Here is a 461,373-nt window from a genome sequence, read left to right as displayed (position 1 = left end):
TTAACTGCGCTTAGAGACGCTTCCCTCATTTGGTGATGCAGCTGTTCATTTTCAAGTAGCTGAATTGCTTTGCTCGCTGCCTCTTCGACGTCTCCAACTTCGCAAATATATCCTGTTTTTTCGTGTTCAATTACTTCGGGAATTCCGCCTATATTTGTTCCGATGCATGGAACACCACAAGCCATAGCTTCTAAAAGTACAAGCCCAAAGCTTTCTTTTTCAGATAATAACAGTTTTAAATCGCTAATCGAATATAATTCTGCTACATTTTCTTGTTTCCCAAGAAATAACACAGAATCTTGAAGATTTAGCTCTTTTACCAATTGAGACACAACCGTCATTTCAGGGCCGTCTCCTACAAGCAGCAGCTTAGACTGAAGCTTTTCATTAATAATAGCAAATGTTTTGACTATATCTGTAACTCGTTTGACTTGACGAAAGTTTGAAATATGAATAACGACTTTTTCATTTTCTAATATGCCATACTCCGCTTTTAAATACTGAACTTCTTTTTTATGATAAACTCGTTCATCAATAAAATTATACATCGTTTCAATTTCTTTATCTGGACTAATTAAATGGTGAGTTTGGTCAACAAGTGACTGAGATACAGCCGTCACTGCATCTGATTTCTCAATTCCAAATTTAATTAAGTCTTTTAACGATGGATCCTCTCCTAGAACCGTAATATCTGTTCCATGAAGAGTCGTCACAATTTTCACTTCGTGCTCTACCATTTGTTTAGCTAAAATCCCGCAAACGGCATGGGGGATTGCATAGTGCGTATGAATAATATCAAGCTTTTCTCTTTTAGCCACTTCAGCCATTTTACTGGATAAAGCGAGATCATACGGAGGGTATTTAAAGACGGAGTATTGATTTACATCTACTTCGTGAAAATAAATATTTGGATATACTTTCGTCAATCTAAAAGGCATGCTAGAGGAAATAAAATGAATTTCGTGCCCCTTTTCAGCCAGCAGCTTCCCTAGCTCCGTTGCTACCACTCCTGAACCTCCAACGGAAGCATAACATGTAATACCAATTTTTAACTTCATTTATTTTCCACCTACTAAATCGTCGTACATCAAAATCGGTTTTTTAGATAAAAAACCTTCACCGTAAGCTATCCCGACTTCTTTGCCAAATAACCGCTCTCTGCTCTCTACCGTTTCAATATATCCGTTTACGAGCGGCGTATCAAACGTATCTGCTGTTTTTATAAATTGACTTTCATAAGCCTCTAGACTAGCTACTTTCTTTTGAAACGTGCTTGATACATCTACGATAAAATCTGGCTTATGAAATCCATTTATCATATAGAAATATAGAGACTCCGCACGATGAGCTTTTTGCTTCTTATCATCTATATAATTTTTAACGCCAGCGGAAAACATGGCCTCTTCTACAAGCTTTGCACAATTTCCATGATCAGGATGACGATCTTCAAAATAAGGAGCAAATATAATCCTTGGTTGATACGTGCGAATGACTGATGCAATTTCAGCTATATATTCTGGCTTTAAAAACAAACCTCTGTCTGGCAAATGCAGATGAATTCGCTCATGAACACCTAAGACTTCAGCTGCTTTAGACGCTTCTTGTTTTCGAATTTCAACCGTTCCGTTTGAAGAAAGTTCAGCTTGCGTCAAATCGCAAATAACTACCTTCAAACCTTGTTCACTCATTCTTGCAATGGTTCCACCCATGCCGATTTCTACATCATCGGCATGAGCACCAAAGGCAAGGATATCTATTGTTTCTTTCATTATCTTCACCCTATTTTTTTATAATTGAACGCCAATGCAAATCGCCTCGTTCAAGTCCATGAATTAAAATCTCTGCTGTTCCCATATTCGTTGCAAGAGGAACCGCATAGACGTCACATAGACGCATCAGAGCTGAAATATCAGGTTCATGAGGCTGAGCTGTTAACGGATCGCGGAAAAAAATAACCATATCCATTTCATTTTGAGCAATTAAAGCTCCTATCTCCTGATCTCCTCCAAGCGGTCCTGATTGAAAGCGGTGAACCTGCAAACCCGTTGCTTCTGAAATACGCGTTCCTGTTGTTCCTGTTGCGAACAGCGAATGTTCCTGTAAAATCGCTTGATAGGCTGTTGTGAATTGTACCATATCATTTTTCTTTTTATCATGTGCAATTAAGGCGATTTTCATTTTTCTCGCTCCTTAGTCAATAATATTTTCTAACCCATATACAAGTGTGTCTACGTTCATAACTGTGTCAACAGCTAGCTTCACACCTGACATAAAAGAAGCGCGGTTGTATGAATCATGACGAATTTTTAACGTTTGTCCAAATCCTCCGAACATCACTTCTTGGTGAGCAATCAGTCCTGGCAAACGTACGCTATGTAGGCGGATTCCTTCATAATCTGCACCGCGTGCGCCCTCTAGTAATTCTTTTTCCTCAGGGTGGCCCTGTTTTTTTGCTTCACGAACTTCACTGATCAGCTCCGCTGTTTTTAAGCCTGTTCCTGATGGTGCATCTAACTTTTGATCATGATGCATTTCAATGATTTCTACATCATCAAAGTATTTAGCTGCCATTTGTGAAAACTTCATCATTAAAATAGCGCCAATCGCAAAATTAGGTGCAATAATACAGCCAAGTTCCTTCTCTTCAGCAAGCTGCTTTAATTCTTTTAAATCTTCTTCTGAAAAGCCAGTTGTTCCTACAACAGGTCGTACTCCATATGTTAAAGCTGTTTTAGTATGAACGCGTCCAATTTCAGGTGTTGTCAAATCAACTAAAACATCTGCCTTAACGTCTTGAAAACATTTTTCAATATCCGTGTAGATCGGCGCTTGTACATTTGGCATTCCTTCAATATCACTTATGTATTTTCCTTCATTGATACGATCCACCGCTGCTACTAATTCAAAATGCTCTGTTTCTTCTATTAATAATACAGCTTCTTTTCCCATACGACCTCTTGGTCCTGCAAGTACAATTCGAATTTTGTCCATTCTTTTTCTCTCCTTAGTCTTCTTTTTTCGTCCAGCGATCTTTGTCACGCGTATTAAATTTATTCATAACGCGATCATGCGCTTCTTGTAAATCAATATTTAATGAATTTGCAAAGCAAATTAATACAAATAAAATGTCGCCCATTTCTTCTTCGACCGTACGTTCTGCTTCAGTCGTTTTCTTCGGCTTTTCACCATAATAGTGGTTAATTTCGCGCGATAATTCGCCCACTTCTTCCGACATTCTCGCAAGCATAGCAAGAGGACTAAAATATCCTTCTTTAAATTGGCTAATATATGCATCAACTTCTTGCTGCATTTGCTCCATCGTTTTTTTTGACATCTTTTTATTTCACCTCTTTTAGAAGTACACTCAGCTTACTATTATAACATCTTTACTTCAAATTATTTAGTGTAATTACTTCTTCTTACCACGCCTTTGTCAGATGGTCTTTCACAATATTCCTCACGTTTCCCTTAATTCTCAAAAATCTGTCTATATTTTACGAATTGAGGATACTACTAATACATAGCACTAGAAGAAACATCATCACTTTTTACTATTTTCAAAAATCTTTTCGATAGTTATTTACGAAATGAAATATATTCCTTTATGATAAGGTAGTGCAAAAACGGTCATAGGAGGTTTGTAAGTATGAAAGGTCTCAGATTAAAAAATATTATTTTTATACTGCTTGGTTCTGCTATATTTGCGTTTGGACTTGTTAATTTTAACATGCAAAACAATTTAGCTGAAGGTGGATTCACAGGCATTACCCTGCTTTTATTTTTCTTATTTAACATTGATCCCTCTTATTCTAACTTAGTGTTAAATATTCCTTTGTTTTTTGTAGGGTGGAAACTATTAGGGAGAACAGCATTTATTTATACCATGCTCGGAGTTGTTAGCTTATCGCTATTTTTATGGATATTCCAGCGCTTTCCGGTGAATATGCCCCTGCGCCATGATATGACTCTAGCAGCTCTTTTTGCCGGTGTTTTTATTGGAGTGGGTCTTGGCATTATTTTCAGGTTTGGAGGAACAACAGGAGGAGTCGATATCATTGCCCGTGTTGTTCAAAAATATATCGGGTGGAATATGGGGAAAACGATGTTTCTTTTTGACTTTATTGTGATTAGTGCGTCTCTCATTTATTTATCCTACCGAGAAGCTATGTACACACTTGTTGCAGTCTTTGTCGCTGCACGGGTTATTGACTTTATGCAAGACGGTGCGTATGCGGCCAAAGGCGCAACCATCATTTCGAATCATAACGAAGCCATATCGGATAAAATTATGAAAGAAATGGATCGAGGCGTGACGATTTTAAAAGGACAGGGTTCTTTTTCTAAGCAAGATACCAACGTGCTATACTGCGTTGTTAGTAAAAATGAAATTTTCCGTTTAAAGCAAGTTATTACTTCTGTAGATCCACACGCCTTCGTTGCAGTTACGGATGTTCATGATGTCTTAGGTGAAGGATTTACCCTTGATGAAAATAAAAAACCGCTTGAAAGATAAAAAAATACCGCTAATGCGGTATTTTTTTATTAGTCGTCGTTATTCATTCCTGTATAAATCATGATTAAACGAACCAACTCAAGAACTGCTACTGCTGCGGCTGCTACGTATGTTAAAGCCGCTGCGTTAAGCACTTTGCGCGTCTCGCGCTCTTCGTCATTTCGAATCGCTCCGACTGAGACGATTTGCGTCATCGCTCGGCTTGAAGCGTTAAATTCAACAGGCAGTGTTACAACTTGGAATACGACCGCTGCTGCCATGAAGATAATACCTAACAATAGCAACGGCTTAATCGACGCGATAATTCCAATCATAATTAAAATCCAAGAAGCGTTTGATCCAAGGCTTGCCACCGGCACAAGCGAGTGGCGAAGGCGTAAAAACGAATAGTTTTCTTTGTCTTGAATCGCGTGTCCCACTTCGTGAGCCGCAACGGCAGCGCCTGCGACAGACGTTCCGTAATAGTTGTCTTCTGACAAACGAATGACTTTTGAGCGAGGATCGTAGTGATCGGATAGAAATCCGCCTACAGGCTCTACGTGAACGTTGTACAATCCGTTTTCATCCAAAATTTTTCTTGCTACTTCTGCGCCTGTCATTCCTGATGAGTTGCTTACTTGTGAATATTTTTTGTAAGCACTTCTCACCTTAAACTGTGCCCAAATTGGCACAAGGATAATAATGAGAAAATAAATCAAAAAGCTCATTTACCCACACCTTTCATTATGTGTTTGACTACTCTTTTATTTTAGACAATTCTGCGCTTTTACGTCAATCATTACGCCCTCTGGCTGACTTTCTTTTCTGGTCAGCGAAATACTTTCGCGCTCCTACATAAAAAAGTGTAGCAATAATAATACTTCCGGTGGTGATTGTAACCCAAATAAAAGACGGGTCCGTACGATTTTCTTTTACTTGTTCAAAAAAATCTTTTAAATTTTGTTCCATTTGGTTGAACTGGTCATCGTTAATCTCACTTAGCGTTCCTTCACTTTGTAAAAAGTGAACGTCTGCGCTCACACGCTGTACGTAGGGAGACGACACGTCTACCTGCGCGCTCGGTAAGATCATATCATATTCCTTTAAAAATTGCTTAAGCTGCGCTTCATAAGCCGCCTGTTCTCCTTTTACTGCTTCATTTCGCATCTCTTTAAATGTTGCTAGCATACTGCCTTCGAGTTCAGTCCACATAGGCTGATGCTTGCTGTGCAGCGCATCGACTAATAATCGAAATTGAGTAGCTTTTTGAAGACGTTCTTCATCACTGGAATCAGAAGATAAAAGAGACCTTTCTACCTGTTCATAACAAAGAGTTAAAATACGTATATCTTCGGCCGATACGCCCAAAGAAGCTGTATTGAGACTGGTAAATTCATTCGAAAAATTTCTGAACAAATGTTGGGCTGCTTTATACTCCTTTTGCTCTACAAGCGATAGCGTTTGATCAGATAAGTTATCAAGCTTTTCCCACTGCCCTTCAGCTGCATGTACAGTAGTCGTATATGCAAAGAAAAGTACGAGCAATATTCCTACTATTCTTCCTTTCATTCTCGTCCCTCCTCTAACCTCTACTAAAACTTATGAGAAAGAGGACAAGAGTAGACCTATTTTCAAAAGGAAGTTTTAATCTTACTATTCATTCATCGGAGTGATAAAGTTTTGCGTATAATACTTCTCATACACACCTACACCAAGACGCGTAAACTCTTTATTGAGTAAAGCCTTACGATGTCCCTCACTATTAAGCCACCCTTCAACCGCAGCGATTCCATCCTGATAATTCGAGGCAATATTTTCGCCCGCGATACGGTATACTACATCACCTTTTTGCAGACGGTTGCCTAAATCACCTTGTGCTGGTGAAACGTGAGAGAAATAGTTTAAGTCACTCATTTCTTTGCTGTGTAAATAAGCTACTCCGGCAGTGGCTTCGTCCCAAGCTAAAGGTGACAGCTGAAAACGGTCTCGAATTACATTTGTAATATCGATAATTTGCTGCTCTTCTCCTTCTTGGACACTTTTCCACTCCTCTGCTGTCAATGACGGAGCTGTTGGAAGCTCGCCGCGATAAACAATTTCGTACGGACGCTGTTTTAATAGCGTGTCCATATCCATAATTCGAATACTTGAGATTGTATTAAGGAACTGATCAAAATATAGTTGGACGTATACATCTCCATATTTAATAATTGGACGCATTTTCATATCCTCTTCACTCAGACGAAATCGGTATTCATTTCCGTCTTTTTGAAGCGTGAGTTCGGATGAAAGTGAAACTCTTTTTTCCACTTCTTCTCGCTTCTCACCAATCTCAAAAGGATCTGTATTTGTTTTTGAACCAATGACGTATACGGATACGACTTGATTATTTTCTACTCCTACCTGCGCATACGTTTGACGATTCTTTTTGTAAATCCACCAGTCATAGCCATATGCAGAAGAATCAATACGATCCGGCTCTCCAAGCATTCCAATTAACTGTTCTGAATGATCTCCAATGAGCCTCATCATATTTTCACTTTGTTTTTCATAAGAAGCCACTTCTTGGGTGGGCTGACTTTTGGAATCCGTTTGGTTTTGCTCAATATTTTGACCCGTTAGATATTTTTCTAGCTGAGGTAAATAATCCTCCGCGTATACAAATGCCACTATTAATACGAGAATAAAAATAACTTTTTTCAGCTTTTCTTCCTCTCCTTACACCTGTTTTCTTTACCTGTTTAACTTATTTTTATCTCTATTATACATGCATTCAAAAAAAAATAGCTATCGGTATGAAGGAAACAAAAGAAAAAGCCAACTATTTACGAATATCCTGCAAACAGTTGGCTTTCGCTTTTTAATGCGTATGTTCTGAAATGTCTGAGAGCGCTTCTCCTGCACGTTCATTTGCATAGCGAAACGTTGATAAATCACCTAGCGAAACAATCCCGACTAGCTTTTGATTTTCCACAACAGGAAGACGACGGATTTGATGTTGAGCCATAAGCTTAGAAGCTTCTTCTACAGAGGCTTCCGCTGTAATAGTTATAAGCTCTTCACTCATAACATCCGTTACTTTACTTGAATTTGGCTTCTTTTCTGCAATGCCTTTTATAACTAAGTCTCGATCTGTAATCATTCCTACTAACTGATCTCTATCGACAATTGGAATTGCGCCTACATTCCATTCCTTCATTTTCACTGCCACTTCATATACGTTATCGAGCGTGGTGCATGTTTCCGTATCAGCTGTCATTACCTCTTGTACAGTTTTCATTGTTTTATCCTCCTTTACATAGTGTGTTCGCTTTATAGTGTGACCAACTTTTTAGTAAACTTTCGCATTTAAAACGTTTAAATAAAAATAGATAACGTTTACATTTTTCCTTATTAGATATTGCAAGTTTTATCCATTCGGCTTATGATTTAGTTGGGGTATATCTGTTTTGGGAGGGAGTTCATATGAAATTTGAATATGCAAAGTTTGATTCATTAAAGGTAGATTTAGATTTATTAGATGAGATTATGCATCAATTTGGCCTGGTCCGCGCCGGACAATGGGATTATGAACGCGTCACGTACGATCGAAAATTCGAGTTTCAGCGAGATACCTTCTATTTGCGAGTCCAAGGACATGCTATTTCAGGCGATGTAGGGGGCAGGCATGCTGTTATTCACCTTATGACACCTCTATTAGGCAAACATTATTATCCTCACGGTGTAGAATATGGAGACGGAGAATATTTCCCGCCATCCCTTGTAGAACAGTGTGAAAAGATATTAACACAAATCAAATCACAGCTTGAAACCGTTCAGCTATAGAATTAGAAAAAGCGCAGTAATCAGACTGCGCTTTTTTTAATTCAAAGGAGGAGTAGACGGAAATTCCTTTGGTTTTATATCTTGAGATTCAGTAAAATCAGGCATGTACGTATCTTTCTCTCGTTCTTTTCGAGCCCACTGAAAAAAAATAAAGCCTAAAACCGTTCCATACACAATTTCTTGAATGATCTTCATAATAACGCCGCCTAGCTGCTGGTCTTCCACGGGTGGCAGCGTATTAAACATCTCAGGAGCAAGCTGCCCTAAACTTGCAATCATAGAAGGCGGTACACAAAGGGAAAGAGCTTGTACCCAAGCGCTTGAGTCTGTATACGTCGCATACAAAGAATGGTTTGCAAAAATAATCAGCGCGCACGCTGGAGTAAGAAGTACGCCATCTGCAAAAATGTATCCAAGCTTTTTTAAAGAACTTAGCGTTTGTTCTTCTTCTAGCTGATTAATGAGTGGCCACCACATACAAAATGCAGCGATAAATAATACAACACTCACGATTCCGTGAAGCGTCATATCCGTTTTAATAACATCAAAAAGCAGCGGAATATGATACAAAGAAAATAACCCATTGAATAATAGTAAAGCAATTAAGGGCTTTGTAAAAAATTTAAAAACAGGTTTAACCCCTCTTACATAAATAACAGAACGAGCTAACCACGGTGGAATTCCTAAAATAAAAAGCGGGGGAATCACCAAGTAAACAATTGCCATTTGCGTCATATGAGCACTAAACATAAAGTGCCCTAGTAAATCTACAGGTCCTCCTTTACATATATACAAAAGAACCATGCTGATAACAAAATACGCTTTTGTTTTTCTGTCTACGGCCGCCGCTCCTATAAAATTCCCTCTCCATCTACCAACGATGAAAAAATATAAGACGGTCACCAGACAAATGGTTACAAAATAGTAAGGGCTCCAAAGTGCTTCAAAACCAAACATCTGCAAATTGTTAATCAACGTCTATTCCTCCTTCTACAGATGATGAAAAGGACTGGCGCATGCCAGCCCTTTTCTTTACCACCAAATAATGGTTACAAAAGCTAAAATGGTTAAAAGAGCTACCAATACGCCTGAATACAAGAAAAATGCTGGTATGGTATGTCCTTTGTGGTTCATATGCATGAAATAATAAAGTTGAAAGATGACTTGAACAACCGCCAAGAGCACAATCACCGGCATAATGTACCATCCGCTAAACTCTTGATAAACCGCAAAAAAAGCAATTAGTGTTAAAAACAACATCATTGCAAAAGAGATAACTTGCATCTTCATATCTTCTGCGTTTCTTTTTTTACGATATTCTAAATTGAGCCTTGGGTTATCTGAGTTTGATTGATTTGTCGTCATCAGCTTATCCCACCATTCCCATTAAATATACAACCGTGAAAATAAAGACCCACACAACATCGATAAAGTGCCAGTATAAACTTGCGACATAATATTTAGGAGCGTTATATAAGTTTAGCCCCCGCTTCGCATTTCGAATCATCAAAGAACCAATCCAAAGCAGTCCGAACGTTACGTGAGCTCCGTGTGTCCCAACCAGCGCGTAGAAAGAAGAACCAAATGCGCTGCTTGTAAACGTATGCCCTTCATGAACATAATGCCTGAACTCATAGATTTCTAGCCCTAAAAACGCTAAACCTAAAAGCCACGTAACGCCTAACCATAGCTGCATCTTTTTAAACTCAAAATTTTTCATATGATACATAGCATATACGCTTGTTAGTGAACTTGTTAATAAAATCATGGTTGCTGCAAAAACAAGCTTAATATCAAACAATTCTTCCGGCTTAGGTCCTGACATCGTTGAATTGCGCAAAGCTAAATAAGTAGCAAAAAGTGAAGCAAACAAAACCGTCTCCCCGCCTAAAAAGAGCCAAAAGCCGGTAAATTTATTTTTCCCTTCAAGCGTTGCTTTTTCAGGCGAAGCAGGGAAAGTTTCAGCGGTTAGCTTTTGTTCAGTCTCCATTACATCTTCGCCTCCTTGTCATCATCAACTAAGTCTTCTTTGTGAATATGAAAACCGTGATCATCAATCCATGAACGGAAGAACATCGATAAAAACATGACGATCATTCCGATAATCCCTACAACATCTCCCCACGCATGATCATTTCGATACAAAAAGCCAATCCCTGCAATAAACATCCCAAGCGATATCATAAATGGAATAAACGATGAGTTTGGCATATGAATATCACCAAGAGGTTCGGCTGGCGTCATTTCTTTATTTCCTGCCATTTTTTCAATCCAATATGCATCTAACCCGCGTACAAGCGGCGTTTGTTTAAAGTTATACTCTGGTGGCGGAGATGAAATAGCCCATTCTAATGTACGTCCGTCTCCCCAAGGATCTCCTCCTACCTTTTGTCCTTTGGCAGTGGTTTTTATAATGTTAACAAGTAAAATGAGCGTAGCAACCGCCATGAAAGCAGCTCCTGATGAACTGATTGCATTCCCAAGGTCGAGACCTTGATTAGGCAAGAACGTCCATACGCGGCGAGGCATCCCCATTAGACCTAAGAAATGCTGAATAAAGAACGTTAAGTGGAAACCAATCAAAAAGAGCCAGAACGTTGCTTTACTTAACTTTTCATCTAACATCTTGCCAAACATTTTTGGCCACCAGTATGTGACACCTGCTAATATAGCGTATACGACACCGCCTACGATAACGTAATGGAAGTGAGCAACGATAAAATAAGAATCTTGAAATTGATAATCTGCAGGTGCTACAGCTGCCATAACTCCTGTTACTCCCCCGATAACAAATGACGGAATAAAGGCGACAGCGTAAAGCATTGGAGACGTAAACTCAATACTTCCTCCCCAAAGCGTAAACAGCCAGTTAAAAATTTTAATTCCAGTTGGAACGGCGATGGCCATCGTAGCGACAGCAAAAATGGCATTTGCAATCGGACCAAGTCCGGTTGTAAACATGTGGTGAGCCCACACCATGAACCCTAAAAATCCGATTAATACGGTAGCAAAAACCATCGACGAGTATCCGAATAATCTCTTTCTTGAAAAAGTAGGTAAAATTTCTGAGAAAACACCAAACGCTGGAAGAATTAAAATATATACTTCCGGATGACCGAATATCCAGAAAAGATGTTCCCAGATAATCGTATTTCCACCCATTGTGGCGTCAAAAAAGTTTCCACCGAACAAGCGGTCAAAAATCATTAAAAACAATCCAACCGTCAGTGCTGGAAACGCAAACAAAATAAGAGCTGATGCAACAAACGTCGTCCACGTAAACAGCGGCATACGCATATAAGTCATACCTGGCGCCCTCATGTTAATGATTGTTACGAGAAAGTTGATACCTGAAATCAATGTCCCGGCTCCGGAAATCTGCAAACCTATCGCATAAAAATCAATTCCGTGACCAGGCGATGCAATAGACAGCGAAGCATATGATGTCCAACCTGCATCAGGTGCTCCTCCTAAAAACCAGCTTAGATTTAAAAAGAGTCCCCCAAAGGCAAACAACCAAAAACCTAACAAATTTAAAAATGGAAATGCTACATCTCGAGCTCCGATTTGCAGCGGAACAACTGCATTCATCATAGCAAAAAGAAGCGGCATGGCAGCTAAGAAAATCATCGTTGTTCCATGCATTGTTAAAATTTCATTATACGTTCCTGCACTAACAAAGTCATTGCTTGGTATAGCCAGCTGAATACGTATAAATAGCGCTTCCACTCCTCCGACTAGAAAAAAGATACCGCCGGCAATTAAATAAAGAATGGCGATTTTCTTATGATCCACAGTTGTCATAAAGTCCCAAATTGTTCCACCTACACCCTTCTTTTGACTGAGTGTACTCATCGCTAAACCTCCCCTTTTAAAAACGACTGGACGTTTATTTTTCTTTTAAACTCATTAAATAGTCTGCTAGCTCATTTACTTGTTCATCAGTTAAGTCAGGATATGTACCACTCATCTTATTACCCGGCTTAACTTTCTCAGGGTTTTTTAACCATTTTTTGATATTTTCCTTGTTGTGAGGAAGCACTCCGGCTACACGCTCACGTTCAGAAAAACCGGCTAAGTTTGGTGCTTGACGAGCTTGCTCTGGACGATTGTCTTTGACATCAACAGCATGGCATCCGATACAGCTTTCATTAAAGACCTCTTGACCCGCTTTTGCGGATGCTGTTTCTACATCAGGCTTTGCCTTTTTCAAATCTTTTGCCCACGTATCAAATTCATTGCTTGATACAGCCCGTACTTTAAAGTCCATAAGAGAATGAGATGGACCGCAAAGCTCAGCACATTTTCCGTAGAAAACCCCGTTAGCTTCCTTCGATTTTTTAGAATCAAACACTAGCCAAAATTTATTATCATTTTCTGTGTTAGCATCGAGCTTTCCTCCAACTGAAGGAATCCAGAATGAGTGCTTGACGTCAGAAGCTTTAATATTAAAGTAGACTTTTTTATCCGTTGGAACAACTAGATCTTGGGATGTAATAATTTTTTGATTAGGATACTCAAATTCCCACCAGTACAAGTTAGCACGCACATTTACTACGACAGCATCTTTGTCCTTCATTCCTTTTACGTCCGCTAGCTTAAATGTTGAGATGACCGTTGGAACAGTCAAAATAATGAGCAGCAAGATAGGAATCACTGTCCATATAATTTCTAACTTTCTGCTTCCTTCCACTTGCTTTGGAATCACGTTTTCTTCGCCTTTACGACGACGAAAGCGCAGAATAACAAATATAAATATAATGGTGACCACAATAATAACTAAAACCATGATGGCTGTACTAAGAAGCATAAGCGAATATTGTTCTTCAGCTACCTCACCTGCAGGCTTAAGTGTTGACAAAAACGGTTTTCCACAGGCCGATAACACGAATGCAAGCAGCGTAAATAACGACAAAACACGAAAGTTCAATCGCCATTTTTTCATACCATTCCCCAACCTCTCTTTCATTGACGTGATTTCATCTATGCCCTCTTGAGCATAAAACTTATTCCTTCTATAATGAATTCTACATGTAGAAGAAATCCCCCTTGTGCAGCGTCGCATTCAGTGAAAGATTTTATCTAGGCAAAAAGCGTTGCGACAATCATTGAGACAAATAAAATAGTTAAATAGTTTAGTGAGTAGACAAACATCATGCTAGCCCACTTTGTGTCTTCTTGTTTATTGTATTGAGCAAATCCTAAAAATAGCCATCCTATGTTTAAAACAGTGGCCAAAATTAGAAATGGAATGCCTAATTCGTATAAATAAAGAGGTAATGGCAACAAACAAGCAATCCAAATGAGAATCTGTCGTTTTGTAAGCTCAAAACCATGTACAACAGGCAACATAGGGATTCCCGCTGCTCGATATTCTTCACATCTTCGCATAGCAAGAGCTAGAAAATGAGGCGGCTGCCAAATAAACATGATTAAAAATAATACCCAAGCCACTACGTGTAAATTGGGATCGATAGCGGCCCATCCAATTAATGGCGGGACAGCGCCTGATATACTTCCGATTACTGTATTAATTGTGTATAGTCTTTTGGACCACATGGTGTAAAGAACTACATATGTAAGTATTCCTGCTAATCCGATGAGAGCGGCTACGGAAGAAACAACTAGTAGCATAAGCAAGCCGGTTAACGTCAAACCGATTCCAATCCCAAGGACCGTCAAAGGTGTAAAGCTTCCTGTCACTGTAGGTCGTCCCTTTGTTCGTTCCATTAGAGGGTCAATGTCACGATCTATGTAATTGTTCAAACTGCATGAACCGGCGATGATAAGTGAAGAACCTATTAAAGTAAAAAATGCTTTATCCAGGTTTTCTAAGAAGTGTTGTTCGTTGAAGAAAAGAGCTAGCCAAAAACCAGTAAAGGTGGTGATGAAATTTGAGTTGACTATTCCGATTTTAATCGTAGCTAAAAAATCTGACCAAATGGAACTATTTTCGCTTACATGAGCTGTGTTAGGCGATGCAGAAAGCGTTGAATCTTCCACCATTTTTGAATCTTCCATGGCGCTTCCTCCTTTACTCATCCACAGACTTTTATCTAGTAAATAAAGAGTCTATAAATGAAGGCGTTTTCAACATATTTTTACAAAAATCTCCTCTTTGTTCACAAAGAAGTCATATTCCTCTCACCGAAACTACTTAAAAGCTTCACATGTAAACGATAAAATAGTAGAGAATTATCTATTTCTCATGTTTATTAAACCATATTTTGCCGTTACTTTGTGAAGAATTCATGAAAAAAATATGGATTTTTTTTGTCATGAGCTAAATGCATGTCCCTGTCACTTGTTAAAAGATATTTCTGCAAGTAAAATAGTTTTCTGTACGGTACCTTTTACATATCTGCAGAGTCAAACTCATGAACAACCCTTACACTTTCTACCATTATAACAAATTCAATCAAGTTTATGGAGAATAAATGAAATTTATGTTTAATATACAAAAAGATTAGGATAAAATGTTTAGCTCGTTATATTACTTACTTTGCTTTTAGGATGGTGATTATTGTGCGACTTGGATTAAAGTTTTTATCCGTTGTGACGAGCATAGCCATGTTACTTATTCTACTTGGCGGTGCTCTTGTTACGAAAACTGGTTCAGCAGACGGGTGCGGAGATTCTTGGCCTCTGTGTAACGGACAGCTCATTCCCGACCCTTTAACATTTGAAACCGTTGTTGAATTAAGCCACCGCTTAGTTTCTGGCGTGTCGGGCTTTCTTGTACTCGCTTTATGCGTATGGGCGTGGATTTCACTAGGACATATAAAAGAAGTTAGACCTTTAGCGTTTATCTCTTTTTTCTTCCTAGTACTGCAAGCATTAATTGGGGCCGCTGCCGTTATGTGGGGGCAATCAGATGCGGTGCTTGCTCTTCATTTTGGTATTTCCCTTATTTCGTTTGCTTCTGTGCTGCTGTTAACACTTATCATCTTTGAAGTGGATCAAAAGCTCGACACAGCTAACATGCAGCTAGGCTCTAAAATGAAAAAACATATTTACGGGGTTATCTTATACACATATGCCGTTGTGTACACGGGCGCGCTTGTTCGCCATAAAGAAGCTAGCTTAGCCTGTCCAGACGTTCCATTTTGTTCAAACGGAAACGGTTGGCTACCCGTTGATTTGAATCAGTGGATTCAAATGGGACATCGATCCGCTGCTGTTTTAACGTTTGTATGGATTTTAGCTGCCTTTATCCATGCAGTTAAATATTATCGTCATCAAAAAAATATTTTTTACGGATGGTTAGCTGCTCTCATTCTAGTTATTTTTCAGGCGGTTTCCGGTATGCTTGTTGTTGTCACACGTCTGCAGCTAGAGCTCGCGCTTGCTCATTCTTTAATTATCTCTTTCCTATTCGGTGTATTAAGCTACTTGACCTTACTTGCAACGCGTCATACACATAATTAATCAAAAAAGGTACGAGCTCTGAGCTCGTACCTTTTTTGATTAGCTTTCTAATTCAATTAATAAATCTCCCGGCTGGATGCCATCTCCATTCGATACGTGTACTTGTTTAATCACGCCGTCAAATGGTGCTTGCACGGTTGTTTCCATTTTCATTGCTTCTGTGATCATTAAGTGATCACCTTTTGAGACTTTATCGCCTTTTTCTACTACTACTCGAATAACGGTTCCAGGCATTGAAGCGCCAATGTGGGCCGGATTTCCTTGGTCGGCTTTTTGTTTTGCCGTAACGGTTGTTTTGACACTTTCGTCTTTAATCACGACTTCACGAGGCTGACCGTTTAATTCAAAGTATACTGTTCGCGTACCGTCTGCCTGCGGTTCTCCAATGGATACAAGGCGAACGATTAAGGTTTTTCCTTTTTCAATCTCAATTTCAGCCTCTTCTCCTAAACGCATGCCGTATAGGAAAGTCGGTGTATCAAGAACAGAGATGTCTCCGTATTGTTCGACTGCTTTGTGATAATCCATAAATACTTTTGGATACAGCGCATAAGCAATGGCGTCAAAACTCGTCACTTGACGATTTAAGTCTTTAAATAGCTTTTCTTTCACTGCATCGAAGTCCACATCTTCTAACAGTTCTCCAGGACGAACTGTAATAGGTTTTCTGCCTTTTAGAATGATGCGCTGAAGCTCTTTAGGGAATCCCCCGTGAGGCTGTCCTAAATACCCTTCAAACAATTCAATAACGGAATCCGGGAAGTCAAGCGTTTCACCGCGCTCAAACAGCGTTTCTTCTGTCAAATTGTTTTGAACCATAAACAATGCCATGTCTCCAACTACTTTTGATGATGGCGTAACTTTTACAATATCACCAAATAACAAATTCACGCGTGAATACATATCTTTTACTTCATCCCAGCGGTTTCCTAAACCAACTGCTTTTGCTTGTTGCTGTAAGTTGCTATATTGACCGCCTGGCATTTCATGCTCGTACACTTCCGTATGAGGAGCATTCATCCCGCTTTCGAAGTCTTGGTAATATTTTCGCACGTCTTCCCAATAGTAAGAAAGCTCTTCTAGATTTTTAATATCCAGATTTGGTCTGCGGTCCGCACCTTCTAATGCGTAATAAAGAGAGTTAGCGCTCGGCTGAGACGTTAAGCCTGCCATTGAGCTTACGGCTACGTCTACAATGTCTACACCTGCTTCAATTGCTTTTGCGTACGTATATACACCGTTTCCGCTTGTATCATGCGTATGAAGGTGAATTGGGATATCAACCGTTTCTTTTAGAGCCGATACTAAATCATAAGCTGCCTGTGGTTTTAAAAGACCCGCCATATCTTTAATGCCCAGGATATGTGCTCCAGACTGCTCAAGCTCTTTTGCTAAGTTCTTGTAGTAATCTAAATCATACTTACGGCGCGTCGGATCTAAAATATCACCTGTATAACACATCGCTGCTTCTGCAATCTTCCCTGTTTGACGAACAGAGTCAATTGCAAGAGTCATTCCTTGCACCCAGTTTAAGCTGTCAAAGATACGGAAAACATCAATACCTGCATAAGCTGATTTTTCAACAAATTCCTTGATTACATTATCAGGATAGTTTTTATATCCAACCGCATTTGACGCGCGAAGAAGCATTTGGAAAAGAACGTTTGGCGCTTGTTGACGTAAAGTAAGCAAGCGATCCCACGGATCTTCTTTTAAGAATCGATAAGCGACATCAAACGTTGCTCCTCCCCACATTTCCATAGAAAATAAATCCGGAAGCAAGCGAGCAGTTGGGTTAGCTACTTGTTTTAAGTCGTTTGTACGAATACGCGTTGCTAAAAGAGACTGATGGCCGTCACGGAAGGTTGTATCCGTTAATAGCACTTCCTTGCGTTCTTTCACCCAATTTACTAGCCCTTCAGCGCCTTTTTCATCTAAAATCTGCTTTGTTCCGTTTGGAATTGGTTGTTTTATATCGACATTAGGAACACGCGGTTTCGTAAAGATTGGCTTTTTCTTTTCCGATACACCCGGGAATCCGTTTACCGTAACATTCCCAATGTATGTAAGCATTTTAGTTCCGCGGTCTTTTCGCTTAGGGAAGACAAAAAGTTCAGGCGTTGTATCAATAAAGGATGTATCATAAGCGCCTGTTAAGAACTTATCATGCTTTACTACATTTTCAAGAAATGGAATATTGGTTTTAATTCCACGAATACGAAACTCTTTTAAGTTCCGTACCATTTTTGATGCGGCTTGATCGAATGTTAAGGCCCATGTTGTTACTTTTACTAACAGTGAATCATAATACGGCGTAATGACAGCGCCTTGGAAGCTGTTTCCCGTATCTAAACGTACGCCAAAACCGCCGCCAGAACGATAAGCCATAATCTTACCCGTATCCGGCATAAAGTTATTTAACGGGTCTTCTGTCGTTACACGAGATTGAATTGCATATCCATGTACGTGAATTTGGTCTTGTGCAGGAATAGACACTTCCTTGCTGTGAAGTGCGTAGCCGTCCGCAATTAAAATTTGCGATTGAACGATATCAATACCTGTAATCATTTCAGTAATTGTGTGCTCTACTTGAACACGTGGATTTACTTCAATAAAATAAAAATCGTTTCCTGATACTAAAAATTCTACTGTACCAGCATTTATGTACTGCACTTTTTCCATCAGCTGCACAGCTGCTTCACAAATGCGGAGACGTAAGTCTTCATCTATAGAAACACTTGGTGCTACTTCTACTACTTTTTGGTGACGACGCTGCACTGAACAGTCGCGTTCGTAAAGGTGCACAACATTTCCTTGTTCATCACCTAAAATTTGCACTTCAATATGTTTTGGATTTTCAACTAGTTTCTCGACGTATACTTCATCATTACCAAAAGCCGCTTTTGCTTCTGATTTGGCACGATCATAAGATTCATTCAGGCTGTCTGCATCGCGAACGATACGCATGCCTCGACCGCCTCCGCCCAAAGCTGCTTTGATCATTAGAGGATATCCATGCTGATTAGCAAATTCTTTTGCTTCGTCAATTGAATCAATAGGACCATCTGTACCAGGAATAACGGGAATATCTGCTTGAATAGCCTGATGACGTGCTTTTACTTTATCGCCAAACATATCAAGATGCTTGGATTTTGGGCCAATGAAAATAATGCCTTCTTCTTCGCAACGTTTTGCAAATTGGATATTTTCTGACAAAAAACCATAGCCAGGGTGAATAGCATCTACATCATGAGACTTAGCAATGTCGATGATGCCTTCTATATCTAAATAAGCATCAATCGGCTTTTTCTCCGCTCCTACTAAATAGGCTTCATCCGCTTTGTAACGGTGATAAGAACCTGCGTCTTCCTTCGAATAAATTGCAACAGTCCGAATATTCAGTTCAGTACATGCTCGAAATACACGAATCGCAATTTCTCCTCGGTTTGCTACTAATACTTTTTTGATTTTTTTAGTTACAAAACTCATGTTGCTAATCTCCTCTCAATTTCGTATAAACTTCAATATATAGCAAAATTGGATAAAAGAAAAGCAAAAATCAATGGAAAATAATAAAATTCCAATAAATTTTTGCTTTTTTTACACAATTTTTTTACGAAAATCAATCACTTGTTGTTGATGTATTGTTCGGATGTAGCACAATATTTTCCGTATTTTTCTGTTTTTTATTTTGATAATTTACGAAAAACGAAATATTTACAATAATTCCCATAGACACCATAAGCGTTAGCAGCGAAGACCCTCCGTAACTGATAAACGGAAGCGTGACGCCGGTAATCGGAATGAGTCCCGTAAGCCCTCCAAGGTTAATGCCTGTTTGAATACCTATCATACTGGCTACTCCAATACAAATCATGCTAGCAAACGGATCCTGAGATTTTTTAGCCAGCATTAAAATCCTGAAAATTAAGAAGCCTAAAAGGCCCAGCACGAGCATAACTCCAAAGAATCCTAATTCTTCTGCAATAATGGCCATAATGAAATCGGTATGGGGCTCGGGAAGATAACCATACTTTTGTACACTTTCTCCTAAACCAAGGCCTTTTAAGCCTCCTGTACCTATTGCTAAATATGAATTAACCAGCTGATAACCGGTTCCTTGAGCATTAGCAAACGGATCTGACGCACCGGTAAAACGGCCGATTCGATTGGCAGTAAACTGACCTGTAAAAAAACCAATCGTAATAATGACCGTAAGCAAAATAATACCTAGTGCTAACATGCGGAAAAAGGTTTTTTTAGAGATTCCCGAACATAGCATAATGGTAACGGAAATCGCAAAAATAATTGATCCCGTTCCAAGGTCAGGCTGAATCGCTACAAAACCTAATATTAGAAATACAAGACCCATAGGTCCAAAAAAAGCTTTTTTGATGTTGTCAATATACTCTTGCCTTTTAGACAAAACATACGATAAGTATAAAATGACAACAAGCTTGGCATACTCAGCCGGCTGCATGTTTGCTCCGCCAAGCTGCAGCCAACTTTGCGCATTGTTACTCGTATGCCCCATTACAAACACAAGCAAAAGCAGTACAAAAATGCCCAGAATCGCATAAGGCAGTATTTTAGGATACAGCTTGTAAGGTGTTAGCATTGTTAAAATGAACAATACAAGCGTAAACGCAAGCCACATTTTTTGTCTGTTGTAAAAGAAATCACTTGACGTATGATATCTTGTAATACTTACAATCATACTTGAACTGTAAACCATAACTAGTCCAACCGCACAAAGAAGCAGCACTGGAATTACAATTGAATAGTCAAAATGCCTAAATATTTTTTTTACCATAACCCTCTTCCTTTAAAAATGACGTGTTTCTGTTTCGTTTCATCTTTTATGTACAAATTTGAGTAAATTAGGAAATTTAAACCACCTGTAATAAAAAACTCAAACTACGTTTGTATATAGTTTGAGTTTCGATCGCGTGATTTTTATTTTTTTGTAAACGCTTCATGCAGTGCAGAAAGTTCACGCTCGAGGCGGTCTAGCAATGTTTTTCCAACACGTTCATCAATTAAACCAAGACGAACTGCAAAATCAATTTCTCTTGATAAACCAAACATTTGTGTATCTAAAACCTCTTCATAAAGAGGACATTGTGGCATTGTTAAGTTATCCATTTGAACTTGAATTAATTGCAAAATCTTATCTGCATCAGCTTTTAACAACGCATACGCTTTTTCACGATGATCTATCATTGTCTCAGGCGTCAAACTCAATCCCTCCGTTCGCGAGCGATTACCTAATCTATCTCTCAATTCTAAAGGCTATGCTCCAAAAAAGCAAGGATAAACATGTCCGTGAGGCTGGCCGTCTTTTTTATACTGTTACTTTCTCAAAACCATTACCATAGATATAGGAAATTTCGCACTTTCGTTGACTCTTACATTATATCATACGAGAATCACTCTCAACTAAATTTTTTCATCAAAGTGACAAATAAGGAGAAAGCGCTTATACTTTTAGCAAGGGGGCATTTATGATGAATTCAATTATTATGTTAAAAGGAAAAGTAAAATATACGCTGACACTCGACCCAAGCGTGTGGATTTTCGATGACCGCAAGCTCGATATGGACGTTTTCTTTGAACATCCACCAGAGCAAAAAGATGAGACAGAAGCGTACACAAAGGCTGTTTCGAAGCATTGGGACCGTGAAATTCAAGAAGGAGCCGTCTTTCCTCCTACGTTAAAAACCGAAAAGAAATTCAAAAAACAGGAGCTAGTAAATGGAACATTTGGGATTTTATTTGCACCTTTTCTAGCAAACGCTTCACCTACTGAAGACGCTACCAACGTTTCATTTAAAACAAAAGACGCGCTGATTTCTTTTTCATTAGAAGAAGCGCAAAAACTAATCTTTGGTTTCAGCCAAGACGGAAAGCCTCTTAGAGAAGACGGGCCTATCTATGTCTATTTACCGGACGGATCTAACCGAAATAACCCTATTAAATATGTGGAAGAAATCATCGTTACATAATAAAAAAAGTGGGGTTCCAAAAGGGACCCCACTTTTTTTTAAAGAATATCAGCTGCTAATTGTGCTAGCCCGGAGCGCTCTCCTTTGATTAACCGAACGTGGCCCGATACTTTTTGCTCTTTAAACTTTTCAACTACGTACGTTAATCCGTTGTTATACTCATCTAAATAAGGATGATCAATTTGAGCCGGATCTCCCATAAGCACAATTTTACTCTTTTCCCCTACCCTTGTTAAAATTGTTTTAATTTCATGCTTCGTTAAATTTTGTGCTTCATCAATAATAATAAACTGTTCCGGAATGCTTCGGCCTCTTATATACGTCAAGGCTTCCACTTCTATTGAACTCAGACCCGCTAGAATCGCATCCAGTTCTCCAGGTTTTTTAGTGTTGAATAAGTACTCTAGGTTATCATAAATTGGTTGCATCCATGGACGAAGCTTCTCCTGCTTTTCTCCTGGCAAGAATCCAATATCTTTCCCTAAAGGAACAATTGGACGAGCTACAAGCAGCTTTTTAAAACACCCTAGATCTTCCGTCTGCATAAGTCCTGAAGCTAAAGCAAGCAGCGTTTTCCCCGTACCTGCCTTTCCAATTAACGTGACCAGTTGAACGTCGTCTCTAAGAAGAAGTTCTAACGCCATAATTTGCTGAACATTTCGAGGTTTAATTCCCCATATATGATCATATTCAAATAAAAGTTTTTTTACTTTCGTTGTTGTTTGATCGACAATGCCGATGGCTGATCCGGATCCTCCAAATGCATCTTTCATCACTAAGAATTGATTTGCAAAAAAGGAGTGGTTTGCAATTTGAGACGTTAGCAGCTCTCCTTTTTCGTAAAATTGACTCAGCAGTTCTTTTGCAATATAGACTTCTGAAAAGCCTGTATAAATACTATTGAATTCCACTACTCGATCACTTAAAAAATCTTCTGCTCTTAAACCGATTGCGTCAGCCTTCACACGTACCAACACATCTTTACTCACTAGTATCACTTCACGTCCATCTTCTTTTGTTTCCTCTTCAAGGGATAAATTTTTAGCAACAGCTAAAATTCGATTATCATTTGTTTTTTCCACAAAGATTTCTTGAAGCTGTTGAAAAGAGCGATGATTGAGTTCAATTCGCAAATGGCCCCCATTTTCTAACGGGATTTTCTCATATAACTTTCCATGTTGTCTCAAGTTATCAATGAGTTTGGATACCTGCCTTGCATTTCGTCCGACTTCATCCATATTTCTTTTTTTCGAATCAACTTCTTCTAGTACAACGGCTGGAATCACTACTTCGTTATCATCAAATGAAAAAATTGAATGCGGATCTTGTAATAAAACATTCGTATCTAATACATAAATTTTTCCCAATAATTCAGCCTCCTACTCCGATTGTTTTTCCTGTAAGGAGTGAAACAAGGCACCCATCCATTTATATACTATGTAACGCACATGTGTGAAGTGACCTTAAATGGACGGACCATTTTCTTTAAATATATGAACACGTGTATAAAGATAGAAGAACTATTAGAAACTAAATACAAATTACTACAAAAAATGAGTCATTCATAAGGAGGAGTCTCCCACATGAACAAATTTTTTCTATCCATTAGCTTATGTTTTATTACACTAACCGGCTGCAACAATAATCAAGCAGACGTTGAAGAAGGGCAAAAGACAGATCGAATTGTACAGGTCAAAAATTCATCTCCTGAACGCTCTCACAAGCGTACTGCTAATGAAATATCAGCGCATTTAGTTGAACTGGCTTCAAGCGTTCCGAATGTAAATGATGCTACTGCCATTGTGCTCGGCAAGTATGCAATCGTAGGCATTGACGTCGGCAAAGATATTGATCGTTCAGAAGTAAGTTCAATCAAATATACAGTTGCCGAAGGTCTGAAAGCTGATCCGTACGGCGCTAACTCTGTTGTTATTGCAGATCCTGATACGGTCGCTCGGCTAAAACAAATTGGAAATGAAATTCGCAAAGGTCGGCCGGTTACAGGATTTTTAGATGAATTAGCAGCCATTGTAAACCGAGTGATGCCTGAATTTGCAGAAGAAATCCGCCGAAATCCTAGTTCAACAGATACAAACAATCAAAAATTAAATAATAAACAAGAGCAAAATTTAAAGAATGAGCAGGAAAAACAATCTAATAATCATCTTCAAAAAAATGAATAAGAAAGTCGCTTAGCGGCAGGCCGCTGCTAAGCTTTTTTTATCGCTTCAATTACTTGCTTATCGAGTTTAGCGGCTGCTACTGGATCATAGGTCTTTTCATATGAAGGGTTTACTGAAATCTTAGAGCCATAGAACATGACATCTCTTACTTCATTAATATCTAGTTCAATTAGCGTCAGCTTTAAAGCTACTCCTTCTAACTTTTCCTGCACTACCTCAGCTATTCCGCTGATTGAGTAGCATGATTCATTAGCAAGAATATTTACCACTGCTTTATTCGTATGTTTAATGTTTTCTACAATCCTCGATTTGACATCTACGGCAAATCGAATTTTTTGTTTAGTCGGAGCTACTAACCACGAAATGGCACTAACATTTGGAGCGTTTGTTTCAAAATCAATAGTTGAAATGGTTGCAAATCTCTCTGTCTGTAGCTCATCGTATAATGCATCTACTAATTGAGTCTCGACTTCGTTGGCCATTTTCATCCCTCCTACTGTTTATGTACTTACTAGTTACTATCTTCGAGCTAACAAGCAAAATTACCTGCTTCTTTAGGAATGTTTTCCTATCGTTCCTTTTCTCCTGAGAGATAGCACCGCAAAAAAACTTTATAAAACAAGAATTTTCGGCTAGAATGATGTATAGAGAAGTTGAGGTGATAGAAATGAGAGTACAATGTGTCATGTGCGATAAAATTGAAACAATTGAGGATGAAACGCTCGTGGCAAAACGACTGCGCAACCGTCCTATCCATACATATATGTGCAATGAATGTTCTGAACGGATTGAAAAACGAACAAAAGAACGCATAGCTACTGGTAACTTTAAACTATATGAGTCGAAAAAGACAGAGGAGGATTGGTAAGGTGCTCCGTTTAGGAATAAGTATTGGCATGTTCAGCGGGATTATCCTTGGGTTATGTTTGAAATGGATAGAATGGCTAACCGGCAAACAAGTTTATACCCTTTTATTAAATGTTGATTTTATTCCTATCATTGGCCCTATTCAATGGCCTGAATGGGTGGAGTTTGTTTTTCATTTATTCATTGCCGTTGCAATTGGGATCGTTTTTGTTTACATAGTAGGTAAATTAAACAATATGTCTATTCGAAAAATCGTATTGTGTTCTTTTTTATTAACACTTCCAACCATTCCTTTGTATTTTCCGTTGACGCTGCTTGCGCTTAAGCCTACGCCTGCGGTGGATGATGCAGTAGCAATTTTTTATTGGACAGCTGGCCATTTAATTTTCGCAGCCGCTCTTGTCTTCGGCTATATCATACTAAAAAGACGCTTGTAGCTACAAGCGTCTTTTTATGTAGTCTTTTATGAACCCAACGTGGAGTTTTGCTTTTTAGCCTGATACAGCCGTATTTTATAAATAATTAATACAAGCGCTGCAACCACAAGCCCTTCAGCTACAGGTAAAAAAATGCCTAAAAACGTTAAAATTGTACATCCAAAAGCTAAAAATAGATAAATAACCACAGATTTTAAAAGCGGCAGCTTCTTTGCAAACCCGAGTTTGTACACAAGAACAGATAGCCCTAAAATAGTAAAGTATAACAGCCACATTCCTATTTTTGCATGTTCATCTACTTGATACAAAGCAGCAAAAAATGAAAGGTGTTCTTTTACATCCATCTTCCTTCCCCCTATTCCTTACTTTACATTATTCGATATAAGCCACCTTTTTCCTTTCCAAATTATCTCTTTATAAAACGCTTTCAAAAAATAGAAAATTCTGATATAATTGATAAAAAACAAGCCGCTAGCAAATAAAGCTAACGACTTCCTTTTTTTATTATTTCGTGTCAGCGTATTTTTTCTTTTTCGCTGCTTTTTCACGTTCATTTTTATCAAGAATTTTTTTACGTAGACGAATAGATTCTGGTGTGATTTCACAATATTCATCTTCGTTTAAATATTCAAGTGATTGCTCTAAAGACATAATACGAGGTTTTTTCATACCTGTTGTTTGATCTTTGTTAGCAGAACGCATATTCGTCATTTGCTTCATTTTACAGATGTTAACAACGATATCATTTTCACGAGTGTGTTCTCCTACGATCATACCTTCGTATACTTCTGTACCTGGCTCCACGAAAATTGTACCGCGGTCTTCTACGCCTTGGATTCCATAAGTAGATGATTTACCGCTTTCCATAGAAACAAGCACACCTTGACGGCGACCTCCAACTTGACCTTGCTGCATTGGTTGGTAGCTATCAAATGAATGGTTAATGATACCGAATCCACGAGTTAACGATAAGAACTCAGTTGTATAACCGATTAAACCACGTGCAGGAACCATAAAGATCAGACGAACTTGACCGCTGCCGTTGTTAATCATATCAACCATTTCACCTTTACGAGCACCCATTGATTCCATAATAGAACCCGTATGTTCTTCAGGCACGTCGATTTGCACACGTTCAACTGGCTCACAGCGAACGCCATCAATTTCACGAACGATTACTTCAGGTTTTGATACTTGAATCTCATATCCTTCACGACGCATATTTTCAATTAAAATAGATAAATGAAGTTCTCCACGTCCTGAAACGACCCATACATCCGGTGAATCAGTATTTTCCACGCGTAAACTTACATCTGTCTCAAGTTCAGACATTAAGCGCTCTTCAATTTTACGAGATGTAACAAATTTACCTTCACGACCAGCAAACGGTGAATTGTTTACTAAGAACGTCATTTGTAAAGTAGGTTCATCAATACGTAAAATTGGCAGTGCATCTTGGTGGTCAAACGGACATACTGTTTCACCTACGTTGATGTCTTCCATTCCTGATACAGCGATCAGGTCTCCTGCCTTTGCTTCTTCGATTTCAACACGCTTTAAGCCTAGGAAACCGAATAATTTTGTTACGCGGAATTGTTTTACCGTACCGTCAAGCTTCATTAATGCAACTTGCTGGCCTACTTTCATTGTTCCGCGGAATACGCGCCCTACACCGATACGACCAAGATAGTCATTGTAGTCAAGCATTGCCACTTGGAATTGAAGTGGTTCGTCGCTGTTGTCTACTGGTGCTGGAATGTGCTCGATGATTGAGTCAAATAGAGATGACATGTTCTCATCTTGCTTTTCAGGGTTCGTGCTAGCCGTTCCGTTGATTGCTGAAGCATAAACAACAGGGAACTCAATTTGTTCCTCACTTGCACCTAGTTCAATAAATAAGTCAATTACTTCATCAACTACTTCAGTTGGACGAGCAAAGTCACGGTCAATTTTGTTAACAACAACAATCGGCGTTAAGTTTTGCTCTAATGCTTTTTTCAATACAAAGCGCGTTTGAGGCATACATCCTTCGTATGCGTCTACTACAAGTAGAACACCGTCTACCATTTTCATAATACGCTCAACTTCTCCACCGAAGTCAGCATGTCCTGGCGTATCCATAATGTTGATACGCGTATCTTTATAATTAATAGCTGTGTTTTTCGCTAAAATTGTAATTCCACGCTCACGCTCAAGGTCATTTGAATCCATCGCACGTTCTTCAACATGCTCATTAGTACGGAATGTTCCGGACTGATGTAATAATTTATCTACTAACGTTGTTTTCCCATGGTCTACATGGGCAATAATGGCAATATTACGTAAATCTTTACGAATGTTCACGCATTTCACTCCTATGCTTGTAATAACTAAGCTATTATATCACACTAACTCTAGAATTGCAGAATGATTTTGTTGTACACTATAAATATCCGTTACAAATGGGAGGAATCAACATGAGAAACATTAAGTGGGTATTCGTTTTATATGCATTCATCGCAACTGCAGCTATTATGTCAATTGGCATATTTATCGGAGAAGGAAGCGCTCTCGGGGTCATTTTAGCTATCGTAGCTTTAATTGTTGTAATGGGTCTTGGCTTTACGACTAAGAAAAAAATGCGAGAAAAAGGGCAGCTGTAATTTTTTTGCGATGATTGAAAGCGTCATGGCCATTTGCAACATCAAAATGGTTCATGACGTTTTTTCATCACTAAATTCTTTGACTACACGTAAGTCTTCACTTCTATTTTATTTAGTCCACTTTCCTTCAAGGTACGTACGAAAGATTTCGTCATGTAATGTTGGTTTGCTTACAAATACACTGCTTTTTTCAAGAATCTCTAACGGCTTCCCTTCTAAATCCGTCATGACTCCTCCAACTTCTTCAATCAACACTTTACCGGCAGCAAAGTCCCATGGAGCCAAACGTAAAGTAATGTATCCATCCAAGCGTCCAGCCGCTACGTAAGCAAGCTCAATAGCTGCGGATCCATATGAACGGGTCCCTCTTACTTTACGCACAAGCGGACTTAATACGGAAGGATCAATACGGCGGTTCTCCGTCACCCACGTTGCATTTAAGCTAATAATAGCTTCTTCAACTGGTACAGGTTCAAGTTTCGGCAATTGGATGTCATTCATAAACGCGCCCTGTCCTTTTAAAGCATGATACAGCTCATTATGAATAACATCATAAATATAACCTGCTTGTCCTACACCATTTTCGAATATACCGATGGAAATAGCAAAATTTCGCTGCTGATGAACAAAGTTCATCGTACCGTCGATCGGATCGATAATCCAAATCGTTCCTTCTTCTGATTCAAGCTCTTCCCCATATCCTTCTTCTCCGAGAATATGATGTTCCGGAAAGGTTTCATTGATTTTTGAGATAAAAAACTGTTCAATTTCTTTATCCATATTTGTTACTAAATCATTTGGATTCGATTTCGTTTGAATGAGAAGTTCTTTACTAAACGACTGTTGAATTTTTTGTCCAGCTTCTTTTAGCCACTCTTTAACGTATGTATCAATTTCTTTCCAGCGTTGTGTCATCTCAATTCCCCCTCAAAAATACGTCTCTTATTTAAGCTTAAAAAAACCTCTGCAAGATGTCAATTAACAGAGCACGTGGGAGAAGAACTGCCGCTTCTTCTCCCACGTGCTCTGTTACCACTTATGAATCTGCTCATTCAGTTTAATCCTTTTTTACAGTTTACCCATATTTGTTCTATTTTATTCCCGTGTCTGCTACTGAAGAGATATCATTTCTTCACGAAGTTTCTCGAGCTTTCGCTTACATTTTTGTTTTTGTTCCTCATTATTCTCCATCATGGCTTCATATAACGTCGCTAACTCGTAATCTAACTCCAACCGAATTACACCTAATCTTTTTTGTCCATCATTCTTCTTATACATATTCACCACTTGTTTCATGTTTCAAACACCCCTCTCAAATTATTGAACCCACTTATAGAAAACTAAATTTTCAGATATTTTGATTGATATAGTCTATGTCGAAACCTAATCTCATGCAACTAAATTGTGTGATTACCTATAAAAAAATGATAGACACGTTTTGACAAGCATATGCGAATTAATTGGTGTTTATGCTTTTCATGTGGTAGAATCTTCGCGTAAATCATACTTACTTGCATAGATGCACAGCAGCTATACATATTCACTAAAAAAACGGAGGTTTCACATGGCATTCTCAGGATTTTCACAAGATGACTTTAACGTATTCCGTATCGAGGGGCTTGATGCACGTATGGAAGCCATCAAGACAACGATACGCCCAAAATTCGAACAATTGAGCAATCATTTTGCTCCTACTCTTTCTTCACTTTGTGGAGATGAAATGTTCGTACATATTGCCAAACATGCACGAAGAACAGTTAACCCGCCAGCAGATACGTGGGTAGCCTTTGCTAACAGTAAACGCGGGTATAAAAAGCTCCCTCATTTTCAAATTGGCCTTTGGGAAACACACGTCTTTGTGTGGTTTGCCGTCATTTACGAATCACCTATTAAAGAACAATTTGGAAAGCTGCTAAAACAAAACATGGAGGAGATTCGTCAAAATATCCCAGACTCGTTTGTTTGGTCGAAAGATCATACAAAACCTGATAGTAAAAAAATGGGCGACTTATCTTCTGAAGACTTAGAGAGTTTGTTTGAACGTCTAGAGACGGTTAAAAAAGCTGAGATCCTATGCGGCATTACAATTCCAAAAGAAGAAGCGATTGCAATGAGCGGCGAAGAATGGATGGCTCGTATTGAACAAACATTTCATACGGTAACTCCATTATATGAACTAACTAAAAAAGCATATGCATAATTTTAACGAATTGATATAAAAAAATGAGGGTGACACATAACGAAAGGAAGCTCATCGAAAGACCAATAAATGGGATACATAAGCTGAAACGCTTGTGACACCGCAGTTGATTTCCCTGCAAGGCTTCGCTTTCCGCCGGCGGCCGGTGAGCCTCCTCGTCGCTTGCGCTCCTGCGGGGTCTCGCCTGTTCCGCTTTCCCCGCAGGAGTCTTCGCCTTGCCTTCCAATCAACTGCTAGAAGAAACGAAACAGATAAACTCTATGTTCACCGTAACAAAAAAAAACGAATCATTAATCAAACAATTTGATTAATGATTCGTTTTTTACTTCGGCTAAACTACTTTTGTCCCAGTCTCATTTTTTACATTTTTATGATATCTCCAGAAGAAGCAGCCTTTGCTTTTTGAATCGTTCGATAAGAAGAGTATTTGCTTTGGTCTTCAAAATCGTTACAGATTGTTTTTTCTTCTGCTTTACTTGGCACAATTTCTTTAAATCGGCGATAGACTGCCATTAGGTGATCACGCTCAATACCTTTTTCATAAGCTCGTTCAATGCTTTCAAAAAACTTCACTACATCAATAATTTCTTCTGTACTCCAATCAAGGGAGATAGGGTATTGATATTCCACTTCTCATCACTCCATTTATTTCTTCATTCTATGTATATCTATATTCTTAACTCTATCACAATCTATAATGTACACAAAATTTATTCTCTTTTCACCCAAAAGAATTTCTCCTTTTTTTTCTTTTTATTTTCTCTTTAAAATATCTTTGCAAATAGGTTAATAAGTGCTATAATTCTTTTGTTTTATGGGGATTTTCAAAACATAAAGAACTATAAAATAATAAGTAATAAGCAGTTTACAATTACTTGTATTTTTTTAACTAAAAATTGTATTTATATTATCAAACAGTAGTAAACATACGCGTTTCATTCATTTATATAATGGTTAAAATCAAGAAAACTGCGGAGTAGAATTTCTGTTGAATTTCTTTTGTAGAAAAAAGATCTGATATTTTAATATGTATAATTCAACAGCCATTAGTTTTTGATATATAAAATTGAATGCTGTAATTTGATAAAAAAACAATCAAAGTCCCTCTAAGCTTTGCTTAGAGGGACTGACAATTTATGATAAAAGAGGTGTATAGCAAAGTTGTCTTCTCAATTTTCAACTCCATTATTTACTGGATTAGTTAATCACGCTAAGAAAAACCCAACACAATTCCATATCCCTGGACATAAAAAAGGAAATGGAATGGATCCTGAATTCCGCTCATTTATTGGCGATGATGCTTTATCCATTGATTTAATTAATATCGGTCCCCTTGATGATCTTCACCAGCCAAAAGGCATTATCAAACAAGCGCAGGATTTAGCTGCAGAAGCATTTGGTGCTGATCATACTTTTTTCTCTGTTCAAGGAACGAGCGGAGCAATTATGGCAATGGTTATGGCGACATGTGGACCTGGAGATAAAATTATCGTTCCTAGAAACGTGCATAAATCTGTTATGAGTGCGATTGTTTTTTCAGGAGCTACGCCTATTTTTATTCATCCTGAAATTGACGAAAATCTTGGCATTTCTCACGGTATTACATCGGACTCTGTAGAAAAAGCCTTAAAGCAGCACCCTGAAGCAAAAGCAGTGCTTGTTATCAATCCAACTTACTTTGGAATTTCCGGAGACCTTCGTAAAATCGTAGAAATTGCCCACTCGTATCAAGTGCCTGTACTTGTTGATGAAGCTCACGGCGTTCATATTCACTTCCATGATGATTTGCCTCTGTCTGCTATGCAGGCCGGTGCAGATATGGCAGCAACAAGCGTGCATAAATTAGGCGGTTCTATGACGCAAAGTTCCATTTTAAACATACGCGAAGGCTTAATTTCTCCAAAACGCGTACAGTCTATTTTAAGCATGCTGACAACAACATCAACCTCTTATCTGCTGCTGGCTTCTTTAGATGTTGCACGAAAACGTCTAGCTACAGAAGGAAAAGAGCTGGCTGAACGTGCAATTTCTCTTGCTGAAAAAGCACGAAAAGAAATTAATACAATTGAGCATATCCGATGTATAGGCAGAGAAATTTTAGGCACAAAAGCTACGTATGATTTAGACCCTACTAAATTAATTATTTCTGTTTCAGATTTAGGAATTACGGGCTATGACGTAGAAAAATGGATGCGTGAAGCTCATAATATCGAAGTGGAAATGTCTGACCTTTATAATATTCTATGTATTATCACGCCCGGAGATACAGAAGAAGATCTTTCACGTCTTGTCACAGCTCTGCGTGAGTTATCCGCAAAATTCCATAACCTTTCTGAGACAACGGCAAAACCGGCTATTTTATTACCTGATATTCCTGTATTGGCTTTAACACCTCGTGATGCTTTTTACGCTGAAACCGAAGTGGTACCTTTTCATGAGTCAGCAGGTCGTATTATTGCAGAATTTGTAATGGTCTATCCTCCTGGTATTCCTATTTTTATTCCTGGGGAAATCATCACTGAGGAAAATTTAACCTACATTGAAACAAACTTAGAGGCAGGTTTACCAGTGCAGGGTCCGGAAGATTTTGAATTAAAGACATTTCGTGTCATTAAAGAACATAAAGCAATTCAATAAAAAAAAGGTGCGGAATTCCGCACCTTTTTTTATTGAATTAATCTAAATCTTCATCTGCTTTTTGACATTCTCCGCTTTTACATGTTGAGTATAATCGCGTCACTTTCTCATCTTCGAAATGATCAATTGTGCAGTTACATGTTTGACATACGATTGTTCCCATTTTGTAAACTCCCCTTTAACCGTCTTTTTTTGTAAGCGTTTTACAACTCTTGATATTATATTATTATGTCACATTAAATATGTCAACAACTAATTAGTATGTCACATTAAAAATATTTTTCTCATAAATGTTATATTTGTTTTCAAAAAACTGACCCCTTAGCATCATCTCTATTTATATGAAAAAACTATGTCTAATTTCATATCTATTTCGGCACTTTAAAATAATTACGAAAAATAAGAATTTGAGATCTTGCCTTTTTTTCTTACTAATAGGGTAGACATTTCATACAAACTTTACTAGAATGTATAACCATGTGGTTTCATGTATAGCTAAAAAGGTTATATGAGAAACTATGTTATGTAAAATAGAATAGGAAAGGAGTGATAATCGATGAAAAAACTGACTCCTGTTTTTATCATTTCGGTTATTATTGCTGCAGTATTTATCGTATGGGGTGTTATTCCGGAATCTGTGCTAGGAAGCGCAGCGCTTACACCTGTCACATCGGCAATACATAGTTTTATCATCGAGAAATTTGGCTGGTATTATTTATTAGCAGCTACATTATTCTTAGTTTTTACGCTGTACTTAATTTTTTCAAAGTACGGAAACATTAAACTAGGTAAACCTGACGAAAAGCCTCAGTATGGTTATGTCTCGTGGTTTGCTATGTTATTTAGTGCTGGTATGGGGATTGGACTTGTATTCTGGGGTGTTTCAGAACCAATCAATCATTTTCATACTCCACCTTCTGGTGAAGGCGGTACAGCAGAATCAGCTCGTGCAGCTCTACGTTATTCGTTTTTCCACTGGGGTTTACATCCTTGGGCTATTTATTCCGTTCTTGCACTGGCCCTTGCATATTTTCAATTTAGAAAAGGTTACCCGTTCATAATCAGTAATATTTTACGTCCACTATTAGGAAAACGTGTTGATGGACCTCTTGGAACGATCATAAACGTCATCGCCGTATTTGCAACTATTTTTGGGGTGGCAACATCTCTAGGACTGGGCGCTATTCAAATTACTGGTGGAGCCTCTTACTTGTCGCCAAGTATTGATAATAATTTCACGACTCAATTAATTGTTATTATTATCGTGACGTTCTTGTTCATGCTGTCAGCACAGACAGGTCTGAACAAAGGTATTAAGTATTTGAGTAACATTAATATTGTTTTAGCTATTCTGTTAATGCTATTCTTGTTATTTGCAGGTCCAACCAACTTTATTATGGACTTATTCGTTACAACAATTGGCAGCTACATTCAAAACTTGCCGTCGATGAGTTTTCGATTGAGCCCGTTTGATAACAGCACCTGGGTTCAAGATTGGACAATTTTCTACTGGGCATGGTGGATCGCCTGGGCACCGTTCGTTGGTACGTTTATTGCTCGTATTTCACGAGGTAGAACCATTCGAGAATTTTTAATTGGTGTACTAGCTGTTCCGACCGTATTTGGCGGATTATGGTTTGCCGTATTCGGAGGTTCTGGGGTCTACTTAGACTTTTTCAAGGATCTTCCTGTTATGGATGTTATCAATAATAAAGGAACAGAAGTTGCTTTATTCTACGTACTTGAACAGTTTCCATTTGGTACGTTCATGTCCATTGTCGCTATTTGCTTAATTGCTACATTCTTCATTACATCAGCTGACTCAGCTACATTTGTTTTAGGAATGCAGACAACAAATGGTGATCTAAATCCTTCAGGCTCTATTAAGCTTACGTGGGGCTTAATTCAATCGTTAACAGCAATCATTCTGCTTTGGACAGGTGGCTTGGATGCACTCCAAACGGCTGCGATTATAGCAGCACTTCCATTTTCAATTGTGCTGGTGTTAACGGTCTTCTCATTAATGAAAGCATTTAAAGAAGAAGGCGCATTAAAAAAAGAAAAGAAATCTGTGTAAGATAAAAAAAGCGTTAGCTTATATAAGCTAACGCTTTTTTTATGCACTCTTACGCCGTGCAAAATAAAATTAGTTGATAACATGTCAAGCAGATAGCTGACGTTGTGCCCGTCATCATAAGCGCCAGTCTTTTAGATTTGACGTTCATTTCTGCTATGCCGTAAGCTAAATAAGCAAATACTAAAAACAAAATAATTTTAGATGTCAATTGATCACGTTTTGATAGCAATTCAACCAGTGAATAACCTATCCAAATAACAATGTGTAAGCTCCAAACGAAATATGTCTTCATAGCTCCTTCGCCGCCTTTTCATTCGTTATCCAAAGAAGCAATTTTTTATCTACCTATAAGGAAAGCACGTCCCACTTCATATGTATGCATCTAGAGCTCATTTAAGACTGCCTCAGCGCTTTTTACACGTTTCTTCTAAAGGAGATACTCATCAGCAATAAAAACTGTCTGACAAGCATCTGATACTTGATGAAAACCGTTTTCTTCAAAAAAAAAAGCTGATGCATACGCATCAGCTTTTTAAAAACATTATTTTACAATGTGAATTGGGCTTCCAATAGCTACTTCAGCAGCTTCCATTGTGATTTCACCTAATGTTGGGTGAGCGTGAATTGTTAATGCGATATCTTCAGCTGTTACGCCAGCTTCGATAGCAAGACCAAGCTCAGCGATCATGTCAGATGCGCTAGGTCCAGCGATTTGAGCACCAACAACTACTCCGTCTTCTTTACGAGTGATAAGCTTCAAGAAGCCTTCTGCAGCGTTAAGTGCAAGCGCACGTCCGTTAGCAGCGAATGGGAATTTAGAAGCTTTAACAGCTAATCCTTCTTCTTTCGCTTGTGCTTCAGTATAACCTACAGATGCAAGCTCAGGCTCAGAGAATACAACTGCTGGAATTCCTAAATAGTCAATTTCAGCAGGTTCGCCAGCGATTACTTCAGCTGCGATTTTACCTTCGTAAGAAGCTTTGTGTGCAAGTGGTGGTCCAGTTACGATATCACCAATTGCAAAGATGTTGCTTACAGATGTACGAGTTTGGTTATCGATTTCGATAAGACCACGGTCAGTCATTTTAACGCCAACTTGCTCAAGACCAAGCTCATCAGTGTTAGGACGGCGACCTACAGTAACTAATACGTAGTCAGCATCGATTACTTTTGACTCTCCGCCTACTTCAAACGTAACTTGTACGCCATCAGCAGTTTCTTCAACACCTTTAGCCATTGCTTTTGTATAGATTTCAACGTTTCCTTTTTTCTTAAGGTTACGTTTAACAAGAGAGCTCATTTGTTTTTCAAAACCAGCTAGAATTTCATCAGCAGCTTCTACAAATGTAACTTCTGTACCGAAGTTAGCAAAAGCAGTACCAAGCTCAGTACCGATGTAACCTCCGCCGATTACAACTAATTTTTTAGGAACTTCTTTAAGCGCTAATGCACCTGTAGAGTTGATTACGCGCTCAGAGAATTTGAATCCAGGGATCTCGATTGGACGAGAACCAGTTGCAAGGATTGCATTTTTGAATTTGTACGTTTGTGCTGAATTTTCATCCATTACACGTACAGTTTCGCTGTCAACGAAGTAAGCTTCACCTTTTACGATGTCAACTTTGTTACCTTTAAGAAGGCCTTCAACACCGCCAGTAAGTTTGTTTACAACGCCGTTTTTGAATTCTTGAACTTTAGAGAAATCAACTGTTACGTTCTCAGCGATAATCCCCATGTCTTCAGAATGTTTAGCATGTTCAAAACGGTGACCTGCAGCGATTAATGCTTTTGAAGGAATACAACCAACGTTTAAGCATACGCCTCCAAGATTACCTTTTTCTACGATTGTAACTTTTTGACCTAATTGAGCTGCACGAATTGCTGCAACGTAGCCACCAGGGCCAGCACCAATGACAAGAGTATCAGTTTCGATTGGGAAATCTCCTACTACCATTTATTACGCCTCCATTAATAATAATTCTGGATCATTTAATAAACGCTTGATTTGGTTAAGAGCGTTTTGAGCTGTTGCGCCATCGATAATACGGTGGTCAAAGCTTAGTGATAATGCTAATACTGGAGCAATTACAATTTCACCGTCGCGTACAACTGGTTTTTCAGCGATACGTCCGATACCTAGAATTGCAACTTCTGGATGGTTGATAACTGGAGTAAACCATTGTCCACCAGCAGAACCGATATTTGTGATTGTACAAGAAGCGCCTTTCATTTCAGCAGGAGCTAATTTACCATCACGTGCTTTTCCAGCAAGGTCGTTAATTTGATCCGAAATTTCGAATACAGATTTACGATCAGCATTTTTCACAACTGGTACTAAAAGACCTTTTTCAGTGTCAGCAGCGATACCGATGTTGTAGTAATGTTTTTGAATTACTTCATCTGTAGAATCATCAATTGAAGTGTTAAGAGCTGGGAACTTCTTAAGTGCTGAAGTTAACGCTTTTACCACGTAAGGTAAGAATGTTAATTTAATACCTTGATCTGCTGCAACTGTTTTGAATTTTTTACGATGAGCAACAAGAGCTGTTACATCGATTTCATCCATTAATGTTACGTGTGGAGCAGTGTGTTTAGAGTTAACCATAGCTTTTGCGATTGCACGACGGATACCGCTCATTTTCTCGCGAGTTTCTGGTAGATCGCCTTCAGGAATAGCTTGTGCTGCTGCTGCTTTTGGTTCAGCTGAAGCAGTTTCCTCTTTAGCTGGAGCTTCAGCAGTTGCTGTAGCTGTAGAGCCACCAGATAAGAAGCTATCGATGTCATCTTTAACAATACGTCCGTTTTTACCTGAACCAGGAACAGCTTTAATGTCTATACCTTTTTCACGAGCATATTTGCGCACTGAAGGCATAGCAATTACTTTGCGGTTAGGATCAACATCAGCTTGTGCTGCAGGAGCTGTTGCTTCTTCAGTCACTTCTTCAGTTGAAGCTTCTTCTTTAGCTTCTTCTGCTGGTGCATCATCATGATCGTCACCTTTGAATTTTAAGTCTTCGTATCCAGGAGCATCAAAAGTAACGATAACTTGTCCTACAGTAGCTACTGTACCTTCGTCAACTTTTACTTCTAATACTTTACCTTTTACAGGAGATGGGATTTCAACAACAGCTTTGTCATTTTGTACTTCTGCTAGTACATCATCCTCATCAATTTCATCTCCAGCTTTTACGAACCATTTTACAATTTCACCTTCGTGGATACCTTCACCGATATCCGGCAGTTTAAATTCAAATGCCACGTGTCTTCACCCTCCTAGTTAGTTGCGTTCAATTTGTTAGTGTTTATTTTATCTAAGACAGAAATCAGCACAAAGCTGATTTCTATCACAGTAAAATGCTAATTAAAATTCAAGTACTTTCTTAGCTGTTTCAACGATGTCTTTGTGGTCTGGTAACCATACGCCCTCAGCTTGAGAGAATGGGAACACAGTATCCGGTGCTGTTACACGTAATACTGGTGCTTCTAAGCTTAAGATTGCACGATCGTTAATTTCAGCTACAACGTTAGCTGCGATACCAGCTTGTTTTTGAGCTTCTTGAACTACTACTACGCGACCAGTTTTTTCAACTGATGCAAGAATTGTATCGATATCTAAAGGTTGAACTGTACGTAAGTCCACTACTTCAGCAGAGATACCTTCTTTTTCTAGTTCTTCAGCTGCTTTTAACGATGAGTGTACCATTGCACCGTAAGCGATAAGCGTTACGTCTGTACCTTCACGTTTCACATCAGCTGTACCTAAGTCAATAGTGTATGATTCTTCAGGTACTTCTTGACGGAATGAACGGTAAAGCTTCATGTGCTCTAAGTATACAACCGGATCGTTATCACGGATTGATGAAATTAAAAGACCTTTTGCATCGTATGGAGTTGAAGGAATTACAACTTTTAGACCAGGTTGAGATGCTACGATACCTTCTAAGCTATCAGCGTGAAGTTCTGGTGTATGAACGCCTCCACCAAATGGTGAACGGAATGTGATTGGTGCATTCCAGCGACCGCCAGAACGGTAGCGCATACGTGCAGCTTGACCTGATACAGAATCAAGTACTTCGTATACGAAACCAAAGAATTGAATTTCAGGAACCGGACGGAAACCTTGAGTCGATAGACCCACAGCAAGACCACCGATACCAGATTCAGCTAATGGCGTATCGAATACGCGATCTTCGCCGAATTCTTGTTGAAGACCTTCAGTCGCACGGAATACTCCACCGTTTACGCCAACGTCTTCACCAAAAACTAATACGTTTTCGTCGTTTTTCATTTCTGTGCGTAACGCATCAGTAATCGCTTGAATCATTGTCATTTGCGCCATGGCTTACTTCGACTCCTTCTCTTTGTAGATTTCATATTGCTCTTGTAAGTTTGAAGGCATAGTTTCGTACATGATTTCCATTAAATCTGTAACTTTTTGTTTTGGATAATCGTCAGCCTTCTTAATAGCTTGTTTGATATCTTCTTTAGCTTGCTCGATTACTTTGTTTTCTTCTTCTTCATTCCAGATGCCTTTAGCTTCTAAGAATTTACGGAAGCGAACAAGTGGATCTTTCTTTTCCCACTCAGTGTCAAGCTCAGCTGTACGATAACGAGTTGGATCGTCACCAGCCATTGTATGTGGACCATAACGGTAAGTTAATGTTTCAATTAAAGTTGGACCTTCACCGTTTACTGCACGCTCACGAGCTTCGCTTACTGCAACGTATACTGCTAGTGCATCCATACCGTCTACTTGAACGCCTGGGATACCAACAGCCGCTGCTTTTTGAGCGATTGTACGTGCTGCAGATTGCTTTTCAACTGGTGTTGAAATTGCAAAGCGGTTGTTTTGTACAACAAAGATTGCTGGAGCTTTGAATGCACCTGCGAAGTTCATACCTTCGTAGAAGTCACCTTGTGAAGCTCCGCCGTCACCTGTATAAGTGATCGCTACTGCTTTTTTACCGCGCTTTTTAAGACCTAGTGCCACACCAGCAGTTTGCACGATTTGTGCACCGATGATGATTTGTGGAGAAAGTACATCTACACCTTCTGGCGCTTGGTTACCGTGGAAATGACCACGAGAGAATAAGAACGCTTGATATAGTGGAAGACCATGCCAAATTAACTGAGGCACATCACGGTACCCAGGTAAAATGAAGTCTTCTTTTTCTAATGCGAAATGTGAAGCGATTTGAGAAGCTTCTTGCCCAGCAGTTGGTGCATAGAAACCTAAACGACCTTGACGGTTCAATGAAATTGAACGTTGATCAAGAATACGAGTGTATACCATGCGAGTCATTAACTCTTTTAATTTTTCGTCAGATAAATCTGGCAACGCTGATTTATTTACTACTTCGCCCTCTTCATTAAGAATTTGGAACGTTTGGTACTGCTCAGCGATTTTATCAAGTTGCTTTGATACATCAATAATAGCCTTTTTAGTTTTAGCAGCCATCTAAGTCACCTCTTCCTTTCATTTAAGCCGTATAAATTCATTTTACTAATCAAACAAACATACACGCTTTTAGAATGTCCCAAATGGACAAGTAAAAGTCATATTTTGTCGAGTAGCTTTTTGAATTCGCTAATCCTTAACATTTCTATGTATTCCCCAGCGAATTCTGTGCAAACATTTACGTAAAAGGAAAGTTTAAGCGAAACGAGCGTTTCGTTAAACTGTATTAATTATTTTGCAAAAATGATTAATACAACACTTACTACGCTACCTAGTTTACAATACACTAAAACAGTTCGTCAATGCATTTACATCAAGAAATTACGCTTTTTTAGTTTGTGAAATAAAACACATAAAAAAGACATGCTGTACTATTACACAGATACAAACTGTATTATATGTTTTATAATAACCTTCTCTTTTTTTACGTCTGCACATCTCCTATCTTGCCACAAATAAACGATTTTTTAAAACAATAACCTTTTGTAATTTTTACTTGAATCGTGTCGAAACTCTTTCTTTATTTCAGAAAACCTTCCTTTTCAGCCAAAAAAAAAGACCTGTAAACTTCACAGGCCTTCTTATTTATCCTCGCTATTTTTCACCTTTAACTTCGTTTTGTTATAAAAATCTTCTTTGGCTTTGTTATAGTCAGCTGTTAGTGTGTTAAACGTTTCTTTTTTCTTTTCAACTTCTTTATAAGTAGCATTGATCGAAGCGATTTGTGTTTCAAGATTCTCTAATTTCACATTGTCTTTTTCAAAGAGCGTATATAGCTGACGATCTAATTCAATGGAATGAAGATAGGCATCATGTAAGGACTGGTAGGCCTTATAACGCTTCTTCATTAACGAAGATAGTTCAAGCGCCTCTTCTTTTGCTTTGCCGTCCTCTAGCTTTTGGATCTTTGGCTCTGTCGCTTCAAACTGTTTTTGCGAAGCGCTGATGCTTTTTTCTTCTTTTTGTAATTTATTTTCACGCTCATCTAATAACTGCTGCGCTTTTTGTGCTTTATTTTTTATTTTCTTTTTATCTTTAATCCCTAGCTCAATAATTTGGTCGTATATCGCATTTTCTTGCTGTTCTAAATCAGCTAACGGTTTTTGCTGATCAGCAAATTGCTTTTCTTGTGCTACCACTTTTTCTAATCCATTATATACCTCAAGTTCAGGCGATGAGCCCTCTGCACAGCCTGCTAGTGACATAGCAGCAATGCCAATAACTATATATCTTCCGACGCATTTCATATTTGGTAAATCCTCCCTTATCCATGGGTCATTATACAATTTTTGTAGGAAATTAGCAATTTATCTACACCCTTTTTCCACCTTTTAATATATTATACTAACCCAATCGTGAAAAAAAGGGAGTTTATTACTTTTTACCTTGGGATTGATAACTACGGGAGGTTACATTATGTTGGGTTATGGTGGATATGGCTGCGGCGGTTCTAATAAAGGTTTCGTGTTATTAATCGTACTGTTCATTTTATTAGTTATTATCGGCTGCAGCTGTGGCGGCTGGTAATTATACAATAAAAGCGGCTAACTGCCGCTTTTATTTTTTCTTATGCATGTTTTTCCAAATGTTTGATACATATAATTAGTAGAAACATTTCTGTGGTCAAGGTCGAGGTAATGACTTTTTTATACGGATTTGGTACACTTTATACCTATAAAATAGCCTAGGGAGATGTGAAAGTTGATTACAATGAACGATATTATCCAAGACGGACACCCAACGCTGCGAGAAGTAGCAAAAGAAGTACCGTTACCTGCTTCTGAAGAAGACAAAAAGATTTTACATAGCTTATTAGAATATGTGAAAAACAGCCAAGACCCTGAAATTGCTGCTAAATATGGACTGCGATCTGGTATCGGACTTGCCGCTCCTCAAATTAATGTATCAAAACGAATGATTGGGGTACACGTTACGGATGAAAAAGGCAAGCTATACAGCTATGCATTATTTAACCCTAAGATCATTAGCCACTCAGTTGAAAAGACATACCTTACAGGCGGTGAAGGCTGCTTGTCTGTCGATCAAGATATCCCAGGATTTGTTCCTCGATATGCACGCATCACAGTAAAAGGCACAACGCTTGAAGGCGAAGAAGTGAAAATTCGTTTGAAAGGCCTTCCTGCTGTCGTATTTCAGCACGAGATTGATCATTTAGACGGAATTATGTTTTATGATTACATTAATAAAGAACATCCATTTCAAGAACCTGAAAATGCTTTTCCATATGAACGCTAAAAAACGCGAGCTAGAGCTCGCGTTTTTTCTTATTTTAACAATCCTACTAGCTCTAATCCGTGGAGAATACCACCTTCTGCTACATCTTTTGTAACAAGATCAGCCACTTCTTTCACGACTTCTTCCGCATTTCCCATCGCTACGCCATTTCCGACAAACTCAAGCATTTCGATATCGTTTAAGCCGTCTCCGAATGCATATACATCTTTTTTATCAAAGCCAAGCTTTTCAATCATGGTCTCAATTCCTCGCGCTTTTGATCCACCTTTTGGGAGAACATCAGTTGAAAATTCATGCCAGCGAATAAAGTCAAATTTCTTAAATTTTTCTTCATAAGGAGCTTCTTCTCCCGCTGTACAGAATAAGAGGGATTGATAAATTTCACGCCCTTTGAAATAAGCAGGATCGTGGTGAGGGTGGGTAAATCCAATTTTCAGCGTGCTGATGCTGGATTCGATATAATCATGAAATTCAATGTTTGATTTCATATCTTCATGATCCATGTATACGACAGGATGATCATGCTCAACAGCAAAAGCCGTTAAATCCTGAAGCTCTTCTTTATTTAACGGCTTTTTGTAAAGAACTTCTCCATTTAAGACAATGTACTGACCATTAAAGCTAATATATGTTTGAATATCCAACTCTTCACGCAGATCTTTAAACATAAAAGGAGCCCTTCCAGTTGCAATTGCCACTTCATGCCCCTGCTCTTTTAACAGCTGGACAGCTTTTTTTGTAGAAGCAGGCAGTTTTTTATCATGATCCAATAACGTTCCATCAATATCAAAAAAAATAATCTTTCGTTCCACGTTTATCACCTTATTTTTTATAATTTTTTATCTCTTTGTTAGGCATTTCCAATTATACCAAACAAGCACTGATTTCTCTATAAATGGACGTTCCTATTTACATTTTTTCCATATTTAACCACGAGAAACCTCTCCCTTTTCATCATATAATAAAAGTACAGAGAGAGACAGGCAGGTATCGAAAAAAAACAAAGGAGCTGAAAAATCATGTTAAAAGATTTTCGAAAAAGGCTGCTAAAACGCTGGAATGAATTATTGCGTAAAAAAACGATGGCATAATCGATTTTTTTAGGGCTTTCTGTTGTAAAATTTGCAGAGTGTGTGTCTGCATCGTACAATGGAATAGCCCTTATTTTTTATACGCCCGGAAAATATAGTCTTGTATCCGTTTCCTATTAATATTATTCTATAATTAATTGACTTGTTATATTTAGATGACTAAAATGTAGTGAAAGCAAGTTTCTTTAGAAAATACATGAAATACATACACATTTTATAATATAATAAAATAAGTTATTTGAATTTCGGAATTAAGGAGAGATTTTTGTTATGATTTTTAAAGTTTATTTTCAAGAAAAAATGAGTGAAGTAGCTGTACGTGAGAATACAAAAACAGTGTATGTGAACGCAGATTCTGAGCGTGACGTTCGTAAAAAGTTAAAAGCGCGTTCAATTAATATTGAGTTTGTTCAAGCAGTGACTGGAGACTATCTAGAATATGAACAACAGCATGAAGATTTTAAAGTATTGGAGATATGATGAAAATGAAATTTGTAAAAAATAATCAAACGGCAGTTTTCGCCCTGGGTGGACTAGGCGAAATCGGTAAAAATACGTATGCCGTACAGTTTCAAGATGAAATTATTCTTATTGATGCAGGAATTAAATTCCCTGAAGATGAGCTTTTAGGAATTGACTACGTTATTCCTGACTACAGTTATTTGGTAAAAAATGCAGATAAAATCCGTGGCCTTTTCGTTACACATGGTCATGAAGATCACATCGGCGGAATTCCTTACTTATTAAGAGAATTAAACATTCCTATTTATGCAGGGAAATTAGCCCTTGGACTTCTTCGCAACAAATTAGACGAGCATGGGTTGCTTCGTACAGCTCAGCTTCATGAAATTACTGAAGATGACGTAATTAAATTCCGTAAAACATCGGTAACGTTCTTCCGCACAACTCACAGTATTCCTGATTCTTACGGAATTGTGGTAAAAACACCAAACGGACAAATCGTACATACAGGAGATTTCAAGTTTGATTTTACACCAGTGGGCGAACCGGCTAACTTAACAAAAATGGCTGAAATCGGTAAAGAAGGCGTTCTATGCTTGCTTTCAGACAGTACAAACAGTGAAATTCCTAACTTTACGATGTCTGAGCGCCGCGTAGGTGACAGCATTCATGACATTTTCCGTAAAGTAGACGGCCGTATTATTTTTGCAACGTTTGCTTCAAATATTCACCGCTTACAGCAAGTAGTGGAAGCAGCCGTATTGCATAACCGCAAAGTTGCTGTATTCGGACGCAGTATGGAAGCAGCTATTGAGATTGGCCAACAGCTTGGATATATTTCATGTCCAAAAGATACGTTCATTGAGCCTTCTCAAATTAACCGAATTCCAGCTAACCGCGTGACTATTTTATGTACAGGCAGCCAAGGTGAACCGATGGCAGCGCTATCTAGAATTGCAAATGGTACTCACCGCCAAATTCAAATTATCCCTGGAGATACGGTTGTATTCTCATCTTCACCTATTCCAGGAAATACAGTAAGTGTTAGCAAAACAATTGATATGCTATTCCGTGCAGGAGCAGAGGTTATTCACGGTGCTCTAAACGATATTCATACTTCTGGACACGGCGGACAGGAAGAGCAAAAATTAATGCTTCGTTTGATGAAACCAAAATACTTTATGCCAATTCACGGTGAGTATCGCATGCAGAAGATGCACATCAAACTTGCAACAGACTGTGGAGTTCCTGAAGAAAACTGCTTCATTATGGATAATGGAGAGGTGCTAGCTTTAAGCGACAGTGAAGCTTCAGTAGCTGGAAAAATCCCTTCAGGCTCTGTATATATTGACGGAAGCGGAATTGGTGACATTGGAAATATCGTACTTCGTGACCGCCGTATTTTATCTGAAGAAGGACTTGTTATTGTCGTTGTAAGCATCAATATGAAAGACTTCAAAATCGCTGCTGGTCCAGACATTATCTCTCGTGGTTTTGTTTATATGCGCGAATCTGGCGACTTAATTAATGATGCACAGTCCCTCATTACAAAACACTTGAACAAAGTGATGGAACGTCGTACATCACAATGGTCTGAGATTAAAAATGAAATCACAGACACATTGGCTCCATTCCTTTACGAAAAAACAAAGCGCCGTCCAATGATTTTACCAATCATTATGGAGGTTTAATAAAAGAAAAAGAGCAGATGCAATTGCATCTGCTCTTTTTTATTAGGAACTGGCAAATTTATTTTCGAAGCGGTTGATATCTGCGTCTGCTCCAATAACAATCAACACGTCTCCTTCTTGTATCGTTTCGGACGCCTGAGGAGAAACGATGATATCTCGATCACGCTTAATGGCTACAATGTTAATACCATATTTCGCACGAATGTCTAACTCAATCAGCGTATTACCAGCCATTCTTTTGCTTGCTACTAATTCGACAATGCTGTGTTCTTCAGATAGCTCCAAATAATCCAGCACGCTGTTTGAAATCATGTTATTGGCAATTCTTCGTCCCATATCTCGTTCGGGATGCACGATAAAATTGGCGCCAATTTTTGATAATACTTTGGCATGATAATCATTTTGCGCTTTTACCGTTATTTTTTCAACCCCCAGCTCTTTTAGTATAAGGGTCGTCAAAATACTTGCCTGAATATTGTCGCCAATAGCTACGATAACGTGATCAAAATTACGAATTCCTAAACTTTTTAGAACCCCTTCATCCATTGAATCGCCTACTACTGCATGCGAAGCAACGTTAGCATACTCATTTACCTTTTCTTCATCAATGTCAATCGCCAGAACTTCCATTCCTTGATCGCTTAATGTTTTACAAATACTTCCACCAAATCTACCTAATCCGATGACTGCAAATTCTTTTTTCATTTGAATTCCTCCATTATGTACAGGAAAAAATCTGAACTACCGTTATTTTACCACAATTCTTTTGTATCAACCTCATTTTCCCGTTAACAACGCTTATATGTCTTTACTATTTCTCATAGAAAAACAGAAGGATCAGCTCCTTCTGCTTTTTAAGCTGTAGCATGGGTTTGAACAAGGTAATAATATACGCCTTTTTGCTGCATAAGTTCCCCGTGATTGCCTGTTTCAATAATGCTTCCGTGGTCTAACACAATGATGTTATCTGCTTCTCGTATAGTCGATAGCCGATGAGCAATCATGATGGCCGTTCTGTTATTTAACAGCGTTTTAAGCGCTTGTTGAATCTTCACTTCTGTTTCTGTATCGATGCTTGCTGTCGCTTCATCTAAAATGATAATACGAGGATCAGCCAACAGCGTTCGAGCAAATGAAATCAATTGACGCTCTCCCACCGATAAGACGTTTCCTCGCTCTTCTACTTCCGTATCATAGCCTTTTTTCAGACGCTTTATAAAATCTGCAGCCCCTACCGCTTCTGCGGCCTTAATTACTTCATCATCGGTAGCATCCGGTTTTCCAAACCGAATATTCTCCGTGATGGTTCCTGAAAAAATAAAGGTTTCTTGCAGCACAATACTAATTTGTGCTCGTAAACTCGCTAACGTAATATCTTGAATAGGCATATTATCAATTAAAATCTGCCCTTCGTTCACATCATAAAAACGTGTGATTAAATTAGCAATGGATGTTTTTCCAGATCCAGTATGCCCCACTAAAGCAACCGTCTGTCCTTCTTTTATTTCAATTGATACGTTGTTTAGAGCTTTCCGCTTCCCATCATAAGAAAATGAGACGTGCTTGAACTCAACTTTCCCCTTCATATTCTCTAAAGACGTAGCGGTTTCCAAATCTGCGACGAGAGGTTTTTCATCTAGAAATTCAAAAATGCGCTCGGATGAAGCCATTCCCATTAATAATTGATTGTACACTTGCCCTAAACGAGAAATCGGTTCCCAAAACATCCCGAGATAAAAAGCAAATGATACAAAAATACCAATTGTTAGCCGCTCATCTTGGATAAGTGCGGCACCGAACCAAATTAAAATGGCCGTTCCGACAGCATTTGTGAATTCTACAAACGGTCGAAACATGGCATTTTTTCGAGTAGCTTGCCTCCAGCTCTCGTAATTTTCACTGTTTATGCGATCAAAAAACAGCATATTTTCTTGTTCTTGAGCAAATGACTGAGTAACGCGAATGCCTTGAATACTCTCATTTAAATGTGAATTTAATACTGACTGCTTCATACGAACAACTTGCCATGACCGACGGATTCTTCTTCTCAGCTTTGTAGAAATCAAAAACATAATCGGTAAAATGACTAAAACAGCACATGTCAAAGCAGGACTGAGAGAAAATAATATAACCACAATTCCCACTAACAATAAGAGGTCCATAAATAGGTTAACTACCCCGTTGGTAAATAAATCTTGAAGAGAGTTAATATCATTCATAATCCTTACAAGAATAGAGCCTCCTGAACGCGTATCAAAAAAACGGTGCGACAGCCCTTGAACATGCGTAAATAAATGTTTTCTTAAATCATATATCACGTGCTGCCCGAGTTGATTCATCCATTTAATCCGAAAGACATTCGCAATATAAGATAGGATATACAAGCTAAAAATGATGAAAACTAACTGCATGAGCAGCGTGCTATTCTTATCTTTTACAGCATGATCAAGCGTATAGACACCTATCAAAATAGGAATAGCGAGTCTAATGACCGTCGTGATAATGACCATAAGAAACGAGAAAGGAAGCAAGTTTTTTCGATATGGATGAAGATAACAAAACAAGCGGGCCATTTGCTTCCAGTTAAACGTCTTATCAATGATTTGATCTGTTTGATAATAAAAGCGCTCTCGCACAACTTTATTTTTTTCGCCTGCCATTCTATTCCTCCCTTGTTATACGTTCATCACCGACGTACTGCTTTCATATTGAATGTCGTAAATGTTTTTATAAATCCCTTGCTTTTGAATGAGCGTTTCGTGGCTTCCTCTCTCTTTTATACGACCTTCATGTAAGACCAAGATTTCATCGGCATGTCGCAAAGAAGAAAGGCGGTGCGCGATAATAAACGTCGTACGATTTTTCATCACTTCTTTTAAAGCCAATTGAATTTCTCTTTCTGTTTTCATATCAACGGCACTGGTGGCATCATCTAATACTAGAATACTAGGATTTAAGATAAGCGCTCGTGCAATCGCAATACGCTGCTTTTGCCCGCCTGATAACCCCAGTCCTCTCTCTCCCAGCATCGTATCATATCCATCTGGAAGCTCCATAATAAAATCATGCGCCTGCGCTCGTTTTGCAGCATCAATAATGTCTTCTCTAGAAATACCCGGCACGCCATAAGAGATGTTGGTTCCTATGCTGCTTGAGAACAAAAACGTTTCTTGAAGTACAAAGCTAATTTCTTTCCGAAGAACAGAGAGCGGATACTCTTTAATCGGACGATGGTTAACTAAGATCTGTCCTGAAGTCGGTTCATAAAACCTCGTGAGCAGCTGTGTTAAGCTTGTTTTGCCGGCTCCAGTTGCACCGATTAAACCTACTACTTTCCCTTTAGAAGCAGAAAACGATATGTTCTCAAGCGATTTTTTATCCTCGTTTGGATAGGATAAGCTAACATGCTGAAACTCGACCGTTCCATTAATAGAGAAACTTCCGGCATGCTCATGGACTTTTTCTTCTTCTTCTAAAATTTCTAGCAGCCTTTCACCTGAAGCTTTAGACTGTGAAAACATATTGATAACAAACCCTAGATTCATAATAGGCCACATTAAATAAGAGGTTAAGCTAAAGAAAGCAACAAGCTCTCCAGGACGTACGCTTCCGTTCATAACAAGCGCTCCTCCGTAAGCAAGGAGACCAACAATAGATAAATTCCCTATAAACTCCATTAAGGGGAAATAAGTTGCCCACACATTCGCTGTTTCAATGTTTCGATTTTTATAAACTCCGTTGGAATCGTTAAATTTAGAGGTTTGAAATTTTTCTCTTGATAATGATTTGACCGTCTGTATGCCGCTTATATTTTCTTGAACATTTGTATTAAGTTCTCCAAACGATTGGCGAATTAAGCGAAACGCTGGATGAACGCGTTTATCAAAACGATAAACAGCTACCCCCAAAAAAGGCAGCAGGCAGATTGTGACAAGAGTGAGTGAAATAGAGTAATAGAACATAACGGAAAAGCTGGCAGTAAGTAAAATGACGAAGCGAATTAATTCTGAGAAGCCAAAAGATAGAAAAAAACGAAATCCTTCTACATCAGCTGTCAACCTGGACATCAAGTCCCCTGTTTTAGCATTGTCATAATAAGAAAACGGTAAATACTGAAGTTTGCGGTAAAGTTTATTGCGAAGAGTATACACGGACTTAATTCCAAATAAGTCGCCGTAATATTGCTGAATATATGTAAAGATTCCTTTGATGATCATCAGTCCAATAAAAATAAATGCTACATTATCGACTAGCTGATATTGTTTTCCTAACACGATATGATCAATCGTATATTGCAGCACAATAGGGTAAATCACAGTGATGGAGGTTACAAATAACAAGCAAATAGCAGAATAAAAAAAGTACATTCGGTACGGCAAATAAAAATCTTTTAGTTTTTTAAACGTTCCCATATACCCCGTCCTTTCCCTTAGTTAAGATGTGGCACACATATTTAAATATATCGGTTCCCGAAATAAATTACCATAATTTTTAGATATTTTTTCAAAAAAAAGGTAAATAGTCATAAAAAAGAGGTTGGGATATAGCTAAATGAATTCCATCTAAAGACGAAACTATTCACCCAAACAAAAAAACGAACCACTAATCAAACATATTGATCAATGGTTCGTTTTTCACTTCGTCTAAAATACTTTTGTCCCAGCTTCTTTTTTTATTGTTTTTCCACTGCATGTCCGCCGAACTCATTGCGAAGAGCGGCAACTACTTTACCTGTAAACGTATCATCTTCAAGTGAGCGATAGCGCATCATTAAAGATAAAGCAATAACTGGCGTTGGCACTTGTAAATCTAAAGCTGATTCAACCGTCCATTTCCCTTCACCGGAAGAATGCATAACTCCTTTAATACTGTCAAGTTTTGCATCTTTTGAAAATGCACGTTCCATTAATTCGATTAACCATGAGCGAATAACAGAGCCATTGTTCCATACGCGGGCTACAGCTTCGTAGTCATAGTCAAATTCACTTTTCTCTAACACATCAAAACCTTCAGCAATTGCTTGCATCATGCCGTACTCAATTCCGTTATGAACCATTTTCAAGAAGTGACCGCTTCCTGCTGCACCTGAATAGAGATAGCCGTTTTCTACGTTGATGTCGCGGAAAATAGGTTCGATTGTAGCAAATGCTTCTTTATCTCCGCCAATCATCATACAAGCGCCGTTTCGGGCACCTTCCATTCCGCCGCTCGTTCCAACATCGAAGTAGTGAATTCCTTTTTCAGCAGAAGCTGCAGCACGTCGTACGGAATCTTTATACTTAGAATTACCGCCTTCGATAATCATATCTCCTTCTTCAAGTAATTCTTGAAGCTCAGAAATTACTTTTTCTGTGAGCTCTCCGGCTGGAACCATTACCCAAGCAATGCGTGGTTTTTCTAATTTGCTTACTAATTCTTGAATGGAAGAAGCTCCTTCTGCTCCCTTTTCTGATACTTTCTGTACTGCTTCGTTGTTCACATCGAATGCTACCACAGAATGATTATGATCTAGTAAATTCAATACTAAGTTTGCTCCCATTTTTCCTAAGCCAATCATACCTAATTTCATATGTAAATTACCTCCAATAGTAAGTTTCGTATCATGTTGTTAGTGTTAGTATGGTGTAAACTCACAAGAAAAAATCCACATTTTTATATTTCCTTTATCAGTTACTTCCTACACACAAAAAAGAAAAACATTCGATGCAAGTTCTACTAAGCATCGAATGCTTTTTACCTGTTACAACTGCCTGTATTTATTCGTTCTCGCCTAATACACGATTCACGCGCTTTTCAAGCATTTTCATACCGCTTCCGCCAGCTTGGAAGTGGCGTAGCTGACCTGTTTTGTCAAATACATAATATGCAGGTACATATTGATTTTCAAATGCATCCGTTAATTTATGTTCACTGTCTACAAAAATTGGCTGCGTAATATCATGTTCTGCTGCTACTTCTTTAATTTTTGTTAAGTCCAAATCATCTTCAGAGCGCGGCATATGAACGGCTACTACGTTTAGTTGTTCTTTGTATTGGTCGCGAAATTCATTTACTTGAGGCATTGCTTCTTTACATAGATGACAGCTTACTGACCAAAAATGAATAAGCGTTGGCTTTTCGCCAATTAGCTGCTCTTTTGTAACCTCTCCGTTTAACCATTCTGTAGCGCCCGTTAACTCAGGCATTGGCTGACGTAATTTCATGAATAAAAGCCTCCCTTATTTTCACTATTATTAACTAAATGTTCTTTATTATCCGATGAAAAAAAGGCCTAACGTGGACGTTAGACCTTTTAAACGTTGTGCTTACGCGTTTAAAGTAGCTTGACCTGGTTTCCAGTTAGCTGGGCAAAGTCCGCCAGTTTGTAACGCTTGAAGAACACGTAAAGTTTCATCAACGTCACGGCCAATATTGTTGTGGTTTACAACTGAATATTGTAATTCGCCTTCTGGGCTGATGATGAATAAACCGCGAAGTGCTACACCTTCTTCTTCAATTAAAACGCCGTACTCACGAGAAACAACGTGATTTGTATCAGCTGCTAATGGATATTTAAGATCACCTAAACCATTATCTTTACGATCAGTGTTGATCCAAGCTAAGTGTGTATGGATTGTGTCTGTAGAAACACCGATTACTTCTGCGTCAAGATCTTCAAACTCATCATAACGGTCAGAAAGTGCAGTGATTTCTGTTGGACATACAAATGTAAAGTCCATTGGATAGAAGAATAATACTGTCCATTTGTCATTTTTAATATTTTCTTCTAAGCTAACTTTACCGAATTCTTTGTTTGATAATACAGCTTCCATTTCAAAGCGTGGAGCTTGTTTACCTACCATACGTTCTGGCATACATGATCCCTCCAAATAATTATTAAATGAGAAAATGTATAAAACATTCTCACTTATGTACTGTTATAACGGTTTTCATTATAATGGATATTGTTTTTTTAGTCAATATTAATTAAGAATGAATTTAAACAACACCTTATAATGGTAACATAGTTGTTATGCCCGCCTTGAGGGCAAATTAAACCCTGACTTTAGCAAAAAAATGCTATAAAAGGGTTGCATTTATTTACCTTCTCAGTTTAGCATGTCTAATATCGGGAATAAACAAATGTGCTCATACTCTTACAAAATCTTTTCCACAGAATAAATTCCCACTTAGTAATATTGAAACAGAACATAGGAAGGATGAACAACGAATGTTTAAGATGCAAGACATCAACTGGGAACAGCTTCTTACCAATGCTGGAGTTATTGTGTTAAAACTTATTGCCATTACTATCGTCTTTTTACTTGTACGAGCAATTGGTAAAAAAGTTATTGAACGTTCCTTTGAAAGAATGAGTGAGCGCGAAAACGCTACGCGCGGACGTATGCTCACACTCAAAAGTTTAACCGTTAATGTGTTTTCATATGTACTTATTTTTATTTTTGTCGTCATGCTGCTTGAAGCAGTAAATATCCATGCGACAGCTTTATTAGCTGGTGCCGGAGTTGTGGGTCTAGCAATCGGGTTCGGTGCTCAAGGACTGGTTAGCGACATTGTAACAGGTTTCTTTTTACTTCTTGAAAAACAGCTTGATGTTGACGACTATGTAACAACCGGAAGTTTTTCAGGAATTGTCGAATCAGTAGGTCTGCGTACTACTCAAATTCGCGGGTTTGATGGAACTTTACACTATGTGCCTAACCGTGAAATTACAAGCTTAAGCAATCATTCCCGAGGCAATATGCGCGCGTTGATTGATATTGGCATTTCGTATGATGATGATATTGACAAAGCAATTTCCGTACTAGAAAAAGTATGCGAGCGCGTTGCTGCAACAAATGAAAACATTGTAGAAGGACCAAGCGTAATAGGAGTTCAAGGTCTAGGCGCGTCGGACGTTGTGCTTCGTGTAGTTGGCAAAGCTAAAAACGGTGAGCAGTGGGGGGTTGAACGTCAGCTTCGCAAAGAGTTTAAAGAAGCATTTGACGCAAACGGTATTGATATTCCGTTCCCTCATCAAGTAAATATTGATAAAAAGCAGCCTGAAGATGCCAAGCAGCCTCAGCATGCATAAAAAATAGCCGAAGGATTTGTTCCTTCGGCTTTCTTTTATCCTTGTACCTTGTTGCCTACTTGCTGACAAATTTCTTCTGCCGTTAATCCGCTAGCTGTAATAACTGAGCCTTGCGTTACTGCATCAGAAATCCCCATTACGTTTGAATCCTGTCCTGTTACAACACAGCAATCGCACCCTTGTGCATCACTTTCGTTGCGTAATTGTACCACTTCATGTCCGAGCTGCTGAAGTGCAGCCTGTACATCTGTTAAACCGTATTCTACACCAATTCGTGCCATCGTTGCCCACCTCCTCATGCTATTAATTTAGCCATAAGGAAAAATGATTATACGATTTATTGATTGCCTTTATGTTCAAAATATTTTGTAATGAGTGAAATCGCAGTATCTATTGCGCCTTCATGAGGCTGCAGCTTTGCATGATGAAGCCCATATTCAGACTGAACGCCAAGCCAAAACATAAATCCAGGAATATCTTTTAGCATATAGCCAAAATCTTCTCCTGTCATTGCTTCTTTGCACTCAATAACATCCACGTCCGTTTGCGCTTTGGCAAACTCCATAAACTCTCGCGTGACTTCATGGTGATTATATACTTGATGATACATACAACCATAATCAATGGCTGTTTCACACTGATACCCTACTTCTACTCCTTTAACAATCGCTTCAATTCGTTCTTTAACACGCATCATTGATTCAGGAGATAGCGTGCGAATGGTTCCTTCTATGCGAGCTCGCTCCGCAATAATATTTTGAACCGTCCCGCCTTGAATTTTTCCTACTGTAATTACAGCGCTGTCTAGCGGATCAACGTTGCGAGCAACAATCGTTTGAAGCTGTGAAACGAGCTGACAAGCAGCAACTACCATATCATTTGTTGTATGTGGATAAGCAGCATGCCCGCCTTTTCCTTTTAAATCAATAAATAGCTCAGACGTGTTAGCAAATAGTAACCCTTCCTTCAGTGCAATCGAGCCAACCGGATATTCAGGCGCTACGTGAAGGGCGAAGATGAAATCTGGAAGCCATTCTTTCATGATATCGCTTTGGAGCATTGGCTGTGCTCCCCCTGGACCTTCTTCTGCAGGTTGAAAGATGAACAGTACATTATCTTTGATTTCATTCTGAGCAAAGTAAGTCAGTACGCCTAGCCCAATGGCCATATGCATATCATGTCCGCAGGCATGCATGAGTCCTTCATGCTGTGATTGAAAAGAATAATTCGTTTCTTCCGTGATAGGAAGACCGTCAATATCTGCTCGGTAGCCTATTGTTTTAGTTGGGTTTGTACCATGTACTTTAACAAAGAGTCCCGTTTTCCACGTCTTTACTTCTAAGCGCTCTTGCGGAAGAGTGTTAATATAATCAAGCAAAAAACGCTGTGTTTTCACCTCTTGAAACCCTAATTCAGGAATTTTATGTAGCTCTCTTCTTATTTTCACAAATTCATTTTCAGCCATGTGTATGTCCTCCTCACGAAATAAAGAAGAAAGCGTGGTTGCCCACGCTTCCAACTTGTCCATATGATACGTTTAAGGATTCAGTATCCCAATCGCTAAAACCTATTAATTCAGCAAAGAAAAAGCGCAAACTGATCGTTTTTCTTATTCTTCGTTTAATTGACGCAATTCTTGCTTGATTTCTGTTTTAGACTTTGTTTTTTCGTCAATTTCTTTAATAACGCGTGCTGGCGTACCTGCTACTACTGTGTAAGGAGCTACATCTTCGACCACAATTGCACCTGCAGCAACTACGGCACCTTTACCTACTGTTACCCCTTCAAGAACAACAGCATTAGCACCGATTACTACATCATCTTCTACTACAACTGGTTTTGCAGAAGGTGGCTCAATAACACCAGCTAATACAGAACCTGCGCCAATATGACAATTTTTTCCTACTGTTGCACGACCACCAAGTACTACGTTCATGTCGATCATTGTTCCTTCACCGATTACAGAACCGATGTTAATCGATGCACCCATCATAATAACAGCGTTGTCGCCGATTTCAACTTGATCGCGAATAATAGCGCCTGGCTCAATACGGGCTTTAATTCCTTTCATATCTAATAAAGGAATCGCAGAGTTGCGGCGATCGTTTTCAATTACGTAGTCTTCAATTTTTCCTTCGTTTGCTTCAATAGCAGCTTTGATGTCTTTCCATTCACCAAATACTACACCTGTGTTGCCCGTTACAAATGTTTTAGAAGATGAACCAAAGTCAATTCCTTCTACTTCACCTTTTACGTAAACTTTTACCGGTGTTGATTTTGTACTGTTTTGAATAAATGAGATAATCTCATTAGCATCCATCATTTTCATTATGTATTCCTCCTAAGTAAGCAATGTCTCATTTAATGTAACAAAATGCTTTCACAATGACAAGCATCATTATCGTTTTAATAAAAAGATAACGATTGCAAATAAAAAAAGCGAGCACCTGAGCTCGCTTTAGACCGTTTCTCTTACGTATTCACGTACAATATCAACAAATGCTCGAACTTGCTTCAGTTTAAACGCTGATTCATATCCAACTAAAGAAGTGTCTCGTGTAATTGGCTCGCCATTTGCTTTTAGAAGCGGCGTCCGATGAATATGGCTTCCAGCTTCTTTGATAGCAATCGATGGTAAAATAGCGAAACCAAGACCATTTAAAGCCATTTGTTTACACGTCTCAATCTGATCCACTACAATCGTACGCTTCGGTGTAGTATGAAACTCTCGATGCCACCATTCTAAAATTTCTTGATAATACGTTGAGTCACTTTTAAATTGAATAAATGGTCGATGAGTATTTACTACTTCCGCTGCCCTTTCAATTTCTGAATCAACTAGGTAAAGAGGATCTGTAAACAAATGTTCTTTGACGCCTTTCCAATCCGGATTTCCGCGTATGATTCCAATATGTACCTCATCTTCGTACAGATAGCGAAGCATTTCACTGCTCCAGCCGGTTACAAGAGAGATTTTAGCATGTGGGTAACGATCCATATAGCGTTTTAACACCGCCGGCAGCCAGTGCTGTCCAATAATCGAAGCCACCGCTAATTTGAGTGTACCATATACTTCATTATCTAAATGATGCAAGTCCTCGCGAACCCGATCTTCTTTTTCTACTACTTCTTTTGCAAATTGAACAATCTTTTCTCCAGCAGGCGTTAATGACAGTCCTTTTTGCGAACGAATGAAGATTTGTGTATCCCATGCTTTTTCAATGGTTTGCAGCCTCTGTGATAAAGCTGGTTGCGATACAAATAATCTCTCTGCAGCTTTTCTCATATTTAATTCTTGAGCTAATACAACGAGCATTCGACATTCTATTAATTGCATTCAGTTATTCCTTTCAAGCCTCTTTTTACTTTCATTTTACCTTTATCATATAAGAAAAAAACGGAGAAAGATAGGCTGAAACACGATTTCTTAAAAAAATTATTGAAATGACTCTTTCGGGAGAATGATGGACTGCCTCCTTAATGACTTTAACAAATTTCTTCGCGTTAAAATCCCTTCAAAAATACCATCTTCATTCTCTACGCACAAAAAAGGATGGTTAATCATGGCATTTATGACTTTTAATACGGATTTTTTCATGGAGACACGAGGAACATTTTGATTCATAACTTCTTCTACTTTCATGGTTTCTAATCGTTCAAATTCAATGCGCTTTAACCCTAAAATCGAATCTAAAATAAGCGTCATGCTCACGAACCCCTGCAGCTGAAACCTTGGGTTTAATACGGGAATGGACGTATAGCCAGTCTTTGTTAACACAAGCAAAGCATGTTCTAAATTATTTCCCACTTGAACATGAGCAACTTTATCAGAAGTGACAAGCAAATCTCGAAGTTCAATTTGATTTAACTGATTGTGATCAATATCAATCATTTATACATTCTCCTTCCATTTCTCATAACTTCCACGTGTGTAAAGAGAAAAAGAACAAGCTACAAAATGAAAATAGCTTGCTTACGTAAATGCGAACCTTTAAGAGGGAATAGAAGCAGACACACTCGATGTTCTCCCTTATATGTTAAGTCTAGATTTTTTTAAAACAAGTGTCAACGAAAGTTCATAATTATCTGAATTTTTTATTTTGTTTTTTTTACAGCATTCGACCCTTTCCTTCCATTTATCAGAAAATCCGCTATCACTTTGTCGGTATTTCTCGGGAAAATAGGACAGAAGCCACCGCAAAAACTCCATACGCAGTAACAAAAAAATGCCGCAAAGTATAAAATCCTTTGCGGCATTCGTTTTGCTTTATCCCTTAATGAATAAGTTCAAAAATTTCAATTGCAATCATATCAACGTTATCAAATTGATAAATAGCTGGCTTTTCACCATCTTGATATACTTCAAGTTCGTATGTTTCAGTTTTTGCATGATATTTCACGCTGCAAATTCTTTTTCCCTCTACTTCGAAGAAGCGTTGTGGCGCTTCACTTCCACTTGCTTGCTCACGGAGATTCACAAGACGAGTTAAAATACCTTGTAATTGTGACATATAATCTCTCCTTTCACCTATTACATCATTACGCATTCGACTTTTCTACAATATCAATTCAAATAAGTACTTTATCTAAACTAATACTTAAAAGACACCATTTCACTATATGCCACATACTAAAAAAACACAAGTACTTTACGTGATTTTTCATAAGAAAATGCCTTATTATAGCGATATATGTCGTTTTTTATTATAATAACATAGCGATATACTATGTATCATCCAAAACTTCATTCTACTTTAACACCATTCATTTTGATATAGGGAGGTGCTTTCATTGAGATCTATAGAGCTGTACACACAACCAGCTTGCCCACCTTGCGAAATTGTTAAACAGTTTTTACAGCATCACCACGTTTCCTATAAAGAATTTGACGTATCTAAAGATGCTTCTGCTCGAAAACGAATGACTACTGAGTTAGAGTCTTATTCCACTCCGACTATTCGTGTTGATCAGGAAATTATCAGAGGGTTTGACCTTCAAGCGCTTGAGAAGCTTCTGAACATTGGGTAACAGAAACACTCAAAATAAGCTTTTCTCGGCTATTTTGAGTGTTTCTTACTATATATAAGCTTTTGCACCTTCCATTTCCCCTGTTTTTTTACTAAAGTGATCATTTCATAATGATCTTGGTATTTTACTCGTTCATTATGCACAGCCGGAAAAAATTGATAGACATAAGCTTTGTTTTGGTCGGAATGAAGAGCTACCTTCGTCTGTTCATCGAAAGAAAAGAAAGGGATGTAGTGTGTTAAATATTCAGGTCCCTCTCCGACATACCCTTGAGCTTTTTGTAAGAGAGCCTCATTAAAAAATACGGATGCATACTCATCATCTAAAAATAATTTCAGCTCACGAGCAGCATCTTGATTAGCATGGGCAGACGCAGCTCTTAGCTGAGCCTGATAAGCGTCCTGCAAATTTATAAAGATTTCATGCCTAATCTCTCCTGACACTTCTGCATGAACAGATTTTCCTGAGTACAAGGTCATCATCAAAAAGACAAGTAAGCATATTTTCTTCAAATTAACTCAGCTCCTTCGCTTCTTTTTTATTAGAATTCCGAAATTTCCCCTGCCTATGCATATCTCTATAACCGACTGTCGTTCCCCTCTAAAAAAACATAAAAAACCGGCAACCGCTTTTGCTGATTGCCGGTTTAACTTCAACTTATATATTCTCTACAAAACGTCTCTTTCATATAAAAAAGAATATGAAATATCAAGGAATATATAGTGCATATTATCAATCGGATACGAAAAAGTCCGGATATTCTCACCTGTTTCAATATCATTATACAAATCTGATAATATGCCTTTTTTTTCATAGCTCATTCGAATAATATTCTCAAGAAAATATGGGCGCCAGCTCCAATTTTTCTTTACATATTCAGGCTCAAGAATCCAATCCTCGTTTTTCTTTACATAGTTAGAAGACTTTTGAAATCCATTTTCATCGCAGATGTAAAGGCGAAAACACACGTTGGATAGTTCTTCTGCAATAACAGGCAGCATATCGTCATACGTTTCTAGCTTTCTGCACTTTGTCATTACCTGCTGCATTTTATCTTGAAAGCGTTCCGTCAGCTGGTAAACAGCAAGCAGCTTTTTCTTTTCATGAGCGATATACATTTCGAAACGTTCCTTTAGTTTATCCTTTAAGATGTTCGGATCGACAAGTTCAGCAGCCGGCTTATGTAAATAATAACCTTGAAAATATCTGCCTCCGTTTCTCCATGCATACTGCAGCTGATAGGAGGCTTCTATATCTTCATATAGAAGCGTAGCACCCATTTTTCTTGCTAAAAGAGATAAAGAATACAATACGTCTTGATACGACTGCGCCATGTCCGTTTGTCTTAGAATATGTAAATCTACTTTTAAGATATCTGGTGACAGCAACCCAATTCTGTCTAGATTACTACTTTCTTTTCCTATATTATCAATTGCAATCTTAATACCATATGTTTGATAATACTTTAGTAAGTGTTGAAGCGATTCCAAATCTCCACTAAAATTGTGTTCTGTAATTTCGAGAACAATTCGATCAAGCGATAATCCTTTATTTTCGAAAAGTTGCAATAATTCTAGCAAGGATTCTCCATGATCGTTCATTAATAAATTAGGGTTCTGATTAATAAAAATTAAAAATTGTTCTTCCTGGGTCAACATATGCTCGAGCGCTTGTGTTAAAACAGCATAATCAACTTCTATGCGATATTCATCCGGAATCGCATCATCATGAAAGAATGGGCCGAGACTTTCAATTTCCCCTTCATTTTGAAACCTCGCCAACACTTCATAGCCAATTACTCTATGTCCATCTGCACTAAAAATTGCTTGATAATACGGAAGAGTTTTCTCTATGTTTGTTAATACATCTAACGGGTCCACTCAACTCTCCCCTCTCCTTGTTCACTTTACGTTAGTATAATACGAATAGCATAATTTTGCTAGCCCTTCTAGGTTTGCTTTGTACTTTTTAGTGCGTATCCAACCTTAAAAAGGATGCTGATTTAGCCACTGTCCCCCGTCCATTGTGATGCATTCACCATTGATATAAGATGCTTCATCGGAGAATAAGAAACTAGCTAATCCTGCTATTTCCTCAGGAGTTCCAAGGCGTCCTAATGGTACAGAATTCAATGTACGCGCTTTCATTTTTTCTGACTCAAATAACTTATCGGCTCCTCCTGTTCGCTCGATCGGCCCCGGCGCAATCGCATTCACCCGTATACCGTATTTCTTTCCCCACTCTACTGCGAGCGTGCGCGTCATGGTTAAAACTCCTGACTTGGCACAAGCTGAATGAATAACACCTGCTCCTGCGTTCCACGCATATGTAGCCACAATGTTTGTAATGGCTCCTTTTGTACCTTTATCGATCCAATATTTCCCTACTGCGGAACTGCAATAAAATGTACCATTTAATACAATATTAATTACGCTGTTCCATCCATTAACGGATAAGTCTTCAGCTGCACATATAAAATTTCCTGCAGCATTATTAACTAAAAAATCAATTTGTCCAAATGCCTTGTCTGTTTCTTGAACCATTCGTTCCACATCTTCTGGATTGCGTACATCCATCACCACGGAAAGTACCTGTCCATCAAACGTTTTAATTTCCTTTTCTGTCTCTTGTAATCGATCGGCTGACCTACCTGTGATTACCACATGAGCACCTTGTTCTGCAAATCGCTTCGCCATATGTTTTCCCATTCCACTTGAACCGCCAGTAACAATTACGACCTTGTTCTTCAATTTATCTTCCTCCCCAAAACATAAGTGTTTTACAACTATTATTTTACTATTTTTTCTGAATAAAGTGAAACTTTTATCTATTTAACTTAAAAGCAGACTTCTCGTTGTGATGATAAAAAAAACAATGCTATAATGAAAACTTGAAAACTATAAGGAATAGGTTGATTTTGCATGAAAAAGACGTATACAAGACGATCTTTTTTGAAAGGACTAGCGTCTATTTCGTTAGGGTCTTTGCTCACCACGTCTTTTGGGTATACATATGCCAAATATATTGAGCCTAGACGTCTGCAAATTGTTCGTCATACAATTACTTCTAAAAACATTCCGAAAAGCTTTAACGGAATAAAAATTTTACAATTTAGTGATATTCACCTTGGACTCTCTTATGATTTATTACAACTAGAACAGCTTATGGTAACCATAAATAATTTGAAGCCTACTATTATATTATTTACTGGAGATTTAATGGATGTACCTAATGAATACCCGCATCCAGAAAGAATTCCCCCGATTTTACAGAGGCTTCAGGCTCCTCTTGGAAAATATGCTATATATGGTAATCATGATCATGGAGGATATGGAACAAATATCTACAAACAAGCCATTGAAGACGCAGGATTTAGACTTCTAGTAAATGAAGTTGACACAGTGTCCATGCCCGATAAAAGCTACATTCATATTTGTGGACTCGATGATATTATGCTTGGGAATCCACAATATGAGGGAACGCTAGGACAATTACAGCCGGATATCTTTTCTATTGCTATGATTCATGAACCTGACGTTGCTGTCAAAGCAGCTCCTTTTCCAGTGGATCTTCAGCTCTCCGGCCATAGTCATGGAGGCCAAATTCAAATTCCTTTTTACGGTCCTTTGATTACACCGCCCTTTGGGACGGTTTACCCTGAAGGAATGTACGAAGTTGGAGATTCTAAAATGAAGCTTTATGTGAATAGAGGCTTAGGAACCACGCGCATTCCTTTTCGTTTTTTAGCTACGCCTGAAATTACGCTTTTCACCTTGCAATCAACATAAAAACGCCCTTACAGGGCGTTTTTATGTTGATTGTCTTTTTTTAGCTGATCGTGACCGCCTAATTCTAGTCTTAAAGAAATAAACCAGGCTCAAAAGCTTCCGTTCAGCCATACACTACAAAGACAACTGACAAGGAGGTTAAATTATGTACTATCAATATCCCTATACAGGATATCGTAATATTCCAAATGGTGACGAGCGCTTTTTTGGATTTCCTTTTGTTGCTGGCTTAGCTGGTGGGCTGCTTGGCGGACTAGCTGTTGGCGGTTTTGGAGGCAGACCTGGGTGCTGTCCACCACCTTATCCTTATCCAGTTCCGTTTTACGGCGGTGGATTTCCTGGAGGAGGCTACCCTGGTGCCGGCTTTGGAGGCGTTGGATTTTCTGGAGGAGGCTACCCTGGTGCCGGTTATGGAGGCGGTGCTCCTGTTTATAACACATACTACGGACCTGGATACGGTCCTGGTGGTCCCATTCCTAGATAATAACATGACTAAAAAGCCGAGCACTCGGCTTTTTTTATGTTATTCTTGATCGTCGCAAAGAGCATATTGACAAAAGATCTCTTGGCTATTAATAGAGAGCTCATGTTCTTTTTTTATGACGTAATGATAATTCCCTTCTTGATCTTGTTCTCGTGCTTTTACATTATCAGCAAGCATAACTTCAAGCCACTTCCACACTTTTTTTTTCAAATGTGTATCCAAGATAGGAAATAAAATTTCTACTCGTTTCACCATATTTCTTGTCATCATATCTGCAGATGAAAAGAAAAACTTTTCCTGTTTATTATGATGAAAATAATAAATTCGGCTATGTTCTAAAAATCGTCCGACAATGCTTCTTACTCTGATATTCTCGCTAACGCCTTGAATTTGAGGGCGCAAGCAGCACGCTCCTCTAACAATGAGTTCGATTGTCACACCCGCTATAGAAGCTTCATATAGCTTCATAATTAAAATTTTATCCGTCAATGAGTTCATTTTCCCAATGATTCTTCCATTGCCATACCGTCTGTGATACTGGATTTCCTGATCAATGAGATGCAAAAAATCGTTTCTTATATCAAATGGTGCAACGGATAAATGATGATATACTGGTTTTTGCGTATAGCCACTTAAGTAATTAAAAAAATTGGCCGCATCTATCCCGATGTTTTGGTTGACAGTAAAAAGACTTATATCCGTATAGATCTTTGCCGTCGCATCGTTGTAATTCCCAGTACCAAGATGAACAAATCGCTTAATATGCTCTCCTTCTCTTCTCACCACGAGCGTAATTTTACCATGCGTTTTTAAATGCGTCATTCCATATATCACGTGGCATCCTGCCCGCTCTAGCTCTTTAGCCCATTGCACATTATTCTCTTCATCAAACCTTGCTTTTAGTTCAACTAGTACCGTCACTTGTTTACCTTTTGCAGCCGCTCGTTTTAATGCTTTAATAACGGGAGAATCTCCGCTTACCCTATATAACGTCTGCTTAATAGCAAGCACATTTTCATCGTCTGCTGCACAGTTAACAAAGTCAAGCACCGGCTTAAACGATTCATAAGGATGGTGAAGCAAAATGTCTCTTTGAATCATTTGATCGAAAACATTTTGATCCGGGTGTAACTGTGTTGTAACCTTAGGAATAAAGGCTTTTTCAGCGAGCTCTTCATGGGTAGATTTAAGTAATCTATAAAACGAAAACAAACTGGTTAAATCCAACTGTTCTTTGATCTCATACACATCTTCATCGTCAATTTCAAGGACTGACTTTAAATACGCTAGTACACCCTGATCGTATGGACTCTTAATCTCAAGCCGAACAGCCGCTCCCCATTTTCGTTTCTGCAACTCTTCTTCAATCTCTTTTAATAAATCTTGAGCGTCTTCTTCGTGAATAGTCATATCTGCGTTGCGGGTAATTCGAAATTGAGAAACGGAAGAAACGCAGTATCCCTTAAACAACTTTTTAATAAAATAGGCAATCACATCCTCTAGCAATACAAATAGACGGGTAGAATCTGACGTAGCTATTTCAATATAGCGCGTTAGCATCGAAGGTACTTGAACGATAGCTAGTCTTCCTTTTATCTCGGCAATTTGCTGCTCATCATTTAACTTTTCTGAAAGGACGACTGCTAAGTTCAAGCTTTTATTCATCAACATAGGAAACGGCCGGTATGTATCAATAGCCATAGGAGTTAATACGGGAAAGATTTGCTCGTCAAAATACTGTTCAAGCTTATCTAGATTTGATTTCTCCAGCTTTTCAACCGAAATGATTTCCACACCGTATTTCTGTAATTCGGGAAGAAGTGTGTGAATATACGTATCATACCGCTGCTTGACAAGCTCGTGGTTTTGTTTGGAGATAGAGAATAGCTGCTGTGTAGGAGTTAAGCCTGCTTTGTTTTCGGGTTTGTTAAATCCAGCCTTCACCTGATCTTTTAACCCCGCTACCCGAATCATAAAAAACTCATCCAGATTCGAACTGAAAATCCCTAGAAATTTAAATCGCTCAAGCAAAGGGTTTTTCGTATCTACAGCTTCTTCCAGCACCCGCTTGTTAAAGGCCAGCCAGCTCAATTCACGATTATTGTAATAAGCTGAATCAGCCACTTGTATGGTTTGCTTATAAGTGCGATTACTTTCTAACATTAGCCTCACCTTCCAGGATAATGAATTTAATCTAGTTAGCTATACTGAATATTCTAACCGATCCAGCGTTATTCTAAAGCTTAGTAAATTCAAGAACAATATTTTTTTTCACTACTTTTTCTAGATGCTTTTTCTGTTTTTCAGCCTGATATTGTTCAGGAAGAAAGGTTTTTGTACATAATAGTTTAATCGTCACTGTGTTTTCATCGCTTTTCACATCAATATGTTGAACAACATTTCGCTTTGTTGCATGTAAGCCATCAGCTATTTTTAAAAGTGCACCGAGCAGCTGGACTTTTTTTTGTTCGTCTTTTGTTAACCACTTTTTAAAAGGAGCAACATATTTCCTAAAAGAAGACTTCCCTTTATATGAAGAAACAAGTGCCAGCTTTAAACGTTCTCTATGTGAAATTCCATCTATTGTACGATTAGCAAGCACATAAAACGTATGCTGGCTGCTTGATTCCGCATCAATATACTTTCCTATATCATACACTTGCGCAGCTTTTATAAGAAGCGCTAAGTCATCCTCTTTTAACTCAACCGGTCCCTGCTCCCTAAGATGCTGAAACATCATACTAGCTGTGCGCGTAAGCTGTTTGACGTAATCTTTACTTACTTCAAACTCTTCCATTATTTCTTGAAAACTTTGCTGTATGACATCGAGGTACATTGGCTGGATATTAGCATCAGATGCTTCTTTAAATAACACCCCTTCTCTCAAGCCTTTGCGGCTTAGGATGAAGCGAGTCGCGTTCACTGTTTCATATAATGATTGAAATACTTCAATCGCTGGCAAAATTGTATCCGCACGATCGTTTGACAAGCGGTCTAGCTTTTGAAGATTGTGATAAGACAACGAGCCTATAGCAGATTTCACATGCAATATATCAGCTAAATTCATATCATATTGATGCAGCCCCGCGAGAGGATAGTGGATAAAACCTTGATGCAGTTGCACCATACTTCTTGCACTTCCTCCAATTGCTACAATCGGCACATGACGATTTAAAAGCCAAGGGACAGCATGGAAATGCCGGATCACGAAATCCCGGATTTTCGCTTTTTCTTCTGCAGTGGGAATATTGCCTTTGACGAACTGCAGACGTAGAGATAAGGCACCGAATGGAAAGCTGTGGTACTGCACTAACTCTCGATTGCGAAAATATGTAACTTCCGTACTTCCCCCGCCAATGTCAATTGTAATGGCTTCTTCGATCGAAGTGGAATGAATAACTGCAACAAAGCCGTAATACGCTTCTTCATATTCAGACAATAGTTGAATAGAAAAGCCCGTTTCTTTTTTTACAAGGGCTAGAACTTCTTTTGCATTAGTCGCTTGACGGATGGTAGCTGTGGCCACACAGGTAACGCGCAGCAGCTGATAATGCTTGGTAATAACTCCAAACGTTTTAAGCGTATCAAGCAAGGTATGTATTCCTTTAGCCGTTAACACTCCTTCTTTATCTAAATAATTTCGAATCCGTGCAGCTACTTTCACGTTTTCAATTTGCTTAAACCCTCTGCCTTTTTTGTATTCATAAATAACAAGGCGTATCGTATTTGAACCTATATCAATCAGTCCATGCTTATAAGTCAATGTAATTTCAACACCTTTTTCAAAATAACTTTAAAAAGTCACTTTTACTTTTTTCAATCGTATACTGTTACAGCATAGTCATATATCAAAGGAGCGAAGTTAATGAGATATATAGTAAAGCGCGGTGAAACCTGGCAAAGCGTTTCAGGTGACTACCGGATTCCGGTTGAAGACCTGTGGATGGCTAATCCTTTTGTAAGCCATCATGCGCTGAAGCCTGGGCAAGTAATCATCATTCCAAACCTCCCCGATAAAGAGCTCATTCCTTACACGATCCACGTGTTTATTGCTGAAAAACAGCTTGAATTACGAAGAAATAATATCATACAAAAAGTCTATCCCATTGCAGCAGGAAAAATGCTGAGCGCAACCCCTACTGGAGACTTTGTTATCGTTAACCGGGAACCAAACCCCGGGGGGCCTTTTGGTACAATGTGGCTAAGCTTGTCTAAAAAGTCATATGGCATTCACGGAACAAATGATCCAAGTTCTATTGGAAAAGCCGTATCCAAAGGATGCATTCGTATGTATAATGCCCAAGTAAATGAGCTAGCTCAAATTGTGCCAAATGGTACTGGTGTTTATATTCGACCCTCTCGACGAATGGCTCAATAGTTCGGGATTTACTAATCAATGATTGTTTAACTGTGCGAGCAGCATTTTTTAAAAATAGAAAGTATGGCGTGCTGTTCCACTTTACTTGTATAAGGAAGCGTAACAAAACAAACCCTATACATAGGAAATTTCATTAATTACCAAAATACTTCTTCGTGTAATTATTTTCAAATGGGACAAGACACGCTATAATGAACGTATCAGCTTTCACCTTATAGGTTGAACAGCTGATATGATAGAAAGGGAGTGAACGTATGTCTCAAGCAAATGGACAAGGCTCTTTGACCCCGTCTGTATCTGAGATTGCACAAGCTATTTTCACTGTAAATCGTCACGCAAAAGCTGCTCCTGATCCTAAGCAGTTATATACGTTAAAGAAAATTGCATTAGATCAACTAATTTTAGAAGGAAAAGCAAAAAAAGAAGGACTTCACTTTTCGCCAAACCCTGGTAAAAGTCAACAAAAATCAGATGTACTTGTATCAGTTGGAGACTACTTTTTCCATATGCCTCCAAAGAAAGAAGACTTCAAAGAGTTATCACACCTCGGCCATTTAAACCATCAGTATCGAAATCCCAAAACGACTATGTCATTATCTTATGCGAAGCGCTTATTATCTAAATATACGGGTTATCTCGTACAGCCGGCTAAAAGCCCTGTTTCGACTCCAAGAAAACGGCAAGCACCTGTGTTTAAACCGCTGGGTAAAAGTTATTTTTAAAAAAGTGCCTGAAGTGGAGCAATCTGCTTTCAGGCACTTTTTTGTCTTCCTACAAAATATAGAGATCAATCAACTCAACAAGCTCTCCGATTTCCGGCTTACTTACTTGTCCTTCCGCTCCTACCATTTTTCCCTTGTGACGTAAATCTTCTGTGATAAGAGAAGAGAAAATAATAACTGGAAGGATAGAAAGCTGAGGATTTTCTTTCACTTTTTTAGTTAAATGATGGCCATCCATTTGCGGCATTTCTATATCTGTAATAAGCAGCTGGACTTGATCACTGATTTCCACTCCTTCATCGATCACCGAGCTTAGATAGTTCCATGCTTCCTCACCGTTCTCGAAAAATTCCGTGTTCTCATAACCTGCTTGTGCAAGAGTATCTTCAATCATTCGGCGCAGCAGCGGCGAGTCTTCAGCCACGACAATCTTTTTATTAGAACGTTCTCTAGCCCCTAGCTTTTTTATTTTCGACTGATTAATACCGGCATCAGGGTTCACATCAGAAATCAACTTTTCGAAGTCTAACAGCAGAAGCATTTGCCCGTTTAATTTTACCACTCCAGTAATCTGCGTTTCCAAACCTTGATACAAATCTGAAGGCTTCTCAATTTCTTTCCAAGAAATACGGTGAATTTGCGTTACTGCGTGTGTGTGAAAGACTATTTTTTGCTGATTGAACTCTGTGACGATTAACTTATCTTTTTCCGGCGTATTTGAAGGTTCCATTTTTAACGCTTTTGCTATGTCAACGACAGGAAGAACTTCTCCTCTTAGCTCTATAATACCTTCTATGTAAGAATGCGCATTTGGAACAGGTGTAATAGATACGGGATTAATAATCTCTCTAACTTTTACTACATTGATGCCAAATAAAACATTTCCTATCTCAAATTCGACAATTTCCAGTTCGTTTGTACCACTTTCTAACAGTATTCCTTTATCTTGATTCATATCACTTACTCCTCTCATCTCACCCGCTTATCTAATAGTTCATATTTCCTATTATAGTGACCGCCTCTTATATCCGTAAAGAAAAATTTTCTTATTTTATTATCCTTTTTCCCTAAAACATATACATAAAATATTGTTTTACGAATTAACAGAATATTATATACTATATAAAAACATGAGCGTTGATCCCTTTCGTCTTATCCTCTGCTCAGTTTTTTACTTGCTCTACTTTACTTCTCTATACTAGCTTATGAACTTGAGTCAAACGACCACTCCTATTCAAATGAGGTGTAATTTATGAACAGAGGATTACAAAAAGAAGAAACAAAAAAACGCATTCAAAAAGCAGCTATCTCTTTATTCCAACAGCAGGGATATCAAAAAACGACTGTGTCTCAAATTACGCATGAAGCGGGTGTAGCAAAGGGAACATTTTTTAATTACTTCAAAACAAAAGAAGAAGTTCTTCACTACCTTGGAATTAATTTCACAAACCGTATCTCCTATAAATTAGAACAGCTCCTTCAAACCGAAGAATCAACTGCTGCCATTGTTAAACAACTGTTTTTATTACTAGCACAATCAAACGAAGAAGCGAACCCTCACCTAATCCGTTCTTGGTTTCATATTGCTATTACCAACAGTTCCTTTCAACAATCTGAAATTCTTCAAATTGAAAAAATGCGCGCTCATTTTACAAAAGTTTTTCAAACAGGACAAGACCGAGGTGAACTTATAGTCGATATCCCTGCCGAAGAAATGGCTTCTATTGCTATACTTAATTTTTTTGGCACCCTTCTCTACTGGTGTACTAACCAACCCGACTCTGCTACCCTTCAAGAAAGAATAGACAAGTCGGTTACTCTTCTATTTAGAGGGTTTCTTATTCATTCCTAAAAGCCTGTTCACAAATTTTTAACAAGAAATCGAAGATAGCTGTGGACTCTACAGCCAAAACGGTTTATACTACACAAAGTGAATGAATAATCTTAAAAGAAGGTGTTCGTAATATGAAAGGCTCCGTCATTCTTTTTAATGACGATAATGAAATGACCATTATTGAAAACGTAGAAGAAGCTGTATATCAAGATATTAAAGAACAAGAAGGCTCTGATCACTGCGTTGTCACATTGGACGATCATGAAGTTGATTTTGGCTACGTTTCCCCCGTTTATTGGCGTGAAGGCCAAATACACACTGACTAATATACAAGACCTGCATATATATGCAGGTCTTTTTATGCACTTATTTTTTTGAATCTAGAATTGAACGTGAAGCAAGGAACCTCTGATTTCCTAACACATACCTTAGCACATTCGCAGTTAAAAACAGGGTTAACAACTATATAGAAAGGGTACATTTCAAATAATAGAAGCTGCGTTTTATTTTAAAAAAGGAGGTTTATGTTATGAGTTCTTATCGAAAAAATATGAATCACTATCCTCACTCATCTCAGTACACACCTTACCAACACTATTACGCAAAAGAAGCTGATCGTATTTTAACGGCTATGAGTACAAACTTTAATAAACAGCATTTGAAATCTCTTATCGACGATGCGTTAGATAACAGAGATGAAGAACAATTTTATGAACTAACAACTGCTTATAATAAGCTATATAACACCTAACTTAAAACCACTATTTGCAAAATGCGCAAATAGTGGTTTTTTACCTATTTTCATTGTGATAAAATGAGTTGAAAATACGCGGAAGGATTTGAAACCATGGAGCACTTAATCAATAAACGTGTCAAAGAAATTGAACTATCAGGAATACGTACATTTTATAATATGGTCTCACAATACCAAGATGTTTTATCCCTCACAATTGGACAACCTGACTTCTTAACACCACAGCATGTAAAAGAAGCGGCAAAATCTGCAATTGATGGTAACCAAACTTCTTATACCCACAATGCTGGAACAATCGAACTGCGCGAGGCAGCAGCTCAATTTGTCAAAGAAAAATATGACTTGCACTATAACCCAGCGGATGAAGTAATTGTGACCATTGGAGCTAGTCAAGCAATTGATATTGCTCTTCGCACCATTTTAGAAGAAGATTCCGAAGTTATCTTGCCTGGACCTGTTTATCCAGGATACGAACCGCTTATCCGGTTAAACGGCGCTAAACCTGTACATATTGATACAACCGAAACAGGATTTCGACTAACTGCGGATTTAATCGAACAACATTTGACCTCTAAAACAAGATGCGTCATCTTACCTTATCCGTCTAATCCTACAGGCGTGACGTTGTCACAGCAAGAATTAGAAGAAATTTCCGCTCTTTTAAGCGATAAAAATATTTTTGTACTATCTGATGAAATATACAGCGAGCTCGTTTTTGATAAAAAACATCAGTCCATTGCCTCCATTTCATCTATGAGAGAGAAAACAATTGTTATTAACGGAGTATCAAAGTCTCACTCCATGACGGGCTGGCGAATTGGTCTTTTATTTGCTCCTTCTTATTTAGCCAAACATATTTTAAAAGTTCATCAATACAACGTGAGCTGTGCTTCTTCTGTCTCTCAAGCAGCTGCACTCGAGGCACTGACAGCAGGTAAAAACGATGCGGTGGATATGAAAAAAGAATACGAACAAAGACTGAATTATGTGTATAACCGACTAGTAAACATGGGATTTGACGTAGAAAAGCCGACTGGTGCTTTTTATATCTTCCCTTCTATCCAGAACTTCCACAGTAATTCATTTGATTTTGCCCTGGAGTTAGTCAAAGAAGCGGGTGTTGCACTAGTACCCGGCAGCGCTTTTTCTTCCCAAGGTGAAGGATATGTACGCCTGTCGTATGCGTATTCCATGAACACGCTGCGTGAAGCCTGTGATCGAATTGAAGCTTATCTTACATCTCGTCAATCACGTTAAACCGGTGGTAAGAAGTGTATGCATTTTTTTGTGAGTGATAGCACATAAGAGCGGGTATACTAGAAGCATATAAATTGACTTCAATAGTGTATCATTATAAAATGTGCATCGATTCACTAAAGAAATACATACTTTTAACGGAGGTTTTTATTATGACAAAAGATTTTTTTGATGTGGTAAATGAACGTACATCGATTCGAGAATATGACTCTTCAGCTAAATTAAGCAAAGAAGAATTAACGGAACTTTTAGAAGCAACAGTGAAGTCACCATCAGCTTGGAACTTACAGCACTGGCATTTCGTTGTTATTACAGACCAAGATGCGAAAGAACGTCTACTTCCAATTGCTTACAACCAAAAACAAATTACAGAAGCAGGCGCTGTAGTAGCTGTGTTAGGTGATTTAGAAGCCAATAAAAATGTAGATGACGTGTACAACCCACTAGTCGAAGCAGGTCACATGACAGAAGACGTAAAAAACATTTTGTCAGGACAAATTAATGGCGCTTATAAAAACGGTGCTTTTGCCCGCGATGCCGCGTTTACAAATGCTTCGCTTGCATCTATGACATTCATGCTTGCAGCAAAAGCAAAAGGATATGACACATGTTCAATGGGCGGATTTAACGCACAAAAATTTGTAGAAGAGTTTAAAATTGAGGATCGATACATTCCAGTTATGCTTATTTCAGTTGGAAAAGCAGCTAAAGAAGCACATGCTAGCGATCGTTTACCATTAGATCAAGTTACAACTTGGATTTAACAAAAAACCCTGCAGCTGCAGGGTTTTTCTATGTAACTAAATGGATTTCACCATGCCTCCGTCGATTAGAAATGACTGGCCTGTCATATATGAATTCGCTCCCGAGACAAAGAAAGCAACGGCTTTAGCAAACTCTTCAGGCTGACCGTAGCGCTTAAGAGGAATTTGGTCTCTCATCTCTTCTTCAATTTCTGAAACATCTACTCCCAATTTTTCAGCACGAATGGTATCTAGCTCTTTCACTCGGTCTGTTGCAATTCTTCCTGGCGCAACCGTGTTAATTAAGATACCGTCCTCTGCTAGTTCTGAAGCAAGTGTTTTCGTAAGTCCCACGATTCCTGTACGGAAGGTATTTGACAGAATAAGTCCAGCAATTGGCTCTTTAATGGAAGAAGAAGCAATATTGACAATACGTCCTCCGCTCTTTTTCATAAAGGGCACTACCTCACGAATAATACGAATATAGCTGAGGAGATTTGACTCAAATGCATGCTTCCAATCATCATCTGTTAACGAAAGGAAGTTCCCAGCTTTAGGACCTCCTGTATTATTAATTAAAATATCAATAGTTCCAAACGTATCTACTGTATATTGAATAACATCTTGAATGTCCTCTGTTTTTGTAACGTCTGCCGTTTTATGTAACACTTGTCCGCTTCCAAGGTATGAAATCTCTTCTGCTACTTGGGCTAGTTTCTCTTCTGAACGACTTGCAATCATAACGTTTGCGCCTTCTTCTGCGAGCCTAGCAGCAATCGCTTTGCCAAGCCCTTGGCTGGCTGCAAATACAAGCGCTGTTTTTCCTTTTAATTCAACATCCATTTCTTTCACCTCGTCTAATAGTTCGAATCTTTTTAACTTTATCACGTTCTCGTCAAATTCTTCAATAAATATGAAATAATTTCTTTTTTCCATATGGTATACTTAATTATCTGAAAATTATTTCTTAAAGGAGGCAAAAAAGCAGTGTATAAAAAGCAATGCTTTGTCTTTCATCAAAATAAGCCTGTAATATGTACGGTACGATCATATACATCGAATGATTTTGATGAGTTGATTCGGATTCAAGAAGAAAGTTTTCCCCCTCCTTTCCCTTCTGAATTATTATGGAGCAAAGATCAGTTAAATAACCATGTTTCCCTTTTTCCGGATGGAGCGCTATGCGTGGAGATAGACGGGACAATATGCGGATCTATCACAAGCGCGATTGTTTCAGTGGAAGGAAATGCGGCTCACACATGGGATGAAGTAACAGGAAGCGGATATATTCATACGCACGACCCTTCTGGTAATACGCTTTATGTAGTAGACGTGTGCGTCACTCCTTCGCATCGATCGATGGGGCTTGGCAAGCTTCTTTTGCAGTCTTTATATGACGTGGTGATTCATTACAAGTTAGAAAGGCTGCTCGGCGGGTGCCGCATCCCTGGATACGCACCAGTGTCTTCCTTGTACACGCCCGTTGAATATATGAACCTTGTATCAGCCGGAACTCTCTACGACCCCGTTATGACCTTTTTGATGCGCTGTGGCAGAACGCCTATTGGCCTCGCAACAAATTATATTGAAGATGAAGATTCACACAACTACGCCATACTAATGGAATGGAAAAATCCATTTTACACGTCTATTCAAAAAGAGGCTGGGACAAAAGCATTTTAGCCCAAGTGAAAAACGAACCATTAATCAACATGTTTGATTAGTGGTTCGTTTTTTTGTGATGGTGAATATAGTTTTATCTGTCTCGTTCCTTCTAGCAGTTGATTGGATTCATTACGTTATGTCTCAACTTCTTTTTAGATTATTGAACTTCTTCAATGCTCCACTCCAGTTCTTTATGAGTCAGAACAAGATGCGCCTGCAATTTACTCATCTCTTTGTGCTCAAACCGATCATTATACATTTCATTCATATCGTCAAAATCACCGATTGTATACAAAGGAATTTTAATATCTTTACGGGATTGAACCATATGTTCAAAATCAATAAACAAACCGTCATTCGTTAAAGTAAGAAGCGTATTTGCTAACACGAGCGGCAAGATCGGATATTCTAACTTCTTCCTTCTAAATACAAATCTTTTTTGCTTAATTGCTGACATTTTTAACGGAATGATTCGGCTTAAAATATGCTTCATATCATACACGTCTCGAAAATAGATTTTGTTATAAAATCCATCATCGTGAGCTAAATAAACAAATTGATTACCGAGTTTATTATTAAATGGCGAATTGAGCGGTTTTTTTAAATGACCTAAATACAGCAGCGCTGCAATATCTTGAGGTTCTAACAAATCCAACGAAGATATATCCTCAAAATCAATCCAACAAAAATCGCCATAATTATAAACATCATCCTCTGCTAAAAGATGAATTTGTTCTTCTTCTACGTAGTCCATATGGGTTTGGTAATGGTAATCACTGTCTTCAAAACCGTGCTTTAACAATAATATATTTGCAAGCGGCGTAGGAAGGGAATGATAAAACTCTTTAAATTCAATTCCATATGTAATAAAGCATTTTTTATTTACATGGCCATTAATATAAACGATATCTCTTATTTCATCTGCTTTACTCAACCGTTCTAACCACCTTATTGATTGATTCTGTGATCGATATGTAACCGTTCTACTGATTTATATATTATACTTCTAAAATAAACAATGTGTAAATATATATTGTTGGCAATTTCTTTTGTATTCACTCCCCCTTCTACTGATCATTTTATTGGATAGGAAAGAAAGGTATAGAGCTGATCGTGAATGTGGTAGAATGTGTGTATCTTATTAATTAGCATGTATGAACACGGAGGTATACAAAATGGATGTTCGCCATTTGCATTACTTAACAGAAGTGGCTAAACATAAAAATTTCACAAGAGCTTCTGAAGCGCTGCATATTTCTCAACCTTCTCTCAGTAAAATGGTTAAATCATTAGAAGAAGAGCTCGGCACACCTTTGTTTGATCGAGCTGGCAAACAAGTCCAGCTTACCGATGCAGGAATGATTGTGTACGAGCAAGCTGAAAGCATTTTATCTTCTCTCCGAGATTTATCGGATTCCCTCTATGATTTAATGCATTTAAAAAGAGGAACCATCAAAATAGGCATTCCCCCTATTATTGGTACATTGTTTTTTCCTACTATTATTAAAGCATTTCGAGAGCAATACCCTGAGATTCATATTCAATTAGTGGAATATGGCGCTAAAAGAATGCAAAAGTTTGTGGAACAAGGAGAAGTGGACGTGGGGGTCGTTTTACTTCCAGTTGATGAAAATATGTTCTTTACGACTCCTTTAGCTCGAGAAACGCTGCAGCTTGTTGTGCATAAATCTCATCCGTTGGCTCAGCATTCTACGATTTCATTAAAAGAGTTAAAAGACGAAACGCTTATTTCCTTTCATGAAGACTTCACCATGCATGAAATGGTCTATAACGAATGTTTAAAAAATGGATTTACGCCTAATATTGCTTTTAAAAGCTCTCAGTGGGACTTCATTGGAGAGCTGGTAGCTGCTAATCTCGGCATTGCTCTTTTCCCTTATTCATTATGTGAAAAGCTTGATTTGGAGCATATGAAAGTAATTAATCTCGAGAATGCTATTCCATGGGAAATTGCTTTAATCGTTAAAAAAGATCGATATATCTCTTATGCTACGCAGGCTTTTATTGATTATATTAAAAGTACAGTTTAACAAAGCTAAGACAAAAGTAGTTTAATTAAAAATCCGAACGAGTTTGATTCTTGATGGAGAATCAAACTCGTTCGGATTTTTTTCATGGCGGTGTAACAAGTCATTCATACTAAATCATTTATCCCCTTGGTTCGTCTTTAGATTGAATGGATGTAGGCATGTCACAATTTCTTTTTTTGATTGCCTTTTATTAAATAATTACACCTTATATTTCACAAACTCTTTTTTGAAAAGGTTACCAACGCATTTGTAAAGAGATTTCTTGCGACTATAACTAAAAAGAATAGTTATCATAGTTATTATATATTTCATATTATAGTCGTTTTTTTGTAAGATAAGTGTGTAGCATTCATTTACTTAAGTTGTATCCCCATTTGCAAAATCCAAATAGTTTCTCTTTTCCCATGATGGAGTCGTCTTTTCAGCATAGACGACTCCATTATTGTCTCAACAAACTAGGAATGAATGAATAAAAACATAAATAAAGGAGGCTAATCATGAAACTGATTATGGTGATTTTACAGATTTTATTACTAACGGCTCTGTTTTTAATAGGAGAAAGTATTTCACAGTGGTTTGACCTCCCAGTGCCAGGTAGTATCATCGGATTTTTCTTACTGTTTTTCTTACTGTACTTTAAAGTAATTAAATTAAGCTGGGTTGAACAAGGTGGAACACTGTTAGTGGGAGAACTATTATTATTTTTCATACCAGCCGTCGTTGGACTCATCAATTATGGAGATGTATTGATGCATTTTGGAATCCAGATTGTGATTATTATCACAATCAGTACGATTATTGTGATGTCTGTAACGGGAATCATTGCAGAACATATTTCAAGAAGAAAGGAAGGTTCGCTAAAATGACATTACTCACATGGATTGCTCTTCCGCTTACACTGCTCGTTTATGTCGGCACAAAAGTGCTCTATAAAAAATATAAGTCTATGCTAGTTTCCCCTATTTTACTAGCCCCCATTCTTTTAATTGGCATCTTATTAGTAACGAATGGCTCTTATGATCATTATAAGCAAGGCGCCAGTGCTATTAGCTTTATGCTTGGACCAGCAACCGTTGCTTTTGCTGTTCCTATGTTTAAGTATTTTGATTTACTCAAAAAACATCGTGTTGAAATCAGCTTAAGCGTAGGGCTCGGCACGTTTGCTGCCATGATATCTTCCATGCTGTTAGCATTAGTGTTTCATTTACAATCAACGCTGGTTCATAGCTTGATTCCAAGATCGGTTACGATTCCTATTGCTGTTAATGTATCTCAGACGCTAGGAGGAGATCCGAATATTACCATTATGTTTGTGATTATAACCGGTGTAGTGGGATGTATAGTCGCTCCAAAACTCATTAAGCTCCTCGCACTGCACTCTTCCCTAGCAAGAGGTCTTCTTTTAGGAGTAGCTTCCCATGGGACAGGTACAGCAAGAGCTTTTGAATTTGGAAAAATTGAAGGTACTTTTTCTAGCCTTGGCATGATCGTAGCAGCACTTCTTACAATGCTGTTTGCGAATATGCTTCTGCCTACTATTTTCGCTTAAAAGATAAAAAAGGTGTGATCATATATGATCACACCTTTTTATTATCCAATATGAAAAGTTGATTTTACGAACTCAATAACTTCTTCCGTAGAAGACATTGATAGAATTGTATCTAAATGAGGTTCGATATCAGCTTTTGATAATTGACGGATTTGAGAACGAGCTTTCAGAATAGATGTTGCACTCATTGAGAATTCATCTAAGCCTAAGCCTAAAAGAATTGGAATGGCAATCTCATCTCCTGCCATCTCTCCGCACATGCCTACCCACTTACCTTCTTTGTGAGCCGCTTTGATTACCATATTCACTAAGCGAAGAATCGCTGGGTTATACGGTTGATATAAATAAGACACGCGCTCATTCATGCGGTCAGCAGCAAGCGTGTATTGAATTAAATCGTTTGTTCCGATAGAGAAGAAATCTACTTCTTTAGCAAATAAATCTGCGATTACCGCTGAAGAAGGAATCTCTACCATCATCCCTACTTCGATGTCTTCCGAAACTTGTACGCCTTCTTGTTGAAGTTTTGCTTTTTCTTCTAAAAGAATAGCTTTTGCTTGACGGAACTCATCAACAGTAGCGATCATAGGAAACATAATTTTCAGATTACCGTATACGCTTGCACGTAGAAGCGCACGAAGCTGTGTACGGAACATGTCTTGCATCTCTAGACATAAGCGAATGGCACGGAATCCTAAGAATGGGTTCATTTCTTTTGGTAGATTTAAATAAGGAAGCTCTTTGTCTCCACCGATGTCAAGAGTACGAACAACCACTGGTTTGCCTTCCATACGTTCAAGAACTGTTTTATAAGAAGTAAACTGCTCTTCTTCCGTCGGAAGATCTTCGCGGCCCATATATAAGAATTCTGTACGATAAAGGCCAACGCCTTCGCCGCCGTTTTCTAATACGCCTTTTACATCTTCTGGTGTACCAATGTTAGCTGCAAGTTCAACGTGATGATCATCAGCTGAAACCGTTTTTTCATTTACAAGCTTAGCCCACTCAGCTTTTTGTTCTGCATACTCAGCGGCTTTTTTCTCGTAAGCTTTTACTGTTTCTTCGCTTGGATCAACGATAACTTCGCCATCTAAACCATCAACAATTACTAATACGCCGTTTTGAATGTCTTCCATAACTGTTTTTGTACCTACAACAGCTGGGATCTCCATTGAACGCGCCATAATTGCTGAGTGAGAAGTACGTCCGCCAATATCTGTTGTAAATCCTTTTACGAACTTACGATTTAACTGTGCTGTATCAGACGGCGTTAAATCTTCTGCGATAATGACAACTTCTTCTGAGATTAAGCTTGGATTTGAAACGTTTACACCTAAAAGATGAGCTAATACACGTTTTGTTACGTCACGGATATCAGCAGCACGTTCTTTCATATATTCATTGTCCATTGACTCAAACATATTAATAAACATTGCCGCTACTTCATCAAGTGCATGTTCAGCGTTTACATTTTCATTCGTAATTTTATCTTTAATTGGATTAATAAGTTCAGGATCGCTTAGAACTAATAAGTGAGCTTCAAAGATTTCTGCTTTGTCATCTCCAAGTTCTTTACGAGCGTGCTCTCTAATAATTTCAAGTTCTGATTTTGATTTTTCTAGCGCAGCTTCTAGACGTGCTACTTCTGCTTCAACTTCAGTTACTGATTTTTTTTCAACGGTTAATTCTGGATTTTCTAGACGAAATGCTTTAGCAATAGCAATGCCGCTAGAAGCGGCAATGCCTTGAATTTCCTTTGTCATTATTCGCCTAATCCTTCTTTGCTCATTGTATCTTCAAGAGCAGCAAGTGCATCTGCTTCGTCAGAACCTTCTGCAGAGATAGTGATTGTAGCGCCTTTTTGAATACCTAAAGACATAACGCCCATGATTGATTTTAAGTTTACAGTTTTACCGTTGAATTCTAAGTTGATGTCAGAATCAAATTTGCTTGCTGCTTGTACTAAAGTTGTTGCTGGACGTGCGTGAATTCCTGAGTCTGCTGTTACTGTAAATGTTTTTTGTGCCATGTTAAATCAATCTCCTTTTTACTTTGAAATGTTAATAATATTTGCTTCTTGTTGAGAAACTTGGCCCTGCTTTAAGATATCAATTTTTTCATCAGCTTGTAAATTCGTGAAAATGATCGGCGTAATCGTCGATGGCGCATTTTCTTTTACAAAGTCTAAATCAATTTTCAATAGAGGCTGTCCTTTTTTCACTTCATCGCCTTGGGCAACTAAAGCTTCAAAACCTTCGCCTTTTAAATTAACTGTATCAATACCAACGTGAATTAAAATTTCACGTCCAGTCGTTGATTCAATACCTAAAGCATGTTTCGTCGGGAATAAGTTTACTATTTTTCCGTCCACTGGTGCAACTACTGTGCCTGTTTTCGGAATAATCGCAAAACCGTCACCCATTAATTTTTGTGAAAATACCTGATCTGGTACTTCCGATAAAGGTACCAATTCTCCCTCAATCGGTGAAACAATATCATTACCATTATCGCTTCCTACTTCAGATGTTGCAACAGGTTTTTCAATTGTTTTTGTCTCTTCTTTTGTGACAACCGGTGTTTTGCCATTCATAATGTCTTGAATTTGACCTTTTAACGTGTCAGATTTCGGACCGAAAATAGCTTGAATATTGTTACCAACTTCAAGAACACCAGCTGCTCCAAGTTTTTTCAAACGGTTTTTATCAACGTTACCCACATCATCTACTGAAACACGTAGACGCGTAATACAAGCATCTAAATGTGTAATGTTTTCTTTACCGCCAAGTGCAGCCAAAATATTTGTCGGAAGCTCTGCTGCTTCTACTTTTACATCTTCTTCTCCTTCTTCTTTATCTTCACGACCCGGTGTTTTTAAGTTAAATTTACGGATTGCAAAGCGGAAACCGAAGTAGTAGATAACTGCTAGAACTAAACCTACTGGAATAACTAGCCACCATGCTGTGCGGTTTTGCATAACTCCAAATAGAACGTAATCGATAACCCCACCTGAGAATGTCATACCGATTTTAACATTTAATAATTGCATAACCATAAACGACAAACCAGCAAATACTGCGTGAATTGCAAATAATACTGGTGCTACGAATAAGAATGAGAACTCAAGCGGCTCTGTAATACCCGTTAAGAAAGATGTTAAAGCAGCTGAACCCATGATACCAGCTACATATTTTTTGTTTTCAGGACGCGCTTCGTGATAAATCGCAAGAGCGGCTGCTGGCAATCCGAACATCATGAACGGGAATTTACCAACTTGGAATGTTCCTGCTGTTAAAGGCACGCCATCTGCTAATTGAGCAAAGAAAATCTTTTGGTCACCATGAATATGTTGACCTGCTTTATTGACATAATCACCAAACTCAAACCAGAACGGAGAGTAGAAGATGTGGTGAAGTCCAAATGGAATTAATGAACGTTCAATTAATCCAAATACAAACGCTGATAAAGTTGGGTTTGCATCAATCATGTTGGTAGAGAAAGCATTTAATCCGCTTTGAATTGGCGGCCAAATGAAAATCATAATAACACCTAAAAGAATTGAAAATACCCCAGTAATAATTGGTACAAATCGTTTTCCTGCAAAGAACCCTAAGTAAGATGGTAATTCAATATTGAAATAACGATTATACATGGATGAAGCTAAAATACCTACTATGATACCCCCGAATACACCCGTAGCTAACGTAGGAATTCCTAAGATGCTAGTGTAAGCTGGATTAGCACCCATTTTGTCAGGATCTAGCTGTCCTGTAGCAACTAAGATTGTGCTCATCGTTTTGTTCATAATTAAGTAACCTACGATTGCAGCAATACCTGCTACACCGTCACCACCAGCTAAACCAACGGCAACACCAACGGCAAACAATAGCGATAAGTTGTCAAATACGATTTGACCCGCCTGCGACAAAACATTTGAAACTAATTGAACCCAGTCTGCACCAAGTGCCGGTACTGCATCCAACAATGTAGGGTTTTGAAGCGCTGTCCCTACTCCAAGTAAAATCCCTGCTGCCGGTAAAATCGCAACCGGTAGCATAAGCGCTTTTCCGACTTTTTGTAATACTCCAAAAAGTTTTTTAAACATGGCGCTTACCTCCTTTTATATATTTAGTGTGCAACAAGCTATTTATTTGATACGTGAATCATTAACGCGCTTTCATAAAACGCTTTCTTTAACTAGAAAACTCATTACATTTCCCGGTGTTATGAGGCGAAGTCTTCAATGATTGCGCTTTCTTATAACAAAAAAAGGCATGAGGAAAAAGAAACGACAAATGGATATACTCATCCAATTACACATCGCTTCATTTCTCACTCATGCCTGATCGTATCAGTAACACGTATTGAAATGATTTTATAAATCCGTTTTTGTTATAAGTCGCTGCAAATGCATCGTTAAGTAAACTGCTTCTGCTTCATACACAGGTAAATGTAACGCTTGCTGCATTACTTTTATCACTTTCCAAGACACATTGTAACACAGAGGATATTCTTCTTTCAATAGCAAAGCAATTTTTTTTGGCTCTTCTATTTTTTCTCCTGTTTTTACTCGATCAATGGCAAAATGCAAATGACGAATCAATCTCATATAGTGTACAGATTCTTTGTCTACCTGCAGATGAAGCGATTCTTCAATCACATTAATGATCGTTTGAATAAGCTGCGAGTCTTGATTCACTTCTAACAGGTTTTTTTCAGTCAGCGCACTATGGATATGAAGCGCGATAAAACCAATCTCTCCTACCGGAAGCTGCACGCCTATTTTACGACTAATGATCTCTACCACTTCAGATGCGATCGTATATTCCTCTGGATATAAGGCTTTTGTTTCAAGTAAAAATGGATTTTTAAGACCCATCCCCTGCTGAAAACGTTTTATCGCAAAGGCGATATGATCTGTCAATGAAATGTGTATATGCTCATTCAAAGGGATATTAACGCGTTTTTGAATATGCGTTACAATATCATTCATCATTTCAATTACATCTTCATCCACCTGAGCTAAAAGCTGCTTGTACTGTTCTTGCTCTTCTTCACTCTTTAGCAAAAACATTTTTTCCACAGCTTTTGCATCGATTTCATCGCCTTTTTTCTTGTTGAACCCTATTCCTTTCCCAATTAGCACAACTTCATCATAGGTAAGGTGTTTAGCAATTAATACATTATTATTAAGTACCTTTTCTACAAAAAAGGACTCTTTCACGAATCCTTCACTCCCCTGTTTCGGCTTTCTATTATTTGCTTTCCTATCTTACAAATAATACGCATAACCGTCAATTCATTTTTCTTTGTTTCAAATATTATTGAACTAAACTATTTGAGTTACGTATTATCTTAGTAGTTCTTCGCTGGAAACGCAACGTCTTTTTTACTCGTCCCATAACAATTTTTCATAATAAAATGTTGAAGCATAACGCTCAGAATGAATATACCCGCTTGTAAAAGCGTAAAAAGAACAAGTGAAGTGGTAATATATACCAGTAAAATCCCATAGTGAATTAGTAAAATATCTACTATACGCAGCCCCGCTATAATGATCCCAGCTCCAATAAAAAATTCTTTGACTACACTCCAAACGAGGAGAATCGTAACAATACAAACATAAATCATCGTTGCATTTACGGAATCATGAGTAGCCGACGCAAACCATCCTGTATAAAACCAATTGTTATGAAAATATACTAACAGCAGAAACATAATAGTAGAAGTAATGGCGAGCATTCCCAGAAAAAATGTAGCGTAATGTACAAATGTCATATACCGTTCTGTTAGCCATACATACCAAATCTTTGAAATACTAAAGCCTATAGTCATTAAAACGCCTGTATAAATTGTTTTCCACCAGTGATGTGTATAAATATCCCAGTGTAAAAATAATTCTTCAATCCCCATAAACATAGCCGAAATGATTAAAATATAGCGAAATTTTAATTGATAAGCAGCTACCACCATAGCCATGATTGGAAAAGCAAACGTTTGAGAAGTTAAGGACCCAAACAAATTATCAAAATATTCATTGGTCATAAAATCAGGATCGTACTCGTAACTTTCAAACAACACAAATACAACATACTCTAGTACATAAGCCATTCCAATGATAAAAAAAAGCAAAACGACTAGCTTTTTATCTTTTTTACGTATGAATACTGTAAGCAAAACGGCTGTGCTGATAATAATCAATGCAAAAAAAGCAGTATAATGAGGCATAGACGTCTCCCTTTTACGACCTAATTATTACTTAGAGTAAGACGTTTTAGCCAAATTATACATAGCTAGCTTCTATTCAAAAGAGATTGAGACATACTACATCAATCCAATCTAAAGGCGAACAAATCGGATACATGAGATAGTATGGATGGCTTGCTGCACTGCAGGTGATTTCCCTGCAAGGCTTCGCTTTTCCTACAGGAGCCTTGGCCCTGCTCTCCACTCAACAGTTAGAAGCCTACATACAGGAAACCTACGTTGTAATGTAACCCTAACCATGAAAAAATCCGAACGATTCATCGTTCGGATCTTCTTTCAACTACCATACTTTTGTTTCAGCCTCTTTTAACTCTTTAACTTACAAAAATTGGAACGTCCTCTATTATCCTTCAATCATTTTTGAAAGGTTAGCCATTTCGATAGCTGATGCTGCAGCTTCCCATCCTTTGTTTCCTGCTTTTGTTCCTGCACGTTCAATTGCTTGCTCAATTGTTTCAGTTGTTAATACACCAAAGATAATTGGTACGCCTGTTTGTAAGCTTTGAGATGCAACGCCTTTTGCTACTTCATTACATACAAAATCAAAGTGTGGAGTAGCTCCTCGAATAACCGTTCCTAGTGTAATAACCGCGTCATATTTTTTAGATTCAGCTAATTTTTTAGCGATTAATGGAATTTCATAAGCGCCCGGTACCCAAGCCACATCTACATCTTCATCAGCTACGCCGTGACGTTTAAGCGCATCTTCTGCTCCACTAAGTAAACGCCCTGTAATAAATTCATTAAAACGCCCTACCACGATTCCGATTTTTAATCCTGTGCCAACTAAATTTCCTTCATATAAATGATTCATCTCTTGTTCCTCCTGCTAGTAGTAATATATAGTTATTTACATTTCTTTTCATGAATTAGCTTCATTTGTTATAACGAAAAAAAGTGTAAACTTATAAATGTAATAAATGACCTAGTTTTTTAGCTTTGGTATCTAAGTATTTTTTATTGGCATCCACTGCCGGCATTTGAAGAGGCACTCTCTCTACCACTTCAAGGTCGTAGCCTTTTAGCCCAGTAATTTTGCGAGGATTGTTCGTTAAAAGCTTCATTTGTTTGACTCCAAGGTCCTTTAAGATTTGAGCACCGATTCCATACTCTCGTAAATCCGCAGCAAACCCGAGTTTTTCATTCGCTTCTACGGTATCGTATCCTTCTTCCTGCAGCTTATATGCTCTTAGCTTATTTAATAAGCCAATACCTCTGCCCTCTTGACGCATATACAGCAGAATGCCGCGTCCTTCTTCTTCAATTTGCGTAAGAGCTGCGTGAAGCTGAGGACCGCAGTCACAGCGCTCAGAGCCAAACACATCTCCAGTCAAGCACTCGGAGTGAACCCGCACGAGAACGGGGCTATTATGATCGATATCACCCTTGATAAGAGCCACATGTTCTTTATTATCAAGTTTATTTGTATATCCTACAGCCTTAAAATCACCAAATGCCGTAGGTAAGCTTACTTCTACTTCACGGCTAATCAGCTGGTCATGTTTGCGGCGGTAGGCAATCAAATCTTTTATTGTAATCATTTTTAAATCAAATTGCTCTGCAATTTTTGTTAAATCCGGTACGCGTGCCATTGTTCCATCTTCATTCATGATTTCACAAATAACACCCGCAGGCTTTCCTCCTGCTAACACGGCTAAATCAACAGCGGCCTCTGTATGACCCGCACGCTGCAGAACGCCCCCGTCTTTTGCAATCAACGGAAAAATGTGTCCTGGTCGTTGAAAATCACTTGCTACCGTTGCTTCATTTACAAGAGCCATAACGGTAGCAGAACGTTCGTACGCACTGATACCTGTTGTACTTGAAATATGATCAATACTTACTGTAAATGCTGTTCCATGTACATCCGTATTGTTCACTACCATCGGGTGAAGATTCAATTTATGCGCAATTTCTTCATTAACAGGTGTACAAATTAATCCTCTTCCATGAGTAGCCATAAAGTTAATAACCTCAGGCGTCGTTTTTTCGGCTAATGCAATAAAATCTCCTTCATTTTCTCGATCTTCATCGTCGCATACAATAACCACTTTTCCCTTTTTTAACTCTTCAATGGCTTCTTCTACTTTATGAAACATCTCTTTCACCTCACTGTTAATTTGTAAAACCATGCTGCTGCAATAAATCCTTCATATTACCTGACCGATTCGAGGCGCCAGGAGTTGACTTGTTAGCCATCATCTGATGCATATATTTAGCTAACATATCGCATTCAATATTCACCTTGTCTCCTCGCTGTTTGTCTCCCACGACTGTGTGAAGTACCGTATGAGGAATAAGAGAAATAGTAAATGATTGGTTGCTGACATCAAAAATAGTAAGACTTGTTCCGTCTACAGAAACAGATCCTTTTAACATCATAAATTCACGAAGTTCAGGATCCACTTGAATTTCATAATAAAAGGCATTTCCTTTACGTGTTTTGCTTACAATGGTTCCAATTCCATCAACGTGTCCGCTGACGAAATGCCCTCCAAAGCGGCCATTTGCAGCCATCGCCCGTTCTAAGTTAACACGTGATCCAACGGTTAGAAGCTGCAGGGTACTTGCTTTAATCGTCTCCGGCATGACGTCGACCGTAAATTCATTTTGAGAGTAAGCCGTTACGGTTAAACAAACGCCGTTAACTGAAATGCTGTCCCCTAAGTTCACATCTTCTAACACGGTCTTCGCATCAATCGTAAGAACAATTGCTTCTGTAGCCTTTTGAATCCGTTTTATTTTTCCAATTTCTTCAATAATACCTGTGAACATTTTCTTCACCTGCTTTGGCGCTATTCCAACTTCTTATGCCTTTTTGAAATAGCAGCTGCTTTTTTTTCATATTTATCTTTCCCCCAACCACTGAAAATAAAAAAGCCCCTTGAACAAATGTCCAAGGGGTCGGCTGAGCTGAATCAGTTTTATCTATGCAAAATTCCGCTAATTGTATACGAAATAAACAGTTATAATTTGTGTACAAAAACAAGGGTAGCTTTAAAAAAGGCAAACCTGTCCCTAATACAACACAAAAAAACAACTGTGCTTCCTGATCCTTCTCCCATCCAGACTTTTACTGTCGGCTCTAGATTTTAACTAGATCCACCGCTAACATACATCGTATGAAAACGGGTCACGGGCTTAAAAGCATATGCTTTATCACCGCCGGTTGGGACTTACACCCGACCCCGAAGGATAATATATTCGACTGCTAGAGTCTTATTTGTTTTACATTATAGCAAAGTAAAATCGACTTGTCACATCATTTAACTTCGTTTTTTCACATCTGCTCTTCAAAATCCAGCTTTTAGCTTATTTTTTCTTTTTTAATACATAGCATCCATACAAAAGCTAGTCCAATATAGCCAAATATCGGATACAAAAACTCAAGAAGCTGAGCATATCCAAATTGCCCGATAATAAAGCATGCCAAGATAATAAACGCAAAAGCTTGTTTGTCATTCAGGGGAAGAAATGATTGAAGCTGTTTAGCGATTCCAAATACATTTCCAATCAATGTAGTAAAAATCTCACCTAACACAACTACCGTAAATAAAACATTCACCCACGCTGAGATATTTTTAACAACGGCACTCATAGGAATATCAAGTTGAAATGAATAAGGCAAATTGGAAAGGGCAAGATGAGTAGAAACAAGCATAAACGTAAGTACACATCCTCCTATTACGGCCCCTTTTTTGATCACGCTCTTATCTTTCACGGAGCTTCCTAATGGAACTAAAACGGCCTGAGCCAAAGCTAGATTTAGGGAAATATATAAAAAGGGACTAACCGCCCACTTCCACTGTGTGACGAGCGTTAAGTCTGGCTTCGTTTGAATCAGTGAGAAATAGCTGACATTTGGCACAAAGATGATAAAAGCAAATGAAAGCATCATCGGCACAACAAGAGAATTAACCATTAAAATACCGTTAATTCCTCTTGCGATAAATATATAAGTTAAAACAATTGTACAAATCATCCCAACAGGAGGCCACAGCCCGAACTGTTCTTTTCCTATTGCCCCCGTACTCGCTAGCATGACTGAAGTTACTCCAAATAAAATGACGATCATTACACCGTTTACCGCTTTTCCAAGTACATCACCAAATAAATATGTATTAAGCTGCTGATAAGAAGAAGCCCCAATTGCGTGCGAAAGCAGCATCATTTTCGAACCTAGCCAAATAAAAAACAAGCCGCTGACCAAAATTCCAACCATTCCAAGTTCCCCGTACTGTGTAAAAAATTGAACAATTTCCTTGCCTGTTGCAAAACCGGCTCCTACAACGGTGCCTACATACGTAGCAGCAACCTGCAGCGTGAGTTTCCACCTTTTCATGCCCATCACCCTTCTACCCTTCATAGTTCACTATATGTAGAAACGGTTAAAAAAAGACGAGCCTTTTATATGTAAATCCTCGCCTCACCCGGTGCTGTTCCTTTTTCGTTTTTTTATTTCCTTCTTGTTTTTTTTCATGAAAACCCTTTATCCCTTAACATAACGGCAGTTTTCAAACAAAATATACGGATATTTTCCCTTTAGCTTTTAAATTTTCCTCAATATTTGCTGGAAATTCACAATTTACTGTTGTATAATTTCTAAAAATCAGATAAATTATTAAATAAGTATTCTTTCTATTTAAAAAAATATGTTTCAATTATATACAATTGATTCTTATCATGAGAGGTGGAGGGACTGGCCCTTTGAAACCTCAGCAACCAGTCGTTAGAGACATGGTGCTAAATCCAGCAAGCAATTTATTGCTTGGAAGATAAGAAGGCGAAAAAAGTCTTCTTCTTAAGAAGACTTTTTCTATTTTATCGGCATATTGCATAAAACGAATCACTCGTGAAATAGAAGCGGAACAATTTAAGGAGGTTTTGACATGGGGTTACTTGAAGATTTAAAGTCTAAAATTTTAATTGGGGATGGTGCCACTGGTACCCTCCTTTACTCACACGGTATTGACAGCTGTTTTGAAGAACTAAACATCACCAAACCAGAAGAGGTTTCTCGTATTCACAGAGCCTATGTAGAAGCTGGTGCAAACGTTATTCAAACAAATACGTACGCTGCTAATTATCAAAAACTTGCCCGTTATGGATTAGAAGATTCAGTCAAAGACATCAATGTTGCTGGTGTAAAATTAGCGAAACAAGCTGCAAACGATCAGGCTTACGTGGTTGGTACACTCGGCGGAATTCGTTCTTTCCAAAAAAATGCTATTAGCTTAGAAGAGGTTAAGCGAAGCATTCGTGAACAAATGTTTTGGCTTTTAAATGAAGGCGTGGATGGCCTTTTATTTGAAACATACTATGATTTCGAAGAATTAAAGACCGTTCTTACACTAGCAAGAAAAGAAACGGATAAGCCTATTATTACCCACGTTTCCCTGCATGATATTGGCGTACTGCAAGATGGGCGTCCTTTAGCAGATGCATTAAAAGAATTAGAAGACTTGGGAGCAGATGTTGTCGGGCTAAACTGCCGTTTAGGTCCTTATCATATGATTCAGTCTCTTGAAGAAGTACCGCTTCCTGATCGTGCTTTCTTATCTGCTTACCCTAATGCCAGCCTTCCGGCGTATGTGGAAGGCAAGCTGGAATATGAAACGAATGAAGACTACTTTGTAGAAAGCGCGCGTTTATTCCGCGAACAAGGGGTTCGCTTAATTGGAGGATGCTGCGGTACAACACCAGCTCACGTACGCGCCATGTCGTCTGCCTTAAAAGACCTGCCTCCGATTACAAGCAAAGTCGTTAAAATGAGACCAGCCGTTACGGTTCAAGAGCGTGAGCAGCAGGATAAACCTCATATGCACGAAATTGTGAAGAAGCGCCGCTCGGTTATCGTCGAGCTGGATCCGCCTAAACAGCTTGGTCCGACGAAATTTTTAGAAGGCGCAAAAGCACTTGATAAAGTCGGCGTAGATGCTATTACATTAGCTGATAATTCTCTTGCCTCACCTCGCATCAGCAACTTGGCAATGGCAACACTGATGCAACAAGAAACAAAAGCACGACCGCTTATTCATATTACCTGTCGCGACCGAAATTTAATTGGACTTCAATCTCATTTAATGGGACTTCATACGCTAGGAATGAATCAAGTGCTTGCAATTACCGGTGATCCGTCAAAAGTTGGCGATTTCCCTGGCGCCACTTCGGTTTATGATTTATCTTCATTTGACTTGATTAGTTTAATCGCTCAGTTTAATGAAGGACTATCTTATTCCGGCAAACCGCTTGGTCAAAAAACCAATTTTTCCATTGCAGCTGCCTTTAACCCAAACGTGCGTCACTTAGACCGAGCCGTTCAGCGCTTGGAAAAGAAAATCGACTGCGGGGCTCACTATTTCATTACTCAGCCTCTCTATTCAACTAAGCAAATTGAAGAGGTATATGAAGCAACCAAACATTTAACAACACCGGTATACATCGGGATCATGCCGTTAACAAGCGCAAGAAATGCTCGATTTATTCACCATGAAGTACCTGGAATTAAATTATCAGAAGATATTCTAGAACGTATGGACGCAACGGGAAATGACCGGATTCGCGGTGAAGTCGAAGGCCTTGCGATTGCAAAAAACTTAATTGATACAGCATATGAGCTATTTGACGGTATTTACTTAATTACGCCGTTTATGCGCTATGAAATGACCGAAATTCTAACACGCTATATTCATGACAAGCAACTCGTTACATCAGAAAGGAAGATATAAATGAGCTCACTTATCGAACAACAACTAAAGAAGCGAATACTCGTCATCGATGGAGCAATGGGAACGATGATTCAAGATGCTGATTTAACCGCTGAAGATTTTGGCGGCGAAGAATATGAAGGCTGCAACGAATATTTGACCCGAACAGCGCCTCATGTGATTCAGCGCATTCATGAAGAGTACTTTGCAGCGGGTGCTGACATCATTGAAACCAATACGTTTGGCTCAACATCTACCGTACTTGATGAATACGATTTAGGCCACTTGGCGTATGAATTGAATATCGAAGCTGTGAAGCTTGCTTGTGCAGCCCGCGATAAATATTCAACTCCCGAATGGCCTAGGTTCGTAGCTGGAGCTATCGGTCCTACCACTAAAACTCTCTCTGTTACGGGAGGTATTACATTCCCTGAGTTAGTAGAATCGTACGAAGAGCAAGCTCGGGGTTTGTTAGACGGCGGCGTTGACTTACTTCTAGTCGAAACCTGTCAAGACATGCTGAACGTAAAAGCTGCGTTTTTAGGCATTACAGCGGCGTTTGAAAAACTGAAAATAGAAGTTCCAATTATGATTTCAGGAACGATTGAGCCAATGGGAACAACTCTCGCTGGTCAAGATATCGAATCTTTTTACTTATCACTGGAACACATGAAGCCTCTTTCAGTCGGACTTAACTGCGCGACAGGTCCTGAATTTATGACGGATCATATTCGCTCTCTTTCAGACCTAGCCACTTCAGCTGTTAGCTGTTATCCAAACGCTGGACTTCCGGATGAAGAAGGCAATTATCATGAGTCCCCTGAGCTGCTGGCTCAAAAAATTAAAGGATTTGCTGATAAAGGCTGGCTGAACTTTGTAGGCGGATGCTGTGGTACAACGCCTGCTCATATTAAAGCACTTGCTGAAGCAGTAAAAGAGGTTGCGCCTCGTTCGCTTGATCGCTCCGAGCATAATCATGCTGTAACCGGTATTGAACCGCTTGTATATGACGATTCTATGCGCCCTCTTTTTGTGGGAGAACGTACGAATGTAATCGGTTCTCGCAAGTTCAAGCGTCTGATTGCGGAAGGAAAAATTGAAGAAGCATCTGAAATTGCGCGTGCTCAAGTTAAAAATGGTGCTCACGTTATTGATATTTGCTTAGCAGATCCAGACCGTGAAGAAATGGAAGACATGGAGGAATTTATTCAAGAAGTTGTAAAAAAAGTGAAGGTTCCTCTTGTAATCGATTCAACTGACGAGAAAGTTATTGAAAAAGCTTTAACGTACTCGCAAGGTAAGGTCATTATCAACTCCATTAACTTAGAAGATGGTGAAGAGCGTTTTGATGCAATCTTGCCGCTAGTAAAAAAATTCGGTGCAGCTCTGGTTGTCGGTACAATCGATGAAACAGGCATGGCCGTTACTGCAGAAAGAAAAGTAGAGATTGCTAAACGCTCACATGATTTGCTTGTTAAAAAACATGGCTTTAATCCAAAAGATATTATTTTTGACCCTCTTGTGTTTCCTGTAGGGACTGGTGATGAACAATATATTGGTTCTGCTGAAGAAACAGTTAAGGGAATTAAAATGATTAAAGAAGCCCTGCCTGATTGCCTGACCATTCTTGGCGTAAGTAACGTGTCATTCGGTCTTCCTCCAGTCGGACGTGAAGTACTAAATGCGGTTTACCTTTATCACTGTACGCAGGCTGGACTCGATTATGCCATTGTTAATACAGAAAAATTAGAGCGCTATGCTTCTATTCCAGAAGCTGAAATTGAGCTTGCTAATGCGTTATTATTTAACACAACTGATGAAACGCTAAGCACGTTTACAGACTTTTATCGTGATAAAAAGAAAGAAGCAAAAGTAGAAATTTCTACGTTAACACTTGAAGAACGATTGGCAATGTATATTGTCGAAGGTACAAAAGAAGGATTGCTTCCTGATTTAGAACAGGCTTTAGCTCAATATGATGATCCGTTAGATATTATTAACGGACCGCTTATGAAGGGGATGGCGGAAGTCGGACGTTTGTTTAATGACAACCAGCTGATTGTAGCAGAAGTGCTTCAAAGTGCGGAAGTTATGAAAGCATCCGTTGCCTTTTTAGAACCTCATATGGAAGCAACTGAAAATGATTCTGGAAAAGGAAAAGTGATTCTTGCAACGGTTAAAGGCGACGTGCACGATATCGGTAAAAACTTAGTAGACATCATTTTAAGCAACAATGGTTTTAAAGTCATTGATTTAGGAATTAAAGTAACGCCGCAGCAGCTGATTGAAGCAGTAAAAGACGAAAAGCCAGACATCATTGGCCTGTCAGGTCTTTTAGTAAAATCTGCTCAGCAAATGGTTTTAACTGCACAAGATTTAACGCAATCAAGCATTGATGTTCCAATTATGGTAGGAGGCGCTGCCCTTTCCCGTAAATTTACTGACTTTAAAATTGCCCCGGAATATGAAGGTGCCGTCCTCTACGCCAAAGATGCGATGGACGGATTAGCGTTAGCAAATAAGCTGCAGAACAAAGAAGAAGTTATTCAGCTTTTAGCAGATTTAAAAACGCGTCAAGAAAAGAAAGTAACGGTTCGAGAACGCCAGCCTCAAACCGCTCAAGCAGCTACGGCTGTTTTAGAAAGATCCGCCATTTCAACGGATGTTCCTGTTTTTGTACCGGCTGATTTAAAGCGCCACGTTGTCAAACACTACGATTTGGCACAGGTTCTTCCGTATATTAACTGGCAGATGCTTTTAGGCCATCACTTAGGACTAAAAGGAAAAGTGAATAAGCTGCTTGCTGAAAAAGACGAGCGTGCTGTTCAATTAAAAGAAACCGTTGATGACCTTCTCGAACTGGCACTAAAAGAAAACTTAATTAAACCAGCGGTTATTTATCAGTTCTTCCCTGCTCAAGCAGACGGAAATGATTTAATTATTTATGATCCTGCTGATGAAAAAACAGAAATTGAACGCTTTACCTTCCCTCGACAAGCAAAAGGACAGTTCCTGTGCTTATCTGATTTTGCAAAGCCTAAAGAAAAAGAGATGGACTATGTATGTTTCTTCTCTGTAACAGCAGGAACAGGCATTCGCGAACGCGCGGCGAAATTCAAAGAAAACGGCGAGTTTTTAAAGAGTCACGTGTTCCAAGCTCTTGCGCTTGAACTAGCTGAAGGATTAGCAGAACGTGTTCATCAGCAAATTCGTGACCGCTGGGGATTCCCCGATTCGCCTGACTTTACAATGGCGGAGCGTTTTTCAGCCAAATACCAAGGTCAGCGTTTTTCATTCGGATATCCCGCATGTCCAGACCTTGAAGACCAAGCAAAACTGTTTAAATTAATTAAACCTGTAGACATCGGCATTCAGTTAACAGACGGTTTCATGATGGAACCAGAAGCTTCTGTTACAGCCCTTGTTTTTGCACATCCTGAAGCGAAATATTTTAACGTATTGTAAAACATGGCTGCGGTCTTTTAGACCGCGGCTGTTTTTTTACAGTGAACAAACCTAAAAAAAAGGCTGCGACAAATGGATTTTAGTTGAAGAAAGATTCGAACGGAGTTAATTCTTAATTGAGAATCAACTCCGTTCGGATTGTTTTCATTATGATGGCAAACTAGATTTCATGTAGCTGTTTCTAGCTGTTGATTAGAGGGCAAGGCGAAGACTCCTGCGAAAAAAAGTGATGTAGTTATGTCTTAATCTCTTTGAATTCACCGCCGGTTTGAGCTTTTTTTATGAGTTTCTTGGGAAACACTGATAGAATAAGGAATGTAATAAATTTGTAACACTCTTATCAAGGTAATTTTTTTAGGGAAAGGAATTTTCAAGAGATGATTAAATTATTTGTAAGCGACTTAGATGGAACTCTTTTACACGAAGAAAAATACGTAGAACAGCATAATGCAGACGCACTTAGTGAACTTCAGCGCCAAGGAGTAGAGGTTTGTCTTGCTTCTGGACGAATGGATACGGAAATTTTAAAGATTTCTACTGATATTAATAATACATTTCATCGCATTAGCCAAAACGGAGGATTTGTGTGGACCAAAGAAAATCAAGAACTTCATGGAAAAGTGTTTGAAGATGATTTAGCGGTTCAACTTTATAAAAAAACGATAGATCCTAACCGTATTACGCTTGTCTGTTCAAACGACACGAATTATGTAGAGCAGCGAAATGAAATTATTGAAGCAATTGAAACTCACATGTTTTTCCCTATCGAAGAACAAATTGAAATGACAGATTCATTTGGTCACGCTCTTTCTCCATCTAAAATCACGGTTCTTGGAGATCATGATGAAATGGTAGCTCTGCAAAAAGAAGTGAACGAAGAGTTTGGTGATTATATTGATACATATATTTCTGCCAAGCAGTGTTTGGATATTATGCCTAAACATATCAGCAAAGGAAATGCCATTGAAATTTTATTAAATCATCTTCAGCTAAAACCAGAGGAAATTGCATGTGTGGGGGATTCATTTAATGATATTCCTATGTTTCAATTAACACCGAACAGTTTCGCTATGGCTACAGCTCCTGAAGCTGTTCAGCGCCATGCCTCTGCTGTTGTGTCATCTGTTAGTGAAGCAGCGCGTATTGTTTTAGAAAAAAATAAGCAAACAATCTAAAAAAAGCGGTCAACGTTTAAATTGACCGCTTTTATCTATTTAATAAGAAAATGGTATTTATTTTTTTCGTAAAGAACGAAAAAAATCACCTAAGCTTTTTTGCTTCCCATCTGCATGCTCTCCATGATTAACCAAGCTGCTGATTCTTTCTCGTCGAACAACAACCATAATAAGAGTGGCAAAAAAGATAATGGAAACGGCAATGACAACCAGTGCAAGAACGGATGCTACAATAGCTTCAGAAGTCGTTAGTGACGATAGCATCTGCCTCGTACACCTCCATTTCGTTTGTGGCGAAAAGGAGCCTAGCAATTAGAAATGCAAATAATCTTTTTTCTCAGCTTGATGCATGTTATTATACACCATTTTCATTTTAGAAGCTGTAGCTTTTAAAGACGTAGACGAATCCACATCTTCGGCTAACATAATGTTTACTAAGTCAACCACAGAACGAGACAACAACTCTACATTATTTTGCAACTCTAATTCGTCATAAGTCGTACGGTCTTGAAGACGAAGTCGAATAATTTCATTTGCTAGCTCCCTAACACGCACTAATTGTTGATGTTCTCCCATAGTATCTCCGCCGCAAGAAACTTATAATCAGCCCTTTTATTGGCTTTTATAAGAGCTAGAAATTCCTGCAGCTTACCCCTCCTTATAAAGATGCCTAGCACACCTTTATGTAAATCGCACTTTCACCTTGTTTACATGTATATTCGCTATAGCTGGTTCTTTTTCCTTTTGAAATTAGCAGCCATCGTCAACGACCTTCTTGGTTTATCGTTCAGGTTTCAAATTTTTAAGGGTGTGATATACGAAAATTAAAACGCCAATAGCCGTAAGTGTTGCTCCTACTGCCACTAGGGGTGTAAAAGCTTGGTTTTCTAGTACGATCATGAGAAATAAACCAATCATCATGACCGGTAATCCTATATTATGCAACCATACGTGCAGTTTAGCTAATTTACTTTCGCTAAACGCAGGAAACAAATAATAAATAAGTCCCGCTAACGTAAGCGACGTCCATCCTAATAAATTAATGTGCACGTGAACAGGCGTCAAAGCGTAGCTGTGAACAATTGACATATAATACCCCAATATGATGCCAATTCCAAAATAAACGGCTGATATTTTAATTAATTTAATTCCCATCGTTTTCTCCCCCTTATATCCCCTCCGACTTCTGTACTACTTTACGCAGGAAACATCATTTTAGAAGCGGCTGATTAACCAAAGGACACGAAATACGGAGTATGATATCTAAAAAGAGGATTCTTTACCGCAAACACAAAAAACAGCTGAGCAAAAGTACTCAGCCGTCTATTTTAAGCAATATAATGCAGCACAAAATTCAAGAAAAACAATAGCGCGCTTACATACATAAACATCGATACTTCACGCATTTTACCAAGGAATAATTTAAGCAGTGGATACGCAATGAACCCAAATGCAATTCCATCAGCAATGCTGTACGTAAGAGGAATAAGCGCAATAATTAAAAATGCAGGGAAACCTTCTGTTAAGTCCTGTAAATTGATGTTTTTGATATTTTGAATCATCAATGCTCCAATAACAATAAGAATAGGTGCAATAGCACTATCTGGAACCAGCTTGATAAATGGAATAAACAGAAGTGAACTTAAAAATAAAACTCCTGTAATCAGCGATGTTAAACCCGTTCGCCCTCCAGCTGCAATACCAGATGCTCCTTCTACAGAAGACACCGTTGGACTTGTTCCAAACACGCCGCTTAGTAACGCTGAGGCAGCTGTTGCTTGAAAGGCCCGCGGAAATTTGCTATCTTGATTCATCATACCTAGCTGACCATGCAGCAACCCGATATTTTCAAAAATCAATACCATTGTTAATGAAAAGACAGCTGCCCAAAACGCAACGTCTCCAATAGCTCCAAAAGACAATGTGCCAAAGCTGCTAAAGAAGTCGTTCACGCTCCCAGCGGAATGTCCTTTTTCTGCACTGCTTCTTACACCAAGTAAGAAGGCAAGGACTGATCCAGCAATCATGCTTAACAAAAAGTTACCTTTCACATTTCGGATAAACAGTACGATTGTGATAATTAACGTCAACAGCGTACTGATTACAAACGGATCTGACAAGTCTCCAAGTGCTACAAAAGTGTTCTCGCTTGGAACTACAAGCTTCCCTTTTTGCAAACCGATAAATGTTAAAAATAAGCCAACACCGACTGTTATCGCTTCTTTTAGCGAATGCGGAATCGAAGAGACAATTTTGGCAGACAGTCGTGAAAAAGCTAATGCTATAAAAAGAAAGCCGGATATCACTACTGCTAATAACCCTTCTTGCCAAGATAACCCCATTGATTGAACCATCGTATACGTAAACAACGCATTAATCCCCATACCTGGCACCAGGATGAGAGGCGCATTTGCCCAAAAAGCCATAATAACACAGCCTACAAAAGCCGAAGCTACTGTTGCGAATATTCCTGCTTCAAGCGGAATACCGGCATCAGACAAAATGGTTGAATTAACAGCTATAATATACACGATGGAAAGAAATGAAATGACCCCAGCTAAGCTTTCTTTTCCGACAGTTGTTTGGTGGTCGTTTAAACGAAACAACTTTTCAAATAATGCGTTCAATCTAATTTCCTTCTTTTCATCTATCCCTCGCCCACCCAGTGACCAAAAATGCCACCGAAGTTATTATAGCAAAATCAACAATTGTTGCAAGGAAAACTTGTCTTCTTTAGCTTAAGCGTTCATTCCTTATTTAAAACTGTTATCATTTTCTAAACGCAACGTCTTGCATTCATTCTATATATACCTTGGATTGGACATAATAAAAGAGCGCTTTATCAGCGCTCACTGTTTTAATAATAAGGATAATATGGTGGGTACGGCGGATAATATGGGGCTGGATAACCGTAATAACCTGGACCTCCTAGTGCACTTCCAAGAACTAATCCTCCAAGAAATGGAGCTCCAAAGCCCCAACCCCAAGGGCGACCAAAGCCAAAGCCGAACCCCGGACGGCCGAAGCCAAAACCAGGACGACCAAAACCAAAACCTGGGCGACCGAAACCGAATCCTGGACGACCAAATCCTCCAAAACCACCGAATGGTCTTCTTATGTCATTAATATCAAATTCTTGCATGATACATGCCTCCTCAAATTATATTTCATTCTCTTTATTACATATGTTATTCACCTACTTCTTGCATAGGCAATCGCCTCTTTTTTTGTGATTTCTTAAAAAATATTCATTTTCTACCACCTCATTAGGATTAAACAAGCGTACAAACATATATTTTTTAAGGCTTTGAAACATACTACATGTAACTTATGTAAAATAAGAGAGATGAAACGAGGAATGCACCTTTATAATTTGCAGCAGCTGCTGCAATGAGAAATAAACATAATATGAAAGCATAAAAAGAACGCTCAACAAACATGTTGACCGTTCTTCTTATGAAAATACATAGCGATTTTTTATTAATTTATCTGACCCTTTGCTTGACCGTATATGCCCTAAAGCTATATAATCCCCTTTTTATACAATGCGCTTTGAACATAAAATCATAGGAGCGTCTCCCCAAACGCTGCTATGTATGTATATCTGTAATCGCTTACAAACCTTTAATAAAAAACCGATATGATTTTCTATCTATTTACATTAAACAATATTTTAGGCTAAATTTCAACACATTTTTTGTTTTTCTTTGTACTCAGCAAAAAAAACAGGTGATATAGCACAGTGATTTTCCTTTTTTCCTGTCCCTTTTACTTATAGCCATAATCGTTTATAGTTTATAACGAAAGGAAGTGACGCAATGTCTGATCAACTAGAAGAATACTTAGAACGAGGAATGTACGGAGCAAAGGAAACAAAAAGAGACGAAAGAAGATATTTCTTAACTGCTCTACGTGAGAATATTGAAATTGCGCTAAAAAAGGGGCAAGTCATGAAAAAGGATGCAGCAAAAATAAAGCCTCTTTTAAAAAAAGTGAAAGACGGTCATTTGTTTTTAAATGGCTCTTTGTCTTATTCATACCTCTCCCCTTATATTCAAGTGGCTAACCAACATAAAGTGCCTTTTACCATCGTTCAGAACTTAGAAGCTGATACCGATATTGGTCTAGTTTTAACGGGTTCTGAAGGCAGTTTGGAACGAGATATCTTTTTAGACTAAAAAAAGAGGTTGACACATAACGAAATGAATCCAATCAACTGCTAGAAGGAACGAGACAGATAAAACTATATTCACCATCAAAAAAAAACGAACCCTTGATCAACATGTGATCAAGGGTTCGTTTTTCACTTCGTCTAAAATACTTTTGTTGCAGCCTCTTTTTTATTTAGCAAACACGTGATGATCAATTGTTTTAATTACAGCACGTGAACGAATCCAGTTATCGGTAGCTGTTTTTGGATTATAAAAGTAAATGGAATCGTCTAAACGATCTTTTCTAGTCAACGCTTGCTCTACTGCTTTTTTCGAATCTTCTGAAGCAGGTTTGTTAATTGATCCGTTTTGAACCGGTGAAAAAGCGTATGCTTTTCCGACAACTTGTTTAATAACTCCTGTTACCGTATCTGGAAACTTCGGAGAATCTACACGGTTTAACACCACTGTTGCTACCCCTACTTTTCCTTCATACGATTCGCCTTTTGCTTCAGCTTCTACTAAGCGAGCTAATAAATCTTTTTCGCTTGACGAAATCGAAACTGCAGGTGTTTCCTGCTCTGCAGGTTTGGCTTCTGGTTTTGGTTCTGGCTTAGCCGTATTAGCAGGTGCTGCCGTTGAAGGTTCCGTTGTTTCAGCAGCCAGCACTTTTGTCTTACTCGGAATAGCTAATGTTTCACCAATATAAATCATATCTCCTTGACGATTGTTTAATTTTTTAATATCGTCAATTGTTACACTATATCTTTTACCTAACTTCCAAAGACTATCGCCTTTGACTACTTTATAATTAGTTGCAGCCGTAGCTGTTGCATTAAAACCTATAAATGAAAGAGTAGCTAAACAAGCTACTACCATTGATTTCATATAACTATGTTTCATAGGTAATACCTCCTGAAATTTCGTATGGTATTACTCTATCATAGCTATATGGGGGTTTCACCGAACGATTCAATTACATTTCTTTAAGTTTGATGAACAAAATTACGTTCGGAACACAAATATGACATTGTACCTTATTTTTTGTCATAATCACGGTAATTTTTCTAAAATACAGGTATATTTTCCCGCCTTATTTCAGTTTAATCAGAAATTTCTTCATTCATCTTTCCCTTATAATTCTTATGATAAACATTTAAATTCATCTACTTTTACACAAAAGAGCTGAATGTTGTAATCAACATTCAGCTCTTTTTAATCTTCGATCTCAATTTCTACAACATCATAGAAATCAATCACTAGCTTAGCACCCGTATCATCCATAAACGTAAAAACGTCTTGATCATCTGATAAATGTATCACGTATCCGGTCAACTGCTGTTCACTGTTGTCGTAAACAGTAGTAATTAGAATTTTTTTATGATCTACATATGCTTCTTCTAATAACGAATGGAGGTCATAGTCCCCGTCATCTTCGGGCCGGTTCGTTAACAGCATCCCATAAGTCGTCATTCCATTTTTATCTTTCCATATATGATCTGCAAAATAAAAAGGTGCTGTACTTTTTCGAAACTCATCCATAATATCCCTCCTATAACTAAACACGTTTATTCGCTCTTACTATACGTTACTAAATAAACGCACAAGCACTTGTAACAGTATATTCTCTACTGTACAGGCTCATACATCCATTATATAAGGCATAATCAAATAATGCCATCATTTCGTTTAACTCCTAGGAATTTCTAGATACGTATAGGTAAAATCGCCTCCGCGTCCGGCGATTCCACGAAAATGTTTGAAATCAGGGCGATTTACTAAAAAAGGGCGAAAAGCAAGAAAGTCTTCTTTTTTAACTTTAATTTCGGTTACTTTTCCTTCACTTAACTCATTTAACATATTGATTACTGTTTGTTCATCCATTCAGTTCCACCTCGTTTTTAGCTGTTCAGCCAATTTTGCAGAGACGCAAATTGAGCTTCAGCTTCTTTATATCCTTGGTTATAAAGAGCGTCGAGACGCTCACGATTCTTCTCAATTCGCCCTACTACAAGAGGGGATTGCGGACGAATCACAAAGATATTCCCCTGTCTTTCCTGCTCTTCAATATATGACAATGTTTCATTATACAATTTATAGCGGTTCTCAAGCGCACGAGTCAGCCCATCATAATGACGATATTTGCGCTTCAATAACCAAAGCATATTTGATTTCTTTTTTCGATATCCTTCATTTCGCGTTAGCACAACAATATTTTTTCTATATCCATCCTGCACTGCTTTTTTGATTGGAATCGGATCACTGATTCCTCCATCTAACAGCTCTTTTCCTTTATATGTAACGACAGGTGCTAAAAATGGAAGGGAACTAGAAGCGCGAACCGCTGTCAAAATATCCCGATCATACTCATCAAAATAAACGGGTTCTCCCGTCACGCAGTCCGTTGCTCCTACTACAAGCTTCTCTGTACGCTCAGCAAATGCCTCAAAGTCAAATGGAAGAAGCTGATTAGGAATTTCATCAAAAACGAAATCCATTCCAAATATCTCTTTTGTTTTAAAATAATTTTTCCACGACAAGTAGCGAGGATCCTCTAAAAAATCTAAATTAGCTTTGCGACTTCTTCCTATTTGTCTAGATAAATAAGAAGTGGCATGACAAGCGCCGGCTGAAACGCCAATTACATACGGAAGGTACAGATTTCTTTCCATAAAGTAATCTAAAACTCCGGTTGTATAAAGGCCTCTCATACCGCCTCCTTCGAGCACGAGTCCAGTATCTTTCAATTTCTACACCTTCTAATTCTTATAATTTATGACAAGATTATACCTCGTTTATTATAACGAAAGATGAACAAAGATGGAACTGTGTTGCTTCTCTCTTTCGTTAAAGCTACCAATTCCTTTTATTCCTCAGCACATTTTACTTGTTTTTTCAATTTTATTTTATATTTTTTCAAAAAACCCTTTACTAATTCCCAGTTTTAAGGCAAAATTGTAAAAAAAGAAAACGCTAACTAGTTTTACTATTTTCAAAATTAAAATTATTTAAAAAATTAATAATGAACTAATTTAAAACAAAGGAGCGATGAATGATGAAAATAGCAGAGGTAGGAAACTTGATAGAATTTAAAAATGGCTTACAGGGCATTGTCGAAAAAGTAAATGAAAACTCCGTGATTGTTGATTTGACTTACATGACAAACTACCGGGATTTAGACTTAGAACAGCGAACTGTTGTCAACCACAAAAACTACACGATTATTAATCCCGCTATGTAAAGGGAAAAAGCAACCGGAACGCAAAAACGGTTGCTTTTTTAGTGGTTTTGAAAGAACTGATTCTTTTGTTCTTCTGTAATAATTCCCAGCTTATACATGAGATAAATATACTGTTGAACCTTAACATCCTTCGAACTTTTTTTCACTGTACTCCCTCTTTTCTAAAATGTTTCTTCATACAATAATATATGGCTAAGATAAAAAAAGTTTCCTTAAAGAAACAAAACCAGGCCCCATTTTTTCTTGAAAGGGTCTTATTTTCGTGTGACAATAAGAACAAGCTACTACTACCTACTTACTGAAAGGAATTACTAGCATGTTTGATACTGTATTGTTTATCGTTGCACTTATTGTCATTCTTTTTTTCATCGTGCAGTTCGTTTTTAAACGCAAGCAAACTTCAAATAAAAAAACATCCGTTGAACCCATGAATTATGCCGAAGAAGATTCTAACTCCTACACAAGCTGGAGTGAATCTGCTTCTAATCACGATCACGATGGTGATGGTGATGGGAACGGGGATGCTGACGGAAGATAGAAAAAAGCCTCTTCTTATGAAGAGGCTTTTTTTATTTTGATAACACGCGTTTGCCGTTGGTAAACGAATAATAGCATTCACCTGTATAGATGTCTTGGCTTTCATGTACATGAACACCACATTTATCTTCAAGTGCAGCTTTCATCATGGATTTGGCTACGTTATACGCTTTAATTGGACGATATTTTCTCCACTTTCCTACAAGGCAAAATGAACACGACTTTAACGTGTATCCCCCAAGCTTTTCAAATAGGCGAAACTCTTGGCGCTTGCCTAATAATAACGATGGGCGGAAAAAGTGAGTAGAACGGATATACAAGCTTGCGATATCTTCTTCTACTTGCCCCTTTACTTTACTGTAAAAGAATGGCGAACGAAGATCAGCACCAATTGCTGTAATCGTTAAAAAGTTTTTGCAGCGATATTTTTCTGCACATTTAGCCGCTTTTAAAGGAAATTCGTAGTCAACTTTAATGAATTTCGCTTTTGTTTTTGCTTTTTTCATTGTCGTGCCTAAACAGCAATATACATCATCAACTGCAAAGCATTCTTCGTGCTTATCAAGCTCTGAAAAATCAATTTCAAGCTGACGTAGCTTTGTGTGTTCGATTGGTAGCTTTTTTCGAACAAACACTGTCACATGGTTATATAAGCTGTTGCTTAATAACATTTTTAAAAGTTCTTGACCAACAAGTCCGCTTGCACCTAATACTAATGCTGATCTCTGTGACATTCTTTCACCTTCTCATCTGTTGTTTTTGCAATGGAAAACAGGTTGCATACACAACCTGTTTGTTCGAATTAACGATTATCAATTGTTTCTGGGTATAAATCATGATTCATCAGGCGATAATTAGCCATTTCTTCATACTTCGTACCAGGACGGCCATAGTTTGTATATGGATCAATTGAAATCCCGCCGCGTGGTGTGAATTTTCCCCATACTTCAATATATCTTGGATTCATCAGTTTAATTAAGTCATTCATAATAATATTCATACAGTCTTCATGGAAATCTCCATGGTTACGGAAGCTGAACAAATAAAGCTTTAACGACTTGCTTTCCACCATTTTTTCATCTGGAATGTAACTAATATAAATGGTTGCGAAATCCGGCTGACCCGTTTTTGGACATAAGCTCGTAAATTCCGGACAGTTAAATTTCACAAAATAATCACGATTTGGATGTTTGTTATCAAATGCTTCTAGAATCTCTGGTGAATATTCAAACAAATAGTTTGTTCCTTGATTTCCAAGGAGTGATACACCTTCTAATTCTTCATCTTTTCGACCGCTCATTTGCATTTCCTCTCTTTCTACGATTGTCATTCTAACAGCGTTTTTTTATTTTGTATATATCTGTTTTTATTTTTCTTTGTAAATTTTTTGCTATGCGCTTACACGCCTCGTTTATTTCCCCAAACAAGGGCGTGAACCTGCGGCAGAACTCTTACATCGTTCATGTTTTTAGCTGCCACTGCCTTGTCGATTAACCACTCATACTTTTTAAGCAATTCTTGTGTTAACGACGCATTATCGATTGTCGTTAAGTCCTCGTTGCCTACTTGAACAAAAAATGGAACCTCAGGATAACGTTCATGAACAGACGCTGCATACTCAAAGTCCTCATCATTAAATACAACGACTTTTATGCTTATGTGCGCCATGCGTTTTTCCTTTATTAATGTCTCTATAATATCGTCTAATACGGAGAAATTTGTTTTCATTAATGAACTTGGAGGCTTAGGAGAAATCGTTAAATCATCGATCTTTAGGAACCAATCCTGATAACGGCTTCCCTGTGTTTCAAGAGCTGCTTTTACCCCATGACTGTGCAAAAGCTCTACAAGTGAACCAATCGCCTTGATAAGCGCAGGGTTTCCTCCAGAAATGGTGACGTGATCAAAGCACTCTCCTCCAATTTCTTTAAGCTCCGTCCAAATTTGTTCTGCTGTTAGCTGACGAATATCGTTTTTAGCTGATCCATCCCATGTAAAAGCTGAATCACACCAGCTGCAGGAATAATCACAGCCTGCGGTACGAACAAACATCGTCTTACGTCCTACAACCATTCCTTCCCCTTGAATCGTTGGGCCGAATATTTCAAGTACTGGAATTGTATTAGCCACGTTTTTTCACCTTCTTTGGGCGGTAAACTACGTAACTTGTCGGCGTTTCCCGCACGAATACTTGTACGCAAGAAGGCTTATTTGGTAGTGTGTCTAGATATTCTTGAACCAACTCATAAATTTTACGAGCAACAACTTCAGTTGTAGGAAAATCATTTGGATTTTCTTCGTTAAAGATAGAATGATCGTTCAATAATGTATGATCAAATTGACCAGAAACAATTTTTTTCAATAGCGCAAAGTTTACTAAAAAGCCCGCTTCGTCTAATGTATCTCCGGCAACAGTTAAATTTACAAAATACGTATGTCCATGGACTTGACGGCATTTTCCTGCTTCTGTATGAGGAACAAAATGTGCCGCAGCAAACTGCATATCTTTGTTCAATTCATATTCATAGTCATGAAAGACTTGAGGATACATTTGTTGCAGCATTATTTTTCTCCTCCTTCTTTTGTTTGCAGGTATTGATCTAACCCGCGTTTTCGCAATTGACATGCGGGACATTCGCCGCACCCATCAGCAACAATACCGTTGTAGCACGTTAATGTTTTTTCACGCACATATTCAAGCGCTCCTAGCTCATCCGCTAACGCCCACGTTTCTGCTTTATCAATCCACATAAGCGGCGTATGAATCACAAACTCGAAGTCCATTGATAAATTAAGCGTGACGTTTAACGATTTCACAAATACGTCTCGACAGTCTGGATATCCCGAAAAATCAGTTTCACAAACGCCTGTTACGATATGACGGCCTCCGCTGTTTTTAGCCAGTACGGCAGCAAATGATAAAAATAACAGATTGCGGCCATCCACAAACGTTGTAGGCAACTCTCCTTCTTTTTGCTCAATTTCAATATCATCTCGCGTTAAGGCATTTGGTGCTAATTGATTTAAAAGTGACATATCTAGGACGGTATGCTTCACACCTAAATCAGCTGCGATAGCTTTTGCTACCTCTATCTCTTGACTATGACGCTGACCGTATTGGAAAGTAACCGTTTCTACTTCTTTAAAGTTTTTCAAAGCCCAAAATAGACATGTTGTACTATCTTGACCTCCGCTAAATACAACAATAGCTTTTTCATTTTTCATCATTATTGTTCGTCTCCTTTTTGATTGAAATCAAAAGAAGAAGAAACTTTATTGAACCGTTCGTTCCCTTTGTGACTAATTTTATAACACAAAAAAGAGACTGCTCTTTTCCAGCAATCTCCCTAAAAAGCAACTAAGATACACGTCCTCGCCAGCATACACGTCAAAAAGACGTGTTGATAGAAAAGCACGTGAAAGAAGACACGCTAAAACCGTGTCTTTTGTCATCAACGATGATCTTAGTTTTTTATAGAGGGAGTTTTCGAACCTCTCCCGTACATGTACAAACGTGTACGGCGTTTCTTCTTGAATTGTCATCGTATACTATACCACATACGTATAAATAATGCTATGTTTGTTGGCTTCTATCACCTTTAGCTGCCTTATTTCTCTTTATATAAGAAAGCGCAATAAATAACAACGGAAAACAGACGCTTAGTACAAATAAATAAAACGGCCAGTAATATTTTTCAAAATAATTGAAGTATGCTGTATTTGGAATAATGTAATACGCCACGCCTGTAATGATTAGACCTAAAGGAAAGCTCAAAAAATTGCGCACCCGTAAATTACATAATTGAGCGATACTTAACTGAATAGCATAGAACACAATGACAACTTTAAAAAAGATAGATAACATCCAAATAATAGCTACTAATACTTCAACATGCTGTATCGTTGCACCTAACGAAATCATTTTTCCTAATAAATAAACTGGGTAGCTGTGCATTGATGCAATATTCGCGCCAAGAGCTAATATACAAGCCGCAACTGCAATCGTAATCGTCAAGCCCGATGCCACAGTGCCGATAACAATCATTCTTTTTACCTTTTTTCCATCTTTTATATGAGGCGTAATCATTAGCACAAAAATCAATTCCATAAACGGATTTCCTAAGAAATACGTGGTCCCTAACACTAAATCATCCATGCGGAATTCAAACAAAGGGTAAAGACGATCCAGTTTCATCTGAGGAATATTTAACGAAATTAACAATAAAAAAGGGACGACGATCCACGGTAAAAAGATTTCCGCGGTTCTCGCTATCACTTCAATGCCTAAATATCCTCCGTATATAACCGCTAAAATCACAAGAGCATGAATCCACGTAGGCAGCGTTTCAGGGACAATTTGCGTCGTCATAAATGTACTGATATCTCGAAGGGAAAACGTAGATTGAATGAACATAAAAAAAATGTAAATAAGAGACATACACGCTCCGGCGTAAGGACCTAGCGCTTTTTTAGCTATTTCAATGAACGTTTGCTGAGGGTAACGGTGCATCAGCCATAACAGCACCGCAACAATTAAAAGGGCAAAGCCAATAGCAAGCACACTACATACCCAGGCATTTTGTCTATTCGTTTCTAATAACGTAGCCGGAACTGCCAAAATAGCGCTTCCGATACAAAAAAAATAAATGAGAAAAAGAAGTTGTTTCGGAGTAATAAATTCTTTTATTTGCATCATACACCCCTTCTCTCCTACATACTTACGTAAATAACAGATGATGAACGGTTTTAGTAAGAGGCTTAATGAGTTCCTCTAAAAAGTACAGAGGCGTAGGTACTTCTTTACGGAGTGTAATGGCTCCCCAAAAGAATAAACCCATACCTATAAGACAAAGATAGACAACGATTTCACGGTAATACTTTTCCTTTCGGAAGTTAATCATGATTTTTTTAGTCAAATAAGCAAGAAGTACCAGTAAGGCGATAAATCCCTCCATTTGCTTTCTCCTTAATGCTTCATTTGCTTCATATATGAGTTATTTAACGTGCCTAAGCGACGGATTTGAACTTTGGCATCTAAATCGACGGTTAAATCTTCTGCGTAAATTCTGTTCCAGTCTCTTTTCATTTTGTACCATCTCTTTACATCTTGTCTGTAAAACGTTTCTCCAAAACCGAAGATATCACTTTTATAATCTTTTTGAGCTTTTTCCACTGCGTCATTCATTTTTTCTTTTACGTCCGCTGCTGTTTTTCGTTCGAGCATATTGATTACAGCTGGGTCCTGTAAGTTTACTTGACACTCTACATCTGCCACGTTTGCTTCACCTTTTAAATCCACGTGAATATGAGGCTTATGGTTTTTCATAGAAGCCGTTACCTTCACGTTCGTTCGAAGCATTTCTACTCCGATGATATCGTGCTGTTTTTCTTTTCCTTCGCATGGAATAACAATTAACGTACTTTTTACATTTCCTGTAATATAGTTATATCCTTTACTTTCGTCTTCATTGAACCAGCCGATCAGCTTATCATTTTGAAAGACACCTAATCCTTTAAAATTGAGCAGGGTGGACAGATTGGTGCGGGAAATGCTGGACATATCTCCTGCCTTTTTCACGTCGCCTTTGACCAATACTCCCGATAACACCGCCTGCTTTCCTTCGCTCGTTAAGTTACTAATCAGTTCATTTAACTTTACGCCTCTCGTGGGTGCCCAAATACGCTGAGAGACGTCTAATGAAGCAAACATATGGTTAGCTGGTATTTTTTCAATTGTTGTTAATACGTTCAGAACGCTCGATGCTTTCGTGTTTTTAGCAACAACAACAAAATAATCGGTACGCACTTCATGATCCCGAGCAAAGAAATCAAGCACTTCAGCAATACCCTCTTCCGCCATGCTTTCGCTAATGACTAGCATTCGTAAATGAGAAAGATAAATTTTCCGCGGGGATTTTGTCGTTATTTTTCTTAACCCTTCCATTACAGACGAAGCCTTAATAGAGAATGTGGTAACAGAAGGCCCGTTTGTAGGGGTTTTGGCCTGAATATCACCAGGGTTAATCAGCTGAACTGTAACAATAATGCCATCTTCTGCTTTATCAATTCCGACAGCAACCGTAATGGCTAGCTCATTCAACTCTCGACTGCTCCAGCAGCCGCTTAACAGCAATGAACAGATACATAACATCAGAAATGCTTTCATAGTAACCGGCCACCTTTGCACAGTTTAGTTTTTTTGCGTCTTTTGACGTGAAATATTCTTCTCGTTAATAAGCTTTGGCCTTGTTTTCATTTTTTTGATTGAACGTCTAATTAGAACATCCTTTTGATCACGCTTCACAAAGGGAGCCATAGGTGTCATATAAGGGACTCCAAATGACCTTAAGCTGCATAAATGTAAAATCATTAAAATTAGCCCGAGGATAATACCGAACAAGCCAAAAGTAGCTGCTAAAACCATTAAAATAAAGCGCAGCATCCTTACTGCAATGGCCATATCATACACCGGTGAAACAAAGTTACTAATAGCGGTGATGGATACAACGATAACCATTGCAGGCGATACTAATCCAGCTTGTACGGCGGCTTCTCCTAAAACGAGTGCTCCCACGATTGAAATAGCTGAACCTACTGCTCGAGGCAATCGGACTCCCGCTTCTCGCAAAATTTCAAACGTGATTTCCATAATAAACGCTTCAATAATAGCTGGAAAAGGCACACCTTCCCTTTGAGCTGCAATACTAATTAACAAAGCAAAAGGAAGCATCTCTTGATGAAAAGTAGTTAAAGCAATATAAGCAGAAGGTGTTAAAAGGGCTAAGAAAAATGCCATGTAGCGCATTAAGCGAATCAATGTACTAATATCTGCGCGCTGGTAATAATCTTCGGCCGCCTGAAAAAATTGAATAAATAGGGCAGGAACCATCAATACAAAAGGTGTACCGTCTACTAAAATGGCTATCCGCCCCTCTAAAAGACCTGCTGCCACGGAGTCTGGACGCTCCGTGTTATGCATAGTAGGAAAAGGTGTATAATCTTCATCTTGAATCAACTCTTCGATATATCCGCTCTCCAAAATACCGTCTATATCAATTTTAGAAAGACGCTCTTTTACCTCTTGAATGACCTGTTCATCCGCAATGCCGTCTATATAAACGAGCGCAATATCCGTTTTTGTAAACTCTCCTATTTGCTGAGATTCAATCCAAAGTTTTGGAGATTTTATTCGGCGCCGAATCAATGCGGTATTCGTTCGCAGTGTTTCTGTAAAACTGTCTCGAGGTCCTCTTACAACGGTCTGAGATTGTGGTTCAGAAACAGCCCTGTCTCTCCACCCTCTTGTACTTGCCACAATACACGTTTGATACCCTTCTAAAAACAGCACGGTATCTCCTGATAAAACATGAAGAAGAGCATCATCCAATGTTTTGGCTTCCATAATTTCACCGGCCGCCAAACTATAGCTTTTAATCAATTCGTACATATTAACGACACCGTCATCATGAGTTAAATGCTCATCGTGATAATGCATAATGGAGTCCAGCGCATAGTGTTCAACTTCATCTTTATTTACCAATCCGTCGATGTAAGCAACACCTAAAGTGAATTTTTCTTCAATTGAAATTCGAAACTCTCTTGTCACTAAGTCCGTGCTCTGTCCTAATGCTTTTTTCATGTGGAATATATTATCTCCCACTCTCTCCGACAATTTCTGCTCTTCCTCAGTGGAAGAAGCACTAGTTGCCTTAGAGTCCTTCGATTCACCAGCTTTTTCTTTCCGCTGTTTGGATTTATTCGTTAACTCCGATAGTTTTTTAATACGCATTGTTCATCCTCCACTACATTGAACGAAAAGAAACGGAATTTCTTCTTTTTAGTCTCTATAGTTTTTGTATGAAAAGGAAATTTATACTTGAAGCCATTTTAATAATCTTTATTTTTGACATCATTTGTGCATTTCTATAGGATAGTAATGGATAATTCTTCGTTATTATGAAGAATGTTTATACGGAACATTGAAAGGAGTCTATACATGGCACAATCACTTAAAGGCAAAGTAGCTCTTATTACAGGAGCAGGAAAAGGCATCGGTCGTTCAACTGCAATTGAATTAGCAAAAGAAGGCGTAAATATCGGTTTAATTGCTCGTACAGAGGCAGATTTAAAGGCTGTGGCTTCTGAACTGGAAGCATTTGATGTACAAGTTGCTTATGCAACAGCAGACGTTTCTTCTATGGAAGAAGTAAACGCAGCAGTTGAGCATCTACATACAAAATTAGGGGCAACGGATATCTTAATCAACAATGCGGGAATCGGTAAATTCGGAGGCTTTTTAGAGCTAGACCCAGCTGAGTGGAAACAAATCATTGATGTGAATTTAATGGGCGTTTACTACGTAACGCGCGCCGTTCTACCTCAATTAATCGAAAAAAATGGTGGAGACATCATCAATATTTCATCCACTGCTGGTCAAAAAGGCGCTCCCGTTACAAGTGCTTACAGCGCTTCAAAATTTGGCGTGCTTGGCTTAACTGAATCTTTAGCGCTAGAAGTGCGCAAACACAATATTCGTGTAACAGCTCTAACACCAAGTACAGTAGCAACGGAATTAGCATATAAAGAAAACTTAACGGATGGCAATCCTGATAAAGTGATGCAGCCTGAAGACCTAGCAGAAATTATGGTAGCACAATTAAAGCTGCATCCGCGTATTTTTATCAAATCTGCGGGCATGTGGTCTACAAATCCATAAACAAACATAGAAAAAGGAGAGCTTCAGCTCTCCTTTTTTGTGTCTTCTTTTATATGATGGTTAGCTTATTTACGTTTAGGCGTGATTTCTTCTGATAGTTCTTCAAAAGACTTTACTTTTCCATGCGATGGGTTTTGTGATTGCTTTCGTACGTTCCACTGACGCTCTTTTTGACTTTTAGACTGAGTCATTTTGCTTCATCCCCTTTTTATATGCTTACATGTAGTAGGATAAAACAAGCTGCTTATTTCCATTCATCAAAACTGCTTCCAATTTCTTTACTGCTTAGCTAAATGTATTTTAAACCATTTATCAATTTCCGCGTTGTATTGATCATAATAAGCAGTTAGCGGATGGTCTCCATTTTTGTACAGTACATATTTGTATTCTTTTCCCTGCTCATCTAGCTGTTTCACAAGTTTTTCAGCCTGAGTGTGGTGAACTTTACGATCATGATCGCCCTGTAAAATTAAAAGAGGTGAATTTACTTTATCGCTCCAGTAGACAACAGAACGAGTTTTATACCTCTCTGGATACTGCGCCGGATCTCCTACAATTGTCCGCAGCACTTGTTTCATTTCAGGCCCTCTTTGGTCGTAGAATTGAAACATGTCTGTAATACCTGATTGTACGACAACAGCATCAAATTTAACGCCGTTTTTCATCGTTAAATACGTCATCATACCGCCGCGTGAATATCCTAGCGCTACCTTTTGCTGGTGATTTACATAAGGAAGCTGTTCTCCCCATTTAATAAGATTTAATACGTCGTCAATATCTTTACCACCGTACGTCTCTGTTCCTTCACTTCCGCCATTTCCCCTGTATTGAGTCGCAACAACGACGTAGCCTTTACTTGCCCAGTATGACAAATACTGAAGTGTTTTTGCGCGAATCATGCCATGTTCGCGATTTCCTCCGCGATTATATACTAAAAGCGGATAATGTTTGTCTGCAATGTCTTTAGGCTGTACTAAAAACCCTTTTATCTTTAAATTATCACTAGGATACGTAATGCTATATACATCTACTTTATTTGAATAAGGCGATAATAAATTCAATTTTTCTTTATTTACATCATCACTTTCAGCTCGGTTAAAAACCGCTGTCACACCGAGCACAGCTACAGTGATTAATGCAATGATGCCCCATTTTTTCAACAGAAACCCTCTCCTCAATAAATATCTTTTCTCTTTTATAATGAGTGTTTTCATTTGCCTTTACCCTTCTTAAATGTTTGCTAAAAAGGGCATTCATCCCATCGCCAATACAGCTTATTTATCATACCGCAAAACCCAAATTTCTTCATTAATAAAGAAATAAGAATTCATACAAATACATGAACAGGAAAGACGTATAGTAAATTGTATTATTAAATTATAGATTTGAAAAGTGGAATGATACTTTTTTTGTCGTTTTTTACCTGTCCTTTTTTAAAAAGAAAAAAGCCCAGTTAAGACTGAGCTTTTTTCTTGGCAATACCAATGCCTGTATATGCTAAAATAATTGAAAAAATCGGACATAAAATGCTAAAGAATGTAAATGGAATATAGTCAGCCGCTGGAATATTTAATGCAGTTGAAATAAAAGCTCCGCTGACACCCCACGGAATAATAGCATTAATAACCGTTCCACCGTCTTCAAGCGTTCGTGATAAGTTTTTCGGATCTAAGTTCCACTTTTCATACAGCGGCTTAAACGTTTGCCCAGGCAGAAGAATTGATAAATACTGTTCTCCTGTAATAACGTTCACTCCAATTGAAGATAGAAGCGTAGCAAAAATAACGTCTCCGCTGCGGCGGATTTGTTTTGCTAATCCTTTTAATAAAGCATCAATAATTCCAACCGCTCTCATCAAGCCACCTAGCGACAAGGCAATCATGATAAGAGAAATAGAAAACATCATGGACTGTAATCCGCCTTTGTTTACAATCGCATCGACTACTTTATTTCCTGACTCGATTGCCGGCCCGCTTTGAAGAACCCCTAGCAATTGACTCAGCGTAAATTCATGCTGTGTAATCATTCCTGTAATAATGGCCGTTACAATCCCTAAAACTAACGTTGGCAATACATCGACTCTTCTCATCGAAAAAATAAGAACTAAGAGTGGAGAAAGCAACGTTAACACGTGTAAATTAAACGTATGTTTTAATGCTTCTTGAATTCCTTGAATTTCTCCGTAATTGACGCTTTCATGATTTCCGTTCATTCCGATTACCAATGCAATGATTGCTGTAATAACAATACTTGGAACCGTCGTCCACGTAATATGCTGAATATGTTTAGGGAGCGGCACTTCAACGATACCAGAAGCAAAATTTGTTGTATCAGACAATGGAGACATCTTATCTCCAAACACAGCTCCTGAAACAATCATCCCTGCTGCTAGCCCTGGATGTACACCAATAGCAGTTCCCACGCCAAATAAAGCGACTCCTACCGTACTGACGGTTGTTAATGAACTTCCCGTGAATGTTGAAACTAACACGGTGATAACCAAAGCACTAATTAAAAAGTACTGCGGTGAAATCCAGTGGAAGCCGTAGGATAAAATCGTCGGTATCGTTCCTCCTACCATCCAAATCGCAATGAGCATCCCGATCAGCATTAGAATAAGGATAGGCTTAATGCCAAGTCTAACACCGTCTAAAATGCCTTTCTCCATTTCTGTCCACTTATATTTCAACAAAAAGCCAATCACACTAATAAATGCTACACCAAATATTAGCGGAATATGAGGCGGCAGCTTTAACATAAATAATGAAACAAAAATAATAGCTAATAGCACCAAAACCACCGCTATTGATTGTATAAATGAAATTTCTTTTTTCATGAGGTATTCCCTTTCTATCTTTCTTTTTCACTTAAACGCTTTTATGCTTTTACGCAGTTAAGTGCAAACCTTCTTGAGTATAATTTTTATCCTTCTTGCTGTCAATAACTTATTTTATCCAACGGCAGGCTCTGCACTCATTTTTCCACTTTTCTTCTTATTAATATTTATTCTCTATCTAAGCAAATCATTGTACAAAATGCTTCTAATGTTTTTATATATATAAAACGGGTACACACAAAACACACGTTTTTTTAATGTACTACCTTTTGTACATAAGCGAGGAACTTCCCTCAAAAAATTTTTAAGCAAAAGACTTGAAAGTCAAAAAAGGTCAAAGTATAATGAGATTACGAAAGGTCAAGAAAGGTCAAACACCTGCTGATCTTCGATTAAAATCATTTAGGGAGGCTAATTAAATGATTTGTCAAAACTGTAATAAACGTGAAGCATCTATTCAATTAAATGTACAAACAAATAATCAAAAATCTCAATATCGTTTATGTCATACATGTTATCAAGCACTAATGAAAGAACATAAAATCCCATCAGGCTTTGGAGGTGGCGGCTTTATGAACATCGATGATTTATTCAAGCAAATGGCGCACGAACAAGCTGCACCGGAGCAGCCACAGCAAGGAAACGGCGGCGGAGGCTTTTTAGATCAATTTGGTCGAAACTTAACTCAAATTGCGAAAACGGGATTAATTGACCCTGTTATTGGCCGCGAAGAAGAAGTAGAGCGCGTCATTGAAATTTTAAATAGAAGAAACAAAAACAACCCGGTACTAATTGGAGAACCCGGTGTTGGTAAAACAGCTGTAGTCGAAGGGTTAGCTTTAAAAATTGCGGAAGGAAAAGTTCCTGCAAAGCTGCTAAATAAAGATGTATATCTGTTAGATGTAGCATCACTCGTAGCTAATACGGGCGTGCGAGGTCAATTTGAAGAGCGTATGAAACAGTTAATTTCTGAGCTTCAACAGCGAAAAAACGTGATTTTATTTATCGATGAAATCCACCTTCTTGTAGGAGCAGGTTCAGCGGAAGGTTCAATGGACGCAAGCAATATTTTAAAACCTGCTCTTGCACGAGGTGAACTTCAAGTAGTCGGAGCTACAACTTTAAAAGAGTACCGTTCCATTGAAAAAGATGCGGCTCTTGAACGACGTTTCCAGCCGGTTATGGTTCACGAACCGTCTGTAGAAGAAGCCGTTGAAATTCTAAAAGGAATTCAAAGTAAATATGAAGATTATCACGGCGTTAGCTATACAGATGAAGCGATCCGCGCTTGTGTAAATTTATCACACCGCTACATTCAAGATCGTTTCTTGCCTGATAAAGCAATTGACTTGCTAGATGAAGCAGGTTCAAAAATGAACTTACAGGCAGGCATTACAAATAAAGACGACGCGGCCGCTCGCTTAAAAGAAATTACAAAAGAAAAAGAGCAGGCGCTAAAGGATGAAAAATATGAAGTAGCGGCAAAACTGCGCGATGAAGAAGCTGCTCTTGAAAAACAACTAAACGAAGAACAGCAAAAAATGAATGTGGATATTGCTGACATTCAAGCCATTATTGAAAAGAAAACGGGTATCCCTGTTGGTAAACTTCAAGAAAATGAATCAGCAAAAATGAAGCATTTAGCAGAGCACTTAGCTCAAAAAGTAATCGGACAGCAGGAAGCTGTCGAAAAAGTCGCAAAAGCAATTCGACGTTCTCGCGCTGGATTAAAAGCGAAGCATCGCCCAATTGGTTCATTCTTATTTGTCGGTCCAACAGGTGTCGGTAAAACAGAGTTAACCAAAACATTAGCTGAAGAACTGTTCGGCTCAAAAGATGCAATGGTTCGTCTAGATATGAGTGAATACATGGAAAAACACGCGGTGTCTAAATTAATCGGTTCACCTCCTGGCTACGTAGGTCATGAAGAGGCAGGACAATTAACAGAGAAAGTACGCCGTAACCCTTATTCCATCATCTTACTAGATGAAATTGAAAAAGCTCATCCAGACGTTCAGCATATGTTTTTGCAAATTTTAGAAGATGGGCGTCTAACGGATAGTCAAGGTCGCACAGTAAGCTTCAAAGACACGGTTATCATTATGACAAGTAACGCTGGTGTAGGTGAAAAGAAAATTACGGTTGGGTTTGACGCAGAAAATGATGCGCTTAAGCAGGCATCCGTTTTAGATTCACTTTCATCTTATTTCAAACCAGAGTTTTTAAATCGATTTGATACAATCATTGAATTTAATCACCTTGAAAAAGATAACTTGATTAAAATCGTTGACCTTATGCTTGCTGAATTGAAAGAAACATTACAAGAACAAAACATCACGCTGAGCGTAGCAGATGAGGTAAAAGAAAAACTGGCTGAACTTGGCTATCACCCTGCATTCGGTGCTAGACCACTCCGCCGAGCAATTCAAGAACAGCTTGAAGATCGAATTACAGATTTACTGTTAGATGATGCGGACGTATCAACAGTGAACGTAACGTTAAATGAAGCGAGCGAAATCACCGTACAAAACTAATAGAAAAAGCGACTCTACTTGAGTCGCTTTTTTTATAGAAATACTTTCGTTTATTTACTTTCATCTGTTTTTTCGTCCGCACTATCCGTTGATTCTTCTTGATCATCAGCTGCTTCATCCCCAGATGAGTCATCTGCTTCGTCTTGCTTCATTGTTTCCTGTGAATCATCTGTCGTTGTATCCTCCGATTGAGTATCATCCGACTGTTCGGTTTGCTGTTCTGTTGCATCTTTTTCATCCGTTTGTGAGTTGCATGCTGTGATTAACATAATTGCTATAAGTGATCCAAATAACTTGACTAATAAACTTTTGTTCATTTTACCGTCTCCTTTCGAATCATCTGAGCCTCTATGTAGTCACCATTCATATGGCTCTACTGGCAGTATAGCCTATCCAATTGGAAAAAAGTTCACTTTTACAAGGTTATCACAAAAGCTTTACATCTCCTTCATTTCGTTCATATTCCCCTCATATTTCCTTAATAGTTTATGACCAGCCACATTCTAGATCTATCTTCCTTGGTCTAAGTGCTCAATTCGGCTATTCACATAGTTGTAACTATGCTAATATGAGTGATATATTACTGTATCGTGCGACTAGCTGACTATGAAGTTATTCTCCTATAAAGTTATTTACCATTTAAGAAAGGGATTTTTTATGGAATCACACAACCTCATAAAAAAACGTAATTTTATTCTTTTACTTATTTTCTGGCTGCTGTATTTTGTCCACATTGTGTTATATCACTTTATTGCAGCTGATCCTCATATGATTGTTTTTATAAGCGGAGGAATTTTATTATTGGTAGTGACGGCTATGTATTACTTTCATTTTCATCCTGCTATCATTATGTATTCTTTTTTTATATGCTATTATGCCTATATTGCGTACATAACATCTATTGAACCTGCTGTTATTAATTATTTGTTTTTGTTTCTTGGAATAATTGTTAGCTTTATTTACTATAGCTATATCGCTATTGTAACTTCTACATTAATGTCCATAATAATTGTTTTGTACTTTTATGTAAGCAACACTCTTTTTACATCTGTGACTTTCGTGAAATTAGATATCGTTTATTTCATTTTGTTTACGCTGATCACAATGATTATTTTGTTGTATTGTGCTCATTTCTCTAAAAAATTGATTGCTATTACGACGGTCAAAATGAACAAAACCGAAGATGAACTTTACTCAGCTCAAGAGTATTTACAATCTTTTTTCACATACAATCGCGACGCCATTTCCGTGTTCAGTCTAGACGGCAAAGTGATTAAAGTAAACGATGCTTTTGAGCAAATATACGGATGGAAAGCGGAAGAAATTGTCGGAAAAACCATCCCATTTATTCCTGCTGGCTTAAAAGGCGACGCTGAAAACCGATTAGAAAGGGTTAAAAAAGGAGAAAAGCTGGTAGCCTTTGAAACCCAAGATAAGCGAAAAGACGGAAAAATAATTGACGTAGAAATTACTGTTTCACCTATTTTTAATCGTGATCAGCAAGTCGTTGCGCTTTTTGGTATTTCACGCGATCTTACAGAAGAAAAGGAAACAGAAAAATTTCTTCGCCAAACCGATAAATTATCTTTAGCCGGCGAAATGGCAGCGGGCATCGCTCATGAAATTCGAAATCCGCTTACTTCCCTGAATGGATTTATTCAGCTTATTCATGAAGACAGCAGCCGCTATCATTCTTATACAACCATCATGCTGAGTGAACTGAATCGTATTAACTCAATCGTTGGAGAATTTTTATTGCTCGCTAAACCTCATGATACGGTTATGAAAAAACATGCATTCTCTACTATTTTAAATGACGTTATTCTTCTGTATGAATCAGAATGTGTATTAAAAAACGTCCTAGTTAAAACGCAGGTGGAAGCTCCGCATACATACATCTGCTGTGATGCCAATCAAATTAAGCAAGTACTCATTAATTTATTAAAAAATGCGCTCGAAGCTATGCCTAGCGGAGGAGAAATTCATTTAAACGTTACTCAGCATACTAAAGGCCTTACTATTTTCATTAAAGATACAGGAGTAGGTATTCCCTCAAATTTGCTTACGCACATTCAAAAGCCCTTTTTTACTACGAAGCCATCAGGCACCGGTCTTGGACTTGTTGTGATTAAAAACATTCTGTATCAGCATAAAGGAACATTTGAGATTAAAAGCACTGTGGGCGAAGGAACCAGCGTTACCCTTACGATTCCTTTATGGAAAGAAGGAACATGTCAATAAAAAAAAGCCGCAAACGCGGCTTTTTTTATAGCTTTTTATCATTAATACTATTTAAATAGTTTTCAATTTCATCTACTACAGACTGCACGCAGCCCTCTTCGAATGGAGAGATCAAATTCGCTTCCTCTACTAATTCTAAAAACGGCTTACTTCCGCCAAGCTTACACAAATGAACGTAATCTTGCCATGCTTGTTCATGATTTTCTCGATCCTTTTTCCAAAATTGAAATGCACAAATTTGAGCGAGCGTATAATCAATATAATAAAACGGAGACGTGTAAATATGAAGCTGGCGCTGCCAGAAACCCCCGCTTTCTAGATAATAATGGCCATCATAGTTTTTAGAAGGCATATATTTTTTTTCAATTTCTCGCCACGTTTGTTTTCGTTCCGAAGGCGTCATCTCAGGGCGTTCGTATACAGCATGCTGAAATTCATCTACTGCTACCCCGTAAGGCAAGAAAGTTAAGCCTGAGCTTAAATGAGAAAACTGGTATTTATCTTTGTCTTCTTTAAAGAACAACTCCATCCAAGGCCATGTAAAATACTCCATGCTCATCGAATGAATTTCAGCTCCTTCATGCGTAGGCCAGTGATACTCATTGGTTTCCATATCTCGGCTGGAATACACTTGAAAAGCATGCCCTGCTTCATGCGTTAACACATCGATATCGCCTGATGTTCCATTAAAATTTGAAAAAATAAACGGCGCTTTGTATTCTTCAATAAACGTACAGTAGCCTCCGCCTGCTTTGCCCTTTTTAGCGACTAAATCCATTAAATTATTTTCAAGCATAAATGAAAAGAATTCATCTGTCTCTTTAGAAAGCTCCTTATACATAACCCGTCCATTTTCAATAATCCACTTTTCATCACCTTTTGGCACTGCGTTTCCTGTTTCAAACTGAAACGGTTCATCATAATAAGTTAAGCTCTCTACTTGAATTCTTTCCTGCTGACGCTTTTTTAGTTTTTCAGTAAGGGGAACTATATACTCTTTTACTTGTTTGCGAAAAGCAGCAACCATTTCAGCATCATAGCCTATTCTAGACATACGAGCATAGCCCACTTCTACGAAATTTTTATAGCCTAATTTTTCAGCAAGCTTGGTCCTTACTTTTACAAGTTTGTCGTAAATATCATCAAATTCCTCTTCGTGATCGGTGAAAAATTGAAACTTCGCTTCTGCTGCTTTTTTTCTCATTTCTCGATCAGGTGACTCCATAAACGGATCGAGCTGAGCTAGCGTTCTTTCTTCTCCTTCAAATACAATTTTAGCTGATGCCACTAGTTTCGTATATTGAGATGATAGCTTATTTTCTTCCTGCAGCTCTTTTACTATTTCAGGAGAGAACGTTTTTAACTGCATTTCAGCAAGAGAAAACAGCTGCTTTCCCCACTTTTCTTCTAGTTGCTGTTTAAAAGGCGAAGAGATTAAGGCTTTGTAAAATTTCTCTACATATCCTTCTAAAAGCGGCTGTGTTTCATCAAAATAGTCTTGTTCTTCTTTATAAAATTCATTCGCTGTGTCGATAGAATGACGAATATAGCAGATGTTCCCCATTGTACTGTACTGAGAATACGCATCGTTTGCTAGACGAATTGCCTCATTTTGCTGACTGACTGACGCTGCTTCCGTAAAATGTGTAATGGCCTTTTCAAACTGCTTTTCAATTTCATTCATATCAGGTCGCGTATATGTATAATTCTCAAATTTCATCATTAGTTCCCCTTCCTCTATTGTCTGTATGTAACCTAATTCGTTTTTATCCAGCTGTATTCCTGTTAATTTCAATTTTTTGTCACTTTTTATTTTCGATGTCGATTGGCCATGAAAGAAGTCATAGAAAAAACTCGTTTGTTCAACAGAAACAAACGAGCTTTCCTTAATTAATTAGTCGATTCCGGCAAAAATTCATCTGCATAGTGCCCTAGTTTCTTAAGCATCGAAATGGCAACTTCCTTTTCTTCGCTAGATAAAACGGATAAAATATCATGAATTCTTTTTTCGTGACTCGGAAACATGCTTTCAATCATTTCCTTGCCTTGCTTGGTGATAGCTGCATAGGTTACGCGACGATCGCTCGGACAAGCAACGCGCTCCAAGAAGCCTTTTTTCTCAAGCTTGTCTACTACATACGTAATACTGCCGCTTGCCAACAGAATTTTTCCGCCAATTTGCTGAAGAGGCTGCTGGCCTTTGTGGTACAATAACTCTAGGACAGCAAATTCGGTTGGATTCATTCCATGCTGTTGAATAAATTTATGCACATGATCATTAATTGAACGATTGGCACGAGATAGTACAATAAATAATTTAAGAGATTGGTCTAACTCTTCTCTAGTTACATCATTCGTCATTTTAATCAGTTCCTTTGATATTATCTTGATATCAAGATAATACTAAAATTTCCCTTCAAAGTCAATCAAAGCAGGCTTATTTCATCGGTTATTCTCTCTGCTTGTACAATTTTTTTGATAAAAAATGTATATAAGTGGATTTATACATATGCTTTTAATACAATAAACATATGAACATTACATAAAAAGGTGAATGATTATGAAACCAACCCATTTATTATTTAATTCCGCGATTGGTTCGCAAAAGCCTGAAACAATCGTTAACCGGCAAAACCCCTGTCCCTTTTGCGACGTAGAATCTCTTACAGGCATCATTGAAAAACAAGGACCTATCATTTGGCTAAAAAATAAGTTTCCCGTTCTGCAAGATGCTTATCAGACGGTTATCATTGAGACCGATGAGTGTTCTTCAGAACTATCTATTTATCCAAAAGAACATCTGTATACCTTGCTGAGTTTTGCTACTGAACGATGGATATCGATGATGAACAGCGGAGAATATGCTTCTGTTCTTTTCTTTAAAAATCACGGCCCCATGTCCGGAGGATCATTACGACATCCTCATATGCAAATTATTGGTTTAAATGAGATGGATGTAAATGAAAATGTGAAGCTAGAGCAGTTTGAAGGAGTCACAATTGCCAAAAATGAACACGTCACATTTAATTTATCTGTAAAACCTCGAATGGGCTTTTTTGAATTTAACGTGATAACAGATCAGCTTGACAAAGAGCTGCACACGTTTGCAGATTATCTTCAAACGGCTGCTCACTATTTATTAAATCATTTTCATCGTAGCTGCACGAGCTACAACTTGTTTTTTTATAATCTTAAAAACGGCAAAATTGCAGCGAAAATCATTCCTCGCTTTGCCACATCTCCTTTGTATGTAGGATATGGCATTCCTCAAGTTTCCAATAAGCTTGAGCACATTGCTAACCAAGTTCAGGAGCTGTACTTCACCTAAAAAGTTGAACCTTCACTGGTTCAACTTTTTTGTAAAATTATTGCATAAAGCTGTTCATTTTTAAAATAGTCATGCTCATAGAAAACAAAAAAACATACACTAAAAGAACGATGTGAATTGAGGATAAAAAGAAGAATACGTAAAAGGAGACGGTTTATGACTGAGGTACTAATTGGAAGCATTCTTTCTGCGCTATCGACTGGAGTAGGCGCTTTGCCTATTCTATTTTTGAATCAAGAACTCACTCATCGCTGGAAAGATATACTTCTTGCGCTCACTGCAGGCATCATGACAGCAGCTTCTACTATGAGCTTAATTCCAGAATCTCTTCAAAGCGGCGGTTTTTTTTCCTTAGCGATTGGCTTACTGCTTGGCGTGGTAACATTAACACTCTTGGAGCAGAATATTCCTCACATTGATCTTGAGCATTCTAAAACCGGCATACAGTTTGATGAAAAAGCACTTTTAATTGTTTCCGCTATTACGTTGCACAACCTTCCTGAAGGACTGTCTGTTGGTGTGAGCTACGCTTCAAATGTTGAAAATACAGGGAACTTAATTGCCCTTGCAATCGGTCTTCAAAATGCACCTGAAGGACTGTTGGTCGCGCTATTTTTAGCTCAGCAAAATATCAGTAAAATAAAAGCATTTTTAATTGCTACCCTTACAGGATCAGTTGAAATTGTAACGTCTTTACTCGGGTTTTATTTAACTAATTTTGTGGAGTCTCTCGTTTCATATGGATTAGCGTTTGCTGCCGGAGCCATGCTTTTTATTATTTATAAAGAGTTAATTCCGGAAAGTCACGGCGATGGAAACGAAAGATTTGCTACTTATTCGTTTATTTTTGGTATTTTGTTTATGATTTTTTTAATTAACATTTTTTAAAGCTGAAGAGAGGCCACGGGCAGCGTAATTGTTTCACTGCCCGATCCCGAATGCTTGTCCTGCATTACAGCTTTGAAAAAGATAAAAAGCGGCTAATCAGTGTGGCAAACGATGTCTTTTCTTCCTCTTCTTTTAAACGCTGCTTTTGATAAACGAGTAAGAGCTGATCAAGCTCTTGACTACAGGTAACGGTTTCTTCATTAGTCAGACCTTTTTCTTCTCCGAGCTGCACCATCTTTTGTCTTTTTTGGACGATTTCCACTAATAATCTCTCTGATTTCGTTCTATTTCTCACTCCAAACACAAAATCCTCTCCTATGACAAAGAAATTAGCTTATAACGCATTATTACAAATTCTACTAAATATGTAAATAGAGTCGCAATAATAGACATTTTTTTCGCAAAAAAATTATTTTGTCGGAATTTATAAACGCTTACATTACTATAGGAATACCGTTTATCTTTTTTTTACAAGTTGTTTTTCGACAAAAGATGCTGCTTGTCGAATAAAAAAGAGGTTGAGACATAACGAAATAAATCCAAACGAAAGACGAACAAATGAGATACATGAGCTGGACTGCTTATGACACCGCAATTGATTTCCGTGCAAGGCTTCGCTTTCCGCGGGCGGCCGCTGAGCCTCCTCGTCGCTTTCGCTCCTGCGGGGTCTCACCTGTTCCGCTTTTCCCGCAGGAGTCTTCTCCTTGCCCTCCAATCAATTGCTAGAAGGAACGAAACAAATAAAACGATGTGCACCATCAAAAAAAAAAAGAACCACTCATCAAACAGGTTGATGAATGGTTCTTTTTTTACTTGGACTCAACTACTTTTGTCCCAGCCTCTTTTTTATTCAGCTTTTTGAGCAGCGATTTGTACAGCATCCCATACCGTAGCAAAAGGAGGGGCATACGAAAGATCTAGCATGGTTATTTCATCTGTTGTGAGGCGGCAAGTAATAGCTGTCGCAAATACATCGATTCGTTTTGCAACTCCTTCTTTCCCAATCATTTGAACCCCCAAAATCTCTTTTGTTTCAGGATGATAAACAAGTTTTATCACAATCTTTTCAGCTCCTGGATAGTAAGAAGCATGACTGGGAGCCCCGGCTGTGATGGTTTTGTATAAAAGAGAATTTTCTCTTGCTTCTCTTTCTGAAATGCCGGTTTTTCCGATTTCATAGTCCATCACTTTGACAATGCTTGTACCTAGAACACCCGGAAATTTTCTATTTTCTCCCCCTAATCGGTAACCAAGAACCCTTCCCTGCTTATTGGCAATGGTTCCAAGAGCAATATGAACATCTTTTTTTAATACGCGGTGATAGCTCGTTGCACAATCTCCCGCTGCGTAGATATGAGGCACGTTGGTTTCCAACTTCTCGTTTACTAAAATAGCTCCATTTTCAAGCATTCTTAGTCCGTTTCTTTCTAAGAATTGCGTATTCGGACGAACTCCTACATTTACAATCACTAAATCCGTTTGGTACGTTTGACGGTTTGTTTGAACGTGAGTGACGGAACCATCTGAATGCAGCAATGCTTCCACTTCTTCTTCGAAATGAAATAAAATATCGTCATCTAGCTGCTTTTGTAGATGCTCTGCCATGTCTTGATCTAAAATAGATAGAATCTGCTTTCCCTGTTCAATGACCCGTACTTCTTTTCCCAAAGCCTTCATTGCTTCAGCTACTTCCATTCCGACATATCCTCCACCAATAATAGTGACTTTTTCTACGGAGTGAGCCTGTAGATATGTATAGATTCTTTCGCTGTCTTCTAATGACTTTAATGTGCATACATTCGGCATGTTATCACTCATAAAATTAGGTTTAACAGCCGTTGTTCCAGTTGCAATGATGAGTTCATCATATGTTATCTCTTTTTCAGCGTGCGTTTTGACATTTTGTGCTACTATGTATTTCTTTGTATGGTTTACTTCTTTAACTTCGTGAAAAAGATGGACGGAGATATTTCGCTCTTCAAACTCTTGTTTCGTACGAGCAATCAAATCGTCTTTTTCTTTTACAACACCTGACAGATAGTAAGGCATGCCACATGCGCTGTAAGAGATATCTCCACCTTTTTCAAACACAAGGATTTCCACTTCTTCTTTTTCTTTCATCCGGCGAAGCTGTGAAGCTGCGCTCATTCCGGCGGCTACTCCTCCTATAATGACGACACGTTTCATCTATACTCCCTCTTTCTACATAAATAATAGATTATACTATTGTTTTTCCTTATTCTTCCCGATTTCAAACGAAAAAAAACGGCTGTTTACACAGCCGTAGATGTTTGTTTCGAGCGGTAATACGTTAAAGCCAAGGCTCCTGCTAATACAGCTCCTTTAATAATATCTTGCATATAATACGGAACATTTAGCATCGTTAATCCATTTAACAGCACACCAATTAAAATAGAGCCAATCAGCGTCCCGAATACATTCGGTTTCCCTGCTCCAAATACGGAAAAGCCAATGTATGTCGCAGCTACGGCATCCATTAAAAATGGTGAGCCTGCGTTCACTTCTCCTACTCCAATACGGGCAGCTAAAACGACTCCTCCAATTCCAGCAAGCAAACCTGAAAACATATAGGCATACATACGATAACGATTAACCGGTACACCCGAAAGTCTTGCTGCTTCTATGTTACCTCCTGTTACGTAGAAAAAACGACCAAACTTTGTATAGGAAAAAACGATATGAACAAGCAGCACAGTCAGCAGCATAATGATCACAGGGACGGGAATACCTAGAAAGTGACCTTGCCCCAGCGCAAGGAAAGAAGGAATGAAAATTCCTGGAGCTCTTTCTCCGCTTGGTAAAGGCATATTGGTATAAATAGCTGAGCCTTTTGTATACGTTAATAAAATCCCCTGTACGATAAACATCATGGAAAGCGTGGCTAAAATATCAGGAATCTTTACTTTCACTACTAAAAAAGCATTCACTAACCCGATGAGAAGCGATGCAATAATCGGAACAATGATAGCGACTGCAATTTCTTGTCTATGTAAAACGAGCATAGAAGCTGATAAAATAGTGGCTAAACCAGCCGTAGATCCTACAGATAAGTCGAGTCCGTTGACGGTTAACGATATCGTTACACCAAGCGCAATTAAGGTAACAATGGAAATAGAGCGCAGAATATCACTAATGTTTTCTCCTGTTAAAAAGTTAGGTGTGGCAATGGAAAAAATAATCATAATAACAAAAATCATTAAGACTGTCCCATATTTGTAAAAAAAGTCGAAAACGCTTATTTTTCTCTTTGGTTTCGCTACAGGTTCTGTTACATACTCCGCACTCATCCTTTTACTCCTCCTGCTGTATAATAAAATAATTTTTCACTAGTTGCTTCTTCTTTGGATAATTCTTTCACGATTTTCCCGTTGTACATAACATAAATTCGATCCGCTACCCCTAGCAGCTCCTCGAATTCACAGGTTGCATAAACAACGCCTTTTTGCTGTGACACAAGCCCTGTAATTAAGTCGAATATCTCTCGCTTAGAGCCCACATCAACCCCTTTAGTTGGCTCATCGAACAACAGTACGTCAGAATCCGTAACAAGCCATTTTCCGATTGCTACTTTCTGCTGATTTCCACCGCTTAACGTTCCAACTGACTGCTCGATAGAATGAGACTTTACGCCAACTTGCCCAGTCGTTTTCTGCGCTTTTTCTTTGATCTTTCCTCGCTTTAGAAACGAATAATTTGTAAAGCGGGACAGACTTGGCAAAACTAAGTTATCGGCAATCGATTCATGAACAAAAATTCCTTCTTTTCTTCGTTCTTCAGGAACAAGAGAAAGACCTTGTGCAATATAATAATACGGCTGCTTATTCAACTTTAGTTTCTTGCCTTTTAACCGAACGCTGCCGCTGACATATTGCTCTAAACCAAATAGACTTCGGCAAAGCTCCGTTTTCCCTGCTCCTACAAGCCCTGCAATACCGACTACCTCTCCTTCTTTTACATGAAAAGAGATATTCGAAAGGCGCCCTGGAAGGGATAATGCTTCTACATGTAAAAGTTCGTTTCCAACTTCTACTGATTTTTTGACCCACTGTTTTACAGAAGACGTTCCTAACATGAGCGTAATCACGTCTTCAATTGATGTATGTGAAGTTTCTTTTGTAGCTACATAGCGTCCGTCCTTTAAAACCGTTAAGCGGTCGCAAATATCAACCACTTCTTGAAGGCGATGTGAAATATAAATAATGCCTACTCCGCTTTTCTTCAGCTCTCTCATCACAGAAAACAATTGTTTCGTCTCTTCCACACTAAGAGGTGCGGTTGGTTCATCCAAAATTAAATAATCAACATTCTGTACAATTGCACGTGCAATAAGCACCTGCTGTTTTTCTGATAGAGTTAGATCAACAACATTTTTTTTAACGGATAAAGAAGAACCAAGTAAAGAAAGAGCTTCTTCCGCTTTCTTATAAATAGATTTCCAGTTTACAAATGTCTTACTTTTCTTAGAAACCTGCACGTCTAACACAATGTTTTCAGCTACTGATAGCGAAGGAATCAGCGCTACATCGACTTCTTGGTGTACAATGCCGATGCCGTGGCTCTTCGCTTCTTTAGGAGAAGAAATAGAGATTTCTCCTCCGTCTTTGTAAATCTTTCCTTCGTACTCGTCGTAAGCTCCGCACAATATTTTCATCAACGTACTTTTACCGGCACCATTGGCTCCCAATAAAGCATGAATTTCCCCTTTTTGAACAGTAAAATCAACTTTGTTCAGCGCTTGAAAAGAACCAAAGTTTTTTGTAATGTTCTTCATTGAAAGCTCGTTCGTCATGTCTGTCCCTCCACTTCTACTCTTTTTTACCCCATTCTTCTACGTACTGACTAAGCTGGTCCATATTAATCGTTTGATTAGGCAAGTCAGTTTGTTTGACTAAAACCGGATCAAAGGAATAATAACGAGGGATCTCTTGACCGGAAATCTTTTTAAGAAGCAGATCAACCTGCTTTTCTCCTACTGAAGCTGGGTTTACAGCAGCTGACGCTTTCCACGGGCTGTTTTTTGCCTGCATCATTTGCAGGTCTTCATCAGATAAGTCCACTCCATATACCTTAATCTCATCTCGTCCTGCTTCTTTAATCGCTCTTGTGACTCCTTTTGCAAATTCGTCCCAAGGTGCCCAAACGGCTGCAATGTCTCCTTTATTTGGATACTGCTTTAATACAGCCGCCATTTTATTTTGAGTGTCTAGAGAGGTGTTGTCTGTTGCGCTTCCAAACGTGGCAATTTGTTTTACATCTGGATAGCGATTCATCATAATTTTATAAATGCTGTCGCGTTTTTCCATCGGTGCAAAGCCTCCAACAAACGCATATACAATATTTCCTTTTCCGTTAATGTCCTGCATCATTTGCTTCAGCCCCTGGAGCGCAAGCATATAATCATCTTGGTCAATCGTTGTAACGCCTTCTACCTTTAATTCTACGTCTGTTGCAATAACGGGAATCCCTTTTGCAATCGCGCGCTTCACGCCAGGTTCAAGGGTTTCAGCCCGGCCGTGGTCAATCATAATACCGTCAACATTTTGGTTAATAGCCGTGTCTAAATACGCCGCCATTTTAGATTGATCATTATTAGAATCAGAAACGGATAGCTGTACTCCTGCTTTTTTAGCCGCTTTTGTCACACCTGTTATGTACTGAGCAGCGTGAGTGCCTGATGTAAATTCAGAAATAAGCGCAATTTTTGTATCTTTCGTAATCTTTTTTCCTTCTTGCTGTACAGGCTTAGCAGAAGCCGCTTGCTGCGCTGGAGCTGCCTGTGCTTTCTCGTTTAGACTTGGCTGTTCTTTCGTGCAGGCAGCCAGCGCAAAAACTAGAAGCACGAGCAAAGTAAGTGGCCACAGCATTTTTTTACTCTTTTTCATGGTGTTCCTCCTATTAAACTTATTATTCATATAAAAATAGTTAGTTTTATAATAATCCAAAGAATACCCCGCTTTTAGATGTAAAAGCGGGGTGATCATGACCTATGCTTTACAAGTAGTTGTTATGCGTAAATAGGTACCCATCCTTCAGTTGTCACGAAAATTCGCACAGCGACTACTTTACGATCTTCCATTAGTGTAAAGTAATGAAGAATGTTTTCTGGTACTGAAATTAAATCGCCCGGCTCTAATTCAACATCAAAAAATTCACCGTCTTTTCCTTGAATAACAAAGATTCCATGACCGCTTACGATAAAGCGAACTTCGTCATCTGTATGAATATGCTTGCGCTGAAAGTTTTTTAACAATTCATCAATGTTTGGTGTAGATTCCGATAACGAGATAACATCTTGAGCTTTATAGCCGCGGCGTTCAGAAATATCTTTAATATTCTCACCAAAAGCGTTTAAAATTTCTGTTTTTTCTTCATCAGTTAAATCATATTTTTCACGAAGATTTTCTGGAAGTTTTGTAATATCCCAGTTTTCATAAATAACTTCATTGTTTGCCAGAAAAACTGATACTTCCTCTTGAGTTTCAATTCTTTTATTATTTACATGTAAGCGAATTTGCGCCATTTTTATTTCCTCCTTTTATAAATGCACCTTTGGCTTAATGCCTTTAAGTGATAGTAATTTCACATGGTAGCTAAATAGAAATTCATAGGCTTCTAGCGCTTTTTTTGTTTCAAACGCATTTTTTCCCCATACCGTAATCCCGTGGTTACGAATTAAAATCGCGCCTTGATCGCCTTTTATATGGTGAGAAAATTCTTCTGCTAGTGTCGGAATATCCGCGTAATTCGGAATAATCGGAACAGTAATTTCCGCATCTTCCTCCCAAATACCCAGTGCCTTAATAATTTCTTGACCTTTGAATGAAATAAACCCTTCATCTCCGTACAGTTCAGAGATCACGTTGTTGTCGATTGTATGTACATGAAGGCTGCACCCAGCATTCGTTGACTCGTAAATCTTAACGTGTAAAAGCGTTTCAGCAGAAGGCTTTAAATGCGTTTCTTCTGCAGGCTTCCCGTATTGATCAACTAACAAAAAGTCTTCATTTGTGCGTTTTCTTTTATCTTTTCCACTTGCTGATACAAAGAAAGTTGTCGGATTTTGATCCACTTTAATCGCTAAGTTTCCGCTTGTACCGAAGAACCAATCGCGCTCTGCCAACTCATCTTTTATATCTGCAAGCTCGTGTAATCTTTGCTGAGCCATAATACTCATGCTTTCACCTCTTCTGTTAATTCTTGTAAATGGTGAATCACATCATAAAAAGTAGAAAAAGGACGATACGGTAGAGATAGCTCTTCGCATTTTTTAATTAAAAAGTCACGCGCAATGACAGTGTCAGCTAATTTGGCAGCCTGCAAATCTGTAATTGAATCGCCAATAACAACCGTATGATCTCTTTCATCTGCAAGATGGCGAATAATCGTTGGCTTACAGCAGCCGCAGTCATTTGTACACTGTTTATCACATGTATGAGGCCACGTAATGGAAATATGCTCACCGGAAAAATCAGATCCGTTGCAGTAGAGCATTTCCTCTGCAACTCGATTTCCCAAAAGCGGTTTTACAAAAAAGTCAATTCCTCCGCTTACAATATAAAGCGGAATATGATGCTCTTTTGTATAGGCAATAAAATCATCAAATCCATCTCGAATAGCAGACGTCTCTAAAATATAAGAAATAATATCTTCCTTTAATTCCACGGGAAGCAAGGCAAACATTTGCCCTACTCCTTCTTGAATGGAGACGCGCTGTGCTAGCACGTCGTCTTTAATACTTTCCCACTCCGGAGGAGCAAATTGTTTCATAATAGCAATAATGTTATCGCTATTTGTGATTGTTCCATCAAAGTCACAAAAGATTTTTAACGATGTCATGCTTTCACCTCTACTGTTCCCCATAGTTGCAAAGCTTTTTGCAACTCTTTTGATTCTTCCGCTTTTTCGGCTAGTGTTTGATGAGAGAGTACTGCATCTATCGCCGCACGGAATGCTTTTCCTCCTCCGATAGCGCCGTCTGGATGACCGTGAACTCCGCCTCCTGCATTAATAATGCTGTCGATTCCAAAGTCCTTCACAAGCTGCGGTACCATTCCAGGATGAATTCCTGCTGAAGGAACCGGGAAAGTCTGCTTATATTTGTACACAGGACGCGTTAATTCGTAGGCAATGCCTGTCGTATCTTCAAGAGAAAGCGCTACGGTTCCGTATGGTGATGGAAACAGTGAGAAATCCGCTCCGGCTAAGCGCAATAGTTTTCCAAGCAGTAATGAATTTGAAAAACCGTAAAACTCTGATGGCGTAAGCGCTCCGCTAACAGCTGGGTGTGCCATAATCGGCAAGTTAATTTCATCATCTTCTCGAAGTGCCTGCAGTACGTCTAACCCGTAAGCAAATACGTTGAATAAAAGAACATCGGCTCCTAGCTCAGCTGCTTTTCTCGCTTTTTCTTTTAATTCAAACGTTCGTCCCGTTAAATTAACAGCATACAGCGTGCGGTGTCCCGTTTTTTCGTATACGTCATTCAGTACTTTTTTTCCTTCTGTAACGCGAGTTTCAAAAGGTGTTCGTTCACTATCAAACAAAATCTCGTCGTCTTTAACCAAATCCACTCCGCCAAGCGCTTGCTCACGCAGCTGAGTTGTTAAGTACGTCATGTCTCTTCCAATCACGCCTTTAAAAATACTCATCACAAGCGGACGGTCATAAACGCCTAGTTTCTCTCGTATACCTTCTATTCCAAAGCGCGGTCCTGGGAATTCAGCTAATAATTCATCAGGAAAATCCAAGTCTAATAATTTCACTTTTCCATCAAGTGATAGTTTTCCGAAAACCGTAACTAAAATAGCCGGTAAATCTCTTGAAAAGTTGGCAGTTGGATAAGCAATTTTGACAATAGCCTGCTTAACCTCTCCGCCTAAATATCCGTTAACACGTTCGCAGTCTTGAAGCTCAGTTACGGATACGACGCGCCCTTTATGCTTTTGAAGCTGCTGTTGATCTAAAAGCGGCAGATCTGTCCATGAGCCGACGGTTAGTCCTAAAGCAATTCCTTCCGCTTTTTTATGAAAATTTCCTTTATTGTCATGTAGTAAGTAGCTTGCAACGATTTCACTCATTATGCTAAAAACTCCCTTGCTGTTTAATATCGTTAATAAAAAAAACCTCTTCTGTGATTAAGAAGAGGCTTTCGTTGCTCTTCTTATCTCTCAGCTGCTGCTGCAAGAATTAGCACCGTGCTTAACATGCGTTAAGTCGGTTGCCGGGCTTCATCGGGCTAGTCCCTCCACCTACTCTTAATAAGAAAGTTGCTATTTATTTAAATTGAATTCGTAGATTATATACTAAATAAAAAATACCGCTAGGATTTATCGGTTATTAATCTCGTTAACTTCTTACATATTAAGCCAACTCAAAAAGGATTGTCAATGCGTTTTTAAAATAAATTTAATTTTTTTATTCGAGATACAGCTTCTCTCATGCGCTCTTCATCCGTCAGCAGTCCTACGCGCACATAGCCTTCACCATATGTTCCGAAGCCTACTCCAGGTGCCACTACAACGTGGGCTTTTTCAAGAAGTAAATCTGAAAATTGTTCAGAAGTATATCCTTTAGGAACTTTTAGCCATGCAAAAAAGGAACCCGCTGGAGATGTAACGTCCCAACCAATTTCTTGAAGCCCTTGAATAAAGGTATTGCGTCTAGATTCATAGCGCTTAACTAAATCATTCACACATTGTTGAGATTCTAACAGAGCTGCCGCTGCTGCCTCTTGAACCGCCCCAAAGAGGCTGACATACATATGATCTTGAAGAAGATTAATAGCTTCTACTACACTTTCATTTCCTACAGCAAATCCAACTCGCCATCCCGCCATGTTATACGTTTTAGAAAGAGTATAAATTTCAATTCCCGTCTCTTTTGCACCAGGAGTCTGTAAAAAGCTGATTGGCTTTTTACCATCAAATCCAATGGCTCCGTAGGCAAAGTCGTGTACCACACAAATATCGTGCTTGGCAGCAAACGCCACGGTGTCTTCAAAAAATTCTGCCGTTGCCACTGCACCGGTAGGATTATTCGGATAGTTTAAAAACATGAGCTTTGCCTGTTCTTTAGCACGTTCACCTATCTTTTCGTATACGGGCAGAAAATGATTTTCAGCCGTGAGCGGCATCACTTCCATCTTTGCTTTTGCAAGCTCTACTCCAGACCAGTAATCAGGATATCCAGGATCCGGAACCAGCACCGTATCTCCAGGGTTTAATAAGCACTGCGGGATTTCAACAAGTCCACCCTTCCCGCCAAACAAAATAGCTACTTCTTTTTCAGGATCCACATCAACGCCATATTCTCGTTTATAAAAAGTCGCAACGGCCTCTTTCAAAAACTGGTGCCCCCGAAATGGAGAATATTTATGATGCATAGGATTAGCACTTGCTTTTTGCAGTGTTTCTACAATATGTGAAGGAGTAGGCTGATCAGGATTGCCCTGCCCTAAGTTAATAACGTCGTGCCCTTGGGCCATTACTTTTCCTACCTTGCCTACAAGTGATGCAAAAAATTGTTTTGGTAAACTTTTTAATAGTTCCGATTGCTCAAATTGTTTCATCATCGCACACCTTCTCAAAAAATTCTTGAAATTCTAGTCACAAATAATATATTGTAATACTCAACTTGTAAAGTCATTTTTTTCAACTACTACAAAAAGGACGGATGATAAAGTGAGTGTAAAAATCACGTGTTTGCAGCTTGATATTGCGTTTGGAAACCCAACTAAAAACCGAAAATATATTCAACAAAAAATGACGGAAGCTCTGAAAGAAAACCCTGACATCCTTGTGCTTCCTGAGCTATGGGATACAGCTTATGATTTGACGCGGCTAGACGAAATTGCCGATGATGAAGGACAGCAGGCCAAGCAATTAATCTCTCAATTTGCTAAAACGAACGAAGTAAATATTGTGGCAGGTTCGATCGCGAAAAAAACAGAGCAAGGCGTCACAAATACGATGTATATTTTTGACCGAAAAGGTCGTGAAGTGTCACAATACAGTAAGCTGCACTTATTTAAATTAATGGATGAGCACCTCTATCTAGAAGCAGGAACAGCAAAAAATCTTTTTACACTTGAACAGTCTTTATGCGCAGGAGTTATTTGTTACGATATTCGTTTTCCAGAATGGATTCGCGTGCATACTAGCAGCGGAGCAGAAGTCTTATTTGTTGTTGCTCAGTGGCCGGCTCCAAGACTTGCCCATTGGAAAGCACTGCTCATTAGCCGCGCAATCGAAAATCAATGCTATGTAATCGCGTGTAATCGTGTAGGCCAAGATCCTAATAACACATTTGCCGGACATTCCTTAGTCATAGATCCGTGGGGAGAAATAATCGCTGAAGCTGGCGATAGCGAAGAACTTTTAAGTGCCGACGTTAACCTGGAACTTGTAAAAGAAATTCGTAAACAAATTCCTGTCTTTACAGATCGCCGCACAGAATTTTATTAATTATGTATTGACAGCCGTTTTTTTGCATGATACGATTTTCACCAGATAACATAAAATTTTCAAACAAATCAAAATTGAATAAGTAATCGTACTCTTATCAAGAGTTGGCTGAGGGATTTGGCCCTGTGAAGCCCAGCAACCGACCGTCATTCCATCCTAAGGTGGATCACACCCGTAAAACATGTTTTTACAAAGGCACGGTGCTAATTCCAACAGAAAGTAATTCTTTCTGGCAGATAAGAGGTTTGAACACTACAATCAAGCCTCTTTCCAACGAAAGAGGCTTTTATATTTTCTAAAATTATAAAAGCCTCCATACATTCTTAAACCTATTAACTTAGTAAACAAATCAGTTTAATAAACTATGGAGGGATTCTAATGTCAACAACAAAAACAGAGAAGTATCAGCCTTTAACAGAAATTTCAGCAATCAAACTTGTGAAAAAGCTAGGTCTCTTTGATGCCACAGAAGCACTGACTGCCCGTGAAATCGGTGATGGCAACTTAAATCTCGTCTTTCACATCATAAATGATCAAACGAATAAATCCATTATCGTCAAACAAGCACTTCCCTATGCAAAAGTTGTAGGCGAAAGCTGGCCTCTATCCTTGAACCGTGCCACGATTGAAAGCAATGCGCTCAAGCAATTCGGTGCATTTACCCCTGAACTCGTACCAGCTGTGTATTACCACGATGAAACGCTTGCTGTTACGGTCATGGAAGATCTGTCTCATTTAACGATTTCCCGCGCCGGACTTATTCAAGGAGAAAGTTATCCCCTGCTTTCACAGCATATCGGTTCTTTTCTAGGACATATTGCGTTCAAAACGTCGGATTTTGCCTTAAAGCCTCAGGATAAAAAAGAAGAAGTCGTCAAGTACAGCAATCCGGACTTATGCAATATTACGGAAGATTTAGTTTTTACAGATCCTTTTTTTGATATCGATACAAATGAATTTGAAGAAGCGCTGCGTCCTGATGTAGAAGAATTGTGGAACGATGGAGATGTAAAGTTACAAGCAGCAAAATTAAAATATAAATTTTTAACAAATGCCCAAACGCTAATTCACGGTGATTTACATACAGGAAGCATATTTGCTAGCAGTCAAGAAACGAAAGTGATTGATCCAGAGTTTGCTTTTTACGGTCCGTTTGGATTCGATTTAGGCCAATTTGTTGCAAATTTATTTTTAAATGCTCTTTCTCGAAAAACAGATCGCGAACCGTTATTTGCACACATTACGAACACATGGAACGTATTTAAAGATACCTTTACTGCGCTTTGGCATTCTGAAAACACTGAACCTTTCGCTAAAGATGAGCGCTTGTTACATGAAATTTTAACGCAAACGTGGCAAGATGCTGTTGGATATGCAGGGTGTGAAATCATTCGACGTACGATTGGCTTAGCTCACGTGGCGGACTTAGACGAAATTTCTTCAGAGGAAAGAAAAATTAACGCTAAACGTACTGCGTTAAAAATTGGACGCTATTTACTTCTGCACCAACAAGACGTTTCACCAAATGAATTTGAACATTTACTTCGATAACGAATAATGTACACAATGAAAGGATCGGTATCAGCATGACAAATACACTATCACTTCCGCGCTCAGTGGAATGGAATGAATCATATATTACTTTATTAGATCAGCAGCAGCTTCCTGGCAAAGTTGAATATATTAAGCTGCAAACCATTAAAGACGTATGGGATGCTATCACTACCTTGAAAGTACGCGGAGCCCCTGCAATTGGCATTACGGCGGCTTTTGGTCTTGCTCTTTCTGCGCTTAGCTATGACACGGATTCAGTCAAGGAATTTAACAAAAAGCTAGCTCTAGATCAACAGTATTTAGCTAGTTCACGCCCGACTGCCGTCAATTTATTTTGGGCATTGGACCGCGTAGCGAAAAGCGCTGAATCCGCTTCGTCCGTTAATGAAGCTAAAACAAAAGTTGTTCATGAAGCGATTCAAATTCAAGTAGAAGATGAAGAAACGTGCTACCGAATTGGAGATCATGCCCTTTCTTTATTTAAAAAGAAAGATAAAATCATGACAATATGTAATGCTGGTTCAATTGCTACAGCTTATTATGGAACAGCATTAGCACCTTTTCACTTGTCTAAGCAGCGCGATATTCCGCTTGAAGTATTTGCTTGTGAAACAAGACCCGTTCTTCAAGGTTCTCGCTTAACAGCATGGGAACTTCAGCAGTCGGGAGTAGACGTTACGCTGATTACGGATAATATGGCTGCTCATACCATTAAAACAAAAGGAATTAATGGGATCATTGTAGGTGCTGACCGCATTGCATCAAATGGCGATACGGCTAACAAAATTGGAACGTATGGACTTGCTCTTTTAGCGAAAGCATTCGGTATTCCATTTTACGTAGCAGCGCCGCAGTCCACATTTGATTTATCTATTCAAGACGGAAGCAGCATCCCTATTGAAGAACGTTCACCTAAAGAAGTAACGCACATTGGAGATACGCAAATTGCTCCAGACGGAATCTCTGTGTACAATCCAGCTTTTGATGTGACGCCAAGCGAACTGATTACGGCCATTATTACAGAGCATGGAGTTATCCATTCCCCGTCTTTTGAATCCATTCAAAAAGTTTTGCTGCAATCTGCTCAATAACAAGAGGCTGGGACAAAAGTATTTTAGCCCCACTGCAAAACGAACCACTAATCAACATGTTGATTAGTGGTTCGTTTTTTTGTGATGGTAAATATCGTTTTATCTGTTTCGTTCCCTCTAGCAGTTGATTGGAGGGCAAGGTGAAGACTCCTGCGGGAAAAACGGAAGGGGTGAGACCCCGCAGGAGCGCAAGCGACGAGGAGGCTCAGCGGCCGCCCGCGGAAAGCGAAGTCTTGCACGGAAATCAACTGCGGTGTCACAAGCGGTTCAGTTCATCTATACGAGTTGTTCATCTTTAGATGACATTGATTTTGTTATGTCTCAACCTTTTTTATTAAACAGCGCTTTTTGGCTGCATTTGTAACACAATTGTAACAGTACTCTCTGCTTTTTCTACATATATTATAGGGGATTCTTTTTGAATAAGGAGGAGTAAAAATGAGTGCAGAGCAAAAAACGGATAAAAACAAAGCGTTGAATCGCAAGCAGCAATATCAGCTATTCGATTTATCCAAAGATGAAGAACTAAATTCCCTCCCTTCTCCTCAGCAAATTGACGGTGTTTTTGTGCAGGGAGAAGGCTGGAAATTAGACGGTGAATAGTTATTTTAACTCCAGAGCGCCTTTTGCTACATTTCTTTCAAGCATTAATAGTTTTTCTTTTATATGAGTTTGGGAACCTGCATAACCTGTTAAAGCTCCATTTTTACCAATAACACGGTGACAAGGTAAAATAATAGGCAGTGGATTTCGACGATTCGCTTGTCCCACAGCCCTTACGGCTTTAGAGCGATTAACAGACTCCGCTACATCACTATAAGACCACGTTTGTCCATAAGGTATACCTTTAAGCGTTAACCACACTTCTTTTTGAAAGTCTGTTCCTTTTATATCCAAAGGCACATCAAATGTTAGCGTGCGCCCTTCAGCATAATCCTGAAGCTGCCGCTTCGCTTCTTTCACAAGGTGATAATTCTCGTCATGGACAAGTTTTTTAAGCTGCTCGTTGTGATCATCGCTATCAAACCAAATATGTTGAACCCCTTTTTCCGAGGCTACAATATAAATTTTCAAATCAGAAAATAAGTTCATTTCTCCATAGTACATACTCGCTTATCCTTTCTAATTAGGCTGGAAGAATAACACGAAAAGCCGTTCCTTCTCTTATTTTGCTTTCCACTTCAATTCGCCCTTTATGTTCTTCGATAATTTTATATGAGACCATCAAACCAAGCCCCGTTCCTTTTTCTTTTGTCGTATAAAATGGTTCTCCTAAGCGCTTGATGCGCTCTTCGGGCATTCCGTCTCCTTGATCTCGAATGGAGACCGTCACGTAGTGCGGCTCTGTAGAATAGACCTCAACAAAAATTCTTCCCCCGTTTGACGTAACTTCAATTGCGTTTTTAATTACATTTATTAGTACTTGTTTAATTTGGTTCGGCTCGCAGTATACCATTGGCAGCTGAGGGGACACACTTAGTTCAAACTGAATATTTTCTAAAAGCGCTTGAGCATTTAATAAATCAATCGTTTCTTTAACAACCGCAGCTAGATTTTTCTTTTCGAACTTTACGGCCTGTGGCTTAGCGAGTACTAGAAACTCTGTAATAATGGTTTCGATTCTTTTTAATTCGGATTTAATAATATCAAAATAAAGAGAGTGATCTTCTTGAATGCTGCTTTCTAGCAGCTGAACAAACCCTTTTAAAGCCGTCATCGGGTTGCGGATTTCATGCGCAATCCCAGCTGCTAACTGTCCGACTACTTGAAGCGTATCCGATTTCCGAATCTGCTCCTGCATTTGATTTCGTTCCGTTACGTCTCTTAAAAGCGTCATATATAGACCTGGCAAGATATCTTTTTTCGTAGAGAATTCGATGTTTTTAACTTTTTCGTTCCCCGTAACGTACGTAATCTCTCCTTCAGCTTCCCCTTTTTGCTCAATTGTTTCTTTATGCTCAATGACCGCATCTAAATTCGCTGAAGAAATAAAATCCTCCATGGAATGCGCACAAATCTCCTCTTTGCTGAGTTCGAGAATATCACAAAGAGAAGAATTCACATCAATAATATTTCGCTTGCCGTCCCATAAAACTAACCCATCGATCGAACCATTAAAAATCTGTCTGAATTTCTCTTCGTTATTCCGAAGCTCTTGTTCGATTTTTGTACGTTCACTAATGTTTCGAAAAATGGTTAAATGGTCTCCTTCTATAATGCCTTTTTTCCCTGTGAATTCCAACTGTTTGATTTCTCCATTTGGCATGTAAAAAGGAAGCTGATTGCGAATTTCTCCCTCTTTTTGAAATGTTTGCAGCATTTTTAATGCACTAAAGCTTTGCTTATCGATAAACGTATACAAATTACTTCCAATCAATTTGTTCAACGGCAGCTCGAATGTACGGGACGAAGCAAGATTAGCGTTTAAGATTTCCCCATCGTCTTTCCAAATCAAAATGGCTTCAATCGCATTTTCAAAAATAGCCCTGAAATTTTTTTCGCTTCTCAACAGCTGCTGCTCCATCAGCCGTTTTTCCGTCACGTCTCTCATAATGGACATATAGTATTGACTGTATATATTAGCCGTTGTGGTAAATTCAAAAAAAGTAACGTCTCCATTTTCGAGCTTAATCGGCAGCTCGCCGCTTGTCTTTCCTTCTTGATGCAGAGTTCTCCATAATTTTTTCACTTTATAATGATAAGTAGGTTCTACAAGCTCCTCTAACGTTTTGGTTAAAAGCTGTGCTCTTGTATAATTTAATCGCTCGCAAAATGAAGGGTTCGCGTCGATAAGCTGACCAGTTCGATCAAAAATAACAATTCCATCTACCGCTTCATTAAATACATCCATAAACATATGATGACTAATAAACCGTTCGTTTTCCATCACCTTGTGCTGTGTAATATCTCGAAATGTACACACAATAATGCCCGACATGTGACTATGTTTGTGTGAAGTAAATTCAACATGTTTCATCATGCCGCTTTGAAGCGTCATCGCGCCTTCATATTTGAAATAGCTTTCTTCTAAAAGCGCTGGATAGTACGCTTCAATCATGTCATACGGAAAATACATGAGAAAATCTTTCATTTGATACGTTAATAGCTCATCCTTTGTTTTTTCAAACAGCCCGCAGGCTGATTCATTGGCATTTATAACTTGAAAATACTCATCAAATACGACAATGGCATCTAATACGTCATTAAAAATAGCTCGTAGCTGCTCTAATTCACCTTGCTGCTTTTGCGCAGCTTCAGATGTTAATTCTCTGTGTGGTGACATGCTCATTGCTCCTTTCTTTTGCACTTCCCATTTCCCCACCTTTTATCTATAGACTTAGTATTCTACAAGATTTGCTTTTTACCTTTTTAAAATTAGTCACGTTTATTCAAAATGCGACATTTCTTCACATTCTCCCGTTATTTAAAAAAGGAGCATGAATAAAAGAGGCTGGGACATAACAAAATGAAACCTATGCTCAACATAACAAAGAAAACGAACCGTGAATCAACATGTTTGATTCACGGTTCGTTTTTCACTTCGGCTAAAATACGTTTTCCCAAGCCTCTATCGATCATTCACTACAATATAAGTGGCTTGAATAGGTCCATGCACGCCAACGACTAGATTCATTTCAATATCAGCTGAATTGCTCGGTCCCGTAATAAAGTTAATGCAAGAAGCAATCGTTTCTCCTCGCTCTACTTTTTCATGAATCATTTCAGCAGCTTGTGTCATGCGAGGGACAATGGAGCTTTGAGGAATGATCGCAATATAAGTGGCCGGCAGCAAACTGACCGATCGTCCTTTTGCAGCGCTGCTGAACAAAACAACTGTGCCGGATTCCGCTAGCGTCAAATCACTGAATGTGATGCCTACATTTGCTTGTTCAGCTAGTTTAATATTCTCATCGCCTTTTGCAGAATTCCATACATGAAGGCTACTGCTTGTTTCCCATTTCTCCATCAGCAGATTCAATCCATATTCGGAAAACCTAGGATCATCCCACGTGCTCACAAGACCATTTCCATAGTTCGCTACGGCTTCCTCAAGGACAGCTGGCAAGTGTTGTGATGATGTTTCTACATAGCGAGTATGAATACGTTCGCAATGGTTTTCAAGCTCTTTCTTTAATTGATCTGGCGAATAGCTGCGGTAGACCTCATGCTGAGGAGCATGCTTCCATTGGGGCTTTACTACGCCGCTTGTTCGCCTGCTTCGCTTAAGATTAGCTGCAATATTATCTAAAAAACTGTCTCTATTTTGAATGCTTCCGTTCATCATCATCACTCCTTTTATCAAACCAATCTCGTAAGCGCTCTTTTGTAGGCGCCGGAAACTCTCTGCTTTCTGTCCACGCTTTTAATGGACCAGGCCCTTTGGAAATACTGCTTCCTGACATAAAAGGAGTAAGAGCAGCCGGTGCCACTTTAGCGCCCACTGTATATAGAGAAGAAGAAGCTGCTCCCAAGCCAAATGCTTTCATCGCCAGCTTTTCCGAAATAGGTGCTTTTCCTTCTTTCTCGACAATTCGCTGACGGTGCTTGTGCAATAGCTCATGCAGCGGAATTTTGACCGGACAGGCATCCGTACAGGCTGCGCATAGAGTTGAAGCATATGGAAGCTCTTTGTAGTCTTCATAGCCTCCAAGCAAAGGAGATAATACAGCTCCAATCGGACCTGAATAAATAGATCCATATGAATGCCCTCCAATATGGCGATACACGGGACATACATTCACACATGCCGCACAGCGAATACACTGTAAAACAGATTGAAACTCAGTTCCTAAAATCGCAGATCGTCCGTTATCTACAATCACTAGGTGAAATTCTTCCGGTCCGTCTACTTCTCCTGGAAGTCTAGGTCCTGTAAGCGCTGTTACGTAACTTGTAAGCCGCTGACCTACTGCACTTCTAGTTAACAGGCTTACCAACACTTCAAACTCTTCAAACGTTGGCACAATTCGTTCCATTCCCATAACCGTAATTTGCGTTTTAGGAAGGGCCGTTGTTAACCTTGCATTTCCTTCATTGGTTACAAGTGAAATAGACCCAGATTCTGCAATCGCAAAATTACATCCCGTGATGCCAATATCAGCTGATAAAAATTCTTTTCGCAGCATTTCCCGGGCGTGAAGAGCTAGTTCTTCAGGTTTTTCTGTTTTTTTATAAGAAAGCTTTTGTTGAAATACATCTCTAATTTGTTCTTTATTTTTATGAAGTGCAGGAGCTACGATATGAGAAGGCGGATCGTGATCATCTACTTGCAGGATATATTCTCCTAAATCCGTTTCAATAACTTCACAGCCCAGTTCTTCTAAAGCAGCGTTCATATGAATTTCTTCTGTAACCATTGACTTGGATTTAACGACTTTCTTTGCCTGCTTTTGCCTCGCTACATTTTTTATGTACTCATTCGCTTCTTCAGCTGTTTGAGCGAAAAAAACGTGGCCTCCGCGTTTAGCTACATTATCCGTTAGCTGCTCTAAATAGTAATCTAAATTTTCAAGCGTATGCTGACGAATTTCTTCGCCAAGCGCTCTCCATTCTTCCCAGTTCCCTAACTCTTCCGCCGCATCTAATCTACGGCTTCTTAAGCGCTCTTGAGCACCTGAAACCGCAAAGCGCATAAACGCATTATTTACTCCGTCATCGACGCGTTTTTTAAACTGATCGTTTCCTATTTTCATAGACATTCAGTATTCTCCTTTCTTTACATTCTGCTATTTAACACTTCAGCGATATGCATCACTTTTACAGGCTGTCCTTTTCGTTCAATTCTTCCTCCAATATTCATAAGACAGCCGCAGTCAGCTCCAATTAAGTACTCCGCGTTTGTTTTAGCTATACAGCCCACTTTTTCATCGACCATTTGTTCAGAGATTTGCCCCATCTTAACCGAAAACGTCCCGCCAAATCCGCAGCAGTTATGACTGTTTTCAAGATTCTCCATTTCAAGACCCTTTACATTGTTTAATAGTGTAAAAGGTTCTTTTTTTACGTTTAGCAAACGCGTCATATGACAGGAAGAATGATAAGTGGCTTTCCCATTTAAGCTGGCTCCCACGTCTTCTACTTTTAAAACGTTTACAATAAAATCCGTTAGCTCATACGTTTTATCAGCAAGCTTCACGGCAGACTCATGCCATGCAGCATCACCTTTAAAAAGATGGGGATACTCTTTAAACATTGTCACACACGAGCCTGATGGAGATACAACGTACTCTGCATGCTCAAACGCTTTTATCATGTTTTTCATTGCTTCTTTTGATTCTTTTACGTAACCGCTGTTATACGCAGGCTGCCCGCAGCATACTTGACTCTTTGGAAAATCCACTTCGCATCCTAATCGTTCTAACAATTCTACCGTCGCTTTTCCTACATTTGTTTGAAACATATCAATCAAACATGTGGCAAATAAAGATACTTTCATCATTTGCTCCCTCCAAGCTGATCATTTTACTTCTTTTAGTTAACAGGTCATCAGATGACTTAATGCTATTATACTCCTATGTTTTTCTAATTTCACTAGTTTTTCAAAAATACATTTCTTTGTTTGATATTTTTCCCACAAAATAATAAGAAATTGAGACACGTGAAACCTACGTTTGCCCTATTATTAAAAAAATCCGAACGAATTTGATTCTCCATCAAGAATCAAAACCGTTCGGATCTTCCTTCAACTAAACTACGTTTGTCTCAGCTTCTTACTTATTTATTTCCAAAAATCATCAAACACTGTGATTGGCAATTGGCGTTTATGCTGCGTTTTTAAGAAGTGACCTTCAATGACGTTACTTGCATGTTCACCTACATCTTTGCCTTCTAAATAATCGTCGATTTGCTCATACGTTACGCCAAGCGCTTCTTCATCCGGAAGCTGTGGACGATCTTCTTCCAAATCAGCCGTTGGTTTTTTCATATATAGATGCTCGGGACAGCCTAATTCTTTTAGCATTTGTTTCCCTTGTCGCTTGTTTAGACGGAAGATAGGCACTAAGTCAGCTCCTCCGTCACCAAATTTTGTATAAAATCCTGTAACAGCTTCAGCGGAGTGATCCGTTCCAAGTACGACTCCACTGTACATGCCTGCTACCGTATATTGCGCAATCATTCGTTCACGTGCTTTTACATTTCCTTTGTTGAAGTCGGAAACTTTATCATCTGCCGCTTCTTCAACAGCAGAAAGCATCGCATCTACTGCTGGTTTTACATTAATAGAAATAGATTTTGTTGGTTGAATAAAAGCAAGTGCATCTTGACAGTCTGCTTCATCTGCCTGCACACCGTATGGAAGACGAACAGCAATAAACTGATAGCGCTCTTCTTCGGCTTCTTCATTCAACTCATTAACCGCTAGCTGCGCCAGCTTTCCAGTTAACGTAGAATCTTGGCCGCCGGAAATACCTAGTACAAACGAACGTAAAAAAGGATATTTGTTCATGTAGGATTTCAGAAAATCAACGCTGCGGCGAATTTCTTCCGCGGGATTAATTTCTTTTTGCACATGCATTTCTTCAATAATTTGCTTTTGTAGCTCTTTCATAAAAAAACTCTCCTCTCATTACTAGCTGACGGAATCTACACAAGTACGGTATCAGATAGTAACTTGCTTCTAGTCTCTTCGATATTTTGCATTTTGTTATCCCAGCAGTTTGTACTTAAGTCTACTGGATACTCTGTAGGACGAAATACATCTTCGTTCGATTTTGTAATAACTTTGTAGTCATCCCATAGATGCTTTAAGTTTTGTAAGCAGTAGGCTCTCATTTCTTCAATGGTAGGCTGCTCATACACAAGCTTTCCCTGTACAAAGATTGGCTGGTGAATTTTACGTGCGTTAAAGTTCGTGACAAACTTGCTGACGTGCGTATGAATAGGATGAAACATTTTTAAATGCTCCTCTTCATTCGGCACTTCGTCTTGCATCGTAATATAATCGCCTTCCCATTTGTGATTCACTTGATTTACAATTCGATATACTTCTTTTAGACCGGGAGTTGAAATTTTCTCCGGGTTTTCTGACAGCTTAATCGTATCCACCATGTTTCCATGATCATCTTCAATAGAAACCAGCTTGTACACCGCTCCTAGCGCCGGCTGATCAAAGGACGTCATGAGCTTTGTTCCAACTCCCCATCCATCAATTTTGGCACCTTGCGCTTTCAAATCTAGAATGCTGTACTCATCAAGGTCATTCGAAGCGAAAATTTTCACATCATGATAGCCCGCTTCATCAAGCATTTTTCTTGCCTCTTGAGAAAGATATGGAAGTCTTCCGCTGTCTAATCGAATACCGATAAAATTAATTCGTTCTCCCATTTCTTTTGCTACTTTAATAGCATTTGGAATACCTGATTTTAACGTATTATATGTATCTACTAAAAAGATACAGTTACGGTGTGATTCGGCATATTTTTTAAACGCACTATATTCATCACGATAGACTTGAACAAGCGCGTGGGCGTGAGTGCCGGACACAGGAATTCCAAACACTTTTCCCGCTCTTACATTACTGGTTGCGTCAAAGCCTCCAATATAAGCAGCTCTTGCCCCGTAAAAAGCAGCATCCAGCTCATGTGCTCTTCTTGAACCAAATTCCATAAGCTGATTTGTACCCGTATGTTCATATAAATTATCTTCTCCCGCGGCTAAGCGAATACGCGATGCTTTTGTGGCAATCAGCGGATGGAAATTTAAAATATTTAAAAGCGGCGTTTCAATAAGCTGCGCTTCTGCTAAAGGAGCGTCAATTTGCAGCATCGGTTCATTAGCAAAAATCATTTCGCCTTCTACGACCGAACGAATATTACCGCTAAATCGAACCTGTTTTAGATAGTCGATAAACTCCGCTTCATAATGTAATTCTTCATATAAATAATCTAAGTCCGTTTCGCTAAATCTGAAATTAGCAATAAAATCAATTACTCTTTCTAGCCCGGCAAACACCGCATAACCGCTTTCAAACGGCATCCGACGAAAGTAAGCTTCAAATACAGAACGACGTTTATGAATCTGGTCTTGAAAATACGTATGCGCCATATTCAGCTCGTATAGATCTGTATGCAAAGCTAGACTATCATCTCTATATTGCTTTTTCATACTTTGTAACCCTCCATTTGACAATCCTAGTTTCTATTATGTAAATCTTTTCACAATAGAGCAAGCATAAATTATCGGAAGGTGCTTGAATTTTAGTTTTTCTGTTGTTTAGAGCGCACTTTTCTGCCTGAAATGGCGTTATTTTTCTTCCGGTATGTATTTCATTAGTACATGTTCAACATTATCAAGGTGACTCATCATAAAATGCTGAGCATCTTCTGCATGCTGAGAGAGAATAGCTTCATAAATTTGCTGATGCTCTTTATAAATCCGTTCAGCCGTTTTCTCTTCTGCATAAAGCCAGATGCGTCTTGTCTCTTTCATCGTTTCAATCATCATTTCTGATACGTTATTCATAAGCTTCACTAAAAGAGGGTTTTGTGAGGCTTTGGCAATGGCTAAATGAAAAGCAAAATCTGCTTTCTCTCCCAGTTCTTCATTGCCAAACGCTCCTTTCATTTGTTCCAGACTATTAGACAGCTGTTTAAGGTCCGCATCCGTTCTCTTTTGAGCTGCCGCTCGAACAGCTCCAATTTCTAATACTTTTCTCACTTCAAGCAAATGCTCAATATCGTTTTTATTCATTAATACAGCGCTAGTTACAGGCAAAGACAGCATATCTGAGTTAAATTCGCGTACAAATGTGCCTTCTCCTTGCTTCATCTCCAGAAGCCCCATCGCCCGCAAAGCGCTAAGAGCTTCACGAATAGCTGAGCGTCCTACCTGAAAGTTTTCCGCCAGCTGCTGCACTGAATCCAAACGGTCTCCAGGCTTCAAGCTGCCTTCTTTTATATTCTCAAGAAGCGTTTCGGCTACTTCTTCGTATATTTTTTTTGGCTTAATTCGCTTATATTCCACGTTTTCCACCTCATTTTTTTCGTTCACCAAGGTTCACATTAACCGAGACTCTTTCTTCTTTTACGTTTCTGTTACATTTTACCGAAATCTTTTCCCCGCCACAACAAAAGTGCAAAGGTATTTATACTTTATTTCTCAAATGTGCTAAAATAGTAAATTGATTTCATATTACGAGTTAAAAGGAGCTTTTTGAATGAACATTGTTGTCAGTACATTGAATGCGAAGTATATTCATACTTCTTTAGCCCTTCGATGTTTAAAAGCCTATGCCGAGCCTGACTATAAAGTGGATATGGCCGAATATACGATTAAAGATCCTGCTATGAACATTGTCACGGATTTATATAAACGCAACCCAGATATTATTGGTTTCAGCTGTTACATTTGGAATATTGAAGAAACGATTAAAGTCGCACAAATGCTTAAAAAGATCAATCCTGAGCTCATCATTATATTCGGTGGACCAGAAGTAACCTATGATGTAACTCACTGGTTAGAGCGTATTCCTGAAGCTGACTTTATCGCTATTGGTGAAGGTGAAGAAACATTCAAGCAGCTGTTAGATGAACTTCACGGCGAGCGTCAGTTTGAAAACGTAAGCGGCGTGGCTTTCCGAAAAGAAGGAAAACCAGTTGTTAACCCACAGCGCAATAAAATTGATCTGCGCGAAATGCCTTCTCCTTTCCGTTTTGAAGAAGACCGCCAAGAACTTTCAAAACGCGTTGTGTATATTGAAACAAGCCGCGGCTGTCCGTTTAGCTGTCAGTTCTGTCTCTCTTCTATTGAAGTAGGCGTTCGTTATTTCGACCGAGAAAAAGTAAAAGAAGATATTCGCTATTTGATGGATAACGGAGCGCGCACAATTAAGTTCGTAGACCGCACGTTCAACATCAGCCGCAGCTACGCCATGGAAATGTTCCAATTTTTAATTGATGAACATCGTGAAGGTACCGTATTTCAGTTTGAAATTACTGCCGATATTATGCGCCCAGAAGTTATTCAGTTCTTAAACGATAATGCGCCAAAAGGATTATTCCGCTTTGAAATTGGCGTTCAATCTACAAATGATGCCGTTAATGAGCTAGTCAAACGCAAACAAAACTTCAAAAAATTAACGCGTACCGTAACAATGGTAAAAGAAGGCGGAAAGATCGACCAGCATTTAGATTTAATCGCCGGACTGCCAGACGAAGATTACAACTCATTTAAAAATACGTTTAATGATGTATTTGCACTTCGTCCTGAAGAGCTTCAGCTAGGCTTTTTAAAAATGCTTCGCGGCACTGGCTTACGTTTAAGTGCGCCTCGCTATAATTATCAATACATGGATCAGTCGCCTTATGAAATTTTAAGCAATAACGTCTTGCCATTTTCAGATGTCGTACGCATCAAGCATGTAGAAGATATTTTAGAAAAGTTTTGGAATGACCACCGAATGGATGAAACGATCGAGTTTTTAGTGGAGCACTGCTATGATACGCCTTTTGATTTTTTCCAAAACTTTGGGACGTATTGGGATGAAATGGGCTGGGTTCGAATCGGTCATCAGCTTGAAGATTTATTCAGACGCCTTAAACAGTATATTCAAACAGAAAGTTTTTCAAATGAAGAAGTAATTGAAGGGTTTATGAAAATTGATTATTTACAAAACCAAAAGCATAAGCCTCGTAAGCCTTGGTGGGACGATAAAGTAGAAAAACAAGTCCGCTCTCATTACTATCAGCAAATGCTTGCTAATCCTTCTACCATGGGACAGGCTTTTGAAGCTGAACAGCTTGCTGAAAAAGAATTATACAAGCACACTGTTTTAGAGATTCTTCCATTTGATTATATGTATTATAAACAAACAGGACAAATCAATGAACAACCATCTGTTCTTCTTGCTTATTATGATCAAAAAGCAAATGATACAAAACTTTATTCAGCACCTGTAGAAGCATTTGGTCTTCCAGTTGTAAGCTAAAACCTCGGATATCCGAGGTTTTTTTCTTTAGCATTCTTTTTTCTTTTCATGCTCTTTATCAGACTTTGTCTTTCCAAGGGATTCATATATTTTAGCTGCGTTCGGATCGCCCATTTCCGTTCCAAACTCTTCTTGCAGTAATTGTTTTTGTTTTGCTTCGGTGCTCGCGATGTGCTTATTATTTTGTTTATGTTTGCTCATCGTTACTTACCTTGCTTTCCTTTTTTAGAATTGCGATTCGCGCCTTTAGCCGGCTCCTCGCCGCCAGCATATTCAGCAGCAAATTCTGCATCTGAAAGGCTCTCTTTTGGTGTATTGTTGTTAGTTAGTGCTGATTTGTACCCTACTTTACGCTTTGCCATCATCTATCCCTCCTATGCTTGGAAGTCCATTGAACTTCCTTTTCTTAGAATGCGCGTTTTGCTAAGCAATATAAGCAGAAAAAGCTGTAAAAAAGCGGTTGAAACATAACAAAATCACTTTACTCTAAATACGAACAACTAGGATAAATGCGTTGAACCGCTTGTGACACCGCTGTTGATTTCCGTGCAAGGCTTCGCTTTCCGCGGGCGGTCGATAAGCCTCGCCCTCCCATCAACAGCTAGAAGCAGCTACATGAAACCTACGTTCACCATCATAATAAAAAGATCCGAACGAGTTGGATTCTTAATCAAGAAACAAACTCATTCGGATCTTCCTTCAACTAACATATTTTTGTCCCAGCCTCTTTTATCCAATAATGATACGTTCTTTCGGATAGTGATAATCCGGTCCAGACGTTGGACGGCGAAGCATTAAGATAAATGAAAACATGCCAATTCGGCCAATGAACATTAAAATCATAATAACGCATTTTCCGATATCAGAAAGTCCTCCTGTAATGCCCATTGATAAACCGGTTGTCCCAAAAGCTGAACACACTTCAAAAATAAGCTCAATGAGAGAAAAATGTTCTGTAATACTTAAAATAAGAAGAGAAATCGAGCAAATGATCACGGCTAACATCGACACGGCTACTGATTTGATAATGTCATCTTCATGAATTTCGCGGCGAAAGATTTTAATCGTCTTATTTCCTCTTACGTAATAAAACAGGAAAAGAATATTTAATGCAAACGTCGTCGTACGAATTCCTCCTCCTACTGAGCTCGGTGAAGCCCCGATAAACATCATCGCGCTCATCATAATTAACGTAGGAAGTGAAAACTCATTAATATTCATGGTCGCCACTCCTCCGCTCCTTGTAGCAGCGGATTGGAAAAACGCATAAAAGAACGATTCATCCCAAGACTTATCTGCTAAAAACCCTGAATGCTCTAGCACAAGAATTAAAATTGTTCCCCCTGCCAACAGCAGAAAAAACATAATGGTCGTTAGCTTCGCAAATAGAGAAAATTGAAATTTACGCTTATCTTTAAATGTTAAAAAATAGTGCTTAATCTCAATTAACACAGGGAATCCAATCGCTCCAAGCGTAATTAAAATAACAGTTACCACTTGTACAAAATAATCATGGGCATACGGAATAAATGAAGATCCTGTAATATCGAAGCCGGCATTTGTTGTAGCGCTGACAGAAGCAAAGAAACCATGCAGAAACGCATCTGTCCAGCTCGAATAGTAACGGAGAAAATGTAATCCTAAAATAATGGCACCAACTAGTTCAATAGCAAAAATAATAAATAAAATATTTCTCATCAAGTCAACTAATCCTGATAAACGGGATTGGTTATGATCTGTCATAATGAGCTGACGTTCCTTTAAACCAATTTTTTTACCTAAAATCATCCAAATGAATGTACTGAGTGTCATCACACCAATACCACCGATTTGAAAGATAAAAGCGAGCAAAAAATAGCCCGTCGTACTAAATGTATCCGGAGTAGAAACAGGTGTCAGCCCTGTTACACTTACCGCACTAACGGCAATAAATAAGCGATCAATAAATGCTAACTTCACTCCCGGCTTTAAAGCTTCTGGAATACTAAGCAATAGAAATCCAAGCGTAACAGCCACTATGTAAAATGTAACAATAATTTGAGCTGAAGACATCTGCCTTACTCGTCGTTTCCATGGTTGCGGCATAATCTGACATTCCTTTTTTGTTATAATACTAATAGTTTTCTTCTTTCTTCCCAAAGCATACTCATTGTTACATGGATCGTAATATCCATGTAAAAAATCCCATGTTCAAGAAGGTGACTACATTAGTATAAAAGAAGTCACCTCACTTGTCATTAGATATCATAAATCCCAGCAGCCTGCATCAAGAACCGTCACTCAATATGGTCTGTTTACAAAAAAACAGCTAGAAGCAACCACATACTTGAAACCTGCGTTCACCATAACAAAAAACGAACCACTAATATCAGTGGTTCGTTTTTTACTTCGGCTAAAATATTTTTGTCCCAGCCGCGTCTTTATTTTATTTAGAACGTTTTTCTAGCCAATCGCCGATTGAAGGATATGTTTCCTTCACTGCTTTTGGACCAAATACAACAGATACGTGACCTGTTTGCAGCAATTTGTACTCTTTATCTTCACTTGAAACAGCGTCCATTAAAGCTGCCACTTGATGCGGCATCGCAATATGATCACGGCTAGCAGCAATGTTTAAAATATTAGCTTTAATATTTTTCAAATCTACTTTTCGGCCGCGAACTTCAAGTTCACCATTGATTAATTTGTTTTGTTGATAGAAGTCGCGAATCCACTGACGATAAGCTTCACCAGCAAATGGGATTCCGTCAGCAACCCACTTTTGCATTAGCTTCCAGCTTTCAACAAAGCGCTGATTTTCCGAACGATCCACCAGCGTTACATACGGACCGTAAAAATTTGTGATTGGCTTTAGCATCTTGTTTCCAAAGTCAATCATCTCTGGAGGGATGTTTCCGAATGTATCTACTGCTTTATCTAAATTAAAGTAGCGGTCGTCTAGGAATGCCCCGTATAAACCTGTATCCGAGAAATCAAATGGACTTGTCATAAAAATTAAGTTTTTAATCGGCAAGTCTTCATTTAATGCAGCAAAAATAGATGTCATAGTTCCGCCCATGCAGTAACCAAGAACAGACAAATCAGGAGATTTAGAAGTGCGCAGCACCTTTTTCGCCGCTTTTGGAATATAATCCACAATATAATCATCTAGCTTCATATTGCTGTCTTCAAGTCCAGGAGTTCCCCAGTCAAGTAAATACACGTCAAAACCGCGGTTTAATAAGTATTCAACAAGGCTGTTTCCAGGTGTCAAATCCAAAATATACGGTTTATTGATCAGTGCATATACGAGTAAAATTGGTGTTTTATGAAGGTTATCTTTTACTGGCGTATAGCGATATAATTTCGCTTTGTTCTTTTTCCAAATAACCTCTTTTGGTGTTAATCCAACTTCCGGTTCCGCTTCTGTTGTCATAATTTCATATGCACGCTTAAAACGTCTTGCAGAACTTTTATATTCACTTGGCATTGATTTGATTAATTTTTCCCACTCTTGCACGTAAGGAATTGCCACGAATATACACACCCTTTCATTTCATTAGTAGTTAGTTAACAAGCACAGCCCCGACAAAAGTCAGGGCCAGCATCTATTACATGTATAAGCCGCCGTTAATGTTTAACTGTTGTCCTGTAATGTACGCGCCGTCTTTTGCTAAGTAAACAACTCCGCGTGCAATTTCTTCAGCGTGGCCTAAGCGACGAGTTGGAATTTTCGCAACAACTTTTGCACGAACTTCTTCCGGCATTGCCATTACCATTTCCGTTTCAATAAATCCTGGGCAAATTGCATTAACTGTTACGCCTGACTTAGCTAGTTCAAGAGCTAATGATTTAGTGAATCCTAGCATACCTGCTTTAGCAGCTGAGTAGTTTGTTTGACCAAATCCGCCCGCTTGACCAATAATTGATGAAATATTGATAACACGACCGCCTTCAGATTCTAAAAGATGCGTTAGCGCAGCTGATGTTGTGTTGTATACGCTATGTAAGTTTACATCAATTACTTTTTTCCAATCTTCTTCGCCTAACTTCTTGAATGAACGGTCACGCGTAATTCCAGCATTGTTTACTAGAATGTCCAATTGTCCAAACGCAGCTTTTGTTTCTTCGATTAGGTGTTTTGCTTGATCTACATAAGACACGTCAGCTTGAACCGCAATAGCTTCGCCGCCGTTGTCTTTAATTTCTTTTACAATTGCTTCTGCAGATTCTTTACTGCTGTTATAGTTTACTGCTACTTTTACTCCATTAGAAGCAAGCTCACGTGTAATTGCTGCCCCGATACCTTTAGATCCGCCTGTTACGATTGCTACTTTACCTTGTAATGTTGTCATGAAAAATTTCCCCCTTGCTTCTTCAGCGATGATTTTTACTGTAAATACAGCAGTTAATGTTGTTTTAAAATCCCCTATGCCCTACTTGCGAGCCGGCTGCTCAGTTTTTTGAGCGTTTGATGGTTTTGCTTCAGCTTTAGCTTCTGCCTTTGGCTTTTCAGCTAATTTTTCTTGTTTTTCTAACAGCTGAGCCTGAAGCTGCTCACCTTGAGTTTTAATTTGTTGTTGAATCGTTTCTTTTAACTCGTCTTGTGTTTTTTGCTGCCCTTCAAGAAGAGATAAAACTTTGTCGAGTTTTTTGTCTAATGATTTGACATCAGATTTCAGCTTAGTTACATCTTTTTTCAAAGCGGATGCACTTTCTTGCTGTGCTTCTAATTCATCAAAACGATCATCAAATTGCTCTTCTAATAATTCTACTTTTTCTTCCACATTGATGACTAATGACGCAACGTTTGCTACATCTTCTTTTGTGGGTACATTTACTTGGTGCAGATAGCGCCCCGTTACTTCATTTACTGCTTGTTGATATTGAAGGTTCATATTTAGCACATTTCCCATGAGCTGGGAAAATTCTTCACGATTCATATTGTCCCCAATAACTTTACCCCAGTAAGATTCGGTTTTGTCATATACGTCTTTCCATGCTTGAAACGGATCAAATACTTTTTGCTGTTCCAAAACTCCATCTCCTTTCTTGTGTACGTTAAAAGTGATGGCTTTCAATATGGACACTTAATGTGACAAGCGACATATTAGAAGCTCTAAGTAAACGCAACCAATTTTGCGTTTATTTATTGGATAATGTAAATCTTTTCACAATTCACTTACCAACAAATTATAAATGTTATAAAAATTACCTACATGTACTATTATAAATTCGTTTTCCAAAATAAACAATTCTAAATCTTTGTTTATTTTTGAATTTTTTTGACGCTTTTTGTCGAAATTCAAAAAATCGTTCTTTTTTCCTGTATTTGAAAGACCTGTTTTAAAGTGTTGACAATTTTTTCATCTAGGTGTAAATTACACATATAGAAAACAAATTCTCTTTTTTCGAAGGGGTGATTACCTTGGGATCAAGTGAAAAAGATAACACCTCTAATTCAAACAACTTAGAAAAATCGATTAGCGGTGCACCAAAAAACTTGATGGTTCCTTTTCTTCTTTTAAGTTTAAGAGGTTGGAATCTACATGGTTACAAGCTCATTCAGCAACTAATGAGCTTTGGATTCACATCAGTTGATCAAGGAAATGTCTACCGCACGCTGAGACAGCTTGAAAAAGACAACTTGATTACATCGCAATGGGATACGTCAGCTGAAGGACCTGCACGCCGGATTTACTCATTAACAGACGCCGGTGAACAATATTTAAGCATGTGGGCTAATTCACTTGAACAGTATCAAAACATGTTAGATTCATTTTTTCACATGTATACCGACATGTTGTTCCCTTTTAGCTCTTCTTCTTCTAAAAAGTCAAAAGAATCAAAAGAGGAAGAAAACGATTAAAGGGATTCACGCAGTACATCTGCGTTTCCTAATATAATGTTAAATAAATTTCACGGTCAACCAGCGAGCGCGGAATGTTAGGTTTATTACACAACTACGAATTTCTTCTTTAACGTTTTGTTCATTACGATAACTGTTCGCCAGACCAAATTATTCAAGGAGGAATTTGATTATGTCAACAGTAAAGTATGATACAGTAATTGATGCAATGTGGGAACAATGGACAAAGGGGTTACAAAACATTGCAGACGGAAACAAACAAATTGAGCAATGGACGTTAAAAGCACTTGAGCAACAGCAAGAATTTGTAACAAAAGCAGTTGAACAACTTCAAGCAACAGACAAACAGTGGAAAGCTGAATTAGAAGATCTTCAACAAAAAACAGTTGAAAACTTACGTAAAACAGCTGGTAACGCTGTTGCCGATTCTTATGAAGAATGGACAAACCGCACGCATGAAGCATTAAATAAATTACAAGAGCTTTCTCTTAACCAAAGCAAATCAAGCTATTCTTTAGTAAAGCAAGCTCAAGAACAATATCATCAAGTAGTAACACAATTAGTAGAAGAGCAAAAGAAAACGCGTCAAGAGTTCCAACACGTATCTGATGCATACGTAGAGCAAGTAAAATCTCTTCAAAAATCATTTGCTCAGTCTCTTGAGCAATATGCAGTTGTAAAATAATATATAAAAAAGCCCAGCTTCTTTGAAAGCTGGGCTTTTTTATACTTTCTTGCAAACCATTACCAGTATGCAAAATAGTAAACAGCAAATAATACAGGTACAGCAGTGAACTGCTGTACAACTAAAAAAGGAGATGACTAATCATGGCTAGAACAAATAAACTATTAACACCAGGAGTAGAACAATTTTTAGATCAATATAAATACGAAATCGCTCAAGAATTTGGGGTAACTCTAGGTTCTGACACTGCTGCACGCAGCAACGGTTCAGTAGGCGGAGAAATCACAAAACGCTTGGTGCAACAAGCTCAAGCTCACTTAAGCGGCAGCACACAAAAATAAAACATAACTTCATAACATGGCTAAAAAAAAGGCACCTGCGTGTGCCTTTTTCTTACATAATATAGTCTTTTAAATACACGTAGTCCCCCGCTAATATAATAACCATTGCGATGATATATTTCCGGTTTCTTTCAATTGTTTTCCGGCTCACTTTGACATGTTTTTCAATCAAGCGAATGGGAAGCTGCCGCTTTAAAAACAGCTTATCTTTTAATTCTTTTTCATTGACGATAAAAGATGCAACTTCCACTGCGTTTCCCCTTGCATCCTTATGTTTAGGAGATGTGTTAATAATGTCTTCAAGAGTTAATTTAAACAGTTCCAGCGTCTGACAAAAATAAGTCATTTCCTCTTGAATATATGAAGTTTCACTTTGCCTTTTATAGTTAGAAAGCGATATATCCCTTTCTATCTTACCTTGCATAAAACCTTCATTTTCAATTCGGCTATAGAGAAGCGTTTGGTTTCGCTTTTCTTTTCGAATATAGTCGATGACTCTTCTTTTAATAATCAGTTCCGCAAATGCAAGAAGGGATCTTCCTTTTTGGATTGTGTAATTTTCAATGGCTTCATTAAACGCAATCAGACCAATGCTAAATTCATCGTCAGCTTCACTTATATAACGTTTACATACAGCTGAAACAACTTTAGCAATAAACGGTTTATATTGTTGAATCATTTCGTTATGTAATTGTTTATCCCCTTGCTGAATCGTCAGTACAAGCGTTTCAAGCGATGGAGGCGTTTGAACTTTTGTGAGCATTGGCTTCACCTCTTTTACTATACTCAGTTGCTTTATACCATATTAATATCCATTCTTTTGATGACAAACAGGGTTAAGAAGCACTCTGCTCCTTTTAATTTCTCTTTATTATAACCCATAATAGCTCAATTTTACCAATTAACATACATTTGAAATATATGTTTATGAACTGAAATAAACTTCATTGAACTGAATTATCCAACGCTGCTTCCGTTCTTTACAGAATATGAACGAAAAAGCAAAACATTCGGATATACAGTAATTAAACATCAGTTAGTTCTTTTACCCTTTCTCAAAACAATTTAAACTAGGTATTTTATCTTAATATACAAAAAAACGCGCATTAAAAGCGCGTTTTTTTGTATTATTGATTTTCAATTTTCTTTAATGAGTCTTTTTCTTTCTCTGAACCTTCAAGATCAGTTTGTTCTTTGTTTTTAGATAAAAACCAGCCTGAAGCTGCTATGCCAAGTAACACAACCCAAAACGTAATTTTCCATACTTTTGATTCAGGGAAGTGTTCATTAATAATACCTAACTCCGGATGAGCAAGAGTGTAAACTGCTAGCTTAACCCCTACCCAGCCTACGATAGCAAAAGCCGCCGTTTCTAGCCCCGGGCGCGTATTTAATAGCTTGACGAACCAAGTTGCAGCAAAACGCATAATGATTAGTCCCATAATTCCTCCGGCAAAGATCACCAAGAATTGTCCGCCATCGAGTCCGCCAATTTTAGGAAGATTCGTTGTTGGTAACGTAACGGCAAGAGCCACAGCAGCCAAAATTGAATCAACCGCAAAAGCAATGTCCGCTACTTCTACTTTTAAAACCGTCATCCAGAAACCTGAGCCTTTTTTTCCGTCCGCTTCTTTTACTTTTTCATGATCACCTTTTTTCACATATCGCTTCACAATATGATTAATGGAAATGAACAATAAGTAAATGGCTCCTATTGCTTGAAGCTGCCATACATCTACCAAAAATGAAATCAAAAACAATGAACCGAATCTAAAAATAAAGGCACCGGCTAATCCGTAAAACAATGCCTTCTTGCGTTTTTCTTCCGGTAAATGTTTGACCATAATGGCCATTACAAGAGCATTATCCGCCGCCAAAATTCCTTCTAATGCAACCAGCACCAGCAATACCCATCCATATTCTAACAAAAGCGATGCATCCATAAAAATCCCCTCTCGTTTCTTTGTATAAGTTGATTTATTCTCATTACCGGAATAAAACACAAAAAGACCTTTGCCAAATATGGCAAAGGTCTTGCTAAGCATAATCATTATGCCAACAAAGCCGATGGAATACTCCATGTAATGACGACTTTGTTTCAGGTTTCCCTGACGCTACTCCCCTTTACTCCGTAAGAAGTAAATGTATTAAGTTGTTTTTATTTTACAAAAGGTCCACTAATAAGTCAATGAAAAGCCCTCTAAACTTTTGTTAAGCTTTTGTTAAGCGTTTTAATACGTTTAAAAACGTGGCAATATGAATAGGCTTTGTTACGTATTCACTAAAACCGACTAAAAAAGCTTGATCAATGTCGCTTTGCATTGCGCTTGCACTCAAGGCAACTCGCGGAATATTCTTCAACTCTTTTTCCAGCTGAAGCTGTGTGCATACCTCAAAACCATTCATATCAGGTAGATCAATATCAATTAAAACAATATCCGGTGAAATGGACTTGATTAGCCCGATGCCGTTTTCTCCTGTTTTGGCAACTAAGAGCTTAACGTTTTTATATGGAGAAAGAATCGATTGCATAAGCTCAATATTTGTATCGTTATCCTCAATATACACAATTGAGATCGGCATGGAAAAACCTAAAAATGACTCGGCTTCCCTTTCATTGGATAAGCGTTTAGGAACAGGTGGATGTACTAAGGGAAAACGAACCCAAAATGTACTGCCTTTTCCTTCTTCACTTCGCACTCCGCACGTTCCATTCATTAAGACAACAAGCTGCTTTACAAGCGCCAGCCCAATCCCTGTTCCGTCTTTTTCTAGTCTATTCACACGATAGAAAGGTTCAAAAATCCGATTTAATTCTGAAGCTGGAATTCCAAAGCCCCTATCTTCAATCAATATGGTTACGTGATGCTGAGCAATATCGGTATAGATAATGATATCGCGATAAGCGGGCGAATATTTAATGGCGTTTGTAAGCAGATTTAATAAGATCTGCTGAAACCGAAGTTCATCTACTTCAACAAAGACTTCTTGGTATGCGTGAAAGCGAGTATAAAATATACTATGCTTATCTTTTGCTAATGGTTTCATAATTTTAAGCGCGTCTTCAATTGCTTCTTTTACCGACACTGGTTCAAGGTTAATCGCTAAGTGACCTGATTCAATTTTCGATAAATCAAGCGTTTCATTTATTAAATAAAGAAGATGATTACCTGCTTTTAAAATTTTTCGTATACGATTCAATTGTTTTTCTGTTAAATCTTTTTCTCCTTGCTCTTCCAATATCTGTGCATAGCCTAAAATACTGTTTAAAGGCGTTCGAAGTTCATGGCTTACTTTTGATAAAAATTCTGACTTAGCCTGATTTGCTTTTTCGGCTTCTTCTTTGGCTATAATCATTTGCTGATTGGAATGAAGCAGATCTTGTTCTTGTTCCTGCTGCTTTGTAATATCATAAAATGTGACAACTACGCCTTTATAATATTTGCTTTCTTGCAGAGGTTCAGCATTCACCGAAAGCCAAGTCAACTTTTTCTCATTTAAATAAATGCCCATGACTGTATTTCGCACAGGCTCTTTTGTATGAAGACAGCGGACAGATGGAATATCTTCGAGTGCAAAAGCTGTGCCATCAGGATGAATAATTTCCCAGTCTAAACCAAACGGGTTAACCGATAACATTTGGTCATAAGGCACGTTTAGAATCTTAGCAGCGTATGCATTGGCAGCAATTAAGTTACCTTCAAGGTCATGAAACACCACGCCTTCTGACATTGTAGAAAGAACGGATCGATACATGCTTTCACTTTTAGCCAGCTTTTCTCTTGCTTCGTGAAGATCAGTAATATCTACTATAGAACCAATAACTTCTTGTACTTCTCCTTTGTAGATATGAGGTGTTAATTTCGTATAGTAAGCAAAGTCGTTCAAAAGTACTTCATACGACACTTTCTCTCCCGCCCATGCTTTATCATAGTAACTCCTATTATCTCTTGCGTAGGATTCAGGTAAAAATTCCTCAGGTGTTTTTCCGACAACATCTATTTCCTCATATCCCATTTCACGAATCATTTTGCCTTCGCACATCGTATAGACATATCCTTTACTGTTCTTCACAAATTTAAAAATAGTACCATCTTGCTGTGAAAGCGTGCGTTTTAAATCTTTTTGTAACTCCAGAAGCTGCTGTTGAGCCCTTTTTCGATCTGTCACATCTTTGGCGATAACGTAACTTCCTTTAATTTGATCATAAACAATAATGGGCATTTGCGTGACTTCAACGTATACAGGCTGATTATCTTTGCGAATCAGCGTTGCCTCATAATATACAGAGTCTCCGCTCAGGGATTTCCACATATATTCTTCAGCTCTTTCAGCTTCTCTGAACATAGAAGGAAACGGGATTGTCTCCATTTTGTTTAACGTGTATCCTGTTAGCTCGATTCCTTTTGGGTTAATCGTTTGAATATTGCCGTACAAATCAACTGCACACACAATATTGGGATTGTAGTTAAAAAGAGATTGATAATACTCTTCTTTTAATTGACTTTCCCTCACTTCTTCCTGACGCTTAAAAGCAGCAACGAGCAGGAAGACAATCAGTAGCGTAATTGTGATGCTTGCAATAATATTGGAAAACGGCGCTTGATACGGCAGCCACTGGCCCCACCTTCTAGCAACTGAATGTGCAATATGCAGCTTCATTCCATACATACTGATGAAATGCATAGCTGAAATACCAATACCCAGTAAAATAGAGCTAACAAGTTTAAGAAATGGATTAGCTTTCACGCTTTTCGAACGAAAAAACAAGTGCATCGCATAAAATGCAACGACCAGGGCGATGATGATAGAAAGCAAAACAGATAGCATCGCATAATGAATGTGTGCTTCTGTTTCGATTGCTGCCATTGCAATGTAATGCGTACCCAGAATACTGCTTCCTAAAATAAGCCCTGACCATACCGACGTGCGCCATTTCCAGAATGTCCAAAACGCAACTAATGACCCGCTAATTGCTATTATTAAAGCAAGAACAGAAAGTACAGCATCAAAATGAAAGCTAACAGGAACATAATAAGCAAGCATAGCAATATAGTGCATCGCCCCCACTCCAAGCCCCATTGAAGTTGCTGACAGTGTGAGCCACAAATAATTGTTCCGCTGTTTTTTCATCATTTTGCTCACAATATCAAGTGCTGTATAAGAGGCAAGAATCCCTACAATGACAGCAAGAAATACGGTAAATTCATTATAGTGACCAGTAATTGAAATCATTTTCTTTCCTTTCACTTTAACGTTACTTCTTCTATCTAACTTTCCTTATAAGAACTATATTACGATCATTTATTCCGAAAGCAGACACATGAAATAGACGAAACTTACATAAGCTTCGTCCTCTCATCAGCATAACTATTTTAGAAGAAGCAGCATCTCTTAATTTGTCATTAACTGATGCAGCTGTTTTTGAACGTCTTGGATTTTTAATTTTGAGATATGAGCATATTCATCAATTTCTAAGAAATAAACAAGATATGTTTCATTTTTTGGTGTGATGTGCGAAACTTTCTGCAAATTTACGATATAAGACCGATGTGTTTGACTGAATACAGAAGGGTTCAAATACATATAGATATCACTAATATTTTCATATGTCTCATAGACACGTGATTGAGTATAGATTAAGCATTTTTTTCCGGACTTTTCAATAAAAATAATTTGATCAATTGGAATGTAATAAGTAGATCCATTAAATTTTACAGGCAGTCTTTTTAATTGCTCACCTGGCTTTTTTGACTGATTTTTATCAATTCCAATGGAGTTTTTTGCCCGCTCTAGCGCCATATAAAGTCTGGTTTTTTCAATTGGTTTTACAATGTAATCCAGTGCTGACAACTCGAATGCCTTCACAGCAAATTCATCATAACCGGTGATAAAAATGAAGTTTAAATTCGGCTTAATGCGCAGGCACTTTTTTATGGCATCTACACCGTTAATCGTAGGCATATTAATGTCTACGAGCAAAAGGTCTGGACTCTTAGCCATCACTTCCTGTACAAGCTGCTCTCCGTCTTTGCAGATGCCAATCACTTCAAATTCCGGAAGCTGTTCTATAAAATAATCTAAAATTTCAACCGAATCTTCGTTATCATCGGCAATAATTAAGTTGATTTTGTTCATCCTGACTCCCCCTAGGATACAATGTTAAAGTATAGTACGAACTATTGCCCATTCTGTTTTATGCATGTCTACACATATTTATAGTGTTTTTATGTTGAGATGAATGATCTACACGGACGCTAATCGTTAATGGAACGCACAACGATTGTTCATGGGGAATATTGCAATAATTGTAGGTTTTCTAGAAGAAGAAATAAAACCGTTTATCTATTATCATTTATTTTCCTAACAATGATTTAATACCCTTTTTATAATCTGTAAATCAGCATGCCAGAATCTTTATTTAATATTTTTAATAAAGGCGACACGCTATTTTCAATCATTTTGTCTTCTCTTACTATTAAAACATGTTCTACGTTCTTCCACCCATACTTTTATTCATTTTTTACTTTTTATTCAAGGTAATTACTTACATACAACCCTTAATAACCCTGTATTTGTAATTTCACTTGAAGAAATTTATGTATTTTTTATTCATTTTATTATAAAAATTCTAGCATATAACGCTATGAACTTACATATGTATTCCGAACTAGTTCCTTTTAGAACTATGATTATTATACCATTTCATAGTATAAATCACATATATTTAAAGGTGAAGACTTTCCATTCCTTTAAGAGTTCAAAGCTATTTATTTGTAAAATAAATCAATTCATTCCTCTCTAAAGGCTAATACATCTAATTATCCATCTATTATCTGTAAAAAAACAGGCCTAAAGTTATACTTCGGCCTGTTTTACTTTCATTTCTTATTTTGCATTTTTTACAATTTGCTGTGCCTGTTTAGATACAAAGAAGCGACCTTTTTTATCCTGTACCACCACACTGTCCATCTGCATCTCTTTTCCATTTACAATTGCAATATTTTTATTTACCGGAAAACGTACCGTTCGCTTATTTTTTGTAACAACGAGCACAGGGTTGTTTTTATCTTTTGAGTCCACCGCTACATTTGAGCCTTTAAAAGCTTTATTTGCTTCAATAAATAATTCATTTGTTAACTCATTTAAGTTAATATTCATTGACTTAGCCATATGTTTAGCAATATCCGTATTATCAAAGTGCCCCGTTGGTCGATTGACGCCGTATGAATACAGAAATACATCCTCACCCGTATGACCGCCCGTTGTGAATCCAAGGTTTGCTCGGTTGGCTAATAGCTTTGATAGTGTAGCACTCATTTCTTTTTTATCTCTTGCTTTAGTCAGCTGCGCTTTTTCCTCTGAAGTTAGATTTGATAAACCATACAAAGCAGCTACTTCTTCTTTATTTGATAAATCTTCTTTTAAGTTAGACGTAGCACCTTCTAACGTCATTTTTGCTTTTTTTAATGGATCAATATAAGCAGAAACAGGTGTGGTATCATATCCTTTTGTTGTATTTGCATTACCGATTGAAAGACCGCTGTTTCCGTGATCAGCAATCGCAATAACCATCGTATTTCCATCTTTTTTAGCGAACTCTACTGCCTTGCCCACTGCTTCATCAAACGCTAATACATCGCTAATCATGCCTATTGGATCATTCGCATGAGCTGCCCAATCCGTTTTGCTTCCTTCAACAAATAAGAAAAAACCGTCTTTATCTTTGGAGAGTGTTGTTATTGCTTTATTTGTCATCTGAGACAGCTTTGGCTGTTCTGCTTTTGTCTGCGGTCGATCCATATCATACGCTAAATCTCGGTCGGCGAAGCTCCCCCAGATTTTTTTGGCGCGCGACTGCTCTAATTCCTTTTTATTTTCTACAAAGTCATATCCTCTTTTTTTCAATACATTGACTAAGTTTTCACCGTCTTTTCGGCTTTTTTCTTCTTTTCCTGGCAGAAGAGATTGCTTACCTCCTCCAAGTACTACATCAATGTTTTGATACACTTGCTGCTCCGCTAGCGTTTGAAAATCATTACGGCTGTAGTTGTGGGCTGAAAAACCAGCTGGTGTGGCGTGCTGGATTTCAGAAGTAGCCACAATTCCTGTCGCGCGCCCCGAAAGCTTTGCTCCTTCTAGAACGTTTGCTACGGGACGAAACTGATCTTCTTTTTCTACGGGTTTAACCCCAGGTGTATTCACTACTGAAGGGAGCACACCTACATAACCTGAATTTGATTTATTTCCTGTTGCTAAAGCAGTAGCTGCCGGAGCGGAATCTGTAATAGCAGATTCTGCCGAATACGCACGTACTCCCCCGGCCATCAGCTGATCCATATGTAACGGTTTTCCTTTGTACCATCTTGCAAGTGTAGTAGCATTTGAACTCGTCCCGTCCATTACCATCATAATGACATTTTGAGGTTTCTTAGCTGACTGATGCTCCACTTTTGCTTCCGTTTGAATAAGAGAGTTTCCTAAACCAAACGAGGCCAATGCTACTGCTCCTGCCAGTGTAATACCTGCTAATTTTTTCTTCATATAAATGTACCCGCTCCTTTATTTCATTATCTTCGACATGTCTAAAGTTACCATCCAAACGTAAATCTACTGTTTATCCACTGTAAAAGAGTGTAAAGTTTGTCTTTATATTCTTCCTTTCTTCTTGAGAAAAAATAGTCGAATAAAAAGGAAGTACATGAACAAACTACCAGTAATAGAAAGTCATGCGAGGGGCACGGTTATGTTTAAACATTTATTTAAAAAAAAGAATGCAGACGATCAGCCCAAAAAATCATTGGACGAACTGATTAAACAATTTAAAAAATCAAGTGATTTTACAACATTAGCTATTGGTTCGCAGCATCGAAAATACATCATTACTTATTTTAAGCAGCTCGTAAACATGCAAAGTGTTGAAGATAAAATACTTGAGCCTTTTCAAAAACTAGACTTCACGTTAAGCAGTGTATATGAAGTCGAAAACGTTCTGCCGATTGAAGATATTTCCGTTACAAAAGATACAAAAGAAATTTTAGAAAAGATGCTGCGCGGCTATGTGATGTTTCAACTGCATAAAGACGATAAGCTAGTAGCTCTTATTAAAGTTCAAAGCTTTGATACGGGGTTTCGAAAAGAAAATGAAACGGAAAATGAGTTCAGCGTCGTTGGTCCTAAAATTGGTTTTGTGGAGGATTTAGATGTCAATCTCTATTTAATGAGAAAAACGGTCATTTCCGAAAACCTTATTTTTAAAGAACTCACCGTAGGAAATAAATCGAAAACGCGCGTGGTGCTTGTTTACTTAGAAGGCGTAACGAATCCTCAGCACGTAGACACCATGACCCAGCGCCTTGAAGAAATAGATTTTGACGTCATTTTTGATAGTACAATGCTTGATCAATTGATTTCCGATAATTCTTCTACGGCATTTCCGCTTTTTTTAACAACAGAGCGGATTGATCGAGTTCTGTTTAGTCTGTTAAACGGGCAAGCTGCCTTCTTTTCGAGTGGTTCACCCTACGCAGTTACCGGACCGTCAACGTTGCTTGACTTCTTTATTTCACCCGAAGACTACTATTTACCGTGGGTTCTAGGGTCATTTTTCCGAGTTATTCGTATTTTGGGCGTCTTTTTCTCTATTTTTGCTACGCCTCTTTATGTAGCCATTGTTACGTATCATTATGAGATGCTTCCAAAAGATTTGCTGGGGCCTATTATCTTTTCAAGGACAAACGTTCCTTTTCCACCTGTTATCGAAGTGCTTTTTTTAGAAATAACCATTGAGCTGCTTCGGGAGGCAGGAGCCAGACTTCCAACAAAAGTAGGGCAAACACTGGGAATCGTAGGCGGGATTGTTATTGGGCAAGCAACGGTAGAAGCTGCGTTAACAAGCAATATTTTGCTTATTATTGTTTCACTGACAGCTTTAGCTTCTTTTACAACGCCTATTTTTAAAATGTCTAACACGATCCGGCTGCTACGTTTTCCGTTTATTTTGTTTGCCACTGCGTTCGGTTTAGTCGGCATCACATTTGGCTTTTGTTTCTTGCTGGTTCATTTGCTTCGTTTAAAATCTTTGGGCATGCCTTATCTTGTTCCGCTTTTTCCGTTTCGCCCCACAGAGTACAGGGATACATTTCTGCGATTGCCCTATAGTCACACAGCAAAGCGTCCAAGCTACTTACGTCCTTTAGAACGCTTCCGCTATAACCCTAATAAAGCGAATAAGATGAAACGAAAAAGTAATTTAGATAATGAGTAAAGCGGGGAAACGTCATGAAAAGAATACTAATTTTATGCACTTGCCTTACTTTTTTAACGAGCTGTGCAGACCGTGAAACGATTGACGAAATTCAAGTAGTCAACTCCATCGGATATGATTATATTCCTCAAAGCAATAAAGTCAGAGGAACAATTTTATACCCTATCTATAAATACGGACCAACGGAAGAACCGAGTATTATTGCGGCTACTGCTAATTCATCATTTGATATTCCACTCCGTTTAAACAATAAATCATCTCTTCCCGTCGCGTTTGGGCAGCTGAGAAGCATCGTTATGGGAAAAGAATTTGCGACACATGGAGTAGATGAGTTAGTAAATACAATTGCTAGAAATCCAGACCTTGGACGTAATATTAAATTAAGCATTGTAGACGGCAACGCACATGAATTATTAAGCTCCGTTACAAAAAAGAAAATTAAGGACTATCAGTTTATTTCTAATTTAATCGAACAAAATATCCGCACAGAAAATTTGCCTAACACCAATTTACAAATTTTTTTATTCAGTTTTTTTAGCGACGACCGTGACCCGTACCTTCCTGTTTTAGCACAAGAAAAAGATGCTATTAAATTAAAGGGGCTGGCGCTTTTCAAAGAACAAAAAGTCGTTACAACCATTGGAATGAAAGAAACATTTTTATTTAAGCTGCTAACAAGCGGAACAAAGCACGGACGCTACGCAGTAAAAATTAAAGAGAATGACCGTAAAGGCGAAATTATATTGCAAAACTTGCGCACCAAAACAAAGTATGAAATTAAAGGAAATCATCAACATCCAAGTATTGTTGCGCACTTAACTATCGATGGCCTTGTAAAAGAATTTCCTGGATGGGTGGACCTAACTGATCCGACTCGTATTAAAATGGTTGAAAAAATGCTCCAAAAAGATATTGAAAAAGATGGGGATGCCTTTATTAAGAAACTTCAGCAACATAGGATCGACCCCATTTGTTTTACAGATTATGTTCGAAGTAAAACGAGAAGGTTTAACAGTGAAGAATTTAAAGCGCAATATCCGGATATGAATATTGAAGTAAAAGCTCGCGTTCACCTTATTCAAACCGGTATTAGCAACTAGGAGGAAGAAAAGATGCACAATACAATTAAAGAAGAAAATCAAGTTTCCCCTTCTTTTCTTTTTTTCTTAGTTCACTCTACTCAGATTGGCGTTGGAATACTAGGGTTTCAGCGTTATATTATTAAAGGTGCCGGATATGAAGCATGGATATCCATCTTCCTTGCTGCAATCAGCGTTTGTATTTTATTAGCCATGATCTTTAATATCTTAACTCGTGAAAACAGCGATATTGTTGATATTCACCGGTTATATTTCGGTAAATACCTTGGAGGAGCTTTAACCCTTGCCGCTTCCATTTATTATTTTATCTTTGCGCTAACGATTTACCGAACCTACGTAGAGATTTTACAAATATGGATGTTTCCACAGTTAGAAACATGGATCGTATCACTTGTATACTTGCCTATTATTTACTACACGGTTTCCGGTGGGTTTCGTGTGATTACTGGAATTGCCTTTTTTGGGGTCATGCTTCCCTTGCCGCTCATATTTGCCTTAATTTACCCTTTGAAGTATGGGCACATTAATAATTTATTTCCTTTGTTTGATCACACGATATGGGAATTTTTAATTTCGACTAAGATGATGACCTTTGAGAATTTGGGGTTTGAATCCGTGCTTTTTTTCTATCCGTTTATAAAAAATGGCGCTACTAGTCAGAAGTGGGGGCAATATGGCATTTTGTTCAGTACTTTTTTATATTTGTGCACGGCATTAGTGTCATTTGCTTACTTTAGTCAAGGACAGTTAATGCATACAATCTGGCCAACTTTAACAATGGCTAAAATTATTGAAATTCCATTTTTACAGCGTTTTGAATATATTTTAATTTCTCTGTGGCTTTTAGTCGTTCTTCCTACTATTGCTGTCAGCGTATGGTGTACAATTCGTGGATTTAGTAAAACATTTAATAAGCCGCCTACGATTTTTCTCATATTAGTTCTTATTGCCCTTCTTGGTTTTTCTATTTTCTTTGACGATCGAGAAACGATCGATCATCTTAATACACGATTATCCATGACCGGCTTTTACTTTATTTATGGCTACATTCCTTTCCTTTTTCTCTATAGCCTCATTCGAGCCAAAATAAAACAAAAGAAAGCACAAAAAGAAGAGCGTGAGCCAACTTTAAGTTGAATCACGCTCTTTTTTTCATATTATTTTATTTGTTAAATAAAACAGCGTATTCCCCGTATCCTTCTTTTTCTAAATCTTCCTTCGGAACAAATCGAAGAGCTGCTGAGTTGATGCAATAACGCAAGCCGCCTGCATCTTGCGGACCATCATCAAATAAATGACCTAAATGAGAGTTAGCCGTTTTGCTTCGTACTTCTGTACGAACCATATTATGACTAACGTCCATGTTTTCTTTTACTTCATCTTTATTAATCGCTTTTGTGAAAGACGGCCATCCGCATCCGGCATCATATTTATCGGTTGAACTAAACAACGGCTCTCCTGATACGATATCTACATAAATACCATCTTCTGTATGATCCCAAAATTCATTGCGAAACGGGGGTTCCGTTGCGTCATTTTGAGTAACTTCATATTGAATAGGCGTTAATGTCGTTTTTAGCTGCTCGTCGCGGCCAAAGTCTTTCCAGTTTTCTTTAATAAAACGATCACGTCCAGATCCTCGTCGATACATAGCATAGCGGAATTTATTTTTCTTATAATAACCTTGATGGTATTCTTCCGCTTCATAAAACGGTTTTGCCGGTAGAATTTGTGTGGCAATTGGTTCAGAAAAACGACCGCTTGCTTCTAATTGTTGCTTGGATTCTTCAGCTAGTGCCTTTTGGTGCTCATTGTGATAAAAGATAGCTGTTCGATATGAATCGCCTCGATCCGCAAATTGTCCGCCTGCATCCGTTGGGTCAATTTGAGGCCAGTATAGTTCTAAAAGCTTTTCATATGGAAAAACTTCTGGGTCAAATGTAATTTGGACCGCTTCATAGTGGCCCGTTGTTTCTGAGCATACTTCTTTGTACGTCGGGTTCTCTTTGTGACCGCCTGTATAGCCAGATACAACTTTTATAATGCCTGGCTGTTCATCAAAGGGCTTCACCATACACCAAAAACAGCCTCCAGCAAAAGTTGCTACTTCATATTGTTCTGTCAAAAAGATGACCTCCTTCATGTATTCTTTCTATTATTATACGCTGATTTGATGTTCTCACCAACTAACTTGCTTCTTGTACTCTTTCCGTTTTAAGACAAAAAAATAATCAGTGAAGCTCATCTTCACTGATTATTCTTCCGCATTTAAAGCGCTTTATTTTTGATCACCTTTAATTTTGTGAAACAGTTTATTCATCGTTTCAATTTCTTTATCTGTAAAGTGCTCAAACCGCTCAAGGAAATACGCTCGTTTTTTTTCTTGAATCACATTAAAAATATCTTGCCCTTCTTTGGTCAGTTCAATATCAATAATACGTCGATCATTTTCAGACCGTTTGCGTGCAATGTAGCCTTTTGACAAAAGCAAGTCGGTTACCGCCGTAATGTGGCTTGCTGACACTTGAAGATACTTAGATAAATCAGTTGATCGCTGCCTGCCGGAATCAACCAGCATACGAAGCACCATAAATTCATTTGTTGATAGCTCTGAATTGTATACTTCATTAATTTCTTGGCGAAGCTGTCTGAACACAAAGCGAAACAGCGTCTCCATTTCTTGAACGAGCTCTTCTCTTTTTTTCACTTGTCACTCTCCTTAACGCTATCGCATGATAACGAATATGTATTTACGAAAGTATTTCACTTTCTTAACTTAATTAGTTTTATCAAATTACTAAGCGTTTCGTCAACTATTATTGAGATTTTTTTCCACAATTCTGTACGAATTGATGTATTTTTCATAAAATTCCATAAAAAAAGCGATTTACCGTTATGGTAAATCGCTGCTAGTAGCTAAAAATACCGGTTAAAAAGCTTCTCCATCTTGGAACAGGCTTTTTACCTTTTAAGCTGTCTTCACTTTTCAACTGACTTTCAAGTTCCGCTACTCGATTTTCTAATTTTGTAATAACTTTATTTAACCGATCGATTTCTGAACGATGCTCTAAAATTTGAAAGGTCACTACTTCTCCCGCTTTTTCTTCTGTACGCTTTTCATTTTCAATCAGTCTTAAAAAAAGCTGATCAAGCTGCTTTTGCATATCTTGTGCACGTTCATCAGATATAACGACTTCCTCTTTTTCTACTACTTTTTCTACCACTTTGACGACGGCTTGACGATTGCGGTTTTTTTGAAAGTCTCTAAGTGCTTCAATATTTTCTTCTGTAAACTCACAGTGTCCCGATTCATTTCTCTCTAGCTCGATATCCGCCATTTTAACCCATTTTAATACCGTACTTGGATGTATTCCCAGCGACTTTGCCACATCCACCGTTTTCATCGTCATGTTCCATCCCTCCATTTTTTCATTTACTAGCCATTTCGAGAGAAATCTTTAAATCCCTTCATACGTGACAAAACTAGTATGAATTCGTCAAAGAAAGTGGACGTTCAACAAATGAAGAAAATGATGTCATTATTCCCTAGAAAAACTCGTATAAACCTTCTGCAAAATAACAAAATTCGCTCTGTGAAATCCCCTTGCCGTATCCCTTAAAAAAAGACGCGCGCTCTTTACCTGTAAAGATTCCGTCTTCAAAACGAACAGCCAGCGCCATATCATAACGAGCGTCTCCTAAAGTTCCTCCGCTCCAGTCAATAACAGCTGTTATCTGACCGTCGTGTACAAGTACATTATCAATCGTGTAGTCTCCGTGAATAAGTACCTCTTGTTTGCATATCATGTTTTGCTTCTGCAGTTGTTTTAGCAGCCGTTGATTTCCGTCTACCTCATAGTGAGTTAAATTGTACTCTGCCTCTTGCAGCATTCGGTGGATCCACGGCTGCTTACTCACTAATCGTTCTGGACACTCAGCATTGTGAATACGAGCAAGAAGACGCCCCATTTCATAGACAACGTGCTCACGCTTTTTTTCATTATCTTCCTTCTCTAAATACTCTCTTACCGTCTTTCCTTCAAGAAATTCTAGCAGCATCCAGCTCTCTTCTGCTGTTTGAACAAACTTGTAAGCGCTCGGGCTTTGAAAGTCCGCCAGTGCCTGTATATTTTTTAATACATAATATTCCTTATATAACCATTTTCTGTACTTTTCCCTTTTTGTCCGTTTTAAAACATATCTCCCTCTAGCCGTATGAAGGATACCAACATCTGAGGTACACCCTTGCTTCGGAAACGTCACTTTTTCGATTTGCTTTACATACTTTTTTATCGAATGAGGAATTTCTTCTACTATAATAGGATGCAATTGTTCCACTCCCCTTTCTTTCTACATTCTCTTTTTGTTGCTCTTTCCCTACAAAAAAGTTGAGACATAACGAAATCACTTCAATTTAATACAAACAAATGGGGTGAATGAGCTATTATGAAGCGCTTGTGACACCGCTGTTGATTTCCGTGCAAGACTTCGCTTTCCCCGCAGCAGTCTCCGTCTTTCCCTCCAACCCACAGCTAGAAGCAACTAACTACATACCTGAAACCTACGTTCACCATTCCAATAGAAAAATCCGAACGATTACTCGTTCGGACCTTCCTTCAACTAAACTACTTTTGCCCAATCTCTTACCCTTTACCAAGCACCCAGCGGCTTTTGGTAAACATCGTATAACCAACTGATAATAAAACAACCGTACAAACCGATAAGCTTCCTATTGTATAAACGAGACTCTGCATGTCATAGACACCGTAGAGAAGCTGTTTCATAAGTGCAAATACGTTATAAATAGGAATTAAAAATCCGCTTGGTTGCAGTTCATGTACGGATTTTCCCATCAGTAAAAAGTATGGAAGTATCGCTACCATCACAATTTGAGATGTATAGCTCTGCGCTTCTTTAACCGAACTTGCTAAAAGGCTAAGAATACATAATACCATAGCTCCTAGAAGTGCTAGCAGGGTAAGGGTGACTAAAAACGAGAAGATAAAGGTTGTAACATGACCGTTGAGCTGCAGTGCATTATTTAATACGGTTGTTAAATAACGTACAGACAAAACAAATGTAAATGTGGACAAAAGACCGCTCAATATACCAAATGTAGAGATAGTAAGCCATTTCCCAACCAGTAATTGCGTTCGTTTTACAGGAGACATCAATAAAGCTTCCATTGTTTTCCGTTCTTTTTCACCTGCAAAAATATCATTTGCTGAAGGAAGAATCCCCCCAAAAACGCCCATAATGATAATCATTGGCGCAAACATTGCAATCATTGTTAAAGAGCCGTCATCTTCTTTAGACACTCCTTTTTCAACCACATTAAACGGAGCTATCGTTTGACTATTCACATTTAGTTGGTCTAAGCGTTCGCTAACTATAGCTTCTCGATGTTTATTCAGTATATTTTGTATATACTCTGCGGTAGCACCTGAGTTCATGCTCGCTGAATCCGTATAAACAGTAACTTCTGGCGATTTCATCTTACGCACTTCTGAAGAAAAATCGTCTGGTAGCTTTAACGCCGCTAACGCTTTCCCTTGTTCTACAGCACTGAGTGGATTTCTGCTTTCAATTACTTTAATATTGTCATCGTTTTTTAACCAGTCGATCACACTGGCATCAGAATCTTTTGTAACAGCTACAGACATGGAATCTGTTTGATCACTAGCCATCATTTTGTCTGCAAAAAAGATAATCCCTACATTTAATAAAATCGGAATCAACACGCTAAAGATAATCGTTTTGCGATCTCGCAAACAATCTATTAACTCTTTTTTATAAATATGCCAAATCATATTAAGCCCCCCTCACGATACGCGACATAAAGATGTAGTTTAAGTCTGTACTTTCCTCTTCTTTATACAGCTGTTCATTTGTTCCTTGATAAATCATTTTTCCTTTATGAATCATAATGATAGATTGACACAGCATCTCCACTTCTTCCATAATGTGACTGGAAAAAACAATCGTTTTTCCTTCTCTTTGCAGACTTTTAATAAGCTCGCGAAACATGTTTGCTGATGTAATATCTAATCCTGTAGTCGGTTCATCAAATAGGATAACGTCCGGGTTATGAAGAATAGTGCGTGCAATGGCTACTTTTTGACGCATTCCTTTTGAAAAGCCTCCGACGCGACGGTCCAAGTAGTCTTTCATTCCAAAACGTTTGGCCAGTTCCTCAATCCTTATCTTTGTTTCATGTTTGCTCATTCCATAAAACTTAGCAAAATAAGATAAGTTTTCACGCGCAGTCAAACGGTCATATAAACCTGTTTCACCGCCAAAAAGCACGCCGATTTTTTTCTTTATTTTATCAGGCTGTTTATGAATGTTTATTCCGTGAATGAACATATTACCTTCCGATGGTTCAAGTACAGTCGACAGCATACGTAAAAGAGTTGTTTTCCCCGCTCCATTTTCCCCTAATAGTCCTACAATTTCTCCTTGTGCGATGGTTACATGAATATCTTGAACAGCTGTAATTGTTTGCTTTTTCTCTTTGAAATATTTCGTCACACCTTTGATTTCAATCATATCCGCTCTCCCCTTTTACTGTGATTGACTATATCTTAGCTTATTTTTTATACAGCATCTTCCATCTTGTCATAAAGAGGGTTTTTTATGTCGCGAAACGTCCTTTCCATCTTGTAAATCATGGTAAAATAGTGTGGTAATATCCAATAGAATAAAACAAAGAGGGTTTTTATTTATGAAGGTAGGATTAGTGGATGATCATTCATATGATTTAGAAAAATTGAGGATTTCTTTAGAAAGAGAAGATGATATAGACATACTTTTTTCGACTAGCAGCGCGGAGGAAGCTTATAACGAAATTAAAAAAAATGAAATTGATTTATTAATTACAGATATTGAAATGCCAAAGCTATCAGGTTATGAGCTTGCAGACTTTATCAATGCTTACGCACTTGATATTCAAGTCATCTTTGTCACTGGGCACAGCGGCTTTGCCGTTCATGCATTTGAACTCAACGTTTTAGACTACATTATGAAGCCTTATTCTAAAGAGCGCCTGTTAAAAGGCATTCAGCGTTTTCATCAAAAAAAACAATCAACTGATACAAGAGATAAGCTTATTTTAAAACAAAAAACCGAAATGCAAGTGCTGAACAAACAAGATATTATATTTGCAGAGCGAACGGGTCGCTCTACCACCATCATAACGACAAATGGAGAATTTAGTACCTATCAATCATTAAACGAAATTGAAAAAGAATTAACAGCGAGTCATTTTCTAAGGTCGCATCGAGCTTTTATTATCAACATTTCCTATATTCAAAATTTCTCCCTGTATACTAAGCACTCCTACTCCGTGATGTTTCAAAGCACCGAAAAAACAGCTTTAATCACGAAAACAAATTTAGACATCTTGCAAAAAGAGTACTTTTAAAGGAGGCACTATTTAAAATGAAACTATTTTACACACTAGTTTTACTAACTGTTTTCGTGCTCCTCTTTTTTAAAGACCTGCCTGTTAGTTTACATCTCCTACTTAGTTCTTTTATAATTGGTTCATTTTTTATATGGAGAAAGAAATATCAAACGGCTCCTTCACTAACGATAAAAAAAGCAATCGTACTGACGTCTTTTTTCCTGCTTTTATTTAGCCTATCTTCACCTCTTAGTATTGGCCTTACCGTTATCACAATGATTGGTTACATGACCGACATGTTTTCGTCTTATCAACAATACATATTCGTAGCTAACCGGGAAAGCAGTGCTTCACGTGAAATTCAAAAAAACAATGAGCTTTTTCAAGCATTAAGAGCTGAAAGACATGATTTTATTAAACATGTCAGCGCCGTATCCTATCTTCTAGAAACAAACCAAAGACAGCAGGCACAAGAGTATATTCAAGATTACGTTGAAGCTTTGAATGATACCCATTCATATATTCAAGGTGAACATTCGCACGTTGCTTCTGTTGTACATCAAAGCAAGAATCAAGCACATACGTGGGGAATACATATGAATGTTCAATTAGATTCACCGTTATCACAGCTGCCTTTAAAGCACCTTGACCAAATGAATCTCATCATGAATTTACTGCATAATGCTTTAGAAGCCGCTCATTCTTCTGAGAAAAAAGAGATAACCGTTTCGAGTATGATTCGAAGTGGCATTTACATTTTAGAAGTCAGCAATTCTACCGCTCCTTTATCACGAGAGCGTCAAGATCACTTGTTTACTTCTTTTCATGTGACAGAAAAGAAAGAACGCCACGAAGGCCTTGGCACGTGGATCATTTCTGAACTTGTTTCCAACTACCACGGACGCTTGGAATATACCTATCACGATTTAACTCTTTCCATTAAAATAAAATTTCCGATAGTCGTTTCCTCAAAACAAGCAACATAGCCGCTATAGCCTAAGCGGCTTTTTTTCGTATGAGCCTCTTCTATACGCGCACACTATAAAAAGCACCGAAAAAAAGAAATATTTCACACTTATTTTAGCTCTTTTATCGTCACTTTTTTAGTTTTTGATTTTTTATATGCATATCTATTGCATTTCAAGTAAAAAACGAATATTATATATCATGTTGCTTTTAATGTTCGTTATTTTTGGAGGTTACTTATGTTTAAGTTAAAAGAATATAACACGGATGCTAAAACGGAGATTTTAGCTGGTATTACAACGTTTTTAACCATGATTTATATCGTCATTGTGAACCCAGTTATTTTGTCCAGCGCCGGCGTTCCTTTTGATCAAGTATTTACAGCTACTATTATTTCAGCAGTCGTAGCTACGCTATGGATGGCTCTTGCAGCTAACTATCCAATCGCTATTGCTCCCGGTATGGGAATGAATGCATACTTTGCTGCTTTAGTTGTTGGTTCAAATGGAAGTATCGACTATGCTACTGCTTTTTCAGCTGTATTCGTAGCGGGTATTATCTTTATCATCCTATCGTTAACATCGTTTCGTGAAAAATTAATTGAAGCTATTCCAAACAATTTAAAGCACGCGATCAGTGCTGGTATCGGTTTATTTATTGCTTTTATCGGGCTTCGTTCAGCCGGTATTATTGTTGCAAATAAATCAAATTTAATTGGACTTGGTGATTTGCAGTCTGAGAAAGTAGTTTTAACACTGATTGGACTTGCGATTACAATCATTTTATATACGCTAAATGTAAACGGCGCTTTATTCTTCGGTATGATTATTACCGGATTAATTGCTTTCTTTAGAGGACAGCTTTCATTTGATAAAGGTTTGTTTGCTTCCCCTCACCTTCCAGATGGCTTAATGATTTCAAATCCTTTTGCTGCTTTTGGAGATGTTATTCATCATGATTTGTACACAGTTGTTTTTTCTTTCTTACTTGTGACGATTTTTGATACAACAGGTACAATGGTAGGCGTAGCTCAACAGGCCGGTCTTATGAAAGGTAATAAGATGCCTCGCGTGCGTCAAGCATTGCTTGCTGACTCCTTTGGTACAACGATTGGCGCTTTATTTGGTACAAGCCCAACAACCGCTTACGTTGAATCTTCATCTGGTGTAGCAGCAGGCGGACGTACAGGTCTAACGGGCGTGACGGTAGCCATTCTATTTATCGTGGCAGCATTCTTTAGCCCGGTTGTAAGCTCGGTTTCTGGCGTAGCAGCTATTACTTCACCTGCATTAATTATTGTCGGAAGCTTGATGATGGGTGCTGTAGCTAAAATTAATTGGAATGACTTTGATGAAGCGTTCCCTGCCTTTTTAGTTGTTCTAGCGATGCCTCTTACATCAAGTATTGCAACAGGAATTGCGCTTGGCTTCATTTCTTATCCGTTAATGAAGCTGGTAAAAGGAAAAGGCAAACAAGTTCATCCGCTTGTGTATGTCTTTGCTGTTTTATTTCTCTATCAGCTCATCTTTTTACCGCATTAAAAAAGCTTGGAGATTTCTCTCCAAGCTTTTTTTTTATTGAAAGTGATTGTTATTTTCTTTTGTTTGATAAAGGTAATTTTCCACATAGATTTGTTCTGCATCAGAAGCATTCTTTATCCCTTCTTCTGGATTTAGCTCGACACTTCTCTTTTTAGCTATATAATCCACTAGCGCCCCAAATCCTAAAAGACCGCCTATAATCCCAGCAAATACAATCCATATTGGCAATTGCTTCACGTCCCTTTTCTTTTAATTGTATCAGTTTCAGCGCAACAGGTAAATATTAACATGTTTTCTTCACTTATAAATAAAGCGCTTTTTACCAAATATACGTAAAAAACGTCTTTGTATTTGGTATACTAAACTCACGGCATGTTCTACAGAGAAAGGGGCTTAATTGCATATGAACAAACAGCTTGGAACGTTAATGTTTGTTATTTTTATGGTATTTGTCGGCTTTGGCGTGATCATCCCCATCGTACCTGAAGTTATTCGTGCCACGGGTGCAAGCACGGTCAATTTAGGGATACTAATGGCTAGCTATTCGATCGCATCTTTTATTACCGCACCTTTTTGGGGGAAGCTTTCCGATATAAAAGGCCGCCGTCCCATCTTACTTTGGGGCTTACTTGGCTTTAGCGCAAGCTTTTTTCTTTTTTCGGTGGCAGAAAACTCTTTGACTCTGATGTATACGTCACGCATCATCGGAGGTTTGTTTGCAGGAGCTGTTATTCCTTGTGCTTTTGCATACGCTTCTGATAGTACAGATGAAGAAAACCGCACGAAAGCAATGGGACTGTTAGGGATGTCAATTGGCTTAGGCTTTATTTTTGGACCGGCATTAGGCGGTGTCCTTTCGTCTTTCGGCTTGTTTGTTCCCTTCGTTATCTCTGGTATCTTGTCACTGATTATGACAGCGTTCTCATTCTTTACGTTAAAAGAATCGTTACGAAAAGAACCTGCTGCCAAAATACAGACATCCAGATGGCATGACTTCACGTCAGATTTTCAAGGAGCTATGAAGTATTTATATGTTCTTTCATTTTTAGCTACTTTTACGCTCGCTGGTTTAGAAGCTACTTTTCAATTTTTTCAAATAGCGAAAATCAATGCTACTCCCACGACAATCGGATGGATGTTTATGGCGAGCGGTTTAACTCAAGCCCTGATTCAAGGCGGTGTACTGCAGCGATTTAAAAAAGGAAATGAAAAAAAACTGATGGCTATTGGCTTATTGGTTTCAGCAATAGGATTTACGTCTATTTTGTTATCTTCTAGTGCCGTTAATGCTACCTTATTTCTGTGCATATTTACAGCAGGAAATGCCCTTATTCGTCCTTGTGTCCTCTCATTAATTACGATGAGAACCAAAGTAGGATATGGCTCTGCTTCAGGGTTAACTGCCTCAATGGATAGCTTAGGGCGTATTTTTGGCCCTCTGCTTGGTGCATTTGCCTTTAAACTCAATATGACGCTGCCTTTTATTATCGGAGCAGTTGTCACTTTAGCTGCTTTACTGCTGATTCAGCGTCATACAGCTCTAGATTATTCTGAGCAAACACTATCATCATAGAGGCTGAAACAAAAGTATTTTAGCTGAAGGAAGATCCGAACGATGAATCGAGATTCTTGATGGAGAATCCAACGCGTTCGGATTTTTTTATTGCTATGGTAAACGTAAGTTTCATGTATGTAGGTACTTCTAGCTGGTGATTGGAGGGCAAGGCGAAGACTCCTGCGGAAAGCGAAGCCTTGTAGGGAAATCAACAGCCGATTCCTACTAGCTCATGTAGCCAATTTGTTAGTCTTTGGATTAATCTAGCTATGTCTCAATCTCTTTTCATCGTTACTAACACAAGATTATCCGCAGCTGCAGTGTGTTTTATAATTGAAAACCGATGAGCTTCGTATAGCTTAATCGCAGGTGTATTTTTTTCGGCTGTGGAAACCATACACTCACATTCTGAATATCTTTGAAGTACATATGTTAAAAGACGGCTTCCGATTCCTTTTCGAAAGTAACGAGGACGCACAACAAGGCGGCAAATCGTTAATCGCTCATTTTCTTTTTCAAACGACAGCACGCCTGCTAGCTTACCTTCAATTATTTCTCCGATAAACACTTCCTTGCTTTTCATAACATCTTCTTTGCTTTCTGTAAGCTGAGGAATATCTGAAAAGCTAATGAGCCTTGCTTCTTCTTGATAAGCTTCTACTTGCACAGCTACTATTTGAAGAGCGATATCCACTCTTTGATGTTCGAGGATTTGAAGCATGAAAACCACTCCATTTCTTTCACAAATTTAGACAAATTCCATGTTTTCACTATATCCAAACACCTTCCTTGTACATATTGTATTATGTACCGAATTAGCCAGGAGGTGTTTATATGCATATCACTGCTGAAAGAATTAGAGAAGCAACAGAAGCACTTGCTTCTACTGAGCTTGAAACATTTATGTACCAAGAGCCAACTGCTCTTCACAGACGTTCTCGTCGTCGTTCTACTCGTCGTTCTACTCGCCGTTCTACTCGCCGCACTACTCGTCGCACTACTCGTCGCACTACTCGCCGCACTACTCGTCGCACTACTCGTCGCACTACTCGCCGTTCTACTCGTCGCACTACTCGCCGTTCTACTCGCTGCACTACTCGCCGTTCTACTCGCCGTTCTAGCCGTCGCCGCTGTCGCTGCGGTTCACCTTGCTGCTCATATCCATGGTTTAATAAATCATTTGGCTGCTGCTTTAAAGGGCATGGCTGCCGTCGCTAACTAACTCTAAAGCAAGCCGAGTCTAAAACATACGCGGCTTGCTTTTTTCAAGATTTTTATTTTACATAATCATTCGTTTTACTCTTCTTAAAAAAGAAAACAAAGTATAATAGTGGGAAAGAATCTCTCTTAAAAGGAGGCCTACCCATGCACTTATCTTTTGATCATCTTGTTCATTTTTCACCTGATCCTATTAAAGCTCAGAAAGAACTAAACGAATACGGAATCAATGTTATTAAAGGCGGTACCCATGAAAAATGGGGCACTTTTAACACGTTGGCTTATTTTCACCTGAGCTATATTGAGTGGCTTGGGCTTACAGATATCGCATTAGCTCAAACAGTTACAGATAATGATCTTATTCAGCAGCTTGTTAACGAACATACGCCGTTTGGTCATTTTGGGCGATTTGCCCTTCGTACAGATGATATGGATTTGCTCATAACCGAGCTGAAAGACAAGGGCTACACTGTAAAAGGCCCTGTAGCGGGGTCTCGTCAAACTAATGATGGAGAAAGACTTCAATGGCAAATGTGTTTTATTGAAGATGACCATGATGCCCTCCCTTTTCCTTTCTTTATTGAGTGGGGTGAACCAGAAGAAAAACGCAAGCCAAAGCTAGCTGCTCTTTCTTCCCATCAAGCCGGTCAGCTGCAGCTAAAAAACATTTACTGTGCTGTACATAACCTTGAAGAATCCATCAGCAAATGGACAAAACTGCTGGACGTTCAGGCTGGCGAAAGCTACAAAGACTCTTTACTTGATGCACGTTGTCAAAAACTATATGTCAATAAAGGAAACCTTATTTTTTGCAGCGGAACACAAGGTGTTGTCCACGATACATTAAAAAAAGTTGGAGAGCGTCCATTTTTGGTTGAATTGGATCACGCTCTAACACCGCAACAAATTACCGTACAAGGAGCTTCTTTTAAATTCAACAAATAAACATCCGCGGGCGGATGTTTATTTCTGTGCTTCTTTTATAGCTTGATAAATGAAGTGAGGCAAAATCTCAAAGGAATACTGAACGTCTAATCTTTCGGTCCATTGATGCGCATCTCTTCCCAGCGGTCCAATGTTCAGCACCGGCATCTTCAGCTCCTCTAGCTCTTCTAGCGGGATATGATATCCTTTATTCCATAGAGGCATATTGGCTACTAACGTGTTAAATGTATGAAGCGGGTGCTGCAGGCTGGCATAGCTTAAATCCGAAATTCCGCCAAAATAACTTTGTTCAACTAGCTCCACTTGGAATTGCTCTTTGGCAGTTGCCTGTACGTTTGACAAAATCTTTTGTACAAAGAGATCATCATGTGAACAAACGGCCGGGTAAAAAGGCGGCGTAAAAAATAAGACTATCATCGGAGCTGCTTCTTTACATAAACCAGCTAAAGAGTTTACTAATTTAATGGTTTTATTTCTGTCATCATCTTCTTGTGCCAAAAGTGCCGCTTCCATTTCTTGCACATATTTTTCACCATGCTGTTTGACTGCATGAGTATAAAGTTCTTCATACGTCCATACGTTCACGTCAAGGGATGAACCCTCCATTCCCACAGCGTACTGCCGAGCAGCTTTATTATAATGTTTTTTTACATTCAAAGCCGCTTTGTCAGCCGATTTCAACAGCAGATCTGTTACTTCTTTAAGAGAGCGGTTTAACATAAATAAATTAAATAATACAACGGCAGAGTGCGGAACTTGAACGGAATACTCTTCTTTTAAATCTTTTTGTATCAGCACAGTAGGAGGTGGACTCGTTTCATCTCTTACTTTTTCGCAAAAATCAACGTTTAGTTCTATTTCTGTTGTTAAATAAGAAGCTAGTAAATTAGCATTCAAACCAGCTAGCGGTTCCCCTACATGAGTTTCTTTTCCATAACACAAAAAGCTTGGCATGATCTTGCCAATCGATCCTGAGTACACATAGTTCGTTTGATCACCAGGATAGCGGCTGAACACTGGTTCTGCATTTAGCATGAGAGAAAAATCCAGCTGATGTTTGCACGCAAGTTCTAAAAGAACAGGCACTGCTTTTCTCATTCCGAGCGAATTTACTTCTTCATCCGGTACCGACAGAAGCAGGATGTTTCCGTCAAACTCTCCGTTGCATGCTCGTTCAATCATACTGATATGCAGAGCAATACCTGCTTTCATGTCCATCGTTCCTCGGCCAAAAAGCCAGTCTCCTTTTATCATATCTTTTTGTACGTGCGCCGGAACTTGTTCCATATCATTATAAAAAGTACTCGTTAACGTATCAGCGTGAAAAGCATCCTTTTTCCACTGTCCATAATCTTGTACATCCACTACGTCGTAATGACTGACTAATACAACTGTTTTATTCGTATTTTTCCCTTCAACAAAAGCTGTGACAATCGATCGCCCGTCTCCTGTTGAATGAAGCTCAACTTGCTCGTTTTTTTGAAAGTAAGGCAGCTTCAATAAATACGCCGCTATCGATTCAGCCATTTCCACTTCTGCCATCGTTCCTGTCACGCTAGGTATAGAAACCAATTCGCTTACAAGCTTCTTTAACTGTTCTTTTGTTTGATACAAAGATGTTTTGTTCGACATACCCTTCATCTCTTTCCTTTTTCTAAATTTTCCATCAAACAAAACGATTCGTCAATCCCTTTGACAGAGACCCTTTCATTCTATCCCTATGTATCATAGTATGCGCTTCCTTGACGCACATGATAAAAAAAGAGTGCGCGGCTAGGGCTAGCACCGCACACTCTTTTTTTACTTTTCGTCATCTTCTAAAAAGTCTAGGATACGATCAATAAGCTGTTCGCTTCCTGCATCGTTTCCATGTTCAAGAGACATTTCCATTTCAATGCTCCTTTCATAAAATATTCTTGTTTTATAACATACCACAATTCATTTCGAATGTAACCTTTAATTTGTGTAAAAATTTCGACAATTTATGATTAATTTTAAAACCTAGTGAGTAATGATTATACCCACCAGATTCTTCAATTGTCAAAAAACATGCTTTCTATTTAAAAACACTTTAAAAATAGAGGCGCGAGCAGACTTCTATAAAAGACAGCCTACTCGCTCAAGCTTGGAACAGCATGATGAATAAATTTCTAGTTCATTTGCTTTTTGTACATCTTTAATATCTATGCCTACAGCATATGTACGAACATGGTTTTCGACCACAATTTCATAAAATGTTTCTAATTCACGATAAGCTACTTGATAATGCTTTCCTAATAATTTTACGGCTTCCTTTAATGCTTTCTCTCCTGTATGTGCTGCAACTGCTGTATGACTCATAAAACCCTCTCCTTTTAGAAAAATAAAAAAAACTCATTTTGCTTTGATGCAAAATGAGTTTTTCACCCGTTTTATCACCCAAAGCACATGCTTTGCTGGTAGGAGCACCTTACATTCGTAGGTTGCTGTGGAGTCAAAGAGCCAGATCTCTCGTCCACTCGTGATAACTTTTTTAATTTAAAATTTATTTTATCAAACAATTCCATCCGCGTAAATAGAAAAATAAAAATATTTTAATTTTTTTGGTAATGGAATGAATTCAAAAAGTCAAAGCTTAGATTAGCAAAATAAGAAGCTGCTACAAGTAATGCCTCTTCATTTAATGAAAAAGAAGGATGGTGCCATTCATATTCTCCAGCCGTACCCATCCATACAAAAAATCCTGGTACACGCTGCTGATATACGGCAAAATCTTCTCCTCCAGGCGATTGTTCAGCTTCTACGACTTGATAACTAAGATTCTCTGCAGCGTTAATAACCAATTTTTCCAGCGTATCATCATTGTTTACTACAGGAAGATACGGATACCATTTAACGTCTACTGAAGCCCCGAAAGCTGCTCCAATCCCTTCAGCAGTTCGTTTCATAAGAGCCGGTATTTTTTCTCTCGCTTCTTCTTGAAAGGTACGCACCGTTCCTTCAAGCGTTACTTTGTCAGGAATGACGTTCCACGAGCTCCCTCCGTGGATTTGAGTTATGCTGACAACAACATTTTGAAATGGGCTGAGATTACGGCTGACAATGGTTTGTAAACTAGTAACAATTTGACCAGCAGCAGCAATCGGATCTACTGTTTTTTCTGGAATACCTGCGTGACCGCCTACTCCTTTGACGTCAATTTCAAAACGATCAACGCTTGCCATTAAAGGTCCCGATTTGACACCAATGGTTCCTACAGGAAGATTCGGTTTGTTATGCATTCCAAATATCGCTTCTACTCCTTCGAGCACACCTTTTTCAACGAGCATTTTTGCCCCAGAAGCCGTTTCTTCGGCCGGTTGAAAGATAAATCGAACCGTACCGCAAAGCTCCTGCTGACGCTCTTTGAGAAGAATGGCTGCTCCGATTATAGAAGCCGTATGAAAATCATGTCCGCATGCGTGCATAACACCGTTCACTTCAGAAGCAAATGGCAGATTGGTTTTTTCTTCAATTGGCAGCGCATCAATATCAGCTCGAATAGCGATAGTAGGTCCCGGCTTTCCTCCCACAATTTCCGCTACTGCTCCCACGTCTAAATGGAATGCATCCGCTATAGAAATATCGTAGTGCTTTAACCACTTTTTAATACGTTTAGTTGTTTCATATTCTTTCATTGAAAGCTCTGGAAACCGGTGCAGCTCACGGCGTATGTCTATTAGCGTATTTAGTAGTAATTGATCTGTCATATTTATCACTCTTTCACATTTCTTAATTTAGACCACTTCTCTATCTTTTACGACAAAGAGTGTACCTCATTGAATTTTTTATAAAGAAATACGGTCGTATAGCCTTGTGCAAGGTGCTTTTCTTTAGCTTGAACATATCCTTTTCGTTCATACATCTCAACTAACCAAGGATGTTCTTTTGCTGTTCCTAAAGACACACCTGGCGATTTAAACGTATTCTTTATTACCTCTTCCTCTACTAGATGCAGCAGCTTAGATCCAACGCCTTTCCTGGCAAGCGACGGGTCCACTGCAAACCACCAAAAATGCGGAACAGCAAACGGACCTGGATGTTCTCCCCAAGGCATTCGTATAGATACAGTGGCAGCGATTCTTTTATCTTCTTCATATACATAGCAAAGGTTTTGAGAAATATTTTTCTTAACGAGGGCAAGATCAGCAGTAGCTGCTAAGAAAGGAATGCCTAGCTCTCGAATAGGCTTATATGCTTGTAGAGTTAAGTTCAATAAGTTATCCGCGTCGTCATTTGTTGCCAAACGGAATTCATTTTTCATCTCTTTGTCTCCTTATATAGTACTCAAATATTTTATTTAACTTATAAGTTTACTAAGAATTAAAAAAAGGCAGACTGCCGCCTTGCGTACTCACTATACAACTGCTTTGATAACGTGTCAATTCTATTTATCGTTTTCTATAAAAGATATAAATAAAACAAATACACGCAGAAAACTGCGCGTATTACGTACATATCAAGATAGACTTCAGGACTCACTTACCGTAGATTTTAAATTAGCTGCCAACATCACAAGTTCTTCTATAGATGCTAACTCCTCTTGTGAAGCCGCAGCTACTTCTTCAGCGTAAGCAGCTGCTTGTTTAGCAACCTCCGAAAGGGCCATGACAGACTCCATTACCTTAAACGAATACCCATCAATCTCTCCTGTTGCTTTTGTCATTTTGTTCATTTGTTCTTGAGCGGCAAAGACATCTTCCATAATTATGGAAAACTGTTGCGTTACATCTTCGACAGTGGCAATACCAAGCGTGACTTCTTCCGTATTCACTTCCATGTTTCGATAAGCCCGCTTTGCCTGTACTTCAATTTCTTTTAACAAATGACTGATTTGTATAGCGGACGTTTTAGATTCTTCCGCTAGCTTACGTACTTCCCCTGCCACTACAGCAAAACCTTTTCCATGTTCTCCAGCCCTTGCAGCTTCAATAGCAGCATTAAGTGCAAGAAGATTTGTTTGTTCAGCAATTCTTGTAATCGTATTAATAATGCGGCCAATCTCTGCGGAACGATCTTCGAGTCCCTTTACTTCACTGGTCGATATCTTAACGGTTTCATAGATTTTATTCATTTGATTCGTCACATCTTTCACCGCAACATTTCCGGTAGAAGCATGTTCAGAGGCTCTGTTCATCGATTGTTGTACCTTTGAAGAATGATCAGTCATTTTCTGAAGCAGCTTGGCCATATCCACCATAGCCTGCTCGGTTTCAACCACACTTAGCAACTGCTTATCAGAACCCGCAGCAATTTCTTGAATAGACATCGTAACTTCTGTCACAGCTGTTTTTGTTTCCTCCATGCTTACAAGCAATTGCTCTGAGGAATGACTGACCGTGCTCTTTGTTTTACTTATTTTCTGACGCAGTATTCTCATGTGAGTCATCATTTCATTAAGTGAAGATATGAGTGTACTAATCTCATTTTTCCCTTTCAAAGGAACAACATCTACAGATAAATCGCCGTTTGAAATCCCTTTCATTGTTTTTGACAAATTTTCAACCGCAATTATGTAGCGACGTATGATAAAATAGAACACGGTAGTTGTAAAAGAAACAAACAGAAATGTAATCACTAGCGTAATCGAAGCTGCTTGCTCTTGTTTCACAATAAGATAATAATTGGTTACTTCAATTACAGTAGATGTTATGGCCATCATGGCTGCAATCATACATAGCATTTTCATGCGTAAACTTTGAAAAGCTTTTTTCATTTTTTCATCCCCTATACAATCTAAAGACATAGAATGTCTAATCTATATTAGTAGTATCGGCATATTTTTATATTTTTTTGTAAAAACTAAAGAAGAATTGAAACAATTATTATTGGCGCTTTTCCACTAAATATTGGAATACATATCTTCCTGCAAGGCGCTGCAACAGCAGTTGATAACTGTCTGATTATTCTTTCATTTGACCAAACTCTACCTTTGCTTATAAAATGAAGATTTGTAGAAAGGAGTACGAAAAATTTTATGTATACGTATCAAACAGGCAATCAAACAATTGACTACAAAATTGAAGTCGTTCCAAATAGAACCGATATCACGGTGCAAATTTGTGACAAAGAAGGGGTAAAAGTTATTATCCCAAGAGGTCTTAATGAAAACAATGTGCGTTCAATCATCGCACGCAAAGCAACATGGATTTTAAAACAACTAAACGGTTCACAACCAGCTGAGGAAAAGCCAGCTGCTCCAAAGAAAGAAGCAGTAAAAAAAGAAACAGCTAAAAAAGAGGCTCCTAAAGCAGCAGCTTCTGCAGCTAAAACTGGTTCTTTTGAAGAAGGAGACAAATTCCCTTACCTAGGGCGTCAATACCGCTTAAACATCGTTCGTGGAGATGTAGCAAAAGCTGAAATGACATTCCGTGCAAAATTCATTGCTACAGTACCTGAAAGCTGGAACGAGCAGCAAACAAATGAAGGTATTGGACAACTATTAACAGAATGGTACCAAGGCCGCGCAGGTGAAAAATTCCAAGAAGCTTTGAAATCTGTTAAAAAAGCAGCTGACAATGCTCCTGAATCTGTTAAGTGGGACGAGTTAGGTGAAGAATACGCTACGACTCAAGATAATACAATCGTATTAAACTGGCGTTTGCTAACAGCTCCTCTTGCAACAATTGAATATGTCATTGCTTCTCAATTTACAAATGCAGATGAGTTATTCGAAGATGCAGCTGAACGCAAACAGTGGTTAAGCGATAACACCCTAAACGCATTTTAAGTTTATACATAAAAAAAGCACGCGGCGAACGCGTGCTTTTTTTATGACAATGAAGCCTTATACCTACTCCCTTCCCTCAAAAATCCCCCTCTATCAGGTCTTTGGACATGTCAAAGCTTCTACATCAATCGATATATTGTGTTTTAAAAGAAAGATATATATAATCAAGAAAATGTTTGATTTTGTTTAAATGTGGATACGTATACCTATAAGCAAGATAGCAAACACTTAAGATGAGTAGTTACGCTATAAAAGTTGTAATGACCATGTAAAGAAAGGAAGTGCAGCTTATGAAAGGACAGAGCTTTTTTATTTTAGGACTTATATTTGCTCTTATCATTGCTGTTTTAGCTGTAATTAACAACGATCCTGTACAATTTAACTATGTATTTGGTTCACAAAAATGGCCTCTTATTTTAATCATCTTAACAACGGCTGTGTTTGGAGGAGTTGTTGCTGCTTCATTGAGCTTTGTAAAAATTGTTCAACTAAGAGGACAAGTGAAACAGAAAAACAAGCGAATTGCTGAACTAGAAGAAGAAATCAAGCAGCATAAGCCTGTTGAGCCTGTTATAGAAGAAGAACCAAATCAACCAGCTACTCGAACTGAGCGCGCTCAGTTATAATAAAGAAAAGTCGTTATTTTAAAGAATAACGGCTTTTTTCATTTTTTGTTCCGCCAAGCATATTTTCGGGATACACGCATAAACAGATAGATATGGAAAACTTTAGTTCTGAATGGTACAATCAACACTGTTATATCTCTATGAAAAACCTAAATTGATAGTCTTACCGTTAAGAAGGTGTTCATCCATTATGATCAATAAAAAAATAAAGCGTGAAATTCTTACATACACAAGCGTCATCCTCGGCACCGTTTTGCTTTCTGTTGTCGTTCAGCACTATTGGTTTCAGCCCTACACTGTAAAAGGCGATTCTATGAAGCCTATTTTGCACGAAGGCAATCGAATTATTATTAACAAACACAGCAAGCTGGAGCGCTTTGATATTGTCGTGTTACAAGCTCCCTATAGCAGTGATTTTCTAGTAAAGCGGATTGTGGGCTTACCTGGAGAAACGGTCGAATACAAAGATGATGTTCTGTATATAAATAACAAGGTCAAAAAAGAGCCGCATCTTCATAAATACTTGTCCAAAGTGCCCGTTTACGAGCGATTCACCGAAAATTTTTCAACGTACGAACTGTCTCCAGACGGCACGATACCCGATGGATACGTATTAGTGCTAGGTGACAACAGACGTATCAGCCGAGATGGAAGGCATTTTGGCCTTACTCCTATCTCTTCAATCATGGGAGAAGTCAACATGAAATACTGGCCTTTAAAAGAAATGACTTTTATGCATTAACACATAAAAAGAAAGCTCAAAATTGAGCTTTCTTTTTATTTTGGATTTTCTTTGTTTTCTACATGCTGTTCTTCTGCAAATTCTGTGTCATACGCTAGTTTTCGCTTAAAAGCCGGACGCGTTCTCGCTGTATGTTTCGTTTCAATATGGTTGAATAAGTAGCGGTGAACAAAAACTTCAGCAAATGTAATAATAGCTGCAGAAATAATACTTCCCCAAGCAATTTGAACGTAACTGTCTAATAACAATGTTCCAAAAATCCATACGCTCATATACGTTAGAACAAATTCAACAATAATGGCATCGCGATTTCCCACTCGAGGCAGTACAATTCGATCCACTACTAGATATGTCACAACTGTCGTTAACAAGCTAAAAGAAATAATGTCTCCGATGGTTGCATCAAAAAACAAATCAAGGCCTATACCAAACGCAATAAGTGCCGCTGCAAATTTAATGAGCAATAATGTTGCATGATTCATATTTGAACCCTCCTTTTTCTATATTAATTTGAACAAAAATAGGGAAATTAATACCTTTTTTGCCAAGAAGGGTATAATATAAGCAAAGCCAGTACGTTTGAGACAGCTCTAGCGTACAACAACGATTTGGGAGATGTTGTAATGATTGTACTAGAAAATAGCGAAATGAAAGTCAGCATTGAAGAAAAAGGAGCGGAAGTTGTAGAAGTATTTCATAAAGAAAAAGGCCTGCAGTTTATGTGGAGCGGAGACCCCGCTTATTGGGGACGAGTATCGCCCGTATTGTTTCCAATCGTAGGCCGATTAAAAAATGATCAGTATACCGTTGATCAGCGCGAATACTCTTTGCCTCAGCACGGCTTTTTACGTGATTCTACTTTCAGCGTGATTGAGCAAACAAACGAAACAGCACGGCTGAAATTTGCCACAAACGGCCGGTTTAAAGACGTATATCCATTTGAATGTTCAGTTGAAATTAGCTACCGTCTGGAAAACAATCGATTAACGTTTCAGTGGAAAGTAGTAAATGAAGATAAAGAGGATATGTATTTTTCAATTGGAGCCCACCCTGCTTTTCGTATTCCGCTACGTGAAAACGAGCAGATTTCTGATTACTTTTTAGAAATAGAGCCTTCTGAAACTACGCCGAAGGAATTTGTATTAAAAGACGCTCTTATTCATGAAAAAGGGGCTGCAGAAAACTTGCACAAGCTGCCGCTAAGCGCAGATTTATTTGCAAATGACGCGTTAATTTTTAGCCATATTGACGGAATTACAATTAAATCACCGGTTAATGAAAATCAAATTAACGTTCAGTTTAATGATTTCCCTTATGTCGGTATTTGGTCAAAGTATGATGCAGAAAATCATACAATCGCTCCTTTTCTTTGCATCGAACCTTGGTTTGGAATTGCAGATACGCATGACCACAACGGAAATTTCAAAGAAAAATTAGGCATCAACCGTTTATCAAAAGACGGTGTATTTCAAACAGAATTCTCTGTTTCCTTTAGTTAATGCAACAGAGAACATAACAAAATCAATCCAACCTTGAGACGAACAAATGGGATCAATGATCTGGACTGCGTTCACCATAACAATGAAAAGCTCCGAACGATTACTCGTTCGGAGCTTTCTTCAACTAAACTACTTTTGTCCCTGCGTCTTTTTATATTAGTTATTTACAACATCGCTATTTTTTAGCGCATGGACTTGCTCTATTAGCTTCTGAACGTATTCTTCGCTGAGTACACCTGTTGCTCCTCGAATAATTTCAGTCGAATAGTGATCCGGAGGTGCGACTTCTTTTTCTTTATTTAACACAAAAAAAGTAAGAACATGATCCACCATCTTACCTTCATGCTCGACAGAAATAATAGCAGGACGATAGCCGTTATTATCTACCCCTTCTCTGCCATACAAATACGTGATTGCTTCGGGCGGCACGCGGTACAGTTTGCCTTCAACAACTCCGCCTTCTTCAACCATGTCTGCACGTCCTCCGTCATGAATAACGTGGTTATACCGAAGCGTATAGCCTTTAAAAACAGCTCTGCCAAGACAGTCTTGGAAATGCTGATCAACGCCGTGCTTAATAAAACGATCGTTATCCATACATGAACCGTAAGCAAAATACAGCATGCCTTCTAATAAATCTTCTTTCCATACGCGCCAGTTTCCGCCTGGAATAAATTCTTGCAGCAGAGAACGGTCTCTTGCTACATATACAACGGCTTCAAATTCACCTTGGTCCGTTTCAACCGTTTGCACAACTTTATCATATTCATTGTCTTTATGACCTTCATGAATGTACCCTTCTAATTCATCAAGCGCCTTCCACATAAGCTGATCGGTCACTTCATATACTTCTCCGTATACAATGTGTTCACTGTCGATATCAAGCATTGGATAGCCTTGCTTAGTATCATATAATTTCCCTTTCGTTTTTGCCTGCTTGGCAATTGAGCGCGCATGATGCAGCAACCCGTGATTACCTTCTCCTTCAAGAAGCGTTCCGTATACGAATAAATAATTGCACATACTCCTTATTCCCCCTCTTTCTCTTCATAAAGCTCTAGCGGTAACCCGTCCGGATCAGCAAAAAATGTGAATTTTTTTCCCGTTAGTTCATCTACCCTAATAGGTTCCACATCAATCCCTTGCTGCTCTAGTTCACGCTTGGAATCCTCTACGCTTTCAACCGCAAAAGCTAAATGGCGTAAGCCGCACGCTTCAGGTCTTGAAGGACGCTGTGGTGGATTTGGAAACGAGAACAACTCAATTTGATAGCCAGGAGCTACTTCTAAATCTAGCTTATATGAATCTCTTTCTTTTCTATATGTTTCTTCTATAATCTTGCATCCTAACACATTTACATAAAAAGCTTTTGAACGTTCATAATTACTTCCTATAATGGCTACGTGGTGCATTCGTTTTAAATTCATTTCATTCTCCCATAAAAACCCTTTTCTAATCATCCTACACAAAATGCCGGCAAACATCAAATAATTACGTTATCACCTTTGACTAGAGTGATAAAAGTCACGGACATAGTGTCTCATAACAAGTAATATAACAACGAGGTGAATAACATGATTTCGTTAACATTTAAATCTAGAATTGACCGAACTCAAAATTTAGATTCGTTAAAAGAAGAAGCTGCTATTATGCACCGTATTGCTGATCAGCTATCTCCAATGAGCTCTGAGTTCATAGAATATACTGAACGTATTCAATATGTGTATGAACGCATGCACATTATCGTACGTCATCCTACTAAAAAACTCGCTTAATATAAGCGAGTTTTTTTTTATAAAATCTTTGTCAAACTACCTTATTTTGAGATATACTGAATGCTAATAAAAAAATGAAACTTTTTGATCTTACGCGCGTATACTTAATTACGATAGGATAAAAGATAAATAGTTGCGTAGATAAAAACCATCACGTGATGGTTGACATAGTTAAAGGAGGTGGTATTCTGATGGGGTTGCGACATACAAAATTGGCGAACTTGCAGAGATGGCACATGTAACGAAGCGCACGGTTGACTATTATACCAACATTGGGTTGTTAAAAGCAGAACGCTCTGCTTCTAACTATCGCTTTTATAACGAAGAAGCGCTGAAACGTCTTTACTTTATTGAAAAATTAAAAAGCGAAGGCCGTTCTCTTGAAGAGATTTCTTCTCTCTTTTCTGTAGAGCAATCCGAGAATAGCCACTCCAAAGACGAATTAGCATCCAAATTTTACGTACTAAACGACAGTTTAAAAGAAGTTGCACCGCTTATGGAAAAGCTGAATGAAGAAGATCGAAAAGTAATGATGAATCGGCTTTCACCAGAAAGCGTCACTCTTTTGCACTCTTTACTTCTGCTGCTGTCGTAAATTTATTATTTACAGGAGGTGTTTACTTACTTTATAGCACTATAAAGTAAGTATATTCATTGATAACCATTAACTTAATTATTTTTGCGATTTTAATTGTACTCACTGCTTTTTTCGTTGCTTCAGAGTTTGCAATTGTGAAGCTTCGTAGTTCACGGGTAGATCAACTTGTTGCTGAAGGCAAAAAAGGAGCGAATGCGGTTAAAACCGTAACGACACACTTAGATGAGTATTTATCGGCGTGTCAGCTTGGTATTACGATTACTGCTTTAGGACTCGGTTGGTTAGGAGAACCGACTGTTGCGAAGATTTTGGAACCTCTGTTTGAAGAACTTGGTGTTGCTGCATCTTTAACACATATTCTTTCATTCATTATCGCATTTGCGCTTGTAACGTTTGTTCACGTAGTCGTTGGTGAATTAGCCCCAAAAACATTTGCGATTCAAAAAGCTGAAACAGTTACGTTATTGTTTGCTCGTCCGTTAATTTTATTCTATAAAATCATGTTCCCTTTCATTTGGTTACTAAATGGTTCTGCCCGTTTGTTAACTGGCATGTTTGGATTAAAGCCAGCTTCAGAGCATGAACTTGCGCACAGTGAAGAAGAGCTGCGCATTATTTTATCAGAAAGTTTTAAAGGCGGGGAAATTAACCAGTCTGAATATAAGTACGTGAACAACATTTTTGAATTCGATAACCGTGTTGCTCGCGAAATCATGGTACCAAGAACAGAAATTTCAGCTGTTTCTGAAGACGACAGCATTGAAGATTTCTTAAAGCTTGCTGTAGAAGACCGCTACACCCGTTACCCTGTTACCGTTGACGGAGACAAAGATAACATTATCGGCTTAGTCAACGTCAAAGAGATTCTAAACGATGTCGTAATTAACGATGCGTTAAAAAAGCAAAGCGTGAAGCTTTATATGAATCCTATTATTCAAGTAATTGAAACCGTAGCGATTCAAGACCTACTGCGCTCGATGCAGAAGAAACGTACGCATATGGCCGTGTTGATTGACGAGTACGGCGGTACGGCTGGTATCGTTACCGTTGAAGATATTTTAGAAGAAATCGTTGGAGAAATTCGAGATGAGTTTGATACAGATGAAAAGCCGCTTGTTCAAAAAATCAGCGATCAGCACTTTGTCTTTAACTCAAAAGTACTGCTTGAAGAAGTCAACGAAGTGCTTCATATCGAAATTGAAAACGATGATATCGATACAATCGGCGGCTGGATGCTGATGCAAAATATCGATATTCAAGAAGGCGAATCGTTCAAACTTTTTGGATACGAGTTTATTGCAAAAGAAATGGACGGTCACCAAATGAAAGAAGTGGAAGTACGTGCCCTTCCTGAGGAAGAACGCGTGCAGCCTGAAAGCCATTCACCAGAACAAGAAGTTACACAAGCATAATAGAAAGAGCCGCTTCTTCACGAAGCGGCTCTTTTTTTATGATTGCTTACTCTTAATCATGCAGCAGCTTATACACAACGTTCTCTTCTGCGTCTTCCCCAGTCTTTTCCTTCGCTTGGTCCATTGTGCCGACAAACTCCAGCTTTCCTTCCTTTAAGACGGCAAACCGATCACACACGCCTAAAATTTCATTCAAATCATGGGTGATATAGATAATCGTCTTTCCTTTTGCCGCCAGCTGTTTAATATAATGAATGATCTCAAGCTTGGACTGCAAATCAATTCCGACTGTCGGCTCGTCCATTAACAAAACGGACGGTTCATGAATAAGTGAAACGGCTATATTCAGCTTTCGCTTCATGCCTCCTGATAAATTTTTCACTTTATCCTTCCATCTTCCTTCGAGCTGTACAGCTGAGCAAAGAGACTGAAGCTGTTCATTCGACAGAGAGCGTGAAGTCATTTTGCTCCACATTTTCATGTTTTCTTTTACGCTAAGCTCTTCCCACAGCGCTATGTCTTGTGGAACGTAGCCAATGACTTCTCGTATCGCTTTTTGATTTTTCTTAAGCGATAAGCCTCCAATCGTGACATTCCCGCTTGAAGGAGCCGTAATGGTAGACAAAATAGACAGAAGCGTTGACTTACCAGCGCCGTTTGGTCCTAAAAGACCAATGACTTCTCCACTTTCTACGGTCAGCGTAACATTTGCTAACGATTGTTTTTTTCCGTATGTTTTGCTAACATTGTTAATTTCAATCATTTAATGCTCCTCACATTCCACACTATTTTAAACGTGCACAAACATATGCATCCAATGGAAACAGCTATCTCTTTCCAAATGAACGTAAGCGGCAGTGTATGCTGATACAGAAGCAGATGCTGCGGAAGCCACTGACTTATTCTTTCAATCGTTGCAGAAAGCTCTCCTACCGGGAAAAAGCTCCCTCCTATTATGCTGAGTCCTGTGACCATGACGACGCTGATCATATAATAAGAGCCAACTCGCTGACTTTCACTTGCAAGCCACGTGCTAAAAGCAACGCATGTGATCACATAGATACACATATACAGCAGCACACCGTAAGACTCTGCTCCATACAGCCATTTAAATAGAGCAAAACTGATGAGAGCTTGAAGCACGTATAGCACAGCATAAGCGGCGCTGACGCTTCGAATATAACCGTAAAGTCCTTTTTGCATCGTTTTCATTCGTTTGAAAAGGTGCTTCCGCTCTCTAATCATCCAATCTGATGTAATGCAGCAAAGCAAAAGCGTAAAAAATCCCCATAGCGGTACGTATCCGGTCATTTGAACGCTCCCTTGCTTCTTATGCTCCTTCGTTCCTTGCGCCTCGTAATCAATTGTCATCAGCGGCTTTGGTTTCCACTGGTTATCGGTATAGTGATACGCTTCTTTCCATAAATCCGGTCCTGCATGAATGTGATAGACTTTATATAAAAAACGCACTTCATTTGCGGCTTTAACATTTGTCGTTAACCGTGTCACTTCACTGGCCACGACTTCTCGAACCGCTTCTGTCGCAACAGAAGAAGGCAGCGTAAGCAAATCAATGACTCCCTGATAATTCCCCGCTTCTACTTCTTGCTGAAATCCGTTAGGAAACACAAAGATGCTGTCAATTTTATTTTTTGCCAGCTGCTTTCTCGCTTGTTCTTCATTCATAGAAAGAAACTGAATTTCTGTTGTTTTCTGCAGTCGATCCATCACTTGTTTAGACATGTTGCTGTGGTCTTGATCGACAAGAGCAACGGGTATTTTTGAATCACTTTGTACTTTTTCTAAAAACGAGCTGCTGATGACCGTTCCTATTAAAGGTAAAAAGAAAATCATAACAATAAGCATAGGGCGCTTCAGCAGCTGCTTTATTTTTTCACTGATTATTTTCTCCACCGCCTTTGCAAAGTCATCACGTAGCCAACAGCAAGAACAAAACTTCCTGCTGCCGTAATGAGAATAGGCTTAAGGTAAAGAAAAGCTTCGTTTGTGTTATATCCATCAAATTCATAAAATAACAGCTCCAAGACGCGGGTGTTGAGTGACCATTTCTGAAAACCACTCGCCCAGTCTGGTAAATAGACGACCGGCACAACATGTCCGCTTAAAATCGTACTCAGCAAAATAAACAGCAAACCGGTTAGTTGATAAGCTTTTTGTGATAAAAAAAGAACCCGAAGAAGTAAAAACAAACATAAAAAAGCAAACAAACTTCCGCTTATCCCTAAAAAAAGCTCTCCGTACGTACCGGTTACAGGCAGTTTCAGTCCTTTAATGAGGCTTCCAAACAATACGACAGATACCGGTAGCAAAAGAACAAACAGAGCCGTCAGCTGCGCTAAATAAATGCGAAGAAACGATACACCTCTTGTTTTCATTCGATCCAGCACGGGAGAAGTCTGCGTTTCACTAGCAAGCAGCCATCCGCCGTAGCTCCAAATCATAAGCAGCAAAGCAGCAAAAGACAGGACATAATATTGCTTCATATCCTGTTGAAAGAAACTCGTTTCTACTTGTTCATCAAATAAACTTCCTCTATCTAATACATGAAGCCCAAACGTTACTAAGCTCTTCTTAAATTCTGCGCGTCTCTTTTCATCGGAAACATTTTCTTTTTCTAAAAAGGCATCAACCGTATTAATACCGCTTTGAGCGGCTGACGTGTAGTCGGCTGCACTTTCCATCACGTAGCGAAACAGCTGTGACTGAAGCGGCTTATTGCTGTTTCCAATGACGTGTAAAGGCTGATTTTCCCCATGAGCAATATCGTGACTAAAACCTTTTGGCAGCGTTACAATGGCTGCCACTTTATTTTGCTGCAGCAGCTGTTTAGCTTTCTCTTCATTCGTGTAAAGCGGCTTCATGATCTTGCGAAGCTTACCTTCAGTCAGCTGTTCGATGACGTACTTCGTTTGTGCCGTATCATCTTTATCCACAATGGCCACGGGGAACCGATTTACCTTCTCCTCACCTTGCATGGTCTGACTAATAATGATCCCTGCTCCAAATAAAAACAGAGCAGGGATCATTATTAGCAGTATGAGAGATTTTATATTTTTCAATAGAGCTTTACATGTAAAAAGAGTCAAAGAGAAATATATCTTCATCTGCTTTGCACCTTTTAGTAACCAGCGGTTCCCATATTCATCATGAGACCTTGAACATTTTTAGCAAAATTTTCTTGAATCGACAGCATATCTTCAGGCGTTACATCTTTTACGTTTGTCGCATTAGATGCGTCAAGCTCTGGAATAGAGGCTGATTTTTTTAATTGAGAAGCAGAGTCAATTTTTAACGTAACGTTTGCAGGATCTGCTTTTGGTCCTATTTTTGTACGAATATCAAATGAATAATCTGCTTTTCCTTTTGAAGCACTTATTGCTTGATTCTGCTTTACTTCTCCGTTTACTACTAGATCTTCTTGATCACCTAAGTCTAAAGAGAAAGTACGGTCAGCCGTCTGTTTTGCATCGGTTTTACCGTTGATTACTGAATTCATTTTAAACGTCATATTCGTGTCTTCATCTTTTGAATCTTTTGTTAACAAATGAATAGACATGTTTTCTTTTCTCTTTTCACTTTCCGTTGTTACGTCATTTTTCATATCAAACGTAAATGCATCATCGGTAGTGCTATCGGTTAGGACTGCTTTCAACTGCTTAGCCGTTTTGTTATCTTCATACGGAATATTTTTAGTTACGACGTTAAGTTTTCCTTTATCGTTAGAAGCATTTTTCACGCCCATGTTCATATCACGAGCTACAACAACATCATCTTGAACGTACACAGTTGATTTAACACCGCCAGGGTAAGTTGTATCTTTTGCTTCTTTTTGGAAGTCTTGAAGACTTTCTTTTACTGATTTTTTCAATTCTTTTGGATCTGCCATATCTTTTAATTCTGGATTTGTCGCTGCTGAAGATTTAAACAGCTTAGACACGTGGTTTGCATAGATAGTATGAAGCTTGTCATCTTTTGATACCTTCGCAATAAGCTTATCCATAAATTGTTTTGTTTCTTTGTCAGACATGTTAAGCGTCACGCTTGTTAACTGAAGCGTTTTGCCATTTGTTTTATAATCTACATTTTTTTCTTTTGTAAAATAATCGCTGTCTAACTGATCATAAATGAACGTTCCGTACTCTTTTGCAATGTAGTTTTTTTCTTTTTCCGTTAACTTTAAGTCTTCTAAACTTACGTTACTCGTGTTAATATCAAGCGTTTCAGGACCTGAATACGAAGGATCGAACTTACGCGCTACCTGTCCATATTCGTCTAAGTTTAAATAGAAATATTCATTTGCTAGAATCGGGGCTTTAAAGCCTACTCTTTCTTTCGTTTGAAAACCTTCTAGGTCAAGCGCTTTTGAACCGCCGATATTAAGAGCCAGTGAACCGTATGCTTCACTTTTTTTCGGATCTTGTTCCGCTTTAATTTTAATTTCAGCTTTACTGATAAGGTCTTGAATCATTTTAAAGCTTGGATCATACGAAAGTGAATCCATGTTAAAGGCGCCTTTAATAGTAGCATTTGTGGTAGAAGGCTGCTTCATCGCTTTTTCCTGATAAGCCATCGTTTCACTGTACTTCGTTTCTAATTCATCTGCTGCTTTTTGGTACGTATTTACTTCAGAGATTAAGTATAATTGCTTAGGAGATTTTTTAAATACCGTAGCAAATGTAATTGCTCCTCCAATAATCACAATTAAAGCTGCCAAAATGATAACCCATTTAGCCGGCGCTTTTTTGGGAGCGGGCGCTGTTTCTAGCGAAGCCGCTGTTTCGTCTGTTGTTCTGTTTTGATCTTTCTCACTCATCTACACCAGAACCTCCTATGTATTTTGTTAGTCACTTTGTACATGATAAGGAATGGTTTCCATAAATTCTACTACTTCGACAAAATAAGACAATAATTAGTCCGATAAACCGATGTCTTTCGGTGCAATATCGTGTGCAAAGTACTCTACTTAAGTACCCTATATATTGAAAATAAAACCAATTATTCAAAACTATCTCAATAACTATTAAAATAGGTAAATGACTAATCCTCTTATATTTTTACAATATATTCCTATCATTAAGCATTTACACCTAAGAATTACAAAGCGCAGTTTTTTCCTCTTTCCTTTCATCACATACAGGTGATATCTATGTACGTCTTTATGAAAACATGATAAAAACATCAGCGTTTTATTCCGTTTTGAAAGGGAAATACTAATAGTAAGAAAGCTTTTTTCTTGCCCGTGACATAAAAATCGACTAAAGTATTCCTAAATACATTTCACACAATTTAATTTGAGGATAGAAAAAGGAGGATATCATTTATGAATATACGCGTCACTCCTTCTGCAAAAGAAGCGTTGCAGAACGTAGAACAAAATCAAATGATTCAGCTTTCTTTTGATCGGGGGAGCTGCGATATTGTTAATACGATTTATGAAATGAAGATCATCTCAAAGCGCAGCCTTCAACCCTATGAAAAAGTTGTAACGGTTGAAGACCTAGAATTTATTGTTGATGATGACATGGAAGAAGTGTACGACAATGAGCTGGTGATTGATCACGCAGCAGGTGCTTTTGTCTTCAAAAATCACAACCAAATTTTTAATAACCGCGTAGGACTACGCTATATCAATTCATAGAAAAAAGCAGGGAGCTCCCTGCTTTTTTTCTTGCATATGTCTTTTATCGATTGACCTTCAACCGCTCTTGGATAAATAACAAAACGTTCACAAGGCTATTTTCTTCATAGACATTCACCTGCTGGCGCTTAAATTCTCCTTGTTCATGGTAATAAATAATATCTCCCGTTCCTTTGTCTTCATTCATATGTAAATGAAAACTAAGCGGCGTCGCCAAAATAGATCCGTCTTCATCTCGCTGAAGAATTTGACAAAGCGTTTGATTCCCTTGTTTTTCAGATAAAAAATCATAGCCAAATTGATGTGCTAACTTCTCCACTTGTGCAGCAATAAGAGCTGTAATCGGTTGATTGTCTTTCATAAGCAGTATTTCTCCTTACTTCATCTCATTAGGGTTTTATTATTAGTATACTATACCTTAAACTTCTGGAGCTAACGACTTAACCTGTGCAAATCATGACCACATGTCCATCGGGATCTTTTATCGTAAAAAACGAAAAATCATCAAAAAAAGTAATCGGAGAATCAATCGTATAATCTAGCTTTTTAACAAATTCATATGCTTCTTTAATATCTTCCGTATGGAAATTAAAAATTGGATGGAGACTAGCCACTATTTGTTTTTCTGTTCCTTCTGGGCCAGCGTCTAGTGTTAACCCTGTTTCCCCATCAATTTTAAGATTATAAACGGGGTTCTTCACCTCGCTCATCTTGTATTCTTGACTCAGTAGCTCGCTATACCATTTTACTGAAGACTTTAAATTGGAGACGTGGATAAATACCGTATTCATTTTGTTGAAAACAGGACTCGGCATTTTTAATCCTCCTTTTTGTTGTTAGTTCATTCTATACCATTATCCACGCATCACTTTATACCTGCTACTTCCTTAACTTTTACTCATATATACAAAAAGGCTTGCGAATACTATTCACAAGCTTTTTCTTCATGAAAAATATGTATGCTGTACAACTACAATCACAACCGCAATTAAAATCGAAGGCAGTAAATTGGCAACTTTAATTTTAATAATTTCTAATAAATTAATTCCAATTGCTAAAATTAACACGCCGCCTACTCCTGTGACTTCGGCAATGATACTATTCATTAAATCTTGCGGCACAATCGCATTAATTTGTGTAGCAAATAGCGCAATGATGCCTTCGTACAGAAATACGGGCACCGCTGAGAAAATGACGCCTATTCCAAGCGTAGTCGTTAATAACAATGAGATAAATCCATCCATCACCGCTTTTGTAAACAATACGCTGTGATCGCCGCGTATTCCGCTGTCTAATGCCCCGACGATCGCCATCGCTCCAATAACAAAAATTAGCGTTCCTGTCACAAAGCCCTGTGACATACTAAATGTTTGCTTGTCGTTTTGCTGAGATTGAAATTTTCGTTCAATCATATTGCCTAAAAGGTTTAGCTTTTCATCTAAATCAATGAACTCACCAATAACCGCTCCAATGGCTAAACTCAAAATTACAATTAAAAACTGATGACTTTTAAAGCCCATTTGCAAACCAAGCGTGATAACGGATAACCCCATCACTTGCATCACCGTCACGCTTACTTTTTCAGGAATGCGGTGAGCAAGCTTGCCCATTAATGTTCCGACAACAATTGCTAATCCATTGACTAATGCTCCTATAATAAACATACTGTCACCTTTACTTTGAATAATGCCATTTCTTTTTTCACTTGTTCTACTCCCTCTCTGCTCCGCACTAGCTGTATCAAACACCCTAAATTTTAACACAAAATTCTTTCAATTATGAAGAAAAGAAAAAGAGATTGAAACCCAACTAGGTTACCCCATATAAAAACGAACAAGTAGGATACATGAGCTGATTGCTTGCAACAACGCTGTTGATTTCCGTGCAAGGCTTCGCTTTCCGCGGGCGGCCGGTAAGCCTCCTCGTCGCCTATGCTCCTGCGGGGTCTCACCTGTTCCGCTTTTCCCGCAGGAGTCTTCGCCTTGCCCTCCAATCAACAGCCAGAAGCAACTAAATAGATTAAATCTACGTTCACCATCACAATAAAAAGATCCGAACTATGAATCGTTCGGATCTTCTTTTAACTAGAACAGGTTTGTTCCAGCCTCTTTTTATTAAAATGTAATAACGTCTTTTGTACCTTGCTTTTGGTAGCCTGTTTTTAACAGCTTCACTTCTTTATCCGCTGGCAAGTTGGTAAATACAACCGGTGTCACAATCGAAGGTGCATGCTTTTTAACATACTCTAAATCTACCTGTAAAAGAGGTGTTCCTTGTTGAACGCTGTCACCTTCTTGAACAAGCGCTTGAAATCCTTCTCCTTTTAAATTCACAGTATCTAATCCAACGTGAATCAGGATTTCAATTCCTTCTACTGTTTTTAAGCCAATCGCATGTTTTGTTGGGAACACAGTCATGACTTCACCGTTAATCGGTGATACGAGCGTTCCTTCAATCGGTTCAATCGCAAAGCCGTCGCCCATCATCTTTTGTGAAAACACTTGATCTTCCACTTCACTAAGCGGCTTTACAACACCTTCAAACGGTAACACAAACTCTGTGTGTGCATCTGCTTGAACAGCCTGTTGTTCAACAGGTGCAGCGGTTGACGCTGTGCCGTATTTAACTAATTGATTCATTGCGTCTGCAACAAACTCTACTTCTGTTCCGACAATGACTTGAACATTTGTTTTATTGAGCTTCATGATTCCTCTCGCTCCGTGGCGCTTTAAGGCACCTTCATTAATATTGCTAGCATCAGCTACTTGTAAGCGAAGACGAGTCGCACAGTTATCAATTACGGTTAAGTTTTCTTTTCCGCCTAAATCTTCAATAAAATACGATGCCATATCCACATATTTATCGCCTGTTGCTACAACCGTTTCGTTTGATGTGTCTACTTCTTCATCATCTTCACGTCCCGGTGTTTTTAAGTTTAATGCTTTGATCAGCGTGTAGAAAATGACAAAGTAAATGACCGCATATACAATGCCAATTCCCGCTAACAGCAGGGGTTTTTGTGAAATTCCGTAGTTTAAGAAGAAGTCAATGGCACCTGCTGAAAATCCAAATCCAGCATGAATGCCAAGAGCAACGGCTAAAGCCATCGATATTCCTGTTAAAACGGCATGAATAACGTATAATAGCGGTGCTACGAACATAAATAAAAATTCAATTGGTTCCGTAATTCCTGTTAAAAAAGATGTAACAGCAAGCCCAATTAACATACCGCTGACTTGTTTGCGCTTTTCTTTTTTAGCTGCTGCAATCATCGCAAGCGCAGCTGCCGGTAAACCAAACATCATAACCGGGAAGAATCCAGACATGAACGTTCCTGCCGTTGGATCTCCTTTAAAGAAGCGATTCAAATCTCCCGTTACGCCGTGATAGTCTCCGAACACAAACCATACTAAGCTGTTTAACACGTGATGCAGTCCAATTGGAATTAACAGACGGTTTAAAAATCCGTATATACCTGCACCAAGCGCTCCTGCTCCTGTAATCCACGTTCCTAAGTTGTTAATTTGATCTTGAATCGGCGGCCAAATAACCCCGAAAATTCCTGCAAGCGCAAGCATAACGACTGAAGTAATAATCGGTACAAACCGCTTTCCTGCAAAGAAGCCGAGCCACTCGGGCAGCTTAATCGCTGAGAAACGATTGTATAGTAAACCAGCCGTTACCCCCGAGACGATCCCGCCGAGTACACCCATATTAATATCTTTATCAATAGCTACAGTTCCTTTTGTTAACACAAAATAACCGACCACTCCGGCAAGTGCTGCTGCGCCGCTTCCATCTTTTGAAAGCCCTACAGCAATACCGAGTGCAAACAGTAGTGCTAAATTCGCAAAAATCGCATCTCCGGCTTGAGCCATAAATGGAATATCTAATAAGTCCTTTTGACCCAAACGAAGAAGCAATGCCGCAGCAGGTAATACTGCGATTGGCAGCATAAGCGATTTACCAATACGTTGTAAAAAATTCAGCATGTTTCTATCCCCTTTGTATAACGTATTTAACCCGATGTTACGAGCAAGGATTTTCGTAACAATATTTATCGGATGACAAGTTACCGCATTCATCCCTGTCCTATGATTACATAATCAGCTGAAATGACGGCGGTTTTACTGCATGGACTCATACTAGCACATAAAATATATAGTTGTCTATACCAATTTTCTTTTTAAAAACCTCTCTATATCAATGTTAAAAGCCCTTACAAAACTTTCTAATTCACAAAAAAGAATTAACTGGTCTAGACAACTATTCCAAAAAGCGTTACACTTAAATCAATACAACGAGCAAAGGAGTGTATGTATGGATACACATTCATCCATCATTATTTATAATGTAACCGTTTATAGTGAAAATCAGACATTAAAAAACGGGTATATTAAACTAACGAACAAGAAAATTACTGAAATCGGAGAGATCCATCAATACGTACGTCAGCCGAAAGACCATGTAATTGAGCTTTCTCCTTCCTATAAAGTGATTCCTGGTGCCATTGACGTGCATATTCATGGCGTTAACAATGCGGACGCTATGGACGGTACGGCAGAAGCATTAAAAACAATGGCGCGCACGCTTCCAAAAGAAGGTACAACAAGCTTTTTAGCAACTACTATGACGCAGTCGAATGAAGCGGTTGAAAAAGCACTTCGCAACGCGGGCGCTTATATCGAAGAGCAAACAGATGCGGATGCTGAAGTAGTTGGTATTCACTTAGAAGGTCCGTTTATTTCACCGAAACGTGCGGGCGCGCAGCCTCCTACTCACATTCAAGATCCGAATGTGGCACTGTTTCAAGAGTGGCAAAAAGCAGCCGGAGGACATATTAAACTTGTTACGTTAGCTCCAGAGCAGCCAAACGGCTTATCTCTTACTTCTTATTTAAAAGAAACAAACGTCGTCGCTTCTATTGGCCACTCCGACAGCACATATGATCAAGTTGGTGAAGCTATTGAAGCAGGAGCTTCTCATATTACGCATTTATATAACGGCATGCGCGGTCTTCACCATAGAGAGCCCGGCGTATTAGGCGCCGCTTATTTGAGAAATGAATTATTTGTAGAGCTGATTACAGACGGCATCCACTGCCGACCTGAAATGGTCAAGCTTGCGTACGATCAAATTACAAGTGAACGCATGATTCTTATCACGGATTCTCTTCGTGCCAAATGGCTAAAAAACGGTACGTATGATTTAGGCGGACAGCCTGTTCACGTAAACGACACAACGGCTACCCTTGCAGATGGAACGTTAGCAGGAAGCATCTTAAAGATGAACGATGCGATTAAAAACACGATGAGCTTTACGAACTGCTCATTAGAAGACATCGTAAAAATGACCGCTGAAAACCCAGCAAAACAGCTTAACCTGTTTGATACAAAAGGAAGCCTTAAAATTGGAAAAGATGCGGATATCGTGGTGTTAAATGAAAACTTAGATGTTGAAATGACATTTTGCCGAGGCACATTGAGCTTTCAAAAGGAGGACTAACAATGAATATCATCCAAGTGAAAAACTACAGTGAAATGAGTGCAAAAGCAGCTGATATGCTGATTAGCAAACTTCATGAAAAACCAAATATGAATCTGGGACTTGCAACGGGAGGCACGCCGAAAGGATTATATGATCGTTTAATTCAAGATCATAAAGAGCACGGCACGTCATACAAACACGTTACTTCCTTTAACTTAGATGAATATGTCGGAATGAAGCCGCAAGATCCAAACAGCTATCACTACTATATGGCAGATGCGTTATTTAATCACATTGATATCGACGTAAGCAACACGCACGTTCCTAACGGGCTGGCTGATACGCCTGAAGAAGAATGCCGCCGCTACGATGAAATGATTCAAAATCATGGAGGCATTGACCTTCAGATTCTTGGAATCGGTCAAAACGGACACATTGGCTTTAACGAACCTGGTACGTCATTCAACTCTCCTACTCATATTGTGACGTTAGAAGAGTCAACGCGAAAAGCCAATGCGCGCTACTTTAATTCTCTTGACGAAGTGCCTACTCAGGCTATTACAATGGGAATTGAATCGATTATGAAAAGTAAAGAAATTTTACTGCTTATCTCCGGGGAAGCCAAAGCAGAAGCGATGTATCAGCTGCTTAACGGAGAAATCACAGAAGACTTCCCTGCTTCTATTTTAAAGAAGCATCACTGTGTTACAATTATTGCGGACCAAGAAGCTTTAGCTAAAGTATCGACTACGGTTTAATTTATAGCCTCCTCGTCTTTTTTAGATGCGGAGGTTTACATAAAGGAGAGAACTTAAGTGATTGATAAAAGCTCACCTCTTCCGATTTATTATCAAATTGAAGAACAGTTGAAAAAACAAATTGAAAACGGAGAGTTAAAACCAAATGATTCGCTTCCTTCTGAACGAGAGTTTGCAGAACGATTTGAAATCAGCAGAATGACCGTTCGCCAAGCGATTAACAATTTAGTAAACGACGGTTATTTATATCGTCAAAAAGGCCGCGGCACCTTTGTATCTGAAAAAAAACTGGAGCAGCAGCTCGTTGGATTAACGAGTTTTACAGAAGATATGAAAGCGCGCGGAATGGTGCCAAGCAGTAAATTGCTGAGTTTTGAAATCATTGCGGCTTCGGAAAAAATTGCCGAACAGCTGCACATTTCTCTTCATGCACCTGTTTATGAAATCAAGCGTATTCGTTTAGCTGACGACGTGCCAATGGCGCTCGAAAGCGTATATGTATCCGCCAACTTAGTCAAAGGGTTAACAGAATCCATTGTTAACGACTCTCTTTACCGCTATATAGAAGAAGAGTTGGGCCTGAAAATTGGCGAAGCCAATCAAACGTTAGAATCCATTTTAGCTTCTGAAACCGAAGTGAAGCATCTTGGAATCAACTCATATTCACCCGTTCTACTGATTCAACGAAATACGTATTTGCAAGACGGCACGCCGCTTGAAGTGGTGAAGTCTTCGTACCGAGCAGACCGCTATAAGTTTACGATTAACATGACACGATCTTAACTAAGGAGTTTTTTTATGTCTAGTTTATATCTACAGGAACTAACAAAACTGCTTGCTAAAGTGGAGACGCATGAACAGCAGGCAATAGAATCCGCAGCCGAGAAAATCTCACAGCAATTGGCTTCTCATCACCTCATTCATTTATTTGGGTGCGGTCATTCTCATATTTTAACGGAAGAAGTGTTTTACCGTTCTGGAGGGCTTGCACCGATTCATCCTATTTTTGTAGAAGAACTGATGCTTCATAAAGGAGCTTCGCGCTCTTCACAGCTAGAGCGTAAAAACGACTATGCCTCCACCTTTATGGAAAAAGAAGATATCGTACCAGGCGATATCATGATTGTCATTTCTACATCGGGCGTAAATCCCGTTCCGATTGATGTAGCTTTGATTACAAAAGAAAAAGGCGCCTTTGTTATCGGGCTTACCTCTCCTTGTTATGCCACGAGCCGGGCTTCGCGACATAAAAGCGGAAAATACCTTCATGATGTCGTGGATCTTGTTATTAATAATCATATTCCAAAAGGAGACGTTCTTCTTCATCAGCAAGACATTTCCTTCGCTTCTGGTTCTACTGTAATTGGAGGCGCTATCCTAAATGATGTCCTATCTAAAACCATACAAAAACTGCTCAGCCGCGGCATCACGCCTCCTGTCTTTTTAAGCGGAAACATGGAAGGTTCAGATGAACATAACCAGCGGTTGATTGATGCTTACAAAGGAAGAATTACTGCCCTATAACAGCCCCTGCGGCTGTTTTTTTGCACAAAAAAAAAGATGCTTGAAAGCATCTCATCAAAGTCGGACTGTACGTTTTGGACTAGATCTCCTCTTTATCAGTAGAAGTCTTGTTCACAGCACTATAACCTACTTATCCGACATAATTACTATGTTTAATATAAGTATACTCTTTTATACCTTAGGTGTCAAATAAGTTATAAGAAATTTCGTAGTGCATTCATTTGAAGATTTTTTTGCGGTAATGTTCTAGCTGGCTTTTAGCTTCTTTCATAATTATCGTATGTATGATTTCATCCGTAATGTTAAAATAATTTACCATACTTAACTTATAGATTTTACATATAAATTCCTGCCAAAGTTTTGTATAAGTTTTCTTGCCGCATCTCACAAAAAAGAACCTGCATCAAAACTGATGCAGGTTCTTCCCTTCATATCATGCTAATTATTTCATGTTCATTTGCCCTTGTGAGGCCCTTTCGCTACGTATATCGGTTCATAACGAGAGTGCCAATTGTCAGATCAGAATATCTGCTTTTCATGTGAGGTAATACGTTTGCTGAAGTTGCTGTTAAGTATTCCAAAACTAAACCAGTCCCTTCATGAAGCTAAGTATTTACCATTCACAGTAGCCTTAGAAAAATTTCTATCGGCTCTGTACTATCTGTATACCACGTTTCAATTGAACTAAACTAAAAAATTCATTTTAATCAAAAAATTCTTACCACAGGGATACAACCATTAGCAGCGAATTACAAATGGAGCTTTAATCCTTCATGAGAAGCTGTGAATCCAAGCTTTTGATAGAAACGCAAAGCCTCCGATCGTTCCTTGTCCGTTGTTAATTGTACTAACTGACAATTACGTTCTTTCGCTCGTTCAATCGCCCATGTAATCAGCTGATAGCCAACCCCTTTTCCGCGCTGTGACGAAGCGGTTCGAACTCCTTCAATCGTGGCTCTCCACCCGCCTTGTCGTGCAATGTGGGGCGTAAAGGTTAGTTGTTGAACACCTATTACTTTATTATCTTTACATGCGACAATCAGTTCATTGTTTGGATCCGCATCAATTGCCTGAAATGCTTGGACATAACAGTCTGGAAGCGGTAATTCGTAGCGTTCTCGTTTGCTTCCGAGCATATCATCCGCGAGCATTTCAACAATTTGATCCAAATCTTCTCGCACTGCTTCTCTAAAGGTTAGCTCTCCCATTTTATACAGCACCTTTCCCTCGTCCATTTATGATATTAAAAAGAACGCTGACGAACAAGCTCAGAACCGACGCCAAAAACAAAGCAGCCGCTAAAGCACCAAGACCCATTCCTTCAAAGCCGCCAACTCCAAATATGCTATATAGAAATAGAAATATGCTTATTAGCATGCTGCTAAGTGAAATTCCGTACTGCACGGGCGAGTTTCTTCTATAGAAGAAATGCGACGCACCAAAAAGCAGCACGAAGAAAGCACCCATTAATCCAAATAAAGAAATCATTTACACTCTCCTCCCTCTCTAAAAAAAAGGAATTTATATCCATTATATACTATCATTTTTATTTATTCTATCTATATTAATAGCCCTGCAGCCACAACTAAATAAACATGACCAAAACGGCCATGTCTATTTTTCTACTATATTATTAAAAAGAAAGTTCTTTGAACCAAAAAGAATAAGGGGCTAAGCAAGCTTCATCAATTTCATTCATACGTTTTTTGCATCGCTGCAGCACCTCAGCAGGAATGTGTCGCTCTAAGTATGCAGATTCTCCGTTTGCTTGAATCGTTTCTTCTACTAGCTCTTCAAACACATCTAAGCATGCTAAAAACTGCGGAAAAGTTGTATTCACGAAACGCTCGCAGTCATCGTTGGACGTATCGAGCAGCACAACCGAACCGTTTTTTTGATGAAGACAAATTGGATCTCCAGCGCCGGTTGTTCCTAAAAACCAATAGTGCTGGTAGCGAGATGATAACTCAAATGTTTCGCATAATGTTGTTAGCTTTCCTTTGGATGAAACGAACTCTAGAAATGGTGAAGCTTCTTTGGGCAATCCTTTTTCTGTTAGCAACTTCTTTGTCTCTTTATCAATATCAAGGGGTGCAAGCTGTTCGGCATCAAACTTCATTCGTTTTTCCTGTCGTTGCATCACATTTGACAACTTCTTTCACTCCTTTTCACCATTTGCTCTTTCTTTGCTTTTGTTTATTATAAAAGAAATCCAGCTCGTATTATATGCTACAAATGAACTTAATTAGACTGAAAATTTTTCCAATCTTTATTTATATAGCCCGATTTCTTCTTTATAAACACAGGTAAAAAGAAACCGATCAGATTTTCTCCAACAGATTCTGCTTTTAAAAATAATTCTCATTCCTTTCTTCCCTTTTCAGCGTACTTTCGCCTCTTACAAATAGGCTCAATCTTTATTATTCCAATTTTTTCTACTTTTTGCAACTAGGACTTATCTCACCATTTTTTATGCGAGATTAATAACTTGACAAAATACTAAAATAAGCAACAGTAATTATTTACAAATTTTTAAACTTTATGGTTTAATAGGTATGTAATTCCTGTTTTTTACTATATTTTTTTGGAGGTTTAACATGAAAAAAGGGTCAATTTATCGTTTTATTGCTTTTGCTTTAATGTTCACCTTGTGTTTTAGCCAATTAGGCTTACTGAAAACACAAGCAGCAGGCAATCCTCCTGCTAATGAAAAAACATTAAGCATTGGTAAAGCAGCAAAAGGAACATTTACAGAACCAGAACAAACGCATTGGTACAAAATTAATCCTTCTAAGCAAGAGGTAGCAAAGTTTTCACACTACCGAATTAAGCTTCAAAGTGATGATGAAGTAAACATTACGGTTTACTCCAGTCTTGAAAATGCCAAAAACAACGTGGCATTTGACCGTTATATGGGATACTCTTACAAAGACGAGCCTGCTCAGCTAGATTTTCCAATCGCCTGGACTGGCCCTTATTATGTGAAAGTTGAGTATTATGGAAGCGAAGACGACATGATTGAAGAAGATGCGGAAGATGGTTCAACTTCTCCAGAACCACAGCCGGAAGAAAAAACAGAAGTTCCTTACACAATCAGCTATGAAGGCGCTTCACTTCCTCCTTCTCAAATGATGGAAGAAGAATGCCCGGCTGAATTAAGTACAAGCCAAAAAGAAAACGGAAAAGGTATTTTAAAAGATTTGCGTACAATTCGTGACGCTGTGCTTTCAAAAACAGCAAGCGGAAAAGACCTTTCTTCTCTTTACTACAAAGCCGCTCCGTTTATCAGCTCTAAAATGATTATCGATAAATCAATGCGCGAACAAGTATACAAAGATTTAGTTCAGCTAAAGGGTCTATTTACAGATGTGGCGAAAAACGGCGCATCAAGCACATATATGATCACAAGTGCTGATCAAAAAGCAATCAATGATTTATACAGCATCGCTTATAAATCTGTTCCGACTGCTTTAAAGAAAGATTTAGAAAAAGTAGCAGCGCAGACAAAATTAAAAGACGTAACGGACTTAAACGTATCGTCTGTATTAGTAAGAGCTAAATTAGTCAGCGCAAACAGCGTTTCAACAAAAGCTGAAACTCGCTATATTGTTAAATTAAAAGATGGTGCAAATGCTAAATCATTTAAAACAAAAGCACAGTCAAAATCAGCAAGCATTGAATCTATTAATCCATTGAAACAATCAGCCGCTTCTTTTGATAATATGTTTGTTATTCAATTAGATGACAGCAATGGAAAAAGCTTCAGCACGTCATCTGCTCAAGGTAAAATGACGGCAAAACAAATTCAAGCACTTCCTGAAACTGAATTTATCGAGCCGGTTCAAGAGTACCACGCTCTTTCGATGGATTCACAATATCCGTATCAATGGTCATTAAACAACACGGGTAAAAATGATGGCACTCAACATGCCGATATTCAATATGAATCGCTTGAAAAATTACTAAACGGTCAAAAATTAAAAGATACGGTTATTGCCGTTGCCGATACGGGCGTCGATTCATCACTAGCTGATTTAAAAGGCGTAGTGGATACAAAGACAGGCTATAACTACGTGGATCGTTCGTCAAATGCAACTGACGACAACGGACACGGAACTCACGTAGCTGGTATTATCGCAGCCTCTGCAAATAATAACTATTCAATGGCCGGCATTAATTCTCACGCTAAAATTTTACCGGTTAAAATTCTAGACGCATCTGGAAGCGGAGATACAGAACAAATTGCGTACGGTATTAAATACGCGGTTGATCACGGTGCAAAAGTTATTAACTTAAGCCTTGGCGGATCTTACAGCCGCGTGCTTGAATATTCATTAAAATATGCATACGACCATAACGTAACGGTTGTAGCAGCAAGCGGAAACGACGGTATGGAAGAGCTCTCGTACCCTGCTTCATCTGCCTATGCGATTTCAGTAGGCGCGTCAAACCGTTTAGATATCGTATCTGACTACTCAAACTATGGAAAAGGATTAGATATTACAGCTCCAGGCTCTGATATTCCAAGTCTTGTTCCAGACGGAAACGTTACTTACTTAAGCGGAACATCAATGGCAACACCTCACGTGGCAGCCGTTGCGGGATTATTACTGTCCCAAAACCCAGGCTTAAAGCCAAAAGACGTTGAAAAACGCCTAACGGACACAGCTAAAGATATTAAGTTTGACGAGAAAGATGCTCCTGTATACGATGATGAAGAAAGTCCAGCAGAACCTCCTGCTCCAGGCTACGATTACGTATCAGGATGGGGACGTTTAAATGCGTACAGCGCGGTAAGTGCACAGCAGCTGCAAGCGCAGGTAAATACATTTGTCAGCACGCAAAAAGTTGTTACAGGTAAAGCTCAAAGCGGTTCAACTGTTAAAGTAATGAACGGCTCAAAAACACTTGGCACTGCCAAAGCTGATGCAAAAAATACGTTCTCTGTGAACATTCCAGCTCAAAAAGCTGATACCGTTTTACAAGTGGTTGTCACAAACGGAAAAGCAAGCACAAGCATTCGTACAGTTGTTCAAAAAGCACCTGCCAAACCAGCGGTAAAATCCGTGACGAATAAAGATGAATACGTAACAGGAACATCTAAAGCGAATTTTACGGTAAATGTTAAAAACAGCGCTAAAAAAGTGATTGCTTCGGCAAAAGCTGATGCAAAAGGCGCGTTCAAAGTGAAGATTCCAAAACAAAAAGAAAACACAGTCTTGTATATCACGGCTACAAACAGCCAAAAACAAGAAAGTGAAGAAGTAAAAGTAACGGTGCGTGACGTTATTGCTCCAAATGCACCTAAAGTGAATCCAGTCAGCGACGCGGATACAGCTATTAAAGGAACAGCAGAAGCAAATGCATCTGTTGTAGCCAAAGTGAACAACAAAGAAATCGGCAAAGCAAAAGCTAACGCAAAAGGTCAGTACAGCATAACGATTAAAAAACAAAAAGCGGGTACAGCAATCAGCGTAACAGCAGCAGACGCAGCTAACAACACAAGTAAAGCTACGACTGTAAAAGTAAGCGATAAAACTCCTCCTGCTGCACCAAGCGTAAATGCTGTCACAACAAAAAGCACGGCTGTAACAGGTAAAGCAGAAGCAAATGCTACCGTAACGGTAACAGTAAACAAAAAAAGCATCGGCTCTGCTGCTGCTAACAGCAAAGGACAATACTCAGTAAAAATTAAAAAGCAAAAAGAAAAAACAGTTTTAAGCGTAACAGCAAAAGACAAAGCAAATAATACGAGTAAAGCAACAACAAAAACGGTGACAAAATAAAGAAAAAAGGCGCTTGGCTTATAGCCAAGTGCCTTTTTGTTATAACAGCTGTTTGTTTTTAAAGTATTTCCACATTCCCCACGTTAACACAATTAACATAACGATAATAACAGCAGTAGCCCAGTGGGAATTTTGATATGGAATCGGTACGTTCATTCCAAAAAATCCGGTTACGAACGTTAGCGGAAGCATAATCGTTGAAATTAGCGTTAAGACATTCAGCTTTTCAGATGAAGTTGCATTGGTAATAGAATAATACGTATCAAGCGCACTGTTTACGAGGTCTCTAAATGTTTCAGCAGAGTCTACAATACGCTCCAAGTGGTCAAGCAAGTCAATGTAGAAAGGAACATTTTCTTCTCGTATGTCGAATTTCCACTTTCCATTAACCGTTAAGAAAATTCGGCGCTGAGGCAGAATAACGCGACGGATTAAGATAATGGTTCTTTTTAAGGCTAAGAACTCTTCCGTCACTCCGCGGACTTCTTTGTTGTAGATCTCATCTTCTAATTCATCAATACGCATGTCAATTCGGTCTAAAATCGGAAAGTATTCGTCCGTGATGCCATCAATCAAAGCATATAGTAAAAAGTCGGCGCCGCGGTTCATAAACTTCGGATAGCGTGAGCACACGGCATCCATTTTGCGAAGCCAGCCCATTTTATGTTTATGAATCGTCACTACGTAATTTGATCCGACAAAGGCATTTAACTCAAGCGTCGTAATCTCGTCATCACTTTCTTCGTTATAGCGAAGCGCGTGAAAAACGAAAAATTTATAATCTTCGTAATCATCCATTTTAGCGCGAGGACTGTCGTGTAAGCAGTCTTCAATCGCCAATGGGTGAAAATCGAATAATTTAGCAATTTGAGCAAGCTCTTGTCCGTGGACATCATACAAATCAATCCACAGCAAATTATCAGGATTGCGCAATTTTTCATGCACGTCTCCTAAATCAAGATTCGTTACCATTTCTTTTGTTTCATCATCATATAAGTATGTTTTAATCATTGATTTTTCACCTCACATCATTGAGGCATTAAGGAGTATTTTCCTTTGTTGAAATGAGAGGAACATATACACCTTTGTTGCCCCTATCTTGTTTTGCAGTAACCTTCATCGAAATGGGGTCATCAGTGCCCATTCATCTCACCTCCTAATTAGTTGAAGGAACGCTGACTTGTAATACAGCTACTTCACAAAGTTTAATTTTAACATACAATCCAACTCTAGCGTAGCGCTTTTTTCAAAACCTTTTCCTCTCTATTTAAAGTTTCAAACAAAACTTCCGATACTATAAAAGCAAGTTATTATGCCCTTATTTTATAAAAGCCCTACTAGTGTATCCACTATTTAATAATACAATAGTACTTACAAACAGTAACCACTACCTCAGACCTCTCGAATACTCCCACAAAGGTCCACCTAATCGTAGGCCACCAACCCCGCAAGGGGGGTGACCTACGATTAGGTCTAGAATATCTACCATGGCCGGTCTGTGGCCATGGTAGATATTCTACATCGATAAACATTATATGGGGGATGGGGAAAAACGTGTAGGAATTTTTAGACTTTCATCGAATACTTACTTAACAAACTTAGATTACGAAAAGGACTGATGATACATGCATTTTAAACGTGAAGAACCGTTTCGCTTTTTATTTGAGACTCCCATTGTTGGAACGTTTTCCATTGCTAAATACGACAACAAAGAAATCGATTCTAAGCCAGGTCCTTTGTCTGTTATCGACCTTTCACCAAAAGGAATCAAAATAATTACGCCGCTTGATTTACCTATTTTCAATCATCAAATTCAGCTAAAAATCAGCTTTTATTTAAATGAAAAACCGATCCATATTACCGGACTTTGCGTGTGGAAAGAAAAACGGCACACCGAATACCTTTATGGCATTGAAGCGTTTAACAATGTGGAAGAACAAGCAATTTTAATTACAGAGCTCAAAACCTACGCCAAGAAAAAGCAAGATATCCAATAAAAATAGCGCTCATTTGTTTTACTCCCCTTTTAAGATGGCAATACTACGAACGAATTCGATAGAAAAAGGTGAGACGATGAGCAGCAAAGCAAAAAAAGAGTGGATTGGCGGTCTCGTACTATTTTTACTCGTCAGTTTTGTCAGCATCACGTTTGCAGGCTATCATACGGTGAAAGCTGCCGTTGATCAAACGTATGTACCGCTTGAGCATGGTAACAAAACACACGTCAATTTAAAAAAAGGACAACCGTTTTCCCTGCTTTTAATTCAAGAAAACCATCAAAATACGTCATTTGTGTATATGACTGTTAATAAGCAGCATGAATCAATAAAAATGACCCACTTGCCAGGGTCAACTCAGCTCGGCAATGAAACACTGCGAACCATTTATCATCAAGGAAATATGAATGCTGTTGTAAAAAAAGTCGAAGCATATGCAAAGCTTCCTGTTGATTATTATGTCAAAATGGATCAGCAGTCAGTCGTCGATGCTGTAGATAAATTAGGCGGCATTATCGTCACAAACAAACGTGCTTTTGAACACAGCAACATTGTTTTTCCAAAAGGAGCGATTCGCCTTAACGGAAAAGAAGCACTTGTTTATTTAAAGGAGCGGAATGAACAAGACGTCTTTACGGCGCATGAAAGACAGCTGTCCGTCGCGAAAGCCATTTTCAGCCAAGGAGCTACGATTCCCAATGTTACAAAGCTGCATTCTCTTGTATTTACGCTCGCTGATCACATTGAAACCAACGCAACCTTTAATGATATCAAACGGATTCAAAAAACCTACAAGCTGGCCGTTGCTCACGTAGACAAGCAGCAGTTTCCGCAAAACGAATGGAATCAAAAACAAGTCACAACGCGGCTGTATAAGCACTTAGAACGCAACGAGCTGTTTTTATAAAAACGCTTCACGAAAAAGAGGCTGGGACATAACAAAATGAAACCAATCTAAAGACGACCAAAGGAGATACATAAGCTGAACTGCTTGTGACACCGCAGTTGATTTCCGTGCAAGACTTCGCTTTCCGCGGGCGGCCGCTGAGCCTCCTCGTCGCTTGCGCTCCTGCGGGGTCTCATCTGTTCCGCTTTTCCCGCAGGAGTCTTCGCCTTGCCCTCCAATCAACTGCTAGAAGGAATGAAACAAATGAAATCTACGTTCACTATAACAGGAAAACGAACCGTGAATTAAAGATTCATGGTTCGTTTTTCACTTCGCCTAAAAGACTTTTATCCCAGCCTCTTTTTTTGCTACTTATCTTCAGCAGGCACCACTTTTTCATTTATTTTAACCACAATTCTTTCATCCCGTTCATCTTTGAGATAGCTCTTTTGATAAAAAGAATGATTATTAGGCGGTCCAATCACAACCGTATCGGTAATCGGAGCGACGGCTTCTGCTACTTCGTTTGCGCTTACTCCGTATGCTTTTTGAAACACAATAGGAGGCGTTAAGCGCAGCACGTCGGATCCTTCTGTAGACTCAAATTGATCATTGTTAAAAAAGAGATGCAGATGCGCTTCTTCCGATAGAGGTTCAATCCAATGCCACCAGCCCATCGGTATAAAAACAACTTCGCCTTCTTTTATTCGGTAATTGTGCATGCTGCTTGTATCAGGGTCCAAGACAGACACCTGCACTTCACCTGAAACGACGACATCTAATTCCCAAGCATTTGGATGCCAGTGCGGTTCTCTCATATGCCCTTTCGTCATATATAAATCAACAAAAGCACCTCCGAGCATTGGCGGCAGCTGAGTTGAGGTTAGTTGATACGCTATATTTTGATCATTTCGTTTGAACAGGACGTTTTGCTTATAGTTCACTGACAGATTAGGCGTTCCTGAGCTTTTTTTAATATTTGAATTATCCGGCACAAATCCAGATTTACTCATAGTCTCATACCCTCTTTTCATTAAAAAGTTATATGCACTATCCTATTAAAACTCTTTGCTAAGGGTGTTTTAATTAGAAAAAATAAAAAACGAGCGTTTCCGCTCGTTTTTTATCCGACAAGACGTTCAATTTTCTTTTTCTTCCATACAAATTGATAATAGCTGTACTGCAGGATTAAGCTGACAACAAACGCCGCTGGATATCCGATCCAAATCCCTTTGATTTCAAGAGACGTAAACTGCGATAACACGTAGGCTACGGGTACTTCCACACACCAAATCGCCATAATGCTAAATACCGTAGGCCACAGCACCGTACCGCTTGCTCGCATCGTAGCGGTAATAATTTGCGCATGGCCGAAAATCAAATAGCTCCAAAGCGTTATCACTAACAGCTCTTCGGCAATATGGAGCGTGTGCTGATTTGTTAAAAACAGTGCTAATATTTGATTGGAAAAGAGATAAATAAGTAAAATCAACACGCTGCCAATAACGTAATTCAGCATAATTCCAGAGCGAATCACTTCTTTTAAACGCTCAAATTTATTGGCGCCAATCGACTGCGCCGCAAAAATAGAAACCGCAATTCCTAAGCTGATTGCCGGCATTTGTACATAGCTTGCTACTTGGTTCACCGCTCCGTACGCCGCTGTAGCGTCTGAGCCAAATCCGTTTACAAACGTAATAACCGCAATTTCAGAAAGAGAAACTAAAATCATATTGATACTCGCGGGAATCCCTAAACGCATAAGCAGCTTTAACAGCGTTCCGTCCATTTTTAATGAAATAGAGGCGTCAAACTTTAACGGATGATTTTTCTTGCGTAAATAAATGATCATAATAATGAACGTTAATACGGTTGAAAACACCGTTGCGTATGCAGCGCCGTACACGCCAAGCTTTGGCACTCCGATCCATCCAAAAATTAAAATCGGAAGAAAAATGAGGTTTAAGACCGTACTCACAACTAAAAAGTAAAAAGGCGTTTTAGAGTCTCCGGTTCCGCGCATAAACGTCGTATAAACAAAGTATAAAAACAAAACAGGAATTGCCACAAACAAAATGCGCGCATAGTGAACCGTTACGTCAATAATATTAGCCGGCGTTCCCATAATCCGAAGAATCTCCGGAGCAAATATGCTTCCCAAAACAGCAAGCACAATTCCGACTAAAAAGGTAAACGTGAGCGTGGTACCGATAATTTCTTTCACTCGTTTTTCATTTTGTGCCCCGTACGCTTGCCCGATTAAAATGGAACTTCCTGACCCAATTCCAATCGAAAACGACACGAGCAGAAAAAACAGAGGAAAAAAAGCGGAAATAGCGGCTAACGCATCAACTCCAAGCGCTCTTCCGACAATAATACTTCCTGCCAGCTGCCCAACGGACTGCATGGCGTTACTTAACATGAGCGGAATCAAAAACACAAGCATCAGCTTACTGACGGATTTTTCTGATTCCACTACTTCACTTTTCACATCTTGATTCTTCACACCTATTTCTCCTTTGTATCAGCTTTCGGCGAATGATAGCCTTTTTCGCCGTAAGGCTGCAGCTTCTCTAACCATTTCGCTTCTAGTTTTAGCAAATCCTTTTTTGAAAGTGCTTTTTCTTCTTCTCTTTTAATCGTTTCCAGCATCTCAATTGAAAAAGCATCCGCACCATACGTATTCCACTCATCTTGAAGCTCTTTATTTTGATGAGTGTTCGTCTTTAACGTGAACTTTACGCCGTTTAACGTTTTGATGTTAGGCGTAGAGCCAATATAAATCTTATCGTTGTGAAGGTTTTTAATTTGATACACGCCGCCTTCTGTTTTTACTTCTTTCGCTAGCTGCTTCATTTGTTTTTTGTAGTCTTTCGAATCAGTACTCATCTCTGTCTCTCCTTTTCTCCAGTAGCTGCTTCCGTCTGCGCTGCGCTCTAAGAACCCGTACTCAATTAAATAGCGTCGCAGCACCGCATAATCGTCATAAAAAGGTGTTAACCTATCATTTACTTCTTTTTCGGTATACGTTGCGCCAAACTCAAAATGCCCGCTTAATTCTTCAAGAACAACAAGACGGTGTTTTTCTTGCAAATGAAAAGTGCGAAGCGGTCCGTTTAAACCTTGCGGAAAATTCTTCGCTAAAATTTTTTCACGTTCTTCATCACTAACGCTGTAGCGCTGACTTCTTTTAGGCGCCGTATTTGTTACGGGTACCGCCTTCTCTTCTTCCCCTTCATTTAACAGTTCCATCAGCGTTAAAAACACTTTTGCCTGACGCTCTTTTTTCTTTAACGTAAAGCGGTGATTCCGAATGGTGGATGAACTGCCGATTCCCATTTCTTTTTGAATATCACTATCGCTTTTTCCTTCTTTAAAAAACTTCACTAAATTTTTTTGATGATCAGAAAGACCGGTTACCTCTTTATCTAGCCCTATTAAATGATGAAATACAGATCTGTGCTGCTGTTCAATATGAAGCTTCATATAGCGTTTTGCTTCATAAAAAACACCTTCCACCGGATAAATAATGCCTTTTTCAATACTTTCACCGCACAGTAAGCAGTGGTAGTGATCTTCGCTTTCCCCGTACCCTTTCTTCATATCTTCAAAAGATGATTCCCAAAACAAGTCGTTTACCATTTAAATAGACACCTTTCTATTTTGTTTATTAATTTATAAACAAATATATTATATGTTTATTATTATGTCAATCTTACGTTTATGATACACAAAAAAACAGCAGTTTTCACTGCTGTTTCATGTTCCATTCACTTAAATACGGAAAATCCTTAGATACGACAGGCTCATCATTCAAAAGCGTAATTAACTCCAAGCTGTTACCGTCAGGGTCATTAAAATACACGCAAGCTGCCGGCATCCACGTATGAACAATTGGCTCTGTTTGAGGCTTTCCAAACGACGTTTCTTCCGGCTCAATGCCTTTTGAACGCAGCCACGTTAACGCTTCATGAATATCTGCTGCTTCAATTCCAAAAGCAAAATGACTTCTTTTCAACTCTTTTTCATCGGTTTCCCAAAGCCCGAGCATCTGCTTTTGTTCACCAACAAAGAAAAAAGCACAGCGCCGCTCTTCAATTTTATGAACAAACGTCAGCCCAAGACGTCTATAAAACTCAATCGAATCCTCCAAATTCCGAACCTTCACATGCGTCTCATAAATACTCTTAATCATAGCCTCTCCTCCATCCTTTCCTACTACTATAAGCCATTTCACACCAAACAGCTTCCTAACAAAGAATGAAAAACAATCAGACTTAAGAACGAGAAACACTCACACAAACGTACAGCTTGGAAATCTCCAAGAGCACTATGGATTTGACTTTGAATTTGACTTTAACTAAGGTTTTGAGGCTACCCCGCAAGGGGTGCCTCAAAACCTTAGGTCTAGAAAAACCCCCATGGCTGCACTCTAGCCATGGGGGTTTTTCTACATCGATATATTAAGCGTGGGCTTTTGCGAGGCCTATGCAGATACCGCCTGAAATAATCAGTACACTCGCAAGAGATACATAGAATAATTGACGCTTTGTTTTCTTTTCTCCCAAGAATACAATACCGCCAAAGATAGAAATAACAATACCCATTTGCGATAATGAAAAGCTTGTTGCTACGCCTAGTCTTGATTGAGATAAGAATAAGAACATATTTCCAGATGCCCAGATTAGACCTGGTAAGATATTACGAATCGTATATTTGTTAAATGGCTTATGTTTGTATGTAATGATTAAACCGCCAATTAACATACCAATTGCTTGCGGGAATAGTGCTGCCCATGCGTCTACGTTGAAAATACGTGCGATAACGACGTAAACTAAGAATCCAAGACTTGAAATGATAAGAGTAATGACTCCTTTTTTCGTTTGTCCTGGAGTCCCTTGTGCTCCTTCTTTTTTACCGTCTAATGAAGAAAGCACAACGCCTGCTAGTATTAAAAGAATCGCAATAGATCCAAGCACAATCGTTTGAAGCGTTGACCATTCTTTAAATACAATAACACCAAAAAGAGCTGTTGATACTAATTGCATACCCGTTGAAATCGGCATTGACTTTGAAACCCCAAGGTATGGAACACTTTTAAACTGATTGCTTTGACCTACTGACCAGAACAAACCTGAAACAATTCCGACAATAACGAGCGTTGGCGTTAACACCGGCTGCACAATCATAAACTGAACAAATGAAAGAATCAAAGCTCCAATAATTGTTCCAAGCGTTTGACTGTAAGGTCCACCGCCCATCTTCATACTAACTAAAATCATGCTTCCCCACGCAACGGAAGGAAGAACACCTAGCAAAATATCCATCTTTCTCTTAACCTACTTTCCTATTTCTAATCTATGTACATCGTATGTAACGACCTGCTGCTTTTCTTTTACCAAGGGCTACACGCTTGTTCCCCCTCGAATATTCCCCCAAAGGTTCACCTAAGCGTCTGATGCCTACCCCGCAAGGGGGGCAACAGACGCTTAGGTCTAGAAAATTTAATAGGATCGCTCTTTAATCCTATTAAATTTTCTACATCGATAAATATATAACGTTTTCATAATTGGTGGTAAAACCGCTATTTCCTGCTGCTCGTATTATACTAACACGAACATTTATTATTTAGCTAGAAATTTTTTTGATTATTTTTTAAAAACAGAAAAAATTTTTTTCTTCTTGCTCCGCAGCTCGCTTTTTCCTCTTATGTGATCTGCAATCAGCAGAAACGGACGCCTCTGCTGATTGAAAATAAGAAGAGATAAAGCCTTTTCATTTTAGTTAGCTACAGGCTTACAAAATTGCTCGACTACTTCTTTGGCTGGAATGGAACTGATCGCACCTTTTCCAGTTGTCGTTAAGGCACCGCTTGCATTTGCAAAGCGCAAAATAGCATCGTGGTCAGAATCAAGAATAGCCGTTAAGTTTTCTTGTGACACGTCGCGGCTTAATAGCTGATAAAGGAATCCGCCAATAAACGCATCTCCTGCACCTGTTGTATCAACAACCGCTACTTTGTAACCGTTTGATTCATAGACAGCTTCTTTTGTATAAAGCGTTGCGCCTTCTGCACCTTTTGTGAACACAACTACTTGAACGTCACCTGTAAATAGAGACTGAATCGCTTGCTGTTCATCTTCAATGCCTGTGATAAACGCTAGCTCGTCGTCTGAAATTTTGACAATGTGCGCTTGAGGAATAAATTCTAAAATCGTTTGACGGCATAGCTCATGGTCTTTCCACAGTGGAAGACGTACATTTGGATCAAAGCTGATAACTCCGCCTTTTTCTTTCATGCTTTTAATCGCTTTCATATGAGCGTATTTCATAGGACTTTCAACTAAATCAACCGAACAGAAATGAAGAAGATCGTTGCTTGCAAACCAATCAGGGTTAATTTCGTCTTCCGTTAACAATAAATCTGCTGAAGGATTACGATAGAAGCTGAAATCTCTTTCTCCGTCTTCACGCAGGGAAACGAAAGCTAAAGCTGTGTTTGCTTCTTCTGTACGATAGACCATATCAGTACCTACTCCTACTTCACGAAGCGTATCTACTAGAAAGTCTCCAAACGCATCTTCTCCAACTTTTGTAATAAGCGCTGACTCATTACCGTATGTAGCAACAACTGCTGCAACGTTTGCCGGCGCTCCGCCTGGCACACGCGTAAACGATTCCACTTCTTTCAATTGAAGACCCTTTTGAGCTGGAATCATATCAATTAATACTTCACCGATACTAAATAACTTACCCATTCTATTCACCTTACTTTTCTTTTTTGTCATATTGTCATACTATGTTCCAAAAAATCCTTAAATCAAATTATACGTCCCAAACATCTTTTTCGTAAAGAGAAATTTCCAATTTATTTTAAAAAAATCGCAAATTATCGTTTTTTTCTCACAATCTTTTATTCATTAAACCTTTTCCATCCCTTGTCAAATCTGGGATTTAAATGACCTTGTTAAACAAAGATCACAGAATAAAAAAAGTTAATTTCCAGTTTAAACTGTTTATCTATTCACTTTTCGTTCGACATCTCTTTCCTTATTTCCTGTTTATTCGCCGTGAATATGCAAATAATGATAAAAATTCGTGTTTTTACCCCTATTTAAGAAGGAATAGCTTAAAACGTGTCGAATAGACTTAGGTAGGTATATGACATTATGTATGTTACACTAAATACAAGGCAAGGAAGGGAGAATCAGTCATGAAAATCAATGTTTTTCTAGACGACTATCGCAAGTGCCCTGACGGTCATGTTTTAGCCGAAACGATTGACGAATGTATTGATCTGCTAAGATCATTCGAGGTTGAACATTTGTCACTCGATCACGATTTACTCAGCAAGACACGGAATGGATTAACGCTCGTGCATTTTATGGTAAAGCATCATTTATATGCCGATCGAATTACGATTCACTCCGCTAATCATTTAGGCAGCAAAGCAATGTACAACTGCTTTAAAAAAGCTCAAAAAGAGCATAAAATGCCAAACAACATTAAAATTCTAAGATGCCCTCTGCCTCTTCGATGATATCTGCAACCTCACACATTCATTTCAACAGAATCTGTCCGGATTCAATTCTCACAGACTTCCTGTTTCTATAAAATGAAGAACAATACTGCTTGTTCGATACGTACAGATGTGAATACGCTTTAAGCAGTTTATATTATATAGAAGAAAACCGCTCTAAAATACCGTTATGATGGCTTTAAAAGCAGACTATATGGTACAAAGAGCGGTTTTTGCTATTTAGACAGTTTAGCAGAATCCAAATCAGCTGAGAGAGCAGCCGGCTGTTTTTTAGCTTCTTTTAGCTGCCTAGCATTCACAAACCAGTAAATGCTTCCTACAAACAGGCCTCCCCCTACGATGTTTCCGAGCGTAACAGGAATTAAATTATGAAATAGGCCAGCAGCCGAAATCGTATTGGGATGCGGAAGCAGTAAAGCCAGGCCAAGAAACGTCATATTTGCCACGCTGTGCTCGTATCCTGAAGCAACAAATGCAAATAGCATCCAGAAAATAAGCATGATCTTTGCCGCATCACTTTTAGTGCGCGAAGCCGTCCAAATCGCCAGACAAACAAGCCAGTTGCAAAGGATGCCGCGAAAAAACAATTCACTGACCGGCAAATTCATTTTTTTAGCTGCCAGCGTCATGAGTAAATGATTGAGTTCAATTCCTTTAAACAAACCGGTTCCCGTAATTAACAAACAAAGCCCAAATGCTCCTATCGCATTTCCGATAAAACACCACGTCCAGTTTTTGAACGTATCTTTCCATGTGGTGACTCCTGATAGCGTACTGACCGTATAAACCATATGATTCCCCGTAAACAATTCAGCTCCTGCAAATACAACAAGCAGGAGAGCAACAGCAAAAGATAACCCCATCACAAGAGAAACGACCGGTAAAGAAGCAGAAGCTAAAGGCGCTCCTACCGATAGAGCTAATATAACGCCAAGTCCCACGTAAGCACCCGCTAGTACAGCTAACAGCAAATAACTCGGTAAATGATCATTCACAAGCTTCGTTTTTTCACGGGCTAACTCATTCATTGACTGCAGTGAATTCTTAAGCAAAAGCGTTCCCTCCTTTTATTCATACTAGACGCATACTTTTTCTTCTGTTTTTTCCAAAAACCAAGAAAGAGCAGAAGCTTGCTTCACCACTTCACCAATCACAATCATCGCGGGATTACTCACTTGCTGTTCAGCAGCCGTATCTACGATTGTACCAAGAGTGCCTGTAACCGTGCGCTGATAAACAGACGTGCCTTGTTCAATAAGAGCAACCGGCGTATCTGCGCTTTTCCCCGCTTCTAAAAGCTGACGGCAAATATAAGGCAAGTTTTTAACGCCCATATAAATCGCAAGCGTATCAACTCCTTTTGCTAAATGCTCCCAGCGAATACTTTCCGGCTTGCCGCTCAAGCAGTGTCCCGTCACAACGGCAAACGAACGGCTCAGCTCACGATGGGTCACAGGAATTCCAGCATAGGCCGGTGCCGCGATGCCTGCTGTAATACCCGGAACGACTTCAAATGGAATTCCATTCTGAACGAGCACTTCTGCTTCTTCCCCGCCTCTTCCGAAAATAAACGGATCTCCGCCTTTTAACCGCACGACGGTGCTTCCTTTTCTTGCGTAGAATACAAGTAAATCATGAATGTCCTCTTGAGAAACGCAGTGATCACCAGGCTTTTTCCCGCAGTAGACGAGTTCCGTTCCTTCTTTTGCATACTGAAGAAGAACAGGGTTCACTAATCGGTCATATAAAATAACGTCTGCTTTTTCTAAACATTTGGCTGCTTTTATCGTTAGCAAATCTGGATCTCCTGGTCCGGCTCCTACAATGTACACTTTTCCTGTTCTCATTTTTGCTTCGCTCCTTTTAGTGTGTCCCCTTGAATTTTTGTGGCGCGTTGAAAGTCAACGCGCCACGGTACTTATTCTTCAATTAAAAGATACAGCAAATCTCCTTCAACAGACGCTTCGTACGTGTCTACACATCCGCTATCAGGCTCTTGTACGTTACCGTCATGCAAGCAAATTTTCCAGTCGTGCATCGGACAAAACACCGAGTCGCCGCTCACGATTCCTTCACTTAGCACCCCGCCTTTATGCGGACAGCGATTTTCAATTGCCCGGATTTTTCCGCTTGATAGCTTAAACACCGCAATTTCTTTTCCGTTTGCTTTCACTGTTTTACCCAGGCTTACTGGAAAATCATGAATCGATCCTACGCATACTTTTGTAATGTTTTTATTCACCATTTTTATTTCCCCCCAGCTTTATGATGTGACAACTGTTTCGAACAGCTCTTTTTTCGTCTTTTTGCTTTCGACGATTTCTTTCCAAGGATCACGGTACGTAGATAACGCTTCGTCCATACGCATATTCAGCTCTCTTCTCGTCTCAGCGTCATCAAGCACTGACTGAATGTGCGAAAGTCCCATGCGCTCAATCCATGCAGACGTACGCTCTAAGTAATTAGCCGTTTCTCGGTAATACTGCAAATAAGCTCCTGTAATGTCCATCAATTCTTCGTCTGTTTTTACTTTATACAACAGATCTCCGCCGCGAAGATGTGTACCTCCATTTCCGCCCACGTAAATTTCCCAGCCGCCGTCAATTCCAATAAAGCCAATATCTTTAATACCTGACTCAGCACAGCTTCTTGGACAAGCAGATACAGCCATTTTCACTTTATGAGGCGTCCATAGTCCTTCAAATTTTTTCTCAAGCGCAATTCCAACGCCCATTGAATCCTGCGTGCCAAAACGGCAAAACTGTTCGCCGACGCATGTTTTCACCGTTCGCAGCGACTTACCGTACGCGTAGCCAGAAGGCATATCTAACTCTTCCCATACGCTAGGCAAATCTTCTTTTTTGACACCAAACAAATCAAGACGCTGACCACCCGTCACTTTTACGAGCGGAATTTCATATTTATCAACAACATCTGCAATTTTTCGTAAATCTTCTGCGTTGGTGACGCCTCCGTACATGCGAGGAACAACAGAGTACGTGCCGTCTTTTTGAATATTCGCGTGCATGCGTTCATTCACAAATCGTGATTCGCGTTCATCAACGTATCCGGTCGGATTCACCATACCTAAATAATAATTCAGCGCCGGGCGGCATTTCGAACAGCCTTCTTCATTGTTCCAGCCGAGTACATTCATAACTTCACGCGTATGCGAAAGGCCTTTTGCTTTAATTTCTTCGACAACTTCATCTCGTGACAGAGTCGTACAGCCGCAAATCGCTTCTTTTTGAGCCGTAGCGTCAAAGTCAGCGCCAAGCGTATCCTGAAGCACTTCCGCTACAAGCGGTTTACATCCTCCGCAAGAACGAGAGGCACTTGTACAAGCTTTGATTTCATCAACCGATGAGCATCCTTGTTTTTGGATAGCTTCCACAATCGTACCTTTTGTTACGCCGTTACAGCCGCAAATAATATCATCGGCGCTCATGCTTGCTACTAAGCTTTCACCCGCGCTACCGCCAGAAGGCTGTAAAATTGACACTTTTGCTACATCGGATACATCTTCTTGCTTTTGAATCATTGAAAACAGTCGATTTCCGTCGCTGCTGTCTCCAAAAAGAACGGCTCCTACGATTTGATTGCCTCGCAAAACAAGCTTTTTATAAATGCCGTCTTGTTCATCGAACACTTTGATCGCTTTTTTCTCTTCATCTTCCGTGAAATCCCCTGCCGAAAACACTTCAACACCTGATACTTTTAGCTGCGTGGATAAAACTGACCCTTCATAAGGCACTTTTTCTGCCCCGCAAATCGCTTTTGCTAATGCTTTTCCTTGTTCATACAAAGGTGCCACCAGTCCGTATACCATTCCTCTATGCTCTGCACATTCTCCAACCGCGTAGATGTTTGGAATATCCGTTTGCATATAGTCATTCACAACAATTCCTCGGTTTACATTAAGTCCCGCTTCTTTTGCAAGCTGAACGTTTGGCTTAATTCCAACGGCCATCACGACCAAATCAGCTTCTAAAAACGTCCCGTCTTTAAAAGATAATCCTTCAACTCGCTCATCGCCGACGATTTCCGCCGTTTGTTTTTCAAGCAAAAATTTCATGCCTTGTTTTTCTAATTCGTTTTGAAGCAATTTGCCCGCTGTTGGATCGAGCTGACGTTCCATTAAATACGGAGCTAAATGAATCACAGATACATCCATCCCTAGATTTAACAGACCGCGCGCCGCTTCTAATCCAAGCAGTCCGCCTCCAATGACCGCTGCTTTTTTATACTGCTGAGAAGCCTGCAGCATTTCATCCGTGTCTTTTATATCTCGAAAAGCCGTAACTCCTTTTTTATCAGACCCTGGAATCGGAAGAATAAAAGGAAGAGAGCCCGTTGCTAAAATTAATTCATCATATGATTCTACTCTGCCGCTGTTCGTCGCTACTTCTTTTTTTACTGAATCAATACTAGTAACTGTTTCGCCCGTATATAATGTAATATTGTTTTCTTGATACCAGTTCCAATCGTTTAGCGTAATATCTTCAACATTCGTATCTCCTTGCAGCACTTTTGACAGTAAAATACGATTATAGTTCGGATGCGGCTCGCTTCCGAAAATCGTAATTTCAAACGCTTCGTTTGAAACCTTCAATACTTCTTCAATCGCTCGAACTCCAGCCATTCCATTTCCAATCAATACGAGTTTCTTTTTTTGCATCTTCCATTCCTCCCCTGGCGTCTATACCTGCTTGTTTCAAAGATATATTTTCTATGCATCTTTAAAGATATATTTAAGATATATGAATTTTCTGAATTGTTCAACTTATGTGTTAGGTTATCTAACACAGTTATGGTATGTATGCGATTCCATTGCTTTAACAGCAAGCAAAAAAAATAAGTGGTCTAATTACGTTTTAATTTGGATCAGCCTTTGCATTTTATTTTGTGATGTTTTTCACAACATTAATTTAGCAAGAATAAATAACCTGAGCTATGATAAAAATCACTCCTATATGTTGACAAGTCAAAAATAAAAATCCTAAAAATTCTTTATAAAGAATTTTTTAAACAAACCGTTCTTTATAGTATTTACTATCACTCTTTTATTCTTTATAATGAATATATAGACCTTTATAAAGAACAGAACAGAGAATTAACATGCCACTCGTAAACATTAAAAAACTTTGGACTCCTTTAGAAATCTTTGGCTTTAAGCTTTATAAGTGTAGAGATACAAAAAGCTACTACTATAAAACGAGGAAAAGTCATAATCTTATAAAACTATAAAAAACAAGCCCTCTTTCTTTTGAAAGAGGGCTTGTTTTTTATTCTCCTGTAAACCAATTCACAACATATTCTCCCCACACTTCATTTCCTTTTTTCGTTAAATTACCGCTGTCTTTATTGATATACTCGCCTAAATGAAACGGCCAAATGAGCGAGTGATTCATATAATATACCCAGTTTGCTTCAGAGACTCCCCTGATCGCTTCTACCCCTTCTTCATAGGACTCGGTTTGTGAAATATATGGCTGTGAAGGCTGAATCATAAGGGTCTTTTTCAAGTCTTTGAGCTGATGAATTAGCTTGTCTGTATTTTCAAGCGTCTCATCTAGCGTAAGGTGCTGATAATCATTTTTAAGAGGTGCTTCAAACAGAATAATGTTTGGCTGAAGTTGATCAATTTGATCGGCAATATGTGAGGATAAAAGCTCATCGGTTGTCCCGTTACCATATGAAAGTGTTTTGACCGTAAATACATCACGTCCATATGTAGCTGCTAGCTCTTTTTTTAACTGCTGTGGCCACCCTGTTTCCTTTGCGGACGTGGCAATTACAAGAGTCAGAGGCTTTTTATTTACGATAGATGACTGGATTTGCTTTGTGATAAAGTCTGGAAGATTTTTTGTATAAGCAGATACATCAGAAAACTGTTTTTCTTTATGTACAACAGCAGTTTTTACTTCACTTGCCTGCGCTTCCGTTTGCTCCTGCCAGTGCTGCGTCCCCGCATACATCACCGCCCCGCACAAAACAGCCGCCGCCACATTTACCCCAACCATCGCCTTCATTCAATCTCCCCTTTACCCACTTTTTAAAAACCAACTATATTCTGCCCACCCAACTTACATTCAATAGAATAAACAAAGAGACAAACACAAAAATACTACACTGAATTTGCCCAAAAAGGTTCACCTATGCGGCAGGCGCAAACCCGCAAGGGAGGGTGACTGCCGCTTAGGTCTAGCAACTCTACCATCACCGCTCTTCCGTGATGGTAGAGTTGCTACATCGATATATAAATAGTATAGATTAGTAGAATTTGGAATGGGGGACCTTTCGTACGTAAAATCTCTACAAATACACGTATACTTCGCATATTTCCTAGCGAAACGTGAAGTTTCCGGGGAAATTACGTCACGTTTCTTAAAAAGAAAACATAATGTACGCTCATTCGCACATGTCATCTTCCCCTTGTACAGTAGAGATACCGGCGGAATACAGCAAAAACGCGTTTTTGAAAAAGGAATGCTACATGCAAAAAAGCTCGTTTGATCAAATCGCTTCATCTTTTCATCCATTAATTGTGTCGATGATTAAAAAATTTCATATTTACAAAGACTACGACGAATATTATCAAATTGCGTTAATTGGTTTATGGAGAGCGTATCAAAAATTCGATGAAAGCAAAGGCTCTTTTTCCGCTTATGCCTACACAACCGTGCGGGGTACGATTCTTTCTCATTTAAAAGGCACCATTTTATACGAAGAACGTGAAACACCGGCTGAGCAGAACCTGCTTTCACTAAACGAAGATCACGCTCTTCCCGTTCCGCTAGAAAGTGAAATTATTAAGCAGCATATCGAACACTTAACGGGAAGAGAAAAAATCTATGTACTGGAACATCTGCTAGAAGGCTACTCGTATAAAGATATTGCCTACAAATACGGAGTTTCCACGGGAGCCGTTAAAAACTGGGGAAAAGCCGCTCGCAAAAAGCTAAAAGCCTCACTTCTTCAGGAATAAGAAAAGGAGGAAGCTTATTTTAAGCTTCCTCCTTTTTTACATATGTGTAGTCCCATGCAACCGATTGTTCATATGTAGGACAAGTTCGTTTGATAAATCGAACGAACTACGCTAAAAAAATCGGACTTTCTAAACAGTAATTACGAATAACAGCCGCTCTGGCCAGCTTTTTTTCTAAACTATAATAAGAAAGCTTAACTGGAATGAACGTTCCATCTTTGAAGTGAATTAGCATGGAGGTTGGATCAACTGTAGCAAGCGTGTGTGAAGTATGAACATGAGAGGCAAAAATCCAGGCGCAGCCATAGTCATTTGGCGAAGATGTCGGAAACGCAATGATGGCTTGTGAACGATTAATAACAAGCGGCGTAAGCTGTTTGTACGGAAACATTTTTCGAACGGCGGCAATAGAGCCGTTAAACGTACTTAATTCTCGAATGCACGCTTCTTCTAATAATTGCTTACAGGTCTTGCTTAGCATGTATTCTCCTGCTTCATCTAGCACCTTCGTTCGGTGCACAGGATCATTCACTGGAATTAATGCTTTTGTCGTCAAACCAATTTGATACTTTTCATCATTTGTCATACATCTACCCCCTTTGCTACTTTATAACTATTCTATACTATCGAAACGGGAAAAATCTAGTCTTTTTTTCTCATTATTTGAAATATTTTGAATATATTTCAAATCCAAAGAAAAAAGCGCTGAAGCCAGCGCTTTTCTTTTAAATAAAAATGTCTAAAATAAGAACCATTGCAAACGCTGCAAATGATAGAATCGTTTCCATCACTGTCCACGTTTTTAACGTTTGGGCCACTGACATGTTGAAGAATTCTTTGATTAACCAGAAGCCAGAATCATTTACGTGCGATAGCATTACAGAACCTGCGCCTGTTGCTAGCACCAATAGCTCTGGGCTTACGTTTGGCATCGTTGCTGCAATTGGTGCGACAATACCTGCTGCTGTGGTCATGGCTACTGTTGCTGAACCAACTGCTGCACGAATTAACCCGGCAATCACAAATGCTAACACGATAGGAGAAAGATGTGCATCTTGAGCAAATCCTGCAATCGCGTCACCTACACCGCTTGCTGTTAAAATTTTGTTAAAACCGCCGCCTGCACCGATGATTAAAATGATCGAAGCAACGGGTCCAAGACATTCGTTTGTGAATTTTAATAAATCGTCTTTGTTGTATCCTCTTGCAAAACCGAACGAATAAAAAGCAAACACTAGCGAAATTAACAGCGCTACGATTGGACTTCCGATAAAGTTTGTTACATAGCGAATCGTACTTGTTTCTGGATAAACAAACCCAGTGATTGTTGCTAAAAGCATTAATAGTACCGGTAGTAAAATCGTGAATAACGTAATGCCGAAACCAGGAAGATCTTTATGCTTCGACTCTGTGAACTGCTCCATAATTTCACCCGTTGGCTCTACGTGAACACGGCGTGAAATGAACGATCCGTAAATAGGACCTGCCACTGCTGCAGCTGGGAATGCCACAACTAATGAATACAAAATCGTTTTACCTAAATCTGCTTTAAAGATATCTACCGCTAGCATCGCTGCCGGATGTGGAGGTACTAAACTGTGAACAACGGCTAAACCGGCAATTAATGATAAACCAATTTTAATAAGTGACGTACCCGTATGCTTGGCAATTACAAACACAAGTGGAATTAATAATACAACCCCTACTTGGAAAAAGACTGGGATACCGCAAATAACGGCTACAACCATCATTGCCCAGTGTACGTTCTTTTCACCGAATACTTTAATTAACGTGCGGGCAATACGCTCGGCTCCGCCTGACTCTGCCATCATTTTACCTAACATCGTTCCAAGACCAAGAACAATCGCGATAAATCCTAAGACGCTCGCTACTCCTTCTTGGAAAGCCGTTACGATATCAGGCAGCTTCATTCCTGAAATAAGACCCATAAACAAAGCCGCGACAATTAGCGCTACGAACGGATTTGTTTTAAACTTAGCAATTAAAAAGATAAGTCCAACGATCGATACAATCGCATACAGCAAAAGACTTGCTTCATGACTTAATCCGAATACTGAATTCATATGTTCATCCCCTTAATGTGACCATTTTTCATGTACGTACATCCAAATAATGTATACGCTTTCAAACAATTTCTAAAGTGAACGCACATCGTACGTTCACTTCTTTCTATTTACTTAGTAATTCAACCGTTTCACGAAGCGTTGTTTTGGCTCCAACATTCCCAGGGAAAATGATGTATGCAATGCCTGGAAACTTGCTTTCCTCTCCCGTTACCCATACCGGAATGCCGGGCTTGATTTGTCCAGCTACCGTCGCACGCTTTACAGACAACCCGTTTACCCCAATATCACTTGAGGTAATGCCGCCTTTTGCGACGATAAAGTTTGGACGAACGTTTAAGCGTCGAACAATGCTTGTAACCGCATCTGAAATTTTTACCGATAATTTAAGCTCTTCTTCTTTTTTGCCTTCGCCAAGATCTAAGCGCTCGCGTCTTGTATACACAGCTACCGTTTGACCTTTGGAAATAAGCTTCTCTGCTTCATTGATAATACGGTTCACTTCTTCTTCAAACTTTTCAGGTTCTAAGACAAGATGACAATCAAATTCAATAAATTCAATGAAGCTGCATTTCTTTAATTCTTCTAACTGCTCCGTTGTTTTTTTAACATGCGAACCAACCATAATTAATCCGCCGTTTGACGACTTCTCTTTAATGAGCTCTTCTTTTGTTAAAAGGTCTTTGTCGCTCACGCCGCCCATTACTTTTGTTAAAGCCGCAGCGCTTCGATACATAAAATGTTTTCCAAGCTTCATCGCACGAAGAAGCGCAATCGTCACAACTTTTACGTCCACGTAATCCACTGCATTCACAACTACTTTGTTAAAGTCTTTCACTTCCATTAACTGATTTGTGATCGTCACTAAATCAAGTGCACGAATGCTCCCAAGCGAAATATACGTCGTATGACTTGCTTTAAATTTTCCTTCTGACTTTTCTTCCACCCACTCGCCTAAATGAGACTTACTGTAGCCAAACGTACGGTCTTTTGCAAACTCCGTTTCTCCTGCCGGCACTAAGTAGTCTTCATCCTGCACGTAGTGAATGTTATCAACTGTGAATCGTCCGCCTTCTTTAAAGAAAGGAAAGATCACTTCACCGTCAAGCACTTGGTTTGAGTGCTGTTCAACGGTTTTCTTTAATACTTCCGTTTCTAACGGATAGTGACCGCGAAGAGTTGAATCACCTCTGCTGATAATTAAAAACTCTTTATTTACTTCAGCCGCTACCTCTGTAATAACAGCAGCAATGTCCGCGTGCGCTTTTTCCGTTTCAGAAGCGGTAAATCCGCGTGAATTTGTTAGAATAAAAAACATGGAATTTTCTTCTAAAAACCCTTGCTTGATGCTGTCTTTGCTCCAGTCTGTGTACACGGAAATACCGTTAACCGTTTGAACACCCGTTGGATCATCATCCAGTACGATGATTTTTTGGTTGAACGTCAGAAGCTCTTCGTCGAGCATTTTTTGCACAAGTGCTTCATCGATCGCTGGAATGTTTTTAAACACGTCGCTTACAAGGCGTTTTTCTTGTTGTTTAATCATGCTTCCACCTTCTTTTTCACTTCAACGTTTGCTAACTTTTCATAGTACTGTACAATTCCGCCGTGATCATCGCTTGCTTTTCCGTCTACTTTTAACGCATGGAAAATTTCCACAAGCTGACTTGAAAGCGGAAGCGGTACGCCAATGTCATGAGCCGTTTCCATCACGTTTGTCATATCTTTTAAGTTAATATCAATGCGTCCGCCTGCTACAAAGTTGCGGTCTAAAATAAGCGGCACTTTTGCATCTAATACAGCACTTCCTGCTAACCCGCCGCGAATCGCTTGATACATTTTTTCAACGTCAATGCCTGCTTTGGCTGCTAGTACAAGCGCTTCAGACATTGCTGCAATGTTTAAGTTCACAATCACTTGATTTGCAAGCTTAGCCGTTACGCCGCTTCCATTGTCACCAACAAGCGTTACTTCTGTTCCCATCGCATGAAGAATAGATGAAACGCTTTCAAAGATGTGTTCATTTCCTCCGACCATAATCGCAAGCGTGCCGTCAATTGCTTTTGGCTCTCCGCCGCTAACCGGAGCGTCTAGCATGTGAATTCCTTTTTGTGCAAGCTCAGCCGCAATTTCTTTTGATGCTACCGGCGAAATGGAACTCATATCGATGATAACGCTTCCTTCTTTTGCGCTATGAATCAACCCTTCTTCTCCAAGAACTACGCTTTTTACATGATGTGAAGCTGGAAGCATCGTGATCATCACGTCGCTGTTCACTGCAACTTCAGCAAGACTTTCTGCTCCAAATCCTCCTGCTGCTTTCACTTCTTCTACTGCTACTTTATTAATATCGTAAACCGTTACCTCAAAACCTGCTTTTAATAAATTGAGCGTCATCGGTTTTCCCATAATTCCAAGTCCAATAAATCCAACGCGTTTTGTCATTTTCGTTTCCTCCCCTTGTTGTATACGTTTTCAAATACGTTTTAAAAAAGAATGTATACGTTAAAATATTTTTTGTATACATTTCTGATAATTTTGTATACACTCATCATATTCGCATTTTATTTATTTGTCTAGCCTTTTTTTAAATGAAATTTATTTCTAAAAGCGAAACTTTCCGTCCCACCTTTTCACAAGTTATAGTATGATTTGGGTATACGCGTACAAAATGATAAAAAATAAAGAGAGAAAGAGACGAGATTTTCTCGTGTCGAATGCTAGAGGTGAAGTAGAGTATGTTAAGAAATCAAGGTTCTCGTTCGTCTCATCACCCTTCTTATGAGATGATTCGAGATAAAATTTTAAACGGTGAGCTTGAAGGCGGTACAAAAATCGTCGAAGAAAAATTAGCGAGCGAGCTTGGATTCAGCCGAACGCCGATTCGTGACTCCATTAGACGCTTAGAATATGAAGGACTGATTGTTCGAAAAAAAGTCGTGTCGCCGACAGAAAAAGACTTACGCAACTTGTTTGAAGTGCGAATGCTGCTAGAAGGCTCAGCTTCTAAAGCTGCGGCAACTTTTTTATCTGATAACGAATTAGAAGAATTAAAGGAATGCGTAGACATCGGAAGAAACGGCTCGTTTGAAGAAATTATGAGCGCCAATGAGCGTTTTCACGCTATTATTGTGAACGCAAGCAACAATGACGTAATGATTAACATCATCGACCGCATGCAGTCCATCATTTACTTATTCCGTCATACAGTCGTATTTTACAACCGCCCGTTTTTAATTGACGAACACGAAGACATTTATAAAGCGATTAAAGAACGCAATGCTGAAAAAGCGGAAGCGTTAATGCAGGAACACCTTCAAAAAGACTTAGAGTTTTGCCTGCATTTACTTCAAAGAAGACAATAAAAAAGCTGCCGATTGGCAGCTTTTTTATACGTACATCTTTTCTTTTACAGAAATATCAGCTAACTGTCCGCTGCTGTTTTTGAACACCACGTGTTTTTTTGAAAACTTCGTTGGTGAATCAATGCCGGCAGCTGCTGCTAAATTAAACAACCCTTCACGTAATGACAGCACGTAGTTGCACACCCGATATGATTTTTCTTCAATAATAAGCGCTTTTTGCAGCTTTGGATCTGTTGTCGCTACGCCCACCGGGCACCTGTTGTTGTGGCACACCTGCGCTTGAATACAGCCAACAGAAAACATAAAGCCTCTAGCAATATTCACGCAGTCAGCACCCAGCGATAAAGCCGTCGCAATTTTATCAGCCGTTAGCAGCTTGCCCGATGCAAAAAGCTTCACTTCATCGCGAACGCCATATTTTCTAAGCAGTTCATCCACAAAAGGAAGTCCTGAAAACAGCGGCACCCCCGCTCCGTCCGCTAATTCTTGAAACGATGCGCCCGTTCCTCCTTCTGCTCCGTCAATCGTAATAAAGTCAGGACCGCTTCCCGTCTCTTTCATATACGCCGCCATTTCTTCAAGATCATTTGTGTTTCCGACAACCATTTTAACGCCTACTGGCTTGCCGCCTACGTCTCGAAGTTTTTCAATAAACTGAAACATTTCAGGATACGAAGCGAATTCTTTGAAACGGTTGGGGCTGTCTACCGATTCTCCTGGCTTTAAGTTGCGGATCTCGGCGATTTCTTCCGTTACTTTTGAACCGTCTACGTGACCCCCTCTTGTTTTGGCTCCTTGCGCCAGCTTGATTTCAAACGCTTTGATTTGCTTCATTTCACTTTTCTTTTTAAACTCTTCCCATGAAAACTCGCCTTCTTTTGTCCGAACGCCAAAAAGCCCTGGACCAATTTGAAAAATGATATCGACGTTTCCTTTTAAATGATACGGTGACAGTCCGCCTTCTCCCGTGTTCATCCACGTGCCGCCTGCTCGACCTAATCCTAAAGATAAAGCCGTAATCGCATGGTCACCAAGCGCTCCAAAGCTCATGCCGGATTGACCGATTAATCCTTTTACAACAAAGGGATTTTTGCATGAAGGCCCTATAACGACCGCCTCTTCATCTCGTAAATAAAACGGATCCGCTTCTTTTTCTTCTCGGTGCTCTCTTCGGCTAAATAAGTTATCCGCGTCCATTTTATATACTTTCGTTTTAATTTTTTCCGTATTATCCGCTTTCATTTCGTCGCGCTGCTTTGGAAACACCGCATTTCGAATATAGTAACCCGGTTCGCTAAAATCACGCTCTGAGCCAAACCCCATCATCCGGTTCAAGTATTTACCTGACTTAACGGTTTGCTCGTATTGATTTCTAGAAAACGGCTTGCCTTCGTTATTATTTAAAAATAAATACTGACGCAGTTCAGGCCCCATTTTCTCAAAAATATAGCGCATTTTTCCGAGCAGCGGATAGTTTCTAAGCACCGAATGCTCTTCTTGTTTTTCATCTTTTAACCAAAGAATAACAGCGATAATAACCGGCACTACAATCGCAAGCATCATGACCGCACCAAAAATAAGTAAAATGATTTCAAACACTCCCATGATATCCCTCCTAAAAAGACTCCCCTGTAAGGAGAGTCACTGATTAAAGCATTCTGCTTAGTCCTTTTCGAAGCGGCGGCATTTCAAGCTCATGTTCTTTAAAGAACTTTTTCATAATATGCTTCGAATAATTGGCTGCTTGTCCAAATGAAATTTTGCCTGGAAGCGGCGGTTCATCCGCGACAACGACATCAATCACAACAGGAACATTCGCAAGCGCTGCTTTTTCAAAAGCTGTTTCGAGCTCCTCGTATTTTTCAACGCGGTAGCCAATTCCTCCGCACGATTCAGCGAACTTTGCAAAGTTCATTTCACCAAGCTGCGTTTGGTAATCCAAGTGACCTTGAATGGCTTGTTCATATTTAATCATCCCGATTTCACTGTTATTAAGGACGACTACAACGATTGGCAGCTTGTACTTCACAGCCGTCACAAAATCTTGCATGACCATTGTAAAGCCTCCGTCACCGCACACGGCTACCGATTGTTTTTCCGGATGGGCAAGCTTTCCTGCAATCGCAGCCGGAAGTCCGCAGCCCATCGTTGCCAGCCAGCTTGAAATCACAAATTTTTGATTCGTCATGCGGAAATGTCTCGCCATCCATACCGTCACGTTCCCAACATCAACAGATACAATCGCATCATCATCTACGATTTTTTGCAGCTTAGGAATGACTTGCTGCGGCTTGATTGGCGTACTCACTTCATTTTCTTCTTTTTCTACGTGCTTCCACCAGTTTTCCATATTAACTTGACACTCTTCTAAGAAACGGCGGTTTTCTTGATAATCTAAATTATGCGCAAGCTGCGACAGGGTCGTTTTAGAGTCTCCGACTAATCCAATCGATACAGGATAGCGTCTGCCGATTTGTGTGGCGTCAGAGTCCAGCTGAATCGCTTCAACCCCGTCCGGTAAAAACTCACGGTACGGAAACGATGTCCCCACCATAATCAATAAGTCGGTTTCTTCCATCGCTTCATACGCCGGCTTTGTACCAATCTGCCCGAGCTGACCTAGGTTATACGGATGATGATCAGGCAGTATTCCTTTCCCCGGAAGCGTAAAGATAATCGGCGCCGCAATTTTTTCCGCAAACTGCGCTAATTCAAGTTTGGCGTGCTTTGCACCTGTTCCTGCTAAAATAACCGGTTTTTTTGCGTATTTAATGGCTAGAAGTGCTTTAGCTACATCTTCCGGGTCACTGTGAGAAATGGTTTTTGATACATTGGCAATTGGCGTTTTTTTATCAATTTTAATCGTTGAAGACGGAATATCGTCTGGAATCACTAGCACCGCGACACCTTTTTTGGCATAAGCCGTTCGAATCGCTTGCTGAAGCAGATGCGGAAACGATTCAGGTGAGTCCACTCGGTGATTAAATACCGACACATCGTCAAAAACACGTTCTAAGTTCACTTCTTGAAATGATTCATTGCCAAGCTTCGCACGAGGCACCTGTCCAGCTAGCACTAGCACCGGGGCACCGTCTGCTTTGGCATCATATAAGCCGTTTAACAAATGAATCGCACCCGGTCCTCCAATCGACAGGCACACGCCGATTTTACCTGTGATTTTAGCATAAGAAGATGCCGCAAGTGCGCCTACTTCCTCGTGACGGACTTGAATGAATTCAATTTCATCTTTTTCACTTCGCAAGTTGTCCATAAAATGATTGATGGAATCTCCCGGCATACCGAAAATGTGATCGATCTTCCATTCTTTTAATACCGACATAGCTGCTTTTCCAGCTGTAGTTTTTATCATATTCAGCCTTCCTTTCTTTAACTTTGTTTCTATTCCATACCACAATGAAAGAAAGACAAAACAAGGGACTTTCCCGTTTTTATGGAAAAGTCCCTTGTTTTTAGCTAAATAATTTAAATAAACTAAATTTTTTCATCGGCTCAGGCTCTAATTGATGCACCGGACGACCGTCGATAATCGCTTCTGCATTTTCGATAAAAAAATAAAGTTCTGACGCACCGTACATATCGGAAATATAATCATACGCTTTTGAAAGTGAATAGTCGTGGTAATTGCGAGCATGAACGCCAGAGGCAATCACGTGGGCGAAGCGGTATTTAATAAACATACACGCCGCTTTTCGTTCTTTTTTTCCGTTTAAACCAAGAATACTAGCCGCGCTTAGCTGAACGAGTACGCCTTTTTTAACGAGCTCATACAAACGCTCCGGATGATCCCGGAAAATCGGATGACATTCTGGTGAACGAAGAATTGGCACAACGCCTTTTGTTAGAAGATCATACAGTATCTTTTCAAAATAAGGTGAGACATCATATTCAGGCAGTGAAAGAAACAAATATTTATCGGTGTGATTAAGTGTGAGTAGCTGATTTCGCTCATAGTTTCGCAGAAGTTGAGGTGATAAAGGGACAAGCTGGCCTGGTAATACTTGAAGAGGAATACATGAATTCGTGAGCCATTCGTTAGCTGCATTCACATAGAGAAATAAATGGTGTTTCATAAACTCTTGATCGCTATCATAAAGCGGCGTCGCCACAACGGACTGAACGCCTTGATCCGTTAAGGAGCGTGCCATCTTCAAAAAGCCGTCTACTTCCTCAGGTCCGCTATCGATATTAGGCAATATGTACGTATGAATATCAATCACTTCATTTCCCTCCCTGCGCTTTGTATAGCTCTATTCTACGACGATTTTAAATGTGAAACTATGTATTCTTCTCGACATTTACCACCACGAACCCCGGAAAACCGCGTACTTTCCTGTCATCTACTTAACTAACAGTATTTTACTATCATTCTTCATGAAAACGCAAACATAATTTGTAAAATAACTCCAAATAATGATGAAAAAAGAAGGGTCTGGAATAGGTCTTTTTATGCAAATACCCTGATTAAACAGAAGTTAATCAGGGTACAAAGGGAAACTTTAAAAGATTCCTAGGAATTTTGTTTTTTTGATGCGCTCAGGTGGGAGAATTTGAACGCCTTGACCATTAAATATAGATTCAGCATTTTTCCTCAATAGCTGAGCTGTGTCAGCTCCTTTTTCTTTTGCAATCACATCGTAAGCTTGACGCAATGAATGCTCCTTGTAGTTCTCTACACTTACACCAGAGGCAATCACATGAGCAAGATTGTGTTCTAGAAACTGCATCGCAGCTTTTTTAGCACGCTTGCCATTTTTTCCAATAATACTATCTGATGATAATTGTACAATAGCACCTTTTTTTACGAGTTTATATAATCCATTTTTATGCTCTAAAAAGTATGGATGACATTCTGGTTGTCTAATGATAGGAACAATTTCTTTTAACTGAATTTCATATAAAAACTGTTCAAGGTAATCAGGTTCTTCCTGATCAGGCACAGTTAGGAGGATGTATCGTTCATTGGAAGTAAGCATAGCTTCACGACCATGATACGTTGCGACGAATGCACGGTCTGCAGTCACTTCCATTCCTTCAACAATTTTAAGAGGGACATTATCATCTTTTAACATTTGATTCACTTCTTTTACATAGAGAGAAAGAGAAGAGTTCGCTTTTTTATCTAAAGTAGTCGCTACTACCTTCACGCCTTGACTAACTAAATATTCAGCTGCATCAATAAACTGTTGTTTTCCTCGTTCTTCTCTTGGTAATATACGAGTATAAATATCTATCACAAAATCTTCTCCTTATTTTTACACATCTATCTGGAAATCATAGCATTATGTCCATTATTTTAGCATATATATCTTATCTGAATAATAGCCTTTAGGAGCATAACAAAAAGCCTATTTATACAAAATAGGCTCTTGGAGATTAAAATATACCTAAAAACTTCCCTTTCTTTACCCGCTCTGGCTGTTCTTTAAAGATAGCTTTACCCTCGACTATATAATCCGCATTCTCGATGAACTTATAAAGTGCCTGTGTCCCAAAGTGTCTAGATACCGTATCGTAAGCTTTAGGTAAACTATACCTCTCATAAGTATCCGCACATACACCTGACGCAATTATATGTGCTAGACCTTTATCAATAAAAGTTAGAGCAGCTTTTTTTTCTTTCCGACCATTTTTACCAACTATACTATCTGATGATAACTGAACAACAGCCCCTCTTTTTACAATTTCATAAAGCTGATCAGGGTTCTCAAGAAATATTGTATGACGTTCTGGTTCATTAATAATAGGGATAATGCCTTTTAACTGAAGCTCATAGAGAATCTGTTCATTCAAGATATTCGTGTGCTCGTTTGGAATCTGTAAAAACATGTATTTCGTAGAATAATTAATTGGAAGGTGTACATTCTTTTCAAATGTTTGAATCAGACGGTCATCTATCTTTATCTTCTGTCCCGGAAGAATAGTAAGAGGAATAAAAGCGTGCTGTAATTGTTTATTTGCCGTGTCTACGTGCGTCATAATACTTTGTTTCTCTAAATCTTGTCCACTACAAGTGGGCGCAACAACCACACTCTTTATACCTTGATTAACCAACGATTTTGCCATTGTTAAAAAAGTATCAACATCACATGGACCATCTTCTAAATTAGGCAAGATATTAGTATACAAATCTATCACAGCGATTCCTCCTTTAATGACTATGCTTATTATAAATTAATATGTATTATCTTAATACTTTCTTGAAATTTTTTCAATAAATTCAAATTATTCTTACATAACTTTTACACGCCAAGAGTTTGAAGATTATATATTAGTTATTCACGTTACCTTTTCTTTCTATGGAATTAAAAAACCTGCCGAGTGACAGGTTTAAGAGTTCGTAAAATATTCTTTTAAGTAGTTAGCCCATGCTTTATTACCTTTTCTAGTTGGAATATGCTGTTTTTGTACTAGATAATCTAATATTTTCTCTGATCTATAATCAGGCCAAGCGCTCCAATGGTTTAAGTATTCGTATCCCTTCTCTTCAGCAAAAACTTTTAAGGCTTCTGCTTCTTTAGGGTAATTAGTAGCGTTATATACAGGCTGTGAAGGCTGCAGAATCGTCACCAAATCTGAATTAGAAGTTGTTACATGGGACATAATAACATTTAAGTTATCTAGCGTATTTGTAATACCTACTGTACCATTGTCATTCAATAAAAATGGCTCAAATAATAATACATCTGGCTTCTCTTTTACAATATCCTCATATTCTCTATTTCGCACAAAATCTAATGTAGTAGTGTCCTTATATTCTAAAACTTTCACATTAATAAGTGAACCATATGTATTTTTTAACGTTTCTTTGAACATAGCGGGCCAGCCCGTTGAATCCGTCGATGTTGCCTGTGAACCCACAATTAATAAATTCATCGGCTTTCCTAATTTTTTTGCTTTTTCAAGTTTAACTATTATAGATTTTGGAAGGTTTTTAGTATATTCTTCCCAACTTATATTCTCTGTTTCACCTGATACCTCTTTTGAAATAGCTTTATTTCCTACAAAATTTGATGTTTCTGCAGCTGTTTGCTTATCCCAATACAACTTACCCCCAACTATAGTCCCTATAAGCACAACGATAGCTACAATATTTACCATTACTTTCATAAACTAACTCCCTTATTTTTTACTTGTCTTTCCATTATAATATATTTTTTACTTATTTTTTATAAAAAATAAGTAAAAATGACAATTTTTTTGATAGAATATAAGAATAGTTGTGTACTTTGTCACATAATGTAGGACGCAAACTATGTACCCAATAAAATTGTAAAGGACGCGAAAAAATGGAAACAGAACAAGACCTACAGCGCAAGCGTAAAAAACGAAAATCGAAAAAGAAAAAAGGATTTAAAATTGCATTAGCTATCATTATTCTTCTTATTCTTGGAGTTGGAATATATGGATATTCCGTGTACAGTTCAGTAGCAAATACCTTTGACAAGACGCATGAGCCCCTGAGCCGTGACAAATCCGAAAAACGTTCTGAAAAAGTAAGTCTAGCAAAACATGATCCAATTTCAATTTTGCTGCTGGGAGTCGATCAGCGCGGAGCAGACCGTGGACGTTCAGATTCACTGATGCTGTTAACGGTAAACCCTGACAAAAAAGCAGTTAAAATGGTTAGTATTCCTCGTGATACACGTACTGAAATTATCGGCAAAGGAAAAGAAGACAAAATCAATCATGCCTACGCATTTGGTGGGGTTGATATGTCGATCAAAACAGTAGAAAACTTCTTGGATGTACCAATTGATTATTACATACAAGTAAACATGGAAAGCTTTAAAGATATTGTAGATGCAGTTGGAGGCGTCACGGTAAACAATACGCTAGATTTCACATATGAAGATCATCACTTCGAAAAAGGAACGCTCGAATTAAACGGGACAAACGCTCTAAAATACTCTCGTATGCGTTATGACGATCCGCGTGGTGACTTTGGTCGTCAATCCCGCCAGCAACAAATCATTCAAGCCGTTATTGACGAAGGCGCAAGTATCAAATCTTTGACAAATTACGGTACAATTTTAGATGCAATTGGAAATAATGTTAAAACCAATCTTACGTTTGATGATATGAAAGAAATTCAATCAAACTATAAAGAAGCCCGTAATAATGTGGATCATATCCAGATTAATGGTACAGGCGAAAAAATCGATGGTATTTACTACTATAAAGTACCAGATGCAGAACGTACAAAGATTTCACATACTTTAAAAGAAAATTTAAATTTAAAATAAATTAATTTAAAAAAAGCTTTTTATATGATGAATCATATAAAAAGCTTTTTTTAATACATACACATATCATTAGCACGTATTAATAGTTGCTCTATAATTTGTTTCATAATACTCCATTGATAATTATGAATTTAACCAAACTAAAAAATAGCGTGGACCTTTACCGAATTGGTAAAGGTCCACGCTATTTTTACATTTAATTATTACCGTAATAGTAGTAATAATCTTTTGACTCAATTTTGCGGTTATTCAAAATAACACCTAATAGCCTAGCTTTAGCATTAGTTAATAATTCTTTAGCTTTTTGAGCAGCATTTCTATCTGTTGTACCGCTACTGACAACTAAAAGTGTCGCTTCAGCTTTGTTAGACAAAATTTGAGCATCTGTTACAGCCAAAGTAGGTGGGGTATCAAATAAGATAAAATCAAAGTTTTCATACATTATTTCTAACAACTCATCCATATTTTTAGAAGCCAAAAGCTCCGAAGGATTTGGAGGAATTGGACCACTTGTTAAAATTGATAGGTTAGGAATATCAGTTTGATAAACAGCCTCTAACAATTTCGTTTTTTTAGTCAAGACATTTGTAAATCCAATGTGGTTCTCTAACCTAAACGAGAAGTGTGCTGTAGGCTTACGAAGATCAGCATCAACCAGTAAGACCTTCTTACCTTGCTGTGCATATACAATAGCTAAGTTAGCAGCAGTTGTTGATTTCCCTTCACCCGGACCAGAAGACGTCATTACCAAAGAACGAATGTCTTCGTCTAGACTAGAAAACTGAATATTGGAACGTATTGTGCGATATTGTTCAGCTACTGGTAACTTAGGATTAGTATGAGCAACTAATCGACGCTTTACTGTTAATGCTTTATCGTTGATTTGATTCTTTTTACGAGCCAATTGATTCCCCCCTTACTCTACTACTAGCTTGATTAGAAACTCGAGATGATCTAGAAGGAGAAGCCGGAATTTCCTCAATATTTGCTACAGTACCCATAACCGGGAGGTCTAAGTACTTCTCAATATCTACTTCCGTTTTAATTGATTTATCAGAGAATTCCAATACAAATGCAGTCGCAATGCTTATAATTAAGCCGATTACGATACCAATTAAAATATTCAAAGCTGGTATTGGTTTAACAGGTTTAATATTTTCTTTAACTACAGCTTTAGACAATATATTTACATTATCTACGTTCATAACCTTAGATACTTCTGCCTTAAAAACCTTAGCTGTTTCATTCGCAATTTTTGCAGCCATCTCTGGTGATTTGTCCTCTACTACTATTTCAACAATCTGAGATTCTTCAGCACTTGTTACTGAGATTTGTTTATTGAGCTCGTCCGTACTTTTTTCTAGGCTTAGATTTTTACGGACTTTATCTAGAACAGTAGGACTTTTAATGATCACGTTATAAGTATTAATTAATTGAACATTTGCCTGCAATTCAGTAGTATTATAGATTTGTTGCTCAGACTTAGTTTGATTTACAAGTAACTGTGTTTTCACGTCGTACATTGGCGTTAAAACGAAAAAGGTAAGTACTGCACTGACTATTGCAGTAATAACTGTAATAAGACCGATAAGCCAAAGACGCTTCTTTAAAGCCTGAAACAACTCCTTTAAAGTAAGTGTTTCTTCCATGATGACCTCCAATAAAAAAGTTAAATTCACATAACCTCTATTATAATAGAGTTTGTATACAACATCTATATTTTTTTATAAATTTTAGATAAAAATAGAAAAAAACGTCAAGATATTCAAATTAAATTGAATCTTTTTACACTAAAAAAATATTAAAAACAAAAAAATACTACTTTTTTTAGTTCTTTAAACCTACTATCTCATCAACTTTCCCCATGACATTAGACTCCAACATCTTAATTGCTTTATCACTATCCTGTAGAGAAGTTCCCTTAACTGCAAAATAAAATTTGGCTTTAGGCTCTGTTCCTGATGGACGAATTGTAAACCAAGAACCATTTTCTAGATAGAACTTTAACACGTTTGATTTTGGTAAATAAATTTTTTCAGTGCTATTAGTCTCTAAAATTGTTTTTTGACTAATTTGATAATCCTCAATTGCTACTACTTTAACACCAGCAACTTCTGTAGGCGGTGTTTTTCGGAATGAGGCTAAGATATTACCTATCTGTTCTGCCCCATCTTTTCCTTTTAAAGTCAATGATTGAAGTGATTCTTTATAAAAGCCATACTGCTCAAAAATTTCTAGTAGTCCTTCATACAAAGACTTTCCTTGCATTTTATAGAAAGCAGCTACCTCCGCAGCAAAAATTGCTGACTGAACTGCATCTTTATCACGAACAAATTCTCCTATTAAATATCCATAGCTCTCTTCATACCCAAATTCAAATGTATATTCTTTCGTTTGTTCAAATTCATTAATTTTTTCACCTATAAATTTGAAACCAGTGAGAGTATCAATTGTATTCAGCCCAAAACTTTTGGCAATTGCACGTCCAATTTCAGAGGTTACTATAGTTTTAACCACGACACCATTTTTAGGTAGAATCCCTTTTTCTTTCTTTTGAGAAAGTAAATAGTGAAGCATGAGTGCGCCCATTTGGTTTCCTGTTAGCACGACATAATTATCATTAATGTCTTTTACAGCAATACCTAAACGATCTGCATCTGGATCTGTTCCCATCAAAATGTCAGCTTCTATTTCCTTACCATATTTAATGGCTAATTCAAATGCTGCATGCTCTTCGGGATTAGGTGATTTGACTGTTGAAAAATTTGGATCAGGTAGTTCTTGCTCTTTGACAACTGTAACATTGCTAAAGCCGAAAGCTTCCAAGCCTGCACGAACTAGTCTATTAGCTGTGCCATGCAATGGCGTAAATACAATTTTTAAGTCTTTTCCTGATTTTTCAACAATTCCTCGGTTAAGTTGTATAGTTTTTAACTCTTCAATATACGCAGAGTCTATTTCTTGACCGATGTATGTTAACAATTTTTCTTCGAGCAGTTGGGTTTCGTCCATTACTGGAATTGTTAATTCATTTTTTACTGCATCAACATAAGTGATAATTGTATCTGCAACTTCTGGAGGAATTTGCCCTCCATCTTCTCCATAGACTTTATAACCGTTGTATTCCGGTGGATTGTGACTTGCTGTAATAACAATACCTGCAAATGCGTCTAAGTAACGAACTGCAAAGGATAGTTCAGGCGTAGGTGTCAATTCCTCAAATACATATGTTCTAATGTTATGCTTCCCTAGTACTTTTGCAACCTCTAGAGCAAATTCAGGTGACTTATGACGCGAATCATAGGCAACAACTACACCTCTATTTTTTGCTTTTTCACCATTTTCTTCAATATAGTTCGCTAATCCTTCTGTTGCTTTACGGATCATATATAAGTTTAAACGGTTCGTACCTGGACCTAGTTCTCCTCTCATACCGCCTGTTCCAAATTCAAGGTTTTTATAAAATGCATCTTCTACTTCTTTCTGGTTTCGTTGCATTAATAAGAGCTCTTCTTTTAATTCACTTTCTAAATGATCAAATGTTAGCCATTTCTCTAGCTGTGCTTGCCATGTCATAGTTACGTCCTCCTTTATTGTTAGGATGTGAAGCAATTAATTCTAAATTTCCTTTAATAGAAAAGTTATCTATTCCGTTCGGCAAGATAAAGTGATCACCTTTCTTCAAAGAAAACTCGTCTCCTTCTATAACAAGTATTCCATCCCCCTTAATAACACTTGCTAATATAAAGTGCGCACCGTGGGTTAATTCCAAGGAGGATTGAACGTCCCACTTATAAACAGTAAAATAATCTTCCTCTACAAATGTTGTAATTGTGCCTCCATTTACCTTTGCAATTGCAGGTTCTACTTTCTCTGCTACGTGTGGAACTGTGGTAACTTCAATTGCTTTATTTAAATGAAGTTCACGTAATTGTCCATCTTGACCAAGACGATTATAGTCATATACACGATATGTGGTATCGGAATTTTGTTGAGTTTCTAGTACTAATGTTCCTTTACACAAAGCATGTATTGTACCACTTGGAACATAGAAGAAATCTCCCGGTTTAATCTTTACCCTTTGTAAAAGGTGATTCCAGTTTCCTTCCTCAATTAATTTGACTAGTTCAGCCTGTGACTTTGCATGATGGCCAAAAATCATCTCTGCATCTTCTACACAATCAATAATATACCAACATTCTGTTTTACCTAGCTCACCATTTTCATACTCATCTGCATATTCATCATCTGGATGAACTTGTACGGATAAATCATCATTTGCATCTAAGATTTTAATTAATAGTGGAAACCGGTCACTCTCAAAACAACCGAAGACTTCTGGTTTTTCTTCCCATAACTGTCCTAATGTTTTTCCTTGTAATTCACCATTTCCAACAACATTTTGACCATTTGGGTGAGCTGAAATAGCCCAACATTCGCCTGTTTGATTCGAAGGAATGTCGTAGCCATAAAGCTCATTCAACTTCGTTCCCCCCCAAATTCTTTGCTGGAATAAGGGCTTTAAAAATAATGGTTGTTTCAATACTTACACATCTCCTCTGATACTGTTTACTAAAATATATGTATTGTCTTATTTAAATTTATAACTGGATTTTTAAGCTTATAAGTTATAAAACATGCTAAAAATAAAAACAAATAAAGAGTAGGTTCAAGAATACCTACTCTTTATTGAGTATAATTAAGCCTTCTTTAAACTCAATATATGTTCAGTTATTTCTTCCCAAGTCATGAATAAGCGGACAATATCCTCTTCAATTAATTGTGAGCCTGTTTGAACTTCAATGATTTCTAAATCAGTACTAGCTTTTATAGCATGCTTGTCCCCTGATTTAATTTGAAGAACATCACCAGGTTTCACTGTAAGAAGCTTATCATTTAAGATGAACTCCCCTTCACCTTTAATAATAGTCCATACTTCGTCACGATAATCATGTAATTGATAACTTAAGTTTTTACCAGCATCTACACCAATTCGTTTTGTTAGGACTTCTTTTTCTTGTTCAAACTTCGTATAATCTAATACTCGATACCAACCCCAACGACGCTCCTCATACATAGGACGATTATCGAATTCTCCCACTAGTTCTTTAATTCTTGGACTAGCTTCTTTATCAGAAACCAAGATACCATCTGGGCTAGATGCGACAACTAAATTAGAAGCCCCTAACACGGTAACTGGAATATCAAGTTCATTAATTAAATGAATGTTTTTACTGTCCTCGCTAATAACACCCTTACCAATTTGACTTGTTGCCATTTCTTCTGTTAATGTATTCCAAGTACCTAAATCTTTCCAGTATCCATCGTATGGAAGAACAACAATCTCTTCTGCTTTTTCTACTACCTCATAGTCAAAACTGATTTTAGGAAGCCCTTCATACTGTTTTAACAACTCATCGTATTTAGTTGGCAACCCTTTCTCCTCTAAAATTGAAATAACATAGCCTAATTTAAAGGCAAATACTCCGCAATTCCACAACGCACCTTCGTCAATCAAAGTTGCTGCTTTATCTTCAGATGGTTTTTCTGTAAAACGATTTACTGGCAAATAATCGTTTGTATTTTCACTATTTGCAGGTACAATATAGCCATATTTAGCTGAAGGATAAGTTGGTTTTACTCCTATTAACGCAAGCTGAGCATCACTACCATGTACAGCGTTTTCTAAGTCTTTTACACGGTTAAAAAAGCGATTTTCCACATAAGGATCTACAGGTAACACAGCTACCACTTCATCTAGCCCTGTGTCTTGTACGCTATATAAATATGTAGCAGCTAAAGCGATAGCTGGAAAAGTATCTCGACGACAAGGTTCTACAATTAAATCAGCTTTGTTATCTAACTGACTATGAATCATGTCTACCTGTGACTTACTAGTAGCTAATACTGCCGAATCAGCTAACCCAACATTTTCTAATTGTTTCCAAACCCGTTGTACCATAGATTGTAATTCTTGATTATCATCTTCCAACACTTTTAAAAATTGTTTAGATCTAGCATCATTTGATAAAGGCCATAGTCTTTTTCCTGAACCACCTGATAAAAGTATCGTTTTCATTTAATTACCTCTTTTCTTCCCAACATATTCTTGAATAAAAATCTTAAAAAATAAACTATCATTTATAAAGTATCTTCTAAACATGCGTTTAGGTTCTTTGATAAAACGATAAAACCATTCTAGACTGGACTTTTGCATCCATACAGGTGCTCTTTTTACAGTACCAGCGATAAAATCAATTGATGCACCTATCTGTAAAGAAACAGGTACCTTTAGTTCTGATAAATGATTATAAATGAAAAATTCTCCTTTTGGAGAACCTAAAGACACTAGTAACATATCAGGTTGGTAATCTACAATTTTCTGTATACATTCTTGCAGCACAGTAGGATCTTTTTCAAATCCAAAAGGAGGTGAAAAACCCTTAATTGGAAAATCATAATTAAAATCTTTTTGTATTTTTTCTATTGCTAAGTCTGCTACACCTTCTCTAGAACCAAAAATAAAAACTTTAAACTGCTTTTTTTGAGCTAATTTAAATAGCTCTGGAGTTAGATCTGAACCAGATACTTTTTCTTTTAATTCAGACTTTAATACTTTAGATGCTTGCACGATAGGCATCCCATCTACTAAAATCAAGTTTGCATTATCGTACACCTGTTTGAATTTTTCATCCTTATAAGTATTTACAATATGGTCAACATTTGGAGTAACAACGTAACTATATTGGTTATTTTTTTTATTATTTTCAACTGTGTCTTCAATTTTATTAATAGCCTCTAGCATGGTTAAATTATCAAAATTAATATCAAATAATTTAACTTGATTAGTTGTCAATACACTCATCCTTTTATATCCATTCTTTGTATGATTTTTTCTATTTTTCTCGGTAACTTATCAGATGAATAATGTGTTTCAAATGTATTCATCGCATTCACTGATAAATCTTTTAACATATTTGGATTAGACTTTATAGTATTTAATTTGTTCATAAACTCATCGCTATCATCTGCTATTAATATTTCTTTTCCATTTTCCCAGAGAAGTCCCTCCGCACCAATTGACGTAGAGATTACAGGTATACCTTTTGCGAAAGATTCAATAATTTTTACACGCTGTCCGCTTCCTACAAAAAGAGGTACAATACTGATATCACATAACTCTATATATTCATCTACATCATCTACATAGCCAGTTACAAAGACATTTTCTCCATTGTGATACGACTGAATAAAAGCAGGTGGTTTACTCCCTACAATGTAAAGCTCGTATTCCGACTGTTCTAACTTTGGCCATACATTCTCCATAAACCATTTCAAGCCATTTTGATTGGGATACCATGACATGGACCCTAAAAATAATAGTTTAAATTTTCCGCCTTCATGCTTTTTAGGTTCATATCTTTTATTTAATTTTATATGAATGGGCAAAACTGATAATTTTTCTTTTGAAACTCCAAATTCATGAAACTCCTGCTGATCGTTTTTACTTAAGCAGATAATTTGAGAGGATTCGTGCATAGATTGAATTTCGAATTTTTTTAATTTTGAGTATTCATAAGACCCTAGTATCTTTTTTACAGGGCTGCTTTCTGTTTCAATAAAACGCTTAAAGATTAAGCTTTCTACATTGTGCTGATCTAATAATATGGGAATATCATTAAAATGTTTGTTATATACCATCATCGGCAAATGATCAACGTAAATAAAATCATAAGTATTCTTTTTTATGTAAGTTAACAAATACTCTTTAAAGCGATTATCATAAAATTTATTAATACTATAAGGCCACGCACTAAAAAGACTGCTTGCATAATCTTTTATAAAAGCTGATTTAGAGGAGCTTCTAACTAAAGTTTTAACAACTACATTTACGTTATCAGTAATATCATTTAAAGCATCTACATGTTTCAACTCATCCTGTGAATTAGCAAAGCAAAGTAAATCAATATTGTAAATTTTTGATAAAGCTACGATTGTATTATAGCTTTTTATCTTCCCACCATTATCTAACGGGTAAGGAATGAGGTTTGTGATGAAAAGAATCTTTTTCATAAGTCTCACTTCTCCCTAAATCTTTTCGTTGACAATAAAACTTCTACTTTAAATTTAAAGTAGAAGTTTTTTAACTGAAACAATTAAATCATTTTTTATTAATTTAACTAGTGAATAGATTAAAAACATACCAATTACTACAATTGGTATAAAAAACTCAAAGGCAGTTACATCCTTAGACAAAACATAAAAATAATAGATAACTAATAATGTTGTAACTAGCAGTAGGTTGGTGAATTTCTTAGTATTCTTCCATTTATGATTTTTAATTGCTGGCACATAGGAATTTACACCTACTACAAATAAAATCATAACAATGAATTCTGTAATAATTGTTGCAAAAGCTGCTCCATAAACCCCCCAAAGGTTAATGAAAACAACATTTAAAACAATACTTACTATTGCACCTGTCATTTGATAATATGCTTTTTTTACCACATGTTTTTCTGTCACTAAAATACTGCCAAGGTTATTACAAAGTAACCTAAATGGAATCGTTATCGATAAAAGCATCAATATTAAACTTGCTTCTGCATAACGCTCTCCAAATAACAATGGAACGACAAATGAAGCACAACCTGCAACTGCAAGCATAATAATAATCCCAATTGTTAAAACAATTTTACTTCCCTGCTTGAATAACAGAGACATTTTCTCTTCATTGTTTTCTCCCCATCTATGAACTTTAGGAATTAGATAACTTTGATAAAAAGTGGTAGGAAACAGATAAATAACATTCAATATGGTAAAGGCTACATTATATAGTGCAACACTTTCTTCTCCACTCATTAGACCTATAATAAATATATTGCTTTGAAAGTAAATAGAATAAAAGACAATTGTTGAACCATAAGGTAATAAATACTTAAATGCTGTTTTCGTACTAGTTTTATCATCTATGGCCCGATTTTCATATTGCGCATGTCCTTTCAATTCTACTTTTCGTTTATATAATCTTCTTATTATTCTAAAGTAAACATAAATTAATATAAAAGCACCTAATGCATAACCTACCCCAATGAACAACAGGTTTGCACCAATAAATGAAGCAGCGAGTACTACTAAAAATCTCAAACCCTGTACAGAAAACTTTAGCAAAGAAAGTTTTTGATATTTTTCTTCCAATTGATATACAGCCTCAGCGGCAGTTGAAAAAGTTAAAGATAATAAAATTGAAATAAATATAATTGTAAGGATTTTCGTTGAATCCGATACAGACATATAGTACGTAGAAACTAGTAGCCCGATAATAACGATACTTGCAATTATTAGATTAATTTTAATTGTAGGCCTTACCCATCTATGTGCCTTCCATCCCTCAACTCCAAAGGCGCGTAACCAATTCGATCCAGCTCCAAAGGCAGCTGCCCCTCCTAGAATAGTTACAATATTAATAGCTGAAGAAAACGAACCGTAATCTTCTACTTTTAATATGCGTGCTAATAATAATTGGGTGAAAAAGGCTATGCCCACAGCTCCGAATTGGGATATCCATAGAACAGAGATATCTAGGAGATTTTTATTTTTGCTACTAGCTAACTTTTTCTTTAATGACATCTAAAAAACTCCAATTAAGCCGATTTGATAGTTAAGTCTTTATCAATCAGCTGAATTTTATTATTGCCTTCCTCTTGAACAAAATAACTAATCTTAGGAGAATAATTATATACAAAACATTCTTTATTTAAATACTTAGCTGCTACAGCCACGTGCAACCTAGAAGTAAAAACTACTTTACTTTCATTTATTACTGCAAGTTTCTCTTCGTAGTTTGTACAGTCATTGTACTCAACAGATATATTACTATTAAGCTTTTCAATGCTTTCTTTTAAAGAGATACTCAGCTCTTTATCTCTCACGGAATCAGTATCCATAATTACGATTCTATTCATTTCGTGATCTTCACATAATTTAATAGCCATTTCTGATACAGGCAATAATTCAGCACCTATTGTAGTATTTGAGTAGTCGCTTAAGTCACGCCATGCTAATACAAGACTATTATTATTTGTTTTCACTGGCAAAGAACTCGCCAATACCTCTAATGTTTGATTTGCAGGATCTTCTACTAGCTCAATTGATGCTTTTGATGATTTCTTTTTCCAATTTGAAGCTTTCTTTAACGATGTTTTATCTCTAAACGTTAAAATACTGGAAATGTTAATAAGCTTTTTAGTCTTAAATAATCTTGAAGTCTTGCTAAGATTACCGATCCCTACCCCTAAATAACCAACTTTTTTGCCTAACAGCTTTGCATAAAGCATATACTTAAAATATCCGTCCCCATCTTCATCCGTAAAGCAGGTGCCCCCGCCCCAAAAAACTGCTTTGCTGTTTTGGGAAGCTTTTTTAAAAAGCTGAAATTTCCCGAGCTTGGAATCGGGCCAAATCCAGACCTTCACATTAGGGTAGGCTTCTGTTGATAACCAGCTCACCTCTCGATAAGCTAAAATATTGACTTTCAAGTCATGCTTTTCGAATTCATCTAACAAACTCTTTAACATAAGATCATCGCCAAAATTATCCATACCATAATAACCTACAAGAGTAATTTCACTACCTATGTCAACAACACTTAAAAAATTAGTTCCTAAAGTCATAACTGTCCCAACCTTGTTTGTTTATGTTCTTCATAAATTTTTATAGAGAATATACAAATTATCACAAATAAAATAAAAGTTTGATTGTTGTTATTTGCCCAGCCAGTAAAGTTATAAAGAAAGATGTTGATTATACTTATGGCTACTGCTAATGCATAGTATGAATGTTTACCTTTTTGAACAATTACTGTTGTCATTTTAAATAACACAGTCCCCAATAGACTCACATAACACAAAGCAAAAAAGATACCGCCTTCAGCAAATAATAATAAATACATATTGTGAACGGGCTGAGTATACGCAAATCCGCTCCCCATTGTCGCTACTGTATCTGTATAATTATTAGGGCCTACTCCTAAAAAGAAGTTCTTAAAATTATCAGTTATAATACTCCAACTGATAACACTTAAATTCCCTCTATAGCTCGCTTGATATAATAAATCTGAGTCTCCAAATCTCTCTATCAAAGCATCTGAAAATACAAAAACGAATGTTAAAATGGCCAACGTAAAAATAGATAGATACCACAGCAGCTTATTTGCAGGCTCATCCGTTCTATACCGAATAATGGATGTTCCTACAAATCCCAGAAAGAAAGTTGCTAACATAATTACAATTGACGTTCTTGCATTTGTTAATATGATTAACGATGCACACAGCAAAATTGAGAAAAACACTAAACCACTTCTGATCTTTGTTTTCTTTTCTGAATTCAAATAATATAAAAGAAGAAAAGGCATTACAAGCGTTAAAAAAGCACCTAATATACCAGGGTGCCCGAGCGTACCACTTAAACCTTTTTCAGCTGCACCAAATACAGTTTCTGCCCGAAATGGGTTTTTACTTTCTCCAAGTATACGGAAGCCCGCATATTGACCAGTAATATATTGAGTAATTCCAATTCCAAATTGTACTGGCAAAAGTAACATAACCCCTTTTAAAAAGAAGTCCCATATAGAAGAAAAATTTAATTTAAGCATCATAAATACAAAAAGCGTCATAAATATTAACCTTACAACAGTATAAGATGCTGCTGGTTTATTATCTGCAAAGAAAAAGGAGATAATTGAAACCAATGTAAATGATACAAACAATACAATTTCTAGAGAACTTAATTGTCTGTGCGAAGCTAAATGCTTATCTGTAACTTCTTTTAAAAAGACCGGAAATAAAGCAAGAAGTATTAGAAAAAACTGATTGATAACTAAAGCTCCTCTTAATCCCCCCGGGTGACTTGCAGAAAATCCTCCATTAAATGGATATAAAGGGAATTCGATATTAAAAGCTAGAGTAAAAAAGAATAAAATAATTAATGTCTTTTTAATACCTGAGAAATTGAGTAAAAGGAGCATGATTGAGCCTAACAAAATAACAGCAAACATACCTACTCCGATTAAAAAATTTTTATAAGCAACAAATGATAAAAAAGCAACAAGAAAGATGCTTATCAAAACACTAAATAGAATAAGTACTGTTTTATTACGTTCTTTTATAAACATAGTTAAAGAATTCATTTATTTTCACCTTATATACTCATTAACATTTAAAAAGCATCATTGGAGCCAAAAAGTACTTTAAATGTTTTTAATATTATTTTACAATCTAACAGATTGCTTTGATTTGTTATGTAATACAAATCTAATTCAACCATTTCTTCAAATCCAATATTACTTCTGCCTCCCACTTGCCACATACCTGTACAGCCCGGAGTTACAAGTAAACGCTGTTTGTGATATTCATTATATTCTGCAACTTCCCTAGGTAAAGGTGGTCTAGGACCAACTAAGCTCATATCGCCTTTCAACACATTAAACAACTGAGGCAATTCGTCAATACTGGTCTTTCTTATAAATCTTCCTACTTTAGTTATACGAGGATTATTTTTCATTTTAAACATAGCGCCGCTTGTTTCGTTATGTTTCAATAGTTCCTGGAGCTTCGCTTCAGCATCTGTAACCATTGAGCGAAACTTATACATATTAAATTCTTTACCGTCTTTACCGATCCTTTTTTGTGAAAACAAAACAGGCCCCTTAGGATCTTCAATCTTTATCGCTATGGAAATTATTAAGAAAACTATTGAAAGAAGTATTAACCCCACAATAGTAAGCACTATATCTAGGGTTCTTTTAGCAAATTGAAACGACATACTATTATTTACTATTACATTTGGATATTGTCTAGCAACAGATGTATCTGAAACAGCTTTATTTCCTACCATTTCTGACAATGTTTAATCCCCTTTCCATCGTAGTATGATTAATTAATATTCACTTTTTTCTTACTTTCTCGTTCAATAATAGAAGTCATCACTTCCAGTAATTCATCTCTCATTTCTTCATGTTGCAGTGCAAATTCTAGCGTGGTTTGAATGAAACCCAATTTCTCTCCAACATCGTAACGCGTACCTTTAAAATCATAAGCAAAAACACGCTGAATTTCATTCAACTTTTGAATCGCATCCGTTAATTGAATTTCACCGCCTGCACCTACCTCTTGCTGTTCTAAGAACATGAAAATTTCTGGTGTAAATACATAGCGCCCCATAATTGCTAAATTAGAAGGTGCAGTACCTGCTGCTGGCTTTTCAACAAATGTATTTACTTGATAGCGTCTTCCTTCTTTCGAAATTGGGTCTACAATTCCATAACGGTGCGTTTGTTCATCCGCTACAGTTTGAACGCCAATTACAGAAGATAATGTGTTTTCATATTCATCCATTAACTGTCTTAAACAAGGCGTTTCAGCTTGGACAATATCATCGCCTAATAACACAGCAAATGGTTCATTTCCGATAAATTTACGAGCACACCACACAGCATGGCCCAACCCTTTTGGTTCTTTTTGTCGAATATAATGAATTTCTACGTTTGAAGATTGACGAACTTTTTCTAATAATTCAAACTTCTCTTTTTCTACTAAATTATTTTCTAACTCTGGCGCATAATCAAAATGATCTTCAATCGCTCGTTTTCCCTTGCCCGTTACAATAATAATATCTTCAATACCAGACTCAATTGCTTCTTCCACTATGTACTGAATAGTAGGTTGATCAACGATTGGCAGCATTTCCTTTGGCATTGCCTTTGTGGCTGGTAAGAAGCGGGTTCCTAAACCGGCTGCTGGTATTATAGCTTTACGTATCTTCTTCATACTTTCTATACCTCTTTCTTTTTTATTATTTAATTATGTAATAGTAGAATAAATACTTACGATAAAGTTACTAACAGTAACTTTATCGTAAGTATTTATTTAATAAAATTGGGCATCTAACCCACCCTCACACCGTACTTTTGACGACAAGCGTCTAAGGTGTCTATCACCCACAGTACAATCGAGTATCTCCATTGATAAAGGTTAGGAGACATTACCTTACTATTTCATTTCTAATATTGAATAATAAACGATATAATCTAAACAATTAACAAACTTGTAAGAAGCTTTAACATACCTTGACTAAAATATCCCTAAAAATTTCTTGCGCTGAATTCGTTCTGGCGGCTCTATAAAACAAGTTTTCCCTTCTACCACGCATACTGCATTTTCGTTAAATTGATACACTAAGTCGATGCCGTACTCTCTTTCTACTATGCTTAACGCTTCTTGCATCCTGAAAGACCTTCCAGTTACATTATGAGCATCTGAAGCAATAAAATGAGTTAGTTGAGTTTCAATCAATTGATGAGAAAACTTTTTAATTTTCTTACCGAAATCACCCGCTAGACTAGAAGCGGTTAATTGTGTTAATGCCCCTCGGCTAACAAAATTATATAGAAGATCAGGTTCTTCAATTAAACGGCTGTTTCGCTCTGGATGTACAATAATGGGTGTAAGCCCTTCTGACTGAAGATTAAATAAAAGTTGTTCTGTATATCGTGGCACTTGACTAGATGGAAACTCTACGAATATATATTTACCTGTATTGTTTAGCGTAAGAACTCGGCTAGCACGATATTCCTCCACCATTTCTCCAAAGATACGCGACTCTTGACCAGGTAAAATGGTTAGAGGCAACTCCCGTTCTTCCAACACTTGATTTAATAAGCCTACCTGCTGCTCAATGCTTGCTTTTTCATTTATGTATTTTCCATTCTGATGATGAGGTGTAGCGACAATAGTATGAATCCCTTGTGAGATTGCTTGTTTAGCCATTTCAATGCTCGATGCTATATCTTTTGCACCATCATCAACACCAGGTAATATATGACAATGTAAATCTATCACGCTCAACTTCACCGTCCTTCAAAAGTCCTATAAAAACATTATCAATACTAGCATAGCTTTTTTATAGGTTCAATGTCTGTTTTTGTCGAAATACCCCGAATACCAGTTTTATATGTCTTTAATGTCCTTTTTATCATTTAAACAGGTCATATTGCCCATTAAAATTATAGTAAATATATTTCAAAATTATAACAATGTAATATTAACGTCATAAAATAAATGTAAATGTATAGGGCATTGACCAAAATTATCTATTTAAAATTTTACCAATAATATCTTATATTTTCTTGAGTCAACAGACTTGTTTATATGAAAAAATTTTAATTTTTCCGAACTTGCTAAAAGAATATTTGATACCGTTTCCATCGTTGCTAATATAAAGTTATTAGTATCTCTAAACTTCGTAAGAAATAACTAAAATAGATCATTTTATCTATATCTATATAAATCCAAAGACCTATATTATATTAACATTCTTTAAAATTATATGTCGTTAATTGTTTAACACCTGACATGAATAACTTTATTGGATAACAAACGAGTTTGAATTCTTTGATCAATAAAAAACTCTATCATTTTCAATGATAGAGTTACATGCCACTCAATTTATAGTATAAGTAGTATCTATTCTAGCTTCATAGTAACTATTTGCACCTGACTTACTCTTATCTTTTGCATGCACAATTAAAGTGTAGGTTCCTTTACTTTGTGGAGTCCACGTTACTTTATTACTGGCTCCATACTCCTGTAGCATCGTAAGTGTTCCTTTCTCATCTCTTACATAAAATCGGTATTCCGGGTCACTGCTTCCTTCAGATGTTGCTGTCACCGTTATAGGTGTTCCTTCTGTTTGAGGGCTTGCCTTGTCCGTGCTCATACTCACCTTCGTAACTTTTCCTGCTTCTACCTGGTAAATCTTCTCTGTGCGTGCTTCATAGTAACTATTTGCACCCGAATTACTCTTATCTTTTGCATGCACAATTAAGGTATAGGTTCCTTTACTCTGAGGGGTCCACGTTACTTTATTACTGGATCCATACTCCTGTAGCATCGTAAGCGTTCCTTTTTCATCTCTTACATAAAATCGGTATTCCGGGTCACTGCTTCCTTCAGATGTTGCTGTCACCGTTATAGGTGTTCCTTCTGTTTGAGGGCTTGCCTTATCCGTACTCATATTCACTTTTGTAACTTTCCCTGGAATATAACTTTTCATAAGGTAGGCTGATGAAATATATCCCGTTGATTGCTGGTCTAATGTACTAACTGGATACCATACAAATTGCCTTTCACTGCTTGAATCTTGATCATATTTAAAATCTCCATCAACGATCAGCGTTGTACCTTTAAGTAATTTGCTAGCATCCGATGGAGTACCTGGTTGTGACCTTAAATTAGCGACATCACCTGTTACCGTTACTTTATTACCTAATACAAAATTGTAAGCTGATGAATGCAGATCATCAGTTAAAGTATACTCTTTTTTTAGGAATTTAATATTTTCACCTTGAGATACATCGTAGGAAAAATCTTCTGTAGCAAAAGGAAATTTTCCTAGCTTAAGTTTAGGGTCATCTACAAAACTATAGTATTCTATCAAAGCAAAAACTTTTTCTTGATACGCTTCCGTATTTCTTTCACCAGTGAATTGATAAAGAGGGCTATTTACTGGCTTAATACCATTGTAAGCCATTACTGGGAAATACCAATTTTCAATAGTTTCTCTTCCAGCTCCTTTTATTTTAGGAAGATCAGTTCGACTATACATATTACTGAGTATTTGAACACCTGCCTGAATATTGTAATAAATATCATATTTTAATCTTTCTTGATCATAGGTTGATTGATTGGTAATTTGCATAAGTCCAATTCCACCGTCTTGAGAAATTCTGGGTTTGCCTTCGCTGTCAAATTGACTCCAAATACGATTTCCTTCTGTTGCTCCGCTTTCTTTTGTAGCTACTGCTTTTACGACTTCTGGAGGGATATTTGCTTGTAAGGCTGCAGTTGTTAATAGGCAGTTAACATGCTGCAAAGAGGGATTTTGATTTTGCTTAATTTCACCATATGAGATACATTGAGAGGGTTGTTCATATTCTGCCAATGCTTCTCCATGAAACAAGCCTAGTCCTAGGGAGGTTAGTAAACCTGCCCTCATTAAAAGTGCTTTCATTAATTCATTCTCCAATCTAGTTAATGAAATATATTTTACCATAAAAGGATTTTATTTTAATATAATCGAAGGTTTTTTAAAATGAAAACAATTTAGCAGAAGAACTAGGTATTTCTCTTAATCTTACACTGTAACTATGGATGCCTGACATTTTTTACTTTTAATAATGGGGTATGCATAAAAAAAGCCCCTCCAATTTTGAAAAGACTTTTCTCTCAATCAAACATTACTTAACGATTTCTTTTCCACATCGAATACATCTACCAGAAGAAATTTCTACTTTATGTTGTGCCTTAATCTTACACTTTATAATCTTTTTAAAAAATTCTATCACTTTAAGTTCCCCTTTAAACAGACATTTCAGCTGTCATAGTCATTTGACTTAGACTGTTAGCTTTCCATCCTAACCTTTTGATTTTTGTATAGGAATTTTCACGTGAGTTATTATAACGATGAAAAATGAAAAAACCATGAAAATATACTAAAAATACACTGAAACTTACAAATAAAGTTAGGCCTGCTAAATTACTAGAACATATCTAAGGAATAATTCTATTTCAATTAAGGAACAAAAGATATATTTTAAATTATTTATTTCCGCAACTAAAAGAGCGCAGGGATTAGCACTCTTCTATTTCTATATATTGTTTAAATTCGCAAAGTTGTCTTCCTAGAAACGACACCTTTTTCTTAATAAAGATAGAACGGGTATACACTCTCTTACTTATGTATTTCTATGCTGTTTTCGAAATATTTTTTAATAATTTAGATAAGCCGTAACCGATTCCCGTTCCTAAAGTATTTAAAATAACGTCATCTATATCAGTCCACCTATTAGGCATAGACAATTGAACAATTTCAATTAGCAATGAAAATGTCATTCCGATTAAGCAAGCTTTTGAACAACTACTTATACTATTGAATTTAAGGGGTAACAAGATACCAAAAGGCACAAATAAAATAATATTCCCTATATTATTTATTATAAAATCGCCAAAAGAGCGATGAAGTAATAAATCTCGAATTGTATAAAAGGGCACAAGATTAATACCCCCTTGGTCTACACCGATACCCAATGAAGCTTCTGGAAACATCGTTAAACCAATAATAAATAAAATCGAACCTAAAAATAAAGCATTAATTACATTACGATTTAACATTCCTTGCAATCTCCTAGAGTTTTTATTTAGTACTCCCTTAAACTATTCCGCTCTTTCTAGAGGATTAAAGTCCATCTTTTGATAATTTTTCTATTTTATGCTTATGATAGTTAATTTTTCTGTTTAATTTATTTTCTAGTCCCTTATCCATGCATCCTTCTAGCAATAATTCAAGAAATGCTAGTCTAATACGATGCCATTGATAAAATATTTTAGAGATAAAAAACATTATATTTCTCCTGTAAATATAATTTAGTTCTCATGCTGTATGTTTATACCCTATTTCTTTTTAGTGAAAATTGAATGAAAGGTGATTTGTTTTGAATTTATTTGCACTTATAAATTATGATTTTAAGACTAAGAAAAAGGATATTTTTAAGCTCGGCTAATGGCTTACTATGTATAATCTCTACTATCAAACATTGTCATCTCACTTAAGTAAAAAGACAACGTTTAAAAAACATAAATTTACAAGATATATTATTATACTCTTACAAGCGATACAAAGAATAATTATTTGCTTCAGCTTAAGGCAGACAATTATATTTTTTCAACTATTATAGTAAGAGGAAATAACTTAATTGGTATAAAAATACGAGGATATAGAAAATAAAGTAAATGTTAAGATAGAAAAAATAAGATAGAAGAAGTTTTATTTTTCGAATAAATAATATATTTTTTCTTCTGCCAACTCTTACAGAAAACGCGACTACGTAAGAGGTCTATAAATATTTAAAAAATATATAAATTAAGTTTTATAAGGCCTTAGAGAACTCTCAAAAAACTTCAATTTTCACCTTTTTCTAGATTAAGGTACCATCTATTAAAGTTGTTCTTTCTCAACTCAATATATAAAATAAACTAGTTCAAAAATCAAAATTCAGCACTAATTTTACCAAATGCCAGTAGTTCAAACCAAATAAGCCAGTATGCCTCGGCAAATACCGAAACATACTGGCTGTTTAGTTTTTTTTGTTCACTTAACGAAAGTAATATATTTTCAAATGGTTTTTATTTGAACTACTTTGTACCATAATAATAATATTGCTCGTCATCTGAGTGCTGTTTTTGATTAAGTATAACTCCAAGAAGTTTTCCTTTTGCGTTTTCTAATATATCTTTCGCTTTGAGTGCAGAATCTTTTTCTACATGTCCACTTTTTATAACCAATACAAGACCATGACATTGATTGGCCAGAATATGAGCATCGGCCACTGGCAACACAGGTGGCGTGTCAAAAATAACAATATCGTATTGCTCGTATATCTCTTCCATAAAATCTTTCATTGCCTGTGATCCAAGTAACTCTGCTGGATTTGGAGGAATAGGCCCACTGGTTAACACATCCAGTGAATCTATTCCTGTAGCTTGAACTGCAGAATGAAACACCATCTGCCTCGTTAATACATTAGTTAAACCCAGATGATTTTGCAATTGAAACGTATACTGTACGCTAGGCTTACGCAAATCTGCATCCACCAGCAACACTTTTTTCTTTTGCTGGGCAAAAACAACTGCTATGTTTGCTGCGGTTGTTGACTTACCTTCCTCTTGAAATGAAGACGTAACCATAATGGACTTTATATCATGATCCACATTCGAAAACTGAATGTTGGTACGTACTGTACGATACTGCTCCGTGATAGGAGATTTAGGCTTTTGATGCGAAATTAAACTGCGCATATGCGTTAATTTTTTTGAAACAGACTTTGATTTCTTGAATATTTTAAGCACCGCGTGACTCCCCCCTTACTGCTGATACATAACTAGCGGAAGAAAGGTTTTTAAGCTCTTCTTCTTTAATAATAGAAATCACACCAATAACAGGTAATTGTAAAACACGTTCAACATCCTGTTCATTTTTAATCGTATTATCTAGGTACTCTAGTAAGAAGGCTAAGCCTACGCCAGCCATTAACCCCACGACTACTGCTATTGCAATATTCAAAAACGGCTGCGGTTTAACTGGACTCAGTGCTTCGTCAAGCTGAGCTTTTGCTAAAATACTCACATTATCAATACTCATAATTTTAGGCACTTCTTTTTTAAATACAGAGGCCGTTGTATTAGCAATTTTCACCGCTAGTCTAGCATTTGTATCTTGTACTACAATGTGGGCAACTTGAGAATCTTGTGAATTCGTTACTTGAATTTGACTGCTTAACTGTTTAGGAGTCATATCTAAGTCTAATTGCTTTGTTACTTCCCCTAAAATTGCTGGACTTTTAATGATATCATTATACGTTTGAATTAATTGAACATTTGTTTGTAATTCAGAAGAGTTATAAAATTGTTGTTCAGATTTAGCTTGGTTGACTAAGATCTGAGTTCTTGCTTCATATACAGGCGTTAACACAAAAAAACTAACAACACCGCTGATTGTTGCTGCTATGATGGTAATTAAGGCAATTAACCAGAACCTTTTTTTAAGAGTTCCAAACAATTGTCTTAAATCAATTGTTTCTTCCATTGAAGACCTCCGTACAAAATTAATATAGTAAAACCAGTACAAAATTCATTATATATAACATGCTATGGCTTATCTACTTTATTTTACATAATTTAATATTTTTAACAAAAACACAAACCGAAAGACTTGATTCTTTAACTAAAAATAAATTAACTGAATAGATTTAGTATAGTATCTATAACTTTTATTTGATCCTCTCGCGTCATGTTAGAGCCTGAAGGTAGACAGATTCCTCTTTTAAATAAATATTCTGATACATTTTGCTCGTTATGTGAATAGATGTGTACACCATTGAATACAGGCTGTAAATGTAAAGGTTTCCATAGAGGGCGAGCTTCTATATTCTTTTTTCCAAGTTCTTCAATAATAGAAGAAACTGTAACATTAAACTCGTTTTCATGAATTAAGATTGTTGTTAACCACCTGTTTGACAATGTTTCTGGCAATTCAGACATAAACTCTATTGATTTAAGGTGACTTAACTTTTGACGATAAAGATTGAAAATATTTCTTCGAGATTCAACTCGTTCATCTAGAACTTCTAGCTGTGCTCTCCCCACACCAGCTAAAATATTACTTAACCTATAGTTATAACCTACTTGACTATGCTGATAGTGAGGAGCTTGATCTCTGGCTTGTGTGGCAAGGAACCTAGCCTTATCTAAAGCTTCAAGGTCATTAGAAACAAGCATTCCTCCACCAGATGTTGTGATAATTTTATTTCCATTAAAAGAATAGACGCCAAACTTTCCTAAGGTACCACTTTTTTTACCTTTATAGATAGACCCTAATGATTCAGCTGCATCTTCAACGATTGGCACTCCATATTGATTACAAATTGAGACTATTTCATCCATTTTTGCACTTTGCCCATATAAATTAACTACGATAACCGCTTTAGGAAGCTTGCCTTTTTCCGAAGCATCTTTAAATGCTTTTTGTAAAGCAAGTGGAGACATATTCCATGTATCAGGTTCTGAATCAATAAAAACAGGTGTAGCGCCTTGATAAACAATTGGGTTAGCACTTGCAATAAATGTAAAAGTAGAACAGAACACAATATCATCAGCTGTTACTTCTAATAATTGAAGGGCTAAATGAAGAGCAGCCGTGCCAGAACTCACTGCTGCTGCTCCTTTAACTCCTACATAAGACGCAATTTCTTGCTCAAATGCATCTACATTAGGCCCCAAAGGGGCAATCCAGTTTGTTTCAAAAGCATCATTGATATATTTTTGTTCATTCCCACTCATGTGCGGGCTAGATAAATAGATTCTTTTTTGTTCTGTGAGTGTATTAGTCACTTTTAATCCCGACCTTTAATTGATTTAGCAGGAGTCCCTATAACCGTATCACCATTTCCTATATCGCATACAACAGTTGCTCCTGCTCCAACCGTTGCCCAAGATCCTATAATCCTTCCCGGGATTACTGTGGATCCTGCTCCAAGATGAGTTCCTTCTTCTATATGAACCGTACCAGTTAATGTTACATTAGGTGATAGATGCACAAAATCTCCAATTAGGTTATCATGCTCAACAATAGCTCCAGTATTTATGATAGCATGTTCTCCAATCTTAGAATTAGCGTTCACAACGGAATAAGGCATAACTACACTCCCTTTTCCAATCATAGAAGATAAGCTAATGACTGCTGTAGGGTGGATAATAGTAGCATATTTCGAGTAAGGCAACCGAAGGGTTTCCGTTATACGTTTACGCACTATATTATTCCCTATCGCAATAACAAAATATATTAATTCATCTTTACTAAAACAAGAAAAAAAGGAAATGGGAGCATAAATTAATTCTCCATCTCTTTTCATTTCTTTATAATAATCATCTAGATAACCGATAATCTCGTAATCTCCTTGAGCTTTCACCATATCGGTAACTACCTTACTATGCCCACCCTGACCTATAATAAAAAGCTTTTTCATCCAACAGCTCTCCTACATACTTTTATCGGCTGATCCTCTGAATTTTTCCATCGTTACATGTCCATTTTGATTAATTCCTTCTGATTTAAATACTTTCCTGACCGTTAAGAAAAGGATTTTCATATCTAACCAAAATGACTGATTCTCCACGTACCACACATCTAATTTAAACTTTTCTTCCCAAGAAATAGCATTACGTCCATTAACCTGAGCCCACCCTGTAATTCCAGGACGCACTTTATGTCGCTTGGCCTGTTCAGGTGTATATAAATCTAAATACTCCATTAATAGGGGACGGGGGCCTACCAAACTAATATCACCTTTTAATACATTAAAGAGTTGAGGTAATTCATCCAAACTAAATTTTCTTAAGAATTGCCCAAAAGGGGTTAGTCTGAGATGATCTGGAAGCAAGTTACCCATAGAATCCTTTTTGCTATTCATAGTTCGAAACTTGTATACATAGAAAGGGATCCCGTCCTTTCCTGGTCTCTGTTGTTTAAAAAGCACTGGGGAACCTAGTTTAATTTTAACAAGAAAAGCTACAATGGAAATGATTGAAAATAGAGTTAAAATTCCACAAAGAGAAACTACAAAATCAACTACTCTTTTTATCTTACTCACCTACTTCATTATAACTTCTTTTTGGCTACTAATTTCAAATAAGTTACTATAATTATAATATTTGATTTGTTCATTTAAAAATTGTACACAATTACGGGTATCTAACACATTAGGATATTTCATTAATTTAACCACTTTAGTTTCATCCAAAGTTTTGAATTCGTGATGATCCGTTAAAATAAGAATACATTCAGCATCCCCAATAGCATCTTCAAATGAACTCAATTCAAATTCAACTTGATGTGGTTGGACATGCGGATCATGTACACTAATATTGTAACCTTCGGTTCTTAGTAAATTTACGATATCCATTGCAGGACTTTCACGCACATCATCAATATTCCCTTTATAAGTTAGCCCCAAAACTGCTAATTTGGAAGCTTTTTGAGGGAGGAGTTTTTTCACTTGATCAATTACAAAGCTTGGCATCGAATTATTAATTGCTCGAGCGTTTGATATTAATACTGCTTGTTCTGGTGCTTTTTCAATAATAAAATAAGGATCTACAGCTAAACAGTGCCCGCCAACGCCAGGTCCTGGAAGGTGTAGATTAACACGAGGGTGATGGTTGGCAAGTTGAATAACTTCCAATGCATCTACTCCTAGCTTTTCAGAAACTTTAGCTAATTCATTAGCAAGTGCAATATTCACATCTCGATATGTATTTTCCATAAGCTTAGACATTTCTGCACTCACAGCACTGGTGATTAAAATTTCTCCTTTTACGAAACTACGATATATCTCTGTTGCTTGCTCTGCTGATTTCTGATTAACCCCACCAACAATTCGAGTATTTTCTACCAATTCAATTAATATACGGCCTGGTAATACACGTTCTGGACAATGAGCTAAAAAGAGATTTTCTCCAACATTCCATCCTTCTTCTTCTATAATTGGTGCAACTATATCATTGATAGTACGAGGGGGAATTGTGGATTCTACGATTACAGTATTACCTTCTTTTAGATATGGTAAAATCGATTTAGTTGCTTCAATAACATAATCTAAATTAGCGGTATGATCTTCATTATGAGGTGTAGGCACAGCAATAATGAAACAATCTGCATAAGTTGGCTCTAATTGAGCTCCTAGATTCTCTTCTTTCACTACTTCTTTCACTAGCTCTCCTAGACCTACTTCTTCAATATGAATTTCACCTCGATTTAATTTCTCTACCGCTACTGGATTTACATCTACCCCAACAACATTCCAGTTTGATTTAGCAAACATTGCAGCTGTAGGTAATCCAATATACCCTAAACCTACTACACATAAATTTTTATTCATATGGCTTCCTACTTTCTGATTTTTTCTAGCTCATTTACGTATTTTTCAGCAAGGCTTTCTCTGCTAAAGGATTCTTTGACAAACTGAAACCCATTTTCTCCTAAAGTATGAGCTAACTCTGGATCATTATATAACTCTAAAATTTGTTCTTTAAATTCTTGTGCATTTTCTGGGTCTACGTAAAATCCACTTTGACTGTTTTCTACAAGCTCCCGAGCTACTCCATCAATTCCTAGAAGTATGGGCTTAGCACACGACATGTAATCAAATACTTTATTTGGGTAAACCGTTTTAAACGTATCGATTTTCTTTAATACTGCTGTGCAAACGTCAGAAGCATTACAAAAATCTGGAATTGTATGTTTAGGCTGTGAATCAATAAAAAGAATATTGTTTAAAGATTCATGCTTAGCTTTTTCTTTTAACCTTTCTTTCTCCATTCCATCACCAATTAGTAAAAAGATAATATCTTTGTATTCTTTACATTCTTTTGCAACGTCTAGAATAGAATCTAAATGATTCGCCACCCCATGGGCTCCCATATACGTCACAACAAATTTATCTTTTAGGTTATATTTTTCACGCACCCAGTTATCTTTAGGGCCAGGTTGAAAAATATCGGTATCAGCTCCATTCGGAACAAATATAATCTTCTCTTTAGCTATTCCCTTCTTCTCCATTAATGTTTGCTTAAAAGCTGGTGTCAAGACATTAATCTTAGTCGCAAATTTATAAGACAATTTTTCAACTAGATAAGCTGATTTTATTAAAAACTTATTTGTTAGAACCCCAGTATCTATGGCAGATTCTGGCCATAAATCTCGCACTTCGAAAACAGTAGGAATTCGTTTTAACAACTTAGCCAATATTCCGGTAATACCTACAAATAAAGGTGGAGAAGTTACGATTAGCACATCATGCTTTTTCACTTTAAACAAGACGGCTGATAAAGAAGAGAAGGTGAAAGAAAAATAAGCCCACAAACGCCCTAAAAAGGACTTGTTGTAGGCTTCTGAAACATAGGTCCGATAAACTGTCACGTTATCAGAGTACTTCTCCTTTGTAATCCATTTCCCTTTATACTTATCTTCTTTTTTACCTGTAATGTAATGAACTGTGCCCGCTATTACCGTTATCTCATGGCCTTGCTCTTCCCAGTATTTAACGAATTGATTAAAACGTGAACCTCCTGGATCATTTTCCCCTAAAAAATATTGATGTAAAAGTAATATTTTCATAATGAATTCTCTACACCTCTGAACATTGAATCAAGACCTATTTCTCTTAAAACGATACTTTTATTATGAACTTTCAAACTTTTAGATTTTGAATCATATTTGACTAAGTCATTATCTTTTGAAAGAACTGTAATGATTCTTATTTTTTTATTCTCTTTCATATTTATGTTTAATTGCGAAACGGGCTCTTTTTCCCCATAGTAAAGTGAACGCCACCCTTTAGTAGGTTCAATGCTGCCTTTGTATAATTTATCCTTATAGCTGGGACTTTCAATAATACTTAGATTCCATTTTTCTGTATTGGTTTCTAAAACCCACTCGTTTGCTTCAACTTTTGCTACCTCTCTGACTCCAAATAACCAGCTCAAGGAGAAGGATTGTTTTTCATGAGAAAAGTCACCAAACACATCATCAATAATCACCCATTGACCTTCGTAATGAATAACTCCTCTTCTATGAGTTAAAGGTTTGTAACCATAATGCTCACCTTCGAAGATCATCATTCCATCTTCATATTGATTGAATGATATTAATTTAGATTTTGTCCAATTTAGCCACATAAAGCGTGAAGCCTTTTCCATTTGATCTTTATTATTTATCATTATGGTGTTGTGAGAAGATGTACCATTGAAATACTTCAACCATTCTTCATCTGTATTATATGAAAACGTGCCCGCATCAGTTAAAATGTTTTCACCATTGCTCCATAAATCAAGATGAAGCATGTCCGCTTGATTAGGACGATCTTTATAAGTACCACACCTTACTAGTCCGAAGCTGCCTTCGCCTTGAATAGTATAATAACCACCTACAGGGTAATCTTGAGATTTTCTATAACAATCTTCTACAGGACTATTTAATGCTTCTTCTCCACAAATCCATAGCAAATTTTCATCATGAAGACCACTCTGATAAAGCCTTCTTCTAGTTAGAACATGCCAAGCTGCGTTTAATTGGGGGCGATAATCTAAATAATCATTGCTTGATAATGGATGAATTAATGCGCCATCGTTCATACCATAGTTAGGTAAATAACCGTTTTTTTTATCTTGATTGTTATATAAAAATTTCACACATTTTTTTAATCTAGTAATTAACTCTTCTGAAAAACTATCGCCATTTAACTTAGCCAATTGTAAAACCCATGTATAATTTTGGATTACAAGTCGTTGATAATTCATAGAATGTTGAAGGTATGAACCATCTTCATAAATTTGGCGCAACCCTTCTTTCTCTAAATATTTTTTGCCTTTCTCTCTCCATTTTTTAGATTTGTTAAAAAAAGGTAATACCGTACCTACCGTGTACATACCAGCTGCTTCTGATATAGCATGATTATTTTTTACAGATTTTAGAGCGAATTCAAAATGTTTGTCGACATGATTAGTATGATAATAAATAAATTTTACTAAAGTAGTAATCCTTTGATTTGTAGATTCCTTATGATCCAAAAAAGAATATAACCCAAAAATCCAGGCCATTATTCTAAATGACATTTCTTGTCCGCATTTGTAGTTAACACCTATTTCTAAGGGGTTATTTTCTACCCAGCTCTCAAAAAGCGCCCAAAACTTAACGACATATTTCTCATTTGAGGTTATTCTATATGCTCGCACTAAAGAATAAACAAATGAGAAACGTGATAGTTCCCAAATAAATTTGATGTCTCCAAAATCAGCGCCTAAATCAGATATTTTTATCCAATGTTTATCTAAAGGAGCTTTCTTTCCCGAAAAAGGATTAACGTTCCATCCTATTGTTTGAAACTCAGCGATAGATTTGTTAAAATACGGAAATTTATTATTACATATATTATTTGCTATATTTACTATCTCCTTACTAGTTTCCTTATTAAAGAAGTCCTTGCCCCATGAGAATAAGCTCCCAGAATTAAAGAAAAACTTATTCGAATTAGATTCGATATATTGTTTACAGTTATCTAAAATATTAGTAATATCTAATTCAATGTTAGCAATTAAATCCTTATTAGATGGTTCAATCGGTTTGAATTTTTTTTCGATTAATCCTAACTTTTTCTCTAGCTCGTATTTTAACCTAAAACCACTCCATCTAAATCCCATGTTAGTCAAAATTTTAACTTTTTTATACATAAATTTATGTCCTTTCTAAAGTAAACTACCTTAAAAAGGTAATTAGATGTTATATAAAAAATTATATTTCAAAATGAAAATAACCTCTGGTAAAACAAATATAAGGGAACATTATATAAAACAAATAATAAAAAATATGTTTATTTATTTTATACTAACTTAGTTTATTATTCTGACTTTAAAACAGATAATTAATAACTAAGTTAACGAAGTTTAGATAATGTTACAAATAGTTATTAATATTTATATTTTTTTTAATTATCTTTGCAGGAATACCAGCTACCATACAATTATCAGGTACACTCTTAGTTACTACTGCATTTGCTCCAATAACAACATTGTCTCCCACTACCACCGGACCCAATATTTTTGCGCCTGAACCAACATATACATTATCTCCCAAAATCGGAACATCTCTTTTTTTAGTAGTCCCCCCTATAGTTACTCCAGAATTTATAATGCAGTTTTTTCCTATAACGGCTCTACTATGAATTACTATTCCTATTCCTCCATATCCCAACTTCGTTCCTTCTCCTATTTTTGCGCTGTAAGGAACAAAACATCCAAAAAATAATCTTATGCTATAAGTCACCAATTTTGGCAATACTGGAATTTTAAAATCTTGAAACTGTCTGGACAATTTATATAGTTTATAAACATTCATTTGCTGACCTACCTAAATATATAATTAGTATTGAGTTTCTCTTAAATAAATATTTTTAAAAGTAATTCCAGCTTTATTTATCGACAAGTTTTTTTCTAGATACTGGTATGCATTTTCATTAATTGTATTAATTAATGGTTTATTACTTATTAATTTTTTTACTGTTCGAGCAATACTTTCAGCGTCTTTTTCAATAAATATACCATTATATCCATCAATTATGATATCTTTTAATCCCCCTTGGGGTGTACAAAGAACCATTGCTCTGTATTTCATAGCTTCTAAAACAGTATAAGGAATACCTTCCTTCCAATTCGAAGGTAATATGTATATATCAGCTTCTTGAAGATGCTTTTCTTTTTCTTTTCCAAATTTCGCACCTAAAAATTTTATTTTTGATTCTAGTTGATTCTCTTTTATTAAACACAATATTTTTTCTTTACACTCTCCCTCTCCAATTATTTTAACTTCTATGTCTGCTTCATCAATTTTTGTGGTTGCATTTATTAAATCCAATACCCCTTTTTCCTCAACCAATCTGGCTAAAAAAAGGATTGAAAGTTTTTTATTATCTTTTTGAATAAAATTAGTTTCTGTGTTTATAAAATTAGGTACAATAAATGAAAAATCTTCTAAATCAGGGAACTTACTTAAGAATGCTTCTTTTTGATCCGTACTTAAAAACAGAAAACATTTAGCTTTCTTAAGAATTCTAACCACGCCTGTTTTTAGTAAACTATTATTTAACTTACTCAAATTATCGAAAGAACCTCCATGAAACTGAACAACAATATTATTATGTTTCAAAAAAAACAGTGTCAAAATTAATTTTAAAAAAGAACCATAGTAGATAGAAGGGTTTAGATGAACTGCTAGATACCCATTAGAACTAGATTTTCTAATCTTTAGAATTTTCATAATATCACTTAGTTTTTTTACTAATTTGTTTTTATTAGAATAATCTTTAAGTTCATATATATCTGTATTAATTCCTACTTTTTCAAGAGCCTCTGTTAATATATTTATATGAGTAGCTACACCACCCACAATATTACGGTTAGGTCCTACAAGCATTACCTTCTTTTTCATTAAAGCTCTTGTCTCCTTCATAAAAATATCAAATATACAACTCTTCTAACTTTTTGGTGGTTTGATAAATAGAAAATTGTTCAGTAACATCATTCTTACCATTTGTAGCTATAGATTTTGACAAATCGACATTCTCCATTAGAAAAATAATTTTCTCTGCAAGAGCTTGAGCGTCTTTTGGCGGTACAATTAGTCCGTTTTTATCTGGCACAACTATTTCCCTAATACTCCCTACATCTGTTGCGATGATTGGAGTGGCAGAAGCCATCGCTTCTAAAGTAACCAATGCAAAACCTTCATGTATAGAAGGAAACACAAACATGTCTGACACTTTTAATATTTCTGCAATGTCTTGTCTATTTCCTAAAAATAGAATATTGTTTTCTAAATTATCTTTTAAAACCATGTGCTGTAATTCTTCATAAAGATTTTTATCTAAACCTTTATCACCTACTACTAAAACTTTAATATCCGTATATCTTTCCTTAACTTTTTTTATAGCCTTTATAAGATATTTATGTCCCTTTTGTTCTGTAACCCTACCTATGGTCGTGATTACCACATCTTGAGGTAGTATACCTAAATTCTTTTTATAATAGTCTACATCAATCTGAATTTGTGTATATTTTTGAATATCTATTCCGTTTTTCACTACCACTATCTTATGGCTACTAATATTTAAATTCTCAATCATATAATTTTTCACTTGTTCTGAAATAGCAATATATACGTTTGTGAACTTCCCAATTGTTTTCTCCATTAACGGATAATATCCAGCGGTATTATGAATGGTTGTATATATTTTTTTTACGCCAGAAACCTTAGCTGCAATACGCCCATACATATCAGGAGAAGGACAATGAGTGTGGACTATATCTATATTATTTTGTTTAATTATTTTAACTAGCTTACTTAGGGTTACGATCCTACCGCTCTCAGGCTTTTTTTCTAAACAAAAAGTTGTAACACCTATAGCTAGCAATTCTTCCTTTATCTTTTCTTCAATCAATTTGTTTGTAGACGAACCAATAGCACATATAAATATTTCGTACTCTTCTATATTTATATTTTTAGCTATATCAAAAACTAATTTTTCCGCACCAGCCAAAGAAAAACTATTTATAATATGCATTATAGATTTTTTTCTTTTCATATTCTTGTCAACCATCCTAAACTCTTTATTAATTTATTTATTTCGTTCACTATAGACTATAGATACTTTTGGTTTTATCATTAAATAATTTGTAATATATATTCACAAAAGTTAATATCAACCATGTCATTTTACTATACTCCCAACTTAGAGTAAGAGAAGCTAAAAACCAAATCATTAACATAGTTAAAAGGAATTTCTTGTCACTATAATTCAACCGCATAACACCTCTTACTAATATAAGTAGTATACTCAATAACAAGACAAGCCCTATCATTCCAGTTTCCCCTAAAACAGATACATAAATATTATGAGCAACCATATCTATACCATATTTGATATTAGCCGTAGTTCTAAATGCTCCAATCCCGACCCCTAGAATTGGATGATCACGAAAAATTTGCATTCCACCTTCCCAAGCATTTTGCCTTGAGTTAAAATTTCCTGTCTTAATGTCAGATGAAGTCGTCAATAGCCTTTCTGTGGCAGAATCAGGTATAATTGTATAAATATTATATATTATTAGTGATACTGAAATAACTTTTAATAATATACTGAACTTATTACTGACTTTGTTTTTATTTCCTAAAAAAAGAATGTATGAATAGCAAACTATTAAAGCAAGAAATGCTGTTCGCGAAGCTGTGAGGGCTACAGCAAAGGTTCCTAAAAATATGTAAAAATAATTTATTAAAGTCCAAAATCTTTTTTTAAGTTTTAAATTTAAATACCATGCCATGGTTATGCTTAGTACTAGAATTATACCTAATTCATTAGGATCAAAGCTTCCTGCTGAAAAACGTCCATTAAAAGTATTTGAATTTAAAAGAAAATTATATATAACCCCAATACTTGAAACCCATCCTCCTAAAACAAAACTCTGAAACACCCTCAATAATAAAATTTCCTCGTTAACAATTTGGCTCATTAATAGAAACATAAAAAACAATTGGATTACTGTGAATATTAAAATATTAGAATTTGTTTGATTTTGACTCCAAAAAAAACTAAAAGTTGCCCATAAAACAAATAAAGATATAAGTATTGTATAACCATTAACTTTGTAGATATATCCTCTATTTACAATATATACAAATGACATGATAAAAAATAAAAACCCGGATATTTTACTTATTGCGCCTAAGCTACTAACGACAAACATATCTTCCCACGGTAAAGTAAAAACAAACAAATATAGGAAACAACAAATTACTCTCTTCATGCATACTCCTTAACTAATAATTGATCCCAAGCTAGGTCTAAGTAATGGATGGAGTTTTACAATAAAATTAATTATATGATGCTTTTATAATAGCTTATTATTTTCTCGCTCCATATCTCCATTGTATAATTTTCCTCTATAAACTTTTTGTTACTTTTTGATATACTATCAATTTTCTCATTTGAATTTAAACTAGAATCCAGAATTAAATTTTTTAAATGTTTAGAACTACTATTTGAATAGAATAACGAAAAAGGTGCTTCTTCTATCCAATTTAGCCCTTTAATTTGGTTTGCAATTATAAGCAATCCTGAGTACATAGCTTCAGCCACACTATAAGAAAAGCCCTCCCATCTACTAGCAGAAATGAAAATATTAGCTATTTGATAGTACTCACTGACATTCTCATTAGGTGGTAAAATTATTAACCATTCTGGTGGGTTAGTATTATATCTATTTTTAATAAACTCGTTTAGAGTATCTTCCCCTATAACTATCATTTTCACCGGGGGTTTTTCTTTTACTTGCTCAATTGCTTCTAATGCATCTAAGATTGTGTCAATACCTTTGGTAATTGGATCCCAACCAAAAGACAAAAGCACTAAATCTTTCTGTGAAATCCCATAAAAACTTCTTAATTTTAAGTTATCGTGTTTCCTCTGGATTCTGGAAAAATCTATTCCATTTGGAATATAATTTATTAATTCCTTCCTGCCGCCTCTCTTCTCTTGCTGTTTTCTTAGCTCTTCTGAGACTGTTATCATAGAATTACAATTTCCGATTATTCGAAACTTCAAAAAATCTTTTAAAATTCTAGTGTTATTGTATTTAATTGGAAAGTCCGAATGTACATGCCATATTACTTTTATCTTCCTTCTAAGTTTTACACTAGCTACACTAGCAGATAGTGAGGTTAATATATCATAGTTTGTGAAATGAGAATGGACTATTACACTATTTTCTTTAACAATTATATTTTTAATCTCTTTTATTAGTTTAAAAGTAGATGTATTTTGGGACAAAAAATAGACTTTATGTCCTGAGTGTATTAACTCTTTTGCCCATTTTCTGCTTTTTGCTTCATAAGGAAAGACCAATACCGTCTGAAACCCTGATTTTTTAAGGTTATAACTTAACACTTGTAAAGATTTAACGAAATTTCCAGAGTAGAGACTAGAGTAATCACTTATATGAACAACCGATTTAAGCATTTTTTCTCCTTCCTTATTGAATTGATCTGTTTTTTGCAAATAACTTTTAGTAAGATTTACATTCTTTTTATCTCTTTACATTCTTCTTAAGAAGAATGGGTGTGAAAAGCAAGAGCAACAAAAAGAATATTTGACTTATTATACTTCCCACTGCAGCACCGACCCAACCAAGCTTTGGTATGAAAGCAAGATTCATCATAATATTTAAAAAGAGCACAGAAACTTGACAGTAAGTACGGATTTTTTGATTACCACTACCTGTGAGAGCATCAGCGAACGGATACTGCAATCCTTGAATTAAAATTAAAAAACATAGAGTTCTAATAGCAATTTTAGCTTCTTTAAACCCCTCTCCTATTATCCCTACTAAAATCGGTGCGAATATCCAAATTATTAGAATCATCATTATAGAATAAGCTAAAACTATTGGTGTTATTCTAATTGCGAGGTTTCTAGACTTTTCGTACCCTCTCGCCTCTATATTGACAAATCTAGGATAAATAGCACCTAGAAAAGCCATAAGTGGGAGAAAACCCATATTTATGACTCTTTGAGCTAGACTAAAAACACCTGTTGCTTCTAAAGAAGCAACTTTAGTAAGCATAGTTTTATCTATATCAGCTAAGCCATTATTAGCTAATCCAGCAATTGCAAAGTGAAATCCAAAATTTAGCCTAGTTTTTAGATTTACTAAATCACCTTTTACCCATCCATACCTTTTTATTATAGTAACTAAAGCTATAGTACCTACAAATAAGTTACAAATAAGATAATAGGTAGACCACTCTAAAATTCCCCCATCAAAAGTATTCAATACAAATACTGATAGAATTTGTAAAAAACCCAAAAGCACTTCTAAATATGAATTATATCTCAAAGTTTCTTGCGAAATATTCACTGCCTTGTTAATACCTATTAACAGCCCGCCAAGACAAACTGCTATACTTACATTTATTGATATAATTATAGAAATTTTTAAATACAAAGAAATGATTCCTATTAGTAATAAACCAAGTGGTAAAACTATAAGACTAGTAACTAGATTATTACCTACTGCTTTTGAAACCTGTTTTCCTTTTACTATGTCTTCTATTAACATGTTGTATGCACCTAAATGTACGAAGGGAGCGATAATACTTGAGACAGCTAGAATAGATGAGAATATGCCGAATTCTCTAATCCCTAACTGTTTAGCTAAAAACACAAAAGTAACAGCTTGCAAACCGACTTTTGCCAAATAACCAACCAGCATCCAAGCTGTATTTTTAGCGATTTTATTTCTTTTAATTTGGTGAAATAATTTTTTCAAAATTAGCATAAAATACACCTTTTCTAAATTCACAAAAATAGCACTAACTCTACTTAAAATACCTAATCTAAATCCGCTGATTAACTACTCAATAATTTTTAATTTGTCTTAATTTAAACTTTGTAATATTCTTCATAAACTGCATCTGTGTTAATTATAATATCAAAAAGTTTTTCTTTGATATCGTGATTATTCATGTTTTTGAACTCTTCCATAAAATATTGTAAAATACTGTGTTCCAATAAAACAGCCTTCCCAATATAAATTTTGGGGAAGATTTGTTTAGTGTTTATTTCAGCTTTATCTAAAAGCTCTTCATACATTTTCTCTCCGGGTCGAATACCATTAAATTCAATTCCTATTTCTTCTATAGTATATCCCGACAATTTGATTAAATTTTTAGCTAAGTCTAAGATTTTGACAGGCTCCCCCATATCTAGTACGAAAATTTCTTTTCCATTAGCTAATACTCCTGCTTGAATTACAAGGCGTGAAGCTTCTGGAATAGTCATAAAGTATCGAGTCATATCAGGATGAGTAACTGTAATAGGCCCGCCCTGTTGAATCTGTTTTTTAAACAAAGGAATGACACTTCCTCTACTACCCAAAACATTTCCAAAACGAACAGAAACAAATTTGGTATTACTATGTTTGTCTAAATTTTGAATTAGCATTTCTGCAAATCTTTTAGTTGCTCCCATCACATTTGTGGGATTAACCGCTTTATCACTCGAAATAAGCACCATTGTACTTACTTTAAATGTATCAGCAGCTTCAGCTACATTTTTTGTTCCAAAAATATTATTTTTTACCGCCTCTCTCGGATTATACTCCATTAAAGGTACATGCTTATGAGCAGCGGCATGGTACACTATATCCGGTCTGTGTGTATCCATCACTTCAAAAATCCGATCTCTATCTTGAATATCGGCGATAGCAGGAACAATTTCAATTTTTTCTTCATAGATTTGACGAAGCTCCATATCAATTGTATAAATACTGTTTTCTCCGTGACCTAATAAAACAATTTTACTTGGGTTGAATTTACATATTTGACGACAGATTTCAGAACCAATAGAACCTCCAGCCCCCGTTACTAAAATCACTTTGTCTCCAATTTTCTCTAAAATTCCTTCATGATCAAGTTCAACAGGCTCACGGCCTAATAAATCTTCTACTTTTACATCTTTGAATTGGTTAACAGATACTTTTCCAAGCATAATGTCTTCAATTTTCGGCATGCTTTGTGTTTTTGCTTGTGTCTGTGCACATTCATTATATATTTCTTTCAATTGATTTATTTTCAAAGATGGAATAGCTATAATGATATAATCAATGTTAAAATGCTTAACTGCTTCTTGTATCACTTCTTTTCCACCTAGAACTGGAAGCCCCATAATTTCTAGTTTATGCTTTTTCACATCATCATCTACAAATGCAACAGGGTAAAGTTTGCTTTCATGATTTGTTTTTAATTGCCTTGCTATCATGGTGCCTGCTGAACCTGCACCTATTATTAATGTACGCTTATAATCTGTTACATCTTGCTTTTTAAAATAGGCATTTCGGAGAACTACCCATACATAACGCGAACCACCAATTAGCAAAATATGTAGTACCCACGCAATAAACAGTGTTCTAAAATAAATATCTTGAAAAAAGCCTAATTGTATAAGTGCAGTGATGATAATAGATAACGTCACTGATTTGAAAATAGCCCACAGTTCTCCTACACTTGCGTATTCCCAAGCTTTTTTATATAAATGAAATATATTTGCTAGCACATGGTGTGCTACAAATAGGCTGACGGAACTAACTAATAATGTTTTTGCCGTGAAAATTTGAAAATAAGGATGTAAAATAAAATAGCTTGCGTACACCGACCCTAATACAATCATAGAATCTAGTAGCATTAAAAGAGACAATCTCTTTTTATAATTCAAGTTCCATCACCTTTCCTACCTTTTAAATTTAAAATGTTCCCCTAAAGCATTGGCAATTCTTTTGGATGCTATTCCATCTCCATAAGGATCTGCTGCTTTAGCAATTTCTTGATAAACTTTTTCATCCCTTAATAATGCTTTAGGAAGGGCATATATTTTTTCTTCTGTGACTCCTGCAAGTTTTAACGTTCCTGCTTCTACATGCCCTATTTTGATATATTTGATATAATTGTAAAATGCCGTAAAATTTGTTACAAACGCAGTCTTTGTATTCATGCACATGAACTCTGACTTTACTTTTTTCAGAACATCATCTAGACCTTGTGAGTCTCGTATAGTTATATCCATAGGAGTTTGGTGGTCTTTCATCACATTTAAGTCCTAATCTGGGTTAATATTAAATACTTGCAATACCTGATCTAGCATTTGACGATGTTGAGCTGTTACCGTGACAATTGAATCAAACTCTTCATGTCTCTCTTGTAGTTCTAATACTAGCGGCGACATTTTGATAGCCTCAGGCCCAGTACCAAAGACAGTCATAACTTTAATTTTTCCCTTCACTTTTTTCACCTTTTTCCTTAGCTCCCTTATTAATACCCATAGCTAATTTTTCTTTTCTTAAATTTATTGTGCTATTAATCAAAGTCTGAATATATGATAACTGTTCTAAAGTTGAATCCTGCTTTATATATCTAACGGTCTTCTTAACTGTTTTAGGCAAAGTATTAAATTCGTTCATGCTCCTTTAATCACTTTTTTCGAGAGAAATTTATACACATTTAATAGACAAGTATCAAAAATACTTGTCTATTAAATGTGTATAATAAATTAGGGCATCTAACCCTCCCTCACGCTGCGCTATTGACAACTTCAGTGTCTAAGGTGATATTACTTTTTCACCCACAGCATAGCCGAGTACCTCCGTTGTTAATGATAAGGAGACATCACCATTTCTTTATATATTCCCAATAATATTGCATCTAATTGACTAGTACTAATTTCATTAACAATGTTACAATCATTAACATTCATTACTTTAGTCTTGAATCAAAAATAATACTATCATAACAAATTCTTCTTGAATATGAATGTTTTTGTCTTTTTTTGTCGAAAAAAAGACTATAAGCATAAAATGTCTCAATCAACACCTGAAAAGTGGGTTTCTTGTCATTAATTGTTTATTAACAATTCTTTAGATTTATATAAATAACATAAAAACCCTTTTCTAAACGCATGATTTTCCTGAATTTTTCTTCACGTTATCTATTTTTAAATACAAAAGACTTATACAAAAATAAAGATATCCCTAATATGTTTTAGTAGAATTGTATTGGATATAGCTTTTTTATCGAATGTTGTCATATATATTTTTAGAATCATAAAATGACTTAAAAAACTCCTCAAAAGATATTTGTGGAATTTAGTTATTTTAGCCTATTAAACATTCTAAAAAGCAAATTAGTATTGCTTAAATGAGCATCAGCTCTACACAAAGATATTTAAACTTTTTTAAGTTTTTATTTGTGTTAAAGAGAAAAGTATATAAAAATTTATTTTGTGAAATATGAACTAGAAAAAACTTGCATTTTAAGCTTTTTTCTCTTACTATATGTGAATAATCTAATGAAGAAGGAATTTTTTGTATGATAAAAAAAATAATAGTTTTATTGATGATGTTAAGCATTGCTCATTTCTCCCATACCCCTCATCTATTAATCACAGATCCTAGTACCTGGAGAAATTCTTCTGTATGGGATCACGATGCAACCTTATGGAGCATTTTAAAGCCTGGTAGTGACTTTTATGACGCTTATTCTTATGGATTTGATTTAGAGTTTATTCTGCGTAAACTAGCTCATATTTCATTTTTTGGTGTGCTAGCTCTATTGTTTTATTGGAATTTAAAAGAAAGACGGGGACGTTTTTTAAAAGCATGGCTCCTACTAGCCGCTTTTGCTTTTTTAGATGAGATTCATCAAGCATTTATTATTGGCCGTGATGGACGTATTGCTGATGTAATGATTGATTCATTTGGAGGAGCCCTGTTTTTATTTTTCTTGTATAGCTTTAGGAATAAAAAGACGAGCAAAGTCTCCAATTTAAATTGAAGCTATTCCTCTTAAAACCCCTTGAGTGAAAGACGTGTTCAAGGGGTTTTAATTTAACTTTATCCTGGTCTTGCTTACTAACTAATCAGCAATAGATGAATATAAATGTTCATTTCCAATACGATTTCTCAATTATCATGGATTATCCGCACTAAAACTTCACACTAAATTAATTTTATAAAGTTGATGATCTATTTCCATTTTATGATAATATTACTGTATCTATTTTAGTAGATACTGAATCCATACATTTATCGTTGTTTTATAATTAATAAATCAATTGTAAGGAGATGAAACTTTGAAAAAGAAGCTTGCATTTTATCTGCCGCTCACTCTTTTATTAATCGGGATTATCTATATAGTTACCAATAGACCCAATAACTCCCCCACCATACAAAAAACTAACACCAGTCAGATTTATGAAGCTGAAAAATCTATATTAAACGGGACCAAAATAAGTAAAGAGGTTAGCGGTTATTCCGGAGATGGATACGTAACTAATTTTCATAAAAAAGATGATTCTGCTATTTTTATTATCGATGCCCCTCGAGAAGGTTTGTATAAATTAGCTATACGCTATAGAGTCTCAACCGGACGAGGAGAAAAACACGCTGCGGTAAATTTAAATAGCGAACCTTCCGTACAGGTAATATTAAAAGAATCCGATAATTTCAAAGAGTTGAATATAGGGAAGATTTTATTACATAAAGGGAAAAACACTATAAAAATACGATCCGGATGGGGTTTTTATGACTTAGATTATATTAAACTTACTCCTACTTCTAAATCGAATACTTTTACATATAAAAATGAAAAAACTGCGATTAATAAAGAACCTGTAAATCAACATGCAACAAAAGAGACTAAATCCTTAATGAAATTCCTTGTAAATCAATACGGAAAGAAAATTTTATCTGGCCAACAGGATATGTCTGGCGTTCAATGGCTTAATGATAATATCGGCAAAAAGCCTGCTGTTGCTGGATTTGACTTTACTGATTATTCTCCGTCTAAAGTTGCGTACGGACGTCAATCAAATCAAGTAGAAGAAGCAATCAAATGGCATAAGCAAGGAGGAATCGTTACATTTTCATGGCATTGGAATGCTCCTAAAGACCTTATTAAGCAACCCGGAAAAGAGTGGTACAAAGGTTCCTATAAAAATGCAACGACCTTTAATCTTCAATATGCTATGGACCATAAAGACTCCGAAGATTACCGTTTGCTTTTACGGGATATTGACGCAATTGCCGTGCAGCTAAAAAGACTGCAAGATGCCAAAGTTCCAATTCTATTTAGACCGTTGCACGAAGCTGAAGGCGGATGGTTTTGGTGGGGTGCAAAGGGTCCTGAACCAGCTAAGCAGCTATACAAACTGATGTATGATCGAATAACTTACTATCATAAAATTAACAATATTATTTGGGTATGGAATTCTGTATCTGAAGATTGGTATCCAGGTGATAGATATGTAGATATTGTTAGCTATGATTCCTATCCTAAAGCCGGGAACTACAATGCGATAAGTTTGCAATATGATCGATTGAATTCACTTGTAAGCAACAAAAAACTTGTAAGCTTATCAGAAAATGGGCCTATTCCTGATCCAACTGATTTGAAGGATTACCATATCTCATGGAGTTGGTTTCTTACTTGGAAAGATGAATACTTGAAAGATGGTATTATAAATAGCCGAGAGCATTTATTGAGGGTGTATAACAGCCCTTATGTCATTACACTTGACGAACTTCCTGACCTTCAAACTTATGAATAGCTATATGAGAACATCCCCATCAATAATTGATGGGGATGTTCTATGTAAACACTATAATTTTCTAGTCTCTGATCCATCCGTCTTTTATTTCCAAATTTTTAACTATTTTTGCTGGCGAACCGGCTACTAGCACATTAGGGGGTACATCTTTATTTACTACACTTCCAGCTGCCACAACGGAATTTTCACCAATTGTTACGCCACTCAAAATTGAACAACCTCGTCCAATCCAGACGTTATTTTCAATTACTACTTGCTCACTCTTTAGAGAATCATTAGAATCTACAAGATGATAGTTACTGTCGATTATATTTGTCAATGGACCTATCTTTACATTATCCCCAATTCTAACTGATCTAGCACAACCTATATCTACACCATAATTAATAAATACATTATTTCCAAATACTATTTTCGATTCTTTATTTTCGGTATTCAAGCTTACTTTTATGGGACGCCCTGTAATTGACAAGTTGTCTCCTGCTACAATCTGACCTTGAGATTTTACTGAACATCCTCCTCTTAATCGTGGCAACTTACCTGATTTCGAAAGCTTAAACTTTAGCAAACTCCCCTTAGTTACTGCAAATGCTTTATCTACAACCGTCATCTAATATAACTTCCTTTCCATTATTATCAAATACCTTCAAAATACTACATTATTGGTTACAAAGGAAGTCCTTTAAGATAAATAGGTATATATTCACTAAGAAACCATATTTAAAAGGGCATTTTATTGTCTATACATTCGTTTTTATCTTCTGGTTAAGTCTTCATTAGTTTCTTGATTAATAAACAGATTATCAGACAAATGTTTATTTAGCCTAATAACAAACTCTCTTTTCCTTTATCTTTTAAGAGTTGCCACCAAGTGACGTTATGTTGATACCATTTAATTGTTTCAAGAATCCCTCCTCTAAAATCGTAAGTAGGAGCCCATCCCAACTCTTCCATAATTTTCGTGGGATCATTAGCATATCGATAATCTTGGGATAGTCGGTCATCTACAAAATGTATCAAACTTTTTGGCTTATTCAATATTTCTAAAATTGTCTCTACCACATCTATAGTGCTCCTCTCTTCTCGAGCCCCTATATTATATACATTTCCTGGTTTACCTTTATGAATAACCAAATCAATGGCACGTATGTTATCCTTTACAAATAGCCAGTCACGTATGCTTGCTCCATTACCATGGACAGCAATATAGTTATTCTCTAACGCATTTGTAATTGTCATTGGAATCAATTTTTCAGGGTATTGAAAGGGTCCGTAAGTATTGGCAAAACGCACAAAACTCACATCAATTCCATAGGTATCATGGTAAGCTTTAACTATAAAATCTGCTCCTGCTTTACTCGCTGAATAGGGATTTGTGGGAGATAAAGGGGTTTTTTCATTAAAATAACCATCATTCCCCAATTCACCGTATACCTCATCTGTCGATATTTGTACATATTTCTTAATACCATTTTTCATCGCTAAATCTAATAATATTTGTGTTCCCATAATGTTAGTCTGGACAAATACATGAGGCGTTAGAAAACTTCTATCGACATGAGACTCAGCGGCAAAATTAACTATTACATCTATTTTATCCTCTTTAATCACAGTTTCTACTAACTTCGCGTCACATATATCCCCTTGAACGAACTTATAACTACTATTATTTTTCACCTTTTTTAAGTTATCTAAATTTCCTGCATAAGTAATTTTATCTAAATTAACAATCTTATATTCTTTGTAACTTGCAAGCATAAATTTTATAAAATTACTTCCAATAAACCCTAACCCTCCTGTGACCAACAAATTCATTATTATCCCCCTCAAAAATTACATTAATAACCATATTATAATCATATATACCTACGTCTGTATACAGTTAAATTATAATGATAATTCTCTTGAAGTTGTCTAAATAGGGTTTCATCTTCCTCTATTATTGAAGTTGCCTACTAAAAAAATATAAACTAATCCTCTTTAGCATATCTACGGGTAAAGCTTTCAACCTTCAAAAAATTTTTATAACTAGGAATAAAAACTAAATAAAACCATTTATTATAATACTGGGTGAACAATTTTACTATATTAAGAAAAAAACTTTAAAGAGGCGATGCTTTGCCTTCCTGAGTTAAGCACTTAATCCACTTCGCTACAGAGTCTTCTAATTCTTGAATATGCTCTAGACTTCAACCTCCATTACATTTCTTCACACCAAAATTAAACTTCACTTTCGGCTCTTTTCTAATGGACGAATTGTAAACTAAAAGCGGTCTTATCCTCTTAAAGTAAAAGAAGCAAGAGACTCGTTGTAGTAACTATATTTGTTCTAAAATTGTATTAATCTATAATAAAGCGCCATTTCTTGATGCTTATAATAAGAATCCGCTTCATCAATCATCATCACTTTTATTTTTCACAAAAAGCATGGAGCTAGTGCTCCATGCTTTTTCTTAGATTTTAAATCTTGCAATCAGCTCTTGTAGTTCCTCTGACATATTGGCTAAATCCATCGCAGATGAAGCAATTTCCTCCATGGAAGCAAGCTGTTCTTCCGTTGTAGCTGATACGTTTTGCGCCCCCGCTGCCGCTTCTTCCGCAATTCCATTTACTTCGTGAATCGCCTGCTGGACTTCGAGCGTATCTTTGGCTAAATTGTGAATAGCGCTCCCGATTTGCTGAATTTGGTCCACTACATGCTGTACCGCTTCGTTAATTTGCATAAATGACGTACCTGCTTGTTCCACTACTGCTAGGCCTTCTTTTACTTCTTTGGTTGTGGTTGTCATGGACTGCAGCGTCCGAGCTGTTTCGCTTTGAATTAAGCTAACTAGATCTTTAATTTGATTCGCTGAGTTGGATGAGCCTTCTGCTAGTTTACGGACTTCACTTGCCACAACGGCGAAACCTTTTCCATGATCTCCTGCTCTTGCAGCTTCAATAGCTGCGTTCAACGCAAGCAGATTCGTTTGATCTGCAATGGTTGTAATGACATCGTTAATTTGACTAATTTTCGCTGAGTGTTCGCTAAGGCCTTGAAAAACAGATGAGAGTTCAGTGACATTTTCGTTGATTGATTTCATTTGTTTGGCTGCTGTTTCAACGGTCGCTGTTCCGCTATTTGAAAACGCAGCTGTGTCGAGTGCTCGCTTGGTAATGTGCTCGACGTTTTCAACAACTTCTGATGTTTGGTTCGTAATGCGGTGAATAATGGTGGAGCTTTCTTGAATTTGATTCACTTGATGGTTGGATCCTGAGGCTAGTTTTTCAGTAATGCTTGAAATATGTTCAATAGCACTGTTGTTTTGTTCTGCGCTGGCGCTTAGTTCTTCTGAAGAAGCCGCAACCGTCGATGAAATATTTCCAACGGACATAATCATTTCTTTTAATCCGCCAATCATTTTATTAAATGATGCTGTAAGTAAGCCAATTTCATCTTGAGATTCATACGTGCCTTGCACTTGAAAATCCCCGTCTTTTGCTGTTTCCATGAGGTTTTTAATATCGTTTAACGGCTTTGTAATCATGCTTGCAATTAGAAGTCCAACGGCTATCGTAAGCAGGATAACCAGTGCGCTAACGAGTAATAGAGTGGTAACGGCTGATTTTACGCTTTGCTTATTTTTTTGGTAAATGCTTTTTGCTTCGTCATTATTTATCGTTTGAAGATCATCTAGCGTGTTGTTTATGGTCGTACGCAGAGTGACGATTTGCTTAGAAAAAACGTTATAGGCTTCGTCCCCTTTTTCATCTTGAGCAAGCTGTATGGCTTCACTTCTTGCTTGTGTTAAGTTACTAATATTTTCTTTGTACACATCGAGCTTTTCTTTTTCATTGTCCAGCATAAATGTTTTTTCGTATTGCGCCATGAGCTTGTTATTTTCAGCTTCTTTTTCTTGAATTTCATCGAGACGCTTACGCTGATAGTTTTCATCTTTCGATAAAATCATTTCAAGCGTATTGGCATCAATCGCTCGGTTATTCGTACGAATTTGCCCTAACTGCCTGATTGGCTGCAGGCGATCATTGTACATAGACTCCGAGCTGTCAGCAATTCGCTGTGTGTAAAAATAGCTGATCACGGCGACTGCAATAAGTGAAATTGTTGAAATTATAACCATGACTAGCAGCTTTCGATAGATACTCAGATTTCGTAATGCCCCCATAACATTTCCCCTTTTCGCTGATGTATTCTTCTGCTTTCATTTTCACACTTTGTTATATCTATCGGTCATTGGGGGTGTTCTATCCATAGTACGCTCGTGACTTTTTATCGGCATAAAAAATAGCTTCTTATCAAAAGAAGCTGGTTTAAAAATAATTTCTCCACTTAGATTTTTGTCCCTGATACTTTCCCTGTGTTATCGACGCTTAGCTTCCAGCTTTGTCCGTCAGGAGATTTAAGGATCAGGCTGTTTCCTTGCTGAAACTCCAGATTCCCATACATTTTGCTTCCGGATGTTGCCACCCAAGAGGAACCTGGCATCATAGAAGACGTACCGAAGATGCGGTTAATTCGAAAACGCTTGTGGTCTTTTGTGTATTCACTTAGCGTAAGTCTCATTTTATACAGCGTATTGGCTCGCACTTCTGCCGTTACCGTGTTTCCTAAGTTGTTTTTTACGTCTTTTGCCGGTGTCCACGCGCCGTCTAGTGCTGTTAGATATTCAAATTTAATATTTTTAGGTGACTCACCCCATCCAAATGAAACGCCGGCCATATTCAGCATTTTAATTGGATTTGCAGTAAAGTCCATTTCAATCACAACGGGAGCTGAAGCCGGCACGTCGAGGTAGTTCATGCTTTGTTCATCAACTAAGCTGAAGCAGTTGCTGATGCTACCTCCGTACGGAGCTTTTCCAGCGATTTGTTTGACGGTATATTTTTTATCAGCTTGTACAAAAATATCGTCTTGATTGCCGATGATATCCGGTTTTCCTGGAAGACCTGGAGCAAATATATTTCGGGTTTGTTCAAAAGGAGACGTAATGTCATTATACTGTCCGTTGTTTAAAATCGATGTGGATAAAAGGTTAGAGGCAAGCTGATTTCGATGTGAGATACTCGTAAATTCTACGGGCGGTTCTCCTCCGTTCATTAAATACGTATCCCAAATATGCCCTTCAAACGTATTGTAAGCACCTGAACATTTAATTGCTCGTTTCGTTTGGCTGCGGCACTGCATTTGAAAATGAACAAAGCTGTTTCCCGACGTTTCATACGGCACGTCACTGATGCCGGCTACGTCAATTCCATACTGACAGCCGTCAATGGATAAATAGCTAAAGTTATTCGCGTTGATCCATGCAGGTGTATTGATGTTGGTGATTTTTTCAGTTTGCAGCAGCACGCCTCTTTCAAAGTTGCGAAGGTGTACAAAGGATACGTTCACAAAGCTGATAAAATCCCACGCTTTTTGGCAGTAAAAATAAATGCCTTTTCCTTTATAAGCGCCTGACGTATTGATCATGCTGATGTTGCTTATCGTCGTTTTGTTTCCTGTTTCTAATTGCTGCGATCCGTGAAGGTAAATGACTGAAGAGGTAAATGATGGGTCAATTACTTCAACCGTTCCACCTGAAATGGACGCATCTTTTTGAAGGGTAAATACATGGTAATTCCCCGTTACTTTGAGTTTGGTTCCGCTGTCCATTTCAAATGAAATAGACGGCTTAATCACAAGGGGTGATGCGATGGCGTACGTATAGTTCCCTGTTAGTAGTACGCGTGATAATTTGTTGGCAGCTGCGTAATCAATTGCTTGCTGTATCGCAGGTGCATCATCCGTCACGCCGTCTCTTTTCACACCAAAACAAGCGGCGTCGACTATTCTTTCTTCACTGCAGTTTTCCATTAAATTCATCTCGCTTTCTCAGCAGCTGTAAAGCATGTACTGCTTCTATTACTTTATGCGTTTTGACTACCTGTGGTTCACTGTTTCCATAGAAAAAAAGCTTCCGTGTTAGAAGCTTTTTCCGCTCATGTTTACGTATTGATTAGCAGTGGACGCAATCATTTGACTCGACGTAAAGTGCTGCTCGACTTTTTTTCTCGCTCCTTTAGCAAAACGCTGCTTTTGTTCTTGCTCGGCGTACAGTGCCGTAATTTTTTCTGCGAATGCTTGAGGTGAATACGCAGGGATTAAGTAGCCTGTGTCTCCGTCTGCTATCGCTTCTTTCACGCCTCCTACATCAATTGAAATCATCGGTGTACCAACGGCCATTGCTTCTAAAACAACCATTGGAAAGACTTCACGATGAGAAGTTAACAGAAGCATATCCATTTTCGTAATAAATGCTTCAGGGTCTTCTACTTCTCCCCATATCTTTATCTTTTCAGATAAGCCCTGCTGGTGAATAAGCTCTTGAATTCGCTGAAGGTCAGGTCCTCCTCCTCCGATATGAAACTTCATATGTTCATGATCTCGAAGCAGCGAGGCAATTTCGATAAACAGCTCGTGATTTTTTTCTTTTGAAGCTCTTGCCAACAGACCGATATGACAATCGAGTGAAGCAGACTTTTCTTTAAATACAAATTGATTTAAATCCACTCCATTGTAAATTGTTGTTAATTTGCCGCTATTCACGCCGAGGTTCATCAACTGTTCTTGTTCAAAACGGCTGACCGTAATCACTCCATGCACATAAGAGTTTACGAGTTTACAAAAAAAGCTTTTTGCCTTTTGTTCAAGCACCGTTACATTATGCTTTGTATAAAGTATTTTTACTTTTTTTCGCAGCATCCGATTTACGCATACTGCATACATAACCATGCGCAGGCTGTTAGCATGAATGATATCAATTTTACACGTTCGAACTTTTTTCCAAAGTACATAAAGATTGTGAAGATGATTTTTTCTGCTTAAAGGCGTGAACCGTTTCTTATATTGAATTTTGCTGTACAGTTCTCCCATTGCAGCTGCTGTATACACGGTGATATCCGGATGATTCAACTGATTTTCGAGCTTACAAAAATACGTTTCTGCTCCGCCTGTAATCAATTTATCCGTGATTAAAAGTACGTTTTTCAAGACTCCACATCCTTTACGATTTTGAGAGGTTTTTACTTTTAGCGTACGCATTCACGCTGTACTGCACAAAATAAGTGGCGCTTTTCCATAGCGGCAGCCGCTCTTGTCTACGAAGAAGTTTCCAATACCTCGTCGCTGCTTTCAGCTTGTTGCTAGAAACCGAGTGAGATACAAGACGGTAATAAGCAAGTGACTCTTGAAGGCCGTATGCTGTATAGCCTTTTCTCAGCAGTGACAGCCACAGCGCCGTGTCTTCTGGCTGAATGTTTGGCATTAAAATCCCGGAAATTTGTTTTTTATCAAGCATGACTGTCAAACAGCCGATAATGGTGTTACCCGCGAGCGTCTTGTAATCAATACTTTTTGGAACGTTTACTTCAACACCCGTTTTTTCACCTTTTTCATTGATAATGCTATAGCCCGTATAGGAAAAAGCACAGTTTTTTTCAAGCATAAAAGCCACTTGTTTTGCAAGTTTTCCCCTATGCCATAGATCATCACTGTCTAAAAAAGCAAGGAATCGTCCGCTTGCTGCGCTTATACCTTCGTTGCGTGCCGCTGCGGCTCCTGAATTTTTTGTAAGCTGAAGCAGCTGAATGCGTTGATCTTTTCTACTGAATTTCTTTACTACTTCAGCCGTTTCATCTGTCGAACAGTCGTCAATCACAAGCAGCTCCCAGTTGAGGTACGTTTGCTGCTGAACGGATTTAATAGTTGATGAAATAAAGGCTGCGCAGTTATAGGCAGGTGTAACAATTGAAACGAGGGGCTGATCCGGTTGAGATTTGAAGTTATTCATTTTGCACTCTCCTCACTTTGATGATTTCGTAAATAGCCTGACAGCAGCGCTAAGTATAAAAAGAACAGCTCATTTACAATTAACGAAAGCGACATCATTTGAAGCAAAAAACCAATAAACGTTAAAAATAAGTAAGGTTCTTGTTTATGAATTTTTTGTTTTAAAAGCTGAAGCAACACAAGAAGTAAAAAGCTAAAATATAGGCAAAAGCCAATCATACCCGTCTCTGATAAAATTTCTAAAAACGTGTTATGAACGTACAGCGCTTCGCCGTAGTAGAACAAGTTGTACTCTGAAAAGTTAAAAGCACCGATTCCGGCAAACGGATGCGATGAAAAAAACTCGAATGCCCGGCTCCACAGCGAAAACCTTCCGCTTCCTCCGTCATGTAAAAAGTCATCGGCTCGTTCGGTTAAAATGGTGAACACGTTAAAATTCGTCATGAAATGAGCTATAAGAGCAAGTACACCAAATAAAAACACAAACGAAAGAGCTGTTTTAAGACTGTTAAGCGAACGAGTAATGAGCAAATACAGAATCAACACGGCGACCATAGCAATTAATCCGCCTCGGGAAAACGTTAATACGCTTGCTAATGTGCTAAGCAAAAGTCCGACTTTATTTTTAGTACTATCGCTGTTGGTTAAAAAGTAAGTAAAAAACAGCGTATTATAAAATACGTAAATATTAGGATCGTCCAGTACGCCAATCAAACGCGGATAGCTGCGGTCAATCATTACGCCCCATTTAATAATTTCTACTTCGGAGGCAAATTGAAAATGAACGGCTTGAAGACCCGCAATGTAGAGCAGTAAACTCACGCCGTTAAAAAGAATGCCCGCTCCGGTTAACGCACGTTTGATACTGCCGCTATGAAACTCTGCTATCACATATTTCATTAAAAAGTAGCAGGCAAGGATAAGCAAAACGCCTAGCATAATACGAAGACTCGCTTCTGGGTACAGAGAAAACGCTCCGGTCATACAGTAAAAAAGATAAAATAAAAGCAGCAGCACTTCATACGCCTGGAGCTTATAGACATAAAAAGAAGCAAAGCTCAGCAGCAGAAGCGCAAATAAAAAAATCATGTACGGCTTTAATGAAAAGCCAATATTGACGTTATATTTACTTAATGTAACAAGAACAAAAAGGCAAAACAAAACGGTCGGTTTTCGGTTCTGCACGTATACACTATCCATTTTGTGCCTCCTTTCTGTTCTCTACGTTTAGTGGTTTGTTTTTTTGCAGGTATCCTAACGCTTGATTTCGAATCTCTTTATCTAGCAGCGTTAACAAAAACACAAGCAGCATATTTACACACAGCGCAATAAACGGATGCTGTGAAAATAGCAGCGTGGTAAATACAATCGTACTGCCAAATAAACAAACAAAAATCGGAAAGGTTTTACGCATGATGATCAGTCTTTCCGGATTACATAACCAGCAGCCAATAAATAAAATTCCTTCAATTAAAAGCGCAGCATACACGGCTCCTATCACAGAATAAGCAGAGCTTAAAAAATAGTAAAAAGCAATTCCCGATACAACAGCAACCAGCTGAACGCCCGTTCTTCTTCCTTGAAGTCCTTTTGTTGTTAAGCCGTCTGCTAGTGCTACGCTTAAGCCTTGGAAAATCAGCATCAGCGACAGCCACTTTAATGCATCTCCTGCTGCAGCCCATTTGTCTCCAAACAATAATGACACGGCAAGATCAGATAAATGATAAAAAGGAAGCGCTGTTAGCATCCCTACTAAACTCATAAGCTTCACTTGAAGAATGTTTAATTCTAAATGTTTGTCAGTCTGATGATGATTATAGTGGCGAAATAATACTGGATAAAAAGCACCCGCCACAATTCCCGGAACTTGATACAGTGCCGATGGAATACGATAGGCAACGGCAAACACGCCGACGGCTGCAAGTGGAATCGTATTTTCTAATACGATTGGACCAAGCTGCGGCAGCAGCATAATCAGCAGTCCGCTTACAATAAATGAGCCGATATTTTTTAAAAGCCCGCGTTGAATTCGCTTTTTCAAATTAAACGATACTCTTTTCCCAACCATCCACAGACTGTACACCCCTGCTAAAAGATAGGAAAAGCCAAACAAAAACGAAATAAAAAATGGGCTTGTATGCATCAGCATTCCAACCGTCAGCAGAACCACCAGCAACAGAGCTGAGTAGATCCGAATGGCTCCTAAATGGTGCATTTGTTCAGTAAGCTGAAAATACGTAATCCCGATGCTTTGCATCGCAAGGCCTGTTACCATCGGCACAATCAAGTAGTACATCATTTTTACAAGTGATGCTTCGTGATAAAACAAGGAAATTACTATATATGCCCCTGCAAACGTCGCAAATAAAAGCAAAATTCTCATTTTCACATACGATGACAAAAGGTGATCCACGTCCGCCTGCTTTTTAGATCCTTCGCGAAGCACGGTGTTACTTAAACCAACGTCCGTAAAGTAGCCTAATATCATCGCAAAAGCTAACGCTACGCTGAACCTTCCGTAACTAGCTGCGCTTAAATACTGTGCCAGAACGATAAGCGCAGCTGCATTTAACAAACGTGATACAACCGTACTAATAAATAAGTGAACAATGTTTTTCCAAATGGAATTTTTCTTCATACAGCCCTCTTACTCCACTGTTTTAGCAAATCGCTGAGCTAGCGTTTCATGATAGTAGTCATACGTTTTCGCTAATCCTTTTTCAAGCGTAAAAGCAGGCGACCACTTTAATAATTTGATGCTTTCTTTATTGCACAGCCTGCTGTCTGCAATATCACCTTCACGCACGCTGTGGTAAACAGGTGTTAAGTGACTGCCGGATATACTTTTCATCGTGAAAAAAAGTTCGTTAATGCTGATGCTGCTATTATTGGAAATATTAAACGTGCCGCACCCTTCATACTGAATAGCTTGTAAGCACGCCTGGCTCACGTCTTCTACGTAAATAAAATCTCTTGTTTGACGGCCGCTTCCGTAAATAATCGGCTGCTGGTTGGTAACAAATCGGTCAAAAAAGATCGAGATTACGCCGCCTTCACCCTGTGAATTTTGCCGCGGGCCATACACGTTGCTATAGCGGAGAATGACGTAGTCAATATCATACAGCTGTTTAGCAAGCTTTAAATATTCTTCAGACGTAAACTTTGACAGTCCGTACGGTGAAGCTGGACTGGTTGGGTGAGCAAGTGAAATTGGAGTAACGTTCGTGTTTCCGTACACGGCTGCTGATGAAGCAAAAATGATTTTTTCGGTTCCATGCTTTTTGCATGCATTAATAATGTTGATTGTTCCTTGAATATTGACGTTGGCATCATGATGAAAATTAGTAACGGAATGAGCCACGCTTACTTGAGCCGCTTGGTGAACAACATAATGAGGTTTAAACTCGGCAAATACTTTATCTAATTCTTCACTCACAATATCTCCGTAGTGAAAAGAAATTCCTCGATTGTCTAAGTTTGCTATTTTCCCAGTTGAGAGATTGTCAAAGACCTTTACTTCAAATCCGTTTTGATAAAGAAGCTCTGCCATATGTGATCCAATAAAACCGCATCCGCCTGTAACTAATACTCTTTTCATGTTATCCCTCTCCTATCTTGATCCGTCTCCTGTTACGATGACTCTTAGCGTTTTTATCATAATCTTCACGTCAAACCGTATATTCGTATGTTGAATGTAGTAAAGATCAAGCTCCAGCTTTTCTGCTGGCGTTAACTCATATCCTCCGTTAATTTGTGCCCAGCCTGTCAGGCCCGGCTTAACAGCAAGTCGCTGACTAAACGAAGGCAGTGTTTTTTGGAATTCTTCTATAAATACGGCTCTTTCAGGTCGTGGCCCAACAATCGACATATCGCCTTTTAACACATTCCACAGCTGAGGCAGCTCATCAATTCGCGTTTGGCGAATCAGCTTTCCTACTTTGGTGACCCGGCTGTCATTTTTAACGGCCCACTGCGCTCCGTTTTTTTCAGCGTCACTGTACATTGAACGCAGCTTCATGATGGTAAACGGTCTGCCGCTTTTACCTAAACGCTCTTGAAGAAAGAAAGGTGAACCCGGTGTTTCAATCATCACAATGAGCGCAAACAACAAAATAACAGGCAGCAAAACCACAAGAGCCATAAACGAAAGGACAATATCAACCATGCGTTTACACAGCGAGTAAAAAAGCGTAAATTCCTTTTGTAGCACATCGGAATCACTAGTCGTTTTCGAGACAATTTGATTCATCGTTTCACTTCCTTCTATATAAAGTGATGAGCTAGTGAGCTGGACTCCAAATGACGCCTAGCACATGAATACGCGCTTTTTCCAGCATATTTTTCGTTTTGACAACGGCATCTGCTTTTGTTTTGCGTTCTTCTACAACAAGCATGGTCGCATCACATTTTGCTGCAAGAATATGAGAATCGGTCTCTTCTAAAAACTGAGGCGTTTCAAAAAGAATCAAATCGTATTCTTCTTTCCATCTTTTTATGAGCTCATCAAAATACTTGGAAACAAGTAGTGTGGATGCGTTTCGAAAGTGAGATCCGGCCGGAAGCACGTCCAGTCCTTTGTATGACGTTTGTTTAATCGGTAAATGACGGCTTTGCCTGTTTACTAACACATCCGTTAACCCTTCTGAACTACCAAGGTCAAAGAGCTGATGAAGAGAAGGACAATGCACGTTTCCGTCAATAAGAAGAACGTTTTTCCCTTGTTCGGCAAATGAAATACCTAGCTTTGCCGTTATAAGAGGCTTTTTGTCATTCAATTCCGCTGATGTGATTGTCAGGCATTTGACTTCACTATTCAGCAGCACCTCAATATTTTTTCGAATCATATTTGTTTGGTTGATGGTTTTGGCATCTTGATACAGTGAAAATGGATACTTTTTTTGTTTAAAACTCAAGGTTCTCCCTCCTTGCCTTTTCCTGATCACTGCCTTGCTTTTGGTTTCGCTTCATTTTTCGAGGCTCAAGCTCGATATGTCCAATAATCGGAAGTCCGATAAGTTCTTGAATATCTTGTTCATTTCGTACTGTGCTATCAAGATATTCTTTTAGCATCGCTCCCACTACTCCTACCAACAAACTGACCAATATAGTAATGGCTGCAACCGGCAGCGGCTTTGGAAATACCTTAAGGCTCTGCGACGGCTCGGTTAATACTTGAATGTTGCTTCCTTTCATTAACTTCATCGCTTGATCTTTTGAAAGAAGAGCTACTTTATTTGCGATTTCACTTACTGTTTTCGAACTCTCGTTTCTTACGGTAATCGTGACAAATTGAGAGTTTTCGTTATGATCAATCGTAATTTGTTCACTCAGCTTTTTATTAGAAACAGTTAACTTTAATTCGTCTTTTACACCGTTTATGATTATTGGACTTTTAATAAAATCGATATACGAAGAAATTAATTGAGTATTCAGCTGCGTAATATTAGCAATTTCATCTACATTCTTAGATGTTGCTTGATTAACAAGCACTTGAGTAGATGCTTGATACGTAGGTTTTAGTAGATAGAAACAGATAGTTGTGATGCTCATACTCGTAATTACCATGACTAAAAGCATCGTAAGCCATCTTCTTTTTAAAATTCGAAAAAAATCCTTTAGCTGAATTTTATCCTGCATCGTAAACTCACCTCCATACGCTTTATCTCTCTGTTACTTACGACTCACTGCTCTACCGAAAACAACTTTGTTTCTTGTGAGGAATTTCCCTAATCTGCTGGAAGGCTTTTCAACAAAATGATACGTGACGGAAGCCATCACCAGTGATAAAAGGAAACAAATGCTTAAAATGCTCCAGTACGGCAAAAGCCCGTGTAACAGATACATCAACGAAAACAGCACAATGAGATGAGTTAAATATAAGCTGTACGAAATCTTACCTAGAAACGACAGCACTCCTGTGCGTAAAACCTTTGACGCTGCCGGTGATGCTAAAGCAATAATAATGAACATACAGCTCCCTAGCATCACTGCCAAATTGCGGCATAAAAAGTTATTGGTGATCGCGTAATTTCCCATAATGCCTTCAGATAAATAACAGGTAAATGCAATCAGAACGATAAGCACCTTTTTAAATGTGCTAATTTTCAGATAAAGTTGAATAAAAAAATCTCGATATTTCGCCGTAACTGCACCCGCGGCGAATAAAAGCAAATAATGATAAGAGAGCAAGAAGTTCGTAGGTTCTAAGTTTGATTGATTAAGCAATAATAGCGCTGATGATGAAACAAACACGAAAAACAATAGCACCACGATTTTTTTTGCATCCATTCGCAGCAAAAGAATCATTAACAGAGGAAAAATAATTGAAATTCTCATTTCATGAACAAGCGACCAAATAACATTGTTGTAAGCGTCTGTGTTAAATGTGCCAATTAAAAAGAAGTGCTGAAGAAGTAAACTTGGCGATTCGTTTGTGATCCATGAGTTATTAAACCAGTGGCTTAACTGTGAGATCCCGCCTTGACTAAATAAGATTTTGCATAAAATAGCTACACACACCGCAAACAAGTAAGGAAGATAAATTCGGCAAATTCTTCTTACCAGATAGTTCTCATACCGAAAAGAAGAACGGCCATAAAACGGCAGTGCTAAAACAAATCCGCTTAAGACAAAAAACAAAACCACTGATTCATTTCCACTGCTGAACAATAGCCGCAGCGGGCTTTCTTTTACCATGGACAGTAAAAAAGAAGAATCACCGTCATACCTATACTCACTGAAGCTTGGATAAATCATGAGATAATGATTTATCACAACAAAAAGAGCTGCTAACCCTCTTAACGCATCAAGTTCTACATATCTTTTTTCCATGTAATCTCCTATCCAAAATGTAATAAATGATGTCATCCCTTCATCGCACAGCGCTCATCTTAAATAGTGCTAGCATACTATATAAAATGTTCACTATAACGAATAAAAAGGTGATTAATCGACAAATATTCTTAATAAAGAACAATTTGTAAGTGAAGTATAGCATAATATACCTGCCCCAAAAATAGGTATTTACACTCATTTTATTCTTTATAAAGAACAAAATATTATTAATTTTATATTTTAATCTACACAATATGTACGTTTATGCGTTATAATGAACAAAAAATCCATAAGCAGAGGATGAACTGAATGTGATAGGGAAAAAGATTAAGAATTTGCGACTAAAAAAAGGCTATTCTATTACACGCTTAGCTGAAGAAGCTAATATTTCAAAATCATATTTATCTCATTTAGAAAAAGGGTTAAACAATAATCCTTCCCTTCAAATGCTTGATAAAATCGCGTCTTCTCTTCATACAACGATTGATGACTTAATCGAAGGAGACATCAGTTGTCCAGCTCTCACTTCAAAACCAGTCCTCAATCTAGAATGGCTGCATTTAATTGAACGAGCCATTCAAGACGGCATGACCAAAGAAGAATTTATTGAATTTCAGTATTATTTAAAGTTCCGAAAAACAAACTGATAGATCCATTCATGAACGTTTAATTTTTTTGTTATAATCGACCTATTTCGACATCTTTTACAAATATTATCTTGTAAAATAACTGTATACTAAGAATACTATTACAAATTATCCAGATAAGGGCAAAACTATTGAAAAATAGTGACGCAAAGCTTCAGGTCTAAGGCCGCTTTCGGCTATGATAGCTGGGTTCCCTGGCAAAGGGTGGATGAATCGTAATGAAGAAAGAACATGTATTATCAATCGATCAAGAGTGGGTAAATCTTATGGAATCAGCCCGCAAGCTGGGTCTGACCACCGAAGAAGTCCGGAGATTTTTATCAGAGCTTAAGCAGAACTAAATTAAAAAAGCACGCTCTGATCAGAGCGTGCTTTTTGCAGTTATTATTATTCTTCTAACATTTTCTCATAAAAATGAGCGTCCTTATCAAGCTGTTCGAAAAACACTTGAAGAGAGTCTGATATCCTTGTATCCATAAAGTACACTGGCGAAGCAGCCTCTGTGCTCCACCTTACTTCAAAATACAATCCTTCTACGACTTCAAAGAAAATAAAGCCTTCTCTTTCATCATACATATCTAAATCAGGATCATGCTCATAAAAGTCTTCACGTAAATGCAAGTCTACTGCGCTTTCTGGATCTATAATTCGTTGAAAAGCAGTTGTTTCATTCCTATTTGCAAAGCCATATCCTATTTCTACATAAAATTGACGGAGCTCTGCTGGAAATTTCGTTCCTAATCTTTGCTCTGCAAACTCTATCTCTTTTACTTTCAAGGGAAGAAATTTATGCTTTTCATTATGAAGAAAGTGAAATACGCTCATATTAAATACGAATTCCTTTTGGCTTACGTTGATCAAACGTATAAATCTCCGTAAATCCACACTGTTTCGCCATTTCAATCGCTTCTTTCATATGTGCTCCTACGGTTTCTACAAAATGTGAATCCGATCCAATCGTTAAAATTTCTCCGCCTAAATCACGGTACAAGCTCACAACTTCAAGTGCCGGCAGCGCTTCGCCCAGTTTCCCTCTTATACCTGAAGTATTAATTTCAATTCCGATATTGCGATCAATTGCTTTTTTCAAAATATCCGCAAGAATATCTTTGAATTGATGAAAGTCATATATGCCGTATTGCTCAAACGCATAGCGCTTCATTAAATCTAAATGAGCCAAGACATCAATATCGGCTTCGCTTACTAGCTTATACATTTCGTTAAAATAAGCGCGGTAAATCGCTTCTTTGTCATTCAGCTCCAAGTGTTTACGAAGCTTGATGTTATTAATGTTATGAACTGATCCTAAAATAAAATCAAAGTTCTCCTGCTGCATAGTTTTTTGATACTTCTCTTTTAGATAGTGCGGCTCACAAATTTCAATTCCTTTTTTAATCACTAGCTGGTCTTGGAATTGATCTCTGCATTCCGCTAGTTCTCGTTCATATTTATCGAAATCCATATGACCGTACGTTGGCGCTAATGGATTTAATGAAAAGTGCTCGGTAAAACAAATTTCGTTTATGCCGTTTTTTACAGCTTGTTCGCACACTTCTTTCATGACTGCCTGTGAGTCAAATGAATTGTTCGTGTGATGATGGTAGTCTACTAGATACATAATTTAGTCACCTCTAGATCTATTATACATTTCTCTTGCCCTCACTGCACATAGAGACCCTTTTCCCTTCTATCACGCCTTTTTTGGTTCATAAAAAGAATTCCCACTAAAAAAAGTCGTTTTTCCTCTTTCAGTAATCCTTCTTTTCTTATAAACTAACTTATTATAGCAGATGTTCTGACATACAACTTGACATATAACTTTTACACAAAAGAAAGGAAATAAGAAATGGAATTTGAAAAAAGTTTTTCTCAAAGCAAAAGCCCCTTTCTGTCTTACTTAAGCTCTTATACGAAAAAGATGAAAGGAGAATTAAAAGAAGAACCGAAAATCAATTATAGAGATGCAGTCGTTTCTTCTATCGGAGGATTAATTGCGATTATCATCAGCAGCGCGATTGCACTAGCGCTTGGTTATCCAATGGCTCTTGCTCCGATTGGCGCAACCTGCGTACTTGTCTTCGGTGCTCATAAAGGGCCTTTATCACAGCCGCGCCACGTGCTTGGAGGGCACTTACTAGCAACGGTTTCTGCACTTATTATCTGGAGTTTATTTCATCGAAGTCTTATCACCATAGCGATTGTCCTTGCGTTTGTTCTTATTTTAATGATTCTTACCAAAACCGTTCATCCTCCTGCTGCGGCTAGCGCGATTGTTGCCATTAATACTCAAGCAGGCTGGGGATATTTAGGTATTATTATGATTTGTGCATGTGTAGTTGTATTGATTTCTACCGTGTATAACAATTTATTTCAAGATCGGCAGTATCCCAGGTATTGGGTTTGATATTGGGACTTATACATAAAAAAGACGTCTTTTATGAGAAGACGTCTTTTTTACGTATTGTTACCTACTAAGTTGTTTGCTTTTTCAAAGTCTATTTATCAGCTTTTACTTTACTTCCGTTGAACTAATAAGCTGATAAACTCCCAAACTTCCATCAGATAATTCTTTTACTTTATGAATGCTGTTGAATTTTTTGTATTTAACAGACCCGTCTCCGTACGAAATATCATACTCTTCTGTTGTATATACTTTATACATAGAGTCATCTAGTTTTGTTACTCTATTTACATTAAAGCTTAATAAATCTTCTGTTATGCCTTTTTTGATTAAGTAAGCTGTATAATCTTTTTGTTCCTTGTATTTTGGTCCGTTAGTATCGATATAAGGCGCTGCAATAGAGAAGTCTCCACTGTTAATTGAGGAAATTGTAGCGTACATATATTGTTCGATAAAACTAGAAACTTCACTAGTAGATACTCCAGAATTGACTTCCGAACCTTTGTCCGTCGTCTCTTGATTCTTAGAAGGAACTGATGCTTTTGCCGTAGCTTCTGTCGTATTTTCTTTATCGAAATTAAGCGCAACATCTTCCATGCCTTTTTTAATTGATACTTCTTCCGTTTTCTTTACTCCGCGTTTTGCATATAGTTTTACTGACCCATCCATTGGCAGCGGACCTAAATAATCAATATCGTTAATTTTCGTTTTTGTGTCTTTACCATTAACGAACAGCGTCGCGTCATCATAATCTGAAGAGATGTATACTGCATGATCTGACCAGTCAAACTCCACGTTCACATCTTCTCCGTTGGTGGCTTCAACCTCTTGTTCGTTTTCAACTTTTCCATAATCATTTTGCACTTCACCTTTTACTGTATGCGTACCAGGTAAAAATGGACCAATCTTTTTAGAAGAGTCACTGCTTACCGTTCCAGCTTTTTGACCGTCAATATATACTACTGTCGCATCTTCTGTAGACTGAGCTTTTGCATATACAGGGTTTATTTGTACCGTGTAATGATCAAAGATTCCCCATTTATTTCCATCTTGTTCTAACTTAGCGTATGAAGAGTGATCTTCGCTTGGAACTCCTGCTTCAAGCGCTCTGCTATCTGCCGCTAACCCTTCAGAGATTGATTTCATTACATCCGGATTTTCGTGCAAATATGTAATAAATGATTTTGTTTGCTCATCGTTGGCTTCTAATTGAATTTGACCATCATTTACATATTTTTTTACTCTATCAACGTCATTGCCCTTTACTGAAGCAATAAATTTTTCTGACACGGCTTTAGGCGCCATGATTGTTTTATCTATTCCGTAATAAGCGCCGCCAAGTACAGCAGCTGCTGCTATAACTGAAATGGCTATAACCTTTGTTTTTTTATTTGAAGGCTTTACTGATTCGCGTCTCTCCTCTGCTGAAGATGATGCCGATTCTGCGTAACGCTGTGATGCCGCTACTTCACTAGAAGCCGCTTTCCTTTCGACGGGATGTCCACACTCTGGACAAAATTGATGCTCATTTGTTAACTGATGTCCACACTCTTTACAATATCCCAACTTACACACTCCTTTTTATAGTGTTATGAAAAAGCATCGCTGTGCACGATGCTTTCTGTCGACTTAAAATAAATCATTTAATTCACTGCTGTTTCCCATTCTTGTAATAATGTTTTTGGCTTCTTCTCCTAAACCATTCGCAATAAACGTCAGCACAATCGTAATGACTACATATACAATAAGAGTGCTATAGATACGATCAAGCCCATTTGTTCCGCTTTGCTTAAAGCTAGCAATGGTAAATGGAACTACAAGGAAAATGCTCAGCAAACCAAAATTCATAAAATAAGAGAAGTATTCAACGTGAAGAAATGCAAGCACAAGCCCAATTAAAAGAAGAGCTGTTGGAATAATTAAAAACGTGCCAAAGCGTGAGAAAAATTCTTTAAAAGAAACGTCTACCTTTCCAAACTTTGCTACAACATATGTTGCTCCAATAATAATTGCAAGTCCAATAAAAATGAAGATACCTTGTTTAAAGACAAAATCGGTAAAATTGAAGTGAATGATACTGTTGATATCTGTGGCTTTTATCAAATCAGCGCCTGTATTAAAATCCTCCATGTCGGATGGAGCCAGCTCTTCACTGATAATAGGAAGCTTGAACATGCTTCGAACAAATTGAATCAACAATAGCTTCCAGCCTACATACAGCATAATAGGTATACTAAGAGCATAAAGAATGACTGTGATAAGAGCATTAACGAATTGGCTTTCGCCTGCTGCTTGTGCTGTAGCTGTTGGATTTTTAATTCCTTCTGCAAAATAACTAAAAAATGATTTTGACACTTTTTTCGCCTGACGAACACGCTGATTAGGTTGTTGAGGCGCATACGCTGGTTGCGGCTGAGGCTGATATTCAGATGCAGCTGCCGCCTGGCTTACAGCTGCCTCTTCTTGCAATTTATGACCGCACTTCACGCAAAACTTTCCGCCCTCATTAAAATGGCCGCAATTTGAACAATTCAAATACTCCTTCCCCCTTCAATAAATTGTTTAAAATATAGTCATATAGATTTATTTTGTTGAAATCTATATAATTCTATATTCATACCTTTTAGCATTATACACCATTTTTGGTATTTTAGGAGAAATGTTTTCAACGGATCAACTAAAAAAATTACTACCTAAACTCCCTAGCAGAATTCTTTCTTTTACTTCTTAGTCCATGGACATTATATAAATCTTCCTTCTATAATTTTGTTTCACCAATAAAACTATTTTATGCCTTAAGCATCTTGTTTTAATTTTCAGAATTGTTTATACTCGAAACATCTTTGTTTTTCTAGGAAAACAAAGGAGGTGAATTTGCAGCACGGTCTATACATACTCAAGGGGGATTTTTTATGTTGAAATTAATTGGGGTTTTGCTAGTGGCAGTGGGATTTCTATTTCGTTTAAATACACTGCTTGTTGTGACTGTTGCAGGCATCGTGACGGGCCTTGTATCAGGTTTATCATTGCATGAAGTAATTACGATGTTCGGTCAGTTCTTTGTCGATAACCGCTATATGTCTATGGCTATTTTACTTACTCTTCCTATCTTTGGCGTATTAGAAAAATACGGGTTAAAGGAACAAGCGGAAGTCCTGATCAAAAAAGCGAAAAACGCTTCTTCTGGAAATGTTTTACTTATATATCTTTTTATCCGTGAAATCTCAGCCGCAGTCGGCTTAAATATCGGAGGACATGCTCAATCCGTGCGTCCATTAGTGGCACCTATGTCTGAAGGCGCAGCCCGTGCAAAATACGGAGAGCTTCCGCCTAAAGTCAAAGAAGATATCCGCGCTCACGCAGCGGCAGCTGAAAATACGGGCTGGTTTTTCGGAGAAGATATCTTTATCGCAACAGGTGGAATTCTTTTAATGAAAGGATTTTTTGACTCTGTAGGGATTCACGTTGACGTCTGGGATATGGCGCTTTGGGGTATTCCAACAGCCATCGCAGCGCTGCTGATCAGCGCCATTCGTTTCCGTCAGTTAGACCGACGTATTCACAGAAAAATGACAAAGCACAAACCAACATCATCTTCAAAGACGGAGGCGAGTTAAATGAAAAGCATCCTAACGCTTGATACGATTTACTACTTACTCGGTATTATTGTTGCTTTTATCGCGATTCGAATCGCACGCGATCACAACCATCCTAACCGTTTAGGATCTTCTCTATTTTGGGCGTTGTTTTCTATTACGTTTTTATTTGGCAACGTGATTCCACCTTTTTATATAGGGTGTTTAGTCATTATCATGGTACTGCTTGCTTCATTTAATCGCGTCACTAAATCCAATGAAGCCGAAACGCCTGCTGAAGAACGAGTGGCTCACGCGCAGCGATTAAAAAACAAAATCTTTTTACCGGCTTTATTTATTCCTATTTTTACGATTATCGGCACTCTTCTTTTTGGCAAAATTAAATTTGGAAACTGGGCTTTAATTGACCCAGAAAAAGTCACGTTAATTTCACTGGCAATCGCAGCCGTCATTGCCTTTATCGCTTCAATGAGCGTTACTAAAGCTAAAATGGATGTACCTGTTAAAGAAGGAAGCCGCTTGCTTCAAGCTGTCGGCTGGGCGGTTATTTTACCGCAAATGCTCGCAGCGCTTGGCGGTATTTTTTCAAAATCCGGCGTTGGAACAGTTGTTTCAGATATTGTGAGTGACGTGCTTCCAACTAACTATGCGTTTGTTGCTGTGCTTGCTTATTGTCTAGGAATGCTGCTGTTTACAATTGTAATGGGAAATGCCTTTGCGGCGTTTGCCGTTATTACTGGAGGTATTGGACTGCCGTTAATTGTACACATGCACGGAGGAAATCCAGCCATTATGGCAGCGCTCGGCATGTTTGCTGGCTACTGCGGCACGCTTCTCACGCCAATGGCAGCCAACTTTAACATCGTACCTGCCATGCTGCTTGAATTAAAAGACAAAAACGCCGTAATTAAAGCTCAAGTGCCGATTGCTTTATCCGTTTTTGTTGTAAATACGCTATTAATGTACTACCTTGTATACCATTTTTAAAGGAGATTGATAGAATGACAACTGTATTACTAACTGGCTTTGAACCATTTGAAGGTGAAAGTATTAACCCGTCTTTAGAAGCCGTAAAAGCTCTAGACGGTGTAGCTGTTGAAAACTATCACATTATTGCTAAACCTCTTCCTACTGTGTTTGGTGAATCAATCGCAAAGCTTCATACCTATATAGAAGAAATCAGCCCTGCTATCGTCATTTGCGTTGGACAAGCAGGCGGCCGAGAAGGGATTACCTTAGAACGCGTTGCAATTAACGTAGACGACGCGCGAATTCCTGACAACATCGGCCAGCAGCCTATCGACCGCCCTATTATCCAAAACGGCCCCGCCGCATACTTTTCGACACTGCCCATCAAAGCAGCTGTCGAAAACTTGCGCCAAGCAGGCATTCCAAGCAGCATTTCTCAAACCGCTGGAACGTTTGTATGTAACCACGTATTTTACGGACTCATGAACATGATTCAAAACTGCTGTATTAAAGGAGGGTTTGTTCATATTCCTTATCTTCCTGAACAGGCTGTAAATCATCCTGGGAAAGCTAGTATGTCACTGGATTTAATTGTAGAGGGATTGCTGAGTGTGGTGAAGACGACGATTTTAGTTGAGGAGGATGTTGTGGTTTCGGGTGGGACTACGCATTAAAAATAATATTTAAACGATACCATTATATTATAAAAAAATGACCTTACTCTAATTGGTAAGGTCATTTTGCATAGTAAGACATTATATTCGATGCCCTTATATTTCATTTATCTAGCAGTAATGAAACTATAATTTCAAATCAATATTTCCGCCTAGATGCGGTTGTGCGGCCTGTTGAAGTGCTTTTACATTGGAAGTGCTGATTAATTCCTTAACAGCTTCTCCTTGCTGTTCGGCGTTTCCCATTGCTATTTTCATGACTGATAGAGAAGCTTGCTGTTGGACTTTTCCTTGGCTTAGTGACATTGACATGAGTGCGATATCCATAAAAAACCACCTTTCTTCTAATGAACAACAGAGGATAGCTGTTTTTCTAGCAAATGAACTTCACTTTTCAGTTCTTTCAACTGATCATTCATCTGATGAATTTCTAGGGGAGTAAGTTCATGGCTAAAAGCATATTCTGCTATCCTTTTCATTTCATAAAGCTTCATTTCTATCTCTTCTAAAATATAATCTTGTTCTTTGCACCACTCAAGCTGTTGTTCAAGAAACTTCTTACGTTCTAGCTCACCTTTTTCCATCGGTTCCTCCAACCAGACTGTTTTAAAATGAGAATGTTTGTAATTCCTCTCCTCTAAAAATTAATATAATGCCCTAATTAATTTACTTGTCTCAAATAGATAAAAAGAGACCCTAGAAAACCTAGAGCCTCTTTTATATTTAAAATTAACGAAGAAGTTGTAACACTCCTTGTGGTTGTTGATTCGCTTGCTTTGCGACTGTACCTTTCAGTTACAGAATAGACTATATCTTCATCCATGTTTTTTCATGGAGCTGGGCACTTCGAACAGTTTTCACTGCCCTACGAGATTCATAATCATAGTTTTCACCTTAGACCGTATTCTCTAGTCGTTGAACCTTCTCCAGAGTTTCCTCACAGGAGCTTGGCTGCTGATTATCCATTATGTTATCTTCATCATTTTCAAACCGTTACGCTTACCGTTTGCAGTTACGTTGTGGTTGATAAAACTTTAGGAAGTCCCAGCAATTCACCCAGTTATACTCTAGCTCGTTACCAAGCTAGACGCCCTTTAATCAATTACCTCAAGAGTTGTAGAACTCCTTGAGGCATCTGGTTAGATTGAGCCAACATTGCTTGTGATGCTTGAGAAAGAATTGAATTCTTTGTTTGTTCCATCATTTCTTTCGCCATCGTGCGAACATTTATTTTCATAAATGACTAGACTATATCTTCACCCTCTTATATCAGTAGGGGCCGGGCACTTCGGATTCACAATACTGATGGTTATTGTTTCACCTATGGATTTCATCATCATAGCATTTGCCTTAGATGGTCTATCCTAGTCGTTGAACCTTCTCCACTTTTTCAAGACAGGAGCTTGGCTGCTGATTGCCCAATCTTTTCTTTTTTCGCGCCATCACGCTTGTCATTTCTAACTACGTTGTGGCAAGAAAAGGTCTAAGGGGTTTCCAGCAATTCACCCAATAATAATCACTAGCCGTTACCAGCTAGGACGACTGTGCTTGTAACTGCTTATGCAGCTAAAGCATAATCTACGTCACGGATACGAGATTCCGCAGCAGTGATGTTTTCAGAAGATGTGTTTAAATTGTTAATTGTGTGATCTAGACGATTTTGATATGCCCCAAGTTTAGAACGCTCACCTGATACATTTTCAATTGCTTTACTTATCTTAGTGATCGCTGCTTCCGCACCTTTTTGTGTTGTCAAATCGATATTATTAAGACTTAAACTATTAGTGTCTATTTTGTTGATATCGACTTTCATGGTTTGGTTTGCATTAGCACCAATGTGCATTGTTAAAGCGTTGTTAGTAGTTGTAATAGTTGAAGTTTCACCACCCCCAATTAATGCTGAATCAACAGTCATGTTTAGTTCAAAGCTACCTGCCTTAAACTCATTATCAGTGATTTTTAAGCCCGCACCACTACTGAATTCAGTGTTACCTGAAGTTCCTTCGATAGCAAGGTCACCAGCGCTCGCATACGTTGCGTTTAAATTGAAGTCCATAGAACCTTCTTTAGCTACACCTGTTGCTACCCCCCCAATTGTGAACTTAGTAGCTGTTCCATCAGGAGTTGTACCTGTTAATGAGCCACCCGCTGTTGTATCAAATCCCGCTGCACTAGCTACTTCTACCCCATCGCTATTCTTTAATGAGACATCGAACGTATCTGCTACGCCTGTAGATTTCAACTCTAATGTATAGTCTCCAAGTTCTAAACCTACTACATTAGTAGAAGTTAATGTGAAATCAGACGATGCATCTAAGCCAGTTGTGTTTGTTTTTACATCAGCACCTACAGTAGCTGCATTTGTTGCTGTTGCTGTGTACGTATCAGCTTTAAGATTTCCATCAACGACTTTAGCTCCCCCAAGGCTTAAGTTATCATCAGATATAACTGCGTTGTTACCAACACTACCATTTAATAATTTCTTTTGATTGAACTCAGTTGTATTAGAAATACGGTCAACTTCATCTTTAAGCTGAGAAACTTCTTTCTGAATCTCTTTACGATCAGAGTCAGTAGCAGTGTCATTTGAAGATTGAACTGATAGTTCACGCATACGCTGTAAAATATCGTGCGTTTCGTTTAGAGCACCCTCAGCAGTTTGAATTAGTGAGATACCATCTTGAGCATTCTGTCCAGCTTGGTCTAATCCACGAATTTGCCCACGCATTTTTTCGGATATAGCAAGCCCTGCAGCATCATCAGCGGCACTATTAATACGCAGCCCCGAAGACAACTTCTCCATTGATTTACTTTGTGCATTGTTTGCATTGTTAAACTGACGATACGTGTTCAACGCTGCAATATTGTGATTAATTCTCATTTTCCTTTACCTCCATATAATTAGTTTTACTTCTTGGTTACATCCTTGTATTTAAGAAGTTTCCTGCTTAATTTATAGTTAAGCAGGATCTGACAGTAATCAAACATATACCTCTAGGAAATATGTTCATACTATATATCGACAGAGCTACTAAGTTGTTTATATTATGAATTCATTTTCATTTAATTTTTTCTATTTACTAGCCAAACATTTAAACACCGTTAACTTTTTTTAGAAATTATGTACATTGCTGAACAAATTTTAAAATTCGTTCAATCCATTAATCACTCTTTGGTTAATTAAAATTGAATAAAAAGGAAAATAAAAGTTACTTTTATACTAATTATAAGGTACTATATTAATTATGTTGTAACTTTTTATAAACAGGAGATTTTGCTGTAAAAATTAGAAATAACCCTATGAATCACTGTTATTTTATTTAGTCTATTAACTATAATTAAAAGGAGTATTATATGAAAAGAAATTGGAAAAGTTTTGTGATAACATGTTCTGTTGCTTCCTCATTACTTGTATCTATGTCAGCTTCAGTGAGCCCTGCTTATGCAGCGGCAAACGCTAAAAGTTCATCTGTCCAGGTAGCGGCTGCAAAAAAAATTAGTATCTTTAAGCGGGTTAGTTCCAACTCTCAAACTGTCGGTATAGCAGATAAACTAATGAGGGACGAACTTTACGTTAACACTATTTGGCCTACGTATAAATTCAATGGTAAGCTAACATGGAAAGAAAACCCTTATAAAGATGACAGCTGGTCTTTTTATTTCCAAAGCTTAGATATGGTAGGTTATTTGACAAATGCCTACGAGCAAACTCATTCTCAAAAATATTTAGAAAAAGCTAAGTGGTACATAGAAAGCTGGATGAATGCTAATCCATCTCCTACAAAACAAGCAAGCCGCTTTGCTTGGAAAGATCACAGTACAGCAAACAGAGTCGTGACCATGATTCAATTTTGGGAACAATACAAGAATTCAGCTATTTATGATAAAGATTTTGAAAACAAATTAATTGAAATGTTAGAAAAACACGGTGATTTTTTAATGGATGATAAAAATTACTCTGCCGGGAGTAATCATGGAATTTTCCAAGATCGTTCTTTAATTGAATTAGCACTAATCTTTCCAGATATGTCTCACAGTGAGCAATGGTATAAAAAAGGAATGGGTCGTTTAATTACACATGTAGAAGGTGACGTTACAAAAAGCGGTGTTCATAAAGAGCACAGTCCTTCTTATCACCTGCTTGTTCTTAACTTATTTAAAAGCATCAATGGCTTTATCAAACAATTTAACGTGAACGAGCCTAAGCTAAAAGATGGCATTTCAAAAATGGAGGATTATCTAGCTTTTATTGGTAACCAATCTGGTGACTTACCGATGTTAGGTGATTCACAGCCTGAAAGCCTTTATTCCTTAAATCCTAAATCTATAACAAGTCAAAAGCTTTTATATGTTGTCACAAAAGGAAAACAAGGAAAAAAACCTGGTCAAGAAATGGTATACGCAGACGGTGGTACGGCTGTTTTTAAAAATGATTTGAATAATGAAAGACCTTTATACCTTTTATTCACATCTGCCTTCCACTCCACTACTCATAAACATGGGGATGATTTGTCCTTTATCTTAAACTATGGAAAAACTGACTTTTTTGTAGACTCAGGGAAATATAATTATAGTTACACAGATCCTTACAGAGAATACTTTAAAGGTACCTTAGCTCATAATACCGTAACCGTAGATAAAAAATCCTTTCCTATAACGAAGGATCAAGTCAACAAATCTAAAATTAGTTCTTCTGAAATAAATAAAACGTACAGTTATGTAACTGGTAGCCATGAGCTCTATAAAGGAGTAAAAGTAAGCAGAACGCTTGTTTATCTAAAAAACACAAACAGCATTCTTGTGCGTGATGTAATGGAATCAAACAAAAATCATACATACACGGATATATTTAATATCGGAAAAGACGTAGATGTAAAAAAATCTGCAAGCAGAGTGTTTACTCTTACCAGCAAACTTGATCAACAGCAAATTGAACTAATTCAGCTTACAAAAATGAGCACCATCAAAAATTATAAAGGTTCTGCTTCTCCTATTGCTGGATGGCAATCATTAGAATTTAATAAAAAAATGCCAATTACTCAGCTTCAGTTTACGAATAGCAATCAAAAAAATGCTGAATATAAGTTCATTATTAACACTAATACTACCAATGGGGTTCAAAATTATACCGTTAAGAGTACTCCTTCAGCTGACATTTATACGATTGTTTTAAAAAACGGAAAGCGAACGAACGTACAAGTTAAAAAATAATCAAGCTTTTTTACTAAACTTAAACAAAAAAAAGCGAAATGCCGAAGCATTTCGCTTTTTTGCTTAGTTATCTTTCAGCACTATAGCTAACCGCTGTTCGTATGCTTTCACTCATACCTGGATTGGTGATTGTCACGTATACTTTTCCCGCTTTTGAGCCAAGCTGCTTAATTGATAATACTGTTGATGATCCCTCTGATTGCTTGCTTGCAAAGAGCGTTCCTTTTGAACTCGCATTATATACTTTGATAACATCACCTTTAGCAATTTTACTTACAGTTACACTATCTGCTTTTCCTTTATTGTTAATGACTTTCACTTGTGATGATTGCAACGCATTGGATTGTTCCCCAGCGAATGACACCGTTGTGCGTGCGCTTTCCGTCATACCTGAACGTGTAATGCTCACATACACTTTCCCTGCCTTTTGACCAACTTGCTTCGTTGTAAGCGTAAGCGATGTTCCTGTTGATGTTTTAGATGCAAGAACTGTTCCTTTTGAGCTTAAACTATATACTTTGATCATGTCACCTTTAGTAATTCCACTCACTGCAATCACATCATCTTTTCCTTTATTGTTCGTTACTTTCACTTGTGATGACTGTAATGAATTAGACTGCTCCCCTGAGAATGAGGTCGCTACGCGATCACTTTCACCCATTCCTGGGCTCATAACTGTTACATACACTTTTCCTGCTTTTTGACCGATTTGCTTCGCTGTAAGCGTAACTGATGTTCCTATTGATGTTTTAGATGCAAGAACCGTTCCTTTTGAGTTCTCATTGTACACTCTAACGACATCACCTTTGGCAATGCCCGAAACTGCAATTACGTCATCTTTTCCTTTATTGTTTGTGACTTTAATTTGAGATGATTTTAAAGCAGAGGATTTCATAGATGTAATAAATTGATAAGACTTATGTTCTGCATTGCCATAATAATCTTTAATAACAACAAAGTAAGTTCCTTTTTTCAACCAGGTTTGAACTGAGGCATTTCCTGAAACTAATTCGTCATTATTTGTTACAAGCTCTTTATATACATACCCACCACTGTTTTGAATTTTAGCTTGCCAGCTTGCCCCCTCTTGCTGTTTCATTGCTAATGTCACATTTCCATCGTTGGGTACTACTACTTTATAAACATCAGTATCCCCGTCAGAACTGATTGTACCTTTGTATACCTGGTTAAGACTAATAGAATTAGCTGTAGTTAAGCTATTGTTAAATTCTTTTTCATAGTTATTACTTGATGAAAATGATGTTTTTATTTCATAGGGTTCATCTGTTGCATAGCTATAACGTTCTACCGTAATATAGTATGACCCTTTTGGCAAACCTACTTGCATAGTTTCGTATCCTTCAATAAGTTCGCTATCATCTGTAACAAAACTATCAAACTCTTGAGATTTTGAATTTAAAATACTAACTTGCCACTTCAATCCAGCTTTTTGTTTCAAAGAAACAGTAACATTTCCGTTGCTAGGAATATCAACTTTATAGACATCTTTATCATCGTCGTTATTTAATGTTCCTTTATAACTTTGATTTAGCTTCATTGAATTGGCCGTTGTCAAGCTGTTATTAAATTCTTTTTCATAGTTATCACTTTTTTCAAAACCTGCTTTTATCTCATAAGGTTCATCTACTCCGTAGCTATAATATTCTACTGTAATATAGTACAACCCTTTCGGTAAACCTACTTGCCTTGTTTCATAACCATCAATCAATTCGCTATCATCTGTAGTCAAATCTTCGATAACTTTGCCACTGCTAGTTTGAATAGCTGCCTGCCAACGGACCCCCGGTTGTTGTTTCATAGATAAAGTAATGTTTCCGTCACTAGGAACTGTTATTTTATAGACATCTACATCCTCACTGTCGCTTAAATTTCCTTTATATGTTTGGTTTACGTTCATTATGTTTGCAGTAGCTAAGCTATTATTAAACTCTTTTTCATAATTATTGCTTGATGCAAAGCCAACTTTAAATTCATAGCGTTCGTCATAAGATGAATAGTCATATGAACTAATTTCTATGTAGTATGTTCCTTTTGGAAGTCCTACTTCTGCTGAAGCATTACCTTCAATTAACTCACTATCATCTGTTTGGAATGATTGAAATACCTGCCCCTTGCTGTTCAAAATCTTTGCTTCCCAAGTAACTCCATCCCTTTGCTTGACTGACAACGTCACATTTCCGTCGCTCGGCAAAGAAAATTTATAAAAATCATCTTCGTTTTTCCCTTGTTGTAATTTACCATTATAAGCTTTATTTAATTCTACTTGTACAGCATTTGAAATCGCAGCATGTGTGAAAATTGGTTTTACTCCAAAAAAACCAAAACTCACGATAACTAATAGCAAAATTGTTTTTCGTATGGATAAAATCATACTATTCCTCCTTTTATTATTAAATACCTATTAATATTACAATATTTATATAAATATGGATATAAAAACCTATATTTTTACCATTTTATTTTTTTGTAAACTGACAACCAAAATTCTTATCAACTTAATACGATAATTTATTAACATTTTCACTCAACCTATAAACCACCATCGAAATTTGTCGAATCTTTTTTAGGGTAATTAAACCTATTTTTATGGTAAAATCTAAAAAAAGATATTCGTTATATAGTATTATTTTAGACATTTCGTTCTTTAAAGAAAACAAAAGTAGTGAACTTAACTTGTTCAGTTAAAGGCAAACCAGTCGAAAGGCTGGGACGCAAAACCTCAGGTCTAAGGTCTTTAGGACTAGGATAGCTGGGTTTCCTGATATATCAGGGGGTAAAGGAAAACATGAACAATCAGCGTGTCGTTACTGGAAGTATTGGAGCTTCGTATATGAGGCCGCGCATTGTGGCATTCATTCCGGCGCACAATGAAGAAAAATCAATTCGCGACTGCTTGGCGGGTTTAGGCGATCAGCTTCTTCCGAATAATGTGGAGCTCGATGTATTTGTGATTGCAGATAACTGTACGGACCGCACAAAAGAAAAAGCGGAGCTGGCCGGAGATGAATTTGATTTAAATGTAAAAGTACTTGTCACTGAGGGCAATAAACAACGAAAAGTCGGCGCGTTAAATACGGCTTGGAAAAAGATATATGGAGATACACTGGATTTATATAATACGACGCTGACGAAATATCAGCAGCTGTATAAAGAGTCAATTAAAGCGATTTTAGGGATGGATGCAGACAGCCGCTTGGCTCCAAAAGCACTCATTAATTTATGGGAAGATTTAATGACGTCGCGAAACATCGGCGGCGTGATGGCAAAATATACGATGAGAATGCCTAAAAAGAAAAGCTCGCTTTCAAAAGATGATGTGCACTACGAGGAAAAGCTTGCAAGCGGCGAGTACGGCGGACCGATAGCCCGGTGGTGGACACATCAGCAAAAGCAGGATATGGCGAGCTGGCTGTTGGATCTTCAGTATCACGGAGGAAGCACATATGTACTTGGCGGTCAGGCTACGCTGTTTCGTCCTGAAGCGCTTCAAAATATAGTGGAAGAAAATAAGCTTGACGGTCCTTGGCAAAATGACAGCGACGTTGAAGATATGCTTCTGACGTGGCAGCTGCAAAAATCCAACTGGAAAACGTTAATCAGTCCAGGCGCTCGCTGCTTTGTGGATTCGATGAGAAGCTATCATACGTACCGTGAACAGCGTAATAAATGGAAGTCGGGAACCGTTGATTTACTAACAAACGGAAACTTGGACGTCAGAACCAAGCATAAAGGAAAGCTGTGGCGTTCACAGATCAAAACGCTGTGTGATTTACTTATTCGCCTGCTGTTTATTGTATTGTTATCGGCTGCGCTTGCGACCGATCAATTTTACTGGTCGTGGCTTTGGATCATTCCAATTGCTTTAGCTTCTGTCTTAAATATTATGCTCGCTGTCAAAACTCCGATGCACAGGCCGATTGATGTGATACTGGCCGGTCTTTTGATTAGTCCGGAGATTTATCTGTGGGTGAATTTAATTACGTTTGGTCAAGTGTGGCTCGAGAGGCTTGCCGCTAATAAAAAAGACGGCTGGGCGAATCAATACAACGCGGAAAACGGGAAAACGCGCAGTAAATTAGGGCAAGGTATTTTAACGGGCTTTGCATTTACAGGAATGATTGTTGTACTATGCATTTATTTCCGTGATTATTTAACGAGCCCTTCTGTTCAGCAAGCCATTTATCCGTACTTAATGAACGGCTGGATCTTACTGACGTATTTGACAATCTATCAGTCTCTTTATATGTTTTACCAAATTTGGACGCTTCGAAAACCTATTCAAGCGTAAAAAAAGTGATGTCTCTGTTGAGACATCACTTTTTTATAGAAATCGCCTCTTTAAATATTCAGCGATTTTTTGAGGAGCAGCCGGCTGACTAACGATATAGCCTTGAATAAAGGAACATTCATGCTTTTGTAAAAAGGCGAGCTGCTCTTTTGTTTCAACGCCTTCTGCAATTACTTTCATGTTAAGAGCATGAGCTAAATACAAAATGCTTTTTGTAATCGCCTGCTGCTTTCCTTTATCGGTCGCATGTTGAATAAACGTTTTATCGATTTTTAACGTGTTAAATTCGAAGTCTTTTAAATGTGATAGCGAAGAAAAGCCGGTGCCAAAATCATCTAAAGCAAACGTTACGCCGATTTTCTTTAATTCGTCCATGACTTTTTTTACGTGTTCTTCATACTGAATAATAGAGCTTTCCGTCACTTCAAATTCAATGAATGAAGGGTCGATGCTGTAACGGGCTAACGTTTGTTGAATGTGCTCTACAAATCCTCGTTTCAGCAAATGTTTAGACGAAACGTTAATCGAAACGGGCACGGTTTGTAATCCTTGATTTTTCCACTGCTGCAGCTGCTTGCAGACACGCTCGATTACCCAGTCGCCGAGTTCAATAATTAAATGAGTTTCTTCTGCTAAAGGAATAAAGTCTTCTGGTGATACGCGCCCCCATTCCGGGTGATTCCAGCGAATTAACGCTTCGATACTATCAATCTCTCTGCTGTTTGTATGAACCTTTGGCTGATATTCAATAAAAAACTCATCTTGCAGAAGTGCGTTGCGCAGTCCTTTTTCCAGATGATAGCTTTTATACGTCTCGCTGTCCATTAACGGAGAATACAGCTGCCAGTCGCTTCGCCCAATTTCTTTTGCACGGCGCATAGCAAGGTTGGCATTCGTCAATAAGGTTTTCACATCTTCACCGTCATACGGGTAGATACTGATTCCTATACTGGCTGTGACGTACAGAGAAAAGTCGTCAATCGTAATTTCTTTTTCGATTTCTTGAAAAAGAGCTGCGGCTAGTTTTTGACATTCATTTATATGTGCAAGAGATAAAAAACAAATCGCAAGCTCGTCTTCTCCTACTCTAGCTAGCATCACATCTGGCGTTACGAACTTTTTTAACCGATTGGCGATACGCTGCAGCAGGCGATCGCCTACATCGTGGCCTAATGTGTCATTAATATGTTTGAAACGATTTAGCCCTAGATAAAAGACCGCTAATGAATCTCTTTCTTTTTTCATTTGCCGAATGAAATTTTTTAATTCTCTTTCAAACTTTCTTCGATTCGGCAAGTTTGTTACATGATCATGAGTCGCAAGATATTCAACTTGATCCACGTATTTTTTTTCTGCGGTGATATCTTCAATGATGCCGTCTATACGCACCAGCTTGCCGTTTTGATCAAGCGTTGGAATGCATCGATCTTTTACCCATTTTATTTCTCCTGTTTTTGTGGAAATTCGATACTGCTGACGAATCGTTTTTCCTTTTTGCAGCTGATGCTGCGATTTGGCCACAGCTGGTTTATCTTCCGGGTGAATAAAGCTTTCCCACAGATCTCTATCTTCTAAAAATTTAATCGCATTTTCCCCGTAAATGTTGCTAACACCACTGGAGCATACAATCACTTTATTGCTTTGCACATCAACGGACCATATTCCGGCATCCAAATTGTTATAAATCGTTTGAAACTGCTGTTCTTTTTGCTTTAATTCATTCGTAATCACTTTCGATTCGGTAATATCATGAACGACTCCAATTAGCTGTATGACGTTTCCATGCTCATCTACTAGTGCATCCGCTTGCTCAAACACCGTACGTTCTTCACCGTTTGGCCGCATCAGCGCGTATTCAATTTTATAACTTTCTCCCGTTGAAAGTGCCTCTGTAACTGCTTTTTGTAATCTTTTTTGGTCACATTCTTTAATAAATTGAAGAACATCTTTAAAAGAAGGGGTAAAGAGCTGGTTGGGGTTTAATCCGTAAATATTATACAGCTGAGGTGACCAATAGCTTTTATCTTCCGTCACGTCGTAATACCAGCTTCCCACATTCGCAAGCTTTTGCTCCATTTTCAAATGCGTTTCTAACTGAGAAATGTGATTGGAGCGCTCTTGCTCTTTTGAATCATCTCTGCATACGGCATAAACACCCGCTACTTGCTCATTTACGATAATAGGAATGAGCGTAATATATAAATGAAGTTCTTTTTTTGTTTTATGATTGATTGTCGTTGAAAAATGAACTTTTTCTCCTTTTAAAGCACGTTGAAAAAGTTCTTGTGCCTGCTGTTGTTTCGACTTATGTATAAGAGCCGTCAGCTGCTGGCTTTTTTGTTTGTGCTCGTTTCCTGTTAGCTTGAAGGCTGCTTCGTTGCTAAACATGATATCGCCTTCACAGTTGATAAAAAAAATACCTTCACTGTATTCTTTTAAAAGCTGCGTATTCAAACGATCAAGATGTTTCATGATCATGATCGACTGCTCCTTCTCCGTGTTTTTATCTGGCAAGATCTCATGGCGCCTCCTTTTATCTATTTCTTTTATACTATTATAAGCTATATTTGATATATATTTTACTTTATTTTCCCGAAATGAGGAACATATCAGGAAAATATAGCCAAAGGTATTTTTTAAGGCTTTTTTGTTTGGTAAAATAAAACATGTAAAGGAGGGATTATTTGACTTACAGTGCTAAAAAACATAATTTATTTTCTAGAGGTTCTTTTCAAACCGCTGCTTTTCTACTTCTTTTCTCGCCTCTTTTTACTCGTTTGTTTCAGCAGAACGTCTGGGCGTATATACTGGTGTCTTGCATCATCGTTCTTTTTAATTTCATCACCGAGTATATTCTAGTAAAAAGAATCAGCGCTGCGCCTAAAAACTACATTGCTTTTTTCCAAACGATTTGTCTGCCTGTGAACGTACTTCTTCTATGTTTCTTTTATTATGTTACGTAAAAAAGCATCTATCGATTTGATAGATGCTTTTTGATATTATGACTTTTTCAAAAGGCTCGATACATGCTTGGCTACAATCGCTCCTTGACCGGCTGAAGAGCTGATACTAGAAAACAAGGGAGTCGTGCAGGCGTCTCCAATGGCATAAATAGATGGATTGCTGCTTTGATGCACTTCATTAATGACGATGAGCCCGCTTTGTGTAGTGGTGACTTTTTCTTTAATAAGTTCAACATTGGGCGCTACGCCTAGTCTGATTAGCACTGCGTCTACCAATAAATTCTTGGACTCACCGTTTTTACTTTTTAAATCAATTGATGTGACGCGATGCTTTCCGTGGATAGCGGTCACTTCGGTGTCTGTCATCACTTTAACACCGGGGTCGGAAAGAACTTTTTCAACGTATTGCTCTCTTGCTTTAAAATGCGTAGAACGATGAATCAAATATACTTGTTTTGCTTTTGATGCTAAAAGATGTGCTCCTTCAAACGCCCGGTCTCCTCCGCCAATGAGAGCAACCCTTTTACCTGTTAACCGTTCTCCGTCTGCTGAAGCAGAGTATACTTCTCCTCGGTCAATCATTTGCTGTTCACCCGGCACTCCGAGCTTTCGCTGGCTAGAGCCCGTTGCTAAAATAAGATACGTATAACCAATTTCTTTTTCTGTTTCTTGCTGCTTTACTTTTACTGTTTTAAAACGTTCGTCAATGGAAATTACTTTTGTATTCGCTTCATATAAGCAGTCCATATCGATAAAATGCTGAACCATTTTACGCTGCATTTCAATTCCATTTTCCGCTTGTATTCCGGGATAATCAATAATCTCATTGTAAATCGTAAACAGCTGTCCGCCTAACTGTGCCTGCTCTTCAAGAAGCAAGCACTCAACGCCTAGCCTTTTACACCACACGGCAGCAGAGATGCCAGCGGGCCCTCCGCCAATAATCAGTACGTCAACATGTTGCATACAGCTCACCTCGCTTCTGCTTCTCAGCTTATATGGCTTTTTGTTTCTTTACATTTGTCGCTGTAAAAGAGATAAAAATTCTCCGCGAACCTCTGGTTTTTCCATAAACGTTCCCCGAACGGATGAAGTGGCTGTAGAAGCTGAAGATTTTTTAATTCCTCTTCCGCACATGCACATATGCTTCGCTTCAATAATTACCATAACTCCTTTTGGCTCTAACACTTCTTCAATTGCATCTGCAATTTCATTTGTTAGACGTTCTTGAACTTGAAATCTCTTTGCGTACCCTTCTACCGTACGAGCGATTTTAGATAAACCTGTGATTTTTTTATCCGGTATATACCCAACGTGGGCAACGCCAAAGAACGGCGCAAAGTGATGTTCACACATTGAGTGAAATTCAATATCTCGTATTAACACTAATTCATTGTGATTCACGTCAAATGTTTTTTCCAAATGGGCTTTCGGATCTTCTCGGTAGCCTTCCGTGTATTCTAAAAATGCCTTTAACACGCGGTACGGCGTCTCTTCAAGGCCGTCTCTTTCCGGATTATCTCCGCATAAATCAATCAGTTCTTTCACCGCATTCATAAATGTGTCAGCTTGACCTATTTTTTTATCTATTTCAGTTGAATTTGTGCCTACTGTTTCTAAAAATTTTTGAGCAATTAAATTTTGTGTACTAAGTGCCATCTTTTTATGTCCTCTTCCCTTTTCTTAGTAAGTTTATTTTCAAATGATGGTTTTGCTTCAGCTATTTAAAAACGCTGCTTCAAAATCTTTTGCAGCAAGAGGCTTGCTAAACAAGTACCCCTGCATATGATCACAGCCGTTTTCCATTAAAAACGCTTTTTGATATTCTTCTTCTACACCTTCTGCGATTACTTCAAGCTTTAAGCTTTGAGATAAGCTAATAATCGCCTGCGCAATTTCACTGTTGCTGTAATCTTCTTGAATATCCTGGATAAAAGACCGGTCGATTTTCAAACAATCGATTGGTAATTTTTTTAAATAGCTCAATGAAGAATATCCGGTTCCAAAATCATCGATAGAAATTGATATACCATATTTCTTTAACAGATGTAAAGCTTTAATCGTTTCTTCCGCGTTCATCAGCAATGTACTTTCCGTAATTTCAATTTCAAACCATGCGGGATCAAATCTATGAAGCGAAAGAAATTGCTGTATTTCATTAACTAACACAATCGGATCTTGAAACTGCCGCGGAGAAAAGTTAACCGCTAGCGTCATTTTTTCGTTTCGATCCTTGTTCCATTTGCTGACTTGAGAACAAGCTTTTTTCATGACAACTTCCCATAGAGACTGAATCAAACCAGTTTCTTCTGCGATAGGGATAAATACTTCCGGAGAAACAAATCCAAGTTCTGCGTCATTCCAGCGAACTAATGCTTCTACGCCGGTGATTACATTGCGCTTTGCTTCTATTTTAGGCTGATAGTAAACGTCAATGTCACCTTTTTGAATTGCTTTTCGCAAGCGCGTTTCGATGTGAACTTTTTCAGCTTGTTTTTGATTTAACGAATCATGATAAATACTTACTTTATTGCCGCCCTGTCTTTTTGAAGCATACATGGCGACATCTGCATACGTAATAAGCGTGTCCAAATTCGTAGAGTGCTCCGGATAAAAGCTTAACCCGCTGCTGATACTGACGAAAACTTCATCATTGTCAATGTAGCAGGGCTGTTGAACATATGCAATGATCTTCTCGGTGATACCTTTAACTTCTTCCGGTGTAAAATCACTGAATAAAATGACAAACTCGTCTCCTCCTTGCCTTGTAAGAAAGCTGTTAGCAGGAGGCAGACATTCTTTAATACGGTTGGCGATCAGCTGTATAAGCTGATCGCCTTTTGAATGCCCTAGCGTATCATTAATATCTTTAAACCGGTCTATATCCATAAATAACACGGCTACGTGACGAATGGACTTTTCCTTCGACTCAACTAAGCGCCTGTTTAATTCTTCTTTAAAATATCTTCTGTTCGGCAATCCTGTCAAAAAGTCGTGGTACGCATGGTACTCACTTTCTTCCTGACTTTTCTTTAAATCGGCCACATATGTTTTTAAAAAATGAGAAAGGTGGTTGATATTTGCTACAAGTCCTCCCAGCTCATCTTTTCTTCTTACATTCAGCACCTTGCCAAAATTGCCTTTGGCGATTTGATTTACGTGCTCCATAATATGTTTAATCGGCCGCGTAATGGATGTAGAGAAAACAAAGCTGATAATAAGGACAATAAAGATAAACGGAAGAGACAGCAGTAAATGTTTGATTAATTCTTGCTGCAGCTCTTTTTTAATAAGTCCATAGTCATACACTACACCTATCACGTAAGCTGGAGAGTTTTTTTCTTTAATCGGTACCAATGTTTTTAATACTTTTTTATCGTTAATTTCAGCAGTATAGCTTTGTGATTTTCCCGTTTTTAAGGCCTTTTGAATGGACTTTTTATCACGTTCGGTATTTCGATACGTGTATGTACCGTACCAAATCGGCTGATCTTTTATTCTAATATATTTATTGCCGTTTAAATATACGTTTTGATTTCTTTTTCCGAAGTTTTTCGGGTTAAAAGCCGTTAGTTCAAGAACGCCTTCAAGATTTTCCGTAAAGCGGTTCATCACGTTCGTAGGGCCAAACCTTTTTTCAAAATCGAGGACGTGCTGATCCCGGAAATAAGGATCAATAATGTAATTAGTAGACCCGTCGTAATAATAACCCCATTTGTCAATGTGATTAGGGTTGCTAGAAGCTACTTCAATCGGTCCGCTCCAATAGTGAGGTAAAGTCAATCCTTTTGTTGTCGTGACCGGCTGCTGAGAAAGAAGCTGCTGAAAAGATGTATACCAATAGCCCCACTCTTTTGTAGACATATTGATTTCCTTAGGATCAGAAGATTTTACGCCTATAATATCACCTTCTACGGGTGCTAATAACGTAATATGAGATACCATCAGTTTTTTAGCCAACTGTTTTAACTCGTCATTGGTGACGTCTCGGTAATCAGCAGGCAAAGACTGTTGAATTGCAATTGAAGCCGTTCGTAATTCCTGTGCCATCCGATCTTCCATATAGGAAGCACTATTTTTAGAATTTTCGACTTCGTACGCAATTTCTTCTGTGACCAGCGTGATTTCCCTTTGATTAAACTCTGTTAATCTATTTTTTGATCGAATGTAGTGCAAGGTGTTATTCGCTAGTAGAATACACAATACCAGCAAAGTAAAGAATACGGACAACTTTTTCTTTATCGACACTAGTGATGGCCTCCTGTTTAAAGAACTGATCCGACAGTTTTAAAACCTGCCTGTATGCTCTAGCTTTACATCGGATACTATTCTTCAATTTCCACAAAAAAAGAATGAACTCATACAAAAAACCAACCGCTTTGGTTGGCTCTATTCTTAACTAATCATCAAATATATTAAATACATACTTTTATTTACATGGGTAGAACAAATTTGTATTACTATAATATTTTAACTTCTTTTTTCAAAATATCAAAGGGGGAAAATTTAACTTTCTTTATCCCTGCCGCTACTTCTTAAACTTCTTCAACATTCGGTGATACCAATAGATTCCCACGCCCGTGAATAAAATAATCGTTCCCCACTGATGAGGTAAAAACTTCAGCATCCATATGGACATGATAATAGTCGCTACCGTTAAGTTACTCAGCCACTGCTCTCGGCTGAGCTTTTTCTTATTTACTACCAACGCTATATAACCGATGGGTGGTGCAAAAAAGCAAAGCAGCAGCAGAAATTTTTCTGAACGGTGCCAAGGCTGTTTATTCATTTTTCCTCACTTTTTCTATTTAAAATGAACTGATAGCCAAACGTCACAATGATCCCTGTCCAAAACATCGAAAATGACGACACTAACTCGGCGCCATTATAGGTATACATTATTACGTTCACAAACAGCAGCAATAAAAGTATATAAAAACCTGCCGACACAGCTTTATTCCAATTTTGATGCTCTCGTTTAGACACATCTTTAAACAACTTCATCGAAACTCTCCTTTTACATCTCATACATCACTTATCCATTTAAGGGTTCTATCTTTATGTTAGCATACTGGGTAGTTTTGGAAAATAGATAAAGGAAATTATATGGAAAATCCATAATCAATAACAATAGAACTATAAAAAGATAATAAATGTAAATAAATAATTCTTTTTAACTATTATTTTGCACACAAAACGTCCATATTAGTATACAATAATCTCAAAATATGTTTTTTAAGGAGATAAAAGGATGACAACAACTCATAATCAGCTAACAAATGCTTTTCACCGTACGCCGCACGATCAAAACACATTTCATTTTCTTGATGAAAAAGTAACGCTTCTTGTATCAGGTGAAGACACAAACGGAGCTTACGCCGTAGCACACGTAGTGAAACCAGCAAACCAAGGTCCCCCGCTTCACCTTCACGAACATGAGGACGAAACGTTTTACGTAAAGCGCGGCTCCATGATTTTCTACATAGGAGAAGAAATAATTGAAGCAACAGCGGGCGATTATGTTTTTGCTCCTCGAGGTATTCAGCATCGCTTTGTGACCGGACCAGAAGAAACAGAATTTATCCTTACTGCTTCTCCAGCAGGCTTTGATTCATTCGTTAAAGAACTCGGTACTTCCGTTCCTGAAAATGCTCCTCTGCCGCAAGTGGGACCGCCTGCTGAAGAAGAAATTATGAGTTTAGTTACCGTCTCTAAAAAATACGGCATTACCTACCCTGAAATTGAAAAAGCATTCAATAAAAAATAAACGCTTTACATAAAGATCTGCTTTTTGCCGGGCAGGTCTTTTTTCTATTTTTATCCTTCTTTACTCATGGAATAATTTAACACACCCTTGTCCACACTATGCTTATCTGTTTTTTATAAATACGTACCATTTTTATAGATAGGAGGAAAGCCTATTGAACGCAGAAAGCAAGCGTTTGACTTCGCCGGAGATAACGAGTCTATGCGCGCAGTATCAGCAGGATACGCTGGCGGTTTGTGTAGCAAAACACGTTCTTGCAACGGTCACGGATGCAGAGATTCGGGCGCTGTTTGCCTTTTCGCTAGAGCTATCAAAAAAGCATATTGAGCTGCTGACTGCCATTTTTCATGCCGAGCATTTTCCGTTGCCAAAAGGATTTACAGATGAAGATGTGGACTTGCACGCACCTCCGCTTTTTACAGACTCGTTTTGGCTGAAATATCTTCATGACATGACGATTCACGGCTTGGCAGGATACGGCATTTCATTTAGCGTGTCCGTTCGCCGAGATCTTCGAGATTATTATCATCAGTGTAATTTGGACGTGATGGAAGTATATAATCGGTCTCTCGACCTGCTTTTAGCAAAAAATCTTTATGTGCCGGCTCCTTATTTTTTAAATCCGAAACAACAAGAGCCGATCACAGATTTGACTTACGCTCTTGATTTTGTAGGAAAGCAGCGCCTTTTAAACGCAACGGAAGCCGGAAATATTTATTTTAATTTACGAAAAAGCATGGCAACCAAAGCGCTTTTAATTGCCTTTAAACAAGTGAGCAAACGAAAAGACGTGCGGAAAGTCATGGAGACGGGGCTTGATGTGGCGCATAAGCATATCGAGCTTTATTCTTCCATCATGCACGAGGAAAACCTTCATACACCTCCGCTTTTGGATAATGAAATCACAACGTCTACGCACGCGCCATTTTCAGAAAAGCTGATGACGTTTCACGCAGGAGCGATGTTTAAAGTAGCCATTACCTATTACGCAACGGCAATGACTACCAGCATGAGGCTTGATATTGTCGGGCACTGTGAAGCGTGTATTTTACGGGACTTAAAAGTAGCGGGGCGATGCAGCGAAGTGATGATTAAAAACGGCTGGATTGAAAAGCCGCCTCAAGCAAGCGATCGTAAGCAAATGTAAGTTTTTTCATAGCAGCTCTTGACCTGAAACGCGTTTCATACTTTATGCTGTATTTATTCTCATCAGCCGGCGTGACACGAACGGTGGCGTTACGGCTGATATGTTATCCATAAAAAAATCCGGTGTGTTCACCGGATTTTTTGGTATGCTTACATATTCATTTCTTTTTTATACGCCAAGTACGAATACAGATAAGGAATCGCCACGCACAGAACGATACTCCCCCACATGATAACGGACTTGTATCCATCAGGTAAAAAAGCGCTAATAAGAATCAGCAGTCCGCCGATAAAAAAGATCTTTCCAGATAAACGATGCGTCTTTTTCCATACGTTTTCATTGCTCAATGTCCACGGTGTACGAATCCCCATAAAATAGTTAGAGCGTACGCGCTGCAAGTAGTTTCCGATAATGATAAAAACGAGTCCAGCCATAATCGGAGCAATGTACGACATCGGCACGTTATAGCCAAGCCCCTGTAAAATAGTGCTCATATTTACAAAAAAGAATAATAGCAGTACAGCGTTTAACAGGATATTATACGTTTTTGAAAAGTACTTATAATTTTCTTTACGCGGGTCAATTCGCGGAACAAAGGCGATGACAAAATAAATAAGTACCATGATGCCTACTGTTAAGATCATTGCGTTTATCTTCGTTGCAAATCCGTCTGCTTCTCCATTTGCTCCCCAGTGAATGGGCATCGTAGCTGGAAGATGCGGCAGTGCAATTATCCATGCAACCAGTGTTAAAAGAGTAATACTTAAAGGAAATACGTGTTTTTTCATTTAACTCTCTCCTTTCTGAAAGCTGAAAAACCAGCCGATTAAATCTTGAAAAACGGTTGTATTTAATGAATAAATCACAAACTGCCCTCTTTTTTCATCTTGAACGAGGTCCGCTTGCTTCAAGATTTTTAAATGATTTGAGATGCTTGGTTTGGTCATATTAAAATACTCGGAAATTTCTCCTGCGGTTAAGTCCCTCTCTTTTAGCAGCTCTAAAATCTTCCTGCGAGTAGGATCCGCTAAAGCTTTAAACGTTTCATTCAATTAAAGTTCATCTCCATCACATTTAAGTATTTAGATAATTATCTAAATATTAAACTATAAAGTATACTATGTCAATATGTTGAAAAGAGTACGGCTTTGACTCATTTTTTTGTTTTTTCAAAGCAGTCCATGCATACAAACTGCGCTTCTTGATGTAAAAAAGCTTTGATTTCGGTCATTCCTCTTCTACTCGGATACTTCATTCGCATCCACACTTCTTCATTCGGCTGAATTTCTTTCTGACAAACGTAACATCGCCCTTTTATTTCAAACATATTATGCCCTCCATTTCTTTATCTAACTATACGTTTGACTAGACAAAAGGTTTCATAAAAAAGAGGCTGGGGCGTAACCAAATCAACCCTAGCTAGAAGCAACTACAGACATGAAACCTACGTTCATTCTACCAATAAAAGAATCCGAACGATTTATCGTTCGGATTTTTTTCACCTAACATACTTGTGGCCTAGCCCCTTTTAAACATTATAGCGGCGTTACGTCTTCCTGCTGTTTTTGCTGTATTCTTTGTTTTTTCGATTTTCTGAAGTGAAGCAGTTCATATACAACTGGAATGACTACAAGCGTAAGAAGAGTCGCAACGGCCAATCCTCCAATTACAACGACTGCAAGACTTTGAGAAACGAGGCTTCCGCTTTCGCTTTGTTTAAATAACAGCGGCAGCATTGCACAAATCGTAGCAGCAGACGTCATGACAATTGGACGCATACGCGTAGCGGCTGCTTCTACAATGGCATCGCGCATAATCATTTTCTTTTCATTTTGCTTCACGCGGTCTAATAGTACAATGGCGTTGGTTACAACAATACCAATCAGCATCAGTGCTCCAAGTAAAGCCGTTACGTCTACTGGAATACGGCTGATTAATAATCCTAAAACGGCACCGATGGCAGCAAGCGGAAGTGAAAATAAAATTGCAAACGGCGTACGGATTGTTTTAAACGTGATGACCATAATTAAGAACACAATACCAATCGAAACGAGCATCGTAATGAACAAGTCAGAGAAATCTTCTCCTTGCTGAGTGCTTGCTCCTCCAATTACAACGTCAACATCTTTTGAAATGGAGAGTCCTTTATTATTACCGTCTCCAAAAATTGTTGTTTGGATGTTTTTATTAATCTCTGAAAGCTTTTCTGGATTGACATCTGCTGTTATTTGAATATACGGGTCTCCATTTTTATGAAACTGATTTGTTGGCTTTTCAGCTTGCGTTAGCGAAGCCACTTTTGAAACAGGTGACGGTCCTGTCTCTGTCATAATAGAAATATCTTTTAACTCTTTTGGTGACGTTGGATTTAAGACAGATTCAAGAAATACGTTTGCTTGCTTGCCTTCTAAATCTACCGCTCCAATCGGCGTTTTATTCAGCATAACGCCAAGCTGCTGCGCTACTTGCTGCGTGTTTGCTTTTGTTGGATCTACGTCTAAAGAGTAAATGGTTTTCTTTTCGTCTTGGTTCGTAGAAACTTTATCTACTCCTTTTATATCGCTGATTTCTTTCTTAATGCTGCTTGCCGTCTTTTCTAACTTGTTCATGTCGTTTCCAATTACATCAACGGTAATGGAAGTAGTGGAAGCTCCCATTAGTGAAGCAGCACTTACGCTAAGATCCCCTCCATCATAGAGTTTCTTTTGATTTTGGATTCGTTTCATTAGCGAATCCGTGTTTCCACTGTCTTTTACGATAATCGTATACGTAGCTTCAGTAGGTGAACCAACGTCTCCCCACTTGGCTCCTTCGTCCGTATTACCTAGCTGCATGTATACCTCTTTTACTTCTTTTTGAGCTAAAATATAGCGTTCAAGCTGCAGTGATTTTTCTTCTACGGTTTTAATTGGCGTGTTATTTGGATAGCTTAACGTTGTGCCTACAAAGTCAGACGAAGAGTTATCAACCGCTCCTTTAGGCATCATTGTGTACGCGCCAATAGATCCGACAAATAAAAGCAGCGAAAGCAGCAGTACAACCCATTTATGATTAAGCGACCATGTAATGACTTTTGTAAAACGAACCGGCTGCTTGTGCTTGCGAAGTTTTTCATTTTTTAATAATCCCGCGCCCATTAACGGTACAACGGTAAGCGCCACAATTAATGAAGACAGCAGCGAATACGTCAGCGTTAGAGCAAACGGAAGCATAAAGTCCTGAAGTCCTCCGTTTACAAGGCCGATTGGTAAAAAGACAGCTACTGTCGTTAGCGTAGAAGCAGTAATAGCAGAGCCTACTTCTTTTGTCGCATCAATAATCAGTCCAAGCGAAAACTCTTCTTTTTGCATTTTCCGAAAGATGTTTTCAATGACAACGATACTATCATCTACCAACCTACCAATCGCTACCGCTACTCCTCCAAGCGTTAAAATATTAAGCGTGACGCCTGATTTGGATAATAAGAAAAGCGTAAAGCAAAGCGATAAAGGAATGGATACAATTGTGATAAACGTAGAGCGAACGCTGCGTAAAAACAGCATGATGACAATAGTCGCAAAAAGTGCACCGAGCAACACTTCTTTCATCATTGAATGAACAGAGTTTTGTACGCTGTCTCCCGTTGCAAAAAATACAGAAGCGTCCACATTGTTATAGTCTTTGCTAATTTGCTGAGACAGTTTTTTTACTTCTTTTGTAATGCTAACGGCGTTTGAGTGACTGTCTTTTGTCACAATAAGTAAAAGTGCATCTTTTCCGTTAATATGCGTCACGACGCCTTCAGGCTTTTTCACCTCTACTTTTGCAAGGTCGCCTAGCGTTACACCCTGTGCAACCGGCAGCTTTTTCACTTTGTCCAAGCTATCAATTTTACCAGTTACGTTGATATTGCTCGACTTGTTATTAATGACTTTTTCTCCAACTGCAAGCGACGTGTTTTTTCCTTCTAACACGCTGATGACTTTATCAATCGTTACGTTCTTTTGTGACAATTTTTTATTGTCCACTTTAATAGACACGTAGGAATCCGCTGTTCCATATGTTTGGACACTCGCAATGCCTTTAATGTCTTTATATTTAGGGATCAGTTTTTTCTCTGCAAGATCCAGATTGTCTCTTGTTAATCCTTCTTTAAATGTGAGTGAAATATCTGCGATGGGAATCATAGAGGTGTTTAATTGAATAACATTAGGCTTTGATACGCTGGCTGGAAGCTGCACCGAAGACAGCGCTTCTTGAACGTTTGTTTTTGCTTCTTTCATATCCGTTTTGGATTCAAATGAAATATCGATTTTGGAATAGCCGTCTCCCGTTGTCGAATACACGTTGCTTTTTCCTTTAACACCGGCTACCGCTTCTTCAATTGGTGACGTAACTTGTTTTTCCATAGAATCCGCATCCGTTCCTTGCCCCATAACTACTACTGACACTTGAGGCTGATCAGCGGTCGGCAGGAACTCCATCGGAAGTGTAAAATAACTAATAACTCCTAAAGCTAAAATTAAAATAGACATAATGGTAATAGCCGCTTTGTTTTTAAACGACCATTTGGTGAGCCATGACATGAAATATCCCCTTTCACTTTTTCGTACAAACTCAGTCAAACATTTCTAAAATATGCTAAATAACCACTAAATTATACCTAATGTTTCTTACCATTTAAAGACTTATTTTTGTAGAAAGTCCCATTATTTGAACGAGATTACTTATGGATAATATAAGCAGCTTCTTTACAGCACAAAAAAAGACGCCGATACCCGGCGTCCCACATGTAGTAAGTGAAAGAAGAAGAAGAATATGCCTACGATTTCTCAGGCAATTCTATGACCTTATTGTGTCTCTTCCCGTTTTTTTATGAAATAAACATATTTAGCATAAATTCCCTCAACTAGCAGCTCGATTGTGCTTTGTTTCCGTATCGTTTTGAATCTTTAACGACGTTAATAACGCCACGATGCTTCCGGCAAAGCCAAATAAAAACAAGTGATGAATGCCTGCCATAAAGCTTCCGCCTGAAGTCAGCAACGCACCCATAATCGTAACGCCGATTGCTGTTCCCATGTTTCGGCAAAACATAAAAAATGACGTTGAAATACCTCTTTCATGTCCTCCTACTAATTGCTGTACACCAATGACTCCAACCGTAGAAAGCAGACCAAACGACAGTCCTTGTACAATCATGACGCAAAACACATAAAAGAAGCCGTGACTTTCATTTAACATCATTAGAAGTGTTCCCGAACCAACCAGCAGCACATTCCCGATTAACAACAGCTTTCTGTAGCCATGTTTTAAAATCCATTTACCCGCAGGCACGGACACAGACATCCATCCGACCGCTGTTCCTAACAGCGCCACTCCGCTCATAAACAGTGACAAATGCGCCACTCGCTGTAAAAATAACGGAATGTAGCTTGACGTTCCGAATAAAGCCACCGTTCCAATAAACGCATTGATATTAATCCATGACAGCGTTTTGTTTTGGAACATGGACAGCGGTACAATCGGAGAAGCATGTTTTCGTTCATGGAGATAAAAAATGACCAATAAAATAAGTCCCGCTACTGCATACACAACTCGGTTTTGTTCCACTACCGTCACAAGCAGCAGTAACGTAACGCCAGCTCCAAACAATATAGCACCGATGTAATCGACTTTTGCTCTTTTCGGCTCATAGCTTTCTTGATACGGCATTAACGTAAGAAATGAAACGATACATACCGGTAAATTAATAAAGAAAATCCATCTCCACGTTAAATAATCCACAAAAAAAGCGCCTAAAAGCGGAGCCAACACAGCTGATAATCCCCACATCGTTGTAAAGAGCGCCTGAATTTTCCCTCGCTTCTCAACTGGAAATAAGTCTCCGGCAATAATAGCGGGAAAGGCCACCATAAACCCGGCTCCTATTCCTTGAACCGCACGGAAAAGAACAAGCTGAATCATCGTATTTGCCACGCCGCAAAGCATCGAACCAATTAAAAAAGCAATAATTCCAAACCCAAATACTTTTTTGCGGCCAAATAAATCCGATAATCTTCCCGCTACCGGAGATAAAATCGTACTTGCAATCATGTACGAAGCAAACGACCACGCGTACAAATCGAATCTTCCAAGCTCTTTTGCAATAACGGGCATCGTCGTATTCATAATCGTTGAATCAAGCGAAGCCACTAGCATTGCCAGTACAATACTAACCATTACGGACGTTCTGCTTTTCATTTGACAATCTCCTTATCTCTATAATCTGAGCGTCTAGTGTACTCCTCTCTGCCGTTTGTTGTCTATACTTATGCACACAAAATGCTAAAAAGCTTCTCACTTTACTATGAGAAGCTTTTTACCCCCTTATTCACATATCTTCTTGAACCTTTTCTTGATCAGACAGTTCTTTGTTTCGAGCCATAACCGCAAATCCAGCCATCACGATGATGCTGCTTGAAATACCGTATAGAATTGGAGTGGTAGAAGAAAGTCCTTCAATCAATAGACCTCCAAGTACTACTAGCGTACTAACAACAATCGCTGAAACTCCTGCTTTTGGATGAATGTCTTTCCAAAACAGGGACACAACAAACGGAACAAAAATCGCTCCTGATAAAATCGCATACGCCACGTCTAAAGCAACAAGCACGTCTTGAATCCAAAGAGCAAAAATAATAGCAAGTACGCCGACAATAAGTGTATTCACACGGGTTAAAACTAAATAGTTTTTCTCTGAAATATTTTTAAGCCACACTTTTTTAATGATATCGTTACTAATCAGCGTAGAAGACGCAAGCAGCGTTCCTGAAGCAGTTGACATCAGCGCCGAACAAACGCCCGCTAGTACGAGACCTAATAACCCTTGAGGCAGAATTTGAATCGCAAGCGTCGCAAAAATGCTTTGACTGCTTTCTGCGTTTGGCAGCAGCAAATATGCACACATTCCAATTACACTTCCCGCAATCGCGTAGGCAATGCTGTACACCCCTGCAAAAATGGAGCCGTTTCGCGCAATTTTTTCTGTTCGCGCCGTAAATACTCGCTGCCAAATATCTTGAGATACTGCCATACCAAGCGTATATAGAAGGAAATACTGAAAGATTTGACCGTATCCAATCGATGAAAAATCAAAATAAGATGATGGCAAATCTCCGGTAAGGGCTTTGAAACCTCCTGCTTCTGATACGCTCATTGGAAGCATAAATCCAAAAATCGCTACCGTCATCACAACAAATTGAATAATATCAGTAACCGTTACGCTCCACATTCCGCCTAAAATCGTATAGAACAAAACAATCGAACCGCCAATTAACATCGATGCCGTCATGTTCCATCCAAGCAACGCATGAATGATTGTTCCCATTCCAATCACTTGAGTGACTGATACCATGAGTGTATAAATAGCGGCAACAACCGCGCTGATAATTTGCGCTTGAGCGTTATATCTTTTTCCTAGCAGCTCACTGATAGTGGTCACTTTCAACGACGAAATCCGCTTAATGAAAATCGTGCCAAGCGTAATGATTCCAAGTCCAATCATCGTCACAAACCAAATGCCAGACAGCCCGTGCTCGTAGCCAAGCTGAGCCGTTCCAATCGTTGACGCTCCGCCTAAAATAACGGCTGATAAACATCCTAAATACATAAACATCCCTAAGTTTCTTCCGGCTAAAATAAAATCTTCTGATGACTTTGCTTTTAACGAGCCAATAATACCCGCTACAACCAATACGCCAAAATAGACAAACATAACCGTCATATCCAGTCCGTTCATAACAGATTCCTCCTTATTATGGGTCAATCTATCTTTCATTGAAACAAAGAGCTTCCTAAAGCTTTAGATCACGTGAAGGCTTGTGATTTCTGTTAATGCTTCGTCTAACACGCGAAGCCCGGCATCAATTTCTTCCTTTGTAATCGTTAAAGGAGGAATCATTCGAATCACTTCTCCGCTATTTCCGCAAAGGTAAAACAGCACCCCTTTTTCCAAACATTTGTCTAAAATCTCAAGAAGAAGATTTCCGTCGCCTTGCTTTGTTTTTGGATTAATAATTTCAATTCCAATCATTAGTCCTACTGAACGAATGCTTCCGATCACTTCATGCTTCGCTTTTAAATGCTGAAGCTGATCCGCTGCATATTTCCCCATTGCTTTTGAGTTCTCAATCAGCTTTTCTTCTTTTAATACGTCCAGCGTCGCAAGTGCTGCTGAACAAGCAATGGGATTGCCTCCAAAAGTTGTTCCGTGTGTACCAATCGGCCACTTTTCCATGAGCTGTTTGGAAGCTACAGTAGCACTTAACGGAAGTCCTGATGCTATGCCTTTTGCGATTGCCATAATGTCAGGCGTCACGTCAAACGTTTGAGCTGCAAACCACTCGCCGGTACGTCCAAACCCTGTTTGCACTTCGTCAAAAATAAGCAGAATGCCGTGTCTATCACATACTTCTCTTATTTTTTGCAGCCATGCTTTCGGAGGGATTACGTAGCCGCCTTCTCCAAGAACCGGCTCTACAATCATGCACGCCACTTCTTCCGGCGTTACTTGATGCTTAAACAACGTGTCAAAATCTTTTTCTAACTTTTCCACGCAGTAGATTTCCGGATCTTCTCCTTTTGGACACTGAGTCACGTCTGCATAAGGCACTTGATACGTTAAGCCCGATGGCTGAAGAAATTTCCGGTATTTGCTTTTTGATGTTGTCACGCTAAGCGCTCCGAGAGAACGGCCGTGAAAGCAGCCCATAAACGAAACCGTATAAGGCCTTTGCGTCACGTATTTTGCTAGCTTTAACGCTCCTTCTATTGCTTCAGTTCCGCTGTTAGCAAAGAAAAAGCAGTCCAGGCCTCTTGGCAATACTGTTTTTAATTCTTCAGCAAGCTGTAAAATAGATTCGTACATAATCACACCTGACGGGCCGTGCATAAGATGATCAACGCTATCTTTAATCGCTTGTACAACTTTAGGGTGACGATGACCTGTATTCGCTGTTGCAATACCTGATGTAAAATCTAAATACGTTTTTCCGTCCGCTCCGTAGTAGTAGCAGCCCTCTGCTTTTACCACGGGTAAATTAGGGTGATCTTTCGCCATGCTTGGTGCTAGTAAATCCGGTAAACTGTTCATTAACTGTGTAAGTGATGCCTGTGTCATCTGACTTCCTCCTCGCAATCTATCAAGTAATGTGTTTGTACTTGTTTTACATGCAAAGAGCGTGCCAAAGACGTTAAAAAACAGAATGTTTTTTTAATTTTCTAACAACTGAAGGCTGACTGATTCCGAGTGCTTCGCCTATTTCTGTTGTCGTTTTATACTGTTTTTTTGCTTTTACTAATATCTCTTTTTCCAGCTCGTTTAACGCGTCATTAAGCTTCATTTCCCCATGTTCTTCAACGTGTTGAATCCGTTTTTTCCTATGCAGAGAATGCGGCAAATGCTCCATTGTAATCAGCGTTTGTGAAGACACAACCACCGCGTGTTCAATCACATTGATTAACTCTCGTACGTTTCCTTTCCACTCATGTGCAAGCAGTGCGTGAATAACCGCATTATCAAACGTTCTTTTTCGGTTGTATTTCTTTTCAAACTGCTCGGCAAAATGTGTGAGCAGCGGAAAAATATCTTCAGGGCGCTCGTTCAAAGATGGAATGGTAATCGGTACGACGCTTAAACGAAAATATAAATCTTCTCGAAATTCTTTTTCGGCAACGGCTTTTTCTAAATCTTTGTTCGTCGCTGCAATTAAGCGAAAGTCCACGGTTTTAGGCTTTCTTCCTCCAACGGAATAAAACTGTTTTTCTTGAATGAGCTTTAAAATTTTCACTTGATGCGCCGGTGACAGCTCTCCCACTTCATCTAAAAAAAGCGTGCCCCCGTCTGCTAATTCGACCAGCCCCACCTTTCCATTTTTAGATGCACCGGTAAAAGCCCCTGCCTCATATCCAAACAGTTCAGCCTCAAATAAATGGTCTGGAATCGCCCCGCAGTTCACTTCAATAAACGGCCCTTTGCTTCTTGTACTTTTGTTATGTATCAGCTTGGCTAAATGCGTTTTTCCTACTCCGGACTGCCCTAAAAGCAAAATATTTACGTCTACGTTCGAAACGTGAACGGCCGTACGAAGAACGTGCTGCATTTTATCGCTGTTGCACACAATTCCTTCTGTTGATAGATTTTGGTTCCGCAGCAGCATAAGCTCGCTCTTTACGCGCTGCATTTCGCCTTCCATCGCATCAAGATATGTTTTCATTTCCATCAGCTCCGTCACATCGTGAGAATAGCTGACGATTCTTTTAATCTCGCCTTTTTCATCTTTGACCGGAATGCCCGTAACGAGCACCTGCTTGCCTTGTTTAGTTGTTTGTACAAGCGTAATTTTCTTCTTTGTTTCAAGCACAATTGGGGTAACGATTGGGGTAAACAGTCCTTGTTTTTCAAGTTCATACACAGACTTTCCGAGCAGTTTTTCAGCTTTTACATCGTAAATGTTTCCCGTTCCTTCATGTATTCGGACAATGATGCCTTTTTCATCCGTCACAAGCAAATCATCTTTTAATGAATGAAGGATCCACTGATTTTCATTCCATTCTGAATTCATGTATGCTCCCCGCTTTCTATTCACTTTTGAATAAAATACAATTCGTTTTTGAATAACGGCATTTATTTTTGAATAATCAATTTATTATATCACGAAGGCTTCTTTTTATTTTGAAACAGTAATTGAAATGAAGTTAAAAATGCATTAATATATTTTTATGAAGTTATAACTTCTTTTTTTTTAGGAGGCTATATGAATCAATCATTTCAAGAATTAATTAAACATAAATTCCCTGACCTTTCTCGCGGTCAGAAAAAAGTGGCGGAGTTTCTCGTCAATTTTATGGAAAAAGGCTCGCTGTACACGGCCGGGCAAATTGGCAAAGAAGCAGGTGTCAGTGAAACAACCGTTATTCGTCTAGCTTACGCACTTGGGTTAAATGGTTTTTCCGATTTGCAGGAGCTAATGCGAAAAGAATGGCTTTCTTCTGCAGAATCAAAAGAAGCAGCTAGCAAGCCTGAAGCGGAAGAAAAGAAACCTTTTAGTGAATGGCTTTCCCCTGTTGACGAAAAGGAATTATCTCAAGCTGTAGATGCGCTTATCAAAAGTGATCAAGTGTATATTGCAGGTTTCCGTGAATCTCATACGGCAGCCTACTGGCTGTATTATAAAATGAATCAGCTTCGCAATCATGTTCTTTTATCTTTTCCAACTGGATTTTTGCTTGAAACGCTATGCAATCTCACGAGCGCATCAGCCGTTGTTGTATTTTCACTGCCGCGCTATACAAAAGAAGCGCTCGAAGTAGCTCAGCAGGCTAAAAAACAAGGAGCAAAAGTCATTGCCATTACAGACCGCCGTCTGTCTCCGGTAGGTCAAATCGCTGATATCACGCTTTTAGCCGGTACAACCGAACATATTTTATCGCTTCTTGCCCTATCTCAAATTGTCATTAGCAGCATGCAAAAAAGAGATGAAAAAACGGCTGGAAAACGGCAAGAAAGCTTAGAAAAGCTCTATGCCGAGCAAGGCATCTTTTTAGAATAAATGATTAAAAGAAAGGAAGGAAACAAATGACTGAAGCTTTAACGATTCGTTCACTTATAACAACCAATGAACTAGAAGAAGTACGCGCATTAGAAAGCCGCGTCTGGGGAGAAGAAGAAGCAACGCCCGTTCATCAAACTTTGACCGCTGTTAAAAACGGAGGTCTTGTTCTCGGTGCGTTTCTAGATGAAAAGCTGATTGGCTTTCAATATAGCTTTCCAGGGTTTGACGGAGATTGCGTGTATTTATGTTCTCATATACTAGCAGTTGACCCTGCCTATCGCAGCATGGGTATCGGTGCCAAACTTAAGCATGCGCAGCGCCAGGAAAGTAAAAAAAAGGGCTATTCATATATCAGCTGGACGTATGATCCTTTAGAAAGCGCCAACGGGTATTTAAATATTGGAAAGCTTGGAGCCGTTTGTTCTACATATATTGAAAACTGCTACGGAGACATGAATGATCCGTTAAATGCTGACTTGCCTTCTGATCGATTCGTTGTAGAATGGGCATCTTTAGAGGATACAAAGCGAGCTCAGCCTCTCTATACGCCAGATCAAATAATGGACGCATCGCTCATTCAATGGACATTAACGGATAAAGGGTTTCCTTCTGTTACAGGTATTGATGAAAAATGGTTGGGTCGTGACGTCGTGTCTGTAGCTATTCCGTCTGCTTTTCAGCAAATGAAAGAAGTCTCTCCTTCTCTCGCATTGGACTGGCGGATGCGTACAAGATACGTATTTCAAACGTGTTTTGCAAAAGGATTTGAAGTAACAGATTTTATGAAGCATCCAGAAAGCAGCGCGCCCGTTCATTTTTACATTTTAACGAAAAAAGAGGTGCAAAAATGAAGATCAAACGCGTCATTTTACGCCATTTAAAAATGGATTTACTTCATCCATTTACGACAAGTCTTGGAAAAGAAGTGGATCGAGATTTTATTTTAGTAGAAATTCAAGACGAAGACGGACGATCGGGCTGGGCTGAATCCGTAGCGTGCGCAGATCCTTTTTATAAAGAAGAAACGCTCAAAACAAACTGGCACATCATGGAGGATTTTTTAATTCCTTTGCTTCAACAGAGAGACATTCAGCATCCTGATGAAGTATCTCAACGCTTTGCTCATATTCGCGGCAATTACATGGCAAAAGCGGCGTTAGAAGGCGCTGTTTGGGATTTGTATGCGCGCAGGCAAAACCTCTCTCTATCTAAAGCGCTAGGAGGCAGTAAAAGTCAAATTGAAGTTGGTCTCAGCGTTGGCATTCAGCCTACGATTGACGAAACGCTTCGAAAAATTGAAGCCGGCTTGAATGAAGGATATAAGCGAATCAAAATTAAAATTAAGCCGGGCTGGGATCTTAACTTGACGCGCGCGGTTCGAAACGCGTTCCCTTCTATTCCGCTGATGGTTGATGCGAACTCTGCTTATACGCTTGCAGATACTGATCACCTTGCTCAGCTTGACGAGTTTGATTTAATGATGATTGAACAGCCGTTAGCTCATGATGATTTAATTGATCACGCTGAACTGCAGGCCCGCATGCGCACGCCTATTTGCTTGGATGAAAGCATTCATTCAGCTGAAGACGTTCGAAAAGCTATTAAACTTGGAAGCACGCAAATTATTAACATTAAAATTGGCCGGGTAGGCGGACTAACCGAAGCCAAAAAAATTCATGACCTTTGTCAAACTCACGGTGTACCCGTATGGTGCGGCGGCATGCTCGAATCAGGTGTAGGACGAGCACATAATATTGCCATTACCACACTAGCTAATTTTACGCTTCCCGGAGATACGGCTGCATCATCTAAATACTGGCCGCGTGATATCGTTCACCCGGAAATCACGGTCGACAACGGTATTATTTCCGTTCCTGATACACCAGGCATTGGCTATGAACCTGACCGTGACCAGATACAAGCGCTAACTTTACACGAAAAAACCTATACTTGCTGACCTTGAAGATCCTGGACCAAAAGTATGTTAGTTGAAGAAAGATCCGAACGATGAATCGTTCGGATCTTTTTATTGTGATGATAAACGTGAACGTAGGTTTCATGTATGTAGTGGCTTCTAGCTGTGGATTGGAGGGCAAGACGAAGACTCCTGCGGGAAAAGCGGAACAGATGAGACCCCGCAGGAGCGTATGCGACGAGGAGGCTCATCGACCGCCCGCGGAAAGCGGAGTCTTGCACGGAAATCAACAGCGGTGTAAAAAGCAACGCATACTAGCTCCTTTATTCAATTGATTTCTTTTTAGATTGGATGGATTTAGTTATGTCCCAGCCTCTTTTTTATAGGCTCCTCTCCCGAGATGATACGTGCCTTGGCAAGATAAACAAACATATTAGCAAAAATGGTCTTATGCACAATCCTTCTAGTAATAAATGAATATAAATAGAGTGTAAGGGACATGCAAGGGTATATTCATTACAAATTTTAGAAGAAAGGAGCATACTGATGAATATTGAAATTGGAATTGCCATTTTCGTGTTTACAATGACAATGCTCGTCATTTTTTGGAGGCCAAACGGCATCAACGAAGCATGGCCGGCAGCCATAGGAGCAGCCATTATCCTGCTTACAGGGATTGTATCCAAATCAGACATTGTTGATATTTTTGCAAAGATAAGCGGCGCTTCTATCACCATTATTGCCACCATTGTCATGGCCGTCATATTAGAAAGTTTTGGATTCTTCCACTGGGCAGCTGCACGACTAGTGAGTTTATCCAAAGGCTCAGGGTACCGATTATATTGGTACATTCAACTGCTTTGCTTTTTAATGACTTTACTATTTAATAATGACGGCAGTATTTTAATTACCACTCCAATTTTAATTCTACTTTTGAAAAACCTTCAGCTAAAACCCCACCAGCAGATCCCCTACCTTTTAAGTGGAGCGCTTATTGCTACCGCTTCCAGCGCGCCTATAGGTGTAAGTAATATTGTCAATTTGATTGCCTTAAAAATTGTTCATATGTCGCTTTATATGCACACGGCGATGATGTTTGTACCGGCGACACTTGGTTTATTATTTATGTCTTGGCTCATGTATACGGTCGTAAAACGCCATTTGCCAAAAAAACTGCCGCATGCTTCAAAAGATATAGAAGAAAGTTTCTTTACGAAACAGTTTCACCCCTTAAAAGGAAGCATTTCTGTTGAAACAAAACGTAAACGCACACAATTTATGCTGAAAGTTTTATTATTTGTGTTTGTTATGCGCTGTCTCCTATTTGTCGCCTCTTATTTCGGCATACCAATCGAATTGGTTGCTGTACTGGGCTCACTGATCTTGCTTGTTTGGAGATGGTATCACTTACGTACAAACCCGATTGATATTTTAAAGAAAACGCCGTGGCACATTTTCGTTTTTGCCTTTTCGATGTACGTTATTATTTACGGACTGCATAACGTAGGATTAACGGAGCTGCTTGTAAAAGTTTGCGAACCAATCGTAAATCGAGGACTTTTTGAAGCAAGCTTTATCATGGGAGGACTTGTTTCTATTCTCTCTAACTTGTTTAACAATCACCCTGCTTTAATGGTCGGAACCATTACCTTGACTGAAATGGGGCTCGATCCTATTACTCTTAAAACCATTTATCTTGCTAATATTATTGGAAGTGATATGGGCTCGCTTTTATTGCCGATTGGAACACTGGCTTCTCTTATTTGGATGCATATTTTAAAAGAAAATCATATCAAGGTAAAATGGAAAGATTATTTAAAAGTATCACTTATTGTTATCCCGCTTACCACGATCGTTACTCTTTTCCTCCTATTCTACTGGGTTCAGCTCATTTTTTCTTAATACTGATTTACAGGACGGATTGTACTCTTTTGAAGCTTACAGTCCGTCAGAAATAAACAAATGTCTCCCATAAAAACCCACTAGATTTTTCTATTGTTTTTTCATAGATACACATTCACCCAATAAAAACAATTTTTTACATTCACTAATTATTTAGAACAATTTAAAAAGAAAATCAATAAATATATTGAATCGAATTTCCTTCATGTGATAAGATATGGTTATATTGTTACTTTAACAATACATAGAGCGAATGAAGTAGAAAATATGCAGATGCATAGAACTTTCTAAACCCCACACGCAACATTTAGAGAGTGACATTCATTTTCTCAGTAACACCCATACCTTTCTGAAAAGAGTGAGTACATTAGACTTGCTCTTTTTGTCTGTTTACTAGCAAGGTGCACTTCTTATATCAGGCCTTGTTTTACAATAAAACGACAAAAAAACAGGTAACTAAGCATGCCGCTTCTTACCTGTTTTTATATGCTAAAATGATAAAATCAAATTCTATCGCGCGAACGCCCTTTACGAAATTGATTTTAATTCTTCAATTAATTGAAAAAATTTTTCTTTGTTTCTTTCTTCTAATGTTTGATCGACTTCACGTAAAATTTGATCTCTTCTAAAATCTCGGATAGCCTTATTTAATACCATTTTAGCAAATATAGAATCGAGGATATCCATACGGATGGGCTGCGAGTCTGTCGGGTGCTTTTCGATATAAATCAACTCCTATCCTTTCCTCTATTATAACAAATTCTAGCAATGTATCAAAATTTCATTGAGATATGCGCTGCTGTGAAACAGCTTCGTATTCTGATTCTAGTTCTTGAAGCGTAAGCTCGTATAGCTGCTTGTTTCCTTTTTTATAAACTCCTGCATCCAGCAATAAATCAATCATTGATGTTTTTTTACATTGTATGTGAGAGTAAGCTTGTTTCGTCATCGTTACACCGCCTATTTTACGCTTAAAAATGAAATGATTTCTCTATCTTTCACGACCTTTCTTTATGATACGGCTCGTCCTTTAGCTTACTGTGAAGAAAATGTTAAATTTATGTAATAATGCATAAAAAGAGGCCGGGACAGAACTAACTGAATCCAACCTAAAGACGAACAAATGAGATACATGAGCTGAACCGCTTTTGACACCGCCGTTGATTTCCATGCAAGGCTTCGCTTTCCGGGGGCGGGCGCTGAGCCTCCTCGTCGCTTACGCTCCTGCGGGGTCTCATCTGTCCCGCTTTTCCCGCAGGAGTCTTCGCCTTGCCCTTCAATCAACCGCTGGAAGGACGAAACAGATGAAGCTGTATTCACCATAAAAAAAAACGAACCACTAATCAAACTTGTTGATCAATAGTTCGTTTTTCACTTGGGCTAAAATACGTTTCTCCCAGCCTCTTAGTTCTTCTATTAAAAATCAAAGTTGTCCGGATCTGGACCTACTCGGTGATTTTGGTTTAATTCATTAATTTTACTTACGTCTTCAGTATCCAATTCAAAATCGAATAGCGATGAATTTTCAACAATACGATGCTCTTTTGTTGATTTTGGAATCGTTACAACTCCGTTTTGCAGATCCCATCGCAGAATAATTTGAGCAACTGATTTGCCGTGTTTTTCAGCAATTTCTTTTAACACATCGTTATCTAGCAATTCTCCTTGCATAAGCGGAGACCATGCTTCTAGCTGAATATCGTGCTTTTGACAAAAAGCATGCAGCTCTTTTTGCGTCAAACGAGGATGATATTCCACTTGGTTAATAACAGGCTTAACCTCTCCATCTTTCATTAAGTCTTCTAAATGATGAATTTGAAAATTACTTACGCCCACAGCTCTTACTTTTTCTTCTTTATACAGAGTTTCTAATGCTTTCCACGCTTCTTTATACTTGCCTTCTACCGGCCAGTGAATTAAGTATAGATCTAAATATTCTAAGCCAAGCTTTTGTAAGCTTGTTTCGTAAGCAGCTAGCGTCTCTTCATAGCCTAAATCTGCGTTCCAAACTTTTGATGTAACAAAAATGTCTTCGCGTGAAAGACCTGCTTCTTTCAGACCTTGGCGAATTCCTTCTCCTACACCTTCTTCATTTTCATAAATAGCTGCCGTATCGATGCTGCGATAGCCTTTGACGATAGCTGTTTTCACGGCGTTCACTAATTCAGGCCCTTCTTCTACTTTAAATACACCTAATCCAAGCCAAGGCATTTTGACTCCGTTGTGAAGTGTTACTGTATCTTGCAAATGATTACTCATTATAAAAAACCCCCTGCTAATTTCTTTACATTTGTTATTATGAAACAGAAAAAAAGAAAAAGATAGAACCCACTTTAAAGTAAGTTAGGCACTTCAAAGTTCTAAGGTAACCTTTTAGTAACCTTCTATCCCTCTTAAAAATCACTAAAAAAGAATCCTCCGCAGAGAATTCTTTTTTGTTTTTATTTAACATTTATATTGACTGCTGAACTTGTATTTCCAGCGGCATCTTTTGCCGTCACAGCCAGTTTTACGCCTGCTTTTTGTTTTGGGATCGTTACTTTAAACTGTCCTTTGCTATCTGCTTTGCCTGATCCGATTACTTTTGTACCGCTTTTAATCGTAATCACAGCATTTGCTTCCGTTTTTCCAGAGAGAAACGTGGACAAAGACGTAACGGCATTCACTGCCGGAGGTGCCGGCGGGGTTGTGTCTTGTACTTTTACAATTTTATACGGACTGTATCCTACTTTATTTTGCAGAACTGCCGTCACTTCCGTTCCTGCTTTTTGAGCAGGAATTTTTACGCTGAACTTGCCGTTTCCATCAATTTTCCCACTCGCAATAATCTTTCCGCCTACTTTAATATAAATAGACGCATTTTTTTCTCCTGTTCCCGTTACTGCTGTACTTTTTTCAGTAAGCGTATTAACGGTTGGAAGCGCTGGTTTTGTCTGCGCAGCGCTAACTGTTACAAACGCATCGGAGCTGTAGTTATTAGCTGCATCTTTTGCTGTAACAGCCAGCTTTACGCCTGCTGTTTGTTTTGGAATCGTTACTTTAAATTGCCCTTTAGTATCTGCTTTGCCTGACGCGATTAGCTTTGTACCGCTTTTAATCGTAATCAGGGCATTTGCTTCCGTTTTTCCAGAGAGAAACGTGGACAAAGACGTAACGGCATCAACCGCCGGAGGTGCCGGCGGGGTTGTGTCTTGCACTTTTACAATTTTATACGGACTGTATCCTACTTTATTTTGCAGTACCGCCGTCACTTCTGTTCCTGCTTTTTGAGCAGGAATTTTCACGCTGAACTTGCCGTTTCCATCAATTTTCCCACTTGCAATAATCTTTCCGCCTACTTTAATATAAATGGACGCATTTTTTTCTCCTGTTCCCGTTACTGCTGTACTTTTTTCAGTAAGCGTATTAACGGTTGGAAGCGCTGGTTTTGTCTGTACGGCACTAACCGTTACAAACGCATTGGAGCTATAGTTATTAGCTGCATCTTTTGCAATAACAGCTAATTTTGTAGCAGCAGGCTGCTTTGGAATGGTGATGCTGAACGTTCCATCCGATTTCGCATTTCCTTTGCCAATTACTTTTTTATCAATTTTCACATGCACTTCCGCGCCCGCTTCTGTGCTTCCCGTTACGACTGTATCTTGATTGCTTACAGCGTTCACTTTTGGTGTAACGGGTGCTGTTTTATCCTGCACGGTTACAGTTACAGCTGGACTCACGCCCGCTGTGTTTCCAGCCGTTACAGACAGGTTGCTTCCTGCTTTTTGTTTCGCAATCGAAATGCTGTAATTTCCTTTAGCATCTGCTTTACCAGCTGCAAGCTGAAGACTTCCGTTTTTAATGACAACCGTTGCATTTGCTTCTGCGGTACCCGTAACGGCTGTACTTCGATCACTCACTTCATTCACTGTTGGTTTTACCGGAGCTTTTTGCTTTGCCGTAACAGTTACAGTCGATACAGTACTGCTATTTCCTGCTGCATCTTTGGCTTGTACGCTTAGCTTTGTATTCGCTTTTTGATGAGAAATGGAAACAGAAAACGCTCCATTTGCACCTGCTTTAGCCGTTCCTACAGTTGTAGTTCCTACTTTTACCGTAACTGTAGAATTTGCTTCTGCTGCACCTGTAACTTTTGTATCTTGATCACTTACTGCATTTACTTTTGGCGCAGCTGGTGCCGTTTTATCCTGTACGGTCACCGCAGCGGCTGAACTTGTTCCACCTGCATTTTGAACCGTCACGTACAGCGTGCTTCCTGCTTTTTGTTTTGCAATCGAAATGCTGTAATTTCCTTTAGCATCCGCGTTTCCTGCTGCAAGCTGAAGACTTTCGTTTTTAATGATAACCGTTGCATTTGCTTCAGCCGTTCCTTTGATCATTGTGTCTTGATCACTTACTTCATTTACTTTGGGTGCAAGCGGTGCTTTTAACATAGATTTAACCGCAAAAGAAGGCGCTTGGCTTTCGTTTCCTGCTTTATCTTTTGCACTTACCGCTATTGTTGTTCCGCCTATTTGTACTGGAATTGAAACAGTAAATGTACCGTTACCATCCGCTACTGCAGAGAACGTTGCATCGCCTGCTTTTACCGTCACGACGGCGTTTGCTTCTGTTACGCCTGTTACGGTCGTATCTTGGTCACTTACTTCATTTACAATTGGAACAGAAGGCGGCGTTTGATCCGTTACGCTCACTACTGTAGCCGTGCTTGCATTTTCAGCTGCATCTTTAGACGTTACAGACACTTTTGTATCTGCTGGCTGCTTGGCAATCGTAATTGCAAATTTTCCAGTTTCATCAGCAAGACCCGTTCCAATTACTTCATTTTCCACTTTTGCAATAACAGAAGCATTTGGTTCTGTCACGCCCGTAAGCGATGTTTGGTTATCTCCTAATGCATTAACTGAAGGTGCATCAGGTGCAACCGTATCTTTCGGTGGTTCTTGCTCCTGCTCTTTTCGCGGATATTTTGTTGTATAAAAACTTAAAAGAGTAGTTGTTGGATAGTAAAAATCTAAAATTTCACGATAGTCTTTTCCTAGACTTGCCATTTTTTGAGCACCGTATTGACTCATTCCAACACCGTGTCCATTTCCTTTCCCATTAAAAGTTGTTGATGTGCTTGTTTCATTTGTTTCCGTTACAAGCAGACTAAGCATCGCACGGCTGTTTAACATTGATTTTAGCTTCGTCGATGTTAAATCTTTTAATTCCAAATGATGAACCACTAGTTTTTGCGAACTGTCTACATCTCCTTTAACGAGGTAGTCCACTGTAATCGCACCTTTAGTCACACGGCCTCCTGATGAAGGAGCATAAAAACTCACCTTTGGAATAGACGTAATTTTAATCGTTTTACCAGGATGCTTATTGGCTACTAACCATGACTTCAAATTATCTGTAACGGTTTTATCTTTTTCAGAAACCGTATTCCACCAAGCGCTATGGTTAGCTAAATCTTTTCCTGTTAAATCAATTTGCGTTTTTTGAATAGCTAACGTCCACGGCGTCTGCTTATCGTATGGATCTTCTTTCACCGGGAAATAAGAAAGCTGAGTCCCTCCCCAAGCGTTGCTGTTTGATTCGGTTCTTCCCCCGTTGCTTGATGAGAAAACGGCGTTGATTAATTTATTGTTGTAGGTAACTACTTGTCCGAATGTCTGATCTACTGCTTGGTTTGTACTGTCATACCACGTATAGCCACCGTATACTTGATAGCTTACCGTGTCATTGATTACTTTTCCTGCATAGCTCATTGCGTATGTTCTTGCTGCTACCGCCTGAGTTTTTAAAGCTTGCAGATTCCAAGATGTATAGACTTCATTTGGCACAACGCCTTTTAAATAGTCTTCAATCGGGAGCGTATTAACAGGTCTGACATACGTTCCCTTTTCATTTGTAAACGCCACGTCCCCTAAATACTGTCTGCCGTTAATAGATACGGGATTTTTATAAAGAGACGGTGTAATTTCAAAGCTTGTAAATTCACCTAAGACAGTGCTTCCTTGTTTTAAAGTGACACCTTGAGTTGTTGCGGTTACCGTATACTCTGTATTTGCATTTAAGACCAAATCCGAGTTTTTAATAGTGTATAAATAAGACGGCTTAATTGTAATTGCATGCTGATCTCCTAAATAGTTTACTAATTTTACAGACACAACTGGTTCTACCGTTTCAGCTTTCACGCTAGCAAGCGGCGTGAATTGAAACAGCAGTACGCTTAGTACTAAAGCTAATGCCGTTAACTTTCTCATCTTGTTCCCCCATTTTCATGTACTGTCTAACGCTTTTTAATATCTCTCGTTATATCGACACAGTTCTATAAAAATTAAAGCATTTTACCTAGTTTTCTTTTCTGCTCGTCCATTTTTTTGTCGAAAAAACGCTTTTTTATATCATATGAACGACAAAAAAAACGTGTGACATAAATCAATTGATTTAGTCACACGCTTTTATAGGTCTTTCCACCTTTTATTTTGTCATTCCTTCATATGCCATGATACCGTCTGCAACATGATTCATCAGCTTTGTAAGGTAAGCCTGATCAGACAGGTTCCGGTCTTCTTCTGAATTCGTCATATACCCCAGTTCAACTAGCGTTACGGGTACAGTCGACCAGTTAAATCCTGAAAGATCACTGCGATAGCGAATGCCGTCCACTTCGACAAACTGATCTTTTTCCACCTCTGTCAGAATAGCTTGAGATGCTTGTAAACTGCTTTGATAAATAGACTTTGTATAGGAATTATCTTCTGCAGTAGTGAGCACAGAAAATCCTTTTACAGAAGTATTTTCAGAACCATCTGCATGGATACGTACGTGTAAGTCAGCTTTTGAATTATTCGCAAGCTCCGCTCGTTCCCGGTTGCTGATATTCACATCGTGAGAACTGCGAGTAAGCTTTACGGTTATGCCTTTTTCTTCGAGAAGCTGTTTTAATATCATAGAGGCTTCCAACGTCAGCTTGTATTCCGGCTTCTTGGTCACCACACCTGATGTACCTCCGGAAACTTTTATTTTTGTTTCTGCTGCTCCCGGCCCGATTGGCTCTTTCTCTAGGTTAGCCTGAGCTTGATGACCAGGGTCAATGTAGACTAAAAAAGGAGGCGGATCGGCTTTTGCAGGCATGTTGTTTTTTACATTTTTTACTTCATTACCTGCTTCATGAGGCTGTACTGCTTGGAACTGTGAGATGGGCTGCTTCACTCTTTCTCCCTGCGCATGAGCTTTTGGTACATCTCCGCTAACGACGGCTTTCTCTGTTTGACCTTTCATCATAAAGAAAAATGAGAGTACTGCTACTATTGCAACAATACCTATTCCATAACTCCATACTAAGCGCTTCATCTTCGCTCACCAAACTTTCGAATAGAGTGGGATATTCCTTATGTTAAAGTACAAAATGTGTTAACGTTATTATCTCACAGAATATGGTTTTTTTTGTATAAAACGTTAAAAATAATATCGGCAATACGTTATGTATATGCAAACAAAAACAACACTACACAATGTAGTGTTGTTTTCCAAAAAAATGACGGATGATTAAATCCGTTTTGCACCAATATAACGTGCTTTCCAGTAGCTGTTGCTAAGAGATGTAATCGTCACGCCTTTAGACGTAGAAGCTTGAAGAAACTGATTGTTCCCTAAGTACACGCCTACATGTGAAGGACCTTTTTTATACGTTTGAAAGAAAACTAAATCTCCTTTTTGAAGCTTTGCTTTTGAAACGCTTGTCCCTACTCGATACATTTGTTCCGTTGTGCGCGGAAGTGTTTTTCCAGCTTTTTTGAAAATGTATTGAATAAATCCAGAGCAGTCAAAACCTTTTGTTGTTGTGCCTCCCCATTTATAAGGAACACCTATTAATTTTTTACCAGTAGCAATAGCCGTGTCTTTGTATGAATATGACGCTGCTTCCACTGTTTGAGCAGGTGCAATAAACGGACTGGCTCCGCTAAATAAAACTGCAGCTGCCGTTATAGACCCAATGATGGCTTTTTTCATTTTTTTCCTCCATTATGTAACCGAACGTTACGTTTCTATGAACCTATTTTTCAATGTGTTCGGTTTAATTATAATGAAAAAAGCCTCAAAAACTATTACGCTATGATTAAATAATGTTACAAAATGGTTACTTAGGAATTTTTATCTTTAGTTGTTTATCAAAAAGAGGATGGGACAAAAGCATTTTTCACTTAGGGAAAAACGAACCACTAATCAGCATGTCTGATTAGTGGTTCGTTTTTTTGTGATTGTGAACATAGTATTATTTGTTTCGTTCCTTCTAGCAGTTGATTGGAGGATAAGGTGAAGACTCCTGCGGGAAAAGCGGAGCAGGTGAGACCCCGCAGGAGAGCAAGCGACGAGGAGGCTCAGCGCCCGCCCGCAGAAAGCGAAGCCTTGTACGGAAATCAACTGCGGTGTCACAAGCAGTCCAGGTCATGTATCTCATTTATTCGTCTTTAGGCTGGATTCATTTCATTATGTCTCAGTTTTTTTTCTTTTACTTTTCTTTTTGCTGTTTCAAAATTAAGTCCTGTTTCGCTTTAGCATCATGATGCTGCGCTAACTCGCGTGAAAATTCTTCATTTGCTTGATCCGGAGCAATTTTTAACTCTTTTGGTGTTTGAGGCAGTGACCCTTTGTTGTTACGTGATGATTTGTGATTATTTGCTCTTCCCATGTTGTGACCTCCTTGTATCAATCATTTGTTTTTCATCTTTAGTTACTATTCCCAACTTTTCAAAGCAAATTCAAACGAAAAAATCCGAACGATTACTCGTTCGGATCTTCCTTCAACTAAAATACGTTTGTAATTACGATACTTTTTTCGTTACTTCGTTAATATAAGCTTCCTTGTCTTTGTCGTTAAATTGACCTTCCCACTTTGAAATGACGATTGCACCAAGTGAGTTTCCAATTACGTTTACCGCTGTACGTCCCATATCTAACAAACGGTCAATTCCAGCGATAAAAGCAAGGCCTTCTACTGGAAGTCCTACAGATCCAAGCGTTGCAAGCAGTACAACAAACGATACGCCCGGAACTCCTGCAATTCCTTTAGATGTAACCATTAAAATTAATATCAGTGAAATTTGCTGTGTGATGCTCATATCAATACCGTACATTTGCGCAATAAATATCGCAGCAAGCGCTTGATAAAGAGTAGATCCATCTAAGTTAAACGAATACCCCGTCGGAATAACAAAAGATGTAATTGCTTTAGGACATCCGAACTTTTCCATTTTCGCAATAATACGCGGTAATACTGTTTCTGAACTTGCAGTTGAAAATGCTAGCAGCAGTTCATCTTTTAGCACTTTTAATAAATGGAAGATGTTAACGCCTGCCCATTTAGCTACAAGTCCTAGTACCACTAATACAAAGAAAATCATTGTGCCGTAAGCAACAATTACAAGCTTACTAAGCGGAATCAGAGACGCTAGTCCAAATTTTGATACGGTTACACCGATTAATGCAAATACGCCAAACGGTGCAAACTTCATAACTAAATTCGTTACCCAAAACATCGCTTCTGCCGTGCCTTCAAAAAATCTTAGAACCGGCTTTCCTTTTTCACCGATTGATGCAATTCCAAGTCCAAATAGGACCGAGAAGAAAATAATTGGCAGCATGTCGCCTGCAGCAATTGATTCAAATACATTCGTTGGAACGATGTGAACAAATGTTTCTACAAATCCTTTTTGCTCTGTAGCTTCTGCCGTTGATGTGTAGCTGCTGATATCTGATTTTTCAAGACCGCTGCGGTCCACACCAGTACCAGGGTGAAGCAAGTTAGCTGCCAATAAGCCTACAACAATGGCAACCGTTGTAATGATTTCAAAGTAAAGAATTGTTTTTCCGCCTAATTTACCAAGCTTCTTAATATCACCAACACCCGCAACGCCCACAATGATACTAGATATAACAATCGGCACCACGATCATTTTAATTAAATGAATGAATACGTCTCCAATTGGCTGCAGTACTTCAACTGCTTTAGGATTTCCGTAAAAAATGGCCCCTACAATAATACCTGCAATCAAACCAATTAGAATTTGTCCTGCTAATCCAAGCTTTTTGAACATATCTTTGCACCTTCCTTCTTTTTTCTAACAGCTCGAAGCTGTTTATTTGCACTTAATGTATTCAACAGATACAATTCCATTAAGAACTGTTTATTAAGTAGTTCTTTTATTCATAAGATTACATTATCATAGGCATCACAAAATCTAACAAAAACCTACTGAAACTAACAAAAATTTTTTAGAAAATTACAAAATGAAAACGCTGTAGTTTTTTTACTACAGCGTTTGTTTGACTTCATAATAGAGCATTTGAATAAATTTCTTTACATTTATACGACTTGGCGTACTGCTTTTGCCCGTTCCTTTTTCTATATCTCTCATGCGCTGATGCACCATTGAAAAATCGAAAAACTTAGAAGCGTAATTTTCAAATTTAGGATTAAAGAAATCAACCATTCCAAGGGAAGTCAAATGATTTAAAGACTGATAAATGGCTCTTCTGACTCGCTGTTCGGCTGCTTTCATTTCTTTTTGCAGCACGTCTTCTGAAAAAGGTGAACCAAGCTTTCTCACGGTAATTTTCTCAAAAATTTCTTTGAGAGACGGAAAATGCTGTTCATACATCGTGCTTTTTTCCGTTTGATGCAGGTAATTGATGATTTCGATTAAATCTTTACTTCCGCTTTCTCCTAAAATCCCAAGTTCTCTTAAAAGAAACCTGCACGCTTCTGACGGATCGCTTTCTTTTTTACCAGAAGCAGGCGTTTTTTGCTGGTTTCCTATATTAAGTACGGTATTTAACGATTCTTGAATTTTCTCCATTGATTGTTGAACATGAATTCGTTCAATTACTTTTTGAATGACCATGAGCACTTCCATACGATTAAGCGGCTTCGTGATATAGTATTCAATGCCAAGCGAGTAGGCTTTTCCAATCAAATCTTTTGTTTCTACCTGTGACATCATAATAATTTTGCCTTTAAAAGTATCTTTTATTTTGCGCACGGTTTCGATTCCGTCTTGAATGGGCATCAACAAATCAATAAATAAAATATCGATCTGCTGCAATAGAGAAGATTGATCATTTAAGACAATTCCGTCTTCTGCCTCCCCTATAACCTCTCCTAAATCATTATCTTCAATAATTTCAGCTAACATTGAACGAAAGACTTCGTCATCATCTATGATATAAAATCGCATATTAGTCCTTATCCCCCATTAACGTAGAAATAGGTAAATCTATAGTAAATTGAACACCGGGGCTTGGAGACAGATTAATAAATTGAATACTCCCGCCCAGCTGCTCGGTCATTTGCTTAACGTAGACAAGTCCAAGACCTGTAGAAGGCGTCCCGTCCTTTGCGTATTTGGATGTAAATCCCGCTTTAAAAATGAGACGTTCATGCCTTTTTTTTACACCGGGACCACTGTCTCTTACATATAGTAAAATGCGGTCTTCTTCTCGGCAGACGTCGATAATAATCGCGCCTTCTTTTTCAATCGCTTCGACTGCATTCGTTACTAAGTTATTAATTAATGACAAAAACAAGTACACGTGATAGCGAGGATGCTCTCCTAGAACCGAATATGAAAAATGAATATCTTTTGCTAACATCGCCGCATACTTTTCATTGCTGCGCATGACGATTTGAAGCAGACTTTCGATTTCCATATACTCAGAAAATTCCTCTTTTGTAATGACCTTGGACAGTCCTGCTGATATCCGCTGGTTGTCTTTTTTAATATCATGTACTTCTCCTGCAATTTGTAATGCTTTTTGGCTAAATTCGTGCAGCGAAGTAAGCTGGTGGATATCTGCTTCGTGTAGTTCTTCATATAAATCATACGACTTTTTCGTAATTCTCTCAGCGTCTTGCAGCGTTTTTTTCAAATGAATGGATTCTTCATACAAATTTGAAAGCACAACAAGCAGCTGATCATTTTTTTGAGAGATTTGCCGTTCTCTCAGCTGCCCTTCGTAAAGCTTGATCATGCTAAACAGACATAAAACAAAGAAACTTCGAAAGACGCCTACAATAAAAATTTGCATGAACTCCGGAAACACAATATGATGGTGAACCATCACATACATACAAAGCAGTTCCATGCCACCTGAAACCGTTTCGATGATGATGCTCCATATGCCAATAATCCACGGCTTTGAATGAAAATCGTTAATCTTAAACCAAGAAAAAGCAATGGCATAAACAAGATAATAAATCCCTGCTGAGCATCGAATCTGCAAAGAATGCAGAAAATCAAATGATTCGTAATTATACCAATCAAGGTACATTCGAAAGCCCACTATAGCACTCGCAACTAAAATACCTGGTATTACAGGAGATACCTTTCTTAAAAGCAGCAGTGAAAAGAAAAAAATGGGCACAGCAAAGCTGACTCTATACGTATCATGAAAAGGATAATATTTAAGCTCTCCTGCTAGCGGCACAACAACTATCATCACCAAAATGAGGAAAACATCTTTTTTTACTACCGTATCAACTTTCATCGTTCACGTCCTGCACTTTTTGAACATAAGTATATAGTTTAGCAATCTAAAAGACAATCGCTCTTCCTATATTTTTTACACTCCCACTTCCATTTATAAATATAGCCCATATATAAACGGTTATTTATTCTCTTTCATTATTCTTTGTAGTTTTTTAGATTTTCTTGTTTTATTTTGTAATTTTTGTTGTATAGTAGAAGTACCTTTTAAAATGTGAGGCTGTATCACAACTATTCAATTATTATTACATCACCTGATAGCTACACTAAAAAGGAAAACTATTATTTTACAGGGGGAGCTTATTTTACAATGTGGATCATTACCGTTTACTCGAAAAACCAAAGTCCGACTATGTTTGAATTTGAATCAGAGGTAGAGGCGAAAAAGACATTTCAGGAGATTAAAGGGTGTAAGATCCTATCGGAAGTTATTTACTATAACGACCGAGTTCCCGCTTTAGCGTAAATCAGTTGATGTAGGAAATTTTACAAATTATCGGTTAAAAGCCACGTAAAGAGCCAAAGGATGATCCTATTCCTTTGGCTCTTTGCTGTTTGATTAGAAAAAACAAGGCTGAGACATAATGAGATGAATCTAATCTAAAGACGAACAAACGGTAGACATGAGCTGAACCGCTTGTGACACCGCAGTTGATTTCCGTGCAAGACGTCGCTTTCCGCGGGCGGCCGCTGAGCCTCCTCGTCGCTTGCGCTCCTGTGGGGTCTCACCTGTTCCGCTTTTCCCGCAGGAGTCTTCGTCTTGCCCTCCAATCAACTGCTAGAAGGGTCTACCGTTGACCCTAACAAAAAAACGAACCACTAATCAAACGTGTTGATCAATGGTTCGTTTTTCACTTCGTCTAATATACTTTTGTCTCAGCCTCGTTTTGCTTTGTGAGCATACTGACTGCCCACATTACGATAAAGTTGATAAGCAGCGCAATAAATCCGACGTTGATATCTTTCATTTGCTGAGGCAGTGACGGGAACAACGTACCAATCGTAGAGCCGCTGATTGTAATATAGGCCACTACAATAATTCCAGCAACAATCCCCCAAGCTGCTCCTTGTTTCGTTACAAAGTTATTTTTCTTCAAACTGAAAAGCAGAGATGGAAACAGCTGTGTCATTAGACTATAGCCCATCAAAATAATTGTTGATAGCGTCGTTCCCCCGTTTAGCGTAAAGTAAACGGAAATGAGTGCCACAACCGGTACAAAGCTTTTCGCTAAACGAGCAATACGCTCTTCGCTTGCTTGAGGCGCAAACGGTTTGTATATGTTTTTAGCCAGCAGCGTTGACGCACTCATTAACAGCATCGATCCCGGCACAAGCGCTGTCAGCAAACCCGCTCCTCCTATAATTCCAATAAACCAAGGATCAAAAGTTTGGATTGAGATACGTAATAGCGCAAGATCCACGTCTCCTCCGCTTAAACCAGGAACTTTTAAAATAGCTGCAAACCCAACAAAAAACACAAAGAGCAGCATTAAGGTATAAAGAGGACTAATGATTGCATTCTTGCGAAATACCTTTGCATTTTTCGCTGTATAGCTTGAGCTAAACACCTGCGGCCACATATAAAAACCAAGTACTAGTAAAATAACGGTCGAAATAAACCACGAGACGCTTAATCCTTGCTCAGGAAACTTTAAAAATCCTGGCTTCGCTGTATTCACAGCTTCAAACATTGGACCGTATCCTCCGTAATAATGAAAAGGTAAATAAATACCTAAAAATCCAATCACAGCAAGCATCATAATGTCTTTAATAACGGCCGTCCATGCAGAACCGTGGATACCGGATATCATCACATACAGCGTTAAACTGATAGCTCCCATCCAAATGGCTGCCGGCATTGAAATGGCGCCGTATGATGCTTGTGATACAATAATTCCCAATCCTTTTAACTGCACAACAATAACAGGAATGACCGCAATCACTCCTACAGCAGCTACAAGCACACCAAGGTAAGGGCTTTTATATTTGCTTACAAAAAAATCAGGCTGCGAGACGAGCTTATGATCTCTTGCATACTTCCAAATAACAGGAAGAAGCCAGTATGATAAGACATATGATAAGCTAATATAAATTAAGACATAAAGTGCAGGAGCTCCTTTTCCATAAGCCCATCCGCTTCCGCCTAGAAACGAAAACGTTGTATAGATTTCTCCGGCCATCAGCACAAACACTAAAATAGCCCCGAAACCGCGTCCGCCTACCGTCCACTGCTCCAAGTTCATATCCTTGCCTTTGGTTGATCGTATGCCAAGAAAAATAGCTGCCACTAAAAATAGTAAAATAATAATAAGTGCACTATTCATTCTTCTTCCCCTTCCCGATTTCTGGGATCAAGCTTATACATAACCCCTAAAATAATGGACGTAAGCACCACCCATATCACCATCCAAAACATATTGAACGGCATACCGAGAACAAACGGAGTCACTCGATTAACAAAAGGAAGAAACCCTAATATGCCTACGAACGGAAGGACAGACAAAATATAGATAAATTTCATGACTAAACTCCTCCGACTTTCTAAAACTAACTTCTTTATATTACCACATATTCTGTCCATTCAATGAAGGAATGCTTGCATTTAAACTGAAATAATCTCCAAAAGATAAAATATTCTGTACTATTTTACAAAAATACTGTTTTCATTTTTCTGAATAAATAGTATAATTTCTTCTTATAGTTCGCAGGAGGTATCGTACAGATGAAAACAATAGAGAAAATCAGTACTTTTGCAGGAAAAACATTTACGCTTTGGGTTATTTTAATTTCCGTTATTGCCTATTCATTCCCAGAGCACTTTGTATGGATTGGAAAGTATATCGTTCCGCTTTTAGGAATTGTCATGTTTGGAATGGGATTAACGCTGTCAGCGTCTGATTTCAGCGAAGTATTTCGAAGACCGAAAGAAGTAGCACTAGGCGTGGTGGGGCATTTTATCATTATGCCGCTTCTCGCATTCGGTTTGGCGATTGGCTTAGATTTACCAAAAGAAATAGCAGTGGGCGTTATTTTAGTAGGCTGCTGTCCAAGCGGCACATCATCAAACGTAATGGTCTTTTTGGCTCGAGGAAACGTTGCGCTCGCAGTCGCTATCGCTTCTGTTTCAACCATTTTAGCACCGATTGTTACACCGCTTCTTATTTTATTATTTGCAAGCAAGTGGGTCGATATTGATATCATGTCTCTTATTATTTCCATTATACAAGTTGTCATCATTCCGCTTGCTCTTGGATTTACGATCAAAAAGTTTTTTGGAAAAGCTGCAGAAGCGAGTTCCAAAGCTCTTCCCCTTGTTTCAGTAGTCGCAATTGTTTTGATTGTATCTGCCGTTGTGGCAGGAAGCCAAGCGCAGCTTGCTAAAACGGGTGGTATCATTTTTGCCGTAGTCGTGCTTCACAACATTCTTGGTTTCACAATCGGCTTCTTCTTTGCCCGCTTATGCGGAATGGATTTAGCCAAACAAAAAGCGGTCGCAATGGAAGTTGGCATGCAAAACTCAGGGCTCGGCGTTACCATTGCTTCCACTCACTTTTCGCCGCTAGCCGCTGTCCCAAGCGCCATCTTCAGCGTCTGGCACAACATCTCAGGCTCAGTGCTAGCCTTTATCTTCAGCAAACTAAAAGACAAAAACCAGCCATCGTCTAACAAAAAAATGGCTGGCTAATACAATAAACTTATAAGGGAAGCACAAAAAGCTCCCTTGAACCTTCCCAAAAAGGTTTTAAAAAGTTCTTAAAAGCTTTTACCTAGGAGAATTTCACCAACCCCGAAAGGGGGGTGAAGTTCTCTTAGGTATAGAAAAAAAAGACATGGCGCTTTTTGCCATGTCTCTTTTTTCTACATCGATTCTAAACTATATTAGCCTCTTCCTGCTTGGAAAGAAGGATATTTCGTCATACCACCATCAGCAAATAATGTAATACCTGTTACATAGCTTGCTTGTGATGATGCTAAGAATGCTGCAACTGATGCTACTTCTTCTGGTTTACCGATGTAACCCATTGGAATCATGCTTTCTACGTCTGCACGTTGTACAGGATCTGCGAATTTTTCAGCGTTGATTGGTGTGTTCATCGCACCTGGTCCAATGTTATTTACGCGGATACCTTTTGGCGCATATTCAAGAGCCAATGTTTCCGTCATTAGTTTCATACCGCCTTTACTTGCTGCATAGTGAACAAATAATGGCCAAGGAATCATTTCGTGAACACTAGACATGTTAATAACGTTTCCTTTAATGTCGTTTTCAACGAAATATTTAATTGCTTCACGGCTTCCTAAGAATGCACCTGTTAAGTTTGTATCAATAACTTTGTTCCAGTTGTCTAAAGATAGCTCATGAGAAGGAACTGGGTTTTCAACACCAGCGTTGTTAATCATAACGTCTAATGTACCGAATTCTTTAATAGCTGTTTGAACAAGATTTACAACGTCTTCTTCTTTTGTTACGTCGCCTTGAACGATGATTGCTTGTCCGCCTGCTTCTTCTACTTCTTTTTTCGCATCTAAAGCTTCTTCTTCATTGTTGTAATAGTTAATAACAACTTTTGCTTCTTCTTGACCGAAACGAACAGCCATTGCGCGACCTAAACCTGTTGATCCACCTGTAATTACAACTACTTTATCTTTTAAATCTGTATACATAATAAAATCCTCCTAGTGTTTTCATTTATTCATACATACTATCATTAACTTTTACGTAAACGTTAACTTTTAGCCATTCCGAGGAATACGCCACCTAAAATGATGAGCACAATACCAATCGTAATTGAAATAAGCTGACGCTTTGTTTTCTTTTCTCCAAGTAAGAAGATACCGCCAAGCGTTGAAATAACGATTCCCATTTGTGATAATGAGAAGCTTGTTGCAACCCCTACTTTAGGTTGAGAGATAAATAAGAACATGTTACCAGCTGCCCAAATAAGGCCTGGAATAATGTTGCGAATTGCGTATTTATTAAACGGTTTGTGTTTATAAGTAAGTATAAGTCCACCAATTAACATACCAATAGCTTGTGGGAATAGTGCCGACCAGCCGTCTACATTAAATAAACGAGCGACAACTACATACACTAAGTATCCAATTGTTGAAACAATAAGGGTAATAATCCCTTTTTTGAATTGTCCAGATTGCTCTGCATTTTTTTCGCTTTCTAGTGATGTTAGCACGATACCAATAACAATGAAAATAAGAGCTAACACGCCTAAAATAACGGTTGTTGTTGTTGACCACTCGTGAAACACGATAACACCAAATAGTGATGTTGTCACAAGCTGCATACCAGTTGAAATTGGCATGGTTTTTGAAACACCAATATAATCAATCGTTTTCAACTGATTACTTTGCCCAACTGCCCAAAATAATCCTGAAACGATTCCGACAATAAAAATAAGCGGCGTCAACACTGGATGAACTACGAAATAAATAACGGCTGAAAAGATCAGCGCACCAATTGTAGTCCCAAGCGTTTGACTGTAAGGACCTCCGCCCAATTTAACGTTGAACAGGACAATACTTCCCCAGAAAATCGCAGGAAGAATAGCCAAAAGGATATCCATTTGATACTAACCTTCTTTCTCAAACTCTTGATGTAATTGTAAATTTAAAGTACCTTTTATTTAACTAGGTAACTTTATGTAACCAATCTTAGACCTTTTTTCTTGATACGTCAATAATAATATGTCGATTCTGTGACTTTTTTTTAAAACTTTACAATACAGCGTTTCCAAGCTACTGAAAGTTTTGAAAATAAAAAAAGATAGCCTTTTCATTATCCAAATGCTAGTATATAATAACATTATAAGGGTTACTTTTAATATCCTATATACAATAAAGTAGGTGGCATGAATGAATGAATTTGATGAGTTATGTCCAAAAGTGTGGAAAACGTTTGATATAATAGGAAAAAGATGGAACGGGTTAATTATTTATGTCCTGATGAGCGGTCCTAAACGCTTTAGTGAAATTCACAGCAGCATTCCCTCTTTAAGTAAACGAATGTTAACCGAACGAATGAAAGAGTTAGAAGAAGAAGGAATTGTAATCCGGCACGTTATTCCTGAACGTCCGGTTCGTATTGAATATATCTTAACTAAAAAAGGATCAGAGCTTGGTATGATCTTAGGACCCGTCAGCAAGTGGGCAAAAACATGGATAAAATAAAAAAGCCTCTTTGGAGGCTTTTTTTACGTTTGATAGAGGATATAATTATTTTTCCCTTCTCTTTTTCCTTTATATAACGCATCATCTGCATTTTTTAATAATGAAGCAGCCGATTCCCCGTCTTCTGGATAAATAGAGACGCCGATGGTAGTTGTGGTGCGCAAACAATAGCCCCGTACATTCCAGCTTTGCTGAAGAGATACGTGAATTCGCCTAGCAATTTGTTCAATTTCTCGTCCATTTGTTACGTTTAAAATAATGATAAACTCGTCTCCGCCCAAACGATAAATACGATCGCCTTTCCTCACACAGCTCTTTAATCTCTTCGTGTATGCTTTTAGAAATTCGTCGCCTATATGATGGCCATATTCATCGTTAATCTGCTTAAAATTATCACAGTCAAGAAACAAAAGCGCAAAAAACTCATCGCTTTTTTGCTGCCCTTTTTCAATTACTTTATTTAACTCTTTTAATAACATTGCCCGGTTGGGAAGACCTGTTAAACTATCGTGAGTGGCTTCAAAATGAAGTTTATTTTCTAGCGCTTTTTGTTCAGTAATATCATTATGAATGGATACATAATGAGTAATATTTCCGTCTATATCTTTTAACGGCACAATTGTTTTCGATACCCAGTATGACTGATGATGCTTCGTCCCCATTTCAAGCTGTCCTCGCCATACTTTTCCGCTTTTTATTGTTTCAAGCAGCTCATGATGATCATGATTAAGCCCTGCATCTCGATAATACTTCCCTACTAAATCTTCTTTTTCGTAACCTGAATACTGTACATACATATCATTTACATAGGTAATAGTTCCACTTGCATTTATAATCATAACGCTAGCTGATTCATCAAGCGCATATTTTATATTTTCAAGTTCTTTCAGCGTATACGCCAGCTGTTCTGCTGCTTCTTTTTGAGGCGTAATATCGTGTAAGATTGCATAGGCGCCAACCGTTTGATTATTTACTTTGACAGGAATCGTTGTAATATAAACATGTTGTATAGAATGTTGGCTTCTTCGGAATGTTATCTCTGTACTATAACTAATTTCTTCATATACATTCCAACGTTTGTAATTACAGGCTCCCAGTCTTTTAGCAATGTCTCGGTAATTTTTATGCAGCACATCGCTTGCAGAAAGCTGCAGCGTTTCTAAGAATGCGCTGTTAATATTTAAAATCGCACCGTCCAAATTCAGCATACAAACTGCGTGGTGGTGGTTTGTAAATAGCGATTTGTACCACTGTTTGCTTTTTATGAGCTCTAATTCTAATTTTTTAATAGCTGTGATATCTCGGTAAATCACTGAATAGGCGACCAGTTGATTTTGATAGTCATAAATCGGTGAACAGCTGACAGATACACACACGCCTTCGCCGCTTTTTGTGTACCTGACTGTTTCATAAGGAGACAGCGTCTTACCATTTTTTAATTCTTCGATTAATTTAAGGTTTTCTTGTTCCTCTTTCTTTGACACGATGTTCATCTCTTGACGGCTTTTTCCGATAACTTCTTCTTTTCTCCACTGAAATAGCTTTTCGAATGCTCCATTGACTGTTAAGACCTTCTCATCACAATCAGCAATTAGAATGGCGTCTACCGTATTTTCTAGAAACGCATCGAGTAAACGCGTGCTCTCTTCCTGTGTTTTTTTATAATGAATTTCTTGAGCCATGACAAGGACATGTGAAGGGGCTGTCGCTTGATTAAAAAGAGGAGTAAAAGTTACTTCATATGCATGCCGGTCGGGCTGAAAAAGCTGTATGTATTGATATTGAATCGGTTCTTTCGTGGCAATGGCTTTTTCACAAAGTGTGTAAAAAAGCAGATTTTCTTCTTTATTGATTATCTTGTCTTCCATTTTGTCAAAGAATTGCTGAGCTGCTTTGTTACATTCTTTATAATACAGCTGATGTTTTTCTTGCTGAATTAAAATAACAGGCTGCAGCATATTCATAAAATAAAATTGGAATACCCCTTCACTATACATACTAAATATCCTCCATCTGCCTTTGGAATTTCACTAAACGTCTTGTTTTGATATGCCATTCACTCATTCTCCCAAACCAGCACGTCTTCTTTACCTCTTAAAATATTTTAACAATCGCACAAAATCACATAATTTTATAAAAATTCAAGGCATCTACGTTTCATATAGGTCTAATTACTCGCTTTTATATTACGATAAATTATCTATTCCGTGAAGTGTATGGTTTAAGAGTTCAGCAGCCTTTCTCGTCTGAATAAACTGCGGTACTTATTATAAGTTAAGTAGAAAGAGATCGACTGCGGCATGCCCAGCAAATAGCCCTGAGCAGCATGTAGATTTAACGAAATCGCTGCGGCTAAATCTTTATCTCGTTCAACGCCTTCTAAAATAAGATTCGTATGCGGATAATAGTTAACAAGCAAATCAATCAGATCTTTCTTTTGCTTGCAGTCGGCTAGTCCTTCCGCATAGCTTCGGTCCAATTTCATATAGTGAGGCTCATACATGCTTACCTGTCTCATCGCCGCGGCTCCTGCTCCAAAATCATCAATCGCAATTTTGAAACCGGCCTCTTTCAAACTCATTACTCGGGCAAAAAGAGCAGGTGATTCCCATAAAACCTTTTCATGAAGCGTTTCATTTAACTCCCATACAATACGATGTTTCGCATTTTCATAGGTGTTCAACAGAAATGTTAAAAACCGTTGGAAATGCGGGTGGAGAAGAGTAGAGGGAAACACATTGATAAATAAATCCTCAGATTTCAATACCTCAAACGGAAAGTTCTTTATAGCCCCTTCAATTGCCATCGTATCAAGCTTGTACAAATAATTATGGCGTCTTGCCAGTGAAAACAACTCTTCAATTTGCCCTTTTGCGAAAGCTGTGCGCAGCAAAGCCTCAAAACCTAGCGTCTCCCACGAATCCAGCGCATAAATAGGCTGATATACAAACTGAAAGTCTTCATACGTCAGTTCCTTTAAAACATGAGCATCCATTCTTTCGTTTAATCACCTTTCGTTTTCAATATACTATTTCTTCCATAACCTAAACTTATAAAAATATATCCTAAAAACAGATAATTGTCCATTAAAAGTAAGATATTCCATTAGGCGATTTAGTATTTTGGGACTTGCTGGAGGCTTATGATAGCAACAAAGAAGTGTTTTAGAGGCTTTTATGCTTTTGATAGATAGGCTGTAAAGGATGTTTCAAACAAGAGATTGAGACATAAGCAACTCAACCCCATCTAAAGATGAGCAAATTAAATAAAGGGACTAGTATAGATTGCTTGGGACACCGCGTTTGATTTCCGTGCATGGCTTCGCTTTCCGCGGGCGGCCGCTGAGCCTCCTCGTCGCTTGCGCTCCTGCGGGGTCCCACCTGCTCCGCTTTTCCCGCAGGAGTCTTCGCATTGCCCTCCAATCAACCGCTAGAAACACCTAATATGTGAAGTTTACGTTTACTATATACTTAGCGCAATAACCTCTTATCGTTAGTTTGTAATCATAGACAAGTTGCTCATGTTGATAAATAGATGCTAGTTGGAAAACCAAGGATAACAGCCCATTCAAGAAATTACAAAAAATATTGCACCTACAGCTAAGCAAATCCTATAACTTTCTTCATCTAACTTGTTACCTCTTCTTCTCTATAAATTCTCTACTATTTCCCTTCATTAAAACGAATATTTTTCAGCATTTTTAAAAACCATTCTTGTCTTTTGTCTTCATCACCGCTTTTATATTTATCGCTGCTATCGAAGGAAATCTGTACTATTTTATTAGAATGCTTATCTGCTACATATGCCAAGTATGTATTAGGAATATGTTTCTTCTTATCTACTATTACACGCTTTTCTGTTCCTTTGAAATAAATATAAGCTGATTGGTAGTAAATCCTCGTCTGTGAGTTTTCAATCTTATTAGGAACACTTAATCCAAATCTTCTTTTAAATAAAGCCTCAACGTGAATACTCTCATCTGCAGGATTACTGGTTAAAAACTCAGTTTTTATATAATTCGCTTGTGTTTTACCTTCAACTTCTTCATTGTAGACAGCCCACCAGCTCTCGTAAGAATCATTATTGATAGCATAATCCTCTCTCTTTTTATGTAAAACTTGATACTCTTCTGGAAACCACATCGTATACTGCCCTGTCTTTGACTTAAACTCATAAAACCCATCATCCGCTTTTTCATCTTTGTTTAAGAACTTACTTGTAAAGTGGTCATCAAAAGCTGGGACGTTTGGGTAGCTGCTTTCGTTTATCAGCCATATTGATCCTATTAAAATAGCGGCTCCTGTGATAACTATCATGATAACTTTCGAACGTTTTTTCATCGGCGTCCCCTCTACTTTATCGTTTGGAACAAACTTTAATCCTTATATATTGAATAATCTTTAGCATTTTGATTTGTTGCCCTTATGCTAAAAAAACCTTTTGCTTATAATTAATTTCCCTTAACAAATTTAATACTTTGCAACATTTTTAAAAACCATTTCTTTCTATCCATTTTATTTGTTTCTGTATTTTCCCCTACACTATCGTATATTAATTCGATTACTTTATCAGAGCTTTTATCTGCTACATATGCCACATAAAGGTTGGGATGATTTTCTTTACTGTCATGTACTATATGTTGGTTAGTACCACGAAAATATGTATAGGCATAATCATAATAAATTCTTGTATTAGAGGTTTCTAACTGTTTAGGTTTTTTACTGTCTAATTGTTCTTTAAATAAACTCTCTACATAAATTAATTCTGATTTCGTGTCGTTCTCGGAAAATTCAGCCTTGATAGCGTACGTTTGTTGATCATTTTCGTAGGGTTTAATATAAGAGGCTGACCAATTTTCATATGATTCGCCATTTCTAGTGTAATCTTCGCGATATTTATGTAAAACTTGATACTCCTCGGGAAACCACATCGTATACTGCCCGGTCTTTGACTTAAACTCATAAAAACCATCGTCCACTTTTTTATCTTTGTTCAAGAACTTACGTGTAAAGTGGTCATCAAAAGCTGGGGCGTTTGGGTAGCTGCTTTCGTTTATCAGCCATATGGCTCCTATTAAAATAACGGCTCCTGCAATAACTGCAATAATGGCCTTGGTACATTTTTTCATTGTTACACACTCCCTTCATTGGTTGAAATAAACCACATTTAATGTAATTTGAATAGTTTTATTTAAATCTATTGCTATGTATGCTACATACTGCTTACTCATCTATTTGTAGTTATTAAACATATAAAAATTGCTCAAATCATTGTCTGAGCAATAGCAGTTTTATATTCATTCACTTTCATCCCTATAATCCACTGTACTAAAGCAGAGTTATTTTGTTTCTTATATCGTTACTTAATAAAGGTATTCACTCACGACTTTTACCCTCGCTAAAATTAATACTTTTTAATATTGTCAAAAACCATAACTTCCTTTTTTCTTGGCTAGTTTCTGTACCTTTACCTATACTGTCGTATGAAAATTCTATAACCTTATTAGAACTTTTATCTGCTACATATGCTGTATAGGTATTAGGTAAATGGACTTTACTGTTATGTACTACATGCCTTTCAGTTCCCTTGAAATATGCATAAGCGTAGTCATAATATATGCGAGTACGTGAAGTTTCTATTTCTTTAGGATTACTATCTTTTAATTGCTCTTGGAACAATTCCTTCACATAAATAGGCTCAAATTTCTTATCATTCTTTAAAAATTCAGCTTTTATATAGTATATTGACTTGTTTTTTCCAGCCATCTTCCTATATGAAGCAGACCAATTTTCATATGATTTTCCATTTACAGAGTAATACTCTGAAGCATCATGCAGAATTTGATACTCCTCTGGAAACCACATCGTATACTGACCTGTCTTCGACTTAAACTCATAAAACCCGTCGTCCACTTTTTTATCTTTGTTCAAGAACTTACGTGTAAAGTGGTCATCAAAAGCTGGGGCGTTAGGATAGCGACTTTCGTTTACGCCCCATATGCCGCCTATTAAAATAGCGGCTCCTACAATGACTAGAATAATAGTCTTCGTATGTTTTTTCATCCTCTTACATCTCCGTTGTTTGGCTTATTAAAATTGATACTTTTACAAAGTTTTATAAACCACTCTTCTTTTATAGGCTCAGAGTTATCTGAACGCTTACCAATACTATTAAAAGACAGCTGAATAACTTTTTTAGAGTTTTTATCAGCTACATATGCCACATATGTATTAGGGGCATGCTTATTTTTATCATTTATAACGTATTTTTCTGCCCCTCTAAAGTAGATATAAGCTGATTGATAGTAGATTCGAACTTCATCTGTTTCTAGCTTTTCCAGTTTACTGACATTGAAGCGTCTCCTTAATAAACTTTCTGCACTAAATTCTTCGTTTTCTTGTTTTCTTGCTTCTGAAAATGTAGCTTGTATATTATTTATTTGGTTTTCACCTTTATACTTTTTAATAGATGAAGCTCTCCATCTTTCATAGAAATTACCGTCTCTTACATACTGCTGTTCATTTTCATGCAACAGCTGGTACTCCTCGGGAAACCACATCGTATACTGCCCTGCCTTTGACTTAAACTCATAAAACCCGTCGTTCACTTTTTTATCTTTGTTCAAGAACTTACGTGTAAAGTGATCATCAAAAGCTTGAACGTTGGGGTAGCGGCTTTCGTTTATTAGCCATACGGCTCCTAGTAAAATAGCTGTTCCTGCAATAACTGCAGTAATGAGTTTTATACGCTTTTTCATCGTCATACCCTCCCTTCATTCTTTTGAAATAAACGGGACTTATTATAAATTGGATAACATGTAGTTTTTTAATTCAATCTTATTCCACAACAAAAGATTTTAATTTCTAGTATCTTTAAAATCATTAAATTGAACACTTTTTAAGATTTTCATAATCCTCTTATCTTGCTCTCTTCCTTGCCTCTCATTTAATTCTGCTTTTACGTTATCAAAATAAAATTTAATAACTGAATTAGAATGTTTATCCGCTATATAGGCTACATATTCATTAGGTACGTAGCCCTCTTTTTCTCTATTTACTTGCTTATGAGTACCTTTAAAATAAGTATAGGCCTTATCATAATAAATACTTACATTTCTAGTTTCTATTTTATAAGGTTTATTTGAATTAAATTGCTCTTGAAACAGTCTTTCAACGTAAATAGATTCATTTTTTTTTATTTTGTTTGAAAATTCAACTGTCATATATTCTAATTCATTGCTATTAGATACAGCTCTATAACGCTCATATAACTTTCCTTCTTTAACATACTGCTGTTCATTTTCATGCAACATTTGATACTCCTCTGGAAACCACATCGTACACTGACCTGTCTTTGACTTAAACTCATAAAAACCATCGTCCACTTTTTTATCTTTGTTCAAGAACTTACGTGTAAAGTGGTCATCAAAAGCTGGGGCGTTGGGGTAGCGTTCTTCGTTTATCAGCCATATTCCACCTATTAGAATAGATGACCCTACAATTGCTGCAATAACAGTCTTTTTACGTTTTTTCATCACTCCGCACATCCTTTATTGCCATTGCTAGTACAAACTTTAAAATTAAGAAATTTTCTTCAGCTATTGTTTAAAACAGAATGAGTAGACCTTGTTTTTATTCTGTTTTAAAAGTAATACTTTTTAATATCTTTATAATCCATTCCTCACGTTTTTCTGCTGATTTTTCAGAAAGGTGTTCTGTACTATCAAAATAAAATTCAATTACCCGCTCAGAGTTTTTGTCCGCAATATAGCCAGCATATGTACTTGGCGTACGTTTATTAAAATCCATAATTACTCTTTTATCTGTGCCTTTAAAATAGATATACGCGCTATCGTAATAAATTCTTGTTGTATCTGTCTGTAATTTTTGAGGATCATTAATATAAAAACGGTTTTTAAATAAGCCCTCTACATATATCTTTTCTTTATTAGTTTTTTTCTCAGACAGCTCAATATCAATATATCCTTTATATCCATCGTGGCTATTGTTAGAAGCTTTCAAGAATTCATAATATGTATCGTCTTTAACATAATCCGAAGCATCCTTATGTATAATTTGATACTCTTCTGGAAACCACATCGTATACTGACCTGTCTTCGACTTAAACTCATAAAACCCATCGTCCACTTTTTTATCTTTGTTCAAGAACTTACGGGTGAAGTGATCATTAAAAGCTGGGACATTTGGATAGCGGCTTTCGTTTATCATCCATACCCCGCCTATTAAAATAGTTATTCCTATAATGACTGCAATAATAGTTTTAGTATGCTTTTTCATCTTCTGGCATCTCCATTATTTTCTGCTTTAAAATGGATACTCTTTAACATATTTAAAACCCACGTATTCTTTTCCAAGCTACTATCTTCTATAAAATCTCCAACCTGATCCATTGATAATTGAATGACCTTTGTCGATTCCTTATCAGCCACATAGGCTACGTATGTATTTGGGACATGTTCTTTACTGTCATTTATCACATGCTTCTCGGGCCCTTTAAAATAAATGTAAGCAGATTGATAGTAAATTCTAGTATTAGAAGTTTCTATTACCTTTGGTTCACTTACATTAAAACGATTCTTCATAAGACTTTCTACGCTAAAAGATTCATCTCCTGGATCTCTTCCTTCTGAAAATTTTAAACTGATAGAATTAATTTGATGTTCCTTTTTATGCTCTTTGGTATAAGCTGCTACCCATCTTTCGTACATTTTTCCACTTACGACATAATCTTCATCATTTTCATGTATTAATTGATACTCCTTTGGAAACCACATCGTATACTGCCCAGTTTTTGACTTAAACTCATAAAAACCATCATCCACTTTTTTATCTTTGTTCAAGAACTTACGCGTGAAGTGATCATTAAAAGCTGGGACATTTGGATAGCGGCTTTCGTTTATTAGCCATATTGCTCCTGTTAAAATAACCGTTCCTGCAAGGACTGCAATAATGGTCTTCATCCTTTTTTTCATATCTGCACATCCTCTTTATTTTTACTAGATAGGTTTTGGTATTTAAGTTAAATTGATTTATTTCTTAAATTATCGTTCAACATGAGCTTTATTAAGCTTCATTTCCCTCACGGAACTTAATATTTTTTAATATTGTTAGGAACCATTTTTTCTCTGCTACTTCATCATTCTTTCTGCTTTTTTCACTTTTATCAAACCACAGTTCAATTGCATTATTAGAATGTTTATCCGCTACATATGCTATATATGTATTTGGAGCATGTTCTTTATTAGGATGCATAATTACTTCTTGTGTTCCTTTAAAATATGTATAAGCTGAATCATAGTAGATTCTTGTACTAGAAGTTTCAAACTTATTAGGCTTAGTAACATTTAGCTGTTCTTTAAACATATTGTCTACAGTAAAGGATTCATTTTCAGCCTTTCTTGCGTTTGAAAATGTCATTTCGATATAACTTCCCCCAGCATTTTCAGCTTTGTTATTTACCTCTTTCGCTATCCACCTTTCATAAGAATTACCGTTTATTACGTAATCTTCTCCGTTCTCCTTTATAAGCTGATAGCCTTTAGGAAACCACATCGTATACTGCTCAGTTTTTGACTTAAACTCATAAAAACCATCATCCACTTTTTTATCTTTGTTCAAGAACTTACGCGTGAAGTGATCATTAAAAGCTGGGACATTTGGATAGCGGCTTTGGTTTATTAGCCATATTGCTCCTGTTAAAATAACCGTTCCTGCAATAGTTGCAATAATAATCTTCGTACGTTTCTTCATCCTCTGACATCTCCGTTGTTTTCTGGTCTAAAATGAATACTTTTTAATATTTTTAAAAATTGCTTATTTGTTTTGTTACCTTCATTTCTTGATAAGTTATTACCTATAGAGTCATAAGATATTTCAATTGTCTTATTTGAATGTTCATCAACTACGTAGGCAACATACGTATTGGGTATGTAACTACTTTTATCTTCAATTACTTTCTCCTCCGTACCCTTGAAGTAAGTATAGGCATTATCATAGTAGATTTTTTTATCTTTCATTTCTATTACCTTTGGTTTATTAGCATGAAATCTTCTTTTAAAAGTAGCCTCTACAAACACAGCTTCATCATTGGTACTCCGCTCAAAAAATTTCAAGTTCAGTTGACCAATTAGATTCTCCCCTTTGTATTTTTTAGTCGATAAGGCTCTCCAATCTTCATAATTTTGTCCGTTCTTTGAATAGCCTTGACCATCGTTATTCGCTATTATAAATTCTTCCGGAAACCACATCGTATACTGTCCTGTCTTCGACTTAAACTCATAAAACCCGCCGTCCACTTTTTTATCTTTGTTCAAGAACTTACGCGTGAAGTGATCATCAAAAGCTGGCACGTTGGGGTAGCGTGTTTCGTTTATCAGCCATATTGTTCCTATTAAAATAACGACTCCTACAATTACTCCAATAACAGTCTTCATGCGATTCTTCATAGTCGCCCATCCTTTTTTATTGTTTAGAACAAACTTCACTTTGTATATATTGAATAGTTTAGAATTGTTATATCTGTTCTTATTTCTTCGACATACCTTTTTTAAAAGTTATTGAGACTCACAAATCTCTCTGACTTCTTTTTCTTTACCAAATAAGCCTTTGTATTCAAGTTGAGCTATTTTCTTGATTAAAACGAATACTATTTAATATTTCTACAAACCACTCTCTTTTCTCAAGCCCCTTATTAGTTTGATGATTTAAACTGTCATCAAACCATAATTCAATTACCTTATTAGAATACTTATCTGCTACGTATCCTATATATGTGTTTGGAGCATGTTTATTCTTGTCATGGATGACATGTTCTTCTGTTCCTTTAAAATAAAGATAAGCTGCATCAAAATATATACGGGTATTAGCTGTTTCCCACTTTTCAGGATCATTTGCGCCAAACTCACCTTTAAATAGACTCTCTACATAAATAGATTCATCATCAGCATTACTCTCTGATAGTTCGACTTGTAAATAATTTAGTTGATCTCCTTTTTTGTGCTTCTTGACTGATGAAGCTTTCCACCTTTCGTAAAAATCGTCACTTTTAACATATTGTTGTTCATTTTCATGTAACAACTGATACTCCTCCGGAAACCACATCGTATACTGTCCTGTCCTTGATTTAAACTCATAAAACCCATCGTCTACTTTTTTATCTTTATTCAAAAACTCACGAGTGAAATGATCTTTAAAAGCTGGAACATTTGGGTAGCGGCTTTCATTTATGATCCATATTCCGCCTATTAAAATAGTTGCCCCTGTAATTACTACGATAATAGTCTTTGTATGCTGTTTCATAGCTGCACACCCTTCTTCATTATTTGAAACAAACTTCTTTTCCTATTTATTAAATAGTTTTTACCGAATACTATTACCCGAAATTGCTTCGTGATGTATAGCTAACTTAACCGTAAAATTGAACACTTCTTAAGATTTTCATTAACCATTTTCTCTGTTTCTCTTCCTCAAATTGTTTATTTTTAAATCCGCTCGTTTCAAAAGAAAATTCAATTACTTTGTTAGAAGCTTTATCTATAATATATGCATAAAAGCTATTGGGTTTTTGCTTAATATCTTCTACTACTTGATTCTTTTCATTTATCTCAAAATGAGCACTTGAAAAATAAATTTCAGTTTTACCTGTTTTAATAAGCTTTGGCTGTTCAGAAATTAAATGATCTTTAAAAAAGCTTTCAAGATAATCTTGGTGATTTCTCTTGTTATCTTTAGCCATCCTGACATATATAGCTCCTCTATACGCTTTGGTTTCACTTGTTGAGGGAACAGCTTCCCATTGTTCAAAATCTTTATTATCTCTAGCGTAATCATCATTTTCACTCAGTAATGTATACTCCTCTGGAAACCACATCGTATACTGCCCTGTCTTGGACTTAAACTCATAAAACCCATCGTCCACTTTTTTATCTTTGCTTAAGAATTTACGCGTAAAGTGATCATCAAAAGCAGGGACGTTTGGGTAGCGGGTTTCGTTTATCAGCCATATTCCTCCTATTAAAATAGCGACTCCTGTAATGATTGCGGGAAGGGTCTTCGTACGTTTTTTCATTGTCCTACACTCCCTTTATTACTCTTTTGAAATAAACGGGACTTAATGTAAATTGTTCAACATATAAAAATCCCTCAGACCACTGTCTGAGGAATAGCAGTATCCCTTATGTTAATTCACTTTCATCCATTGATTCTTTATATCGAAGTTCGTACTCTCTCTTATGCATATCTTTAACAGAATGCATAAAACTCATAATATGCTGAAATGCTCCAGTATCATACTGCTGAGCCCTTAGCGTATATCCCCGCTCAGCTGCTTCTAATTTACTTTTAACCGCATCCGCAAACTCACCCGTTTGGTTTTCTAAATAGCTTTTAGCATGCCAAAGCTTTTCATTTACTTCTTGATCCTTTTTGATTAACTCTTTAATCCTTTTTGCCTGCTCGTCTTTGAAGTCATCACTATCAAATTCAAACGTGTATTTACCGCTCGTTGTTCCTGTGTGTGTAAAATCAAAATCAAACAATTAAATCCCCCCTACTACTTCTTTCATGCTTTTAATATCTGAAGCTACCGATTCGTCAGCTTCCATCATCTTCTCGAAATTTTGGAAGAACGCTTCAAGAAACTTTTGATAGTATGTAACTTCCTCTTGAATAGAAGAAATAATCTCTTCAACAGGAGTAAATACACTATCATCTAGCGGGTCAAACGTTTTGTCAAACGTCACTTTTTCAGCCACACGCTTTTGTCCAAACCATGCGAGGGTAGCGCCGTCTTTATCTGCCTTTTCCATAAATGACTGGGGAGAAGCTTCTTCTCTGGATATTTTCATTTTTAACTTTTTCTTCTTAGCTTCGAAGACTTCGTTAATTTCACTATGTAAATACTGCTTTAGTGCATTTAAGTTTGCTTCTTTGTCTTTGATGGCATTAGCACAGTAATAAACAAACTTCTTCATTTGTTCATAATCTAGCAAGATTTCTTCCTGAGATCCTGAATCAAAAACCTGATAATACGTCTTCATAGCATTAGCTTCTGTGTATTTGACAACGTAATTAATTCCGTGGAGTTTTGCTTGATTTCTTTGAGATATTCCTTTAATCCCTTGTACTAAAACTCCAGGACTTTTTATCGCCTGTTTCGTCAAGAAAAATGCACCTTCTGTTCCTAGCACAATCCCAGGAAGATGCTTAAGCGGCTTTTCCTTAACATCATCAACATATGATGGAATATTGAGAAGAACACTGTCGTCTACATGGGCGTTTGCCAAAGATAATCCTCCAATTATATTGGATACTCCAGAGTTATATCTGACTTCGTCAAGTTTTAAAAACAAGTTCCATTTGGCTAACCTTTTCAGAGGGTATTCTCCAATATTAATCATTTCTTCTGTATTCATATTTCCAAGCATGGTTACTTTATTACCTGCATACCAACTGCCAGGGAAAGATTGCGCATGCATAGGTTCACCTTTTACCCAGGTATGACTGATGGTAGCTTTCTGCTTTTTATAATAGGAGTTGGCTAAAACTACTAATTTTTTTGAAGACACTCCATTTCTTTTACCAGTTTGTTGTTCTACATAATTCGCAAACTTCCTATCTAACCTTTGCAACTGCTTGACATTAACTGGAGCATCATTTAAGCCTCTTATGTTTACAAAATTCTTAGTTATAAGTCCAAGGGTCACTATCAGATGTCCCCCTAAAGAATGACCATCCCCATACCTTTTTATTTTTGAATTTGAGCTTTTAATTTTTTTCTCAACTTCCTCATACATAACTTTTGCATCTTGAACTTGATTATTTCTCTCTCCGCTTCCAATTCCTAATGCGTCATACACGACATCTCCAAAATCTTTAGAGGGTTCCGTTCCTCTAAAGATATAATATACTTCGTTAATGTGATTTTTTTTGTCATAAAAGTGGACAGCGGCACCATCGAACCCTGAATTTTCTCCAATACCCATTTCTTTACTACTATAAATCTCAAAATTTGGAGGTTCTTTCCCTGTAGTTTCCTTGTATATTTCCTTAATTTCTTTTTCCTTACCGGCTAACCCCGTATACTCAAGTTGAGTAATCTTATTTCTTAAATTATTGTCCAACACGGGTTTTTTACTCATTTTCATTGCCCTCACGGAATCTGATATTTTTTAATATTGTTAGCAACCATTTTTTTTCTGTTACTTTATTATTTTTTTGGCCCCCTTTACTTTTATCAAACCATAATTCGATTGCATTATTGGATTTTTTATCAACTATATATGCTATATATGTGTTTGGAGCATGTTCTTTGCTGTTATGCTTTACTACTTCTTGTGTTCCTTTAAAGTATGTATAAGCTGCATCATAGTAGATCCTGGTACTAGCAGTTTCAAAATTATTAGGTTTAGTGGTATTTAGCTGTTCTTTAAACATATTTTCTACAGTAAATGATTCATTTTCAGCCTTTCTTGCATTTGAAAATGTTACTTCGATATAATCTCCCCCAGTATCTCCAGCTTTGTCATTAACATCTTTCGCTATCCACCTTTCATAAGAATTATCATTTATTACATAATCTTCCTCGTTCTCCTTTATAAGCTGATACTCCTCCGGAAACCACATCGTATACTGCCCTGTCTTCGACTTAAACTCATAAAACCCGTCATCCACTTTTTTATCTTTGTTTAAGAATTCACGCGTAAAGTGATCATCAAAAGCAGGGACGTTTGGGTATCGGCTTTCGTTTATCATCCATATTCCTCCTATTAAAATAGCAGCTCCTGCAATGACTGCAATAATGGTCTTCGTACGTTTTTTCATTGTCGCACACCCTTTTAGTTATGTTATAACCTATGTTTTATACATGTTCGATACTATCATACTTATAATGGGAGAGTCATAAGCAGAACGAATCAAAGAACCATAATTAGGAAGTGGTTATTTTTTACTATCACTTACCCTTTCTTTTAAATAAATAATCGTTTCTTGTTTTATTATTGTTACCTTTATTAATGATTTCTCTCAATAAAGAAAACCCCACTTTAAAAAAAGTGAGGTTGATTACATAATATAAGCCATTTACTGAATGTTTCGCTCTCCTTGTGCCAGCACATCAATTTCAGCGTCAATCTTCACGCTGTGGGTTTTCCCATCAAGTCCAAGGATGACAATTTCGTACTGCTTGTTAGCAAGAACAATCGATTCGATAATACCTTTATGCTGTCTTAACGCGTATGCTTTTGCACGGCTTTTGGTTAAAGGAATCGTTTTTTCTTTCAAAACATTGCCGGTTTCGGCGTTAATTTTTACTTTGTGCTCTTCTCCGTTTAACGTAAGGATGTCTACTGTATAAATAGGAAGAGTGAGTATTTTACTCAGCGATATGGATTTGACAATGCCTTTATGTTCTTTTAATGCGAGAAGCTTTGCTTGTTCTTTCAACAAAAGTGATTGTTTTTCAGAAATCATTTGACGCCATCCTTTCTAGTTTATAAAACGGACTGCTGTTTCAATTTCTTAACGTACCATATCCTATGTATACGTCTACTAACTAGTATAGCGGGCTTGTCTTAAATTTCTCTTAATATTACATGAAAGATAGCTGAAGAAAGCTGTTATTCACTGAAAAAACTAGACCTGGTTAGATCTAGCTTCTTATTGGTGAATGTGAATTCTACATTTTTTTCGTTTCGAATCGTTCTACGGCTCTCATTTGTTTGATTGATGGGGATTTGTGGACGCACATGCCTAGATGGACTTTTTGAAGCAAATAGGGATCAATGTAAAAACCATTTTGAAAGATGTTTTCTTTTTCCTGTTCGTCATGAAATTTGGAGCATCTTACACAGTAATACATATCATAACCTCCTTGCGGGCTATTTTATAAACGGGGATAGTTGTGAGTGGTATATTTACCTATAGCATATGGAAAAGAATAAAAGTCGTGCTTGTTTAGCGAAAATGTCCAAAAAGAAGAAGGCTTGTTCGTGGGCTAAAACACTGGATTTTAAAAATGATTATTTAGAACATAAATCAGTTTAATCGTAATAAAAAAGCCTCTTTTAAAGAAAAAAGAGGCACTTTTTATTAATTTGTTACTTTTGCGCTGTTTTGATGCCATTTCCAAGCTGATGCGATGATTTTTTCTAATGAAATTTGCGCTTTCCAGCCTAATTCTGCGTGAATTTTATCAGAAGATGCGACTAAGCGTGCCGGATCTCCAGCGCGGCGGTCTGCCATTACAACATTCGCTTTTTTACCCGTTACTTTTTCACACGTTTCGATCACTTCTTTTACAGAGTAGCCAAGGCCGTTTCCAAGATTGTACGTTGCTGTTTTCTTCGTGCCGTCTAACAGTGCTTGAAGCGCTGAAATGTGAGCATTTGCTAGGTCTGTTACGTGAATGTAGTCGCGGATGCACGTTCCGTCTGCAGTATCGTAGTCTGAGCCAAATACAGAGATGTTTTCACGTTCACCAAGCAGGTGCTGAAGAATGATTGGAATTAAGTGCGTTTCAGGATCATGGCACTCGCCAATTTCTGCTGTTTCGTAAGCGCCCGCTGCGTTGAAGTAACGAAGCACAACATATTCCATGTCGTAAGCACTTGCAAAGTCAGCTAAAATCTGTTCGATCATTAACTTTGAACGTCCGTACGGATTAATTGGGTTTGTTGCCGTATCTTCTGTAATGATATCTACAGAAGGAATCCCGTATGTAGCAGCAGTAGATGAAAAAATAAACTTTTTCACATTGTGCTTCATCATCGTTTGTAAAAGGGTTAACGTCGCAGCTACGTTATTTTGATAATATTTAAGAGGATCTGTTACTGACTCCCCTACTAAACTATTAGCAGCAAAATGCATGACAGCATCAATTTTATGATTTGTGAATACGCTTTCTAAATCTTTCTCATTACCTAGATTTCCTTCTACGAATACCGCTTTCTCATCGATTGCCCAGCGATGACCCGTTGATAGATTATCAAGTACCACAACTTCATTTGTTTTCACTAATTCTTTTACCAGGTGGCTTCCGATATAGCCTGCTCCTCCGATGACTAAAATCATACTGTCAGTCAGCTCCTTTTTATTAAGTGTCGCTACAGATATCGTACCCGTTTCTTTTCCATTTGTAAATATTTCATTTTTCAGTATCCTGCAGCGATACGGTTATATTTTTTATTAGTATAGACAATCAATATGAACTCATTATGAAGAAAAGGGAAGGAAATTTTTATTGCTCTTTTTCACAGAGAATTAGATAATATAGCAGGAACTAATTTACTTATTAAAGGAATGAAAGCTTAATGAGCAAACACCATTCATGGCTAGATGCGCTAAAAGGATTATGTATTCTTACAGTAGTGGCAGGGCATTCTGGCAGCCCTTTTTTTCATCATTATTTCTTTTGGTTTCACATGCCTCTCTTTTTTATGATTAGCGGCTATCTGTTTCACCCACGTTCTAGAATACAAGAAGTACGAGAATGGATTTTAAAAAAATGGATGCGTTTACTTATCCCTTATTTTTCATTTGGCCTGTTAATAGCAGCCCTTATTTTTGTTCAAACATTTAACGTTCGGGAAGTGTTACTAAACATCTACCATTTATGTATTGGCGGGAGAACTCTCGGATACTATTACGGTGTTTTTTGGTTTGTCACTTGTTTATTCTTAACTCACCTTGTTTTTGCCTATGCAGCTCTACTGATTAAAAGAAAAAGCTCAATGGTTCTTTTCTTAGCTCTATGCTATTTCATCGCTCATATTTATGTCAGCTTTCCATTTCTTCAGCAAAAAAACATTATATGGAGCGCCAATTCCGTTTTGCTATCCATTTGTTATTACGCAATTGGATATTACAGCAGACAAGCTTTTTCGTTTGTTGAGAGAAAAAGCACCGTAATTCTGAGCAGCTTGATCATTTTATTGATTGTAGTTTTAGAAAAGCTCAACGTTCTTTCTTATACATTAGATATTAAAGCAAACGTTTATACATGGCTGCTTGATTTGATTATTCCTCTTTGCGCGGCAAGCATTCTTGTATATATAAGCAAAAAAATGAGCTTAACAAAGTGGAGTAAGCCTTTTGAATACGTGGGGAAATCCTCGTTTACCATTATGTTTTTGCACGTACCGGTTACTATTTTAATAGAAAAATACACCGGCATATCTACCGTCTTTTTATACATAGTAATGGGAACATTGATTCCTTTAATATGTCATGTATTGTTGAAACAATTTCTTCTTACAAACGCATTATTTTTAGGTGCGTTTCCTATTCCGAAAAAGGACAGTGGACAAACACTTCCAGTTTCGAAATAAACAGTCATGTAACCCCTGTTCTTTACAGGGGTTATTTACTAGATTTGCTGAGGCACTTTCTTCATATCTTTCACTTTATTTTTTAATGGAAGCATGCCTTCAATATGGCATTCAATACAGTCCCCGTCTTCAATAACAGCGGGTCCCGGCGTTCCGGTTAAGATAATATCACCTGGATGCAGCGTCATGACTTTTGAGAAAAATGAAACACAGTATGCGATGTCGTAAATCATATTAGACACGGTGTTTTCATGCTGCATGTCTCCGTTTAGCAATGTGCGCACTTGAAGTGATTTCACGTTTGATATGCTTTCTTTTGTGATAAACTCTGAGCCTATACTGCAAAATGTATCAAAGCTTTTTGCTCGCATTAAGTAGCGATGATTCGCCGCATGAATATCAGCTGCGGTTACGTCAATGGCTGACGTATAGCCAGCAATTACGTTCATGGCTTCATCTGGCTCTATATCCTTACACGTTTCGCCGATTACCACCGCTAGTTCCGCTTCAGCCGTTGTTTTGTAGGACTGCTTTGGAATACGAATGCTGTCATCTGGTCCAATAATGGCGGTTGCGGGTTTTAAAAAACTAACTGGATCAATGGCACGGTCGTAGTCTTTTAGTTTTTCTTCAGAAGCTGCATAATTAAATCCAATGCCTAACAATTTTGACGGATTACTAATGATAGGAGCTGTTTTTCTGCCCTGCAAGTGCAGTGCGGGAAAAGAGCTGTTCATACCAAATTTATTATGGGCGTACCATGTTTCAAGGTGGCGAAGTTCTTTATATTGAATAAGATCCCAAATTGTTGTAGACCAGTTTGTTAAATATTTAGCATTAATATCTTCTATAAGCAGAATGCTGTCATTGTCTAAAATAGCTGCTTGTTCTTTCCCTTGCTCTATTATATTTACTAACTTCATGATACGCTCCTTACCGATGCTTGAATGATATGATCGCTGTTTTCTTTTACCCAATTTAATAATTTTTCATCTTGGTTGTATCCCGCAATAAAAGATAAGCCGATTGGCAAACCGTCTAGTTCTCCCGCAGGTATCGTAACTTGCGGAAGTCCGCTTAGTCCGGCAACACACGTCATTTGAAGTGTTCGCAATCTTCTGTTTTCTAACTCCGGTCCTTTTGCATCTTTTATAGGCGCGGGTCCTGGAGCTGTAGGAAGCACTAATATTCCGTCTTCTCCAAGCTGTGAGTACATAAAATAGCGAAGTTCACGACGCTTTTCTTCTATATAATTCATATTTAATAAGGTAAGAGTGCTCGCCCATTGAAAGCGGCTTCCGATATCGTCTCCAAACGTTGGGTTTTCTTTTTGAATCCATTCTCCGTGCGTTTGCCAAATTTCTTTTCCTTGCAGCAAACGAAAAGTTTCCATATATGTAGAAAAACCCTGGGGGGCAATTACTATTTCTTCTGTAGTAGAAAAAGACTTCATTACGTGCTTAATAGGTGGTGCAAGAGCTTGCATGCTTTGTTCATCCACAAGTTCCATAACGTCTGTTGCTACATAAAGTCTTGTAAAACCGCTAGCACGCGACGTTGAGTTCAATAAAACCGCTCCTACTTTTTGCAGAGTGTGGCCGTCTCTAGCCATTACACCAACTGTATCAAAGCTTGGAGCAAGTGGAATTAGACCGTTTGTAGAAATGCGTCCGTGAGAAGGACGATACCCAAAAATACCGCAGTAGCTTGACGGAATTCGAACCGATCCTCCAGTATCTGTTCCAATCGCAAAATCAGTTATTCCCGCTGCGACAGCAACCGCTGATCCGCTCGAAGAGCCTCCCGGAATTCGATCTGCGCCTTTTGGGTTTACCGGTGTTCCATAATGCGCGTTTTCTCCATTTAGTCCGTACATAAGCTCGTCCGTGTGCGTAACTCCCTTCAGTGCAGCTCCTTCTTTTAAAAGAGCAGCTACTACATCTGCATGTTCGCTTGCAGGCTGATGCGTGGCGAGCCAATCAGGATTTCCTGCACTTGATATATGTCCTTGTACATCAAATACGTCTTTTAACGCAAAACTCAAGTTATTTAACATCCCCATTCCCGTTGGAGGTACGTAAAGATCACTGTCTATAAATGCGTTCCACGTATCTTTCATTCAACCATCTCCTCATTTCTTATATCTGTTTAGAATATAAAATTTGGAATAAGTTGGTCAATGAATGTGTCAGGTCTGTTTACACTAATATTATGTAAGTCTCCCAACTTCTCTTTTCCTAGAGAAACTAGCCGTTTCATTTCCCTTTTAGCACGTTTGCGAGTAAAGTAGAAACATATCATTTTACGAAAAGGACTATCGCGATGGAACAATCTACTACGCTTTTCTTATTTATTTTATTAGCTTTTGTGCTAACAAGAGGCATTCCATTTATAGGTTCATTTGCTCCTAGCATTAATACACTGCTTAGGCATATTGGACGTTATTTTTCAAATTTAAATACGATGTTTCATGAAGATGGCCACGCGTTAATGGGGCTTATTGTCGGAAAAGGCGTCAATCGCATTGAGCTTTACACCAATAATGAAGGTGTAGCTGTGACTGCCACCTACGCGGGATCCCGTGGATGGCTGCCGCGCGTCATTATTGCCTTAGCCGGCTACCCGTTCAGCTCAGCAATGGCTTATTTGTTTTTCTACCTGCTCGTTCACAACCACTACGACTGGCTTTTTTACGGGTTAGGAAGTGTTGTTGTTATTAATTTACTGCTTTGGGTACGTAACGGATACGGAATTGTATGGCTATTTTCTATCGGTTTGATCCTCGGAGGCATCTATTATCTGCAAGATCCACAGCTTATGCGCTACAGCATGATGTTTGTTGGTGCACTGTTACTTGTAGAATCTCTATTTTCCGCCTTTATTATTTTTGTGTTAAGCATCAAATACCCAAACGATGCGGGTGACGCTACAAGTTTAAAGCAGCTTACCCATCTTTCAGCACGCTTTTGGGGCTTTTTATTTTTCGCACAGGCCGTTTATGTGGCTTATTTGATTTTTCACCTGATTTATTAAAGACAAAATTCTGTAATCCCCCGAGAAAACTTTGGGAATTTTATAATTTAAAGGAATAATTTACTTTTATACACTAAATAATGGTTTACGAGTTCCCTAAATGAGGTATATATTGGGTACTATGAAGTCGTAAAGAGGTGTGGGATACTTGTCATTATTTTTAAAGTGGAAGCAAAAGAAGCAGGAAAAAGAAGTAGAGCGTGTTCTTGAGGAATCAATCTCAAAAAGAAAAGACTACTGGAACACAATTGGACATGTAGACGGAGACGTATTAACTCATTTGTTAAATCCCATGTTTTTTGGCGGGCCTGCTTGGCCGTCTGGACGTCAAACTTTTATTCGTGTTCAAAAAACAGAGACGGTTATTTTAGCAAGCGACGGCTTGTCCGATCCGTTTCAACTACCTGAAGAAAAGAGCCAAAGACAAGGAAAGGGATTAGAATTCTATATCGAATGCGATGATGAATCTCTTCGCGGACCTTTATCGGATATCCAGGATCACTGGGCATTTGACCTTCTTTATCAAATGAGTCAAAATGCTGCCGCTCACCCTAATATGCTAGAACTATTCATGAAACATGATGTTCTTTCAATTGAATTTACGGATTTGGACGTACCCCCTCATTTTGTAAATAAAAATGGAGATATTGGTGTATTGCTAGGAGTTCAGTCTCCTTCTGTTTCAGCTAGCCTCTCTTTACCTTACGAATCTATTAAACTGATTAGCATGAAGCTTCTTACACCAAACGAATTAGATTATGTGCGCGAACAAGGAGCGCAAGGACGCAGGCAGCTCGCTGAAACATTTCAGCTGTCAAAAAGCTATCATATTACCATGACTAAAAGAGAGTCTCTTATTTAAAAGAGGTTCTTTTTTTATTTCTGCTATTGAAATAGAGCCCTGTAGAATATACTCCTTATTTACATGTAACTCAAGTTCACATATTTTTTTAAAGCTGCTTTTCATATGAGCGTACTATTTTCGATTCATGGTATATTTTGCTATAGTAAAAAAGAAGATATAAAAAAGGAGATGGACGTTAGACATGGCAGAAAAAGTGCAGATTGGAAAATCCGAATTATATGTTAACCCTATTGGACTTGGAACAAACGCTGTAGGAGGACATAACTTATATCCTAACCTAAACGAAGAAGTCGGCAAAGACCTTGTTCATAAGGCGTTAGATAATGGCATTAACCTACTTGATACAGCGTTCATTTATGGTCCTAAACGTTCTGAAGAATTAATTGGCGAAGTACTAAAAGAACGCGGAAATCGTGAAGAAGCGGTGATCGCTACAAAAGGAGCACATAAAATTGTTGGAGATGAAGTACTGCTAGACAATTCTCCTGCATTTTTAAAACAGTCGGTTGAAGATAGCTTAAAACGCCTTCAAACAGATTATATCGATTTATATTATATTCACTTTCCAGATAAAAACACACCTAAAGACGAAGCGGTCGGTGCGTTAAAAGAATTAAAAGATGAAGGAAAGATCCGTTCTATTGGCGTATCAAACTTCTCGTTAGATCAGTTAAAAGAAGCAAATAAAGATGGTTATGTAGACGTGGTACAAGGCCAATATAACTTAATTCAGCGAGAAGCAGAAAACGATATTTTACCTTATACGGCTGCAAACCGCATTTCATTTATTCCATACTTTCCGCTAGCTGCTGGTTTACTTGCTGGGAAATATGATAAAAATACAAAGTTTAATGACCTGCGCGAAGATATGCCTCATTTTATCGGGGAAGCATTTCAGCAAAATCTAGAAAAAGTAGAGCGTCTTCGTCAAATCTCTAACGCGAAAGGCGTAGAAGTAGCTCACCTTGTTCTGGCTTGGTACTTAACGCGCGATTCAATTGATGTGTTAATTCCAGGGGCAAAACGCGCTGATCAAGTACTTGATAACTTAAAAACATTAGATGTTCAGCTCACTTCTTCTGAAATTAAAGACATTGATCATATTTTTAAATAATACAAAAAGAGCTTTGCCATAGGTAAAGCTCTTTTTTCTATACAATTCCGCTGACTAATAGAACAAAAGCTGTAAAGAAGAATCCCATCTGTACAAAGCTTGTTACGTACTCTTTCGTTTCTTGTTTGTATTTCCATTCATCTATACTTTTTAACAAAATATTCACGACTAAAAATAGGAAAGATACGATATAAGGCTCTACAAACATAAAGATCATATCAAATAACAGACAAAGAACAAAAGCTATCGTCACATATTTATCCCATCGGCCTAAAGCTAGACTTTCATACTCATATTTTCCCCAAAATTTGCTGCGAGGGATATCAAGGACTTTTCTCAAGATAACGTCTGCTAAGACCGCTGCTGCTACAAGTATTATTAATATATACATTGCCATCCCCCCTTCCTTTTTATGGTATCATTTCAACTCGTTTCTGTTAAGGTCTCAGCTACAAAGTGCTTAAACTGCTTTGTTTCTTCCGTTTCACCTTTTGTTACGATATACGTATGTGAAGAAGGCCGGATAATTTTTTGCTGTGAAATGACGCTTAACGTTTGATTTTCAACTTCCTTTTTCACCATAGAAAATGGCAAATAAGATACGCCTAAACCTTCTTCAATAAAGCGCTTTGTAATTTCTACTTGCGTCACAGGAAGCAGCTGAATGTGAGGATAACAAGCCTTGATTTGAAGGAGTAAATCTTCCCAATAAACAGGATGATTATTCGTAAGCAGCCGGTAGGAAGATAACAGCTCCTGTTCCGTACGTGCCTCTGCAGAAAACGGGGCAACTAAGACTGCTTTTTCTTTATGAATTAACTCATAAAAAACGTCTGCCTGACCCGGAAGCATCCTTGTTAATCCAATATCTGAACTTCTGTCGCTGATGTCTTTTCCCACTTGAAACGAATTTGTGATATTAACCGTTACTTCAATATGGGGATATCTCTCTACAAATTGTTTGATGAGGCTTGGTAAAACAGATGCTGCTATTTGAGGAGCAGCGGATATAGCCAGTTTTCGGTTATATCCTTGCTTCCATAACTTAAAATTTCCTACTCCTTCTTCATATGCCCTCACCATTTTTTGAGCATGAGGCAAAAAAAAGCGTCCTGCCTCAGTCAGCGTGATGTATTTACCTTTTTTTTCAAAAAGCTCAGCACCTAACTCTTGCTGCAGTCGCTGAATATGCTTTGATACAGCAGGCTGTGTTAAAAATAAATCTTCAGACGCTTGCCTGAAATTTTCATAAGAAGCCGCTATGATGAATGTTTTTAACCATTTGATCTCCATTTTCTTCTCTCCATCTCTTTCTATTCATAACAAACTGGAATCAATACTGCTTATTTTTGTTTATTTTCTTTTCTGCCAAACTTCTATACGATATATGTATCTCAATATTACCAAATAAAGGAGCTGTAAAAATGAAAAATAACGTGAAAGAAAAATTTAATGCCCATGCTTCTCAGTATGATGAGCAGCGCCGCAAACTTATTCCTTGTTTTTTTGATTTTTATTCCATTCCCGTTTCTCTTCTTCACTTTTCAAACAAGCCGCTTCGCGTACTGGATATCGGAGCAGGTACAGGATTGTTTTCTTCTTTTGTCAAAGAAAAATACCCAGATGCTCATTTCACGTTGATTGACGTGTCAGATCAAATGCTTGAAAAAGCTAAGGAGCGCTTTAAAAACGAACAGCATATGGAATTTATTGTATCAGATATAACAAGCTACGAATTTGAGCACTCATTCGACATTGTAATTTCGTCACTTGCTATTCATCATTTAGAAGACGAGCAAAAGCAAAAGCTGTATGGGCAAATTCATAATTTACTGCATACAGGAGGAATATTTATTAATGCCGATCAAGTATTAGGCCATTCTTCTATTATTGAAGAGTTATATAAAAAAGACTGGAGTGAAAGAATTGCCGCAAGCGGATTAACGCATGAGCAAATTAAGGCTGCTCATGAACGTACGAAGTTAGATAAAATGGCAACTTTACATGATCAGTTAAATTGGCTAACAGCAAGCGGGTTTAGCACGGTGGATTGCATCTATAAATTTTTTAATTTTGTTGTAATGTATGCTCAAAAATAACGGTTTAAAAACTACTTGTCTCTTTGCAAGTAGTTTTTTTACTCTTTTCCTCCCTATATTCGAATAAGAATATTTATCTATTTCCACAAAACTACGCATACTTCTTTTCCAGTTTCGTATATCTAATAATAGCTTCGTTCTCCTGAACTTTTGAATTTTTTGTACATAAAACCCATATAAAGTATTTTTATACTATTTTATGTCTTTTTATGGTATAAAAAATACAACTATGTTACAATATGATTACAAAACAATCTGTACAACGCTTTCATTTCTTTACACGAAAATAAAGAACTGGAAAGGATGTGATGCTTATGTAAATATGAATCCGCTAGATTAGTAAACTTATATTCTTAAAGTTGTACAAAGCATCAAGAAAAACTTAGTTATTCTTATTATTATAAATTCCCGCTAGTAAAGTCTTTCTACTTAATGATTTCCTTATTAAGCTTATACATACAGGTATAGAAAATGCAGCTATTCGTCTTTTATTTTATTAGTGAAGAATTTATAGCACTGCCGCACCATACGTTTTTCATTAATGCAGCCTAAGGAGGCGCAGCACATGGCAAATAGAATATCAAGAACAACAATCGTACTCATAGCGGCTATCCTAGCTCTAGCCTGCTTGTTTGTAGGCGTTCCAAAAACAGAAGCTGCTTCAACACCATCTCATTTAATTATCATTAACAAAGCAACAAATAAACTCGCTTATTACCAAAATGGTTCACTTGTCCGAACGTTTTCAGTCGCAACAGGACGCACGCAGTCTCTTACACCAGAGGGCCATTTCAAAGTAGTGAATAAAATTGTCAATCGCCCTTATTACTCAGGGAACATTCCTGGTGGAGACCCTAGAAACCCTCTTGGCAACCGCTGGCTGGGTCTAAATGCAAGAGGTACATACGGCACGACGTATGCTATTCATGGAAATAATAATCCTGCTTCCATTGGCAAATATGTAAGCAGCGGATGCGTTCGTATGTACGATGAAGAAGTGGCATGGTTATTTAGTAAAGTGACCGTCGGTACACCGGTTGTGATTACAACTTCTTCTAAATCATTTAATGACATTGCAGCAGCAAACGGGTACAACGTTTCTGGAAACTCAGGTTCTACTCCAGCTCCTTCTACAGGAACTGTTTTAAAGAAAGGCAGTAAAGGAAATGCAGTTAAAGAACTTCAGCAGAAGCTAACTTCACTTGGCTATAACACAAAAGGTACGGACGGTGTGTTCGGTGCCAATACAGATTCAGCTGTGCGTAAGTTCCAAAAAGACCACGGCTTAACGGCTGACGGTATTGTTGGGCCAGCGACGTATAAAGCTTTAGGAAACCCTGGAACCAACCCGACACCAACAAATCCGACAAATCCAAAGCCAACAAATCCACCAGCGGATACAACAATTAACACAAAACAAACGCTTAAAAAAGGAAGCAAAGGCAGCAATGTTCAAGCTCTTCAAAAGAAATTAACGGCGCTTGGCTATGATACAAAAGGCACGGACGGTATCTTCGGCGCCAATACAGAAGCTGCTGTGCGTAAGTTTCAAAAAGACAATAAGCTAGCAGTGGACGGCGTGGCCGGACCTAATACGTTAACTGCTATTTCCAAACGCTAATAGAGCCTGAAATCAGGCTCTGTTTTTTTTATTTATAAACCTCTTTTTACACGGACTCCTTAATGAACCATTACGCCGTCTTTCTTTTCTACCACATACTTAATCAATTGATAAACCGTTCTCATAAGAATTTGCTGCTGATAGATATCGTTTTTGGCAGGAATCACACTTTCTATGACCCTGCTATATTTATACGGCTGATCTTCTTCTTCTTCTTTATAAAGAGCTAGCCAGTCCTTACGGGTATTTTCAAGCAGCTGTTCGTTGAAATAGGAATAAACGACGGTTGCGAACTCACCTGCCAACTCTTGAATAACCTGCTGTCGGTCGGTGACCGAATGATAGGTACTTGACCATCCAGACGGCTGACTTAAAAAATGCTCATACACAGATGAAATAACGGCGGACGCAATAGCTGGTACCGGTCCTTCATTCTCTCCTAAGGAAATGTTTAAACACGTTTCTCTGTCCATATAAGGAATGTTCAGCGACTCCATTGCTTCATAAAAAGCCTGCGAGACAGTCAAGTTTAAATAAATAGGATGCAGCTCTTGCTGCTTTTTTCTCGTTTCTGATACTAAAGCTGTCTTTAAGTCTTTATACAGAAAGTGACTCTCTTCCGATTCCTCGTGTACACATTCTAAAATAGACGTATTCCCTACTGTTAAATAGTAGTGAAGCTGTTTTCTCATAAGAGATGAAACGCTTTTAAGCGCACCATCTATCATTTTAGCCATGGCATGTTTTTTAGCATAACCCGTACGGCAGCTTGGAGAGGTAAGCAAATCTCCGTGTGTAACACAAACGTTTACCTTAGCACCGTGCCCATGTACGATGAGCTGCTGAAGAAATTGAATATCTAATTCTTTAAGCCCATGATGTACGTATAAAATAGAAGCTGCTTGTTTAAAAGAATCGTGGATGGTGCCCGTATATTCAACAGATGGATGCTCGCAAATCGCTACCCCTTTTTTAAAAGAAAAAGGGCCGAAAACTTCAATTCTACGAAACAATGGATAAATAAGGCGTCCGTTATTTTCTTCTTCTTCATTTGTTAGCGGATCAAAGAAAGACAGCTCTTTTGCTGTGAGACGGCAGGATATTGGCCAGTCGTCTTCTCCTATTTCCCACGTTCCTTCCTTGTATTCTCTCAACCGAGATTCAATTGCCAGAAGCATTTGCTCAGTGATCTTCCTACATTCAAGCCGCTTATGCCATACCTCTGCAAAATCTCTTCCTTCTTGATCAACAGCGTCTTTTACTATTTCACTTTCTCGTTTAATTGCATCTACAAATTGTTTGAATGAACTATTTTCGTCGCTCATTCTTAAAGGAACATCATCATTAAAATAACGGGCTTTGTATGGGATATCTCCCAAAAGAGCGCGCAGATTAAAAGAGGAATCTCCGTGTAATAACTCAAAGACCAAGTCATAATCCGTGCCTCCTTCAGCATACACTTCAGCGCTTCTTAGTAGGATATTCTCCACTTTCCTTTGCACTTCACTTCGCGTAAAAAAAGAGACGGCAGCTTCATAGTGTTGAGAATCCTTCACCTTATACGTAGCAGAATAAGCGCCTTTACTGCCTATTCCTAGAAAGCCGCACTCCTTTTTTATACCAAGAAGCTGGCGGATTAAAGATGTTTTGCCGCTTCCTTGTTCTCCTATTACATGAACGTACTCATACTCGCTGTCAATTTGTTCGCTTGTCTTTTTTTCAATATCGTTATAAAAAGCATTCACTACTCGTTCATCATACCTTGCTTTTGCTCTTCCTTTTGCAGTACTTGTCCAAAAATCCTGCACTCTCAGCAGTTCATTCATCTCTTCAACCAACATGTCAATTTCATCGTGTTGCTCTGTATACATAAACCGTTTAACAAACGGGTGCGATCTTCCTCTTTCATCTTTTTTAAACGGATGCTGAAACATAATTGACCAGCCTTTTCGCGTAGGAGACTGACAGGCTTTTGCACGAAAAACTTTCATTCATTTCCCCTTCTTTCCCTAACATTGTCCTATTTGAAATGTATGGCTTTTAAAGGGGGGATATGTCTATCATTTTCCTCTTTTTAGAAGGATTTTTCCTGCATTTATCGAAGTAATTAATTGAGGTGATGGGAGAATGTTGACAAAAATTGTGAAATGCAGCATACCGACTGATAAAAAAGCATCTTTTTCATATACGCAACAGCATTGGGCTGCTCTTGCACACGTGAATGGTTTCATTGGCCAATTAGGGGGTTGGAACGTGGAAGATGAAACAGATGCTTGTATTCTAGCTCTGTGGGAAGATGGAACAACTTATCAAGAATTCATGAAGCATACTCATGATTCTATTTTTTATAAAAGCAAGCAGGATCAAACATATACGAATTTGGACGTTTCAACATCAGATCCGTCCTACTTCATCGGAGCACGCTACAATTATTATAGAAGCAGCGCCATTGAAAGCCGTTATTTAGTAAAGACGGAAATTGAAGTCGATTTTTACGACAAAGAAGATATTCATGAGATGGTAAAAAGCTTGATAAATCCTTCTTATCGCTGTTTATCTCACGTTGTATCACCAATCGAGCATAGCAAGCTTGTCATTTTTTCATTATACGGATCTGCTTGTCCGCAAAAAACAATTGATACTTTCGTTCATCCAAATGTACTGAACGCGTCTCAATACATATATCAATTAGAGAAAAATTGGAACGTTCTTTCCAATTAAAAAATAGAAGCCTAGGCCCGACGCCAAAGCTTCTATTTTTTTATGATATGAACCTCTTGTTTTTGTACGGTAATGACTTCCTCCGTCATTCCTACAAACAAACCGCTTTCTACTACGCCTGGAATCATTGTAAGCTGTTTTTCCAGCACAGCAGGATTTTCAATTTCTGAAAAATGGCAGTCTAGAATATAATTTCCGTTATCAGTGATAAACGGCGTATGATCATCTAAAAGCCTAAGCTGCGGTACACAACCTGCACTGCGAATATGCTTCGCCGTCATTTCCCAGCCAAAACGTATAACTTCAACAGGAAGAGGAAAAGCTCCTAGCGTCTTCACTATTTTCTTAGAATCCGCAATCACGATAAACCGCTTCGCTGCGTACGCAATCATTTTTTCTCGAAGCAGCGCGCCTCCTCCTCCTTTAATTAAAGAAAGCTCGCTATCCACTTCATCCGCTCCGTCAATTGCTATATCAATATATTCAACATCCGCTAAGGTAACAATAGGAATACCTAGTTTCCTTGCCAGTTCTTCTGTTTTTTGAGAAGTAGGAACCGCTTTGATGTTTAATCCATTTTTTACTCGTTCACCTAGTTTGACAATTGTATAATAAGCTGTTGAACCTGTTCCTAGCCCTACAATCATTCCATCTTCAACAAATTGTGCTGCTTTTTCACCAACTGCTTGTTTTTCAATCATACGAAGGCCTCCTTACTCATATTGTACCCGTTTACATAAAAAAGCAAAAGCATTATGAATCCTTACGAAAAAACTCAGCTGACTATTCAGCTGAGTTTTTTTGAAACTGTGTATTTAGAAGAATTTTTTCTACCCAATACTGCTGTTTTGTACTGTTTGTCTGTTCGCTGCTTTTTAGTTCAAACGTATAGTAAATATACCTGCTTGAATAATCATCATTCACATAAGCATGATAAATGCTATGCTTTCCATCTCTTGTTTGTTTTTTCACATAAATCGTTGCATTTTTACCTTTTAACATGTAATCAGGCTGAAACGCATCCATTTTTTTTTGAGCTGCTTTGCTTTTTTTCTTAGAAAATAAAGCCGTTATTTTCCCAGCATTGTATGAATCATTTTCCTTCGTTGATGCTGTCCATACTTCACTTTCATCTTCACTGCTTTTATAAGAAGATTTATGAATAACATACTGAAGCGGAAACCACATGCTATATTGATTGGTATCCGAAGTAAATAATTCAAATCCATTGTCTGTTTGTTCATGATCGACCAAAAACGTACTCGTAAACTTATCTGCCTGGGCTTCACTTTTAAATTTCCCGCTTTGAAACAGCCAAATTCCTACGGCAATGACCAATGCTCCAGCTACTGATGCGGCTTTTTTTCGATCCATTGTTTCCACACACCTTTTAATACCCCTTTAACTTTCGATAATACCATATTCATGTTTACATCGTCATAAGGAGAAATAACCAAAGGATTATCAAAGCGCACATGCTAATTTAACTAGAGAAAATAAACTTTTTTACAATAGTAAATTTGATAACAGACGCTGAGCTAACAGCCGGTTTGCTTTGCCCGGCTCTATCGTATACGTTATTAATTCCTGCTCGCAAAATGATTAGACCGAATTCACCCACATACATTGTGCAAAAAATGTACTCAACAAAAAAAGAAGTGCTGTATGCACTTCTTTTAGGGGTTAATCTTTAGTCGACTGTTCCTTTGCTTCTGCAATGGCTTTTTTTAAATGTCCGTCATGTTTAGCAAGCAACCGGTGCACTTCATCACCTTCTATAGAAGTAAGAAGCGCAAGGATAGCGGCTTTTGGCGTTTTGTATGTTTGTAAACTTTCGGCTGCCTCTTCTGATGAGACGCCTGTTAGTTCTGCAATAATATTTTTAGCACGCTGGACGAGTTTATCATTAGTCGGCTGTACGTCTACCATTAGATTGCTGTAGACTTTACCAATTTGAATCATAGAAGCCGTCGTCAGCATATTAAGAACAAGCTTTTGAGCAGTTCCGGCTTTCATTCTGGTAGAACCTGTTACAACTTCCGGGCCTGATTCTGCTACTATTGCATAGTTTGCTTCTTGTTCCATAGCTGATTGAGGAGAATTTACAACGCAGCCCGTTACTGCCCCCAGGCTGTTTGCATACGCAAGCGCTGAGAGTGTATAAGGCGTTCTTCCACTTGCAGCTATCCCTACAAGAATATCTTTATTTGATAAATTAATCGCTTTCAAATCTTCTATCGCTTGTTTCTTATTATCTTCTGCTCCTTCTAACGCGTGCCGGAGCGCCTTGTCTCCCCCGGCTATGATCCCAACTACTTGTTCGGCAGGTGTACCGAATGTTGGTACACATTCAGATGCATCTAACACGCCTAGCCGCCCGCTTGTACCTGCTCCGATATAAATCAGACGTCCGCCTTGTTTAAAAGCACTGACAATTTCATCTACTAACAAAGCAATAACAGGCAGTACCTTATTGATTGCCTGAGGCACTTGGTGATCTTCTTCATTAATTTTTTTTACAATTTCCAGGCTTGATAATTCATCAATGTTTAACGTTTGCGGATTGCGTTTTTCTGTTAAGATATGATTTAAGTTCACTGTGATCCCCTGCCTTTTCCACGATCATTTTTTCTCTATTGATACTCTTTCATGAACAGCTGATAAGCTCCTTTAGCAGATGATACTCGCTGTGTTGCCCACTGGATATGCTTTATTTCTTTTTCACATGTTTTTTTATAAACATCAAACACTTCTGGAACTTCCATTAAAATGCTGCCTTTGCATGCCAGCAAGCAGCTCCCTTCAAACCGCTGTTTCTTATACAAATGAAGAGTCATGTTTGCAAGGTTCTTTCCAGCCCGTTGAAGAATGTCACTTGCTTCTTGTTTATAATTTCTCGCTTGATTTACAACAAGCGGAGTGAGTGAAGCAACTTCTGATTTAGGAGATGAATAGACAAACTTTTTTATGTCGTGTATGGTGTCTGCTTTTACATGTTGCAAGATTGTCTGACTAAGGCTGCTGTACGGACGGTTTTGATCATGCTCTTTCGTCAGCAATATCAGTGCTTGAAGACCAATCCAATATCCGCTTCCTTCATCTCCAAGAAGGTGTCCCCACCCTCCACCGTATTCATACACTCCATCTTTTTTACCAATGCTGACAGCTCCAGTTCCTGCAATGGTTAAAATCCCTTCTTTTCCATGCAGTAGTGCTTCATGTGCAATCATGGCGTCATCATATAAATCTACTTCTACTTGATAACGATTATAAAAATATCTTTTTATTTCTTCTTTGGATAATGCTTTACTTCCAGCAAGTCCTAGTGAAATGCCTTTACATGTATGACCAGCAAGCTCAGTTTTGCACGCCATAATACATTCATCAATATGAGTAATAGCCGTGTTGTAATTAATGAGTAAATTGCCGTAACCGCTTTTTGAAGCAGCGAGCTGTTGGCCGTCTAAGCTGTACGCAACGGCTTCTGTTTTTGTTCCCCCGCCGTCAATACCAATAATATAGTCCATTTCATCACCGCTCACAAAAAGCAAATTTATCCCATGGCTGCAGTTCATTTAATAAGAAAATTTCCTCTTCCGCAATGCGGCCTACTACGTTTGTTTTACCTGAGTTCTCCATGTCTAACAGCGCAATTTGCAGCTCTCCTTTGTACTGACCGTAGAGTTCATTTTCTATTAAAATATCGCCTCTTCGAATGGAAGGAGTATGCGTAGGCTTGAATTCTTCTTTTTTATATTTTACTCGGCTTTGCGTAGAGCGAATTAAATAATCCGATACGTCTCCACGGTAAAAATGAAACTCTTCTAGCACAATTTTTTTCTCAAGCTCGGTAATCGTATCATACAGGTTCACATTAAAGGTAAAGCGCTCTTGCTGAACAACATCACGCAGCGACTTCATTTCTTCTTCCGATGCATAAGCATTCGCAATGATTGCACAATCAATTAATCCCGTTTTAAAAAGATGCTTAGCCTGCACGTCGATCGGAAGCGTGCGATGCATTTCAAGCGTACAAAGCCCTTCAGTAACAGGCCACGGTCCAAAAGTAGCGCTTGGTGAATTAATAAACGCTGCTGTTTCAAGGTTATGTTCTTTAAACAACGCTGAACACTTCATAAAGTGATCATACGACAATCCCGCATATCGATGAGGATAGAAGTTGTGCGACCCCAATAGCTGTTTTCGATTCGGCTGGTAACTTAAAATATTATCAACATACTTTGTTGCATTACTCATATTAATTTCAATTTTTAAGCCGTATGGATTAAAGGTCATAATGGACTCTTCATTTCCCGTATAGCCTAGATCAAGACGAATAGCATAAGCCCCTAATTCGTGAAAAAAAGATAGATCATCATAAGAAATGCCGAGCGCTCCAAATACGCGAGGAGCGATATCCACTACTACTTCCATCTCTAGCTCATTGGCAAACTCAATGATTTCTTTAAAATTTGCCATTACTTTTTTCTGATCGCCTTCAACAGAAAGCAAGCACGTAAAAATGCGGGTAAATCCGTATTGATGCGCAAGTGCTATATACGCTTTATCTTTTTCCACAGTCGAATGTTCCGGATAAATCGCAATACCTAGCTTTTTCATTGATTTTCGCCTTCTTTTTTAAATTTTTTAATAAGCTTAATCATATGTTCAATTAATTTTTGCTCTGAAATAGCCGTCATTAAATGATCTTGTGCGTGAATTAAAAGCAGCGACTTTTCAATTGTTTTTCCGTTCAATTCACGTTGAATAAGCGCAGTTTGCGTTTTATGAGCATGACTGAGCTCTTCTTGAGACTGCTTTAAAAGTTCGTCAGCTTTATTAAAATCATAATCTTCAGCTGCTTCTAACGCTTCATATGCCAGTGACCTAGCATTTCCTCCGTATGCAATAAGTTCAAAAATTTCATTTTCCATATTTGCTGCTTCTGTCATTTCTTCCATCCCCTTTTTTATAGTGGTGCAGGCGTAATGTTTCCTAATATTACAGGAGACAAAGCACCAGTTGCACTTGGTACATTGCTTGGATAACCTGCAAGTGTTTCATTTGCGAGCACCGCAAAAGCTACGGCTTCTTTTGCTTCTGAAGACATCCCTATTTCTTCTTGTGTATACACACTGCAGCGCTTCCCTAGCTTGGCTTTAATCATATTCATCAGCGTATTGTTATAACTTCCGCCTCCTCCAATAATCACTTCGTCAATAGAATAGGCAGGAAAAATAAATGTTTCATAGTGATGTACAATGGATGATGCCGTGAACATGGTAATCGTAGCTAGCAAATCTTCTTTTTTATGGTTGCTATATTTCTCTAGCAGTCTCCTTGTGTACTGTGTACCGAACAGCTCTCTTCCCGTCGATTTAGGAGGAGAAAGATTCATGTAATCATGGTTCATACAGTCTTCTAAAAGCTCTGAAATAATAGTTCCTCCAGCTGCTAAACACCCATTTTCATCAAATGAAACATGAAAAAGCTGCTGACACGCTTCATCTATCATCATATTTCCCGGCCCCGTATCAAAAGCTACTACGGGTATAGGAGAGTGTTTTGGCGGAATCAACGTTACATTCCCAATACCTCCAATGTTTTGAAGCAGCCTTGTACGGTCAGCGTGGCTGTACAAAATTCGTTCGGTGTGAGGAACTAACGGAGCACCTTGCCCGCCCGCTGCCATGTCCATCACTCTGAAGTTTGCCACTACCTTCGTTTTAGTTTCATAGGCAATAACAGCGGGCTCTCCAATTTGGAGTGTAGACATCGCTGTATTTCCTGAAGCATACGGCTGATGGTAAATGGTTTGACCATGCGATCCGATGACATTTACTTGTTCAAGAGAAAACCCGGCTTCTTGGCACACTCTTTTCACTGCATCTGCAAACGCGTAGCCAAGTTTAAAATTCAAGCTGCAGATCAGCTGTACATTTGAATGTTCGAGAGAAAGCGCCTGTTCAATTTCTTTTTTTAACGGCGGTGAAAACGGCATGGTAATGAACTGAAGAAGCTTAACTTTACTTCCATAGCCGCTTCCTTCAATCTCCACAAGAGCTGCATCAATTCCGTCCAGTGACGTTCCTGACATAAGTCCAACAGCATACATACTACGCATTCACTTCCTTAAAAAAAGCGGGTAAATACTTGCGATGAGCTTGAAGCAGTTCGTCTAAGACCGCCTTAGCCAGTTCGTCACTTGGAACAAGCGGATTAATGGTCAGGGCAACCAGCGCTTTTTCGTAAGATCCTGTAACCGCGGCTTCTGCTCCTACTCGTTCAAACGATTTAATTTGCTGCACGAGTCCATTCACTTCTACCGGAAGTTCACCGACAGCGAGTGGTACTGGTCCTTGCTTTGTTACAACACAGTTTACTTCAACCGCAGATTCGTTTGGCAGTGAAGAAATGGCGCCATTATTTCTTACATTTAATGTTTGAATATCACCTTTATCGTTATAAATGGATGAAATTAAATTACATGCGGCATCGCTGTAGTAAGCGCCTCCTCGTTTTTCCAGCTGCGGAGGCTTACTTTCTATATTTGGGTTTTTGTAGAGTTCAAAAAGTTCGGCTTCTAATGCTTTGACCACTTCAGCGCGCATAGTACCTGACTGAAAGGCCAAAAGCTCTTCTGCTACTATTTCTTTTGTTTTATAGTAATAGCGGTGATAAGGACATAAAATCACGCCAAGAGCTTCCAAAAAATCCGGTTGCCACGGAATAGGAGCTATGTTTCTCATTGTTACTTGAGACTTTGGATTACTTAAAAGTTGAATGACTTCTTGCGTTACTTCCTTTCCTTTTGCATACACATGCAGCCCGTATACCAAGTGATTTAACCCTGCAAATTCAATGTGCACATCTTCTTTTTCGATTTGAAGCAAGCTGGCGATTGAGTTCGTCATATGTACAGGCAGGTTACAGACTCCTACTACTTTAGAATGCTTTCCGTAGCGAAGCAGCGCCTCCGTTACCATACCGGCAGGGTTTGTAAAATTAATAAGCCAGGCGTTTGGACAAATTTCGTGTATTTCCTCGGCAATTTTCAACAAAACCGGGATTGTTCGCAAGCCCTTAAATAATCCTCCCGCCCCGTTTGTCTCTTGACCAATCATTCCGTACTTAAGAGGGATGCGTTCATCTTGAATACGCGCATCAAGCTGGCCTACTCTAAGCTGTGTCGTTACAAAATCAGCATTTATTAACGCTTTTTTTCGATCAAGCGTTAAATGAATTTCCATATCAACACCTGCTTTTTTGACCATTCTTCTAGCAAGTGCTCCTACAATTTCAAGCTTCTCTTTTCCTTCTTCAACATCTACAAGCCACAGTTCTCGAATTGGAAGCTCATTGTACCTTTTAATAAACCCTTCGACCAATTCAGGCGTATAGCTTGATCCTCCCCCTATTGTCACTACTTTCATTCCTTGCCCCTCCTTGTTAAAAAACGGCTAAATATGTAACGGCTGTGCACCCTGCCCCGAGCAAAACAAAGCGTATACAAACAGCGGTTTTAGATAAAGCTGCTGTTGAAAGCCGAATAGAAATAAATGTTGTAAGCAAAGCTGCTGACAGACTTGTAATGGCAAATAAACTATGCTGCGCTGACAAACCAGCATACTGCAGCAAAGGTGTAAAAATAACGTTACAAAGAACCATGGTCAACAGAAATAAAAACACGGTTTTATATCGAAATCGAACAAACATTGATCTTCACTCCTATTAAAGAGATAGAAGCCAAACAAGTTGGCTTCTCTTTCTTTACATTTGAACTGAGCTATCGGATGGTGTAACCGTTGCTTCATCGCTTCTTTCCATTTCAACCATCTTTCGGTCGTACATTTTAAAGAACGGAAGATAAATCACAACAGAAATAGCAATATTGACAACGACCAGTACAACCGCCCGCCAGTCTCCTCCGGTCGATAGATATGCCCCAATCGGCGCCGGGAGCGTCCAAGGAACCATTACGTATGTTGGAGTAATAAGGCCTGTCGCAGTTGCTGCGTATGAAATGATCGTTGTAATAATCGGGATGATGATAAAAGGAATAATTAAAATAGGATTTAAGACAATTGGCAAACCGAAAATAATTGGTTCGTTAATATTAAAAACCGCTGGAATAAAAGATGTCCTAGAGAGCGCTTTCGAATATTTAGATTTTGAGAAAAACAGCATTGCTAAAGCAAGGCCTAGCGTTGCTCCAGATCCTCCGATCCAAACAAACCATTGAAAGAACGTTTCGGGTGCAATATACGGGAGCGTTGAAGCTCCGTCTGCTACCGCTTCAGCATTTTTCGCTAAATATACTTCCCATACAGGCCGTGCCACTGTCCCAACAACAGAGACGCCGTGAATTCCAAATGACCAGAAAAACGTAATTAAGAAAACCGGTATTAATACTCCTGCTAAACTATCTCCTGCCTCTACAAGCGGAGCAACTAGTTTATCAACTAAATGATGAAGATCGATACCTAAAACAATTGTAATAATGGTCATAAGTACAACAACAATCGCAACTGGAATTAGCGCTTCAAAAGACCTCGATACCGAAGGTGGCACTTGCTCCGGCATTTTAATGGTGACATTTTTTGCTTTACAAAACCTGAGAATCTCGACTGATAAAATCGATACAATCATCGTCACAAATAAACCATGTCCTCCAAGGTTGGTCATTGGAAGCATAAATCCTTCTTCTTCAATCAGCTTTGGAGTCACCGTAAGAAGTAGTGCAGCAACTGCAATTTGTGCTCCTGACAGCGGATCGAGATTATAGCTTTTGGACAAGTTATACCCTATCCCAAAGGCTATATATAAAGACATAATAAACATCGTTACGCGATACGGTATTAAAATGTTGGCGCTGTTATCAGCTGCCCATTTCGCAATTGTGCTATCTTGCGGCACAGGAGGAAATGCTAAAATTAAGAAAAAACTTCCGATAATGATAAACGGCAAAGCGGAAATAACACCATCACGAATGGCTTGAAGATGCCGCTGTTCTGATAACCTGGCCATGGGTCCCGATAAATTGTTCTCTAAAAACGACACAAATTTGCTCATATACCCTTTCCCCCTCTATATTCTCCCCTTGTGTAATAAACCCCTTATTTATTTAAAAAGCAGGAAGAAACCTGCTTTCCTTAGCTAACGAGCTGTTGAACCGTTTTATAAAGCGTCGGACCTCCAAGCGGCGTATAAGCCTGCGGCGGAATGGGCCCGCATGGAACAGAAGCTTTATCCGCTTCCGCTTTCACTGCGTTAAACCGGTGACGAATCTGCGGTGCAACCATTACAACGTCCCAGCCCTTTTGAATTTCCTCTGCCACTTCATTTGTCCCAATTGCCAGCACTTCCATATCCGTTCCGTGCTTTTGTGCTTCTGTTTTTAATGCTTTCACCACAATCGCACTTGACATTCCTCCAGAACATACAAACAATACCTTCATTTTCTCGTTTCCCCCTACCTCTTAATTTTTTGAATTACATTATGTGTATCGATTATGCGCTCAAACACTTGATTGCCTTTTTGAATACATAACCGTATAAACATCGCATCTACAATGGCTAGCTGAGCAATACGAGCGCTCATCGTTCCAATTCGAATATGCTGCTCTTCTACTGAAATAGTCAGCAGAATATCAGCTAATCTAGAAGCTGGAGATGATCCGTGCTGCGTTAGCAAAATAACCGCTGCCCCTTTATCTTTGGCTATTTGCATCAGCTCCACCACTTCTTTTGTTTGACCGGAAGTCGATACTACAAACAGCACATCATCTTTTGTCATATTCGTAGCCATCACCATTTGAACGTGACTATCTAATGAAAACAGCGCTGAAATATCAATTCGAAGCAGTTTATACTGCGCATCTAGCGCAACTACAGATGATCCCCCTGCTCCGTATAAAAACACTCGTGTCGCTCTATGAATAGCTTCCGCAGCTGCATCAATTGCAGAAGAGCTCACTAAACGACTCGTGTTCATAAGTGCGCTCATACTTTTGCTCATGACTTTTTCAAGCACAGCTTCGGTCTCGTCTTCAAAATTAACCGGAAGATTCGGCAGCTGCTCGTTATTCACCTTATGGGCATCTTTTGCTAATTCAATCTTTAATTCTTTAAAACTATTAATCCCTACACGCTGACAAAAGCGGATAATCGTAGCTTCGCTGCACTGACACTGCTTAGCTAGCTGTTTGGTCGTTAAGTTCAACGTGGTCGTAGGATTTTCTAACACGTAATCAGCTACTCTTCCTTCAGCAGGACTGTAATGATTCATTTGTGCATCGATTAAAGTAAGTACGGAAAATTGGCGCATGAATTCCTCCATCGTTAAGTAACGTATTTCTAAAATATTCTTTAAATTACCATTATTATATTTTTTCTGAAGTTTAATTTCAATATTTTTCTGATATTTTTAAAACTTTATTTTATTTTTCAGAATATTTTATTAAAACCTATTGTGAATATAACGACCGCATGCTATATTATGAAAGAAATTTTATCTCAACCAAAAAAGAAGGAGGAACGAACATGCATATAAAAAAATGGATTGGAGGCATCTTGTTTTTGCTGCTGTTTTGTTCGAGCACATTACCTGCTAAAGCAGACGTACCTACTACGTATCAAAAACGGGAGCTTCGAGCGGCTTGGATTGCAAGCGTATACAATATTGACTGGCCTTCTCAGCCTGGTCTTCCGGTTGAGCAGCAAAAAAAAGAGTTTACCTATTTGCTAGATGAAGTACAAAAGATGGGAATGAATGCTGTGGTCGTTCAAATTAAACCTACCGCTGATTCCTTTTATCCGTCGAAATATGGCCCGTGGTCAGAATATTTAACGGGTACACAAGGTAAAGATCCCGGCTACGATCCTCTAGCTTTTATGGTGGAGGAAGCACATAAGCGCAACTTAGAATTCCACGCATGGTTTAACCCTTACCGCATTACCATGAATCATACTGATTTAAACAAACTTGCCGATAATCATCCTGCCAAACAACATCCTGATTGGGTCGTCTCCTATGGAAAACAACTCTACTACAACCCAGGTATTCCCGAAGTAAAAAACTTTATTATTGAAGAAGTGCTCGAAGTCGTAAGAAACTATGATATTGATGCTGTTCATATGGATGACTATTTTTATCCTTACAAAATTGCAGGTCAAACGTTCCCTGATCAAAAAACGTATCAAACCTACGGTGCTCAAACGTTTTCGAATATTGAAGACTGGCGCCGAGACAATGTTAATCAGCTTGTTCGAGATTTAAATACGGCTATTAAAAGAACAAAATCATACGTGAAGTTTGGCATCAGTCCGTTCGGCGTGTGGAGAAACATCGCTAATGATCCAACTGGCTCTGAGACGACTGCTGGACAAACAAACTACGATGATTTGTATGCTGATACGCGTACGTGGATTCAAAATGGATATATTGATTACATCACTCCGCAAATTTATTGGAATATTGGATTTGAACCCGCTGCTTACGATACGCTGCTCAACTGGTGGAGAGATGAAGTTCGCGGAAAGCCAGTTCACCTTTATATTGGACAAGCTGCTTATAAAATTAATAACAACGCGGTGGAAGCATGGTCTGATCCCGATGAGTATCCAAGGCAAATTGCTCTTAATCATCAATTTCCAGAAGTACATGGGAGCATGCATTTTAGCCTGAAAGATTTGAACCGAAACCCACTAGGAATAAAAGATAAGCTGCAAAACGATATTTATAAACATCCTGCTCTTATTCCGGCAATGCCTTGGCTTGATGATACGGCTCCAAAAGCACCAAAATTAAAAAACGCGGGCCCTCATACAAAAGAAGCGGCGTTTGAAATTCGAGATCATCAGCAGAATGATTCCGCCTATTATGCCATTTATCGCTTCCAAGGCAATAAACGAGGTGACATCAACAACGCAGAAAACTTACTGACAACCGTTCGAAAAACAGGAGAAACACAATTATTTGTAGATCAAAGCGCACTCAAAAATCAAACATACACATATGTTGTAACCTCTGTTGACCGTTTGCATAACGAAAGTGCTGTTTCCCGTACGCTTACTGTAAAAGCACCTCATTAAAAAAGGTTCTATAACAAAATGTATGGTAGGATAAAGAAATCAAATGATGCTTTATCAAGCCATTCTGTTATAGAAAGTAGTGAAAAAAGATGGAACCAAACTATGATCGCGCCTTTGGCGTATATGGAATTTGTATGCGAGATGACAAGCTGCTTGTTATTCGAAAAAATAGAGGGCCGTATATTCATCGCTTTGATTTGCCAGGTGGACAGCTAGAACACGGTGAAACATTAACAGATGCGATGAAAAGAGAATTTAGTGAAGAAACTGGCTTTGAAATTACTATTATTTCTCAAGCCGGTACAACGGATTTTCAGTATCCCTGTAAGTGGAAAGAATTTACCCATGTACATCACATTGCTGTTTTTTATTACGTAGACATTGCCGGCGGTGAGCTTCTTTCCAACCCCGTCCAGTTTGAAGGACAAGATTCTTTGGAAGCATTGTGGATTGCACCCCAAGATCTTAACATCGATAATGCTTCTCCTCTTGTTCTAAAAGCAGTGGAATCTTTAAGCTTATTATCATGGCCTTATGAATCTCAGATTTATGATGAGTGGGAACTTAAAACCTCCGAATGATGATAGTGACTAAACAGTACTTCTAAATATCGCAGGCTTAGCTTCTGTTTAGGCCAAAATCAGAAAATATGTTTAATTTCTTTCTAACGGTGGAATAGACAAGTAACACTACTTAATCACTAATAGAAAGGAAGATTAAAATGAGTAAAGGTTTAGGAGATAAAGTTAAAGGAAATGTATCAAAAGCTAAAGGTGAAGTAAAAGATCAAGTCGGAAATGCAACGAATAACCGCGATCTTCAGCGTGAAGGAAAAGCTGAGAAAGCAAAAGGAAATGCTCAAAAAGCAGTAGGCGAAACAAAAGATACATTTAGCAATAAATAAAAAAGGACGAGCTTAATGCTCGTTCTTTTTTTATTTAATAAGCTGATTTAAGCTTTTAATGATTACGTTTGGCTGCAACTCTTTATGCTCAGCTACATTTCCTTTTCGGTTAACCCAAGCCGTTGCGAACCCGTAGTTTTTAGCACCGGCAATATCCCATGTATTCGATGACAGAAACAATACTTCTTCTCTTTTTGCATTCATTTTATTTTTTGCATAATGATAGCTTGCCATTGTAGGCTTGTACTGTTTGATTTCGTCTATGGAAATAACGTCTTCAAATAAATGATTCATATTGTGATAAGAAACAAGCGGATCAATCATATGCTTAGGACCATTCGTAAAAATAGCCAGACGATATCCTTTTTCTTTTAAATAGGCGAGCACCTCTTTGACCTCATCGTAGACATTCAGCTTCATGTAAGCACTCATCAGCATTTTTTCTTCATGTTCCGTTAAATCAATATCATTTGCTTCTGCTGCATATTTCAGGGATTGATTTGTTAATGTATAAAAGTCAACGTATCGTCCCATCAGCTGATATTGCATTGCATATTCAATTTGCTTCAAACGCCATAAATGGCTAATACTTTCTCCTCGTTCCGGATACAGCTTATCACACGTTTCAATAACGGTATGTACATCAAACAGTGTTCCATATGCATCAAATAAAATCGTTTTAAATTTCATCTGTGTTCGCCTCCTTCTTTCATTTTACCCACTCGTAAAAAAACATAACGTTTTTTCTGTTAAAAAAGAGGCATATTACCAGCTGAAGTATGCTCATTTCTTATGAAGATAAAAAAACAGCAGGCTCTCCTACTGTTTATAATCCCACACGACTTTCCATTCTCCTTTTTCACGAACAGCATACACTTTCTGCACCAAATCAAAGTTTCCATATTTCCCTTTATACGTTTGGATAACGGTCATTTCGTAAACAACAGGAAACGCTTTACGATCATTTTCCATCTTCCAGCTCTTTCTTTTTTCAACATCTTCAATGGAATACGTAAAAGTGTCTACTCCGAAATGATTGAGAAATACGTGTGCTCGATCTTGTATGTATGCACCTTTTGTCCACTTCTTTTTCATGGACGAATGAAAAAGGTTCCATGATTCCGAAAAGTTCCCTTCCTGTTCTAGCGTATAAAATTCTTTTACAGCAGATTTGGCTTGATGACTCGGAGAAAAGAATGTAAATTGAAACATCCAAATTCCCAGCGCAATCAAAGCAAGAAACACAGCTACTCCTAAACTTCGCTTCAAAAGCAGTGTTTTTTTTCGATACAAGTAAAAAGCCCCTTTATCAAAAATGCAGTATACAACAGCTTATTCGATATCAGGGCTTTTTAGTATTGCCGAACTAAACTTATCGGACATATCCTCAAAAAAGAGATTGAGACATAACTACACACATGAAATCTACGTTCACCTTAACCATAAAAGATCCGAACAATTCACCGTTCAGATCTTCCTTCAACTAAACTACGTTTGTCCCAGCCTCTTTCTGCGCTATACAATGTGAAAAGCCATTTGCATGGCTGCTAAAAAGCCCACGAACACAAGGCCCGTCACGAGACCCTCTTTCCAATCTGGCCGGTCTCCTCGAACAAATTTAGCAATATCATACGATAGCATGGCTGCTAAAAAAATCGTTAAAACAATATACAGCGGCTCCATCTTCTATCACCCACTATTTCTTTTCTTCAGTGTAACAACTTTTTCATAAGTATGCATGTAAAAAAAGCAGCTTAAAATTCTTGACGAATGTGTGAAATTTCTCTTTTTTATGCATAAACTACTTAAAAGCGTGAAAGGAAGATGCCCTTTGTCTGCTTTTAATCCTCAGCAATTTAGCGTCACATACCGGCAAGGAAGCACGCCCACCTTTCCTTTTATTGGGCGTCGCTATACGCTCACCCATTCTGAACAAACAGACGATTTATTTCTTTGGATCGACGAAAAGTTTGCTGTTGATCAATTAAATGAGCAGCGAAATGAGCTTTTTGCCGAATGGCTCCACAAAGACGGTGTTGATACGCTGTATGTATACGTATTTATTGGAAATGAACACACGGAAAAGTCTGTTCAAGCCATACGGTATGCTATTTTCAAACAAGAAATGCCTTACTTACTAAAAGCATTGCGCTACGGTGATGCCACGTTTTTCAACGCTCACCCTGCTTTAGATCGTTCCCCCATTTACGTACATTTTCATTCCAGTGACAAAGAATTTCATTCCATTCGATATTTTCAAACGCCTTCTCACTATGCCTAAGCATATGAGAAGGGATCTTTACTTCGTTAATCTCCTGTTTTCCAAACTCCATTTCTTCTAGGGTCTCCCGCCCCTTCCATTTGTTTATCTTGAAAATTAATGGTTAACGCTTGGATACCTCCATAAAAGACGTCGCTTTCCTTTGTTTCTATCCGAAACGCAGAAGGGATATTTTTTGTATCTAAATCAGGCTCTATATAAATAGTCGAATCGTCAAAAATAAATCGCGGTTCATTTACAGCTTCTTGAAGCGGTTCATTTCCTTCAAGATTTTTAGAAAGTACCTGAGTTAAAATTTGAGGAATCCGTGTTCCGCCAGGAGAACCTATCCCCATCGCCCACTCGCCTTTTTCTCTTATAATAGTTGGAGCTGTAAAGGTTCTTGCTCTTTTTCCTGGCTCACGATTATTCGGTTCTTTGCTTCCAAACGTATCAGCATTGTTATTAAGAAAAAAACCGTCAACTTGTTCGCCTGTACCAAAGAAGTTACTTAACGTATTGGTTGTTGATACGACGGTTCCTTCTGAATCAATAACTACAAAATGTGTTGTACTTTCGTGTTCTTCATCCCCTTCACCTGAAGAACTTGTCGGGTGATTGACCAGGTTTGTTATATAATCATCACTAACTAACTCACTTGAGTTTTGATTATGAAAGTCAGGATCGCCGATTTGTTTTAACCGGTCGGAGTAAGCTGCTTTTTTAATTCTGTTCATCGTTTCGTAATAGTCTTTGTCAGGCATTGTTTCAAGATTTTCTTTCTCTGCCATTTTTAACATTTGAATCAGTGTAATCCCGGAAAAAGGCGGAGGCGCTGAAATCACTTCCGTTCCATTGTAAGCAGAAACGACAGGCTTGGTTTCTGTCACTTGATAGGAAGATAGGTCTTTTTTAGAAATAGGCGTTGCATCAGCAAGATCTTGTGCCAAATCTCCTTTATAAAATGCAGATGCACCTTCTCGCTGAATCTTAATTAACGTTTTAGCCAACACTGGCTGGGACAGCGTTTCTCCTTCTTCGATTGCTTCTCCCTTCGGATAAAAAGCAGATAGATCATCCACATCCATCCTTCCTCTAGAATAATACAATCGCGAAGATAAAAGAGAGTCTACTTCAAACCCTTTTTCAGCGTATTCAACGGCCGGCTGAATTAAATCACTCATTGATTTTGTGCCATACTTCTGCTGAATATATTCCATGCCAGCCACAAATCCCGGCACGCCGTTTTTACCGCTCATAGAAGTTGGAGCGGTTTCCCGGTAATCGATAAAGGTAGCAGGCTGATCTTTTTTGGCAATCAGCATACCTCCACCTCCGCCAATTCCGGATCCAAAAGGTTCGACTACATTGAGGGCATACGAAATAGCAATGGCCGCATCTACTGCATTCCCGCCTTCTTTTAATACGTCCATCCCTACATTTGCTGCCAGAGAATTCGATGAACTCACACCATAAGAATGATCATTATTTTTTTTAAGCAGCTTGTTAGGACTAAGATCTGTACTCGATTGAGTCATAAAAAAAGCGGCTATAACCCCGATTAACAACAAAACAGCAACAATATTAAATAACAGTAATTTTCTATTCACACATTCCCCTCCATTTTTACTCATATGTATATTTTGTGAAGCGCTTTCATTTTTATCCATACATTAAATTGCACACAAAAAAGACATCGCCCCGGACGATGCCTTTTTATTACTATATATGTTTTATTTCCCAGAAGCTGCTGCAGCATCATTTACTGCATCTGTAGCAGCAGATTTTGTTTGTTCAATCATTTTTACGTTATTTTCGATTTTTTGCTGTTCATCTGTTGAAAGAGTAGCCGGATGTTTTAAAGCTCCAAGTCCTGCTACTACTCCTGCTACAATAGCAATTGGTCCTACAATCCCTACGATACGTTTTGCGATCATTTTCTATTCCTCCAATTAAATTAGTCTGTACTTTTTTCCCATAAACCGTGGCGGCGCGGATCAGCGTCACCTTGAATTTGATTTTTCTTTAAGTCTTTCACAAGAGCTTGAACGCCTCCGTAAAACATCGCGTTATCATTGTTTTTCAAGTCATAGCCGTACGTTTTTAAACCATCTTTAGTTGACTGTTTAAGCTTAGCTTCTGAATAAAACTTATGAGAATCAAAAATGACACGCTTGTTTTCTACTGCGTTTTTAATGGAATCTTTGTCCTCAAAATAATCCCCAATTACTTGCGTTAACACTTGCGGAATACGATTTCCTCCCGGGGTGCCAATCGACATTACCCATTCATCACCTTCACGAATAATGGTAGGGGCTGTAAATGTTCTTGGACGCTTACCAGGTTCACGCTTGTTAATTCCTTGTCCAAACGTATTGAGCGTATTATTCAAAAAGAATCCATCTACATATTCACCGCTGCCGAAGAAATTACTCAGCGTATTCGTTGTCGATACAACGGTTCCGTCACCGTCCATCACAACAAAATGAGTGGTACTTTCATGTTCTTCGACGTCGCTTACTTTGGTGTGATCTGTTTCAGTATTATTTAATTTATTACGAAGTAAATGCACGTAGTGATCGTCGATCCAATCATTTGGCGTTTCTTTTATAAAAGCCGGATCGGCAATTTTCTTCAAGCGGTCTTGATAAGCTACTTTTGAAATTTGACCAAGAAAATGATAATAAAGACTAGGATGCGATTCCTTCAGCTTCCAAATATCTTCTTGATCCGTCATTTTTAACATTTGAATGAGCGTAGCACCAGCAAAAGGAGGAGGTGCTGAAATAATTTGATGACCTTTATAATTAGTTGATAGAGGTTTGCGCTCAACAGGCGCATACTTTCGCAAGTCTTTGTGACTTACTTTCGTTTCTTCTGTAATATCGTCTGCAATTTTCCCTCTATAAAAAGCATTTGGCCCTTCTTCCTTAATCTTTTGCAGCGTGTTCGCTAATTCATGCTGTTTGACAATTTCACCTGTGTTAATGGCGTCTTTATCTGGGTAAAAGCTAGGAATTTCATCTTCATTCACATTACCTTTGTATGAAACCAGCCTATCGTGCAAATCTTTGTCCACTTTGTACCCCTTCTCGGCATAGTTAATGGCCGGGTCGATTAGTTTGCTCATCGACAGAGATCCGTAGTGGTGCTGAATATAATCCATACCAGCGACGAACCCTGGTACGCCAATCTCATCTTCTTTATCATTCTTAGGTGCAATTTCTCGGTAGTCAATAAATGTTGGAGAGGCATCTGCTGGATCAATCAGCATTCCGCCGCCTCCCCCAAGTCCTGATCCGTACGGTTCCACAACACCAAGCGTGTAGGAAATGGCAATGGCTGCATCAACTGCTGTACCGCCTTGTTTAAGAATTTCCATACCTACTTTTGTGGCGCGAGGATCTGAAGTACTTACTGCATATTCTTGTTTTGGAAACATAAATTGATAAACACATACACCTACTATGAGTGAAAAGATGACAATGGAAACAATAATCGTATTACGTTTATTTATCATCTTTTACCTCCTCTGTGTATGACGGGCTATTAGTTAGCTTGTGCTTCTTTTTTTTTGCGCTCCTCTGCATGTTTTACAATGCGAGAATGATCTAAGTTTAATTCAAACTTGTTTCGTTCTTTTTCTAACAGTTCAGGGTTTGAAGAAAACTTGTTTAAATCGTTATAAATACGCTTCATGCGCCAAGGGTTATCCGTTGGAGTTGGTGTACCTGCTTTAATAACCATTGGAATAACATCAATTTTAGCTTGGCCCTGCTTGTTTAAATGATACTGAACCATCGCTGTATTTTTTGTACTTGACCATCCTTGGTCAAAGATAAAGTTTCCTAAGCTATAGAAAATAACCGAACCTTTATATACATCGTATGACTGTAGAACGTGCGGATGGTGACCGATGATAATGTCCGCACCAGCGTCTACCATCGCTTTTGCTAGTCCTTCTTGACGAGGACTTGGCTGTGCATCGTATTCTTCACCCCAGTGGGCATTTACTACAACTAAATCAGCATTTGCTTTCGCTTGCTGGATCGTGCTGAAAATAAGATCCGGATCTGCTTTTAAAATACCTGGGTTGTTTTTTCCAGCGGACATTCCGTCTGAATGTACATCCGTAAACCCTACGGTTGCAATGCGGATGCCGTCAGCATCTTTATATGAAATATGCTTTGCTTCTTCAGAGTTACGGCCAGCACCAACAAAATCTAATTTGTTTGCTTCAAAAGTCGAGATCGTATCTTCTAACCCTTTTGCACTGTAGTCCATTGAATGGTTGTTCGCTAAGTTTAATACGTCGAAACCTGCATTTTTAACGGTCGCTAGATCAGCAGGCTTACTATATAAATGAATACCTTTTTCCATTGCTTTATATGAATCTACGTCGTTTGTTAAAATCGGCGTTTCGTAGTTCCCGCTTACGTAATCCGAATTTTTAAAGAACGGCTCCACGTTGCGGAATACAAAATCTTCTCCGTAGCGTTCAGTTACTTCTCTTACATGGCGACCCATCATAATGTCTCCGACCATAGTCATGGTTAAATCATTATTGGCCTCTGGATTAGCCGTCTCAGGGTTTTCAAGAGCGTCCGAACGCTCCATCCATCCTGAAAGAGCTAAAATTACGATTAAAATTGGCGTTAAGATAAGAGCTTGCTTGCCCGTTGTAGGCTTTGTTTTCTTTATAAACATCAATACTTTTTCTTGAAAGTTTAATTTTTTCTCTTTCAACGCTTTCACCTTCCTTTACCAGCTGCGGTTTGTTTGTGTATTAAAATAAATAATAAACTTGCATAATTCCAAATGTTACACCACTTAATAAAACCGTTGTTCCAACTGTTAAAGGAAGACCTTGCTTTTGCATTGTATTTGCAATTAAGCCCGGTACAATGATACCAATTCCGCGTAATTCAAACACTTCAAACGGCAAGATCGGGAAGAAATAATCAAATGCAACTTTAATCACAATACCCGTAATTAACATCGCTGTAAATTTGCGACGTCCATATAAAATAACTACTTTTGAGATTCCGTACACGACGATAACATAAGTTAAAATACTAATTAAGAAAATCATTAAAATGGTAATTGGCTGATCAAATACAAGAGCTAAATACCCCGGTACGATAAGACCGGCTGGCAATACGCCCGTTTTTTCTGTAAAAATTAAGCTTAGTGTAACCCCTAACACAAGGGCAATATATAAATCTGATCCGAACATGAAATGGCCTCCTAGATTAAACTGCTTTTCTCATCTTTTTCATTTCAATAATAGCTTCAACAAGCGGCTCGGCTGAACCGTGGATATTTCCGACACCGTATACGATACGATCTTTTAAATAAGGCTTCATGCGCTCTAAAATTTCTTCTGTAGAAGCGCCTTCCATATCCCAGAATTCTTTTGTTGGTAATTCGCCTCTTTGGTGTGCAGCAGCGATTGGTGAGGTCGTCTGACCAATTGCAATCATTACATCCGCTTCAATGTATGGCATTACATCTTCAGCAAATTGCTCGGTGCGATCTACACGGTCCGGACGGCAGTTCATAATGACAATAGGAAGCTTTTCACTATAGTTCATTGAATCTACACGTTCCCAAATACGAAGCGTGGAAGAAGCGTCGTTGGCAGCAAATCCATTCACTAAAAATGCTGGATTTTTTTCATCGCCAAACGTTGTAATTCTCATAGCTCCTGGGTCAGGCTGGGCATTTAACATTCCTCTCATCGCTGTTTCAGCATCGATGCCAAGTGCTTCTGCTACTGCTAAACCGATGGAAGCATTATCAGGGAAAACCATATAATCAAATTCACGTAAATACGCTTCAGATACTTTATCATTGTCAGCTACAATAACCTTTGTGTTGCGCTCTGCGGCTATTTTTTTATAATATTCCAAATATGGACCTTCAATTGTAACAAGGTGACCATCATAAGGAATAGTAGCAGTGAACGCTTGAGCAACTTCATCTAGAGTTGGACCCATTACATCCATGTGATCTTCTAGTACGTTTACAATAACGCCTACCTTGGCTTGAATCAGCTGATTTTGGAATGTGATTTGATAATCAGGCTGTACCGCCATACATTCACAAATAAGAGCTTCCGCGCCAATATCGGCAACTTCATTTACCACTCGTCGCTGTTCTCCAATGTTCGGACCTTCTTTACGACGAATAATTGGTTCTTCTTCACTTGTATGCCAGTAGATCATACGTGCTTGTGTTCCTGTCGTTTTCCCTACTGTTTTGTAACCTGCTTCTTTTACAATACCTGTAATCAATCGTGTAACGGTGGATTTTCCGCGAATACCATTAACATTCACTCGTACAGGAATTGAATGCAGCTTGCGTAAATGTCTGCGATACTCCCAAACGCCATACCCTACTAAAAATAGGCAGCAGAGGATAATTAAGATCATGTTTCATTCTTCTCCTTCCAAACTTCTCCTGTTGGATACGTTATGAATGCTTTTGATTCATAATGATAGATATACGATTTCATAGTTTCACTCCCTTTATATATGTATGGGAGCTAATCAATTAACAGCGCTAGCATGCTGCTAAAACACCTGCTTTGAAAAATGGACTCGAGTACCAATTTCAACAGCTCTAAAACTATCATCTGCGCTCATTAGTGGTCAATAGCTCAAATGTTATATATTCTTACAATTCCGATTGTCTATTTACAGAATTAAAAACTCATCGTTTTATTTAAAATTTACAGAATAGGTCTAAAGTTTAATTACCTATAAAAATCCCATTGATACCTTTTTTTACCATAACAACAGGAATATTTTATACATCACTCTTACAATTAACACACGGAAATATTACGTAATTAAAAATTTCTTAACTTTAGAAAACGTTTTGTAATATAAAGGTGGAATAAAAAATAGTTTATCCCATTAATTCCTTTTTATGGATATACCAATTGAATTTGTCTAACAACCGTACTTGTGAGGATGATAGATAGATATAAAAGTAAGAAAAATACATTTATTTATCATTTTCTGCTTACATTTAACTTACTTAAATAGAAAGGACATTAAATATTTTTTTCTAATTTTATAAGCATTTAGACTCCATATGTACCTAGTTCTTTTGTTGTTATTTTATAGATTCCCTTTATTTAATAATCAATTCAGTAAATCTAAATCTCTTGACTATGGCCTCTTTTCCTATTTTTATTTCAATATTTTCTGAATCTTTCTACCGATAAAGGCATCTTTTGTCCGTTAAGATTGCCTAGAAAAATGCATGATTTCTCACTTTTTTGGCATATGATGTTATCATAAAAAGAAGAAGTATCATCAAAAGGAGGAAAACAATGGTTGATACAATCCTTTATTTTCTATTTTCTTTTTGCTACATTGTCCTGTTTTTCTTTAGCATATATGTAGTACGAAAAAACACTTCGCCGTTTTACATGCTATTTCTTCCTTTAGTAATAGCTGGACTAATTTACGATAATGTAATGATTGGGATTGGTTCATTTATCGGTGAAGGCGATACTTTACGTTCACTCAGCATGCTTCGCTTTTGGTTTCACGCTTTATTTACCCCTACTTTGGTGCTCTTTGCGTATGGCGTAGCGAAATATTCGACGATCACATGGGCTAAAAAACCTGTTGCCAGCATTGTTTTTTTGCTGACTACGTTTGCCTTAATTAGCTATGAAATAATCGAGACGATTAGTCAGCGTATGGAAGTTGTACGTGAATATGGCATTGTTCGCTATACATTAGTGGGATCATCCGGTCCTCCTCTTATGGTTCTTATTGTGGCGATTATTTTGCTTTTTGTTGGAATTTCTTTATTTCGCAAGACCAGGTGGAGCAGCATGATGATTGGAGTAGCCGTGATGATTGTAGGAAGTGCCGTGTCAATTCCTATACCAAGCACAGCCGTAACAAATACGTTTGAGCTTATTTTTATCTTTTCTTTATTTTTAACTCAGCGTCATTTAGTAAAAATACATTAAAAAGAAGCGATTCCCTTGCTTCTTTTTTTTATATTTGATATCTTTTACCTAACGACCGTTAGTTAGATTGAGGAGGAGCTTTTTTGAGTGAATTATCAACTGTAGAAAAAATTAGAGCTGCCGCAATGGAGCTCTTTGGAGAAAAAGGCTATACAGAAACATCGCTTGCTGATATCTCATCAAAAGTAGGCATAAAAAAACCTTCCCTGTACGCTCATTTTAAGAACAAAGACGAATTATTTTTACTAACCGTGCATGATTTAATGAATTTATTTTTAACAAAGTTATCTGTTATATACGAACAGCATAAAACAAAGTCTGCTAAAGAACAGCTTCACTGCTTTGTTGTAGATTTCTGCACGATGATTGAAAAAGATTCTTTTGGCCAGATGTACCGTCGTCTTATTTTGTTTCCACCTGAGCATTTGCAGTCGGAAGTAAAAGCTATTTTCTTAAGAAGCGAACGATTGTCTGATCAAATTCTGCATGCTATTTTTACACAGGGAATGGCTGAAGGCGAAATAATTGAACGTCCGATTGATTTGTATATCAATAGCTTTTATTGTTTAACCGACGGACTGTTCATTCAGCGCTTTTACTATGAACCAGAGTATTATGATCAAAAAATCCACGATGCTTGGACAATATTTTGGGAAGGCATACGCGCTAAATAGGCCCTGTAAAAAGGGCTTATTATTATGTAAGGAGGAATTAAAATGGCTTGGATTCACCTTATTATCGCTGGTTTGCTCGAGATTGTATGGGCAATCGGCTTAAAATATTCACACGGATTTACTGAATTAACTCCAACAATCATTACGATCGTCACAATTGTCATCAGCTTTTATTTCTTTTCAAATGCCTTAAAAAAAATTGCTGTGGGAACAGCTTATGCAGTGTTCACTGGTATAGGAGCTGCTGGTACAGCGATACTCGGTATGACCGTTTTAGACGAAGGCGTAAATATTGGAAAGATTTTATTTTTAGGATTAATGATTTTTGGAATTATCGGTTTAAAGTTAATTTCTACTGAAGAAACAGAAAGAGAGGAATCGTAACATGGCCTGGATTGCATTAATAGCTGCTGGTTTCTGCGAAGTGGGATTTGTGATTTTCTTAAAACTTTCGGATGGATTTAAGCGATTGCTTCCTTCAATTGGATTTATCCTTTTCGGTGCAGGAAGTTTTTATCTTCTCTCCTTAGCGTTAAAAGAAATACCTCTTGGAACAGCTTACGGTATATGGACGGGAGTAGGCGCTGCCGGAAGTGTACTTCTTGGCATGCTTTTCTTTCGCGAAGCAAAAGATATGCGTCAAATTCTATTTATTTTTTGTATTGTAGCAGGTGTAATCGGCCTTAAAATCACTGGATAAGGGTGTACTACTTCCCCTCTTTTCGTGCTATACTAAACTTGTAAACACTTTCAAAAAATAGGAGACGATGACAATGAACCTTGGGTTTGGAGAAATTGCCTTAATTGTATTTGTCGCTCTATTGCTTTTTGGTCCAAAGAAACTGCCGGAATTAGGAAAAGCTGCTGGAAAAACGTTAAAAGAGTTTAAAAACGCTACAAAAGGAATTATGGAAGAAGACGAAAAAGAAAAAGCCCCTCCTAAATAAGAGGCTTATATCTCTTTTAAAAGCTGACTCAAACGTTTGAGTCAGCTTCTTTGTGGTGAGAATATACTGAAATTCGATTTCGACCCGTACGCTTTGCTTCATATAAAGCCAGATCTGCTTGATGAACAATTGAAATGGGCTGTATGTTTTCGGATGGAACGACTGTCATTATTCCAACGCTGATAGTGACGCACTTAAACACTTCAGAAGCTTGATGGACAATTCCACGGCCCTCCACTTGCTGTCTAATAGCTTCTGCCATTTTTATCGCTTCATATTGATTAGCTCGAGGAAGCAATATACCAAACTCTTCTCCTCCGTATCTTGCGACAAAAACCGATTCGTCAAAGACAACGCTTTTAGCGATATTCGCTACTTCTTTTAAGCATTCGTCTCCTTGAATATGGCCATAGGTATCGTTATACGCTTTAAAATAATCAATATCAAATAAAAGAAAAGAAAGCGGCTCTTTTTCTTTCCGTGCGTATTCCCACTCGATTTCCAGCTGTTTATCAAGAGATCGGCGGTTGTTCAGACCCGTTAAGCCATCTTTCATGGACAGCATTTCAAGCTTTTTATTAGCTTTGAGAAGATCACACTCAGCCTTCTTTTTCTCCGTAATATCTCGATATTCCCAATAGTGGCCAATATACACGTGACCTTCATAGATTGGAATGTAGTCACGCGCATAAATTTTACCGTTAATAAACGTAATTTCTTCATCTACTATTGACTCTTTTGAATAAACGGTGCTTTCTACCGTTTTTAAAAACCTAGCAGGATCTTTCAACATAGGAGCGTGAGATAAAAACAGCTGATTACTTTCCAGTCCAACATATTGATTAGGAGGCCCGGGTATATCAAACATGTCACAAAAAGTTTGATTAATAACGGCTACTTCGCGCTCCGGCGTTTCAATCATGGTACCTGTCTTTGCATTTTGAACCATAACCGAAAACATTTTAGACAGTTTTTTATGCTGACTTGTCGTTACGCGAGATACATATATATATCTACCTGCTAGATACACTAAACACCCCCCTATAAAGGAAGCAGGGAGTAAATAGACGATAGTCGCAGCGGCGTGCTTCATATCTTTAAAAAGAAAGGACAATGAGAAAAATACGCAAAGCAAGCTAATAGAATTCATTAATTGAAAACGAATAAATGGACGATAAGGTAAGCGAACCGTCCACCCAGACAGTAAAGCCATTACGATAATTGTAGCAGCGCCTATTATTCCGCTTTCCGTAATTCCAAATAAAAGCAAACGCATTACTCCTATAATACAAGCTGCAATGATAGCCGGTATCATTCCTGCATAAAGACAAACAATTGTCACCGCTAAAAAGCGAAGGTCAAGAATAATAGTAGAATCTATTTTAATTGTATATATCATTAAAATGCTGCCTAATAGTCCATAAGAACATCCGTAATAAATTAAGCGATACATTTTATACCGTTTTATTCCTTCTACTCTATAAATGATTTGCTCTCGAACTATACTCGCAGCAAACAAGAAAGAAATAATTAACGTGATATTAAAGAGAAGTTGACTCACTCTATTCTTCACCTCTTTCCAAAAGCTAAAACAAAAACAATAGGCTTCTTAGCTTACATATTGTTTACAGCTGCTTTTTTATAACTAGTACTGTTTGATTTATCGAACAGTACTATCATTTTTTTTCTTCATTAAATAAAACTGTTCTATACTCTATTTGTTGCCGACCATCCTCACTATATAAAGAGTGTTTATCTTCCTTTTCTACAAGAAATTCTACTTGTTAGTATACTACTAAACTCTATGTGTACACATCACCTTTTACCTTTTTTAAAATATTTATCCATTTTCTATTTTTTGTATTTTTCACTGAAAGGTACGTAGTCGAAATGCAGCAAAAATAAAAAAAAGAGCGTCGATACAACGAGCGCTCTTTTTTATTTATGGCGTAAAAATTCCCAAAGCCCTGGCGTTTTGGAAAAATCAAACGTCTTAACAGCGGAAAGAATTTTAATCTTTAAATCTTGCTTTACGTCTTCTCTCTCATGCAGTGAAAAGCTTTGGACAGCTTTATTTAGTTTTGGTTCCAGCTTTTTTAATAAACGCCTTGACGCTTCTTCATCTCCGGCTTTCACTTTATTTACAAGCTCATATAGAGTTTCCATTTCTTCACTTCTTTCTTAAGTCAGTTGTTAATTCTTCCACTTTTTCTTCGAGTCGCTTTATATTGTTTTCTACACGCAGTAATAAATAAAAAGAAAGGACAGCGGGAAATCCTACGTTTCCAACAAGTTGAAGCCATTGAGGATCAAACATATCTATCACTCACCTTCATAATTTTTTTCAACTTGCTTAGCGCACGTTGGTAATGGTTAGAAACCGCTTGCTGAGAAATAGAAAAATAAGCAGCTATTTCTTTATGAGTCCAGCGTTCGACAATAATCAAGTGCAACATACACTGCTGCTTGGCCGTTAATTGGCGAAATGCATGATGAAGAATACGATTTTCAAGTTGATTTCCTAAAAATTCATGCTCCCATACAGCTCCGTCCTGTACTCCTAGCATATCTTCAACTGTTCGATTTCCATCTAGCGCAGCCGGCTGCTGCAGGCGAAGAGGAATATATGAACGCTCTTTTTCTTTTACACGCATAACATCTCTGGAATAATGTCTGCAAAGCTTGTTAATATAATGAAGCAATCTAACTTCACTATAAAACTGATGAAATTCTTTGTTTAGAAGTCTTTGTTCTTTTGTATCATTTTTAACAACCGCTTTTTGTAATCGCTCATAGCGTTCTGGTGTCAAAAATGTATTCATTATATGAGTCTGAAGAGTTGCGCTGTGGTTTGTAAGAAATGTATGAAAGGTACATTCTTTGTCGTGCCGCTTTTCTTGCTGCGAATAGAGCTGAGTCATTGTGCAAATCTCCTCCTTTTTTTCTTATACTTATTAAAAAGGGAGAAAAGAGTAAAATAACAACACCAAAAACGAACGTTTGTTCTTATATAAATTTAACTATATTAGGTTTTTTATGTCAATATGATGAAATGCTCATTAATAATCAAAACGACTCAGTAAAAATAAAAAAAAGAGATTGAGACATAACGAAATGGATCCAATCTAAAGACGAACAAATAGGATACATGAGCTGGACTGCTTATTACACCGCAGTTGATTTCCGTGCAAGACTTCGCTTTCCGCGGGCGGCCGCTGAGCCTCCTCGTCGCTGGCGCTCCTGCGGGGTCTCACCTGTTCCGCTTTTCCCGCAGGAGTCTTCGCCTTGCCCTCTAATCAACTGCTAGAAGGAACGAAACAGATGAAATCTACGTTCTGCATAACAAAAAAAACGAAACACTAATCAAACATGTTGATCAGTGTTTCGTTTTTCACTTCGGCTAAAATATTTTTATCCCGGCCCTTTTTATTTCTTCTTCATGTATAGATTATTCTTCTCCTAAAACGCGATTGATACGTTTGCGAAGCATTGGCATTCCATTTCCACCCGCTTGGAAATGACGAAGCTGACCTTCTTTATCAAATACATAATATGCTGGTACATATTTATTTTCAAAAGCGTCTGTTAACTTATGCTCACTGTCTACATAAATTGGCTGAGTAATATCGTGTCCCATTGCCATTGCCTCAATAACACCCATATCTAAGTCATCTTCCGAACGAGGCATATGAACCGCTACAACATTCAATTGATCATCATACTCATCACGAAGATCATTAACTTCAGGCATTGCTTCTTTACATAAATGGCAGCTTACTGACCAAAAGTGGATAAGCGTTGCTTTATCACCTACTAAATCTTCCTTTGTTACTTCGTCGTTAATCCAAGATGTTGCTCCAGTTAATTCAGGCATTTGTTCACGTAATTTCATGTTAAAATCCTCCTCTACATTAATTAAACTGAATATTCTGTATTTTACAGTTAGAAAACTATCTTTTCTATTTTAATGGCAGCAGTAGAGGAAGTTCTCCTCTACTCTACCGTTATTTATTAAAGTGTTTTTTGACCTGGTTTCCAGTTAGCTGGGCAAAGTCCGCCAGTTTGAAGTGCTTGAAGTACACGTAATGTTTCTTCTACGCTGCGGCCGATGTTGTTATGGTTTACAACTGCATATTGTAATTCACCTTCTGGATTAATAATGAATAATCCGCGAAGCGCTACGCCTTCTTCTTCAATTAATACGCCGTAATCACGTGCTACTGCATGAGTTGGATCTGCAGCTAATGGATAATTTAAATCTCCAAGCCCATTATCTTTACGATCTGTGTTAATCCAAGCTAAGTGAGTATGAATTGTATCTGTAGAAACACCTACCACTTCAGCATCTAGATCCTCAAACTCTTCGTAGTGATCTGATAGGGCTGTAATTTCTGTTGGACATACGAATGTAAAGTCCATTGGATAGAAGAACAATACTGTCCATTTACCGTTTTTCATATTTTCTTCTAAACTTACTTTTCCAAATTCCTTATTTGCAAGTACAGCTTCCATTTCGAAGCGTGGTGCTTGTTTTCCTACCATACGTTCTGCCATGTCAAAACCTCTCCTTGTACAATGTATTTAACAAGCCTATGCTTGTATGTATTATTTTTAATGCAATCAGCACTATTTACTATTTGATAACGATTATTAGTATCATTATAAACTAGTAATAACTATTGATTACATTCTTTATTATACACGAGCTATTATTATAGTCAATACTTTTTTATAATCATTTTAATCTAGGATTGATTATCGAATATTCCTCACTCTTTTTATTCTTTCCCTTGATCAATCCTATGTATGCAGGGATGAATGAACATAGAAGATACTAAAAAACTTCCCTTGTTTCAACATATTTGCTTTTACAGTGTGCTGCAACAAGATTTCGAATCTCAATTATGTTCTTTATAACTATAATAAAAGAGAATGAGACATAACGATCTAAATCCAATTTAGAGACGAACAAATGGTATAAATCATCTAATAAGGGTCACTACTTGTTACTTAAAACCTGCTTTTACCCTACCCATTAAAAAATCCGAACGAGTTTAATTCTCCATCAAGAATCAAACTCGTTCGGATCTTCCTTCAACTAAACTACTTTTGTCCAGCCTCTTTTATTTATTTCTTATCATTCGGATATACAAGACCGATTTGCTCTCGCACTTTATCCATCACGTGCATTGTTAGATATGAATTTTCATAAGAATTTGTGTCCGATTCCATCTTTCCTTGCTTTAACAGCTCTACGAATTCATTTATTTCATAGTACATAGCAGGATAAGGCTGATCGACCGTTAACTCTTCTACCCGTCCGTCATTGTATCGAATTTCTACCTTTTCAGCGGTATGTATTTTGTCAATAATCATACTGCCTTTTTCTCCTTGAATTTCACTTGGTAAATGCGAATTTGTAATTTTAGAATACATGATGACCGCGTCACGATCTTCGTACTCTAAAGCAACTGATCCTTCTCCATCTACTCCAGATTCTAGCATAAACGCCGTTGCCTTTATTTTATGAGGCCCTCCAAACAACGTAATCAGAGGATAAAGACAATATACACCTAAATCCATCAGTGAACCGTTGGCAAGCTCTGGCTTAAAGGCATTAAGCACGATACCTTCTTTATATTTATCATAACGAGAAGAATACTGACAGTAAGATGCCACGTATTTTCGAATTGGACCAACTTTATGTAAGTTCTCTTGAATCACTTTGAAGTTAGGAAGAAGGGTTGATTTCATCGCTTCCATTAGTAACACATTGTGATTCTTGGCTGTTTGAATCATCCGAGTTACTTCTGCTGCATTGGCTGCGAGCGGTTTTTCACACAGTACATGCTTGTTATTTTTCAAAAATAAGATAGCTTGTTCCGCATGATAAGCATTTGGAGTAGCAATATACACGGCATCAATTTCAGCACTTGCTGCCATTTCCTCTAAATCAGTAAATATATGAGGAATATCATATTTACCTGCAAATTCTTCTGCTTTTTCAATAGTTCGAGAATAAACAGCTGCAAGCTGAAAGTCGTCTACATACTGAGCTGATTCTAACAGTCGATCTGTTATCCAGTTTGTTCCTATTACACCAAAACGAATCATCTTTTCATCTCCTTTTTATCATCTATGTTGTATTGTATCGTTTTTAAAAAGAAAAACGAAGAAATAATAAAAAATCTATACCATTTTCCGTTGCTTTATATCTATTTTGTTCTATATAAAAAAACAGCTCACAACAAATGTAAGCTGTTTTTTTATATGACTCAAACGTAAGCTTATGCTTTCTCACCCACTACAGCAAAACGTTCGTTTACATAGTTTTTATTCTCTAACTCATCTATTAAAGCAATCGCATAATCAGCATAGCTAATATAGCTTTCATTTTGACTATTTGTGATCACGTGATCTTTTCCTAATTGATAGGCTCCAGTGCGAGCACCTTCTGGGTCAAAAAAAGCGGCTGGGCTTAAATAAGTCCAATCTATAGTTGATTTTTCTAGTTCTTTTAAACCTTTGCCCATATTTGAAGCCGTTGGATAATAAGCTGCTGGAAAACCTTCTGTGCTCATTAAAGGCATTGTTTTTTCTTCATCTACAAATAAACTTCCTGCTCCGCCCACTACTGCGAGTCGCGTTTGGACACCTTGAAATGCTTTAATAAGTGATTGTATAGACTCAACGTGCATCTGTTCACTTCCGGGAGGTGCATTAAATGCGTCTACCACAGCATCGAACTGTTCAATGTCTTTTGAAGTAATGACAAAAATATCTTTTTCAATTACGTTTGTTTGATTTTTTAGTTTAGAAGCATTTCGAACAATGGCTGTTACTTCATGTCCTCTCTGTTTTGCTTCTTCCATAATTAATTGACCTGCTTTTCCTGTTGCTCCAATAACGCCAATTTTCATTTTTATTCTCTCCTTTTATTTTTTATTGTAACCACAACAGTTACACATTACACAAAAAAATTTGAGCTTTTATAACACTGCTATTTCTTTTCAGCTCGTTGTAACCATTATAGTTACACGTTATTCAATTTGTCAACCTCACTATTCATTTTTTTACGCGATAAAAGATTTTAGGGATCGCTAAAAAATCCACAAAACAATAGCTTATTTACTATTTCAAAATATTCCCATATTTTCAACTTATTTTTATCTCAGAGTACTTTTTTATGAAAAAAGGTTTCTTTTTTATAAAAAAGTGTTATACTAGGTATATTATTTCTTGTTCGGTGTTAACAAATAGAAAGACTTTCTTTAAAGTGATTCTTATTGAAATTGAGCAGAGATAGTAATATATTCGTGGATTTTCCACACAGGAGGTACTACAATGGTACAAGGTAAAGTAAAATGGTTTAATGCAGAAAAAGGTTTTGGATTCATCGAAGTAGAAGGACAAGACGACGTATTCGTACACTTCTCAGCTATCCAAGGCGAAGGTTTCAAATCACTTGAAGAAGGTCAAGAAGTTACATTTGAAATCGAAGATGGAGCTCGTGGACCACAAGCTGCTAACGTTCAAAAGTAATTGATTAAGAAGCTGTCACTTTAGTGACAGCTTCTTTTTATGTCTATTTAACCAATTAAAATTTGATTTTCCTGCCAAAGATTAGTCAAGTTCGTATCCGCGAGCCGCTGATGCGTCTCTTTTACGCTAAGCCAGCGATGCTTGTTGAAAACAAAGCGAGTTTCAGGAAGTTCAGTCCATATTTCCTGTACAGACTGGACATTTAACAGAACAAAGTTTGCTTCGTTTCCTTCTTCCACTCCATACTTTTCTTTTCCAATCAGCCGGGCTGGTATACTTGTAATCATTCGGAGCAACTGCCGCTGATCATCTGGACTTCCCATATGTGCAGCATAGGCAGTTAGTAACCCTACTTGCAGCAAGTCTGCTTTTCCAAACGGATGAAAGGGGTCGTTCACGTTATCAGATGCAGTAGCAATCGGAATCGCTGCTTTTTGTATGTCGCGAATACGCGTTACGCCTCGTCTTACAATTCCTTTATCTTCCCTTCCCTGTAAATATAAATTAGAAGCAGGTAATGTGACAACTCCAATTTTCGCCTGTTTCAAAAGGTTTAAGATTTCTTTCACTTTTGCATCAGTCATTCCTGCAAGCGAACAAAGATGCCCCACTACCACTTTTCCTTCCATATTCAATTCAATTGTTCTATGAGCAATATTAATTATCGTATCAACAGATGGATCATCGCTTTCATCCACATGTAAGTCAAGAGGTTTATTATAGGCTTGAGCCAGCGAAAACAGAGCATCAATCTCTTTTTCTGGATTTCCAGCTAAATGAGGACAGCCTCCAATCGCATCAATTTCAAGGTCGAATGCTCGTTCAATTTTAGTCATCTTATGCATATCATCAATGTCTAAGTTAGAGAATAGCGGAACAACCTGCACATCCATATAGGGGCTTAATTCATCTCTCACTTCGACAGCCGCTTGTAAACTTCGAAATAAGCTATCTTCTTCCATGCTGCAGTCAAAATCAATATGCGTTCGAATCGTAGTCGTACCGTTAGCTAATGCCTGCAAAGCAGTTTTTAACATTCGCTGCTTAATTTCTTCTTCTGGAAATGCCGGCAGGCTGCTGCTGTAATTTTTAATGGCTTCTTGAAGAGTTCCAGATAGATTGGGTACTTGAGGAAGCGAATGAGCTTTGTCTAAATGCATATGCATATCTACAAATCCTGGTAATAGTACACGCCCCTGTGCATCAAGTGACGTTTCTTTTCCTAACACGGCCGCGTGTAGCGGAAAAAACTCGTCACCTTCAAGATAACCGTTTTGTAAAACGATAGAAGTATACATTCCATTTGAAATTTTCACTTCAAAAAGAGCGTGATCGTGCATAATTGGCAAGCGAACATTAATTAAGTGAAGCAATATAATTCCCTCCTCAATTTTTCAACTTCTTCATTTTTCATAGACCGCTTTATCTTATTTATCATTTATTGTTTAAAGCATTAATTCGCCAAATTTCGCGAATCACCTTCTCTCTAAAGGCCTTTATTTACAGAGAAAAAAGCAAGAACAAAAAAAAGGAGCAGCGTCCCCACGCTGCTCATCAAAGAAAAAATGCTAGAAAATAGATAGAATGTACTTCCCATGGTTAAATGAGGGCTTACAGATAAAGCTTCAGTGAGTGATTTCATGCTTTGCATCGCTATTCTCCCCAGAAAGCAATGCAGATACAAGCAAAAAATTTCCACCACTCGCTCACACTGTAAATAGACACATAAGAAAAAGCCCAAACAAAGGCAGGTCTCTCAAATACAATGAGCAAAAACCTACCCGCCTGGGCTTTTATCCCTTCGGTGTCATATCCACTTCTTTTCAAAAATGAATATGTGAATCGCTTGGACCAAACTTTCTACTAACGTAAAAATGGGAACCTAGATTCACTTTTTACTCATAGTCCTATCATTTACGGTGATAAGGTAGAAACGTCTGAGCCATATTCTCAAACATATATGAGTGAACCGTATTTAGCTTTTTCTTGTCTACAAATATACTATAGGTCTCTCCATAAGTCAAATATAAGCGAATAATCTTTTTAATAAAATTATATATAGTTCGCCTTTTACAAAAGTTTACTTTTTTTAAAAGTTTGTTAAACTATCTAACACAGTAGTTGCATCTTCTTATAATCCTGCTTATACTTCGAACTACTTACATTATCTATAAAGGTCTTCACTCTGTTGAAGACAAAAAGCGATCTAGGGTTCCGTTTAACACATGTTAAAGGCTGGTCCGAGAGAGAGCGTACGGAACGGTCCGTATACACGGAAGGATAAAAGCCTGGGAGAATGACATCATTCTCCCAGGCTTTTCTTTTTTACTAGTATAAAATAGAGGAAAGAAGGGATTTATATGAACAACCAACCAGCGTTAAGTAAATCGCTAAAGGTATATCAAATTGTATTTTTGGGTCTTGCCTGGATGACTCCGATGATTTTCTTTACAGTTTACGGAGTAGCCTACGATGCGGCTGGAGGGCAAATGGTCCTTGCTTATTTAATTGCTTTTTTAGCTATCTTTTTTACCGCATATAGCTATAGCCGAATGGTAAAAGCATATCCAATAGCAGGATCTGCTTATACGTATACGAAAAAAGCTATACATCCTCGCCTTGGCTTTTTAGTAGGCTGGGCACTTCTTTTAGACTATATTTTCTCCCCTATTATCGCTATTTTAACATTTGGTATTTTTATGCATACAGAATTTCCTTCTATTCCTGTATACGTATGGGTCATTGTCATGAACATTATCTTAGCTTTAGTCAATATTGTTGGTATTAAATCTGTCGCTCGTATAAGCGGCATCTCTGTTGTAGTTCAGATTCTATTTATAAGTTTGTTTTGTTTATTTATCATCAAAGATATTGCAACAGGTCAAGCTAGTTCTTCTACTCTTTTTTCACTTCATCCTTTTTTGGCTTCAGATGTACCGTTTACGACTATCTTTTCTGGAGCTGCGCTCATTTGCTTTTGCTTTTTAGGATTTGATGCCGTGACAACAATGGCGGAAGAAACGATTCAACCGGAAAGGACCATTCCAAAAGCCATTTTTCTTATTGTTTGTATTGCAGCTGTTATGTACATCGCTATTTCGTATTTTACACAGATTGCCTATCCGGGATTCACATTTACTAATCCTGATAATGCTGCCTACACCCTTGTAAAATTAGTGGGCGGAAATCTTTTAAGCAGTCTATTTATTACGGTCTTAATTATCGCAACCTTTACTCAAGGAGTTTCTTCAGTCACAAGCGTGACTCGCTTTTTATATGCTTTAGGCCGTGAATCCGTGCTGCCTCAGAAGGTATTTTCATATATTCATCCAACGTTTAAAACGCCCGTGGTGAATATCTTGCTTGTTACCGCTTTTTCGTTTTTGGGAATGTTTATTGATTTAAACACAGCCGTTACTTTTGTCAGTTTCGGTGCCTTAACCGCTTTTACATTTGTTAATCTATCAGTCATTGCCCATTTTTATATTAAGTTAAAGAAACGGTCGTTTACTGAAACAATACTTTATTTAATCTTCCCTTTGATAGGAGCGGCATTTATCGGATGGCTGCTCACACTGTTAAACAAAGACACTCTTTTGATTGGTGTCGCCTGGCTTACGGTTGGATTTCTCTATTTATTTGTAAAATCTCGACTATCGGCTCCTTTTGCAAAGAGAGATCATTCAAAAGTGACGGTTCCTGAAAAATAAACTAAAAAATCAGTTTTTGTGTCAGGTATTCTAACAAACTGCTTGTCAACTTATTTTCAAACATACTATACTACGATTAATCGAAAGCCACAAATGGATAAAGGTTCTTACAGATGTTAAGAACAAAAAAGCTGTCTAGGGTTCCGTTTAACATATGTTAAAGACTGGTCCGAGAGAGAGCGATATGGCGCTATGCTGTATAACACGGAAGGATAAAAGCCTGGGAGACTACTCTCCCAAGCTTTTATCCTTTTTTTATTCTAAGGAGGTTATTTTATGAGTTATATCTGGAAGCAAACCATCCCAGCGGGCGGAAAATGGTCAGGACGAATTGGGAGAGGAAAATCAGTGACGTTTACCGCACAAGAATCCGGTGCAAACGCATCCCTACTATTGTACAACGCTTATGATTTAACGGAACGATACAACATGCCTGATACCTTAAAAGCTCAGCATACTGCTCATTTAACAAAAGGACACGTTCTGATGAGTGACAACGGCAGAGTATTTGCAAGCATCACTGCTGACACCACCGGCTGGCATGATACCATTTCAGGCTATACTACGCGCAGCTTCACTCAGCAAAAATACGGTGCATCTACTTATCAAGAATCCCGAAACGCATGGAGAAGGAATGGAGAAGAAAACTTCTCAATGGAGCTTCTGCGCAACGGTTTAACAACACGGGATTTAGTCCCTAATCTTAACTTATTTTCAAAAGTATACTGCGACGAAGAAGGCAATATGAATTTTGTTTCTTCTCATTGTAAAAAAGGAGATTTTATTACGCTTAGAACAGAAATGGATTTGCTTTTTGTACTGTCTAATACCCCTAACCCTTTAGACCCAAGTAAAACGTATCCTTCTGTTCCGATTGAGATAACCGTAGATGAAGCAGCTCCTGTTAGCTCAGATGACTACTGTTTAAATTTTAGACCTGAAAATAAACGAGCGTTTGAAAACACATGGTCTTATGACCTATTGCTTGGAAATAAAACATTATCAACGATTTAAAAATGAAGGAGGCTTCTATAATGGCTGTATTTAACCGAGTGGAAAGTAGCAGAAAAATAGAGAACGCAATTTATGATGAAACGGTACTGGCTGGGGACGGCTGGATGCACGAACTTAAACCAGGACAAACTCTTAGAATAATAGATGTAGAAGGCAATCAAGCAGCGGATACGTTATTCTTTGATGCAGAAAATCCAGAAGATCATTACAGTGCAGTATCGACGATTGCTAATCAAGGAAATATTTATTTATCCACCGGCACGGTGCTGCTTTCTCAATCTGGCAAAGAACTAGTCAAAATTGTAGCTGACACGTGCGGACGCCACGATACCCTAGGCGGAGCTTGTTCCGCACAAAGCAACACCGTACGTTATGCACATGACACGCTTCCGATGCATAACTGCCGAGATACATTTATGCTGCAGCTATCAAAATATGATAGCCGCTACACTAAAAGAGATTTAGCACCGAACGTAAACTTTTTTATGAATGTACCCGTGACGCCAAGCGGCGGATTAACGTTTAATGACGGAGTGTCTGCACCTGGATACTATGTAGAAATGGAAGCGATCAATCCTACACTTGTATTGATCAGCAACTGCCCTCAGCTTAATAATCCGTGCAACGATTATAACCCTACCCCTATTCGCTTAGTTATTTGGGATTCATTATAAAAAGGAGTGTTCATCTATGTTTACAAAAGTATTAATTGCGAACCGAGGAGCAATTGCCGTTAGAATTGAGCGAACATTACGACATTTTGGAGTGAAATCTGTGGCTGTTTATACAGAAGCTGATCAAGACAGCCTGCACGTTGATGAAGCAGATGAAGCCATTTTAATTGGCAGCGGCCCGGTCAAAGAAAGTTATTTAAACGAAGACCTTATTCTAGATATCGCAAAGAAAACAGGAGCAGAAGCTATTCATCCAGGCTACGGTTTTTTAAGCGAAAACGCGGAATTTGCTCGTCGCTGTCGAGCTGAAGGAATTGTATTTATTGGTCCTACACCTCAGCAAATGGAAATATTCGGATTGAAACATTCAGCTCGGGAAATTGCGCAAAAAGCGGACGTGCCTTTGCTTCCTGGTACACCTCTTATTACAGATGTATCAGAAGCTGTACGTGCTGCTGAAGAGATTGGCTATCCCGTTATGTTAAAAAGTACAGCTGGGGGCGGCGGAATTGGAATGCGTGTTTGCCAGGATGAAAAAGCGCTTCAAGCCGCTTTTGACTCAGTTTGCCATTTAGCACAAACAAACTTTAAAAACAGCGGTGTTTTTTTAGAGAAATACATTCAAAAAGCTCGCCATGTGGAAGTTCAAATCTTCGGGAATTCTTTTGGAGAAGTAGTAGCTTTAGGGGAACGCGACTGCTCTATTCAGCGAAGAAATCAAAAAGTAATTGAAGAAAGTCCAGCTCCAAACTTCCCTTCATATATACGGGAAAATATGCTGCAAGCAGCTACTCGACTAGCTAAAGAAGTGGGATACCGAAGTGCAGGAACAGTAGAATTTTTATATGACGCCGAAGCGGAGAAGTTTTATTTTTTAGAAGTAAATACTCGTCTTCAAGTAGAACACGGCGTTACAGAAGAAGTGTTAAACATCGATTTAGTAGAATGGATGCTTAAAGAAGCATGCGATGAGCTGGTAAACCTTCCTTCTTTGCTTCCTGTTCCTTCAGGTCACAGTATCCAAGCGCGTATTTATGCCGAAGATTGCTTAAATGATTTTCGTCCAAGCGGCGGGCAAATCGACCAAGCCATTTTCTCTAAAAGTGCTCGAGTTGAAACATGGGTGCGAGACGGCATTACTGTAACATCACTTTATGATCCTATGCTAGCTAAAATTATCGTTCATGGAAAAACACGAGAAGAAGCTCTTCTAAAATTGAGCGCTGCTTTAAAAGAGACAAGATTATACGGCGTTACTACTAATCTTCAATACTTGCAGGGACTGTTAGAAGAAAAAGCGTGTAAAACAGGCGATGTGTATACTCAAATGCTTAACTCATATACTCCGAGCGAACAAGCAATTGAAGTTTTAGACGGCGGCGTTCAGTCTACTGTTCAAGATTACCCGGGACGCACCGGGCACTGGAATGTAGGAGTTCCTCCGTGCGGCCCAATGGATCCTTTTGCTTTTCGCATAGGAAACAAACTTCTCGGAAATTCACCGGATGCCCCGGGAATTGAAATGACTCTCCGAGGCGGCTCTTATAAATTTAGAGACGATGTATCTTTTTGTATTACCGGTGCTAACATGCATGCTACATTAGACGGCGCTGAAATTCCCATGTATAAAACCATTCAAGCAAAGCCGGAACAAATTCTTTCATTTGGTGAAGCAACCGAAGGAATGCGCACGTATTTACTGATTGGCGGCGGACTTGATATGCCTAAAATATTAGGCAGTTCTTCTACTTTTACACTAGGAAGTTTCGGAGGACACGGCGGAAGAGCACTTCGCACGGGAGATGTACTGCGTGTTTCTGACTACGCTCACGTTGAAAATGAACTTGCTCTTTCCTACCAGCCGACCATGTCTAAAGAATGGACAATCGGAGTGATTCCCGGCCCTCATTGTACAGAAGAGTTTTTGCAGCCAGAGTACTTACAGCAGCTAACAGATACAAAATGGGAAGTTCATTTTAACAGCTCTAGAACAGGCGTTAGGTTAATAGGTCCCGCTCCTTTTTGGACCCGTGAAGATGGAGGAGAAGCCGGTTTGCACCCATCAAATATTCATGATAATGCCTATGCCATCGGCACCTTAGACTTAACCGGAGATATGCCTATTTTACTTGGCCCAGACGGTCCGAGCCTCGGCGGCTTTGTTTGCCCTGTTACGACTGCTTCAGCAGAGTTTTGGAAAATAGGACAGCTTCATCCCGGAGATAAAATTTCGTTTAAATTAATTGACCTTGAACAAGCTGAAAAACTCAAGTGTACGCAGGAAGACTTTTTACAGCATATCGGAACATCTGCATCACTTCCTGTGCTTACAAATCCAGTAGCACAGCCGCTCAAAAGCGATTATCCGCTGCTGATTAACGAAACGGAAAATAGACGCTTCCCATTTTCCGTCCGCTGCTCAGGCGATGCAAATATACTTGTAGAATACGGAGAAATGGAGCTGGATCTGCTGCTTCGCTTCCAAGTGCATGCTTTAATGGAAGCTATTCAAAAGCATAAGGATTTACCAGTTCTAGATTTAACGCCTGGTATCCGTTCTCTTCAAATTCATATTGATGCAACAAAGATGTCTATTCTTGAACTTTGCCAGCACATTTCAGCTATAGATCGCGCACTTCCTCCACTTGAAGAAATGGAAGTTCCGTCTCGTATTGTAAAACTTCCGCTTTCATGGGATGATCCTGCGACTCAATTGGCTATTGAACGCTATCAGCAAAACGTTCGTCCAGATGCACCCTGGTGTCCAAGCAATCTAGAGTTTATTCGCCGAGTAAACGGTCTGGATCACATTGAAGATGTGAAACGAGTTGTATTTGACGCTAATTATCTTGTAATGGGGCTTGGAGATGTATATTTAGGCGCGCCTGTTGCTACGCCTCTAGACCCTCGTCACCGTTTAGTGACAACGAAATATAATCCCGCTCGTACATGGACACCTGAAAATGCAGTTGGTATTGGCGGTGCGTATATGTGCGTATACGGAATGGAAGGTCCTGGGGGCTATCAATTTGTGGGACGCACGATTCAAATGTGGAACCGACTTCGTCAAACGGAAAGTTTTGAAGCAGGAAAACCGTGGCTTCTTCGTTTCTTTGATCAAATTCAATTTTACCCAGTAGAAGCAGATGAGCTTTTAAAACTGCGCGAAGATTTTCTTCGCGGGAGATTTGAAGCAGATATTACGGAGACAACGTTTAAACTTGGAGAATATTTAGATTTTCTTTCATCTATTGAAGAAAGCACGGCTGCTTTTCGTCACACCCAGCAGGCTGCTTTTCAAACAGAGCGAGAAGATTGGAAAGCACTCGGCTTAGCTGAGTACGTCTCTGAACATGAAACAGCTGAAATTACGGAACAAGAACTGCCTGAAGGTACGGAGGCCGCCCGCTGTACAATGCCGGGAAGCGTATGGAAAGTTCTTGTTGAAGAAGGACAAAAAGTTAAAAAAGGCGATACGTTAATTATCGAAGAAAGCATGAAAATGGAGTTTCCACAGCTAGCACCTATGGATGGATATATCAGTTCTATTCATGTAAAACCCGGCGATGAAGTACAGGCTGGACAGCTGATTGCCGGTATAAAAGCCTTTTCTCCAATTACTCATTAAGGACGGTGGATACAATGAAAACAGTTAGTTTGCCTAAAACATTTTCGGTTCAATGGTTACGTGATATGTATATCAAAAAAGAATTAACTCCGGAAGATGTAGTACATCAAATTCTTACGCGTGTAGAAGCTGACAAAGATATGAACATTTGGATTACCCCTCCTACACTCGGTGAGTTAAAACCTTATCTCGATCGCTTAGCTACCCTAAGCCCTGAAGCGTTACCTTTATGGGGAATTCCATTCGCCGTTAAAGATAATATTGATATAGCACATGTACCAACGACAGCCGGATGTAAAGAATATACGTATATCCCTTCTGCACATGCTACGGTTGTTCAACGTCTTATTGATGCAGGTGCTATTCCTCTTGGAAAGACCAACTTGGACCAATTTGCTACAGGGCTGGTCGGTACACGAAGCCCTTACGGCGAAACGCACAATGCGTTAAAGTCCGAGCTCATTAGCGGCGGATCGAGCTCAGGGTCAGCTGTATCCGTAGCTCGCGGGCACGCTGCTTTTTCTTTAGGTACCGATACAGCAGGTTCAGGGCGCGTTCCAGCCGGTTTAAACCGTTTAATTGGCTATAAACCTTCTCTCGGAGCGTGGCCATCTGCAGGTGTAGTTCCGGCGTGTAAAAGCTTAGACTGCGTCACTGCTTTTGCTCATGAATGGAGTGACGTACTGCTTGTAGATTCTATTATTAGAGGAGTAGACGATCAAGATCCATGGTCACGCTCTGTTGTTCGGGCTTCTTCGGCTCTCCCTGAAAAAATTTGTATGGTAAAAGAACCGCTCTCATTTTACGGACCGTTTGCTGAGCAGTACGAGGAAGCTTGGAAGCAAGCAGTGAAAAAGATTGAAGGTTTATCTATTCCCATTGAATACATTGACGGCTCGTATTTAAGCGAAGCAGCTGCTTTATTGTATGACGGCCCATACGTAGCGGAGCGCTGGGCTGACTTAGGAGAATTTATTACTTCTCATGAAGAAACAGCATTTCCTGTAACCGAGCAAGTCCTTCGTTCAGGAGCTAAATCAGAATATGATGCTGCTGCTTTATTTCAAGCTTCACATAAGCTTCAATCCTTTAAACATAAAGCATATCATCAGCTTAAAAATGCTGTTCTTGTTATGCCGACAGCAGGCGGAACGTGGACGCGGGAACAAGTAAGAGAAAATCCAATTGAAACAAACAGTGACATGGGGCGTTTTACAAACCATTGTAACTTGCTCGACTTATGCGCTGTCTCTCTTCCATCTCAAGATGCAGATCTTGATTTACCGTTTGGCATTTCATTTTTCTCTACATTTGACGGCGAACAATTCATTTGCGGGCTTAGCGAAGTGTTTTTAAATGGTGAACGAACGGTTGATTCAAGAAAAGATACAACCTTAGTAGCTGTTTGCGGTTTGCATATGCGCGGGTTTCCACTTGAATTTCAAATGCGTGAACACGGAGCTTCATTCGTACGAAAAGACCAAACCGCTCCTTATTACCAGCTTTTTAAACTGCCTACTTCTCCAGCAAAACCGGGGCTGCTGCGAACGCATCAACAAGGAGAAAAAATTGAAGTTGAACTTTGGGAAATGCCCTTATCACTACTCGGCTCTTTTGCCGATTCTATCCCTTCTCCTCTTGGACTAGGCAAAATCACTCTCGAAGACGGCAGTGAAGTAGCGGGTTTTCTTTGTGAAGCTCATGCGACAGAAGATGCGGAGGATATTACGTCTTATAGAAGCTGGCGGGCTGTTTATAGTTGAATAAAAGAGCTGCCTCTAAGTCAGGGTTTCGACTTAGAGGCGGCTCTTTTGAGTTATAAAAACCTTACTATAAAAGCGCTCTTATTTTAAGGAATCACTTATTTGGTCCGGTCTTTTTTATGTACTTTTTCTCTTTTTCATCCACCAGCCTGCACCAACTATCACTCCGATTATAAGAATAACAAATATTAAACGGTCTACATCATGCAAATATTTTTGGATTTTTTCAATATCTCCAAGTCCTCCTACATAGAGCAAAAAAACAAACCATGGAAAAATACCTAATGTGCTGTATAAAACAAAGTCCTTAGATTTAATTTTACTAAGGCCTGCCAAATAGGTTATATAGTTTGCGATACTGATGGGCCGAGAAATCGTAATACTCCATTTTCCATACTTATGAAACCACTTTTGGGCACGCTTTATATTTTTTTCACCAAACCAGCGCTTGGTAATAGATTCAAACCTGTATCCCATCACGAACGGAATATAGTTGAATGCGATATAAATAACGGTATTGACAGCTGAAACCATAAGGATTTTCCATATTGAGAGCTGCAGAACCGAGCCAATGAGCAAAATCGATAACGTACACGGAAAAGGAATTGCCGCAGCTTCGATTGCTGTAGCAATAAAGATGCCCACTATGCCTAAGTTTTGTACAAAATCAATAAACCCTTGCACCTTTTTTCTCCTTTCAATCATACAAATTTCACGTTCTTTCATCATAACTCAAACTATTCAAAATTTCACGATTTCAAAGCAATTTTACTAGTAAAAAAAGCTTATACGCACCCGTTTGCTATATTTGATTATCTTCTATCATATGCAGTTCATAAGTGAAGTAACGCAAAAAAAGAAAATAGCAGAAAAAAAACTCTTTTATTAGTTGTAATAAAAGAGTCTTTTCTGTCCTGCTATTTATTTAACTTTAGCAATAATTTTCCCTTTCACATGGCGTTTTGAAAGCTCTTCTAATGCACTTGGCACTTCTTTTAACGAGATGATGCGCTCAATCATCGGAGCTACTTTCTTCTCTGCTACTAATGCTAAAAGCTCATCTCCCATTTTTGCTAAATCCGCTTGCGCCATCATGTCATCAATGTGGTGTGCAGCATTTAAAGCTACTTCATGATAAGAAATCACCTTTGTAAAAGGCTTTACTTTTGTATAATCAGGTGCACCAGCAATATGTGCTAAATGTCCTCTATAGGCAATCATATCTAAAGAATCCGTTGCGTTCTTTGCGCTCACCGTATCAAGCACAGCATCTACGCCGCGACCATTTGTCAGCTCCAATACTTTTTCTACGACGTTTTCCTCGCGATAATCCATTACATAATCAGCTCCTAACGACTTCACATACTCATGATTATGTGCTGAAGCTGTTGAGAAAACGGTTTTTCCAGCGTTTTTAGCAAGCTGCACGCCAAAGCCCCCTACGCCTCCAGCTCCTCCGTGAATTAAGATGGTTTGAATATGGTTCATTGGAAGTTTACGAAATAGTGCTTCATACGCCGTGTAACCTGCCGTAGGCAATGCAGCAGCTTCTTCAAATGTAACAGCATCAGGAATGCGCGAAATTGAATGAGCAGTTGTGACCGCATACTCAGCATATCCGCCTTTTTTCATAAAGTCCCCGTGATAGACAACGCGGTCTCCTTTTTTCCAGTCAACTACTCCTTCTCCAACTTCATCAATTGTCCCAGCTACATCCAAACCTAGAATGTGAGGATATGTCCAATGAGGATTTCCATTAGTAGCCGTTTTATAATCCACTGGATTAAGTCCCACTGCGTGAACTTCAACTACTACTTCTCCTTTATTTGGAAGAGGTTTTTCTATTTCTTCTACTTTCATTTCTGTCCATTTATTTTTATCTTGCAATAATAATGCTTTCACAGTCTAACTCTCCTTTTTAAATCATTTGCTTAGCGTTACTTTTATTATTTTATCTAAAAATGATTTGCTTACTATTTTTATTTTAAAGAGAGCTTGTCTATAATACAAATTAGAAAATAAATAGATATCCATAAATAAATTTATAAGAAAGGATAGCATAAATGATTGATTTTGAATGGTATCGCAGCTTTATTAGCATTTACAAATATCGATCCGTTTCTGAAGCAGCCAGAGCGAGGATCTTAACGCAGCCGGCCATGAGTCAGCACTTAGCTGCTTTAGAAGCTGAAATAGGCGAAGGTTTATTTATCCGTGCACCAAGAAAGATGATTCCAACAGAAAAAGGTAAAGAACTGTACACGCGTATTGTCCCGTTAATTGAAAGTCTAGAAGCTGCTTCAATTGAATTAAAAATGACCGCTTCATCTCCCGACGCGCTGCCGGTCGTAAAAATTGGTTCTCCCGTAGAGTATTTTACCGAACAAGCTTTAGAAAGAATAAAAGATGCAGGTATCCGCTGCTACAGCCAGTTTGGTATTGCTTCTGTTTTACTTGAAAAGATACAAAGCGACGAAATTGATATTGCGATTACAACCCAAAGATTGCAAATACCAGGAGTCGAATATACGGTCATTGAAGAAGAAGAGTTTGTCTTAACCGTCCCTCCTTCTTTTGAAATGACACCCAATGAAGACATAGAGGATTTTTTATACAATCAGCGGTGGATTAGCTATGGCCTTGAACTTCCTATTATCAGGCGTTTTTGGCGACAGCATTTTAAAAAACGGCCTGAAATTCAGCCTCATCATGTGATTCCAAATCTTCAAACGGTGTTAAAAGCCATTCAGCATCACATGGGAATCAGCCTGCTTCCCCGCTATTTGATTCAAGAAGCGCTCCAAGAAAAAAAGGTGAAAATCGAACTTGAACATTTAGCGGTAAAAAATCAGATCTTTCTTGCTTATAAACTTAAGCATCGAGATCATCCAGTCATTCAAAAAACGATACACTCGTTAAAAAAAGAAACGAACCACTAATCAAACATCTTGATTAATGGTTCGTTTTTCACCTCGTCTAAAATCATTTTGTCCCAGTCTCTTCTTTTTTTGACAGTTGCTGTGCTGAATCTACTCCTACGAGATCTAAAAAGAAAATAAAAATAGGAATACCAAGAATCAGCCCCCATACGCCCAAGAAATGTTCACCAAATACTAAAATGATAAACGTAATGAATGTTGGCAAGTTTGTTTTAGATGACATAAGCTTTGGATTTAATACATAGCTTTCAAGTGCGTGAAGTACTACCACCATAATTAACACAGATAGTACTTTTACACCGCCTCCTAAACTGTAAGCGATTGTACAAAGCGGAATGAGTGAAACAAATACCCCAAGAACCGGCACTAGCCCTAGTAGAAAGACCATAACGCCAAGCGCAAGCAAATTAGGAAACCCTAACACCCACAGGGCAATAACGGATAAAATGCTGTTCACAAAAGCGATAATAAACTGAACTTCTATTACCTTGCCGAAGGAATTAACAAATTTTCTCCCCAAATAGCCAGCTTCTTTGAAAAACCAGCCCAGCCTAGATTGTTCCAGTTGGACAAATAATCGGTGAATCCGCGACTTTTCAAGTAAAAAGAATAGGCTTAACAAGAGTGCTAAGAAAACTTGTGCACTTACTTTTCCAATATTAGATAAATAGCTGTATACTAAATCAATATTCTGCTGAATATTTTCTGGTGATTTAAATCTCTTTAGATTATCGATAATATAGGTGACGAATGTATTATCAGGGGGGTGCTTGTAAAAATACATCAGCTTCTGTACAAGCTCAGTAACTTGCGTCATAATAACCGGGATATATACATATCCTACAATACCGAGAGCACCAATCAGTGCGATATAGATGACGATGAGTATAAGCGTTGAATTAAGCGGAAGCTTTCTTCTTAACGTTTGTTGAAGACGACCAATTAAAAAGGTAAAAATAAACGTAAATAACAGCAGCTGAAGCATACTTCTAATGCTGACAAGTAAAACTGTAATAATAATAAGCGTAATGATGCGAACAGTAAGTTTGTTGTGAAGCCAACTTCTTGCAATATTCATGAAACCTTCAATTCTCCTATCTCTCTTTTTCCCAAGTCATTTGTATACATATAAATAAAACGGATACGCTAGACGCTCATATCCGCTTTCGCTATATATAGTGTATCATTTAATATTCAAATTTTACTATATTTCAGCGCTTTTTAGTATGTCTTTATTTTCTCTCCGCTATTCTTTTTCATTTTCCCATACATTATGATAAATTAGCTTGTCTAAATCCCTTCTTTTTTCCCAGTTAGCTTGTTCTAAGATTGGTTTCTCAGGGTATTTATCTGTATAGCCAATTGACATGAGCGCTACAGGATCAATATGAGGAGGAATATGTAAAATGTCACGTACATCATTTTTTTTATAAAAACTTACCCATCCCATTGCCAGTCCTTCTGCATATGAAGCAAGCCACATATTTTGAATCGCACACGCAGTTGACATCATATCAGTTTCTGGAATTGAGTTTCTTCCGAGAACATGAGAGCCCCCTCTTGTTGGATCACACGTTACGCAAATAGTTAACGGCGCTTCTTTTAATCCTTGAATCTTTAGCTCTAAAAAATCTTCTTTCTTTTCACCTTCATAATGAATAGCCAGTGCTCTTCTCTCTTTATCTGCTGCCCAGGCAAGTTTATTTTTCACTTCTGTATCAGATACTAATATAAAATTCCAAGGCTGCATAAACCCGACGGAAGGTCCGCTGTGAGCAGCCTGTAGAATGTTATAAACCGTTTCATTCGGAATCTCATCAGACAAAAATGTGCGTACATCTCTTCTTCCGTAAATCGCTTTGTATACCGCTTGCTTTTCGTCGTTTGTAAACGAATTCATCTTTTTCAACCTCCATTAAACTCTTTTTTTAACTATTTTTCTAAAAAAATATTAAAAAAATGTGATCTAAACTTTATGTTTTCTCGTATTACTATATGAATCTATCATAAAGGAGGTTGCAAACATGTTCAACGACGTTTTAATGAACTTATTTAACGCGGTAAGCAGCATCATTAACACAATTGGATAATTTGATTGTACATATTGAGTAAGAGAGGAGGCATATTACATGCTAAACGAGGTACTTATGAACTTTTTTAACGCAGTAAGCAGCATCATCAACACAATCGGATAAAAAAAGCACAAAGAAAAGGGTAACTGCCATTACCACCGTCTTTATGCTTGACTAGTTCAAAATCATATATTTTACAATAAAAAGAACTCTTTGATTAGGAGTTCTTTTTACTTATCCTAACATGTTCCTTTTTATTTGTATATATGCCTTGCTATTTCAACAGATTCACTTATATGTTGCAAGCATACACGTAGGTCTGCAGCTCGTAGTGCAGTTCTTTTAAGTCTTCGGCTGCTTGAGTCAATAACTTCTTTCGCTGAGCTGTATACACATCTAGAATCGCTCTTTCTACTTTTACCTTTTCTTCATATAAAATATCTAACTTATCTTCATTTCCTTCAAGGGAAATAGGCTTTAACATAGCAAATTGATAAATGGGTTGTCCATAATCCAATTTTGTTAAAATAGAACCTACTAATACATCCTGCGAGCATTCGTATACGAAGTTTAACAGCGTACTTAATTCTTCTAGACGAGAAATATCCAGCTCTGCATTTTCATTGATCACAGTCCCTATATATTGAAAGCACTCTTCTTCTAACTCATTGTAAATAGTTGTGATGCGGTGCAACACTTCATTCAACTTCATAAAGTTCCCCCTTCACACACGCTTCTTGATACAACCATATGACAAAACTTGGTGTTTTATACTAACGAAAAAGCGAGGAATATAAACCTCGCTTTTTCTCTTTATCGATACATACTGGCAATGTCTTCAATAAACATAAGCGGTTCTTCTTCTGTTAGTTGTTTAATTGGAGAATAATCCTCTCCACCAAAACTTTGATCTATGTCTTCAATAAACGAAGAAACTTCTTCTGACTCTTCACGATTAGCCGGCACTTCGTATTTCTGTAATTCTGTACGGTGCACGACGGATAAAATATGGCGAGGAAATTGCTGCTTCGTTTTTCCAAAACAGTATACCGGCTTGTGTTTCAAAAAGCGTTCTACTTCCTCTTGCCGGTTATAAATGCTTCCATGATCACCCCAAGCTACCACAACCAGTTCAGCATCTTCCACAGCTTTTTGAATATATTCACCTGTTCTTGTTCCAACAGCTTCTTCTTTTGAAAGCATGCGTAAAAACGAAACATGATCGGTTTGATAGCTGAATAAATAAACGATTTCTAAGACTCCAAATCCCCACTTTTGCGCCAGGTCGATGCATTTGGATACAGCTGTATCATCGCTGTATTCATACGTATTTTCTGGAAAGGACAAGATAAACGTAAGTTTACGTTCGTTTACTTCACTCCATTTGCATAATAGAGAATATTTGTATGTGCCTGTTTCATCAAAAATAACTTCTTTTTTCACTGCTTCCATCCCCCTGCCTTCTTACAATCTTGTTACTTATCTATTGCAAATGAGCTAAGCAGTAATCGTAACCTTGACTGTTAAAAGTTTTATTTTATATGTATTTCAAAATCATGCCTTCATGACAACTTTTCTGCCATTTTTTCAAAAAGCATTTTTTTCTTCTATACATGCTTTTTACAGCTAGTGAACATTCACATATATATCTTTACTCTTTTCGGACCTCCAGTCAAAATAGATAAAATCAAAAGAATGGTCTATAATAAAGAAATAACCAATGAACTTTTCACTCATGTTTTTGACCGTTACGGATTTTTTCTCAGCAGGTATGTTCAAAACTGATCCTCTGAGAAAATAGAAGATAAATTTGTGTAAAGAAAGGATTTTGTAAATGGCTACTACACACACATTTACAAGAGGAGAAGAAATTGCAAATGCGATTACACACGGCGTTGGAGCCGTACTCAGCATTGTGGGATTAACGCTTTTAATCGTACTTTCTTCGTTAGAAGGAACGCCTTGGCATGTTATCAGTTTTACTATTTACGGAGTAACCATGCTGCTTCTCTATGTCTCCTCTACGCTTGTCCATAGCTTTCCGGAAGGTAAGGTAAAAGATCTTTTTGAGATATTTGACCATTCTTCTATTTATTTGTTTATTGCCGGTACGTACACTCCATTTTTATTTATCGCAGTAAAAGGAACCACCGGCTGGACACTTTTTGGAATTGTATGGGGCATCGCTCTTGCAGGAATTGTATTCAAAGCTTTTTTTGTGAAGAAATTCCTTTTTATTTCCACCATTCTTTACGTATTTATGGGATGGATGATTGTGTTTGCGTGGGATTCGTTAACTCAAAACATTGCCCATCAAGGAATTGTCCTTCTTGTAGTTGGAGGCGTGTTGTATACAATCGGAGCCGTTTTTTACGTATGGCGAGGATTTCGTTTTCACCATATGATTTGGCATATGTTTGTTCTTGGCGGAACCGTACTTCACTTTTTAGCAATCATTTTATATGTATTGCCTATAACCAATTAAAAAAGGGCCTTCTGGCCCTTTTTTAATTGGTTATAGAATTTCTTACCACAGTTTTGCCATTTGAGTCACAAGCGTATAGACTCCTAGCACAGCCATAATAACGACCACAAAACTGCCAAAAACGGTAAGCCAAGTCGGATGCTTGTAATCCCCTACTATCTTCTTTTTATACGCCGCTATAAGCATTGTACCGAGTGTAATAGGTAAGATTAACCCATTTAATGCTCCAGCTAAAATGAGCAGCGTGACCGGCTGACCAATCGTTAAGAAAACCAGGGTTGAAATCGTAATAAATGCAATGATAATCCAGTTTTCATATTTCTCAATCCTTTTGCTGAAGGATTTAATAAAGGAAACCGATGTATATGCCGAACCAATAACTGAAGTGATAGCCGCTGCTGCCATGACGACACCAAATAATTTATAGCCAATATCCCCTGCGGCTAACTGAAAAACAGAGGCAGGTGGATTATCGGGATTCAGTTTTAACCCTTGACTCAACACACCTAATGTTGCCAAAAATAGAAAAATTCGAATGATCGAAGCGATCGTAATGCCGGATACTGCTCCTCTTGTTACTTCCGGAATCGCGGCTTTTCCTTTGATTCCTGCATCTAATAAACGGTGACCTCCTGCAAATGTAATATATCCTCCTACCGTTCCTCCTACAAGAGTAACAATCGCCATTACGTCAATGTGATCCGGCCAAAATGTTTTAGATACCGCTTCTCCTACTGGCGGAGCGGAAGAAACCGCAACATACACCATTAAAATAATTAATATTCCGCCCATTAATTGAGCAAAACGATCCATTAATTTTCCGGCTTCTTTGACTAAAAAGATGGCAATAGAAATAATGGCTGTAATAACTGCACCAACTTTAGGAGAAATACCAAATAGCGCATTGAAGCCAAGACCCGCTCCTCCTACATTTCCAATATTAAATGCTAAGCCTCCGATTACAATTAAAATAGCAATAAATAAACCGAGACCTGGGAAAACACTGTTAGCAATATCCTGTGCTCTTTTTTCTGAGACGGCAATAATACGCCATACGTTTAGCTGAACGCCAATGTCTAATAAAATCGACAGTAAAATGACAAAACCAAAACTTGCGGCGAGAGCTTGTGTAAAGACAGTTGTTTGAGTTAAAAAACCTGGACCCACTGCTGAAGTAGCCATTAAAAATGCTGCTCCGAGGAGCACGCTCCAGTTGCGTTCTTTTTTCATGATGTCACCTCATTGTGGTTGAATAATGATTTGTTCTTCTTTTAGCTTGTCACAAATAGCTTTGGCAAATTCAACAGCATGTGCACCGTCTCCATGAATACAGACGGTATCTGCCTGAATCGGAATCTCTTCATTTTGCACAGTGAATACTTTCTTTTCTTTGACCATTTTAATTACTTGAGAAATAGCTGCTTTCTCATCTTGAATCACGGCGTTTTCAACGTTTCTCGGCGTCAGCATGCCGTTCTGTTGATAGGTTCGATCTGCAAATACTTCCTGAGACGTACGCAAGCCGATTTCGTTTCCAGCTTTAATCGATTCACTTCCAGCAAGACCATATAGAATAGCTTCCTCACTAACATTATAAACAGCTTCAGCAATAGCTTTAGCTATATCTCGATCCCCTGCAGCCATATTATATAAAGCGCCATGAGGTTTCACATGATGAAGGGCCCCTCCTTCTGCACGTATAAAAGCTGAAAGAGCCCCCATTTGATACACCATCAAATCATAAGCTTCTCGAGGCGTAATTTTCATATATCTACGTCCAAATCCAGCTAAATCTTGCAATCCGGGGTGCGCGCCGATCGCCACATTTTCACTCAAAGCCAGCTTTACTGTTTCTCTCATAACAGAAGGATCTCCGGCATGAAAGCCACAGGCAATGTTTGCTGACGTTACATAGCGTAAAATTTCTTTATCATTTCCTAATCTATAGTTCCCAAAGCTCTCCCCTAAGTCACAGTTCAAATCAACGGTAGCCATTTTCTTCCCCCCTATATTTTCATTCGAAGTGCTCTTTTAATATGATTGATTTTCTTTTCCTGCTCCATATATAAATGCTGCGCTTCATCCAGTGAAACGAATTGAAAAGAAACCTTTTGCCCTGGAGAAACTTGTGCCAGCGCCGAAAAATCGGCAGTTGCTACCTGCCCGATTCTAGGGTATCCTCCTGTCGTTTGATGATCTGCTAATAAAACAATGGGCTGTCCTTCTTTTGGTACTTGAATTGTACCAAACGTCACAGCGCTAGAAAGCAGTTCCTTTTCCTGCTGAAGGACTAGTTTCTTCCCTTTTAGCCTATAGCCCATTCGGTCAGATTGCGGCGTAACGTCAAATTCTTGATTAAAGAAATGTTGTTGACTTTCTTTCGTAAACCAATCAAATTCCGCACCTTTCATTGTGCGGATAATAGGCGTCTCGTATGAAGGAAGAAGTTTAGGATGAATGGTCCAAAAAGCCTGCTGAAAAGAGCGGTCCGTTTGCTTTTTCACCAGTTTCTTTATAATTGCTTCCCCTATTTCTGTAGGAGGATGGCTTAATACTTCGTCTCCTGACTGTAATGCTTTACCGTGTAGCCCTCCTATCCGAGCGCGAAGCGAAGTAGATGTACTTCCCATAACTGCAGGAACGTTAAAGGCACCGGAAACCGATAAATAAGAACGGCAACCTAAAGTCGGAACACCAAACTGCAGCACGCTCCCTTTTTTTACATATAAAGGCCGCCACATCTTTACGGCTTCACCATTAACAGTTGGCGATAAATCCCCTCCTGTCAGGGCAATTAAAGCATCTTGCTGAAATTCAATTTTTGGTCCCATTAACGTAATTTCAATAACCGGCTGATTTTCTTGATTTCCTACTAATAAGTTGGCAATCCTTAAAGCAACTTTGTCCATTGCCCCGCTGACAATCATGCCGTCCTTTTGATATCCATGTCTGCCGATATCTTGAATCGTTGTTAATAAACCAGGACGCATCACTTTAATACTCATCTTCATCCACCTCCTTTTGTGCTTCATATTCCGTTTCAGAAATGGAAACAAATCGGATACGATCACCTGCTTGAAGTAAGCTTGGCGAGTCTTTTTCTGGGTTAAATAGTGTAAGAGGAGTACGCCCGATTAACTGCCATCCTCCAGGTGTTTCAATTGGGTACACGCCGGTTTGCATTCCTGCGATGCCAACTGACCCTTTTGGGATGCTGTTTCTCGGTGATTCTTTCCTTGGAGTCGCAATTTTTTCACTCATCCCTCCTAAGTAAGGAAAACCAGGAGCAAAGCCTATCATATACACCAAATATTCTCCGTTTGTATGAATGGAGATAACTTCATCAGGCGTTAATGAATGAAAAGCAGCTACTCTCTCTAAGTCGGGGCCGTACTTTCCTCCGTAACACACCGGAATGTCAATTTGTCTAGCGACCGCTTCAGATTTTTCTTCCTGGTGGAAAAGCAGTTCTTCAATATATGTAGATATTGCTGTGTAAGGATTTCTTCTTCCTTTTTCACTCATTATCCAAGGATCATAATAGATTGTAACCGTCGTAAAAGCCGGCACATATTCAATCATTCCCTTACATAATGATTGCTCTAGCACCTCAGTAAATTGCTGAATACGTTTATGTATACCGAAATTAATTTCGTCTCCAAATGAAACGACAATGCCGCTATCACCAAGAGGATAAAGTCGATAATCGTTACTCATTCCGTCTCCTCCTTTTTACTTAGTATTGTTTGAGCAGCTCCCTTTAATGCTGTAGTTGGACAGTTTTATTAGAATTACTAATGAATTTATCATTTTCAAATAACATTTTCTTATATATCTAATAAAAAAAAGATCAATAAATCTGTATACCGTATGAATAACATTATACAAATATAAAATAATCTTATGTTCTACTAAAACAAACTCTAAATAAAAATTCAACCTTTTTAGAATTTTATCGTCAAAAGGATCACGTTTTTTCAGTTTTCTCCATAAGAAAACTGCTTTGTTTTTTATACCAAAGCAGTTTTTTGTAAACATCTAAAAAAAGGAAAAACTCATGGGCAGTGAACCATTATATACCTCTGCGAGCAAAATCCACAAAACGAAACTTGTCAAGACGATGACGTGATTCCGTATACTGAAAAAGGCTTGCATCTTCTAGATACACATAGTTTCTTACTACCACAATATGTTCATAGTCTTTCAAATCTAAGTAACATTTATCTTCGTCCGTCAGCTCGTCAACGGAAATTTCTTTTTTAGCAAAGCTGATTTTCAGCCCAAGATCTTTTTCTAAGTATTCATAAATAGAGCCTTTGCATATGTCTTTTGTGAGGTGAGGAACATATTTTTTATGAAAAAAATCTTTATCTAAAATAATTTTTTCTCCATCGATTTCACGTGCTCGAACTACTTTCCATATGAGATCTTTTTTCGTTGCGCCAAGCTGTGTGCACAAATCTTGATCAGCCTTGATTAATTCAAACTCTTTTACAATAGTAGTCGACGTATGTCCTAGCTTTTCCGCGACTTCTTTGAAGCTAACAAGTCCTGATACTGGAAAATCAAAGCGTGATACGTCTAATACAAAAGAACCTTTTCCTTTCATTTTTTGAATGTACCCATTTTGCGAGAGTAAATTTAACGCTTTCCGTATCGTTTCACGAGACGTTTGATACTGTTCAACAAGCTCATTTTCAGAAGGAAGTTTTGTATTAGGACGCCAGTCACCGCGTTTAATTTTATCGACTAACTGTTCGTAAATGCTGATAAATTTATTTTCTTTCAATTGCCATCACCTATTTTACTTTCTATATATACCCAATTGTATAAAAAGAACGATAGATTGTCACCCATCGTTCTTTTCACTTTTTCTCTATTTTTTTAAATGATACACGATTGATTCATACGGCCGAAGTAAGACTCGCTTGAATTCCTTTGATGAATCTTCGTAGTTAGACAGCAATATTTCACTATGATATCCTTCAAAAGTTATATCTTCTGGCAGTTCAAAAATTTTCTCGCTGCCGTAGAAATTATTTATCACGAGCAGCTTTTCATCTGCTCCATTTCGGATATAAGCGAAAATCTGCTCGTCTTCTCCAAGAATCAATTCATAGTTTCCATAGGTGATAATCTCGTACTGCTTGCGCAGTGCAATAAGCTTTTGATAAAAATAAAAGATTGAATCTTTATCCTCTAACGCTTTTTCTACATTAATTTTACGGTAGTTATCGGCCGGATGAATCCATGGCTTTCCTTTTGTAAAACCTGCATTCGGCTTATCGTTCCATTGCACCGGTGTACGGGAATTATCTCTTGATTTATGTTTTAAAATTTCCAAAATTTCATTTTCGTCCATTCCTTGTGCACGTTTTATTTCATACACATTTAATGACTCCACATCTCTATATTCATCAATAGAGGAAAACTTCGGGTTTGTCATACCTATTTCTTCGCCTTGATAGATATAAGGCGTTCCCTGCATCAAATGAATCGTTGTAGCGAGCATTTTAGCAGATTTATTATGATAGAGTTCGTCGTCTCCATAGCGTGAAACAACGCGAGGCTGATCATGGTTGCACCAAAATAATGCATTCCATCCCCCACCTTTATTCGTTTCCGTTTGCCAAGTTGATAAAATCTCTTTTAATTTAATAAAATCAAAATCTGCTAGGGCCCACTTTTCTCCGTTTGGGTAATCAACTTTCAAATGATGAAAATTAAACGTCATGCTAAGCTCGCGTCGGTCCGGATGAGAGTACTGAATGCAGTGGTCAACGGTTGTCGATGACATTTCCCCAACGGTCATACTATCATATTTTGAAAAAACTTCTTGATTCATTTCCCGCATATATTCGTGCACGCGAGGACCGTCGGTGTAGAATTTTCGGCCATCTCCTGGTGCAACGGAACCGTCATCATCTAAAAAACGCTGATCTTTTGAAATTAAATTAATAACGTCCAGACGAAATCCATCTACTCCTTTTTCAAACCAAAACGTCATCATATCATACACGCTGCGGCGCACACGCTCGTTTTCCCAGTTCAAATCCGCTTGCGTAACATCAAACAAATGCAGATACGATTGTTCTGTGAGGTTATCATGCTCCCATGCGGATCCTCCAAATTTTGAAACCCAATTCGTCGGAGCACTTCCATCTTCTTTTTGATCTTTCCAAATATAAAAATCTCGGTACGGGTTATCTTTCGATTTTTTAGCTTCTTGAAACCATTCATGTTCAGTTGACGTATGATTAACGACAATATCCATGATAATTTTAAGATCCCGCTTATGCGCTTCTGTTATTAAACGATCAAAGTCCTCCATTGTTCCGTATTCTTCTTGAATAACAAAATAATCACTTATATCATATCCATTATCCCGCTGTGGTGATTTATAAATTGGCGTTAGCCACAGAACATCTACCCCGAGCTTTTTCAAATAATCTAGCTTTTCAATAATGCCAGCTATATCACCCACGCCGTTTCCAGTCGTATCATAAAAACTTTTTGGATAAATTTGATAAACAACAGATTTTTTCCACCAAGGTTCTTGCATTTTTAACACCACCATTTAATTCTTTGAATTATGTTGAAACGAGTCTGTACCCGCGACCGTTGATGTAACGGTTGATTTTTTCTGAAGCTTTCCGAGCGTTAACGTTAAAAGAAACGGCACTACGATTACGATTATCATTCCAATAATAAAAGGCGGCCAGCTCTGTGGAACAATTGATAATGGAGCAGGGATACCACCGATTCCCACCGATGCTGCTTTTACTCCGGCTACAGATATGACAACACCGGCAATAGCTGAACCAATCACTGCAGAAATAAAAGCAAATCTAAAACGCAAATTCACACCAAACATTGCAGGCTCCGTAATGCCAAGCCACGCTGAAATCCCTGACGTTAAAGACAATCCTTTTAATTTCTCATCATCTTTTGAAAGAATCATTATCGCAAAAGCCGCAGAGCCCTGTGCAATATTCGATAATGCTACCATTGGCCATAAGAACGTACTCCCTACGCTTCCAATCAGCTGTAAATCTACGGCCAAAAATGTATGGTGCATCCCTGTAATAACAAGAGGAGCGTATAAACCTCCATATACAAGCCCTCCAATAAATGGAGCCGTTTTAAACAGCCATACAACTGCATCTGTAATAACATTTCCTATTGCAAATGTAATTGGACCAATTACAATAAAAGCGAGAAACCCTGTTACTAAAAGAGCTACAGGTGCTACAATCAAAAGTTGAAATCCATCCGGTATGCGTTTTCGTAAGAATAATTCGATTTTTGCCAAGACGAATGAAGCGACTAATACGGGTAAAACCTGTCCTTGATAGCCTACTTTCTCAACATGCAGGCCAAATAAATTCCACGTATCGATACTTCCTTTTTTTAATGCTTCTCCGTAAGACCAAGCATTTAGCAAGTCAGGATGTACAAGCATGAGCCCAAGGACAATTCCAAATAAAGGACTTCCTCCAAAACGCGTAACAGCTGACCACCCAATAAGAGCTGGCAAAAAGGCAAAAGCCGTATTCGCAATTAAATTAATCATGCTTGCGAAGTCTTTCCACTGTGTATGAACATCTACGATTGATTTATCATCGTAAAAAATTCCGGCTCCTGTTAGTACATTATTGATTCCCATCAATAAACCCGCGGTTACGATGGCCGGTAAAATAGGAATAAAAATGTCAGCTAATGTTTTTATTGCGCGCTGCAGCGGATTTAAGTTTTTAGCCGCTTCGTTTTTCACTTCTTCTTTTGATAGCTCGCCTATACCTGTAAGCGCCACCATTTCTTTATATACTTTATCCACCGTGCCTTGACCAATGACAACTTGAAACTGGCCGTTTGTAGAAAAAGATCCTTTTACTAATTCGTGCTCATCTAGCATACGTTGATTGACTTTACCTTCATCTTTTAAAACAAGTCGAAGGCGCGTTACACAGTGCGTTGCAGCAGAGATATTTTCTTTTCCGCCAACGGCTTCTACAATGCGTTCAACAGATTCTCGATTCATGTCTTTTCCCCCTTGTTTCCGCTTTCATTTTACTCCTATATCTCCTATCCCCCATATAAATCTCACCACAAACCTGTATATACAAGTTTTATATTTTTATTCTAACCTGTATATACAAGTCCGTCAACAAAAATAAAATTACTTCTTTTTCATTTCATGATATAGTCAAAAAGCAAAGTGTATGGAAGGAGACATTACAATGCTGCAAGTAAGATTAATGGGAACACAAGAAGAAATTAATGAAGCAATCAAACAATTTGAACAGAACTACCATATAGAACATCAGTCAAAAGAATATACGCGAAGCGCTAATCCAAAATATGAGCACAAAAAAGATACTCGGGTGTATCTTTCTATGCATCCTAAAAAATAATTTCTTCTTTATTTCAGAGAAGAATAGTAGCTTTTACAAACTAAAGGATTTATATTATAATTTCAGTATTTACTATAACATCCGATTTGTATTTAAAAATCAGAAAGAGGCTTAAAAATGGCATATAACGACATATCTCTTAGAGAGAAAAGTATTGTGTTTATCGGCTTTATGGGGGTAGGAAAAACAACTATTGGAGAAATGGTTGCCAAAAAATTGTATAGAGATTTTGTTGATATAGATCAAGAAATCGAAAAAGAATTTAATATGCCTACTTCTCAGATTTTTAAAGAGCACGGTGAAACTTTCTTCAGACAAAAAGAAAAAGAAGTAATAAGTCGACTTTCACAGCAGCGCTTAAAAATCATTTCTTTAGGGGGAGGCGCTTTTTTACAAGAAGAAATTCAAGAGATTTGTTTATCTAACTGCATCGTATTCTTTTTAGATTTGTCTTGGGATTCTTGGAAAGAACGCATTAGTTTGATCATTGATAGCCGTCCTGTTTTACAAGGAAGAAGCTTAGAAGATATTGAAAAGCTATTTTACGACCGTCAAGCTATCTACTCAAACCACCATTCAAAAGTTGAAACTGATAATTTGGATATCGAAGAAGTAGCTAACTATATCGTTGATTCATTAAAAACAGCTTGGGATATTTATCAACCTTAATGAAATAAAGGTTTGTTCTCTCAACAAGCCTTTACAAAAAAGACGTAGCTTAATGCTACGTCTTTTTTCATTCCTAATGGGAACTCATATAAAAATTGATAAAAAAGGCAATGGTGATTACATACATCATCCAATGAATTTCGCGATGGCGTCCTGTAAACAGTTTAATCGCTGTGTATGAAATGAAGCCGAATGCTAACCCTTCTGCAATGCTGTAGGTTAACGGCATCATGACAATTGTTAAGAAAGCGGGAACAACTTCAGTGAAATCGTCGAAGTTAACGTTTCGAATGTCACTTAGCATAAGCGAACCAATAATAATGAGTGCTGGAGCAGTAGCAACGCTTGGGATAAATTGAATAAGCGGTGCAAAAAACAAGGTAAATATAAATAAGATGGCAACCGTTAATGCCTTTAAGCCGGTACGCCCTCCTTCTGCAATACCTGTTGCATTTTCAATATACGTATTTAGCGCAGTGCTTCCAAAAATAGCACTCGCCATTGTACCAATTGAATCTGCTGCAAGCGCGCGATTTAAACCTGGAATTTTACCGTTTTTATCTACTAAGTTTGCTTTTTTAGATAGTCCAATCAATGTCGCTAGCGTATCAAATAATTCTACGATGGTGAAAGAAAATACAACTGAAAAAATGCCGTAGGCAACTGCACCCTTTAAATCCATTTGAAAGAATGTTTCTCCAACGCTTGGCGGCGTAGCTGAAAAGACGTCTTTCAGAGAATGGGGAACTGCTTGTACTCCTACAATCATTGCTAATATTGTCGTAGCAAAAATACTTATAATAAGAGCACCTTTTACATTTTTAGCCATCAGTACAGCTGCTAATATCAGCCCAAAAATAGCAAGTAACGGGCCTTTATCCATGACATTTCCAAGCCCTACGAAAGTAGACTCGTTTGCCACAACTAATCCAGCGTTTTTCAAACCGATAAACGCAACAAAAAGACCAATTCCAACTGCTATGGAAGACTTTAATACGTTCGGAATGGCATCAATAATCTTTCCGCGTATTCCTGTTACCGTTAAAACAAAAAATAAGACCCCGGATATAAAAACTGCTCCAAGTGCCGTTTGCCATGACAATCCTTGTCCTAATACTACTGAATACGTAAAAAACGCATTTAAACCCATCCCTGGACCGGTTACAATCGGGAAGTTTGCCCATAGAGCCATCAGTAACGTACTAAATACAATGGCATAAATGGTAGCTGCAAGAGCCGCTTCTCGAGGGATACCCGCGTCAGACATGATAATGGGATTGACGATTACCATATAACTGACCGTCATAAAAGTTGTAAGTCCTGCTAGTATTTCTTGTTTTGGTGTTGTGTTGCGCTCTGATAGTTTAAACAAGCGCTCTAATATTCCGTTACGCTCCAACACGCGCGCCTCCCTACTTCTAAAAAAAAATAAAAAATCCTACCTATTCGAATGTCCTAAAAAGGACACGATTTAGGAGGATTTTACGTTTCAAAGTAAAATCTTTTGTCCTATTATAGTCTTAATTTGTAGATATGCAAAGGTGGAAAACGCTATCATTATAAAAATTTTTATCTTCCGTTAGTTTGGAATTTTGAAAATTTATTTCTCTTATCTTTTTAGTCTGTTGCAAGAGTACTCTTTTTACTCATTTATACAAAAAAGAGATTGAAACATAACTAAATAAATCCATTCTAAAGACAAATAAATGGAATAACCGCAGAAGTCTACGCCTTGTCCTCCAATCAACAGCTAGAAGCAACTAAACAGATGAAACCTACGTTCACCTTGACAACAAAAAACTCAAATTATTAATCAATAATTCCGATTAATAATTTGAGCTTTACTTTTGTTAAAATACTTTTATCCCAGCCTCTTCTTCGTTTTACATCTTACGAAATTAAAAGTGGAATTCTTTTTAAAAGACGATCTATCGAATGATTTGCCTCTTTCAGCACAATTCCCTGGTCAATGGTTTTTAGCACGCGATTCTCCATCACAATTTCACCGTCAACCATTGTTAGTTCTACATCTCCTCGCGTTGCTGAATACACAACTCTGGAAATAGGGTCTACGCCGTAAGATGGAAAAGTATGAAGCTGATTTAAATTTAAAATGGCAAGATCCGCTTTTTTCCCAACCTCTAAACTTCCAATTTCTTTTTCAAGCCCAACTGCTTTCGCTCCGCCGATTGTAGCCATTTCGAGCACGTGTTTTGCATTCATGGCTGTTGGTCCGTAAGAGGGTTTATGAATCGTAGCGGCCAGCCTCATTTCGTTGAACATATCCAAATTATTATTACAAGGAGCACCATCAGCGCCAAGGCTTAAAAATACACCTTGCTCTAATAAACTGGGCACATCTGCGATTCCCGATGCAAGTTTTAAGTTTGAGCCTGGGCAATGACTGACTTTTACTCCTTGATTCTTAATAATTTGCTTTTCTTGATCGTTTAGCCACACACAGTGCGCTAAAATAAGGCGCTCATTGGCTAATCCTAAATGGTCTAAGTACATGATATTTCTCATACCCGTTTCAGCTTCTACAATGCGAATTTCTTCTTGATTCTCAGAAGCATGAGTATGGACATGAACATTATAGGCAGCTGATAAATGGCTCACTTCACGCAGCAAATCTTCCGTACACGACAGCACAAATCTTGGGGAGAATGCGTATCGAATACGACCGTTATTTGAATTATGCCATTTTTCAAGCAGCTCTACGCTTTCTTTAATCGAGTCAGCCGTTGTCTCCTGCAGAGCTTTTGGCAGATCGTCGCCTTTTTTATCCATCATTACTTTTCCTGCAAGAGCTCGGATTCCACTCTTAGATATAGCTTGAAAAGCAGAGTCTGTATGATGAACAGTTTCCATATCGACAATTGTTGTAGTCCCGCTTTGAATGAGTTCACCGATCCCTAACAGTGCTGAATAATAGATAGATTCTTCATCATGCGAAGCTTCAAGCGGCCATATTTTCTTCTTTAGCCAGTCTAGCAGCTCTAAATCATCTGCTTGCCCTCTAAAAAGCGTTTGACATAAATGAATATGAGTATGTATAAAGCCCGGCACAATCGTTTTATTTGCTGCGTCAATGACTTTATCTACCTTTTCCGGATGCAGATTTTTCCCGATGGCTGCAATACGATTTCCAACAATATAAAGGTCACCGTAAATAATATCATTCTTCTCATTCATCGTAATAATCTCTGCATTTTTAATTAATGTGTGCGTCATACCTTCTTTCCCCTCTTTCGTAACATCTATCTATTTCTAGCTCAAACCGAACACTAACATCTTCAAGCAATCTTTCTTACACTGGTCTTAAATATATATGGTGCATGCTCTGAGTTGAATAAGTGCAGGTAACCTCATGGGCGATAGAGACTTTGGGTAAAAAAAATTCCTAGCTGATTATACAGCTAGGAGGTTGGATTTATGATAAAATCCCAAGTCCCTTTTTCAAGAGGTTATACGAAATCGCAGGAGAATAATGTGATCTTGTATTTATAATATGGTGTTTTCAGTCTATATACCAGCTTTTTGTCAGAAGTTCTAACATTGTTTTTTTATTCTTTTTCACTATGTGACTTTTCTTGACACCCTTAATTTTCATGTTATGCAATTTATTCTCGTTTCTTCTATGTAATATTTACTAAAAATAAAGAATCTATCTTCTGTTTCTATACAAAACAGAAAAGTTATTTTATGATTTGTATGATTAAAAAACTACAAATCTATATTTTAGGGGTGATTAACTTGGAAAAAATAAATGTTGGCTGTCGTTTTACGCTTTCCGTTATGAGCGATAACTTCATCGATATTATTTTAAGCGCACTAAACGAAGTGGATATGTCTAAAGTTCAGCGAAAAACGGACCGTGTTAGTACGTTTATTGAAGGAACTGCCAAAGACGTATTTGAAGTTGTACAGGCCATTTATAAAAGTGCTGGAAAATCAGAAAAGCATATTGTGCTGAATGCCACGTTTTCAACAGGGCGTCACGAAGAATATTTCGAAGAAAGAAAAATAAACTCAAAAGAAAACATGCCTTTAAACCAACAGCTTTGTGCTTCGTTCCCTGTATCCACTCAATTTTCTTTGTATCCATTAGATACGCCGCATTATGTAGACATCATCAAAAGCGGAATTGGCGCAGTTAAACAACAGGGAGTATTTGCCGAAACCGTGCCTTTTGCAACAGCTTTAGAAGGAGATGTGGACAAAGTATTCGCTTCTCTATACGAATGCTTTATGAAATCTGTACAGCAAGCTCGTGTCGTGATGACAGTTAATATGTCAGCACACAGCCCTTCTTCAAAACGATAAATTACTTCTTATCTATTTATAAAGATAGAGTACTAGAAAGGATTTATATGAATATGGCTACAAAAAGAACGTTTTTTGCTTTTTCCCTGATAGGTGCATTATTATGTCTATTAGTCGTACCAAACTCTGTTCAGGCTAGTGAAAAACCTGCTCATTTAACGGTTGCTTCTTACACGCAGTTCTTGAAAGGGCAAGGTGATAAAAGTTCACTGTATGAATTTTCAAAACTGTCGCGTCAACAAAAACAAAAAGTTGTACAATCACTAAGGGATCCATCTCTGTTCAAAATGGATATTGAAGAGAGCAGCGGCACGGTCGAAGCTGCAAGTACAGCAGCATACGGAGCAAAAACGGCTTCACCTTTATTCAAAACAGCAGCTTATACGGCTTCTTATAAAGCGGCTGGATTTACAACAACAAAACTAACGGTGTATGTAGATTATTACACAAAAAGCTCCTCAGTAACTTCAGTCAAAAGTGTACGAGGTGTGGTCACAAAAAACGTAAACCCCCTTGTGTCTATTTCAAAAAAGAGCTCAAAATCTTGGGTACAAAATAATCGAGCCTACGGGCGAATTGACTGGCAGTGGAAAGTTGCAGCTAAAAATGCTGGAATCAAAAGACAAACCGCTTATGGTACGGCTTCCGGCGCTTCTGGCGGATCTACAGCTACAGTCAATTGATAATGAGGAATAAACGATGAAAAAAATGATGTGGTGGATTATTGGTATTACGGCCGGGGTGCTTTTACTAGGAATTCTGGTAGGTTATTTATCATTTTACAGCATATAAAAACAGCAGGTAATTTCACCTGCTGTTTTTTATCTAAATGTCATATTCTTGTCATAAAATTAAAACCTCCACTTCCAGTGTCTAAGTGCCTGTAAGAAGAGGTTGGGATCACAATTGTTAGTAAGCCTGGTCTCTTCTCATCTTTCAAGCACTGCTTGTGGGAGTTGGCACGGTTCTATAAAGTCCGTTGCCGAGGTTTCACAGGGCCTATCCCTCCGCCTCTCTTGATAAGAAGTTTGTCGAATTTTGTTGATAATTGTTGATAAGATAAATATTATGTTACATGCTGCACAAACAGATGTCAACTACTTTTCAGAAAATTGTTTTCCCTCTAAAACTATGATATCGCTACCATTACTATGACAACTAGGTTACAAATATATAAATTTTTTATATTTTTTTATTACGCTTTTACAGCTGACTTTTTCTCAAAAGAAGTAATAGCCTCATCTAGCATACGAATGCCGTCATCTATCTGTTCTTTTGTCACAGTAAGCGGAGGTACCATGCGAATAACTTCACTTGCATTTCCGCAAAAATAAAATAACACGCCTTTTTCTAAAGCTAAGTCCAAAATCTCGAATAAAGCGTCTCCATCTCCTTCTCCCGTATGCGGATTAACAATTTCAATTCCAATCATAAGTCCTAAACCACGGATATCTCCAATAACTGAATGTTTTTCCTTTAAAAGATGCAGCTTTTCTAATGCATAAGCGCCCATTTTTTTCGTGTTATCCAGCAGCTGTTCTTCTTTCATCACTTCAAGAGTTGCAAGAGCTGCTGAACATCCGATAGGATTCCCACCAAATGTTGTACTATGTGTGCCAAGAGGCCACTGCTTCATTAATTCTTGAGAAGCTACCGTTGCGCTAAGCGGAATTCCAGAAGCAATTCCTTTTGCTATAGCCATAATATCTGGTACAACATCAAACGTTTGGCCAGCAAACCATTCGCCGGTACGGCCAAACCCTGTTTGCACTTCATCGAAAATAAGTAATATTCCGTGACGATCACAAATCTCTCTTAACTTCTTCATCCAGCTTTTCGGAGGGATAATATAGCCGCCTTCTCCTAATACTGGTTCCAAAATAACGGCCGCCACTTCTTCAGGCGTGACTTGGTGCTTAAACAGTATTTCAAAATCTTTTTCAAGCTTTTCAGTAAAGTATACATCGCTGTCTAGCTCCGCAGGGCACTCTTTTGGATTGGCATATGGAATTTGATATGTCAGTCCCGAAGGCTGCTGAAATTGTCTATATTTGCTTTTCGATGTTGTAACACTTAAAGCTCCCATCGAGCGGCCATGAAAACACCCTAAAAAAGAAATAACATACGGACGCTTTGTAACATGCCTCGCTAATTTTAAGGCTCCTTCAATTGCTTCTGTGCCACTATTTCCAAAGAAAAAGCAGTCTAAATTGCCCGGCGTTACTTTTCCTAACTCATCGGCTAATTTTAATATCGATTCGTACATAATCACACCTGAAGGACCGTGCAATAATTGATCTGCTCCGTCTTTAATTGCTTTTACTACTTTCGGATGTCTGTGTCCTACATTTGTCGTAGCGATTCCAGAAGTAAAATCGAGATATTCTTTACCATCCAATCCATAATAATAGCATCCTTCTTCTTTCACAACGGGCAAATTCGGATGATCTTTAGCCATTGTCGGTGCTAGCAATTCAGGCATTCTTTCAAATAAGTGACTCCAATCTTTAGACATACTACATCCTCCTTGAAATTATACAAATCAATTAATCTTATTCCGAAATATAGTTACTTATTAAACAATATTAGGAAATCCAGTTATACTAAACGCTTTAATAGAATAGTAATAAAACTTATTTTACTATGCATTTTTATTAAAATCAATTGTATAAATATTTATATATAAAATTAATATGCGGAGTCTCACCCCTTCCGCTTTTCCCATAGGAGTCTTCGCCTTTCCCTCCAATCAACAGCCAGAAGTACTTACATATATGAAACCTGCGTTCACCATCACCATAAAAAAATCCGAACGATTAATCGTTCGGATCCTCCCTCAACTAAAATACTACTGTCACAGCCTCTTTAAGTATATTTATTCAAGATGTTTGGCATCATTGATTGTTTCAAGACGCCATTTTCCACTTTCATAAGCAAAAGTTGTAATCGATGTATTTTGTAAAATAGTAGTCCCTGTTCCTTGTTCTCCGCTTGTTACATGATGAATGAATGTATTAATTGCCGCCCCGTGACTAACAACTGCTACTTTCTTTCCAATAGACTCCTTCATAATTTCCGTTAAACGCCGAACCATCCGTTCTTGAGCGGCTTCGAGTGTTTCAATATTATATAAAGGTTCTTCTCCCCAATTTGTCGCATAGTTTGGCAAAAGATCATGCAGAACTTCTACGTTCTTTGATTCTAATTCTCCAAAAGAGCGCTCGCGCAGCTGCTCACAAACCTCGACTTTCTCTACTTTAGCAGCTGCTGCAATTTTCCTAGCCGTCTCCTGCGCACGAAGCAAATCGCTTGTGTAGACTACATCAATATGGATATCTTTAAAACGTTCCGCTACGCGTTTGGCTTGTTGCTTTCCTGTTTCGTTGAGCGGAATATCAGCATGCCCTTGAATAAGTTTGTTTTTATTCCAATCTGTTTGGCCGTGTCTAATTAAGTAAAGCATCGTAATCCCCCTTTAATCTCGTTTTAAAAATTGATAAACAGCTTTATCAACCTCTGAGCTTTCATGTAAATCCGAATGTGCTTCATGAAACGTTTGGAGATGAATGTGTTCGGTAAACTCTTGCAGTCCGTATGCACTTTCTACTGTTACCACTCCATCTGTCTTATCTCCCACATCTCCTGCTCCTGAAAAAACGTCGATCTCTTTTGAGAAATCTTGACGACTTTCGTATAGCTTGTTTAACGCCATAGAGTGAAAAGCTAAATCACGAGCCCCCATAGATTCAATATGATTGCGTGCATGAGGATACATCTCCATTAATTCCTGATAATCTAATCCTTGAATCGGCGATCCTAACGTAACTAACTTTTGAATATATTGAGGGTTAGCCAAACTAACTGCTGCTGCTGTTACTCCTCCCATACTATGTCCAACTAAATCAACAGAAGATGCTTTATATGTATCACGTACATCTTGCATAATAGCTTCAATCCATTTTTGCTGCTGTGCAATACTGGCATCTGGCTTTTTAAAGACGATATGAATAAGCGGGAGTTTTCCCTCTTTTGCTTTCATAATGTGCTTCCACTGAATAGCTCCATCTTTTTGAACGACGCAGTAAGCTACTTTAGTTCCCCATCCGTTTTGTTCAAATCGTTTAATCATTTTCCCTAAGCTTTTTTGACTGCCTAAATAGCCATGAATAAATAAAACCGGCACATTTTTCGATTGGGCGCCTCGTTTTATTTGTGGGGCAAAAATATAAAAACAAAGCGAAATAAATAATATGATACTAATCAATAAAATTAACAGCCGCAAGTTCTCACCCTCCGATCGTCTCGTCTATTACACTCATTAATAAAAAAATTTGGAGTAAATTTTATTCTGATACGTCCTGTAAGCTGCAGAACTTGTCATCTTTTTCTTGTCAACGAGCTGCTCAAAGCGCAAACGCTTTTCCGTAAGCATCTCTGTTAGCCTTTGTTCTTCATTAGCATCCGTGCATATAGAAATCAATTCTTCTATTGTAGCCATATCTCGTTTTAGCTCTTGTTCATCACTTATCATATTTGCATTTTTTAACATCCTATACGCTTGGCGCAGTTCTTCAGGTATATGTGATAAATCTTCTAACTTTAATGGTTTTCCTTCCCCAGGCAGCTTATCAAAGTCACCGTCTTTTATTGCTTGTCTAATTCTTTCTTCAGCAATTATATACGCAATATCCAAGGAAAGACCTCCTTTAAGAAAATATAAAATTCAATCTTGCCTTCTATATAAAAGATGTATAAAAAACACAGCTTTTATAACCGTATTTTTTATTATACTATGATTATAAAAATTGAACTA

The 461,373-nt window shown here is 38.0% G+C and carries 450 protein-coding genes, 2 pseudogenes and 13 riboswitches (1 of these 465 only partly in view); of the genes and pseudogenes, 124 read left to right on the top strand and 328 right to left on the bottom strand.

What is annotated here, in order from left to right; all coding sequences use genetic code 11:
* The 5 genes in view from bshA to CEQ83_RS06980 are tightly spaced (at most 13 nt apart) and all read right to left on the bottom strand, a layout consistent with a single transcriptional unit that may run on beyond the window.
* On the bottom strand, positions 1-1,058 hold the 5' portion of the coding sequence (gene bshA / locus CEQ83_RS07000) for an N-acetyl-alpha-D-glucosaminyl L-malate synthase BshA (RefSeq protein WP_028414087.1). It extends 70 nt beyond the left edge of the window; the window shows 1,058 of its 1,128 coding nt (coding positions 1-1,058); it begins with the start codon at positions 1,056-1,058; its stop codon lies beyond the left edge, outside the window.
* Positions 1,059-1,769, bottom strand: a complete 711-nt coding sequence (bshB1, locus tag CEQ83_RS06995; protein ID WP_028414088.1) for a bacillithiol biosynthesis deacetylase BshB1 — start codon at positions 1,767-1,769, stop codon at positions 1,059-1,061.
* A 10-nt stretch (positions 1,770-1,779) separates the two neighbouring features.
* Positions 1,780-2,178, bottom strand: a complete 399-nt coding sequence (mgsA, locus tag CEQ83_RS06990) for a methylglyoxal synthase (protein ID WP_033578417.1) — start codon at positions 2,176-2,178, stop codon at positions 1,780-1,782.
* A gap of 12 nt (positions 2,179-2,190) precedes the next feature.
* Entirely contained in the window at positions 2,191-2,991 is an 801-nt protein-coding gene (dapB, locus tag CEQ83_RS06985; protein WP_013056091.1) for a 4-hydroxy-tetrahydrodipicolinate reductase, read from the bottom strand.
* A gap of 13 nt (positions 2,992-3,004) precedes the next feature.
* Entirely contained in the window at positions 3,005-3,334 is a 330-nt protein-coding gene (locus CEQ83_RS06980) for a nucleotide pyrophosphohydrolase (RefSeq protein WP_013056090.1), read from the bottom strand.
* A gap of 312 nt (positions 3,335-3,646) precedes the next feature.
* Between CEQ83_RS06980 and CEQ83_RS06975 the strand changes: the two genes are divergently transcribed.
* Entirely contained in the window at positions 3,647-4,513 is an 867-nt protein-coding gene (locus CEQ83_RS06975) for a YitT family protein (protein ID WP_028414090.1), read from the top strand.
* Positions 4,514-4,542: 29 nt separating this feature from the next.
* Here CEQ83_RS06975 and CEQ83_RS06970 read toward each other — a convergent pair whose 3' ends face one another.
* From CEQ83_RS06970 to CEQ83_RS06955, 4 genes are all read right to left on the bottom strand, one after another.
* On the bottom strand, positions 4,543-5,220 hold the full coding sequence (locus CEQ83_RS06970) for a zinc metallopeptidase (RefSeq protein ID WP_013056088.1): 678 nt from the start codon (positions 5,218-5,220) through the stop codon (positions 4,543-4,545).
* A 64-nt stretch (positions 5,221-5,284) separates the two neighbouring features.
* A complete protein-coding gene (locus tag CEQ83_RS06965; protein WP_034266841.1) occupies positions 5,285-6,061 on the bottom strand; it encodes a sporulation protein YpjB in 777 nt (258 codons plus the stop codon).
* Between the two features lie 84 nt (positions 6,062-6,145).
* Positions 6,146-7,162, bottom strand: coding sequence for a CAP domain-containing protein (locus CEQ83_RS06960; RefSeq protein WP_028414092.1), 1,017 nt, complete (start codon positions 7,160-7,162; stop codon positions 6,146-6,148).
* Between the two features lie 190 nt (positions 7,163-7,352).
* Positions 7,353-7,772 (bottom strand): CBS domain-containing protein, encoded by a 420-nt coding sequence (locus CEQ83_RS06955; RefSeq protein WP_028414093.1) that lies wholly within the window; start codon positions 7,770-7,772, stop codon positions 7,353-7,355.
* A 185-nt stretch (positions 7,773-7,957) separates the two neighbouring features.
* Between CEQ83_RS06955 and CEQ83_RS06950 the strand changes: the two genes are divergently transcribed.
* On the top strand, positions 7,958-8,317 hold the full coding sequence (locus CEQ83_RS06950; RefSeq protein WP_013056084.1) for a YugN family protein: 360 nt from the start codon (positions 7,958-7,960) through the stop codon (positions 8,315-8,317).
* 36 nt (positions 8,318-8,353) lie between these two features.
* Here the strand turns inward: CEQ83_RS06950 and ctaG are convergent, their stop codons facing one another.
* The 6 genes from ctaG to cyoE form a co-directional block, all read right to left on the bottom strand.
* On the bottom strand, positions 8,354-9,292 hold the full coding sequence (gene ctaG, locus CEQ83_RS06945) for a cytochrome c oxidase assembly factor CtaG (RefSeq protein ID WP_033578415.1): 939 nt from the start codon (positions 9,290-9,292) through the stop codon (positions 8,354-8,356).
* Positions 9,293-9,349: 57 nt separating this feature from the next.
* Entirely contained in the window at positions 9,350-9,682 is a 333-nt protein-coding gene (ctaF, locus tag CEQ83_RS06940; RefSeq protein WP_014460982.1) for a cytochrome c oxidase subunit IVB, read from the bottom strand.
* A gap of 4 nt (positions 9,683-9,686) precedes the next feature.
* Positions 9,687-10,307, bottom strand: a complete 621-nt coding sequence (gene ctaE / locus CEQ83_RS06935) for a cytochrome c oxidase subunit III (protein ID WP_013056081.1) — start codon at positions 10,305-10,307, stop codon at positions 9,687-9,689.
* Positions 10,307-12,172: a cytochrome c oxidase subunit I gene (gene ctaD, locus CEQ83_RS06930; protein WP_033578414.1), complete on the bottom strand. Its 1,866-nt coding sequence runs from the start codon at positions 12,170-12,172 to the stop codon at positions 10,307-10,309. The genes ctaE and ctaD overlap by 1 nt, the downstream gene beginning before the upstream one ends.
* Before the next feature lie 34 nt (positions 12,173-12,206).
* The gene (coxB, locus tag CEQ83_RS06925; protein WP_028414096.1) at positions 12,207-13,262 is read right to left on the bottom strand and encodes a cytochrome c oxidase subunit II; all 1,056 of its coding nucleotides are present in this window, start codon (positions 13,260-13,262) and stop codon (positions 12,207-12,209) included.
* Between the two features lie 137 nt (positions 13,263-13,399).
* Entirely contained in the window at positions 13,400-14,338 is a 939-nt protein-coding gene (cyoE, locus tag CEQ83_RS06920) for a heme o synthase (RefSeq protein ID WP_028414097.1), read from the bottom strand.
* A gap of 504 nt (positions 14,339-14,842) precedes the next feature.
* On the opposite strand from cyoE, the gene CEQ83_RS06915 reads away from it, so the two are divergent.
* The gene (locus CEQ83_RS06915; RefSeq protein WP_028414098.1) at positions 14,843-15,745 is read left to right on the top strand and encodes a COX15/CtaA family protein; all 903 of its coding nucleotides are present in this window, start codon (positions 14,843-14,845) and stop codon (positions 15,743-15,745) included.
* 39 nt (positions 15,746-15,784) lie between these two features.
* On the opposite strand, the gene pyc is transcribed toward CEQ83_RS06915, so the two are convergent.
* The 3 genes from pyc to CEQ83_RS06900 form a co-directional block, all read right to left on the bottom strand.
* Positions 15,785-19,234, bottom strand: coding sequence for a pyruvate carboxylase (pyc, locus tag CEQ83_RS06910; protein WP_033578413.1), 3,450 nt, complete (start codon positions 19,232-19,234; stop codon positions 15,785-15,787).
* 133 nt (positions 19,235-19,367) lie between these two features.
* The gene (locus CEQ83_RS06905; RefSeq protein WP_028414100.1) at positions 19,368-20,558 is read right to left on the bottom strand and encodes an FtsW/RodA/SpoVE family cell cycle protein; all 1,191 of its coding nucleotides are present in this window, start codon (positions 20,556-20,558) and stop codon (positions 19,368-19,370) included.
* A gap of 143 nt (positions 20,559-20,701) precedes the next feature.
* Positions 20,702-20,968 (bottom strand): Fpa/YlaN family protein, encoded by a 267-nt coding sequence (locus CEQ83_RS06900; RefSeq protein WP_370506486.1) that lies wholly within the window; start codon positions 20,966-20,968, stop codon positions 20,702-20,704.
* A gap of 281 nt (positions 20,969-21,249) precedes the next feature.
* On the opposite strand from CEQ83_RS06900, the gene CEQ83_RS06895 reads away from it, so the two are divergent.
* Positions 21,250-21,750, top strand: a complete 501-nt coding sequence (locus CEQ83_RS06895; protein ID WP_014460988.1) for a hypothetical protein — start codon at positions 21,250-21,252, stop codon at positions 21,748-21,750.
* Positions 21,751-21,788: 38 nt separating this feature from the next.
* On the opposite strand, the gene CEQ83_RS06890 is transcribed toward CEQ83_RS06895, so the two are convergent.
* Positions 21,789-23,117: a PhoH family protein gene (locus CEQ83_RS06890; protein ID WP_013056072.1), complete on the bottom strand. Its 1,329-nt coding sequence runs from the start codon at positions 23,115-23,117 to the stop codon at positions 21,789-21,791.
* A 216-nt stretch (positions 23,118-23,333) separates the two neighbouring features.
* On the opposite strand from CEQ83_RS06890, the gene CEQ83_RS06885 reads away from it, so the two are divergent.
* Complete coding sequence (locus CEQ83_RS06885) at positions 23,334-23,933, top strand: YhcN/YlaJ family sporulation lipoprotein (protein WP_013056071.1); 600 nt, start codon at positions 23,334-23,336, stop codon at positions 23,931-23,933.
* Positions 23,934-23,959: 26 nt separating this feature from the next.
* Here CEQ83_RS06885 and CEQ83_RS06880 read toward each other — a convergent pair whose 3' ends face one another.
* On the bottom strand, positions 23,960-24,415 hold the full coding sequence (locus tag CEQ83_RS06880) for a pyridoxamine 5'-phosphate oxidase family protein (protein ID WP_028414102.1): 456 nt from the start codon (positions 24,413-24,415) through the stop codon (positions 23,960-23,962).
* 185 nt (positions 24,416-24,600) lie between these two features.
* On the opposite strand from CEQ83_RS06880, the gene CEQ83_RS06875 reads away from it, so the two are divergent.
* Positions 24,601-24,801, top strand: a complete 201-nt coding sequence (locus tag CEQ83_RS06875; RefSeq protein WP_013056069.1) for a YlaI family protein — start codon at positions 24,601-24,603, stop codon at positions 24,799-24,801.
* 1 nt (position 24,802) lies between these two features.
* Positions 24,803-25,237 (top strand): hypothetical protein, encoded by a 435-nt coding sequence (locus CEQ83_RS06870; RefSeq protein ID WP_033578411.1) that lies wholly within the window; start codon positions 24,803-24,805, stop codon positions 25,235-25,237.
* 26 nt (positions 25,238-25,263) lie between these two features.
* On the opposite strand, the gene CEQ83_RS06865 is transcribed toward CEQ83_RS06870, so the two are convergent.
* Both CEQ83_RS06865 and typA read right to left on the bottom strand, forming a co-directional pair.
* Positions 25,264-25,581, bottom strand: coding sequence for a YlaH-like family protein (locus tag CEQ83_RS06865; RefSeq protein WP_013056067.1), 318 nt, complete (start codon positions 25,579-25,581; stop codon positions 25,264-25,266).
* A gap of 160 nt (positions 25,582-25,741) precedes the next feature.
* On the bottom strand, positions 25,742-27,580 hold the full coding sequence (typA, locus tag CEQ83_RS06860; protein ID WP_013056066.1) for a translational GTPase TypA: 1,839 nt from the start codon (positions 27,578-27,580) through the stop codon (positions 25,742-25,744).
* Between the two features lie 113 nt (positions 27,581-27,693).
* On the opposite strand from typA, the gene CEQ83_RS06855 reads away from it, so the two are divergent.
* Positions 27,694-27,879, top strand: a complete 186-nt coding sequence (locus CEQ83_RS06855; RefSeq protein ID WP_028414104.1) for a YlaF family protein — start codon at positions 27,694-27,696, stop codon at positions 27,877-27,879.
* A gap of 108 nt (positions 27,880-27,987) precedes the next feature.
* Here the strand turns inward: CEQ83_RS06855 and CEQ83_RS06850 are convergent, their stop codons facing one another.
* Together CEQ83_RS06850 and CEQ83_RS06845 are read right to left on the bottom strand one after the other, a co-directional pair.
* Positions 27,988-28,794, bottom strand: a complete 807-nt coding sequence (locus CEQ83_RS06850) for an inositol monophosphatase family protein (protein WP_154989282.1) — start codon at positions 28,792-28,794, stop codon at positions 27,988-27,990.
* A 195-nt stretch (positions 28,795-28,989) separates the two neighbouring features.
* Positions 28,990-29,175: a hypothetical protein gene (locus CEQ83_RS06845; protein WP_013056063.1), complete on the bottom strand. Its 186-nt coding sequence runs from the start codon at positions 29,173-29,175 to the stop codon at positions 28,990-28,992.
* A gap of 268 nt (positions 29,176-29,443) precedes the next feature.
* Between CEQ83_RS06845 and CEQ83_RS06840 the strand changes: the two genes are divergently transcribed.
* Positions 29,444-30,079 carry a YktB family protein gene (locus CEQ83_RS06840; protein WP_063247549.1) on the top strand — a complete coding sequence of 212 codons (636 nt, stop codon included), beginning with the start codon at positions 29,444-29,446 and terminating at the stop codon, positions 30,077-30,079.
* 2 nt (positions 30,080-30,081) lie between these two features.
* Here CEQ83_RS06840 and CEQ83_RS06835 read toward each other — a convergent pair whose 3' ends face one another.
* Both CEQ83_RS06835 and CEQ83_RS06830 read right to left on the bottom strand, forming a co-directional pair.
* Complete coding sequence (locus tag CEQ83_RS06835) at positions 30,082-30,309, bottom strand: hypothetical protein (RefSeq protein ID WP_154973272.1); 228 nt, start codon at positions 30,307-30,309, stop codon at positions 30,082-30,084.
* A 130-nt stretch (positions 30,310-30,439) separates the two neighbouring features.
* Positions 30,440-30,709 carry a UPF0223 family protein gene (locus tag CEQ83_RS06830; protein WP_013056061.1) on the bottom strand — a complete coding sequence of 90 codons (270 nt, stop codon included), beginning with the start codon at positions 30,707-30,709 and terminating at the stop codon, positions 30,440-30,442.
* 531 nt (positions 30,710-31,240) lie between these two features.
* Here CEQ83_RS06830 and CEQ83_RS06825 point away from each other — a divergent pair.
* The gene (locus CEQ83_RS06825) at positions 31,241-32,716 is read left to right on the top strand and encodes an aminotransferase class I/II-fold pyridoxal phosphate-dependent enzyme (protein ID WP_028414107.1); all 1,476 of its coding nucleotides are present in this window, start codon (positions 31,241-31,243) and stop codon (positions 32,714-32,716) included.
* A gap of 37 nt (positions 32,717-32,753) precedes the next feature.
* On the opposite strand, the gene CEQ83_RS06820 is transcribed toward CEQ83_RS06825, so the two are convergent.
* Positions 32,754-32,879, bottom strand: coding sequence for a GapA-binding peptide SR1P (locus tag CEQ83_RS06820; protein WP_013056059.1), 126 nt, complete (start codon positions 32,877-32,879; stop codon positions 32,754-32,756).
* A gap of 393 nt (positions 32,880-33,272) precedes the next feature.
* On the opposite strand from CEQ83_RS06820, the gene CEQ83_RS06815 reads away from it, so the two are divergent.
* The gene (locus CEQ83_RS06815) at positions 33,273-34,793 is read left to right on the top strand and encodes a glycine betaine uptake BCCT transporter (RefSeq protein WP_028414108.1); all 1,521 of its coding nucleotides are present in this window, start codon (positions 33,273-33,275) and stop codon (positions 34,791-34,793) included.
* Positions 34,794-34,842: 49 nt separating this feature from the next.
* Here CEQ83_RS06815 and CEQ83_RS06810 read toward each other — a convergent pair whose 3' ends face one another.
* From CEQ83_RS06810 to CEQ83_RS06785, 6 genes are all read right to left on the bottom strand, one after another.
* Entirely contained in the window at positions 34,843-35,085 is a 243-nt protein-coding gene (locus tag CEQ83_RS06810; RefSeq protein ID WP_176521411.1) for a hypothetical protein, read from the bottom strand.
* Between the two features lie 249 nt (positions 35,086-35,334).
* The gene (gene lpdA / locus CEQ83_RS06805; protein WP_013082295.1) at positions 35,335-36,747 is read right to left on the bottom strand and encodes a dihydrolipoyl dehydrogenase; all 1,413 of its coding nucleotides are present in this window, start codon (positions 36,745-36,747) and stop codon (positions 35,335-35,337) included.
* 3 nt (positions 36,748-36,750) lie between these two features.
* Positions 36,751-38,052, bottom strand: coding sequence for a dihydrolipoamide acetyltransferase family protein (locus CEQ83_RS06800; RefSeq protein WP_028414110.1), 1,302 nt, complete (start codon positions 38,050-38,052; stop codon positions 36,751-36,753).
* Positions 38,053-38,154: 102 nt separating this feature from the next.
* Positions 38,155-39,132 (bottom strand): alpha-ketoacid dehydrogenase subunit beta, encoded by a 978-nt coding sequence (locus CEQ83_RS06795; RefSeq protein WP_013056055.1) that lies wholly within the window; start codon positions 39,130-39,132, stop codon positions 38,155-38,157.
* 3 nt (positions 39,133-39,135) lie between these two features.
* Entirely contained in the window at positions 39,136-40,251 is a 1,116-nt protein-coding gene (gene pdhA, locus CEQ83_RS06790; RefSeq protein WP_013056054.1) for a pyruvate dehydrogenase (acetyl-transferring) E1 component subunit alpha, read from the bottom strand.
* A gap of 581 nt (positions 40,252-40,832) precedes the next feature.
* Positions 40,833-41,498: a YkyA family protein gene (locus tag CEQ83_RS06785; protein ID WP_028407940.1), complete on the bottom strand. Its 666-nt coding sequence runs from the start codon at positions 41,496-41,498 to the stop codon at positions 40,833-40,835.
* 169 nt (positions 41,499-41,667) lie between these two features.
* Here CEQ83_RS06785 and CEQ83_RS06780 point away from each other — a divergent pair, with 169 nt between their 5' ends.
* Both CEQ83_RS06780 and def read left to right on the top strand, forming a co-directional pair.
* Positions 41,668-41,778: a YjcZ family sporulation protein gene (locus CEQ83_RS06780; protein WP_016763434.1), complete on the top strand. Its 111-nt coding sequence runs from the start codon at positions 41,668-41,670 to the stop codon at positions 41,776-41,778.
* A 174-nt stretch (positions 41,779-41,952) separates the two neighbouring features.
* Complete coding sequence (gene def / locus CEQ83_RS06775; RefSeq protein WP_028414111.1) at positions 41,953-42,507, top strand: peptide deformylase; 555 nt, start codon at positions 41,953-41,955, stop codon at positions 42,505-42,507.
* A 29-nt stretch (positions 42,508-42,536) separates the two neighbouring features.
* On the opposite strand, the gene CEQ83_RS06770 is transcribed toward def, so the two are convergent.
* Positions 42,537-43,319, bottom strand: a complete 783-nt coding sequence (locus CEQ83_RS06770; RefSeq protein WP_028414112.1) for a Cof-type HAD-IIB family hydrolase — start codon at positions 43,317-43,319, stop codon at positions 42,537-42,539.
* Between the two features lie 549 nt (positions 43,320-43,868).
* Here CEQ83_RS06770 and CEQ83_RS06765 point away from each other — a divergent pair.
* A complete protein-coding gene (locus CEQ83_RS06765) occupies positions 43,869-44,078 on the top strand; it encodes a DNA-dependent RNA polymerase subunit epsilon (protein WP_013056049.1) in 210 nt (69 codons plus the stop codon).
* 5 nt (positions 44,079-44,083) lie between these two features.
* Positions 44,084-45,751 carry a ribonuclease J1 gene (gene rnjA / locus CEQ83_RS06760; RefSeq protein ID WP_013056048.1) on the top strand — a complete coding sequence of 556 codons (1,668 nt, stop codon included), beginning with the start codon at positions 44,084-44,086 and terminating at the stop codon, positions 45,749-45,751.
* 42 nt (positions 45,752-45,793) lie between these two features.
* Here rnjA and CEQ83_RS06755 read toward each other — a convergent pair whose 3' ends face one another.
* The 6 genes from CEQ83_RS06755 to CEQ83_RS06730 all read right to left on the bottom strand — a co-directional run bounded on the left by CEQ83_RS06755 (position 45,794) and on the right by CEQ83_RS06730 (position 52,605).
* On the bottom strand, positions 45,794-46,456 hold the full coding sequence (locus CEQ83_RS06755; protein WP_028414113.1) for a potassium channel family protein: 663 nt from the start codon (positions 46,454-46,456) through the stop codon (positions 45,794-45,796).
* Positions 46,457-46,605: 149 nt separating this feature from the next.
* Positions 46,606-48,411, bottom strand: coding sequence for an ABC transporter ATP-binding protein (locus tag CEQ83_RS06750; RefSeq protein WP_155017132.1), 1,806 nt, complete (start codon positions 48,409-48,411; stop codon positions 46,606-46,608).
* 15 nt (positions 48,412-48,426) lie between these two features.
* Positions 48,427-50,163, bottom strand: coding sequence for an ABC transporter ATP-binding protein (locus CEQ83_RS06745; RefSeq protein WP_033578405.1), 1,737 nt, complete (start codon positions 50,161-50,163; stop codon positions 48,427-48,429).
* Positions 50,164-50,423: 260 nt separating this feature from the next.
* Positions 50,424-51,320 (bottom strand): phosphogluconate dehydrogenase (NAD(+)-dependent, decarboxylating), encoded by an 897-nt coding sequence (gene gnd / locus CEQ83_RS06740; RefSeq protein WP_025749395.1) that lies wholly within the window; start codon positions 51,318-51,320, stop codon positions 50,424-50,426.
* A 187-nt stretch (positions 51,321-51,507) separates the two neighbouring features.
* Complete coding sequence (locus tag CEQ83_RS06735; protein ID WP_028414116.1) at positions 51,508-51,954, bottom strand: TlpA family protein disulfide reductase; 447 nt, start codon at positions 51,952-51,954, stop codon at positions 51,508-51,510.
* A 102-nt stretch (positions 51,955-52,056) separates the two neighbouring features.
* Positions 52,057-52,605: a peroxiredoxin gene (locus CEQ83_RS06730; protein ID WP_014461006.1), complete on the bottom strand. Its 549-nt coding sequence runs from the start codon at positions 52,603-52,605 to the stop codon at positions 52,057-52,059.
* A 356-nt stretch (positions 52,606-52,961) separates the two neighbouring features.
* Between CEQ83_RS06730 and CEQ83_RS06725 the strand changes: the two genes are divergently transcribed.
* Complete coding sequence (locus tag CEQ83_RS06725) at positions 52,962-53,825, top strand: mechanosensitive ion channel family protein (RefSeq protein WP_071276184.1); 864 nt, start codon at positions 52,962-52,964, stop codon at positions 53,823-53,825.
* A gap of 35 nt (positions 53,826-53,860) precedes the next feature.
* On the opposite strand, the gene CEQ83_RS06720 is transcribed toward CEQ83_RS06725, so the two are convergent.
* The 6 genes from CEQ83_RS06720 to CEQ83_RS06695 form a co-directional block, all read right to left on the bottom strand.
* Entirely contained in the window at positions 53,861-54,106 is a 246-nt protein-coding gene (locus CEQ83_RS06720) for a YkuS family protein (protein WP_013056040.1), read from the bottom strand.
* A 56-nt stretch (positions 54,107-54,162) separates the two neighbouring features.
* Positions 54,163-55,290 carry an N-acetyldiaminopimelate deacetylase gene (locus CEQ83_RS06715; RefSeq protein WP_098112881.1) on the bottom strand — a complete coding sequence of 376 codons (1,128 nt, stop codon included), beginning with the start codon at positions 55,288-55,290 and terminating at the stop codon, positions 54,163-54,165.
* Between the two features lie 144 nt (positions 55,291-55,434).
* Positions 55,435-56,154 (bottom strand): 2,3,4,5-tetrahydropyridine-2,6-dicarboxylate N-acetyltransferase, encoded by a 720-nt coding sequence (gene dapD / locus CEQ83_RS06710; RefSeq protein WP_098112880.1) that lies wholly within the window; start codon positions 56,152-56,154, stop codon positions 55,435-55,437.
* Between the two features lie 129 nt (positions 56,155-56,283).
* On the bottom strand, positions 56,284-57,162 hold the full coding sequence (locus tag CEQ83_RS06705; protein ID WP_013056037.1) for a transcriptional regulator CcpC: 879 nt from the start codon (positions 57,160-57,162) through the stop codon (positions 56,284-56,286).
* A gap of 99 nt (positions 57,163-57,261) precedes the next feature.
* Positions 57,262-57,717: a cyclic-di-AMP-binding protein CbpB gene (gene cbpB, locus CEQ83_RS06700; RefSeq protein WP_013056036.1), complete on the bottom strand. Its 456-nt coding sequence runs from the start codon at positions 57,715-57,717 to the stop codon at positions 57,262-57,264.
* Positions 57,718-58,099: 382 nt separating this feature from the next.
* Entirely contained in the window at positions 58,100-58,336 is a 237-nt protein-coding gene (locus CEQ83_RS06695) for a YkuJ family protein (protein WP_108674524.1), read from the bottom strand.
* A gap of 280 nt (positions 58,337-58,616) precedes the next feature.
* Between CEQ83_RS06695 and CEQ83_RS06690 the strand changes: the two genes are divergently transcribed.
* Positions 58,617-58,853, top strand: coding sequence for a glutaredoxin domain-containing protein (locus CEQ83_RS06690; protein WP_013056034.1), 237 nt, complete (start codon positions 58,617-58,619; stop codon positions 58,851-58,853).
* Between the two features lie 29 nt (positions 58,854-58,882).
* On the opposite strand, the gene CEQ83_RS06685 is transcribed toward CEQ83_RS06690, so the two are convergent.
* The 3 genes from CEQ83_RS06685 to fadH all read right to left on the bottom strand — a co-directional run bounded on the left by CEQ83_RS06685 (position 58,883) and on the right by fadH (position 61,603).
* On the bottom strand, positions 58,883-59,365 hold the full coding sequence (locus CEQ83_RS06685; protein WP_028414118.1) for a DUF3993 domain-containing protein: 483 nt from the start codon (positions 59,363-59,365) through the stop codon (positions 58,883-58,885).
* A 156-nt stretch (positions 59,366-59,521) separates the two neighbouring features.
* Positions 59,522-60,733: an EAL domain-containing protein gene (locus tag CEQ83_RS06680; protein ID WP_013056032.1), complete on the bottom strand. Its 1,212-nt coding sequence runs from the start codon at positions 60,731-60,733 to the stop codon at positions 59,522-59,524.
* Between the two features lie 105 nt (positions 60,734-60,838).
* A complete protein-coding gene (gene fadH / locus CEQ83_RS06675; protein ID WP_028414119.1) occupies positions 60,839-61,603 on the bottom strand; it encodes a 2,4-dienoyl-CoA reductase in 765 nt (254 codons plus the stop codon).
* 171 nt (positions 61,604-61,774) lie between these two features.
* Between fadH and CEQ83_RS06670 the strand changes: the two genes are divergently transcribed.
* Positions 61,775-62,641: a metallophosphoesterase gene (locus CEQ83_RS06670; RefSeq protein WP_013082275.1), complete on the top strand. Its 867-nt coding sequence runs from the start codon at positions 61,775-61,777 to the stop codon at positions 62,639-62,641.
* A gap of 145 nt (positions 62,642-62,786) precedes the next feature.
* Positions 62,787-63,125, top strand: coding sequence for a hypothetical protein (locus CEQ83_RS06665; protein ID WP_014461015.1), 339 nt, complete (start codon positions 62,787-62,789; stop codon positions 63,123-63,125).
* 39 nt (positions 63,126-63,164) lie between these two features.
* Here the strand turns inward: CEQ83_RS06665 and CEQ83_RS06660 are convergent, their stop codons facing one another.
* Positions 63,165-65,288, bottom strand: coding sequence for an RNA degradosome polyphosphate kinase (locus CEQ83_RS06660; protein WP_034268157.1), 2,124 nt, complete (start codon positions 65,286-65,288; stop codon positions 63,165-63,167).
* A 73-nt stretch (positions 65,289-65,361) separates the two neighbouring features.
* Positions 65,362-66,888, bottom strand: a complete 1,527-nt coding sequence (locus CEQ83_RS06655) for a Ppx/GppA family phosphatase (RefSeq protein WP_108674523.1) — start codon at positions 66,886-66,888, stop codon at positions 65,362-65,364.
* 102 nt (positions 66,889-66,990) lie between these two features.
* On the opposite strand from CEQ83_RS06655, the gene CEQ83_RS06650 reads away from it, so the two are divergent.
* Together CEQ83_RS06650 and CEQ83_RS06645 are read left to right on the top strand one after the other, a co-directional pair.
* Positions 66,991-67,503, top strand: coding sequence for a L,D-transpeptidase family protein (locus CEQ83_RS06650; RefSeq protein WP_028414122.1), 513 nt, complete (start codon positions 66,991-66,993; stop codon positions 67,501-67,503).
* A 254-nt stretch (positions 67,504-67,757) separates the two neighbouring features.
* Positions 67,758-68,225: a YkyB family protein gene (locus CEQ83_RS06645; RefSeq protein ID WP_028414123.1), complete on the top strand. Its 468-nt coding sequence runs from the start codon at positions 67,758-67,760 to the stop codon at positions 68,223-68,225.
* 49 nt (positions 68,226-68,274) lie between these two features.
* On the opposite strand, the gene CEQ83_RS06640 is transcribed toward CEQ83_RS06645, so the two are convergent.
* Positions 68,275-69,180, bottom strand: coding sequence for a chemotaxis protein (locus CEQ83_RS06640; RefSeq protein ID WP_048020021.1), 906 nt, complete (start codon positions 69,178-69,180; stop codon positions 68,275-68,277).
* Positions 69,181-69,477: 297 nt separating this feature from the next.
* Between CEQ83_RS06640 and CEQ83_RS06635 the strand changes: the two genes are divergently transcribed.
* The 5 genes from CEQ83_RS06635 (at position 69,478) to CEQ83_RS06615 (ending at position 72,834) form a co-directional block, all read left to right on the top strand.
* Positions 69,478-70,077, top strand: coding sequence for a TetR/AcrR family transcriptional regulator (locus tag CEQ83_RS06635; RefSeq protein ID WP_013082269.1), 600 nt, complete (start codon positions 69,478-69,480; stop codon positions 70,075-70,077).
* A 113-nt stretch (positions 70,078-70,190) separates the two neighbouring features.
* Positions 70,191-70,385, top strand: coding sequence for a hypothetical protein (locus CEQ83_RS06630; protein WP_013056022.1), 195 nt, complete (start codon positions 70,191-70,193; stop codon positions 70,383-70,385).
* 203 nt (positions 70,386-70,588) lie between these two features.
* Entirely contained in the window at positions 70,589-70,810 is a 222-nt protein-coding gene (locus CEQ83_RS06625; RefSeq protein ID WP_028414125.1) for an IDEAL domain-containing protein, read from the top strand.
* Between the two features lie 96 nt (positions 70,811-70,906).
* Complete coding sequence (locus CEQ83_RS06620) at positions 70,907-72,070, top strand: aminotransferase A (protein ID WP_028414126.1); 1,164 nt, start codon at positions 70,907-70,909, stop codon at positions 72,068-72,070.
* A 152-nt stretch (positions 72,071-72,222) separates the two neighbouring features.
* The gene (locus CEQ83_RS06615; RefSeq protein ID WP_014461024.1) at positions 72,223-72,834 is read left to right on the top strand and encodes a nitroreductase family protein; all 612 of its coding nucleotides are present in this window, start codon (positions 72,223-72,225) and stop codon (positions 72,832-72,834) included.
* A 36-nt stretch (positions 72,835-72,870) separates the two neighbouring features.
* Here CEQ83_RS06615 and CEQ83_RS06610 read toward each other — a convergent pair whose 3' ends face one another.
* A complete protein-coding gene (locus CEQ83_RS06610) occupies positions 72,871-73,656 on the bottom strand; it encodes an SDR family oxidoreductase (protein WP_099000140.1) in 786 nt (261 codons plus the stop codon).
* A gap of 144 nt (positions 73,657-73,800) precedes the next feature.
* Between CEQ83_RS06610 and CEQ83_RS06605 the strand changes: the two genes are divergently transcribed.
* A complete protein-coding gene (locus CEQ83_RS06605; protein WP_155017131.1) occupies positions 73,801-74,496 on the top strand; it encodes a GNAT family N-acetyltransferase in 696 nt (231 codons plus the stop codon).
* A 139-nt stretch (positions 74,497-74,635) separates the two neighbouring features.
* Here the strand turns inward: CEQ83_RS06605 and CEQ83_RS06600 are convergent, their stop codons facing one another.
* Positions 74,636-75,412 carry a hypothetical protein gene (locus CEQ83_RS06600; RefSeq protein WP_033578396.1) on the bottom strand — a complete coding sequence of 259 codons (777 nt, stop codon included), beginning with the start codon at positions 75,410-75,412 and terminating at the stop codon, positions 74,636-74,638.
* A gap of 241 nt (positions 75,413-75,653) precedes the next feature.
* Here CEQ83_RS06600 and CEQ83_RS06595 point away from each other — a divergent pair, with 241 nt between their 5' ends.
* From CEQ83_RS06595 to CEQ83_RS06585, 3 genes are all read left to right on the top strand, one after another.
* A complete protein-coding gene (locus CEQ83_RS06595; RefSeq protein WP_028414130.1) occupies positions 75,654-76,529 on the top strand; it encodes a LysR family transcriptional regulator in 876 nt (291 codons plus the stop codon).
* 497 nt (positions 76,530-77,026) lie between these two features.
* Positions 77,027-77,395, top strand: a complete 369-nt coding sequence (locus CEQ83_RS06590; RefSeq protein ID WP_014461029.1) for a CidA/LrgA family holin-like protein — start codon at positions 77,027-77,029, stop codon at positions 77,393-77,395.
* Positions 77,392-78,078 (top strand): LrgB family protein, encoded by a 687-nt coding sequence (locus CEQ83_RS06585; protein ID WP_099000144.1) that lies wholly within the window; start codon positions 77,392-77,394, stop codon positions 78,076-78,078. Before CEQ83_RS06590 ends, CEQ83_RS06585 begins: the two co-directional genes overlap by 4 nt.
* Positions 78,079-78,119: 41 nt before the next feature.
* Here CEQ83_RS06585 and ptsP read toward each other — a convergent pair whose 3' ends face one another.
* The 9 genes from ptsP to CEQ83_RS06535 all read right to left on the bottom strand — a co-directional run bounded on the left by ptsP (position 78,120) and on the right by CEQ83_RS06535 (position 88,684).
* Positions 78,120-79,841, bottom strand: a complete 1,722-nt coding sequence (ptsP, locus tag CEQ83_RS06580; RefSeq protein WP_013082261.1) for a phosphoenolpyruvate--protein phosphotransferase — start codon at positions 79,839-79,841, stop codon at positions 78,120-78,122.
* On the bottom strand, positions 79,841-80,107 hold the full coding sequence (locus CEQ83_RS06575) for a phosphocarrier protein HPr (protein ID WP_013056011.1): 267 nt from the start codon (positions 80,105-80,107) through the stop codon (positions 79,841-79,843). The genes ptsP and CEQ83_RS06575 overlap by 1 nt, the downstream gene beginning before the upstream one ends.
* Before the next feature lie 18 nt (positions 80,108-80,125).
* Positions 80,126-82,180 carry a glucose-specific PTS transporter subunit IIBC gene (gene ptsG, locus CEQ83_RS06570; protein ID WP_028414132.1) on the bottom strand — a complete coding sequence of 685 codons (2,055 nt, stop codon included), beginning with the start codon at positions 82,178-82,180 and terminating at the stop codon, positions 80,126-80,128.
* A gap of 270 nt (positions 82,181-82,450) precedes the next feature.
* Positions 82,451-83,299: a glucose PTS transporter transcription antiterminator GlcT gene (gene glcT / locus CEQ83_RS06565; RefSeq protein WP_013056009.1), complete on the bottom strand. Its 849-nt coding sequence runs from the start codon at positions 83,297-83,299 to the stop codon at positions 82,451-82,453.
* A gap of 131 nt (positions 83,300-83,430) precedes the next feature.
* Positions 83,431-84,303: a hypothetical protein gene (locus tag CEQ83_RS06560; protein WP_155017130.1), complete on the bottom strand. Its 873-nt coding sequence runs from the start codon at positions 84,301-84,303 to the stop codon at positions 83,431-83,433.
* Positions 84,304-84,685: 382 nt separating this feature from the next.
* Positions 84,686-85,156, bottom strand: coding sequence for a 6,7-dimethyl-8-ribityllumazine synthase (gene ribH / locus CEQ83_RS06555; RefSeq protein WP_013056007.1), 471 nt, complete (start codon positions 85,154-85,156; stop codon positions 84,686-84,688).
* 91 nt (positions 85,157-85,247) lie between these two features.
* On the bottom strand, positions 85,248-86,441 hold the full coding sequence (locus CEQ83_RS06550) for a bifunctional 3,4-dihydroxy-2-butanone-4-phosphate synthase/GTP cyclohydrolase II (protein WP_028414135.1): 1,194 nt from the start codon (positions 86,439-86,441) through the stop codon (positions 85,248-85,250).
* A 16-nt stretch (positions 86,442-86,457) separates the two neighbouring features.
* Positions 86,458-87,117, bottom strand: coding sequence for a riboflavin synthase (gene ribE / locus CEQ83_RS06545; RefSeq protein WP_028414136.1), 660 nt, complete (start codon positions 87,115-87,117; stop codon positions 86,458-86,460).
* 274 nt (positions 87,118-87,391) lie between these two features.
* Positions 87,392-87,542: riboswitch (FMN riboswitch) on the bottom strand.
* A gap of 107 nt (positions 87,543-87,649) precedes the next feature.
* Complete coding sequence (locus CEQ83_RS06535) at positions 87,650-88,684, bottom strand: YkvI family membrane protein (protein ID WP_223546455.1); 1,035 nt, start codon at positions 88,682-88,684, stop codon at positions 87,650-87,652.
* Positions 88,685-89,017: 333 nt separating this feature from the next.
* Positions 89,018-89,124, top strand: a riboswitch (SAM riboswitch).
* 107 nt (positions 89,125-89,231) lie between these two features.
* Here CEQ83_RS06535 and CEQ83_RS06530 point away from each other — a divergent pair.
* The 3 genes from CEQ83_RS06530 (at position 89,232) to CEQ83_RS06520 (ending at position 95,689) form a co-directional block, all read left to right on the top strand.
* A complete protein-coding gene (locus CEQ83_RS06530) occupies positions 89,232-91,070 on the top strand; it encodes a bifunctional homocysteine S-methyltransferase/methylenetetrahydrofolate reductase (RefSeq protein ID WP_047751399.1) in 1,839 nt (612 codons plus the stop codon).
* Positions 91,071-94,514, top strand: coding sequence for a methionine synthase (gene metH / locus CEQ83_RS06525; RefSeq protein WP_108674521.1), 3,444 nt, complete (start codon positions 91,071-91,073; stop codon positions 94,512-94,514).
* Positions 94,515-94,891: 377 nt separating this feature from the next.
* On the top strand, positions 94,892-95,689 hold the full coding sequence (locus tag CEQ83_RS06520) for a Cof-type HAD-IIB family hydrolase (protein WP_028414140.1): 798 nt from the start codon (positions 94,892-94,894) through the stop codon (positions 95,687-95,689).
* Positions 95,690-95,746: 57 nt separating this feature from the next.
* On the opposite strand, the gene CEQ83_RS06515 is transcribed toward CEQ83_RS06520, so the two are convergent.
* The 5 genes from CEQ83_RS06515 to CEQ83_RS06495 form a co-directional block, all read right to left on the bottom strand.
* Positions 95,747-95,953: a hypothetical protein gene (locus CEQ83_RS06515; RefSeq protein WP_014461041.1), complete on the bottom strand. Its 207-nt coding sequence runs from the start codon at positions 95,951-95,953 to the stop codon at positions 95,747-95,749.
* A gap of 48 nt (positions 95,954-96,001) precedes the next feature.
* Entirely contained in the window at positions 96,002-96,265 is a 264-nt protein-coding gene (locus tag CEQ83_RS06510; protein ID WP_013055998.1) for a hypothetical protein, read from the bottom strand.
* Positions 96,266-96,469: 204 nt separating this feature from the next.
* Entirely contained in the window at positions 96,470-96,844 is a 375-nt protein-coding gene (locus CEQ83_RS06505; RefSeq protein WP_099000146.1) for a cytochrome-c oxidase, read from the bottom strand.
* 173 nt (positions 96,845-97,017) lie between these two features.
* Positions 97,018-98,316 (bottom strand): NCS2 family permease, encoded by a 1,299-nt coding sequence (locus tag CEQ83_RS06500; protein WP_028414142.1) that lies wholly within the window; start codon positions 98,314-98,316, stop codon positions 97,018-97,020.
* A 230-nt stretch (positions 98,317-98,546) separates the two neighbouring features.
* Positions 98,547-98,831: a hypothetical protein gene (locus tag CEQ83_RS06495; protein WP_097824009.1), complete on the bottom strand. Its 285-nt coding sequence runs from the start codon at positions 98,829-98,831 to the stop codon at positions 98,547-98,549.
* Positions 98,832-99,507: 676 nt separating this feature from the next.
* Between CEQ83_RS06495 and CEQ83_RS06490 the strand changes: the two genes are divergently transcribed.
* Positions 99,508-99,867 carry a YueI family protein gene (locus CEQ83_RS06490; RefSeq protein ID WP_033578386.1) on the top strand — a complete coding sequence of 120 codons (360 nt, stop codon included), beginning with the start codon at positions 99,508-99,510 and terminating at the stop codon, positions 99,865-99,867.
* Between the two features lie 162 nt (positions 99,868-100,029).
* On the opposite strand, the gene CEQ83_RS06485 is transcribed toward CEQ83_RS06490, so the two are convergent.
* The 4 genes from CEQ83_RS06485 to CEQ83_RS06470 form a co-directional block, all read right to left on the bottom strand.
* Positions 100,030-100,743: a cell wall hydrolase gene (locus CEQ83_RS06485; RefSeq protein WP_099330760.1), complete on the bottom strand. Its 714-nt coding sequence runs from the start codon at positions 100,741-100,743 to the stop codon at positions 100,030-100,032.
* 312 nt (positions 100,744-101,055) lie between these two features.
* The gene (locus CEQ83_RS06480) at positions 101,056-101,382 is read right to left on the bottom strand and encodes a hypothetical protein (protein ID WP_013082248.1); all 327 of its coding nucleotides are present in this window, start codon (positions 101,380-101,382) and stop codon (positions 101,056-101,058) included.
* 147 nt (positions 101,383-101,529) lie between these two features.
* Complete coding sequence (locus CEQ83_RS06475) at positions 101,530-101,724, bottom strand: hypothetical protein (protein ID WP_033578384.1); 195 nt, start codon at positions 101,722-101,724, stop codon at positions 101,530-101,532.
* 17 nt (positions 101,725-101,741) lie between these two features.
* Positions 101,742-102,587, bottom strand: coding sequence for a patatin-like phospholipase family protein (locus CEQ83_RS06470; protein WP_028414145.1), 846 nt, complete (start codon positions 102,585-102,587; stop codon positions 101,742-101,744).
* A gap of 308 nt (positions 102,588-102,895) precedes the next feature.
* On the opposite strand from CEQ83_RS06470, the gene CEQ83_RS06465 reads away from it, so the two are divergent.
* On the top strand, positions 102,896-103,081 hold the full coding sequence (locus CEQ83_RS06465) for a YkvS family protein (protein ID WP_013055988.1): 186 nt from the start codon (positions 102,896-102,898) through the stop codon (positions 103,079-103,081).
* Between the two features lie 316 nt (positions 103,082-103,397).
* On the top strand, positions 103,398-103,619 hold the full coding sequence (locus CEQ83_RS06460) for a hypothetical protein (RefSeq protein ID WP_108674519.1): 222 nt from the start codon (positions 103,398-103,400) through the stop codon (positions 103,617-103,619).
* 31 nt (positions 103,620-103,650) lie between these two features.
* Here the strand turns inward: CEQ83_RS06460 and CEQ83_RS06455 are convergent, their stop codons facing one another.
* The 9 genes from CEQ83_RS06455 to CEQ83_RS06415 all read right to left on the bottom strand — a co-directional run bounded on the left by CEQ83_RS06455 (position 103,651) and on the right by CEQ83_RS06415 (position 111,407).
* Positions 103,651-104,352, bottom strand: a complete 702-nt coding sequence (locus CEQ83_RS06455; protein ID WP_028414147.1) for an NAD(P)H-binding protein — start codon at positions 104,350-104,352, stop codon at positions 103,651-103,653.
* 68 nt (positions 104,353-104,420) lie between these two features.
* Entirely contained in the window at positions 104,421-104,918 is a 498-nt protein-coding gene (gene queF, locus CEQ83_RS06450) for a preQ(1) synthase (protein ID WP_013055985.1), read from the bottom strand.
* 98 nt (positions 104,919-105,016) lie between these two features.
* Positions 105,017-105,748, bottom strand: a complete 732-nt coding sequence (queE, locus tag CEQ83_RS06445) for a 7-carboxy-7-deazaguanine synthase QueE (protein ID WP_025749424.1) — start codon at positions 105,746-105,748, stop codon at positions 105,017-105,019.
* Complete coding sequence (queD, locus tag CEQ83_RS06440) at positions 105,741-106,181, bottom strand: 6-carboxytetrahydropterin synthase QueD (RefSeq protein ID WP_013055983.1); 441 nt, start codon at positions 106,179-106,181, stop codon at positions 105,741-105,743. Before queD ends, queE begins: the two co-directional genes overlap by 8 nt.
* Positions 106,181-106,846 (bottom strand): 7-cyano-7-deazaguanine synthase QueC, encoded by a 666-nt coding sequence (gene queC / locus CEQ83_RS06435; RefSeq protein WP_028414148.1) that lies wholly within the window; start codon positions 106,844-106,846, stop codon positions 106,181-106,183. Before queC ends, queD begins: the two co-directional genes overlap by 1 nt.
* A 230-nt stretch (positions 106,847-107,076) precedes the next feature.
* Positions 107,077-107,120: riboswitch (PreQ1 riboswitch) on the bottom strand.
* A gap of 72 nt (positions 107,121-107,192) precedes the next feature.
* Positions 107,193-108,314: a GerAB/ArcD/ProY family transporter gene (locus tag CEQ83_RS06430; RefSeq protein ID WP_028414149.1), complete on the bottom strand. Its 1,122-nt coding sequence runs from the start codon at positions 108,312-108,314 to the stop codon at positions 107,193-107,195.
* A gap of 22 nt (positions 108,315-108,336) precedes the next feature.
* On the bottom strand, positions 108,337-108,573 hold the full coding sequence (locus CEQ83_RS06425) for a hypothetical protein (RefSeq protein ID WP_033578382.1): 237 nt from the start codon (positions 108,571-108,573) through the stop codon (positions 108,337-108,339).
* Between the two features lie 11 nt (positions 108,574-108,584).
* Positions 108,585-109,784, bottom strand: coding sequence for a Ger(x)C family spore germination protein (locus CEQ83_RS06420; protein ID WP_028414151.1), 1,200 nt, complete (start codon positions 109,782-109,784; stop codon positions 108,585-108,587).
* Between the two features lie 24 nt (positions 109,785-109,808).
* Positions 109,809-111,407: a spore germination protein gene (locus CEQ83_RS06415; RefSeq protein ID WP_028414152.1), complete on the bottom strand. Its 1,599-nt coding sequence runs from the start codon at positions 111,405-111,407 to the stop codon at positions 109,809-109,811.
* A 207-nt stretch (positions 111,408-111,614) separates the two neighbouring features.
* Here CEQ83_RS06415 and CEQ83_RS06410 point away from each other — a divergent pair, with 207 nt between their 5' ends.
* A complete protein-coding gene (locus CEQ83_RS06410) occupies positions 111,615-112,334 on the top strand; it encodes a 3-ketoacyl-ACP reductase (RefSeq protein ID WP_028414153.1) in 720 nt (239 codons plus the stop codon).
* A 65-nt stretch (positions 112,335-112,399) separates the two neighbouring features.
* On the opposite strand, the gene CEQ83_RS27360 is transcribed toward CEQ83_RS06410, so the two are convergent.
* The 3 genes from CEQ83_RS27360 to nhaC form a co-directional block, all read right to left on the bottom strand.
* A complete protein-coding gene (locus tag CEQ83_RS27360; RefSeq protein ID WP_013082238.1) occupies positions 112,400-112,525 on the bottom strand; it encodes a DUF6254 family protein in 126 nt (41 codons plus the stop codon).
* An 87-nt stretch (positions 112,526-112,612) separates the two neighbouring features.
* Positions 112,613-113,494, bottom strand: a complete 882-nt coding sequence (locus tag CEQ83_RS06405; RefSeq protein WP_028414154.1) for an alpha/beta hydrolase family protein — start codon at positions 113,492-113,494, stop codon at positions 112,613-112,615.
* Between the two features lie 293 nt (positions 113,495-113,787).
* Positions 113,788-115,170: a Na+/H+ antiporter NhaC gene (nhaC, locus tag CEQ83_RS06400; RefSeq protein WP_033578380.1), complete on the bottom strand. Its 1,383-nt coding sequence runs from the start codon at positions 115,168-115,170 to the stop codon at positions 113,788-113,790.
* Positions 115,171-115,589: 419 nt separating this feature from the next.
* Here nhaC and CEQ83_RS06395 point away from each other — a divergent pair, with 419 nt between their 5' ends.
* The gene (locus CEQ83_RS06395) at positions 115,590-117,704 is read left to right on the top strand and encodes an ATP-dependent Clp protease ATP-binding subunit (RefSeq protein ID WP_034268219.1); all 2,115 of its coding nucleotides are present in this window, start codon (positions 115,590-115,592) and stop codon (positions 117,702-117,704) included.
* Between the two features lie 50 nt (positions 117,705-117,754).
* On the opposite strand, the gene CEQ83_RS06390 is transcribed toward CEQ83_RS06395, so the two are convergent.
* Positions 117,755-118,021, bottom strand: coding sequence for a hypothetical protein (locus tag CEQ83_RS06390; RefSeq protein WP_155017129.1), 267 nt, complete (start codon positions 118,019-118,021; stop codon positions 117,755-117,757).
* 340 nt (positions 118,022-118,361) lie between these two features.
* Here CEQ83_RS06390 and CEQ83_RS06385 point away from each other — a divergent pair, with 340 nt between their 5' ends.
* Positions 118,362-119,945 carry a PAS domain S-box protein gene (locus CEQ83_RS06385; RefSeq protein WP_155017128.1) on the top strand — a complete coding sequence of 528 codons (1,584 nt, stop codon included), beginning with the start codon at positions 118,362-118,364 and terminating at the stop codon, positions 119,943-119,945.
* A 25-nt stretch (positions 119,946-119,970) separates the two neighbouring features.
* Here the strand turns inward: CEQ83_RS06385 and CEQ83_RS06380 are convergent, their stop codons facing one another.
* The gene (locus CEQ83_RS06380; RefSeq protein ID WP_155017572.1) at positions 119,971-121,665 is read right to left on the bottom strand and encodes a M3 family oligoendopeptidase; all 1,695 of its coding nucleotides are present in this window, start codon (positions 121,663-121,665) and stop codon (positions 119,971-119,973) included.
* A 170-nt stretch (positions 121,666-121,835) separates the two neighbouring features.
* Entirely contained in the window at positions 121,836-122,306 is a 471-nt protein-coding gene (locus CEQ83_RS06375; protein ID WP_014461070.1) for a MarR family winged helix-turn-helix transcriptional regulator, read from the bottom strand.
* Between the two features lie 199 nt (positions 122,307-122,505).
* Here CEQ83_RS06375 and CEQ83_RS06370 point away from each other — a divergent pair, with 199 nt between their 5' ends.
* Together CEQ83_RS06370 and CEQ83_RS06365 are read left to right on the top strand one after the other, a co-directional pair.
* Positions 122,506-123,273: a DUF4931 domain-containing protein gene (locus CEQ83_RS06370; protein ID WP_028414160.1), complete on the top strand. Its 768-nt coding sequence runs from the start codon at positions 122,506-122,508 to the stop codon at positions 123,271-123,273.
* 156 nt (positions 123,274-123,429) lie between these two features.
* Entirely contained in the window at positions 123,430-124,161 is a 732-nt protein-coding gene (locus CEQ83_RS06365; RefSeq protein ID WP_028414161.1) for a ZIP family metal transporter, read from the top strand.
* 64 nt (positions 124,162-124,225) lie between these two features.
* Here CEQ83_RS06365 and CEQ83_RS06360 read toward each other — a convergent pair whose 3' ends face one another.
* From CEQ83_RS06360 to CEQ83_RS06315, 11 genes are all read right to left on the bottom strand, one after another.
* Entirely contained in the window at positions 124,226-124,465 is a 240-nt protein-coding gene (locus CEQ83_RS06360; protein ID WP_013082228.1) for an aspartyl-phosphate phosphatase Spo0E family protein, read from the bottom strand.
* Positions 124,466-124,742: 277 nt separating this feature from the next.
* On the bottom strand, positions 124,743-124,880 hold the full coding sequence (locus CEQ83_RS26960) for a hypothetical protein (RefSeq protein ID WP_165573317.1): 138 nt from the start codon (positions 124,878-124,880) through the stop codon (positions 124,743-124,745).
* Between the two features lie 127 nt (positions 124,881-125,007).
* Positions 125,008-126,348 (bottom strand): CoA-disulfide reductase, encoded by a 1,341-nt coding sequence (locus CEQ83_RS06355; RefSeq protein WP_028414162.1) that lies wholly within the window; start codon positions 126,346-126,348, stop codon positions 125,008-125,010.
* A gap of 86 nt (positions 126,349-126,434) precedes the next feature.
* Positions 126,435-127,469 (bottom strand): ABC transporter permease, encoded by a 1,035-nt coding sequence (locus CEQ83_RS06350; RefSeq protein WP_028414163.1) that lies wholly within the window; start codon positions 127,467-127,469, stop codon positions 126,435-126,437.
* Entirely contained in the window at positions 127,466-128,971 is a 1,506-nt protein-coding gene (locus tag CEQ83_RS06345) for a sugar ABC transporter ATP-binding protein (protein WP_028414164.1), read from the bottom strand. Before CEQ83_RS06345 ends, CEQ83_RS06350 begins: the two co-directional genes overlap by 4 nt.
* 16 nt (positions 128,972-128,987) lie before the next feature.
* Entirely contained in the window at positions 128,988-130,064 is a 1,077-nt protein-coding gene (locus CEQ83_RS06340; RefSeq protein ID WP_028414165.1) for a sugar ABC transporter substrate-binding protein, read from the bottom strand.
* Between the two features lie 122 nt (positions 130,065-130,186).
* Positions 130,187-130,702 carry a cupin domain-containing protein gene (locus CEQ83_RS06335; RefSeq protein WP_099000157.1) on the bottom strand — a complete coding sequence of 172 codons (516 nt, stop codon included), beginning with the start codon at positions 130,700-130,702 and terminating at the stop codon, positions 130,187-130,189.
* 15 nt (positions 130,703-130,717) lie between these two features.
* Entirely contained in the window at positions 130,718-131,356 is a 639-nt protein-coding gene (locus CEQ83_RS06330) for a methylthioribulose 1-phosphate dehydratase (protein ID WP_028414166.1), read from the bottom strand.
* The gene (locus tag CEQ83_RS06325) at positions 131,353-132,018 is read right to left on the bottom strand and encodes a 2-hydroxy-3-keto-5-methylthiopentenyl-1-phosphate phosphatase (protein WP_048020344.1); all 666 of its coding nucleotides are present in this window, start codon (positions 132,016-132,018) and stop codon (positions 131,353-131,355) included. Before CEQ83_RS06325 ends, CEQ83_RS06330 begins: the two co-directional genes overlap by 4 nt.
* Positions 132,015-133,259 carry a 2,3-diketo-5-methylthiopentyl-1-phosphate enolase gene (gene mtnW / locus CEQ83_RS06320; RefSeq protein WP_099000158.1) on the bottom strand — a complete coding sequence of 415 codons (1,245 nt, stop codon included), beginning with the start codon at positions 133,257-133,259 and terminating at the stop codon, positions 132,015-132,017. The genes CEQ83_RS06325 and mtnW overlap by 4 nt, the downstream gene beginning before the upstream one ends.
* An 80-nt stretch (positions 133,260-133,339) precedes the next feature.
* Positions 133,340-133,446, bottom strand: a riboswitch (SAM riboswitch).
* Between the two features lie 130 nt (positions 133,447-133,576).
* Positions 133,577-134,749, bottom strand: coding sequence for a pyridoxal phosphate-dependent aminotransferase (locus tag CEQ83_RS06315; protein WP_155017571.1), 1,173 nt, complete (start codon positions 134,747-134,749; stop codon positions 133,577-133,579).
* A 112-nt stretch (positions 134,750-134,861) separates the two neighbouring features.
* Between CEQ83_RS06315 and CEQ83_RS06310 the strand changes: the two genes are divergently transcribed.
* The 5 genes from CEQ83_RS06310 (at position 134,862) to CEQ83_RS26955 (ending at position 138,892) form a co-directional block, all read left to right on the top strand.
* Positions 134,862-135,644, top strand: a complete 783-nt coding sequence (locus CEQ83_RS06310) for a carbon-nitrogen family hydrolase (RefSeq protein ID WP_028414170.1) — start codon at positions 134,862-134,864, stop codon at positions 135,642-135,644.
* A 91-nt stretch (positions 135,645-135,735) separates the two neighbouring features.
* A riboswitch (SAM riboswitch) is annotated at positions 135,736-135,887 on the top strand.
* Between the two features lie 135 nt (positions 135,888-136,022).
* A complete protein-coding gene (gene mtnK, locus CEQ83_RS06305) occupies positions 136,023-137,195 on the top strand; it encodes an S-methyl-5-thioribose kinase (protein ID WP_028414171.1) in 1,173 nt (390 codons plus the stop codon).
* 35 nt (positions 137,196-137,230) lie between these two features.
* Complete coding sequence (mtnA, locus tag CEQ83_RS06300; RefSeq protein ID WP_033578368.1) at positions 137,231-138,289, top strand: S-methyl-5-thioribose-1-phosphate isomerase; 1,059 nt, start codon at positions 137,231-137,233, stop codon at positions 138,287-138,289.
* A gap of 124 nt (positions 138,290-138,413) precedes the next feature.
* Entirely contained in the window at positions 138,414-138,653 is a 240-nt protein-coding gene (locus CEQ83_RS06295) for a hypothetical protein (RefSeq protein WP_154991552.1), read from the top strand.
* 74 nt (positions 138,654-138,727) lie between these two features.
* Positions 138,728-138,892, top strand: coding sequence for a hypothetical protein (locus CEQ83_RS26955; protein WP_014461081.1), 165 nt, complete (start codon positions 138,728-138,730; stop codon positions 138,890-138,892).
* Here CEQ83_RS26955 and CEQ83_RS06290 read toward each other — a convergent pair whose 3' ends face one another.
* The 8 genes from CEQ83_RS06290 to CEQ83_RS06255 form a co-directional block, all read right to left on the bottom strand.
* Positions 138,893-139,396 (bottom strand): methylated-DNA--[protein]-cysteine S-methyltransferase, encoded by a 504-nt coding sequence (locus tag CEQ83_RS06290; RefSeq protein WP_028414173.1) that lies wholly within the window; start codon positions 139,394-139,396, stop codon positions 138,893-138,895.
* Between the two features lie 19 nt (positions 139,397-139,415).
* Positions 139,416-141,572, bottom strand: a complete 2,157-nt coding sequence (locus CEQ83_RS06285) for a PAS domain S-box protein (RefSeq protein ID WP_228123038.1) — start codon at positions 141,570-141,572, stop codon at positions 139,416-139,418.
* 285 nt (positions 141,573-141,857) lie between these two features.
* Entirely contained in the window at positions 141,858-142,571 is a 714-nt protein-coding gene (locus CEQ83_RS06280; protein WP_028414175.1) for a LutC/YkgG family protein, read from the bottom strand.
* Positions 142,549-143,988, bottom strand: a complete 1,440-nt coding sequence (locus CEQ83_RS06275) for a LutB/LldF family L-lactate oxidation iron-sulfur protein (protein ID WP_014461085.1) — start codon at positions 143,986-143,988, stop codon at positions 142,549-142,551. Before CEQ83_RS06275 ends, CEQ83_RS06280 begins: the two co-directional genes overlap by 23 nt.
* A 17-nt stretch (positions 143,989-144,005) precedes the next feature.
* Positions 144,006-144,725, bottom strand: coding sequence for a (Fe-S)-binding protein (locus CEQ83_RS06270; protein ID WP_028414177.1), 720 nt, complete (start codon positions 144,723-144,725; stop codon positions 144,006-144,008).
* A 282-nt stretch (positions 144,726-145,007) separates the two neighbouring features.
* Complete coding sequence (gene nadE, locus CEQ83_RS06265) at positions 145,008-145,838, bottom strand: ammonia-dependent NAD(+) synthetase (protein ID WP_028414178.1); 831 nt, start codon at positions 145,836-145,838, stop codon at positions 145,008-145,010.
* 35 nt (positions 145,839-145,873) lie between these two features.
* Complete coding sequence (locus CEQ83_RS06260; protein WP_063247582.1) at positions 145,874-147,394, bottom strand: nicotinate phosphoribosyltransferase; 1,521 nt, start codon at positions 147,392-147,394, stop codon at positions 145,874-145,876.
* 138 nt (positions 147,395-147,532) lie between these two features.
* Positions 147,533-148,252 carry a FadR/GntR family transcriptional regulator gene (locus CEQ83_RS06255; RefSeq protein ID WP_028414180.1) on the bottom strand — a complete coding sequence of 240 codons (720 nt, stop codon included), beginning with the start codon at positions 148,250-148,252 and terminating at the stop codon, positions 147,533-147,535.
* A 193-nt stretch (positions 148,253-148,445) separates the two neighbouring features.
* On the opposite strand from CEQ83_RS06255, the gene CEQ83_RS06250 reads away from it, so the two are divergent.
* Positions 148,446-150,215: a B12-binding domain-containing radical SAM protein gene (locus tag CEQ83_RS06250; RefSeq protein WP_154991553.1), complete on the top strand. Its 1,770-nt coding sequence runs from the start codon at positions 148,446-148,448 to the stop codon at positions 150,213-150,215.
* Between the two features lie 27 nt (positions 150,216-150,242).
* On the opposite strand, the gene CEQ83_RS26950 is transcribed toward CEQ83_RS06250, so the two are convergent.
* The 6 genes from CEQ83_RS26950 to phaR form a co-directional block, all read right to left on the bottom strand.
* Positions 150,243-150,416 carry a thiamine pyrophosphate-dependent enzyme gene (locus CEQ83_RS26950; protein WP_014461091.1) on the bottom strand — a complete coding sequence of 58 codons (174 nt, stop codon included), beginning with the start codon at positions 150,414-150,416 and terminating at the stop codon, positions 150,243-150,245.
* A 2-nt stretch (positions 150,417-150,418) separates the two neighbouring features.
* Positions 150,419-150,577 (bottom strand): hypothetical protein, encoded by a 159-nt coding sequence (locus tag CEQ83_RS26945; RefSeq protein ID WP_025749458.1) that lies wholly within the window; start codon positions 150,575-150,577, stop codon positions 150,419-150,421.
* A 367-nt stretch (positions 150,578-150,944) separates the two neighbouring features.
* Entirely contained in the window at positions 150,945-152,324 is a 1,380-nt protein-coding gene (locus tag CEQ83_RS06245) for a TrkH family potassium uptake protein (RefSeq protein ID WP_265589652.1), read from the bottom strand.
* A gap of 316 nt (positions 152,325-152,640) precedes the next feature.
* Entirely contained in the window at positions 152,641-153,729 is a 1,089-nt protein-coding gene (locus tag CEQ83_RS06240) for a class III poly(R)-hydroxyalkanoic acid synthase subunit PhaC (RefSeq protein ID WP_013055939.1), read from the bottom strand.
* A 76-nt stretch (positions 153,730-153,805) separates the two neighbouring features.
* Complete coding sequence (gene phbB / locus CEQ83_RS06235; RefSeq protein ID WP_014461095.1) at positions 153,806-154,549, bottom strand: acetoacetyl-CoA reductase; 744 nt, start codon at positions 154,547-154,549, stop codon at positions 153,806-153,808.
* 81 nt (positions 154,550-154,630) lie between these two features.
* Complete coding sequence (gene phaR / locus CEQ83_RS06230; protein WP_028414183.1) at positions 154,631-155,230, bottom strand: polyhydroxyalkanoic acid synthase subunit PhaR; 600 nt, start codon at positions 155,228-155,230, stop codon at positions 154,631-154,633.
* 392 nt (positions 155,231-155,622) lie between these two features.
* Here phaR and phaQ point away from each other — a divergent pair, with 392 nt between their 5' ends.
* From phaQ to CEQ83_RS06215, 3 genes are all read left to right on the top strand, one after another.
* Positions 155,623-156,063, top strand: a complete 441-nt coding sequence (phaQ, locus tag CEQ83_RS06225; protein WP_013055935.1) for a poly-beta-hydroxybutyrate-responsive repressor — start codon at positions 155,623-155,625, stop codon at positions 156,061-156,063.
* Between the two features lie 172 nt (positions 156,064-156,235).
* Positions 156,236-156,748 (top strand): polyhydroxyalkanoic acid inclusion protein PhaP, encoded by a 513-nt coding sequence (gene phaP / locus CEQ83_RS06220; RefSeq protein WP_014461097.1) that lies wholly within the window; start codon positions 156,236-156,238, stop codon positions 156,746-156,748.
* Between the two features lie 143 nt (positions 156,749-156,891).
* Positions 156,892-157,089, top strand: a complete 198-nt coding sequence (locus CEQ83_RS06215; protein ID WP_013055933.1) for an alpha/beta-type small acid-soluble spore protein — start codon at positions 156,892-156,894, stop codon at positions 157,087-157,089.
* A 52-nt stretch (positions 157,090-157,141) separates the two neighbouring features.
* Here the strand turns inward: CEQ83_RS06215 and sigI are convergent, their stop codons facing one another.
* From sigI to CEQ83_RS06190, 5 genes are all read right to left on the bottom strand, one after another.
* Positions 157,142-157,852, bottom strand: coding sequence for an RNA polymerase sigma factor SigI (gene sigI / locus CEQ83_RS06210; protein ID WP_155017126.1), 711 nt, complete (start codon positions 157,850-157,852; stop codon positions 157,142-157,144).
* A gap of 364 nt (positions 157,853-158,216) precedes the next feature.
* The gene (locus CEQ83_RS06205; RefSeq protein WP_028414185.1) at positions 158,217-159,032 is read right to left on the bottom strand and encodes a TerC family protein; all 816 of its coding nucleotides are present in this window, start codon (positions 159,030-159,032) and stop codon (positions 158,217-158,219) included.
* 96 nt (positions 159,033-159,128) lie between these two features.
* Positions 159,129-159,224: riboswitch (yybP-ykoY riboswitch) on the bottom strand.
* Between the two features lie 76 nt (positions 159,225-159,300).
* Positions 159,301-162,324, bottom strand: coding sequence for a PAS domain S-box protein (locus tag CEQ83_RS06200; protein WP_228123036.1), 3,024 nt, complete (start codon positions 162,322-162,324; stop codon positions 159,301-159,303).
* Positions 162,325-162,483: 159 nt separating this feature from the next.
* Positions 162,484-163,227: a LytR/AlgR family response regulator transcription factor gene (locus CEQ83_RS06195; RefSeq protein ID WP_028414187.1), complete on the bottom strand. Its 744-nt coding sequence runs from the start codon at positions 163,225-163,227 to the stop codon at positions 162,484-162,486.
* A gap of 750 nt (positions 163,228-163,977) precedes the next feature.
* The gene (locus tag CEQ83_RS06190) at positions 163,978-165,633 is read right to left on the bottom strand and encodes an alkaline phosphatase (protein WP_155017124.1); all 1,656 of its coding nucleotides are present in this window, start codon (positions 165,631-165,633) and stop codon (positions 163,978-163,980) included.
* Between the two features lie 202 nt (positions 165,634-165,835).
* Here CEQ83_RS06190 and CEQ83_RS06185 point away from each other — a divergent pair, with 202 nt between their 5' ends.
* From CEQ83_RS06185 to CEQ83_RS06175, 3 genes are read left to right on the top strand one after another with little or no spacing between them, the layout of a single operon-like run.
* Entirely contained in the window at positions 165,836-167,356 is a 1,521-nt protein-coding gene (locus CEQ83_RS06185) for a spore germination protein (protein WP_047751417.1), read from the top strand.
* A 14-nt stretch (positions 167,357-167,370) separates the two neighbouring features.
* Positions 167,371-168,456 (top strand): Ger(x)C family spore germination protein, encoded by a 1,086-nt coding sequence (locus CEQ83_RS06180; protein ID WP_047751418.1) that lies wholly within the window; start codon positions 167,371-167,373, stop codon positions 168,454-168,456.
* 12 nt (positions 168,457-168,468) lie between these two features.
* A complete protein-coding gene (locus tag CEQ83_RS06175; RefSeq protein ID WP_047751419.1) occupies positions 168,469-169,593 on the top strand; it encodes a GerAB/ArcD/ProY family transporter in 1,125 nt (374 codons plus the stop codon).
* A 25-nt stretch (positions 169,594-169,618) separates the two neighbouring features.
* Here CEQ83_RS06175 and msrA read toward each other — a convergent pair whose 3' ends face one another.
* The 6 genes from msrA to CEQ83_RS06145 all read right to left on the bottom strand — a co-directional run bounded on the left by msrA (position 169,619) and on the right by CEQ83_RS06145 (position 175,005).
* Entirely contained in the window at positions 169,619-170,581 is a 963-nt protein-coding gene (gene msrA / locus CEQ83_RS06170; RefSeq protein WP_080754393.1) for a peptide-methionine (S)-S-oxide reductase MsrA, read from the bottom strand.
* Between the two features lie 153 nt (positions 170,582-170,734).
* Entirely contained in the window at positions 170,735-171,163 is a 429-nt protein-coding gene (locus CEQ83_RS06165) for a MarR family winged helix-turn-helix transcriptional regulator (protein WP_028414193.1), read from the bottom strand.
* A 202-nt stretch (positions 171,164-171,365) separates the two neighbouring features.
* On the bottom strand, positions 171,366-171,866 hold the full coding sequence (locus CEQ83_RS06160) for a MerR family transcriptional regulator (RefSeq protein WP_033578357.1): 501 nt from the start codon (positions 171,864-171,866) through the stop codon (positions 171,366-171,368).
* Positions 171,867-172,002: 136 nt separating this feature from the next.
* A complete protein-coding gene (locus CEQ83_RS06155) occupies positions 172,003-172,794 on the bottom strand; it encodes a phosphotransferase family protein (RefSeq protein WP_228123035.1) in 792 nt (263 codons plus the stop codon).
* 305 nt (positions 172,795-173,099) lie between these two features.
* Positions 173,100-174,266, bottom strand: coding sequence for an ABC transporter permease (locus CEQ83_RS06150; RefSeq protein ID WP_155017122.1), 1,167 nt, complete (start codon positions 174,264-174,266; stop codon positions 173,100-173,102).
* A 1-nt stretch (position 174,267) separates the two neighbouring features.
* Positions 174,268-175,005: an ABC transporter ATP-binding protein gene (locus CEQ83_RS06145; protein ID WP_028414196.1), complete on the bottom strand. Its 738-nt coding sequence runs from the start codon at positions 175,003-175,005 to the stop codon at positions 174,268-174,270.
* 175 nt (positions 175,006-175,180) lie between these two features.
* On the opposite strand from CEQ83_RS06145, the gene CEQ83_RS06140 reads away from it, so the two are divergent.
* The 3 genes from CEQ83_RS06140 (at position 175,181) to CEQ83_RS06130 (ending at position 178,368) form a co-directional block, all read left to right on the top strand.
* Complete coding sequence (locus CEQ83_RS06140) at positions 175,181-175,879, top strand: LytR/AlgR family response regulator transcription factor (protein ID WP_016763353.1); 699 nt, start codon at positions 175,181-175,183, stop codon at positions 175,877-175,879.
* Between the two features lie 17 nt (positions 175,880-175,896).
* Positions 175,897-176,847 (top strand): sensor histidine kinase, encoded by a 951-nt coding sequence (locus CEQ83_RS06135; RefSeq protein WP_034270359.1) that lies wholly within the window; start codon positions 175,897-175,899, stop codon positions 176,845-176,847.
* A 219-nt stretch (positions 176,848-177,066) separates the two neighbouring features.
* Positions 177,067-178,368 carry an NCS2 family permease gene (locus CEQ83_RS06130; protein ID WP_013055916.1) on the top strand — a complete coding sequence of 434 codons (1,302 nt, stop codon included), beginning with the start codon at positions 177,067-177,069 and terminating at the stop codon, positions 178,366-178,368.
* Between the two features lie 33 nt (positions 178,369-178,401).
* Here CEQ83_RS06130 and CEQ83_RS06125 read toward each other — a convergent pair whose 3' ends face one another.
* Entirely contained in the window at positions 178,402-178,596 is a 195-nt protein-coding gene (locus CEQ83_RS06125) for a hypothetical protein (RefSeq protein ID WP_033578351.1), read from the bottom strand.
* Positions 178,597-178,771: 175 nt separating this feature from the next.
* Here CEQ83_RS06125 and CEQ83_RS06120 point away from each other — a divergent pair, with 175 nt between their 5' ends.
* Positions 178,772-179,941, top strand: a complete 1,170-nt coding sequence (locus CEQ83_RS06120; protein WP_033578350.1) for an MFS transporter — start codon at positions 178,772-178,774, stop codon at positions 179,939-179,941.
* Positions 179,942-180,197: 256 nt separating this feature from the next.
* Here the strand turns inward: CEQ83_RS06120 and CEQ83_RS06115 are convergent, their stop codons facing one another.
* Complete coding sequence (locus CEQ83_RS06115; protein ID WP_033578349.1) at positions 180,198-180,644, bottom strand: GNAT family N-acetyltransferase; 447 nt, start codon at positions 180,642-180,644, stop codon at positions 180,198-180,200.
* Between the two features lie 113 nt (positions 180,645-180,757).
* On the opposite strand from CEQ83_RS06115, the gene CEQ83_RS06110 reads away from it, so the two are divergent.
* Together CEQ83_RS06110 and CEQ83_RS06105 are read left to right on the top strand one after the other, a co-directional pair.
* Complete coding sequence (locus CEQ83_RS06110; RefSeq protein WP_080974235.1) at positions 180,758-181,141, top strand: CotG/ExsB N-terminal domain-containing protein; 384 nt, start codon at positions 180,758-180,760, stop codon at positions 181,139-181,141.
* Between the two features lie 147 nt (positions 181,142-181,288).
* Entirely contained in the window at positions 181,289-182,086 is a 798-nt protein-coding gene (locus CEQ83_RS06105; protein ID WP_049163510.1) for a VOC family protein, read from the top strand.
* 18 nt (positions 182,087-182,104) lie between these two features.
* Here the strand turns inward: CEQ83_RS06105 and CEQ83_RS06100 are convergent, their stop codons facing one another.
* The 5 genes from CEQ83_RS06100 to CEQ83_RS06080 all read right to left on the bottom strand — a co-directional run bounded on the left by CEQ83_RS06100 (position 182,105) and on the right by CEQ83_RS06080 (position 187,820).
* Positions 182,105-183,718, bottom strand: a complete 1,614-nt coding sequence (locus CEQ83_RS06100) for a M20/M25/M40 family metallo-hydrolase (RefSeq protein WP_155017121.1) — start codon at positions 183,716-183,718, stop codon at positions 182,105-182,107.
* Positions 183,719-184,183: 465 nt separating this feature from the next.
* A complete protein-coding gene (locus tag CEQ83_RS06095) occupies positions 184,184-184,426 on the bottom strand; it encodes a hypothetical protein (RefSeq protein ID WP_028414204.1) in 243 nt (80 codons plus the stop codon).
* Positions 184,427-184,494: 68 nt separating this feature from the next.
* A riboswitch (SAM riboswitch) is annotated at positions 184,495-184,596 on the bottom strand.
* A 63-nt stretch (positions 184,597-184,659) separates the two neighbouring features.
* Positions 184,660-185,814, bottom strand: coding sequence for an amidohydrolase (locus CEQ83_RS06090; protein WP_028414205.1), 1,155 nt, complete (start codon positions 185,812-185,814; stop codon positions 184,660-184,662).
* A 47-nt stretch (positions 185,815-185,861) separates the two neighbouring features.
* The gene (locus CEQ83_RS06085; RefSeq protein WP_048020280.1) at positions 185,862-186,368 is read right to left on the bottom strand and encodes a GNAT family N-acetyltransferase; all 507 of its coding nucleotides are present in this window, start codon (positions 186,366-186,368) and stop codon (positions 185,862-185,864) included.
* 207 nt (positions 186,369-186,575) lie between these two features.
* The gene (locus CEQ83_RS06080; protein WP_194273203.1) at positions 186,576-187,820 is read right to left on the bottom strand and encodes a methyl-accepting chemotaxis protein; all 1,245 of its coding nucleotides are present in this window, start codon (positions 187,818-187,820) and stop codon (positions 186,576-186,578) included.
* Positions 187,821-188,081: 261 nt separating this feature from the next.
* Here CEQ83_RS06080 and CEQ83_RS06075 point away from each other — a divergent pair, with 261 nt between their 5' ends.
* From CEQ83_RS06075 to lepB, 3 genes are all read left to right on the top strand, one after another.
* On the top strand, positions 188,082-188,834 hold the full coding sequence (locus tag CEQ83_RS06075) for a M48 family metallopeptidase (protein ID WP_028414208.1): 753 nt from the start codon (positions 188,082-188,084) through the stop codon (positions 188,832-188,834).
* A 290-nt stretch (positions 188,835-189,124) separates the two neighbouring features.
* Complete coding sequence (locus CEQ83_RS06070) at positions 189,125-189,460, top strand: LapA family protein (protein ID WP_033578342.1); 336 nt, start codon at positions 189,125-189,127, stop codon at positions 189,458-189,460.
* A gap of 190 nt (positions 189,461-189,650) precedes the next feature.
* Positions 189,651-190,202, top strand: a complete 552-nt coding sequence (lepB, locus tag CEQ83_RS06065) for a signal peptidase I (protein WP_028407847.1) — start codon at positions 189,651-189,653, stop codon at positions 190,200-190,202.
* Positions 190,203-190,237: 35 nt separating this feature from the next.
* Here lepB and CEQ83_RS06060 read toward each other — a convergent pair whose 3' ends face one another.
* Positions 190,238-190,684, bottom strand: a complete 447-nt coding sequence (locus CEQ83_RS06060) for a YndM family protein (protein WP_016763336.1) — start codon at positions 190,682-190,684, stop codon at positions 190,238-190,240.
* Positions 190,685-190,825: 141 nt separating this feature from the next.
* On the opposite strand from CEQ83_RS06060, the gene CEQ83_RS06055 reads away from it, so the two are divergent.
* Entirely contained in the window at positions 190,826-191,701 is an 876-nt protein-coding gene (locus CEQ83_RS06055; protein WP_098627410.1) for an aldose 1-epimerase family protein, read from the top strand.
* A gap of 156 nt (positions 191,702-191,857) precedes the next feature.
* On the opposite strand, the gene CEQ83_RS06050 is transcribed toward CEQ83_RS06055, so the two are convergent.
* On the bottom strand, positions 191,858-192,724 hold the full coding sequence (locus tag CEQ83_RS06050) for a gamma-glutamylcyclotransferase family protein (protein WP_140450289.1): 867 nt from the start codon (positions 192,722-192,724) through the stop codon (positions 191,858-191,860).
* A 5-nt stretch (positions 192,725-192,729) separates the two neighbouring features.
* Positions 192,730-193,128 (bottom strand): SMU1112c/YaeR family gloxylase I-like metalloprotein, encoded by a 399-nt coding sequence (gene gloA2, locus CEQ83_RS06045; protein WP_014461134.1) that lies wholly within the window; start codon positions 193,126-193,128, stop codon positions 192,730-192,732.
* 147 nt (positions 193,129-193,275) lie between these two features.
* Between gloA2 and CEQ83_RS06040 the strand changes: the two genes are divergently transcribed.
* The 3 genes from CEQ83_RS06040 (at position 193,276) to CEQ83_RS06030 (ending at position 195,486) form a co-directional block, all read left to right on the top strand.
* On the top strand, positions 193,276-193,476 hold the full coding sequence (locus tag CEQ83_RS06040; protein WP_028414212.1) for a hypothetical protein: 201 nt from the start codon (positions 193,276-193,278) through the stop codon (positions 193,474-193,476).
* A gap of 229 nt (positions 193,477-193,705) precedes the next feature.
* Complete coding sequence (locus CEQ83_RS06035) at positions 193,706-194,071, top strand: MerR family transcriptional regulator (protein ID WP_155017119.1); 366 nt, start codon at positions 193,706-193,708, stop codon at positions 194,069-194,071.
* A gap of 59 nt (positions 194,072-194,130) precedes the next feature.
* Complete coding sequence (locus tag CEQ83_RS06030; RefSeq protein WP_033578338.1) at positions 194,131-195,486, top strand: hemolysin family protein; 1,356 nt, start codon at positions 194,131-194,133, stop codon at positions 195,484-195,486.
* A gap of 52 nt (positions 195,487-195,538) precedes the next feature.
* Here the strand turns inward: CEQ83_RS06030 and CEQ83_RS06025 are convergent, their stop codons facing one another.
* Genes CEQ83_RS06025 through CEQ83_RS06010 form a run of 4 tightly spaced genes read right to left on the bottom strand, consistent with a single transcriptional unit; the run spans position 195,539 to position 200,320 of the window.
* Positions 195,539-196,249 carry an ABC transporter ATP-binding protein gene (locus tag CEQ83_RS06025; RefSeq protein ID WP_098627408.1) on the bottom strand — a complete coding sequence of 237 codons (711 nt, stop codon included), beginning with the start codon at positions 196,247-196,249 and terminating at the stop codon, positions 195,539-195,541.
* Positions 196,246-197,400, bottom strand: a complete 1,155-nt coding sequence (locus tag CEQ83_RS06020; RefSeq protein WP_228123033.1) for an ABC transporter permease — start codon at positions 197,398-197,400, stop codon at positions 196,246-196,248. Before CEQ83_RS06020 ends, CEQ83_RS06025 begins: the two co-directional genes overlap by 4 nt.
* Entirely contained in the window at positions 197,388-198,611 is a 1,224-nt protein-coding gene (locus tag CEQ83_RS06015; protein WP_154991562.1) for an ABC transporter permease, read from the bottom strand. The genes CEQ83_RS06020 and CEQ83_RS06015 overlap by 13 nt, the downstream gene beginning before the upstream one ends.
* Positions 198,612-198,625: 14 nt before the next feature.
* Positions 198,626-200,320, bottom strand: coding sequence for a DUF6583 family protein (locus CEQ83_RS06010; RefSeq protein WP_155017118.1), 1,695 nt, complete (start codon positions 200,318-200,320; stop codon positions 198,626-198,628).
* A 507-nt stretch (positions 200,321-200,827) separates the two neighbouring features.
* Between CEQ83_RS06010 and CEQ83_RS06005 the strand changes: the two genes are divergently transcribed.
* Positions 200,828-201,145 (top strand): iron-sulfur cluster biosynthesis family protein, encoded by a 318-nt coding sequence (locus CEQ83_RS06005; protein ID WP_013055888.1) that lies wholly within the window; start codon positions 200,828-200,830, stop codon positions 201,143-201,145.
* 43 nt (positions 201,146-201,188) lie between these two features.
* Here the strand turns inward: CEQ83_RS06005 and CEQ83_RS06000 are convergent, their stop codons facing one another.
* The 5 genes from CEQ83_RS06000 to nagE form a co-directional block, all read right to left on the bottom strand.
* Complete coding sequence (locus tag CEQ83_RS06000; RefSeq protein ID WP_034270421.1) at positions 201,189-201,506, bottom strand: hypothetical protein; 318 nt, start codon at positions 201,504-201,506, stop codon at positions 201,189-201,191.
* A gap of 79 nt (positions 201,507-201,585) precedes the next feature.
* Positions 201,586-201,960, bottom strand: a complete 375-nt coding sequence (locus CEQ83_RS05995; RefSeq protein WP_155017117.1) for a VOC family protein — start codon at positions 201,958-201,960, stop codon at positions 201,586-201,588.
* A gap of 129 nt (positions 201,961-202,089) precedes the next feature.
* Positions 202,090-202,809, bottom strand: coding sequence for a DUF554 domain-containing protein (locus CEQ83_RS05990; RefSeq protein WP_155017116.1), 720 nt, complete (start codon positions 202,807-202,809; stop codon positions 202,090-202,092).
* A gap of 150 nt (positions 202,810-202,959) precedes the next feature.
* Complete coding sequence (locus tag CEQ83_RS05985; RefSeq protein ID WP_155017115.1) at positions 202,960-203,142, bottom strand: hypothetical protein; 183 nt, start codon at positions 203,140-203,142, stop codon at positions 202,960-202,962.
* Positions 203,143-203,259: 117 nt separating this feature from the next.
* Positions 203,260-205,137 (bottom strand): N-acetylglucosamine-specific PTS transporter subunit IIBC, encoded by a 1,878-nt coding sequence (gene nagE / locus CEQ83_RS05980; RefSeq protein ID WP_155017114.1) that lies wholly within the window; start codon positions 205,135-205,137, stop codon positions 203,260-203,262.
* 328 nt (positions 205,138-205,465) lie between these two features.
* Between nagE and nagA the strand changes: the two genes are divergently transcribed.
* Genes nagA through CEQ83_RS05960 form a run of 4 tightly spaced genes read left to right on the top strand, consistent with a single transcriptional unit; the run spans position 205,466 to position 208,914 of the window.
* Positions 205,466-206,650, top strand: coding sequence for an N-acetylglucosamine-6-phosphate deacetylase (nagA, locus tag CEQ83_RS05975; protein WP_028414223.1), 1,185 nt, complete (start codon positions 205,466-205,468; stop codon positions 206,648-206,650).
* A gap of 2 nt (positions 206,651-206,652) precedes the next feature.
* Complete coding sequence (nagB, locus tag CEQ83_RS05970; RefSeq protein ID WP_033578330.1) at positions 206,653-207,390, top strand: glucosamine-6-phosphate deaminase; 738 nt, start codon at positions 206,653-206,655, stop codon at positions 207,388-207,390.
* A 57-nt stretch (positions 207,391-207,447) separates the two neighbouring features.
* Positions 207,448-208,173: a GntR family transcriptional regulator gene (locus tag CEQ83_RS05965; RefSeq protein ID WP_028414225.1), complete on the top strand. Its 726-nt coding sequence runs from the start codon at positions 207,448-207,450 to the stop codon at positions 208,171-208,173.
* 15 nt (positions 208,174-208,188) lie between these two features.
* Positions 208,189-208,914, top strand: coding sequence for an SIS domain-containing protein (locus CEQ83_RS05960; RefSeq protein WP_155017113.1), 726 nt, complete (start codon positions 208,189-208,191; stop codon positions 208,912-208,914).
* 749 nt (positions 208,915-209,663) lie between these two features.
* Here the strand turns inward: CEQ83_RS05960 and CEQ83_RS05955 are convergent.
* From CEQ83_RS05955 to CEQ83_RS05945, 3 genes are all read right to left on the bottom strand, one after another.
* Complete coding sequence (locus CEQ83_RS05955; protein WP_155017112.1) at positions 209,664-210,122, bottom strand: GNAT family N-acetyltransferase; 459 nt, start codon at positions 210,120-210,122, stop codon at positions 209,664-209,666.
* Between the two features lies 1 nt (position 210,123).
* A complete protein-coding gene (locus CEQ83_RS05950) occupies positions 210,124-210,402 on the bottom strand; it encodes a YesK family protein (RefSeq protein WP_049163483.1) in 279 nt (92 codons plus the stop codon).
* A 145-nt stretch (positions 210,403-210,547) separates the two neighbouring features.
* A complete protein-coding gene (locus tag CEQ83_RS05945) occupies positions 210,548-211,057 on the bottom strand; it encodes an SUKH-4 family immunity protein (protein WP_223546654.1) in 510 nt (169 codons plus the stop codon).
* Positions 211,058-211,511: 454 nt separating this feature from the next.
* Between CEQ83_RS05945 and CEQ83_RS05940 the strand changes: the two genes are divergently transcribed.
* The gene (locus CEQ83_RS05940) at positions 211,512-214,700 is read left to right on the top strand and encodes a S8 family peptidase (protein ID WP_155017111.1); all 3,189 of its coding nucleotides are present in this window, start codon (positions 211,512-211,514) and stop codon (positions 214,698-214,700) included.
* 39 nt (positions 214,701-214,739) lie between these two features.
* Here the strand turns inward: CEQ83_RS05940 and corA are convergent, their stop codons facing one another.
* On the bottom strand, positions 214,740-215,711 hold the full coding sequence (gene corA, locus CEQ83_RS05935; RefSeq protein WP_013055874.1) for a magnesium/cobalt transporter CorA: 972 nt from the start codon (positions 215,709-215,711) through the stop codon (positions 214,740-214,742).
* A 614-nt stretch (positions 215,712-216,325) separates the two neighbouring features.
* On the opposite strand from corA, the gene CEQ83_RS05930 reads away from it, so the two are divergent.
* Both CEQ83_RS05930 and CEQ83_RS05925 read left to right on the top strand, forming a co-directional pair.
* Positions 216,326-216,697, top strand: a complete 372-nt coding sequence (locus tag CEQ83_RS05930; RefSeq protein ID WP_098627393.1) for a PilZ domain-containing protein — start codon at positions 216,326-216,328, stop codon at positions 216,695-216,697.
* A 76-nt stretch (positions 216,698-216,773) separates the two neighbouring features.
* On the top strand, positions 216,774-217,604 hold the full coding sequence (locus CEQ83_RS05925) for an LCP family glycopolymer transferase (RefSeq protein WP_155017110.1): 831 nt from the start codon (positions 216,774-216,776) through the stop codon (positions 217,602-217,604).
* Here the strand turns inward: CEQ83_RS05925 and CEQ83_RS05920 are convergent.
* From CEQ83_RS05920 to CEQ83_RS05890, 7 genes are all read right to left on the bottom strand, one after another.
* Positions 217,599-217,826 carry a hypothetical protein gene (locus CEQ83_RS05920; RefSeq protein WP_047751451.1) on the bottom strand — a complete coding sequence of 76 codons (228 nt, stop codon included), beginning with the start codon at positions 217,824-217,826 and terminating at the stop codon, positions 217,599-217,601. The genes CEQ83_RS05925 and CEQ83_RS05920 overlap by 6 nt on opposite strands.
* A 125-nt stretch (positions 217,827-217,951) precedes the next feature.
* Positions 217,952-218,596, bottom strand: a complete 645-nt coding sequence (locus CEQ83_RS05915; protein ID WP_155017109.1) for a cupin domain-containing protein — start codon at positions 218,594-218,596, stop codon at positions 217,952-217,954.
* 110 nt (positions 218,597-218,706) lie between these two features.
* A complete protein-coding gene (locus tag CEQ83_RS05910; RefSeq protein ID WP_228123060.1) occupies positions 218,707-220,029 on the bottom strand; it encodes an MATE family efflux transporter in 1,323 nt (440 codons plus the stop codon).
* Positions 220,030-220,091: 62 nt separating this feature from the next.
* The gene (locus CEQ83_RS05905) at positions 220,092-221,225 is read right to left on the bottom strand and encodes a DUF2087 domain-containing protein (RefSeq protein ID WP_155017108.1); all 1,134 of its coding nucleotides are present in this window, start codon (positions 221,223-221,225) and stop codon (positions 220,092-220,094) included.
* A 106-nt stretch (positions 221,226-221,331) separates the two neighbouring features.
* Positions 221,332-221,778, bottom strand: a complete 447-nt coding sequence (locus CEQ83_RS05900; RefSeq protein WP_155017107.1) for a VOC family protein — start codon at positions 221,776-221,778, stop codon at positions 221,332-221,334.
* Positions 221,779-222,046: 268 nt separating this feature from the next.
* Positions 222,047-222,910 (bottom strand): GRP family sugar transporter, encoded by an 864-nt coding sequence (locus CEQ83_RS05895; RefSeq protein WP_014461163.1) that lies wholly within the window; start codon positions 222,908-222,910, stop codon positions 222,047-222,049.
* 453 nt (positions 222,911-223,363) lie between these two features.
* Entirely contained in the window at positions 223,364-224,341 is a 978-nt protein-coding gene (locus CEQ83_RS05890; protein WP_014461164.1) for a carbohydrate kinase family protein, read from the bottom strand.
* A gap of 455 nt (positions 224,342-224,796) precedes the next feature.
* On the opposite strand from CEQ83_RS05890, the gene CEQ83_RS05885 reads away from it, so the two are divergent.
* Complete coding sequence (locus tag CEQ83_RS05885) at positions 224,797-225,123, top strand: cyclic-phosphate processing receiver domain-containing protein (RefSeq protein WP_155017106.1); 327 nt, start codon at positions 224,797-224,799, stop codon at positions 225,121-225,123.
* A gap of 215 nt (positions 225,124-225,338) precedes the next feature.
* Here CEQ83_RS05885 and CEQ83_RS05880 read toward each other — a convergent pair whose 3' ends face one another.
* The 5 genes from CEQ83_RS05880 to CEQ83_RS05860 form a co-directional block, all read right to left on the bottom strand.
* A complete protein-coding gene (locus tag CEQ83_RS05880; protein WP_155017105.1) occupies positions 225,339-226,175 on the bottom strand; it encodes a formate/nitrite transporter family protein in 837 nt (278 codons plus the stop codon).
* Positions 226,176-226,199: 24 nt separating this feature from the next.
* Positions 226,200-226,970 (bottom strand): uroporphyrinogen-III C-methyltransferase, encoded by a 771-nt coding sequence (gene cobA, locus CEQ83_RS05875; RefSeq protein WP_155017104.1) that lies wholly within the window; start codon positions 226,968-226,970, stop codon positions 226,200-226,202.
* 71 nt (positions 226,971-227,041) lie between these two features.
* Positions 227,042-227,368: a nitrite reductase small subunit NirD gene (gene nirD / locus CEQ83_RS05870; RefSeq protein ID WP_047751458.1), complete on the bottom strand. Its 327-nt coding sequence runs from the start codon at positions 227,366-227,368 to the stop codon at positions 227,042-227,044.
* A gap of 18 nt (positions 227,369-227,386) precedes the next feature.
* A complete protein-coding gene (gene nirB, locus CEQ83_RS05865; RefSeq protein ID WP_155017103.1) occupies positions 227,387-229,801 on the bottom strand; it encodes a nitrite reductase large subunit NirB in 2,415 nt (804 codons plus the stop codon).
* 607 nt (positions 229,802-230,408) lie between these two features.
* A complete protein-coding gene (locus tag CEQ83_RS05860; RefSeq protein WP_155017102.1) occupies positions 230,409-231,155 on the bottom strand; it encodes an SGNH/GDSL hydrolase family protein in 747 nt (248 codons plus the stop codon).
* Between the two features lie 464 nt (positions 231,156-231,619).
* Between CEQ83_RS05860 and CEQ83_RS05855 the strand changes: the two genes are divergently transcribed.
* Positions 231,620-232,111: a sigma-70 family RNA polymerase sigma factor gene (locus CEQ83_RS05855; RefSeq protein WP_045293088.1), complete on the top strand. Its 492-nt coding sequence runs from the start codon at positions 231,620-231,622 to the stop codon at positions 232,109-232,111.
* A 106-nt stretch (positions 232,112-232,217) separates the two neighbouring features.
* Here CEQ83_RS05855 and CEQ83_RS05850 read toward each other — a convergent pair whose 3' ends face one another.
* The 4 genes from CEQ83_RS05850 to garR form a co-directional block, all read right to left on the bottom strand.
* A complete protein-coding gene (locus tag CEQ83_RS05850; RefSeq protein WP_155017101.1) occupies positions 232,218-232,697 on the bottom strand; it encodes a competence protein ComK in 480 nt (159 codons plus the stop codon).
* Positions 232,698-232,836: 139 nt separating this feature from the next.
* Complete coding sequence (locus tag CEQ83_RS05845) at positions 232,837-234,195, bottom strand: GntT/GntP/DsdX family permease (protein ID WP_013055857.1); 1,359 nt, start codon at positions 234,193-234,195, stop codon at positions 232,837-232,839.
* A 106-nt stretch (positions 234,196-234,301) separates the two neighbouring features.
* Positions 234,302-235,741, bottom strand: a complete 1,440-nt coding sequence (locus CEQ83_RS05840) for a four-carbon acid sugar kinase family protein (protein WP_155017100.1) — start codon at positions 235,739-235,741, stop codon at positions 234,302-234,304.
* Positions 235,738-236,640: a 2-hydroxy-3-oxopropionate reductase gene (garR, locus tag CEQ83_RS05835; protein ID WP_155017099.1), complete on the bottom strand. Its 903-nt coding sequence runs from the start codon at positions 236,638-236,640 to the stop codon at positions 235,738-235,740. Before garR ends, CEQ83_RS05840 begins: the two co-directional genes overlap by 4 nt.
* Positions 236,641-236,933: 293 nt before the next feature.
* On the opposite strand from garR, the gene CEQ83_RS05830 reads away from it, so the two are divergent.
* Entirely contained in the window at positions 236,934-237,560 is a 627-nt protein-coding gene (locus CEQ83_RS05830) for a GntR family transcriptional regulator (RefSeq protein WP_075422293.1), read from the top strand.
* Between the two features lie 24 nt (positions 237,561-237,584).
* Here CEQ83_RS05830 and CEQ83_RS05825 read toward each other — a convergent pair whose 3' ends face one another.
* From CEQ83_RS05825 to CEQ83_RS05800, 6 genes are all read right to left on the bottom strand, one after another.
* Entirely contained in the window at positions 237,585-239,165 is a 1,581-nt protein-coding gene (locus CEQ83_RS05825) for an FMN-binding glutamate synthase family protein (protein WP_155017098.1), read from the bottom strand.
* Positions 239,166-239,208: 43 nt separating this feature from the next.
* Complete coding sequence (locus CEQ83_RS05820; RefSeq protein ID WP_155017097.1) at positions 239,209-240,930, bottom strand: pyruvate oxidase; 1,722 nt, start codon at positions 240,928-240,930, stop codon at positions 239,209-239,211.
* A gap of 100 nt (positions 240,931-241,030) precedes the next feature.
* Complete coding sequence (locus CEQ83_RS05815; RefSeq protein WP_155017096.1) at positions 241,031-241,798, bottom strand: tyrosine-protein phosphatase; 768 nt, start codon at positions 241,796-241,798, stop codon at positions 241,031-241,033.
* A gap of 279 nt (positions 241,799-242,077) precedes the next feature.
* A complete protein-coding gene (locus CEQ83_RS05810; RefSeq protein WP_155017095.1) occupies positions 242,078-242,815 on the bottom strand; it encodes a CpsB/CapC family capsule biosynthesis tyrosine phosphatase in 738 nt (245 codons plus the stop codon).
* A gap of 139 nt (positions 242,816-242,954) precedes the next feature.
* Positions 242,955-243,716 carry a tyrosine-protein phosphatase gene (locus tag CEQ83_RS05805; RefSeq protein ID WP_155017094.1) on the bottom strand — a complete coding sequence of 254 codons (762 nt, stop codon included), beginning with the start codon at positions 243,714-243,716 and terminating at the stop codon, positions 242,955-242,957.
* A 192-nt stretch (positions 243,717-243,908) separates the two neighbouring features.
* Positions 243,909-244,688: an SGNH/GDSL hydrolase family protein gene (locus CEQ83_RS05800; RefSeq protein ID WP_155017093.1), complete on the bottom strand. Its 780-nt coding sequence runs from the start codon at positions 244,686-244,688 to the stop codon at positions 243,909-243,911.
* A 179-nt stretch (positions 244,689-244,867) separates the two neighbouring features.
* Between CEQ83_RS05800 and tagU the strand changes: the two genes are divergently transcribed.
* On the top strand, positions 244,868-245,824 hold the full coding sequence (gene tagU, locus CEQ83_RS05795) for a polyisoprenyl-teichoic acid--peptidoglycan teichoic acid transferase TagU (RefSeq protein ID WP_155017092.1): 957 nt from the start codon (positions 244,868-244,870) through the stop codon (positions 245,822-245,824).
* A 196-nt stretch (positions 245,825-246,020) separates the two neighbouring features.
* On the opposite strand, the gene CEQ83_RS05790 is transcribed toward tagU, so the two are convergent.
* The 33 genes and pseudogenes from CEQ83_RS05790 to CEQ83_RS05630 form a co-directional block, all read right to left on the bottom strand.
* The gene (locus CEQ83_RS05790; RefSeq protein ID WP_034263796.1) at positions 246,021-246,728 is read right to left on the bottom strand and encodes a CpsD/CapB family tyrosine-protein kinase; all 708 of its coding nucleotides are present in this window, start codon (positions 246,726-246,728) and stop codon (positions 246,021-246,023) included.
* Positions 246,718-247,473 carry a YveK family protein gene (locus CEQ83_RS05785; RefSeq protein WP_034263794.1) on the bottom strand — a complete coding sequence of 252 codons (756 nt, stop codon included), beginning with the start codon at positions 247,471-247,473 and terminating at the stop codon, positions 246,718-246,720. Before CEQ83_RS05785 ends, CEQ83_RS05790 begins: the two co-directional genes overlap by 11 nt.
* Before the next feature lie 178 nt (positions 247,474-247,651).
* On the bottom strand, positions 247,652-249,400 hold the full coding sequence (locus CEQ83_RS05780; RefSeq protein WP_155017091.1) for a phospho-sugar mutase: 1,749 nt from the start codon (positions 249,398-249,400) through the stop codon (positions 247,652-247,654).
* Entirely contained in the window at positions 249,360-250,367 is a 1,008-nt protein-coding gene (gene manA, locus CEQ83_RS05775; protein ID WP_155017090.1) for a mannose-6-phosphate isomerase, class I, read from the bottom strand. The genes CEQ83_RS05780 and manA overlap by 41 nt, the downstream gene beginning before the upstream one ends.
* 156 nt (positions 250,368-250,523) lie before the next feature.
* On the bottom strand, positions 250,524-251,903 hold the full coding sequence (locus CEQ83_RS05770) for a sugar phosphate nucleotidyltransferase (RefSeq protein ID WP_155017089.1): 1,380 nt from the start codon (positions 251,901-251,903) through the stop codon (positions 250,524-250,526).
* A complete protein-coding gene (locus CEQ83_RS05765; RefSeq protein WP_034263802.1) occupies positions 251,904-252,680 on the bottom strand; it encodes a WecB/TagA/CpsF family glycosyltransferase in 777 nt (258 codons plus the stop codon). It lies immediately after the preceding gene.
* Between the two features lie 5 nt (positions 252,681-252,685).
* Positions 252,686-253,897, bottom strand: coding sequence for a glycosyltransferase (locus CEQ83_RS05760; RefSeq protein WP_034263786.1), 1,212 nt, complete (start codon positions 253,895-253,897; stop codon positions 252,686-252,688).
* Positions 253,898-253,951: 54 nt separating this feature from the next.
* A complete protein-coding gene (locus CEQ83_RS05755) occupies positions 253,952-255,454 on the bottom strand; it encodes a flippase (protein ID WP_155017088.1) in 1,503 nt (500 codons plus the stop codon).
* A 14-nt stretch (positions 255,455-255,468) separates the two neighbouring features.
* Entirely contained in the window at positions 255,469-256,497 is a 1,029-nt protein-coding gene (locus CEQ83_RS05750) for a polysaccharide pyruvyl transferase family protein (protein ID WP_051137077.1), read from the bottom strand.
* The gene (locus CEQ83_RS05745) at positions 256,494-258,011 is read right to left on the bottom strand and encodes an O-antigen ligase family protein (RefSeq protein ID WP_034263782.1); all 1,518 of its coding nucleotides are present in this window, start codon (positions 258,009-258,011) and stop codon (positions 256,494-256,496) included. Before CEQ83_RS05745 ends, CEQ83_RS05750 begins: the two co-directional genes overlap by 4 nt.
* Before the next feature lie 29 nt (positions 258,012-258,040).
* Positions 258,041-258,718 (bottom strand): sugar transferase, encoded by a 678-nt coding sequence (locus CEQ83_RS05740; protein WP_155017567.1) that lies wholly within the window; start codon positions 258,716-258,718, stop codon positions 258,041-258,043.
* Between the two features lie 38 nt (positions 258,719-258,756).
* On the bottom strand, positions 258,757-259,650 hold the full coding sequence (galU, locus tag CEQ83_RS05735) for a UTP--glucose-1-phosphate uridylyltransferase GalU (RefSeq protein WP_034263780.1): 894 nt from the start codon (positions 259,648-259,650) through the stop codon (positions 258,757-258,759).
* Between the two features lie 303 nt (positions 259,651-259,953).
* Positions 259,954-260,721 (bottom strand): tyrosine-protein phosphatase, encoded by a 768-nt coding sequence (locus CEQ83_RS05730; RefSeq protein WP_034263778.1) that lies wholly within the window; start codon positions 260,719-260,721, stop codon positions 259,954-259,956.
* Between the two features lie 601 nt (positions 260,722-261,322).
* Entirely contained in the window at positions 261,323-262,891 is a 1,569-nt protein-coding gene (locus tag CEQ83_RS05725) for a transglycosylase SLT domain-containing protein (RefSeq protein ID WP_155017087.1), read from the bottom strand.
* A gap of 734 nt (positions 262,892-263,625) precedes the next feature.
* Positions 263,626-264,051: a VanZ family protein gene (locus CEQ83_RS05720; RefSeq protein WP_051137082.1), complete on the bottom strand. Its 426-nt coding sequence runs from the start codon at positions 264,049-264,051 to the stop codon at positions 263,626-263,628.
* 64 nt (positions 264,052-264,115) lie between these two features.
* On the bottom strand, positions 264,116-264,280 hold the full coding sequence (locus CEQ83_RS05715) for a hypothetical protein (RefSeq protein WP_155017086.1): 165 nt from the start codon (positions 264,278-264,280) through the stop codon (positions 264,116-264,118).
* 791 nt (positions 264,281-265,071) lie between these two features.
* Complete coding sequence (locus CEQ83_RS05710; protein ID WP_155017566.1) at positions 265,072-265,734, bottom strand: CpsD/CapB family tyrosine-protein kinase; 663 nt, start codon at positions 265,732-265,734, stop codon at positions 265,072-265,074.
* Positions 265,735-265,777: 43 nt separating this feature from the next.
* On the bottom strand, positions 265,778-266,521 hold the full coding sequence (locus CEQ83_RS05705; protein WP_155017085.1) for a YveK family protein: 744 nt from the start codon (positions 266,519-266,521) through the stop codon (positions 265,778-265,780).
* A 149-nt stretch (positions 266,522-266,670) separates the two neighbouring features.
* A complete protein-coding gene (locus CEQ83_RS05700; RefSeq protein ID WP_155017565.1) occupies positions 266,671-267,774 on the bottom strand; it encodes an aminotransferase class I/II-fold pyridoxal phosphate-dependent enzyme in 1,104 nt (367 codons plus the stop codon).
* Positions 267,775-267,827: 53 nt separating this feature from the next.
* The gene (locus tag CEQ83_RS05695) at positions 267,828-268,460 is read right to left on the bottom strand and encodes an acetyltransferase (protein WP_155017084.1); all 633 of its coding nucleotides are present in this window, start codon (positions 268,458-268,460) and stop codon (positions 267,828-267,830) included.
* 12 nt (positions 268,461-268,472) lie between these two features.
* Positions 268,473-269,075 (bottom strand): sugar transferase, encoded by a 603-nt coding sequence (locus tag CEQ83_RS05690; RefSeq protein ID WP_155017564.1) that lies wholly within the window; start codon positions 269,073-269,075, stop codon positions 268,473-268,475.
* Between the two features lie 9 nt (positions 269,076-269,084).
* Positions 269,085-270,371: a nucleotide sugar dehydrogenase gene (locus CEQ83_RS05685; RefSeq protein WP_155017083.1), complete on the bottom strand. Its 1,287-nt coding sequence runs from the start codon at positions 270,369-270,371 to the stop codon at positions 269,085-269,087.
* Between the two features lie 8 nt (positions 270,372-270,379).
* A complete protein-coding gene (locus CEQ83_RS05680) occupies positions 270,380-271,609 on the bottom strand; it encodes a glycosyltransferase family 4 protein (protein ID WP_155017082.1) in 1,230 nt (409 codons plus the stop codon).
* Positions 271,606-273,720, bottom strand: coding sequence for an alginate lyase family protein (locus CEQ83_RS05675; protein ID WP_155017081.1), 2,115 nt, complete (start codon positions 273,718-273,720; stop codon positions 271,606-271,608). Before CEQ83_RS05675 ends, CEQ83_RS05680 begins: the two co-directional genes overlap by 4 nt.
* 223 nt (positions 273,721-273,943) lie before the next feature.
* Complete coding sequence (locus tag CEQ83_RS05670; protein ID WP_155017080.1) at positions 273,944-274,384, bottom strand: serine O-acetyltransferase; 441 nt, start codon at positions 274,382-274,384, stop codon at positions 273,944-273,946.
* Positions 274,385-274,408: 24 nt separating this feature from the next.
* Complete coding sequence (locus tag CEQ83_RS05665; RefSeq protein WP_194273202.1) at positions 274,409-275,473, bottom strand: glycosyltransferase family 4 protein; 1,065 nt, start codon at positions 275,471-275,473, stop codon at positions 274,409-274,411.
* A 28-nt stretch (positions 275,474-275,501) separates the two neighbouring features.
* Positions 275,502-276,626, bottom strand: coding sequence for a glycosyltransferase (locus CEQ83_RS05660; protein WP_194273201.1), 1,125 nt, complete (start codon positions 276,624-276,626; stop codon positions 275,502-275,504).
* A gap of 49 nt (positions 276,627-276,675) precedes the next feature.
* Entirely contained in the window at positions 276,676-277,848 is a 1,173-nt protein-coding gene (locus CEQ83_RS05655) for an O-antigen ligase family protein (protein WP_155017077.1), read from the bottom strand.
* Between the two features lie 71 nt (positions 277,849-277,919).
* Positions 277,920-279,059: a glycosyltransferase family 4 protein gene (locus CEQ83_RS05650; RefSeq protein ID WP_155017076.1), complete on the bottom strand. Its 1,140-nt coding sequence runs from the start codon at positions 279,057-279,059 to the stop codon at positions 277,920-277,922.
* 67 nt (positions 279,060-279,126) lie between these two features.
* Positions 279,127-280,377: an oligosaccharide flippase family protein gene (locus CEQ83_RS05645; RefSeq protein ID WP_155017075.1), complete on the bottom strand. Its 1,251-nt coding sequence runs from the start codon at positions 280,375-280,377 to the stop codon at positions 279,127-279,129.
* A gap of 104 nt (positions 280,378-280,481) precedes the next feature.
* Complete coding sequence (locus tag CEQ83_RS05640; RefSeq protein WP_155017074.1) at positions 280,482-282,311, bottom strand: polysaccharide biosynthesis protein; 1,830 nt, start codon at positions 282,309-282,311, stop codon at positions 280,482-280,484.
* 189 nt (positions 282,312-282,500) lie between these two features.
* Positions 282,501-282,875: pseudogene (locus CEQ83_RS27355) on the bottom strand (UDP-N-acetylglucosamine 2-epimerase); the annotation flags it as partial.
* Positions 282,859-283,053 carry a hypothetical protein gene (locus tag CEQ83_RS05630; protein ID WP_155017072.1) on the bottom strand — a complete coding sequence of 65 codons (195 nt, stop codon included), beginning with the start codon at positions 283,051-283,053 and terminating at the stop codon, positions 282,859-282,861. The pseudogene CEQ83_RS27355 and the gene CEQ83_RS05630, both read right to left, overlap by 17 nt.
* Positions 283,054-283,957: 904 nt before the next feature.
* On the opposite strand from CEQ83_RS05630, the gene CEQ83_RS05625 reads away from it, so the two are divergent.
* Together CEQ83_RS05625 and CEQ83_RS05620 are read left to right on the top strand one after the other, a co-directional pair.
* Positions 283,958-284,422, top strand: coding sequence for a VanZ family protein (locus tag CEQ83_RS05625; protein WP_155017071.1), 465 nt, complete (start codon positions 283,958-283,960; stop codon positions 284,420-284,422).
* Between the two features lie 298 nt (positions 284,423-284,720).
* Positions 284,721-286,196 (top strand): glycosyl hydrolase, encoded by a 1,476-nt coding sequence (locus tag CEQ83_RS05620; RefSeq protein ID WP_155017070.1) that lies wholly within the window; start codon positions 284,721-284,723, stop codon positions 286,194-286,196.
* Between the two features lie 61 nt (positions 286,197-286,257).
* Here the strand turns inward: CEQ83_RS05620 and CEQ83_RS27725 are convergent, their stop codons facing one another.
* The 13 genes from CEQ83_RS27725 to CEQ83_RS05555 form a co-directional block, all read right to left on the bottom strand.
* A complete protein-coding gene (locus tag CEQ83_RS27725) occupies positions 286,258-286,806 on the bottom strand; it encodes an acyltransferase (protein WP_034264091.1) in 549 nt (182 codons plus the stop codon).
* 209 nt (positions 286,807-287,015) lie between these two features.
* Complete coding sequence (rfbB, locus tag CEQ83_RS05610; RefSeq protein WP_155017069.1) at positions 287,016-288,011, bottom strand: dTDP-glucose 4,6-dehydratase; 996 nt, start codon at positions 288,009-288,011, stop codon at positions 287,016-287,018.
* Between the two features lie 638 nt (positions 288,012-288,649).
* Positions 288,650-290,362 (bottom strand): methyl-accepting chemotaxis protein, encoded by a 1,713-nt coding sequence (locus CEQ83_RS05605; RefSeq protein WP_155017068.1) that lies wholly within the window; start codon positions 290,360-290,362, stop codon positions 288,650-288,652.
* Positions 290,363-290,526: 164 nt separating this feature from the next.
* The gene (locus CEQ83_RS05600) at positions 290,527-292,050 is read right to left on the bottom strand and encodes a hypothetical protein (protein ID WP_155017563.1); all 1,524 of its coding nucleotides are present in this window, start codon (positions 292,048-292,050) and stop codon (positions 290,527-290,529) included.
* A gap of 108 nt (positions 292,051-292,158) precedes the next feature.
* Complete coding sequence (locus tag CEQ83_RS05595; protein ID WP_155017067.1) at positions 292,159-293,226, bottom strand: glycosyltransferase family 4 protein; 1,068 nt, start codon at positions 293,224-293,226, stop codon at positions 292,159-292,161.
* 13 nt (positions 293,227-293,239) lie between these two features.
* Entirely contained in the window at positions 293,240-294,025 is a 786-nt protein-coding gene (locus CEQ83_RS05590) for a glycosyltransferase family 2 protein (RefSeq protein ID WP_155017066.1), read from the bottom strand.
* Entirely contained in the window at positions 294,022-295,224 is a 1,203-nt protein-coding gene (locus CEQ83_RS05585; protein ID WP_049163277.1) for an O-antigen ligase family protein, read from the bottom strand. Before CEQ83_RS05585 ends, CEQ83_RS05590 begins: the two co-directional genes overlap by 4 nt.
* Positions 295,217-296,662 (bottom strand): oligosaccharide flippase family protein, encoded by a 1,446-nt coding sequence (locus CEQ83_RS05580; protein ID WP_155017065.1) that lies wholly within the window; start codon positions 296,660-296,662, stop codon positions 295,217-295,219. Before CEQ83_RS05580 ends, CEQ83_RS05585 begins: the two co-directional genes overlap by 8 nt.
* A 9-nt stretch (positions 296,663-296,671) precedes the next feature.
* The gene (locus CEQ83_RS05575; protein ID WP_155017064.1) at positions 296,672-297,622 is read right to left on the bottom strand and encodes an NAD-dependent epimerase/dehydratase family protein; all 951 of its coding nucleotides are present in this window, start codon (positions 297,620-297,622) and stop codon (positions 296,672-296,674) included.
* A gap of 12 nt (positions 297,623-297,634) precedes the next feature.
* Positions 297,635-298,273: a sugar transferase gene (locus CEQ83_RS05570; protein ID WP_155017063.1), complete on the bottom strand. Its 639-nt coding sequence runs from the start codon at positions 298,271-298,273 to the stop codon at positions 297,635-297,637.
* A gap of 31 nt (positions 298,274-298,304) precedes the next feature.
* A complete protein-coding gene (locus CEQ83_RS05565) occupies positions 298,305-298,937 on the bottom strand; it encodes a CpsD/CapB family tyrosine-protein kinase (protein ID WP_155017062.1) in 633 nt (210 codons plus the stop codon).
* Positions 298,927-299,661: a YveK family protein gene (locus CEQ83_RS05560; RefSeq protein WP_155017061.1), complete on the bottom strand. Its 735-nt coding sequence runs from the start codon at positions 299,659-299,661 to the stop codon at positions 298,927-298,929. Before CEQ83_RS05560 ends, CEQ83_RS05565 begins: the two co-directional genes overlap by 11 nt.
* Positions 299,662-299,694: 33 nt before the next feature.
* Entirely contained in the window at positions 299,695-300,855 is a 1,161-nt protein-coding gene (locus tag CEQ83_RS05555; RefSeq protein WP_194273200.1) for an acyltransferase family protein, read from the bottom strand.
* A 314-nt stretch (positions 300,856-301,169) separates the two neighbouring features.
* Here CEQ83_RS05555 and CEQ83_RS05550 point away from each other — a divergent pair, with 314 nt between their 5' ends.
* Complete coding sequence (locus CEQ83_RS05550) at positions 301,170-301,505, top strand: helix-turn-helix domain-containing protein (RefSeq protein WP_060746517.1); 336 nt, start codon at positions 301,170-301,172, stop codon at positions 301,503-301,505.
* Positions 301,506-301,616: 111 nt separating this feature from the next.
* Positions 301,617-301,703, top strand: a riboswitch (cyclic di-GMP riboswitch).
* A 20-nt stretch (positions 301,704-301,723) separates the two neighbouring features.
* Complete coding sequence (locus CEQ83_RS05545) at positions 301,724-301,846, top strand: anti-repressor SinI family protein (protein ID WP_155017059.1); 123 nt, start codon at positions 301,724-301,726, stop codon at positions 301,844-301,846.
* Between the two features lie 46 nt (positions 301,847-301,892).
* Here CEQ83_RS05545 and CEQ83_RS05540 read toward each other — a convergent pair whose 3' ends face one another.
* Both CEQ83_RS05540 and CEQ83_RS05535 read right to left on the bottom strand, forming a co-directional pair.
* Entirely contained in the window at positions 301,893-302,366 is a 474-nt protein-coding gene (locus tag CEQ83_RS05540) for an SMI1/KNR4 family protein (RefSeq protein ID WP_133177278.1), read from the bottom strand.
* Positions 302,332-303,123, bottom strand: coding sequence for a histidinol-phosphatase HisJ family protein (locus CEQ83_RS05535; RefSeq protein WP_155017058.1), 792 nt, complete (start codon positions 303,121-303,123; stop codon positions 302,332-302,334). The genes CEQ83_RS05540 and CEQ83_RS05535 overlap by 35 nt, the downstream gene beginning before the upstream one ends.
* Before the next feature lie 228 nt (positions 303,124-303,351).
* On the opposite strand from CEQ83_RS05535, the gene CEQ83_RS05530 reads away from it, so the two are divergent.
* Positions 303,352-303,909 carry an HPP family protein gene (locus CEQ83_RS05530; protein WP_049163258.1) on the top strand — a complete coding sequence of 186 codons (558 nt, stop codon included), beginning with the start codon at positions 303,352-303,354 and terminating at the stop codon, positions 303,907-303,909.
* 105 nt (positions 303,910-304,014) lie between these two features.
* Here CEQ83_RS05530 and CEQ83_RS05525 read toward each other — a convergent pair whose 3' ends face one another.
* Positions 304,015-305,481, bottom strand: coding sequence for a zinc ribbon domain-containing protein (locus CEQ83_RS05525; protein ID WP_228123030.1), 1,467 nt, complete (start codon positions 305,479-305,481; stop codon positions 304,015-304,017).
* Positions 305,482-305,535: 54 nt separating this feature from the next.
* Positions 305,536-306,441: a zinc ribbon domain-containing protein gene (locus CEQ83_RS05520; protein WP_116741476.1), complete on the bottom strand. Its 906-nt coding sequence runs from the start codon at positions 306,439-306,441 to the stop codon at positions 305,536-305,538.
* Between the two features lie 377 nt (positions 306,442-306,818).
* On the opposite strand from CEQ83_RS05520, the gene CEQ83_RS05515 reads away from it, so the two are divergent.
* The 3 genes from CEQ83_RS05515 to pcp are packed head-to-tail and all read left to right on the top strand — an operon-like array spanning position 306,819 to position 309,145.
* On the top strand, positions 306,819-307,523 hold the full coding sequence (locus tag CEQ83_RS05515) for a DUF969 domain-containing protein (RefSeq protein WP_057238947.1): 705 nt from the start codon (positions 306,819-306,821) through the stop codon (positions 307,521-307,523).
* Complete coding sequence (locus CEQ83_RS05510; protein ID WP_155017056.1) at positions 307,524-308,489, top strand: DUF979 domain-containing protein; 966 nt, start codon at positions 307,524-307,526, stop codon at positions 308,487-308,489.
* 14 nt (positions 308,490-308,503) lie between these two features.
* Entirely contained in the window at positions 308,504-309,145 is a 642-nt protein-coding gene (pcp, locus tag CEQ83_RS05505) for a pyroglutamyl-peptidase I (protein WP_155017055.1), read from the top strand.
* A gap of 126 nt (positions 309,146-309,271) precedes the next feature.
* Here pcp and CEQ83_RS05500 read toward each other — a convergent pair whose 3' ends face one another.
* The 4 genes and pseudogenes from CEQ83_RS05500 to CEQ83_RS27720 form a co-directional block, all read right to left on the bottom strand.
* Positions 309,272-309,472 (bottom strand): YjfB family protein, encoded by a 201-nt coding sequence (locus tag CEQ83_RS05500; RefSeq protein WP_155017054.1) that lies wholly within the window; start codon positions 309,470-309,472, stop codon positions 309,272-309,274.
* A gap of 17 nt (positions 309,473-309,489) precedes the next feature.
* Positions 309,490-309,729, bottom strand: a complete 240-nt coding sequence (locus CEQ83_RS05495; protein ID WP_155017053.1) for a hypothetical protein — start codon at positions 309,727-309,729, stop codon at positions 309,490-309,492.
* 518 nt (positions 309,730-310,247) lie between these two features.
* Positions 310,248-310,361, bottom strand: a pseudogene (locus CEQ83_RS05490) (flagellin); the annotation flags it as partial.
* A 342-nt stretch (positions 310,362-310,703) separates the two neighbouring features.
* Complete coding sequence (locus CEQ83_RS27720) at positions 310,704-312,026, bottom strand: flagellin N-terminal helical domain-containing protein (RefSeq protein WP_155017052.1); 1,323 nt, start codon at positions 312,024-312,026, stop codon at positions 310,704-310,706.
* Positions 312,027-312,499: 473 nt separating this feature from the next.
* Here CEQ83_RS27720 and CEQ83_RS05480 point away from each other — a divergent pair, with 473 nt between their 5' ends.
* A complete protein-coding gene (locus tag CEQ83_RS05480; protein WP_155017051.1) occupies positions 312,500-314,356 on the top strand; it encodes a heparinase II/III family protein in 1,857 nt (618 codons plus the stop codon).
* A gap of 67 nt (positions 314,357-314,423) precedes the next feature.
* Here the strand turns inward: CEQ83_RS05480 and CEQ83_RS05475 are convergent, their stop codons facing one another.
* Entirely contained in the window at positions 314,424-316,748 is a 2,325-nt protein-coding gene (locus CEQ83_RS05475; protein WP_155017050.1) for a pre-peptidase C-terminal domain-containing protein, read from the bottom strand.
* Positions 316,749-317,053: 305 nt separating this feature from the next.
* Positions 317,054-317,139, top strand: a riboswitch (cyclic di-GMP riboswitch).
* Positions 317,140-317,162: 23 nt separating this feature from the next.
* On the opposite strand from CEQ83_RS05475, the gene CEQ83_RS05470 reads away from it, so the two are divergent.
* Positions 317,163-318,665, top strand: coding sequence for a glycosyltransferase family 2 protein (locus CEQ83_RS05470; RefSeq protein ID WP_098333722.1), 1,503 nt, complete (start codon positions 317,163-317,165; stop codon positions 318,663-318,665).
* A 33-nt stretch (positions 318,666-318,698) separates the two neighbouring features.
* Here CEQ83_RS05470 and CEQ83_RS05465 read toward each other — a convergent pair whose 3' ends face one another.
* The 6 genes from CEQ83_RS05465 to CEQ83_RS05440 form a co-directional block, all read right to left on the bottom strand.
* Complete coding sequence (locus CEQ83_RS05465) at positions 318,699-321,143, bottom strand: sensor domain-containing protein (RefSeq protein ID WP_155017049.1); 2,445 nt, start codon at positions 321,141-321,143, stop codon at positions 318,699-318,701.
* A 521-nt stretch (positions 321,144-321,664) separates the two neighbouring features.
* Complete coding sequence (locus CEQ83_RS05460; RefSeq protein ID WP_155017048.1) at positions 321,665-322,594, bottom strand: NAD(P)/FAD-dependent oxidoreductase; 930 nt, start codon at positions 322,592-322,594, stop codon at positions 321,665-321,667.
* Between the two features lie 48 nt (positions 322,595-322,642).
* On the bottom strand, positions 322,643-323,287 hold the full coding sequence (folE, locus tag CEQ83_RS05455; protein ID WP_025749591.1) for a GTP cyclohydrolase I FolE: 645 nt from the start codon (positions 323,285-323,287) through the stop codon (positions 322,643-322,645).
* Between the two features lie 57 nt (positions 323,288-323,344).
* On the bottom strand, positions 323,345-325,876 hold the full coding sequence (locus tag CEQ83_RS05450) for an EAL domain-containing protein (RefSeq protein ID WP_155017047.1): 2,532 nt from the start codon (positions 325,874-325,876) through the stop codon (positions 323,345-323,347).
* A 280-nt stretch (positions 325,877-326,156) separates the two neighbouring features.
* The gene (locus tag CEQ83_RS05445; RefSeq protein WP_155017046.1) at positions 326,157-326,417 is read right to left on the bottom strand and encodes a hypothetical protein; all 261 of its coding nucleotides are present in this window, start codon (positions 326,415-326,417) and stop codon (positions 326,157-326,159) included.
* Entirely contained in the window at positions 326,414-326,632 is a 219-nt protein-coding gene (locus CEQ83_RS05440) for a hypothetical protein (protein ID WP_155017045.1), read from the bottom strand. The genes CEQ83_RS05445 and CEQ83_RS05440 overlap by 4 nt, the downstream gene beginning before the upstream one ends.
* A gap of 247 nt (positions 326,633-326,879) precedes the next feature.
* On the opposite strand from CEQ83_RS05440, the gene CEQ83_RS05435 reads away from it, so the two are divergent.
* Together CEQ83_RS05435 and CEQ83_RS05430 are read left to right on the top strand one after the other, a co-directional pair.
* Positions 326,880-327,395, top strand: coding sequence for a cupin domain-containing protein (locus tag CEQ83_RS05435; protein WP_155017044.1), 516 nt, complete (start codon positions 326,880-326,882; stop codon positions 327,393-327,395).
* A 154-nt stretch (positions 327,396-327,549) separates the two neighbouring features.
* On the top strand, positions 327,550-328,542 hold the full coding sequence (locus tag CEQ83_RS05430) for a DUF3231 family protein (protein ID WP_155017043.1): 993 nt from the start codon (positions 327,550-327,552) through the stop codon (positions 328,540-328,542).
* 149 nt (positions 328,543-328,691) lie between these two features.
* On the opposite strand, the gene CEQ83_RS05425 is transcribed toward CEQ83_RS05430, so the two are convergent.
* The 8 genes from CEQ83_RS05425 to CEQ83_RS05390 form a co-directional block, all read right to left on the bottom strand.
* Positions 328,692-329,330 (bottom strand): SdpI family protein, encoded by a 639-nt coding sequence (locus CEQ83_RS05425; RefSeq protein ID WP_014461240.1) that lies wholly within the window; start codon positions 329,328-329,330, stop codon positions 328,692-328,694.
* Complete coding sequence (locus tag CEQ83_RS05420) at positions 329,331-329,594, bottom strand: autorepressor SdpR family transcription factor (RefSeq protein ID WP_013082079.1); 264 nt, start codon at positions 329,592-329,594, stop codon at positions 329,331-329,333.
* 101 nt (positions 329,595-329,695) lie between these two features.
* The gene (locus CEQ83_RS05415) at positions 329,696-329,869 is read right to left on the bottom strand and encodes a Fe3+ hydroxamate ABC transporter substrate-binding protein (RefSeq protein WP_155017042.1); all 174 of its coding nucleotides are present in this window, start codon (positions 329,867-329,869) and stop codon (positions 329,696-329,698) included.
* Positions 329,870-330,077: 208 nt separating this feature from the next.
* The gene (locus CEQ83_RS05410) at positions 330,078-333,107 is read right to left on the bottom strand and encodes an efflux RND transporter permease subunit (RefSeq protein WP_155017041.1); all 3,030 of its coding nucleotides are present in this window, start codon (positions 333,105-333,107) and stop codon (positions 330,078-330,080) included.
* A 319-nt stretch (positions 333,108-333,426) separates the two neighbouring features.
* Complete coding sequence (locus tag CEQ83_RS05405) at positions 333,427-334,764, bottom strand: MFS transporter (RefSeq protein ID WP_155017040.1); 1,338 nt, start codon at positions 334,762-334,764, stop codon at positions 333,427-333,429.
* A 130-nt stretch (positions 334,765-334,894) separates the two neighbouring features.
* The gene (locus tag CEQ83_RS05400; protein WP_033578249.1) at positions 334,895-336,301 is read right to left on the bottom strand and encodes a sodium:solute symporter family protein; all 1,407 of its coding nucleotides are present in this window, start codon (positions 336,299-336,301) and stop codon (positions 334,895-334,897) included.
* A 63-nt stretch (positions 336,302-336,364) separates the two neighbouring features.
* Complete coding sequence (locus CEQ83_RS05395) at positions 336,365-337,681, bottom strand: aspartate aminotransferase family protein (protein ID WP_155017039.1); 1,317 nt, start codon at positions 337,679-337,681, stop codon at positions 336,365-336,367.
* A 73-nt stretch (positions 337,682-337,754) separates the two neighbouring features.
* On the bottom strand, positions 337,755-339,125 hold the full coding sequence (locus CEQ83_RS05390; protein WP_155017038.1) for a sigma-54 interaction domain-containing protein: 1,371 nt from the start codon (positions 339,123-339,125) through the stop codon (positions 337,755-337,757).
* A gap of 192 nt (positions 339,126-339,317) precedes the next feature.
* Between CEQ83_RS05390 and CEQ83_RS05385 the strand changes: the two genes are divergently transcribed.
* The 4 genes from CEQ83_RS05385 to CEQ83_RS05370 all read left to right on the top strand — a co-directional run bounded on the left by CEQ83_RS05385 (position 339,318) and on the right by CEQ83_RS05370 (position 343,932).
* Entirely contained in the window at positions 339,318-340,112 is a 795-nt protein-coding gene (locus CEQ83_RS05385; protein WP_155017037.1) for a MurR/RpiR family transcriptional regulator, read from the top strand.
* Between the two features lie 26 nt (positions 340,113-340,138).
* Positions 340,139-340,966 carry a GNAT family N-acetyltransferase gene (locus CEQ83_RS05380; RefSeq protein WP_155017036.1) on the top strand — a complete coding sequence of 276 codons (828 nt, stop codon included), beginning with the start codon at positions 340,139-340,141 and terminating at the stop codon, positions 340,964-340,966.
* The gene (gene menC, locus CEQ83_RS05375; RefSeq protein ID WP_155017035.1) at positions 340,963-342,072 is read left to right on the top strand and encodes an o-succinylbenzoate synthase; all 1,110 of its coding nucleotides are present in this window, start codon (positions 340,963-340,965) and stop codon (positions 342,070-342,072) included. Before CEQ83_RS05380 ends, menC begins: the two co-directional genes overlap by 4 nt.
* 504 nt (positions 342,073-342,576) lie before the next feature.
* Positions 342,577-343,932: an arsenic transporter gene (locus CEQ83_RS05370; RefSeq protein ID WP_033578244.1), complete on the top strand. Its 1,356-nt coding sequence runs from the start codon at positions 342,577-342,579 to the stop codon at positions 343,930-343,932.
* A 528-nt stretch (positions 343,933-344,460) separates the two neighbouring features.
* Here the strand turns inward: CEQ83_RS05370 and CEQ83_RS05365 are convergent.
* The 14 genes from CEQ83_RS05365 to CEQ83_RS05300 form a co-directional block, all read right to left on the bottom strand.
* Positions 344,461-344,664, bottom strand: a complete 204-nt coding sequence (locus CEQ83_RS05365) for an IDEAL domain-containing protein (RefSeq protein WP_016766443.1) — start codon at positions 344,662-344,664, stop codon at positions 344,461-344,463.
* 49 nt (positions 344,665-344,713) lie between these two features.
* Entirely contained in the window at positions 344,714-344,881 is a 168-nt protein-coding gene (locus CEQ83_RS05360) for a Fur-regulated basic protein FbpA (protein WP_080754385.1), read from the bottom strand.
* A gap of 86 nt (positions 344,882-344,967) precedes the next feature.
* Positions 344,968-345,255, bottom strand: coding sequence for a hypothetical protein (locus CEQ83_RS05355; RefSeq protein WP_228123029.1), 288 nt, complete (start codon positions 345,253-345,255; stop codon positions 344,968-344,970).
* Between the two features lie 93 nt (positions 345,256-345,348).
* Entirely contained in the window at positions 345,349-346,191 is an 843-nt protein-coding gene (locus CEQ83_RS05350; RefSeq protein ID WP_080963421.1) for an aldo/keto reductase, read from the bottom strand.
* 182 nt (positions 346,192-346,373) lie between these two features.
* Entirely contained in the window at positions 346,374-350,186 is a 3,813-nt protein-coding gene (locus tag CEQ83_RS05345; RefSeq protein WP_194273199.1) for an Ig-like domain-containing protein, read from the bottom strand.
* 217 nt (positions 350,187-350,403) lie between these two features.
* Positions 350,404-351,279 (bottom strand): N-acetylmuramoyl-L-alanine amidase family protein, encoded by an 876-nt coding sequence (locus CEQ83_RS05340; RefSeq protein WP_155017034.1) that lies wholly within the window; start codon positions 351,277-351,279, stop codon positions 350,404-350,406.
* A gap of 195 nt (positions 351,280-351,474) precedes the next feature.
* Positions 351,475-351,939, bottom strand: coding sequence for a C40 family peptidase (locus CEQ83_RS05335; RefSeq protein WP_013055770.1), 465 nt, complete (start codon positions 351,937-351,939; stop codon positions 351,475-351,477).
* Positions 351,940-352,438: 499 nt separating this feature from the next.
* Positions 352,439-352,618 carry a YfhD family protein gene (locus CEQ83_RS05330; RefSeq protein WP_154991647.1) on the bottom strand — a complete coding sequence of 60 codons (180 nt, stop codon included), beginning with the start codon at positions 352,616-352,618 and terminating at the stop codon, positions 352,439-352,441.
* Positions 352,619-352,751: 133 nt separating this feature from the next.
* Positions 352,752-354,023, bottom strand: coding sequence for a cation:dicarboxylate symporter family transporter (locus CEQ83_RS05325; RefSeq protein WP_028407730.1), 1,272 nt, complete (start codon positions 354,021-354,023; stop codon positions 352,752-352,754).
* Between the two features lie 216 nt (positions 354,024-354,239).
* Complete coding sequence (locus tag CEQ83_RS05320) at positions 354,240-355,163, bottom strand: response regulator (RefSeq protein WP_154991648.1); 924 nt, start codon at positions 355,161-355,163, stop codon at positions 354,240-354,242.
* A 1-nt stretch (position 355,164) separates the two neighbouring features.
* On the bottom strand, positions 355,165-356,472 hold the full coding sequence (locus CEQ83_RS05315) for a sensor histidine kinase (RefSeq protein ID WP_155017033.1): 1,308 nt from the start codon (positions 356,470-356,472) through the stop codon (positions 355,165-355,167).
* A 594-nt stretch (positions 356,473-357,066) separates the two neighbouring features.
* Positions 357,067-357,246, bottom strand: a complete 180-nt coding sequence (locus CEQ83_RS05310) for a hypothetical protein (RefSeq protein ID WP_080754383.1) — start codon at positions 357,244-357,246, stop codon at positions 357,067-357,069.
* 85 nt (positions 357,247-357,331) lie between these two features.
* Positions 357,332-358,795 carry a sodium:solute symporter family protein gene (locus tag CEQ83_RS05305; protein ID WP_154991649.1) on the bottom strand — a complete coding sequence of 488 codons (1,464 nt, stop codon included), beginning with the start codon at positions 358,793-358,795 and terminating at the stop codon, positions 357,332-357,334.
* Entirely contained in the window at positions 358,792-358,992 is a 201-nt protein-coding gene (locus CEQ83_RS05300; protein ID WP_013055761.1) for a DUF3311 domain-containing protein, read from the bottom strand. The genes CEQ83_RS05305 and CEQ83_RS05300 overlap by 4 nt, the downstream gene beginning before the upstream one ends.
* A gap of 201 nt (positions 358,993-359,193) precedes the next feature.
* On the opposite strand from CEQ83_RS05300, the gene CEQ83_RS05295 reads away from it, so the two are divergent.
* Complete coding sequence (locus CEQ83_RS05295; protein ID WP_013055760.1) at positions 359,194-360,156, top strand: bile acid:sodium symporter family protein; 963 nt, start codon at positions 359,194-359,196, stop codon at positions 360,154-360,156.
* A gap of 194 nt (positions 360,157-360,350) precedes the next feature.
* Here CEQ83_RS05295 and gdh read toward each other — a convergent pair whose 3' ends face one another.
* On the bottom strand, positions 360,351-361,136 hold the full coding sequence (gene gdh, locus CEQ83_RS05290; RefSeq protein WP_014461262.1) for a glucose 1-dehydrogenase: 786 nt from the start codon (positions 361,134-361,136) through the stop codon (positions 360,351-360,353).
* A gap of 62 nt (positions 361,137-361,198) precedes the next feature.
* Complete coding sequence (locus CEQ83_RS05285) at positions 361,199-362,050, bottom strand: RhaT/GlcU family sugar-proton symporter (RefSeq protein ID WP_034269910.1); 852 nt, start codon at positions 362,048-362,050, stop codon at positions 361,199-361,201.
* A 289-nt stretch (positions 362,051-362,339) separates the two neighbouring features.
* Between CEQ83_RS05285 and CEQ83_RS05280 the strand changes: the two genes are divergently transcribed.
* Entirely contained in the window at positions 362,340-362,654 is a 315-nt protein-coding gene (locus tag CEQ83_RS05280) for a winged helix-turn-helix transcriptional regulator (RefSeq protein WP_013055757.1), read from the top strand.
* Positions 362,655-362,677: 23 nt separating this feature from the next.
* Here CEQ83_RS05280 and CEQ83_RS05275 read toward each other — a convergent pair whose 3' ends face one another.
* The 20 genes from CEQ83_RS05275 to galE all read right to left on the bottom strand — a co-directional run bounded on the left by CEQ83_RS05275 (position 362,678) and on the right by galE (position 379,741).
* The gene (locus tag CEQ83_RS05275) at positions 362,678-364,651 is read right to left on the bottom strand and encodes a diguanylate cyclase domain-containing protein (RefSeq protein ID WP_155017032.1); all 1,974 of its coding nucleotides are present in this window, start codon (positions 364,649-364,651) and stop codon (positions 362,678-362,680) included.
* Between the two features lie 224 nt (positions 364,652-364,875).
* Positions 364,876-365,649: an EAL domain-containing protein gene (locus CEQ83_RS05270; RefSeq protein ID WP_155017031.1), complete on the bottom strand. Its 774-nt coding sequence runs from the start codon at positions 365,647-365,649 to the stop codon at positions 364,876-364,878.
* Between the two features lie 266 nt (positions 365,650-365,915).
* The gene (locus CEQ83_RS05265; RefSeq protein ID WP_228123028.1) at positions 365,916-366,080 is read right to left on the bottom strand and encodes a hypothetical protein; all 165 of its coding nucleotides are present in this window, start codon (positions 366,078-366,080) and stop codon (positions 365,916-365,918) included.
* A gap of 236 nt (positions 366,081-366,316) precedes the next feature.
* Positions 366,317-366,994 carry a hypothetical protein gene (locus CEQ83_RS05260; RefSeq protein ID WP_155017030.1) on the bottom strand — a complete coding sequence of 226 codons (678 nt, stop codon included), beginning with the start codon at positions 366,992-366,994 and terminating at the stop codon, positions 366,317-366,319.
* 110 nt (positions 366,995-367,104) lie between these two features.
* Entirely contained in the window at positions 367,105-367,782 is a 678-nt protein-coding gene (locus CEQ83_RS05255) for a hypothetical protein (protein ID WP_155017029.1), read from the bottom strand.
* 247 nt (positions 367,783-368,029) lie between these two features.
* On the bottom strand, positions 368,030-368,716 hold the full coding sequence (locus CEQ83_RS05250; RefSeq protein WP_155017028.1) for a hypothetical protein: 687 nt from the start codon (positions 368,714-368,716) through the stop codon (positions 368,030-368,032).
* Positions 368,713-369,411 carry a hypothetical protein gene (locus tag CEQ83_RS05245; RefSeq protein ID WP_154991653.1) on the bottom strand — a complete coding sequence of 233 codons (699 nt, stop codon included), beginning with the start codon at positions 369,409-369,411 and terminating at the stop codon, positions 368,713-368,715. Before CEQ83_RS05245 ends, CEQ83_RS05250 begins: the two co-directional genes overlap by 4 nt.
* Before the next feature lie 99 nt (positions 369,412-369,510).
* On the bottom strand, positions 369,511-370,188 hold the full coding sequence (locus tag CEQ83_RS05240) for a hypothetical protein (protein WP_154991654.1): 678 nt from the start codon (positions 370,186-370,188) through the stop codon (positions 369,511-369,513).
* Positions 370,189-370,285: 97 nt separating this feature from the next.
* Positions 370,286-370,951, bottom strand: coding sequence for a hypothetical protein (locus tag CEQ83_RS05235; RefSeq protein WP_154991655.1), 666 nt, complete (start codon positions 370,949-370,951; stop codon positions 370,286-370,288).
* The gene (locus CEQ83_RS05230) at positions 370,948-371,646 is read right to left on the bottom strand and encodes a hypothetical protein (RefSeq protein WP_155017027.1); all 699 of its coding nucleotides are present in this window, start codon (positions 371,644-371,646) and stop codon (positions 370,948-370,950) included. Before CEQ83_RS05230 ends, CEQ83_RS05235 begins: the two co-directional genes overlap by 4 nt.
* A gap of 91 nt (positions 371,647-371,737) precedes the next feature.
* Positions 371,738-372,424 carry a hypothetical protein gene (locus CEQ83_RS05225; protein ID WP_155017026.1) on the bottom strand — a complete coding sequence of 229 codons (687 nt, stop codon included), beginning with the start codon at positions 372,422-372,424 and terminating at the stop codon, positions 371,738-371,740.
* Positions 372,421-373,119 (bottom strand): hypothetical protein, encoded by a 699-nt coding sequence (locus tag CEQ83_RS05220; protein WP_154991657.1) that lies wholly within the window; start codon positions 373,117-373,119, stop codon positions 372,421-372,423. The genes CEQ83_RS05225 and CEQ83_RS05220 overlap by 4 nt, the downstream gene beginning before the upstream one ends.
* Before the next feature lie 166 nt (positions 373,120-373,285).
* On the bottom strand, positions 373,286-373,972 hold the full coding sequence (locus CEQ83_RS05215; protein ID WP_047751531.1) for a hypothetical protein: 687 nt from the start codon (positions 373,970-373,972) through the stop codon (positions 373,286-373,288).
* 106 nt (positions 373,973-374,078) lie between these two features.
* Complete coding sequence (locus CEQ83_RS05210) at positions 374,079-374,741, bottom strand: hypothetical protein (protein WP_154991658.1); 663 nt, start codon at positions 374,739-374,741, stop codon at positions 374,079-374,081.
* A 106-nt stretch (positions 374,742-374,847) separates the two neighbouring features.
* The gene (locus CEQ83_RS05205; protein ID WP_098999737.1) at positions 374,848-375,210 is read right to left on the bottom strand and encodes a hypothetical protein; all 363 of its coding nucleotides are present in this window, start codon (positions 375,208-375,210) and stop codon (positions 374,848-374,850) included.
* On the bottom strand, positions 375,211-376,812 hold the full coding sequence (locus CEQ83_RS05200) for a DUF6792 domain-containing protein (RefSeq protein WP_154991659.1): 1,602 nt from the start codon (positions 376,810-376,812) through the stop codon (positions 375,211-375,213).
* Entirely contained in the window at positions 376,805-377,494 is a 690-nt protein-coding gene (locus CEQ83_RS05195; protein ID WP_098999739.1) for a hypothetical protein, read from the bottom strand. The genes CEQ83_RS05200 and CEQ83_RS05195 overlap by 8 nt, the downstream gene beginning before the upstream one ends.
* A 258-nt stretch (positions 377,495-377,752) precedes the next feature.
* A complete protein-coding gene (locus CEQ83_RS05190) occupies positions 377,753-378,142 on the bottom strand; it encodes a PepSY domain-containing protein (RefSeq protein WP_154991660.1) in 390 nt (129 codons plus the stop codon).
* A 205-nt stretch (positions 378,143-378,347) separates the two neighbouring features.
* Positions 378,348-378,530 (bottom strand): DUF3973 domain-containing protein, encoded by a 183-nt coding sequence (locus CEQ83_RS05185; protein ID WP_013055747.1) that lies wholly within the window; start codon positions 378,528-378,530, stop codon positions 378,348-378,350.
* Between the two features lie 230 nt (positions 378,531-378,760).
* A complete protein-coding gene (gene galE, locus CEQ83_RS05180) occupies positions 378,761-379,741 on the bottom strand; it encodes a UDP-glucose 4-epimerase GalE (RefSeq protein WP_028412269.1) in 981 nt (326 codons plus the stop codon).
* A 239-nt stretch (positions 379,742-379,980) separates the two neighbouring features.
* On the opposite strand from galE, the gene CEQ83_RS05175 reads away from it, so the two are divergent.
* Positions 379,981-380,997, top strand: coding sequence for an acyltransferase family protein (locus CEQ83_RS05175; protein WP_154991661.1), 1,017 nt, complete (start codon positions 379,981-379,983; stop codon positions 380,995-380,997).
* 38 nt (positions 380,998-381,035) lie between these two features.
* Here the strand turns inward: CEQ83_RS05175 and CEQ83_RS05170 are convergent, their stop codons facing one another.
* The gene (locus tag CEQ83_RS05170; protein ID WP_028412267.1) at positions 381,036-381,920 is read right to left on the bottom strand and encodes a fumarylacetoacetate hydrolase family protein; all 885 of its coding nucleotides are present in this window, start codon (positions 381,918-381,920) and stop codon (positions 381,036-381,038) included.
* Positions 381,917-383,116 (bottom strand): amidase, encoded by a 1,200-nt coding sequence (locus CEQ83_RS05165; RefSeq protein WP_155017025.1) that lies wholly within the window; start codon positions 383,114-383,116, stop codon positions 381,917-381,919. The genes CEQ83_RS05170 and CEQ83_RS05165 overlap by 4 nt, the downstream gene beginning before the upstream one ends.
* 203 nt (positions 383,117-383,319) lie before the next feature.
* Between CEQ83_RS05165 and CEQ83_RS05160 the strand changes: the two genes are divergently transcribed.
* The 3 genes from CEQ83_RS05160 (at position 383,320) to CEQ83_RS05150 (ending at position 386,009) form a co-directional block, all read left to right on the top strand.
* Positions 383,320-384,030 carry a M50 family metallopeptidase gene (locus CEQ83_RS05160; protein ID WP_033578221.1) on the top strand — a complete coding sequence of 237 codons (711 nt, stop codon included), beginning with the start codon at positions 383,320-383,322 and terminating at the stop codon, positions 384,028-384,030.
* A gap of 148 nt (positions 384,031-384,178) precedes the next feature.
* The gene (locus CEQ83_RS05155; RefSeq protein WP_034269869.1) at positions 384,179-384,892 is read left to right on the top strand and encodes a suppressor of fused domain protein; all 714 of its coding nucleotides are present in this window, start codon (positions 384,179-384,181) and stop codon (positions 384,890-384,892) included.
* A 184-nt stretch (positions 384,893-385,076) separates the two neighbouring features.
* Positions 385,077-386,009 (top strand): aldo/keto reductase, encoded by a 933-nt coding sequence (locus CEQ83_RS05150; RefSeq protein ID WP_154991664.1) that lies wholly within the window; start codon positions 385,077-385,079, stop codon positions 386,007-386,009.
* 37 nt (positions 386,010-386,046) lie between these two features.
* On the opposite strand, the gene CEQ83_RS05145 is transcribed toward CEQ83_RS05150, so the two are convergent.
* Together CEQ83_RS05145 and CEQ83_RS05140 are read right to left on the bottom strand one after the other, a co-directional pair.
* On the bottom strand, positions 386,047-386,400 hold the full coding sequence (locus CEQ83_RS05145) for a DUF4181 domain-containing protein (RefSeq protein ID WP_034269866.1): 354 nt from the start codon (positions 386,398-386,400) through the stop codon (positions 386,047-386,049).
* Positions 386,401-386,432: 32 nt separating this feature from the next.
* Complete coding sequence (locus CEQ83_RS05140; RefSeq protein WP_154991665.1) at positions 386,433-387,302, bottom strand: LysR family transcriptional regulator; 870 nt, start codon at positions 387,300-387,302, stop codon at positions 386,433-386,435.
* 131 nt (positions 387,303-387,433) lie between these two features.
* On the opposite strand from CEQ83_RS05140, the gene CEQ83_RS05135 reads away from it, so the two are divergent.
* Together CEQ83_RS05135 and CEQ83_RS05130 are read left to right on the top strand one after the other, a co-directional pair.
* A complete protein-coding gene (locus CEQ83_RS05135) occupies positions 387,434-388,108 on the top strand; it encodes a class I SAM-dependent methyltransferase (RefSeq protein ID WP_154991666.1) in 675 nt (224 codons plus the stop codon).
* A 565-nt stretch (positions 388,109-388,673) separates the two neighbouring features.
* Positions 388,674-389,729, top strand: coding sequence for a L,D-transpeptidase family protein (locus CEQ83_RS05130; protein WP_154991667.1), 1,056 nt, complete (start codon positions 388,674-388,676; stop codon positions 389,727-389,729).
* A 59-nt stretch (positions 389,730-389,788) separates the two neighbouring features.
* Here the strand turns inward: CEQ83_RS05130 and CEQ83_RS05125 are convergent, their stop codons facing one another.
* Positions 389,789-391,720 (bottom strand): hypothetical protein, encoded by a 1,932-nt coding sequence (locus CEQ83_RS05125; RefSeq protein ID WP_154991668.1) that lies wholly within the window; start codon positions 391,718-391,720, stop codon positions 389,789-389,791.
* 136 nt (positions 391,721-391,856) lie between these two features.
* Between CEQ83_RS05125 and CEQ83_RS05120 the strand changes: the two genes are divergently transcribed.
* Entirely contained in the window at positions 391,857-392,450 is a 594-nt protein-coding gene (locus tag CEQ83_RS05120; RefSeq protein WP_013055735.1) for a YdbC family protein, read from the top strand.
* A gap of 32 nt (positions 392,451-392,482) precedes the next feature.
* Here CEQ83_RS05120 and rpiA read toward each other — a convergent pair whose 3' ends face one another.
* The 12 genes from rpiA to CEQ83_RS05055 all read right to left on the bottom strand — a co-directional run bounded on the left by rpiA (position 392,483) and on the right by CEQ83_RS05055 (position 402,777).
* Positions 392,483-393,151 (bottom strand): ribose-5-phosphate isomerase RpiA, encoded by a 669-nt coding sequence (gene rpiA / locus CEQ83_RS05115; protein WP_098113750.1) that lies wholly within the window; start codon positions 393,149-393,151, stop codon positions 392,483-392,485.
* Positions 393,152-393,233: 82 nt separating this feature from the next.
* Entirely contained in the window at positions 393,234-393,824 is a 591-nt protein-coding gene (locus tag CEQ83_RS05110) for a hypothetical protein (RefSeq protein WP_098113749.1), read from the bottom strand.
* Positions 393,825-394,133: 309 nt separating this feature from the next.
* Positions 394,134-395,048, bottom strand: coding sequence for an N-acetylmuramic acid 6-phosphate etherase (murQ, locus tag CEQ83_RS05100; RefSeq protein WP_049163109.1), 915 nt, complete (start codon positions 395,046-395,048; stop codon positions 394,134-394,136).
* A gap of 35 nt (positions 395,049-395,083) precedes the next feature.
* Positions 395,084-395,977 carry a BadF/BadG/BcrA/BcrD ATPase family protein gene (locus CEQ83_RS05095; RefSeq protein WP_049166334.1) on the bottom strand — a complete coding sequence of 298 codons (894 nt, stop codon included), beginning with the start codon at positions 395,975-395,977 and terminating at the stop codon, positions 395,084-395,086.
* Between the two features lie 4 nt (positions 395,978-395,981).
* On the bottom strand, positions 395,982-397,070 hold the full coding sequence (locus CEQ83_RS05090) for a DUF871 domain-containing protein (RefSeq protein WP_049163107.1): 1,089 nt from the start codon (positions 397,068-397,070) through the stop codon (positions 395,982-395,984).
* Positions 397,067-397,402 (bottom strand): PTS lactose/cellobiose transporter subunit IIA, encoded by a 336-nt coding sequence (locus tag CEQ83_RS05085; protein ID WP_013055725.1) that lies wholly within the window; start codon positions 397,400-397,402, stop codon positions 397,067-397,069. The genes CEQ83_RS05090 and CEQ83_RS05085 overlap by 4 nt, the downstream gene beginning before the upstream one ends.
* A gap of 17 nt (positions 397,403-397,419) precedes the next feature.
* Complete coding sequence (gene anmK, locus CEQ83_RS05080; protein ID WP_049163104.1) at positions 397,420-398,565, bottom strand: anhydro-N-acetylmuramic acid kinase AnmK; 1,146 nt, start codon at positions 398,563-398,565, stop codon at positions 397,420-397,422.
* 1 nt (position 398,566) lies between these two features.
* The gene (locus tag CEQ83_RS05075) at positions 398,567-399,883 is read right to left on the bottom strand and encodes a 6-phospho-beta-glucosidase (protein WP_154991669.1); all 1,317 of its coding nucleotides are present in this window, start codon (positions 399,881-399,883) and stop codon (positions 398,567-398,569) included.
* 16 nt (positions 399,884-399,899) lie between these two features.
* Positions 399,900-400,166 (bottom strand): hypothetical protein, encoded by a 267-nt coding sequence (locus tag CEQ83_RS05070; protein ID WP_033578208.1) that lies wholly within the window; start codon positions 400,164-400,166, stop codon positions 399,900-399,902.
* Between the two features lie 54 nt (positions 400,167-400,220).
* Positions 400,221-401,522, bottom strand: coding sequence for a PTS sugar transporter subunit IIC (locus CEQ83_RS05065; protein WP_033578207.1), 1,302 nt, complete (start codon positions 401,520-401,522; stop codon positions 400,221-400,223).
* A gap of 80 nt (positions 401,523-401,602) precedes the next feature.
* Positions 401,603-401,908, bottom strand: coding sequence for a PTS sugar transporter subunit IIB (locus CEQ83_RS05060; protein WP_028412249.1), 306 nt, complete (start codon positions 401,906-401,908; stop codon positions 401,603-401,605).
* A gap of 14 nt (positions 401,909-401,922) precedes the next feature.
* Complete coding sequence (locus CEQ83_RS05055) at positions 401,923-402,777, bottom strand: MurR/RpiR family transcriptional regulator (RefSeq protein WP_154991670.1); 855 nt, start codon at positions 402,775-402,777, stop codon at positions 401,923-401,925.
* Positions 402,778-402,992: 215 nt separating this feature from the next.
* Here CEQ83_RS05055 and CEQ83_RS05050 point away from each other — a divergent pair, with 215 nt between their 5' ends.
* The 3 genes from CEQ83_RS05050 (at position 402,993) to CEQ83_RS05040 (ending at position 405,447) form a co-directional block, all read left to right on the top strand.
* Positions 402,993-404,543 carry a glycoside hydrolase family 10-like protein gene (locus CEQ83_RS05050; RefSeq protein ID WP_033578205.1) on the top strand — a complete coding sequence of 517 codons (1,551 nt, stop codon included), beginning with the start codon at positions 402,993-402,995 and terminating at the stop codon, positions 404,541-404,543.
* Between the two features lie 89 nt (positions 404,544-404,632).
* Positions 404,633-405,124 (top strand): NUDIX hydrolase, encoded by a 492-nt coding sequence (locus tag CEQ83_RS05045; RefSeq protein WP_028412246.1) that lies wholly within the window; start codon positions 404,633-404,635, stop codon positions 405,122-405,124.
* Between the two features lie 140 nt (positions 405,125-405,264).
* A complete protein-coding gene (locus tag CEQ83_RS05040) occupies positions 405,265-405,447 on the top strand; it encodes a CsbD family protein (protein WP_014461302.1) in 183 nt (60 codons plus the stop codon).
* A gap of 30 nt (positions 405,448-405,477) precedes the next feature.
* On the opposite strand, the gene CEQ83_RS05035 is transcribed toward CEQ83_RS05040, so the two are convergent.
* From CEQ83_RS05035 to CEQ83_RS26940, 3 genes are all read right to left on the bottom strand, one after another.
* On the bottom strand, positions 405,478-406,137 hold the full coding sequence (locus tag CEQ83_RS05035; RefSeq protein WP_028412245.1) for a haloacid dehalogenase type II: 660 nt from the start codon (positions 406,135-406,137) through the stop codon (positions 405,478-405,480).
* 129 nt (positions 406,138-406,266) lie between these two features.
* Entirely contained in the window at positions 406,267-406,740 is a 474-nt protein-coding gene (locus CEQ83_RS05030; protein ID WP_028412244.1) for a hypothetical protein, read from the bottom strand.
* Positions 406,741-406,962: 222 nt separating this feature from the next.
* Positions 406,963-407,130 (bottom strand): hypothetical protein, encoded by a 168-nt coding sequence (locus CEQ83_RS26940; protein WP_014461305.1) that lies wholly within the window; start codon positions 407,128-407,130, stop codon positions 406,963-406,965.
* 148 nt (positions 407,131-407,278) lie between these two features.
* Here CEQ83_RS26940 and CEQ83_RS05025 point away from each other — a divergent pair, with 148 nt between their 5' ends.
* Positions 407,279-407,728 (top strand): staygreen family protein, encoded by a 450-nt coding sequence (locus CEQ83_RS05025; RefSeq protein WP_028412243.1) that lies wholly within the window; start codon positions 407,279-407,281, stop codon positions 407,726-407,728.
* Between the two features lie 26 nt (positions 407,729-407,754).
* Here CEQ83_RS05025 and CEQ83_RS05020 read toward each other — a convergent pair whose 3' ends face one another.
* The 6 genes from CEQ83_RS05020 to pgsB form a co-directional block, all read right to left on the bottom strand.
* Positions 407,755-409,317 (bottom strand): gamma-glutamyltransferase family protein, encoded by a 1,563-nt coding sequence (locus CEQ83_RS05020; RefSeq protein WP_098626051.1) that lies wholly within the window; start codon positions 409,315-409,317, stop codon positions 407,755-407,757.
* A gap of 123 nt (positions 409,318-409,440) precedes the next feature.
* The gene (locus CEQ83_RS05015; protein ID WP_014461308.1) at positions 409,441-409,644 is read right to left on the bottom strand and encodes a CapE family protein; all 204 of its coding nucleotides are present in this window, start codon (positions 409,642-409,644) and stop codon (positions 409,441-409,443) included.
* A 20-nt stretch (positions 409,645-409,664) separates the two neighbouring features.
* Complete coding sequence (locus tag CEQ83_RS05010) at positions 409,665-411,227, bottom strand: gamma-glutamyltransferase family protein (protein WP_115653184.1); 1,563 nt, start codon at positions 411,225-411,227, stop codon at positions 409,665-409,667.
* Between the two features lie 29 nt (positions 411,228-411,256).
* Positions 411,257-412,453 (bottom strand): CapA family protein, encoded by a 1,197-nt coding sequence (locus tag CEQ83_RS05005; RefSeq protein ID WP_154991671.1) that lies wholly within the window; start codon positions 412,451-412,453, stop codon positions 411,257-411,259.
* Between the two features lie 40 nt (positions 412,454-412,493).
* Positions 412,494-412,943, bottom strand: a complete 450-nt coding sequence (gene pgsC, locus CEQ83_RS05000; RefSeq protein ID WP_013055707.1) for a poly-gamma-glutamate biosynthesis protein PgsC — start codon at positions 412,941-412,943, stop codon at positions 412,494-412,496.
* Between the two features lie 16 nt (positions 412,944-412,959).
* A complete protein-coding gene (gene pgsB, locus CEQ83_RS04995; RefSeq protein ID WP_014461310.1) occupies positions 412,960-414,141 on the bottom strand; it encodes a poly-gamma-glutamate synthase PgsB in 1,182 nt (393 codons plus the stop codon).
* A 908-nt stretch (positions 414,142-415,049) separates the two neighbouring features.
* Here pgsB and CEQ83_RS04990 point away from each other — a divergent pair.
* From CEQ83_RS04990 to CEQ83_RS04970, 5 genes are all read left to right on the top strand, one after another.
* Entirely contained in the window at positions 415,050-415,703 is a 654-nt protein-coding gene (locus CEQ83_RS04990; protein ID WP_098999758.1) for a hypothetical protein, read from the top strand.
* Between the two features lie 83 nt (positions 415,704-415,786).
* On the top strand, positions 415,787-416,377 hold the full coding sequence (locus CEQ83_RS04985) for a TetR/AcrR family transcriptional regulator (protein WP_155017024.1): 591 nt from the start codon (positions 415,787-415,789) through the stop codon (positions 416,375-416,377).
* Between the two features lie 42 nt (positions 416,378-416,419).
* Positions 416,420-416,761, top strand: a complete 342-nt coding sequence (gene sugE / locus CEQ83_RS04980; protein WP_155017023.1) for a quaternary ammonium compound efflux SMR transporter SugE — start codon at positions 416,420-416,422, stop codon at positions 416,759-416,761.
* A 1-nt stretch (position 416,762) separates the two neighbouring features.
* Positions 416,763-417,077, top strand: coding sequence for a DMT family transporter (locus CEQ83_RS04975; protein ID WP_098999759.1), 315 nt, complete (start codon positions 416,763-416,765; stop codon positions 417,075-417,077).
* Positions 417,078-417,150: 73 nt separating this feature from the next.
* Positions 417,151-417,324, top strand: coding sequence for a twin-arginine translocase TatA/TatE family subunit (locus tag CEQ83_RS04970; RefSeq protein WP_013055701.1), 174 nt, complete (start codon positions 417,151-417,153; stop codon positions 417,322-417,324).
* 28 nt (positions 417,325-417,352) lie between these two features.
* Here CEQ83_RS04970 and CEQ83_RS04965 read toward each other — a convergent pair whose 3' ends face one another.
* From CEQ83_RS04965 to CEQ83_RS04925, 9 genes are all read right to left on the bottom strand, one after another.
* On the bottom strand, positions 417,353-418,885 hold the full coding sequence (locus CEQ83_RS04965) for a diguanylate cyclase domain-containing protein (RefSeq protein WP_226313276.1): 1,533 nt from the start codon (positions 418,883-418,885) through the stop codon (positions 417,353-417,355).
* 377 nt (positions 418,886-419,262) lie between these two features.
* Entirely contained in the window at positions 419,263-419,490 is a 228-nt protein-coding gene (locus CEQ83_RS04955; protein ID WP_013055697.1) for a helix-turn-helix domain-containing protein, read from the bottom strand.
* Between the two features lie 4 nt (positions 419,491-419,494).
* Positions 419,495-419,641 (bottom strand): YvrJ family protein, encoded by a 147-nt coding sequence (locus CEQ83_RS04950; protein ID WP_013055696.1) that lies wholly within the window; start codon positions 419,639-419,641, stop codon positions 419,495-419,497.
* Positions 419,634-420,245: a sigma-70 family RNA polymerase sigma factor gene (locus CEQ83_RS04945; protein ID WP_048020133.1), complete on the bottom strand. Its 612-nt coding sequence runs from the start codon at positions 420,243-420,245 to the stop codon at positions 419,634-419,636. The genes CEQ83_RS04950 and CEQ83_RS04945 overlap by 8 nt, the downstream gene beginning before the upstream one ends.
* Positions 420,246-420,489: 244 nt before the next feature.
* On the bottom strand, positions 420,490-420,624 hold the full coding sequence (locus tag CEQ83_RS27560) for a hypothetical protein (RefSeq protein WP_255293446.1): 135 nt from the start codon (positions 420,622-420,624) through the stop codon (positions 420,490-420,492).
* A gap of 148 nt (positions 420,625-420,772) precedes the next feature.
* The gene (locus tag CEQ83_RS04940) at positions 420,773-421,216 is read right to left on the bottom strand and encodes a TlpA family protein disulfide reductase (protein ID WP_013055693.1); all 444 of its coding nucleotides are present in this window, start codon (positions 421,214-421,216) and stop codon (positions 420,773-420,775) included.
* Positions 421,217-421,335: 119 nt separating this feature from the next.
* The gene (locus CEQ83_RS04935; protein ID WP_014461319.1) at positions 421,336-421,878 is read right to left on the bottom strand and encodes a peroxiredoxin; all 543 of its coding nucleotides are present in this window, start codon (positions 421,876-421,878) and stop codon (positions 421,336-421,338) included.
* A gap of 573 nt (positions 421,879-422,451) precedes the next feature.
* Positions 422,452-423,438 (bottom strand): Gfo/Idh/MocA family protein, encoded by a 987-nt coding sequence (locus CEQ83_RS04930; protein ID WP_155017022.1) that lies wholly within the window; start codon positions 423,436-423,438, stop codon positions 422,452-422,454.
* Positions 423,439-423,611: 173 nt separating this feature from the next.
* Positions 423,612-424,244 (bottom strand): NAD(P)-dependent oxidoreductase, encoded by a 633-nt coding sequence (locus tag CEQ83_RS04925; protein WP_033578197.1) that lies wholly within the window; start codon positions 424,242-424,244, stop codon positions 423,612-423,614.
* Positions 424,245-424,668: 424 nt separating this feature from the next.
* Between CEQ83_RS04925 and CEQ83_RS04920 the strand changes: the two genes are divergently transcribed.
* The gene (locus CEQ83_RS04920; protein WP_013055689.1) at positions 424,669-424,866 is read left to right on the top strand and encodes a cold-shock protein; all 198 of its coding nucleotides are present in this window, start codon (positions 424,669-424,671) and stop codon (positions 424,864-424,866) included.
* A 47-nt stretch (positions 424,867-424,913) separates the two neighbouring features.
* On the opposite strand, the gene CEQ83_RS04915 is transcribed toward CEQ83_RS04920, so the two are convergent.
* Complete coding sequence (locus CEQ83_RS04915) at positions 424,914-426,239, bottom strand: amidohydrolase family protein (protein ID WP_223546327.1); 1,326 nt, start codon at positions 426,237-426,239, stop codon at positions 424,914-424,916.
* A gap of 509 nt (positions 426,240-426,748) precedes the next feature.
* Positions 426,749-426,850: riboswitch (purine riboswitch) on the bottom strand.
* A gap of 211 nt (positions 426,851-427,061) precedes the next feature.
* Positions 427,062-427,163, top strand: a riboswitch (guanidine-I (ykkC/yxkD leader).
* A 63-nt stretch (positions 427,164-427,226) separates the two neighbouring features.
* Here CEQ83_RS04915 and CEQ83_RS04910 point away from each other — a divergent pair.
* The 5 genes from CEQ83_RS04910 to atzF all read left to right on the top strand — a co-directional run bounded on the left by CEQ83_RS04910 (position 427,227) and on the right by atzF (position 435,655).
* Entirely contained in the window at positions 427,227-428,576 is a 1,350-nt protein-coding gene (locus CEQ83_RS04910; protein WP_155010407.1) for an APC family permease, read from the top strand.
* A gap of 124 nt (positions 428,577-428,700) precedes the next feature.
* Positions 428,701-428,805, top strand: a riboswitch (guanidine-I (ykkC/yxkD leader).
* 47 nt (positions 428,806-428,852) lie between these two features.
* A complete protein-coding gene (locus tag CEQ83_RS04905) occupies positions 428,853-429,590 on the top strand; it encodes an urea amidolyase associated protein UAAP1 (protein ID WP_155017021.1) in 738 nt (245 codons plus the stop codon).
* Between the two features lie 20 nt (positions 429,591-429,610).
* The gene (locus tag CEQ83_RS04900; RefSeq protein WP_098626043.1) at positions 429,611-430,264 is read left to right on the top strand and encodes an urea amidolyase associated protein UAAP2; all 654 of its coding nucleotides are present in this window, start codon (positions 429,611-429,613) and stop codon (positions 430,262-430,264) included.
* A 16-nt stretch (positions 430,265-430,280) separates the two neighbouring features.
* On the top strand, positions 430,281-433,892 hold the full coding sequence (uca, locus tag CEQ83_RS04895; RefSeq protein WP_155017020.1) for an urea carboxylase: 3,612 nt from the start codon (positions 430,281-430,283) through the stop codon (positions 433,890-433,892).
* 14 nt (positions 433,893-433,906) lie between these two features.
* Positions 433,907-435,655 carry an allophanate hydrolase gene (gene atzF / locus CEQ83_RS04890; RefSeq protein WP_155017019.1) on the top strand — a complete coding sequence of 583 codons (1,749 nt, stop codon included), beginning with the start codon at positions 433,907-433,909 and terminating at the stop codon, positions 435,653-435,655.
* A gap of 117 nt (positions 435,656-435,772) precedes the next feature.
* Here atzF and CEQ83_RS04885 read toward each other — a convergent pair whose 3' ends face one another.
* Both CEQ83_RS04885 and CEQ83_RS04880 read right to left on the bottom strand, forming a co-directional pair.
* Positions 435,773-436,339 carry a DedA family protein gene (locus CEQ83_RS04885; protein ID WP_223546326.1) on the bottom strand — a complete coding sequence of 189 codons (567 nt, stop codon included), beginning with the start codon at positions 436,337-436,339 and terminating at the stop codon, positions 435,773-435,775.
* Positions 436,340-436,576: 237 nt separating this feature from the next.
* On the bottom strand, positions 436,577-437,557 hold the full coding sequence (locus CEQ83_RS04880) for a zinc-binding dehydrogenase (RefSeq protein ID WP_154989500.1): 981 nt from the start codon (positions 437,555-437,557) through the stop codon (positions 436,577-436,579).
* Between the two features lie 161 nt (positions 437,558-437,718).
* Between CEQ83_RS04880 and CEQ83_RS04875 the strand changes: the two genes are divergently transcribed.
* Complete coding sequence (locus tag CEQ83_RS04875; RefSeq protein WP_098999768.1) at positions 437,719-438,594, top strand: LysR family transcriptional regulator; 876 nt, start codon at positions 437,719-437,721, stop codon at positions 438,592-438,594.
* Between the two features lie 43 nt (positions 438,595-438,637).
* On the opposite strand, the gene CEQ83_RS04870 is transcribed toward CEQ83_RS04875, so the two are convergent.
* The 4 genes from CEQ83_RS04870 to CEQ83_RS04855 all read right to left on the bottom strand — a co-directional run bounded on the left by CEQ83_RS04870 (position 438,638) and on the right by CEQ83_RS04855 (position 442,118).
* Positions 438,638-439,672 carry an AI-2E family transporter gene (locus CEQ83_RS04870; RefSeq protein ID WP_028412216.1) on the bottom strand — a complete coding sequence of 345 codons (1,035 nt, stop codon included), beginning with the start codon at positions 439,670-439,672 and terminating at the stop codon, positions 438,638-438,640.
* Positions 439,673-439,840: 168 nt separating this feature from the next.
* Positions 439,841-440,494 carry a 5,6-dimethylbenzimidazole synthase gene (gene bluB, locus CEQ83_RS04865; RefSeq protein WP_013055676.1) on the bottom strand — a complete coding sequence of 218 codons (654 nt, stop codon included), beginning with the start codon at positions 440,492-440,494 and terminating at the stop codon, positions 439,841-439,843.
* 464 nt (positions 440,495-440,958) lie between these two features.
* Positions 440,959-441,378 (bottom strand): hypothetical protein, encoded by a 420-nt coding sequence (locus CEQ83_RS04860; RefSeq protein WP_016763238.1) that lies wholly within the window; start codon positions 441,376-441,378, stop codon positions 440,959-440,961.
* 101 nt (positions 441,379-441,479) lie between these two features.
* Entirely contained in the window at positions 441,480-442,118 is a 639-nt protein-coding gene (locus tag CEQ83_RS04855; protein ID WP_205689676.1) for a DUF1643 domain-containing protein, read from the bottom strand.
* A gap of 382 nt (positions 442,119-442,500) precedes the next feature.
* Here CEQ83_RS04855 and trhA point away from each other — a divergent pair, with 382 nt between their 5' ends.
* Complete coding sequence (trhA, locus tag CEQ83_RS04850; protein ID WP_013055671.1) at positions 442,501-443,151, top strand: PAQR family membrane homeostasis protein TrhA; 651 nt, start codon at positions 442,501-442,503, stop codon at positions 443,149-443,151.
* Between the two features lie 42 nt (positions 443,152-443,193).
* Here trhA and CEQ83_RS04845 read toward each other — a convergent pair whose 3' ends face one another.
* From CEQ83_RS04845 to treP, 7 genes are all read right to left on the bottom strand, one after another.
* On the bottom strand, positions 443,194-444,381 hold the full coding sequence (locus CEQ83_RS04845) for an NRAMP family divalent metal transporter (RefSeq protein WP_049163068.1): 1,188 nt from the start codon (positions 444,379-444,381) through the stop codon (positions 443,194-443,196).
* 9 nt (positions 444,382-444,390) lie between these two features.
* On the bottom strand, positions 444,391-445,146 hold the full coding sequence (locus tag CEQ83_RS04840; protein ID WP_034269755.1) for a LamB/YcsF family protein: 756 nt from the start codon (positions 445,144-445,146) through the stop codon (positions 444,391-444,393).
* Between the two features lie 11 nt (positions 445,147-445,157).
* Positions 445,158-446,156 carry a 5-oxoprolinase subunit C family protein gene (locus CEQ83_RS04835; RefSeq protein ID WP_034269752.1) on the bottom strand — a complete coding sequence of 333 codons (999 nt, stop codon included), beginning with the start codon at positions 446,154-446,156 and terminating at the stop codon, positions 445,158-445,160.
* Complete coding sequence (gene pxpB / locus CEQ83_RS04830) at positions 446,146-446,868, bottom strand: 5-oxoprolinase subunit PxpB (RefSeq protein WP_033578185.1); 723 nt, start codon at positions 446,866-446,868, stop codon at positions 446,146-446,148. Before pxpB ends, CEQ83_RS04835 begins: the two co-directional genes overlap by 11 nt.
* Before the next feature lie 355 nt (positions 446,869-447,223).
* Positions 447,224-447,940 carry a trehalose operon repressor gene (treR, locus tag CEQ83_RS04825; RefSeq protein ID WP_028412210.1) on the bottom strand — a complete coding sequence of 239 codons (717 nt, stop codon included), beginning with the start codon at positions 447,938-447,940 and terminating at the stop codon, positions 447,224-447,226.
* 87 nt (positions 447,941-448,027) lie between these two features.
* The gene (gene treC, locus CEQ83_RS04820; RefSeq protein ID WP_155017018.1) at positions 448,028-449,713 is read right to left on the bottom strand and encodes an alpha,alpha-phosphotrehalase; all 1,686 of its coding nucleotides are present in this window, start codon (positions 449,711-449,713) and stop codon (positions 448,028-448,030) included.
* Between the two features lie 15 nt (positions 449,714-449,728).
* Positions 449,729-451,192 carry a PTS system trehalose-specific EIIBC component gene (gene treP, locus CEQ83_RS04815; protein WP_049163061.1) on the bottom strand — a complete coding sequence of 488 codons (1,464 nt, stop codon included), beginning with the start codon at positions 451,190-451,192 and terminating at the stop codon, positions 449,729-449,731.
* Positions 451,193-451,391: 199 nt separating this feature from the next.
* On the opposite strand from treP, the gene CEQ83_RS04810 reads away from it, so the two are divergent.
* Positions 451,392-451,565, top strand: coding sequence for a YvzF family protein (locus CEQ83_RS04810; RefSeq protein WP_080754382.1), 174 nt, complete (start codon positions 451,392-451,394; stop codon positions 451,563-451,565).
* A 117-nt stretch (positions 451,566-451,682) separates the two neighbouring features.
* Positions 451,683-452,234 (top strand): shikimate kinase, encoded by a 552-nt coding sequence (locus CEQ83_RS04805; RefSeq protein WP_033578182.1) that lies wholly within the window; start codon positions 451,683-451,685, stop codon positions 452,232-452,234.
* A 73-nt stretch (positions 452,235-452,307) separates the two neighbouring features.
* Here the strand turns inward: CEQ83_RS04805 and CEQ83_RS04800 are convergent, their stop codons facing one another.
* Together CEQ83_RS04800 and CEQ83_RS04795 are read right to left on the bottom strand one after the other, a co-directional pair.
* Complete coding sequence (locus tag CEQ83_RS04800) at positions 452,308-453,633, bottom strand: NCS2 family permease (RefSeq protein ID WP_016763224.1); 1,326 nt, start codon at positions 453,631-453,633, stop codon at positions 452,308-452,310.
* 491 nt (positions 453,634-454,124) lie between these two features.
* Entirely contained in the window at positions 454,125-455,468 is a 1,344-nt protein-coding gene (locus CEQ83_RS04795; RefSeq protein WP_034269732.1) for a 5'-deoxyadenosine deaminase, read from the bottom strand.
* 522 nt (positions 455,469-455,990) lie between these two features.
* On the opposite strand from CEQ83_RS04795, the gene CEQ83_RS04790 reads away from it, so the two are divergent.
* Together CEQ83_RS04790 and CEQ83_RS04785 are read left to right on the top strand one after the other, a co-directional pair.
* Entirely contained in the window at positions 455,991-456,560 is a 570-nt protein-coding gene (locus CEQ83_RS04790) for a YkoF family thiamine/hydroxymethylpyrimidine-binding protein (protein WP_028412201.1), read from the top strand.
* Between the two features lie 53 nt (positions 456,561-456,613).
* On the top strand, positions 456,614-457,243 hold the full coding sequence (locus CEQ83_RS04785) for a hypothetical protein (protein ID WP_034269729.1): 630 nt from the start codon (positions 456,614-456,616) through the stop codon (positions 457,241-457,243).
* 243 nt (positions 457,244-457,486) lie between these two features.
* Positions 457,487-457,586: riboswitch (SAM riboswitch) on the bottom strand.
* Between the two features lie 169 nt (positions 457,587-457,755).
* Here CEQ83_RS04785 and CEQ83_RS04780 read toward each other — a convergent pair.
* The 4 genes from CEQ83_RS04780 to CEQ83_RS04765 all read right to left on the bottom strand — a co-directional run bounded on the left by CEQ83_RS04780 (position 457,756) and on the right by CEQ83_RS04765 (position 461,253).
* The gene (locus CEQ83_RS04780; protein WP_028412199.1) at positions 457,756-459,075 is read right to left on the bottom strand and encodes an aspartate aminotransferase family protein; all 1,320 of its coding nucleotides are present in this window, start codon (positions 459,073-459,075) and stop codon (positions 457,756-457,758) included.
* 360 nt (positions 459,076-459,435) lie between these two features.
* The gene (locus CEQ83_RS04775) at positions 459,436-460,023 is read right to left on the bottom strand and encodes a histidine phosphatase family protein (RefSeq protein WP_028412198.1); all 588 of its coding nucleotides are present in this window, start codon (positions 460,021-460,023) and stop codon (positions 459,436-459,438) included.
* Between the two features lie 12 nt (positions 460,024-460,035).
* Complete coding sequence (locus CEQ83_RS04770) at positions 460,036-460,842, bottom strand: alpha/beta fold hydrolase (protein WP_028412197.1); 807 nt, start codon at positions 460,840-460,842, stop codon at positions 460,036-460,038.
* 36 nt (positions 460,843-460,878) lie between these two features.
* The gene (locus CEQ83_RS04765; RefSeq protein ID WP_014461362.1) at positions 460,879-461,253 is read right to left on the bottom strand and encodes a DnaJ family domain-containing protein; all 375 of its coding nucleotides are present in this window, start codon (positions 461,251-461,253) and stop codon (positions 460,879-460,881) included.
* Between the last annotated feature and the right edge of the window lie 120 nt (positions 461,254-461,373).

The organism is Priestia megaterium, from assembly GCF_009497655.1.
Lineage (GTDB): Bacteria > Bacillota > Bacilli > Bacillales > Bacillaceae_H > Priestia > Priestia zanthoxyli.
Note: the sequence above shows the minus strand (reverse complement) of the source record. Positions and strands in the feature narration are given on the sequence as shown.

Bases quoted from the DNA above. Each gene is read 5' to 3' on its own strand.
- CEQ83_RS06145 (WP_028414196.1), bottom strand. From the start codon at position 175,005: ATGATTGAAATCAAAGGTGTGACGAAATATTTCAAAGAGAAAAAGCAA.
- CEQ83_RS06190 (WP_155017124.1), bottom strand. From the start codon at position 165,633: ATGAAGAAAAAATTAGCAGGTATTACACTGGCAGGAGCAGTAGCATTG.
- CEQ83_RS06250 (WP_154991553.1), top strand. From the start codon at position 148,446: ATGAACATTGTTGTCAGTACATTGAATGCGAAGTATATTCATACTTCT.
- CEQ83_RS05175 (WP_154991661.1), top strand. From the start codon at position 379,981: ATGAGCAAACACCATTCATGGCTAGATGCGCTAAAAGGATTATGTATT.
- galU (WP_034263780.1), bottom strand. From the start codon at position 259,650: ATGAAGAAGATACGTAAAGCTATAATACCAGCAGCCGGTTTAGGAACC.
- CEQ83_RS06110 (WP_080974235.1), top strand. From the start codon at position 180,758: ATGCATATCACTGCTGAAAGAATTAGAGAAGCAACAGAAGCACTTGCT.
- CEQ83_RS04930 (WP_155017022.1), bottom strand. From the start codon at position 423,438: ATGATTCGTTTTGGTGTAATAGGAACAAACTGGATAACAGATCGACTG.
- CEQ83_RS05040 (WP_014461302.1), top strand. From the start codon at position 405,265: ATGAGTAAAGGTTTAGGAGATAAAGTTAAAGGAAATGTATCAAAAGCT.
- CEQ83_RS05340 (WP_155017034.1), bottom strand. From the start codon at position 351,279: ATGAAGCGCTTAGTATGGAGTTATGGAATAGGTATTGTTGCAATAGTA.
- CEQ83_RS06175 (WP_047751419.1), top strand. From the start codon at position 168,469: ATGCACAATACAATTAAAGAAGAAAATCAAGTTTCCCCTTCTTTTCTT.
- mtnW (WP_099000158.1), bottom strand. From the start codon at position 133,259: ATGAGTGAAATCGTTGCAAGCTACTTACTACATGACAATAAAGGAAAT.
- CEQ83_RS05745 (WP_034263782.1), bottom strand. From the start codon at position 258,011: ATGAATTCTTTAACTATGTTTATAAAAGAACGTAATAAAACAGTACTT.
- CEQ83_RS05930 (WP_098627393.1), top strand. From the start codon at position 216,326: ATGCATTTTAAACGTGAAGAACCGTTTCGCTTTTTATTTGAGACTCCC.
- CEQ83_RS05280 (WP_013055757.1), top strand. From the start codon at position 362,340: ATGAATGAATTTGATGAGTTATGTCCAAAAGTGTGGAAAACGTTTGAT.
- CEQ83_RS04990 (WP_098999758.1), top strand. From the start codon at position 415,050: ATGGTTGATACAATCCTTTATTTTCTATTTTCTTTTTGCTACATTGTC.
- CEQ83_RS05495 (WP_155017053.1), bottom strand. From the start codon at position 309,729: ATGGAAAAAGGTGAGCTAGAACGTAAGAAGTTTCTTGAACAACAGCTT.
- CEQ83_RS06795 (WP_013056055.1), bottom strand. From the start codon at position 39,132: ATGGCGCAAATGACAATGATTCAAGCGATTACTGATGCGTTACGCACA.
- CEQ83_RS06365 (WP_028414161.1), top strand. From the start codon at position 123,430: ATGACTGAGGTACTAATTGGAAGCATTCTTTCTGCGCTATCGACTGGA.
- CEQ83_RS05645 (WP_155017075.1), bottom strand. From the start codon at position 280,377: ATGCTAATTTTGAAAAAATTATTTCACCAAATTAAAAGAAATAAAATC.
- cyoE (WP_028414097.1), bottom strand. From the start codon at position 14,338: ATGGAAGATTCAAAAATGGTGGAAGATTCAACGCTTTCTGCATCGCCT.
- CEQ83_RS05785 (WP_034263794.1), bottom strand. From the start codon at position 247,473: ATGGAAGAAACACTTACTTTAAAGGAGTTGTTTCAGGCTTTAAAGAAG.
- CEQ83_RS06560 (WP_155017130.1), bottom strand. From the start codon at position 84,303: ATGCCTCATTATACTGCTTTTTTTGCATTGATTATTATCAGCACAGCC.
- CEQ83_RS05955 (WP_155017112.1), bottom strand. From the start codon at position 210,122: ATGGGAGAGCTAACCTTTAGAGAAGCAGTGCGAGAAGATTTGGATCAA.
- CEQ83_RS06480 (WP_013082248.1), bottom strand. From the start codon at position 101,382: ATGGATGAGTTTCGAAAAAGTACAGCACCTTTTTATTTTGCAGATCAT.
- dapD (WP_098112880.1), bottom strand. From the start codon at position 56,154: ATGAAAATGATGGATGCTAATGAGATTATCTCATTTATTCAAAACAGT.
- CEQ83_RS06520 (WP_028414140.1), top strand. From the start codon at position 94,892: ATGATTAAATTATTTGTAAGCGACTTAGATGGAACTCTTTTACACGAA.
- CEQ83_RS06495 (WP_097824009.1), bottom strand. From the start codon at position 98,831: ATGCAAGAATTTGATATTAATGACATAAGAAGACCATTCGGTGGTTTT.
- ribE (WP_028414136.1), bottom strand. From the start codon at position 87,117: ATGTTCACAGGTATTATTGAAGAAATTGGAAAAATAAAACGGATTCAA.
- CEQ83_RS04835 (WP_034269752.1), bottom strand. From the start codon at position 446,156: ATGAGTATTAAAGTGATGCGTCCTGGTTTATTAACAACGATTCAAGAT.
- CEQ83_RS04945 (WP_048020133.1), bottom strand. From the start codon at position 420,245: ATGACTCAGCTCTATTCGCAGCAAGAAAAGCGGCACGACAAAGAATGT.
- CEQ83_RS05725 (WP_155017087.1), bottom strand. From the start codon at position 262,891: ATGAAAGCACTTTTAATGAGGGCAGGTTTACTAACCTCCCTAGGACTA.
- CEQ83_RS06465 (WP_013055988.1), top strand. From the start codon at position 102,896: ATGAAAATAGCAGAGGTAGGAAACTTGATAGAATTTAAAAATGGCTTA.
- CEQ83_RS06845 (WP_013056063.1), bottom strand. From the start codon at position 29,175: ATGAAACAAGTGGTGAATATGTATAAGAAGAATGATGGACAAAAAAGA.
- CEQ83_RS06380 (WP_155017572.1), bottom strand. From the start codon at position 121,665: ATGAAATTTGAGAATTATACATATACGCGACCTGATATGAATGAAATT.
- mtnA (WP_033578368.1), top strand. From the start codon at position 137,231: ATGACAAATACACTATCACTTCCGCGCTCAGTGGAATGGAATGAATCA.
- CEQ83_RS05710 (WP_155017566.1), bottom strand. From the start codon at position 265,734: ATGCGCAGTTTAATTTCGCATCAAAAGCCTAAATCTCCTATCACGGAG.
- ctaE (WP_013056081.1), bottom strand. From the start codon at position 10,307: ATGGAGACTGAACAAAAGCTAACCGCTGAAACTTTCCCTGCTTCGCCT.
- CEQ83_RS04970 (WP_013055701.1), top strand. From the start codon at position 417,151: ATGAACCTTGGGTTTGGAGAAATTGCCTTAATTGTATTTGTCGCTCTA.
- ctaD (WP_033578414.1), bottom strand. From the start codon at position 12,172: ATGAGTACACTCAGTCAAAAGAAGGGTGTAGGTGGAACAATTTGGGAC.
- CEQ83_RS05840 (WP_155017100.1), bottom strand. From the start codon at position 235,741: ATGATTAAACAACAAGAAAAACGCCTTGTAAGCGACGTGTTTAAAAAC.
- CEQ83_RS05210 (WP_154991658.1), bottom strand. From the start codon at position 374,741: ATGAAAAAACGTACGAAGACCCTTCCCGCAATCATTACAGGAGTCGCT.
- CEQ83_RS26940 (WP_014461305.1), bottom strand. From the start codon at position 407,130: ATGGAGCCGCTGTATATTGTTTTAACGATTTTTTTAGCAGCCATGCTA.
- CEQ83_RS06665 (WP_014461015.1), top strand. From the start codon at position 62,787: ATGTACTATCAATATCCCTATACAGGATATCGTAATATTCCAAATGGT.
- CEQ83_RS06315 (WP_155017571.1), bottom strand. From the start codon at position 134,749: ATGAAACAATTTGAGCAATCGGAACTATTAAAAAGTTTACCAAAACAA.
- CEQ83_RS06425 (WP_033578382.1), bottom strand. From the start codon at position 108,573: ATGGAGGGATTTATCGCCTTACTGGTACTTCTTGCTTATTTGACTAAA.
- CEQ83_RS06640 (WP_048020021.1), bottom strand. From the start codon at position 69,180: ATGAATCAAGATAAAGGAATACTGTTAGAAAGTGGTACAAACGAACTG.
- rpiA (WP_098113750.1), bottom strand. From the start codon at position 393,151: ATGATTGAAAAACAAGCAGTTGGTGAAAAAGCAGCACAATTTGTTGAA.
- CEQ83_RS05150 (WP_154991664.1), top strand. From the start codon at position 385,077: ATGGCAGAAAAAGTGCAGATTGGAAAATCCGAATTATATGTTAACCCT.
- CEQ83_RS06645 (WP_028414123.1), top strand. From the start codon at position 67,758: ATGTCTCAAGCAAATGGACAAGGCTCTTTGACCCCGTCTGTATCTGAG.
- CEQ83_RS05445 (WP_155017046.1), bottom strand. From the start codon at position 326,417: ATGAATAAACAGCCTTGGCACCGTTCAGAAAAATTTCTGCTGCTGCTT.
- dapB (WP_013056091.1), bottom strand. From the start codon at position 2,991: ATGGACAAAATTCGAATTGTACTTGCAGGACCAAGAGGTCGTATGGGA.
- CEQ83_RS06290 (WP_028414173.1), bottom strand. From the start codon at position 139,396: ATGTACTATGGAGAAATGAACTTATTTTCTGATTTGAAAATTTATATT.
- CEQ83_RS06875 (WP_013056069.1), top strand. From the start codon at position 24,601: ATGAGAGTACAATGTGTCATGTGCGATAAAATTGAAACAATTGAGGAT.
- CEQ83_RS06120 (WP_033578350.1), top strand. From the start codon at position 178,772: ATGAACAAACAGCTTGGAACGTTAATGTTTGTTATTTTTATGGTATTT.
- CEQ83_RS05465 (WP_155017049.1), bottom strand. From the start codon at position 321,143: ATGATCATGAAACATCTTGATCGTTTGAATACGCAGCTTTTAAAAGAA.
- CEQ83_RS06385 (WP_155017128.1), top strand. From the start codon at position 118,362: ATGGAATCACACAACCTCATAAAAAAACGTAATTTTATTCTTTTACTT.
- CEQ83_RS05255 (WP_155017029.1), bottom strand. From the start codon at position 367,782: ATGAAAAAATGTACCAAGGCCATTATTGCAGTTATTGCAGGAGCCGTT.
- CEQ83_RS05360 (WP_080754385.1), bottom strand. From the start codon at position 344,881: ATGACGAAACAAGCTTACTCTCACATACAATGTAAAAAAACATCAATG.
- CEQ83_RS06535 (WP_223546455.1), bottom strand. From the start codon at position 88,684: ATGAAAAGGTGGAAACTCACGCTGCAGGTTGCTGCTACGTATGTAGGC.
- CEQ83_RS04840 (WP_034269755.1), bottom strand. From the start codon at position 445,146: ATGGCTACCGTTGATTTGAACTGTGACTTAGGGGAGAGCTTTGGGAAC.
- CEQ83_RS04935 (WP_014461319.1), bottom strand. From the start codon at position 421,878: ATGGCAGAACGTATGGTAGGAAAACAAGCACCACGCTTCGAAATGGAA.
- cobA (WP_155017104.1), bottom strand. From the start codon at position 226,970: ATGAGAACAGGAAAAGTGTACATTGTAGGAGCCGGACCAGGAGATCCA.
- CEQ83_RS06100 (WP_155017121.1), bottom strand. From the start codon at position 183,718: ATGTCGAACAAAACATCTTTGTATCAAACAAAAGAACAGTTAAAGAAG.
- CEQ83_RS05480 (WP_155017051.1), top strand. From the start codon at position 312,500: ATGAAAAGAAATTGGAAAAGTTTTGTGATAACATGTTCTGTTGCTTCC.
- CEQ83_RS06180 (WP_047751418.1), top strand. From the start codon at position 167,371: ATGAAAAGAATACTAATTTTATGCACTTGCCTTACTTTTTTAACGAGC.
- CEQ83_RS05425 (WP_014461240.1), bottom strand. From the start codon at position 329,330: ATGAAAAAACACGTATTTCCTTTAAGTATTACTCTTTTAACACTGGTT.
- CEQ83_RS26945 (WP_025749458.1), bottom strand. From the start codon at position 150,577: ATGGCAAAGCGTAAAGTAGGGTACAAATCAGCACTAACTAACAACAAT.
- CEQ83_RS06140 (WP_016763353.1), top strand. From the start codon at position 175,181: ATGAAGGTAGGATTAGTGGATGATCATTCATATGATTTAGAAAAATTG.
- CEQ83_RS05740 (WP_155017567.1), bottom strand. From the start codon at position 258,718: ATGGTAGGAAATAAAGCTGTTTCAGATACATCTGTTGCTAGACAATAT.
- CEQ83_RS05905 (WP_155017108.1), bottom strand. From the start codon at position 221,225: ATGGTAAACGACTTGTTTTGGGAATCATCTTTTGAAGATATGAAGAAA.
- CEQ83_RS06970 (WP_013056088.1), bottom strand. From the start codon at position 5,220: ATGAGCTTTTTGATTTATTTTCTCATTATTATCCTTGTGCCAATTTGG.
- CEQ83_RS06765 (WP_013056049.1), top strand. From the start codon at position 43,869: ATGATTTTTAAAGTTTATTTTCAAGAAAAAATGAGTGAAGTAGCTGTA.
- CEQ83_RS04785 (WP_034269729.1), top strand. From the start codon at position 456,614: ATGGCTACAAAAAGAACGTTTTTTGCTTTTTCCCTGATAGGTGCATTA.
- CEQ83_RS05095 (WP_049166334.1), bottom strand. From the start codon at position 395,977: ATGGACTATATTATTGGTATTGACGGCGGGGGAACAAAAACAGAAGCC.
- CEQ83_RS06000 (WP_034270421.1), bottom strand. From the start codon at position 201,506: ATGAAAGACAATCAACCGATTACAGCTCTTATTGCTGCACAAGTGGAG.
- CEQ83_RS05820 (WP_155017097.1), bottom strand. From the start codon at position 240,930: ATGATAAAAACTACAGCTGGAAAAGCAGCTATGTCGGTATTAAAAGAA.
- CEQ83_RS06115 (WP_033578349.1), bottom strand. From the start codon at position 180,644: ATGCTTCAAATCCTCGAACATCAAAGAGTGGATATCGCTCTTCAAATA.
- ribH (WP_013056007.1), bottom strand. From the start codon at position 85,156: ATGAATCATTTATATGAAGGAAATTTAGTTGGCACAGGATTAAAAATC.
- mgsA (WP_033578417.1), bottom strand. From the start codon at position 2,178: ATGAAAATCGCCTTAATTGCACATGATAAAAAGAAAAATGATATGGTA.
- CEQ83_RS05860 (WP_155017102.1), bottom strand. From the start codon at position 231,155: ATGAAGGCGATGGTTGGGGTAAATGTGGCGGCGGCTGTTTTGTGCGGG.
- CEQ83_RS05285 (WP_034269910.1), bottom strand. From the start codon at position 362,050: ATGGATATCCTTTTGGCTATTCTTCCTGCGATTTTCTGGGGAAGTATT.
- CEQ83_RS06105 (WP_049163510.1), top strand. From the start codon at position 181,289: ATGCACTTATCTTTTGATCATCTTGTTCATTTTTCACCTGATCCTATT.
- CEQ83_RS06330 (WP_028414166.1), bottom strand. From the start codon at position 131,356: ATGAGTATTATGGCTCAGCAAAGATTACACGAGCTTGCAGATATAAAA.
- sugE (WP_155017023.1), top strand. From the start codon at position 416,420: ATGGCTTGGATTCACCTTATTATCGCTGGTTTGCTCGAGATTGTATGG.
- CEQ83_RS06185 (WP_047751417.1), top strand. From the start codon at position 165,836: ATGTTTAAACATTTATTTAAAAAAAAGAATGCAGACGATCAGCCCAAA.
- CEQ83_RS06035 (WP_155017119.1), top strand. From the start codon at position 193,706: ATGGCACATGTAACGAAGCGCACGGTTGACTATTATACCAACATTGGG.
- CEQ83_RS04900 (WP_098626043.1), top strand. From the start codon at position 429,611: ATGGCTGTATTTAACCGAGTGGAAAGTAGCAGAAAAATAGAGAACGCA.
- CEQ83_RS05960 (WP_155017113.1), top strand. From the start codon at position 208,189: ATGTCTAGTTTATATCTACAGGAACTAACAAAACTGCTTGCTAAAGTG.
- CEQ83_RS05900 (WP_155017107.1), bottom strand. From the start codon at position 221,778: ATGATTAAGAGTATTTATGAGACGCATGTGAAGGTTCGGAATTTGGAG.
- CEQ83_RS06375 (WP_014461070.1), bottom strand. From the start codon at position 122,306: ATGACGAATGATGTAACTAGAGAAGAGTTAGACCAATCTCTTAAATTA.
- CEQ83_RS05660 (WP_194273201.1), bottom strand. From the start codon at position 276,626: ATGAAAAGAAAAAAATCTATAATGCATATTATAAATAGTTTTTCTTTG.
- CEQ83_RS05995 (WP_155017117.1), bottom strand. From the start codon at position 201,960: ATGCCGAGTCCTGTTTTCAACAAAATGAATACGGTATTTATCCACGTC.
- CEQ83_RS06840 (WP_063247549.1), top strand. From the start codon at position 29,444: ATGGCATTCTCAGGATTTTCACAAGATGACTTTAACGTATTCCGTATC.
- CEQ83_RS06070 (WP_033578342.1), top strand. From the start codon at position 189,125: ATGAAAGGACAGAGCTTTTTTATTTTAGGACTTATATTTGCTCTTATC.
- CEQ83_RS05325 (WP_028407730.1), bottom strand. From the start codon at position 354,023: ATGTTCAAAAAGCTTGGATTAGCAGGACAAATTCTAATTGGTTTGATT.
- CEQ83_RS05135 (WP_154991666.1), top strand. From the start codon at position 387,434: ATGAAAAATAACGTGAAAGAAAAATTTAATGCCCATGCTTCTCAGTAT.
- CEQ83_RS05940 (WP_155017111.1), top strand. From the start codon at position 211,512: ATGAAAAAAGGGTCAATTTATCGTTTTATTGCTTTTGCTTTAATGTTC.
- CEQ83_RS06275 (WP_014461085.1), bottom strand. From the start codon at position 143,988: ATGTCTATGAAAATAGGAAACGATCAGTTTAAAAAACGCGTCGATGAC.
- CEQ83_RS06485 (WP_099330760.1), bottom strand. From the start codon at position 100,743: ATGAAACATAGTTATATGAAATCAATGGTAGTAGCTTGTTTAGCTACT.
- CEQ83_RS06355 (WP_028414162.1), bottom strand. From the start codon at position 126,348: ATGAAACGTGTCGTCATTATAGGAGGAGTAGCCGCCGGAATGAGCGCA.
- CEQ83_RS05110 (WP_098113749.1), bottom strand. From the start codon at position 393,824: ATGGATCGAAAAAAAGCCGCATCAGTAGCTGGAGCATTGGTCATTGCC.
- CEQ83_RS06325 (WP_048020344.1), bottom strand. From the start codon at position 132,018: ATGACATCGTTAAAAATCTTTTGTGACTTTGATGGAACAATCACAAAT.
- CEQ83_RS05780 (WP_155017091.1), bottom strand. From the start codon at position 249,400: ATGACATGGCAAGCACAGCTAGAGAAATGGCTAACATTTGATCATTTA.
- CEQ83_RS05330 (WP_154991647.1), bottom strand. From the start codon at position 352,618: ATGGGAAGAGCAAATAATCACAAATCATCACGTAACAACAAAGGGTCA.
- CEQ83_RS05630 (WP_155017072.1), bottom strand. From the start codon at position 283,053: ATGAACGAATTTAATACTTTGCCTAAAACAGTTAAGAAGACCGTTAGA.
- CEQ83_RS05515 (WP_057238947.1), top strand. From the start codon at position 306,819: ATGTTGAAATTAATTGGGGTTTTGCTAGTGGCAGTGGGATTTCTATTT.
- garR (WP_155017099.1), bottom strand. From the start codon at position 236,640: ATGACAAAACGCGTTGGATTTATTGGACTTGGAATTATGGGAAAACCG.
- CEQ83_RS05585 (WP_049163277.1), bottom strand. From the start codon at position 295,224: ATGGATAGTGTATACGTGCAGAACCGAAAACCGACCGTTTTGTTTTGC.
- CEQ83_RS06195 (WP_028414187.1), bottom strand. From the start codon at position 163,227: ATGAACAAAATCAACTTAATTATTGCCGATGATAACGAAGATTCGGTT.
- ptsP (WP_013082261.1), bottom strand. From the start codon at position 79,841: ATGACAAAGGAAATTCAAGGCATTGCCGCTTCTAGCGGCATTGCTATT.
- CEQ83_RS05535 (WP_155017058.1), bottom strand. From the start codon at position 303,123: ATGTATCTAGTAGACTACCATCATCACACGAACAATTCATTTGACTCA.
- CEQ83_RS06815 (WP_028414108.1), top strand. From the start codon at position 33,273: ATGAAAAAACTGACTCCTGTTTTTATCATTTCGGTTATTATTGCTGCA.
- CEQ83_RS05390 (WP_155017038.1), bottom strand. From the start codon at position 339,125: ATGAATTCAGAATGGAATGAAAATCAGTGGATCCTTCATTCATTAAAA.
- CEQ83_RS06750 (WP_155017132.1), bottom strand. From the start codon at position 48,411: ATGGCAGGCGAAAAAAATAAAGTTGTGCGAGAGCGCTTTTATTATCAA.
- CEQ83_RS06055 (WP_098627410.1), top strand. From the start codon at position 190,826: ATGATTGTACTAGAAAATAGCGAAATGAAAGTCAGCATTGAAGAAAAA.
- CEQ83_RS05260 (WP_155017030.1), bottom strand. From the start codon at position 366,994: ATGAAAAAACGTTCGAAAGTTATCATGATAGTTATCACAGGAGCCGCT.
- atzF (WP_155017019.1), top strand. From the start codon at position 433,907: ATGAAAACAGTTAGTTTGCCTAAAACATTTTCGGTTCAATGGTTACGT.
- CEQ83_RS04805 (WP_033578182.1), top strand. From the start codon at position 451,683: ATGGCATATAACGACATATCTCTTAGAGAGAAAAGTATTGTGTTTATC.
- treP (WP_049163061.1), bottom strand. From the start codon at position 451,192: ATGAATCGAGAATCTGTTGAACGCATTGTAGAAGCCGTTGGCGGAAAA.
- CEQ83_RS05220 (WP_154991657.1), bottom strand. From the start codon at position 373,119: ATGAAGAATCGCATGAAGACTGTTATTGGAGTAATTGTAGGAGTCGTT.
- nirD (WP_047751458.1), bottom strand. From the start codon at position 227,368: ATGGTGAATAAAAACATTACAAAAGTATGCGTAGGATCGATTCATGAT.
- CEQ83_RS05590 (WP_155017066.1), bottom strand. From the start codon at position 294,025: ATGAATAACTTCAAATCTCAACCGGATCAGCCCCTCGTTTCAATTGTT.
- CEQ83_RS06090 (WP_028414205.1), bottom strand. From the start codon at position 185,814: ATGACAGATCAATTACTACTAAATACGCTAATAGACATACGCCGTGAG.
- cbpB (WP_013056036.1), bottom strand. From the start codon at position 57,717: ATGATTGATATTGATCACAATCAGTTAAATCAAATTGAACTTCGAGAT.
- corA (WP_013055874.1), bottom strand. From the start codon at position 215,711: ATGATTAAAACATACTTATATGATGATGAAACAAAAGAAATGGTAACG.
- CEQ83_RS05910 (WP_228123060.1), bottom strand. From the start codon at position 220,029: ATGCTTGTGTTTTTGATTCCGCTCATGTTAAGTAACGCCATGCAGTCC.
- CEQ83_RS05655 (WP_155017077.1), bottom strand. From the start codon at position 277,848: ATGAAGAGAGTAATTTGTTGTTTCCTATATTTGTTTGTTTTTACTTTA.
- CEQ83_RS05225 (WP_155017026.1), bottom strand. From the start codon at position 372,424: ATGAAGAAACGTACGAAGATTATTATTGCAACTATTGCAGGAACGGTT.
- CEQ83_RS05350 (WP_080963421.1), bottom strand. From the start codon at position 346,191: ATGAGTAATCATTTGCAAGATACAGTAACACTTCACAACGGAGTCAAA.
- bluB (WP_013055676.1), bottom strand. From the start codon at position 440,494: ATGAATTCGTTTACAAACGACGAAAAGCAAGCGGTATACAAAGCGATT.
- CEQ83_RS04855 (WP_205689676.1), bottom strand. From the start codon at position 442,118: ATGGAAGCAGTGAAAAAAGAAGTTATTTTTGATGAAACAGGCACATAC.
- CEQ83_RS05250 (WP_155017028.1), bottom strand. From the start codon at position 368,716: ATGAAAAAACATACGAAGACTATTATTCTAGTCATTGTAGGAGCCGCT.
- CEQ83_RS06260 (WP_063247582.1), bottom strand. From the start codon at position 147,394: ATGAAAAAGCAATATAGAGATGATAGTCTAGCTTTGCATACAGATCTA.
- CEQ83_RS05060 (WP_028412249.1), bottom strand. From the start codon at position 401,908: ATGAAGGTATTGTTTGTATGTTCTGGAGGAATGTCAAGTGCGATTGTG.
- CEQ83_RS05300 (WP_013055761.1), bottom strand. From the start codon at position 358,992: ATGAAATTTATCTATATTTTGTCTGTCCTTCCGTTCGTAGGCATATTA.
- treC (WP_155017018.1), bottom strand. From the start codon at position 449,713: ATGCAAGAACCTTGGTGGAAAAAATCTGTTGTTTATCAAATTTATCCA.
- CEQ83_RS06855 (WP_028414104.1), top strand. From the start codon at position 27,694: ATGAGAAACATTAAGTGGGTATTCGTTTTATATGCATTCATCGCAACT.
- pgsC (WP_013055707.1), bottom strand. From the start codon at position 412,943: ATGTTCGGATCAGATTTATATATTGCCCTTGTGTTAGGGGTTACACTA.
- ptsG (WP_028414132.1), bottom strand. From the start codon at position 82,180: ATGTTTAAAAAACTTTTTGGAGTATTACAAAAAGTCGGAAAAGCGCTT.
- CEQ83_RS27720 (WP_155017052.1), bottom strand. From the start codon at position 312,026: ATGAGAATTAATCACAATATTGCAGCGTTGAACACGTATCGTCAGTTT.
- CEQ83_RS05335 (WP_013055770.1), bottom strand. From the start codon at position 351,939: ATGAAAAAAGCCATCATTGGGTCTATAACGGCAGCTGCAGTTTTATTT.
- nagB (WP_033578330.1), top strand. From the start codon at position 206,653: ATGAATATCATCCAAGTGAAAAACTACAGTGAAATGAGTGCAAAAGCA.
- phaP (WP_014461097.1), top strand. From the start codon at position 156,236: ATGTCAACAGTAAAGTATGATACAGTAATTGATGCAATGTGGGAACAA.
- CEQ83_RS05895 (WP_014461163.1), bottom strand. From the start codon at position 222,910: ATGGATATTTTGCTAGGTGTTCTTCCTTCCGTTGCGTGGGGAAGCATG.
- CEQ83_RS06410 (WP_028414153.1), top strand. From the start codon at position 111,615: ATGGCACAATCACTTAAAGGCAAAGTAGCTCTTATTACAGGAGCAGGA.
- CEQ83_RS05270 (WP_155017031.1), bottom strand. From the start codon at position 365,649: ATGGATGCTCATGTTTTAAAGGAACTGACGTATGAAGACTTTCAGTTT.
- CEQ83_RS05200 (WP_154991659.1), bottom strand. From the start codon at position 376,812: ATGAGTAAAAAACCCGTGTTGGACAATAATTTAAGAAATAAGATTACT.
- CEQ83_RS06415 (WP_028414152.1), bottom strand. From the start codon at position 111,407: ATGCGTATTAAAAAACTATCGGAGTTAACGAATAAATCCAAACAGCGG.
- metH (WP_108674521.1), top strand. From the start codon at position 91,071: ATGAGCTCACTTATCGAACAACAACTAAAGAAGCGAATACTCGTCATC.
- CEQ83_RS06965 (WP_034266841.1), bottom strand. From the start codon at position 6,061: ATGAAAGGAAGAATAGTAGGAATATTGCTCGTACTTTTCTTTGCATAT.
- pxpB (WP_033578185.1), bottom strand. From the start codon at position 446,868: ATGAGTAACGATTATCGACTTTATCCTCTTGGTGATAGCGGCATTGTC.
- CEQ83_RS06475 (WP_033578384.1), bottom strand. From the start codon at position 101,724: ATGGATGAACAAACAGTAATCAATATGTTAAATGAGTTAAGTGAAGGA.
- ctaF (WP_014460982.1), bottom strand. From the start codon at position 9,682: ATGACGACAAATCAATCAAACTCAGATAACCCAAGGCTCAATTTAGAA.
- CEQ83_RS06420 (WP_028414151.1), bottom strand. From the start codon at position 109,784: ATGAAAGCATTTCTGATGTTATGTATCTGTTCATTGCTGTTAAGCGGC.
- CEQ83_RS04775 (WP_028412198.1), bottom strand. From the start codon at position 460,023: ATGCTTTACTTAATTAGACACGGCCAAACAGATTGGAATAAAAACAAA.
- CEQ83_RS05500 (WP_155017054.1), bottom strand. From the start codon at position 309,472: ATGGATATCGCACTCATGTCAATGTCACTAAGCCAAGGAAAAGTCCAA.
- CEQ83_RS05170 (WP_028412267.1), bottom strand. From the start codon at position 381,920: ATGAAGTTAGTAAATATAATAGAGCAAGGGAAAGAACAAGCAGCTATT.
- CEQ83_RS26955 (WP_014461081.1), top strand. From the start codon at position 138,728: ATGAGTGCAGAGCAAAAAACGGATAAAAACAAAGCGTTGAATCGCAAG.
- CEQ83_RS05145 (WP_034269866.1), bottom strand. From the start codon at position 386,400: ATGTATATATTAATAATACTTGTAGCAGCAGCGGTCTTAGCAGACGTT.
- CEQ83_RS05045 (WP_028412246.1), top strand. From the start codon at position 404,633: ATGGAACCAAACTATGATCGCGCCTTTGGCGTATATGGAATTTGTATG.
- CEQ83_RS05130 (WP_154991667.1), top strand. From the start codon at position 388,674: ATGGCAAATAGAATATCAAGAACAACAATCGTACTCATAGCGGCTATC.
- pcp (WP_155017055.1), top strand. From the start codon at position 308,504: ATGACAACTGTATTACTAACTGGCTTTGAACCATTTGAAGGTGAAAGT.
- CEQ83_RS06270 (WP_028414177.1), bottom strand. From the start codon at position 144,725: ATGAAAGTATCTTTATTTGCCACATGTTTGATTGATATGTTTCAAACA.
- pdhA (WP_013056054.1), bottom strand. From the start codon at position 40,251: ATGGCTGCTAAAACTAAAAAGGCTATTATTGATGTATCAAAGCAACTT.
- CEQ83_RS06720 (WP_013056040.1), bottom strand. From the start codon at position 54,106: ATGGCACGAATTGGTGTAGAATACGGTTTAACAGATGTACAGGCTGCA.
- CEQ83_RS05345 (WP_194273199.1), bottom strand. From the start codon at position 350,186: ATGAGAAAGTTAACGGCATTAGCTTTAGTACTAAGCGTACTGCTGTTT.
- nagE (WP_155017114.1), bottom strand. From the start codon at position 205,137: ATGCTGAATTTTTTACAACGTATTGGTAAATCGCTTATGCTGCCAATC.
- CEQ83_RS05625 (WP_155017071.1), top strand. From the start codon at position 283,958: ATGATAAAAAAAATAATAGTTTTATTGATGATGTTAAGCATTGCTCAT.
- CEQ83_RS06060 (WP_016763336.1), bottom strand. From the start codon at position 190,684: ATGAATCATGCAACATTATTGCTCATTAAATTTGCAGCGGCACTTATT.
- CEQ83_RS06950 (WP_013056084.1), top strand. From the start codon at position 7,958: ATGAAATTTGAATATGCAAAGTTTGATTCATTAAAGGTAGATTTAGAT.
- CEQ83_RS05140 (WP_154991665.1), bottom strand. From the start codon at position 387,302: ATGGAGATCAAATGGTTAAAAACATTCATCATAGCGGCTTCTTATGAA.
- CEQ83_RS06080 (WP_194273203.1), bottom strand. From the start codon at position 187,820: ATGAAAAAAGCTTTTCAAAGTTTACGCATGAAAATGCTATGTATGATT.
- CEQ83_RS06200 (WP_228123036.1), bottom strand. From the start codon at position 162,324: ATGATTTCAATTACTGGTCACTATAATGAATTTACCGTATTTCTTGCT.
- nagA (WP_028414223.1), top strand. From the start codon at position 205,466: ATGGATACACATTCATCCATCATTATTTATAATGTAACCGTTTATAGT.
- CEQ83_RS06625 (WP_028414125.1), top strand. From the start codon at position 70,589: ATGAGTTCTTATCGAAAAAATATGAATCACTATCCTCACTCATCTCAG.
- tagU (WP_155017092.1), top strand. From the start codon at position 244,868: ATGGAAACAGAACAAGACCTACAGCGCAAGCGTAAAAAACGAAAATCG.
- CEQ83_RS05545 (WP_155017059.1), top strand. From the start codon at position 301,724: ATGAAGAAAGAACATGTATTATCAATCGATCAAGAGTGGGTAAATCTT.
- CEQ83_RS05800 (WP_155017093.1), bottom strand. From the start codon at position 244,688: ATGAAAGTAATGGTAAATATTGTAGCTATCGTTGTGCTTATAGGGACT.
- CEQ83_RS05395 (WP_155017039.1), bottom strand. From the start codon at position 337,681: ATGACACAGGCATCACTTACACAGTTAATGAACAGTTTACCGGATTTA.
- CEQ83_RS05475 (WP_155017050.1), bottom strand. From the start codon at position 316,748: ATGATTTTATCCATACGAAAAACAATTTTGCTATTAGTTATCGTGAGT.
- CEQ83_RS05575 (WP_155017064.1), bottom strand. From the start codon at position 297,622: ATGAAAAGAGTATTAGTTACAGGCGGATGCGGTTTTATTGGATCACAT.
- CEQ83_RS05355 (WP_228123029.1), bottom strand. From the start codon at position 345,255: ATGGTGAATACAGCTTCATCTGTTTCGTCCTTCCAGCGGTTGATTGAA.
- CEQ83_RS05125 (WP_154991668.1), bottom strand. From the start codon at position 391,720: ATGAAAGTTTTTCGTGCAAAAGCCTGTCAGTCTCCTACGCGAAAAGGC.
- CEQ83_RS05990 (WP_155017116.1), bottom strand. From the start codon at position 202,809: ATGTTTATTATAGGAGCATTAGTCAATGGATTAGCAATTGTTGTCGGA.
- anmK (WP_049163104.1), bottom strand. From the start codon at position 398,565: ATGTATGCTGTTGGACTTATGTCAGGAACGTCACTGGACGGAATTGAT.
- CEQ83_RS05665 (WP_194273202.1), bottom strand. From the start codon at position 275,473: ATGAAAAAGAAGGTAATGCTTGTAGGACCTAACCGTAATATTGTGGGT.
- CEQ83_RS06630 (WP_013056022.1), top strand. From the start codon at position 70,191: ATGAAAGGCTCCGTCATTCTTTTTAATGACGATAATGAAATGACCATT.
- CEQ83_RS06575 (WP_013056011.1), bottom strand. From the start codon at position 80,107: ATGGCACAAAAAACATTTACAGTAACAGCAGACTCAGGAATTCACGCA.
- CEQ83_RS06215 (WP_013055933.1), top strand. From the start codon at position 156,892: ATGGCTAGAACAAATAAACTATTAACACCAGGAGTAGAACAATTTTTA.
- CEQ83_RS05415 (WP_155017042.1), bottom strand. From the start codon at position 329,869: ATGTTTGAAATAAAAGGGCGATGTTACGTTTGTCAGAAAGAAATTCAG.
- CEQ83_RS06075 (WP_028414208.1), top strand. From the start codon at position 188,082: ATGTATACGTATCAAACAGGCAATCAAACAATTGACTACAAAATTGAA.
- CEQ83_RS05120 (WP_013055735.1), top strand. From the start codon at position 391,857: ATGTTGACAAAAATTGTGAAATGCAGCATACCGACTGATAAAAAAGCA.
- nhaC (WP_033578380.1), bottom strand. From the start codon at position 115,170: ATGAAAAAAGAAATTTCATTTATACAATCAATAGCGGTGGTTTTGGTG.
- CEQ83_RS06810 (WP_176521411.1), bottom strand. From the start codon at position 35,085: ATGAAGACATATTTCGTTTGGAGCTTACACATTGTTATTTGGATAGGT.
- CEQ83_RS06285 (WP_228123038.1), bottom strand. From the start codon at position 141,572: ATGTCACCACACAGAGAATTAACATCTGAAGCTGCGCAAAAGCAGCAA.
- CEQ83_RS05085 (WP_013055725.1), bottom strand. From the start codon at position 397,402: ATGACAGAAGCAGCAAATATGGAAAATGAAATTTTTGAACTTATTGCA.
- CEQ83_RS05070 (WP_033578208.1), bottom strand. From the start codon at position 400,166: ATGTTTGTTCGATTTCGATATAAAACCGTGTTTTTATTTCTGTTGACC.
- queF (WP_013055985.1), bottom strand. From the start codon at position 104,918: ATGAGCGGTCGAAAAGATGAAGAATTAGAAGGTGTATCACTCCTTGGA.
- CEQ83_RS04870 (WP_028412216.1), bottom strand. From the start codon at position 439,672: ATGAATATTGCAAGAAGTTGGCTTCACAACAAACTTACTGTTCGCATC.
- CEQ83_RS06900 (WP_370506486.1), bottom strand. From the start codon at position 20,968: ATGATAGATCATCGTGAAAAAGCGTATGCGTTGTTAAAAGCTGATGCA.
- CEQ83_RS05460 (WP_155017048.1), bottom strand. From the start codon at position 322,594: ATGCAACATGTTGACGTACTGATTATTGGCGGAGGGCCCGCTGGCATC.
- CEQ83_RS06620 (WP_028414126.1), top strand. From the start codon at position 70,907: ATGGAGCACTTAATCAATAAACGTGTCAAAGAAATTGAACTATCAGGA.
- CEQ83_RS04910 (WP_155010407.1), top strand. From the start codon at position 427,227: ATGAACAACCAACCAGCGTTAAGTAAATCGCTAAAGGTATATCAAATT.
- CEQ83_RS04810 (WP_080754382.1), top strand. From the start codon at position 451,392: ATGCTGCAAGTAAGATTAATGGGAACACAAGAAGAAATTAATGAAGCA.
- CEQ83_RS06590 (WP_014461029.1), top strand. From the start codon at position 77,027: ATGAAACTGATTATGGTGATTTTACAGATTTTATTACTAACGGCTCTG.
- CEQ83_RS06725 (WP_071276184.1), top strand. From the start codon at position 52,962: ATGTTTAAGATGCAAGACATCAACTGGGAACAGCTTCTTACCAATGCT.
- rfbB (WP_155017069.1), bottom strand. From the start codon at position 288,011: ATGAATTTGTTGGTCACAGGAGGGTTAGGGTTTATTGGAAGTAATTTT.
- CEQ83_RS05510 (WP_155017056.1), top strand. From the start codon at position 307,524: ATGAAAAGCATCCTAACGCTTGATACGATTTACTACTTACTCGGTATT.
- CEQ83_RS06715 (WP_098112881.1), bottom strand. From the start codon at position 55,290: ATGGCTGAAAATGAATTTGTGAAAATAAGAAGAGAGCTACATAAAATT.
- CEQ83_RS05295 (WP_013055760.1), top strand. From the start codon at position 359,194: ATGAAAACAATAGAGAAAATCAGTACTTTTGCAGGAAAAACATTTACG.
- CEQ83_RS06455 (WP_028414147.1), bottom strand. From the start codon at position 104,352: ATGTCACAGAGATCAGCATTAGTATTAGGTGCAAGCGGACTTGTTGGT.
- CEQ83_RS05370 (WP_033578244.1), top strand. From the start codon at position 342,577: ATGAATATTGAAATTGGAATTGCCATTTTCGTGTTTACAATGACAATG.
- CEQ83_RS05385 (WP_155017037.1), top strand. From the start codon at position 339,318: ATGAATCAATCATTTCAAGAATTAATTAAACATAAATTCCCTGACCTT.
- CEQ83_RS05235 (WP_154991655.1), bottom strand. From the start codon at position 370,951: ATGAAAAAGCATACTAAAACTATTATTGCAGTCATTATAGGAATAACT.
- CEQ83_RS06050 (WP_140450289.1), bottom strand. From the start codon at position 192,724: ATGTGCAATTATTTATTCGTATACGGAACGCTTCTTGAAGGAGAAGGT.
- queC (WP_028414148.1), bottom strand. From the start codon at position 106,846: ATGATGAAAAATGAAAAAGCTATTGTTGTATTTAGCGGAGGTCAAGAT.
- lpdA (WP_013082295.1), bottom strand. From the start codon at position 36,747: ATGGTAGTAGGAGATTTCCCAATCGAAACTGATACTCTTGTCATTGGT.
- CEQ83_RS05530 (WP_049163258.1), top strand. From the start codon at position 303,352: ATGGAATTTGAAAAAAGTTTTTCTCAAAGCAAAAGCCCCTTTCTGTCT.
- CEQ83_RS05890 (WP_014461164.1), bottom strand. From the start codon at position 224,341: ATGGGTAAGTTATTTAGTATCGGTGAAGTATTAATTGATATGATTCCA.
- CEQ83_RS05165 (WP_155017025.1), bottom strand. From the start codon at position 383,116: ATGAAAGATACGTGGAACGCATTTATAGACAGTGATCTTTACGTACCT.
- CEQ83_RS06595 (WP_028414130.1), top strand. From the start codon at position 75,654: ATGGATGTTCGCCATTTGCATTACTTAACAGAAGTGGCTAAACATAAA.
- CEQ83_RS06025 (WP_098627408.1), bottom strand. From the start codon at position 196,249: ATGATTGAAATTAACAATGTTAGCAAAACATACGGAAAAAAACAATCG.
- CEQ83_RS05715 (WP_155017086.1), bottom strand. From the start codon at position 264,280: ATGTTTTTTATCTCTAAAATATTTTATCAATGGCATCGTATTAGACTA.
- CEQ83_RS05670 (WP_155017080.1), bottom strand. From the start codon at position 274,384: ATGAATGTTTATAAACTATATAAATTGTCCAGACAGTTTCAAGATTTT.
- CEQ83_RS06895 (WP_014460988.1), top strand. From the start codon at position 21,250: ATGATGAATTCAATTATTATGTTAAAAGGAAAAGTAAAATATACGCTG.
- CEQ83_RS06755 (WP_028414113.1), bottom strand. From the start codon at position 46,456: ATGAAAAAAGAATTTGCAGTCATCGGATTAGGTAGATTTGGTGGAAGT.
- CEQ83_RS06780 (WP_016763434.1), top strand. From the start codon at position 41,668: ATGTTGGGTTATGGTGGATATGGCTGCGGCGGTTCTAATAAAGGTTTC.
- CEQ83_RS05470 (WP_098333722.1), top strand. From the start codon at position 317,163: ATGAACAATCAGCGTGTCGTTACTGGAAGTATTGGAGCTTCGTATATG.
- CEQ83_RS06205 (WP_028414185.1), bottom strand. From the start codon at position 159,032: ATGGATGCATCGCTTTTGTTAGAATATGGATGGGTATTGCTGGTGCTG.
- CEQ83_RS04795 (WP_034269732.1), bottom strand. From the start codon at position 455,468: ATGACGCACACATTAATTAAAAATGCAGAGATTATTACGATGAATGAG.
- CEQ83_RS05675 (WP_155017081.1), bottom strand. From the start codon at position 273,720: ATGTATAAAAAAGTTAAAATTTTGACTAACATGGGATTTAGATGGAGT.
- CEQ83_RS06005 (WP_013055888.1), top strand. From the start codon at position 200,828: ATGAATATACGCGTCACTCCTTCTGCAAAAGAAGCGTTGCAGAACGTA.
- queD (WP_013055983.1), bottom strand. From the start codon at position 106,181: ATGCTGCAACAAATGTATCCTCAAGTCTTTCATGACTATGAATATGAA.
- CEQ83_RS04955 (WP_013055697.1), bottom strand. From the start codon at position 419,490: ATGGAAACTCTATATGAGCTTGTAAATAAAGTGAAAGCCGGAGATGAA.
- CEQ83_RS04860 (WP_016763238.1), bottom strand. From the start codon at position 441,378: ATGAAGTTGAATGAAGTGTTGCACCGCATCACAACTATTTACAATGAG.
- CEQ83_RS05825 (WP_155017098.1), bottom strand. From the start codon at position 239,165: ATGGGAGTGTTTGAAATCATTTTACTTATTTTTGGTGCGGTCATGATG.
- menC (WP_155017035.1), top strand. From the start codon at position 340,963: ATGAAGATCAAACGCGTCATTTTACGCCATTTAAAAATGGATTTACTT.
- CEQ83_RS06135 (WP_034270359.1), top strand. From the start codon at position 175,897: ATGAAACTATTTTACACACTAGTTTTACTAACTGTTTTCGTGCTCCTC.
- CEQ83_RS06730 (WP_014461006.1), bottom strand. From the start codon at position 52,605: ATGCCAGAACGTATGGTAGGTAAACAAGCTCCACGCTTTGAAATGGAA.
- pgsB (WP_014461310.1), bottom strand. From the start codon at position 414,141: ATGATCTTAATTATCCTCTGCTGCCTATTTTTAGTAGGGTATGGCGTT.
- CEQ83_RS05570 (WP_155017063.1), bottom strand. From the start codon at position 298,273: ATGAATCAAATTGTCTCGAAAACGACTAGTGATTCCGATGTGCTACAA.
- CEQ83_RS05410 (WP_155017041.1), bottom strand. From the start codon at position 333,107: ATGTCATGGCTCACCAAATGGTCGTTTAAAAACAAAGCGGCTATTACC.
- CEQ83_RS05855 (WP_045293088.1), top strand. From the start codon at position 231,620: ATGCAAAAAAGCTCGTTTGATCAAATCGCTTCATCTTTTCATCCATTA.
- CEQ83_RS05915 (WP_155017109.1), bottom strand. From the start codon at position 218,596: ATGAGTAAATCTGGATTTGTGCCGGATAATTCAAATATTAAAAAAAGC.
- CEQ83_RS05230 (WP_155017027.1), bottom strand. From the start codon at position 371,646: ATGAAAAAAAGGATGAAGACCATTATTGCAGTCCTTGCAGGAACGGTT.
- gdh (WP_014461262.1), bottom strand. From the start codon at position 361,136: ATGTATACAGATTTAAAAGATAAAGTAGTTGTAATTACAGGTGGATCA.
- CEQ83_RS06335 (WP_099000157.1), bottom strand. From the start codon at position 130,702: ATGGCGCAAATTCGCTTACATGTAAATAATAAAAGAATTGAAACTCAA.
- CEQ83_RS04845 (WP_049163068.1), bottom strand. From the start codon at position 444,381: ATGAAAAAAGAACGCAACTGGAGCGTGCTCCTCGGAGCAGCATTTTTA.
- uca (WP_155017020.1), top strand. From the start codon at position 430,281: ATGTTTACAAAAGTATTAATTGCGAACCGAGGAGCAATTGCCGTTAGA.
- CEQ83_RS04925 (WP_033578197.1), bottom strand. From the start codon at position 424,244: ATGAAAATTGGCGTTATTGGAGCAACAGGAAAAGCAGGTCAATTAATT.
- CEQ83_RS05050 (WP_033578205.1), top strand. From the start codon at position 402,993: ATGCATATAAAAAAATGGATTGGAGGCATCTTGTTTTTGCTGCTGTTT.
- CEQ83_RS05405 (WP_155017040.1), bottom strand. From the start codon at position 334,764: ATGAAAAGCAGAACGTCCGTAATGGTTAGTATTGTACTGGCAATGCTA.
- CEQ83_RS06550 (WP_028414135.1), bottom strand. From the start codon at position 86,441: ATGTTTCATAAAGTAGAAGAAGCCATTGAAGAGTTAAAAAAGGGAAAA.
- CEQ83_RS06510 (WP_013055998.1), bottom strand. From the start codon at position 96,265: ATGGGAGAACATCAACAATTAGTGCGTGTTAGGGAGCTAGCAAATGAA.
- CEQ83_RS05925 (WP_155017110.1), top strand. From the start codon at position 216,774: ATGAGCAGCAAAGCAAAAAAAGAGTGGATTGGCGGTCTCGTACTATTT.
- mtnK (WP_028414171.1), top strand. From the start codon at position 136,023: ATGTCAACAACAAAAACAGAGAAGTATCAGCCTTTAACAGAAATTTCA.
- CEQ83_RS06585 (WP_099000144.1), top strand. From the start codon at position 77,392: ATGACATTACTCACATGGATTGCTCTTCCGCTTACACTGCTCGTTTAT.
- CEQ83_RS05950 (WP_049163483.1), bottom strand. From the start codon at position 210,402: ATGATTTCTTTATTTGGATTAATGGGTGCTTTCTTCGTGCTGCTTTTT.
- CEQ83_RS05555 (WP_194273200.1), bottom strand. From the start codon at position 300,855: ATGGAAAAAAGATATGTAGAACTTGATGCGTTAAGAGGGTTAGCAGCT.
- CEQ83_RS05560 (WP_155017061.1), bottom strand. From the start codon at position 299,661: ATGCAGGATAAAATTCAGCTAAAGGATTTTTTTCGAATTTTAAAAAGA.
- phbB (WP_014461095.1), bottom strand. From the start codon at position 154,549: ATGACAACATTACAAGGTAAAGTAGCAATCGTAACAGGCGGATCTAAA.
- CEQ83_RS05380 (WP_155017036.1), top strand. From the start codon at position 340,139: ATGACTGAAGCTTTAACGATTCGTTCACTTATAACAACCAATGAACTA.
- CEQ83_RS05195 (WP_098999739.1), bottom strand. From the start codon at position 377,494: ATGAAAAAACGTACGAAGACCATTATTGCAGTCATTGCAGGAGCTGCT.
- CEQ83_RS05015 (WP_014461308.1), bottom strand. From the start codon at position 409,644: ATGATCGCAAAACGTATCGTAGGGATTGTAGGACCAATTGCTATTGTA.
- CEQ83_RS06095 (WP_028414204.1), bottom strand. From the start codon at position 184,426: ATGAGTCATACAGCAGTTGCAGCACATACAGGAGAGAAAGCATTAAAG.
- CEQ83_RS06785 (WP_028407940.1), bottom strand. From the start codon at position 41,498: ATGAAATGCGTCGGAAGATATATAGTTATTGGCATTGCTGCTATGTCA.
- CEQ83_RS06015 (WP_154991562.1), bottom strand. From the start codon at position 198,611: ATGAAGATATATTTCTCTTTGACTCTTTTTACATGTAAAGCTCTATTG.
- CEQ83_RS04875 (WP_098999768.1), top strand. From the start codon at position 437,719: ATGATTGATTTTGAATGGTATCGCAGCTTTATTAGCATTTACAAATAT.
- CEQ83_RS05770 (WP_155017089.1), bottom strand. From the start codon at position 251,903: ATGAAAACGATACTTTTATCAGGTGGTTCAGGAAAAAGACTATGGCCT.
- CEQ83_RS05685 (WP_155017083.1), bottom strand. From the start codon at position 270,371: ATGAATAAAAATTTATGTGTAGTAGGTTTAGGGTATATTGGATTACCT.
- CEQ83_RS04780 (WP_028412199.1), bottom strand. From the start codon at position 459,075: ATGTCTAAAGATTGGAGTCACTTATTTGAAAGAATGCCTGAATTGCTA.
- CEQ83_RS06515 (WP_014461041.1), bottom strand. From the start codon at position 95,953: ATGCTATCGTCACTAACGACTTCTGAAGCTATTGTAGCATCCGTTCTT.
- CEQ83_RS06880 (WP_028414102.1), bottom strand. From the start codon at position 24,415: ATGGCCAACGAAGTCGAGACTCAATTAGTAGATGCATTATACGATGAG.
- CEQ83_RS06885 (WP_013056071.1), top strand. From the start codon at position 23,334: ATGAACAAATTTTTTCTATCCATTAGCTTATGTTTTATTACACTAACC.
- CEQ83_RS05320 (WP_154991648.1), bottom strand. From the start codon at position 355,163: ATGCGATTTTATATCATAGATGATGACGAAGTCTTTCGTTCAATGTTA.
- CEQ83_RS05885 (WP_155017106.1), top strand. From the start codon at position 224,797: ATGAAAATCAATGTTTTTCTAGACGACTATCGCAAGTGCCCTGACGGT.
- CEQ83_RS05185 (WP_013055747.1), bottom strand. From the start codon at position 378,530: ATGTATTACTGTGTAAGATGCTCCAAATTTCATGACGAACAGGAAAAA.
- lepB (WP_028407847.1), top strand. From the start codon at position 189,651: ATGATCAATAAAAAAATAAAGCGTGAAATTCTTACATACACAAGCGTC.
- CEQ83_RS05750 (WP_051137077.1), bottom strand. From the start codon at position 256,497: ATGACTTTAGGAACTAATTTTTTAAGTGTTGTTGACATAGGTAGTGAA.
- CEQ83_RS05830 (WP_075422293.1), top strand. From the start codon at position 236,934: ATGTTAAGAAATCAAGGTTCTCGTTCGTCTCATCACCCTTCTTATGAG.
- CEQ83_RS05605 (WP_155017068.1), bottom strand. From the start codon at position 290,362: ATGGGGGCATTACGAAATCTGAGTATCTATCGAAAGCTGCTAGTCATG.
- CEQ83_RS05760 (WP_034263786.1), bottom strand. From the start codon at position 253,897: ATGAAAAAGATTCTTTTCATCACAAACCTCATTCCTTACCCGTTAGAT.
- CEQ83_RS06975 (WP_028414090.1), top strand. From the start codon at position 3,647: ATGAAAGGTCTCAGATTAAAAAATATTATTTTTATACTGCTTGGTTCT.
- CEQ83_RS05720 (WP_051137082.1), bottom strand. From the start codon at position 264,051: ATGTTAAATCGTAATGTAATTAATGCTTTATTTTTAGGTTCGATTTTA.
- CEQ83_RS05440 (WP_155017045.1), bottom strand. From the start codon at position 326,632: ATGAAGTTGTTTAAAGATGTGTCTAAACGAGAGCATCAAAATTGGAAT.
- CEQ83_RS27725 (WP_034264091.1), bottom strand. From the start codon at position 286,806: ATGACGGTTGTAGATAAAGCATTTGCAGTAACTAAGGGGAGTTTGCTA.
- CEQ83_RS05845 (WP_013055857.1), bottom strand. From the start codon at position 234,195: ATGAATTCAGTATTCGGATTAAGTCATGAAGCAAGTCTTTTGCTGTAT.
- CEQ83_RS05700 (WP_155017565.1), bottom strand. From the start codon at position 267,774: ATGAGTGGGAATGAACAAAAATATATCAATGATGCTTTTGAAACAAAC.
- CEQ83_RS05055 (WP_154991670.1), bottom strand. From the start codon at position 402,777: ATGCGCCAATTTTCCGTACTTACTTTAATCGATGCACAAATGAATCAT.
- CEQ83_RS05600 (WP_155017563.1), bottom strand. From the start codon at position 292,050: ATGGAAAACTGCAGTGAAGAAAGAATAGTCGACGCCGCTTGTTTTGGT.
- CEQ83_RS06345 (WP_028414164.1), bottom strand. From the start codon at position 128,971: ATGACGAACGAGCTTTCAATGAAGAACATTACAAAAAACTTTGGTTCT.
- CEQ83_RS06340 (WP_028414165.1), bottom strand. From the start codon at position 130,064: ATGAAAAAGAGTAAAAAAATGCTGTGGCCACTTACTTTGCTCGTGCTT.
- CEQ83_RS06735 (WP_028414116.1), bottom strand. From the start codon at position 51,954: ATGAAATTACGTCAGCCAATGCCTGAGTTAACGGGCGCTACAGAATGG.
- CEQ83_RS05705 (WP_155017085.1), bottom strand. From the start codon at position 266,521: ATGGAAGAAACAATTGATTTAAGACAATTGTTTGGAACTCTTAAAAAA.
- gloA2 (WP_014461134.1), bottom strand. From the start codon at position 193,128: ATGAATTTAAAACGAATGCACCACGTAGCCATTATAGGAAGTAATTAT.
- CEQ83_RS06430 (WP_028414149.1), bottom strand. From the start codon at position 108,314: ATGATGCAAATAAAAGAATTTATTACTCCGAAACAACTTCTTTTTCTC.
- CEQ83_RS06280 (WP_028414175.1), bottom strand. From the start codon at position 142,571: ATGAACGGAAGCATTCAAAATAGAGACAGTTTTTTAGATAATATTGCA.
- CEQ83_RS05215 (WP_047751531.1), bottom strand. From the start codon at position 373,972: ATGAAACAGCATACAAAGACTATTATCGTAGTAATTACAGGGGCAACT.
- CEQ83_RS05190 (WP_154991660.1), bottom strand. From the start codon at position 378,142: ATGATTTCTGAAAAACAATCACTTTTGTTGAAAGAACAAGCAAAGCTT.
- CEQ83_RS05755 (WP_155017088.1), bottom strand. From the start codon at position 255,454: ATGTCATTAAAGAAAAAGTTAGCTAGTAGCAAAAATAAAAATCTCCTA.
- CEQ83_RS06370 (WP_028414160.1), top strand. From the start codon at position 122,506: ATGAAACCAACCCATTTATTATTTAATTCCGCGATTGGTTCGCAAAAG.
- rnjA (WP_013056048.1), top strand. From the start codon at position 44,084: ATGAAATTTGTAAAAAATAATCAAACGGCAGTTTTCGCCCTGGGTGGA.
- CEQ83_RS05695 (WP_155017084.1), bottom strand. From the start codon at position 268,460: ATGAAAAAGCTTTTTATTATAGGTCAGGGTGGGCATAGTAAGGTAGTT.
- CEQ83_RS06010 (WP_155017118.1), bottom strand. From the start codon at position 200,320: ATGAGTGAGAAAGATCAAAACAGAACAACAGACGAAACAGCGGCTTCG.
- CEQ83_RS05240 (WP_154991654.1), bottom strand. From the start codon at position 370,188: ATGAAAAAACGTAAAAAGACTGTTATTGCAGCAATTGTAGGGTCATCT.
- CEQ83_RS06085 (WP_048020280.1), bottom strand. From the start codon at position 186,368: ATGAAAAATGAATTCCGTTTGGCAACAAATGACGACGCGGATAACTTA.
- CEQ83_RS05850 (WP_155017101.1), bottom strand. From the start codon at position 232,697: ATGACAAATGATGAAAAGTATCAAATTGGTTTGACGACAAAAGCATTA.
- CEQ83_RS06390 (WP_155017129.1), bottom strand. From the start codon at position 118,021: ATGAACAAAAGTTTATTAGTCAAGTTATTTGGATCACTTATAGCAATT.
- CEQ83_RS06955 (WP_028414093.1), bottom strand. From the start codon at position 7,772: ATGAAAACTGTACAAGAGGTAATGACAGCTGATACGGAAACATGCACC.
- CEQ83_RS06610 (WP_099000140.1), bottom strand. From the start codon at position 73,656: ATGGATGTTGAATTAAAAGGAAAAACAGCGCTTGTATTTGCAGCCAGC.
- CEQ83_RS06160 (WP_033578357.1), bottom strand. From the start codon at position 171,866: ATGACGATGAAAACGGTGGATGTGGCAAAGTCGCTGGGAATACATCCA.
- CEQ83_RS05305 (WP_154991649.1), bottom strand. From the start codon at position 358,795: ATGAATAGTGCACTTATTATTATTTTACTATTTTTAGTGGCAGCTATT.
- CEQ83_RS06395 (WP_034268219.1), top strand. From the start codon at position 115,590: ATGATTTGTCAAAACTGTAATAAACGTGAAGCATCTATTCAATTAAAT.
- CEQ83_RS06660 (WP_034268157.1), bottom strand. From the start codon at position 65,288: ATGTTAGAAAGTAATCGCACTTATAAGCAAACCATACAAGTGGCTGAT.
- CEQ83_RS06530 (WP_047751399.1), top strand. From the start codon at position 89,232: ATGGGGTTACTTGAAGATTTAAAGTCTAAAATTTTAATTGGGGATGGT.
- CEQ83_RS26950 (WP_014461091.1), bottom strand. From the start codon at position 150,416: ATGAGCAAACATAAACAAAATAATAAGCACATCGCGAGCACCGAAGCA.
- CEQ83_RS05065 (WP_033578207.1), bottom strand. From the start codon at position 401,522: ATGAGCAAATTTGTGTCGTTTTTAGAGAACAATTTATCGGGACCCATG.
- CEQ83_RS06460 (WP_108674519.1), top strand. From the start codon at position 103,398: ATGTTTGATACTGTATTGTTTATCGTTGCACTTATTGTCATTCTTTTT.
- CEQ83_RS05275 (WP_155017032.1), bottom strand. From the start codon at position 364,651: ATGTATAGTGAAGGGGTATTCCAATTTTATTTTATGAATATGCTGCAG.
- CEQ83_RS05035 (WP_028412245.1), bottom strand. From the start codon at position 406,137: ATGAAATTTAAAACGATTTTATTTGATGCATATGGAACACTGTTTGAT.
- CEQ83_RS05160 (WP_033578221.1), top strand. From the start codon at position 383,320: ATGGAACAATCTACTACGCTTTTCTTATTTATTTTATTAGCTTTTGTG.
- sigI (WP_155017126.1), bottom strand. From the start codon at position 157,852: ATGCTCACAAAAGTTCAAACGCCTCCATCGCTTGAAACGCTTGTACTG.
- folE (WP_025749591.1), bottom strand. From the start codon at position 323,287: ATGGCACTTAGTACACAAAATTTAATTGCTCAAAAATTTTTAGAAACA.
- CEQ83_RS05090 (WP_049163107.1), bottom strand. From the start codon at position 397,070: ATGAAAAAGCTAGGTATTGCGATTTATCCGGAACATTCGACTGTGGAA.
- CEQ83_RS06650 (WP_028414122.1), top strand. From the start codon at position 66,991: ATGAGATATATAGTAAAGCGCGGTGAAACCTGGCAAAGCGTTTCAGGT.
- CEQ83_RS06705 (WP_013056037.1), bottom strand. From the start codon at position 57,162: ATGCAATTAATAGAATGTCGAATGCTCGTTGTATTAGCTCAAGAATTA.
- CEQ83_RS06820 (WP_013056059.1), bottom strand. From the start codon at position 32,879: ATGGGAACAATCGTATGTCAAACATGTAACTGCACAATTGATCATTTC.
- trhA (WP_013055671.1), top strand. From the start codon at position 442,501: ATGGCTACTACACACACATTTACAAGAGGAGAAGAAATTGCAAATGCG.
- CEQ83_RS06615 (WP_014461024.1), top strand. From the start codon at position 72,223: ATGACAAAAGATTTTTTTGATGTGGTAAATGAACGTACATCGATTCGA.
- CEQ83_RS05245 (WP_154991653.1), bottom strand. From the start codon at position 369,411: ATGAAAAAGCGTATAAAACTCATTACTGCAGTTATTGCAGGAACAGCT.
- CEQ83_RS06130 (WP_013055916.1), top strand. From the start codon at position 177,067: ATGTTTAAGTTAAAAGAATATAACACGGATGCTAAAACGGAGATTTTA.
- CEQ83_RS06905 (WP_028414100.1), bottom strand. From the start codon at position 20,558: ATGGTAAAAAAAATATTTAGGCATTTTGACTATTCAATTGTAATTCCA.
- gnd (WP_025749395.1), bottom strand. From the start codon at position 51,320: ATGAAATTAGGTATGATTGGCTTAGGAAAAATGGGAGCAAACTTAGTA.
- CEQ83_RS06695 (WP_108674524.1), bottom strand. From the start codon at position 58,336: ATGTCACAATTACAAGGTATTTTAACTCGTCTTGTGAATCTCCGTGAG.
- CEQ83_RS06980 (WP_013056090.1), bottom strand. From the start codon at position 3,334: ATGTCAAAAAAAACGATGGAGCAAATGCAGCAAGAAGTTGATGCATAT.
- CEQ83_RS06865 (WP_013056067.1), bottom strand. From the start codon at position 25,581: ATGGATGTAAAAGAACACCTTTCATTTTTTGCTGCTTTGTATCAAGTA.
- CEQ83_RS05010 (WP_115653184.1), bottom strand. From the start codon at position 411,227: ATGATAAATAAACGTAATACGATTATTGTTTCCATTGTCATCTTTTCA.
- CEQ83_RS05075 (WP_154991669.1), bottom strand. From the start codon at position 399,883: ATGAAAGTAGTGACAATAGGGGGAGGATCAAGCTATACGCCTGAATTG.
- CEQ83_RS05400 (WP_033578249.1), bottom strand. From the start codon at position 336,301: ATGAACGGACTGGATATGACGGTTATGTTTGTCTATTTTGGCGTATTG.
- bshB1 (WP_028414088.1), bottom strand. From the start codon at position 1,769: ATGAAAGAAACAATAGATATCCTTGCCTTTGGTGCTCATGCCGATGAT.
- CEQ83_RS05580 (WP_155017065.1), bottom strand. From the start codon at position 296,662: ATGAAGAAAAATTCCATTTGGAAAAACATTGTTCACTTATTTATTAGT.
- pyc (WP_033578413.1), bottom strand. From the start codon at position 19,234: ATGAGTTTTGTAACTAAAAAAATCAAAAAAGTATTAGTAGCAAACCGA.
- galE (WP_028412269.1), bottom strand. From the start codon at position 379,741: ATGATTTTAGTCATCGGAGGAGCAGGCTATATCGGAAGCCACCTGGTA.
- CEQ83_RS06490 (WP_033578386.1), top strand. From the start codon at position 99,508: ATGTCTGATCAACTAGAAGAATACTTAGAACGAGGAATGTACGGAGCA.
- CEQ83_RS06350 (WP_028414163.1), bottom strand. From the start codon at position 127,469: ATGAGTGCGGAGTATGTAACAGAACCTGTAGCGAAACCAAAGAGAAAA.
- coxB (WP_028414096.1), bottom strand. From the start codon at position 13,262: ATGAAAAAATGGCGATTGAACTTTCGTGTTTTGTCGTTATTTACGCTG.
- CEQ83_RS04940 (WP_013055693.1), bottom strand. From the start codon at position 421,216: ATGAAATTACGTGAACAAATGCCTGAATTAACTGGAGCAACATCTTGG.
- CEQ83_RS06850 (WP_154989282.1), bottom strand. From the start codon at position 28,794: ATGACACAACGCTGGAAAGAAATTGATACATACGTTAAAGAGTGGCTA.
- CEQ83_RS06670 (WP_013082275.1), top strand. From the start codon at position 61,775: ATGAAAAAGACGTATACAAGACGATCTTTTTTGAAAGGACTAGCGTCT.
- CEQ83_RS06040 (WP_028414212.1), top strand. From the start codon at position 193,276: ATGATTTCGTTAACATTTAAATCTAGAATTGACCGAACTCAAAATTTA.
- CEQ83_RS04950 (WP_013055696.1), bottom strand. From the start codon at position 419,641: ATGTTTGATCCTCAATGGCTTCAACTTGTTGGAAACGTAGGATTTCCC.
- CEQ83_RS06150 (WP_155017122.1), bottom strand. From the start codon at position 174,266: ATGATTTGGCATATTTATAAAAAAGAGTTAATAGATTGTTTGCGAGAT.
- CEQ83_RS05680 (WP_155017082.1), bottom strand. From the start codon at position 271,609: ATGAAAATATTACTTTTACATCAATATTTTTTAGGGGAAAATGATCCA.
- CEQ83_RS05315 (WP_155017033.1), bottom strand. From the start codon at position 356,472: ATGAAAGTTGATACGGTAGTAAAAAAAGATGTTTTCCTCATTTTGGTG.
- CEQ83_RS06635 (WP_013082269.1), top strand. From the start codon at position 69,478: ATGAACAGAGGATTACAAAAAGAAGAAACAAAAAAACGCATTCAAAAA.
- nirB (WP_155017103.1), bottom strand. From the start codon at position 229,801: ATGCAAAAAAAGAAACTCGTATTGATTGGAAATGGAATGGCTGGAGTT.
- CEQ83_RS04975 (WP_098999759.1), top strand. From the start codon at position 416,763: ATGGCCTGGATTGCATTAATAGCTGCTGGTTTCTGCGAAGTGGGATTT.
- CEQ83_RS27360 (WP_013082238.1), bottom strand. From the start codon at position 112,525: ATGACTCAGTCTAAAAGTCAAAAAGAGCGTCAGTGGAACGTACGAAAG.
- CEQ83_RS05650 (WP_155017076.1), bottom strand. From the start codon at position 279,059: ATGCTTAAATCGGTTGTTCATATAAGTGATTACTCTAGTCTCTACTCT.
- CEQ83_RS06745 (WP_033578405.1), bottom strand. From the start codon at position 50,163: ATGGGAACGTTTAAAAAACTAAAAGATTTTTATTTGCCGTACCGAATG.
- CEQ83_RS05435 (WP_155017044.1), top strand. From the start codon at position 326,880: ATGACAACAACTCATAATCAGCTAACAAATGCTTTTCACCGTACGCCG.
- CEQ83_RS04920 (WP_013055689.1), top strand. From the start codon at position 424,669: ATGGTACAAGGTAAAGTAAAATGGTTTAATGCAGAAAAAGGTTTTGGA.
- CEQ83_RS04905 (WP_155017021.1), top strand. From the start codon at position 428,853: ATGAGTTATATCTGGAAGCAAACCATCCCAGCGGGCGGAAAATGGTCA.
- nadE (WP_028414178.1), bottom strand. From the start codon at position 145,838: ATGAAAGAGCTACAAAAGCAAATTATTGAAGAAATGCATGTGCAAAAA.
- CEQ83_RS06505 (WP_099000146.1), bottom strand. From the start codon at position 96,844: ATGGGAATTAAATTAATTAAAATATCAGCCGTTTATTTTGGAATTGGC.